376 protein-coding genes, 3 tRNA genes, 7 pseudogenes and 2 riboswitches (2 of these 388 cut by a window edge) are annotated in these 461,373 nt (G+C 73.0%); of the genes and pseudogenes, 220 read left to right on the top strand and 166 right to left on the bottom strand.

Features of this window, described 5'->3' with window-relative positions:
* From OG373_RS08990 to OG373_RS08965, 6 genes are all read left to right on the top strand, one after another.
* A protein-coding gene (locus OG373_RS08990) for an ROK family glucokinase (RefSeq protein WP_081522020.1) crosses the window boundary here: on the top strand, window positions 1–805 show its 3' portion. The gene continues 368 nt to the left of window position 1, outside the view; the window shows 805 of its 1,173 coding nt (coding positions 369–1,173); its start codon lies off the left edge, out of view; its stop codon occupies window positions 803–805.
* A complete protein-coding gene (locus tag OG373_RS08985; protein ID WP_397733730.1) occupies window positions 802–1,395 on the top strand; it encodes a hypothetical protein in 594 nt (197 codons plus the stop codon). Before OG373_RS08990 ends, OG373_RS08985 begins: the two co-directional genes overlap by 4 nt.
* 43 nt (window positions 1,396–1,438) lie before the next feature.
* On the top strand, window positions 1,439–2,071 hold the full coding sequence (locus tag OG373_RS08980) for an MBL fold metallo-hydrolase (protein ID WP_405437284.1): 633 nt from the start codon (window positions 1,439–1,441) through the stop codon (window positions 2,069–2,071).
* A gap of 30 nt (window positions 2,072–2,101) precedes the next feature.
* On the top strand, window positions 2,102–2,884 hold the full coding sequence (locus tag OG373_RS08975; protein WP_397733733.1) for an exodeoxyribonuclease III: 783 nt from the start codon (window positions 2,102–2,104) through the stop codon (window positions 2,882–2,884).
* A gap of 68 nt (window positions 2,885–2,952) precedes the next feature.
* A complete protein-coding gene (locus OG373_RS08970; RefSeq protein WP_189967907.1) occupies window positions 2,953–3,393 on the top strand; it encodes a DUF6278 family protein in 441 nt (146 codons plus the stop codon).
* A 122-nt stretch (window positions 3,394–3,515) separates the two neighbouring features.
* Window positions 3,516–4,259, top strand: coding sequence for an amino acid ABC transporter ATP-binding protein (locus OG373_RS08965; protein WP_405437281.1), 744 nt, complete (start codon window positions 3,516–3,518; stop codon window positions 4,257–4,259).
* A 45-nt stretch (window positions 4,260–4,304) separates the two neighbouring features.
* Here OG373_RS08965 and OG373_RS08960 read toward each other — a convergent pair whose 3' ends face one another.
* Both OG373_RS08960 and OG373_RS08955 read right to left on the bottom strand, forming a co-directional pair.
* Entirely contained in the window at window positions 4,305–5,888 is a 1,584-nt protein-coding gene (locus OG373_RS08960; protein WP_405437279.1) for a CocE/NonD family hydrolase, read from the bottom strand.
* A 136-nt stretch (window positions 5,889–6,024) separates the two neighbouring features.
* Complete coding sequence (locus OG373_RS08955) at window positions 6,025–7,194, bottom strand: Ig-like domain-containing protein (protein WP_405443995.1); 1,170 nt, start codon at window positions 7,192–7,194, stop codon at window positions 6,025–6,027.
* A gap of 248 nt (window positions 7,195–7,442) precedes the next feature.
* Between OG373_RS08955 and OG373_RS08950 the strand changes: the two genes are divergently transcribed.
* From OG373_RS08950 to OG373_RS08925, 6 genes are all read left to right on the top strand, one after another.
* Entirely contained in the window at window positions 7,443–8,612 is a 1,170-nt protein-coding gene (locus OG373_RS08950; protein ID WP_405437278.1) for a lipid II:glycine glycyltransferase FemX, read from the top strand.
* A complete protein-coding gene (murJ, locus tag OG373_RS08945; protein ID WP_405437276.1) occupies window positions 8,609–10,315 on the top strand; it encodes a murein biosynthesis integral membrane protein MurJ in 1,707 nt (568 codons plus the stop codon). Before OG373_RS08950 ends, murJ begins: the two co-directional genes overlap by 4 nt.
* Before the next feature lie 40 nt (window positions 10,316–10,355).
* Window positions 10,356–11,039 (top strand): response regulator transcription factor, encoded by a 684-nt coding sequence (locus tag OG373_RS08940; RefSeq protein ID WP_189967914.1) that lies wholly within the window; start codon window positions 10,356–10,358, stop codon window positions 11,037–11,039.
* A 6-nt stretch (window positions 11,040–11,045) separates the two neighbouring features.
* Entirely contained in the window at window positions 11,046–12,500 is a 1,455-nt protein-coding gene (locus tag OG373_RS08935; RefSeq protein WP_405437273.1) for an ATP-binding protein, read from the top strand.
* Window positions 12,497–13,033 (top strand): hypothetical protein, encoded by a 537-nt coding sequence (locus OG373_RS08930; protein ID WP_397733744.1) that lies wholly within the window; start codon window positions 12,497–12,499, stop codon window positions 13,031–13,033. Before OG373_RS08935 ends, OG373_RS08930 begins: the two co-directional genes overlap by 4 nt.
* Window positions 13,034–13,160: 127 nt before the next feature.
* Window positions 13,161–14,420, top strand: a complete 1,260-nt coding sequence (locus OG373_RS08925) for a cytochrome P450 (RefSeq protein ID WP_405437271.1) — start codon at window positions 13,161–13,163, stop codon at window positions 14,418–14,420.
* Here OG373_RS08925 and OG373_RS08920 read toward each other — a convergent pair.
* Complete coding sequence (locus tag OG373_RS08920) at window positions 14,380–15,105, bottom strand: hypothetical protein (RefSeq protein ID WP_397733748.1); 726 nt, start codon at window positions 15,103–15,105, stop codon at window positions 14,380–14,382. The genes OG373_RS08925 and OG373_RS08920 overlap by 41 nt on opposite strands.
* A gap of 101 nt (window positions 15,106–15,206) precedes the next feature.
* On the opposite strand from OG373_RS08920, the gene ggt reads away from it, so the two are divergent.
* Window positions 15,207–17,009, top strand: coding sequence for a gamma-glutamyltransferase (ggt, locus tag OG373_RS08915; RefSeq protein ID WP_405437269.1), 1,803 nt, complete (start codon window positions 15,207–15,209; stop codon window positions 17,007–17,009).
* A gap of 46 nt (window positions 17,010–17,055) precedes the next feature.
* Here the strand turns inward: ggt and map are convergent, their stop codons facing one another.
* A complete protein-coding gene (gene map, locus OG373_RS08910; protein ID WP_405437267.1) occupies window positions 17,056–17,823 on the bottom strand; it encodes a type I methionyl aminopeptidase in 768 nt (255 codons plus the stop codon).
* A gap of 64 nt (window positions 17,824–17,887) precedes the next feature.
* Here map and OG373_RS08905 point away from each other — a divergent pair, with 64 nt between their 5' ends.
* The 11 genes from OG373_RS08905 (at window position 17,888) to OG373_RS08855 (ending at window position 28,780) form a co-directional block, all read left to right on the top strand.
* Entirely contained in the window at window positions 17,888–18,139 is a 252-nt protein-coding gene (locus tag OG373_RS08905; protein WP_397733754.1) for a helix-turn-helix domain-containing protein, read from the top strand.
* 101 nt (window positions 18,140–18,240) lie between these two features.
* A complete protein-coding gene (locus OG373_RS08900) occupies window positions 18,241–18,864 on the top strand; it encodes a hypothetical protein (protein WP_405437265.1) in 624 nt (207 codons plus the stop codon).
* 32 nt (window positions 18,865–18,896) lie between these two features.
* The gene (locus tag OG373_RS08895) at window positions 18,897–19,277 is read left to right on the top strand and encodes a PPOX class F420-dependent oxidoreductase (protein WP_397733757.1); all 381 of its coding nucleotides are present in this window, start codon (window positions 18,897–18,899) and stop codon (window positions 19,275–19,277) included.
* A 99-nt stretch (window positions 19,278–19,376) separates the two neighbouring features.
* Entirely contained in the window at window positions 19,377–20,825 is a 1,449-nt protein-coding gene (locus tag OG373_RS08890) for a hypothetical protein (protein WP_405437263.1), read from the top strand.
* A gap of 279 nt (window positions 20,826–21,104) precedes the next feature.
* Window positions 21,105–21,947, top strand: a complete 843-nt coding sequence (locus OG373_RS08885) for a nitrilase-related carbon-nitrogen hydrolase (RefSeq protein WP_397733761.1) — start codon at window positions 21,105–21,107, stop codon at window positions 21,945–21,947.
* Window positions 21,944–23,239, top strand: coding sequence for an aspartate aminotransferase family protein (locus tag OG373_RS08880; protein WP_405437261.1), 1,296 nt, complete (start codon window positions 21,944–21,946; stop codon window positions 23,237–23,239). The genes OG373_RS08885 and OG373_RS08880 overlap by 4 nt, the downstream gene beginning before the upstream one ends.
* Before the next feature lie 9 nt (window positions 23,240–23,248).
* A complete protein-coding gene (gene hydA, locus OG373_RS08875) occupies window positions 23,249–24,649 on the top strand; it encodes a dihydropyrimidinase (protein WP_397733765.1) in 1,401 nt (466 codons plus the stop codon).
* Between the two features lie 22 nt (window positions 24,650–24,671).
* Window positions 24,672–25,673 (top strand): TIGR03842 family LLM class F420-dependent oxidoreductase, encoded by a 1,002-nt coding sequence (locus OG373_RS08870; protein ID WP_405437259.1) that lies wholly within the window; start codon window positions 24,672–24,674, stop codon window positions 25,671–25,673.
* 222 nt (window positions 25,674–25,895) lie between these two features.
* Window positions 25,896–26,720, top strand: coding sequence for an inositol monophosphatase family protein (locus tag OG373_RS08865; protein WP_405437257.1), 825 nt, complete (start codon window positions 25,896–25,898; stop codon window positions 26,718–26,720).
* 123 nt (window positions 26,721–26,843) lie between these two features.
* Entirely contained in the window at window positions 26,844–28,262 is a 1,419-nt protein-coding gene (locus OG373_RS08860; RefSeq protein WP_405437255.1) for a phytoene desaturase family protein, read from the top strand.
* Window positions 28,262–28,780, top strand: a complete 519-nt coding sequence (locus tag OG373_RS08855; RefSeq protein ID WP_405437253.1) for an O-acetyl-ADP-ribose deacetylase — start codon at window positions 28,262–28,264, stop codon at window positions 28,778–28,780. The genes OG373_RS08860 and OG373_RS08855 overlap by 1 nt, the downstream gene beginning before the upstream one ends.
* Before the next feature lie 16 nt (window positions 28,781–28,796).
* On the opposite strand, the gene OG373_RS08850 is transcribed toward OG373_RS08855, so the two are convergent.
* Window positions 28,797–29,282 (bottom strand): Lrp/AsnC family transcriptional regulator, encoded by a 486-nt coding sequence (locus tag OG373_RS08850; RefSeq protein WP_030390595.1) that lies wholly within the window; start codon window positions 29,280–29,282, stop codon window positions 28,797–28,799.
* A 134-nt stretch (window positions 29,283–29,416) separates the two neighbouring features.
* Between OG373_RS08850 and OG373_RS08845 the strand changes: the two genes are divergently transcribed.
* The 3 genes from OG373_RS08845 to OG373_RS08835 all read left to right on the top strand — a co-directional run bounded on the left by OG373_RS08845 (window position 29,417) and on the right by OG373_RS08835 (window position 33,868).
* Window positions 29,417–30,394 carry a DMT family transporter gene (locus tag OG373_RS08845; RefSeq protein WP_405437252.1) on the top strand — a complete coding sequence of 326 codons (978 nt, stop codon included), beginning with the start codon at window positions 29,417–29,419 and terminating at the stop codon, window positions 30,392–30,394.
* Window positions 30,387–31,640, top strand: coding sequence for an aromatic amino acid transaminase (locus OG373_RS08840; RefSeq protein WP_405437250.1), 1,254 nt, complete (start codon window positions 30,387–30,389; stop codon window positions 31,638–31,640). The genes OG373_RS08845 and OG373_RS08840 overlap by 8 nt, the downstream gene beginning before the upstream one ends.
* A gap of 161 nt (window positions 31,641–31,801) precedes the next feature.
* On the top strand, window positions 31,802–33,868 hold the full coding sequence (locus OG373_RS08835; protein ID WP_405437248.1) for a SpoIIE family protein phosphatase: 2,067 nt from the start codon (window positions 31,802–31,804) through the stop codon (window positions 33,866–33,868).
* A gap of 63 nt (window positions 33,869–33,931) precedes the next feature.
* Here the strand turns inward: OG373_RS08835 and OG373_RS08830 are convergent, their stop codons facing one another.
* Complete coding sequence (locus tag OG373_RS08830) at window positions 33,932–36,739, bottom strand: SpoIIE family protein phosphatase (RefSeq protein WP_405437246.1); 2,808 nt, start codon at window positions 36,737–36,739, stop codon at window positions 33,932–33,934.
* Window positions 36,736–37,755: a GlxA family transcriptional regulator gene (locus OG373_RS08825; RefSeq protein WP_405437244.1), complete on the bottom strand. Its 1,020-nt coding sequence runs from the start codon at window positions 37,753–37,755 to the stop codon at window positions 36,736–36,738. The genes OG373_RS08830 and OG373_RS08825 overlap by 4 nt, the downstream gene beginning before the upstream one ends.
* Before the next feature lie 105 nt (window positions 37,756–37,860).
* Here OG373_RS08825 and OG373_RS08820 point away from each other — a divergent pair, with 105 nt between their 5' ends.
* Window positions 37,861–38,472 carry a cysteine hydrolase family protein gene (locus OG373_RS08820; RefSeq protein ID WP_405437242.1) on the top strand — a complete coding sequence of 204 codons (612 nt, stop codon included), beginning with the start codon at window positions 37,861–37,863 and terminating at the stop codon, window positions 38,470–38,472.
* A gap of 114 nt (window positions 38,473–38,586) precedes the next feature.
* Here OG373_RS08820 and OG373_RS08815 read toward each other — a convergent pair whose 3' ends face one another.
* A complete protein-coding gene (locus OG373_RS08815) occupies window positions 38,587–39,735 on the bottom strand; it encodes a glycerate kinase (protein WP_405437240.1) in 1,149 nt (382 codons plus the stop codon).
* A gap of 143 nt (window positions 39,736–39,878) precedes the next feature.
* Between OG373_RS08815 and OG373_RS08810 the strand changes: the two genes are divergently transcribed.
* From OG373_RS08810 to OG373_RS08800, 3 genes are read left to right on the top strand one after another with little or no spacing between them, the layout of a single operon-like run.
* Window positions 39,879–41,609: a BCCT family transporter gene (locus tag OG373_RS08810; protein WP_405437239.1), complete on the top strand. Its 1,731-nt coding sequence runs from the start codon at window positions 39,879–39,881 to the stop codon at window positions 41,607–41,609.
* 9 nt (window positions 41,610–41,618) lie between these two features.
* The gene (locus tag OG373_RS08805) at window positions 41,619–42,119 is read left to right on the top strand and encodes an NUDIX domain-containing protein (RefSeq protein WP_405437231.1); all 501 of its coding nucleotides are present in this window, start codon (window positions 41,619–41,621) and stop codon (window positions 42,117–42,119) included.
* Window positions 42,120–42,158: 39 nt separating this feature from the next.
* On the top strand, window positions 42,159–42,587 hold the full coding sequence (locus tag OG373_RS08800; RefSeq protein WP_405437229.1) for a hypothetical protein: 429 nt from the start codon (window positions 42,159–42,161) through the stop codon (window positions 42,585–42,587).
* Window positions 42,588–42,597: 10 nt separating this feature from the next.
* Here OG373_RS08800 and OG373_RS08795 read toward each other — a convergent pair whose 3' ends face one another.
* The 12 genes from OG373_RS08795 to OG373_RS08740 form a co-directional block, all read right to left on the bottom strand.
* Window positions 42,598–42,984, bottom strand: coding sequence for an SHOCT domain-containing protein (locus OG373_RS08795; protein WP_405437227.1), 387 nt, complete (start codon window positions 42,982–42,984; stop codon window positions 42,598–42,600).
* 68 nt (window positions 42,985–43,052) lie between these two features.
* On the bottom strand, window positions 43,053–43,568 hold the full coding sequence (locus OG373_RS08790; protein WP_405437225.1) for a methylated-DNA--[protein]-cysteine S-methyltransferase: 516 nt from the start codon (window positions 43,566–43,568) through the stop codon (window positions 43,053–43,055).
* Window positions 43,569–43,580: 12 nt separating this feature from the next.
* Entirely contained in the window at window positions 43,581–45,065 is a 1,485-nt protein-coding gene (locus OG373_RS08785) for an AlkA N-terminal domain-containing protein (RefSeq protein WP_397733794.1), read from the bottom strand.
* A 697-nt stretch (window positions 45,066–45,762) separates the two neighbouring features.
* The gene (gene pssA / locus OG373_RS08780; RefSeq protein WP_397733796.1) at window positions 45,763–46,623 is read right to left on the bottom strand and encodes a CDP-diacylglycerol--serine O-phosphatidyltransferase; all 861 of its coding nucleotides are present in this window, start codon (window positions 46,621–46,623) and stop codon (window positions 45,763–45,765) included.
* Window positions 46,610–47,266, bottom strand: a complete 657-nt coding sequence (locus OG373_RS08775; protein WP_030010161.1) for a phosphatidylserine decarboxylase — start codon at window positions 47,264–47,266, stop codon at window positions 46,610–46,612. The genes pssA and OG373_RS08775 overlap by 14 nt, the downstream gene beginning before the upstream one ends.
* A 186-nt stretch (window positions 47,267–47,452) precedes the next feature.
* Window positions 47,453–48,658, bottom strand: coding sequence for an acyl-CoA dehydrogenase family protein (locus OG373_RS08770; RefSeq protein ID WP_189967951.1), 1,206 nt, complete (start codon window positions 48,656–48,658; stop codon window positions 47,453–47,455).
* A gap of 2 nt (window positions 48,659–48,660) precedes the next feature.
* Window positions 48,661–49,173, bottom strand: coding sequence for a MaoC family dehydratase (locus OG373_RS08765; protein ID WP_053681718.1), 513 nt, complete (start codon window positions 49,171–49,173; stop codon window positions 48,661–48,663).
* Window positions 49,174–49,178: 5 nt separating this feature from the next.
* Window positions 49,179–50,132 carry an HpcH/HpaI aldolase/citrate lyase family protein gene (locus OG373_RS08760; protein WP_405443994.1) on the bottom strand — a complete coding sequence of 318 codons (954 nt, stop codon included), beginning with the start codon at window positions 50,130–50,132 and terminating at the stop codon, window positions 49,179–49,181.
* 74 nt (window positions 50,133–50,206) lie between these two features.
* Entirely contained in the window at window positions 50,207–52,288 is a 2,082-nt protein-coding gene (locus OG373_RS08755; protein ID WP_398678956.1) for a protein meaA, read from the bottom strand.
* 31 nt (window positions 52,289–52,319) lie between these two features.
* A complete protein-coding gene (ccrA, locus tag OG373_RS08750; RefSeq protein WP_397733801.1) occupies window positions 52,320–53,657 on the bottom strand; it encodes a crotonyl-CoA carboxylase/reductase in 1,338 nt (445 codons plus the stop codon).
* Window positions 53,658–54,041: 384 nt separating this feature from the next.
* A complete protein-coding gene (locus OG373_RS08745) occupies window positions 54,042–54,854 on the bottom strand; it encodes a TetR family transcriptional regulator (protein ID WP_189967955.1) in 813 nt (270 codons plus the stop codon).
* A gap of 163 nt (window positions 54,855–55,017) precedes the next feature.
* Complete coding sequence (locus OG373_RS08740; RefSeq protein ID WP_397733803.1) at window positions 55,018–56,817, bottom strand: 3-hydroxyacyl-CoA dehydrogenase family protein; 1,800 nt, start codon at window positions 56,815–56,817, stop codon at window positions 55,018–55,020.
* A 394-nt stretch (window positions 56,818–57,211) separates the two neighbouring features.
* On the opposite strand from OG373_RS08740, the gene OG373_RS08735 reads away from it, so the two are divergent.
* Complete coding sequence (locus OG373_RS08735) at window positions 57,212–57,763, top strand: HEAT repeat domain-containing protein (RefSeq protein ID WP_397733805.1); 552 nt, start codon at window positions 57,212–57,214, stop codon at window positions 57,761–57,763.
* Window positions 57,764–57,867: 104 nt separating this feature from the next.
* Here the strand turns inward: OG373_RS08735 and OG373_RS08730 are convergent, their stop codons facing one another.
* Together OG373_RS08730 and OG373_RS08725 are read right to left on the bottom strand one after the other, a co-directional pair.
* The gene (locus tag OG373_RS08730; protein ID WP_405437222.1) at window positions 57,868–59,460 is read right to left on the bottom strand and encodes an alpha/beta hydrolase; all 1,593 of its coding nucleotides are present in this window, start codon (window positions 59,458–59,460) and stop codon (window positions 57,868–57,870) included.
* 112 nt (window positions 59,461–59,572) lie between these two features.
* The gene (locus OG373_RS08725; RefSeq protein WP_405437220.1) at window positions 59,573–60,604 is read right to left on the bottom strand and encodes an Rv2578c family radical SAM protein; all 1,032 of its coding nucleotides are present in this window, start codon (window positions 60,602–60,604) and stop codon (window positions 59,573–59,575) included.
* A 281-nt stretch (window positions 60,605–60,885) separates the two neighbouring features.
* On the opposite strand from OG373_RS08725, the gene OG373_RS08720 reads away from it, so the two are divergent.
* The 4 genes from OG373_RS08720 (at window position 60,886) to OG373_RS08705 (ending at window position 65,798) form a co-directional block, all read left to right on the top strand.
* Entirely contained in the window at window positions 60,886–61,329 is a 444-nt protein-coding gene (locus tag OG373_RS08720) for an SRPBCC family protein (protein ID WP_030385281.1), read from the top strand.
* A gap of 162 nt (window positions 61,330–61,491) precedes the next feature.
* Window positions 61,492–62,325 (top strand): M55 family metallopeptidase, encoded by an 834-nt coding sequence (locus OG373_RS08715; protein WP_397733810.1) that lies wholly within the window; start codon window positions 61,492–61,494, stop codon window positions 62,323–62,325.
* 91 nt (window positions 62,326–62,416) lie between these two features.
* Complete coding sequence (locus OG373_RS08710; protein WP_405443993.1) at window positions 62,417–63,760, top strand: M20/M25/M40 family metallo-hydrolase; 1,344 nt, start codon at window positions 62,417–62,419, stop codon at window positions 63,758–63,760.
* A gap of 13 nt (window positions 63,761–63,773) precedes the next feature.
* Window positions 63,774–65,798 carry a prolyl oligopeptidase family serine peptidase gene (locus tag OG373_RS08705; protein WP_405437218.1) on the top strand — a complete coding sequence of 675 codons (2,025 nt, stop codon included), beginning with the start codon at window positions 63,774–63,776 and terminating at the stop codon, window positions 65,796–65,798.
* 129 nt (window positions 65,799–65,927) lie between these two features.
* Here the strand turns inward: OG373_RS08705 and OG373_RS08700 are convergent, their stop codons facing one another.
* Window positions 65,928–66,647: a hypothetical protein gene (locus OG373_RS08700; RefSeq protein ID WP_405437216.1), complete on the bottom strand. Its 720-nt coding sequence runs from the start codon at window positions 66,645–66,647 to the stop codon at window positions 65,928–65,930.
* 182 nt (window positions 66,648–66,829) lie between these two features.
* On the opposite strand from OG373_RS08700, the gene OG373_RS08695 reads away from it, so the two are divergent.
* The 3 genes from OG373_RS08695 (at window position 66,830) to OG373_RS08685 (ending at window position 70,458) form a co-directional block, all read left to right on the top strand.
* Window positions 66,830–67,408: a GNAT family N-acetyltransferase gene (locus OG373_RS08695; RefSeq protein ID WP_405437215.1), complete on the top strand. Its 579-nt coding sequence runs from the start codon at window positions 66,830–66,832 to the stop codon at window positions 67,406–67,408.
* Between the two features lie 4 nt (window positions 67,409–67,412).
* Window positions 67,413–68,312 (top strand): arginase family protein, encoded by a 900-nt coding sequence (locus tag OG373_RS08690; protein ID WP_405437213.1) that lies wholly within the window; start codon window positions 67,413–67,415, stop codon window positions 68,310–68,312.
* Between the two features lie 106 nt (window positions 68,313–68,418).
* Window positions 68,419–70,458: a DUF5107 domain-containing protein gene (locus OG373_RS08685; protein WP_405437211.1), complete on the top strand. Its 2,040-nt coding sequence runs from the start codon at window positions 68,419–68,421 to the stop codon at window positions 70,456–70,458.
* Between the two features lie 4 nt (window positions 70,459–70,462).
* Here OG373_RS08685 and OG373_RS08680 read toward each other — a convergent pair whose 3' ends face one another.
* Window positions 70,463–71,284 carry a methyltransferase domain-containing protein gene (locus OG373_RS08680; RefSeq protein WP_405437209.1) on the bottom strand — a complete coding sequence of 274 codons (822 nt, stop codon included), beginning with the start codon at window positions 71,282–71,284 and terminating at the stop codon, window positions 70,463–70,465.
* Window positions 71,285–71,485: 201 nt separating this feature from the next.
* Here OG373_RS08680 and OG373_RS08675 point away from each other — a divergent pair, with 201 nt between their 5' ends.
* The 3 genes from OG373_RS08675 (at window position 71,486) to OG373_RS08665 (ending at window position 74,611) form a co-directional block, all read left to right on the top strand.
* Complete coding sequence (locus OG373_RS08675; RefSeq protein WP_405437207.1) at window positions 71,486–72,058, top strand: TIGR03086 family metal-binding protein; 573 nt, start codon at window positions 71,486–71,488, stop codon at window positions 72,056–72,058.
* 134 nt (window positions 72,059–72,192) lie between these two features.
* Entirely contained in the window at window positions 72,193–73,410 is a 1,218-nt protein-coding gene (locus OG373_RS08670) for an aminotransferase class I/II-fold pyridoxal phosphate-dependent enzyme (RefSeq protein WP_405437205.1), read from the top strand.
* 31 nt (window positions 73,411–73,441) lie between these two features.
* The gene (locus tag OG373_RS08665) at window positions 73,442–74,611 is read left to right on the top strand and encodes an MBL fold metallo-hydrolase (protein ID WP_405437203.1); all 1,170 of its coding nucleotides are present in this window, start codon (window positions 73,442–73,444) and stop codon (window positions 74,609–74,611) included.
* Window positions 74,612–74,626: 15 nt separating this feature from the next.
* On the opposite strand, the gene OG373_RS08660 is transcribed toward OG373_RS08665, so the two are convergent.
* A complete protein-coding gene (locus tag OG373_RS08660) occupies window positions 74,627–75,088 on the bottom strand; it encodes a MarR family transcriptional regulator (RefSeq protein ID WP_397729715.1) in 462 nt (153 codons plus the stop codon).
* A 359-nt stretch (window positions 75,089–75,447) separates the two neighbouring features.
* Here OG373_RS08660 and OG373_RS08655 point away from each other — a divergent pair, with 359 nt between their 5' ends.
* The 3 genes from OG373_RS08655 to OG373_RS08645 are packed head-to-tail and all read left to right on the top strand — an operon-like array spanning window position 75,448 to window position 77,595.
* The gene (locus OG373_RS08655; protein WP_405437201.1) at window positions 75,448–76,536 is read left to right on the top strand and encodes a serine hydrolase domain-containing protein; all 1,089 of its coding nucleotides are present in this window, start codon (window positions 75,448–75,450) and stop codon (window positions 76,534–76,536) included.
* Complete coding sequence (locus OG373_RS08650; RefSeq protein ID WP_405437200.1) at window positions 76,517–76,639, top strand: hypothetical protein; 123 nt, start codon at window positions 76,517–76,519, stop codon at window positions 76,637–76,639. The genes OG373_RS08655 and OG373_RS08650 overlap by 20 nt, the downstream gene beginning before the upstream one ends.
* A complete protein-coding gene (locus tag OG373_RS08645) occupies window positions 76,636–77,595 on the top strand; it encodes a hypothetical protein (RefSeq protein ID WP_405437198.1) in 960 nt (319 codons plus the stop codon). The genes OG373_RS08650 and OG373_RS08645 overlap by 4 nt, the downstream gene beginning before the upstream one ends.
* A 201-nt stretch (window positions 77,596–77,796) precedes the next feature.
* On the opposite strand, the gene OG373_RS08640 is transcribed toward OG373_RS08645, so the two are convergent.
* Window positions 77,797–78,423, bottom strand: coding sequence for a DedA family protein (locus tag OG373_RS08640; protein ID WP_405437196.1), 627 nt, complete (start codon window positions 78,421–78,423; stop codon window positions 77,797–77,799).
* Window positions 78,420–79,196, bottom strand: a complete 777-nt coding sequence (locus OG373_RS08635; protein WP_405437194.1) for an MBL fold metallo-hydrolase — start codon at window positions 79,194–79,196, stop codon at window positions 78,420–78,422. The genes OG373_RS08640 and OG373_RS08635 overlap by 4 nt, the downstream gene beginning before the upstream one ends.
* 132 nt (window positions 79,197–79,328) lie before the next feature.
* Between OG373_RS08635 and OG373_RS08630 the strand changes: the two genes are divergently transcribed.
* From OG373_RS08630 to OG373_RS08605, 6 genes are all read left to right on the top strand, one after another.
* Window positions 79,329–79,733 carry a hypothetical protein gene (locus OG373_RS08630; RefSeq protein ID WP_397729711.1) on the top strand — a complete coding sequence of 135 codons (405 nt, stop codon included), beginning with the start codon at window positions 79,329–79,331 and terminating at the stop codon, window positions 79,731–79,733.
* Between the two features lie 161 nt (window positions 79,734–79,894).
* Window positions 79,895–82,114 carry a phage holin family protein gene (locus tag OG373_RS08625; RefSeq protein WP_405437191.1) on the top strand — a complete coding sequence of 740 codons (2,220 nt, stop codon included), beginning with the start codon at window positions 79,895–79,897 and terminating at the stop codon, window positions 82,112–82,114.
* Window positions 82,115–82,189: 75 nt separating this feature from the next.
* Window positions 82,190–83,575: an amino acid permease gene (locus tag OG373_RS08620; RefSeq protein ID WP_405437189.1), complete on the top strand. Its 1,386-nt coding sequence runs from the start codon at window positions 82,190–82,192 to the stop codon at window positions 83,573–83,575.
* A 42-nt stretch (window positions 83,576–83,617) separates the two neighbouring features.
* Window positions 83,618–84,058, top strand: coding sequence for an SRPBCC family protein (locus OG373_RS08615; RefSeq protein WP_405437187.1), 441 nt, complete (start codon window positions 83,618–83,620; stop codon window positions 84,056–84,058).
* 134 nt (window positions 84,059–84,192) lie between these two features.
* Window positions 84,193–85,254, top strand: a complete 1,062-nt coding sequence (locus tag OG373_RS08610) for an ATP-binding protein (protein WP_405437186.1) — start codon at window positions 84,193–84,195, stop codon at window positions 85,252–85,254.
* A complete protein-coding gene (locus tag OG373_RS08605) occupies window positions 85,251–87,047 on the top strand; it encodes a DUF2201 family putative metallopeptidase (protein WP_405437184.1) in 1,797 nt (598 codons plus the stop codon). Before OG373_RS08610 ends, OG373_RS08605 begins: the two co-directional genes overlap by 4 nt.
* 4 nt (window positions 87,048–87,051) lie before the next feature.
* Here OG373_RS08605 and OG373_RS08600 read toward each other — a convergent pair whose 3' ends face one another.
* Both OG373_RS08600 and OG373_RS08595 read right to left on the bottom strand, forming a co-directional pair.
* The gene (locus OG373_RS08600; RefSeq protein ID WP_405437183.1) at window positions 87,052–88,641 is read right to left on the bottom strand and encodes an RNA polymerase sigma factor; all 1,590 of its coding nucleotides are present in this window, start codon (window positions 88,639–88,641) and stop codon (window positions 87,052–87,054) included.
* Window positions 88,642–88,855: 214 nt separating this feature from the next.
* The gene (locus OG373_RS08595) at window positions 88,856–89,617 is read right to left on the bottom strand and encodes a class I SAM-dependent methyltransferase (RefSeq protein WP_397729703.1); all 762 of its coding nucleotides are present in this window, start codon (window positions 89,615–89,617) and stop codon (window positions 88,856–88,858) included.
* Window positions 89,618–89,674: 57 nt separating this feature from the next.
* Window positions 89,675–89,775: riboswitch (ZMP/ZTP riboswitch) on the top strand.
* Between the two features lie 96 nt (window positions 89,776–89,871).
* Between OG373_RS08595 and OG373_RS08590 the strand changes: the two genes are divergently transcribed.
* Window positions 89,872–90,717, top strand: coding sequence for a bifunctional 5,10-methylenetetrahydrofolate dehydrogenase/5,10-methenyltetrahydrofolate cyclohydrolase (locus OG373_RS08590; RefSeq protein WP_405443992.1), 846 nt, complete (start codon window positions 89,872–89,874; stop codon window positions 90,715–90,717).
* Between the two features lie 101 nt (window positions 90,718–90,818).
* On the opposite strand, the gene OG373_RS08585 is transcribed toward OG373_RS08590, so the two are convergent.
* Genes OG373_RS08585 through OG373_RS08570 form a run of 4 tightly spaced genes read right to left on the bottom strand, consistent with a single transcriptional unit; the run spans window position 90,819 to window position 95,185 of the window.
* A complete protein-coding gene (locus tag OG373_RS08585; protein ID WP_405437181.1) occupies window positions 90,819–91,988 on the bottom strand; it encodes an MAB_1171c family putative transporter in 1,170 nt (389 codons plus the stop codon).
* Complete coding sequence (locus OG373_RS08580; protein ID WP_405437179.1) at window positions 91,985–93,511, bottom strand: NAD(P)/FAD-dependent oxidoreductase; 1,527 nt, start codon at window positions 93,509–93,511, stop codon at window positions 91,985–91,987. Before OG373_RS08580 ends, OG373_RS08585 begins: the two co-directional genes overlap by 4 nt.
* 16 nt (window positions 93,512–93,527) lie before the next feature.
* Complete coding sequence (locus OG373_RS08575) at window positions 93,528–94,163, bottom strand: toxin-antitoxin system, toxin component (protein ID WP_397729699.1); 636 nt, start codon at window positions 94,161–94,163, stop codon at window positions 93,528–93,530.
* Window positions 94,160–95,185 carry a hypothetical protein gene (locus OG373_RS08570; RefSeq protein WP_405437177.1) on the bottom strand — a complete coding sequence of 342 codons (1,026 nt, stop codon included), beginning with the start codon at window positions 95,183–95,185 and terminating at the stop codon, window positions 94,160–94,162. The genes OG373_RS08575 and OG373_RS08570 overlap by 4 nt, the downstream gene beginning before the upstream one ends.
* Before the next feature lie 256 nt (window positions 95,186–95,441).
* Here OG373_RS08570 and OG373_RS08565 point away from each other — a divergent pair, with 256 nt between their 5' ends.
* A complete protein-coding gene (locus OG373_RS08565) occupies window positions 95,442–95,864 on the top strand; it encodes a hypothetical protein (RefSeq protein ID WP_405437175.1) in 423 nt (140 codons plus the stop codon).
* Here the strand turns inward: OG373_RS08565 and OG373_RS08560 are convergent.
* Together OG373_RS08560 and OG373_RS08555 are read right to left on the bottom strand one after the other, a co-directional pair.
* Window positions 95,850–96,635, bottom strand: coding sequence for a helix-turn-helix domain-containing protein (locus OG373_RS08560; protein ID WP_405437173.1), 786 nt, complete (start codon window positions 96,633–96,635; stop codon window positions 95,850–95,852). The two genes, OG373_RS08565 and OG373_RS08560, sit on opposite strands and share 15 nt — an antisense overlap.
* A 24-nt stretch (window positions 96,636–96,659) precedes the next feature.
* Entirely contained in the window at window positions 96,660–98,450 is a 1,791-nt protein-coding gene (locus tag OG373_RS08555; protein ID WP_405437171.1) for an FAD-dependent oxidoreductase, read from the bottom strand.
* A gap of 174 nt (window positions 98,451–98,624) precedes the next feature.
* Here OG373_RS08555 and OG373_RS08550 point away from each other — a divergent pair, with 174 nt between their 5' ends.
* Both OG373_RS08550 and OG373_RS08545 read left to right on the top strand, forming a co-directional pair.
* Window positions 98,625–98,930 (top strand): 4a-hydroxytetrahydrobiopterin dehydratase, encoded by a 306-nt coding sequence (locus tag OG373_RS08550; protein WP_405437169.1) that lies wholly within the window; start codon window positions 98,625–98,627, stop codon window positions 98,928–98,930.
* Window positions 98,930–99,694 (top strand): class I SAM-dependent methyltransferase, encoded by a 765-nt coding sequence (locus OG373_RS08545; protein ID WP_397729692.1) that lies wholly within the window; start codon window positions 98,930–98,932, stop codon window positions 99,692–99,694. The genes OG373_RS08550 and OG373_RS08545 overlap by 1 nt, the downstream gene beginning before the upstream one ends.
* A 57-nt stretch (window positions 99,695–99,751) precedes the next feature.
* Here the strand turns inward: OG373_RS08545 and OG373_RS08540 are convergent, their stop codons facing one another.
* The 6 genes from OG373_RS08540 to OG373_RS08515 all read right to left on the bottom strand — a co-directional run bounded on the left by OG373_RS08540 (window position 99,752) and on the right by OG373_RS08515 (window position 108,383).
* The gene (locus tag OG373_RS08540) at window positions 99,752–100,600 is read right to left on the bottom strand and encodes an aldo/keto reductase (RefSeq protein ID WP_405437167.1); all 849 of its coding nucleotides are present in this window, start codon (window positions 100,598–100,600) and stop codon (window positions 99,752–99,754) included.
* A 135-nt stretch (window positions 100,601–100,735) separates the two neighbouring features.
* Complete coding sequence (locus tag OG373_RS08535) at window positions 100,736–101,512, bottom strand: ABC transporter ATP-binding protein (RefSeq protein WP_405437165.1); 777 nt, start codon at window positions 101,510–101,512, stop codon at window positions 100,736–100,738.
* Entirely contained in the window at window positions 101,509–104,178 is a 2,670-nt protein-coding gene (locus OG373_RS08530) for an ABC transporter permease subunit (RefSeq protein WP_405437163.1), read from the bottom strand. The genes OG373_RS08535 and OG373_RS08530 overlap by 4 nt, the downstream gene beginning before the upstream one ends.
* 9 nt (window positions 104,179–104,187) lie before the next feature.
* Complete coding sequence (locus OG373_RS08525; RefSeq protein WP_405437161.1) at window positions 104,188–105,456, bottom strand: ABC transporter substrate-binding protein; 1,269 nt, start codon at window positions 105,454–105,456, stop codon at window positions 104,188–104,190.
* Between the two features lie 157 nt (window positions 105,457–105,613).
* Window positions 105,614–107,440, bottom strand: coding sequence for an AMP-dependent synthetase/ligase (locus OG373_RS08520; protein ID WP_405437159.1), 1,827 nt, complete (start codon window positions 107,438–107,440; stop codon window positions 105,614–105,616).
* A 103-nt stretch (window positions 107,441–107,543) separates the two neighbouring features.
* Window positions 107,544–108,383, bottom strand: a complete 840-nt coding sequence (locus OG373_RS08515) for a LysR substrate-binding domain-containing protein (protein WP_405437157.1) — start codon at window positions 108,381–108,383, stop codon at window positions 107,544–107,546.
* Window positions 108,384–108,552: 169 nt separating this feature from the next.
* On the opposite strand from OG373_RS08515, the gene OG373_RS08510 reads away from it, so the two are divergent.
* The 3 genes from OG373_RS08510 to OG373_RS08500 are packed head-to-tail and all read left to right on the top strand — an operon-like array spanning window position 108,553 to window position 110,491.
* Window positions 108,553–109,593: a bile acid:sodium symporter family protein gene (locus tag OG373_RS08510; RefSeq protein WP_405437155.1), complete on the top strand. Its 1,041-nt coding sequence runs from the start codon at window positions 108,553–108,555 to the stop codon at window positions 109,591–109,593.
* 9 nt (window positions 109,594–109,602) lie between these two features.
* The gene (locus tag OG373_RS08505; RefSeq protein WP_397729684.1) at window positions 109,603–110,034 is read left to right on the top strand and encodes a (2Fe-2S) ferredoxin domain-containing protein; all 432 of its coding nucleotides are present in this window, start codon (window positions 109,603–109,605) and stop codon (window positions 110,032–110,034) included.
* 1 nt (window position 110,035) lies between these two features.
* Window positions 110,036–110,491: a hypothetical protein gene (locus OG373_RS08500; protein ID WP_405437153.1), complete on the top strand. Its 456-nt coding sequence runs from the start codon at window positions 110,036–110,038 to the stop codon at window positions 110,489–110,491.
* Here OG373_RS08500 and fdhD read toward each other — a convergent pair.
* On the bottom strand, window positions 110,481–111,308 hold the full coding sequence (gene fdhD, locus OG373_RS08495; protein WP_405437151.1) for a formate dehydrogenase accessory sulfurtransferase FdhD: 828 nt from the start codon (window positions 111,306–111,308) through the stop codon (window positions 110,481–110,483). The genes OG373_RS08500 and fdhD overlap by 11 nt on opposite strands.
* 217 nt (window positions 111,309–111,525) lie before the next feature.
* Here fdhD and OG373_RS08490 point away from each other — a divergent pair, with 217 nt between their 5' ends.
* Window positions 111,526–112,467, top strand: a complete 942-nt coding sequence (locus OG373_RS08490; RefSeq protein WP_382541216.1) for a beta-ketoacyl-ACP synthase III — start codon at window positions 111,526–111,528, stop codon at window positions 112,465–112,467.
* Here the strand turns inward: OG373_RS08490 and OG373_RS08485 are convergent.
* On the bottom strand, window positions 112,451–113,677 hold the full coding sequence (locus tag OG373_RS08485) for a low temperature requirement protein A (protein ID WP_405437149.1): 1,227 nt from the start codon (window positions 113,675–113,677) through the stop codon (window positions 112,451–112,453). The two genes, OG373_RS08490 and OG373_RS08485, sit on opposite strands and share 17 nt — an antisense overlap.
* A 233-nt stretch (window positions 113,678–113,910) precedes the next feature.
* Here OG373_RS08485 and OG373_RS08480 point away from each other — a divergent pair.
* Window positions 113,911–113,995: transfer RNA gene (locus tag OG373_RS08480), tRNA-Leu, on the top strand.
* 432 nt (window positions 113,996–114,427) lie between these two features.
* Here OG373_RS08480 and OG373_RS08475 read toward each other — a convergent pair.
* A pseudogene (locus OG373_RS08475) lies at window positions 114,428–115,147 on the bottom strand (IclR family transcriptional regulator C-terminal domain-containing protein); the annotation flags it as partial.
* Between the two features lie 812 nt (window positions 115,148–115,959).
* Window positions 115,960–116,517 (bottom strand): sigma factor-like helix-turn-helix DNA-binding protein, encoded by a 558-nt coding sequence (locus OG373_RS08470; protein ID WP_405437147.1) that lies wholly within the window; start codon window positions 116,515–116,517, stop codon window positions 115,960–115,962.
* Between the two features lie 580 nt (window positions 116,518–117,097).
* On the opposite strand from OG373_RS08470, the gene metG reads away from it, so the two are divergent.
* The 3 genes from metG to OG373_RS08455 all read left to right on the top strand — a co-directional run bounded on the left by metG (window position 117,098) and on the right by OG373_RS08455 (window position 122,858).
* Complete coding sequence (gene metG, locus OG373_RS08465) at window positions 117,098–118,813, top strand: methionine--tRNA ligase (protein WP_405437145.1); 1,716 nt, start codon at window positions 117,098–117,100, stop codon at window positions 118,811–118,813.
* A 179-nt stretch (window positions 118,814–118,992) separates the two neighbouring features.
* On the top strand, window positions 118,993–120,333 hold the full coding sequence (locus OG373_RS08460) for a hypothetical protein (RefSeq protein WP_405437144.1): 1,341 nt from the start codon (window positions 118,993–118,995) through the stop codon (window positions 120,331–120,333).
* Window positions 120,321–122,858, top strand: a complete 2,538-nt coding sequence (locus OG373_RS08455; protein ID WP_405437142.1) for an MFS transporter — start codon at window positions 120,321–120,323, stop codon at window positions 122,856–122,858. The genes OG373_RS08460 and OG373_RS08455 overlap by 13 nt, the downstream gene beginning before the upstream one ends.
* Window positions 122,859–122,878: 20 nt before the next feature.
* Here the strand turns inward: OG373_RS08455 and OG373_RS08450 are convergent, their stop codons facing one another.
* The 4 genes and pseudogenes from OG373_RS08450 to OG373_RS08435 form a co-directional block, all read right to left on the bottom strand.
* A complete protein-coding gene (locus OG373_RS08450; RefSeq protein WP_405437140.1) occupies window positions 122,879–123,535 on the bottom strand; it encodes a response regulator in 657 nt (218 codons plus the stop codon).
* Window positions 123,523–124,842, bottom strand: coding sequence for a sensor histidine kinase (locus tag OG373_RS08445; protein ID WP_405437138.1), 1,320 nt, complete (start codon window positions 124,840–124,842; stop codon window positions 123,523–123,525). The genes OG373_RS08450 and OG373_RS08445 overlap by 13 nt, the downstream gene beginning before the upstream one ends.
* Window positions 124,843–124,900: 58 nt before the next feature.
* Window positions 124,901–125,063 (bottom strand): annotated as a pseudogene (locus OG373_RS08440) (YfcC family protein); the annotation flags it as partial.
* Between the two features lie 97 nt (window positions 125,064–125,160).
* On the bottom strand, window positions 125,161–126,831 hold the full coding sequence (locus OG373_RS08435; protein ID WP_405437136.1) for a protein kinase domain-containing protein: 1,671 nt from the start codon (window positions 126,829–126,831) through the stop codon (window positions 125,161–125,163).
* Window positions 126,832–126,945: 114 nt separating this feature from the next.
* On the opposite strand from OG373_RS08435, the gene OG373_RS08430 reads away from it, so the two are divergent.
* Window positions 126,946–127,551, top strand: coding sequence for a hypothetical protein (locus OG373_RS08430; RefSeq protein WP_405437135.1), 606 nt, complete (start codon window positions 126,946–126,948; stop codon window positions 127,549–127,551).
* Window positions 127,552–127,654: 103 nt separating this feature from the next.
* A complete protein-coding gene (locus OG373_RS08425) occupies window positions 127,655–128,437 on the top strand; it encodes a hypothetical protein (RefSeq protein ID WP_405437133.1) in 783 nt (260 codons plus the stop codon).
* Between the two features lie 76 nt (window positions 128,438–128,513).
* Here OG373_RS08425 and OG373_RS08420 read toward each other — a convergent pair whose 3' ends face one another.
* From OG373_RS08420 to OG373_RS08410, 3 genes are all read right to left on the bottom strand, one after another.
* Complete coding sequence (locus OG373_RS08420) at window positions 128,514–129,683, bottom strand: MAB_1171c family putative transporter (protein WP_405437131.1); 1,170 nt, start codon at window positions 129,681–129,683, stop codon at window positions 128,514–128,516.
* Window positions 129,680–130,237, bottom strand: coding sequence for a hypothetical protein (locus tag OG373_RS08415; protein ID WP_030385222.1), 558 nt, complete (start codon window positions 130,235–130,237; stop codon window positions 129,680–129,682). The genes OG373_RS08420 and OG373_RS08415 overlap by 4 nt, the downstream gene beginning before the upstream one ends.
* A gap of 64 nt (window positions 130,238–130,301) precedes the next feature.
* Complete coding sequence (locus OG373_RS08410; RefSeq protein WP_405437129.1) at window positions 130,302–130,970, bottom strand: helix-turn-helix domain-containing protein; 669 nt, start codon at window positions 130,968–130,970, stop codon at window positions 130,302–130,304.
* Between the two features lie 217 nt (window positions 130,971–131,187).
* Between OG373_RS08410 and OG373_RS08405 the strand changes: the two genes are divergently transcribed.
* The 4 genes from OG373_RS08405 (at window position 131,188) to OG373_RS08390 (ending at window position 136,594) form a co-directional block, all read left to right on the top strand.
* The gene (locus OG373_RS08405) at window positions 131,188–132,174 is read left to right on the top strand and encodes a helix-turn-helix domain-containing protein (protein WP_405437127.1); all 987 of its coding nucleotides are present in this window, start codon (window positions 131,188–131,190) and stop codon (window positions 132,172–132,174) included.
* A 135-nt stretch (window positions 132,175–132,309) separates the two neighbouring features.
* Complete coding sequence (locus OG373_RS08400) at window positions 132,310–133,701, top strand: 6-phospho-beta-glucosidase (protein ID WP_405437125.1); 1,392 nt, start codon at window positions 132,310–132,312, stop codon at window positions 133,699–133,701.
* A gap of 150 nt (window positions 133,702–133,851) precedes the next feature.
* Window positions 133,852–135,834 carry an MDR family MFS transporter gene (locus OG373_RS08395; protein WP_405443990.1) on the top strand — a complete coding sequence of 661 codons (1,983 nt, stop codon included), beginning with the start codon at window positions 133,852–133,854 and terminating at the stop codon, window positions 135,832–135,834.
* 97 nt (window positions 135,835–135,931) lie between these two features.
* Window positions 135,932–136,594, top strand: coding sequence for a GPP34 family phosphoprotein (locus tag OG373_RS08390; RefSeq protein WP_405437123.1), 663 nt, complete (start codon window positions 135,932–135,934; stop codon window positions 136,592–136,594).
* Window positions 136,595–136,609: 15 nt separating this feature from the next.
* Here OG373_RS08390 and OG373_RS08385 read toward each other — a convergent pair.
* From OG373_RS08385 to OG373_RS08375, 3 genes are all read right to left on the bottom strand, one after another.
* Window positions 136,610–137,541, bottom strand: a protein-coding gene (locus OG373_RS08385) for an IS5 family transposase (RefSeq protein WP_405437122.1) whose coding sequence is annotated in 2 segments (ribosomal slippage) — window positions 136,610–137,203 and window positions 137,206–137,541 — 930 coding nt in all. Because the reading frame shifts where the segments join, the coding sequence is not laid out codon by codon here.
* Between the two features lie 71 nt (window positions 137,542–137,612).
* Window positions 137,613–138,104, bottom strand: coding sequence for an NUDIX hydrolase (locus tag OG373_RS08380; protein WP_405437120.1), 492 nt, complete (start codon window positions 138,102–138,104; stop codon window positions 137,613–137,615).
* A complete protein-coding gene (locus OG373_RS08375) occupies window positions 138,101–138,718 on the bottom strand; it encodes a helix-turn-helix domain-containing protein (RefSeq protein ID WP_405437119.1) in 618 nt (205 codons plus the stop codon). The genes OG373_RS08380 and OG373_RS08375 overlap by 4 nt, the downstream gene beginning before the upstream one ends.
* Before the next feature lie 66 nt (window positions 138,719–138,784).
* Here OG373_RS08375 and OG373_RS08370 point away from each other — a divergent pair, with 66 nt between their 5' ends.
* Both OG373_RS08370 and OG373_RS08365 read left to right on the top strand, forming a co-directional pair.
* Entirely contained in the window at window positions 138,785–139,762 is a 978-nt protein-coding gene (locus OG373_RS08370) for an NAD(P)/FAD-dependent oxidoreductase (RefSeq protein WP_405437117.1), read from the top strand.
* Window positions 139,763–139,877: 115 nt separating this feature from the next.
* Window positions 139,878–141,296 carry an NAD(P)/FAD-dependent oxidoreductase gene (locus tag OG373_RS08365; protein ID WP_405437116.1) on the top strand — a complete coding sequence of 473 codons (1,419 nt, stop codon included), beginning with the start codon at window positions 139,878–139,880 and terminating at the stop codon, window positions 141,294–141,296.
* A 111-nt stretch (window positions 141,297–141,407) separates the two neighbouring features.
* Here the strand turns inward: OG373_RS08365 and OG373_RS08360 are convergent, their stop codons facing one another.
* Complete coding sequence (locus OG373_RS08360) at window positions 141,408–142,478, bottom strand: ATP-dependent DNA ligase (protein ID WP_405437114.1); 1,071 nt, start codon at window positions 142,476–142,478, stop codon at window positions 141,408–141,410.
* 75 nt (window positions 142,479–142,553) lie between these two features.
* On the opposite strand from OG373_RS08360, the gene ligD reads away from it, so the two are divergent.
* Window positions 142,554–143,573 (top strand): non-homologous end-joining DNA ligase, encoded by a 1,020-nt coding sequence (ligD, locus tag OG373_RS08355; protein ID WP_397729659.1) that lies wholly within the window; start codon window positions 142,554–142,556, stop codon window positions 143,571–143,573.
* Between the two features lie 56 nt (window positions 143,574–143,629).
* On the opposite strand, the gene OG373_RS08350 is transcribed toward ligD, so the two are convergent.
* Window positions 143,630–143,980 (bottom strand): VOC family protein, encoded by a 351-nt coding sequence (locus OG373_RS08350; RefSeq protein WP_397729658.1) that lies wholly within the window; start codon window positions 143,978–143,980, stop codon window positions 143,630–143,632.
* A 251-nt stretch (window positions 143,981–144,231) separates the two neighbouring features.
* Here OG373_RS08350 and OG373_RS08345 point away from each other — a divergent pair, with 251 nt between their 5' ends.
* Window positions 144,232–145,122 (top strand): alpha/beta fold hydrolase, encoded by an 891-nt coding sequence (locus tag OG373_RS08345; protein ID WP_405437112.1) that lies wholly within the window; start codon window positions 144,232–144,234, stop codon window positions 145,120–145,122.
* A 9-nt stretch (window positions 145,123–145,131) separates the two neighbouring features.
* On the opposite strand, the gene OG373_RS08340 is transcribed toward OG373_RS08345, so the two are convergent.
* Window positions 145,132–145,794: a TetR/AcrR family transcriptional regulator gene (locus OG373_RS08340; RefSeq protein ID WP_405437110.1), complete on the bottom strand. Its 663-nt coding sequence runs from the start codon at window positions 145,792–145,794 to the stop codon at window positions 145,132–145,134.
* Window positions 145,795–145,954: 160 nt separating this feature from the next.
* Between OG373_RS08340 and OG373_RS08335 the strand changes: the two genes are divergently transcribed.
* Window positions 145,955–146,203 carry a WhiB family transcriptional regulator gene (locus OG373_RS08335; RefSeq protein ID WP_397729654.1) on the top strand — a complete coding sequence of 83 codons (249 nt, stop codon included), beginning with the start codon at window positions 145,955–145,957 and terminating at the stop codon, window positions 146,201–146,203.
* Here the strand turns inward: OG373_RS08335 and OG373_RS08330 are convergent, their stop codons facing one another.
* The 7 genes from OG373_RS08330 to OG373_RS08300 all read right to left on the bottom strand — a co-directional run bounded on the left by OG373_RS08330 (window position 146,204) and on the right by OG373_RS08300 (window position 152,409).
* The gene (locus tag OG373_RS08330) at window positions 146,204–146,785 is read right to left on the bottom strand and encodes a hypothetical protein (RefSeq protein WP_405437108.1); all 582 of its coding nucleotides are present in this window, start codon (window positions 146,783–146,785) and stop codon (window positions 146,204–146,206) included. It abuts the gene before it with no gap.
* Window positions 146,782–147,402 (bottom strand): hypothetical protein, encoded by a 621-nt coding sequence (locus tag OG373_RS08325; protein ID WP_405437106.1) that lies wholly within the window; start codon window positions 147,400–147,402, stop codon window positions 146,782–146,784. Before OG373_RS08325 ends, OG373_RS08330 begins: the two co-directional genes overlap by 4 nt.
* The gene (locus tag OG373_RS08320) at window positions 147,399–148,532 is read right to left on the bottom strand and encodes a hypothetical protein (RefSeq protein WP_405437105.1); all 1,134 of its coding nucleotides are present in this window, start codon (window positions 148,530–148,532) and stop codon (window positions 147,399–147,401) included. The genes OG373_RS08325 and OG373_RS08320 overlap by 4 nt, the downstream gene beginning before the upstream one ends.
* Complete coding sequence (locus tag OG373_RS08315; protein ID WP_405437103.1) at window positions 148,525–148,827, bottom strand: hypothetical protein; 303 nt, start codon at window positions 148,825–148,827, stop codon at window positions 148,525–148,527. Before OG373_RS08315 ends, OG373_RS08320 begins: the two co-directional genes overlap by 8 nt.
* Before the next feature lie 72 nt (window positions 148,828–148,899).
* Window positions 148,900–149,871 carry an acyl-ACP desaturase gene (locus OG373_RS08310; protein ID WP_030728836.1) on the bottom strand — a complete coding sequence of 324 codons (972 nt, stop codon included), beginning with the start codon at window positions 149,869–149,871 and terminating at the stop codon, window positions 148,900–148,902.
* Between the two features lie 302 nt (window positions 149,872–150,173).
* The gene (locus tag OG373_RS08305) at window positions 150,174–151,814 is read right to left on the bottom strand and encodes an ABC-F family ATP-binding cassette domain-containing protein (RefSeq protein WP_405437100.1); all 1,641 of its coding nucleotides are present in this window, start codon (window positions 151,812–151,814) and stop codon (window positions 150,174–150,176) included.
* Between the two features lie 178 nt (window positions 151,815–151,992).
* Window positions 151,993–152,409: an SsgA family sporulation/cell division regulator gene (locus tag OG373_RS08300; protein WP_405437099.1), complete on the bottom strand. Its 417-nt coding sequence runs from the start codon at window positions 152,407–152,409 to the stop codon at window positions 151,993–151,995.
* A gap of 451 nt (window positions 152,410–152,860) precedes the next feature.
* Between OG373_RS08300 and OG373_RS08295 the strand changes: the two genes are divergently transcribed.
* Window positions 152,861–153,946: a WD40/YVTN/BNR-like repeat-containing protein gene (locus tag OG373_RS08295; protein WP_405443989.1), complete on the top strand. Its 1,086-nt coding sequence runs from the start codon at window positions 152,861–152,863 to the stop codon at window positions 153,944–153,946.
* Here the strand turns inward: OG373_RS08295 and OG373_RS08290 are convergent, their stop codons facing one another.
* A complete protein-coding gene (locus tag OG373_RS08290; protein WP_405437098.1) occupies window positions 153,947–154,450 on the bottom strand; it encodes a GNAT family N-acetyltransferase in 504 nt (167 codons plus the stop codon).
* 50 nt (window positions 154,451–154,500) lie between these two features.
* On the bottom strand, window positions 154,501–154,800 hold the full coding sequence (locus tag OG373_RS08285; protein ID WP_397729645.1) for a YciI family protein: 300 nt from the start codon (window positions 154,798–154,800) through the stop codon (window positions 154,501–154,503).
* A gap of 26 nt (window positions 154,801–154,826) precedes the next feature.
* Here OG373_RS08285 and OG373_RS08280 point away from each other — a divergent pair, with 26 nt between their 5' ends.
* Entirely contained in the window at window positions 154,827–155,504 is a 678-nt protein-coding gene (locus OG373_RS08280) for an endonuclease V (RefSeq protein WP_079406697.1), read from the top strand.
* A gap of 41 nt (window positions 155,505–155,545) precedes the next feature.
* Here OG373_RS08280 and OG373_RS08275 read toward each other — a convergent pair whose 3' ends face one another.
* Together OG373_RS08275 and OG373_RS08270 are read right to left on the bottom strand one after the other, a co-directional pair.
* A complete protein-coding gene (locus OG373_RS08275; RefSeq protein WP_405437096.1) occupies window positions 155,546–156,745 on the bottom strand; it encodes a saccharopine dehydrogenase family protein in 1,200 nt (399 codons plus the stop codon).
* A gap of 184 nt (window positions 156,746–156,929) precedes the next feature.
* Window positions 156,930–158,543, bottom strand: coding sequence for a hypothetical protein (locus tag OG373_RS08270; RefSeq protein ID WP_405437094.1), 1,614 nt, complete (start codon window positions 158,541–158,543; stop codon window positions 156,930–156,932).
* Window positions 158,544–158,877: 334 nt separating this feature from the next.
* Between OG373_RS08270 and OG373_RS08265 the strand changes: the two genes are divergently transcribed.
* Genes OG373_RS08265 through OG373_RS08245 form a run of 5 tightly spaced genes read left to right on the top strand, consistent with a single transcriptional unit; the run spans window position 158,878 to window position 165,705 of the window.
* Window positions 158,878–160,035 carry a CaiB/BaiF CoA transferase family protein gene (locus OG373_RS08265; protein ID WP_405437092.1) on the top strand — a complete coding sequence of 386 codons (1,158 nt, stop codon included), beginning with the start codon at window positions 158,878–158,880 and terminating at the stop codon, window positions 160,033–160,035.
* A complete protein-coding gene (locus OG373_RS08260; RefSeq protein WP_405437090.1) occupies window positions 160,035–161,060 on the top strand; it encodes an LLM class F420-dependent oxidoreductase in 1,026 nt (341 codons plus the stop codon). Before OG373_RS08265 ends, OG373_RS08260 begins: the two co-directional genes overlap by 1 nt.
* A gap of 11 nt (window positions 161,061–161,071) precedes the next feature.
* Window positions 161,072–162,214, top strand: a complete 1,143-nt coding sequence (locus OG373_RS08255) for an acyl-CoA dehydrogenase family protein (RefSeq protein ID WP_397729640.1) — start codon at window positions 161,072–161,074, stop codon at window positions 162,212–162,214.
* A gap of 53 nt (window positions 162,215–162,267) precedes the next feature.
* A complete protein-coding gene (locus tag OG373_RS08250) occupies window positions 162,268–163,482 on the top strand; it encodes an acetyl-CoA C-acetyltransferase (protein ID WP_405437088.1) in 1,215 nt (404 codons plus the stop codon).
* 51 nt (window positions 163,483–163,533) lie between these two features.
* Complete coding sequence (locus OG373_RS08245; protein WP_405437086.1) at window positions 163,534–165,705, top strand: 3-hydroxyacyl-CoA dehydrogenase NAD-binding domain-containing protein; 2,172 nt, start codon at window positions 163,534–163,536, stop codon at window positions 165,703–165,705.
* A gap of 49 nt (window positions 165,706–165,754) precedes the next feature.
* On the opposite strand, the gene OG373_RS08240 is transcribed toward OG373_RS08245, so the two are convergent.
* The 5 genes from OG373_RS08240 to OG373_RS08220 all read right to left on the bottom strand — a co-directional run bounded on the left by OG373_RS08240 (window position 165,755) and on the right by OG373_RS08220 (window position 171,966).
* Window positions 165,755–166,426: a maltokinase N-terminal cap-like domain-containing protein gene (locus tag OG373_RS08240; protein WP_405437085.1), complete on the bottom strand. Its 672-nt coding sequence runs from the start codon at window positions 166,424–166,426 to the stop codon at window positions 165,755–165,757.
* A 113-nt stretch (window positions 166,427–166,539) separates the two neighbouring features.
* The gene (locus OG373_RS08235) at window positions 166,540–167,511 is read right to left on the bottom strand and encodes an antibiotic biosynthesis monooxygenase (RefSeq protein WP_405437083.1); all 972 of its coding nucleotides are present in this window, start codon (window positions 167,509–167,511) and stop codon (window positions 166,540–166,542) included.
* Complete coding sequence (locus tag OG373_RS08230; RefSeq protein ID WP_405437081.1) at window positions 167,508–170,234, bottom strand: molybdopterin-dependent oxidoreductase; 2,727 nt, start codon at window positions 170,232–170,234, stop codon at window positions 167,508–167,510. The genes OG373_RS08235 and OG373_RS08230 overlap by 4 nt, the downstream gene beginning before the upstream one ends.
* Entirely contained in the window at window positions 170,231–171,058 is an 828-nt protein-coding gene (locus OG373_RS08225; RefSeq protein WP_405437079.1) for an FAD binding domain-containing protein, read from the bottom strand. The genes OG373_RS08230 and OG373_RS08225 overlap by 4 nt, the downstream gene beginning before the upstream one ends.
* A gap of 167 nt (window positions 171,059–171,225) precedes the next feature.
* Entirely contained in the window at window positions 171,226–171,966 is a 741-nt protein-coding gene (locus OG373_RS08220) for a MerR family transcriptional regulator (RefSeq protein ID WP_397729631.1), read from the bottom strand.
* Window positions 171,967–172,051: 85 nt separating this feature from the next.
* On the opposite strand from OG373_RS08220, the gene OG373_RS08215 reads away from it, so the two are divergent.
* The gene (locus OG373_RS08215; RefSeq protein ID WP_405437077.1) at window positions 172,052–173,893 is read left to right on the top strand and encodes an AMP-dependent synthetase/ligase; all 1,842 of its coding nucleotides are present in this window, start codon (window positions 172,052–172,054) and stop codon (window positions 173,891–173,893) included.
* Window positions 173,894–174,103: 210 nt separating this feature from the next.
* Here OG373_RS08215 and tgmC read toward each other — a convergent pair whose 3' ends face one another.
* From tgmC to OG373_RS08185, 6 genes are all read right to left on the bottom strand, one after another.
* On the bottom strand, window positions 174,104–175,270 hold the full coding sequence (tgmC, locus tag OG373_RS08210) for an ATP-grasp peptide maturase system methyltransferase (protein WP_405437075.1): 1,167 nt from the start codon (window positions 175,268–175,270) through the stop codon (window positions 174,104–174,106).
* The gene (tgmB, locus tag OG373_RS08205; RefSeq protein WP_405437073.1) at window positions 175,267–176,232 is read right to left on the bottom strand and encodes an ATP-grasp ribosomal peptide maturase; all 966 of its coding nucleotides are present in this window, start codon (window positions 176,230–176,232) and stop codon (window positions 175,267–175,269) included. Before tgmB ends, tgmC begins: the two co-directional genes overlap by 4 nt.
* Entirely contained in the window at window positions 176,232–176,495 is a 264-nt protein-coding gene (gene tgmA / locus OG373_RS08200) for a putative ATP-grasp-modified RiPP (RefSeq protein ID WP_405437070.1), read from the bottom strand. The genes tgmB and tgmA overlap by 1 nt, the downstream gene beginning before the upstream one ends.
* Before the next feature lie 57 nt (window positions 176,496–176,552).
* A complete protein-coding gene (locus tag OG373_RS08195; protein WP_405437067.1) occupies window positions 176,553–176,774 on the bottom strand; it encodes a hypothetical protein in 222 nt (73 codons plus the stop codon).
* Between the two features lie 47 nt (window positions 176,775–176,821).
* A complete protein-coding gene (locus OG373_RS08190; RefSeq protein ID WP_405437064.1) occupies window positions 176,822–177,127 on the bottom strand; it encodes a DUF6415 family natural product biosynthesis protein in 306 nt (101 codons plus the stop codon).
* 84 nt (window positions 177,128–177,211) lie between these two features.
* Entirely contained in the window at window positions 177,212–178,387 is a 1,176-nt protein-coding gene (locus tag OG373_RS08185) for a helix-turn-helix domain-containing protein (protein WP_405437062.1), read from the bottom strand.
* 114 nt (window positions 178,388–178,501) lie between these two features.
* Between OG373_RS08185 and OG373_RS08180 the strand changes: the two genes are divergently transcribed.
* Window positions 178,502–179,035 (top strand): flavoprotein, encoded by a 534-nt coding sequence (locus tag OG373_RS08180; RefSeq protein ID WP_405437061.1) that lies wholly within the window; start codon window positions 178,502–178,504, stop codon window positions 179,033–179,035.
* Between the two features lie 107 nt (window positions 179,036–179,142).
* Here the strand turns inward: OG373_RS08180 and sph are convergent, their stop codons facing one another.
* Window positions 179,143–180,132 (bottom strand): sphingomyelin phosphodiesterase, encoded by a 990-nt coding sequence (gene sph, locus OG373_RS08175; protein ID WP_405437060.1) that lies wholly within the window; start codon window positions 180,130–180,132, stop codon window positions 179,143–179,145.
* A gap of 130 nt (window positions 180,133–180,262) precedes the next feature.
* Here sph and OG373_RS08170 point away from each other — a divergent pair, with 130 nt between their 5' ends.
* The gene (locus OG373_RS08170) at window positions 180,263–181,159 is read left to right on the top strand and encodes an oxygenase MpaB family protein (protein WP_405437059.1); all 897 of its coding nucleotides are present in this window, start codon (window positions 180,263–180,265) and stop codon (window positions 181,157–181,159) included.
* 61 nt (window positions 181,160–181,220) lie between these two features.
* On the opposite strand, the gene OG373_RS08165 is transcribed toward OG373_RS08170, so the two are convergent.
* Window positions 181,221–182,750: a M1 family metallopeptidase gene (locus tag OG373_RS08165; RefSeq protein WP_405437057.1), complete on the bottom strand. Its 1,530-nt coding sequence runs from the start codon at window positions 182,748–182,750 to the stop codon at window positions 181,221–181,223.
* A gap of 475 nt (window positions 182,751–183,225) precedes the next feature.
* Between OG373_RS08165 and OG373_RS08160 the strand changes: the two genes are divergently transcribed.
* The 5 genes from OG373_RS08160 to OG373_RS08140 all read left to right on the top strand — a co-directional run bounded on the left by OG373_RS08160 (window position 183,226) and on the right by OG373_RS08140 (window position 189,485).
* Window positions 183,226–184,089 (top strand): SCO6745 family protein, encoded by an 864-nt coding sequence (locus tag OG373_RS08160; RefSeq protein WP_405437055.1) that lies wholly within the window; start codon window positions 183,226–183,228, stop codon window positions 184,087–184,089.
* Between the two features lie 94 nt (window positions 184,090–184,183).
* Window positions 184,184–186,667 carry a Tex family protein gene (locus OG373_RS08155; protein ID WP_405437053.1) on the top strand — a complete coding sequence of 828 codons (2,484 nt, stop codon included), beginning with the start codon at window positions 184,184–184,186 and terminating at the stop codon, window positions 186,665–186,667.
* Window positions 186,668–186,969: 302 nt separating this feature from the next.
* On the top strand, window positions 186,970–187,470 hold the full coding sequence (locus OG373_RS08150; RefSeq protein WP_405437051.1) for a hypothetical protein: 501 nt from the start codon (window positions 186,970–186,972) through the stop codon (window positions 187,468–187,470).
* Window positions 187,460–188,635: an MAB_1171c family putative transporter gene (locus tag OG373_RS08145; RefSeq protein WP_405437049.1), complete on the top strand. Its 1,176-nt coding sequence runs from the start codon at window positions 187,460–187,462 to the stop codon at window positions 188,633–188,635. Before OG373_RS08150 ends, OG373_RS08145 begins: the two co-directional genes overlap by 11 nt.
* 7 nt (window positions 188,636–188,642) lie before the next feature.
* On the top strand, window positions 188,643–189,485 hold the full coding sequence (locus OG373_RS08140) for an SDR family NAD(P)-dependent oxidoreductase (protein WP_405437048.1): 843 nt from the start codon (window positions 188,643–188,645) through the stop codon (window positions 189,483–189,485).
* Window positions 189,486–189,555: 70 nt separating this feature from the next.
* On the opposite strand, the gene OG373_RS08135 is transcribed toward OG373_RS08140, so the two are convergent.
* Complete coding sequence (locus tag OG373_RS08135) at window positions 189,556–191,193, bottom strand: ABC-F family ATP-binding cassette domain-containing protein (RefSeq protein WP_405437046.1); 1,638 nt, start codon at window positions 191,191–191,193, stop codon at window positions 189,556–189,558.
* 100 nt (window positions 191,194–191,293) lie between these two features.
* Here OG373_RS08135 and OG373_RS08130 point away from each other — a divergent pair, with 100 nt between their 5' ends.
* Complete coding sequence (locus tag OG373_RS08130; RefSeq protein WP_397729619.1) at window positions 191,294–192,265, top strand: GlxA family transcriptional regulator; 972 nt, start codon at window positions 191,294–191,296, stop codon at window positions 192,263–192,265.
* A gap of 78 nt (window positions 192,266–192,343) precedes the next feature.
* Window positions 192,344–192,973 (top strand): DJ-1/PfpI family protein, encoded by a 630-nt coding sequence (locus OG373_RS08125; RefSeq protein ID WP_397729618.1) that lies wholly within the window; start codon window positions 192,344–192,346, stop codon window positions 192,971–192,973.
* A gap of 10 nt (window positions 192,974–192,983) precedes the next feature.
* Here the strand turns inward: OG373_RS08125 and OG373_RS08120 are convergent, their stop codons facing one another.
* Window positions 192,984–193,772 (bottom strand): enoyl-CoA hydratase/isomerase family protein, encoded by a 789-nt coding sequence (locus OG373_RS08120; protein WP_405437045.1) that lies wholly within the window; start codon window positions 193,770–193,772, stop codon window positions 192,984–192,986.
* A 75-nt stretch (window positions 193,773–193,847) separates the two neighbouring features.
* Here OG373_RS08120 and OG373_RS08115 point away from each other — a divergent pair, with 75 nt between their 5' ends.
* A complete protein-coding gene (locus OG373_RS08115; protein WP_405437043.1) occupies window positions 193,848–194,552 on the top strand; it encodes an HdeD family acid-resistance protein in 705 nt (234 codons plus the stop codon).
* Between the two features lie 130 nt (window positions 194,553–194,682).
* On the top strand, window positions 194,683–195,177 hold the full coding sequence (locus OG373_RS08110) for an ATP-binding protein (protein WP_229920344.1): 495 nt from the start codon (window positions 194,683–194,685) through the stop codon (window positions 195,175–195,177).
* Between the two features lie 57 nt (window positions 195,178–195,234).
* Here the strand turns inward: OG373_RS08110 and idi are convergent, their stop codons facing one another.
* The 3 genes from idi to OG373_RS08095 form a co-directional block, all read right to left on the bottom strand.
* Window positions 195,235–195,834: an isopentenyl-diphosphate Delta-isomerase gene (gene idi, locus OG373_RS08105; RefSeq protein ID WP_405437040.1), complete on the bottom strand. Its 600-nt coding sequence runs from the start codon at window positions 195,832–195,834 to the stop codon at window positions 195,235–195,237.
* Window positions 195,835–195,988: 154 nt separating this feature from the next.
* On the bottom strand, window positions 195,989–197,230 hold the full coding sequence (locus tag OG373_RS08100; protein WP_405443987.1) for a GNAT family N-acetyltransferase: 1,242 nt from the start codon (window positions 197,228–197,230) through the stop codon (window positions 195,989–195,991).
* 497 nt (window positions 197,231–197,727) lie between these two features.
* The gene (locus tag OG373_RS08095; protein ID WP_397729614.1) at window positions 197,728–197,871 is read right to left on the bottom strand and encodes a hypothetical protein; all 144 of its coding nucleotides are present in this window, start codon (window positions 197,869–197,871) and stop codon (window positions 197,728–197,730) included.
* On the opposite strand from OG373_RS08095, the gene OG373_RS08090 reads away from it, so the two are divergent.
* From OG373_RS08090 to OG373_RS08015, 16 genes are all read left to right on the top strand, one after another.
* Window positions 197,866–199,482 (top strand): DUF5941 domain-containing protein, encoded by a 1,617-nt coding sequence (locus tag OG373_RS08090; protein WP_405437039.1) that lies wholly within the window; start codon window positions 197,866–197,868, stop codon window positions 199,480–199,482. The two genes, OG373_RS08095 and OG373_RS08090, sit on opposite strands and share 6 nt — an antisense overlap.
* Complete coding sequence (locus tag OG373_RS08085) at window positions 199,479–200,231, top strand: sugar phosphate nucleotidyltransferase (RefSeq protein ID WP_030011995.1); 753 nt, start codon at window positions 199,479–199,481, stop codon at window positions 200,229–200,231. Before OG373_RS08090 ends, OG373_RS08085 begins: the two co-directional genes overlap by 4 nt.
* Window positions 200,219–201,280, top strand: coding sequence for an iron-containing alcohol dehydrogenase family protein (locus tag OG373_RS08080; RefSeq protein ID WP_030385165.1), 1,062 nt, complete (start codon window positions 200,219–200,221; stop codon window positions 201,278–201,280). Before OG373_RS08085 ends, OG373_RS08080 begins: the two co-directional genes overlap by 13 nt.
* Complete coding sequence (locus OG373_RS08075) at window positions 201,258–202,037, top strand: CDP-alcohol phosphatidyltransferase family protein (protein ID WP_405437037.1); 780 nt, start codon at window positions 201,258–201,260, stop codon at window positions 202,035–202,037. The genes OG373_RS08080 and OG373_RS08075 overlap by 23 nt, the downstream gene beginning before the upstream one ends.
* Window positions 202,038–202,072: 35 nt before the next feature.
* A complete protein-coding gene (locus OG373_RS08070) occupies window positions 202,073–202,918 on the top strand; it encodes a glycosyltransferase family 2 protein (protein ID WP_405443986.1) in 846 nt (281 codons plus the stop codon).
* A gap of 94 nt (window positions 202,919–203,012) precedes the next feature.
* Window positions 203,013–203,942: an ABC transporter permease gene (locus OG373_RS08065; protein WP_397729611.1), complete on the top strand. Its 930-nt coding sequence runs from the start codon at window positions 203,013–203,015 to the stop codon at window positions 203,940–203,942.
* Window positions 203,935–204,717 carry an ABC transporter ATP-binding protein gene (locus OG373_RS08060; RefSeq protein WP_189968169.1) on the top strand — a complete coding sequence of 261 codons (783 nt, stop codon included), beginning with the start codon at window positions 203,935–203,937 and terminating at the stop codon, window positions 204,715–204,717. The genes OG373_RS08065 and OG373_RS08060 overlap by 8 nt, the downstream gene beginning before the upstream one ends.
* 409 nt (window positions 204,718–205,126) lie before the next feature.
* Window positions 205,127–206,011, top strand: a complete 885-nt coding sequence (hpnC, locus tag OG373_RS08055) for a squalene synthase HpnC (RefSeq protein WP_397729610.1) — start codon at window positions 205,127–205,129, stop codon at window positions 206,009–206,011.
* On the top strand, window positions 206,008–206,970 hold the full coding sequence (gene hpnD / locus OG373_RS08050) for a presqualene diphosphate synthase HpnD (RefSeq protein ID WP_405437034.1): 963 nt from the start codon (window positions 206,008–206,010) through the stop codon (window positions 206,968–206,970). Before hpnC ends, hpnD begins: the two co-directional genes overlap by 4 nt.
* Window positions 206,970–207,209 carry a hypothetical protein gene (locus OG373_RS08045; protein ID WP_405437032.1) on the top strand — a complete coding sequence of 80 codons (240 nt, stop codon included), beginning with the start codon at window positions 206,970–206,972 and terminating at the stop codon, window positions 207,207–207,209. The genes hpnD and OG373_RS08045 overlap by 1 nt, the downstream gene beginning before the upstream one ends.
* Window positions 207,206–208,585, top strand: coding sequence for a hydroxysqualene dehydroxylase HpnE (hpnE, locus tag OG373_RS08040; RefSeq protein WP_405437031.1), 1,380 nt, complete (start codon window positions 207,206–207,208; stop codon window positions 208,583–208,585). The genes OG373_RS08045 and hpnE overlap by 4 nt, the downstream gene beginning before the upstream one ends.
* Entirely contained in the window at window positions 208,582–209,757 is a 1,176-nt protein-coding gene (locus OG373_RS08035; protein ID WP_397729606.1) for a polyprenyl synthetase family protein, read from the top strand. Before hpnE ends, OG373_RS08035 begins: the two co-directional genes overlap by 4 nt.
* Before the next feature lie 120 nt (window positions 209,758–209,877).
* Window positions 209,878–212,109: a squalene--hopene cyclase gene (gene shc, locus OG373_RS08030; protein ID WP_405437029.1), complete on the top strand. Its 2,232-nt coding sequence runs from the start codon at window positions 209,878–209,880 to the stop codon at window positions 212,107–212,109.
* Window positions 212,109–212,774, top strand: coding sequence for a 1-hydroxy-2-methyl-2-butenyl 4-diphosphate reductase (locus OG373_RS08025; RefSeq protein WP_405437027.1), 666 nt, complete (start codon window positions 212,109–212,111; stop codon window positions 212,772–212,774). The genes shc and OG373_RS08025 overlap by 1 nt, the downstream gene beginning before the upstream one ends.
* Before the next feature lie 5 nt (window positions 212,775–212,779).
* Entirely contained in the window at window positions 212,780–213,811 is a 1,032-nt protein-coding gene (hpnH, locus tag OG373_RS08020; RefSeq protein ID WP_189968184.1) for an adenosyl-hopene transferase HpnH, read from the top strand.
* A complete protein-coding gene (locus OG373_RS08015) occupies window positions 213,808–215,226 on the top strand; it encodes an aspartate aminotransferase family protein (protein ID WP_405437025.1) in 1,419 nt (472 codons plus the stop codon). The genes hpnH and OG373_RS08015 overlap by 4 nt, the downstream gene beginning before the upstream one ends.
* A 38-nt stretch (window positions 215,227–215,264) precedes the next feature.
* On the opposite strand, the gene OG373_RS08010 is transcribed toward OG373_RS08015, so the two are convergent.
* Window positions 215,265–216,056, bottom strand: coding sequence for a tyrosine-protein phosphatase (locus OG373_RS08010; RefSeq protein ID WP_405437023.1), 792 nt, complete (start codon window positions 216,054–216,056; stop codon window positions 215,265–215,267).
* A 292-nt stretch (window positions 216,057–216,348) separates the two neighbouring features.
* Window positions 216,349–216,545, top strand: a riboswitch (cyclic di-AMP (ydaO/yuaA leader).
* A gap of 4 nt (window positions 216,546–216,549) precedes the next feature.
* On the opposite strand from OG373_RS08010, the gene OG373_RS08005 reads away from it, so the two are divergent.
* The 11 genes from OG373_RS08005 (at window position 216,550) to OG373_RS07955 (ending at window position 226,004) form a co-directional block, all read left to right on the top strand.
* Window positions 216,550–217,500: a LysM peptidoglycan-binding domain-containing M23 family metallopeptidase gene (locus tag OG373_RS08005; protein WP_405437021.1), complete on the top strand. Its 951-nt coding sequence runs from the start codon at window positions 216,550–216,552 to the stop codon at window positions 217,498–217,500.
* 162 nt (window positions 217,501–217,662) lie between these two features.
* On the top strand, window positions 217,663–218,448 hold the full coding sequence (locus OG373_RS08000; protein ID WP_397729599.1) for an SGNH/GDSL hydrolase family protein: 786 nt from the start codon (window positions 217,663–217,665) through the stop codon (window positions 218,446–218,448).
* Window positions 218,449–218,546: 98 nt separating this feature from the next.
* A complete protein-coding gene (locus OG373_RS07995; RefSeq protein WP_405437019.1) occupies window positions 218,547–219,788 on the top strand; it encodes an MBL fold metallo-hydrolase in 1,242 nt (413 codons plus the stop codon).
* A 286-nt stretch (window positions 219,789–220,074) separates the two neighbouring features.
* Complete coding sequence (locus OG373_RS07990; RefSeq protein WP_405437017.1) at window positions 220,075–221,835, top strand: ATP-binding protein; 1,761 nt, start codon at window positions 220,075–220,077, stop codon at window positions 221,833–221,835.
* 38 nt (window positions 221,836–221,873) lie between these two features.
* Window positions 221,874–222,308, top strand: a complete 435-nt coding sequence (locus tag OG373_RS07985; RefSeq protein WP_405443984.1) for a roadblock/LC7 domain-containing protein — start codon at window positions 221,874–221,876, stop codon at window positions 222,306–222,308.
* Window positions 222,305–222,718 (top strand): DUF742 domain-containing protein, encoded by a 414-nt coding sequence (locus OG373_RS07980; protein ID WP_405437015.1) that lies wholly within the window; start codon window positions 222,305–222,307, stop codon window positions 222,716–222,718. The genes OG373_RS07985 and OG373_RS07980 overlap by 4 nt, the downstream gene beginning before the upstream one ends.
* Complete coding sequence (locus tag OG373_RS07975) at window positions 222,696–223,328, top strand: GTP-binding protein (RefSeq protein WP_405437014.1); 633 nt, start codon at window positions 222,696–222,698, stop codon at window positions 223,326–223,328. Before OG373_RS07980 ends, OG373_RS07975 begins: the two co-directional genes overlap by 23 nt.
* Window positions 223,325–223,906: a GAF domain-containing protein gene (locus OG373_RS07970; protein ID WP_405437012.1), complete on the top strand. Its 582-nt coding sequence runs from the start codon at window positions 223,325–223,327 to the stop codon at window positions 223,904–223,906. The genes OG373_RS07975 and OG373_RS07970 overlap by 4 nt, the downstream gene beginning before the upstream one ends.
* Window positions 223,907–223,977: 71 nt before the next feature.
* Window positions 223,978–224,340 (top strand): MmcQ/YjbR family DNA-binding protein, encoded by a 363-nt coding sequence (locus tag OG373_RS07965; RefSeq protein WP_405437010.1) that lies wholly within the window; start codon window positions 223,978–223,980, stop codon window positions 224,338–224,340.
* Window positions 224,341–224,463: 123 nt separating this feature from the next.
* Window positions 224,464–225,873, top strand: coding sequence for an acyltransferase family protein (locus OG373_RS07960; protein WP_405437008.1), 1,410 nt, complete (start codon window positions 224,464–224,466; stop codon window positions 225,871–225,873).
* Window positions 225,874–225,930: 57 nt separating this feature from the next.
* A tRNA-Pro gene (locus tag OG373_RS07955) sits at window positions 225,931–226,004 on the top strand.
* 93 nt (window positions 226,005–226,097) lie between these two features.
* Here OG373_RS07955 and OG373_RS07950 read toward each other — a convergent pair.
* Window positions 226,098–226,541: a hypothetical protein gene (locus OG373_RS07950; RefSeq protein ID WP_405437006.1), complete on the bottom strand. Its 444-nt coding sequence runs from the start codon at window positions 226,539–226,541 to the stop codon at window positions 226,098–226,100.
* A gap of 157 nt (window positions 226,542–226,698) precedes the next feature.
* A complete protein-coding gene (locus OG373_RS07945; RefSeq protein WP_405437004.1) occupies window positions 226,699–227,493 on the bottom strand; it encodes an IclR family transcriptional regulator in 795 nt (264 codons plus the stop codon).
* A 396-nt stretch (window positions 227,494–227,889) separates the two neighbouring features.
* Between OG373_RS07945 and OG373_RS07940 the strand changes: the two genes are divergently transcribed.
* The 4 genes from OG373_RS07940 to OG373_RS07925 all read left to right on the top strand — a co-directional run bounded on the left by OG373_RS07940 (window position 227,890) and on the right by OG373_RS07925 (window position 233,538).
* On the top strand, window positions 227,890–229,305 hold the full coding sequence (locus OG373_RS07940) for a phenylacetate--CoA ligase family protein (protein WP_405437003.1): 1,416 nt from the start codon (window positions 227,890–227,892) through the stop codon (window positions 229,303–229,305).
* Complete coding sequence (locus OG373_RS07935; RefSeq protein ID WP_405437001.1) at window positions 229,302–230,228, top strand: hypothetical protein; 927 nt, start codon at window positions 229,302–229,304, stop codon at window positions 230,226–230,228. Before OG373_RS07940 ends, OG373_RS07935 begins: the two co-directional genes overlap by 4 nt.
* Window positions 230,229–230,362: 134 nt before the next feature.
* The gene (locus tag OG373_RS07930) at window positions 230,363–231,961 is read left to right on the top strand and encodes a phospholipase D family protein (RefSeq protein ID WP_405436999.1); all 1,599 of its coding nucleotides are present in this window, start codon (window positions 230,363–230,365) and stop codon (window positions 231,959–231,961) included.
* A gap of 131 nt (window positions 231,962–232,092) precedes the next feature.
* The gene (locus OG373_RS07925) at window positions 232,093–233,538 is read left to right on the top strand and encodes a glyceraldehyde-3-phosphate dehydrogenase (RefSeq protein ID WP_397729586.1); all 1,446 of its coding nucleotides are present in this window, start codon (window positions 232,093–232,095) and stop codon (window positions 233,536–233,538) included.
* Here OG373_RS07925 and OG373_RS07920 read toward each other — a convergent pair.
* Entirely contained in the window at window positions 233,517–234,833 is a 1,317-nt protein-coding gene (locus tag OG373_RS07920; RefSeq protein WP_405443983.1) for an MFS transporter, read from the bottom strand. The two genes, OG373_RS07925 and OG373_RS07920, sit on opposite strands and share 22 nt — an antisense overlap.
* Window positions 234,834–234,934: 101 nt before the next feature.
* On the opposite strand from OG373_RS07920, the gene OG373_RS07915 reads away from it, so the two are divergent.
* The gene (locus OG373_RS07915; protein ID WP_405436998.1) at window positions 234,935–235,924 is read left to right on the top strand and encodes a helix-turn-helix domain-containing protein; all 990 of its coding nucleotides are present in this window, start codon (window positions 234,935–234,937) and stop codon (window positions 235,922–235,924) included.
* Between the two features lie 37 nt (window positions 235,925–235,961).
* Here OG373_RS07915 and OG373_RS07910 read toward each other — a convergent pair whose 3' ends face one another.
* The 3 genes from OG373_RS07910 to OG373_RS07900 form a co-directional block, all read right to left on the bottom strand.
* A complete protein-coding gene (locus OG373_RS07910) occupies window positions 235,962–237,152 on the bottom strand; it encodes an MFS transporter (protein WP_405436996.1) in 1,191 nt (396 codons plus the stop codon).
* Between the two features lie 57 nt (window positions 237,153–237,209).
* Window positions 237,210–238,223 carry an NUDIX hydrolase gene (locus OG373_RS07905; RefSeq protein ID WP_405436995.1) on the bottom strand — a complete coding sequence of 338 codons (1,014 nt, stop codon included), beginning with the start codon at window positions 238,221–238,223 and terminating at the stop codon, window positions 237,210–237,212.
* Window positions 238,224–238,303: 80 nt separating this feature from the next.
* Window positions 238,304–238,927 (bottom strand): LysE/ArgO family amino acid transporter, encoded by a 624-nt coding sequence (locus OG373_RS07900; RefSeq protein ID WP_405436993.1) that lies wholly within the window; start codon window positions 238,925–238,927, stop codon window positions 238,304–238,306.
* A gap of 68 nt (window positions 238,928–238,995) precedes the next feature.
* Between OG373_RS07900 and OG373_RS07895 the strand changes: the two genes are divergently transcribed.
* The 7 genes from OG373_RS07895 (at window position 238,996) to OG373_RS07865 (ending at window position 246,675) form a co-directional block, all read left to right on the top strand.
* Window positions 238,996–239,904, top strand: coding sequence for a LysR family transcriptional regulator ArgP (locus tag OG373_RS07895; protein ID WP_405443981.1), 909 nt, complete (start codon window positions 238,996–238,998; stop codon window positions 239,902–239,904).
* A gap of 29 nt (window positions 239,905–239,933) precedes the next feature.
* The gene (locus OG373_RS07890; protein ID WP_405436991.1) at window positions 239,934–240,326 is read left to right on the top strand and encodes a molybdopterin-binding protein; all 393 of its coding nucleotides are present in this window, start codon (window positions 239,934–239,936) and stop codon (window positions 240,324–240,326) included.
* Window positions 240,327–240,440: 114 nt separating this feature from the next.
* The gene (gene corA, locus OG373_RS07885) at window positions 240,441–241,523 is read left to right on the top strand and encodes a magnesium/cobalt transporter CorA (protein ID WP_405436989.1); all 1,083 of its coding nucleotides are present in this window, start codon (window positions 240,441–240,443) and stop codon (window positions 241,521–241,523) included.
* Window positions 241,524–241,653: 130 nt separating this feature from the next.
* A complete protein-coding gene (locus tag OG373_RS07880; RefSeq protein ID WP_405443980.1) occupies window positions 241,654–242,469 on the top strand; it encodes a chitosanase in 816 nt (271 codons plus the stop codon).
* 425 nt (window positions 242,470–242,894) lie between these two features.
* The gene (locus OG373_RS07875) at window positions 242,895–243,248 is read left to right on the top strand and encodes a DUF805 domain-containing protein (RefSeq protein WP_397729579.1); all 354 of its coding nucleotides are present in this window, start codon (window positions 242,895–242,897) and stop codon (window positions 243,246–243,248) included.
* A 223-nt stretch (window positions 243,249–243,471) separates the two neighbouring features.
* Window positions 243,472–245,691, top strand: coding sequence for an NADP-dependent isocitrate dehydrogenase (locus OG373_RS07870; protein WP_405436988.1), 2,220 nt, complete (start codon window positions 243,472–243,474; stop codon window positions 245,689–245,691).
* A gap of 207 nt (window positions 245,692–245,898) precedes the next feature.
* Window positions 245,899–246,675 carry a hypothetical protein gene (locus OG373_RS07865; RefSeq protein WP_405436987.1) on the top strand — a complete coding sequence of 259 codons (777 nt, stop codon included), beginning with the start codon at window positions 245,899–245,901 and terminating at the stop codon, window positions 246,673–246,675.
* Here OG373_RS07865 and OG373_RS07860 read toward each other — a convergent pair.
* Both OG373_RS07860 and OG373_RS07855 read right to left on the bottom strand, forming a co-directional pair.
* Window positions 246,656–247,186: pseudogene (locus OG373_RS07860) on the bottom strand (SUMF1/EgtB/PvdO family nonheme iron enzyme); the annotation flags it as partial. The gene OG373_RS07865 and the pseudogene OG373_RS07860 sit on opposite strands and share 20 nt — an antisense overlap.
* A gap of 25 nt (window positions 247,187–247,211) precedes the next feature.
* Entirely contained in the window at window positions 247,212–247,649 is a 438-nt protein-coding gene (locus OG373_RS07855) for a hypothetical protein (RefSeq protein WP_397729576.1), read from the bottom strand.
* A gap of 364 nt (window positions 247,650–248,013) precedes the next feature.
* On the opposite strand from OG373_RS07855, the gene OG373_RS07850 reads away from it, so the two are divergent.
* Complete coding sequence (locus OG373_RS07850) at window positions 248,014–249,747, top strand: glycoside hydrolase family 71 protein (protein WP_405436986.1); 1,734 nt, start codon at window positions 248,014–248,016, stop codon at window positions 249,745–249,747.
* Between the two features lie 61 nt (window positions 249,748–249,808).
* Here OG373_RS07850 and OG373_RS07845 read toward each other — a convergent pair whose 3' ends face one another.
* Window positions 249,809–250,192, bottom strand: coding sequence for a YybH family protein (locus OG373_RS07845; protein WP_405436985.1), 384 nt, complete (start codon window positions 250,190–250,192; stop codon window positions 249,809–249,811).
* Window positions 250,193–250,277: 85 nt separating this feature from the next.
* Here OG373_RS07845 and OG373_RS07840 point away from each other — a divergent pair, with 85 nt between their 5' ends.
* From OG373_RS07840 to OG373_RS07830, 3 genes are read left to right on the top strand one after another with little or no spacing between them, the layout of a single operon-like run.
* A complete protein-coding gene (locus tag OG373_RS07840) occupies window positions 250,278–251,225 on the top strand; it encodes a LysR family transcriptional regulator (RefSeq protein WP_405436984.1) in 948 nt (315 codons plus the stop codon).
* Window positions 251,222–252,382 (top strand): aminotransferase class V-fold PLP-dependent enzyme, encoded by a 1,161-nt coding sequence (locus OG373_RS07835; RefSeq protein WP_405436983.1) that lies wholly within the window; start codon window positions 251,222–251,224, stop codon window positions 252,380–252,382. The genes OG373_RS07840 and OG373_RS07835 overlap by 4 nt, the downstream gene beginning before the upstream one ends.
* Before the next feature lie 27 nt (window positions 252,383–252,409).
* Window positions 252,410–253,507, top strand: a complete 1,098-nt coding sequence (locus tag OG373_RS07830; RefSeq protein WP_405436064.1) for an IS630 family transposase — start codon at window positions 252,410–252,412, stop codon at window positions 253,505–253,507.
* A gap of 87 nt (window positions 253,508–253,594) precedes the next feature.
* Here OG373_RS07830 and cobF read toward each other — a convergent pair whose 3' ends face one another.
* The gene (gene cobF / locus OG373_RS07825) at window positions 253,595–254,347 is read right to left on the bottom strand and encodes a precorrin-6A synthase (deacetylating) (RefSeq protein ID WP_397729571.1); all 753 of its coding nucleotides are present in this window, start codon (window positions 254,345–254,347) and stop codon (window positions 253,595–253,597) included.
* 18 nt (window positions 254,348–254,365) lie between these two features.
* On the opposite strand from cobF, the gene OG373_RS07820 reads away from it, so the two are divergent.
* The 3 genes and pseudogenes from OG373_RS07820 to OG373_RS07810 form a co-directional block, all read left to right on the top strand.
* Window positions 254,366–255,121: a (Fe-S)-binding protein gene (locus OG373_RS07820; protein WP_405436981.1), complete on the top strand. Its 756-nt coding sequence runs from the start codon at window positions 254,366–254,368 to the stop codon at window positions 255,119–255,121.
* Window positions 255,118–256,587, top strand: a complete 1,470-nt coding sequence (locus OG373_RS07815; protein WP_405436979.1) for a lactate utilization protein B — start codon at window positions 255,118–255,120, stop codon at window positions 256,585–256,587. Before OG373_RS07820 ends, OG373_RS07815 begins: the two co-directional genes overlap by 4 nt.
* Window positions 256,588–256,767: 180 nt before the next feature.
* Window positions 256,768–257,004, top strand: a pseudogene (locus tag OG373_RS07810) (VOC family protein); the annotation flags it as partial.
* On the opposite strand, the gene OG373_RS07805 reads toward OG373_RS07810, so the two are convergent.
* Entirely contained in the window at window positions 256,984–257,490 is a 507-nt protein-coding gene (locus OG373_RS07805; RefSeq protein ID WP_405443978.1) for a DUF309 domain-containing protein, read from the bottom strand. The pseudogene OG373_RS07810 and the gene OG373_RS07805 overlap by 21 nt on opposite strands.
* Before the next feature lie 84 nt (window positions 257,491–257,574).
* On the opposite strand from OG373_RS07805, the gene OG373_RS07800 reads away from it, so the two are divergent.
* The 10 genes from OG373_RS07800 (at window position 257,575) to OG373_RS07755 (ending at window position 268,696) form a co-directional block, all read left to right on the top strand.
* Window positions 257,575–257,648, top strand: a tRNA-Pro gene (locus OG373_RS07800).
* A gap of 194 nt (window positions 257,649–257,842) precedes the next feature.
* Complete coding sequence (locus tag OG373_RS07795) at window positions 257,843–259,000, top strand: LamG domain-containing protein (protein WP_405436977.1); 1,158 nt, start codon at window positions 257,843–257,845, stop codon at window positions 258,998–259,000.
* Between the two features lie 254 nt (window positions 259,001–259,254).
* Complete coding sequence (locus OG373_RS07790) at window positions 259,255–259,968, top strand: glycosyltransferase family 2 protein (protein WP_405436976.1); 714 nt, start codon at window positions 259,255–259,257, stop codon at window positions 259,966–259,968.
* Complete coding sequence (locus OG373_RS07785; RefSeq protein WP_405436974.1) at window positions 259,965–260,390, top strand: hypothetical protein; 426 nt, start codon at window positions 259,965–259,967, stop codon at window positions 260,388–260,390. The genes OG373_RS07790 and OG373_RS07785 overlap by 4 nt, the downstream gene beginning before the upstream one ends.
* Window positions 260,390–261,514, top strand: coding sequence for a glycosyltransferase family 4 protein (locus OG373_RS07780; RefSeq protein ID WP_405436972.1), 1,125 nt, complete (start codon window positions 260,390–260,392; stop codon window positions 261,512–261,514). Before OG373_RS07785 ends, OG373_RS07780 begins: the two co-directional genes overlap by 1 nt.
* Window positions 261,511–263,802, top strand: a complete 2,292-nt coding sequence (locus tag OG373_RS07775; protein WP_405436970.1) for a DUF2206 domain-containing protein — start codon at window positions 261,511–261,513, stop codon at window positions 263,800–263,802. Before OG373_RS07780 ends, OG373_RS07775 begins: the two co-directional genes overlap by 4 nt.
* The gene (locus OG373_RS07770) at window positions 263,799–264,950 is read left to right on the top strand and encodes a glycosyltransferase family 4 protein (protein WP_405436967.1); all 1,152 of its coding nucleotides are present in this window, start codon (window positions 263,799–263,801) and stop codon (window positions 264,948–264,950) included. The genes OG373_RS07775 and OG373_RS07770 overlap by 4 nt, the downstream gene beginning before the upstream one ends.
* Window positions 264,943–266,340, top strand: coding sequence for a lipopolysaccharide biosynthesis protein (locus tag OG373_RS07765; protein ID WP_405436964.1), 1,398 nt, complete (start codon window positions 264,943–264,945; stop codon window positions 266,338–266,340). The genes OG373_RS07770 and OG373_RS07765 overlap by 8 nt, the downstream gene beginning before the upstream one ends.
* Window positions 266,337–267,581, top strand: coding sequence for a polysaccharide pyruvyl transferase family protein (locus tag OG373_RS07760; protein ID WP_405436962.1), 1,245 nt, complete (start codon window positions 266,337–266,339; stop codon window positions 267,579–267,581). Before OG373_RS07765 ends, OG373_RS07760 begins: the two co-directional genes overlap by 4 nt.
* An 11-nt stretch (window positions 267,582–267,592) precedes the next feature.
* Window positions 267,593–268,696 (top strand): glycosyltransferase family 4 protein, encoded by a 1,104-nt coding sequence (locus tag OG373_RS07755; RefSeq protein ID WP_405436960.1) that lies wholly within the window; start codon window positions 267,593–267,595, stop codon window positions 268,694–268,696.
* 31 nt (window positions 268,697–268,727) lie between these two features.
* Here the strand turns inward: OG373_RS07755 and OG373_RS07750 are convergent, their stop codons facing one another.
* Window positions 268,728–269,933: a cellulase family glycosylhydrolase gene (locus tag OG373_RS07750; protein ID WP_405436958.1), complete on the bottom strand. Its 1,206-nt coding sequence runs from the start codon at window positions 269,931–269,933 to the stop codon at window positions 268,728–268,730.
* Between the two features lie 117 nt (window positions 269,934–270,050).
* Window positions 270,051–271,208: an agmatine deiminase family protein gene (locus OG373_RS07745; RefSeq protein WP_405436956.1), complete on the bottom strand. Its 1,158-nt coding sequence runs from the start codon at window positions 271,206–271,208 to the stop codon at window positions 270,051–270,053.
* A gap of 192 nt (window positions 271,209–271,400) precedes the next feature.
* On the opposite strand from OG373_RS07745, the gene OG373_RS07740 reads away from it, so the two are divergent.
* The 8 genes from OG373_RS07740 to OG373_RS07705 all read left to right on the top strand — a co-directional run bounded on the left by OG373_RS07740 (window position 271,401) and on the right by OG373_RS07705 (window position 279,904).
* A complete protein-coding gene (locus tag OG373_RS07740) occupies window positions 271,401–271,703 on the top strand; it encodes a hypothetical protein (RefSeq protein ID WP_405436954.1) in 303 nt (100 codons plus the stop codon).
* 116 nt (window positions 271,704–271,819) lie between these two features.
* Window positions 271,820–272,989, top strand: a complete 1,170-nt coding sequence (locus OG373_RS07735) for an agmatine deiminase family protein (protein ID WP_405436952.1) — start codon at window positions 271,820–271,822, stop codon at window positions 272,987–272,989.
* A gap of 122 nt (window positions 272,990–273,111) precedes the next feature.
* Window positions 273,112–273,693, top strand: coding sequence for a TetR/AcrR family transcriptional regulator (locus tag OG373_RS07730; protein WP_397729550.1), 582 nt, complete (start codon window positions 273,112–273,114; stop codon window positions 273,691–273,693).
* 216 nt (window positions 273,694–273,909) lie between these two features.
* The gene (locus tag OG373_RS07725; protein ID WP_405436950.1) at window positions 273,910–274,269 is read left to right on the top strand and encodes an agmatine deiminase family protein; all 360 of its coding nucleotides are present in this window, start codon (window positions 273,910–273,912) and stop codon (window positions 274,267–274,269) included.
* A 232-nt stretch (window positions 274,270–274,501) separates the two neighbouring features.
* Window positions 274,502–276,316, top strand: coding sequence for an ABC transporter ATP-binding protein (locus tag OG373_RS07720; protein WP_405436948.1), 1,815 nt, complete (start codon window positions 274,502–274,504; stop codon window positions 276,314–276,316).
* A gap of 150 nt (window positions 276,317–276,466) precedes the next feature.
* Window positions 276,467–277,003, top strand: a complete 537-nt coding sequence (locus OG373_RS07715; protein WP_405436946.1) for an NADPH-dependent FMN reductase — start codon at window positions 276,467–276,469, stop codon at window positions 277,001–277,003.
* A gap of 67 nt (window positions 277,004–277,070) precedes the next feature.
* Window positions 277,071–277,802, top strand: coding sequence for a carbonic anhydrase (locus OG373_RS07710; RefSeq protein WP_405436944.1), 732 nt, complete (start codon window positions 277,071–277,073; stop codon window positions 277,800–277,802).
* Window positions 277,803–277,942: 140 nt separating this feature from the next.
* Window positions 277,943–279,904: a flavin monoamine oxidase family protein gene (locus OG373_RS07705; RefSeq protein WP_397729537.1), complete on the top strand. Its 1,962-nt coding sequence runs from the start codon at window positions 277,943–277,945 to the stop codon at window positions 279,902–279,904.
* Window positions 279,905–279,932: 28 nt separating this feature from the next.
* Here OG373_RS07705 and OG373_RS07700 read toward each other — a convergent pair whose 3' ends face one another.
* Together OG373_RS07700 and OG373_RS07695 are read right to left on the bottom strand one after the other, a co-directional pair.
* Window positions 279,933–281,885, bottom strand: coding sequence for a CASTOR/POLLUX-related putative ion channel (locus OG373_RS07700; protein ID WP_405436942.1), 1,953 nt, complete (start codon window positions 281,883–281,885; stop codon window positions 279,933–279,935).
* A 68-nt stretch (window positions 281,886–281,953) separates the two neighbouring features.
* Entirely contained in the window at window positions 281,954–282,535 is a 582-nt protein-coding gene (locus OG373_RS07695; protein WP_405436940.1) for an isochorismatase family protein, read from the bottom strand.
* Window positions 282,536–282,604: 69 nt separating this feature from the next.
* On the opposite strand from OG373_RS07695, the gene OG373_RS07690 reads away from it, so the two are divergent.
* Window positions 282,605–283,165, top strand: coding sequence for a DUF6434 domain-containing protein (locus tag OG373_RS07690; protein WP_405436939.1), 561 nt, complete (start codon window positions 282,605–282,607; stop codon window positions 283,163–283,165).
* Window positions 283,166–283,186: 21 nt separating this feature from the next.
* Here OG373_RS07690 and OG373_RS07685 read toward each other — a convergent pair whose 3' ends face one another.
* Complete coding sequence (locus tag OG373_RS07685; protein ID WP_405436937.1) at window positions 283,187–283,750, bottom strand: dihydrofolate reductase family protein; 564 nt, start codon at window positions 283,748–283,750, stop codon at window positions 283,187–283,189.
* Between OG373_RS07685 and OG373_RS07680 the strand changes: the two genes are divergently transcribed.
* A complete protein-coding gene (locus OG373_RS07680; RefSeq protein WP_405436935.1) occupies window positions 283,644–284,885 on the top strand; it encodes an enoyl-CoA hydratase/isomerase family protein in 1,242 nt (413 codons plus the stop codon). The genes OG373_RS07685 and OG373_RS07680 overlap by 107 nt on opposite strands.
* A 184-nt stretch (window positions 284,886–285,069) precedes the next feature.
* Window positions 285,070–285,861 (top strand): ATP-grasp domain-containing protein, encoded by a 792-nt coding sequence (locus OG373_RS07675; RefSeq protein ID WP_405436933.1) that lies wholly within the window; start codon window positions 285,070–285,072, stop codon window positions 285,859–285,861.
* Here the strand turns inward: OG373_RS07675 and OG373_RS07670 are convergent.
* The 10 genes from OG373_RS07670 to OG373_RS07625 all read right to left on the bottom strand — a co-directional run bounded on the left by OG373_RS07670 (window position 285,852) and on the right by OG373_RS07625 (window position 306,299).
* Complete coding sequence (locus OG373_RS07670; protein WP_405436931.1) at window positions 285,852–286,775, bottom strand: SDR family oxidoreductase; 924 nt, start codon at window positions 286,773–286,775, stop codon at window positions 285,852–285,854. The two genes, OG373_RS07675 and OG373_RS07670, sit on opposite strands and share 10 nt — an antisense overlap.
* A 9-nt stretch (window positions 286,776–286,784) precedes the next feature.
* Entirely contained in the window at window positions 286,785–288,086 is a 1,302-nt protein-coding gene (locus OG373_RS07665; protein WP_405436929.1) for an MFS transporter, read from the bottom strand.
* Window positions 288,087–288,106: 20 nt separating this feature from the next.
* Complete coding sequence (locus OG373_RS07660) at window positions 288,107–289,381, bottom strand: alkaline phosphatase family protein (RefSeq protein WP_405436928.1); 1,275 nt, start codon at window positions 289,379–289,381, stop codon at window positions 288,107–288,109.
* Between the two features lie 55 nt (window positions 289,382–289,436).
* Window positions 289,437–290,345 (bottom strand): galactokinase, encoded by a 909-nt coding sequence (locus OG373_RS07655; RefSeq protein WP_405436926.1) that lies wholly within the window; start codon window positions 290,343–290,345, stop codon window positions 289,437–289,439.
* A 131-nt stretch (window positions 290,346–290,476) separates the two neighbouring features.
* Window positions 290,477–292,357: a methyltransferase domain-containing protein gene (locus tag OG373_RS07650; RefSeq protein ID WP_405436924.1), complete on the bottom strand. Its 1,881-nt coding sequence runs from the start codon at window positions 292,355–292,357 to the stop codon at window positions 290,477–290,479.
* Complete coding sequence (locus OG373_RS07645; protein WP_405443977.1) at window positions 292,354–293,529, bottom strand: glycosyltransferase; 1,176 nt, start codon at window positions 293,527–293,529, stop codon at window positions 292,354–292,356. Before OG373_RS07645 ends, OG373_RS07650 begins: the two co-directional genes overlap by 4 nt.
* Before the next feature lie 2 nt (window positions 293,530–293,531).
* Window positions 293,532–294,353, bottom strand: a complete 822-nt coding sequence (locus tag OG373_RS07640) for an alpha/beta fold hydrolase (RefSeq protein WP_405436922.1) — start codon at window positions 294,351–294,353, stop codon at window positions 293,532–293,534.
* Between the two features lie 7 nt (window positions 294,354–294,360).
* Complete coding sequence (locus tag OG373_RS07635) at window positions 294,361–294,681, bottom strand: acyl carrier protein (RefSeq protein ID WP_397729524.1); 321 nt, start codon at window positions 294,679–294,681, stop codon at window positions 294,361–294,363.
* Window positions 294,671–299,380, bottom strand: a complete 4,710-nt coding sequence (locus OG373_RS07630; RefSeq protein WP_405436920.1) for a beta-ketoacyl synthase N-terminal-like domain-containing protein — start codon at window positions 299,378–299,380, stop codon at window positions 294,671–294,673. Before OG373_RS07630 ends, OG373_RS07635 begins: the two co-directional genes overlap by 11 nt.
* The gene (locus tag OG373_RS07625; protein ID WP_405436918.1) at window positions 299,373–306,299 is read right to left on the bottom strand and encodes an SDR family NAD(P)-dependent oxidoreductase; all 6,927 of its coding nucleotides are present in this window, start codon (window positions 306,297–306,299) and stop codon (window positions 299,373–299,375) included. Before OG373_RS07625 ends, OG373_RS07630 begins: the two co-directional genes overlap by 8 nt.
* Window positions 306,300–306,827: 528 nt before the next feature.
* On the opposite strand from OG373_RS07625, the gene OG373_RS07620 reads away from it, so the two are divergent.
* The 3 genes from OG373_RS07620 (at window position 306,828) to OG373_RS07610 (ending at window position 310,412) form a co-directional block, all read left to right on the top strand.
* Window positions 306,828–307,721, top strand: a complete 894-nt coding sequence (locus OG373_RS07620; protein WP_189968431.1) for a LysR family transcriptional regulator — start codon at window positions 306,828–306,830, stop codon at window positions 307,719–307,721.
* An 88-nt stretch (window positions 307,722–307,809) separates the two neighbouring features.
* Window positions 307,810–309,048 (top strand): putative Ig domain-containing protein, encoded by a 1,239-nt coding sequence (locus OG373_RS07615; RefSeq protein WP_405436916.1) that lies wholly within the window; start codon window positions 307,810–307,812, stop codon window positions 309,046–309,048.
* An 86-nt stretch (window positions 309,049–309,134) separates the two neighbouring features.
* On the top strand, window positions 309,135–310,412 hold the full coding sequence (locus OG373_RS07610) for a cytochrome P450 (RefSeq protein ID WP_405436914.1): 1,278 nt from the start codon (window positions 309,135–309,137) through the stop codon (window positions 310,410–310,412).
* Here OG373_RS07610 and OG373_RS07605 read toward each other — a convergent pair.
* Entirely contained in the window at window positions 310,374–311,951 is a 1,578-nt protein-coding gene (locus OG373_RS07605) for a molybdopterin-dependent oxidoreductase (protein WP_405443976.1), read from the bottom strand. The genes OG373_RS07610 and OG373_RS07605 overlap by 39 nt on opposite strands.
* A gap of 283 nt (window positions 311,952–312,234) precedes the next feature.
* Between OG373_RS07605 and OG373_RS07600 the strand changes: the two genes are divergently transcribed.
* Window positions 312,235–313,473, top strand: a complete 1,239-nt coding sequence (locus tag OG373_RS07600) for an MFS transporter (RefSeq protein WP_405436912.1) — start codon at window positions 312,235–312,237, stop codon at window positions 313,471–313,473.
* Between the two features lie 48 nt (window positions 313,474–313,521).
* On the opposite strand, the gene OG373_RS07595 is transcribed toward OG373_RS07600, so the two are convergent.
* Together OG373_RS07595 and OG373_RS07590 are read right to left on the bottom strand one after the other, a co-directional pair.
* On the bottom strand, window positions 313,522–315,846 hold the full coding sequence (locus OG373_RS07595; RefSeq protein WP_405436910.1) for an alpha-N-acetylglucosaminidase: 2,325 nt from the start codon (window positions 315,844–315,846) through the stop codon (window positions 313,522–313,524).
* A gap of 28 nt (window positions 315,847–315,874) precedes the next feature.
* Window positions 315,875–317,557, bottom strand: coding sequence for a ricin-type beta-trefoil lectin domain protein (locus OG373_RS07590; protein ID WP_405436908.1), 1,683 nt, complete (start codon window positions 317,555–317,557; stop codon window positions 315,875–315,877).
* A gap of 155 nt (window positions 317,558–317,712) precedes the next feature.
* Here OG373_RS07590 and OG373_RS07585 point away from each other — a divergent pair, with 155 nt between their 5' ends.
* Both OG373_RS07585 and OG373_RS07580 read left to right on the top strand, forming a co-directional pair.
* Window positions 317,713–318,408: a TetR/AcrR family transcriptional regulator gene (locus OG373_RS07585; RefSeq protein WP_405436907.1), complete on the top strand. Its 696-nt coding sequence runs from the start codon at window positions 317,713–317,715 to the stop codon at window positions 318,406–318,408.
* Between the two features lie 14 nt (window positions 318,409–318,422).
* Window positions 318,423–319,388 carry a serine/threonine dehydratase gene (locus tag OG373_RS07580; protein WP_405436906.1) on the top strand — a complete coding sequence of 322 codons (966 nt, stop codon included), beginning with the start codon at window positions 318,423–318,425 and terminating at the stop codon, window positions 319,386–319,388.
* A gap of 35 nt (window positions 319,389–319,423) precedes the next feature.
* Here OG373_RS07580 and OG373_RS07575 read toward each other — a convergent pair whose 3' ends face one another.
* The gene (locus OG373_RS07575; RefSeq protein WP_405436904.1) at window positions 319,424–319,894 is read right to left on the bottom strand and encodes a universal stress protein; all 471 of its coding nucleotides are present in this window, start codon (window positions 319,892–319,894) and stop codon (window positions 319,424–319,426) included.
* A gap of 190 nt (window positions 319,895–320,084) precedes the next feature.
* On the opposite strand from OG373_RS07575, the gene OG373_RS07570 reads away from it, so the two are divergent.
* Complete coding sequence (locus OG373_RS07570) at window positions 320,085–320,450, top strand: hypothetical protein (protein ID WP_405436902.1); 366 nt, start codon at window positions 320,085–320,087, stop codon at window positions 320,448–320,450.
* A 393-nt stretch (window positions 320,451–320,843) separates the two neighbouring features.
* Entirely contained in the window at window positions 320,844–322,226 is a 1,383-nt protein-coding gene (locus OG373_RS07565; RefSeq protein ID WP_405436900.1) for a serine hydrolase domain-containing protein, read from the top strand.
* A gap of 162 nt (window positions 322,227–322,388) precedes the next feature.
* Here the strand turns inward: OG373_RS07565 and OG373_RS07560 are convergent, their stop codons facing one another.
* Complete coding sequence (locus tag OG373_RS07560; protein WP_405436897.1) at window positions 322,389–322,679, bottom strand: hypothetical protein; 291 nt, start codon at window positions 322,677–322,679, stop codon at window positions 322,389–322,391.
* Window positions 322,680–322,903: 224 nt separating this feature from the next.
* Between OG373_RS07560 and OG373_RS07555 the strand changes: the two genes are divergently transcribed.
* The 7 genes from OG373_RS07555 to OG373_RS07525 all read left to right on the top strand — a co-directional run bounded on the left by OG373_RS07555 (window position 322,904) and on the right by OG373_RS07525 (window position 333,078).
* Window positions 322,904–323,671: a hypothetical protein gene (locus OG373_RS07555; protein ID WP_405436895.1), complete on the top strand. Its 768-nt coding sequence runs from the start codon at window positions 322,904–322,906 to the stop codon at window positions 323,669–323,671.
* A 330-nt stretch (window positions 323,672–324,001) separates the two neighbouring features.
* The gene (locus tag OG373_RS07550; protein WP_405436893.1) at window positions 324,002–325,336 is read left to right on the top strand and encodes an ABC transporter substrate-binding protein; all 1,335 of its coding nucleotides are present in this window, start codon (window positions 324,002–324,004) and stop codon (window positions 325,334–325,336) included.
* 107 nt (window positions 325,337–325,443) lie between these two features.
* Window positions 325,444–326,337, top strand: a complete 894-nt coding sequence (locus tag OG373_RS07545) for a carbohydrate ABC transporter permease (protein WP_405436891.1) — start codon at window positions 325,444–325,446, stop codon at window positions 326,335–326,337.
* Window positions 326,334–327,236: a carbohydrate ABC transporter permease gene (locus OG373_RS07540; RefSeq protein ID WP_405436889.1), complete on the top strand. Its 903-nt coding sequence runs from the start codon at window positions 326,334–326,336 to the stop codon at window positions 327,234–327,236. The genes OG373_RS07545 and OG373_RS07540 overlap by 4 nt, the downstream gene beginning before the upstream one ends.
* A gap of 105 nt (window positions 327,237–327,341) precedes the next feature.
* A complete protein-coding gene (locus OG373_RS07535) occupies window positions 327,342–330,365 on the top strand; it encodes an alpha-mannosidase (protein WP_405436887.1) in 3,024 nt (1,007 codons plus the stop codon).
* A gap of 219 nt (window positions 330,366–330,584) precedes the next feature.
* The gene (locus OG373_RS07530; protein ID WP_405436886.1) at window positions 330,585–332,618 is read left to right on the top strand and encodes an FAD-dependent oxidoreductase; all 2,034 of its coding nucleotides are present in this window, start codon (window positions 330,585–330,587) and stop codon (window positions 332,616–332,618) included.
* A 46-nt stretch (window positions 332,619–332,664) separates the two neighbouring features.
* Window positions 332,665–333,078, top strand: a complete 414-nt coding sequence (locus tag OG373_RS07525; RefSeq protein WP_405436884.1) for a PaaI family thioesterase — start codon at window positions 332,665–332,667, stop codon at window positions 333,076–333,078.
* Between the two features lie 174 nt (window positions 333,079–333,252).
* Here OG373_RS07525 and OG373_RS07520 read toward each other — a convergent pair whose 3' ends face one another.
* Entirely contained in the window at window positions 333,253–334,350 is a 1,098-nt protein-coding gene (locus tag OG373_RS07520) for a serine hydrolase domain-containing protein (protein ID WP_405436882.1), read from the bottom strand.
* Between the two features lie 314 nt (window positions 334,351–334,664).
* On the opposite strand from OG373_RS07520, the gene OG373_RS07515 reads away from it, so the two are divergent.
* The 3 genes from OG373_RS07515 (at window position 334,665) to OG373_RS07505 (ending at window position 337,630) form a co-directional block, all read left to right on the top strand.
* Complete coding sequence (locus OG373_RS07515) at window positions 334,665–335,975, top strand: MFS transporter (RefSeq protein ID WP_405443974.1); 1,311 nt, start codon at window positions 334,665–334,667, stop codon at window positions 335,973–335,975.
* 18 nt (window positions 335,976–335,993) lie between these two features.
* A complete protein-coding gene (locus OG373_RS07510) occupies window positions 335,994–336,446 on the top strand; it encodes an SRPBCC family protein (protein ID WP_405436880.1) in 453 nt (150 codons plus the stop codon).
* A 125-nt stretch (window positions 336,447–336,571) separates the two neighbouring features.
* Window positions 336,572–337,630 carry a VWA domain-containing protein gene (locus OG373_RS07505; protein ID WP_405436878.1) on the top strand — a complete coding sequence of 353 codons (1,059 nt, stop codon included), beginning with the start codon at window positions 336,572–336,574 and terminating at the stop codon, window positions 337,628–337,630.
* An 87-nt stretch (window positions 337,631–337,717) separates the two neighbouring features.
* Here the strand turns inward: OG373_RS07505 and OG373_RS07500 are convergent, their stop codons facing one another.
* From OG373_RS07500 to OG373_RS07480, 5 genes are all read right to left on the bottom strand, one after another.
* Complete coding sequence (locus OG373_RS07500; RefSeq protein ID WP_405436877.1) at window positions 337,718–339,295, bottom strand: alpha/beta hydrolase; 1,578 nt, start codon at window positions 339,293–339,295, stop codon at window positions 337,718–337,720.
* Window positions 339,296–339,454: 159 nt separating this feature from the next.
* Entirely contained in the window at window positions 339,455–339,982 is a 528-nt protein-coding gene (locus OG373_RS07495; RefSeq protein ID WP_405436875.1) for a hypothetical protein, read from the bottom strand.
* A 103-nt stretch (window positions 339,983–340,085) separates the two neighbouring features.
* Window positions 340,086–341,075 carry an SCO0930 family lipoprotein gene (locus OG373_RS07490; protein WP_405443972.1) on the bottom strand — a complete coding sequence of 330 codons (990 nt, stop codon included), beginning with the start codon at window positions 341,073–341,075 and terminating at the stop codon, window positions 340,086–340,088.
* A 136-nt stretch (window positions 341,076–341,211) separates the two neighbouring features.
* Window positions 341,212–342,663, bottom strand: coding sequence for an NADH-ubiquinone oxidoreductase-F iron-sulfur binding region domain-containing protein (locus tag OG373_RS07485; RefSeq protein ID WP_397729497.1), 1,452 nt, complete (start codon window positions 342,661–342,663; stop codon window positions 341,212–341,214).
* Entirely contained in the window at window positions 342,660–343,475 is an 816-nt protein-coding gene (locus OG373_RS07480) for a hypothetical protein (RefSeq protein WP_397729496.1), read from the bottom strand. Before OG373_RS07480 ends, OG373_RS07485 begins: the two co-directional genes overlap by 4 nt.
* Window positions 343,476–344,072: 597 nt before the next feature.
* Here OG373_RS07480 and OG373_RS07475 point away from each other — a divergent pair.
* On the top strand, window positions 344,073–345,404 hold the full coding sequence (locus OG373_RS07475) for a PucR family transcriptional regulator (RefSeq protein ID WP_405436873.1): 1,332 nt from the start codon (window positions 344,073–344,075) through the stop codon (window positions 345,402–345,404).
* 252 nt (window positions 345,405–345,656) lie between these two features.
* On the opposite strand, the gene OG373_RS07470 is transcribed toward OG373_RS07475, so the two are convergent.
* From OG373_RS07470 to OG373_RS07455, 4 genes are all read right to left on the bottom strand, one after another.
* Window positions 345,657–347,039 (bottom strand): DUF1996 domain-containing protein, encoded by a 1,383-nt coding sequence (locus tag OG373_RS07470; protein WP_405436871.1) that lies wholly within the window; start codon window positions 347,037–347,039, stop codon window positions 345,657–345,659.
* 9 nt (window positions 347,040–347,048) lie between these two features.
* Complete coding sequence (locus tag OG373_RS07465; RefSeq protein ID WP_405436870.1) at window positions 347,049–347,687, bottom strand: DUF4142 domain-containing protein; 639 nt, start codon at window positions 347,685–347,687, stop codon at window positions 347,049–347,051.
* Window positions 347,688–348,304: 617 nt separating this feature from the next.
* Window positions 348,305–349,024, bottom strand: coding sequence for a sigma-70 family RNA polymerase sigma factor (locus OG373_RS07460; RefSeq protein WP_405436869.1), 720 nt, complete (start codon window positions 349,022–349,024; stop codon window positions 348,305–348,307).
* A 163-nt stretch (window positions 349,025–349,187) separates the two neighbouring features.
* Entirely contained in the window at window positions 349,188–349,871 is a 684-nt protein-coding gene (locus OG373_RS07455) for a hypothetical protein (protein WP_405436867.1), read from the bottom strand.
* Between the two features lie 276 nt (window positions 349,872–350,147).
* On the opposite strand from OG373_RS07455, the gene OG373_RS07450 reads away from it, so the two are divergent.
* Window positions 350,148–351,320: an MFS transporter gene (locus OG373_RS07450; protein ID WP_405443970.1), complete on the top strand. Its 1,173-nt coding sequence runs from the start codon at window positions 350,148–350,150 to the stop codon at window positions 351,318–351,320.
* Window positions 351,317–352,447: a sugar ABC transporter permease gene (locus tag OG373_RS07445; protein WP_405436865.1), complete on the top strand. Its 1,131-nt coding sequence runs from the start codon at window positions 351,317–351,319 to the stop codon at window positions 352,445–352,447. The genes OG373_RS07450 and OG373_RS07445 overlap by 4 nt, the downstream gene beginning before the upstream one ends.
* On the opposite strand, the gene OG373_RS07440 is transcribed toward OG373_RS07445, so the two are convergent.
* Window positions 352,444–353,640: an acyl-CoA dehydrogenase family protein gene (locus OG373_RS07440; protein WP_405436863.1), complete on the bottom strand. Its 1,197-nt coding sequence runs from the start codon at window positions 353,638–353,640 to the stop codon at window positions 352,444–352,446. The two genes, OG373_RS07445 and OG373_RS07440, sit on opposite strands and share 4 nt — an antisense overlap.
* Before the next feature lie 204 nt (window positions 353,641–353,844).
* Between OG373_RS07440 and OG373_RS07435 the strand changes: the two genes are divergently transcribed.
* The 4 genes from OG373_RS07435 to OG373_RS07420 all read left to right on the top strand — a co-directional run bounded on the left by OG373_RS07435 (window position 353,845) and on the right by OG373_RS07420 (window position 358,787).
* Complete coding sequence (locus OG373_RS07435) at window positions 353,845–355,680, top strand: CoA transferase (RefSeq protein ID WP_405436862.1); 1,836 nt, start codon at window positions 353,845–353,847, stop codon at window positions 355,678–355,680.
* Window positions 355,677–357,344: a class I adenylate-forming enzyme family protein gene (locus tag OG373_RS07430; RefSeq protein ID WP_405436860.1), complete on the top strand. Its 1,668-nt coding sequence runs from the start codon at window positions 355,677–355,679 to the stop codon at window positions 357,342–357,344. The genes OG373_RS07435 and OG373_RS07430 overlap by 4 nt, the downstream gene beginning before the upstream one ends.
* A gap of 109 nt (window positions 357,345–357,453) precedes the next feature.
* A complete protein-coding gene (locus OG373_RS07425) occupies window positions 357,454–358,425 on the top strand; it encodes a MerR family transcriptional regulator (RefSeq protein ID WP_405436858.1) in 972 nt (323 codons plus the stop codon).
* Window positions 358,422–358,787: a hypothetical protein gene (locus OG373_RS07420; RefSeq protein ID WP_405436856.1), complete on the top strand. Its 366-nt coding sequence runs from the start codon at window positions 358,422–358,424 to the stop codon at window positions 358,785–358,787. Before OG373_RS07425 ends, OG373_RS07420 begins: the two co-directional genes overlap by 4 nt.
* 49 nt (window positions 358,788–358,836) lie before the next feature.
* Here the strand turns inward: OG373_RS07420 and OG373_RS07415 are convergent, their stop codons facing one another.
* The 3 genes from OG373_RS07415 to OG373_RS07405 are packed head-to-tail and all read right to left on the bottom strand — an operon-like array spanning window position 358,837 to window position 361,108.
* The gene (locus tag OG373_RS07415; protein WP_405436854.1) at window positions 358,837–359,640 is read right to left on the bottom strand and encodes a metal ABC transporter solute-binding protein, Zn/Mn family; all 804 of its coding nucleotides are present in this window, start codon (window positions 359,638–359,640) and stop codon (window positions 358,837–358,839) included.
* A complete protein-coding gene (locus OG373_RS07410; protein WP_405436852.1) occupies window positions 359,598–360,476 on the bottom strand; it encodes a metal ABC transporter permease in 879 nt (292 codons plus the stop codon). Before OG373_RS07410 ends, OG373_RS07415 begins: the two co-directional genes overlap by 43 nt.
* Complete coding sequence (locus OG373_RS07405) at window positions 360,473–361,108, bottom strand: ATP-binding cassette domain-containing protein (RefSeq protein ID WP_405436850.1); 636 nt, start codon at window positions 361,106–361,108, stop codon at window positions 360,473–360,475. Before OG373_RS07405 ends, OG373_RS07410 begins: the two co-directional genes overlap by 4 nt.
* Window positions 361,109–361,375: 267 nt before the next feature.
* Between OG373_RS07405 and OG373_RS07400 the strand changes: the two genes are divergently transcribed.
* Complete coding sequence (locus OG373_RS07400) at window positions 361,376–361,795, top strand: molybdopterin-binding protein (protein WP_397729480.1); 420 nt, start codon at window positions 361,376–361,378, stop codon at window positions 361,793–361,795.
* A 71-nt stretch (window positions 361,796–361,866) separates the two neighbouring features.
* Here the strand turns inward: OG373_RS07400 and OG373_RS07395 are convergent, their stop codons facing one another.
* The gene (locus OG373_RS07395; RefSeq protein ID WP_405436848.1) at window positions 361,867–363,405 is read right to left on the bottom strand and encodes an SDR family NAD(P)-dependent oxidoreductase; all 1,539 of its coding nucleotides are present in this window, start codon (window positions 363,403–363,405) and stop codon (window positions 361,867–361,869) included.
* A gap of 445 nt (window positions 363,406–363,850) precedes the next feature.
* On the opposite strand from OG373_RS07395, the gene OG373_RS07390 reads away from it, so the two are divergent.
* Window positions 363,851–364,342: an NADAR family protein gene (locus tag OG373_RS07390; protein ID WP_405436847.1), complete on the top strand. Its 492-nt coding sequence runs from the start codon at window positions 363,851–363,853 to the stop codon at window positions 364,340–364,342.
* Here OG373_RS07390 and OG373_RS07385 read toward each other — a convergent pair.
* The 4 genes and pseudogenes from OG373_RS07385 to OG373_RS07370 all read right to left on the bottom strand — a co-directional run bounded on the left by OG373_RS07385 (window position 364,329) and on the right by OG373_RS07370 (window position 368,234).
* The gene (locus OG373_RS07385) at window positions 364,329–364,790 is read right to left on the bottom strand and encodes a hypothetical protein (RefSeq protein WP_405436845.1); all 462 of its coding nucleotides are present in this window, start codon (window positions 364,788–364,790) and stop codon (window positions 364,329–364,331) included. The two genes, OG373_RS07390 and OG373_RS07385, sit on opposite strands and share 14 nt — an antisense overlap.
* Window positions 364,791–364,918: 128 nt before the next feature.
* Window positions 364,919–365,359: a molybdopterin-dependent oxidoreductase gene (locus OG373_RS07380; RefSeq protein ID WP_405443969.1), complete on the bottom strand. Its 441-nt coding sequence runs from the start codon at window positions 365,357–365,359 to the stop codon at window positions 364,919–364,921.
* Between the two features lie 36 nt (window positions 365,360–365,395).
* Window positions 365,396–367,413 (bottom strand): annotated as a pseudogene (locus OG373_RS07375) (molybdopterin-dependent oxidoreductase); the annotation flags it as partial.
* Window positions 367,410–368,234, bottom strand: coding sequence for an FAD binding domain-containing protein (locus OG373_RS07370; protein ID WP_405436843.1), 825 nt, complete (start codon window positions 368,232–368,234; stop codon window positions 367,410–367,412). The gene OG373_RS07370 and the pseudogene OG373_RS07375, both read right to left, overlap by 4 nt.
* Before the next feature lie 228 nt (window positions 368,235–368,462).
* On the opposite strand from OG373_RS07370, the gene OG373_RS07365 reads away from it, so the two are divergent.
* Window positions 368,463–369,932 carry a PucR family transcriptional regulator ligand-binding domain-containing protein gene (locus OG373_RS07365; RefSeq protein WP_405436841.1) on the top strand — a complete coding sequence of 490 codons (1,470 nt, stop codon included), beginning with the start codon at window positions 368,463–368,465 and terminating at the stop codon, window positions 369,930–369,932.
* Window positions 369,933–369,964: 32 nt separating this feature from the next.
* On the opposite strand, the gene OG373_RS07360 is transcribed toward OG373_RS07365, so the two are convergent.
* A complete protein-coding gene (locus OG373_RS07360) occupies window positions 369,965–370,363 on the bottom strand; it encodes a molybdopterin-binding protein (protein ID WP_405436839.1) in 399 nt (132 codons plus the stop codon).
* Between the two features lie 166 nt (window positions 370,364–370,529).
* On the opposite strand from OG373_RS07360, the gene OG373_RS07355 reads away from it, so the two are divergent.
* Both OG373_RS07355 and OG373_RS07350 read left to right on the top strand, forming a co-directional pair.
* Window positions 370,530–370,892: a hypothetical protein gene (locus OG373_RS07355; protein ID WP_405436837.1), complete on the top strand. Its 363-nt coding sequence runs from the start codon at window positions 370,530–370,532 to the stop codon at window positions 370,890–370,892.
* 78 nt (window positions 370,893–370,970) lie between these two features.
* Window positions 370,971–371,723, top strand: a complete 753-nt coding sequence (locus tag OG373_RS07350) for an anti-sigma factor (protein ID WP_405436835.1) — start codon at window positions 370,971–370,973, stop codon at window positions 371,721–371,723.
* Between the two features lie 25 nt (window positions 371,724–371,748).
* Here OG373_RS07350 and OG373_RS07345 read toward each other — a convergent pair whose 3' ends face one another.
* Both OG373_RS07345 and OG373_RS07340 read right to left on the bottom strand, forming a co-directional pair.
* Window positions 371,749–372,198 (bottom strand): GNAT family N-acetyltransferase, encoded by a 450-nt coding sequence (locus OG373_RS07345; RefSeq protein ID WP_405436834.1) that lies wholly within the window; start codon window positions 372,196–372,198, stop codon window positions 371,749–371,751.
* A 418-nt stretch (window positions 372,199–372,616) separates the two neighbouring features.
* Window positions 372,617–374,128 carry a hypothetical protein gene (locus OG373_RS07340; protein WP_405436832.1) on the bottom strand — a complete coding sequence of 504 codons (1,512 nt, stop codon included), beginning with the start codon at window positions 374,126–374,128 and terminating at the stop codon, window positions 372,617–372,619.
* A gap of 199 nt (window positions 374,129–374,327) precedes the next feature.
* Here OG373_RS07340 and OG373_RS07335 point away from each other — a divergent pair, with 199 nt between their 5' ends.
* Window positions 374,328–376,394 (top strand): SpoIIE family protein phosphatase, encoded by a 2,067-nt coding sequence (locus OG373_RS07335; RefSeq protein WP_405436830.1) that lies wholly within the window; start codon window positions 374,328–374,330, stop codon window positions 376,392–376,394.
* A gap of 31 nt (window positions 376,395–376,425) precedes the next feature.
* Here the strand turns inward: OG373_RS07335 and OG373_RS07330 are convergent, their stop codons facing one another.
* From OG373_RS07330 to OG373_RS07310, 5 genes are all read right to left on the bottom strand, one after another.
* Window positions 376,426–377,181, bottom strand: a complete 756-nt coding sequence (locus OG373_RS07330) for a DUF4118 domain-containing protein (protein WP_405436828.1) — start codon at window positions 377,179–377,181, stop codon at window positions 376,426–376,428.
* 221 nt (window positions 377,182–377,402) lie between these two features.
* Window positions 377,403–378,512, bottom strand: a complete 1,110-nt coding sequence (locus tag OG373_RS07325; protein ID WP_405436826.1) for a mechanosensitive ion channel family protein — start codon at window positions 378,510–378,512, stop codon at window positions 377,403–377,405.
* Window positions 378,513–378,742: 230 nt separating this feature from the next.
* Window positions 378,743–380,017, bottom strand: a complete 1,275-nt coding sequence (locus tag OG373_RS07320; protein WP_405436825.1) for a pyroglutamyl peptidase — start codon at window positions 380,015–380,017, stop codon at window positions 378,743–378,745.
* A 156-nt stretch (window positions 380,018–380,173) separates the two neighbouring features.
* Window positions 380,174–381,571, bottom strand: a complete 1,398-nt coding sequence (locus OG373_RS07315) for an amidase (RefSeq protein ID WP_405436824.1) — start codon at window positions 381,569–381,571, stop codon at window positions 380,174–380,176.
* The gene (locus tag OG373_RS07310) at window positions 381,558–381,767 is read right to left on the bottom strand and encodes a hypothetical protein (protein ID WP_405436822.1); all 210 of its coding nucleotides are present in this window, start codon (window positions 381,765–381,767) and stop codon (window positions 381,558–381,560) included. The genes OG373_RS07315 and OG373_RS07310 overlap by 14 nt, the downstream gene beginning before the upstream one ends.
* Window positions 381,768–381,937: 170 nt before the next feature.
* On the opposite strand from OG373_RS07310, the gene OG373_RS07305 reads away from it, so the two are divergent.
* The gene (locus OG373_RS07305) at window positions 381,938–382,864 is read left to right on the top strand and encodes an MBL fold metallo-hydrolase (RefSeq protein ID WP_405436820.1); all 927 of its coding nucleotides are present in this window, start codon (window positions 381,938–381,940) and stop codon (window positions 382,862–382,864) included.
* 58 nt (window positions 382,865–382,922) lie between these two features.
* Here OG373_RS07305 and OG373_RS07300 read toward each other — a convergent pair whose 3' ends face one another.
* A complete protein-coding gene (locus tag OG373_RS07300) occupies window positions 382,923–383,495 on the bottom strand; it encodes a TetR/AcrR family transcriptional regulator (RefSeq protein WP_405436818.1) in 573 nt (190 codons plus the stop codon).
* A 312-nt stretch (window positions 383,496–383,807) separates the two neighbouring features.
* Here OG373_RS07300 and OG373_RS07295 point away from each other — a divergent pair, with 312 nt between their 5' ends.
* From OG373_RS07295 to OG373_RS07250, 10 genes are all read left to right on the top strand, one after another.
* Window positions 383,808–391,295: an amino acid adenylation domain-containing protein gene (locus tag OG373_RS07295; RefSeq protein ID WP_405436817.1), complete on the top strand. Its 7,488-nt coding sequence runs from the start codon at window positions 383,808–383,810 to the stop codon at window positions 391,293–391,295.
* Window positions 391,296–391,431: 136 nt separating this feature from the next.
* Window positions 391,432–393,024 carry an argininosuccinate lyase gene (locus tag OG373_RS07290; RefSeq protein WP_405436816.1) on the top strand — a complete coding sequence of 531 codons (1,593 nt, stop codon included), beginning with the start codon at window positions 391,432–391,434 and terminating at the stop codon, window positions 393,022–393,024.
* Window positions 392,990–393,964: a kinase gene (locus tag OG373_RS07285; RefSeq protein ID WP_405436813.1), complete on the top strand. Its 975-nt coding sequence runs from the start codon at window positions 392,990–392,992 to the stop codon at window positions 393,962–393,964. Before OG373_RS07290 ends, OG373_RS07285 begins: the two co-directional genes overlap by 35 nt.
* 2 nt (window positions 393,965–393,966) lie before the next feature.
* Window positions 393,967–396,234 (top strand): pyridoxal-phosphate dependent enzyme, encoded by a 2,268-nt coding sequence (locus OG373_RS07280; RefSeq protein ID WP_405436811.1) that lies wholly within the window; start codon window positions 393,967–393,969, stop codon window positions 396,232–396,234.
* Between the two features lie 76 nt (window positions 396,235–396,310).
* A complete protein-coding gene (locus OG373_RS07275; protein WP_405436809.1) occupies window positions 396,311–396,535 on the top strand; it encodes an MbtH family protein in 225 nt (74 codons plus the stop codon).
* Window positions 396,528–398,357: a condensation domain-containing protein gene (locus OG373_RS07270; protein WP_405436808.1), complete on the top strand. Its 1,830-nt coding sequence runs from the start codon at window positions 396,528–396,530 to the stop codon at window positions 398,355–398,357. Before OG373_RS07275 ends, OG373_RS07270 begins: the two co-directional genes overlap by 8 nt.
* Entirely contained in the window at window positions 398,354–401,563 is a 3,210-nt protein-coding gene (locus OG373_RS07265; RefSeq protein ID WP_405436806.1) for a non-ribosomal peptide synthetase, read from the top strand. The genes OG373_RS07270 and OG373_RS07265 overlap by 4 nt, the downstream gene beginning before the upstream one ends.
* 19 nt (window positions 401,564–401,582) lie before the next feature.
* Complete coding sequence (locus OG373_RS07260) at window positions 401,583–404,828, top strand: amino acid adenylation domain-containing protein (RefSeq protein ID WP_405436804.1); 3,246 nt, start codon at window positions 401,583–401,585, stop codon at window positions 404,826–404,828.
* A gap of 97 nt (window positions 404,829–404,925) precedes the next feature.
* Window positions 404,926–406,464, top strand: coding sequence for an amino acid adenylation domain-containing protein (locus tag OG373_RS07255; protein ID WP_405436802.1), 1,539 nt, complete (start codon window positions 404,926–404,928; stop codon window positions 406,462–406,464).
* A gap of 47 nt (window positions 406,465–406,511) precedes the next feature.
* Window positions 406,512–407,813 carry an MFS transporter gene (locus OG373_RS07250; protein WP_397729447.1) on the top strand — a complete coding sequence of 434 codons (1,302 nt, stop codon included), beginning with the start codon at window positions 406,512–406,514 and terminating at the stop codon, window positions 407,811–407,813.
* Here OG373_RS07250 and OG373_RS07245 read toward each other — a convergent pair.
* A complete protein-coding gene (locus OG373_RS07245) occupies window positions 407,807–408,034 on the bottom strand; it encodes a response regulator transcription factor (RefSeq protein ID WP_030388977.1) in 228 nt (75 codons plus the stop codon). The two genes, OG373_RS07250 and OG373_RS07245, sit on opposite strands and share 7 nt — an antisense overlap.
* Before the next feature lie 245 nt (window positions 408,035–408,279).
* On the opposite strand from OG373_RS07245, the gene OG373_RS07240 reads away from it, so the two are divergent.
* On the top strand, window positions 408,280–409,338 hold the full coding sequence (locus OG373_RS07240; RefSeq protein WP_405436801.1) for a LuxR C-terminal-related transcriptional regulator: 1,059 nt from the start codon (window positions 408,280–408,282) through the stop codon (window positions 409,336–409,338).
* A 98-nt stretch (window positions 409,339–409,436) separates the two neighbouring features.
* Window positions 409,437–409,949 carry a hypothetical protein gene (locus tag OG373_RS07235; RefSeq protein WP_405436799.1) on the top strand — a complete coding sequence of 171 codons (513 nt, stop codon included), beginning with the start codon at window positions 409,437–409,439 and terminating at the stop codon, window positions 409,947–409,949.
* Window positions 409,950–410,049: 100 nt separating this feature from the next.
* Here OG373_RS07235 and OG373_RS07230 read toward each other — a convergent pair whose 3' ends face one another.
* The 9 genes from OG373_RS07230 to OG373_RS07190 form a co-directional block, all read right to left on the bottom strand.
* Window positions 410,050–410,307 (bottom strand): hypothetical protein, encoded by a 258-nt coding sequence (locus tag OG373_RS07230; protein WP_405436798.1) that lies wholly within the window; start codon window positions 410,305–410,307, stop codon window positions 410,050–410,052.
* 168 nt (window positions 410,308–410,475) lie between these two features.
* On the bottom strand, window positions 410,476–411,831 hold the full coding sequence (locus OG373_RS07225; RefSeq protein WP_405436795.1) for an MFS transporter: 1,356 nt from the start codon (window positions 411,829–411,831) through the stop codon (window positions 410,476–410,478).
* 84 nt (window positions 411,832–411,915) lie between these two features.
* On the bottom strand, window positions 411,916–412,116 hold the full coding sequence (locus OG373_RS07220; RefSeq protein ID WP_397729441.1) for an MbtH family protein: 201 nt from the start codon (window positions 412,114–412,116) through the stop codon (window positions 411,916–411,918).
* A 53-nt stretch (window positions 412,117–412,169) separates the two neighbouring features.
* Entirely contained in the window at window positions 412,170–422,723 is a 10,554-nt protein-coding gene (locus OG373_RS07215) for an amino acid adenylation domain-containing protein (RefSeq protein WP_405436793.1), read from the bottom strand.
* Window positions 422,720–430,600 (bottom strand): amino acid adenylation domain-containing protein, encoded by a 7,881-nt coding sequence (locus OG373_RS07210; protein WP_405436791.1) that lies wholly within the window; start codon window positions 430,598–430,600, stop codon window positions 422,720–422,722. The genes OG373_RS07215 and OG373_RS07210 overlap by 4 nt, the downstream gene beginning before the upstream one ends.
* 208 nt (window positions 430,601–430,808) lie before the next feature.
* Window positions 430,809–432,509 (bottom strand): NlpC/P60 family protein, encoded by a 1,701-nt coding sequence (locus tag OG373_RS07205; protein ID WP_405436789.1) that lies wholly within the window; start codon window positions 432,507–432,509, stop codon window positions 430,809–430,811.
* Window positions 432,510–432,728: 219 nt separating this feature from the next.
* Entirely contained in the window at window positions 432,729–433,433 is a 705-nt protein-coding gene (locus OG373_RS07200; RefSeq protein ID WP_405436787.1) for a hypothetical protein, read from the bottom strand.
* Entirely contained in the window at window positions 433,430–434,056 is a 627-nt protein-coding gene (locus OG373_RS07195) for a hypothetical protein (protein WP_405436785.1), read from the bottom strand. Before OG373_RS07195 ends, OG373_RS07200 begins: the two co-directional genes overlap by 4 nt.
* Before the next feature lie 194 nt (window positions 434,057–434,250).
* The gene (locus OG373_RS07190; protein ID WP_405443967.1) at window positions 434,251–434,364 is read right to left on the bottom strand and encodes a DUF4839 domain-containing protein; all 114 of its coding nucleotides are present in this window, start codon (window positions 434,362–434,364) and stop codon (window positions 434,251–434,253) included.
* Between the two features lie 223 nt (window positions 434,365–434,587).
* On the opposite strand from OG373_RS07190, the gene OG373_RS07185 reads away from it, so the two are divergent.
* The 3 genes and pseudogenes from OG373_RS07185 to OG373_RS07175 all read left to right on the top strand — a co-directional run bounded on the left by OG373_RS07185 (window position 434,588) and on the right by OG373_RS07175 (window position 436,092).
* Window positions 434,588–434,959: a VOC family protein gene (locus OG373_RS07185; RefSeq protein ID WP_397729431.1), complete on the top strand. Its 372-nt coding sequence runs from the start codon at window positions 434,588–434,590 to the stop codon at window positions 434,957–434,959.
* Between the two features lie 323 nt (window positions 434,960–435,282).
* Window positions 435,283–435,761: pseudogene (locus OG373_RS07180) on the top strand (transposase).
* A 7-nt stretch (window positions 435,762–435,768) separates the two neighbouring features.
* Entirely contained in the window at window positions 435,769–436,092 is a 324-nt protein-coding gene (locus OG373_RS07175) for a S26 family signal peptidase (RefSeq protein ID WP_405436783.1), read from the top strand.
* 596 nt (window positions 436,093–436,688) lie between these two features.
* Here the strand turns inward: OG373_RS07175 and OG373_RS07170 are convergent.
* Window positions 436,689–437,837 (bottom strand): ABC transporter substrate-binding protein, encoded by a 1,149-nt coding sequence (locus tag OG373_RS07170; RefSeq protein ID WP_405436782.1) that lies wholly within the window; start codon window positions 437,835–437,837, stop codon window positions 436,689–436,691.
* Between the two features lie 122 nt (window positions 437,838–437,959).
* Window positions 437,960–440,797: a SpoIIE family protein phosphatase gene (locus tag OG373_RS07165; protein WP_405436780.1), complete on the bottom strand. Its 2,838-nt coding sequence runs from the start codon at window positions 440,795–440,797 to the stop codon at window positions 437,960–437,962.
* A 183-nt stretch (window positions 440,798–440,980) separates the two neighbouring features.
* Here OG373_RS07165 and panD point away from each other — a divergent pair, with 183 nt between their 5' ends.
* The 3 genes from panD to OG373_RS07150 are packed head-to-tail and all read left to right on the top strand — an operon-like array spanning window position 440,981 to window position 442,442.
* Window positions 440,981–441,400 carry an aspartate 1-decarboxylase gene (panD, locus tag OG373_RS07160; protein ID WP_397729428.1) on the top strand — a complete coding sequence of 140 codons (420 nt, stop codon included), beginning with the start codon at window positions 440,981–440,983 and terminating at the stop codon, window positions 441,398–441,400.
* A 14-nt stretch (window positions 441,401–441,414) separates the two neighbouring features.
* Window positions 441,415–441,756 (top strand): GNAT family N-acetyltransferase, encoded by a 342-nt coding sequence (locus OG373_RS07155; RefSeq protein ID WP_405436778.1) that lies wholly within the window; start codon window positions 441,415–441,417, stop codon window positions 441,754–441,756.
* Entirely contained in the window at window positions 441,753–442,442 is a 690-nt protein-coding gene (locus OG373_RS07150) for an aspartate/glutamate racemase family protein (RefSeq protein WP_405436776.1), read from the top strand. The genes OG373_RS07155 and OG373_RS07150 overlap by 4 nt, the downstream gene beginning before the upstream one ends.
* Window positions 442,443–442,685: 243 nt before the next feature.
* Here the strand turns inward: OG373_RS07150 and gndA are convergent, their stop codons facing one another.
* The gene (gene gndA / locus OG373_RS07145; protein WP_405436775.1) at window positions 442,686–444,128 is read right to left on the bottom strand and encodes an NADP-dependent phosphogluconate dehydrogenase; all 1,443 of its coding nucleotides are present in this window, start codon (window positions 444,126–444,128) and stop codon (window positions 442,686–442,688) included.
* Between the two features lie 196 nt (window positions 444,129–444,324).
* Between gndA and OG373_RS07140 the strand changes: the two genes are divergently transcribed.
* On the top strand, window positions 444,325–445,602 hold the full coding sequence (locus tag OG373_RS07140; RefSeq protein ID WP_405436773.1) for a transglycosylase family protein: 1,278 nt from the start codon (window positions 444,325–444,327) through the stop codon (window positions 445,600–445,602).
* Between the two features lie 102 nt (window positions 445,603–445,704).
* Here the strand turns inward: OG373_RS07140 and OG373_RS07135 are convergent.
* A pseudogene (locus tag OG373_RS07135) lies at window positions 445,705–446,439 on the bottom strand (DMT family transporter); the annotation flags it as partial.
* 290 nt (window positions 446,440–446,729) lie between these two features.
* Between OG373_RS07135 and OG373_RS07130 the strand changes: the two are divergent.
* Complete coding sequence (locus OG373_RS07130) at window positions 446,730–448,217, top strand: SDR family NAD(P)-dependent oxidoreductase (RefSeq protein ID WP_405436772.1); 1,488 nt, start codon at window positions 446,730–446,732, stop codon at window positions 448,215–448,217.
* Between the two features lie 19 nt (window positions 448,218–448,236).
* Here OG373_RS07130 and OG373_RS07125 read toward each other — a convergent pair whose 3' ends face one another.
* Window positions 448,237–448,761, bottom strand: a complete 525-nt coding sequence (locus OG373_RS07125) for a metal-dependent phosphohydrolase (RefSeq protein ID WP_405436770.1) — start codon at window positions 448,759–448,761, stop codon at window positions 448,237–448,239.
* A 310-nt stretch (window positions 448,762–449,071) separates the two neighbouring features.
* On the opposite strand from OG373_RS07125, the gene OG373_RS07120 reads away from it, so the two are divergent.
* Both OG373_RS07120 and OG373_RS07115 read left to right on the top strand, forming a co-directional pair.
* Entirely contained in the window at window positions 449,072–449,245 is a 174-nt protein-coding gene (locus tag OG373_RS07120) for a hypothetical protein (protein ID WP_189969287.1), read from the top strand.
* A gap of 180 nt (window positions 449,246–449,425) precedes the next feature.
* Entirely contained in the window at window positions 449,426–450,409 is a 984-nt protein-coding gene (locus OG373_RS07115; RefSeq protein ID WP_405436768.1) for a reductase, read from the top strand.
* Here the strand turns inward: OG373_RS07115 and OG373_RS07110 are convergent.
* Genes OG373_RS07110 through OG373_RS07100 form a run of 3 tightly spaced genes read right to left on the bottom strand, consistent with a single transcriptional unit; the run spans window position 450,395 to window position 453,326 of the window.
* On the bottom strand, window positions 450,395–451,834 hold the full coding sequence (locus OG373_RS07110) for a lipase maturation factor family protein (protein ID WP_405436766.1): 1,440 nt from the start codon (window positions 451,832–451,834) through the stop codon (window positions 450,395–450,397). The two genes, OG373_RS07115 and OG373_RS07110, sit on opposite strands and share 15 nt — an antisense overlap.
* Before the next feature lie 20 nt (window positions 451,835–451,854).
* Entirely contained in the window at window positions 451,855–452,388 is a 534-nt protein-coding gene (locus OG373_RS07105) for a DUF1990 family protein (protein WP_405436764.1), read from the bottom strand.
* Window positions 452,385–453,326, bottom strand: a complete 942-nt coding sequence (locus OG373_RS07100; RefSeq protein ID WP_405443966.1) for a YndJ family protein — start codon at window positions 453,324–453,326, stop codon at window positions 452,385–452,387. Before OG373_RS07100 ends, OG373_RS07105 begins: the two co-directional genes overlap by 4 nt.
* A 164-nt stretch (window positions 453,327–453,490) precedes the next feature.
* Here OG373_RS07100 and OG373_RS07095 point away from each other — a divergent pair, with 164 nt between their 5' ends.
* The 6 genes from OG373_RS07095 to OG373_RS07070 all read left to right on the top strand — a co-directional run bounded on the left by OG373_RS07095 (window position 453,491) and on the right by OG373_RS07070 (window position 460,638).
* Entirely contained in the window at window positions 453,491–454,762 is a 1,272-nt protein-coding gene (locus OG373_RS07095; protein ID WP_405436763.1) for a DUF6777 domain-containing protein, read from the top strand.
* A 7-nt stretch (window positions 454,763–454,769) separates the two neighbouring features.
* On the top strand, window positions 454,770–456,833 hold the full coding sequence (locus OG373_RS07090; protein WP_405436761.1) for a SpoIIE family protein phosphatase: 2,064 nt from the start codon (window positions 454,770–454,772) through the stop codon (window positions 456,831–456,833).
* A 441-nt stretch (window positions 456,834–457,274) separates the two neighbouring features.
* Window positions 457,275–457,997, top strand: a complete 723-nt coding sequence (locus OG373_RS07085) for a hypothetical protein (protein WP_405436759.1) — start codon at window positions 457,275–457,277, stop codon at window positions 457,995–457,997.
* A gap of 90 nt (window positions 457,998–458,087) precedes the next feature.
* Complete coding sequence (locus OG373_RS07080) at window positions 458,088–459,341, top strand: hypothetical protein (RefSeq protein WP_405436757.1); 1,254 nt, start codon at window positions 458,088–458,090, stop codon at window positions 459,339–459,341.
* A 20-nt stretch (window positions 459,342–459,361) separates the two neighbouring features.
* The gene (locus OG373_RS07075) at window positions 459,362–460,222 is read left to right on the top strand and encodes an Fpg/Nei family DNA glycosylase (RefSeq protein ID WP_405436755.1); all 861 of its coding nucleotides are present in this window, start codon (window positions 459,362–459,364) and stop codon (window positions 460,220–460,222) included.
* 26 nt (window positions 460,223–460,248) lie between these two features.
* Window positions 460,249–460,638: a hypothetical protein gene (locus tag OG373_RS07070; RefSeq protein ID WP_397729410.1), complete on the top strand. Its 390-nt coding sequence runs from the start codon at window positions 460,249–460,251 to the stop codon at window positions 460,636–460,638.
* 177 nt (window positions 460,639–460,815) lie between these two features.
* On the opposite strand, the gene OG373_RS07065 is transcribed toward OG373_RS07070, so the two are convergent.
* Window positions 460,816–461,373: the 3' portion of a TetR/AcrR family transcriptional regulator gene (locus OG373_RS07065; protein ID WP_405436753.1), read on the bottom strand. 21 nt of this gene lie beyond the right edge of the window; the window shows 558 of its 579 coding nt (coding positions 22–579); its start codon lies beyond the right edge, outside the window — the gene reads right to left on this strand; its stop codon occupies window positions 460,816–460,818.

Below are 461,373 nucleotides of genomic sequence, written 5' to 3'. Positions count from 1 at the left end.
CGAGCCCCTGCGCGACGCGCTCCAGTCCCGGCTCGCGGTCCCGGTCATGGTCGACAACGACGCCAACACCGCCGCGTGGGCGGAATGGCGTTTCGGCGCCGGCCGCGGCGAGGACCACCTCGTCATGATCACGCTCGGTACCGGTATCGGCGGGGCCATCCTCGAAGGCGGCCAGGTCAAGCGCGGCCGGTTCGGGGTCGCGGGCGAGTTCGGCCATATGCAGGTCGTCCCCGGCGGTCACCGCTGCCCCTGCGGCAACCGGGGCTGCTGGGAGCAGTACAGCTCCGGAAACGCCCTCGTCCGCGAGGCCCGCGAGCTGGCCGCCGCCGACTCGCCGGTCGCGTACAACATCATCGCCCGGGTCGGCGGCAACGTCTCCGAGATCACCGGGCCGCTGATCACCGAGCTGGCCCGCGAGGGCGACGCCATGTGCGTCGAGCTCCTCCAGGACATCGGCCAGTGGCTGGGCGTCGGCATCGCGAACCTCGCCGCGGCCCTCGACCCGTCCTGCTTCGTCATCGGCGGCGGGGTCAGCGCCGCCGACGACCTGCTGATCGGCCCCGCCCGGGACGCCTTCCGCCGCCACCTCACCGGTCGCGGCTACCGCCCCGAGGCCCGTATCGCCAAGGCCCAGCTCGGGCCCGAGGCCGGCATGGTCGGCGCCGCCGACCTCGCCCGGCTCGTCGCCCGCCGCTTCCGCCGCGCCACCCGCCGACGGGTCGAGCGCTACGAGCGGTACGAGCGCTACGCGCAGCAACTGGGCCGGCGCGATCCCGCCGGCCCCGAGGACCAGGACAAACAGTGAATCCGCCCACCCTGCCCCACCAGGCCTCCGCCCCCGACGCGGAAGGCCCGCCGCCACCCACCGCGGAGGACCGCCGGCACGTCGTCAAGCGCCGCTGGATCACCGCGATCATCATCCTGCTGCTGGTCGGCGTGCCCGCGGGCTACCTGGCCATCTCCACCCAGCAGAGCCGCGAGAGCGGCCGCGACAAGGCCGCCCGGGTCGGCGCTTCCAAGGTGCGCCCCGGCTGGCCCTCCAAGGTGCAGCGCAGCATCTACGAGGTGCCGATCCCGCCGAAGGCCTGGCGGGTCGGCTTCCTGGAGACGAACAACTGGCGCACCAGCCGGTTGTTCACCCAGTTCGCGGTGACCCCGGAGGACCTGGACGCCTTCCTCGCCGCCGTCGGCACCAGCCGGGCCGCGCTGAACCCCGGCGAGGTGGCGATCTCCCCGCACGACTCGGAGGTCGCGGGCTGGACCTGGAGCCCGAAGTCCCTCTGGTACGGGACCAGCCTCGAACAGGCGGACCCGCGGCCCGGCCGGGACATCACGGTGGACCTCACGGACCCCGACAAGCCCCGGGTCTACGTGGTCTCCACCACCACGCCCTGACCGCCCCGGCCCGGTCCGGGCGGGAACGGCCTAGCCTGGGATCATGAAGCTCACCAAGCGGCTGCATTCCTGCGTCCAGTTGGAGAAGGACGGGCGCACGCTCGTCATCGACCCGGGCGCCTTCAGCGAACCGGACGCGGGCCTGGGGGCGGACGCCCTGCTGGTCACGCACGAACACCCCGACCACTTCGACGAGGGCCGGCTGCGGGCCGCCCTCGACGCCGATCCGGCGGTCCGGCTGTGGACCCTGCGCAGCGTCGCCGAGAAGCTCGCCCCCGCCTATCCGGGCCGGGTGCACACGGTCGGCCACGGCGACGCCTTCACCGCGGCCGGGTTCGACGTACAGGTGCACGGGGAACTGCACGCGGTGATCCACCCGGACATTCCGCGCGTCACGAACGTCGGCTACCTCGTGGACGGTTCCCTCTTCCACCCCGGCGACGCGCTGACCGTGCCCGGGGTCCCCGTCGAGACGCTGATGGTCCCGGTCCACGCCCCCTGGAACAAGGTCTCCGAGGTGATCGACTACCTCCGCGAGGTCAAGCCGCGCCGGGCCCTCGACATCCACGACGCCTACCTCTCCGACCTCGCCCGGCCGATCTACGACAACGTCCTGGGCGCCCTCGGGGGCACCGACCACGGGCGACTCACCGCGGGGGACTCCGCCGAACTGTGACTGTCGGTGCCGGGCGGTAGGTTGGCACGTATGCGTATCGCCACCTACAACGTCAACTCCATCACCGCCCGGCTGCCGCGGCTGCTGGCCTGGCTGGAGAGCTCCGGCACGGACGTCCTGTGCATCCAGGAGACCAAGTGCTCGGCGGAGCAGTTCCCGCACGACGAGCTGCGTGAGCTGGGCTACGAATCGGCGGTCAATGCCACCGGCCGCTGGAACGGCGTGGCCCTGCTCTCCAGGGTCGGCCTGGAGGACGTGGCCCTCGGACTGCCCGGCGGGCCCGACTACGAGGGCGTCCAGGAGCCCCGGGCGATCTCCGCGACCTGCGGCGGCGTGCGGGTCTGGTCGGTGTACGTGCCCAACGGGCGCGAGGTCGAGCACGACCACTACGGCTACAAGCTGGACTGGTTCCGCGCCCTGGCCACCGCGATCGCCGCGGACGCGGCCGGCGCGCGTCCCTTCGCGGTCCTCGGCGACTTCAATGTGGCCCCGACCGACGAGGACGTCTACGACCCGGCCGTCTTCGCGGGCCTCACCCACGTCACCCCCGCCGAGCGGGCCGCCCTGGAGGCGCTGAGGGCCGCCGGCCTCTCGGACGTGTTCCCGCGCGCGCTGAAGTACGACCGTCCGTACACCTTCTGGGACTACCGGATGCTCGCCTTCCCCAAGAACAAGGGCATGCGCATCGACCTGGTCTACGGGAACGAGGCCTTCGCCAAGGCCGTCACCGACTCCTACGTCGACCGCGAGGAGCGCAAGGGCAAGGGTGCCTCCGACCACGCGCCCGTCGTCGTGGACCTCGATCTCGGGTAGCCATCCGGGCCGGCGGATCCAGGCGCGCCCTGTGGCCAGCGGCGGATCCTGGTGCGACGCTGGGCGGTATGAACATCCCTTTCCTGGACAACTGGCTGAACCGACGTGAAAAGGAACAGGGTGCGGGACTCGCCGCCGCCCTCGCGGACGACCCCGAGGGCGTCGCCGAGTTGTTCTCGGAGTGCGAGATGCTGCGCGTCCAGGCGAGGGCGGCCGGGCTCGAACTCGACGAGTCCCAGGCCTCGTTGGAGGCACTGGATCAGCTGATGCCCCGCTGGCGCCGGGACCCCGAGGCGGTGCCCTGGCTGGGCAACGACGCCGGCTTCTACCTCGGGACCGTGATCATCCGGACCATCCCCGGGGCGGGCTGGCGGGTGTGGCCCAACGGCCAGCCGGTGATCCGGCTGGCCTCGGGCCGGGAACTGAACGTGATCGAGTCGGGGGTGTCCTGGGCGATGACCGGATCCCCCGAACTGAGCCAGGCCTACGCGGAGGCCTCCGAGGGCTGACGGCCGACAGCTCCGGCGTGTCGCAGGCCCCGTCCCGTGCGAAGTGCCCTTCCGGGGCTGGATAGTTTGCGTGGAAGTGGGCACTCCGCCACACCGACACCGACAAGTGGACAGGGCAGTACATGGCCGTCGAACCGTTGATCGAGCTGCGGGACGTCAACAAGCACTTCGGGGCGCTGCACGTCCTGCGGGACATCAACCTCACCGTCGGCCGCGGGGAGGTGGTGGTGGTCATCGGTCCCTCCGGCTCCGGGAAGTCCACCCTGTGCCGGGCGATCAACCGGCTGGAGACCGTCGAGTCGGGCACGATCCTGATCGACGGGGAGCCGCTGCCCGCCGAGGGCAAGGAGCTGGCCCGGCTGCGGGCCGAGGTGGGGATGGTCTTCCAGTCCTTCAACCTGTTCGCCCACAAGACGGTCCTCGCCAATGTCTCCCTCGCCCAGGTCAAGGTCCGCGGGCGCCGGAGGGGCGAGGCGGACCGGCGCTCCATGGAGCTCCTGGAGCGCGTCGGCCTCGCCGACCAGGCCCCGAAGTTCCCGGCCCAGCTCTCCGGAGGCCAGCAGCAGCGCGTGGCCATCGCCCGCGCCCTCGCCATGAGCCCCAAGGCGCTGCTCTTCGACGAGCCCACCTCCGCGCTCGACCCGGAGATGATCAACGAGGTGCTGGAGGTCATGCAGCAGCTCGCACGTGAGGGCATGACCATGGTCGTGGTCACCCACGAGATGGGCTTCGCCCGCTCCGCCGCGAACCGGGTGGTCTTCATGGCCGACGGGCGGATCATCGAGGACCGCACGCCGGAGCAGTTCTTCACCGCCCCGGAGAGCGACCGCGCCAAGGACTTCCTCTCCAAGATCCTCAAGCACTGACGGCGCGGCCGGCCGCTGCCGGGCGGACCCGGCAGCGGCCGTATGTCACTGCTCGCGCAGCGGCACCGACAGATAACTGGGATCGGAGCGCGGCGAGGAGAAGGTCAGCTGGGCGCCGGCGGGGTTGTGCTCGATGTAGAGCGGGTCGACGGTGTCGACGACCAGGGCGAGCCGGTGGCCGGCGGGAACGTCGTAGGCGGTGGAGAACAGCTCCAGGTCCACCCCGAAGGCCTTGCCCGGAGCCTTCCCGTGAAAGGTGTACGGGGCGTTGCTGATCAGCTTGCCGATGCCGAGCGGGCCGACGTCGTAGAGGTACGCGACGAAGGTGCCGTCGGCCTTGCTGGGCGTGAGCGTGGTGTGCAGCTTCACGGTGCCGCGTACCCGGCGGTCCTCGTCGTAGCGCTCCGACTGCCAGACGGCGGCGAAGGCCCGGGGGAGGAGCGGAATGGAGGCGATCGGCGGCGCCTTGGCGAACTGGTCGAGGGCGCTGGAGAGGAGGAGGATGCCGCCGTTGGCGCCGGAGTCGACATTGGCGAAGAGGTGCTCGCTGTCGGAGAGGGCGAGCTTCTCGGTGCCCCCGGAGCCGACCGACCTCCAGTCGGCGTAGCCCTCGTACCCGTCGTTGCTGCGGGACTTGATCTGCACCGGGGCCTCGGTGTCGATGCCGTTGCGCTCGCCCTTGAGGTAGCGGTCGAACCAGCGGTGCGCGTTGGTCCAGGTGTCGTTGGGCAGGCCCAGCAGGCCGGTGCCCTCGGCGGTGGCGTGGTCCCCGGGCCGGAACTCCAGCCGCTTGGGGCCGGTCAGCCGCTCGTAGAACTTCGCGTACTGGTTGGGCGGGAAGATGGTGTCGCCCCAGGCGTTGCCGAGCATGATCGCGGCGCCGTTGGCGTTGATCCGGTCCACCTGCTCGGACGGCGATCGCTTCCGGCCCCACTCGATCATCTGCTGTTCCTGGTCCAGCCGGGAGCCGAGGAAGTTGCCGAGGAGCGTCTGGAGTTCGGGTCCGGGGCGACCGGTGAGGTATCCGGCGGCGCCGAGCATCGCGGCGGCCTGGAGGTGCTGGGTGCGGCCGGAGTAGATGGACTCGATGAGATCCGCCCAGCCGCTCATCGCGACGACGGCCTTGACGCGCGGGTCGTGGGCGGAGGCCAGCAGGGTGATGCCGGCGGCGTACGAGACCCCGCCGAGGCCGATGCGGTCCGCGTCGGCGGGGGAGTTGGCGAGGGCCCAGTCGATGACGGCGCTGACGTCGGCGATGTCCGGCGGGCCGGCGACCTCGATGTTGCCGCCGGAGAGCCAGAAGCCGCGCGAGGTGTAACTGACCACGATGTAGCCGGAGTCGGCGAGCTTCTTGGCCTGGGCGATGTATTCGATCTGCGGCAGGCCCCAGCTGGTGGGCAGCACGATCAGCGGGTACTTCCGGCCGCTCTCGGCGCCGGCCGGGGTGAAGACGTTGCCCTTGAGGGTGATGCCGCCGGAGCCGGGGATGTCGTGGAAGCGCACCTGCGACGAGGCGTCGACGGCGGCCACGGGGGTGGGGGGAGCCGCCTGGGCCTGGTGGGGGGCCAGGCCCAGGGCGGCTGCCGCCAGGAGGGTCGCCACGGCCGCGGCGGTGGTGGTGCGTTGCATCGATCGCTCCTCGCGTACGCCGGGGTTGTCAAAGTGACCCGACGGTAACCGGAGCGTGTTACCGAAAGTAACCCATGGGTAAGTTACGTGCCGGTAACGATTGGGCGGTTGTGGTGGACCAACTGCGGTCCGGCGCTCAGCCGTTCTGCGGAGCGCCGGACAGGGCGCTCTTGGCCTTCCACTGGTCCCACGACAGGTTCCACTCGCCGTAGCCGTTGCCGATTTCCGCCTGGCCCTTCGAGCCTTCGCCGACCACCTCGAAGGGGTCGCCGACCTGGGACTGTCCGAAGAACTCCTTGGCGTCGGCGTCGCTCATCCCCACGCAGCCGGAACTGCTGTTGGCGCGGCCGAAGGCGCCCTCGTTCCACGGGGCGGCGTGCGCGTACATGCCGGACCAGGTCAGCCGCATCGAGTAATCGACCATCTTGTCGTAGGCGTTGTCCAGGCCCACCGTCTGGGAGTCCATCCGGATGGTGCCCTCCTTCGTCATGATCACCATTTTCCCGGACCAGGAGGCCTTCTTGCCGCCCGGAGTGCCGGCCGAGATCGGGATGGTCCTGAGCGCCTGGCCGTCCTGGGTCACCGACATCTTCTTGGTGTCGAGGCTGACCTGGACCCGGCGGTCCTTTCCGATCTTGAAATCGGTGTTGTAGTCCCGGGCGAACAGCCCGCCGCCCTTGCCGGAGTCCACGCCGTTCAGGTGCATCTCGACCTTCACGTCGGTGCCGGACTTCCAGTAGTCCTTGGGCCGCCAGTCGACACGGTCCTTGCCGTCGTGATCCTTGATCCAGCCCCAGGAGCCCTCGGTGTTGTCCGAGGTGGTGACCTTGAGCTGCTTCTCGACCTCGGCCTTGTTCGTCACCGGGTTGTCGAAGACGAGGGACACGGGCATCGCCACGCCCACCGAGCTGCCCTTGGAGATGTTGATCGAGACCTTGTTCACCTTGTCGGCGGGTCCGGTCCTGAACTGTGCGGTGGCGCTCTGGCTGTCGGTGTTCTGCGCCTCCACCTTGTACTCCGCGCCGGGCGGGGCGTTGCGCTCCGAGGTCCAGGTCTTTCCGTCGTCGGATATCTTCCCCGGCAGTTCCGCGCCCTTGGCGTCGGTCACCTTCACCTGCGCCAGCTTGCCCTCGGCGACGGTCACGGTCACCGGCTGGCCCGCCTTGACCTGATCGCCCGTGAGGTTGACCGAGACCGCCATGGCCGCCTTCGGCTTCGGCTCGGTCTTGCCCTTGTCGTCACCGCCACCGTCACTGCCGCCCGAACAGGCGGTCAGCGAGGCGGCCAGAAGTGCGGTGCCCGCCATGGCGGTGCGGCGTATACGGCTCAACGAAGGGCCCTTTCCAGGAGCGGTGGTGGTGAACGTCCGCAAAAGAGGATGCGAACTACTCGACTTCGGGTTCCGTAATCGGGGAAAAAAATTCGTCCTTTCTCTTGTGACGTCCACCGCAGCGAAACGGTCATCATCCCGTCACAAACGCCGCGCACTTCGGTCACGGTCGGCTGTGAGAGTCCTGTGAGAGCCCGTCAGGACGAACAGGAAGGCCGACAGCCGTGTGTGCACTGCTCGTGAACCCCGCCCAGCAGGACCATGACCAGGACCGGGAGCTCCGCGTACGCACCCTGTCGGTCGCCGAATACCAGGCGTTCCTTTCCCGGCACGGCGGGGCGAGTTTTCTCCAGTACCCGTCCTGGGCCCGGGTAAAGGACCTGTGGCGCTCGGAAAGGGTCGGATGGCACTGTCCGGACGGAGAGATTCAGGGTGCCGGACTCGTCCTCTACCGGCAATTCCCCGGAACCCGTAAATACTTCGCCTACCTTCCCGAGGGCCCCGTCGCCGACTGGTCCGATCCGCACATCGACCGCTGGCTCACCCCGCTCATGCGCCACCTGCGCACCTCCGGCGCCTTCGCCGCCCGCATCGGCCCCACCCCCGCCTACCGCCGCTGGGACGCGGCCACCGCCAAGTCCGGCGCCGGTCCCGGCCGGCAGATATCCGACGTCCTCGCCACCGAGGTCGACCCGGTGGGCGCCGCCCTCGCCGACCGGCTGCGCACCCGCGGCTGGAGGCGGTGCGGCGGCGAGGACGACGGCGACGCCCAGCCCCGCCACGTCTTCCGCGTGCCGCTGGCCGGCCGCTCCCTCGACGACGTGTGGGCGGGCCTCAACCAGGAATGGCGGCGCAACGTGCGCAAGGCCGAGAAGGCAGGTGTGGAGACGGTCATCGGCACCTTCGCGGACCTGCCCGAGTTCTACCGCCTGCTGCGCATCACCGAGGAGCGCGACGGTTTCCGGCTCGGCCGCTCGCTCGCGTACTACGAGCAGCAGTACCAGGTGCTGAACGAGGAGGAGCCGGGCCGCATGCGGCTCTACCTGGGCGTCCACCAGGGGGAGATCCTCGCGGCCCACACGATGATCACCGCCGGCAGGCGCGTCTGGTACCAGACCGGCGCCTCCGCCGACCACCGCCGCGAAGTACGCCCCAGCAACGCCCTGCAGTGGCGCATGATGTCCGACGCCCACGCCCTCGGTGCGCACGAGTACGACATGCGCGGGGTACCCTCCACCCTCGACCCCGCGGCGCGTTCCTACGGTCTGCTGCGCTGGAAGCTCGGCACCGGCGGACAGGTCGTCGAGACGCTCGGAGAGTGGGAGATACCGATGGACGGAGTCGCCAACACGGCGCTCTACAAGGCGTTCCAGGCCTACCTGGCCCGCCGGTGACGGCCACCGACACCGGAACGGGCACGGCCGTCGGCACCGACACCGGCACCGGAGCGGCCGCCCGGCAGGGCGCCGGCGGCGCGGCACCGGCCAGGACCTCGGTGCTGCGCAGCGGCGCGCTCATGGCGGCCGGTTCGATCGTCTCCCGCGCCACCGGCTTCATCCGCTCCGCCGTCGTCGTCGCGGCGCTGGGCACCGGACTCCTCGGCGACGGCTACGCCGTCGCCAACACGGTCCCGAACATCATCTACATGCTGCTCATCGGCGGCGCGCTCAACGCCGTCTTCGTACCCGAACTGGTCCGGGCCGCCAAGGAGCACGCGGACGGCGGATCCGCCTACACCGACCGGCTGCTCACCGCCTGCACCGCGGCCCTCGTGGCGCTCACCGCCGCCGCGGTCCTCGCCGCCCCGCTGATCGTCTCGGCGTACACCGACTACAGCGGAGCCCAGGCGAGCACCACCGTGGCGCTGGCCCGGTACTGCCTGCCGCAGATCCTCTTCTACGGGCTCTTCACCCTGCTCGGCCAGGTGCTCAATGCCCGGGGCCGGTTCGGCGCCATGATGTGGACCCCGGTCCTCAACAACCTCGTGATCATCGGCGTGTTCGGGCTCTTCCTCTACGTCTCCCACGACGCGGCAGGCGGCCTCACCGCCGCCGAGACCCGGCTCCTGGGCCTCGGCACCACCGCCGGCATCGTCCTCCAGGCCCTCGCCCTCGTCCCCTCGCTGCGCGCCGCCCGCTTCCGCTGGCGCCCCCGCTTCGACTGGCGCGGCAGCGGCCTCGGCCGCCCGCTGCGCAACGCGGGCTGGCTGGTGATGCTCGTCCTCACCAACCAGATCGCCTACTGGGTCGTCACCCGGCTCTCCACCACCACCGGACAGCACGCCGTGGAGGCCGGCCTGGCCGGCGGCGCCGGCTACACCGCCTACAGCAACGCCTACCAGCTGTGGGTCGTCCCGCAGGGCATCATCACCGTCTCCCTCGTGACCGCCCTGATGCCCCGGATGAGCTCGGCCGCCGCCGAGGGCGACCTCGCCACCGTGCGCCGCGACGTCTCCTACGCCCTGCGCTCCAGCGCCGCCCTCGTCGTGCCGGCCGCCGCGCTGTTCGCCGCCCTCGCCCCCTGGGTGATGGGCAGCGTCTTCGAGTACGGCCGCACCGGCGCCGCCGACATCGAGGTCATGGCGGGCATGCTCATCGCCTTCGCACCCGGCCTGATCGCCTTCTCCGCGCAGTACGTCCTCTCGCGCGGTTTCTACGCCCTCTCCGACACCCGGACCCCCTTCTTCCTGAACCTGGTCATCGCCGGGGTCAACGCCGGGCTGTCCGCCGCCGCGTACTTCCTGCTGTCCCCGCGCTGGGCGGTCACCGGCATGGCCGCGGCCTCCTCCGTCGCGTTCCTCGCGGGCGCCGCCGTCACCGCGTACACCCTCGCCCGCCGGCTCGGCCCGCGCGCGGGGACCCGTACCGAACGGCGCGCGAGTGCCGTACGGACCCACCTGCGGCTGCTGGTCGCCTGCGCGCCGGCGGCCGCCGCCGGGTACGCGGCCGCCCGCGCCGCCGACCCCTTCGGCAACTTCGCCGCGGCCGGGGCGGGAACCGCCGCCCTCGCGCTGGTCGTCGTACTCCTCGCCGGGCCGCTGCGCCTGACGGAGATCACCGACCTGCTGGACTCCCTGCGGCGCAAGACCGGCCGGTAGCGGGAGGGAAGGCCACGCACCACCCTGGGATACTGACCGGATGCCACGCGTACTGCTGATCGAGGACGACCCTTCCATCCGGGAGGGTGTGGGCCTCGGCCTGCGCCGCCGCGGCCACGAGGTGAGTTCCGCCGAGACGGGGGAGGAGGGGCTCGCCCTGATGGCAGGCTTCCGTCCCGAGCTCGTCCTCCTCGACCTGATGCTGCCGGGAATCAACGGCGTCCAGGTCTGCCGCCGCATACGCGAGAACAGCCAGGTGCCGATCATCATGCTCACCGCACGCGGCGACGACTTCGACATAGTCGTCGGCCTGGAGGCCGGCGCCGACGACTACATCGTCAAACCCGCCCGCACCGAGGTCATCGAGGCCCGCATCAAAGCCGTACTGCGCCGCCTCAGCGACCCGGTGGGCGCCCGGCCCGGGGTCGAGCACCACGGCGAACTGACCATCGACCGCGCCGGGCTGAGCGTCGCCAAGAACGGCGAACGCGTGCCCCTCGCCCCCAGCGAGATCAAGCTCCTGCTGCACCTGTCGGCCTCGCCCGAGCAGGTCTTCTCCCGCCAGCAGCTCCTCGAGTACGTCTGGGACCACAGCTACCACGCCGACGCCCGGCTCGTGGACGCCTGCGTCCGCCGGCTGCGCACCAAGGTCGAGGACCCCGACGCGAGCCCCCGCTACATACAGACCGTGCGCGGCTTCGGCTACCGCTTCGGGCCCCTGTAGGCCCCGGTGCGACGCATAGCGCCGCTGGGCCTGCGCACCCGGCTGATCGCCGCCTTCCTGCTGGTCGCCGCGATCAGCGCGGTGACCACCGCCGCCCTCACCTACCAGCAGGCGCGCAACGCGATCCTCAAGCAGACCCAGGACACCGCTATCAGCACGCTGCGGGACCAGGTCGAACAGCAGGAGATACGCCTGCCGCTGGACCAGGTGGAGCTCCAGCGGGTCGTCATCGAACTCGGCAAGCGCGGCAAACCGCACCCGTGGATCGTCTTCGGCGAGTACGGCAGCCTGCGCGTCTCCACCAACCCCGACACACCGACCTCCGGCGTGATCACCGACAACCTGCGCGAGAGGGTCCGCCGCCACGACTACACCGCCTTCCAGCGGGTCGAGGACGCGCGCGGCAACCCGTGGCTCACGGTCGGGGTACCCGCGGTCTTCGAGCACAACGGATTCAAGGAATCCACCGGGGCCGTCTTCTTCGCCAGCGTCCCGCTCTCCACCGAGCGGCAGACCGTCGAGGCCATGGTCGACGCCGCCAAGCAGGGCGCCGTCCCGGGCCTGGCCATCGCGATCGTGCCCGCCCTGCTGGCCGCCCGCAGCGTGCTGCGGCCGGTCCGCGACATGCGCCGGGCCGCCCAGCACCTCGGCCGCGGCCGCCTCGACACCCGCATCGAGGTCCGGGGCGCCGACGAACTCGCCGGACTCGCCCGCACCTTCAACGAGACCGCCCGCGCGCTGGAGCAGTCCGTGCGCGAGCTCCAGGAGGCGGAGGTCCGCGCCCGCCGCTTCGCCTCCGACGTCTCCCACGAACTGCGCACCCCGCTCGCCGGGATGCTCGCCGTCACCGAGGTCCTCGACGAGGACGCCGAGCGCCTCGACGCCGACACCGCCAAGGCCCTGCGCCTGGTCAGCGCCGAGACGGGCAAACTCGCCGTCCTCGTCGAGGACCTGATGGAGATCTCCCGCTTCGACGCCCGCGCCGCCGAGCTCAACCTCGACGACGTGGACATCGCCGAAGCTGTCCGCAAGACCCTGGAGCGCCGCCACTGGGTGGACGACCGGGTCGTCACCGAACTGCCGGACGGCGTGCGTGCCCGGCTCGACCCGCGCCGCTTCGACGTGATCCTCGCCAACCTCGTCGGCAACGCCCTGCGGCACGGCGGCGCGCCCGTGCGCGTCACCGTACGGACCGCACCGGGCCGAGGCGGCCAGGACGGCGAACGGCTGCTGATCGACGTCGCGGACAGCGGACCCGGCATCGCCCCCGAGGTGCTGCCGCACATCTTCGACCGGTTCTTCAAGGCCGACGCGGCGCGGACCCGTTCCGCCGGCAGTGGGCTCGGCCTCGCCATCACCCTGGAGAACGTCCGCCTGCACGGCGGCACCCTCCTCGCGGGCAACGGGCCTTCCGGAGGGGCCGTCTTCACCCTCGACATGCCACTGGAGGCCCGGGTATGACACGCCGGAGGACGAGCTCCCGGGCCGCCGCGGCCACGGCGGTGCTGACGGGCTGCGCCCTGCTGCTCACCGGATGCGGGATCAAACGGACCGGGGTGATCGAGAGCGGCCACGCCGCGTCCGTCAAGGTCCCCGGGTCCGGCAAGAACACCGTCCTCTACTTCGTGTCCAAAGAGGGCGACCGGCTCGTCCCGACCCCGTTCACCCTGTTCGACGGCTACACCCTCGGGCCCGCGGCGCTCGTCCGGCTGCTGCTGGACGGTCCCACCGGCCGGGCCGGGGAGGCCGGTCTCACCACGGCGCTGCCCCGGCTGCCCGCCGGGACGGCGGACGCCGTGGCGGTGAGCCCGTACGCGCAGGAGCGCGGGATGACGGTCCGTGTGCCCTTCCCCGTGGGCAACCTGTCGGCACTGGCCCGCAAGCAGCTGGTGTGCACCGTCGGCGTCTCCGCCGTCGCGGACACCCTCAGCCCCGTCATCCTCCAGGGCACCGACACCACCCTGCCCTCCGACGAGTGCGACCTGAACCGCTGACCGGCGCGCCCGGCCGGGGGCGCCGGGCGGGTCGGCACCCAGGTCGGCACCCGGGTCTGCACGCGCGGCGTCACGCACCTCGGCCGCGCTCTTGCGGGCGGGGCCGCGCACCCGTCACGGTGGCCCCATGGATCACGCCGCGGACGTCCCGGACGTCTTCGACCCCCGCATCTACGCCGCCGGAGTCCCGCACGAGCGCTACCGGCTGCTGCGCGAGCGGCACCCGGTGGCGTGGCAGGCCGAGCCCGAGATCCAGGGCTGGCCCGCCGGCCCCGGCTTCTGGGCGGTCACCCGGCACGCCGACGTCGTACGGGTCCTGCGCGACCACCGGACGTACTCCTCCTGGCTGGGCGCCACCCAGATCCGCGACCCCGACCCGGCCGACCTGCCCTTCCTGCGCCGCACCATGCTCAACCAGGACCCTCCGGAACACGGCAGGCTGCGAAGGCTCGTATCGCGGGCCTTCACCCCCGCCCGCGTCGACGCCTTCGCCGGGCGGGTGCGGGAACGCGCCCGCGCCCTGCTCGCCGCCGCCCGGGAGAGCGCCGAGGACGGCGCCGCCGACCTCGTGCGCACCGTCACCGACGAATACGCGCTGCTGAACCTCACCGACCTGCTGGGCGTCCCGGCCGCCGGCCGGGCCCTGCTGCTGGAGTGGACCGTACGGATCATCGGCTACCAGGACCCCGCGGACGCCCCGGCTCCGCTCCTCGGCCCGGACGGCACACCGCTCAACCCGCGCTCACCGGCCCTGCTCGGCGAGATGTTCGCGTACGCCCGCGAACTGGCCGCCCACAAGCGCGCACACCCCGGCGACGACGTGATGACCGCCCTCGCCGAGGCCGGACTGGACCCGGCCGAACTGGAGATGTTCTTCTTCCTGCTCACCGTCGCGGGCAACGACACCGTGCGCAGCGCGGCCCCCGGCGGCCTGCTCGCGCTGGCCCGGGACCCGGACGCCTACCGCCGGCTCGCGGGCGGGTCCGTCCCCATGGACCGGGCCGTCGACGAACTCCTGCGGGTCCACCCACCGGTGCTCAGCTTCCGCCGCACGGCCTGCGTCGACACCGAACTGGCCGGGCAGCCGATCCGCGCCGGGGACAAGGTGGTGGTCTTCCACGCCTCCGCCAACCACGACGAGCGCGTCTTCGCCGACCCCGGCCGCCTGGACCCGGCCCGCACACCCAACCCGCACGTCTCCTTCGGGGACGGCCCGCACGTCTGCCTCGGCGCCCATTTCGCCCGGCTCCAGCTGCGCATCCTCTACGAGGAGTGGTGTGCGGCGATGCCCGCGCCGGAACTGGCCGGCCCGCCGCGCCGGCTGGTGTCGAACTTCATCAACGGGATCACGCGGCTGCCGGTACGGGTGTCAGGGCCGCCCGGGTGACATCGGCCGCAAGCTCGGTCACATCGGGTCCGTAGGCGTGGGAGTTGACCACCTTCAGTACCAGGCAGAAGGAGTCCTTCCCGTACTTGCGGGCCAGCCGCTCGTGGTGACGGGCCAGGTAGCGGGCCGCGGCCTGGTTGCTGACCGCCGTCTGCCCGGACAGCAGGAAGACCGGCCGGCCGCCCTGCGCGGCCGTCAGCCTGGCCAGCAGCACGTACTCCACCTGCTCCTTGGCCCACCGGTAGACCTCGCCGCCCACCTGGATCGCGCCCCGGTCCTCGTGCTCCTGGGAGTCGACGTTCACCCGTACCCCCGGCAGCATCGAGGCCAGGTGCGCCACCGTACGGGTGTTGGACGTCGGGCCGCCGACGCAGAACTCGGCGCGCTCGCCGAAGCCCTGACGCGCCTCGTCGTGCGTGACGATCTGGACGTTCGCCCCGCAGTCCTTGATCAGCGCGGATATCTCCAGCAGGGCGAAGGCGTCGTTGCGGTGCACCGACGATTCCTTGCCGCCCATCTGCCGGTTGACCACGAACAGACAGTCGGAGCCGGGCGGCAGCCCGAAGAACACCTGCTTGCGGCGCAGCGTACGGCGCCACAGATAGGTCCGGGCGAACCAGCCGAACCCGCCGCTGACGGCAGTGGCTATCACCCCGAGCACGATGTTGCGCACGTCGTCGTTCATGCGGCGGATGGTAGCCGCCACCCGGCCTTCCTGACGCGGGGGGTGCGGTGAAGTTACGCTGCGCGAACCAGGCCTGACCGGCCGTCGACTGGAGGAACCGGATGCGTGGTCCCGCCGCACGTCAGTTAGCGCTCGTCGCCCTCGCCGGAGCGCTCGTCTCCACCGGGGCCGCGGCCCCGCCCACCACCACGACCACCCCACCGGCCAAGGTGCCGGTGGCCGTCGGGTACGGCGGGGCCGTGGCCAGTGTCGACGCCGACGCGTCGGCCGCCGGCATCGCCGTCCTGCGTTCCGGCGGCAACGCCGTGGACGCGGCGATCGCCACCGCCGCCGCGCTGGGGGTGACCGAGCCCTACTCGGCGGGCATCGGCGGAGGCGGCTACTTCGTCTACTACGACGCGCGCTCGCACCGCGTGCACACCATCGACGGCCGCGAGACCGCACCCGCCACGGCCACCGAGACCCTGTTCCAGGAGAACGGCCTCCCCATCCCCTTCGCGGAGGGCCAGACCAGCGGACTCGGCGTGGGCGTCCCCGGTACCCCCGCCACCTGGAAGAGCGCCCTCGACGCCTGGGGCACCCGCCCGCTCGGCAAGCTGCTGAAGCCCGCCGAGAAACTGGCCCGCGACGGCTTCACCGTGGACAGCACCTTCCGCGCCCAGACCGAGCTCAACCAGGACCGCTTCAAGGACTTCCCGGCCACCTCGAAGCTCTTCCTGCCGGGCGGCGCCCTGCCGGCGGTCGGCTCCACCTTCAAGAACCCCGACCTGGCCGCCACCTACGCCGAACTCGCGCGCAAGGGGACCGGAGCCCTCTACCGGGGGCCGATCGCCGAGGACATCGTCCGGGCCGTCCGCACGCCCCCGGTGGACCCGGCGGCCACCCGCAAGGTCCGCGCCGGCGACCTGACCACCGGCGACCTGCGCGCGTACGCCACCAAGCGGCAGGACCCGACCCGGGTGGGCTACCGCGGCCTGGACGTCTACAGCATGGCGCCCTCCTCCTCGGGCGGCACCACCGTCGGCGAGGCGCTGAACATCCTGGAGCGGACCGACCTCTCGAAGCTGTCCGAGGCGCAGTACCTGCACCGCTTCATCGAGGCCTCGCGGATCTCCTTCGCCGACCGGGGCCGCTGGGTCGGCGACCCGGCGGCGGTGCCGGTGCCGACGCGCGAGCTGCTCTCCCAGCGGTTCGCCGACTCGCGCGCCTGCCTGATCGCGCCGGACCGTGCGCTGACCAGTCCGCTCGCCCCCGGTGACCCGCGCAATCCGGCGCCCTGCGCCACCACCGGCAGGGCCGCGCCGACCACGTACGAGGGGGAGAACACCACGCACCTGACGGCCGCCGACCGCTGGGGCAACGTGGTCTCCTACACCCTGACCATCGAGTCCACCGGCGGCAGCGCGATCACCGTGCCCGGCCGCGGCTTCCTGCTCAACAACGAGCTCACCGACTTCTCCTTCGCCCCGGCCGCACCCGGCGTCCCGGACCCGAACCTGCCCGGCCCCGGCAAGCGGCCGCGCTCCTCCATGGCCCCGACCATCGTGCTCGACGACGGACACCCGGTGCTCGCGGTGGGCTCCCCGGGCGGTGCCACCATCATCACCACCGTGCTGCAGACCCTGATCGGCCACCTGGACCGGGGCCTGCCGCTGGTCGACGCGATCGCCGCGCCGCGGGCCAGCCAGCGCAACCAGAGCACCACCGAGCTGGAGCCGGGCCTGTGGAACAGCCCCGTGCGCGCGGAGCTGGAGGCGATCGGCCAGGGCTTCCGGCAGAACCCGGAGATCGGCGCGGCGACCGGTGTGCAGCGGCTGCCGGACGGCCGGTGGCTGGCGGCGGCCGAGACCAGCCGGCGGGGCGGGGGTTCGGCGATGGTGGTCCACCCGCAAGGGAGGCCGTAGCGCCGCACGACCTGCGCCAGGACCCGCGCCAGGACCTGCGCCGCCCCTAGAGGGCTGTGAGGATCCGCGGGCCGTCGGCGGTGATCGCGACCGTGTGCTCCGAGTGCGCGGCCCGGCTGCCGTCGACGGTGCGCAGGGTCCAGCCGTCCGGGTCGCAGGTGTAGTCGTCCGTACCGCCCGCGATCAGCATCGGCTCGATGGCGAGGACCATGCCGGGGCGCAGCTTCGTACCGCGTCCCGGCGGGCCCTCGTTGGGGACGCCCGGGTCCTCGTGCATGGCGCGGCCGATGCCGTGGCCGCCGAAGCCGTCCGGGACGCCGTACCCGGCGGCGCGGCAGGTGGTGCCGATGGCGTGGGCGATGTCGCCGATCCTGTTCCCCGGTACGGCGGCGGCGATCCCGGCCGCGAGGGCCGCCTCGGAGGTCTCGATCAGCCGGAGGTCGGCGGGGCGGGCCCGGCCGACCGTGAAGCTGACCGCCGCGTCCCCGGCCCAGCCGCCGAGCAGCGCCCCGAAGTCGGCGCTGACCAGGTCGCCGTCCCGCAGCCGGTCGTCTCCGGGGATGCCGTGCACGATCGCGTCGTTCACCGAGAGGCACAGCGCGGCGGGGAAGGGCACCGGTGCGAACCGCGGCCGGTAGCCCAGGAAGGGCGAGGTGGCGCCGGCCTCGCGGAGCACCTCGCGCGCCACCCGGTCCAGGTCCAGCGGGGACACTCCCACGTCGGCGGCCTCCCGTACGGCGGCCAGGGCGCGGGCGACCACCCGGCCCGCGGCGCGCATCTCGTCGATCTCTCGGTCCGTCTTCAGAATCACCATGCCAATAACTATACCGGTATAACAATGACGGGATAGTTATTGGTGTGCGGGGTAGGATGAGGGCATGGTCCGTACCCCTCTCACCCCCGAAGAGCGCGAGCGAGGCGAGCGGCTCGGCGCGCTGCTGCGCGAGGCCCGCGGCAGCCGCAGCATGGTCGAGGTCGCGGCCGGCGCCGGGCTCTCCGCCGAGACCCTGCGCAAGATCGAGACCGGCCGCGCGCCCACGCCCGCCTTCTTCACGGTCGCCGCCCTCGCCGACGCGCTCGGCCTCTCCCTGGACGACGTACTGCGGCGCTGCGTGGTCGTGCCCGTCTAGCCGGGGCGACCTGCCCCTGCCGTGCGGGCGGCCCGGCGGCCGAACGGCGCAATCGGCGGTGGGGCTCCGGAGCGCGGGGCAAGCGTGAAGGCGTGTCAGCCGTGAACGCATCCGCGAGAGTCGGATTCGCCGTCCTCGGCGCACTCCTCGCGGGCGGCCTGCTGCTCGCGGCGTGCGCCGCCCCCGAGGACCGCCCGCGCGCCGGCGAGGTGGTCTTCCGTCATCGGGGCGTCGTCGTCGGCCGTGAGGGCCGCGCCGCCCACGCCCGCAAGGCCGTGCAGATCATGGACGCCTGGCCGGCCGTGATGGAGCAGCGCCGCGAGGACGACGCCGGACTCCGGGCCGCCCACGTCGACGGCATCGCCCAGGAGACCTGCCGCAACCTCATGCGCGTCGGCCACGCGCTTGCCGCGTCCGCGTACATCGCCGAGACCGCCTGGCACCAGGGCGTCGACCCGTACGGGGAGCAGTCCGCCCGGCTGCGCACCTGGAGTTCCACTCGAAGTACCGGCCCGGGGCCGAGGCCCCGCCGTGGCTGTGCGGGGGCCGGGTGGAGCGGACCATGGGGCCCGGCCCGGAGGTGGACCTGCACCGCTACGAGGCGCGGACCGGCGCGAAGCTCCCGTACGCCCGGGCACCGGTCGAGAAGACCCGGCCGGCCGGGACGGGACGGGCTGTTCGTGGCCCGGGAGACGGTCGGCCCCGCAGAGGCCCCGCCGGCCTGACACGGCCCACGGGACGCGCCTAGGGTGCCGGTATGGATCTCGAGGAGCTCGGCAGAGCGCGCTACATCAGTCTCACCACCTTCCGCAAGGACGGCACGCCCGTGGCGACCCCGGTGTGGGCCGTGGCCGACGGTGGCGAGCTGTATGTGTGGACGCGCACCGATACGTGGAAGGTCAAGCGGATCCGCAACAACGGGCGGGTCACGGTCGCCGCGTGCGACGTACGCGGGCGCGTCCGGGACGGGGCGCCGGTGCACGAGGGCGAGGCCCGGCTGCTCGACGAGGCGGGGCTGCGGCGGGTGCGGAAGCTGATGTCGCGCAAGTACACGTGGCAGTACTGGTTGGTGGACGTGCCCGCCACCCTGGCGCGCCGGGGCAAGCGTCCCCACACCGCGATCGCCGTCAAGCTTTGAGACTCCCGTAGCCCGCCCGTAACACGGGTGGGATCCAATGCGCCCATGGAGACCGCGACTTCACTGGCGATCAGTCAACTCTCCGGATACTTGCGGGGATTGACGCAGAGACTGGATCCCGGGGCCGGCTGGTACGGGGAGTTCCTGCGCCGGGACCCGGACGGTGTGCGGGCCTGTCTCGACGGGGCGGCGATGCCCCCGTGGGACCTGGTGGAATCGCTGCTGCGGGACCTGGCCGGGGCGCGGGGCGCGGAGTTCGCGGCGCGGGAGACCGCGTACGCGGCCCAGCTGCGGGCCGTGGCCGTCGCCGCCTGGGACCGGCTGCCCGGCGGCGAGGGGGAGCTGCGGACCCTGCTCGCGGCGGCCGTCGAACAGCGGGCCGAGTCGCAGACGGCCCTGCGGAGCCTGACCGTACGGCTCGCCGGGACCGCCGACCGGGCGGAGACGGACGCCCTCACCCGGGAACTCGCCTGGGCCCAGGACGACGTGGCCCGCGCCGCGGCCCGCCACGAGGACCTGGCGGCCCGGCTGCGCGCCCTGCGGGCCGGCCCCGACGGGCAGTGGCCCCGGCCGGAGGGGGCGCAGTGGCTGCCCGGGGTGCCCCGGCAGCGGATGGCGCGGACCGAACCGCCCGCCGATCCCCCCGCCGCGGGGCAGGACATGGCGGCCGTCGCCGCCGAGCCGCCCCCCGCGCGGGTCGAGGTGCCGGTCGGCCGTGCCGAGGGGCGGTGGCTGCGCGGCGCGCGGCGCGCCGGAGGCGCCCGGTACGCGGGATCGGCGGCCCCCGAGGCCCCGGCCTTCACTCCGCCGCCGGGCCACCCCGGCGGGGACGGCATGCCCGACGCCGGTCCCGGCGCCGCGCTCCCCGCGCCGCGCGGGGCCCGCTTCGGCAGCCCGGACCCCGAACCCCGGGCCCACGGCGACGGCCCGGCCGCACAGGACCCCGCGCACCGGGCCGGGCAGCACCCCGACGCGCAGCACCCGGCCGCGCAGGACCCCGTGCACCGGGCCGGGCCGGCCTCCGCAGGCGATCCCGGAGCCGTCGCCGCGGCCCTCCTCGCGCTGCGCGCGCAGGGCCGCAGCGGCGAGGCGCACGCCCTGCTGTGCGAGGCCGCGGCCCGGCCCGCCGACCAGCTGCCGGGGCTCGCCGCCGAGCTGACCCGGGCCGGCCTCGCGGCCGACTGGGCCACCCTGCTGTGGGAGGCGGCCTCGCTCCCGCCCGAGCAACTCGCGGCCGCCGCCGCCGCCCTCGGCGCCGCGGGCCGGGAGGCCGACTGCGACGCCCTGCTGCGCCAGGGCGTCGCCCGCCCCGTGGCCGAGGTCGCGGACGCGGCCCTCGCCCTCGGCGGGGCCGGCCGGATCCGCGAGGCCGACGCCCTGCTCGGCGCCTTCGTCCGGGTGCGCACCGCCGAGGAGGCCGCGGGGCTGGCCCGGCGGGACCCGCAGTGGTTCGCCCCGCGGCTGCTCCAGGTGGCCCGGGCGCTGCCCGGAACGCGCCACCGCGATCTGGTGCACGCCCTGCGCGTGGCGGGCATCGCGAGCGCGTAGTGGCGGGCATCGCGCGTGCGCAGGGGCGCCGGGCCGGCTCGTTCGGATCGTGCCGGGCACGGCACCGGACGCCGCGGGCCCGGGCCGCCCCGATCCGAACGAGACGGCCTATCCCGCCCGCCCGATGACCGCATTCGATCGCGTGGCGACGTAACGTGATCGACTACTCCAACCGCGCACGGCGCTCTTGCCCCAGGCTGTGACGAGGCCTACGTTCGACTCCCTACGCACACCGTCTACGTGCGTAGAACCCGGCGTTCCCGTCGCGAGGAGCAGCTCATGGCCCAAGTCGTCCGCGCCGCGCTGGTCCAGGCCACCTGGACCGGAGACACCGAATCGATGATCACCAAGCACGAGGAGTACGCCCGCCGGGCGGCCGCCGAGGGTGCGAAGGTCATCGGCTTCCAAGAAGTCTTCAACGCCCCCTACTTCTGCCAGGTCCAGGAGCCCGAGCACTACCGCTGGGCCGAGGCGGTCCCCGACGGCCCGACCGTCCGCCGGATGCAGGACCTCGCCCGTGAGACCGGCATGGTGATCGTCGTACCGGTCTTCGAGCTGGAGAGCGAGGGCTTCTACTACAACACCGCCGCCGTCATCGACGCCGACGGCAGCTACCTGGGCAAGTACCGCAAGCACCACATCCCGCAGGTCAAAGGTTTCTGGGAGAAGTACTACTTCCGTCCGGGCAACCTCGGCTGGCCTGTCTTCGACACCGCCGTCGGCCGGATCGGCGTCTACATCTGCTACGACCGTCACTTCCCCGAGGGGTGGCGCCAACTGGGGCTGGCCGGAGCGCAGCTGGTCTACAACCCGTCCGCCACCTCCCGAGGCCTGTCCGCGTACCTGTGGCAGCTGGAGCAGCCCGCCTCCGCCGTCGCCAACGAGTACTTCATCGCCGCCATCAACCGGGTCGGCCAGGAGGAGTACGGCGACAACGACTTCTACGGCACCAGCTACTTCGTCGACCCGCGCGGTCAGTTCGTCGGGGAGGTCGCCAGCGACAAGGACGAGGAACTCGTCGTCCGCGACCTCGACTTCGACCTGATCAAGGAGGTCCGCGACCAGTGGGCCTTCTACCGCGACCGCCGACCCGACGCCTACGGAGGACTCGTACAGCCGTGACCAACCCGACCCCGCTCCACATCCGCCACCGCACCGTCCTGCCCGACTGGCTCGCGCTCTACTACAAGCACCCCATCGAGCTCACCCACGGCGAGGGCCGCCACGTCTGGGACGCGGACGGCAACCGCTACCTCGACTTCTTCGGCGGCATCCTCACCACGATGACCGCACACGCCCTGCCCGAGGTCACCAAGGCCGTGTCCGAGCAGGCCGGGCGGATCATCCACTCCTCCACCCTCTACCTGAACCGGCCGATGGTCGAGCTGGCCGAGCGGGTCGCAGCCCTCTCCGGCATCCCCGACGCCCGGGTCTTCTTCACCACCTCCGGCACCGAGGCCAACGACACCGCCCTGCTGCTCGCGACGACGTACCGCCGGTCCAACCAGATCCTGGCGATGCGCAACAGCTACCACGGCCGTTCCTTCTCCACCGTCTCGATCACCGGCAACCGCGGCTGGTCCCCGACCAGCCTCTCCCCGCTGCAGACGTACTACGTCCAGGGCGCCGTCCGCACCCGCGGCCCGCTCGCCCACCTGGACGACGACGCCTTCACCGCCGCCGCCGCCCGGGACCTGGAGGACGTACTCGGTCAGGCCCGCGGGGGAGTGGCCGCCCTCATCGCCGAACCCATCCAGGGGGTCGGCGGCTTCACCTCCCCGCCCGACGGCCTCTACGGAGCCTTCCGCGAGGTGCTCGACCGCCACGGCATCCTGTGGATCAGCGACGAGGTGCAGACCGGCTGGGGCCGCACGGGCGACAACTTCTGGGGCTGGCAGGCGCACGCCCAGAACGGCCCGCCGGACATCCTCACCTTCGCCAAGGGCATCGGCAACGGCATGTCCATCGGCGGGGTCGTGGCCCGCGCCGAGGTGATGAACTGCCTGGACTCCAACTCCATCTCCACCTTCGGCGGCTCCCCGGTCACCATGGCGGCCGGCGTCGCCAACCTCGCGTACCTGCTGGAGCACGACCTCCAGGGCAACGCCCGGCGCGTCGGCGGACTGCTCCTGGAGCGGCTGCGCGGGATCGCCGCCACCGTGCCCGCCGTACGGGAGGTCCGCGGCCGGGGCCTGATGGCCGGACTGGAACTGACCAGGCCGGGCACCGACGAGGCCGACCCGGACGCGGCCGCCGCCGTCCTGGAGGCGGCCCGCGAAGGCGGTCTGCTGCTCGGCAAGGGCGGTGGGTACAACACCAGCGTGCTGCGCATCGCGCCGCCGCTCTCCCTCACCGTCGCCGAGGCGGAAGAGGGCGCCGAGATCCTCGAACAGGCATTGCGCAGCATCCAGTAGGGGGATCACATGAGCATCCGCACCCTGATCCGCGGCGGCCTCGTCATCACCGCCGCCGACGAAGTGCACGCGGACGTCCTGATCGAGGACGGCCGCGTGGCGGCGCTGGCCGCGCACGCCTCCGCGGCCGCCGAGGCCTGGACGGCCGACCGCACGATCGACGCCACCGGGAAGTACGTCATCCCGGGCGGGGTCGACGCGCACACCCACATGGAACTTCCCTTCGGCGGCACCGCCGCCTCCGACACCTTCGAGACCGGCACCCGGGCCGCCGCCTGGGGCGGCACCACCACCATCGTCGACTTCGCCGTGCAGAGCGTGGGCCACTCCCTGCGCGAGGGGCTGGACACCTGGTACGCCAAGGCCGACGGCAACTGCGCCGTCGACTACGCCTTCCACATGATCCTCTCGGACGTCAACGAGAGAACCCTCAAGGAGATGGACCACCTCGTCGGCGAGGGAGTCACCTCCTTCAAGCTGTTCATGGCCTACCCCGGAGTCTTCTACAGCGACGACGGGCAGATCCTGCGCGCCATGCAGCGCGGCGCCGCCAACGGCGGGCTGATCATGATGCACGCCGAGAACGGCATCGCGATCGACGTCCTCGTCGAACAGGCCCTCGCCCGCGGGGAGACCGACCCCCGCCACCACGGCGAGGTCCGCAAGGTGCTCCTCGAGGCCGAGGCCACCCACCGGGCGATCCAGCTGGCGCGGGTCGCGGGCGCCCCGCTCTACGTGGTCCACGTCTCGGCGGAGGAAGCGGTCGCCGAGCTGGCCGCCGCCCGCGACAAGGGCCTGCCGGTCTTCGGGGAGACCTGTCCGCAGTACCTGTTCCTGTCCACCGACAACCTGGAGGAGCCCGACTTCCAGGGCGCCAAGTACGTCTGCTCCACACCGCTGCGCCCCCGCGAGCACCAGGCGGCGCTGTGGCGGGGCCTGCGGACCAATGACCTCCAGGTGGTCTCCACCGACCACTGCCCGTTCTGCTTCCGCGGCCAGAAGGAGCTGGGCCGCGGGGACTTCTCCAAGATCCCCAACGGGCTGCCGGGGGTGGAGAACCGCATGGACCTCCTCCACCAGGCCGTCCTGGACGGGCACATCAGCCGCCGACGCTGGATCGAGATCGCCTGTGCGAGCCCGGCCCGGATGTTCGGCCTCTACCCGCAGAAGGGCACCATCGCGCCGGGCTCCGACGCCGACATCGTCCTCTACGATCCGCACGCCGAGCAGGTCATCTCCGCCGAGACGCACCACATGAACGTGGACTACTCGGCGTACGAGGGCAAGCGGATCACCGGACGCGTCGACACCGTGCTCTCGCGCGGTGAACTCGTCGTCGACCAGCGCGAATTCACCGGCCGGGCCGGCCACGGCGCCTTCGTCCCCCGCTCCACCTGCCAGTACCTGTAAAGAGCGTCAAGGAGCCGCCCGTATGGACTTCGGCCTCGTCCTGCAGACCGACCCACCCGCCTCCCAGGTCATCAGCCTCATGAAGCGCGCCGAACGCAACGGCTTCCGCTACGGCTGGACCTTCGACTCCGCCGTGCTGTGGCAGGAGCCGTTCGTCATCTACAGCCAGATCCTGGAACACACCCGCAAGCTCCACATCGGCCCCATGGTCACCAACCCCGGCACCCGCACCTGGGAGGTGACCGCCTCCACCTTCGCGACCCTCAACGACATGTACGGCAACCGCACCGTCTGCGGGATCGGGCGCGGCGACTCGGCGATGCGGGTCGCCGGGCGCAAGCCCAACACCCTGGCCCGGCTCGGCGAGGCCATCGACGTCATCCGGGACCTGGCCGAGGGCCGCGAGGCCCTGGTGGACGGCAACCCGGTCCGCCTGCCGTGGGTCCGCGACGGGAAGCTCCCCGTGTGGATGGCGGCGTACGGCCCCAAGGCGCTGGCCCTGGCGGGTGAGAAGGCCGACGGGTTCATCCTCCAGCTCGCCGACCTCTACCTCACCGAGTGGATGGTCAAGTCGGTCCGCGAGGCCGCCGCGGCGGCCGGCCGCGACCCGGCGGAGATCACCATCTGCGTGGCGGCGCCCGCGTACGTGAGCGAGGACCTCGCGCACGCCCGCGACCAGTGCCGCTGGTTCGGCGGGATGGTCGGCAACCACGTCGCCGACCTGGTGACGCGCTACGGCGAGCACTCCTCGATGGTCCCCGACGACCTCACCGAGTACATCAAGGCCCGCCAGGGCTACGACTACAGCCACCACGGGCGGGCCGGGAACCCGTCCACCGACTTCGTCCCCGACGAGATCGTCGACCGCTTCTGCCTGCTGGGCCCGGCCGAGGCGCACATCGAGAAGCTGCGGGCCCTGCGCGACCTCGGCGTGGACCAGTTCGCCCTGTACGACATGCACGACGCCCGGGAGGCCACGATCGACGCGTACGGCCGGCACATCATCCCGGTGCTGCGCGACTGACGCCACGGACCGCCGGCGGGGGCCGCTTCGGTTCCCGCCGGCGGTCCCCGCCGGCCGGTGCCCACCCCGTCCCCGGGCCCCTTCGCGGCCGCGCGGGCCGGTGCCCACCGGGGCCGTGAGGCGCGGCCTCCCGGGGCGGTTCACCGGGCGGACACCCGGTGTCCAGCCTCCCGTCCGGGATTGGCGGTGGGGTTTGTCGGTCGGGCGTGCTTTGCTGGAGGCATGATCGATGAGTTCCTGGCCCATAACCTGCCCGATGTGGAAGAGGCCGTCCGCAAGGCGGCGGCGATCGAGATCATGCCGAGATTCAGGCAGCTCGCCGAGCACGAGGTCGACGAGAAGAGCGGCCCCCACGACCTGGTGACCGTGGCCGACCGCAAGGCCGAGGAACACCTGACGGCCGCCCTGACCCGGCTGCTGCCCGGCTCGGCCGTGGTCGGCGAGGAGGCCGTGCACGCCGACCCGGCCGTGTACGCGGCGCTGCGGGCCGACGCCCCGGTGTGGATCGTGGACCCCGTCGACGGCACCCGCCAGTTCGTGAACGGTGACCCCGCCTTCTGCACCCTGGTCGCCCTGGCCCAGCGCGGGGAGATCCTCGCCTCCTGGACCTTCGCCCCGGCGCTGGAGGAGCTGGCGACCGCCGTGCGCGGGCAGGGGGCGTACGTCAACGGCGAGCGGATCCACAGCGGTTCGCCGGAGCCGGGGGCCGCGCTGCGGGTCGCCATCGCCCACCCGCTGTACACCAGTGACGAGAACAAGCGCACGCTCGCCCGGCTGGACGTGCCCGGGGTCGCGGCCCGCCCGTGCGGTTCGGCGGGCCTGGAGTACCTGAAGGTGGCCCGCGGCGAGATGGACGGCCTGGCCTTCACCTGGCCCTCGGCCTGGGACCACGCGGCCGGGCTGCTGCTGGTCGCGGAGGCCGGCGGCGCGCAGAGCACGGTCGACGGAGTCCCCTTCCGGGTGGACCGGGACAACGCGCTGCCGTTCGCCGTCGGCCGCGACGAGGCCACCGCCGTCCGTATCCGCGAGCTGCTCAAGGGCGCCTGAGCGGGTCCGGGCGGGTCCGGGCGGGTTCGGGCGGGCCCCGGACGGATTCAGGGGTGTCCGGCCGGCCGCGTAGGGCGCAATATCCTGGGGGTGCAGGCGCCGCCGGAAACGAAGGAGTCGCAAGTGCCGTCGATTCTCGATGTGGTCGTGGTGGGGGCGGGGCCCAACGGGCTGACGGCCGCCGTCGAACTGGCCCGGCGCGGCTTCTCGGTGGCCGTGTTCGAAGCCGCCGACACGGTCGGCGGCGGCGCCAGGACCGAGGAGCTCACCCTCCCCGGCTTCCGGCACGACCCCTGCTCGGCGGTGCACCCGCTCGGCGCCGGCTCGCCGGTCTTCGCCACGATGCCGCTGAAGCGGTACGGGCTGGAGTGGCTGCACGCCCCGCTGCCCATGGCGCACCCCTTCGACGACGGCACGGCCGCCGTCCTGTCCCGCTCGGTCGCGGAGACGGCGGCGTCCCTCGGGCCGCGCGACGCGGGTGCCTACCGGCGCCTGGTCGGACCGTTCCTCGGCAAATGGGACACCCTGGCCCGGGACTTCATGTCGCTGCCGAGCACCGCTCTGCCCCGGGATCCGCTCACGCTCGCCCGGTTCGGGCTCGCCGGGCTGCCGCCCGCCACCTGGCTCCTGAGCCGCTTCCGCGACGAACGGGCCCGAGCCCTCTTCGCGGGCATGGTCGCGCACGTCATCGCACCGCTCGACGGGATCGCCACCAGCGCCGTCGGCCTCGTCTTCGCACTGGCCGCGCACGCGAACGGCTGGCCCATGCCGCGCGGCGGCTCGCAGTCCGTCTCCGACGCCCTCGCCGGGTACCTGCGCGACCTCGGCGGGACCATCCACACCGGCTTCGAGGTCAAGCGGCTCGACGACCTGCCGCCGGCCCGCACCTACGTCTTCGACACCTCGCCGACCGCACTGGCCCGGATCGCCCGCCTGGGCCGCGCGTACGACGGCTACCGGTACGGCGCCTCCGTGTTCAAGCTCGACTACGCACTGGACGGACCGGTCCCGTGGACGGCCGAGGAACCGCGCCGCGCCGGCACCGTGCAGATCGGCCCGCGCGCCCGGGACATCGACGCCGCCCTGCAGCTCGCCGCGGGAGGCCGGGCCCCGCGCGCCCCCTTCCTCATCACGGCGCAGCCCAGCCTGGTGGACCCCGGCCGGGCGCCCGAGGGCAAGCACGTCTTCTGGGCCTACGGGCACGTCCCCGCGGGCTGGGACGGCGACCTCACCGAGGCCGTCGAAACCCAACTGGAGCGCTTCGCCCCCGGCTTCCGCGACCTGGTCCTCGCCCGCGCCACCGCGGGTCCGCCCCAGCTCGCCGCCCGCAACCCGAACTACGTGGGCGGCGACATCGCCTGCGGGGCCGCCTCGGGACTGCAGCTCCTGCTGCGCCCCAAGCTGTCCCTCACCCCGTACACGACGGCCCACCCGGCGGTCTTCCTGTGCTCCTCCGCGACGCCGCCCGGCCCGGGCGTGCACGGCATGTCCGGGCACAACGCCGCCAAGGCGGTCTGGCGTCACCTGCGGAAGGACTCCTGATGGCCCGTATCGTCCTGGTCCGCGGCGACATCACCGCCGAGAAGGCCGACGCGATCGTCAATGCGGCCAACTCCTCGCTGCTCGGCGGCGGCGGGGTCGACGGGGCCATCCACCGGCGCGGCGGCCCGGAGATCCTCGCGGCCTGCGAGGACCTGCGCCGCTCGCACTACGGCAAGGGCCTGGCGACGGGCCGGGCCGTCGCCACCACGGCCGGCCGGCTCCCCGCCGACCACGTCATCCACACGGTGGGCCCGGTCTGGTCCCGCGAGGAGGACCGCTCCGAGCTGCTGGCCTCCTGCTACCGCGAATCGCTGCGGGTCGCCGACGAGCTGGGGGCCCGTACGGTCGCGTTCCCGGCCATCTCCACCGGCATCTACGGCTGGCCCATGGACGACGGGGCGCGCATCGCGGTGGAGACGGTGCGCAGCGCCCGTACCGAGGTGCAGGAGGTGCGGTTCGTGCTCTACGACGCGGCCGCCTTCGAGGCCTTCGAGGCGGCGGTGGCCGGCTCCCGCTGAGGCGGACGCGCCTGCGTCACCGCGGCGATCGCCGTGACGCCCCCGGGGCGGGCCGCGGGTAGGTCCGGGACTGCTTGACGCTGCCGAACGCGAAGCTCGATTCGATCGAGGCGATCCCGGGAATGGCGTGGATCCGGTGGCGCACCAGGGATTCGTAGGCTTCGAGGTCCTCGATGACGACCCGCAGCAGGTAGTCGCTGCTGCCCGCCATCAGGTAGCAGTCCTGGATGTGCTCGATGACCGCGACGTGCTCCTCGAACTGCCGCACCGCCTCCGCCGTGTGCCGCTCCAGCCGGATCCGCACGAAGACGGTGACCGGGAGCCCGAAGGCGACCTGGTCGACCATGGCCGTGTAGCCGCGGATCAGACCCGCCTCCTCCAGCCGCCGCACACGGCGCAGGCAGGGGGAGGGGGACAGCCGGACACGGTCCGCCAGGTCCTGGTTGGACAGGCGCCCGTCGGCCTGCAATTCCCTGATGATCTGCAGATCGACTGCGTCCATGGCCACTCCTTGGCAGATTCTGCCCCAAACGTATGTCCGAGAGGCAGAACTGGCAATCGGCTGCCCCGCCCCAAGCCCTAGCGTTGCCCTGCACGGACCGGATCGGTCCGGGTCCCAGAGGCTGGAGCAATTCCTTGGTCGCGACGAACACCACCCGGGCGACCCTGCCTCCCGATGCGGCGGGCCCGCAGGCCGGACACCCCGGCCGGCGCGGGCTCTCCCCACAGGCCGAGGGCATGCTGGCGCTGCTGGTGACCGTGTCGATCTGGGCGGCATTCGCGCTCAGCGCCCGCGCCCTGAGCGGCTCCTCCCTGCTCCCCGCCGACGCGGCCCTGCTGCGCTTCGGAGTCCCCCTCGTCGTCCTGTTCCCCGCCCTGTGGCGGCGCCGTCGCGCCATCGCCGCGGTACGGCCCGGACCCGCCGTGAAGATCATCTGTGGTGCGGGGGTGCCCTTCTTCCTGGCCGCGATGCACGGCGGCGCCCTGACCTCCGCCGCCTTCGTCGGCTCCATCGTCCCCGGCATGGTCCCGTTGTTCGTCTCCGTGATCATGATCCGCCGCGGCCACGGCGCGCCCCGGGGCACCCAGGCGGCCGGGCTCGCGCTGATCGCGGCCGGTGTGATCGCCCTCGTCTGGCGCTACGTGGTCCCGGTGGACACCGACGTACTCGCGGGCGCCGGAACGCTCCTCGTCGCCAGCGGGCTGTGGGCCCTCTACACCGTGGGACTGCGCGAGGTGGACCTCGACCCCGTCGGTTCGATCGGCCTGCTGTGCCTGCCCTCCTTCGCCGTGATCGGGGTCCTCGTCCTGACCGGGGTGCTCCCGACCGGCATCGCACACGCCGCGGGCAGCGACATCGCGCTGTTCCTCGTCGTGCAGGGGCTGGGCGTCGGACTGTGCGCGGGCCTGCTGTACGCCTTCGCCATCCGCCGGCTCGGCGCCGAGCGCAGCGCCGTCGTCGGCAGCCTCAGCCCCGTCGCCGTCGTCCTGCTCGCCGTCCCGCTGCTCGGCGAGACACCGACCCTCGCCGTGCTCGTCGGCGTACCCCTCATCACCGCCGGCGTCGTCCTCGCCAACCGCCGCCCACGACCCAAGGTTCCCGCAGATGCTTGAGCTCCTCCCCCCGCCGCCCACCGACCCGCTGTGGGACCTGACCTACGAGTTCGGCACCGACGAGCGGCCCGAACGCCTCAACCTCGTCCTCGGCGTCTACCGGGACCAGACGGGCACCACGCCCGTCATGACCGCCGTGCGCGAGGCCGAGATCCGGCTGGCGGAGCGCTCCGACTCCAAGGAGTACCGCGGGCTCTCCGGCAACGCCGCCTTCAACCGCTCCCTGCTGGAGCTGGTCCTGGGCCCGAGCGGGCCCGCCGACCGGGCCGCGGCCGTCCAGACCGTCGCGGGCTCAGGCGCACTGCGGCTGCTGGCCGACCTGATCTGCCGGACCCGCCCCGGCACCACGGTGTGGATCAGCGACCCCGCCTACGTCAACCACCGGCCCATCCTGGAGGCCGCCGGGCTGCGCGTGCGCACCTACGGCTGGCGCGACGCCGAGGGCGGCTTCGACACCTCCGGCGTGCTCGGCGAACTGCGGAACGCCCAGCGCGACGACGTCGTCCTGCTCCAGGGCTGCTGCCACAACCCCACCGGTGTGGACCCGCTGCTCGACGACTGGGAGGCGCTCGCCGAGTCGGCCGTCCGCGGCGGCTGGGTGCCCTTCGTCGACCTGGCCTACCACGGGCTCGGCGACGGCCTGGAGGCCGACCTGCTGGCCACCCGGATGCTCGCGGCCCGCGTCCCGGAGATGCTGATCGCGGTCAGCTGCTCCAAGAACTTCGGCCTCTACAGCGACCGCGTCGGCTGCGCCATCGTGATCGGCGCCTCCGGCCAGGCCGTCCGGCACGCCGAGACGACCCTGCAGAACGCCGCCCGGACCCTCTACTCGATGCCGCCCGAGCACGGCGCCGCCGTCGTGACCACGATCCTGCAGGACGAGGGACTGCGCGCCGCCTGGCGGGCGGAGCTGGAGGTCATGCGGGGCCGGATCATGGACAACCGGGCCGATCTGATCGCCCACCTGAGCACGCTCGGCTGCGCGGAACAGGCTCGCTCCCTCGCCCGGCAGAAGGGCATGTTCTCGATGCTGCCGCTGTCCTCGCACCAGATGCTCCGGCTGCGCAGGCAGTACGCCGTCTACGGGACGACCTCGGGGCGCATCAACATCGCGGGCATCCCGGCCCACCGGATCCCCGACCTCGCCCGGGGCATCGCGGGCGTCCTCGACGGCCCCGACACGGCCGACCGGCTCCGGACGCTCCCGCGGCAGCAGACCGGACCCGCCGCCGCCGTACTGCCGTAGGGGTGCCCTGCCGATCGGGCCGGCCTCGAGGCGCCACCCGCCGCCGCGGCGGCGGGCGTACGACGACGGCGGGCGTACGACGGCGGACACAGAGCCCCGCGCCCACGCCTCGGATAGGGTGATTCGGTAGGAATCAGGCCCCCCGGGTTGAGGTCGGTGCGTTGGACACTTACCAGTCGACGAGCGAGGTGCCGGATCAGCCGGCCGCGGCTGTCGGGTACGCCGGCGTGCTCCGCGAGCTGCTCCCGATCGCACTGTGGCGGGAGGACGCCGACGGACGCATCGTGGAGTGGTCGCTGGCCGCCCAGGACCTGCTCGGGCACCGCCCCGAGGACATCATCGGGCTGCCCGGCAGCGCCGTGCTGGTCCCCGAGGCCAACCACGATCTCGCCGACCAGCTGACGCGGCGCGTCCAGGCCGGCGAGACCGTCGTCGGCACCCTCCCCGTGCGCCACCGCGACGGCCACCGGGTGCCGATGGAGATGTGGATCGTCCCCGCCGTGGACCGGCAGGGCCGGATGGGGGCCATGCTCATCGCCGTGGAGACCTCCGAGGTCCTCCACATGCGGGACTCGCTGGCCGCCCTCCAGAGCCTCTTCACCCAGTCGCCCATAGGACTCGCCACCCTCGGCACCGACCTGCGGTTCCTCCGGGTCAACGACGCCCTGGCCCGGATGAACGGCGTCTCCGCCGCCGAGCACCTCGGCAAACGGCTCACCGAGGTCGTTCCCGGGGTGAACGCAGTCGCCCTGGAGGCGACGATGCAGCAGGTCCTCGAACGGGGCACCGCCGTCGTCGACGTCCGCCGCACCGGCCGGACCCCCGCCGACCCGGACAACGACCACACCTGGTCCTGCTCGTACGCCCCGCTGCTGGACGGCTCCGGCCGGGCCCTCGGCGTGATCGCCTCGCTCATCGACATCACCGACGGCCAGCGCGCCCAGGCCGACGCCGAACGGGCCCGGCACCGGTTCGCGCTGCTCGCGGAGGCGGGCACCCGCATCGGCACCACCCTGGACCTCCACCAGACCGCCCAGGAGATCGTGGACGTCCTGGTACCGCAGCTCGCGGACTCGGCCGACGTACAACTGCTCGAAGCCGTACTGGGCCCCGACGAGGGCCCGGTCCCCACGGCCTCCACCCGCGGTGTCCTGCGCCGCCTGGCGGCCCGCTTCCCCGACCCGACCGCCCCCACCGCGAAACTCGCTCCCGGACAGACCTTCCAGATCCCCACGGGCACCTCCTACGAGCAGGTCATCGCCGAGGGCCGGCCCATGAACCTCTACCTCGCCGACATCCCCGCACTGATCACCTCCCCCCGCGCCGAGGCCCTGCGCACCTACCTCGCCACCCTCGGCTCGGCCCGGCTGGTCCCCCTGGTCGCCCGCGGCACCGTGCTCGGCGCGGTCGCCGTGACCCGCACGCGGGAGCGGGAGCCCTTCGACGAGCAGGACTACGTCCTCGTCGACGAACTGGTCGCCCGCGCGGCCCTCAACATCGACAACGCCCGGATGTACACCCTCCAGCGCCAGGCCGCCCTGACCCTTCAGCGCAGCCTCACCAACAGCGCACTGCCCGAGGTCCCCGGCCTCGAACTCACCGGGCGCTACCTGCCCGCCAGCGACCACGACGTCGGCGGGGACTGGTTCGACGCCATCCCGCTGCCCGGCGGCCGGACCGGGCTGGTCATCGGGGACGTCATGGGCCACGGGATCCACGCGGCGGCCGTCATGGGTCAGCTGCGCACGGCCGTACGGACCCTCGCGCGCCACGACGTACCGCCCGCGCAGCTGCTCAGCTCCCTCGACGCCGTCGTGGCCGACCTGGGCGAGGACGAGATGGCCACCTGCGTGTACGCCGTCCACGACGCGGCGTCCGGCGTCTGCGTGATCGCCCGGGCCGGCCATCCGCCGCCCGCCGTGGTCACCCCCGACGGGAACATCACCTTCCTCGACGGCCCGCCCGGGACCCCGCTGGGCGCGGGCGGCCAGGACTTCCGCACCGAGGAGGTGCGGCTGCCCCCGGGGAGCCTGCTCGTGCTCTACACCGACGGCCTCATCGAGGCCCGGGACCGGGACCTCGACGAGGGCATGGAGCAGCTGGCGGGGGCCCTGCGCCACGTGGAGCAGCCCCTGGAGGAACTGTGCCGGGGGATCCTGCGGCAGCTGCTTCCGTCCGCCCAGCAGGACGACGTGGCGGTGCTGCTGGCCCGTACCCGCCGGACGTGACCCCGGGGCCCCGGCCCCCCGCTCCCGGTCCCCGTTCCGGGCCCGGCCCCCGGGGCCGGCGGTTCACCAGGCCAGGTCCTCCAGCGCGTCCAGGTCGAGCGGGTCCGCCGCGAGTGGCTCCGGGCCCCCGGTCAGCGGCAGCTCGGCCCAGATGACCTTGCCGCGCTCGGTGTAGCGGGTGCCCCACCGGTCGGCGTACTGGGCGACGAGGAACAGCCCGCGCCCGCCCTCGTCTGTGGTGGCCGCGTACCTCAGGTGCGGCGAGGTGCTGCTGCCGTCGGAGACCTCGCAGATGAGGCTGCGGTCGCGCAGCAGGCGCACCCGCACCGGCGCGCTCCCGTACCGGATGGCGTTGGTGATCAGCTCGCTGAGGATCAGCTCGGTGGTGAAGGAGATCTCCTCCAGCCCCCACGCGGCGAGCTGGGCCGCACCCGCGTTGCGTACGCGCGAGACGGCCGCGGGCTCGCCGGGCACCTCCCACTCGGCGATCCGGTCGGCCTCCAGCCGCCGGGTGTCGGCGACCAGCAGCGCGATGTCATCGCTCGGCACCGGCAGCAGCATGGCGGCGAGCACGTCCGCACAGGCCTGGTCCGGGCTGCGGCCGGGCCGTTCCAGGGTCTCGCCCAGCAGGTGCAGCCCGGCGTCGAAGTCGCGGTGGCGATCCTCCACCAGGCCGTCCGTGAACAGCGCCAGCCGGCTCCCCTCGGGGAGCAGGAACTCCGCCGCCTCGAAGGGCATGCCGCCGACGCCCAGCGGCAGCCCGGCCGGCAGCTCGAGGAACTCCACGTCCGCGCCGGGGCGGATCAGCGCGGGCCCCGGGTGACCGGCGCTGGCCATCAGACAGCGCCCGGAGACCGGGTCGTAGACCGCGTAGAGGCAGGTGGCACCGGTGACCCCGGCCGACTCGGCCACCCCTTCCGGGGCGTCCGCGTTCGCCGCCTCCCCGCCGGGGCCCACGATCCCGATCCCGGTCTCGTTCTGGTCGATCCGGTTGATCAGCTCATCGAGGTGTCCCAGCAGCTCGTCGGGCGGCAGGTCCAGGGTGGAGAAGTTGTGCACCGCGGTCCGCAGCCGGCCCATGGTGGCCGCGGCGTGCACCCCGTGCCCCACCACATCGCCGACCACCAGCGCCACCCGGCCGCCGGGCAGCGGAATCACGTCGAACCAGTCCCCGCCCACCCCGGCCTTCGCGGGCAGATAGCGGAAGGCCACGTCCACGGCGTTCTGGGCGGGCAGCACGCGGGGCAGGAGGCTGCGCTGGAGCGTCACGGCCATCGCGTGCTCGCGGGTGAAGCGGCGGGCGTTGTCGATGGAGACGGCCGCGCGCGCACCCAGTTCGGCCGCGAAGGAACGGTCCTCCTCGTCGAAGGCCTCGGGGGTGTCGGCCCGCCAGAAGTTGGCCATGCCCAGGACCACGCCCCGGGCCTGGAGCGGTACGGAGATCAGCGAGTGCAGCCCGTAGTCCAGGGCCACCCGGGTGCCCTGGGAGTCCTGGGCCCGCCAGCCCATGGCCGCGTTCAGATCGGCCGCGAGCACCGCGTGCCCGGCGTCCAGGGCCGCCGCCATCGGGGCCGTCGGCACGACGAAGCGGATGACGTCGCCGACCGGCTGGAGCGGGGAGTCGGCGCGCACGCCGGTGATGGCCGCCCGGCGCATCTCGGTGTAGACGCCACCCGCCGTCGAGGGCTCCTCACCGTTCAGCACCGGCTCCAGCAGCTCCACCGTGACGAAGTCCGCGAACCGCGGGACGGCGACCTCCGACAGCTCCTCGGCCGTCCGCACCACGTCGAGGGTCGTACCGATCCGCACACCGGCGTCGTAGAGCAGCTGGAGCCGGCCGCGGGCCACCTCGGCCCGTCCGGAGAGCGCGGCGAGCTCGGTGGAGTCGCGCAGGGTCACGACGCTGCCGGTGGACATGCCGTTGTACTGCGCGGTGGGCCGTACGTTGACGGCGAGCAGCCGGTCGCCCGCCAGGTGCACGTGGTCCGTCACGATCTCGCCCGAGGCGAGCAGTTCGGCGGTGCGCGGGTCGAGGCCGAGGTCGCCGACGTGCCGGCCGTCGGCCTCCTCCGGCAGGCCGAGCAGCCGGCGGGCCTCGTCGTTGGCCAGGACGAGGTGCTGGTCCGCGCTGATGATGACGACGCCCTCGCGCACCGCGTGCAGGACGGCCTCGTGGTGCTCGTTGATCCGGCTCATCTCGGCGGCGCCCAGCCCGCGGGTCTGGCGCCGCAGCCGGCGGCTGACCAGGGCGGCGCCGCCGGTTCCGAGCAGCAGGGCGCCCGCCGCCGCGCCGAGCAGCAGCGGGAGCTGGCCCTCGACCACCTCGGCGACGTTCTCGACCTCTATGCCGGTGCCGACCAGGCCGACGACGGCCCCGTCGGGGCCCCGTACGGGGACGATGGCCCGGACGGCATCGCTCGGCTCGCCCCTGAAGGTCTCGGTGAAGGCCTGCCCGGCGACGGCGCGGCTGAGGTCACCGGTGGCCCGGCGGCCGATCAGCTCGGGGCGCGAGTCGGTGTAGCGGACCCCGTCGGTGTTCATGACGGCGATGAAATCGACGCCCGAGCCCCGGCGGGCGGCCTCGGCCAGCGGCTGGAGCAGGGCGGTCGGGTCGGTGGAGATGAGCGCCGACGAGATGCCGGGGGCGTGCGCGAAGGCCTCGGCCGCCGCGAGCGACCGGTGACGGGCGTCGCGCTCGCTGTCGTACCGGGCCTGGAACAGCAGCGCCACCACGGCGGCGGCGATCAGCAGCAGCACGATCACCCCCTGGAGGGCGAAGACCTGACCGGCGACGCTGTGTGCCCCCCGGGACAGGCGCGCGAACACGCGCGAACCCCTCCCGGTCGGCTGGCGACCAAAACGTCCGGTCATGAGCCCTTTCTAACACTGTCCGGGGGGTTTGGTGCGGCTGTGGGTGCCGCCGCAGGTGGGGCTGCCGGTACGGAGGAGGCCGCACGGTACGCCCGTGGCCCCAGCCCGACGTGCGCCGTGAAGTGCTGGCGGAAGGTGACCTCGCTGGCGAAACCGGCCCGGCGGGCCACCTCCGGCACCGGATGGTCGGTGCGTTCCAGCAGCTTGCGGGCCGCGTCCAGGCGGTGGCGCAGCAGCCACCGGTGCGGCGTGGTGCCCGTGGCGGCGGCGAAGTGCCGGGCGAAGGAGCGCGGGGACATCCCGGCCCAGCCCGCCAGCGTGGCCACGGACAGCGGCTCGTGCAGCGAGCTCAGGGCGCGCGCCCGTACGGAGACCAGCGCCTCGGCGGTGCGGTCCGCGGCCGGGACGGGCCGGTCCAGGTACTGGGCGTGGTCCCCGATGCGGAAGGGGCCCGTCACCATGGAGCGGGCGACGGAGGCGGCGGCCTCGGCGCCGTGCGCCTCCCGGACCAGGTGCAGGCACAGGTCGATCCCGGAGGCCACCCCGGCGGAGGTCCACAGCCCACCGTCCTCGACGTAGAGCGGGGCCTCCTCGACCACGATCCCGGGGTAGCGGGCGGCGAGCTGCGGGGCCAGCCACCAGTGGGTGACGGCCCGGCGGCCCTCCAGCAGGCCGGCCTCGGCCAGGATGAACGCCCCGGCGCACAGGGCGGCGACCGGCACGCCCCGGGCGTGCGCCTCGCGCAGGGCCGCGAGGACCGGCTCGGGCGTCGGATCGCCCGGCTCGGCCAGCGCCGGTACGACGACCAGGTCCGCGGTGGCCAGCCAGTCGAGCCCCCGGTCGGGCTCCAGGCTCAGCCCGCCGGGCAGAGGTATCGGCCCGGGCTCCGCGGCGCACCGGCGCAGCTCGAAGCCCGGCACCCCGGAGCGGCTGCGGTCCGGGCCCCAGACCTCGGTGATGACGGCGAGGTCGAAGCTGCGGATACCGGGCTGGACGACGATGGCGACGCGGCGCATCCCGCCAGTGTGTCAGGAACCGGGACTGCCAGCCTGGCAGGATCCCATCGGTACGGGGCCCCGTGGCCGCTGTCGGGCGCGCCGCCCGGCGGACAGCATGGAGCCATGACAACGACCGCGATCGAGATCGCCCCCGACAGCGCCCTTCTGGTCATCGACGTGCAGCAGGGCTTCGACGAGGAGTCCTTCTGGGGGCCCCGCAACAACCCGGAGGCGGAGGACAACATCGCGGCCCTGATGGACGCGTGGCACGCGGCCGGCCGCCCGGTGGTCCTGGTCCGGCACGCCTCCGTGCAGCCCGGCTCGGTCCTGGCCGCGGACCACCCCGGCCACGCCTTCAAGGACCTGGTCGAGAAGCGGCGCGACGGGGCCCTGGTGATCACCAAGACCGTGAACTCGGCCTTCTACGGCACCCCGGACCTGGCCGACTGGCTGACGGAGCGGGGCATCGGGCAGCTGGTGCTGGTGGGCATCCAGACCAACATGTGCGTCGAGACCACCGCCCGGATGGCGGGGAACCTGGGCTACGACGTGCTGGTCCCGCTCGACGCCACCCACACCTTCGACCTCGCCGGACCGGCGGGGCTCTCCCTGACGGCGGACGAGCTCGCCGCCGCCACCGCGGTGAACCTCCAGGGCGGCGGGTTCGCCCGCGTGGTCACCACGGCCGAGCTCCTGGCGGCGGAGCCCCGCCGCTCCGGCCTCGTCGGCGTTTGAGGCGCGGGTCCGGGGCGGAGCCCGGTGCCCGGCGGAGCCGGGTTTCCTGGGGCTCCGCCGGGCACCGGACCCCGCGCCTCGAACGCCGACGAGGCTACGAAGAACGCGACCGGGTCAGAGGACGTCGGCGGCGATGTCGGCGGCGACCTGCTCCAGCAGGGGACCCGCGTTCGGGATGGACTTGGCCGGGTCGGGCTCCAGGTCCGTGAGCGGGTACGCCTTGCGGATGCCGGCCCCTTCCAGGGCCTCCTGGGTCAGCAGCAGCCGCCCGCACACCGCCACCACGGGCTTGCCCGCCGCGCGCGCCGCGGCCGCGACACCCGCCGGGGCCTTGCCGTGCAGGGTCTGCTCGTCCAGGGAGCCCTCACCGGTGATGACCAGTGTCGCGCGCTCCAGCGCGGGGGCGAAGCCCAGCACCTCCAGCATCAGCTCGATGCCGGGACGGAACGTGGCGCCGAGCAGCAGGGCCCCGTAGCCGATGCCGCCCGCGCCACCGGCGCCCGGCAGCACCGCGCACTCGGCGGCCTTCGCGCCGATCGACTTCTCCAGCACCACCGCGAAGTGCGCCAGCGCCGCGTCGAGCGTCGCCACGTCCTCGGGCGAGGCCCCCTTCTGCGGGCCGTAGACCGCGGCGCAGCCCTTCGGGCCGGTCAGCGGGTTGTCCACGTCGCTCGCGAGGACGAAGTCCACCTCCGCGAAGCGCGGGTCGATCCCCGACAGGTCGGCCGAGGCCAGCCGGGCCAGAGCGCCGCCGCCCGGACCGACCGGTTCGCCGTTCGCATCAAGGAACACCGCGCCGAGCGCGGCCAGCATGCCGGCGCCGCCGTCAGTGGTGGCACTGCCGCCCACGCCGAAGACGATCGAGCGGGCACCCGCGTCCAGCGCGGCCTTGAGGAGCTCGCCCGAGCCGTACGTGGTCGCCGTCAGCGCGGCGAAGGTGCCCGCCGGCAGCAGCTGTAGCCCGGAGGCCTCCGCCATCTCGACCACCGCGGTGCCCTCGCGCAGCGCGAAGGCGGCCGTGACCTGGTCGCCGAGCGGTCCGGTGACCTGTACTTCCCGGCGTTCGAAGCCTGCCGCCACGGCTGCCGCGACCGTTCCGTCGCCGCCGTCCGCGACGGGGAGGGTCTCGATCTCCACGTCCGGTACGGCCCTGCGCAGGCCGGCCGTGACCCGCTCCGCGACCTGCACGGCCGTGAGCGAACCCTTGAATTTGTCCGCGGCGATGAGCACGCGCGCGGCCTCAGTTACTGCTCCGTCCGTCACCTTGCTATTCCCTTGCTATCGAACAGTGCAGTCGCGCCGCCATGAGCTTATCCGGAGGATCCTCCTATGCCCATGAGTGGCCTGGGCCACACCCGGCGCGCCATGCCCCTAAATAGGGATATACGGCTGCATAGTGTGGCCGCATGAGCGCGGAATCACCGGAACAGTCACCCCCGGACACTCCCGGAGGGGCAACCGAGGGCCCCGCGGAGGGGGCACCCGACCGCACCGTCGTCACCGTGGGCGTGATCGCCGTGCTGGCCGTCGTCGCCTGGGCGGCCCTGGGCAAGGACTCCTTCGACATGGCGTCCGGCACCGCGCTCTCCTGGGTGCTGAGCAACTTCGCCTGGCTGTTCGTGATCGCCGCCGACGTCTTCCTCGTCATGTGCGTCGTGCTCGCCATCAGCCGGTTCGGCCGGATCCGCCTCGGCGCCGACGACTCCGAGCCCGAGTTCACCAACCTCGCGTGGATCGCGATGATGTTCAGCGCCGGCATGGGCATCGGCCTGATGTTCTACGGGGTGGGGGAGCCGCTCACCCACTACCTGGCGCCGCCCCCGGCCTCCGGGGCAGCCCCCGCCACCGGCGCCTCCGCCCTCGCGGCCATGGAGTACTCCTTCTTCCACTGGACCCTCACCCCCTGGGCGATCTACGGCATCGCCGGCCTCGCCCTGGCCTACGCGACCTTCCGCAAGGGCCGCGGCAACCGCCTCAGCTCCGCCTTCGTCCCCCTGATCGGCGAGGAACGGGCGGCCGGCCGGCCCGGCAAGGCCATCGACCTGCTGGCCGTGTTCGCCACCGTCTTCGGCACCGCCACCAGCCTCGGCCTCGGCGCGCTCCAGGTCTCCAAGGGGCTGAACCTCACCACCGGCATCGAGGACTCCATCACCGTCGAGCTGATCATCATCGGCTCGCTGTCGGCGGCCTTCGTCCTCTCCGCCTTCTCCGGCCTGCACAAGGGCGTGAAGTGGCTCAGCACGATCAACCTCGTGCTCGCCGCCACCCTGATGCTCTTCGTCTTCGTACTCGGCCCCACCGTCTACATCCTCGACGTGATCCCCTCCAGCATCGGCGGGTACCTGAGCGAGCTGGTGCCCATGGCCACCCGCACCGGCGCCTTCACCGACTCCAAGTGGCTCGGCGCGTGGACGATCTTCTACTGGGCGTGGTGGCTCTCCTGGGCCCCCTTCGTCGGCACCTTCATCGCCCGCATCTCGCGCGGCCGCACCATCCGCGAGTTCCTCATCGGCGTGCTGCTCGTCCCCAGCGGGGCCACCGTCGTCTGGTTCTGCGTGATGGGCGGTACCGCCATCCGCCTCGACTCCACCGGCGCCGTGGACTTCGCCGCCAAGATCAAGGACGGTACGGAGGCCTCGCTCTTCGCGATGCTGGACGCCCTGCCGCTCTCCGCGGTCACCTCGTGGGTCGCCATGGTCCTGGTCATGACCTACTTCGTCACCAGCGCCGACTCGGCCTCCCTGGTAATGGGTTCGCTCACCAGCCGCGGCTCCCTCAACCCGCCCACCTGGCTCGTCGTCACCTGGGGCGTGCTGATGGCCGCCGTCGCCGCCGTCCTGCTCGTCGCGGGCGGCCTGAAGTCCCTGCAGACCGCCACCATCCTGGTCGCGCTGCCGTTCGTCGTCGTCATGATGCTGCTGTGCTGGGCCCTGGTGAAGGAACTCCGCACCGACCCCGGCGCCGGACCCGCCCGCCACCACGCCCTGCACGGGATGCGGGACGCGGTCCGGGCCATGGTCGGCGACGCCATCACCGAACAGGGGACGGCCCGGCACATCCGGCTGCGCCGCGCCGCGGAGTCCAGGGGGCAGGACCACGAGGGCGGGCCCGGCGGTAACGCGGGCCCGCCTCGGTAGGGTGGCCGCGTGACCACCACGGATGACTACGCCACGTACATCGCGAGCCTGCCCCGGGTGCTGGCCGGCGCGGCCGCCCTCTACCGGGACGCCGAGGGCAGGGTCCTGCTCGTCGAGCCCAACTACCGCGAGGGATGGGCCCTGCCGGGCGGCACCATCGAGTCGGACCAGGGCGAGTCACCGCGCACCGCGGCCCGCCGCGAGAGTGCCGAGGAGATCGGACTCGACCTCCCCCTCGGCCGCCTGCTCGCCGTCGACTGGGTGCTGGGGAGCGACCGCCCGCCGCTGGTCGCGTACGTCTACGACGGCGGTGTGCTCGACGAGGCCCAGCTCGCCTCGATCAGGCTCCAGGAGGAGGAGCTGCTCTCCTGGCGGCTCGTCGAACCCGGCGAACTCACCGCCTACCTGATCGGTTCGCTCGGACTGCGCACCCAGGAGGCCTACCGGGTCGTGCAGTCGGGCGAGGGCACCGCGGAACTGGAGAACGGCCGCCGCCCGGTCGCCCCGTAAATAACACCGGGCTTACTTCGACCAGGACAGAATCAGCTGATGATCACGATGTACGCCTGGCCCAGCACTGCCGACGGGCCCGACGCCCTTCCCATGGTGCACTTCACCACCGACCAGCAGGCCGGTGGTGAAGTCACTCCGGAGGGGACCCCGGTCTGGATGTTCGACACCGCGATACGCGAGGGCGGCTGGGCCCAGTTCACCGACTTCGACGGCTGGTCCGCGCCGGCCGCCGGCTGGCAGGCCTTCTACCGCCGGGAGGACGACCTCCTCGCCGTCACCGGACCCGGCTCCTGCGAGGGCTGGTACCAGGGCAACCTCGGCGCGGACGAGGACTGGGTGGCGGCCGCCGCCACCCAGCAGAGCGTCGTCCTGCTCGCCGCCCCGGTCCAGCACCCCTCGCTGTACGGCTACGCCGTGGAGGCGGGCGCCGCCTTCGCCCTGCTGGTCCCGCTCCTCGTCGTCTGACCCCGCCGGCTCAGGCCAGCAGCTTGGCCTTGGCGCGGTCGAACTCCTCCTGCGTGATGTCGCCCTTGTCCTTGAGCGCCGAGAGCTTGTGCAGCTCGTCCGCGCTGCCGCCGGAGCCGGCCGTCTTCTGGACGTAGTCCTTGAAGGCGGCTTCGTTCTGCTGGGCCTGCTGGAGGTCCCGCTCGCCCATGCTCCGACCCCTGGCGATGAGGTAGACGAACACGCCCAGGAAGGGCACCAGGAGCACGAAGATCAGCCATCCCGCCTTCCCCCAGCCGCTGAGGGTGTGGTCACGGAAGATATCCGTGATGACCTTGAAGAGCAGGAAGAACCACATGATCCACAGGAACAGGTACAGCATCGTCCAGAAGATGTTGAGAAGCGGATAGTCGTCCATGCCTGACTCCGATCATGTAGCGGTATCTCATTGATACAACCGCTTCATGAGGTCCGCACGCGGAGCGATCAGCCCGGCCCCCCGGCCTCGAACGCGAGCAGCCGCACCTTGCGGTCGACCCCGCCGCCGTAGCCCGTCATCCCGCCCGACGCGCCGATCACCCGGTGGCAGGGGACGATGATGCCGACCGGGTTCTTCCCGTTGGCCAGGCCCACCGCGCGCGAGGCGTTGGGCTTGCCCAGCCTGGCCGCGAGCTCCCCGTAGGACCACGTCTCGCCGTACGGGATCCGCACCAGCTGGTCCCAGACGCTGCGCTGGAAGTCGGTGCCCTCCAGGCGCAGCGGAAGGTCGAAGTCGGTGCGCTCGCCGGCGAAGTACGCGGCCAACTGGCGTACCACCTCGGGGAAGGGCGCCTCCTCGACGGCCACCCGCTCCCCGAAGGACTCCTCGGCGGGCCGGTGCCGCTGCCCGGTCATGTACAGGCCGCTGAGGACCCCGTCCGTGGCGACCAGCGTCAGAGGGCCGTAGGGGCTGTCGACGACGGTGTGCCGCTTGGCGGTGTTCACGTTCGTGGTGGATCGCATCGCTGGTGCTCCTCAGACGGGCAGGTGGTTGATGGGGTGGGCGTCCGTGGCCCACAGGTACTGGACGGCGTACGCACGCCAGGGCCGCCAGCCCGCCGCCCGGGCGGTCAGCGCCGACGGGGTGGACGGCAGCCCGAGCCCCTGCGCCGCCCGCCGGACCCCCAGATCGGACGGCAGGAACGCGTCCGGGTCGCCGAGCGCCCGCATCGCGATCACCTCGGTGGTCCATGGGCCGAAGCCGGGCAGCGCCGCGAGCTGCGCCCGCGCCGCCTCCCAGTCGCTGTCGAAGCCCAGCGGCAGCGAACCGTCGGCGAGCGCGGAGACCAGCGTGGTGAGGGTGGCGCGCCGGCTGCGCGGCAGGGCCAGCGACTCCGGGTCCAGCCCGGCGAGCGCCTGCGGGGAGGGGAAGAGGTGGGTCAGCCCGCCCAGCGGGTCCTCGACGCGCTCGCCGTACGCGGTGACCAGCCGGGCCGCGTGCGTGCGCGCCGCCGCGGTGGAGACCTGCTGGCCCAGCACCGCCCGTACGGCGAACTCCGCCGCGTCGACGGTACGGGGCACCCGGCGCCCGGGGGCCTTGTCCACGAGCGGGGCCAGCAGCGGATCGGAGCGCAGCTGCTCGTCGACGGCCTCGGGGTCGGCGTCCAGGTCGAGCATCCAGCGGCAGCGGCTGATGGCGATGGTGAGGTCGCGCAGGTCGGTCAGGGCCAGTCGGCAGCCGATGTGGTCGGGCTGGGGGGTCAGAGCCACCACGCCGGTGCCGTACGGCAGGCGCAGCGTGCGGCGGTAGGCCCCGTCCCGCCACTCCTCGACGCCGGGTACGGCGGTCGCGGCCAGGTGCCCGAAGAGGTTGTCGGGGTTCAGCGGCGCCCGGAACGGCAGTCGCAGGCTGATCGTCCCGGGGATCCGGGGCGGGGCGTTCCTGCTGCGGCCGGCCTTGACGGCGCGCGCCCGCAGCTCGCTCGGGGCGAGGGCGAAGACCTCGCGGACGGTGTCGTTGAAGGTCCGGATGGAGGAGAACCCGGCGGCGAAGGCCACGTCGCCCATCGGGAGCTCGGAGGTCTCGATGAGGAGCCGGGCGGTCTGGGCGCGCTGGGCCCGGGCCAGGGCGAGGGGACCGGCCCCGAGCTCGGCGTTCAGCTGCCGCTCCACCTGGCGGGTGGAGTAGCCGAGCCGGCCGGCCAGGCCCGGCACGCCCTCCCGGTCCACGACCCCGTCCCGGATCAGCCGCATCGCCCGCGCGACGGCGTCGGCGCGGGCGTTCCACTCGGGCGAACCGGGACTCGTATCGGGCCGGCACCGCTTGCAGGCCCGGAATCCGGCCTGCTGGCAGGCGGCGGCGCTGGGCAGGAAGGTCATGTTCTCGACCTTGGGCGGCACCGCGGGGCAGCTCGGCCGGCAGTAGATCCGGGTGGTCAGGACGGCGGTGAAGAACCAGCCGTCGAAGCGGGCGTCCTTCGACTGCACGGCCCTTACGCAGCGCTCGGTGTCGGTGTGCATGGCTCCAGGATCCGGGGCGCGGCCCGCGACGGCTGGCGGTTTTCCGACATCAAGCCTAGCCCTCGGCCGGGGGCGGGTCGGGGGTCGGGCCTCGGGCCGGCCGGGGGTCGGGCGGGGCCGGGTCCGGCGGTGGGGCGGGGGCCGTCCGGGGTAGGCATGATTTATGGCCCCTCGGCGGAACACGAAAGTGCCCGGCGGTTCGGGCCACAAATCACGTTTTACACCCCGGACGACCCCCGCCCCACCACCGGCCCCGCCCCCGCCCTCGGGGCCCCGGGACCCTTACCGTCACCGTGCTGGGTCCGGTACGGAGGCCCGGAAGCCACAGGACCCCCGCCCCACTGCCGCGCTGGGGTCCGGTACGGGGCTGGGAAGCGCGGGCCCCCGCTCCGCCACCAGGCTCGGGAACCAGTACGGGGGCCGGGAGCCGCGGGACCCCCGCCCCTACCCCCACCACCAGGCTCGGGGACGGGGAGTGCGGGAGGGGGCGGCGGTGGGGCGGGGAGTGTTCGGGGTGTAAAACGTGATTTGTGGCCCTCACCACCGAGTCCTGCGGTACTCCGCCCGGGGGCCATAAATCATGCCTACCCCGGACACTCCCCGCCCCCGGCCCCCCGACCACCCCACCCCGGCCCCGCCCCAGGAAACGGCAGAGGGCCCCGGATGCCACTGGCATCCGGGGCCCTCTCGGGTACAGCTAGCGCAGCGTCGCGGCGCGGGCCTCACGGCGGTTGTGCCGGAAGGTGTTGGCCTTGCGGGTCGTCGCGAACAGCGGAATGGTCGCCGCCATCGCGATCTGCAGGGCACAGCCCGCCTGGAGCAGCAGCTGGCCGCCGGGGGCGTCGAACGCCCAGGCCGCCAGCAGCCCCATCGCGCCGATGATCCAGCACAGCATCGCCACCGCGAGAACGCCCCGCGGCTTGGGGTACTCGACCCGGCTCACCATCAGCCAGGCCACCCCGATGATCGCCAGCAGCGTCGGGACGAACGGCAGCTCCAGCAGCACGATCGAGACGACCGTCAGCGCACCGAAGGGGCTCGGCATGCCCTGGAACATGCCGTCCTTCATCGTCACGCAGCTGAATCTCGCGAGTCTGAGCACCACCGCGAGCAGCACGACGATCGCGGCCAGCGCCGACATCTTCTGGTGCGCGTCGACGGCGACCATGCCGTAGACGAGCACGAAGTAGGCCGGAGCGAGGCCGAAGCTGATCAGGTCCGACAGGTTGTCGAGCTCGGCGCCCATCGGAGAGCTGCGCAGCTTGCGGGCCACGATGCCGTCGAAGAGGTCGAAGACCGCGGCGAGCAGCATCAGTATCACCGCCGTCGCGGCGCTGTTACGGGCCATGCCCGATTCGCCACTGCCGGTGAGGTGCGGAATGAGGATTCCGGTGGTGGTGAAGTACACCGCCATGAATCCGCAGGTCGCGTTACCGAGGGTGAGGGTGTCCGCTATCGACAGCCGCAACGAGAGCGGCATGTCGTCCTCGGCGGACTCCTCCTCGGCAGGTTCGGGAACCCAGCCTGCGGCCGGAGTCTCAGGGTCAGTCACGGTCAATTCGTGTCACCCCCGCGGTGGTGGCCTGACCGACCTCGACCGCGACCTCGACGCCCTCGGGGAGGTAGATGTCGACGCGGGAGCCGAAGCGGATCAGACCGATGCGTTCGCCCTGCTCCACCTTGGTGCCGGCCGGCAGGTACGGGACGATGCGACGGGCGACGGCGCCGGCGATCTGCACCATCTCGATGTCACCGAGTTCGGTGTCGAAGTGCCAGACAACGCGCTCGTTGTTCTCGCTCTCCTTGTTGAACGCCGGGACGAATCCGCCGGGGATGTGCTCCACGGACGTCACCGTGCCCGCGAGGGGCGCGCGGTTGACGTGGACGTTCAGCGGGCTCATGAAGATCGCGACCCGGGTCCGTCCGTCCTTCCACGGCATGATGCTCTGCACCACACCGTCGGCGGGCGAGATGACACGGCCCTGAGCGATCTCACGCTCGGGGTCGCGGAAGAACCACAGCATGCCCGCGGCGAGCGCGGTGGCGGGCACGGCCGCCGCGGCCCAGCGTCCGGACTTGCGGGCCCGGGTGAGGCTGAGCGCCGCGGTGGCGACGGTCGGCAGAAGCCACGGCGATGCTCCGCGCGCGAGGCGTACGCCAAGGAGGCTGTCGCGAGGTGCAGAGGTTTGGCTGTGGGGCATGGATGACCTTCGTAGCGGGTGATTGCCGCGCCGCAAACAGGGGGACGGGACGGCGGCTTTACTGGAATGCTATCGGTTGCACGCAACAACTGGGCAAGCCAGAAGCCGAGTCGATGACCGTCAGCCAGTTACTGCCAGTGATCCTTTCGCAACGAACCTATGGACGATTCGCTGTAAAAGGGACTTTCAGCCCTGCAGCCGGTACTCCTCGAGCAGGCGTCGCCCGATGATCATTTTCTGGATCTCGGCGGTACCTTCGCCGATCAGCAGCATCGGGGCCTCCCGGTAGAGACGCTCGATCTCGTACTCCTTCGAGAACCCGTATCCACCGTGAATACGGAAGGCGTCCTCGACGACCTCCTTGCAGTACTCGGAGGCGAGGTACTTCGCCATCCCTGCTTCGAGGTCGTTTCGTTCCCCGGAGTCCTTTTTGCGTGCTGCATTGACCATCATCGCATGGGCGGCTTCGACCTTGGTAGCCATCTCGGCCAGCTTGAACTGAATCGCCTGGTGTTCGGCGATCGGCTTGCCGAAAGTGTGACGTTGCTGGGCATACGAGACACCCAGTTCGAAAGCACGCTGAGCGACACCGCAGCCACGCGCCGCCACGTTCACGCGGCCGACCTCGACCCCGTCCATCATTTGGTAAAACCCTCGGCCGGTCTGGCCGCCGAGGACCCGATTGGCCGGAATGCGCAGTCCGTCCATGATGAGCTCGGTCGTGTCGACGCCCTTGTAGCCCATCTTGTCGATCTTGCCGGGGATGGTCAGGCCGGGACGCACCTCACCGAAGCCCGGCTCCTTCTCCACGAGGAAGGTCGTCATCGACTTGTGGGGCGCGGTGCCCTCGGGGTGTCCTTCGTCACTTCGCACCAGAACGGCCACCAGGGTGGAGCTGCCGCCGTTCGTCAGCCACATCTTCTGGCCGTTCAGGACGTACTCGTCGCCGTCCTTCACCGCCTTGGACGAGATGGCCGACACGTCGGAGCCCAGCGCCGGCTCGGACATCGAGAACGCGCCGCGCACCTCGCCCAGGGCCATGCGCGGAAGGAAGTGGTCCTTCTGCTCCTGCGTGCCGTGCTGCTTGAGCATGTACGCCACGATGAAGTGGGTGTTGATGATGCCCGAAACGGACATCCAGCCGCGGGCGATCTCCTCCACGCACAGGGCGTAGGTGAGGAGCGACTCACCCAGGCCGCCGTACTCCTCCGGGATCATCAGGCCGAAGAGGCCGAGCTCCTTGAGGCCGTCGACGATCTGCTGCGGGTACTCGTCGCGGTGCTCCAGCTCGGTCGCGACCGGGATGATCTCCTTGTCGACGAACTCGCGGACGGTCTTGAGGATCTCCCGCTGGACGTCGGTCAGCCCGGCGGTCTGGGCGAGTCGGGCCATGGCTACTTCCCCTGTTCCTTCAGCGTGGGGCGGCCGGGCTGCTCGCCGCCGCGCTCCTTGATGTACGTCTCGGTCGGGACCATCACCTTGCGCCGGAAGACGCAGACGAGGGTGCCGTCCTGCTTGTAGCCCTTGGTCTCCACGTAGACGATCCCGCGGTCGTTCTTCGACTTCGACGGGGTCTTGTCGAGGACCGTGGTCTCGCCGTAGATGGTGTCGCCGTGGAAGGTCGGCGCCACGTGCCGCAGGGACTCGATCTCCAGGTTGGCGATGGCCTTCCCGGAGACGTCCGGCACGGACATGCCGAGCAGCAGCGAGTAGATGTAGTTGCCCACGACCACGTTCTTGCCGAAGTCGGTGGTGTTCTCGGCGTAATTGCTGTCCATGTGGAGCGGGTGGTGATTCATGGTCAGCAGACAGAAGAGGTGGTCGTCGTACTCGGTGACCGTTTTTCCGGGCCAGTGCTTGTAGACCGCCCCGATCTCGAACTCTTCGTACGTGCGTCCGAACTGCATCGGGATCAGGCCTCCGGGATCTCGAACTTGGTGGTGCGCTCCATGCCCGCGGCGCGGCCCTTGCCCGCGATGACCAGGGCCATCTTGCGGCTGGCCTCGTCGATCATCTCGTCGCCGAGCATCGCGGAGCCCTTCTTGCCGCCGGCCTCCGAGGTGCACCAGTCGTACGCGTCGAGGATCAGCTCGGCGTGGTCGTAGTCCTCCTGCGACGGGGAGAAGACCTCGTTGGCCGCGTCGACCTGGCCGGGGTGCAGGACCCACTTGCCGTCGAAGCCCAGCGCGGCGGCCCGGCCGGCCACCTCGCGGTAGGCGTCCACGTCGCGGATCTGGAGGAAGGGGCCGTCGATCGCCTGGAGGTTGTGCATGCGGGCCGCCATCAGGATCCGCATCAGGATGTAGTGGTACGCGTCCGCCGGGTAGCCGGGCGGCTGCATGCCCACGACCAGGGACTTCATGTTGATCGAGGCCATGAAGTCGGCCGGGCCGAAGATGATGGTCTCCAGCCGGGGCGAGGCGGCGGCGATCTCGTCGACGTTCACCAGACCCTTGGCGTTCTCGATCTGCGCCTCGATGCCGATCTTGCCGACCTCGAAGCCCATGGTCTTCTCGATCTGGGTCAGCAGCAGGTCCAGCGCCACGACCTGCTGGGCGTCCTGGACCTTCGGCAGCATGATGCAGTCGAGGTTCTGGCCGGCGCCCTCGACCACCGTGACGACGTCACGGTAGGTCCAGTGGGTGGTCCAGTCGTTGACGCGCACGACGCGGGTCTTGCCGGTCCAGTCGCCGTTGTTCAGCGCGTCCACGATGGTGTGGCGGGCGCCTTCCTTGGCGAGCGGCGCGCAGGCGTCCTCCAGGTCCAGGAAGACCTGGTCGGCCGGCAGGCCCTGGGCCTTCTCCAGGAACCGCGGGTTCGAGCCGGGCACCGCGAGGCAGGAGCGACGCGGGCGAAGGCGGTTCACCACAGGACCAGGGGTGTCCGACGCGGAGCGGAGGCCGGGCAGGGCGGCGGCGGGCGACGGGTGGGCGGGCGTGGTCATGCGGGGACCTCCGTGCTTGCAACGAGTGCGTTGTCGATGTCGAGGGGGGCGAGCTTGTTGGCCTTGCGGATCTCGTCGACGATACGGCCGATGATCTCCGTGATGCCGAAGTCCTTCGGCGTGAAGACGGCGGCGACACCCGCTTCCTTGAGCGCCACGGCGTCAGCATTCGGAATGATGCCTCCGACGATGACGGGGATGTCACCCGCCCCCGCCAGCCGCAGGCGTTCCAGGACGTCCGGGACCAGAGCGCTGTGCGAGCCGGACAGGATGGACAGTCCCACGCAGTGCACGTCCTCGGCCAGCGCCGCCGCGGAGATCTCCTCCGGGGTCAGCCTGATGCCCTGGTAGACCACCTCGAACCCGGCGTCGCGGGCCCGGACGGCGATCTGCTCGGCGCCGTTGGAGTGCCCGTCCAGGCCGGGCTTGCCGACGAGCAGGCGCAGTCGGCCCGAGCCGAGCTCGTCGGCGGTACGGGTCACCTTCTCGCGGACCTCGTGCATCGGCGTACCGGGCTCGGCGGTGACGGCCACCGGGGCCGAGGAGACCCCGGTCGGGGCGCGGAACTCGCCGAACACCTCGCGCAGGGCGCCGGCCCACTCGCCGGTGGTGACACCGGCCCGGGCGCACTCCAGCGTGGCCTCCATCAGGTTCTCGGTGCCCGCCGCGGCCTCCTTGAGGCGCTCCAGCGCCTGCTGAGTGGTGGGGAAGACGAACGGGTCGCCGTTCCCCTGGCGGTCCGAGGACTCCTGGCGCTCGGCGCGCCAGCGGCCGATGCGCTCCACGGTCAGTGCCTCGACGGCGCTGTCGACCGTCATGATGGCGCCGTCCAGGTCGGCCGTGAGCGGGTTCTCCTCGGTCTGCTGGTAGCAGTTGACTCCGACGATCTTGTCCTCGCCGGCTTCGATCCGCGCCCGCCGTTCGGCGTGCGAGGAGACCAGCTCGCCCTTGAGGTACCCGGACTCGACGGCCGCCATGGCGCCGCCCATCTCCTGGATCCGGTCGATCTCGGCCAGGCAGTCGGCGACCAGGGAGTCGACTTTGGCCTCGATGACGTGGGATCCGGCGAAGATGTCCTCGTACTCCAGCAGGTCGCTCTCGTGCGCCAGGACCTGCTGGATGCGCAGCGACCACTGCTGGTCCCAGGGCCGGGGCAGGCCCAGCGCCTCGTTCCAGGCGGGCAGCTGCACGGCGCGGGCGCGGGCGTCCTTGGAGAGGGTGACCGCGAGCATCTCCAGCACGATGCGCTGGACGTTGTTCTCGGGCTGCGCCTCGGTCAGACCCAGGGAGTTGACCTGGACGCCGTAACGGAAGCGACGCTGCTTCGCGTTCTCGATGCCGTAACGCTCCTGGGTGACCTTGTCCCAGATACGGCCGAAGGCGCGCATCTTGCACATCTCCTCGATGAAGCGGACGCCCGCGTTCACGAAGAAGGAGATCCGGGCGACGACCTCGCCGAAGCGCTCCTCGGGCACCTGGCCCGAGTCGCGCACCGAGTCGAGGACCGCGATCGCCGTGGACATCGCGTACGAGATCTCCTGGACCGGGGTGGCCCCGGCCTCCTGGAGGTGGTACGAGCAGATGTTGATCGGGTTCCACTTGGGGATGTGGTTGACCGTGTACGCGATCATGTCCGTCGTCAGCCGCAGGGACGGCCCCGGCGGGAAGACGTGCGTCCCGCGCGAGAGGTACTCCTTGACGATGTCGTTCTGGGTGGTGCCCTGGAGCTGGGTGATGTCCGCACCCTGCTCCTCGGCGGCCACCTGGTAGAGCGCCAGCAGCCACATGGCGGTGGCGTTGATCGTCATCGAGGTGTTCATCTGCTCCAGGGGTATGTCCTGGAACAGCCGCCGCATGTCGCCCAGATGGGAGACCGGGACCCCGACCCGGCCCACCTCGCCGCGGGCGAGGATGTGGTCGGGGTCGTATCCGGTCTGGGTCGGCAGGTCGAAGGCGACCGACAGACCCGTCTGGCCCTTGGCGAGGTTGCGGCGGTACAGCTCGTTGGACGCCTCGGCCGTGGAGTGGCCGGCGTACGTCCGCATGAGCCACGGACGGTCCTTCTGGCGCTCTGTCATCTCAGGCTGTCCCTTAGGCCTTTGAACGGACTCAGACGTTACGGAAGCGGTTGATCGCGTCGAGGTGCGTCGCGCGCAGTTCGTGGTCGCGCACGCCCAGGCCCTCCTCGGGGGCCAGCGCGAGCACGCCGACCTTGCCCTGGTGGAGGTTGCGGTGGACGTCGTAGGCGGCCTGTCCGGTGTCCTCCAGGGAGTAGACCTTCGACAGGGTGGGGTGGATCTTGCCCTTGGCGACCAGGCGGTTCGCCTCCCAGGCCTCGCGGTAGTTCGCGAAGTGCGAGCCGACGATCCTCTTGAGGGACATCCACAGGTAGCGGTTGTCGTACTCGTGGTTGTAGCCCGAGGTCGAGGCGCAGGTGACGATCGTGCCGCCCTTGCGGGTGACGTAGACGCTCGCGCCGAAGGTCTCGCGGCCCGGGTGCTCGAAGACGATGTCCACGTCCTCGCCGCCGGTCAGCTCGCGGATGCGCTTGCCGAAGCGCTTCCACTCCTTCGGGTCCTGGGTGTGCTCGTCCTTCCAGAACTTGTAGCCCTCGGCGTTGCGGTCGATGACTGCCTCGGCGCCCATGGCCCGGCAGATCTCGGCCTTCTCGGGGCTGGAGACCACGCAGATCGGGTTGGCGCCGCCGGCGAGCGCGAACTGGGTCGCGTACGAGCCGAGGCCGCCGCTGGCGCCCCAGATCAGGACGTTGTCGCCCTGCTTCATGCCGGCGCCGTTGCGGGAGACCAGCTGGCGGTAGGCGGTGGAGTTGACCAGGCCGGGGGAGGCGGCCTCCTCCCAGCTGAGGTGGTCGGGCTTGGGCATCAGCTGGTTGGACTTGACGAGGGCGATCTCCGCCAGGCCGCCGAAGTTGGTCTCGAAGCCCCAGATGCGCTGCTCGGGGTCGAGCATCGTGTCGTTGTGGCCGTCCGAGGACTCCAGCTCGACCGAGAGGCAGTGGGCGACGACCTCGTCGCCCGGCTTCCAGGCGTTGACGCCGGGGCCCGTGCGCAGCACGACGCCCGCGAGGTCGGAGCCGATGATGTGGTACGGCAGGTCGTGGCGCTTGGTGAGCTCCGACAGGCGCCCGTAGCGCTCCAGGAAGCTGAAGGTGGACACGGGCTCGAAGATCGAGGTCCACACGGAGTTGTAGTTGACCGAGGAGGCCATGACGGCGACCAGGGCCTCGCCCGGGCCCAGCTCCGGCACCGGGACGTTGTCCAGGTGGAGGGACTTGCGCGGGTCCTTCTCGCGTGTCGTCAGCCCCGCGAACATTTCCGCCTCGTCCTTGTGCACGGTGATCGCGCGGTACGAGTCGGGCAGCGGCAGGGCCGCGATGTCTGCGGCGGTGGCGGACTGCGACTGAATCGCGTCCAGGATGTCCTTCACGGTAGAGCCTCCGGCTAGCGCTGATGAGGGTGCGCTGAGGTAAACGGGGGTGCGTGGTGCAGGTGTGGTGTGCCGTCGGTCCGGCTGGTGCGGTGGTGCTGGGCGAACACCCGTGGTGAGGCGTGCGCGTGCCTGGTGACGCAGGCAATCCGGGGCGCGTTCCGTGCCGTGTGGGCGTGGGTCGCGGGGACATCCGGACGTCTTCAACGTATGGCACCCCGTGTCACCCGGCAAGGCACCGCGTGCCAAAACTTTCTCTCATTTGCCGATTGACCTGCACCGATGAGCGATGATCGATCAGAGTTACCCGCGAGTAGGGGCAAGCCGGACATACGAAAGCGGCCGCCCCCGGAAAGGGAGCGGCCGCTGTGACGAGAGTGACTCCTACTTGGCGCGCAGCGCCTCTTCGATGGTCCGCATGACCTCGTCCAGCGGGGCGTCGGTACGCGCCACCGCCACCAGCACCTCGCCCTGCGTGCGGACGGCCGCCGGCGCGGCCGGGGCGGTGCTCAGGGTGCGGCCCGCGCCGATGCCCGAACCGAAGGTCTTCCGGACGATCGAGAAGGCGTGGTCCAGCTGGGCCTCCACGTCCCCCTGACCGCCCGCGCGCAGCCAGCGCCGCAGTACGTGGTTGTGGGCCGTGACCACCGCGGAGGCGGCCACCTCGGCCAGCAGGGGGTCGTCGTTGCCGTCGTGGTGGTCCTGCTCGTCGAAGTGGGCCAGCAGGTAGCGCGTGAACAGCCGCTCGTACCGGGCCACCGAGGCGATCTCCCGCTCCCGCAGCGCCGGCACCTCGCGGGTCAGCCGGTAGCGCTCCACCGACACCGCCGGCGAGGCCGCGTACATCTTCATGACTTCCTTGATCCCGCGGCACACCGTGTCGAGCGGGTGCTCGTGCGCCGGGGCCACGTCCAGGACGGCCTCGGCGCGGGTCAGGGTGTCGTCGTGGTCCGGGAAGATCGCCTCTTCCTTGGACCGGAAGTGCCGGAAGAAGGTCCGGCGCGCCACTCCGGCGGTCGCAGCGATCTCGTCGACCGTCGTCGCCTCGTACCCCTTGGTCGCGAAGAGCTCCATGGCCGCGGCGGCGAGCTCGCGGCGCATCTTGAGCCGCTGCGCGGCCGCCTTGGTGCCGGCCGTGCTTTCCGGGGCGTCGGAGGCCGTGGCGGCGCGGGGCGAGGTCTTGGCGGGCTGGGACATAGAGCGAAAGTACTTCATTCGTGCAGGGGAGCGCGCCTGCGGGGGGTGGGAGAGGGGTGGATGCGGGGGAGGGCCCGCACTGGGCTCGTGAGGGTTGGCCCGCCGTGAGGGTCCGGCGGGCCCGAGCAGCCCTCCCCACGCATCCGGCTCGTGGCCCGACCGATTACCGGCGGGCGGCGTACTCACGGAAACCGCGGCCGGTCTTCCGGCCCAGGCAGCCCGCCGCCACCAGGTGCTCCAGCAGCGGGGACGGGGCCAGGCCCGGGTCGCGGAACTCCTTGTGCAGGACCTTCTCGATGGCCAGCGAGACATCGAGGCCGACCACGTCCAGGAGCTCGAACGGCCCCATCGGGTAGCCGCCGCCCAGCTTCATCGCCGCGTCGATCCGGTCGATGTCGGCGTAGTGCTCCTCGACCATCTTGATCGCGTTGTTGAGGTACGGGAACAGCAGCGCGTTCACGATGAAGCCCGCCCGGTCGCCGCAGTCCACCGGGTGCTTGCGCACCTTGACGCAGATCTCGCGGACCGTGGCGTGCACGTCGTCGGCCGTCAGGACCGTCCGGACCACCTCGACCAGCTTCATCGCCGGGGCCGGGTTGAAGAAGTGCATGCCGATCACGTCCTGCGGACGCGAGGTCGCACGGGCGACCGCGATCACCGGCAGCGAGGAGGTGGTGGTGGCCAGCACCGCACCCGGCTTGCAGACCTTGTCCAGGGTCGCGAACAGCTCCTGCTTGACCGCGAGGTCCTCGGCGACGGCCTCCACGGCCAGGTCCACCTCGGCGAAGGCGTCCAGCGAACCGGCCGGGGTGATCCGGTCCAGGGTCTGCGCGGCGCCCTCCTCGGTCAGGCGGCCCTTGGACACCGCACGGCCCAAGGACTTCCCGATCGCGGCCTTCGCGGCCTCGGCCTTCTCCTGGCTGCGGGCGGCGAGCACCACGCTGTAACCGGCCTGCGCGAAGACCTGGGCGATCCCGCTCGCCATGGTCCCCGAGCCGGCCACGCCGACCGAGCTGACGGGACGCCCGCCGCCCACCAGAGACCCGTCCAGCGGGGTCTGGAGGTCGCGGACGATCACCGAGCTGCCCGGTGCCTCGTACGTGTAGAAGCCGCGGCCGGACTTCTGCCCGGTCAGGCCCGCCTCGGCGAGCTGGCCCAGGATCGGGGCCGGGGCGTGCAGCCGGTCGCCGGAGGAGGTGTACATGGCCTCCAGGACGGTACGGGCGGTGTCCACGCCGATCAGGTCGAGCAGCGCGAGCGGGCCCATGGGCAGGCCGCAGCCGAGCCGCATCGCCGCGTCGATGTCCTCGCGGGAGGCGTACCGGGCCTCGTACATGGCGGCGGCCTGGTTGAGGTAGCCGAAGAGCAGGCCGTCGGCGACGAAGCCGGGCCGGTCGCCGACCGCGACGGGCTCCTTGCCGAGCGCGCGGGCCAGTTCGGTGACCGCCTCGACGGCCGGCGGGGCGGTGAGGACGCAGGAGACGATCTCGACCAGCTTCATGGCCGGGACCGGGGCGAAGAAGTGCAGGCCGACCACGCGCTCGGGACGCAGGGACTCGGCGGCCAGCCGCGTCACCGACAGGGCGTTGGTGCCGGTGGCCAGGATGGTGTCGGGCCGCACGACCGCGTCGAGCTCGCGGAACACCTGCTGCTTGATCTCGTACGACTCGGGCACGACCTCGATGACGAGATCGGCCTCGGCGGCCGCGCCCAGGTCCGTGAACGTACGGAAGCGGGCGAGCACGTCCGCCCGCTCCTGCTCGGTGAGCCGCTCCCGGGCCACGGAGCGCGCGGTGGCCGCGGCGAGGGAGGTAGCGGCCCGGTGGGCGGCGGCCTCGCTGATGTCGATGCCGATGACCTCGCGACCGGCCCGGGCGAGGACCTCGGCGATGCCGGTGCCCATCGTGCCGAGGCCGACGACGGCGATGGTCTGGAGGGTGGGCTGACTGGACTGACGGTCCATCGAGGGACTCCAGTGGAAGAGGGTGACGACTGAGGGGCGCGCGGCGCACGGCGCGCGCGGATGCCGTACGGAAGAGCCGTGCGGTGAAAGGGCCCGTGGTGAGGGAGCCCGGGAAGGGGAGCTCGCGGGGAGCAGCTCCCCGGAGCGAGAACGGCGGAACCCTGTCCCGGGGTCTCACCGTGAAGAACGAACCGACCGGCACGAGGCGGCTGCGTCACCAGGCCGCCCTCGTACGTGTTGCAACGACAGTAACTCGCCGGTAACTGGTCCGCCAGAGCTGGGAGATGTGACCTGTACCGCCGAAATGTACCGATCATCGATCATCGATCAACCAGCTGTCGCCGATGTCCCGAAACCCGGCGCGGCGACCGCTGTGTCCCCCTAGGGTGGCCGGGTGAACGACGTGCTGGAGCGCCTGCGGGCGGAGGCGGGACCGTCACCCGAGTACGAGGTGCTGCTCACGGCCGCCCCCGACGCCCTGGCCGCTTCCCTGACCTCGGCCGGACTGCCGTTGTGGGCCCGCGAGCTGGCCGCGTACCGGCTGGGCCTCGCCGGGGACCGCCGCGCCTTCGAGGCACTCGTACTGCTCCTCAACCACCGCGACCCGGCCCGCTGCTCGGCCGCCGCCGAGGCGCTCGCCGTCCTGGACGACCCGCGCACCGCCCGCGCGGCGGCAGCCCTCGCCACCAACGGCCTGCGCACGGCCTACGCCCTGCAGCCCGTGCGGCTGCTCACCGCGCTGCGCGCCCCCGAGTCCGTACCGGCCCTGATGGCCACGCTGGGCCGGCTGCTGTCCCCGCACGACCCGTACTGGCGGGTGGCCCTGGCCTGCGTCGAGGGGCTCGGCGCCCTCGCCGACCCGCGCGCACGCGAACTCCTCACCCGCGCCCAGTCCCACCCCCGGCTCGCGGTGGCGGCGACGGCTGCGCTGCGCGCACTGGGCTGAGGGCCCGTACGGGATCACCCGACGGGCCCGGGCGGCCGCGGCCGGGCCCGTCGCGGCAGGGCCCGGCCGGGCCGGCAGCCGTGCCGGGCCCGGTCGCGCCGGGGTCAGCCGCGGAAGCCGAGCATGCCGTGCAGGGCCGCGCCGCCCGCCGACGGAGGCACGGCACGGGTCGCCGTGGCCGGCTTCGGAGCCGGCTGGGCGGGGCAGGTGGCGTCCGAGGCCGCGCCCGTCGTCAGGTAGGCCGCCACCTTCTCGTCCAGGCACTTGTTGCCGCTCAGGGCGATGCCGTGGTTGCCGCCGCCCTCCTCGACCACCAGGGCCGAGCCCGACAGCTTCTCCCGCATGCTGAGCGCCCCCTCGAACGGGGTCGCCGCGTCCTCCGTCGCCTGGAGCAGCAGGGCCGGCGGGAGGTCCGCGTTGGTCACGTCCGGCGCCCGCAGCGCCTCCGTCGGCCAGAACGCGCATGGCGCGTTGTACCAGGCGTTGTTCCAGGTCATGAAGGGCGCCTTGGCGTGGGTGCGCCACATGTCCGCGCGCCACTGGTTCCAGTCCTTCGGCCAGGCCGAGTCCCGGCACTGCACCGCCGTGTAGACGCTGTAGCCGTTGCCCGCCGAGGGCTCCACCGCGCCGAACCGCTCGTAGGCGGCCACCAGCGGCTTCGGGTCCTTGCCCACGGCGTACGCCGCGAAGGCCTCCGCGAGGTTCGGCCAGTAGCCGTTGAAGTAGCCGCCCGGCATGAAGGTGTCCTCCAGCTCCGCCGCACCGACCTTGCCGCCCGCCGGGGTCTTGCGCAGCGCGTCCCGCATCGCGTACCAGCGCCGCTCGACCGCCGCCGGGTCGGCCCCGAGCCGGTACGTGGCGTCGTACTGGGCCACCCAGGCCAGGAAGGCCTTGTGGCGGGCGTCGAAGGCGAGGTCCTGGGCGAGGTTGTCCTCGTACCAGACCCCGCCCGGATCGACCACGGAGTCCAGAACGAGCCGGTGCACCCGGCCCGGGTGCAGCTTGGCGTACACCGCGCCCAGGTAGGTGCCGTAGGAGTAGCCGAAGTAGCTGATCCGCTCCGCGCCGAGGGCGCCGCGCAGCGCCTCGATGTCCCGGGCGGCCGAGACGGTGTCGATGTACGGCAGCACGTCCGCGTGCCTGGACCCGCAGGACTCGGCGAAGGACCGCACCCGGTCCAGGTTGGCCCGCTCGGTCGCCTCGTCCAGGGGCACCGAGTCCGGCCGTACGGGCTTGAAGTGGCCGGCCGCGCAGTCCAGGGTCGGCTCGCTCCTGCCCACGCCCCGGGGGTCGAAGCCGATCACGTCGTACTGGGCGGCCACCTCCTTGGGGAGGGCGGAGGCGATGTACCCGGCGAGGCTGCGGCCGCTGCCGCCCGGGCCGCCGGGGTTGACCAGCAGCGGGCCCTGGGAGGTGGGGCCGGTGTGGGGGACCCGGGTCAGGGCGAGGGTGATCTGCCGGCCGCCGGGGCGTGCGTGGTCGAGGGGCACCTTGAGGGACGCGCACTGCAGCGTGGGGTACCGCGGGGTCGTGCAGCCGGTCCAGCGCAGCGCCGCCTGTGCCGGTGCCGAGGCGGCCGGATCGGCCGCGGCGGCGGGCGCGGCCGTGACCGGGCTCGCGAGGGCGGCGGCGCAGGCGGCGGCGACGGTGGAGATCGACAGCAGGACAGCGGCGCGCTTCTTCAAGGGGTGGAGCATGGGGCCTCCCAGCCGAGGGTTCTGGGCGGAATCGTCCCGGAAACCGCGCCCGGAAGGCGGTATTGCGCTGCGGATTGGCCCGATGTGATGACCGTTCAGGCCTCGCCGGACGTCACAGGAGGCTGAGCTGGGTGGCCCCGGCGGGCGCGGGGTCGTCCGGGCGCTCCGGGGTGACGATCCTGCGGGCCGCGCCCCGGCGGGCCGGGCCGATGCCGAATTCGGCCGCCAGTTCGTGGACTTGGCGGGTGATCCGGCGCTGGTACCAGGTGGGCGCGTACGAACCGCCCTCGTACATCCGCTCGTACCGGGGGACCAGGTGGGGGTGGTGGGCGCCCAGCCAGGCCGTGAACCACTCGCGGGCCCCGGGCCGCAGATGGAGTACCAGGGGTGTCACGGAGGTCGCGCCGGACTCGGCCACGGCGCGCACGGTCGCCCGCAGCTGCTCGGGGGAGTCCCCGAGGAAGGGGATCACCGGCGCCATCAGCACCCCGCACTCGATCCCGGCGTCGGTGAGGGCGCGTACGGCGGCCAGCCGGGCGGCGGGGGAGGGGGTGCCCGGCTCGACGGTCCGCCAGAGCCCGGGGTCGGTGAAGCCGACGGAGACCGAGATGCCGACCTCGGTGACGCCCGCCGCCTCCCGCAGGAGGGGGAGGTCGCGCAGGATCAGCGTGCCCTTGGTGAGGATCGAGAAGGGGTTGGCGTGGTCGCGCAGCGCCTCGATGATCCCCGGCATCAGCCGGTAGCGGCCCTCGGCGCGCTGGTAGCAGTCGACGTTGGTGCCCATCGCGATGTGCGCGCCGGACCAGCGGGGCGAGCCGAGCTCGCGGCGCAGCAACTCGGGGGCGTTCGTCTTGACGACGATCTGCGAGTCGAAGCCGATGCCGGTGTCGAGGTCGAGATAGCTGTGGGTCTTGCGGGCGAAGCAGTACACGCAGGCGTGACTGCATCCGCGGTACGGGTTCACGGTCCATTCGAACGGCATGCGCGAGGCGCCGGGCACCCGGTTGACGATCGACCGCGCGCGTACTTCGTGGAAGGTGATCCCCCGGAACTCGGGGGTGTCGACGGTGCGGGTCACGACGGCGTCGGCCCCGAAGAGCGCGGCGGGGCCGCCGGAGCCCTCGGTCAGATTCTCCCAGCGCATGGTGCCTCCTCGATGGTTCACCCGGAGAATAGAACAAACGTTCCCATGATCGTGCGGGGAATCCCGTGCCGGGCGTGATGCGCGGCGCGCCGACGGGTTCCGGGAGCGTGCCCTGTCCAGGAGCGTGACGGCCGCCCGGAAGCGGTGCCCGCCCGCGACGGCCCGGACGTCACCGGGCGGTGCCCCCGCGCCCGGTGGCCGCCGGGGCCGGATTTGGGCGCCCGGCCCGGAGGTGGTTGGCTTCGGCCTGACGAGCGGACACAACTGCTGGAGGAACAGCTATGGCGCAGGTCGAGGCCACCACGGAGCGGATCATCGCGGCCGACGCGGAGACCGTGTTCGACGCGCTGGCGGACTACACCGGGACCCGCGGGAAGCTGCTGCCCGAGCACTTCAGCGAGTACGAGGTGCGCGAGGGCGGCGACGGCGAGGGCACCCTGGTGCACTGGAAGCTCCAGGCCACCAGCAAGCGCGTACGCGACTGCCTGCTGGAGGTCACCGAGCCCACCGACGGCCAGCTGGTGGAGAAGGACCGCAACTCCTCCATGGTCACCACCTGGGTGGTCACCCCCGCCGGTGAGGGCAAGTCCAAGGCCGTGGTCACCACCGTGTGGAACGGTGCCGGCGGCATCGGCGGCTTCTTCGAGCGCACCTTCGCACCCAAGGGCCTCGGCCGGATCTACGACACCCTGCTGGAGAACCTGGCCACCGAAGTGGAGCGCTGAGCAACGGCGTTGACGGTGAGGCCGGGGAAGCGGCCTCACCGGATCGGGTGAACCCGGCTGCCCGGCGGGCGGCGCGCCGCGCCGGGGCGCGAGCCCCACGGCCACCGGGGCCCTCGGCGGCTAGGGTGGGCTCCTGAGCGCAACCGACCGCCCGGGGGCCCGATGAAGATCCTCATCTCCGCCGACATGGAAGGCGCCACCGGCGTCACCTGGCCCGCGGACGTGCTGCCCGGAACCCCGCAGTGGGAACGCTGCCGCGCGCTGTTCACCTCCGACGTCAACGCCGCCGTACTCGGCTTCTACGACGGCGGGGCCGACCAGGTCGTCATCAACGAGGCGCACTGGACCATGCGCAACCTGCTGCTGGAGAAGCTCGACGCCCGCGCCGAGATGCTCACCGGCCGCCACAAGACCCTCTCCATGGTCGAGGGCGTCCAGCACGGCGACGTCGACGGTGTCGCCTTCGTCGGCTACCACACCGGAGCCGGCTCCGAGGGGGTCCTCGCCCACACCTACCTCGCCAACTCCATCACCGGGGTCTGGCTCAACGGGACGCGCGCCAGCGAGGGGCTGCTCAACGCCCACGTCGTGGCCGAGTACGGGGTTCCCGTCGTCCTGGTCACCGGCGACGACCTCACCTGCGTCGACGCCGCCGGATACGCCCCGGGCGCCGCGACCGTCGCCGTCAAGGACCACGTCTCGCGCTACGCCGCCGTGTGCCGGACCCCGGCCCGTACCGCCGCCGACATCCGGGCCGCCGCCAAGGAGGCCACCGCCCTCGCCGTACGCCACGATCCGGTCCGGGGCGGCCCCTTCACCGTGGAGCTGGAGTTCGACGCCGCGCACCTTGCGATGGCCGCGACGGTGGTCCCGGGCGTGGAGCGGAGCGGGGAGCGGAAGGTCGCGTACAGCACCGGCACGATGTACGAGGGGATCCGGGCCTTCAAAGCGGTCACGACGGTCGTCTCGGCGGCCGTGGAGGAGCAGTATGGCTGACATGTGCGCAATCAACGCCGAGGGCCTTGCCGGTGCCGTCGACGCGGCGGACCGGTTGGACGCGGTGACCGTGGCGGACCGGGCGGACGCGATGACCGTGGTGGACACGGTGGACGCGGTGGACGGCAGGGCTCTCGACGAGGCCGTCGAGTTCACCTCGGGTCTCATCAGGATCGACACCACCAACCGGGGCGGCGGCGACTGCCGCGAGCGCCCCGCCGCCGAGTACGTCGCCGAGCGGCTCGCCGCCGCCGGTCTGGAACCGCTCCTGCTGGAGCGCACCCCGGGCCGCACCAACGTGGTCGCCCGGATCGAGGGCACCGACCCCTCGGCCGAGGCCCTCCTCGTCCACGGCCACCTCGACGTGGTCCCGGCCGAGGCCGCCGACTGGAGCGTCGACCCCTTCTCCGGCGAGATCCGGGACGGCGTGGTCTGGGGGCGCGGCGCCGTCGACATGAAGAACATGGACGCGATGGTGCTGGCCGTCGTACGGGCCTGGGCGCGCGCGGGAGTGAAGCCGCGCCGGGACATCGTGATCGCCTACACCGCCGACGAGGAGGACAGCGCGGTCGACGGCTCCGGCTTCCTCGCCGACCGGCACCCGCACCTCTTCGAGGGCTGTACCGAGGGGATCAGCGAGTCCGGCGCCTTCACCGTGCACACCGGCCCCGGCGGCCGCGCCCTCTACCCGATCGCGGCGGGGGAGCGGGGTACCGCCTGGCTGAAGCTGACCGCGCACGGCACCGCCGGGCACGGCTCGAAGCCCAACCGGGCCAACGCCGTCAGCCGGCTCGCCGCCGCCGTCGCGCGGATCGGTGAGTACGAATGGCCGGTCCGGCTCACCGACACCGTCACCGCCTGCATCACCGAACTCGCCGCGCTGCAGGGCCTGTCGGTGGACCCGCGCCGCCCGGACCTCGACCTCGACGAGCTCCTCGACCGGCTCGGCCCGGCCGGCGCCCTGGTGCGGGCGACCGTCCGCAACAGTGCCAACCCGACCATGCTCAGCGCCGGTTACAAGCTCAACGTGATCCCCGAGCACGCCACCGCCTACGTCGACGGCCGGACGGTGCCCGGCGGCGAGGCCGAGTTCGCCGCCACCCTCGACGCCCTCACCGGCCGCGACGTGCGCTGGGAGTTCCACCACCGGGAGGTCGCCCTCCAGGCCCCGGTGGACGGGCGGACGTACGGGATCCTGCGCGAGTCGGTCGAGCGGTTCGACCCGGCCGGGCACGTGGTGCCCTTCTGCATGGCGGGCGGCACCGACGCCAAGCAGTTCTCCCGCCTCGGCATCACCGGCTACGGCTTCTCCCCGCTCAAGCTGCCGCCCGGCTTCGACTACTGGGCCCTGTTCCACGGCGTGGACGAGCGGGTCCCCGTCGAGGCCCTGCACTTCGGCGTGCGCGTCCTCGATCACGCGCTGCGGACCCTGTGAGCGGGGCCCGGTGATGGCGGCGACGACCCGGCCCTACGGCAGCTGGCCCTCGCCCATCGACGCGGGGCTCGCCGCCTCCCTCGACGGCAGGCCCGAGTACCTCGGCACGGTCGGCCCCGAGGTGTGGTGGACCGAACCCCGGCCGCAGGAGGCCGGCCGCCGCACCCTGGTCCGCCGCCGGATCACCGCCACCGGCCCCGAGATCACCGAACTGCCCGCCCCGTGGAACGTGCGCAGCCGCGTCACCGAGTACGGCGGCCTGCCCTGGGCCGGCGCCGAACGGCCCGCCGGCGGGCCCCTGCTGGTCTTCGTCCACTTCGCCGACCAGCGGCTGTACGCGTACGAACCCGACGCGCCCGGCGGCCCCGCCCCGCGGCCCCTCACCCCGGTCTCCCGGACCGGCGGCGGCCTGCGCTGGGCCGACCCGGTGCTGCGCGGCGACGAGGTCTGGTGCGTGCTGGAGGAGTTCACCGGGCCCGCGCCGACCGATGTGCGCCGGGTGCCGGCCGCCGTACCGCTGGACGGCTCGGCGGCGCGGGCGCGCGGCGCGGTGCGGGAGCTGACGGACGACCGGTACCGCTTCATCACCGGTCCCCGGCTCTCCCCGGACGGCCGGCACGCCGCCTGGCTGGCGTGGGACCACCCCCGGATGCCTTGGGACGGTACCGAGCTCCGGGTCGCCGAGGTCACCGAGGACGGGCGGCTGGCCGATGCCCGGACCGTGCTCGGCGGCCCCGACGAGGCCGTCGCCCAGGTCGAATGGACGGCCGAGGGGACCCTCCTCGCGGTCAGCGACCGCGGCGGCTGGTGGAACCCGTACGGCGTGGACCCGCGGACCGGTTGGGCGGTGAACCTCTGCCCGCGGGAGGAGGAGTTCGGCGGCCCGCTGTGGAAACCGGGGCTGCGCTGGCTCGCACCGCTGCCCGGCGACACCCCGCACGCCGCGGGCTCGGGGGTCGGCCTCGTCGCCGTCCTGCACGGGCAGGGCGCGCCGGTGCTCGGCATCCTCGACCCGGAGAGCGGCGACCTGGTGGACGCCGCCGGACCGTGGACCGCCTGGCAGCCCACCCTGGCCGTGCACGGCACCCGGGTCTACGGGGTCGCCGCCAGCCCGCGCAGCGCGTACGAGGTGGTCGAGCTGGACACCGCCACCGGGCACGCCCGGGCGGTCGGCGACCGGCGCCCGGACCCGGTTGACCCGGCCTACTACCCGGAGCCGCAGAGCCGCACCTTCCTCGGCCCCGACAACCGCCAGATCCACGCGCACGTCTACCCGCCGCACCACCCGGCCGTCCGGGCCGCCGCCGACGAACTGCCCCCGTACGTGGTCTGGGCGCACGGCGGCCCCACCGACCACGTGCCGCCCGTACTCGACCTGCACATCGCGTACTTCACCTCGCGCGGCATCGGCGTGGTCGAGGTGAACTACGGCGGTTCCACCGGGTACGGCCGCGCCTACCGCGAGCGGCTGCGCGAGCAGTGGGGCGTGGTGGACGTGGAGGACTGCGCGGCGGTGGCCCGAGCACTGGCCGCCGAGGGCACCGCCGACCCCGCCCGGCTCGCCATCCGAGGCGGCAGCGCGGGTGGTTGGACGGCCGCGGCCTCGCTGGCCGCCACCGACCTGTACGCCTGCGCCGCGATCATCTACCCGGTGCTGGACCTGCTGGGCTTCGCCGAGGAGACCCACGACCTGGAATCCCGCTACATCGAGAGCCTGGCCGGGCCGCCGCAGACCCTGGCGGTACTCAACCGCGAGCGTTCCCCGGTGGCCCGGGCCGACGCGATCACGGCCCCGTTCGTCCTGCTCCAGGGGCTGGAGGACCCGGTCTGCCCGCCTGCCCAGGCGGAGCGGCTGCTCGCGGCACTGCGGGGCCGGCCGGTGCCGGTGCCGCACGCGTACGTGACCTTCGAGGGCGAGGGCCACGGCTTCCGCCGGGCCGACACGATGATCCGCGCGCTGGAGGCCGAACTGTCGCTGTACGCCCAGGTCTTCGGCATCGACCGCACCGACGTCCCGCGGCTGGAACTGAACAACTAGGGGGCAGGCCACCGTGCCTGCGGGGTGTGCGTTGCGCGGGTGATGACGAGGAAACCGGCCGGCGCGGCTACCACTTCGGCGACCACCACGGGGGTGTCCGGTCTCGGCGCCGGCCTCACTCGAAGTTGATCAGTCCGCAGTCCGCAAAAGCCATACCCGCAGCGGACCGATGGGGGTGAAGCCGGCCCGGACCGCCGCCTCGAGGTCCTCCCCGTGCTCGTAGCCGACCACGTCCAGCTCCGGCCACCGGGCGCGGACCGCACCGAGGACACCCGCCCAGGCGGCCCCGAACAGGTTGGACACGCCGACCACGCCCCCGCCGGTGCTCGCGACGGCCCCGGCGACGATCCGGCCGCCGGCGCGACCGGCCAGGAAGACGATCCCCTCGCCGAGCAGGGCGGGCCGGAACGGCCCGTCGCCGTCGACGCTTTCCCCGCCGCCGAAGGCGGCCTCCCAGGCCGCCAGCTCCTCGGCGCCCGAGACCTCGGACCACTCCGGCCCGGTCGCCTCCGGCTCGGGGAGCGGCGCCCCGGCCGGCCGATGGATCCACTGCGCCTCGAACAGCACCTCGAAGCCCGCCCCGGCCAGGTCCAGGTCGGCGAAGCTGTCCTTCACCGAGCAGCCGGGGGAGACGGCGTCGACGCCCCGGACCACGCTCCCCGCCGGCACGGCCGGCTCCAGGGTCACGGCATCGGGATACATCGGCGGAGTCCGCCGCGCGCTGAACCAGAGCTGCTCGCCGTCGTACCGCGGCGACAGCCCGTGCGCCCGGCAGACCGCATCGCACCACGCGGCGTTGTTCAGCGCGGCCCTGCGGAGCAGTGTCGTTCTCGTCCCGTCCGTGATCACGCGGCTGATGCTGCCACACGTTCCCCGGCCGGTACTACGACCCCGAGACCGGCCGCTGCGCCTCCCCGGCCTCGTCACCACCTCGGGCCATGAGTGCGCTGATCGTGGATCTGGTGGAGGACTACGGGGACCGGTGACGCGGCGGACCGGGCCGGATGCCCGGGGGTTCGTAGGCTGGGGGAATGATCTTTTCGAGCTATCTCCGGGAGGGTGACCGCGTGGGTCTGCGGCCCTTTCGGCCCGCCGACGGTCCCGAGTTCACCGCACGTGTGCACGAGAGCCGGGACCTCCACCACCCCTGGCTGTCGCCGCCCGCCACCATCGAGGAGTACGAGCCCTACGCGGCCCGGCTGACCGAGGGCGAGGGGCGCGTCGGGTTCCTGGTCTGCGAGCGGGGGACCGGGGCCATCGCCGGGTTCGTCAACGTCAACAACATCGTCCACGGGGCCTTCCGGTGCGGGGCCCTGGGCTACGGGGCCTTCGCGCACGCCGCGGGGCGGGGGCTGTTCCGCGAGGCCCTCGGTCTCGTCCGCGCGCACGCCTTCGCCCCCGCGACGGACGGCGGCCTCGGGCTGCACCGGCTGGAGGCCAACATCCAGCCCGGCAACACCGCCTCCATCGCCCTCGTGCGCGGCGCCGGTTTCCGGCTGGAAGGGCTCTCCCCGGACTTCCTGTACGTCGACGGGGCCTGGCGCGACCACGAGCGGTGGGCCGTCACCGTGGAAATGCCGGCCCCCGAGGGCCCGCATCGCACAGGATGAGGGCATGCGAACCCTCGTGCTCCTCGACGCCCCCTCCAACCTCGGCCTGCGCCCGCCCGCGCCCGGCGCCGTCCCGGGTGTCTACAAGCTCGCCGGGGCCCTGCGCGAACAGGGACTGCCGGCCCGGCTCGGTGCCCGCGAGGGCGGGGTGGTGGTGCCGCCGCGCTACGACCGCGGCGACTGGCGCGAGGGCGACGGCGTGTTCCACGCCGAGGCCCTCGCCGCGTACACCGTCACCCTCGCCGACCGGATCGAACGGCATCTGCGGGCGGGGGAGTTTCCCGTCGTGCTCGGCGGCGACTGCTCCATCCAGCTCGGCGCGGCCCTCGCGATGCGGCGGCTCGGGCGCTACGGCCTGGCCGCCATCGACGGCTCCGCCGACTTCCGCCACCCCGGCAACGTGGCCGTGAACGGGCCCGTGGGCGCGGCCGGCGGCGAGGAGCTCGCCCTGTCCACCGGGCGCGGCCAGGCCGACCTGTCGGACCTGGAAGGGCTCTCGCCGTACCTGCGCGACGAGGACGTGCGCCTCTTCGGGCTCCGCGACGGCGACCCGGACCTCCCCGAGCTCCACGCGGCCGGGATCTCCGTCGCCACCGTCGGGGAGATCCGCCGACGCGGCGCGGGACCGGTGGCGCGGGCGGCGCTGGACGGGCTGCACCCGCCGGACACCGCCGGGTTCTGGGTGCACCTGGACGCCGACGTGCTGGACCCGTCCGTCATGCCGGCCGTGGACAGCCCCGACCCCGGCGGCCTCGTCCCCGACGAACTGGCCGAACTCCTCGCCGTGCTGGTGCGCTCACCGCGCTGCGCCGGGATCAACGTCACCATCTACGACCCGGACCTGGACCCGGACGGGCGTGCGGGCGTCCTCCTCGCCGATCTCGTGGCCGGTGCCTTCGCCTGACGAGCTCGTCAGGGCGCGTCCCCCTGGGCGGGCTTTGCGTAATCCTGACCGGTGGTCCTCCGCGGAACCCCTGTGCACCGGCCGCCGTGGCGTGTTCCATTTCCCCATGGCCACCACCGTCCGACGCGCCGTACTGACCCTTCCCGCAGCCCCGTTGGGCCCGGACAACCCACTGCCCGCCCTGCGCGCGCCCGACGAGGTGCACACCCTGGACGAGCGTGCGCGCGAGGCGATGCCGCGCGACATGGCGCGGCAGATCGGCTACGAGCCACTGCGCTCTCTGCTGCCCGTACGGATCCGGGACGGATACGGAAGGGAGCGCGCGGAGCGGGAGTTCGAGTCGATCGTCATCGAGAACGATCACCTGCGGGTCACCGTGCTGCCGGGGCTCGGCGGGCGCGTCCACTCACTCGTGCACCTGCCGACCGGGCGTGAACTCCTCTACCGCAACCCGGTGTTCCAGCCCGCCAACTTCGCGCTCAACGGCGCCTGGTTCTCCGGCGGCATCGAGTGGAACACCGGCGCGACCGGGCACACCACCCTCTCCTGCGCCCCGCTGCACGCCGCGCTCGTCCCGGCCCCGGACGGGGGCGTGATGGTCCGGCTGTGGGAGTGGGAGCGCCTGCGCGACCTGCCGTTCCAGGTGGACCTGTGGCTGCCCGGGGACTCGGAGTTCCTCTACGTCGGCGTCCGCGTGCGCAACCCGCACGAGCGGCCCGCCCCCGTGTACTGGTGGTCCAACATCGCCGTCCCGGAGGACCCCGGTACCCGGGTGCTGGCCCCCGCCGACGAGGCCTGGCACTTCGGGTACGAGCGGGCGCTGCGCCGCATCCCCGTACCGGAGTGGGAGGGCGCGGACCGCACGTACCCGCTGCGCGGCGAGTACCCGGCCGACTTCTTCTACGAGGTCCCGAGCGGTGCCCGGCCCTGGATCGCCTCGCTGGACGCAGCCGGGCACGGGCTCGTGCAGACCTCCACCGCCCGGCTGCGCGGGCGCAAGCTGTTCGTGTGGGGCGCGGGCGGGGGCGGCCGGCGCTGGCAGGAGTGGCTCACCGAGCCGGGTACGGGCGGCTACGCCGAGATCCAGGCCGGGCTGGCCCGTACCCAGCTGGAGCACGTACGGCTGGAGGGCGGCGCGGAGTTCAGCTGGCTGGAGGCGTACGGGCCGCTGTCGGCGGAGCCGACGCAGGTGCACGGCGCGGACTGGGCGGCGGCCCGCGGCGCTGCCGAGGGTGCGCTGGACGCCGTACTGCCGCGGGAGCGGGTGGACGCGGCGTACGAGGCGTGGCGCGGCTGCGCCGACACCGAACCGGGGGAGCGGCTGGCGCGGGGCTCGGGCTGGGGCGCACTGGAGGTGCTGCGCGGGCACATCGAACTGCCGGGCACCCCCTTCGAGGAGTCCACGCTCGGGGAGGAGCAGGAGCCGTGGCTCGAGCTGTGGCGCACGGGGGTGCTGCCCGCTCCGCGCCGGGTGGTCCCGCCGGGGCCGAGCCTGGTCGCCGCGCACTGGCGGGACATGCTGGAGACGGCCCCGGCGGATCCGCTGACCGAGTACCACCTGGGCGTGGCCCAGTGGCACGCCGGGGACGTGGCCCAGGCGGTACGCAGCTGGGAGCGCGGGCTGGCGCCGGCCCCCTCGCGGTGGCCGCTGCTGCGGTGCCTGGCGGTGGCGGACGCCCTGGCGGGTGACGCCGAGCGGGCGGCCGACGGATTCGCGGCGGCCTTCGAGGACCTGGTCGTGGAGAGCCGCGGCGGCGAACCGTGGACGGCCGCGGAGTCGGCGCTCGGCCGGGAGGCGATGGCCGCCCTCCTGGCGGCGGGCCGGCTGCCGCAGGCCCGTGCCGTCTGGGACCGCCTGCGGCCCGCGTCGCGCGAACAGGGCCGCTTCCGGCTGCTCGCGGCCCGGCTGCTCGCGGCGGAGGGCCATGTGCGGGCGGCCCGCCGGGTCTTCGAGGACGGCTTCGAACTCCCGGACCTCCGGGAGGGCGAGGAGACCCTGGCCGAGGTCTGGTCCACCCTCACGGACTGCCCCCTGCCGTCCCGCTACGACTTCCGCATGCGGCCGGCGGCTCCGGTCCCGGCTCCGGTCCCGGCCCCGGCCCCGGCCCCGGACAAGGCTCCGGACAGGGCCCCGGACCTGGCCTAGGGGGTCAGACCCGGCACAGGATCTCGGCGTTCAGGACCGAGAACCATGCGTCGGGGTCCGTGCCCCAGGTGTGCCAGGACTCGGCGATGGCCGTCAGGTCATCGGCCGTGGTGTGGCCGCCGCCGGTGGCGATGGCCGCGTACGCGGAGGCCCGGGTGCGGTCCGCCCACAGGGCCGACCACCAGGAGGTCTCCTCCGGGGTGGCGAAGCACCAGGCCGTCGCCGAGGAGGTGATGTCCGTGAAACCGGCCTCCCGGGCCCAGGCCCGCAGGTGGCGGCCCGCGTCGGGTTCGCCGCCGTTGGCGCGGGCCACCCGCCGGTACAGGTCCAGCCAGTGGTCCAGGCCCGGCGCGGCCGGGTACCAGGTCATCGCCGCGTAGTCGGCGTCGCGCGCGGCCACGATCCCGCCCGGCCGGCACACCCGCCGCATCTCGCGCAGCGCCTGCACCGGATCGCCGACGTGCTGCAGCACCTGGTGGGCGTGGACCACGTCGAAGGAGTCGTCCGGGAAGTCCAGCGCGTGGACGTCCGCGGGGGCGAAGGACACGGCGTCGCCCAGGCTGCGCTCCTCGGCGTACGCGCGGGCCTGCTCCAGGACGTCCCCGGCGGCGTCGACGGCGGTGACGCGGCCGCCCGGCGCGACCCGTTCGGCCAGGTCCGCGGTGATCGTGCCCGGGCCGCAGCCGACGTCCAGCACCCGCATTCCGGGGCGCAGCTCGCCGATCAGGTAGGCGGCGGAGTTCTCGGCGGTGCGCCAGCGGTGCGAGCGCAGGACCGACTCGTGGTGGCCGTGCGTGTAGACGGCGGTCTCCTTGGCGGCGTTCATGGCCGGGCCCCTCTTCGTTTCGTCGTCGAAGCGTGGGTCCCACCGTAGGCGATCCGTTCGTCATTCGAGACGGGTATTTTGACATGTGGACACCACCCTTGCGTGCCAAGGGCATTGGCCGGGGCGGTGGCAGGGAGATGCAGGTGCGAGGAGAGTGGCTGCGAGGGGGACACATCCCCAGGGCGGACGGCGGTGAGGGGTATGACGGACACGCTGCTCGAACGGCACGCCGAGGCGCTGAGGCTCTTCGGCGAGCGGGTGCGGGACGTGCGGGGCGATCAGTGGAGCGCGCCGACCCCGTGCGCGGAGTGGAACGTGCGGGAGCTGGTCAACCACGTCACCGCGGAGCAGCTCTGGATCCCGCCGCTGGTCTCCGAGGGCCGCACCGTCGAGGAACTGGCGGGAAGCTTCTCCGGTGACGTGCTGGGCGACGACCCGGTCGCGGCCTGGGACCGGGCCTCGGCCGCCGCGCATGCCGCCTTCGCCGCGTCCGGCGCGATGGGCAGGAGCGTGCGCCTCTCGTACGGGCCCGCGCTCGGGTCGGCGTACTGCTCGGAGCTGACCGCCGACTGCGTCGTGCACACCTGGGACCTCGCCCGGGGCCTCGACGTCGGTGACCGGCTGCCCGACAGCCTCGTCGAGTTCTCGATCAAGGAGATCATGCCGTACGCCGACGGACTCGCGTCCAGTGGTGCGTACGCCGAGCCGGTGGAGGTGCCGGCGGGCGCGGACGCGCAGACCCGGCTCCTCGCGATGGTGGGGCGGAAGGGCTGACGCGCGGAGCCGGGCATCCCGCACAACAGGCATACAGCCATAAATAATCGTATAAAGGTCAGGTCTGGTGGGGCGCCACGGGGCCCGGCAGGCCCGGCAGGGCGAGTGCGGAAGGGCGGACAGCGGTGGCGGGGATGCAGCGTACGGCGGCGGAGGGCCGCGGCCCGGTCCGGTACGGCCCGCCCGCCCCCCAGCCCGGCCTGCCCGTCCTCCCCGAGCTGGTCTCCGTCCTGGCCGCGGCCGCCGGGCGCGCCGCCCCCGAGCCCCCGGGCGGTGGCGAGTCCCTACGCGAAGCCGCATGCAGGCACTGGGGGCGGCGCGGGCTCGCCACCTCCCCGGAGAACGTGGCCGCGGGCCCCGGAGCCCCCGCACTGCTGCTGGCCCTGCTCGGGGCCTACGGGGGAGACGTGATGCTGCCCCGGCCCTGTCCGGCCTGGTGGACGCCGCAGGTCCGGCTGCTGGGACGGCGTGCCTACCACGTGCCGACCCCGGCCGAGTGCGGAGGGGTACCCGACCCCTATGCCCTGCTGGAGACCGTACGGCGGGTGCGCGCCGAGGGCGGCGACCCGCGGGTGCTGCTGCTGTCGGTCGCGGACGACCCCACCGCGACCGTGCCGCCGCCCGAGATGCTGCACGAGGCGTGCGAGGCCGCCGCGTCCGCCGGACTCTTCGTCGTCAGCGACGAGAGCTGGCGCGACACCGTCCACCGCCCCCACGAAACCCTGGTCCTGAGCCCCGCCGAGATGCTGCCCGACCAGGCGGCGGTCCTCGTCGACCTGTCCGGGGCGCTGCTGCCCGCCGGCTGGCCCGCCGCCGTCGTCCGCTTCCCCGACACCCCGCGCGGGACCTGGCTGCGTGCCCGCACCCTCGACGTCCTCACCGCTACCGGCGCGATGGTCGCCGGGCCCGTCGCGGGAGCCGCCGCGCACGCCCTCGACGAACCCGACGCCGTGGCCGGACGCGCCCACGCCGCCGCGGCCCTGCACGGCGTGGTGGCCGCCGAGGCGCACCGCCGCCTGCTCGCGGCCGGAGCGCTGGCCCGGCCCCCGCAGGCCGGCCGGCACCTGTACGCCGACCTCACGCCGCTGCGCTCCGGCCTGGCCCGGCAGGGGGTCGGTGACGCCATGGAACTGGAGGACTGGCTCGGCGGCCGGCTCGGCGCGCCCACGCCCGGCGGGCAGCGGTTCGCCGACGAACTGGGCGCGCTGCGGGTGCGGTTGTCCACCGGGCCGTTGCTGGGGGCCACCCCGCAGGAGCGGCTGGCCGCGCTCACCTCCGGCGATCCGCTGGCGCTCCCGCACGTACGCGACTCCCTGGAACGCCTCGGATCAGTCCTGGCCGGGCTGGCCTGACCTCCCGACCCCGGTGAACGGAGACTTCGCGATGAGGGACCGGACGGACGCCCCCGCCCCCGATTCCGCCGCCGTGACGGCGCCGGTACGTTCCACCGTCGCCCGGCGGCCGGAGCCGCACCCGGAGCCGCACCCGCACCCGCACCCGCAGCCGCGGCATCAGCCGGAGCCGCCGCACCGTCCGGAGCAGCCCGAGCGCGAGGGTCCGGGCGCCCCGCGCCCGCTCGGTGAACACCGCCGCTGGCCCCGCTCCTTCGCGGACCGGCTGACCACCCCCCTCCCCGGGGTCCGCGCCTTCGCCCGGCTCGCCCGCGAGGGGGCCTTCCGGCCCGGCCCCGAAGGGCTGCGCGGCATCCCCGACCTGCCGTACGAGCCGGGCCCGCTGCCCGCCGCACCTCCCGGGACCGTCTCCGTCACCTGGGCCGGACACGCCAGCTGGGTCCTGCGGACCGGCGGGCTGACCGTGCTGACCGACCCCGTCTGGTCCCGGCGGATCCTCGGCACCCCGGCCCGGATGACCCCCGTCGGGGTGGGCTGGGAGGACCTGCCCCCGGTGGACGCGGTCGTGATCAGCCACAACCACTACGACCACCTCGACGCCCCCACCCTCAGGCGGCTGCCCCGGCACACGGCTCTGTTCGTACCGGCGGGGCTGGCCGGCTGGTTCCGCCGCCGCGGCTTCACCCGGGTCACCGACCTCGACTGGTGGGAATCGGCCGAACTGGGCGGCGTACGCTTCGAGTTCGTCCCCGCCCACCACTGGTCGAAGCGGTCGCTGATCGACACCTGCCGGTCCCTGTGGGGCGGCTGGATCCTCACCGACACCCGGAGCGCGGCGCCGCAGAAGGTCTACTTCGCGGGCGACACCGGCTACGGGCACTGGTTCGGCGAGATCGGCCGCCGCCACCCCGGTATCGACCTCGCCCTGCTGCCCGTCGGCGCGTACGCCCCGCGCTGGTGGCTGCGCGACGTCCACGCCGACCCGGAGGAAGCCGTCCGGGCCTGCCTCGACCTCGGCGCCCGCCGGATGGCCCCCATGCACTGGGGCACCTTCGTCCTCTCCGCCGAGCCGGTCATGGAACCCCTGCACCGCACCCTGGCCGCCTGGTCCCGGGCCGGACTGCCCCGCGAGCACCTCTGGGACCTGCCGATCGGCGGCTCCCGCACGCTGGTCCCGGAGGCGGCCGGGACCGGCGGGTGAGCGGCGCCGCCGGGCTCAGTGGTGCCAGGCCTGACCGCCCACGTTGTGGATGAACCGCTGGAGCACCTTGAGGGTGATCAGGTACTCCTCGTCGGAGATCCCGGCGTGCCGCTCGTCCCACAGGTCCTTCTGCAGGGCCGCGGCCTTGTCGAAGAACTCCCGGCCCTCATCGGTCATCTCCAGGCGCCCCTCGGCGTCCTGGGTGATCCAGCCCTGGACGATGACGGAGTCCATCTCCTCGGACAGCGCCTCCTCGCCCACCGCCAGGTAGCCCCGCAGGGTCTCGGTCACCTCGGCCCGGGTCCTGACCTCGTCACCGGCCAGCGCGACCCGGGCGAGGATCCACCACTGGGGCTGGGTGGTGCCGAGCCCGGCGAGCGCGCCGCGGGTGCGGGCCACGATCGCGTCGTAGGCGGCCCAGCTCCAGTAGCCGATGGGCTGGCGGATCAGCTCGGCGTCGTCGTGCGAGTACTCCATGGTGGATCGTCTCCCCGTTCGCTGTGCAGGATCGTGCGCTGAGCAAGACCCTAGGGACTCAACCGCACTTGAGGTCCAGCCCACGGCCGGATCCGTCCCGGATGGCCGAATCCCCCTGTGGATTGCGGGACTTGACCCATTCGGCGGGGCAGGGCGGGGCGGGAACGGGATCGTGGTCCGGGGCCGTCCGCACCCGCCGGGTGATCCGGTACCCGGACCGGATCCGCGGGTGCGATGAGGCCTGCCCCGGTAAAATCGGGGGGTTCCAGCCGTGTCGGGGGCCGAGCGCAACGGTCGTGATGCGCGCATGAAGACCTCCCGGGCGAATCACCGCACCCCCCGCCCTGCCGGCGCCCTGGGTGGCGCTCCTGATCGCGGGTGGCACCCTTCCTGCCGTATCGCCCGCCCCGGCCCTCGCGGATCCGTCGGACACGCCCTCGGCGACGGCGAGCGCCCCCGCCGCCGATCCCGACTCCTCGGCGCTGAAGCCCATCGATCCGGCCGCCTTCCAGGCCTCGGTCGAGCGCGTCGCGAAGAAGCTCATGGTGCCCGGTGCGATGGTGCTGCTCCGTACGCCTCAGGGCACCTATCGGGCCGTCGTCGGCACCACCGAGCGGGGCGGCGCCCGGCCGCCGGACGCGCAGGACCACTTCCGGATCGCCTCCAACACCAAGACCATGACCTCGGCGCTGATCATGCTCCTCGCCCAGGGGGGCAGACTCCGCCTGAGCGATCCGGTGTCCAAGTACGTCGCGGACGTGCCCGACGGCGCGAACATCAACGTCGCCGAACTGCTCAGGGTGCGCAGCGGGCTCTACAACTACACCTCCGCACCCGAACTCTCCGCCGCCCTCGACGCCGACCCCGGCAGGGCCTGCACCCCGCAGGACGTCCTGGCCATCGCCTTTCGCCGGCCGCCGAACTTCGCACCCGACGCGGACTACGAGTACTCCAACACCAACTACGCCCTGCTCGGCCTCGTCGCCGAGAAGGCCGGCGGCCGCCCGCTCGCCCAGCAGTTCCGCGACCGGCTGTACTCCCCGCTGGGCCTCGCGGGCACATCGCTCCCCGGCATCCACGACCGGTCCCTCGCCGAGCCCTTCGCCCACGGATACATGTACGGCGGCACCTCCTACGCCCTGGTCGACAAGCCGTACCCGGCCGCCCTGCGCGAGGCGGCCGAGTCGGGGAAGTTCGCGCCCATCGACTACACCCACCAGAACCCCTCCTACGCCACCGCCGCCGGGGGAGCCGTCTCCACCGCGCAGGACCTGGCCACCTGGATCCGGGCGCTGGTCACGGGCAAGGTCCTGGACCCCGCCCCAGCGGCAGTGGCTCGACAGCCCGCAGGCCGAGGACCCGGCCGCGCCCGACGGCCAGAAGTACGGATACGGCATCGCCTACCAGAAGTTCGGCCCGAAAGCGGCCATGTACTACCACGGCGGTGAACTCCCGGGCTTCAACTCCTTCATCGGCCACGACCCGGTCGACGACGTGACGCTCGTCGTCTGGACGAACCTGACGCTGTCGCCCGACGGCCGGACCGCATGACGGCCGAGTCGCGAACGATCGATCCCCCGGCCGGCTCCGGCCGCCCGGCCGCCGCCCGGCGGTGGACCCGGCGGCTGGCCGCCGCGGCGGGACTGCTGCTGCTCTGCGCGCTCCCCGTGGGGGCGGCGGGAGCCGCGCAGCCCGGTGACGTACGGTCGCCCGCGGGCCCGCCGCTGTACGTGTCCGACTACGGCAACAACCGGGTGGTGGCCCTGCCCATGGACGGCGCCGAGCAGAGCACCGTCCCCCTCGACGGTCTGGTGCGGCCCACCGGCATGGCCTGGGACGCCGCGGGCCGGCTCTACGTCTCCGACACCGGCAACAACCGGGTGGTCGTCCTGCCCCCGGACGGCGGGGGGCAGTCCGTGGTCCCCACGGGCGACCTGTCCCGCCCGCTGGGGCTCGCCGTCGACCCGGCCGGGAACCTCTACATCGCCGACAGCTTCAACGACCGGATCGTGCGGGTGGCCGCCGGCGGCGGGGCCGGGACGACGGTCCCCACGACCGGGTTGCTGCATCCCTGGGGGCTCGCGTGGGCGCCCGGCGGGGACCTGTACGTCTCCGACTTCGTCAACGACCGCGTCGTGCGGGTGGCCGTGGACGGCAGCGGCCAGACGACCGTGCCCACCACCGGCCTCTCCCAGCCGACCGGGCTCGCCGTGAACGCCGCCGGTGACCTCTACGTCGCCGACAGCGGCAACAACCGCGTGGTGAAGGTGGCGGCGGCCGACGGAGCGCAGACCACCGTGCCCACCACCGGTCTGAACTCGCCGCTGGGTCTCGCGCTCGACGGATCCGGCAACCTCTACGTGGCCGACGGCTTCAACAACCGGGTGGTGCGCGTCCGGGAGACGGGCGGCGGGCAGGTCACGCTCTCCTTCACCGGCCTCAACACCCCGACGGGGCTCTCGTTCCCGCCGGTCGCGGCCCGGCCGGGGCACGGCGAGGACCGCTAGGCCGTCTCTTCCGGATCCTGCCGGGCCCGCGACGCCCGGCACCGCACCCGGCCGCGTTGTCGGGGCGCCCGAGTACGTCCAGTACACGGGCGCCCCTCCGCCTCGCCGGGCACGGCACCGGACGCCGCGGACTCGGCCGACAAGATCCGAAAGAGACGGCCTGGGGGAGGGACCGGAGGGTGCCGGACCTGACGGACAGGGTCACGGCCTCGGCCGCACGCGGCGCCACAGCGGGGGGCTCGCGCTGACCGCGAGGGCCAGCCCGACCGCCATGGCCACACCCTTCCAGGGCTCCGAGAAGAGGGTGCCGCCGAGGATCCCGATCAGGCCGTACGTCGCCGCCCAGGCCAGGCACGCCGGGGCGTCGCCGCGGGCGAAGCGGCGCAGCGGCATCCGCGCCAGCAGGCAGGCCAGCATCACCGGGATCCGGCCCGCCGGGACCAGCCGCGAGAGGACCAGGACCAGTACCCCGTGTTCGTCCAGCCTCGTCTGCGCCTGCTCCAGCCGCTCCGGCGTGGCCCGGCCGCGCAGCGCCTCCAGCCAGCGCGAGCCGCCCCGCGAACGCACCCCGCGGTGCCCCAGCCAGTACAGCGCCATGTCCCCGGTGAAGGCCGCCAGCGCCGACACCCCGAACACCAGCAACACCCCGTAGGGCAACTGGTGGTGGAAGGCCACCACCGCCGCCGAACTCACCAGCGCCCCCGTCGGGATGACGGGCACCAGCGCGCCCAGGGCCACCAGGAGGAACAGCGCCGGGTAGCCCACCGCCTGCTGGGTGCTCTCCGGTGGTACCTGGCCGGCCGCCGCCGCGAGCTCGCGCCACGTCACGGCAGTCGCACCGGCTCGCCGTGCCGCGGCACCCGCACGGTCACCTTCGGCGCCAGCTGCCGCGCGAGCCGCTCGAACTCCTCGCCCGGCGCGTGGAACTCGTGCGGCCGCACCGCGTCCATCCCCACCGGCCAGTACGTCCCGTAGTGGACCGGGACCGCCGCCGCGGGCGCCAGCCGCGCCAGCGCGTGCGCCGCCCGGCCCGCGTCCAGGTGTCCCGGGCCCAGGTACGGACCCCAGCCGCCCACCGGAAGCAGGGCCACGTCCACCGGTCCGACCTCCTCGGCCATCGTGTCGAACAGCCCGGTGTCCCCGGCGAAGTAGGTCCGCTCCGCGCCCCGCACCACGTACCCGAGCGCCGGGCACAGGCGCGGACCGAACGGCATCCGCCGTCCGTCGTGCCGCGCCGGGACCGCCCGGACCCGTACGCCGTCCCGTACGGTGACCTCCTCGCCCGCCACCAGCTCCGTCACCGCCAGCCCGCGCAGCCCGGCGACCCGCGCCAGCCCCGGCACCGCCCGGCGCGCCCCGCGCGGCACCAGCAGCCGGGTGCCGGGCGCGAGCCGCGCCAGCGACGGCAGATGCAGATGGTCGGCGTGCAGGTGCGAGACCAGCACCACGTCGGCCACCGCGGCCTCGGGCGGGGGCAGTGCGCCGCGCCGCCGCCGCAGGTGCGCGAGCCGACGCGCGAACAGCGGGTCCGTCAGCAGCCGGACTCCGGAGTCCTCGACGGTGCACGTGGCATGACCCCACCAGGTGAGCTCCACCGGCACCCGGCCCTCCCTCCCTCGCGCCTCGTTCCCGAGCCTAGGGTGTGTCCCCGGACTCTGCCCCCTGCGGCCGCTCGGAACCGGATCCCGCAGCCCCCTCCTCTCCGGCGGAAGATCGGAGTAGGGTCCGGCGGCATGGAAGAGTTGCGCGTGGCCGCGATCACCAGCCTGGCCCCGCTCGAGGACCTGGATGCCGATCCCTTCGCCGTGGACACCCGCAGCCAGCACGCCATGTGCGCGCGCTGGGCCGCCGACCGGGGCTACGTGGTGACGAAGCAGTTGCTGGTCTACGGGCTGCGCTCCGACCACTGCGGGCTCTGGTCCGACATCGACACCGGGCAGGTCGACCTCTTCGTCGCCGCCAACCACCGGGTACTGGCCCGCGCACTGAGCTCGGTCGAGGAGTTCACGGCCGAGTGCGAGCGGCGCGGCGTACGGCTGGAGACCGCCGGGGGCGAGGAGCCCCGGTACACCTCCGCGATGAAGGCCGAGGTGCACCGCCGGCTCTCCATGCCGACCGCCGGCTACGACGGCACCTGACGCACCCCGCCCCGCCCCACACTGCTCCGCTCCGACCGGTCCTGTCCTGCCCCGACGGTCCTTCGCCGTACTCCTGTGCGCCGTCCGCGCCGCCCGACCGGGCGCGCCCGGCTGTGCGAGCCTGGAAAGCGGGACGGGACGGGGCTCGCGGAGGTGGCGGCGTGGGGCGAGGACGGTGGCGGACCGCGGGCAGCGCCCTGGTCCGGGTGCTGCTGGTCTGGGCGGTGTCCACCCTCACCATGCTCGTGCTGGCCGGGATCCTCCCGGACTTCCGGCTCCAGTCCGACGACGGCGACAGCATCACGCAGATCGGGCTCACCGCCGCCTGGGCGGCCGGCGCCTTCGGCCTGCTGAGCGCGCTGGTCTGGCCGCTGCTCGTCCGCGCCCTGCTGCTGGTGCCCGCCCTCGTGCTCGGGCTGCTCGTCTTCTTCCTCAACGGCTCGCTCCTGCTGATAGCGATCGGCCTGATCCCGGACGGGCGCAGCGAGGTGGCTCCCGAGACCGCCGTGGTCGTCGCCGCCGTGATGTCAGCCGTGGCGTCGGCGACCTCCACCGCACTCGCCGTGCGCGACGACGAGGCGTACCGGCGCCGGCTCTACCGGCTCGCCGACCGGCGCCGCCGCAGGCAGGGCAGGGCGGGCCCGCCCCGGGGCGCCGGGTCCCCGCCGGGGCTGCTCCTGCTCCAACTGGACGGGGTGGGGTACGAGGTGCTGCGCCACGCGTGCACCGACGGGCTGATGCCGACGCTGGCCGGGTGGCTGGAGGACGGCCACCGCGCCCGGTCCTGGCGTACGGACTGGTCGAGCCAGACCGGTGCCAGCCAGCTCGGCATCCTGCACGGCTCCAACTTCGACGTGCCCGCCTTCCGCTGGTACGAGAAGCACACCGGCGAGGTGATGGTCTGCAACCGGCCGACCAGCGCCGCCGAGCTCCAGCGGCGGGCCGTCGAACGCACCGGTGACGGCGGACTGCTGTCGCTGGACGGGGCGAGCCGGGGCAACCTGTTCAGCGGCGGCGCCGACCAACTGGCACTGGTGCTCTCCGTCTCGGCCCGGCGAGGGCGGGCGAACCGCTCCCGCGCGGGCTACTTCGCGTACTTCTCCGATCCGGCCAACGCCGTCCGCACGGCCGTGTCCTTCGTGGCCGAGGTGGTCCGCGAGATCGGCCAGTCCCTGCGGGCGCGGATCCGCGGGGACCGGCCGAGGGTCTCGCGCGGCGGGCTGTACCCGCTGATCAGGGCCTTCGCGACGGTGGTGGAGCGGGATGTGGTCGTCGCGGCGGTGATCGGCGACGTGCTGGCCGGGCGCTCCGCGATCTACGCCGACCTGGTGGCCTACGACGAGGTCGCGCACCACTCGGGGCCGCGCGGCCGGGACACCGACCGGGTGCTGGCGCGGCTGGACCGGAGCATCGCGCTGATCTCCCGGGTCGTCGAGCACGCGCCGCGCCGGTACCGGATCGTGCTGCTCTCCGACCACGGCCAGAGCCCGGGGGAGACCTTCCTCAGCCGGTACGGGCTGACCCTGAAGGACCTGGTCCGGGCGGGCTGCGGGCTGCCGGTCTCCCGCCGGGCCGGCCGCACCCGCAGCGGGGCCGAGGCCCGGGCGGCCGTGCTCGCGGCGCTCCACCGGCCGGTCGAGGAGGGGGAGGAGGCCCACCCGGGGCGCGGCTCCGAACCGGTGGTGCTGGCCTCGGGCAACCTCGGCCTGATCTCCTTCCCGGGCATCCCGGGCCGGGCCTCGCGGGCCCGGATCGAGCGTGCGCACCCCGCCCTGCTGGCGACCCTGGCGAACCATCCGGGTGTGGGATTCCTGCTGGTGGACGGGGTGGTGCTGGGCCGGGACGGGGCCGTGGCCCGGCTGGACGTCCCGGGGGAGGCGGAGGCGCTGCTGGCCCCTTTCGGCCCGGGCGCGGCGGAGGCCGTGCGCCGGACCGATGCCTTCCCGCACGTGGCCGACGTCATGGTGAACTCGGCCTACGACCCGGCGACGGGCGCGGTGCACGCCTTCGAGGAGCAGATCGGCTCGCACGGCGGGCTGGGCGGGGACCAGGGGCGTCCGTTCCTGATGTGGCCCACGGAGCTGTCGGACCCGGACCCCGAACGCCCGGACCCCGAACGCCAGGCCCTGGAGCGCCCGGACCCCGAGCACCCGGACCCGTCCCCCGGACAGGGTCAGGAGCTCGTCGGGGCCGAGGCGGTGCACGCCGTGCTGCGGCGCTGGCTGCGGGAGGCGGACGGCCCGCAGGTGCCGGTGGATCCGCCGGTGGGCGGGTCGGCGGCGGAGCCCGCGGGACGGCCGGTGGAGGAACCCCCGCCCCGGGGCGGAAATAGCGGAAGCCTTCCTTCCGCAGGGGTGCCCGCACGGGACGAAATCCGCTGATTTTGCGCCGTCTTCGCAGTGGTCAACCATGTGTTGACCTGCCCAGCATGTGAGACTTCCAGAGGCGCACCACCGATGACCAGCACCGCAACCCTGCCCGCCGAGACCTCCGCACCCCCCGAGCAGGGCCGGGACCGGCACGCGCGCCGCTTCGGCCTGCCCGTCGCGACCTGCCTGGTCATGGGCAACATCATCGGCGGCGGAATCTTCCTGCTGCCCGCCTCGGTGGCCCCCTTCGGCACCATCAGCCTCGTCGCCTTCGCCGTCCTCACCGTCGGTGCGACAGCCCTCGCCCTGGTCTTCGGCCGGCTCGCCGAGCGCCACCCGCAGACCGGCGGCCCCTACGTCTACGCCCGCGCCGCCTTCGGCGACTTCGCCGGCTTCCTCGCGGCCTGGAGCTACTGGATCACCGCCTGGGTCTCGAACGCGGCCCTCGCCGTCGCGGCCGTCGGCTACCTCACGGTGCTGTTCCCCGCCGCGGGCGAGCACAAGTGGTCCATGTGCCTGGCCGCCCTCGCCGTCCAGTGGCTCCCGGCCCTCGCCAACCTGGCGGGCACCCGCTACGTCGGCGCGGTCCAGGTCGTCGCCACCGTACTCAAGTTCGCCCCGCTGCTCCTGGTGGCCGTGGGCGGGCTGTTCTTCTTCGACCCCGCCAACCTCGGCCCCTTCCGGGCCACCGACCAGAGCGCGGCCGGCGCCGTCTCCGCCTCCGCGGCGATCCTGCTGTTCAGCTACCTCGGCGTCGAGTCCGCCACGGTCAGCGCGGGCGAGGTCCGCGACCCGGCCCGCAACGTCGGCCGGGCCACCGTCATCGGCACCGTGGGCGCCGCCACCGTGTACCTGCTCGGCACCGTCGCCGTCTTCGGCCTGGTCGCCCACGACCGGCTGGTCTCCTCCACCGCCCCCTTCACCGACGCCGTCAACGCCATGTTCGGCGGCACCTGGGGCGGCACCGTGGTCGCCTGCGCCGCCGTGATCTCGATGCTCGGCGCCCTCAACGGGTGGACGCTGCTCAGCGCGCAGACCCCGTACGCGGCCGCCAAGGACGGGCTCTTCCCGAAGACCTTCGAGACGAAGAGGCGCGGCGTACCCGTCGTCGGCGTGCTCGTCACCGTCGCCCTGGCCTCCGCCCTGACCGTCTACAACTACACGGCCGGTACCGAGGGCGTCTTCGAGAGCCTGGTGCTGATCACCACCTTCACCGCGACGGTCCCCTACCTGCTCGCCACCGCCGCGCAGATCTACTTCCTCCTGTCCGGGCAGCGCGACCGGGTCCACCCCGGGCGCCTGGCGCGCGACGGCATCCTCGCCGCCCTCGCCTTCGGTTTCTCGATGTGGCTGGTCGCCGGCTCCGGTTACGCGGCCGTCTACCAGGGCGTGCTGTTCCTCTTCGCGGGCGTCCTCGTCCACGCCGTGATGTCCGCCGGGAAGCGCCGCGCCGCCGCGTCCCCCACGGAGTAGCGTGGAAGAAGGGGCCGGCCAGGGGGGCGCCGAGGGATCGCCATGCCCGCGATGAGGAAGAGCATCGACATCGACCGCAGGCCCGAGGACGTGTACGCGTACCTGACGGACCCCACGCACCTGCCGGAGTGGCAGGACAGCGCCGTATCCGCCGTGCCGATCGGGGACCTCCCCGTCCACATCGGTTCGAAGGTTCTCGTCACCCGGCAGATCGGCCGCCGCCGGGTCCCCACCACCATGGAGTTCGTGGAGCTCGACCCGCCGAGGAGCTGGCACGTGCACGGCGTCGACGGGCCCGTTCGGCCCGATGTGCGCGGCACCGTCGAACCCCTCGACGGCGGTACCCGCTCCCGCGTCACCCTGGACGTCGACTTCGAGGGCCACGGCCTGGGCCGGGCGCTGGTGCCGCTCATGGTCCGGCCCATGGTCCGCAAGGAGCTGCCGCGGGGCGAGGAGAAGCTCAAGCACCTCCTGGAAACCTGACCCAGCGGTGGGCGAGGGGCGCCGGGGCGGGCAGCGGGCCGCCGCCGGGGCGAAAACCGGATGCCCCGGGGTGGGTGGTGCGGCAACACTGACCGCACCACACCTTCCGCCCGACCCCGAGGACATCCACGCCCGTGCAGGCCGCCGTGACCGTCACCCCCGCCCGGATCCCCGAACTCCTGCTCGGCCTCGCCACCGTCCGGCCCGTGTTCCTCTGGGGGGCTCCCGGCATCGGAAAGTCCTCGCTCGTAAGGAAGTTCGCCGACTCGCTGGGGCTGGAGTGCGTCAGCCTGCTCGGCACGCAGCTCGCCCCCGAGGACCTGATCGGCGTACCGCAGATCCGTGACGGCCGGTCCGTCTTCTGCCCGCCGGAGGCCATCGCCCGCGACGAGCCGTACTGCCTCTTCCTCGACGAGCTCAACGCCGCGAGCCCGGACGTCCAGAAGGCCTTCTACTCCCTGATCCTCGACCGCCGGATCGGCTCCTACGAGCTGCCCGCGGGCTCCATCGTCATCGGCGCCGGCAACCGGGCCACCGACAACGCGCTGGCCCGGCCGATCGCCTCCGCGCTGGTCAACCGCCTCACCCACGTCCACCTCCAGGCGTCCGCACAGGACTGGCTGGTCTGGGCCGGCGAGCACGGCATCCACCCCTGGGTGACGGACTACCTCACCGACCGCCCCGACCACCTCTGGTCGCAGCCGCCCAAGAGCGAGGAGCCCTTCTCCACCCCGCGCTCCTGGCACATGCTCTCCGACGCCCTGCACTCCTTCGGAGCGGACCTGGACGAGCAGACCCTGAAGGTGATCGCGCACGGCACCCTCACGCCCGCGCACGCCGTCTCCTTCTGCGGCTACGCCAAGATCGTCCGCCACACCTTCGGTATCGAGGCGATCATCAAGGGTGACGCCTCCTGGCCCGCCCGCCTCGCCGACCGCGACCTGCTCTACTACCTCGCCGAGGCCTTCCGGGGGCGCCTCGTCAAGGAACTCCCGGCCCGCAAGGAACACGTCTCGCCCGCCGTCCGGCAGACCGCCTACCGGGCCAAGTCCCTGCTCGTCCAGCTCGCCGAGATCTCCGTCGAGGTGGCCCAGACCGTCATCGCCGACGACGCCGACGGGCTGCCCGTGCTGCCCGCCTGGTTCCTCATCGAAGCCGCCCGTGACATGCCGCGCCTGGTCGAGGCGCGCCGGTGAGGCGCCGGTCCGGGCGGCCGGGCCAGCAGGCCGAGCAGGACCCGGCCACCCTCGCCTACGAGGCCGGCCGGGCCGCGATCCGCGCGAATCCGGCCCTGCACGCCGTCTCCGCCACCCACTGCCGCGACACCCGCTGCCCGGCCTGCAACGCCGCGGGGCTCGCCGTCGTCACCTCCAACGGCGTGATCCACGCCCACCCCACCCGCCGCGCCGACCCGGCCGAATGGGCCTGGACGCTGGCCCACTGCCTGCTCCACCTGGGGTTCGGCCACGTACCGGCCGCCAAGCAGCCGCTCCGGCCGCAGCCGGAGCCGGCGGACCTCGCGGCCCGCTGCGTCGTCGTCAACCGCTTCCTCCAGACCTTCCCCGTCGGCCGCGCCCCCGACCGCCTGCCCGAGCAGTACCCGGGCGGTGACGAGGAGCAGCTCGCCGGCGCCTGGCGCCGGGGCGGCGTCCCGCCCGCCTACCAGGACTGCGGTACGGGCCCCGCCGGCGCGCCGGACCAGGTGCTGGAGGCGTGGACGTACTGGCAGCCGGTCCCGGACTGGCAGACCGGCTTCGCCCACGCCCTCACCCGGTCCGTGTCCGTCACCATGGACCGTGCCGCGGGCCGCGAGGGGCACGCACCGCAGCCGTGGGAACGCGCCCTGAACTGGTTCGTCTCCGCCTACCCGCTGCTCGGCGGCCTCGCCAGCGGTCTGCGGATCGTCGCCGACGCCGAGCTGGCCCGCGCCGGGGGCATCGACGTCGCCGCGGTCAGCGCGAGCGCCGGAGAGATCTACGTCAACCCGCTGCGCACCTTCACGGACGAGGAGTGGCGCTTCATCCTGGCCCACGAGATGCTGCACGCCGCCCTGCGCCACGGCGAGCGCTGCGGCGCCCGGGACCCGTACCTGCACAACGTGGCCGCCGACTACGTGGTCAACGGCTGGCTCGTCGAGATGGGCGTCGGCGAAAGGCCCGAAGGGCTGCTCCACGACCCACAGCTGAAGGACCTCTCCGTCGAGGAGGTCTACGACCGGATCACCTGCGACCTGCGCCGGATGCGCCGCCTCGCCACCCTGCGCGGCAGGGGCCGCGGGGACATCCTGGGCGAGCCGCTGCCCCACCCGGGGAGCGGACCGTACACCGACCTGGACGAGTTCTACCGGCGCGGCCTGGTCCAGGGCTTCGACCTGCACACCCACGGGGAACGCGGCCTGCTGCCCGCCGGGCTGATCGAGGAGATCCGGGCCCTGGCCCACCCGCCCGTTCCGTGGGACGCCCGGCTCGCCCGCTGGTTCGACGCGTACGTGCCGCGCCCGCAGGCCGTACGGAGCTTCGCGCGCCCGGCGCGCCGGCAGGCCTCCACCCCGGACATTCCGAGGGCGGGCCGCTACTTCCCGCCCGAGGAGGTCGCCCGCTGCACCTTCGGGGTGGTGCTCGACACCTCCGGGTCGATGAACCGCGAGCTGCTCGGCAAGGCGCTGGGCGCCATCGCCTCGTACGCGGAAGCCCGCGACGTACCGGCGGCACGCGTCGTCTTCTGCGACGCGGCGCCGTTCGACGCGGGCTATCTGCCGCCCACCGAGATCGCGGGCCGGGTACGGGTCCACGGGCGCGGCGGGACCGTGCTCCAGCCGGGCATCGACCTGCTCCTGCGGGCGGAGGACTTCCCGTCCGGAGCCCCGGTGCTGGTGATCACGGACGGGTGGACCGACACCCTGCGGATCCGGCGCGAGCACGCCTTCCTGATCCCGCAGGGTGCCTCCCTGCCGTTCACACCCAGGGGGCCGGTCTTCCGACTGGCCTGACCTCTTAGTCGAGGTAGTCGCGCAGCACCTGCGAACGCGACGGGTGGCGCAGCTTCGACATGGTCTTGGACTCGATCTGGCGGATGCGCTCACGGGTGACCCCGTACACGCGGCCGATCTCGTCCAGGGTCTTCGGCTGGCCGTCGTTGAGGCCGTAGCGCATGGAGACCACGCCCGCCTCGCGCTCCGAGAGCGTGCCCAGGATGGACTGGAGCTGCTCCTGGAGGAAGGTGAAGGACACCGCGTCCGCCGGGACGACCGCCTCGGAGTCCTCGATGAGGTCACCGAACTCGCTGTCGCCCTCCTCACCCAGGGGGGTGTGCAGGGAGATCGGCTCGCGGCCGTACTTCTGGACCTCGATGACCTTCTCGGGGGTCATGTCGAGTTCCTTGCCCAGCTCCTCCGGGGTGGGCTCGCGGCCCAGGTCCTGGAGCATCTGGCGCTGCACACGGGCGAGCTTGTTGATGATCTCGACCATGTGCACCGGGATGCGGATGGTGCGCGACTGGTCGGCCATGGCGCGCGTGATCGCCTGCCGGATCCACCAGGTCGCATACGTGGAGAACTTGAAGCCCTTGGTGTAGTCGAACTTCTCCACGGCGCGGATCAGGCCGACGTTGCCCTCCTGGATCAGGTCCAGGAAGAGCATGCCGCGGCCGGTGTAGCGCTTGGCGAGGGAGACCACGAGGCGGAGGTTGGCCTCCAGCAGGTGGTTCTTCGCGCGGCGGCCGTCCTCGACCAGGATCTCCAGCTCACGCTTGAAGGCGGGCTTGTGGTCCTCCTCCTCTTCGAGCTTGTACTCGGAGAACAGGCCCGCCTCGATGCGCTTGGCGAGCTCCACCTCCTGCTCGGCGTTGAGGAGCGGCACCTTGCCGATCAGCTTCAGGTAGTCCTTGACGGGGTCGGCGGTGGCACCGGCCACCATGACCGTCTGCGCCGGGGCGTCGTCCTCGTCGTCGTCGGACAGGACGAAGCCCTGGGTGCCGCCGGCCTTGGGCGCCTCGTCCTCCGCCTCGTCGGCGAGGTCCTCGGCAGCCCAGTCCTCGCCCTCGGCGACGGGGGTCTCGCCCTCGTCGGCGTCCTTGGCGCTGGTCTTCTTCGCCGCGGCGGTCTTCTTCACGGCGGTCTTCTTGGCGGCGGTCTTCTTGACCGTGCGCTTCTTCGGCTCGGCGGCGGCCTCGGCCGACGCGTCGTCGTCGATGGCGGCGGCCGACGGAGCGGATATCGCCGTGGCGGTGGGCGCGGCCGCGGTGGCGGCCGCCGTCTTGCGCGCGCCGATGGGGCGCGGCGCGGGGGTGGCCTTCTTGGCCACGGTACGGGCCGGGGCGGCGGCAGCCTTGCGGGGCTTCTTGGCGGCAGCCTTGGTGGCGGGGGCCGCGCTGACGTGAAGGGCGACACCCTCCTCGTCCAGGACCTGGTTCAGGCTGCGCAGGACCCGCTTCCACTGGTCCACCGGGATGCGGCCGGCCTCGAAGGCCTGGCGCACGTCGTCACCGTTGATGTGACCCTGCTCGCGGCCGCGCTCGACGAGCGCGACGAGGGCCTCCGATTCGGCGATCTCCGGAGGGAACGTACGGGACGGGCTGAGCGACACAAGGAGCCTCTCGTTGCGAACAGATAAAGGGTGGGCGGGACATCATCGCGCGAACTCGGGAAACAGACCCGAGGGGGGTCTGTATTCCGGGCCGCGCGAGGACACCTGTCGGTTCATCGCATGCCCGAGTCGATTCGTTACGCGCTGAATTGAGTGACCTGCGCCACGCTGTGTTCGCGCAACCGATCCGGCGCAGATCCGTCCGCCCTTCGCGTCAGCCTTTTTTGCGGGCCTCGACGAGGAAACGGGCGGTGTGTGCGACGAACGGACCTTCGCGTTCGATCTGTTCGTGCAGCTCGCGCAACCGGTCCCGGTACTGCCCGACCGTGAAGCCGGGCACCATCCAGATCACCTTCCGTAGAAAGTAGATCACGGCTCCGATGTCGTGGAACTCCGTGCGCAGTCGTTCGGAGCGCAGATCGACCACTTCGAGGCCGACCCGGGTGGCGTCGGCGACCGCGTCGTCGGGGTGCCGGGCACGCCGGACCTCCTGCGGCTGCGGGCCGAGGAAGTACTCGACGAGCTCGAAGACGCTCGCCGGACCGACCTGCTGCGAGAGGTAGGTGCCGCCCGGCGTCAGCACCCGCGCGATCTCCTCCCACCAGATGGTCACCGGGTGCCGGCTGGTCACCAGCTCGAAGGCGTCGTCGCCGAAGGGCAGCGGCGGCTCGTCGGAGTCCGCGACCACCACCGCGCCCAGCGGGTGCAGCAGCCGTGTCGCCCTCTCGATGTTGGGCGGCCAGGACTCGGTGGCCACCATCAGCGGGGGCAGCGGACCGGACCCGGCCAGGACCTCACCCCCGCCGGTCTGGATGTCCAGGGCCGACCGGGCGCGTGCCAGGCGCTCGGCCATCAGCCGCTGGTAGCCCCAGGAGGGGCGCTGCTCGGTGGCCCGGCCGTCGAGCCAGGAGAAGTCCCAGCCGTCCACGGAGACGGACTCGGCCTCGGCGACAAGATGGTCGAAAGTACGCGTCATGCCTTGATCGTCCCAGGTCGGACGCCCGTCAACCACCGGATATGTCGACTACAGTGGTCGGCGGGCCGTGACTGGCGTTCGGGTGGATCACCACCGGGGAGCGGCCCGGCGTACTGAGCACTCCGGTACGTCGACTGCCGCGCGCCTGGGCGAACCGCGATCCGCAGCGACGTTCAGGAGACCCCGTGACGACTGCCCAGACTGCCTCAGCCCCTGCCGGCGCCTCCGCCGACGCCACCGCCACGGCCCGGCTGATGGACGGCACCGCCCTCGCCCGCCGCATCTCGGAGCAGACCGCCGCCCGCGCGGCGAAGATCACCGAGCGCACCGGTACCGCGCCCTGTCTGGCGACCGTGCTGGTCGGCGAGGACCCCGCCTCCGTCACCTACGTCCGCATGAAGCAGAACCGCTGCGCCAAGGCCGGGATCACCTCACGCCACGTGGAGCTGCCGGCGTCGACCACCACGCAGGAGCTCGTCGCCGCGATCACCGCCCTCTCCGAGGACCCGGAGATCAGCGGCATCCTGCTCCAGCACCCCGTCCCGCACCACATCGACGAGCGCGCCGCCTTCGAGGCCATCGCCCCGGGCAAGGACGTCGACGGGGTCACCATGCACTCCTTCGCCGCCATGGGCTTCGGGCTGCCGGGCTTCGTCTCCTGCACCCCCGGCGGCATCATGCGCCTCCTCGCCGCCTACGACGTGGACCTGACCGGCAAGCACGCCGTCGTCGTCGGCCGCAGCGCGATCCTGGGCAAGCCGGCCGGGATGCTGCTGCTGGAGCAGAACGCCACCGTCACCTACTGTCACTCGCGCACCCGGGACCTCTCCTCGATCGTGCGCCAGGCGGACGTGCTGGTCGCCGCCGTGGGCAAGGCCGACTTCATCCGGGGCGAGGACATCAAGCCGGGCGCGGTGGTGCTGGACGCCGGCTACAACGAGGGCAACGTCGGCGACGTGCACTTCGAGTCGGCCGCCGCCCGGGCCTCGCTGATCACCCCGGTACCGGGCGGCGTCGGCCCGATGACCATCGCCGTCCTGCTGGAGCAGACCGTCATGGCGGCCGCCGCGCAGGCCGGGCTGGACCTCGCGGAGCTCTGACCGCGGATCGAACGCCCCGGGCCCACGGGTCCGGGGCGTTCCCGTTTCGGGCCCCGGCTTTCCGGCGCCGGCTTGCGGGCTCCCGCTTCCGGGCCCGGCTCTCAGACCCCGGCGGCGGTACGGGCGGCCGTGGCGACGATGGGGGAGGTACGGAACTCACGCGCCAGCGCGGTCAGCGGCTGGTCGGACAGCCGCGGCGGCTCGGGCTGCTGCGGAGGCCGGGCGGCCGCCTCCGAGGCGGCCCGGCGCTCGCACGCGGCGGCGAGCATGGCGGCGTCCGCCACGGCCGAGGCCCGGGCCTCGCTCACGCCCTGGCCGCGCGCGGCCTCGTACGCGGCGCTGCGCACGGCGGGGTCGAACCAGCCGGCCAGCGCCAGGATGCCGTCGTCGATGACCGACTCGCGGTGGAGCAGCCGGATCCCCACCGAGGACCACCAGGCCAGCGGGACGGTCCGGCCCTGGGCCGCGGCGAATCCGCGCAGTGCCTTCCACAGCGGGCGCAGCCGCCGGTACTGGCCGAAGGCCTGCCACGTCGCCGACCCGCCGACCAGCGGCACGACGAACCCGGCGCCGAGCAGCAACGCGGACGCCGAGGCCAGCGGCGGCGCCACGTCCGTGGACAGGAACACCCAGTCGCGGCCCGCCCACCGGGCGACGACCGAGGCCCACTTGGCGGCCAGGTAGGCCAGGTCCATCAGCCCGGCGACGACGATCAGGGCCAGCCCCGTGCGCAGCGGGCGCAGCGAGCGGTCCGTGCGCGCCAGCCACTTGCCGCACAGCCAGGTCAGCGCCGAGGTGCCCAGGGTGTGCGCCACGAGGAAGCAGACGATCATCTCGCGGATCCACGGCGTGGTGGCGTAGTACGTGTCCAGGTCCTGGAGCCGTTCCACCGGAGCGTCGCCGATCACGAACAGGGCGACGATCGCCGCGGTCGCCGTGCCGAAGACGGCGGCGGTCAGCCGGGTGGCCCGGCGCACGGCCGCGGGCGGCCCGCCGCGCCACTGCAGGACCAGGACGACGCACTGTCCGGACCACACGGTGAGCAGGCCGAACACCAGGGGCGCGGAGAAGTTGACCACGCCGGTGAGGCGGTTGACCGCGGCGATCGTCGGCGGCGAGGCCAGGAAGGTGATGGGGGCGCCGACCAGGAGCAGCCCGCACGCGGTGCGGTTCAGCGGACGGTCCCGGTCCCGGCGCAGCGTCGGAAGCTTGATCAGCAGCGCCAGGACCATCAGGGACCCGGGCAGGAGCAGCAGGATCCTGCCGCTCATCGGGCCTGTCCGACGGGGTCGGCGGGGCCGACCGGGTCCGCTGCCGGGCCGCCGGAGGCTGCGCCCGTGGCCGGCCCTGCGCCGGTTGCCGGCCCGGTGCCGGTGTCGGTGCCGGGCGTTTGGCCGGGTGCCGGGTCGAGCCCGGCGACGGCCCGCTCGGCGGCGGTGAGCGGCGGCGCCTTCAGGGCACCCCGGTCCGAGGCGCGCAGCACGTGCCAGACCACCGAAGGGTGGAGCCAGTGGGTGGGCGCGGTGCTCATGGTGAGGACCTTGAACAGGGCGGCGGTGAGCGCCTCGTCGGTGGTGGCCCCCGTCATGAGCCGGTTGACGTACCCGTTGAGCAGGCCGGTTCCGGTGCGCGGCTTCATTCCGGTGGCCCCCGGATACAGGATGTCCTGCGAAGTGGCGAGCTCCCAGGCGGTGCTGACCTGGGGCGCGATGACGCGCTGCGCCTCGCGGCCGATCCCGGGATGCGCCAGCCCCTTGCCCCGGAGCAGGGTGCGTACGGCCAGCAGCCCCTGGGCGGCGACGGTCATGCCCTGCCCGTACAGCGGGTTGAAGGTGGCGACGGAGTCGCCGACGGCGAAGAAGCCGTCGGGCAGCTCGGCCTTCTCGAAGTAGACCCGGCGGTTGGCGGTGCCCTGGGTGACGGCGACGTCCGTCAGGGGCTTGCGGCCCTCCAGCAGCTCACCGACGATCGGGTCGCGGACGGCCCTGGCGAACGGGATGAACGCGTCGGGGTCGCCGGTGGGCTGGCCGCCGCGGGTGCCGGACAGGGTGGCCTGCCACTGGCCGTTCTCGATCGGCACGATCGTGGCCGTCTGCCCGGGCACGGGCACCCGGGGGTCGGACTGCACGTTGACGATGGGGAAGCCCATCTCGTGCGCGCCGGCGGGGGCCTCGAAGATCCGGGTCGCGTAGACGAGACCGGAGTCGACCTCGGCCTGCCGGATGCCGCTCACGCCGAGTGCCTGGAGCCAGGTCCGGGCTCGCGAGCCGCGCCCGCTGGCGTCGATCACGAGGTCGGCGGTCAGCAGCCTGCCCTCTTCCTCCGGGGTGTCGACGAGCACGCCGGTGACCCGGGCCGCCGTGCCCTCCAGAGCACGGACCCGGCCCTGGAGGGTGGACACACCGGCGAGGGCGATCACCCGGGCGCGCACCACCGAATCGAGGAGGTCGCGGCTGCAGGAGATGTTGAACTGCTTCTCCCCGCAGCGCGGGATCCACCCCTGGGCGGTCTTGGTGACGAGGTCGGTGGGCAGGCTGCGGCGGATGGCGCCCGCCTTCGTCCAGTCGGCGGTGATGCCGGGCAGGATCCGCTCGATGGCCCGGGCACCGCCCGACCACAGGAGGTGGGTGTGCCGGGCCTGCGGGAGCCCGCGGCGCTGCGCCGGGCCCTCGGGCAGCGGGTCGGCGTCGACGACGGTGACCGCGGCGTGCTCGGCGAGGACAGCGGCCGCGAGGAGGCCGGCCAGACTGCCGCCTATGACGACGGCGTGGCGGGGCGGGGAGGACTGGTTCATCGTGGCGTGCTCTCTGTCAGGGCCGTGCTGAGGGCATCGGCGTCAGGGGTGCGGCGACTGGCTGGTGCAGGTCACGGCGTGGCACGGGGCTTCCCCAGCCGAGTGAGGACTTGATGCGCTCGATCGCCTCGGGCAACTGCTGCTCCCGGGGCGACGGCAGGTAGGAGCGCAGGAGGTTGCCGAGGTGCAGGCCGAAGGTCTCGGCCCGGATCTCCGCCGGATCCCCCTGGTCGGCGCGTGCGGCGGCCTGCCGGACCACGGCGTCCAATCCGGCTCCGGAGGACAGCAGTTCGGCGAGGCGGCCGGGGTGTCCCGCCAGCCGGGCAGCCGCCAGCATGCCCGGACCGACGCTGTCGCAGGACCCCTCGTCCAGGTGCCACAACTCGTGGCACGCGATGACGAGCTGGTGTTCGGGCCGGGTGTGCTGCTCGACGACGATCAGGTCGACGTCGTCCAGCTCCAGCCACAGCCCGCTCGCGGTGTCCGGCGGGAAGGAGGAGAACTGGAAGTCGACCTTCCGGCCTCCGCCGCGCCGCTCGGCGTACGCGGCGCACAACGCACCGATGATCTCGCCGACATCGGCCGGCGGCGTCAGGCGCGCGCCCTCCAGCAGTTCGGAGCCCAGCTTGCGCATGGCCCGTGTGGTCCTCATGGTGTTTCTCCCTCGGCGGCGCCGTCCTCGGTCGGCGTCCCGCCCTTCGTGCCCGGAGCTCCGAGCTGCCCCTCGCGTGCGAGGAGGTCGTCCAGGTGGTCGGCCAGTGACTTCCACCCCTGGGGCGACAGCCGGCCGGCCCGCGTCACGATGCTGCGTACGTCGTGTGCCCGCAGCACCGCCAGCATCGGGTTCTCCCGGTCCCGCACCGCGGACTCCAGTTCGCCCTCGATCAGTGCGAGGGCGGTGGAGAGGGCCTCGGTGTCGTCCGCCAGCAGGAAGCCGCCCTCGACGCCGTAGAAACGCTGGATCCCGGCGGCCGCGGCGAGGTTCGGCAGGCCCTCGCCCTGAGCGAGGCGGGTCAGCGACTGCCCCGACGCGTCGAAGGACCGGGCGACGGCCGCCAGCGAGTGCGGCTGGCCGTCCTCCCGTACGCGGGTGCGGCGCAGGTGCTCGAACCGCAGGTGCACCTGCTCCTTCAGCGGCAGCCGGGGCGGCCTGCCGTCGAGGGTGAGCCGGATGGCCTGCGGGGTCATGCCCGTCAGGTACGACAGGTGCTCCAGGTCGTCCCGGCCGTCCGAGACGGTGGTCGCGGACAGGGCGAGGGCCCGTTCCACCGCGCTCTTGCTGTCGGCCAGCAGGAAACCGGCGTACACGCCGAAGAACCGCTGCACACCGGCCGCATGGCCCATCCGGGGCAGTCCGGTGCCCGCGTTGAGCGGCCCGAGGGAGGCGCCGGGGGCGGCGAAGTCCTCGGCGATGGCGGCCAGCGGCCACTCCCGGCCGTGCTTGTCGCGCCGGGTGGCGCGCAGCCGCAGGAACCGCTGGTGCACGCGCCGCTCCAGCGGCGCCTCGTCCGCGGTGCCCGCCAGCACCTGCGGTACGCGCCCCGGTTCGACCCCGGAGAGGTGGCTCAGCCGCTCCACGGCCAGCACCTCGGCCGGATCCTGCCCGTGCTCCTGCGACAGTGCCCAGGTGCGACGCCAGATCGCGGCGAGGTCGGGACGGGCGGCGGCTCGCACCGGCGGATTCTCCATTTGTCGACAAGGTGTTCGAGTTGATCGGGCTTCGTGAAGCCTAGCCTCCAGCCTTTGGCCGAACCAGGGGAACCCCAACGTTTCCTGCCGTACAGCTCAAAAACGGTTGGCATGACCTGCGAGGTAATCGACCCGCTCCAGAGCCCCCGGCACAGTGGACGCATCGGGTCCCGGGGCCGCGCACTCGGTCCCGGAACCCGTGTCCCACCAGGCCGTTCGACCTCGATGGAGGCTGATCCCCATGTCCGCGACCCCGCTCGCCGGCTTCGCCCGCAACCAAGTCCCGCAGACCGCGCTGCGCCGCTTCCTCGCCCTCGACTCCGCCGTCACCACCGCCAACGGGCTCGCCTACGCCGCCTTCTCCGCCCCGCTCGGCCGGCTGCTCGGCGTCGGCCAGGGCCTCCTCCTGGAACTGGGCGTCCTGCTCCTCGCCTACGGGGCCGCGGTCGGATGGCTCGCGTCGCGGCGGCAGCCCCCCGTCCTCCCGGTGAAGCTGGTCATCGAGACGAACTACGCCTGGGCCGCCCTCAGTCTGGTCTCACTGGCGCTCTGGTTCGACCCCACCACCGCCGGCCTGCTGTGGATCCCGGTGCAGGCCGCCACCGTGGCCGGGTTCGCCGTGTTCCAGCAGCTGGCCCTGCGCTCCGGCTCAGCCACCCAGTGAGCGCAGGTACTTCACCGTCGCCGGGTCGGCCGGGAGCATCGTCTCGATGGCCAGCTCGGCGACGGTCACGTCCATCGGCGTGTTGAAGGTCGCGATGGACGACACGAAGGACAGCACGTGCCCGTCGTGCTCGATCACCAGCGGCAGTGCGAGGTACGCGGCGGGTCCCTCCGGTTCGCCGTCGTCCGCCCGTTCGGCGACCGGATAGGCCGACACCTCCTCGTAGAGGGCGCGCAACGGCTCGGACCGGGCCAGCGCGATCTGCCGCTCCATCTGCGCCAGCAGGTGCCCGCGCCACGCCGCGAGGTTGCGGATCCTCGGGGCCAGGCCCTCGGGATGCAGGGTGATCCGCATGGCGTTCAGCGGCGGGGTCAGCAGGTGCTCCGGCAGCCCGTCCAGCAGCATCGCGATGCCCCGGTTGGCGGCGACCACGTCGTACTTGGCGTCCACGACCAGTGCCGGATAGGGCTCGTACCCCGCCAGCAGCCGTTCGATGCCCTCGCGCAGCGTCCCCATCGCCGGGTCGTCCAGCCCGGTGTGCGCATAGCGCGGGGCGTAACCCGCGGCCAGCAGCAGGGCGTTGCGCTCCCGCACCGGCACGTCGAGGTGGTCGGCGAGCCGCAGCACCATCTCCTCGCTCGGCCGGGACCGGCCCGTCTCGATGAAGCTGATGTGCCGGGAGGAGGATGCGGCGCGGCCCGCCAGCTCCAGCTGGCTGATGCCGCGCCGCTGCCGCCAGGCGCGCAGCAGAGTGCCCACACTCGTCGTCATGCATACGACGGTAGCCGAGGAGCCTCAGCCCAGGTCGAAGACGTTCCGCAGGCCGATCCGGTGGCGCCACAGGTCGTGCCGCTTGACGGCCTCCAGCTCCGGCGCCCGGTACATGGGACGGACCGTGCAGCGCGGGGCCGGCGAACCGTCCCGGTCCAGCAGGCAGTTGACGGCCGCGCGGGCTGAGGCGTTGGCTCCCTCCATCGTCGCCAGGTCGATGTCGACCGCCACGTAGTCCCCGCTGAGGAAGAAGTTCGGGATGCGGGTGCCCGCGCCGGGCCGGTTGTGCAGGGTGCCGACCGGGTGGATGAGCAGCTCGTCCTGGTTGGTGGGGTGCGGGGTGCCGAGTCCGTCCACGCCCGGGTCCAGGAACCACGAGTGCAGCTTGGAGTCGGCCAGCAGGGTCTTCCCGGTGTCGTTGAGGGAGGCCTTCAGCTGCGCCCACACCTCGCGCGCCACCTCCTCGCGGGTGCACTGCTTGGCCGTCTTCCCGTACAGGATCCCGGGCTTGTCCCACTCCGAGATGTCCACCGACAGGCAGTCGACCGCCGCTCCGTCGCCGTAGTCGGCCGGGAAGTCACGGGACGGCCAGTGCTCGGCCTGCTGGATCGCCGTCAGCGACCAGGGGGAGTCGATGCAGTTGAGGTGGCCGTGCACCAGCGGGGCCCGCTCGGTGAGGTAGAACTGGATGCCGGTCATCCAGTCCGTCTGCAGCCGGTCGCAGCGCCCCAGCATCGGATCGGCGGCCCGCAGCGCCGCGCTCCAGGTGCGGCGGGCGTGCTCGACGGGCAGGGCGCTCACGTAGTGGTCGGCGGTGACGGTCTGCGGGGCGCCGTCCGGGCCCTCGACCGCGACCCCGCTCACGCGGCCGTCCGCGCAGCGCACCTCCCGTACTGTCCAGCCGATCCTGAACTCCACGCCGAGGGAGCGCAGATGGGCCTCCCAGGGATCGATCCAGGCCTCGTTGGTCGGCAGGTTGAGGATCCGGTCGGGCGGGCCGTCCGCCCCGCGCCCCAGCAGGTTGAAGACGAAGGCCTCGCCGAGGGTGCCGACCGTACGGGTGGAGGCCTCCTCGGCCTTGGTCGCCACGATGTTGCGGGTGATGCCGACGGCGAGGATGCGGCGGTACTCGTTCGACATCCGCTCCGCGCGCACGAAGTCCCACCAGGGGGTCCGCTCCCAGACCTCGGTGCGCCGCTCGTCGCAGCTGGTGAGGAAGACGAGCACCCGGTCGACGAAGTACGCCGTCTCGTGCGGCGGGAGCCGGACCAGTGTCTGCAGGATGCCGGTGAGGGCGCGCCGCAGCTCCTCGGGCGTCAGCTCGGCGGGGGAGTGCTCGGGCCAGGGGATCGGCGCGCGCAGGTCCTCGCGCCCGGCCGCCCGGGCGAACATCATCTCGCGCGGCGCGACGAGGTTGTCCCACACGCCGTGCGCGTTCCCGGGGAAGGGGATGCGCCGCATGGTGTCGGGCAGGTTGTGGTAGATGCCGGGGATGAAGCGGAAGCCGTGCTCGGCGGGCAGCGGCCGGCGCCCGCCGCGGGCGCTGCCGGGCACGTCCATGCTGCGCGCCTTGCCGCCGAGCGCGCGGCGCTCGTACACGGTCACGGCGTAGCCCCGCTCGGCGAGTTCGTGCGCCGCGGTCAGGCCGGCCACCCCGCCGCCGAGAACCGCGACGCTCGGTCCGGCAGCCGGCGACCCGGCGGCCGGGGCGGCCGCCGCGGGCGCCGCCCCCGCCCCGGTCATGACCGCCCCGGTGGTGGCCGCCGCGCCCGCGCCCGCGATGAACGTACGCCTGGAACTTCCTGTGCCCGCCATGACGGATGCCCCCTCGTTACCGCTGGTAACAGCCTCTCCGGCGCAGGAGCATAGGTGGGGCCGGATGGACGCGGAAGGCGTAGAAGCACCCGAGCGCACTATGGCGCGAAAGGATTGTCCCGGCCTCCACTGTGGGAACCTTGACTACACGTCACGGGGAAAAGGAGCCGGTGCATGCCGAGTGAGCCGCTGTCACAGAAGGAGATCGAGGACCGGTTGCGGGAACTCCCCGGCTGGGCCTTCGAGGACGACCGGATCTTCCGCACCTACCGGCTGGGCAGCCACTTCGCCGCCAGCGCCCTCGTCTCCCATATCGCCAGCGTCCAGGAGGAGTTGAACCACCACTCCGACCTGACGCTCGGCTACAACACGGTCCGGCTCTCCGTGAACAGCCACGACGCCGGCGACGTGGTGACGGAGTCCGACTTCGCCCTCGCCGAACGCGTCGAAGCCCTCGCCCCGGCCCACGGCGCGAGCTGATGACCACGCACATACCGTCCGTCGGAACCCTGCTCGACTACGACGCGGAGGCCGCGGCCTACGACGCCACCCGCGGCGGCACCCCGCGCGCCGAGGCGGCGGCCGCGGCCGTCCTCGGACTGCTCCCCGCAGACGCGCGCACCCTCCTCGACCTCGGCTGCGGCACCGGCATCGTCACCAGCCGGTTGCGGCGCCCGGCCCTGCGCGTCCTGGGCGCCGACGCCTCCCACGGCATGGCCGCGACGGCGCTGCGCCGCGGCGTGCCCGTCGCCCTGGCCGACGCGGCCCGGCTGCCGGTCCGGTCGCAGTCGCTGGACGCGGTGAGCGCGGTGTGGCTGCTGCACCTGCTGCGGGAGCCGGGACTCGTGCCGGCCGTGATCGCCGAGGCCGCCCGGGTGCTGCGCCCCGGCGGGGTCCTCCTCGCCACCGTGGACAAGGACTCGGCGCACGACGTCGGAAGCGACATCGACGCCGTCTTCGCCGCGCACCTGACCCCGACCCCCGCGGACGCATCCGGGGAGGTCGAGGCCTACGCGGCCCGGGCCGGTCTGCTCCCGGTCGGCGAGGCCCGCTTCACCGGCCACGGCCAGGGCCGCACCCCGCGCGGCTCCGCCGAGGCCCTGCTCGCGGGCCGGTACGCCTCCCGGATCGTGCCGCGCGGCATCACCGCGCAGGAGCTGGCGGCCCGGCTGGAGCTGCTGCCGGACCAGGACGTCCCGCGCGCGGAGCCGACGTACCGCATACGGAGCTTCGTACGCGTCTGACCCGTGGGAAGGACAGTCCGGGTCCGGACCCGTGGACAGGTCCGGACCCGGACCCCGTCACACGTCGAACTCGGCCGGGTCCGGCCCGATCCGGCGGCCCGCCGCGCCCGCGCCCAGCGCGTCCAGCGCCGCGATGTCGGCGGCGTCCAGCTCGAAGCCGAAGACGTCCAGGTTCTCCCGGATGCGCGCGGGGGTCACGGACTTCGGGATCACGATGTTCCCGTGCTGCAGGTGCCAGCGGAGCACCACCTGCGCGGCGCTGCGGCCGTACTTGTCCGCGATCGCGGTCACGGCCGGGAGGGTCAGCAGCTCCTTGCCCTGGCCCAGCGGGGACCAGGCCTCGGTGGCGATACCGCGCTCGGCGTGCACGGCGCGCAGCTCGGCCTGCGGGAAGAGCGGGTGCAGCTCGACCTGGTTGACGGCCGGAACCAGCTCGCTCTCGGCGGCGATCCGCTCCAGGTCGGCCGGGCGGAAGTTCGACACGCCGACCGCCCGGGCGCGGCCGCTCGCCGCGAGCTCCTCGAAGGTCTTCCAGATCGCGACGAAGTCGTCGCGCATCGGACGCGGCCAGTGGATCAGGTACAGGTCGACGTGGTCCAGGCGCAGCTTGGCGAGGGAGTCGTCGAAGGCGCGCAGCACCTGGTCACGGCCCCACTTCTGCTTCGGGCCGTTCCACAGCTTGGTGGTGACGAACAGTTCCTCGCGCGGCAGTCCGGAGGCGGCGACGGCCTTGCCGGTGCCGGTCTCATTGCCGTAGACGGCCGCCGTGTCGATGCTGCGGTAACCGGCCGCCAGGGCGGTCCCGACGGCGCGCTCCGCCTCGGCGTCCGGCACCTGCCAGACGCCGTAGCCGAGCCGGGGCATGAGCGTGCCGTTGTTGAGCTTGATGGCGGGGACCTGGTTCACGTCTTGGTCGTTCCCTCACGTGGGCGCATGGGCGCGGTGGCGGAAAAGCGTCGTACGAGGGGCGACAACCGGCCCCTCGTACGACGTATTCCCGCCATCCGGCGGCCGTCCGTACGGCCGTCCGTGAGCGCTCCCTCAGGTCGCCCCGAGATACGCCTCCCGCACCAGCGGATTCGCCCGTACCGCGGCCGCCGTGCCCTCGGCCAGCACCGTTCCGAGGTCCAGTACGACGACCCGGGTGCAGAGCTCCATCACGAAGGCCACGTTGTGCTCGACCAGCAGCACCGCGCAGCCCTCCCGCTCCGCCAGCCGCCGCACGACCTCCGCGAGCCGGTCGCGCTCCGGGGCGGACATGCCGGACGCGGGCTCGTCCAGCAGCAGCACCCGCGGCGGATCGGCCACCGCGCGGGCCACCTCCACCATCCGGGCCTGCCCGACGGGAAGCCCGCCGGCGTACGAGGCACCGAGCGCGCCGATCCCGCAGTCGGCCAGCACCCGCTCACCGCGGGCCCGGCGCTCGCGCTCCCGGGCCCGCCGGGACGGCAGGGCCAGGAGATCGGCGGCCGGTCCGCCCCCACCGCCCCGCCACTCCTGCGCCACCAGCACGTTGTCGGCCACGCTGAGCTGGCCGAACAACTGCTGCCGCTGGAAGGTCCGCCGGATCCCGTGCCGGGCCCGCCAGACGGGGGAGCGGCGGGTGATGTCCGTCCCGTCCAGCAGCAGCCGCCCCCGGTCGGGGCGGCGGATCCCGGACAGGACGTCGAACAGGGTGGTCTTCCCGGCGCCGTTCGGCCCGATCAGCCCGCACACCTCTCCCGCGCGGACCCCGAGGTCCACCCCGGCCAGCGCCCGGACGCCGCCGAACCGCACGCCGACCCCGAGCGCCTGAAGTACGTACCCGCCCTCGCTCATGTCGCCATCCCCAGGTAGGCCTCGGTGAGCCGGTCCGCCTCCACCTCGGCCCGCGGGCCGCACCAGGACACCCGACCCTGGGAGAGGTAGGCCACGGTGTCGGCGATCCCGAGGATCTCGGCGGCCTTCTCCTCCACCAGGAGCAGCGCGGTCCCGGCGTCGCGGAGCTCGGTGAGCAGCGCGTACACCTCCTCCACCACGCGCGGGGCGAGCCCGAGCGAGGGTTCGTCGGCGATCAGCACCGCGGGCGGCCGCTGGAGCAGCGGAGCCAGCGCCAGCATCTGCTGTTCCCCGCCGGAGAGCGCTCCGGCGGGGATCCTGCGCCGCTCCGCGAGCCGCGGGAAGCGTGCGTAGACGGCGGCCCGTGCGTCGGCCTCCGTGAGGTACAGGGCCAGGTTCTCCTCGATGGTGAGCGCGGGGAAGATCCCGCGCCCCTCGGGGGCGAGCAGCACCCCGGACCGAGACCGCCGTACTGCCCCGTCCCGCGTCGCGTCCCGCCCGCCCACGTACACCGCCCCGGCCGCGGCGGGCAGCAGCCCGGCGGCCACCCGGCAGGCGGTGCTCTTCCCGGCCCCGTTGGGCCCGAGCACGGCGAGGATCTCGCCCGGGCGGACGGCGAGATCCACCCCGTGCAGGACGAGCCCCCCGTCGTACCCGGCGGTGACGCCGCGCAGCTCCAGCGCGGGCCCGGCCTCGCCGGGCAGATCCGGCCCCGCCGGCGTTTGAGGCGCGGGGTCCGGGGCGGAGCCCCGGGAAGCGGCGGCCCGCCGCTTCGCCAGCCGCACCGGCACCGCCGCGCAGTACCCGTCCGGGTCATTGGCCAGCGCCAGCCCCGCCAAGCCGAACAGGATCACCGGCAGGTGCGCCGAGGCCGTCACATAGTCCGCCAGCACCCGCGGGGCCACCGCGAACACCAGCCCCGCCACCACCGCGTACTGCGGCCTGCGCACACCCGCCGCCACGACCACCGCCAGCCACACCAGCCCGGTCATCGCAGTGAAGTCGGTCGCCGTGATCCGGGTGTTGTACGAGGCGTACAGCACGCCCCCGAATCCGGCCAGCCCCGCCGACAGGGTGAACAGCAGCAGCTTCGTCCGCAGGACGGAGACCCCCGAGGCGACCGCCGCCGCCGGGGCCGACCGCACCGCCAGCATCGCCCGCCCCGACGGGGAGGCGCGCAGCGCGCTCAGCCCGGCCGCCACCAGCGCGACCAGTACGACCAGGGCCACCCCGAGCGCCCGGTCGTCCGAGAGGTCCACCGGTCCGAACACCGGCCGCGGGATGGACCAGCCTGCGTCGCCGTTGCGCAGCCACCGCAGCTGGAACAGCACTTGGTCGGCGAGGAAGGCCAGCGCCAGCGTGGCCAGGGCCAGGGACCTGCCCCCGAGCCGCAGCGCGGGCAGGGCGACGAGTGCCCCCAGCAGCGCCGCCACGCATGTGCCCACCGCCAGCGCCGCGACGAAGGGCCAGCCCCGGCTCATGAGCAGCCCGGCCACGAGCGCGGCACCGGTGACGAAGGTGCCCTGCGCCAGCGACACCATCGCCCCGAGCCCGGTCACCACCGTGAACGACATGAACACCAGCGCGATGGCCAGTCCCTGGGCCAGCAGCCCGCTCCAGAACGGCGTGGTCACGGTGTAGAACGCCACGCACAGGAGCGCCGCGCCCACTGCCCACACTCCCCACCGGCGCGACCACGGGGCCCCGGCCAGATGGTCGACCGGCGGCGCGTCCGCGGCCGCGACCCCCGCCGTGCGCGCCCTGCGGGTGAGCACCAGCAGCCCGCCGAACAGGATCAGGAAGGGCACCGCCGTACGGAAGCCGGTGACGGACTCGGCGAAGGACGCGTACCCGGCCACCAGGTTCTGCAGCACCCCCAGGCCCAGCCCGCCCGCGAAGGCGAGCGGCACGGACGCGAACCGTCCGATGACCGCCGCCGTGGCCGAGACGAACAGGAACAGCGTGAAGTCGTGCGCCGAGAGCCCCAGCAGCGGGGTCGCCAGCACCCCCGCCAGCCCGGCCAGCCCCGACGCGATCATCCACGCCACCGACGACAGCCGGTCGGCGCTGATGCCGCGCAGTTCGGTCAGCGAGCGGTTGTCGACGGCGGCCCGCAGGTGCAGCCCGAGCCGGGTGTGCCGCATCAGCACCCACAGCGCCACCGCCACCAGCGCCGTCACGACCCAGGTGATCAGCTGGTCGGAGTCGATGCCGACGCCCTCCGCGAGCTGCCAGGACTTCGCGGGGCTGGGCCCCACCCCCGGCAGCCCGAACTGGTTCTCCGCCGGCTTCACCGGCGCGCCCGCGTCCGCCAGCAGCTCCACCACCCACAGCCCGGCCGCGGGCAGCGCCACCAGCAGCCCGATGGTGGCCACGATCTGCGCCGTCTCACCCACCCGCGCGAGCCGGCGGAACATCAGTCGGTCCAGCCCCCAGCCGAGGCCGGGGGCCAAGGCGCACACCACCAGGAGCGCGGCCGGGACGGCGGGCCAGCCCAGGCCCGAGTGCAACTCGTAGAAGGTGAGCGCGCACAGGTAGGCGGTGGCCCCGTGCGCGAAGTTGAACAGCCCGGACGCCGAGTACGACAGCACCAGCCCGGTGGCGAGCAGTGCGTACAGGGCGCCGGAGACCAGACCGCTCAGCACGAAGACGAGCAGATCCCCCATGCCGCTGCCCTACTTGAAGGGGATGGGTTCGTAGCACTTGAACGGCACGGAGACCTCGTACGCGCCGTTCTTGAGCTGTACGAGCGCCCCGCAGCCGAAGCTGTCCTTCTGCCCCTTGGGCTCCGCGCGGTCGCCGACGAGGGTGCCGGTGTCGGCGAAGCCCTGCGCGGCGCTCTGGAAGGACTCGACGGTCAGGTCCTTGCCCGTCTTCTGCGCGATGGACACGAACAGGTCGGCCGACATGTATCCGGTGAGCATGTGCATGTTCAAAGGCACTTCCCGGCCTCCCGCCGCTGCCTTGATGTCGGCCTTGAACTGGGTCATCTTCGGGTCGGCGGACTCGAAGGGCTGGAACTGCAGCAGTACGTGCACCCCGTCGAGGGCCTGCTTGGTGGCGTCCTTTGCGAGCAGCCCCGGGTCGTAGTCGGTCGGGTCGGAGAGCAGACCCTGGTAGCCGCTGCGCTTGAGCGCGGTGAAGAGCCCGATGTTGTTGGGGGTCTGCATCACGGAGACGACGGCGTCCGGAGCCTTGCCGTCGTTGCTGGAGAGGATCTCCTTCACGTACGCGGACCAGTCGCTCGGGACGGCGGTACCGGGCACGGAGGCCTTGGCGTAGGACACCTCGAACCCGGCGCTGGCGAAGCCCTGCTGGAAGGTGCGGATGCCGAACTTGCCCGCGTCGCTGTCATTGGCGATGATCGCGACCGACTTGCCCCGGGCCCCGCCGAGGACCTGGCCGATGCCCTCGGGCCAGGTCTGGTTGAGGGTGCCGCCGGGAGTGGGGACCAGGCAGCCGTTGAAGCCGTAGATGTGCTTGGGCCCGCAGAAGGAGGGCAGGGTGCCCCAGCCGAAGGTGGGAACCTTCTCCTGCTCCAGGAAGTCGGCCCCGGAGAAGGTCACCGAGCTCATGGGGGAGACGGCGAAGACCTTGTCCTGCTGGACGAGTTTGCGGGCGGCCGCCAGGTTCTTGGCGGGATCCTGGCCGTCGTCCTCCGCCCCGAGGTAATCGATCTTGCGTCCGTTGATCCCGCCCTCCGCGTTGGCACGGAGATAGCGGGCCCTGGCCCCGAGGTCGGTGTCCTTCTTGCTGTAGCCGCTGGCGCTGGTCATCGACACGATCCCGCCGACCTTGATCGAATCCGCCGTCACCCCGCGGGTGTTGCCGGACACGTCACCGGGCTTGCCGGTGCCGGCGCCGTTGGTGGAGGCGGAGTTGCAGGCGGAGACGAGGGCGAGGGCCGCCGCCGCGGCGGCCAGGATGCGGATCGGTCGCAACATGTCGGGGATCCCCTCCGTTGGAATCCCCGCATTCTGTGCGCGACCTGACGGATCGTCAATATTGCTGACGGACAGAAATGACGATCCGTCAGTTCTGGGTGGTGTCCGCCCGGAACACCGACCGGACCTGCCGGGACGGCCCGCGGCCGGACCCGGTTCAGGAGGAGGAGTAGAGGGCCGCGACCTCCTTCTCGTACGCCTTCTCGATCGCCCGGCGCTTGAGCTTCAACGAGGGGGTCAGCAGCCCCCGCTCCTCGGTGAACTGCTCACCCAGCACCCGGAAGGTACGGATCGCCTCCGCCTGCGACACCAGGGTGTTCGCGGCCACCACCGCCCGGCGGACCTCCGCCGTCAGCTCCGGGTCGCCCACCAGCTCCGTCGCCGGTATCTGCGGCCGGCCGCGCATCGACAGCCAGTGCGCTATCCCGTCCATGTCCAGCGTGAGCAGCGCCGCGATGTACGGCCGATCATTGCCCACCAGCACGCACTGCGACACCAGCGGATGCGAACGGACCCGCTCCTCCAGGGCGGCGGGCGCGACGCTCTTGCCGTTGGAGGTCACCAGGATGTCCTTCTTGCGCCCGGTGATGGTGAGGTAGCCGTCCTCGTCGAGCCGGCCCAGGTCCCCGGTCGCCAGCCAGCCGTCGCGCAGCACCGCCTCCGTGGCCCGGGGGTCGTTCAGATACCCGGAGAAGATGTGGCTGCCGTGCAGCCACACCTCCCCGTCCTGCGCGATGTGCACCGTACTGCCCGGGATCGGCCGCCCCACGGTGCCGTACTTGGTCGCCCCCGGCGGATTCGCGGTGGCCGCCGCGCACGACTCGGTCAGCCCGTACCCCTCGAACACCGTGATCCCCGCCCCGTCGAGGAACAGCCCCAGCCGGCGCGACATCGCAGACCCGCCCGACATCGCGTACCGCACCCGGCCGCCCATCGCCTCGCGGACCTTCCCGTAGACCAGCCGGTCGAAGAGCTGGTGCTCCATCCGCAGCGCGGCCGACGGCCCCGGACCGGTGCCGAAAGCCTTGCGCTCGCGCGCCTCCGCATACCGCACGGCCGTCTCCACCGCCCGGTCGAAGGGACCCGTACGTCCCTCCGCCTCCGCCTTGCGGCGGGCGGCCGCGAAGACCTTCTCGAACACGTACGGGACACCCAGCACGAAGGTCGGCCGGAAGGCGGTGAGATCCGGCAGCAACTCGGCCGCCGCCAGGACCGGCTGGTGCCCGAGCTTGACCCGCGCCCGGACGGCGGCCACCTCCACCATCCGCCCGAACACGTGCGCCAGCGGCAGGAAGAGCAGGGTGGAGGGCTGCTCGCCCTGCCGGGCCTGGAACACCGACTCCCAGCGGTTGACCAGCGTGTCGGTCTCGTACATGAAGTTGGCGTGCGTGAGCACGCACCCCTTGGGCCGGCCGGTGGTCCCGGAGGTGTAGATGACGGTGGCGGTCGCGTCGGGCGTCACCGCCCCGCGATGGCGGTGCACGACGTCCTCGGCGACCCCGCGGCCGTCGGCGACGAGCGCGTCCAGGGCCCCCGCGTCGAGCTGCCACAGCCGGCGCAGGTGGGGGAGCCGGTCGATCACCGAACCCACCGTCATGGCCTGGTTCTCGTCCTCGACCACGCAGGCCGTGCAGTCGGTGTCGAAGAGGATCCAGTGCACCTGATCGGCCGACGACGTGGGATACACCGGGACGGGCTGGGCGCCGATCGCCCACAGGGCGAAGTCGAAGAGGGTCCACTCGTACCGGGTGCGGGACATGACGGCCACCCGGTCCCCGAAGCGCACCCCCTGGGCCAGCAGCCCCCGGGCCAGCGCGAGCACCTCGGCGGCCAGCTCCCGGGAGGTCACGTCCCGCCAGACACCCTCGGTCTTGCGGCCGAGCACCACCCGGTCCGGCTCCTCGCGGGCGTGCTGGAAGACGATGTCGGCCAGGCCGCCGACGGGCGCGCCCGTGACGACGGGTGGGACGGTGATCTCGCGCAAGGCCCCGCTCCTCTCCGCGCGCCGCGGTGAACGTACCTCATGGTCAACAGGGCTTCGTCGGCCATCGGATACCTCCACAAGACCTCCCCAGTGATCACGGTGTTCACGCCGTTGACGTGCGACTGAGCCGGTCCGCGCCGGACAGTACGGCCGCGGCCGACGGACGCGCCCCGCGGAGCAGCGCGAACTCCACCGGCCCCAGCTCCGGCAGCCCGCCGACCCGCACCAGGCCCGGCGGGATCAGCCCCCGGGTGTGCGCCATCACGCCCAGCCCGGCCCGGGCCGCCGCGATCAGGCCGCTCAGGCTCCCGCTCGTGCACGCGATCCGCCACGCCCGCCCCTCTGCCTCCAGCACCTCCAGCGCCCGGGCCCGGGTGATGCCCGGCGGCGGAAAGGCGATCAGCGGAACAGGGCGCTCCGGGTCCACGCGCAGCCCCTCCGCGCCGATCCACACCATCCGGTCCCGCCAGACGAGCCGGCCCCGCTCGTCCGCGGGACCCCGCCGCTTCGCGAGCACCAGGTCCAGGCGCCCCGCGTCCAGCCGTTCGTGCAGCGTCCCCGAGAGCTCCACCGACAGCTCCAGATCCACCTCGGGATGCTCGTGCCGGAAGCCTTCGAGGATCTCCGGAAGGCGCGTCAGCACGAAGTCCTCCGAGGCCCCGAACCGCAACCGCCCGCGGAGCCTGGTCCCCGCGAAGAAGGCCGCCGCCCGCTCGTTCGCCTCCAGGATCGTCCGCGCGAAACCGAGCAGTGCCTCGCCGTCCTCCGTGAGCCCGACGCTGTGCGTGTCCCGGACGAACAGCGGGCGCCCCGTCGCCTCCTCCAGCCGCCGCACATGCTGGCTGACCGTGGACTGCCCCACCCCGAGCCGGCCCGCGGCCTGCGTGAAGCTGAGCGTCTGGGCCACCGTGAGGAACGTCCGCAACTGGACAGGGTCGTACATACCCCCACGCTACCCCCGCTCATCACGCATCACGATGACAGTGAGTGCGGTATACGGGTTTCCCGATGACCGTGCGCCACCGACCATGGGAGGAGCACGCGGTACCCAGCACGCAGTACCCAGTAGCCAATAGCCGGCACCCCGACCCGACAGCAAGTGAGCACCCCCGATGCGCCGCCCGCACCTGCCCGCCCGGCTGCCCCTGGACCCGTACGTCCTGGCCCTGCTCGCCACCGTCGGCCTCGCCGCCCTCCTCCCCGCCCGCGGCCCGGCCGCCACCCTCGCCGACGTCGCGTCCACCGCGGCCGTGGCCCTGCTCTTCTTCCTCTACGGCGCCCGGCTCTCCACCCGCGAGGCCGTCGACGGCCTGCGCCACTGGCGGCTCCACCTGACCGTGCTCACCGCCACCTTCGTGGTCTTCCCGCTCCTCGGCCTCGCCGCCCGCGGCCTCGTCCCGGGCCTGCTCACCGCCCCCCTCTACAGCGGGCTGCTCTTCCTCTGCATGGTCCCCTCGACCGTGCAGTCCTCCATCGCCTTCACCTCGATCGCCCGCGGCAACGTCCCCGCAGCGATCTGCGCCGGCTCCTTCTCCAGCCTGGCCGGCATCGTCCTCACCCCCCTCCTCGCCGCCGCCCTCCTCGGCGGCGACGCGGGAAGCTTCTCCTTCGACTCCCTTCTGAAGATCACCCTCCAGCTCCTGCTGCCCTTCCTCCTCGGGCAGGCCCTGCGCCCCCGGGTCGGCGGCTTCCTCGCCCGCCACAAGCAGGTCCTCGGCCGCGTCGACCGCGGCTCGATCCTGCTCGTCGTCTACGCCGCCTTCAGCGCGGGCGTGGTCGCGGGGATCTGGCACCGGGTCAGCCTCCTGCGGCTCGCCGCCCTGACGCTGGTGGAGGCCGTACTCCTCGCCGTCATGCTCCTCGCCACCTGGTACGGCGCGGCCCGCCTCGGCTTCGGCCGCGCGGACCGCATCGCCATCCAGTTCGCCGGGTCGAAGAAGAGCCTGGCCGCCGGACTCCCCATGGCCAGCGTGCTGTTCGGGGCCCATGCCGCCCTCGCCGTGCTGCCGCTGATGCTCTTCCACCAGATGCAGCTGATGGTCTGCGCGGTCATCGCCCGGCGCCGCGCCCAGGATCCGGCGCCCGAACTCGCCGCCGACCGTGTGGCGGACGTCTCGCCCGCGGTCCAACGGCCCGTGCCCCGGGCCCGGTAACGTTCGGTGGTGACCTGGATACGCCCGCTCGCCGCCCACGCCGAACGCCCCTGCACCCTGGTCGTCTGCCGCGGCTGCTGCTGCGGCGACCCGCGCAAGAACCCCGGCTCCGACCACGCCGGTCAACTCGCCCGGCTGCGCGAGGCCGCCGCCGCGTCCGGGGGCCGCCTGGCCGTCCGTACGAGCGAATGCCTCGGCCCCTGCGCCCAGGCCAACGTCATCGTGGTCCAGCCCACCACCGAGGCCCGCCGCCGCGGCGCCCGCGCCACCTGGTTCGGCTGGGCGCTGGACGACACCGCGACCGACGAGATCATCGCCTGGGCCGAATCCGGCGGCCCGGGCACCACCCCGCTCCCGCCCACCCTGGACCTGCACCGCATGGACCCCCCGACCCCGAAGCCGGCCGCGCAGTCCGGCCGGCGCGGCCGCCGGGGGCGCTGACGTGCAGAACCTCGCCCGCGCGGTGCTCGTGCTGTTCGGCGTGCTCGTCGCTGTGGTCGGGTGCACGGCGTACGAGATCGGAGTGCAGCGCGACGACCCGCCCACCTTGAGGGAGGCCGACGTCATCGGCGTATGGGAGGGGAACCAGGGTGCTCGGATCGAGTTCATGCCCGAAGGCCGGGCCCGCCTCACCGACGCGCGAGCCTGGACGTGTACGCCTGATCGGAAGCCGGGTGTGCTGACCGCCGAGGGGAGCTGGACCCTGGACCGGCGCCCCGACGAGGCGCCGGGAGCCCTGGTGCTGTTCGCCGTCGACGGCCTGCCGGCCAAGGGCTGCGCCGACTGGTTCGAGATACCCATGTCCGGCAGGAGCGCGGAGGGCGAGTTCCGGTCCGGCGCGTTCGCCGGCCAGTGGGGCGGGGGCGGAGAGCGCTACCGGCGCGCGGCTACAGGGTGATCCGTTCCTCGCCCGCGTAGATGTTCATGTCCGGCCCCCGCAGGAAGCCGACCAGCGTCATCCCCGACTCCAGTGCCAGGTCCACCGCCAGCGAGGACGGCGCGGAGACGGCCGCCAGCACCGGGATGCCCGCCATCACGGCCTTCTGGACGAGCTCGAAGGAGGCCCGGCCCGACACCAGCAGGACCCCGCCGGTCAGCGGGAGCCGGCCCGCCCGGTGGGCCCGGCCCACGATCTTGTCCACCGCGTTGTGCCGACCCACGTCCTCCCGCAGGTCGAGCAGCTCGCCCTGCGCCGTGAACAGCCCGGCCGCGTGCAGTCCGCCCGTACGGTCGAATACCTTCTGGGCCTCGCGCAGCCGGTCCGGCATCGCGCTGAGGACCTCCACGGGTACCCGTACCGGATCGGCGGCGAGCCCCGGGAAACGGGTCGCCGTGCGGACCGCGTCCAGGCTCGCCTTCCCGCACAGGCCGCAGGAGGAGGTGGTGTAGACGTTCCGCTCGAGTGTGATGTCCGGCACCGGGACCCCGGCGGCCAGCTGCACGTTCACCACGTTGTAGGTGTTCGAACCGTCCGCCGTCGCCCCCTCGCAGTAGGTGACGGCCTGCACGTCCGAGGCGGCGCCGAGCACCCCCTCGCTGACCAGGAAGCCCACCGCCAGGGCGAAGTCGTCGCCCGGGGTGCGCATCGTGATGGCCAGCGGTTTGCCGTTCAGGCGTATCTCCAGCGGCTCCTCGGCCACCAGTGTGTCCGGCCGGACACCCGCCCCGCCGTTCCGGATCCGGACGACGCGACGGCGCTCGGTGACCCGTCCCATGGTGATCAGTCCACCCCTTCTGTTCTCGTCTCATCTCTCGCCGGTGTCCGACAAGCTCATTGTCCCGGTTCCGCTTCCCGCGACGCCCCCGGCAGGTGGATCCTCGGGAAGCTCCAAAATCCGGCACCGGAATCCTGTCGGGTCACACGCACACGTACCCACCAGTAGCAGGCGAAGCTGGGTGATCCTGACTTCCGTACAAGGGGGGACCCCGCCCATGACCGGTTCACGCGTGGTGGCGCTAGGGCACTACCAGCCCGCGAAAGTGCTCACCAACGAGGACCTCGCGGCCATGGTCGACACCACCGACGAGTGGATCCGGTCCCGCGTCGGCATCCGCACCCGCCACATGGCGGGCCCGGACGAACCGGTGGACGAGCTGGCCTACCAGGCGGCGGGCAAGGCCCTGGCCGGTGCCGGCCTGACCCCTGACGACATCGACCTCGTTCTGGTCGCCACGTCGACCGCGATCGACCGTTCGCCGAACATGGCCGCGCGCGTCGCGGCCAAGCTGGGCATGGGCGGCGGCCCCGCGGTCATGGACATCAACGTCGTCTGCTCGGGCTTCACGCACGCCCTGGCCACCGCCGACCACGCCATCCGGGCCGGGTCCGCCACCCGCGCCCTGGTCATCGGCGCCGACAAGATGACCGAGATCACCGACTGGAGCGACCGCACCACCTGCGTGCTCACCGGCGACGGCGCGGGCGCGGCCGTGGTCGAGGCCTGCGAGGAGCCGGGCATCGGCCCGGTCCTGTGGGGATCGGTCCCGGAGATGGGCAACGCGGTACGGATCGAGGGCTCGCCGCCGGTCTTCGCCCAAGAGGGCCAGTCCGTCTACCGCTGGACCACCAGCCAGCTCCCGCCGCTCGCCCGCAAGGTGTGCGAAAAGGCCGGAGTCACTCCGGAGGAGCTGGCCGCGGTCGTCCTCCACCAGGCGAACCTGCGGATCATCGAGCCGCTCGCCGCGAAGATCGGCGCCGTGAACGCCGTCGTCGCCCGCGATGTCATCGAGTCCGGCAACACCTCGGCCGCCAGCATTCCGATGGCCCTGTCGAAGCTGGTCCAGCGCGGTGAGATCCCCTCCGGCGCCCCGGTCCTCCTCTTCGGCTTCGGCGGCAACCTCTCCTACGCGGGCCAGGTCATCCACTGCCCGTGACGGGCTCCGCCGCCGTTCCCCGCGCCGCCCCGGCGGGGGAGCGGCGGCTCTCGGCGACCAGCGCGGCGACCAGGACACATGCCAGGGCCACCAGCTGGCCGGCACCCGACCGGCCCGTACCCACCGGGATCGTGGCGAGCGCGAGCAGGAGGGCCGCCGCACGGTAGCGGACCGGCCCGATGCGCAGCGCCGCGCGGAAAGCCAGGTCCCCCGCCAGATAGAGGGCGACCCCGCCCGCCAGCGCGACCGCCGGGCCGGTGTGCAGGTGCTCGCCGAGGTGCCCGATGGCCTTCTTCACGCCCGCCGCGAAGACGGCGATGCCCAGGAGCATGGGCAGGAAGGCGTAGTAGTACGCGACCATCGCCAGCTTGAAACGCCGCTCCGGCGGGGTCTGGGCGAAGACCTCCTCGGCCCGGCCCTCGTCGCGCACGAAGTACATCCACCACATCGCGGACGCGATCGCCAGGGCCAGGAAGGCACCGCCCGCGATACCGAGGGACAGCGGCAGCGCGCCCACCCCGATGCCGATCGCGATCACGGACTCACCGAAGACGATGATCAGCAGCAGTCCGTGCCGCTCCACCAGGTGAGCCGCGTTCATTCCGCCCAGCTGGTCGCCGACCGTCTGCCCGGGCGCCTCGGCCCCCTGGGCCCCCTGGGCCCCCTGGGCACCCTCGGCTTCCCCGGCCCCGGCCGTCCCGCTCGCCGCGACCCGCTGCACGACCACCGGCGTCACGAACTGCAGCAGCAGCGCCAGCATCCACAGCCCCCAGGCCGGGAGCCCGTCGAAGAACCCGGCGGCCGTCACCGACAGCGCGCACAGTGCGTTGGGCAGCGCGAACCACAGCACCCCGCGCCCGTGCGCCTGAGTGAACAGCGCGCTGTGGACCAGCACCACCAGCAGGTAACCGAGGCCGAAGGCGATGCCGCCGGCCCCGAAGGCGGTGGGCACGGCCAGGGCGCACACCATGAACGCCCCCATGGCCAGCATGAGCAGCACCCGCCGGACCGTCCGGTCCGGCGGCACCTGGTTGGTCAGGTGCGCGTAGCCCCCGTACATCCAGAACAGGACGGTGAAGATCAGCACCACCTGCCCCGCGCCCCGCAGGCTCAGGTCGTCCGCCAGAAGCACCGTCAACTGCGTGATGGTGAAGACGAAAACGAGATCGAAGAACAGCTCCAGCGTGCTGACGCGGTGCTCGGTTTCCATGCGCGGCTCCCCCCCGGATGTGTGCGCAGCCATCCGACCGCCCGGCGCCCCCGATGTCCAGAAGAACTCGGCACCCGACGGCGAGACGGTCCGTCCCGTCGGTGGCCGCCGGTGCATGCGTGCAGGTCAGCCCGGCGTGGCGGACGATCGCCGCCCGGATATGTGGTCGGAACCCCGCCGATCCTTTGCTATTGTTGTCCATGTCGCCGCGGGAAACCGGGGCCGACCACCTGGTCCGGGTGGCGGAATGGCAGACGCGCTAGCTTGAGGTGCTAGTGCCCTTTATCGGGCGTGGGGGTTCAAGTCCCCCCTCGGACACAAGGCAAGAAGCAGGAGCCCCACACATCGTGTGGGGCTCTTCTTTTTTCCCGCCCCCGGCAGGGCTCGGCGTCACGGGCCCAGGACCACCAGGCCCGTCGGGGTGGTCAGGCTGCCCGGGGTGACCGACGTGAAGGTGTGGGGGAGCGACAGCCGGGGCCGGTCGGTGTCCTCGGCGGCCTCGAAGAGGTAGGCCGCGGCCGCGGTCGTGTCGCTGACCAGGTGCGGGCCGCCCGCCGCGGCCGTTCCACCGGTGAGCGGGGTGCGGAAGAGGCGCCGCAGGTGGCGCAGGGTCTCCGGGGTGACCGGGGCCCGCATCGGCCGCGGCCGGTCGGTCGGAGCCCCGGCCGGAGCCGAGGCGCCGGTGTCCGGCACGTCCGGTGTATCCAGCACGTCCGGTGTGTCCGGGGCGTCCGGTGGGATCGCCCCCGTCAGGAGCAGCGCCAGCAGCACCGGGACGGCCTTGCGGCGCAGGGCCTCGGTGGCCGCGCCCAGCCGGTGGGCGTGCGACGCGGGCAGCGAGAGCGCGAGGCTTCCGGCGGCGTCCCCGGTGGCGATCGGGACCGCCGAGCAGACCACCCCGGGGGAGTACTCGCGCAGGTCGAACACGGGCGCCCCCGGAGCCACCGCGTCCAGGGCGCTGAACAGGACCCGGCTGTCGGTGATCGTCCGCGGGGTGAGCCGCGCGGGCCGGTGCCGGGCCACGTGGTCGGCGCGGCGGTCGTGGTCGAGCTGGGTCAGCAGGCACTTGCCGACCGCGCTGGCGTGCGCGGCGGCCCGGAAGTCGACCCACTCCCGCACCGGCGGGGTCGCGGGCCCGGCCGCCATCTGCGTGATCCGGACCTCGCCCTCGGCGTACCGGCTGAGGTACACCGCGGCGCCCGCGCTGTCCCGGGCCAGTGCCAGGGTGCGCTGGAGCTGCCCGGCCAGGCCGTGGCCGCCGGGGGCGGCGAGCCGTTCCAGGGCGGGGCCGCGCCCGTAGACCCCGAGGGCCGGGCGCACCGCGTACTCCTCCTCGCACAGCATCGCCAGCAGCGGCCGCAGTTCCCCCTCGGCCAGGCCGGACTCCCGGGCGAGCCGGTCGGCCCGCACCCCCAGGGGGTGCCGTTCCAGGACCCGTACGACGGCCAGCGCGCGGCGCGCCTCGGCCAGGGCGCGGCTCGTCCCTCCCGGGGCGGCGGTCCCGCGGGCCGCGGCCGTCAGCGCGGGGTGGCGCAGCGGTCCGGCGGCCGGCCGCAGCGCGGTCACCGCCGGGGGAACGGAGGCCGACACCGAGGCCGGCGGCGACGCAAAGCAGGCCAGCACACCGGACAGCCCGGGCCTGGGCAGCGGCACCGGGCCCAGGTCCGGATCCTCGACCTGCTCGACGTGGCGCAGCACGGCCGCCTGCGCGCACAGCCGGACCTCCCGCAGATCCCGCCGACCGCCCGGCCGGAAGCCGCGCCGGCCCAGCTCGCGCGCCCAGTGGCGGGCGTCGTGGTGCTCGCCGCGCCGGGAGTGGTCGAGGAAGAGGCAGTACGCGGCCGCCGAGGTGCGCGGGCTCCCGGACCCGGCGGCGAACTGCCACCAGAAGCGGGCCCCTTCGCGCAGCCCGGCCAGGTGCAGCAGGCAGCCGAAGACGACGGCCCCGGCCAGGTCGGTGTGTCCGTCGGTGAGGAAGGAGTCGAGGTGCGCCCCGGCCTTCGGCGCGCACGCGGAGGCGAGGCAGACGGCCTTGAGGTCGCGCCGGGCCCGTTCGGCGTCGAGGGGGCAGTCCCGCGCCGGATCGCTCCAGCCGTGCACCGACCGCCGCCGGGCACGGTGTCCCGAGCCGGGGGCGTGCGGGGTGGCGCGCAGCAGCCGGGCCTCCGCCGCGCCGAGGTCGTAGTGCCGGTAGCGGTCGCGGACCCCCGCCCGGGCGAGGAGGTCGGCCAGGGAGCGGGGGATCGGGTCGCGGTCCTGGCGCTCCTGCCGCTCGTAGTGCCTCATGATTCGGCTGATTCGGCTGATCCGGGGGCTGCGACGGACGTGTCGAGCAGGCGGGCGAGCCGCCGGTGGGCCTGTCCGAGGTAGGAGCGGACGGTCGCCTCGTCGACGCCCATCACGGCGGCGGCCTCACCGGGGGTGCACTGGAGCCCGTACCGCAGGAGCACGGCGTCGCGCTGGCGCTCGACGAGCCGGGAGACGGCGGAGTAGAAGCGGATGGTGTCGGTCAGCACCTCGTACCGATCGGCGTGGGCCTCCTTGAGGGCGGCCTCGAAGGCGCTGATGTCCATCGGCTCGGGCGGCGGCTGCCACGGGTGGCGCCGGCGCTGCCGGTCGACCAGGCACTGCTTGAGGACGGTCCAGGCATAGGCGTCGAGGCGGTCCATGTGGAGCATCCGCAGCCACTCACCCATGATCGAGTCGAAGGCGGCGTCCACCGCCTCCTCCGCCGCCCCGTCGGAGCCCAGCTGCAGATACGCGAAGCGCATGTACGCGGGCCGCCGATTGGCGTGGAAGGCCCAGTACGACAGGCGCGCCGTCGGATCCCACTGGCTCATGAGAGTCGGCCGCCGGCGCCGGCTCGGTAGTCCCACGGCCCCACCGGACTCCTCCGGTCCGCCATCGTTCACCGCTCCACCTCATCCCCTGTGCGCTGAACAGGAAAGCAGCGTGGGCGCACTCGGAGGGCGCAGAGAAGAAACCTGGAAGCAATACGTCGCGGATGATCGACCCGTGATCGATCTCGATCATGCACGGCTCCAGCCAGCACGTATGCATATGCCCGGCGCGGATGCCGTGGAGCGGGCGCTGATCGATCCCGTTCGGGCACCGCTCGCGGATCGCTCTCGCACCGCTCGGACCCCGTCGGCCGCCGCTCGGACCCGTGTCGGCCGCCGCTGGGACGCCGGTCGGCCGCCGGTCGGCCGCCGCTGGGACGCCGGTCCGGTGCGCTGCCGTCCGGCTGTAACATGGGCCCGATCGCGAGGGCCGTGACGGAGAGGTCACTGCCCTCGCTTTTGCGTTACGTCCACCATGAACAAATGCGGCGCGTGGCCTTTCGGCGGTTCGATACGATGAACCGCATTCACAGTCCGTCACGTCACGTTGTACCGCACATAGGAAATGGAGCATCCGAGGATGGCTCGACACCTGATCACCAGCGCGCTTCCGTACATCAACGGGATCAAGCACCTGGGCAACATGGTCGGGTCGATGCTTCCGGCGGATGTGTACTCCCGGTACCTCCGCCAGCGCGGCCACGACGTCCTCTACATCTGCGCCACCGACGAGCACGGCACCCCCGCCGAACTCGCCGCCAAGGAGGCCGGCATCTCGGTCGCCGAGTTCTGCGCGCAGGCCCACGACGCCCAGAAGGCGGTCTACGACGGCTTCGAGCTGTCCTTCGACTACTTCGGCCGCAGCTCGTCCGCGCAGAACCGCGAGATCACCCAGCACTTCGCGCGCAAACTCCAGGAGAACGGCTTCATCGAGGAGCGCGCGATCCGGCAGGTGTACTCGCCGGTCGACGGCCGCTTCCTGCCGGACCGCTACGTCGAGGGCACCTGCCCGCACTGCGGCTACGACAAGGCCCGCGGCGACCAGTGCGAGAACTGCACCCGCGTCCTGGACCCCACGGACCTGATCGAGCCCCGCTCGGCCATCTCCGGCTCCACCGAGCTGGAGGTCCGCGAGACCAAGCACCTCTTCCTCCTGCAGTCCAAGCTCCAGCACGAGGTCGAGGCCTGGGTCGCCGAGCACGAGGAGGAGTGGCCGCAGCTCGCCTCCTCCATCGCCCGCAAGTGGCTGACCGAGGGCCTGCACGACCGCGCCATCACCCGTGACCTCGACTGGGGCGTCCCGGTCCCGGCCGACACGTGGCCCGAGCTGGCCGCCGAGGGCAAGGTCTTCTACGTCTGGTTCGACGCCCCGATCGAGTACATCGGCTCGACCAAGGAGTGGTCGGACCTGGACCCGGCGAACCGCGACTACAAGTCGTGGTGGTACGAGGCCGAGGACGTCCGCTACACCCAGTTCATGGCCAAGGACAACGTCCCGTTCCACACGGTGATGTTCCCCGCCACCGAGCTGGCCACCCGCGAGCCCTGGAAGAAGGTCGACTACGTCAAGGCCTTCAACTGGCTGACGTACTACGGCGGCAAGTTCTCCACCTCGCAGAAGCGCGGCGTCTTCACCGACCAGGCGCTGGAGATCCTCCCGGCCGACTTCTGGCGCTACTTCCTCATCGCCAACGCGCCCGAGTCCGACGACTCGTCCTTCACGTGGGAGCACTTCCAGGCCACGGTCAACAAGGACCTCGGCGGCACCCTCGGCAACTTCGTCAACCGCGTACTGACCTTCTCCCGCAAGAAGTTCGGCGACGAGGTCCCCGCGGGCAGTGCCGCCGGTGAGGTCGAGGCCAAGCTGGGCGAGCAGATCGCCGAGCTGCTGGCCGAGTACGAGGGCCACATGGACTCCCTCCAGTACCGCAAGGCCGCGGCCGCGCTGCGCGCCCTGTGGTCGGCCGGAAACGCCTACCTCGACGAGAAGGCCCCCTGGACGGAGGTCAAGACCGACCTGGACGGCGCCGCGCTCACCCTGCGCACCGCGATGAACCTCATCCACCTCTACTCGGTGGTCTCCGAGCCGTTCATCCCGGCCTCGGCGCGCGTCATGCGCTCCTCGTTCGCGCTGGCCGACGACACCACCGCCTGGGTCACCCCGGAGCAGGCGCGGTCCCTGGACGCCGTTGCGGCCGGTACCCCGTTCACGGTGCCGCCGGTGCTGTTCGCCCGGGTCACCGAGGAGGACCTGGAGTCCTACCGCGAGCGCTTCGGCGGTTCCCCGGAAGCCTGAGGATCCTTCAGGCCCCTCGGGGCCGAGTGACAACCGCGTGAGGGGCACGACCCGGTGGGGTCGTGTCCCTTTCGCGTGCCCGACGGGCGGCGGGCCGGGCCGTGGTAGGGAAAACCCCACCGCGGACCGTCCACCTGGCTGTGCAGACCCGGCCGGGGCCGCGCGGCTGGAATGGGCCCATGACCCTTTCCCGTACCGCCCGGTGGACCACCGGCTGGCTGTCGGCCGCCGCGTGGGCGCTGTCCTTCCTGCTGTTCTCCTCGCTGGGGCCGCACCGGCTGTGGGGCTGGTGCGCCGCCGCCGGGTACCTCGGGGCGGCAGCGGCCACCGCCCTCGGCCGCCCTCGTGCGGCGCTCGGCGCGGCTTTGCTGGGCGCCGTCGCCGTACCGCTGCTCTGGCTGGTCCTGGCCGGCCAGGGGCAGTCGGAGGTGGCGGTGATCGAACGGTCCGGGCGGCTCCTGCTGGAGTCCGGACGGCCCTACGTCGACCGGCCCGCGCACGTCGGGGAGTACACCCCCTACCTGCCGGGCATGGCGCTGCTCGGCGTGCCGAGGGCACTGCTCGGCGGTGACGGCAGCGGCGGCGGCTGGGCGGAGCGGCTGCTGGGGGACGCCCGGATCTGGTGCGCGGCCGCCCTCTTCGGCTGCCTGTGGGCGGCCCGGCGGCTGCTCGCCGGCGGGCCGGGCGGCGGGCCGGGCCGTGAGCCGGGCCGTGAGCCGGGCGGCGGTCCGGGCCGTGGGCTGCTGCCCGTCCTGGTGGCTTCGCCGGTGGTGGCCCTGCCCCTGGTGGTGAGCGGGGTGGACCTGCCGCTGGCCGGACTCTGCTGCCTGGCTCTGGCGGCCGCCGCCTCCGGGCGTCCTGCCGCGACCGGGGCGGCCCTCGCCGGGGCGTGCGCGCTGAAGTGGACGGCGCTGCCGGCGGTGGCGGTGGCCGTCGCCCTGCTCGCGGCCTGCCGGGGCGGTCGGTCGGCGGTGCGCTGTGCGCTGGTGGCGGCCGGCGGCACGGCCCTGCTGGTGCTGCCCGGGAGCGCTGCTCCAGCCGGCGGAGCTGTGGCGTCAGGTGTTCGCCTTCCCCACCGGGCGGGCGGCGGTGCCGACCCCGGCGAGCAGCCCGCTGCCCGGCCGTCTGCTGGCCGAACTGGGCTCCTGGGGCTGGTACCTGACGACCGGTCTGCTCCTGGCGGCGGGTCTCGCGGTGGCGCTGTCCCTGGTCGCCCGGCCGCCGCGCACGGTGGTGGCCGCCGCCGACCGCCTCGCCCTCGGCCTCACGCTGGCCTTCCTGCTGGCTCCGGCGGGCCGCTTCGGCTACCTGGCGCTGCCGCTCCTGCTGGCGGTCTGGGCCCGCTCGGTGACGGTCCCGGGCGTCTCCCGCGTCATTGCGGGCTCTTCCCGGACCGGGCCCCGGCCCCGGTCGTCGGACGGGTGGCCGAAAACGCGGAACGAGGGGTCGGGTGGGCATTTCACCCGACGGCCCCCGCACATTGGATAGTTGCACTATCCTTCCGTCCGTGGATCAGTTGATCGCCGAAGACCCGAGCCGTATAGGACCGTACCGCCTGATCGCCCGGCTGGGCGCGGGTGGCATGGGCCTGGTCTACCTGGGCCGCTCCGAGGTCGGGCGTACCGTCGCCGTGAAGGTGGTCCAGGCGGAGTTCGCCGGGAACCCCGAATTCCGCAGCAGGTTCGCCCGCGAGGTGGCCGCCGCGCGCCGGGTGGGCGGCAGCTGGACGGCGGCTGTGCTCGACGCCGACACCGAGGCCGCCGTGCCCTGGGTGGCGACCCAGTACATCCCGGGGCCCGACCTGCAGACCGTGGTCGCCCGGCAGTTCGGGCCGCTGCCCGAGGACTCGGTGCGGACCCTCGCCAACCGGCTCGCCCTCGCGCTGCGGGCCGTGCACGAAGCGGGCCTGATCCACCGCGACCTGAAACCGTCCAACGTGCTCGTCACCGTCGACGGGCCCCGCGTCATCGACTTCGGCATCGCGCGGGCGATGGACAGCCTGACCGGGGACAGCCTGCACACCCGTACCGGCATGCTGATCGGCTCGCCGGGGTTCATGTCGCCGGAACAGGTCCGCGGACTCGAACTGACCCCCGCCAGCGATGTCTTCTGCCTCGGCGCGGTCCTCGTGTACGCGGCCACGGGGCGCATGCTCTTCGGCGCCACGGACACCGGTCTGAACGCCCACCTCTTCCGGATCGCCGAGGAGGAGGCGGACCTGACCGGCGTACCGGAGTCGCTGGCCGACCTCGTCGGAGCGTGCCTGCACAAGGATCCGGCCCGGCGGCCCACCCCCGAGGAGGTGGCGGCGCGTACGGCCGCGGACTCCGCCGGGGAATGGCTCCCGGGTGCGGTCCTGGCCCAACTGGGGCGACACGCGGCACAGTTGCTGGACTACGCCCCGGCGTCTCCCGCCGGGGCCGGAGCCGGAGCCGATGGCACGGCCCCGACCGGAGGCACGCCCGCCGAGGCGCCGGACCCCCGCCTCGTGCCCGCGCAGTCCCGGCGGGACGCCTCCCCGTACGGGGCGCCGCCCGCGTACGCCCCGACGGCCCCCGGCCACTTCGGCCCCGCGGACGGCTTCGGCCCGCCCCCGGGTCCTGTCCCCGGCGACGGCCCGTCCGTCCCCGCGCCCCCGCACCCCAGGCGCTGGTGGGGCCTCGCGGTCCTGGCCCTGACGCAGCTGCTGGTGCTGGTCGAAGCGGCGCAGTTCAACCTGCTGGGGCCGCAGATCCATGCCGAGCTGGGCCTCAGCGCCGACGGCCTGAGCCCGGCCTTCACCGCCTACCTGGTCGCCCTCGGCGGACTGCTGCTGCTCGGCGGCCACCTCGCCGACCTGCTCGGGGCCCGGCGGATGCTGGTGGCCGGGCTGATCGGATTCGCGGCGGCCGCCGCGCTCGGCGGCGCGGCCGCCGGCCCCGGGATGCTGATCGCCTCCCGCGCCCTGGAGGGCGCCTTCGCCGCCCTGCTCGTCCCGGCGGCACTGGCCCTGGTGGCCACCGGATTCGCCGACCCCCGGGAACGCGGCCGGGCCTTCGGGATCTACGCGGCTGTCGCCGCGGGCGGCAGTGCGCTCGGCGTGTTCACCGGCGGGTGGCTCGCCGAGACCCTGGCGTGGCGCTGGGCCCTGTGGTCGGTCGTTCCGCTCGCCGTGCTCGCCCTGATCGGCTCGCTCACCCTGCTGCCCGACCGTCCGGGCCGTACCGGCGCCCGGTTCGACGGACCCGGGGTGCTCCTCGGATCGGCGGGATTCGCCGCCCTGACCTACGGACTCGCCGGGGTGGAGACGGCCGGCTGGGCCGTCGCCCGGAGCCTGCTGCTGCTCGTGGGCGGCATCGCACTGCTCGCCGCCTTCCTGTGGTGGCAGACCAGAACGTCCGGCCCGCTGCTCCCGGCGTACGTCCTGGCCGATCGGAGCCGCCTCGCCTCCCTCCCGGTCATCCTCTTCACCGGCGTCGCCACGGTCGCGCTCCTCCCGGCCCTGGGTTTCTTCGCCCAGCAGATCCGCGGCGAGGGGCCGGCCGTGTCCGGGACGGCCCACCTGCCCCTGGTCGCCGCCGCCCTCCTGACCGCCACCCAGGTCTCCGCCCGACTGCTGCCCCGCCTCGCACCGCGCGTCCTGATCCTGCCGGGCCTGCTGGTCACCGCCCTCGGGCTGGCCCTGCTGGCCGGGGTGGGGGGTGCGGCCACCTACGCGACCGGGGTGCTGCCCGGCATGCTCCTCACCGGCGTCGGCCTGGGCCTGACCCTCGTCCCGCTCTACGCCCTCGCGACCGCCGGGGTGTCCCCGCAGCACGCCGGCGGGGCCTCGGCGGCCGTCGGTGCGGCCCACCATCTGGGGCAGTCGATCGGCGGAGCCGTGCTCGGCACCGTCCTGGTGAGTCACCTGGACCGGGTCGCGGACGATACCGACCTGTTCGCCCGGATGCTGGACTCCTACACCACCACCCTGTGGTGCGCGGTCGGCGGCCTCCTGCTCGCGGCCCTGCCGGCCGCCCTGCTGATCAGGACCGGCCCCCCGCGCCGGGACGCACTCCAGGGGTAACTTCCGGCCTGGGCCTGGGCCTAGGCCTCCTGGCCCGCCAGGTGGGCCAGGACCGCCAGGACCCGGCGGTTGCCCTCCGTGGCGTCGAGGTCGAGCTTCATGAAGATGCTGGAGGCGTGTTTGACGACGGCGGCCTCGGTGATGAACAGCCGGGCCGCCAGGGCCTGGTTGTTGAGGCCCGAGGCCATCAGCGTCAGCACCTCCCGCTCGCGCGGGGTCAGCCGGGCCAGCGGCCGCTCCTCGGACTGCCGGCTGAGCAGGACCCGTACCACCTCCGGGTCGATGACCGTCCGGCCGTCGGCGACCTGCTGGAGGGCGTCCAGGAACTCGGCCACCTCACCGACACGGTCCTTGAGGAGGTAGCCCAGCCCGGCCGCGGAAGCACCGGTGAGCAGTTGGGTGGCGTAGGCGGTGGCCACGTACTGCGAGAGTACGAGCACGGGCAACGAGGCGTCCCGGGAGCGCAGTTCGAGCGCGGCCCGCAGGCCCTCGTCGCGGAAGCCGGGCGGCATGCGCACATCGGTGACGACGGCGTCCGGCCGCTGTGCCTTCACCGCCCGTACGAGCTCCTCGGCGCTGCCGACGGCCGCCAGCACCCGGTGGCCGCCACGGGTGAGGAGTTCCGTCAGCCCCGCGCGCAGCAGCACGGAGTCCTCGGCGAGGATCAGCCGGAGCACGGGACCTCCACACGCAGTCGGGTCGGTCCGCCCACCGGACTGGACACCACCAGTCTGCCCTTCAGCATTGCCACCCTGTCCGCGAGTCCTGCCAAGCCCGCTCCCGCGCCGGGATCGGCGCCGCCGCGGCCGTCGTCGGTGACGGTGAGAGTGAGCCGGTCACCCTCGACCCTACCGACGACGGCGACGTGCGAGGCGCCGCTGTGCTTGGCTGCGTTCGTCAGCGCCTCGGTGACGGTGAAGTACGCGGTGATCTCCACCGGTTCGGCCAGCCGGGGCACGTCGAGGTCCACGGTCACCGGTACGGGATGGCGCAGGGCCACCTCGGCCACGGCCGCCGCGAGCCCGTGGTCGGTGAGGACCTGCGGGTGGATGCCCCGTACGAGGTCGCGCAGTTGTTCCAGGGCGACCTTGGCCTCGCCGCGGCCCCGAGCCACCAGGGCGGCGGCCGCGGCGGCTTCCGGGAGCGCGCGCAGTTCCATCTCGGCGAGGCCCAGGGTCATGCTGAGCGCGACCAGCTGCTGCTGTGCGCCGTCGTGCAGGTCCCGCTCGATGCGCCGCCGTTCGGCCTCGAAGGCGTCGACGAGGCGTACCCGGGAGCGGGTGAGCTCCAGGATCCGGTCGGCCTCCACGCGTGGCCCCAGCAGCAGCCGGGCGGTCTTCACCTGCGCACCGGCGAGCAGGGCGCCCGCGTACGCCGCCACCATCAGACCGGCCAGTCCGGCCGCCGTGCCGCCGAGGGCCTCCAGCGGCCCGGAGACCGGCCTGCCGGGGATCAGCATCACCCGGTCCGGGGCGATGGCCCACACGATGGCCGGGGTGGCGACGAGGATCAGCGCGAACGCCACCAGCGTGAGCACGGCGAACCCGGCCGCTCCGAACACCGGCCCCAGCAGGGCGGCGTACGCGAACTCCCGCCAGGTGGCCCGCTCCCGCAGCCGGGTCCGCAGCCACGCCGCGGGCCCGGCCCCGGCCAGCGAGGCGTGCGGATCCGGCACGCGCACCGGCTCCGCGCAGCGCAGCCGCCACCGCTCCAGCGCCCCCAGCGGCACCCCGGCGACGACGGCGCCGAGCAGGAGCAGCAGCCCGATGCCGACCGGCGCCAGCGTCACCCCGAGCCCGACGAGCAGTACGAGGACGAGCAGCACGGGGTAGCCGACGACGAACCCGCTGCCCAGGTACGCCCAGCACCGCCAGGGCCACCACGAGCCGAGGAACCGCAGGGGCCGACGTATCGCCGCGAGGACGGCGACCGGTGGCAGGTCGGCGGGTTCGGCGGGTTCACCGAGGGGCGGGAAGTCGGGCATGTCCGCCCAGCCTAGGTGAGATGCCCGGCCGTGATCCCGGCGGGGCGGTGACCGGTCGTCACACGGCCGCGCCCAGCGCCAGGAAGCCGCAGATCAGCACGAGGAGGACGGCGAGCAGGGGCCGGACGAAGCGCAGGTACCGGTCGTAGCCGACCTCGGCCGGGGCAACGCCGCCGATGGTCACGGCAGAGGGTGGGGCCCCAGAGGTTCATCCAGCCGCTGCGCCGGTACTCGCCGGCGCGGGGCGGATGCCGTGGTGGACTGCTCCCTGCGGGTGAAGCGGGCGCGGTGCCGGGCATGGTGCTGCCGGGCGGGGCGTCAGCCGCCGGTGCGTACGAAGGTGCGTACCGCGGTGTCGAAGTAGCCCCGGGCCTCCTCGCTCCGGCCCACCGGCGACGACACCCACACGTCGTAGAGCCGGCCGTTCTCCTCCCAGCACAGGTCGCGGGTGTGCCGGGGACCCTCGGCCGTCGAGAAACCGTCCCAGGTGAACAGCCAGAGGGCGGCCTGCCGACCGTGGTGCGAGGTGGTCACGACCTCGGCGTCCCGGTATCCGGGGTTGTTCCCCGGGCCCTTGGCATGGGCGCGCTGATGGACGGCGACCGGACCGCCCGACTCGGGCTCCGCCGCCTTGATGCCGATGCGGAAGGTCTCCCCGGGTGACATGTAGAAGATGCGCGGGCCCTCCACCCTGCGGGTGAACCCGATGGGGACGGCCAGCGAGAAGCCCTCCGGGTCGGTGACGACGCGGTAGCCGGCCGGGGCGGCGGCCTTGTCGTCGGACGAGGGGGACGAGGGGAGGGACGAGGGCGTGGGGGAGGGGGAAGGCCCGGAGCCGGCCGGGTCCGCGGGCGCGGTCCGGTGGCCTGCCGCTCCGCTCGCGGAGTTCTGCCCTCCGCGTTCGTCGTGGTCCATGAGCAGCGCGGCCGACACGCCCGCCCCGGCGATCGCGGCCACCAGCAGCGCGGCGACCAGCGCCGCCCCCGGCCGCCGCTTCCCCGGTACGCGTACGGTCCCGGGCGCGGCCCCGGTCCCGGGCGCGACCTCGGCCCCGGGCGCCGCCGCCGGTGTCGCCTCGGCCACGGGGGCCGGCGCGGGCTCGGACCGGGTCACGCTACGCTGCGTCGGGCTGTACTGCGCCGGGGTGTGCCGCGTCGGCGTCTCCGCGCAGGCCCGCAGCAGTCGCTCGGCCCCTTCCGCGCCGAGCCGCTCGGCCGGATCGCGCTCCAGCAGCCCCCGCACCACGGGCAGCAGCGGGCCGCACGCCTCGGGCGGCCGGATCTCGTCGAAGACCACAGCGTGCAGGATTCCGCCGAGGGAGTCCCGCCGGAAGGGCGAGGCGCCGCTGAGGGCCGCGCACAGCAGGGCGCCCAGCGACCACAGATCGGCCGCGGGCCCGGTCGGGCTCTGTCCCGACATCCGCTCGGGCGCGGTGTACTCGGGGGAGCCGACGAAGGACCCGGTGGTGGTCAGCGTCGTCGCGCCCGACACCTGCGCGATACCGAAGTCGGTGAGGACGGGTCGCCCGCCGGGCGCCTCCAGCAGGACGTTCGCAGGCTTGATGTCCCGGTGCAGCACACCGGCGGCGTGCGCCGTCCGCAGGGCGCCGACCAGCGCGATCCCGATCCGGGCGGCCTCGGCGACGTCCACCGGGCCGCTGCGGGAGAGCCGGTCGGCCAGCGAGCCGCCCTCGACCAGTTCCATGACGATGTACGGGAGTTCGCCGTCCTCGACGATGTCGTGCACCACGATGATGTGGGGGTGCTTGAGCTGCGCGGCGGCCCGTGCCTCGCGGAGCGTGCGATCGCGCTGGTGCCGGGCCTCCTCCGCGGACAGCGCGGGGTCGAGCGCGACCTCCTTGACGGCGACGCTGCGGCCGAGCAACTGGTCGGTGGCGCGCCACACGATGCCCATGCCACCGCGTCCGAGCCTGGCGTCCAGCCGGTAACGCCCTGCGATCAGGCGGGCATCCGCCCCCTCGGTCCCCATGGCGACATCATGCCGCATCGGCGATCCGCACCCGTTCGCGGCGTGTCGAAGCCGCGCCTTGATCGTTTCTTCTGCGGTGACCCTTACATCTGCTGCGATTTCGGGAGGCGCGCGGTGACCGCTTGGCAGTACTTCGCCGGGGCGGGCCTGGTGGCGGCGCTCTGCCCGCTGCACGGCCATGTGGCGGTCGCGGGCGACGGTCACGGCCGCGGGGCCCGTGTCGACCTGTGCGTGCCGGCCGGGCAGCCCGGCAGGCCGGTCTTCCGGCCGCCCTCCGGGCAGCCCTCGGTGCGCGTACCCGTGCCCGGCGCCAACCGGCCGACCGTGCGGCACCCGGGACGGCCCGCGGTACCGCTCGCCCCTGCGGAGCGGCCCGAGCGGCCCGGGCCGGCTGCGGAGCCCGGACAGCCGGAGCCGCCGGGGGTGGTGGACGCGGCGGTGCCCGGTGCGAAGGCGGGACCCGGGGCGCCGGAGCCGCCAGCGCCCGAGCCGGGTCCCGGGGGCGAGGCCGGACCGGCCTCGGCCGGAGCACCCGCCCCGCCCGTGGCCAGGGCCGCCGCCGCGCGGGTGAGCTCCTTCCACGTGCGTCCGTACCGCGCGGTGGCCGTGGAGCGGCGCGGCCCCGGCGGGATGTCCACCGTGATGCTCATGGTCGTCGTCACCACCCCGGCCGTACTGGCCGCCGCCGCCCTGCGGCCCCGTTCCAAGAGCCGCGGCTGACCGCCGGGGCCCGTCCGTACCCCCACCACCCGCTCCGTACCACCCCTCCGTACCCCCACCCACCGATCCGACCGATCCACCGATCCACACCGGGAGAATCCACGTGTCCGAATGGCTGGTCCTGGCCATCGCCATGGCGCTCGTCTGCGCCCTTGTCCTCGCCATCACCACGATCCGGCACCGCCGGGCCGCCGACGACGAGGACACCAGTGAAACCCCCGATGTCATCGAGTACATGACGATGATGGTGGGCGTGGTCTACGCGATCGTGCTGGGCCTGGCCATCGCGGGCGTCTGGGAGGCGCGCGGCGCCGCCGAGGACAGTGTGCGCCGCGAGGCCCAGGCCCTGTACGAGGTCACCCAGCGCGCCGACGTCTACCCGGCGGCGGTCCGCGACCGGATCCGGGGCGAGGTGGACGCGTACGTCTCGCACACCGTCGCCGTGGACTGGCCGCTGCTGACCTCCGGCGACGGCGCCTCGGCCGAGGGCGGCGCGCTGCTCGGCAAGCTGCGCAGCGACGTCACGCACCAGAGCCCGACCACCGAGCTCCAGGCGCAGGCCTACCAGCCGCTGCTGGACCACATCGCGGCCGCGGACGACGCGCGCCACTCGCGGACGCAGAGCTCCGAGTCCACCCTGCCGGGCGTGGTGTGGTTCGGGCTCCTGGTCGGCGGGGTGGTCACGGTCGGGCTGATCTTCACCCTGCAGATCCGCCGGTCCGGACGGGAGTTGCTGCTCGCCGGGCTCTTCAGCGCGCTGATCGTGTTCCTGCTGTTCATGGTGTGGAGCTTCGACGCGCCCTACGGGCGGGACGGGATCGACTCGGCCGGACCCTTCCAGGACCTGTTCCCGGCGACGGCCACGGTGGCGGCCGGCACCCGCTGAGAGGTGGCCGGCCCCCCCCGTGCGGCGGCCGGCGCCCTCTGTCAGGCGGGCCGGCGCGGCGCAGGCCACGTCGCCGCTACACGGCCACCTGCCGCCCGAGCGACTGCACCACCGGTGAGTGCCGCAGCGCGTGGGAGATCCGCAGCAGGTCGCGCGGACCGTCGGCGGTGTCGAGGAAGGTCTCCTCGTCCTCTCCGATGATCTTGCCGTCGGGGTCGGCGGAGCGGGCCCGTACGGCGGCCGCGACCATCGCGGCGTCGGCGACGGCGCGGGCGGTCTCCTCGTCGGCCCCCTCGGCGACGGCGCTCTCGTAGGCGCCGTCGCGCAGGCCCCTGTCGAAGTACGGTCCGAGGTGCAGGAAGCCGTCGTGGATGTCCGACTCGCGCTGGATCACCCGCAGTTCCGCCGCGGACCACCAGGCGATCCGCACGGAGGGCGTGCCGGCGGGCGCCGAGATCTGCACCTCGTGCCAGAGCGGGCCGAGCTGGCGGTACGTCGCCCAGGTCTGCCAGTGGTCCGACAGCCGCTGGCAGACCAGGGGCACCACGAAGCCCATCGCGCTGATCAGCGCCCCGAGGGAGGCGAGCGGCGGGGCGACGAGGGTGCTGAGGTCGTCCAGGTTGTGTCCCGACCAGCGGGCGACGACCGCGGTCATCTTGGTGGCGTCGTAGGCGAGGTTGAAGATGTAGCCGACGACGATGATCACCAGGCCGACCCGCAGCCAGCCGCGGACCTGGAGGGACCAGCGCCAGCACAGGACCACCATCACCACGGCGGCCACGTGGTGCGCCAGCAGGTAGAGGGCGATCATGTGGCCGATGTAGGGCGTGTTCGCGTAGTAGGTGTCGAAGTCGCGCAGCCGCTCCACCGGGGTCTCCCCGAGGGCGAAGAGCACGACCAGCGCCACGATCACCACGCTGTAGCCCAGGATCCAGCGGCGCGAGACGCGGCGGGTCTGTTCGGGCGGTCCGCCCCGCCAGTTGACCATCAGGACCAGGCAGGACGCGCTGAACGCGGTGATCAGGCAGTACACCAGCGGGGCCGAGACGTTGACGATCCCGGTCCAGCGGTTGACCGCCGCGATGGTGGGCGGGGCGGCGAAGGCGAACACCGCTCCCGCCAGGGTCAGCAGGGCGACGACCGACCGCAGGAGCGGGTCGTTCCAGTTGTGCCGCAGGGCCGGCAGCTTGAAGGCGAGCGAGATCGCCATCGCGGCCGCCGGTATGTAGTAGTCCTCGCCGTTCAACGGTCGTTCCTGTGCCCCCGGTAGCCCAGCGAGGCCTCGATCCGGCCCGCCAGTTGATCGCGCTGGACCGGAGCCCGGTGGCTCGCCGATCCGGCCAGCCAGTTCCGGCACCGACTGCCCAGCAGTAAGCCGAAGGTCTCGGCCTCCGTCTCCTCCTGCACGTCGGCGCGCGTACGCGCGGCGACGCGGCGGACCGTCTCACCGATGTCGGCCTCGTCCGTCAGCAGCCGCGCGGCGACGGCGGCGCCGTCGACGTGGTGACTGCAGTGGCCGGCCTTCATGTGCCACAGCTCGTGGCCCAGGATCACCAGCTGGTGGTCCGGCGCGGTGCGTTCCTCGATGACCACGAGGTCGCGGTCCGCCATGTCGAGCCACAGGCCGCTGGCCGTCCGCGGCGGGAACGAGGCCATCCGGAAGTCCACCCGGCGACCGCGGTGTCTGCTCATGCCCTCGCAGAGGGCAGCGTAGAGGTCCACGGGTTCCACGGGGGCGGTCAGCCGGATGCCGGCCACCAGCTCCCCGCACAACCGCCGCTGCTCTCTGCCTATGCTCACCGTTCTCCCCGTCGGCGCGGATCCGGATCAGGACTCAAGGATCAGACCCAGACTTTCGACTGGGTCAGGATTCGTTCGGTTTTACGCTTTCGAGGAGCATGTCCAGCCATTCGGTCACCTTGTCCCGGTGCTTGTCGCTGGGCAGTTGGGCGGCGCGCCAGGCGATGCCCCGTACGCCGTGGTTCTGGAGGAGTCTTGCCAGCGGATCCCCGGACGATGCGCCCGAAGCCGGTACGGTTTCCCGCGCCCGCCCCGCGAAGTCCTGGAGCAGTTGTTGCTCGGTCCTCTGGAGGGCGTCCGTGAGGGCGTCGGAGTCGTGCGCCGTGAGGAACCCGGCGTGCACTCCGAAGAACCGCTGGATCGCGTCGCAGTGTTCCATGGTGGGGCGCCGGTCGCCGTTGATCAATGCCCCGGCCTGCTGACGCGACATGCCGGCGCCGTCCGCGATCTCCTGCTGCGTGTAGCGGCGGCCGTTGGGTTTGACACGTGTCCGCCGGAGCAGGTCGAGACGCTGGAGGAACCGGGTCTGCAGATCGGGTTCGCCGGCCGGCCTGCCGTCGAGCAGGGTCCTGACCACGTCCGTGGGTACGCCGGAGGCCTCGGAGAGCCGCCGCAGGTCGAAGACCTGGTTCAGGTCGCGGCCCATCTTGCCCGCGAGTTCGGCGACACGCGTGATGGTGGCCGCCAGGGGTGCGTTGGCTACCGCGACGGGAGCCGGGAAGCCGTCTGTCACCAGTGGTTCTCCTAGATCGCGCGAAGTCGGTATGGGCACATGGTCGGCTTCTGGAATCTAGCCGCTCTCGCCCGGAAGGGCTAGAACGTGCCACAGCTGTGGCGGGAATGAGCTGTCAAGAGGCTGGAATTGCCACAATAGTTGACACTCGAATGAAGTCGGTAGCAGGATCGCCACACGGAAATGAAGATCCAGACCGGAGGAGGGGGAGCTCTCAGTGCCACATCTCGCAGCGGTGGGCCCGTCCGATGGACTCGCCCGAGCCCGTGAAGAGCGTCTGGCGGGCGAGGAATCCGCCCGCGGCGCCGTGCGGTCGGAGCGACGCAAGGAGATTTTGCGCCAGCGCCGCGAGGAGCTGGGACTGAGCCAGGAAGACCTCGCCGCCCGGCTGCGCATCAGCGTGCGCGCGTACGGGAACTGGGAAAGAGGCCTGGTCAAAGAGTGGACGGACCGCAAACTCCTCGCCCTGGCCGAGGCCTTGGAGATGAGCGAGCGACAGTGCTTCTGGCTGTTCCGGGTCATGGTCGACCGTGACCCGCCGCCCACGTGGCGCGCCGCCGAGGAGAACAGGCTGCCCGACGACCCGGCGCAGCGCGACTACCTGTGCGACTACGCGGCCCTGATGGAGTCCGTGCCGTACCCGAGCTTCCTGGTGGACCACCGCTGGGACGTGGCCCTGACCAACTCGGCGTTCGACCAGCTCTTCCAGTCGGTGAGACCGCACCCGACGGCCCTGCCGGACGACAACTTCCTGCGCTTCGTGCTGTTCCACCCGGACGCGGCGGCCGTGCTGGAGGACCACGAACCGGCCTGGTGCGTACCGCTGCTGGCCCAGTTCGCGACCGCGCTGGCCGGGGCTCCCGAGGACGAGGGGCTGCGCAGCATCCGCCAGGAGGTGGCCCGTGACCCGTTCATGGAGGCTGCCTACCGGTACGGGGTGCCGCACTGGCTGAGCACGCACGGGACCGACGCCGCCGAACTGGACGGGGCGGTGCGCACCGTGCGCCACCCCGACTCGCAGTGGGGTCTGGTGCGCTGCCGGATGGTGGCCGAAACCAGTCGGATGCTCGGCGAGATGGGGCTGACCCGGATCACCCTGATCCTCTCGACGCCGACCGGCGTACCGAGGGGTCCCGTCCGGGGCGGCGGCTTCACGCACCAGCAGGGCGCCAGGCTGCGCGCCGTGCCGTCGCCGGTGGACTGACCGACCGGGGCAGACTGGTACCGGCGGACGCGGGCCGCGGCATCCGTGTCACCGATCGTGTCACCGATCGTGGCACCGGCCACCACGGCGAACGCGCCGGCCACCGGATCTGCACTGGCGAAAGGCGGTAGGGGCGTGCGGCTGACGATCCTCGGCGGGGGCGGCTTCCGGGTCCCCCTCGTCTACGGAGCCCTGCTCGGCGACCGCGCCGAGGGCAGGGTGTCCCACGTGACGCTCTACGACGAGGACCCGGCGCGGCTCACCGCCATGACCCGGGTGTTGCGGGACCAGGCCGCGACCGCGCACGGCCCGGCGGGGGACGGCCCGGCGGGGGACGGCCCGGCCGTGGACGCCCCGGCCGTCACGGCCACCGGGGACCTCGACGAAGCCCTGCGCGGGGCCGATTTCGTCTTCTCCGCCATCCGCGTCGGTGGCCTGGAAGGGCGCGCCTCGGACGAGCGGATCGCCCTGGCCGAGGGAGTCCTGGGACAGGAGACGGTGGGCGCGGGCGGGATCGCGTACGGCCTGCGGACCGTGCCGGTGGCGCGCGGGATCGCCCGCAGAATCGCCCGTACTGCCCCCGGGGCATGGGTCATCAACTTCACCAACCCGGCCGGGCTGGTCACCGAGGCCATGGCCGAGGAGCTCGGCGAGCGGGTGATCGGCATCTGTGATTCCCCCGTGGGCCTCGGCCGGCGCATCGCGCGGCTGCTGGGCGCCCGCCCGCAGGACGCCTGGATCGACTACGTCGGCCTCAACCACCTCGGCTGGGTGCGCGGGCTGCGCATCGGCGGCCGCGACGAGCTGCCCCGGCTGCTGGCCGACACCGAGGCCCTGGAGTCCTTCGAGGAGGGCCGGCTCTTCGGGGCCGAATGGCTGCGCTCGCTCGGCGCGATCCCCAACGAATACCTGCACTACTACTACTTCAACCGGGACACCGTACGGGCCTACCAGGAGGCGAAGCAGACCCGCGGGGCCTTCCTGCGCGACCAGCAGCGCGGCTTCTACGCCGAGGCCGGCCGGGCCGGAGCGCCTGCCGGAGCGGCGCTGGCCGCCTGGGACCGTACCCGGGCCGAGCGCGAGGCCACGTACATGGCCGAGAACCGCGAGGTGGCGGGCGTCGGCGAGCGCGACGGGAGCGACCTCGAATCCGGCGGCTACGAGAAGGTCGCGCTCGCGCTGATGCGGGCCATCGCCCGGGACGAGCGGGCCACACTGATCCTGAACGTCCGCAACGGCTCGACGCTGTCCGTCCTCGACGCCGAGGCCGTCATCGAGGTGCCCTGCCTGGTCGACGCGAACGGCGCGCACCCGGTGGGCGTCGAGCAGCTGCCCCTGCACGCGGTGGGGCTGGTGACGGCCGTCAAGGCGGTCGAACGGGAGATCCTGGCGGCGGCCGCGAGCGGTTCGCGGGCGGACGCGGTCAAGGCCTTCGCACTCCACCCGCTGGTCGACTCGGTGGGGGTGGCCCGGCGGCTGCTCGACGGGTACGCGGCGGAGCACCCGGGGCTGGCCTACCTGCGCTGATCCCGGCAGGGGGTTCCACCGTACGGCTCAGCGCCGCATGCGCCGCGGCGGGCGCGCTGTGACAGTGCGAGGGTGACCACTGCCCCCGCCGCGGCCGCCGCACCCCTCGTGATCGACCGGCGGCGGCGCAACGTCATCTTCGGCACGATCATGCTCGGCGTGCTGCTGGCGGCGCTCGACCAGACGATCGTCGGGACCGCGCTGCCCACGATCGTGGGGGACCTGGGCGGCGGCGACCACATGTCGTGGGTGGTGACCTCCTACCTGCTCGCCGAGACCGTGGCGACGGTCCTGGTCGGCAAGTTCGGCGACCTCTTCGGCCGGAAACTGATCTTCCAGATCTCCGCCATCGTCTTCATCAGCGGCTCCTTCCTGTGCGGCCTGTCCAGCAACATGACCTTCCTCATCGTGTGGCGCGGCGTCCAGGGCATCGGTGCCGGCGGCCTGATGGTCACCGCCATGGCGCTGATCGCCGATGTGGTGCCGCTGCGCGAACGCGGCAAGTACCAGGGCATGATCGGCGCCGTCTTCGGGGTCGCCACCGTCATCGGCCCGCTGCTCGGCGGCTTCTTCACCGACCAGCTGACCTGGCGGTGGTGCTTCTACGTCAACGTGCCGATCGCGATCCTCGTCGTCATCGCGGCCGCCAGGACGATCCCGGCGGTCCGGGCCTCGGGCAAGCCGGTCATCGACTACCTGGGCATCGCACTGGTCGCCGTCGGCGCCAGCGCGCTGATCCTCGCCACCAGCTGGGGCGGGAACGAGTACGCCTGGACCTCGCCGGTCATCATCGGGCTGTTCGCGGGCGGCGCGGTCGCGCTGGCGCTGTTCTGCCTGGCCGAGACGCGTGCCGCGGAACCGATGCTGCCGATGCGGCTCTTCCGCAATCCGGTCTTCTCCGTGTGCTCCGTACTGAGCTTCGTCGTCGGATTCGCGATGCTCGGCGCGATGACCTTCCTGCCGACCTACCTCCAGTACGTGGACGGGGACTCGGCGACGATCTCGGGCGTCCGGACCCTGCCCATGGTCATCGGCCTGCTGATCGCCTCGGTCTTCAGCGGCAACGTCGTGAGCCGAACCGGCCAGTACCGCATCTTCCCGATCGTCGGCAACGCGGTCATGGGCGTCGGCCTGTACCTGCTGTCACTGATGGGGCCGGGGACCAGCACCCTGCTGGAATCGCTGTACATGTTCGTGCTCGGTACGGGCATCGGCCTGTCCATGCAGGTGCTGACCATCGCCGTGCAGAACACCGTCGACTACGCCGACCTGGGCACGGCCACCTCGGGCGTCACCTTCTTCCGTACGCTCGGCAGCGCCTTCGGGACGGCGGTCTTCGGGACGATCTACGCGAACCACCTCGGGCCCGAACTGGAGGCGGCGTACGTGGAGGCGGCGCGGCTCACCGGGCAGGATCCTCAGCAGCTGGCCGACTCCACGTCCACCCCGGAAGGCGTGCACCGGCTCGACCCGCAGGCCGCGGCCCCGGTGATCGACGCGTACGCGCAGGCCCTGCAGACCGTGTTCCTCTACACCGTTCCGGTCGCCGTGTTCGGGTTCGTCGTGGCGCTCTTCCTCAAGCAGGTGCGGCTGCGCGACAGCGCCCGGGCCGGGTCCACGGACATGGGCGACGGGTTCGGCTCACCGGCGACGGCCTCGGGCGACTCGGCCAAGCTGCTGGAGCTGGCCGTCGGCAAACTCGTACGGAACATGGGCGCGGACACGGCGCGGGGGATCGTCGAGGGCTCCGACACCCGGCTGGATATCGCCGGCGCCTGGGCGGTGATGCAGGTGGACCTGATGACCCGTACCGTCGGCCACGCCAGCCTCGGCCTGATCGCCGGCCGCCGGTCCCTGCCGCCGGAGGTGCTGATCCCGGTCTACGAGCGGATGGCGGACGAAGGCTTCCTCAGCCGTGAGGGCAGCTTCTTCACCCTCACCGCGGCCGGGCAGCGGGAGGCCGACGTCATCTCGAAGGCGTGGGCCCAGTGGCTCGGGGACCGGTTGGAGAAGGACCGGGGACGGCCGCGGAGCGCCGAGCTGCGGGTGGCGGCGGACGCGATCGCCAAGCGGCTGCTCGCGGAGGACCTGGGGGAGGGCAACTTCGCGCCAAAGGTGGTGGCGCGGCGGTAGAGCCGGGCCCGGAACGGAACCCGGCGGGGTCATCACTCGTCCTCCCTACGAAGCAGTCAGGACAGCCGGACCGGTAGACGGACGACGGGGGCCGCTCGTGAGGATCACACTGGCCGAGGAGATCATGCTGCTGTCCCTGGACGACGAGTCCGGGGCAGCGCGGCAGCGACAGTCGGCGGGCTGGGCCGTGGCGGGCGCGATCCTGCTCGAACTGGTCATGGCGGAGCGGGTGTCGGTGTCGGGCAAGTACCTGGAGCTCAGGAACACCGAGCCCACCGGCGAGCAACTGCTGGACGGCCGGATCCGGTTGATGGAGACCTGGCTCCGGGGCCGCAGCAAGCGCCGGGTGACGGACTGGCTGACGAAGGACCAGCCCAAGGCGGTCGGCGCCGCCCTGGAGAGCCTCAGCGAGCGCGGGCTCGTGGTGGCACAGGTGCACAAGGTGTTCGGAGTGTTCCCGCAGCGCCGCTACCCCGAGGCCGACGGCACCGTCGAGCGCGCCCTGCGCGAGCGGCTCCGCGCCGTCGTCCTGGACGGCGCCGAGCCGGACGAGCGCACGGCCGGCCTGATCGCCCTGATCCACTCGGCCAAACTGCACCGGCTGGCCTTCCCCGGCCGGCAGCCCGACGGGCTGACCGCTCGGACGGCGGAGATAGCCGACGGCCAGTGGGCGGCCGAGAGCGTCCGGCTGGCGATCCGCGACATGCAGGCCGCGATGGTGGCGGTGACCACGGTGACGGTCCTGACGGCCACCACCTAGGGCTTGTCCGGGCGATCACGTTCGCAGCCAGATGACGAGGGTTGCCGCTGTCGCGGTGCCGAGGAAGACATAGCCGCGCTTGTCGTAGCGAGTGGCGACCGCCCGGTGCTGCTTCAAGCGGTTGATCGCTCGTTCGACGGTGTTGCGCTTCTTGTACCGCTCTTGGTCGAAGCCCGGTGGCCGCCCGCCGCGTGAGCCCTTGCGCAGGCGGGCGGCCTGGCTGTCGGTCTTCTCCGGGATGGTGTGGCGGATGCCCCGGCGTCGCAGGTACTCGCGGCAGGGGCCGTTGCTGTAGGCCTTGTCGGCCGCGACGCTGTCGGGCTTCTTGCGCGGTCGGCCGGGCCCGGGTTTCGGGACGCGGATCTTCTCCAGGACGGGCTTGAACTGGGTGCAGTCCGCCCGCTGACCCGGGGTGACGATCAGAGACAGGGGGCGGCAGCGGCCGTCCGCGCTCAGGTGGAGCTTGGTGGTGAACCCGCCGCGCGAGCGGCCCAGGCCCTCACCTCCCGCACCACCTCCACCAGGCGGGCGTGCAGGCTCTGCCACGCGCTTTCGCCCTGATGTTCTGGGACTTCGTCCCCCTTTGAGGCGGGGGCAGGCGGTGGGTCGGTGCGGGCGCCGGCCGCGTGCTGATGAGCGCGCACGATGGTGGAGTCGACCGAGATGTCCCAGTCGATTGCACCCGCCGCGTCGGCCGCGGCCTGGACCTGCTGGAGCAGGCGTTCCCAGGTCCCGTCCGCTGACCACAGACGGTGGCGTTCATAGACCGTCTTCCACGGACCGAACCGTTCGGGCAGGTCACGCCACTGCACGCCAGTCCGCACCCGGTGCAGAATCCCGTCGATCACCTGCCGGTGGTCCCGCCACCTGCCACAACGCCTGTTACTGACCGGCAGGAACGGCCGCAGCCGTTCCCACTCGGCATCACTCAGATCACCCCGCCCCATGCCCACATCAACGACCGGGGCGCGGACTAGTCACATGATCGGCCGGACAAGTCCTAGGTGCGCGGGTGCTGTCAGGTGCCGGGTACCGGGCCCGAGAGCGGGTAGACGTGGGCGGGGACGGGCGGCAGTGAGGCGAGGTCCGGGCGCCACGCGCGCAGCACGGCCGCGGACGGGACGTACAGGGCCGTCGGGATCTCGGCGGGCACGAACCACTGCCAGCGGGCGATCTTGTGCGGCTCGGTGACGGCGGGGACGCCCTCGGCCGAGCCGGTGACGGCGGCGGCCGTCAGTCGGGTCAGGCCGGCCGTGGCCTCGATCTGCACGGACAGGATCCGGATCGACGCCGGGTCCGCCCGCAGGTCCGTCTCCTCGGTGAGTTCCCGGGCTGCGGCCTGCTCGAAGCCCTCCCCGGGGTCGACCTTGCCGCCGGGCAGCTCCCAGCGGCCGTCGTGCGCCTGGCCCAGGAGCACCCGGCCGTCGGGACCCACGACGACCAGCCCGACGCCGACGACGGCATGGGGCTGCGGTGCGGCCCGCTCGGGGCGCTCTCCGGTGGTGCTCATGGACGTCCTTCCGATGCGGTGGTGGGGCGGGCCCGGACATGGATCCGCTCGCCCTGGGGGCCGAAGAGGCTGAGGAACTCCGCCGGCTGCGGACCCGCGTTGAAGAAGGCGTGCGGGGTACGGGTGTCGAACTCGGCGGCCTCGCCGGGGCCCAGGACCAGGTCGTGCTCGCCGAGCAGCAGCCGTATGCGTCCGGACAGCACGTACAGCCACTCGTAGCCCTCGTGGACCTGCAGTTCGGGCTCGGGCGGCGGGCCTTCGAGGGGCGGGAGGATCTGCTTGAAGGCGTGCACCCCGCCGAAGTTCCGGGTCAGTGGTACGTAGGTGCTGCCGTGCCGGACGAAGGGGCGCGGGCGGATCCGGGGATCCCCGGTCTCCGGGGCGCCGACCAGCTCGTCGAGCGCCACCCGGTGCGCCCGGGCCAGCGGAAGGAGCAGCTCCAGCGTCGGCCTGCGCTGCCCCGACTCCAGCCGGGAGAGGGTCGAGAGGGAGATCCCGGTGGTGTCGCTGAGCTGGGCCAGCGTGGTGCCGCGCTGCCGCCGCAGGGCGCGCAGCCGCGGGCCCACGGCCGTCAGTACGCCGGCGAGTTCCTCGTCCTGCCCCTCGATGGCCATGACTCCATTTGCCGCTTCGGCAAGAACATTTGTCAAGGGGCCCGCCCCGGGCACACCCTCGGGGACATGGACAACGCAAGGGACAGTTCGTTCGACGTGGTGGTCGTGGGAGGTGGGGCCGCCGGGCTCGCCGGGGCACTGACCCTGGTCCGGGCCCGCCGTTCGGTACTGGTGATCGACTCCGGCAGCCCGCGCAACGCCCAGGCCGCCCACATGCACGGATACCTCGGCCAGGACGGGGAGAGCCCGGCCGCCCTGCTCGCCGGGGGACGCGCCGAGGTGACCGGCTACGGCGGGGAGATCCGGTCGGGCACGGCCCTCGCCGCCGACCGGCTGCCCGACGGAACCTTCCTGGTGCGCTGCGGGGACGGCACGACCGTGCGGGCGGGCCGCCTGCTGGTCGCCACCGGCCTGGTGGACGAGCTGCCCGCCGTGCCGGGCCTCGGGGCGCGCTGGGGGCGGGACGTGCTGCACTGCCCGTACTGCCACGGCTGGGAGGTCCGGGACCAGCCGATCGCGGTGCTGGCCGACGGTCCCGTCGCCGTGCACCAGGCCCGGCTCTGGCGGCAGTGGAGCGCGCGCACCACCCTGCTGGCGCACACCTGGCGGCTCACCGCCGAGGACCGGGAACTGCTGGCCGCCCTCGGTGTCGATGTCGTCGAGGGCGAGGTGACCGGCCTCGCCGTCCAGGGCGACCGGTTGACCGGGGTGACCCTGGTGGGCGGCGCCGAGGTGGGGTGCCGGGCCCTGGTGGTGGCCCCGCGGTTCACCGCCCGCTCGGGTGTGCTGAGCAGCCTCGGCCTGCCGACCGTGGTCATGGAGCGGGACGGTGAGGCGATCGGCACCTGCGTCGAGTCCGATCCGGCCACCGGGGCCACCGCGCTGCGGGGGGTCTGGGCCGCGGGCAATGTGACAGCGCCGATGGAGAAGGTCGCGGGCGCGGCCGCCCAGGGGGCGCAGGCGGCCGTGGCCATCAACACCGACCTGATCGAGGAGGAGACCCGGCGGGCCGTCGAGGCCCACCGTGCGGGTGCCGACGTGTGAGCACCGAGCACCAGAGCGAGTTTCGGTCATTTGTGCGGGTTTCGGACGGCTTCCGTTCGTGCAGGCTCTGTGCGGTGTGATCGTCGTACGGTCCAACGGCTCGGGGGGACGCTCCATGGCACATGTGCTGGTCATCGGCGGAGGTGTCGCGGGGCCCGCGACCGCCCTTCTCGCGGCGCGGCGCGGACACACGGCGGAGGTCTTCGAGCGCGACGTGCGGGCTCCGGGCACCGCGCTCGACCGTGACTTCTTCGGCTGGCGGCGGCCGACCGTACCGCAGGCGGCCCAGCCGCACGTGCTGCTGGGGGCTGCCCACAACGTCCTGCGCGGAGACCTGCCCGACGTCCACCGGGAGATGCTCCGGCTGGGCGCCCGGGAACGGCACGAGCTGGACTGGTTCGACGTGCGTCCGCCCGAGCTGCCCGGCGACGAGGACCTCGTGATGCTGCAGGCCCGGCGCATCGTGCTGGAGAGCGCGCTGGCCACGGCGCTGCGCGCGGAACCGGGGGTCGTCGTCCGGTACGGGGAACCGGTCACCGGACTGCTCACGGCCCCCGGACCGTCAGGGGTCACCGGGGCCACCGGGGTCACCGGGGTCCAGGTGACGGGAGTGACCACCGAGATCGGGAGCTACCCGGGGGACCTCGTGGTGGACGCCTGCGGGCGGCGCGGGGGAACCGAGCGCAGGCTGGCCGAGGCGGGCTGCCGGCCGCCCGTCGTGGAACGGCACCGCACCGGGCTCGCGTACTTCTGCCGCTGGTACCGGCTGCCCGAGGGCGTGGACGAGGGGCCGCGCCGGCCGTGGGCGGTGACCGGCGGGGCCTTCGCCGGGTGCGCCGTCTTCCCGGCCGACAACCGGGTGTTCGCCGTGACGCTGTTCGTGCACACCGCGGACACCACCCGGTCGGCGCTGCGCGACCCCGACGTCTTCGAGGCTGCGGCGCGTGCCTTTCCGCCCGGCGCGGCCTGGCTGGCACTGGGCGCCGAGCCGCTGTCGGGCGTGCTGGCCACGGCGAGTCCGGACAACAGGTGGAGCGCGCTGGTCGACGAACAGGGCCCCGTGGTGACCGGGCTGGTGCCGGTCGGAGACTCGATCACGCACACCAACCCGACGCTGGGGCAGGGCACGTCGCTGGCCCTGTGGGCCGCGCGCAGGGTGGCTCGTACGGCGCACCGGGACCCGGGATCGGCGCGGTACGCCGCCGAGCACCACGCCTGGGCGGAACGCACCCTGAAGCCCTGGTTCGACTTCCAGGTGGTGGCCGACGCGGCCATCGGGGAGCGCTTCGCGACACGGGCGGGGCGCGGGGCGACGGCGCGTGAGGTGTCCGCGCTGTTCGACTGCGCGCTGGAGGACCCCGAGGTGATGCGGGCGCGGGCGAGGGTCCGGCACCTGGTGGAGCCTCCGGAGCGGGCGTACGCCGATCCGGAGATCCGCGCGCGGGTGGCGCGCTGGCTGGCGGACCGGCCGGACTACGTACCGAACGCGGCGGGGCCGGACCGGGAGGAGTGGGAGAAGCTGACGGCGGGGTGAGACGGGGTGGTCCCCGCTCGGCCGGGGGCGCAACACCCGCAGCGCGGCCCCGGCGAGCCGGTGACCACACGGTCACCGGATCACGTTCGCGAGGGCGGGAAGCCGACCGGCCTAGGTGTCCTGCGTGCCCAGGACTTCGGCCAGGTCGTAGCCGACCACCTCCTCGAGCTGCGCGTAGGTGCAGCTCTCGGGCGTGCGGTCGGGGCGCCAGCGGTGGAACTGGGCGGTGTGCCGGAAGCGGTCGCCCTCCATGTGGTCGTACCTCACCTCGACGACACGTTCGGGGCGCAACGGCACCCAGGAGAGGTCCTTCTTGCCGGTCCAGCGGCTCTGCGCGCCGGGCAGCCGGGCGCTCTCGTGGGCGGACTCCTCGGCCCAGGCGGCCCACGGATGGCCGGTCGGGTCCGGCATCCGCAGGGGTTCGAGTTCCTCCACCAGCTCGGCGCGGCGCTTCATGGGGAAGGCGGCGCACACGCCCACGTGCTGCAGGGTGCCGTGGGCGTCGTACAGGCCGAGCAGCAGCGATCCGACAATCGGACCGCTCTTGTGGAAACGGAAACCCGCGACGACGACGTCGGCCGTACGTTCGTGTTTGACCTTGAACATGAGGCGGGCATCGGGCCGGTAGAGGAGATCGAGCGGTTTGGCGATCACCCCGTCGAGCCCGGCGCCCTCGAACCGCTCGAACCACTCCTGCGCGAGCGCGGGATCGGTGGTCGCGGGCGCGAGATGCACGGGGGGCCGAGCAGTGGAGAGGGACCGGACGAGGGCGGTACGGCGGTCGGCGAGCGGGGTGTCGAGGAGCGCCTCGTCGCCGAGGGCGAGCAGGTCGAAGGCGACGAAGCTGGCGGGGGTGGTCTCGGCCAGCAGGGCGACGCGGGACTGCGCGGGATGGATCCGCTCGGTCAGCCGGTCGAAATCGAGGCGCCCGCCATGGACGATCACGATCTCGCCGTCCACGACGCAACGGCTCGGCAGATTGCTCTTCAGGGCCTCCACCAGCTCGGGAAAGTACCGGGTCAGGGACTTGCCCGTGCGGCTGCCGATCTCGACCTCCGCGCCGTCGCGATGGACGATGGCCCGGAAGCCGTCCCACTTGGCCTCGTACTGCATCCCCGGCGGGATCTTCGCGACGGACTTGGCGAGCATCGGCTTCACGGGCGGCATCACTGGCAGATCCATGCCTTCGATTCTGCGGTGGTACGTCCGGACCTGCCCGGTATGCGCGCACGACCGGGCCCGCCTACCGTGGCGCACATGGGTGCTGCCGGAAATGCGATCGAGCTGGACGCGGGCGGGCGGACGGTACGGCTGTCCAGCCCGGACAAGGTGTACTTCCCGGAGCGCGGCCTCACGAAGCGGCACGTCGCCGAGTACTACCTGGCGGTCGCGCCCGGCATCACGCGCGCCCTGCGTAACCGGCCGACGACCCTGGAACGCTTTCCGGACGGGGTGGAGGGCGAGTCCTTCTTCCAGAAGCGGGCACCCAAGAACCTTCCCGACTGGATCCCCACCGCCCACATCGCCTTCCCGAGCGGCCGCACCGCTGACGAGATCTGTCCGACCGAACCGGCTGCCGTGCTGTGGGCGGCCAACCTGGGCTGCCTCACCTTCCACCCCTGGCCGGTGCGGCGCGACGACACCGATCGCCCCGACGAGCTCCGGATCGACCTGGACCCGCAGCCGGGCACCGACTACCACCACGCGGTGGCGGCCGCCCACGAACTGCGCGCCCTGCTGGAGGAGCTGGGCCTGCGCGGCTGGCCCAAGACCTCGGGCGGCCGCGGGCTGCACGTCTTCGTACCGATCGAGCCGCGCTGGACCTTCACCGAGGTCCGGCGGTGCGCCATCGCCCTGGGCCGGGAACTGGAACGCCGCATGCCGGGAAAGGTCACGACGGCCTGGTGGAAGGAGGAGCGCGGCGAGCGGATCTTCGTCGACTACAACCAGACGGCGCGCGACCGCACGATCGCCTCCGCCTACTCCGTCCGCCCGCGCCCGCACGCCCCGGTATCGGCGCCGCTGCGCTGGGACGAGGTGGACGACGCGGAGCCGCGCGACTTCGACATCGTGACGATGCCGGCGCGCTTCGCCGAACTGGGCGACCTGCACGCGGACATGGACGAGCACGCCTTCGCCCTGGACGCCGTACTGGAACTCGCGGCCCGCGACGAACACGAGCACGGCCTGGGCGACATGCCCTACCCGCCGGACTACCCGAAGATGCCGGGCGAACCCAAGCGCGTCCAGCCCAGCCGGGCGAAGCACGAGGACTGACGCGCGGCTGCGCGGCTGTCCCTGAGATCCGTCACTCGGAGCCGAGTGCTGTGGGGTCACAGGCTGTGGGCGATGGGGTGCAGCGGTTCGTAGAGCGGGAGTTCGGCCCCGCTGGGAAGACGGATCGCAGTCAGTTTGCCCCAGCGCTGCTCGCTGAGCGGACGGGTGATCTCGACGCCCTGCGCGCGGAACTCGCCGAGCTGGGCATCAAGGTCGTCGCACATCAGGAAGAACTCGTGCTGGGGCGGGCCGTCGGTCGGGTGCACGGCCACCTCGGCCGGGGGCAACTTGAAGATGAGCCAGCCGCCGCCCGCGTCGACGCCGGGAAAGCCGAGGACGTCGCGGAGAAAGGCACGGTCCGCCTCGGCGTCCTGGCTGTAGAGGACGACATGTGCGCCGCTGATCATGGCCGGCTCCTGTCCCGTCGACGTGCTGGCGGTCGTGCCCCCAGGGCATCCTGGCACGCGCAGGTCCAAGAAGACCTTCTCCTGCGATGACACGACGACCGAGTTGCATGACAACGGACAGTCGTTCGCTCCGCTGTCGGCGGAGAGGATCCAAAAAACAACACGAACGATCGTGCTAATATCTGCTCATCGGCTCGCTATCGGCATCTGGCTGCCCCGAGGAGATTCCGGAGAACCCGCACATGCATCCCATGGCTTCACTCCTGAGCATCACCCTCAATGTCACAACCCGGCTCGCCCCGGGACTGGCCGGGCCCCGGGCCTTCGCGCTGTTCGTCCGGCCTCTCGGGCGGGCACGGCTGCGGCCCGAGGAGGTGGATCTGATGGAGCGGGCCGAGCGCGGGCGGATGGTCGTGTACGGCACGGCCGTGGCCACATACCGATGGGGTGAGGGGTCCCGGCCCGTTCTCGTCGTGCACGGCTGGTCCTCGCGCGCCTCGCGGTTCGCCGGACTCATAGCGGCCCTGCGGGCCCAGGGGCGTACCGTGATCTCCTTCGACGCCCCCGGACACGGGGAGTCCGAGGGGCGCGCCTCCACGATCCGCGACTACCGCGCCATCATCGGGCAACTGCACGCCGAGCACGGCGACTTCTCGGCCGTCGTCGCCCACTCCTTCGGCGTGCTCGCCACCTTCTCCATGCTGTACGACGGTATGAGGGCCGACCGCGTCGTCGGTATCGGGGGCGTGGCCGACTTCGACTACCTCGTGCAACGCTTCCGCGCCGGACTGAACCTGGGCGAGGGAGTGGGTCGCGCCCTGCGCGCCCATGTGGAGCGCCGGCTTTTCCCCGGCGACCCCGACATCTGGCAGCGTCTCGACGCCCGCCGCCGCTTCGCCGAGATGCGGGCGCCCATCCTGCTCGTCCACGACACGGACGACGACGTGATCGATCCCGCCCAGTCCCGCGCGATCGCCGCCGCCTACGGCCCGCAAGCCCGCCTGATCGAGACCACCGGTCTCGGCCATAGCCGTATCCTCGCGGACCCCGATGTCATCGCGAGCGCGGTCGAGTTCGCCGTCTCGGAGGCCGTGCCTGTGCCTTCGCCCGCCCCTGCCCCTGCCGTCGCACGCCGCGCGTGAGGTGCGGGGTCAGGACGGCGAGCCGAACACGGGCGGTCGTTCCGGGAGTTCCTCCGGGGCGGCCGCCACCGCACGCAGCCGGCCGAGGATGCCACGGCCGGCCCGCTCGTACGCCAGCGGGTCACCGTGCAGGACGGAATGCGCGTTGGCCAGCTCCATCAGAGCCATCAGCTCGAAGGCGAGCTGCGGTACTGCGTCGGTGTCCACCGGGTTCCGGAACCCGCCGGCCAGCCGCGCCTCGTCCAGCAGGCGCTCCACGTAACGCGTCCAGTCGGAGCGCACCTTGGCGATCTCGTCCCGGACCGGCCCGGGGCGCGCGTCGAACTCCGCGGAGACGGAGTAGAAGAAGCAACCGCCGGGGAAGACCCGGCGCCCGGAGTAGCCGAGCCAGCGCTCGCACAGCCGCCACACCTTGGAAAGGCCGTCGGGCTCCCGGTGCACGGGCTGCACGACCTCGTTCCGGAAAACGTCCACGGCGGCACGGACGGTGGCGAGCTGGAGGTCCTCCTTCGAGCCGAAGAGGGCGAAGACCCCGCTCTTGCTCAGGCCGAGATCCGCGGCGATCTTCCCCAGGGACAGGCCTTCCAGGCCGTCCACGGAAGCGATGCTCATCGTGCGGTCGAGCACGGCCCGCCGCGTCTGGTTGCCGCGTTCCACGCGTCCGTCAGCCATGGCGCCATCTTACCGAACGCACGGTCGTTCACTCAGTGGGGGAGAGGCCCGCTGTCAGTGGGGGGTGCGATGCTCGGATGGGGCCCGTTGTGCCTGGTCATGACCGGGTGTTGATCAGTCGTTGATCGGACGTCCATCCCCGGCGGCCAGTATCACCGGCATGTCGATTAACACCACTACCGCAACCACTGACACCGCTTGGTACGAGCTCGCCCTGTGCGCCCAGACGGGCCCCGGCTTCTTCTTCCCGGAGCCCGGCTCCTCGCTCCGCGACGCGAAGCGGCTGTGCGGAGCGTGCGAGGGGCGGGCTGCGTGCCTGGAGTACGCCCTGTCCAATGACGAGCGTTTCGGAGTCTGGGGCGGCCTCTCGGAGTCCGAGCGCCTCGCCCTGCGCCCGCGCCGCCGCTGATCAGGTGCGCGTTGCCTTTCCACTGCCCCGCACCAACCCCACCCGCCGCGCAAGCTCGAACCCCTCGCCACCGCACTCCTCCCGGCGCGGCGTGTGGGGCACGACGCGCACGGGGTAGTGCCCGCCGACGGGCGATACGACCCCGCCGAAGCGGGGGTCGCCTGCGAACCAGATCCGGTCCGGGTGGTCGTCTTCCAGCGTTGCGAGCGGCACGGGGAACGGGACGATTCGGAACATGGCCGTGAAGTCCTCCCGGAACGGGATGGCGATGGTCCTGGGGCTTCCGTTGGGCCTGCGTGGATGCCGGCACGGCCACTCGCGCCAGGGGTAGGCCCGGAGCACAGCAACGACCCGGCGCCGGCGGAACCAGGCGACGATCACCCAGGGCAGGTAGGGCGTGACGAGAATGATCATGAGGGCGAGGGTCATCCCCGCGTAGGGGACGAGACCGATGCAGACCAGGGCGGTCAGCGGCGGCCCACCGAGGCAGAGCACCCAATTGAAGCGGCGGATGGCCAACCGCCTGTAGCCGATCACCGTCGGAGGGTGGTCCCAGGCCGCCTTGGCGAGCGTGACGCTCATAGGAGCACCTCCAGGATGCGCGAGGTCCCGGCGGCCTTGGGCGCGTCCGGGTCGGGGTCGGTGAACTGGAGGGTGTGCGCCACCGCTTCGATGATGTCCGTGTAGGCGTCGGCGTGCGGGGTGCAGGCGCTGGTCAGATCCAGGACGAGTAGGTGGAGTCCATCCGGATGGACGGTCGCGAGCCTGGCCTGAAACTGATGATGCTCGATTTCAGGCACGGAAATGATCCCGGCGACCAGACAGCACGGAAGAGCTGACGGCAGGTCGACGAACCTGCGGACGGAGCTGGTCCAGAGGGGGGAGCGGGCGATGGCCAGAGACGTCCGTGCCACCGCCAGCCGGGGGTTGGGCTGCTCGATCCGCCGGATGGTCAGAGTGAACAACGAGGTGGCGACCCCGACCGGTTCCTCGGGATGGAAGCCGAGCGCGGTGTGCACGACATCGTGCCCCGTCAGTTCCTGAAGGTCGTCCGTGAGCTGGGACAGTTCCCGTTGGGCAGCAGGGCTGCCCAGGGCTTCCGCGAACGCGTCCAGGGAGGCGGCGTCGCCGGGACCGATGTCATGGAAGCCCGGGGGCAGGCGGAACCAGACCGGCGGGAGGCTGCTGTCCTGTGTCATGGCCTCATCGCCGACCACACGTGGCCCGACTTCCTGATGGCCGAAGGAGCGTCGTCGAGGACACCTCGGGTGCCGTCCACTGCTGTGGAGCCTTGTTCGACTGCTTCGTTGTCCGGGCCGTAGTCTGCCGCGGCGGTCAGCGCACCTGTAGCTGCCACGGCCACGCCCGCCCGGTCTCTGGCGTCCTGACTCGACGACCGCATGGCCCATCCGGTGAGGGGACTGTCCAACTGTCGCAGGTCGTCGGAGGTGGACCAGGCCGACTGCCTGAACGCCGTGGCGCCGGGAGCCAGCCCCACCACCGCGCTGCCCTCCGGCGCAGCGGCCATCGCAGCGCGGGCAGCTGCCGTGCCCGCCTTGGCCCCGGACGCGACCGCCGCGACTCCCGGTACCGCGCCGACCGTGTCGCCGAGCAGTGTCACGCTGCTCTTCCAGAAGTCCGCGTCGAACTGGCCCTTGGTGAAGCCGTCCGTCAGGGACTTACGGAACTTCGGGTCCGAGGTGTGCATCGCCAGCGCCGCCAAGGACAGCCCGCTGCCGACGAGCATGATCGCGAGCCCCGCCGGCGGGCAGACAAGGGCCACGCCCGCCCCGATCGCGCCCAGGATCGCCGACGCGTTCGACATCGCGTCCGCCGGGTCGTCGACGATCTTGTTCCAGATGGAGGCCAGCAGGCCCGGTTCCTTCGGGGCCAGGCGGTCCGTCGCCGCGTTCAGGGTCCGCGCGAACCGGCGGGCCGCCGCTGCGTGCTCGGCGGCGAGTTCGCGGGCCAGGCGGCGGGCGTCCGCCAGGGCCTCGTCGGTCTTCGCCGCGGCGGCCTGGGTCTCGTACCGGGTGGCCAGTGCGCGGTGGGAGACCAGGGTGTCGTGCCACCCCGTGAGCCGGCGAGCCGCCTCCGCGAGCGAGGTGTGGGCCGAGCCGAGATAGCGGGGGAGGTCCTTCGAGAGGGAGGCCCGGAAGGCGGTGGCGGCCTCGCCCTGCCACGCCGCGCTGTGGGAGGCCAGGTCCTTCACCACCCGGGAGGCCTCCCCGAGGGAGGTGGCCGAGGCGCCGAGTTTCTTGGCCAGGGCCAGTACCGTGGCGGGATTTCCGGGGGCCGGGTCGAAGCCCAGCGCCGCGTGCTCAGTCATGCGCGGCCGCCGCCCTGAGGAAGGCCGCGCGGATGGCGCGGTCCAGCTCCGCGTACTCCGCGGCGCTGCGGTCCACGCCCTCCCGTACGGCCTTGACGCGTTTGGTCAGCTCCCGCGTGCCGTAGGCCCAGCGGTCCTGGAAGCCGTCACACGCCGCGTCGAGATCCGCCGTGCCCAGCTGGTCGGGCCGTACGTGGTCCAGTGCGCGGCGGGCGTCCCGAAGGGAGGCCAGCGAGGAGTCCAGGACGCGCGTCAGACGGGTCAGCTGGTCGATGTCCACCTGGAGCGAGGTCATGACGCGAAACCCTGGCAGAGCACTGCTCTGCCAGGGCAATCGGCGTCACTCGCCCGAGCGAGCGGAAATCGGTCAGCCCTTGCGGGCGGCGAGGCGCGCGGCGCGGGCGGCGAGCTTCTCGTCGAACTTGCGGGCCTCGGAGTCCAGGCCGTTCATGAACAGGCCGAGCTCCTCCTGGGCCTTCTGGCCCTCGGGGCCGAGGCCGTCGATGTCCATGATCTTCAGGAAGCGGATCACCGGGCTCAGCACGTCGTCGTGGTGGATCCGCAGGTTGTAGACCCCGCCGATCGCCATCTGCGCGGCCATCCGCTCGAAGCCGGGCATGCCGTGTCCGGGCATCCGGAAGTTGACGACGACGTCCCGCACGGCCTGCATGGTGAGGTCCGGGGCGAGCTCGAAGGCCGCGCCCAGCAGGTTGCGGTAGAAGACCATGTGCAGGTTCTCGTCCTGCGCGATGCGGGCCAGCATCCGGTCGCAGACCGGGTCACCGGACTGGTGGCCGGTGTTGCGGTGCGAGATGCGGGTCGCGAGCTCCTGGAAGGCCACGTACGCCACCGAGTGCAGCATGGAGTGGCGGTTGTCGGATTCAAAACCCTCCGACATGTGCTGCATGCGGAACGCTTCCAGCTTGTCCGGGTCCACGGCGCGCGAGGCCAGCAGGTAGTCGCGCATCACGATGCCGTGGCGACCCTCCTCGGCGGTCCAGCGGTGCACCCAGGTGCCCCAGGCGCCGTTGCGTCCGAAGAGGCTGGCGATCTCGTGGTGGTAGCTGGGGAGGTTGTCCTCGGTCAGCAGGTTCACGACCAGCGCGATCTTGCCGATGTCGGTGACCTTGGACTGCTGCGGGTCCCAGGCTTCGCCGTCCTCGAAGAAGCCGGGGAAGTTCCGGCCTTCGCTCCACGGGACGTACTCGTGGGGCATCCAGTCCTTGGTGACCTTCAGATGGCGGTTGAGTTCCTTTTCGACCACCTCTTCCAGCGCGAACAGCAGCTTGGCGTCCGTCCACGCCTCCGAGCTGCCGAGGTGGGGAGAGGTGATCGTCACGGGTACTCCTGGGTGCAAAGCGAATTACCTACGGTTCCGTAGCCTACGGAGTCGTAGGTTAAGCGTGACATCAAGGCCAGCCAAGCCCCGGGCAGGTGTATGTCTGGTTACATCCAGTTATCTGTGCAGTTTATGAGTGGTCTGAGAGGCGGATGAGGGGGCAAAATCACGCCGTCAGGTGGTTCGAAACTTTTACTTTTGACGGCCGGAACGGATTCCGCTTCGCCGCCGCCCGTGGCGTCGGGTGTCCGCGGACGGCGGCGGAGCGAGTGGCGGAGCGGGTGGCGGCCACACGGGCCCGCTCACTCGTGCCAGAGCGTCTCCCGGACCGCCTCGGCCGTCGTCGGCCGGAGCTCCCCGTCCAGCAGGAGCCAGCGCGTGATGCCGATCGACTCCAGGAACGGCACGTCGTGGCTCGCCACCACCAGTGCGCCCTCGTACGACTCCAGCGCCTCGGTCAGCTGCCGCACGCTCGACAGGTCGAGGTTGTTCGTCGGCTCGTCCAGCATGAGCAGCTGCGGAGCGGGCTCCGCCAGCAGCAGGGCCGCCAGCGCCGCCCGGAAGCGTTCGCCGCCCGACAGGGTGCCGGCCGGGCGGTCCGCCCGGCCGCCGCGGAAGAGGAAGTGCGCGAGCCGGGCCCGGATCAGGTTGTTCGTGGCCTGCGGGGCGAACCGTGCCACGTTCTCCACGACCGAACGGCTCTCGTCCAGTACGTCCAGGCGCTGCGGCAGGAACCGCGTGGTCACATGCGTCACCGCCGCCCCGGACACCGGCGCGAGCTGCCCCGCGATCGTGCGCAGCAGCGTGGTCTTGCCCGACCCGTTGCGGCCCACCAGGGCGATCCGCTCCGGACCCCGCAGTTCCCACTCGCCCGGCACGGAGGCCCCGTGGGCCAGGTGCAGATCGCTCAGGGTCAGCACGCGCCGCCCCGGCGGGACCTGGGTGGCGGGCAGCCGGATCCGGATCTCGTCGTCGTCGCGCACCGCCTCCACGGCCTGGTCGAGGCGTTCCTTCGCCTGCGCCAGCTTCTCGGTGTGCATGATCCGGTGCTTGCCCGCCGACTCCTGGGCCGCGCGCTTGCGTGCGCCCATCACGATCTTCGGCTCGCGCTTGTTCTCGTACATCTTCTGCCCGTACCGCTTGCGCCGCGCCAACTTGACCTGTGCGTCGGACAGTTCGCGCTTCTGCCGCTGTACGTCGGCCTCCGCGACCCGGACCATCCGCTCGGCCGACTCCTGCTCGGCCGCGAGCATCTCCTCGTAGTCCGTGAAGTTCCCTCCGTACCAGCGGACTTCGCCGTCGCGCAGATCGGCGATCTGATCGACCCGCTCCAGCAGCTCCCGGTCGTGGCTGACCAGGAGCATCACCCCGGACCAGGACTCGACCGCCGCGTAGAGGCGGCCGCGGGCCCGCAGGTCCAGGTTGTTGGTGGGCTCGTCCAGCAGCAGGACGTCGGGGCGCGCGAGCAGGAGGGCGGCCAGCCGCAGCAGTACGGACTCACCGCCCGAGAGCTCGCCGACGGTGCGGTCCAGGCCGATCCGGGCGAGACCGAGCTGGTCGAGCGTGGCCAGGGCCCGCTCCTCCACGTCCCAGTCGTCGCCGACGGCGGTGAAGTTCGCCTCGGTGGCATCGCCCGCCTCGATGGCGTGGAGGGCGGCGCGGGTGGTGTGGATGCCGAGTGCCTCGTCCACGCGCAGTGCGGTGTCGAGGGTGACGTTCTGCGGAAGGTAACCGACCGAGCCGGCTACGGAGGACTGGCCCTCGGTCGGGGTCAGTTCGCCGGCGATCAGCTTCAGCAGGGTGGACTTCCCGCAGCCGTTGAGCCCGATCAGGCCGGTTCGGCCGGGGCCGACGGCGAGTTGGAACCCGTCGAAGACGGGGGTGCCGTCGGGCCAGTCGAAGGACAGTGCGGAGCAGGTGATGAAAGCAGGGGCGTTACTCATGGAGGCCTCCAGGTTGCGTGAGTGGTGCGTGCAACGCGGGGAGACAGCCGACGGCTCAGCCGTAGGGGGCGGTGGTCGGTGTCTCGAACCTCAGACGAGCAATGTCCTGCTCCGTTTCGACGGGGATGGGCCGTCTTCGAAGCTACGGACGGCCGCAGCCGCCCGCAAACCAATTTATTCAGCAGGTGTCGCGCATCAGCCGGGCCAGGCTGTGGTCCATGTCGAGGTAGAGGTGTTCGAGGCCGGGTGGCACCACGGCCGCGGCCCGTTCCAGGAACCGGTGCAGCTCGGCGGTCAGCATCAGCACGATGGCGACGCCCTCCGTCGCGTGGAACTCGATGGTGGTCCGGTCGACGTCGTACGGGCGCACGCGTACGTCACCGCAGCCCGACGGGCGGTCCAGCCCGGACTCCAGCAGTTCGCGCGAGAAGGTCCACGAGACCTCGACGCCCTCCAGCGTGGCCGGGGCGGGGAAGGCCATGCGCACGGCGAACGGATCCGCACGGTCGTAGCAGAGGGTGACGGGCACGGTCTCGACTTTCGGCGCGGTGGCGACCAGACGGGCCTGTGCGGCCTGCTCGATGACAGTGATCAAGGCTCACTCCCTTGCGGCGGATCTGCTGCCGGACTGCGGGTGGGGCCCGGCAACCCGATAGACGCCGGAATCGGCAAATCCGTGCATGGGCCGTTGCGTGAGCTGTGTCACCGATTGGCTTGAACCACGCTGTGTGATCGCACAGCGTGACCGGGTGGAGGGATATACGGGAAGGCGGTCCTCGGGCCGCCGGGGGCCGGGGTGCCTCGGAGAAGGGCTGATTACCGATCACTCCACAGGCCCAATGATCCTCATCCGGAGCATCCGGAGCATCAGGCCCGCGGGGCGGCGGCGACGCCGACGGAGTCCGCGCCCGGTCCACCGGCGGGAGCGGGCCCGGAGCCGGGAGCCGGGGCCGAGTCCGGAGCCGGGCGCCGGAAGGCGCTCTGGACGGCGATTGCGGGGTGCGTTAGCTTCCGGCGCCATGAGACTTCTGGAACTCGGAATCGGCATGTGCGCGGCAGCCCTGGTCGTGGGGGTGCTGGCCGCCCCCGCCCAGGCCGCCCCCGACCGGGCCGATGCGGATCCGGCCCCGGTGGCACGGGACTTACGTGGGGCCGGCTGGGCGCTGAAGGACACCGGGAAGGACGTACGCTTCCGCGGGCTCGCGGCGGTCAACCGGTCCACGGCCTGGGTGGCCGGCTCCAAGGGGACGGTCCTGCGCACGCTGGACGGCGGCCGCAGCTGGCGTGACGTTTCGCCGCCCGGCGCGGTCGCGGAGGGTCTGGAGTTCCGAGACATCGAGGCCTTCGACGCGCGGCGCGCGGTGGCCCTGTCCATCGGGGAGGGCGAGGCCTCCCGGGTGCTGCGCACCGAGGACGGCGGAGCCACCTGGACCGAGACCTTCCGCAACCCCGACCCGCGCGCCTTCTACGACTGCCTCACCTTCTTCGACGCCCGGCACGGCCTGGCGATGAGCGATCCGGTGGACGGGAAGTTCCGCATCCTGGCCACGGACGACGGCGGGCGGAACTGGCGGGTGCTGCCGAACGCGGGCATGCCCGAGGCGCTGCCCGGCGAGGCGGGCTTCGCCGCGAGCGGTCAGTGCCTGGTCGGCTCCGGCCCGCGCGACGTCTGGCTGGCCACCGGAGGCGGGGCGCAGGCCCGGATCCTGCACTCCGCGGACCGCGGCCTGACCTGGCGGGTCGCCGAATCCACCGTGCCGGCGGGCGATCCGGCCCGCGGGGTCTTCGCCCTCGCCTTCCGGGACCGTACGAGGGGACTCGCGGTCGGCGGTGACTACCGCACGGGGCAGGCCTCCCCGCAGGCCGCAGCCGTCTCCGCCGACGGGGGACGCACCTGGCGCCAGGCCGCGACGCCGCCGCCGGCCTACCGCTCGGGCGCGGCCTGGTTCCCGTACGGCGCGGGGACGGCCCTCGCGGTGGGACCCACGGGCACGGACGTGACCACGGACGGGGGCCGCAGCTGGCGGTCCCTGGAGGCGGGCTCGTTCGACACCGTCGACTGCGCGGCGGATGCGGGCTGCTGGGCCGCGGGGGAGAAGGGACGGGTGGCGCGGCTGGAACGGCGCCGCTGATCAGTCGACGGGAGCGGGCGGAGCCGACGGCTTCGGGGTGGTGAAGAGGTCCATGCCCGGGTAGCGCCCGGCGGCGAAGCCCGCGGCCCGGTAGACGGGTTCGCCGTCGGGGCTGGCGTGCAGCTGCACGTAGTGGATGCCGATGCCGTCGAGCCAGGTGACGAGCGCGTCGACGATCCGCCGGCCGTGGCCCCGCCCGCGGGCGGGGGCGTCGGTGACGATGCCGTCGAGGTAGCCGCGCCGGCCGTCGGTCCATTGAGGGCCGGGCAGGTGGTGGGTGACCCAGGCCATGCCGGTGGCGAGCAGCGGTTCGCCGGGCGCTCCGCCGACGACCAGGCAGTGCACGTCGGGGCGTTCACCGACGCGTTCGAGGAACCAGGTACGGGCGACCTGACGCCAGGCGGCGTCGGCCGGCCCGGGGTCGACCCCGAGGGAGTCGAGGGCGACGGCACGCAGGCGTACGAGCTCGGGGACATCGGCGGCTTCGGCCGGGCGGGGCAGCATGGAAGCTCCGGCGGGGAGGGGGCGGACGGTGGGACGACGCGGCGCCGTCGCTACACCACCGGGTTCTCCCGCACCGTCGCGAGATCGGACGAGGTCTTCGTGGCGATGAACTCCGTGACGGTGTAGGCGCAGACGCCCGCCACCGTGAAGGGGTCCTCGGCCGCGATCCTCTCGATCTCCGCCCGGGACACCCCGCCGGCCAGGATCACGCCCCCGTCGCGCGGGACCTTGCGGCCCGAGGCGAGGAAGACGCCGGCGGCGTAGTAACCGTCCAGCCAGGCGATGTGAGCGTCCATCTGCTCTTCGACGGCTTCGACGGGGGCGGTGTAGGTGAGCTCCATGACGAACATGATCGCCAGGCTACTCTCGCTCCATCATGACGAGTGTGAAGACCCCCGCCGACGAGGCCGAGGCCCGGGCGATACAGGACGAACTACGCCATCAGGTCGTGCTCACCGAGCCCGGTCCGCCACCCGGCCACGGCCTCGTCACGGGTGTGGACGTCGCCTACGACGACGCGCGCGACCTGGTCGCCGCCGCGGCCGTGGTGCTCGACGCCGCCACCCTGGAGGTCGTCGAGGAGGCCACCGCCGTCGGGCACGTCAGCTTCCCCTACGTGCCGGGACTGCTCGCCTTCCGCGAGCTGCCGACCGTACTGGCCGCCCTCGACTCCCTGAAGTCCGCGCCCGGCCTCGTCGTCTGCGACGGCTACGGCCTCGCCCACCCGCGCGGCTTCGGTCTCGCCTGCCACCTCGGTGTGGTCACCGGGCTCCCGGCGATCGGCGTCGCGAAGAACCCGTTCACCTTCACCCACGAGGAACCGGGCGCCCGGCGGGGCGACGCCGCCGCCCTGCTCGCGGCCGACGGCGCAGAGGTCGGGCGGGCGCTGCGCACGCAGGACGGGATCAAGCCGGTGTACGTCTCCGTCGGGCACCGGGTCTCGCTGGACAACGCCTGCGCCCACGTCCTCGCCCTGAGCCCGCGCTTCCGGATCCCCGAGACCACCCGCCACGCCGATTCCCTGTGCCGGAGGGCGTTGCGGGAGGCCTCCTGACGCCGGCCCGCCTCCCTCGTCGCCCTCACCGGTCCCTGCCGTCAGCGGGCGTCGGCCACCCGGAAGGTGATTCCCGCCTTCTGGAGGCGGGCGGTGAGGGCGTCGCCCATCGCCACGGCCGTCGTCAGCTGACCGGACACCTCCGGCAGGGCGTCGTGGGCCAGGCAGAGCGCCGACTCGGCCAGCATCTTCGCGGTCTCGCCGTAGCCCGGGTCGCCGCCCGACACCTCGGTGAACACGCGCCGGCCGCCGCCCTCGCCCACGAACCGCGCCGTGAACCAGCTGCGCGCGCGGCGTTCCGCGTCCGGCCCCTGGCCCGGCTCCCAGCGGTCCATCAGCCATTTCCGGGCCGGCGGCAGCTGGGCCAGGGCCACCGTCGCGCCCAGCGCCGCCGTACCGCCCACCGCGACGGGCAGATGCTTGACGGAGGCGTAGTGGCGGTACCGGAAGTCCGGGCCGTACCGCTCCAGCGCGGCCGCCGACCGGGCCACGATCCGCGGGTCCAGCGTGGGCAGCGGCAGGGCCCAGGCGCCGGTCTCCCGGCTGAAGCGCGGTGCCCCGACCGGCCCGCGGGCCCGCCGGCCCAGCAGACGGGGCTCGTGCAGCCGGCGGTCGCGCGCCGCGGCCAGGGTCTGGGGGCCGCGGCTCAGCGCGGTCAGCGCGGAGGCCAGGGTGCCGCCGGAGAAGAGGGCGTTGGACCGGATGAACCCGTCGACCGTCAGCGGGACCCCCTGCGGGAGCTGCCGGACCGTGAAGTACGCCCCGAGGTCGGCCGGGATCGAGTCGAAGCCGCAGGCGTGCACGATGCGGGCCCCGGCCTCGCGGGCCCGCGCGTCGTGCTCGACGTACATGCGGTCCACGAACTCCGGCTCGCCGGTGAGGTCCACGTAGTCGGTGCCCGCCTCCGCGCAGGCGGCCACGAGCTCGGCGCCGTACCAGACGTACGGGCCCACCGTCGTGGCCAGTACCCGGGTGGACGCGGCCAGCTCGCGCACGGCCGCCGGGTCCTGGGCGTCGGCCCGCAGCAGCGGCAGCCCCGCCAGGGCCGGATCGATCGAGGCCAGCCGTTCGCGCAGCCGCTCCAGCTTCGCCGTGTCCCGGCCCGCGAGGGCCCAGCGGCAGCCGGCGGGCGCGTGCGCGGCCAGGTACTCGGCGGTGAGTGCGCCCACGAATCCGGTGGCGCCGAAGAGTACGACGTCGTAGGCGCGTTCCGGCCGGTCGTGCGGGACAGTTGCGTTCATGAGCGCTCCTCCCAGGGGGGTTTCGGTGGCCGAGGCTAGCGTGATCCTCGACCGTGAGTACGACCGGGTGCGGTGGGCCGGTATGCGAGAACAGCGCCCCGGGACCGGCCCGAAGGCCGGTCCCGGGGCGCTGCCGGGATCACCTGCAGCCCCGCCCGCTCACGGGCGGGGCTGCGAGCGGGTACTAGCCCTTCTGGTACAGGCCGAAGAGGTCGACGACGAGGTCGATGTCGTCCCAGCTGCGGTTCCAGAAGTCGATGATGCCGTGGTTGCCGGTGCTCGCCTGGACCAGGTTCGGGACGGTGTCGCCCTTCGTCCAGTTCAGGTTGGAGGAGTTCGGCGGGGTCGGCCAGAACGCCGCCTCGTTGATGTAGTCGTCCATCGAGTTCGGGTCCGGGGTGACCGTGAGGTACCCGTTGCCCTGCGTGTTGGTGACCGTGGCGTTCAGCACGAAGCCCGTGATGCTGGGGTCGTCGTGGGAGATCGGCAGGTAGATGTAGTCGTCGCCCCACAGCGGCCCGTAGACCGGGTCCTGGGGTTCACGGGTGTCGAAGACGCGCTCCGGCACCAGCGGCAGGAAGGAGCTCTGGCTGTCCTTGCTGTAGTAGCCGACGACGTCCACGACGACATCGGCGGCGGACCAGGCGCCGTTGAACACGCTGATCCTGCCGTCGGCGGAGACGGGCACGATCACCGAGTTGGCGATGGTCTGGCCGGCGTTGAAGTTCAGGTTGGACGTGGTCGGGACCGCGCCGCCGCTCGGGTACACGGTCAGGTGACCGGCGCTCTGCGGGTTGGTGACCGTCACGTTCAGTGCCACGGCGCTGATGCCCTGGGGCACGCCGCGCAGGCCGCTGATCTGGGTGCCGAAGGTCGACTGCCCGCCCAGCTTGCGCTTGGCGGTGCCGAGGCCCTCACGGGTGTCGACGAAGCGGGTCGGGTCGACGGGGGTGTAGCCGCTGGAGGCGGACCGGCTGAAGTAGCCGGTGACGTCGGCGATCAGGTCGACCGACTGCTGGCCGCGGTTGGACAGCTCCACGTAACCGCTCTTGCCGACCGGCACGATGACCAGGTTCGGGACCGTCTGACCGGCCTTGTGGTTGACGTTGGAGGTGTCGGGCCGCGTGGTGCCCTCGGGGAAGGCCGTGATGAAGCCGTTGTCGGTGGTGTTGGTGACCGTGACGTTGAGGACCACCGCGGTGACCCCGACGGGGATCTTGCCGTTGCCGCCGACCTTCACGCGGGTGGACTGGCCCGGGCCGACCTTGCCCTGCGTCACGCCGGTCCCGAAGCGGGTGTCCAGCAGACGGGTCGGGGTGTGCGGGGTGAAGTCGGAGCCGGGCGTGACGGCCTGGAGCTCGTTGACGGCCGTGACGCCGTTCGCGGTGTCCTTCACGGTGACCTTGACCGTGTAGGCGCCGACCTCGGCGTAGGTGTGCCCGTTCGTGAGTACCTGGGAGCCGTACGCGGTGACCACGTCGGTCTTCTGGTCGCCCCAGTCGATGGTGACCTCGAGCGGGGTGCTGACGCTCGTGAGGGTGGACTTCACCTCGATGCCGTGCGCGGACGTGCCGTAGCCGCTCAGCCCGACCGAGAGGTCCGGGTTGTCGGCGGCGGACAGCGCCGCCGGGGCGTCGGCCGTGCCGGTCTTGGCGGACGGCAGCGCCTTGCGGACCGTACGCTCGGCGGGGCTGGTGAAGGTGTGACCCTTGGCCTGGGAAACCGCGGCCTTGCCGAGGTCCAGGTCGGGAGTGGACGCGCCGCGGGCGTCCTGCTTGGCCGGATCGGCCTGCGCCACGCCCGGGATGAGGCCAACGCCTGCCGCGATGGCGGCGACGGAAACTACGAGTCGGCGGTTACGCACCGGCCCCCCATTTTCTGGTTGAACGCTTGATCAGCTTCGAAAGCCTGTTCAGAGTACAGAGCCGCGCCGCGGCTGATCAGGGGGGTCGTCCCAGGTCTCGGTCCGGTATCGGTGAGCCGAACGAGCCAAGGTCCGGAGATCCGCGGGGAGCGCCGCCCGGGGGCTTGTGTTCGGTGGAGCGCGTTCCTAGCATCACTGGTGTTACATCAGTTGTGTCACACAGCCGCACACCACGCACACCATGCACACCAGAGCCGCTGGGGGCCCGATGGCAGTGACAGGGAACGGGAACCGGGATGCGAGCGGGCCCGGCCCGCTCGCCGGAGTGCGCGTCGTCGAACTGGCGGGCATCGGCCCCGGACCGTTCGCCGCCATGCTCCTCGCCGACCTGGGCGCGGACGTCGTACGGGTGGACCGGCCCGGCGGTGGCGGGCTCGCGGTCGATCCGGCCTATGACATCACCAACCGGGGCAAGCGCTCCGTCCTGGTCGACCTGAAGTCCGCCGACGGGCCCGCCCGCGTCCTGGACCTGGTCGAGCGGGCCGATGTGCTCGTCGAGGGCTTCCGCCCCGGCGTCGCCGAGCGACTCGGGGTCGGACCGGCCGAGTGCCACGCCCGCAACCCGAGGCTGGTCTACGGGCGGATGACCGGCTGGGGCCAGGAGGGCCCGCTCGCCGAGACCGCCGGGCACGACATCGCGTACATCGCCGTCACCGGCGCCCTCGGCATGATCGGCAACCCGGGAGAGCCGCCTGCCGTCCCCGCCAATCTGGTCGGTGACTACGCGGGAGGCTCGCTCTACCTGGTGATCGGGGTCCTCGCCGCCCTCCACCACGCCCGCGCCACCGGCACCGGCCAGGTCGTCGACGCGGCCATCGTCGACGGCACCGCCCACCTCACCGCCATGATCCACGGAATGATGGCGGCGGGCGGCTGGCAGGACCGCCGCGGGGCCAACCTCCTCGACGGCGGCTGCCCGTTCTACGGCACCTACGAGACCTCCGACGGCCGGTACATGGCCGTCGGCGCGCTGGAGCAGCAGTTCTACGACACCTTCGTGGCGCTCCTCGGCATCGAGGACCGGGCTCCGGCCCGCAAGGACCTCGCCCGCTGGGGCGAGTTGCGGGAGGCGGTCGCCGCGCGCTTCAGGACCCGTACGCGGGCGGAGTGGACGGCCGTCTTCGAGGGCAGCGACGCCTGCGTGGCTCCCGTGCTCTCGCTGCGCGAGGCGCCGGAGCACCCGCACCTCGCCGCCCGCGGGACCTTCACCGACTTCGGCGGGATCGTCCAGCCCGCGCCCGCTCCGCGGTTCTCGGCGACGCCGGGCGCCGTGACCAGGGGACCGGCGCAGCCGGGAGCGCACGCCGCGTCGGTCGCGGCCGACTGGGACGTACCGGCCCTGCTCGGGAAGGAGGAGGAGAACTGATGGAACTGTCCATGATGCTCGACTACGCGGGGGACCCGCGCCGGGCCGCGGACCAGGCCGCGGCGCTGGAGTCCGCCGGGCTCGACGCCGTATGGGTGGCCGAGGCCTGGGGCTTCGACTCCCCGACGATCATGGGCTATCTCGCCGCCCGCACCGAGCGGCTGAAGATCGGCTCGGCCATCCTCAACGTCTACTCGCGCACCCCCGGCCTCATCGCCCAGACCGCCGCCGGCCTGGACGCGCTCTCCGGCGGCCGGGCGCTGCTCGGCCTCGGTGCCTCCGGCCCGCAGGTCGTCGAGGGCTGGCACGGGATGCCGTACGACAAGCCGCTTGGCCGGACCCGCGAGACGGTCGAGCTGTGCCGGCGTATCTGGCGCCGCGAGACGATCGACCACCACGGCATCACCGACATGCCGCTGCCGGCGGAGAAGGGCGGCCGGCACGGCAAGCCGCTGAAGATCCTCACCCGGCCGGTGCGCCCCGCGATCCCCGTCTACATCGCCTCGCTCGGCCCGTCCAATGTGCGGATGACCGCCGAGATCGCGGACGGCTGGCTGCCGACCCTCTTCATCCCGGAGAAGGCCGCCGCGGTGTGGGGCGGCCCGCTCGCCGAGGGGACGGCCGAGCGTGCGCCGGAGCTCGGCCCGCTGCAGACCGTCGCGGGCGGTCTGCTCGCCATCGGCGACGACGCGGCCGCGGCACGGGACCTCGCGCGCCCGCAGATCGCGCTGTACGTCGGCGGGATGGGCGCGGTCGGCAAGAACTTCTACAACGACCTCGCCGTCGCCTACGGCTACGAGGAAGAGGCCCGCAAGATCCAGGAGCTGTACCTCTCCGGCCGCAAGCGCGACGCGGCCGCCGCCGTACCGGACGAGTTCTGCGAACTGATGACCCTGTGCGGGCCCGAGAGCTACGTGCGCGAGCGCGTCGAGGCCTTCCGCGAGGCGGGCGTCACCATGCTCAACGTCACCCCCGTCGGCCCCGACCCGGCCCGGCTGATCGAAACCGTCAAGAACTGGCTTTAGGGAGCCGACCGATGAAACGCCAGATCTTCGACGCCGACCACGAGGCGTTCCGCGAGACCGTCCGCACCTTCCTCGCGAAGGAGGTGCTGCCGCACTACGAGCAGTGGGAGAAGGACGGCATCGTCAGCCGCGAGGCCTGGCGGGCCGCCGGCCGGCAGGGGCTGCTGGGCCTCGCCGTCCCGGAGGAGTACGGCGGCGGCGGGAACACCGACTTCCGCTACGCCGCCGTGATCGCCGAGGAGTTCACCCGCGCGGGCGCCCCGGGGCTGGCCATCGGCCTGCACAACGACATCATCGGGCCCTATCTGACCTCGCTCGCCACCGATGAGCAGAAGCGCCGCTGGCTGCCCGGTTTCTGCTCCGGGGAGACCATCACCGCCATCGCGATGACCGAGCCGGGCGCGGGCTCCGACCTCCAGGGGATCCGGACCACCGCCGAGGACCGCGGTGACCACTGGGTGCTCAACGGGTCCAAGACCTTCATCTCCAACGGGATCCTCGCCGACCTGGTGATCGTGGTCGCCAAGACCACCCCCGAGGGAGGGGCGCACGGCCTGTCGCTGCTGGTCGTCGAGCGCGGCGCGGAGGGCTTCGAGCGCGGCCGCAACCTCGACAAGATCGGCCAGAAGTCCCAGGACACCGCAGAGCTGTTCTTCAACGACGTACGCGTCCCCAAGGAGAACCTGCTCGGCGAACTGAACGGCGCCTTCGTCCACCTGATGACCAATCTCGCCCAGGAGCGGATGGGCATCGCGATGGCCGGCATCGCCGCCGCCGAGCACCTGCTGGAGATCACCACCCAGTACGTGAAGGAGCGCGAGGCCTTCGGCCGTCCGCTGGCCAAGCTCCAGCACATCCGGTTCGAGATCGCGGAGATGGCCACCGAGGTCGCCGTCACCCGGACCTTCCTCGACCGGTGCATCACCGACCACGCCGACGGCGCACTGGACCACGTGCACGCCTCGATGGCCAAGTGGTGGGCCACCGAGCTGCAGAAGCGCGTCGCGGACCGCTGCCTCCAGCTGCACGGCGGCTACGGCTACATGACCGAGTACCGGGTCGCACGGGCCTTCACCGACGGCCGCATCCAGACGATCTACGGCGGCACGACCGAGATCATGAAAGAGATCATCGGCCGTTCCCTGCTGGGCTGAACTCTCCCGTCCTCCCCCTTCCTCCCCCTGGAAACCTCCGAAAGGCTTGACCAGTGAGCACCGAAGCTTACGTATACGACGCGATCCGCACCCCGCGCGGCCGCGGCAAGGCCAACGGCGCCCTGCACGGCACCAAGCCGATCGACCTGGTCGTCGGACTCATCGACGCCCTGCGCGAGCGCAACCCCGGCCTGGACCCCGCCACCATCGACGACATCGTGCTCGGCGTCGTCGGCCCGGTCGGCGACCAGGGCTCCGACATCGCCCGTATCGCGGCCATCGCCGCCGGGCTCCCGGACACCGTGGCCGGCGTACAGGAGAACCGCTTCTGCGCCTCGGGCCTGGAGGCCGTCAACATGGCGGCCGCGAAGGTCCGTTCCGGCTGGGAGGACCTCGTCCTCGCCGGTGGCGTGGAGTCCATGTCCCGGGTCCCGATGGCCTCCGACGGGGGCGCCTGGTTCGCCGACCCGATGACCAACTGGGACACCGGCTTCGTCCCGCAGGGCATCGGCGCCGACCTGATCGCCACCATCGAGGGCTTCTCCCGGCGCGACGTGGACGAGTACGCGGCCCTCTCGCAGGAGCGCGCCGCCGCGGCCATCAAGGACGGCCGCTTCGCGAAGTCCGTGGTCCCGGTCACCGACCGCAACGGCCTGATCGTCCTGGACCACGACGAGTTCGTCCGCCCCGGCACCACCGCCGACACCCTCGCCCGGCTGAAGCCCTCCTTCGCCGACATCGGCGAGCTCGGCGGCTTCGACGCGGTCGCGCTGCAGAAGTACCACTGGGTCGAGAAGATCGACCACGTCCACCACGCGGGCAACTCCTCGGGCATCGTCGACGGCGCCTCGCTCGTCGCGATCGGTTCCCGCGAGGCGGGCGCCCGCAACGGACTGACCCCGCGCGCCCGGATCGTCTCGGCGGCCGTCTCCGGCTCCGAGCCCACCATCATGCTCACCGGCCCCGCCCCGGCCACCCGCAAGGCGCTCGCCAAGGCCGGTCTGACCATCGACGACATCGACCTCGTCGAGATCAACGAGGCCTTCGCGGGCGTCGTCCTGCGCTTCGTCAAGGACATGGGCCTGTCCCTCGACAAGGTCAACGTCAACGGCGGCGCCATCGCGCTCGGCCACCCGCTCGGCGCCACCGGCGCGATGATCCTCGGCACGGTCGTCGACGAACTCGAGCGCCAGGACAAGCGCTACGGGCTCGTCACCCTCTGCGTCGGCGGCGGCATGGGCGTCGCCACCGTCGTCGAACGCCTCTGATCAGCCCTGTTCCCCCTGCCCACCGGACCTTCCGAAACGAAAGCAGTGACCATGAGCGAGTCCACCACGATCCGCTGGGAACAGGACGAGACCGGCGTCGTCACCCTGATCCTCGACGACCCCGACCAGTCCGCCAACACGATGAACCAGGCCTTCAAGGACTCCATCGCGGCCGTGGCCGACCGCGCCGAGGCCGAGAAGGACTCCATCCGGGGCATCATCTTCACCTCCGCCAAGAAGACCTTCTTCGCGGGCGGCGACCTCAAGGACATGATCCGGCTCCGCCCGGCGGACGCACAGATCGCCTTCGACACCGGCACCGAGATCAAGCGCTCCCTGCGCCGGATCGAGACCCTCGGCAAGCCCGTCGTCGCCGCGATCAACGGTGCAGCCCTCGGCGGGGGTTACGAGATCTGCCTCGCCTCCCACCACCGCGTCGCCCTCGACGCGCCCGGCTCCAAGATCGGCTTGCCCGAGGTCACCCTCGGCCTGCTCCCCGCCGGTGGCGGTGTCACCCGTACCGTGCGCCTGATGGGCATCGCCGACGCGCTGCTCAAGGTGCTGCTCCAGGGGACCCAGTACACCCCCCGGCGCGCTTTCGACAACGGCCTCGTGCACGAACTGGCGGCCACGCCCGAGGAGATGCTGGCCAAGGCCCGCGCCTTCATCGACGCCAACCCGGAGTCGAAGCAGCCCTGGGACGTACCCGGCTACAAGATCCCGGGGGGTACGCCGTCCAACCCGCGGTTCGCCGCGAACCTCCCGGCCTTCCCGGCCAACCTGAAGAAGCAGCTGAACGGGGCCCCGTACCCGGCGCCGCGCAACATCCTGGCCTGCGCCGTCGAGGGCTCCCAGGTGGACTTCGAGACCGCGCTGACCATCGAGGCCCGCTACTTCACCGAGCTGGTCACCGGACAGACCGCCAAGAACATGATCCAGGCGTTCTTCTTCGACCTCCAGGCCGTCAACGCGGGCCGCAGCCGCCCGCAGGGCCTCGCGCCCCGCAAGGTGCGCAAGGTCGCCGTCCTCGGCGCCGGAATGATGGGCGCGGGCATCGCGTACTCCTGCGCCCGCGCGGGCATCGAGGTGGTGCTGAAGGACGTCACCGCCGAGGCCGCCGCGAAGGGCAAGGCGTACTCCGAGAAGCTGCTCGACAAGGCGCTCTCGCGGGGCCGGACCACCGAGGCCGAGCGCGCCGAGCTGCTCGCCCGGATCACCCCGACCGCCGACGCGGCCGACCTCGCGGGCTGCGACGCCGTCATCGAGGCCGTCTTCGAGGACACCACCCTCAAGCACAAGGTGTTCCAGGAGATCCAGGACGTCATCGAGCCGGACGCGCTGCTCTGTTCCAACACCTCCACGCTGCCCATCACGGGCCTCGCGGAAGGGGTCTCGCGGCCGGTCGACTTCATCGGGCTGCACTTCTTCTCGCCCGTGGACAAGATGCCGCTGGTGGAGATCATCAAGGGGGAGCGGACGGGGGACGAGGCCATCGCCCGCGCCTTCGACCTGGTCCGCCAGATCAACAAGACGCCGATCGTGGTCAACGACTCGCGCGGCTTCTTCACCTCGCGCGTGATCGGCCAGTTCATCAACGAGGGCGTGGCGATGGTCGGCGAGGGCATCGAGCCCGCCTCGATCGAGCAGGCGGCCGCCCAGGCCGGTTACCCGGCCAAGGTGCTCTCGCTGATGGACGAGCTCACCCTGACCCTGCCGCGCAAGATCCGCAACGAGAGCCGCAAGGCCTTCGAGGCGGAGGGCCGGGCGTGGACCGAGCACCCCGCCGACACCGTCATCGACCGGATGGTCGACGAGTTCGGCCGTCCCGGGCGCAGCGGCGGCGCCGGCTTCTACGAGTACGACGAGGCGGGCAAGCGCGCCCGCCTCTGGCCGGGGCTGCGCGAGCACTTCACCAAGCCGGAGGTCGACGTCCCGTTCGAGGACATGAAGGAGCGGATGCTCTTCTCCGAGGCCTTGGACACCGTCCGCTGCCTCGACGAGGGCGTGCTCACCTCGATCGCCGACGCCAACATCGGCTCCATCATGGGCATCGGCTTCCCGGCCTGGACCGGTGGCGTGATCCAGTACATCAACGGCTACGAGGGAGGCCTGCCCGGCTTCGTGGCCCGTGCCCGTGAGCTGGCGGCCCAGTACGGCGAGCGCTTCACCCCGCCGGCCTCGCTGATCGCGAAGGCCGAGCGCGGCGAGACGTACACGGACTGAGCACGGCCGTCCCGGGCCCGTACGCGAGCGGGCCCGGGACGCCTCCGGCTCAGCGGCCGGGGTCGCTCAGGAACGCGAACACCCCGCGCTCCTCGGAGCCGTCCGGGGCGGTCCACCGGGCCAGCACCTGCCCCCGGACGCCGTCTGCGGTGGTGGGACCCGGACGCAGCACCCGGGTCAGCGTGAGGTCGTAGAGGGGTCCCGGGTGACCGGCCGGGCCCACCCCGATGACGGTGGCGTCGGCGGTGTCGGACACCTTCCCGGGACCGGCCGGGGGCGCCGGTACGCCCATCCGTCCGGCGCGGACCTCCACCGTCGGGTCGGGGGTGTCGCTCTCGCTCTGGGCCTGCGCCGTGGTGCGGCCCGCCAACAGGGCCAGCAACTGCTCGACCAGGACGAGGTCGTGGGCGCCGTCGTAGACCCAGCGCCTGCCCAGCGTCCCGTGCATCAGGGTGCCGACCAGCCCGTCCTCGGCGCCCGCCAGCGGGGCCCCGCGGTAGGTGAGCGGGACCAGGTAGGCGACGGGCTCGTCCCCGGAACCGTCGGTGACGACCATGAACTCGATGCCGACCATGTCCTCGGGGTCGTCGAGCCGGAACCCGCCCGCCCTGGCGAGACCGGCGGTGCCCGTACCCCCGTGGTACCAGGGCCGCGACGGGAGCCAGTCGGCGAGGAGTTCCAGTTTGGTCGGGGTCAGCGTGGTGTGGTGGATGACGGCCATGGCACGAACCTACCCGGCCCCACCCGGCCCCTGAGGACCGGTCCGCAGCCACTTCACGGCCAGGGCGGCCTGCCCCGGCTTCGTCGCCGCGCTCGCGAACCGGCCGCCCCGCGTCAGGGCAGCGTCCAGAACACCTCCGTCACGAGGTAGAAGACGACGACCCAGAACACGAGCAGCGCGGCGACGACGGCGCCGCCGACGAGGTTGGTCCTGGCGGGCGGTTCGTCCGTCGAGGGCCACAGCCACCGCTTGAGCAGCCGGTTCACGTAGTGGGGCATCGTGAAGAAGCTCATGATGAAGCTCGACAGCAGGTTGCCCACGAGCAGTCCGAACCAGAGCGGCATGCCCAGCGGATGCAGGACGAGGCTCAGTATCACGACGGTCGGGTAGAGACCGACCCAGACCGCGATGGCGGTCTTGGTCTCCGAGGGCGGCGCCGCTTCCTTGCCGTTCTCCTCGAAGGCGAACCAACTGCCGAACGAGTTGTCGATGGTGCGCAGTTTGAAGTCGTTGAACCTCTCCCCCTCGGCGAGCACCTCCCGCCGCTTCGCCGACGTCAGCCACGCGTCCAGATGTTCGGCGTTGTCATAGCGGTACAGGGTGGTCCACTCGTCCTGAATGCCTTCGATGGGTCGGAAGATCTCGGTGCCGCGAAACCCTTCGAACTTGCTCTCCTCCTGGCTCATGTGGCGCTGCCATGCGAGGAAGTCGTCGACGTGGTCGGGGTGGACGCGGTGGGTCACCACCACGGTCACCAGCGGGTCCGTCGGCTGCGTGCCACCGCTGATCACCTGCTGGGTCGCGGGACCGTCGAAGTACGGCTCGCCGGCGTCGAGGAGCCGTTGCCGGGTCGCGCCGTTCATCCAGGCCTGCAGGTGGGCCACCGAGTCGAACCGGTAGACGATCACCCAGTCGGGTTGCACGGCGGTCGGCGGGGACACCTGGACGCCGAGGTGTCCGGCGTACCGCGCGGCAGCGGCGTTGACTTCGTCCTGCCACCTCTCGTACTCCCGGTCCATGCCGGGGCGGACCCTCCGGCCGAGGATGACCGTCGCCGCGTTGTCCGTCTGCCGTTCGGCCGTCATCGTCGCGTGCCCGTCCGCGCCGACCGGCTCTCGACGAGCCGGCCGTAGATCCGTTCCGGAGTGAGGGGCAACTCGCGGTAGCGCACTCCCGTGGCGTCGCGGAGCGCGTTCGCGAGCGCGGGGGCCACCGGGTTGATGCAGCACTCCGCCATCCCCTTCGACCGCATGGCCCCGACGGAGTCCGACGAGCCCACCACGAGCACATCGGTGCGCGGCACGTCGGCGTAGGTGGGGATGCGGTAGTTGCGGAGGTTCGGGTTGGCCATGACGCCGTCCGCGTCGATCTGGAAGTTCTCGGTCAGCGCGAAGCCGATGCCCTGGGCGACACCGCCCTCCACCTGTCCCCGGACCTGTTGCGGGTTGATGAGCACACCGGCGTCGGTCGCCTGGACGCTGTACAGGACACGGATCTCACCCGTCACTTGGTGAACGGCGATGCGGAAGCCCTGCGTGTTGGAGGTGATGCTGCGGGGCGAGCCGTACGCCTTGCGGGCGGCCGTGAACCGGATGCCGCGTGCCCGGGCCTCGGCGACGAGCGTGGCCAGCGAGACGCGCTCGTCCCCGCAGACGACGTCGGCGTCGTCCATCGAGCACATCACGACATGGACGCCCGTATGCGTGGCGGCGAAGTCCAGGATGCGGTCGCGCACCGCGTTGGCCGCCCGCAGGACCGCGTTGCCCGCCACGAAGAGTCCGGCGCTCGCGAAGGCGCCGGTGTCGAATCCCGTGCGGTCGGTGTCGGACTGCACCAGGCGGATCCGCGACGGTGTCGTACCCAGCTGGTTGGCCGCGATCTGGACGTGCGCGGTCGACGTGCCCTCCCCGAATTCGACGGTGCCGACGGCCAGTTCGTACACGAGGTCGTCGCCGAGCGTGAGCCAGGCCTCGGAGACGTGCTCGGTCGGGGGCGCGGTCTCGTGCATGGAACTGGCCGTGCCGACCCCGACGAGCCATCCGGTGCCGGGGGAGGGCTGGTCGGCCGTACGGGCCAGCTCGCCGGCCACGAGGTCGATGCACTTGCCGAGCCCGTCCTCGTGGAACACCACGTCGTCGGGCCCGTCGTGCAGGGCGACGAGCGGCTCGCCCGGGCGCACGATGTTGCGGCGTCGCAGTTCGAGCGGATCCATGTGCAGGGCGAGGGCCAGTTCGTCCATCGCCGATTCCACGGCGAAGGCCGGCTGGGTCATTCCGTAACCGCGCAGGGCGCCGCTCGGAACGGTGTTCGTGTAGACGGAGAAGGCGTCGTACTTCTTGTTGGGGCAGCGGTAGATCATGACGGCGGAGCCGCCCGCGTACAGGGTCTCGCCGCCGTGGTTGCCGTAGGCGCCCGTGTTCGACAGGTTGCGGACCTGGAAGGCGGTGAGCGTGCCGTCGGCCTTCGCTCCCAGCTTGACCGTCAGCTTCATCGGATGCCGGGGCGAAGCCGTGGTGAACTCCTCCTCGCGCGTGTACTCGAAGCAGACGGGCCGGCCGGTGTCGAGGGCGGCGAGTGCGGCCAGGTCCTCCGAGATGACCTCCTGCTTGCCGCCGAAGCCGCCGCCGACGCGCTTGCAGAACACGCGGAGCTGGTCCGGGCGCAGCGCGAACAGGTAGGCCAGCTTGACCTTCGCGATCGAAGGAGACTGAGAACTGGTGCGGACGTTCAGCCGCCCGTCCTCCATCCAGGCGATCGAACCGTGGGTCTCCAGGTGCGCGTGCTGCACGCGCGGTGAGAAGTACGTGCCTTCGTGGATCACGTCGGCCGCGGCGAAGCCCGCGTCGACGTCGCCGATGTGCGAGTGGATCTCCAGGAGGAGGTTGCGGACGTAGTCGCGGGCGAACGGGTCCTCCGAGCCGTGCAGTTGCGGAGCCCCGTCGGCCATGGCCTCCTCCGGGTCGAAGACCGCCGGCAGCACCTCGTACTCCACGGCCACCTTCCGGCAGCCCTCCTCGGCCGCCCCGACCGTGTCCGCGAGCACCGCGACGACGCGCTGGCCGACGAAGCGGACCGTGCGGTCGAGGACGTAGGTGTCGTCCGGATCGACGAGGTGGTCGGTGTGGATCGCCGTGGTGAAGCGCTTGCGCGGCACGTCCTCCCAGGTGTAGACGCGATGCACGCCGGGGACCGCCAGCGCGGCGGTCTTGTCGATCGAGACGATGCGGGCGTGCGCGTGGGGCGAACGCAGCACTTTGAGGTGCAGCATCCCTTCCATGCGGGTGTCCATCGTGAATTCGGCGAGACCGGTCACCACGTCGTCGGCCGCCGGCGCGCCGACGCTCGTTCCGACGGCCCGTCCCGGCGCGGCGCTCTGCACACCGGCGACGCCCTTCACCGCGTCCTCGATCGCCCGGTAGCCGGTGCAACGGCAGAGATTTCCCTTCAACGCCCGGGGCAGGTCCGCCTTCTGGGCCTCGGTGAACGTCGCCGAGGTCATGATCATCCCTGCGGTGCAGAACCCGCACTGGAATCCCGGGGCGTCCCGGAACCGGCGCTGCGCGGGATGCAGGTCGCCGGGCGACCCGAGACCCTCGATCGTGGTCACCTCATGGCCCTCCGCGCGGAAGGCGGGGGTGATGCAGCTGTGGACCGGAGTGCCGTCCAGCCACACGGTGCACGCGCCGCAGTCGCCGGCGTCACAGCCCTTCTTGACGCCGAAGTGGCCGAGCGCGCGCAGGAACGTACGCAGGCACTGGCCGGGGTCCGGTTGCTCGGAGAAGCTCCTGCCGTTCACGGAGTAGGTCATGCCGGGCCCCCAGCCATGAGTTCGTGGCGGATCTCTTCGGCGAAGTGCAGGGTGAGGTGGTGGCGGTGGTCCGGGGTTCCGTTCGGGTCGGCGAACCAGACGTCGGCGGGGATGGCGTTGATGCACTGCTGCAGGGTGCGGGCATCGGGCACGGTCTCGAAGGCGAAGCGCACCGGGCGAGTGGTGCCGGCGGTGACGGTGAGCAGCAGGTCGCTCGTTCCCGGCGTCTGCGTACCGACGAGGAAGACCGTCGAACGGCCCAGGTGGGTCAGCGTGAAGAGGCGGTGGGCGGTGCGCCTGCGCAGGGCGCGCGCCGGAACGCGGATGCGCCGCAGGATCTCCCCGGGAGCGAGGATGTTCCGGTTGTTCCCGGTCACGAAGTCGAGAGCATCGACGGTGCGCACGGATCCGTCGGTGGCCCACAGCTCGTACTCGGCCTCGAGCGCGACCGTGAGCGTGATCATGGGGCCGGCCGGCAGGGACATGCAGATGTTTCCGCCGACGGTCGCCGAGTTCCAGACCTTGAACGACGACAGGAACGCCTCGCAGCTCTGCGCGAAGAGAGGGCCCGCGGTCCAGTCGGCCGGAGGCGTGAAGGCGTACAGGTCCCGGATGGTGCACGTGGCGCCGATCTCCAGGCCCGCGCCGCTCGGCACGAGGGGATCCCAGCCCAGGGCCGTCAGGTCGACCAGGCGGCGCAGGCCCGGCTGCTCGGCGGAGAACAGCCACGTCCCGCCGGCGAGCCAGGCATCGCCCTCGCGCCAGTCGGCGCCCGGCCGCTCGGACGGTCGCCGGACGACTTCGCTGATGGTGTTGAGGTCCATGAAAACACCTGCCGGTTACGTGCAGGGGTGTGCGCCGCCTTGAGCGGCAGAATCCGCTGGGGCCGCTGGGGCCGACCCGCTCAGAGCAAGGGCCGGCGGGCGCAAAGACTCCCTTCCAGCGTACTGAGAACGGGCCTGCCCCGCCAAAGCAGGGTTCAGGTCTGCGGCTATGGCCCGCCGGGTGCCTCGCCGGACACGAACGCCGCCCGCAATTCCTCGCGCAGGGACCGCTGGAAGGCCGTCACCAGCGCCTGGACCACCATCGGCTGCATGTGCGCCGACAGCGCCTTCATGGACTCCACCCGCTCCGGATCGCTCTCGCCCTCCGTGAACGGCCCCCACACCTCGTCGCGGAACAGCGCCGTCAGTTCGTGGGCCGCCGAGCGGGTGTGCTCCATGAGCACCCGGCGCGCCGCCAGGATCGTCTCGTGGGCGATCGGTACGTCGAGCAGCGCGACCCCCAGCCGCAGCAGGCCCACGTCCACCCGGAACCCGTCCCCCGAGACGGCGAGCACGTTCATCGCCGTCAGCCGCCGGACATCGGTGTCCGACAGGCTCCGTCCCGCCCGCTTCTCCAGCTCCTCCCGCGATACCTCCTGGGCCGCGTCCGGAGCCCAACTGGCCACCATCGCCCGGTGGATCGCCAGGTCATGGGCGCTCAGGTCGTCGGGCAGCGCGTCCAGGTAGCGCTCGATGGCGGACAGGGTCATGCCCTGGTGCTGGAGCTCCTCGATCAGTGCCAGCCGGGACAGGTGTTCCGGCCCGTAGTGCCCCACCCGACGAGGGCCGATCACGGGAGGGGGCAAAAGCCCGCGGGTGCTGTAGAAACGAACGGTGCGCACGGTGACGCCCGCCCGGGCCGCCAGCTCGTCGACGGTGAGCATCGGCTCGGGTGCCTGGTCGGCCATCGTCTGCGCCTCGCTCTCTGCTCCACAGCTTGGGTTCAACAGTATTGCTGTCGCACCAACGATGTGAAACGGCCAGGAGCTGCCCATGACCACGAACCTGCGACTGCCCGGACGACCCGAAGAGATCACCCTGCCGGCCCTGCTGGCCCGCAACGCCGCAGAGTACGGGGAACTCCCCGCCCTCTCGTGGCGGGCCGGCCCCGAGGCCGCCGAATGGACGACGCTCACCTGGGGCGAGGTGCGCAGCAAGGTCGCCGTCCTCGCCGCCGGGTACGCCGCCCTCGGCGTCGAGCGCGGCGATCACGTGCTGATGATGATGGGCAACCGCCCCGAGCACTGGCTCAGCGACCTCGCCCTCGTCCACCTCGGCGCCGTACCCGTCACCGTGTACGGGACCTCCGCGCCCGAGCAGATCGCCCACATCGCCCGCCACAGCCGGGCCCGGTTCGCCGTGGTCGAGGGCGCCCGTGAACTCCTGCGGTGGGAGCCCCTGCTGGCCGATGCCGGCGTCCCCCTGGAGCGGCTCGTCGTCGCCGAGGCCGCCGAGGCCGGCGGGCACTCCACGTACGGCTCCCTGTTCTCCGGCGGGGCCCGGCTCCACCGCGGCGACGACTTCGAGAAGGCCTGGCGGGAGATCCTCCCCGAGGACCCGCTGACCGTCGTCTACACCTCCGGCACCACCGGCGACCCCAAGGGCGTGCGGCTGACCCACCGCAACATCGTGCTCCAGGCGATCCGCCTCGACCGGCACGTGGAACTGCCCGAGCACGCCGAGCACATCTGCTACCTGCCCTTCGCCCACATAGCCGAGCGCGTCCTCGGCATCTACCTGCCGCTGCTGCGGGCCTCGCACGTCCGGCTGTGCGCCGACCCCGCCGCCGTGTCGGGGGCGGTCCGCGAGCTGCACCCGGTGCAGTTCTTCGGCGTACCCCGGGTGTGGGAGAAGCTCGCCGCCTCGGTCCGCGCGGTCCTCGCGCGGCTCCCCGAGGAGCAGCGCACGGCCATCGAGGCCGCGAACGACCTGGCCCGCGCCCGGGCCGGGCACCGCGAGCGCGGCGAGGAGGTGCCGGCAGCGCTCGAAGCCTCGTACGCCGGGGCCAAGGAGCAGGTGCTGGACCCGCTGCTGGGGCTGGCGGGCATGGACCGTTTGATGTGGACGGCGAGCGCCACCGCGCCGATGCCGATCGACGTGGTCCGCTTCTGGGCCGGCTGGGGCATCACCATCATGGACGCCTGGGGGCTCACCGAGACCTCGGGCGTGTGCACGGTCAACAGCCCGGACGGCTTCCGGCTCGGCTCGGTGGGCCGCGCGATCGAGGGGGTGGAGCTGAAACTGGCCGAGGACGGGGAGATCCTCACCCGCGGGGCGACCGTGTTCGGCGGCTACCTGCGGCCGGACGGCTCGCTGGAGAGCGCCTGCGACGACGAGGGCTGGTTCCCGACGGGGGACATCGGCCGGCTCGACGAGGACGGGTACCTCTGGCTGACCGACCGCAAGAAGGAGCTGATCATCACCTCGAACGGCAAGAACGTCTCGCCGGCCCTGGTGGAGAACACGGTCAAGGAGCACCCGCTGATCGGCCAGGCCCTGGTGCACGGCGACGGCCGCTCCTACCTCGTCGCCCTGCTGGTCCTGGACCCGGAGCTGGCCCCGGTCTGGGCCGCGGCCCGGGGCATCGAGGCCGCTTCCCCGTCCGCCCTCGCCGCGCACCCCGGTGTCCGGGAGGAGATCGCCCGTGCGGTGGAGGCGGCCAACGCGCGGCTCAACCGGACCGAGCAGATCAAGCGGTACCGGCTGCTGACCGAGGAGTGGGGCCCGGAGACCGGTGAGCTCACCCCCTCGCTCAAGCTCCGCCGCCGGGTGGTCCGCGACAAGTACGGCGCACTGATCGACGGCCTGTACGAGGAGCCGTACGAGACCGCGTGAACCGGGACGCCGACGCCCCGGTGCGGTGAGCACCTTCCGCCCACCGGACCGGGGTGCCGGTACCTGGCGGCCGATCAGCGGGTAGTGGCCGGACAGAGAAGCCGGACAAGGCGACACCCCGGCCCGGGTCTCTGCGGAGACGTCGGGTCGGGGCGTCGTTGCGCCCGGCCACTGGTGGGAGAGCGGCGGGCGAGTCGCTGGCCTGCTTGGTCAGCAGAGCGGGTGCTCCCAATGCAGATCTGCCGAACCCTCGATCCAATACGCGTGCGACCGCTCGGTCACCTGTAGGCGCACCTCCCCGATGCCGGGCCGGCCCATGCGGTGCCACCCGATGAGTGCCCGCTCGATGTTGTCCCACAAGGAGACGGGACCACCCTGGCGAACCAGCCACTCGCCGCCCTCGTTCACCAACTCGGCGAACGACTCCCGGTCCGGGTCGAAGACGTAGAAGAGCGGCGCGCCATTGCTGGACCAGGCCCGCAGCACCTGCGCGGACGGTGCCGCCAGGTGGGCCAATACGGCCTGCATCGGCTTGTCGAGGTCGGTCGGGGCTACTGATGCTCGCCGCTCGGAACCGGGATACGCCACACGGGAGGACAGGTCGCCGGAGATCGGCGTGACGGCCTGAGAGCGTGCCTGCATGAAGCTGGTGTGAGAGACGAACCGCCCCTCGGCCGTCCCGTCGCCTTGCACCATGACCTTGGCGAGGCCGGTCCCGGTTGCCAGTGACCCGATGGTGGCGAGAACGATGCCGCCGGGGCGGGTCTGCCGGACCCACGTGTAGGGGATGCGCCGGACCCCGCACGTGGCGATCACCCTGTCGTAAGGGGCACGACGGGGCAGGCCGAGGAGGCCATCCCCCGTGACGGTCCAGGTGGAGAACCCAGTGCCTTCCAGGGCGACGTCGGCGCGGGCGGCGACCCCAGGATCCACCTCTATCGTGGTGACGCTGTCCTCGCCCAGACGATGGCACAGCAGGGCAGTGGAGTACCCGGTGCCCGTGCCGATCTCCAGTACGCGCTGCCCGTCCTCAACCTCCAGGTCCTCGATCATCTCCAGGACGAGCCACGGGATCGTGGATGACGAGCTTGGGATGCCCGGTACCGGGCCGGGGGCCTGGTCGGCGGTGAGGTGCCCATCGAGCTGCGTGACGAGGGAATCATCGGTGTAGGCGATCCGGGCCCACTCCGTGGGGCCCGCGTCGGCGGCGGTCACGGGCTGCCAGAGTCCCCCACCGACAGGGAGGAAGACGCCGGGGTTCAGGAACGCCTCACGGGGGACGTCTTCGACGGCCTTCCGCCATGCCGGGGAACGGATGGCACCCATCGTTTCGAGCCTGTCGGCGAGAGCCTGCCGATCGTGGCTGGTATCGATCAAGGGATTTCTCCTTGTGCGAGCAGGTCGGCGAAAGCGGCTGCCATGGGGAGCCCGGTGTGCTCCTCCAGCCAGCCCCACTGGCCATTCGGATTGAGCTCCAGCAGCCAGTGGGTTCCGGCACGGTCGACTGCGAGGTCGAAGCTTCCCGACACGAGGCTGAAGGCGTCGAGGAAGGCACGCAGGGCCGTCTCCAGAGGGGCGGACAGGGTGATGACCGAGTACGTCAGGGCAGAGTAGTCCCGCCGCCAGTCCAGGAGTTCGGAGTCGATGCGTACGGAGAAGACCTGGCGGCCCGCAACCAGGACGCGGACGTCGCACACTTTGTCGACGCGTGCCTGGAAGAGGTGCGGGACGGCCCGGATCCGGTCGTCGATCTCGTCTGCGGCGACCGGCTCCGCCCACGACACGAGGGGGACGCCGTCGCGCCGGTAGGAAGTCGCCCGTAACGTCTTGTGGATCACCTCGGCGTGATCCGCGACGAACTGGCGTGCTTCGTGCGGGTCGTTCGTGATGAGGGTGGGCGGCACGGCGAGGCCGAGGCGGTGTGCAAGGGCCAGTTGATGGGGCTTGTAGTCCGCCTCGGCGTTTCGGAGCGGGTGGTTCACCCACAGCGGGCGGTCGAGCGCGTGCAGGACACCACCGAGCCCGTACCGGGTCTGGGCGGCGGCGAACCGGGCATCGTCGGGGCTCAGGTCCGCGAAGGCGGGCCAGGTCGGCCGACGCCAGTACACAGACCGCACGTCTTCCGGATCGGCCTCTCGGGACGGCGTGAGCAGCCGCCCGGCCGCGTGGGGCGGGCGGCTGCCGTACCGAGCCGAGACCGTCAGGCCGTCGCCGATGTCAGCGGGGTTGAACCTGACCACTGGCGTGCACCGCCGGTTGAGTTCGGTGATGACCATGTCGGCGGTGACGTCGTCGGCCTCGGTGACTACCAGGACCGGCCTCTTCTCGGTGATATGCATCAGTCCTGCTGGCTGTCCTGGTCGCTGCCCTGGTCGCTCGTTCCCGGCCCCCCGTCGGGGCTGGTCGAGGTTGTGGTGCCCGTGGCGCAGCTGGTGCCGTGCTGACCCATCTCGACAAGCTGCCCGACCCGGTCGCGGAAGACGCCGAGCTGGGTGGCGGGATCGACACTGACGGAGGCGTGCGGGAGGCTCACAGTGGTGCCGTAGGGCGCGAGGCGGCTGCTGCCCCAAGGGATGGTCGGTGCAGAGGACGTGAAGGACATGGGACTCCCTGGGTTGAGTGCGGGAAGGTGCCGGCCCGTCTTTTCACGGGCCGGGGTTCAGCGGGTAGTGCCGACGACGATCACGGCGAGCGCGCCGACCACGATGGCGACGTACAGGGCCTGACGGCCGAGCTCGCTCACCGGCCGGCCGCCAGTGTCTTTGGCTGGGCGTGCGGTGCCGGGGCGGTACGCGCGGCCGTGTCCACAGCCGGGGTGCGCGTACATCGGAGGCCGGACCCCGGAGGCGGAGAAGTCGGGGCCCGCCCGATTCGCGGGCACAGCGGCAACGCGCTGGTCGCAGTACACGCAGTACTCGACGCCCCCGCTCACCGAGAGGCCGCCGCGGGCATCAGCTGGAGCATTCGACGCAGGGTCCTGGCCAGGCCGCGGGCGTAGTTCCACCGCGCCAGCGGCCCGTCGCCCGGGCCCGCGCTCGTGAGCTCGTGCCAGTCGGCCAGGGGGGCCGCTGCTCCGTCGAGGTCGACGACCTCGGTGAGGAGCAGGATGCCGCAGTCCAGGAGCCGTTCGACGAGTACCTCGATGTCGACCTCGTCCGGCTTGCGGTTGTACGGGACGAGCGCGCGTTTCACGAGCTCGGCGACCGTATCGAGGTCGCCGCGGGTGGCTGCCATGCTGGTGCTCCCTACCGTCGTCAGCGGGTGGTGACACCAGCCTGACGCCGCGGCAGAGGAGGATTACTCACAGATTTGTGAGTGCTACACCCCGATCCAGCGAGCCATCCCGCCCAGCCCTTCGGGGGCCCGTCGCGACATGTGCACCAGCCCCCGAATCGTGGTCCGGGTGCCCGGCAGATGCCGAGTCTGCTCCGGAGCCACCTTCCTGGCCTCTGCCAGATACGCCAGCGACGTCTTCGCCGAGCCGGCCTCCATCTCCACCAGCGCCCGGTCCACGAGATACCGGGCCCGCCGCGACGTCAGCGTCGACGCCGGCAGCTTCAGCCAGCGGGCCCGGCCGAGGGCCTCGTCGAAGTCGCGCAGCACGATCGACGTACCGAGCTCGTGCAGCCGGACGTTGGCCCGCCCGAAACTGAGCCAGTGCACGTCGCCCGCTTCTCCACCGACGCGATCCGCGAGCTCCCGGGCGGCGGCAAGATGCGCTTCCACGGCGGCCCGGTCCTGGTCCTTCGCGGCCACCGTAGCCAGCCCGAGGTGAAGTTGCCCGGTCACGGCAAGGGCCTCGCGGCTCGTCTCCCCGGCGAGCAGGGCCTGCCCCGACGTGATCAGCTGTGCGGACGTGGCACACCGCCACAGCGTCGCCCGCTTGTACCGCTGCACGGCCTCCAGGCACGGGTCTGACGCGCGGCCTGCCGCCCAGCCCATCCGGTCCAGCGCGACGCGCGCGAGATCCGGGTGATCGAGCTTCAACGCCACGTCGTGCGCCGTCCGGTACGCCGATGCGAGGGCCTGCCACGCCGGTGTTGCCGACGCCGTGCAGACGGTGTGCGTCAGCTCCAGGATCAGGCGCGGCAGTGCCTTCCCTGCTGCGCGGAGATGCGTGGCCCGCACCTGCTGACACAGGGCGTCTGCCTCGGCAATCAGCTCCGGCACCGGTCGGACGTCGGCCAGGCCGGGGTTCGGCCCGAGGTCGTACCGGTCGAGTGCTTCCCGGATCGGGGCGACCAACGCGAGCAGCCGATCGGCGGGAAGTGCGGTCACAGCGGGGGGTCCTGTCAGCTTGGACGAGTCCACCCGCAGCGCGTGCGCCACGGCCGCCACAAGACCCGGGGTGGCGGCGCGCGCCCCGCACTCGACCTGGCTCAGGAGGCTGAGGCTGTAGGGGATGCGGTCGGCCAACTCGCGCTGCGTCAGGCGGGCAAGGCGCCTCTGCTCCCGAATCCGGGATCCGGTGTGGTCGTCGTCAGGTGCGGGCATACGGCTCTCCGTCCAAGACTCGTCGTCATGGACCGTACCTGCGCACGGTGCGCCAGATCTGCCTTCGCCCCCGATTCCACACGCATCGGGGGCGATTGCATAGGCTCGGGCGCCATGACGACGAGGACTCTGTACCTGCTCTGCTCGGCCGCCCCGCCCGTCTTCGAGATCGCCGGGGTGGTGGAGGAGGCTCAGCGGCGCGGCTGGGACGTGTGCCTCGGCCTGACACCGACGGCTGCCGACTGGCTGAAGGACAGCCTGCCGGGGCTGGCCGCGCTGACCGGGCACCCGGTCCGGAGTAGCTACAAAAGGCCCGGAGACCCCGACGTGTGGCCGATGGCGGACGCGATCCTCGTCGCCCCAGCCACCTTCAACACGGTGAACGCGTGGGCGCTCGGCCTCACGGACCGATTCGTCGTCGGGGTCGTGGCCGAAGGCATCGGCAAGGAGATCCCCATGGCCGTAATGCCGTGCGTGAACTCGGCCTACGCCCGACACCGAGCCCTGGACCGGTCCTTGGAGGAGCTGCGGGAAATGGGCGTGGCGGTGCTGTACGGGCCGGCCGGGTTCGAGCCGAACGCCCCCGGGGAGAAGCGGCCGTACCCGTGGGGCGTGGCGTTGGACGCGATCGACGAGTTCGGCCGGTAGGCGGGCCCCGGGGCATACAAAAGCGCCCCGCGTCCCGGATGAGTCGTACACGCCCCGGTGCGGTGGGCGGGTTCTCCGCCCACCGCACCGGGGCTCTGCGGAAGGGCCTAGCGTCCGATCAGCGGGTAGTGGTCGGAGAGGTTGTTGTAGGTGTAGGAGGTGCCCCAGCTGGAGACCGTCCAGGGCGCCGACTGCTCCTTGACGACGTTGTTCTCCCAGCCCGCCGGGCGGGCGTTGCCCTTGCGGTAGAGGACGTAGTCCAGGTCCTCGCGCGGGTCGGTCGGGTAGCGGTAGTTCGCTATCGAGTTCAGCGCGGTGTCGAAGGAGTACGGGTGCCCGGTGCGGCTGTCGGAGTCGGCCAGGTCGGCGTTGGCCAGCAGGCTCGCGTACTCGGGGGTGCGCGAGTCGACGTTGAGGTCGCCCGCCACGATGACCTGCTCGTTCGCCGGGATGTTCTTGCCGTCCAGGAAGGCGTCGACGGCCCGGAACTGACGGGCACGCATCTCCGCGGCCTCGCCCGCGCCGCAGCCGGGGTCGGTGGACTGCGCGTGCGTGCCGACCACGTGCACCTTGGCGCCGTTCACGTTCAGCACGACGTAGGCGAAGCCCTTGTTGGACCACCAGTCGGCGCCGCAGGCGTCCTTGTAGACGACCTGCTCCTTGCGCACGATCGGCCACTTGCTGAGGACGGTGACGCCGCCGTCCTCCGGGGTGGTGGAGGAGTAGGCGCCGCCGGTGGCGTCCCAGCCGCTCTTGCTGCGGCCGACGACCGGGGTCTGGTACGGGTACTGCGCGGCGGAATTGGCCTTCAGGGCGTCCGAGGCGCTGTTGTCGAAGGCCTCCTGGAGCACGACCACGTCGTGGCCCTGGTAGAAGGACGCCTTGGGGATCTCGGCGGCCCGGTGGTCCTGGCCCCAGTTCGGGTACAGGTTCTTGCTCATCAGGAACACGTTGTACGACAGGACGCTGAGCCGCGGGGCGGCGGCGGTCTCCGCGGCCGTGGCGGCAGGCGCGGTGGTGGCGGCCAGTGCGCCTGCGGCGACCGCGGCGACGGCCGTGGCGGCGGCGCGGCGCGAGCGGGTCGTGGAAAGCAGCATGAAGGTCTCCGTCATTCCTGCGGGGGAAGATCGACGCCGTCATACAAGCAGCAGCAGTTACCTCTGGGTAACACCCGTGCAGAGACTTTCTGTCCGTGAGACGGCCGTCCGGTGCTCGCATACTTGTCATATGACGAAGACGGACCCCGTACACCCCGCCGGACCTGCGGCCGCGCGCCGCAACGACCCCGAGCCGCCCCCGCCGGGCGGGGTGCTGTGGACGATCGCCGGCGACGTCCGCGCCCTGCTGATGCTGCCCGCCGCCTTCACCATGCAGGTGGCGCATCCCGCCATCGCGGCCGGCGTCGACCAGTACTCCGTCTTCCGCACCGACCCCTGGGGTCGCGGCGAGCGGTCCCTGCGCTCGGTCCAGCTCTGGGTGTACGGCGGGGAGGAGGCCGCGGAGGAGGGCCGCCGGGTCCGCCGCCTGCACAAGGACATCCGGGGCACCGACACCCGCGGCCGCCGCTACCACTCCCTCGACCCCGCCTGCTACGCCTGGGTGCACGCCACCGGCTTCCCGGTCTACCTCTACGCCGGGCGCTACCTGCTGCGCCGCTTCACCCCCGCCCAGGAGCGGCAGCTCTACCGGGAGTGGCTCCAGGTGGGCCGGATCCTGGGCCTGCACGACCGGGACATGCCGCAGAGCATCGAGGAGTACTGGACCTACTGGGGCCGGATGCTGGCCGAGGAGATCGAGCCCACCGCGGTCGCCCGCGAGCTGGTCGCCACCGATGTGCGGCTGCCCCGGCCGCAGGCCCGCCGGCCCGCGGTGCGTCTGCTGCTGCGGCTGACCTGGCCGGTGCTGCGGGCGGCGTTCCTGCGCCTGCGGGCCTTCGTCACCGTCGGCTACATGCCGCCCGAGGCCCGCGCCGCGATCGGGCTGGAGTGGAGCCCGGCCCAGGAGCGCAGGCTCCGGCGGTTCAGCACGGCCGTACGGCTCCTCGTACCGCTGCTGCCGGAGCGCCTGCGCTACCTGCCCATCGCGCGGGCGGCGCGCGCCCGTTGGCGCACCGCCGCCCGCTGACGGGACTACCGGCTGCTCACCGGTGACCACTGACTACTGACGACCGACCCCCGACCACGGCTCAGTGCCCGTCGTGCCGGTGGATCGTGTTGGTCTCCGCGATCTTCTTCCAGGACTTGGGCTCCGCGGCGGCCTTCGTTGCCGGGGCGGACTGCTGCAGCGAGCGGGCCGTCGGCTTGGCCGCCGACGGGTTCAGCGCCGAAGCCGCCGGCTTGCCCGGGGTGTAGAGCCAGGTCTCGAAGAGCTGGGCCAGCGGCTTGCGGGAGACCTTCTCCGCGTACCGGACGAAGTCCCCGACCTTGGCGTTGCCGTAGGCCCGCTCGGCCGGCCAGCCCTTCAGGATCTGGAAGAACTTCTCGTCGCCGATCTCGTTGCGCAGCGCCTGCAGGGCGATGGCGCCACGGTCGTAGACGGCGCCGTGGAACTGGTTCTCCGGACCCGGGTCACCGGGCTTGACCTGCCAGAACGCGTCCTCGGCCGGGCGCAGGGCGTAGGCCCAGTCGGCGAGCTCCTGCGCCGTGCCCTCGCCCTCCTTCTCCGACCACAGCCACTGGCTGTAGCGGGCGAAGCCCTCGTTGATCCAGATGTCCTTCCAGCCGTCGACGGACACACTGTCGCCGTACCACTGGTGCGCCAGCTCGTGCACGACCACCGAGACGTTGGCGCCGTTGCGGAACTGGCCCGGGCCGTAGAACGGCCGCGTCTGGGTCTCCAGGGCGAAGCCGGCGGTCACGTTCGGCACGTAGCCGCCCAGCGCGTTGAAGGGGTACGGCCCGAAGACGCCCTCCAGCCACTCGGCGACCTCGCCGGTCCGCTCCACGCTCGCGCGCGCCGCGCCCGCGTTGTCACCGAGGTCCTTGCTGTACGCGTTCAGGATCGGCAGCCCGCTCGCCGTCGTGTCGGTGGTGATGTCGAACTTGCCGACGGCGAGAGTGGCGAGGTAGGTGGCCTGGGGCTTGTTGGAGCGCCAGTTGTAGCGGGTCCAGCCGAGACGCGAGGTCTGGGACTGCAGGACGCCGTTGCTGATCGCCTGGGTGCCGTCGGGCACGTTGATCGAGACGTCGAAGGTGGCCTTGTCCAGCGGGTGGTCGTTGCTGGGGAACCACCAGACCGCCGAGTCGGGCTCCTGCGCCGCCACCCCGCCGTCGGGCGTGCGCTGCCAGGCCGTCCAGCCGTCGACCTTCAGCTCGGAGGGCTTGCCCGCGTACTTGACGACGACGGACAGCGGAGTGTTGCGCGCCAGCGGCTTCGCCGGGGTGACCTCCAGCTCGTGGGAGCCGGAGGTGGCGAACTTCGCCCTGACCCCGTTGACGCGGATCTCGCTGACCTGGAGGCCGAAGTCGAGGTTGAAGCGGGACAGGTCCTGCTTGGCGGTGGCCAGCAGCGTGGCCGTGCCTTCGAGCAGGTCCGTCTTCGGCTGGTACTGCAGGCGCAGGTCGTAGTGCGACACGTCGTATCCGCCGTTGCCGCTGGCCGGGTAGTAGGGATCGCCGACACCCGGGGCGCCCGGACCGGCACTCGCCGCCGACGCCGGGATCACCAGCAGGAGGGAAGCGGCGAGGACGCTCGGGGCGATGACTTTGCGGTGCACGAATGGCTCCAAGTGGTAGGGGAGACAGATCGGTTCACAGGGTGGTTCAAGGCCTTGTCGCTCGACCGTATTCACCCGTGGCGGCTCAGGTCATGTCCATGGCCCCTGCTGTCACACGATCGCCATTCGGCCGTCACGGGCCGACGGACCGCGCGGCCCCGGAGCCGGTGACACCGGGCGCCCGGCGGCCCCCGCGGGCGGCCCGGGCGGCCCGGCCCGGGCCCGTGGCCTGCGGCGGGACCCCGGACCGGTGCCCCGCGGGTCCCGGCCGGCCCGCTGCCGCTGCGCGCGCCGAGGCCGGGGAACACCGGGCTCGGCGGCCCCGCCCGCCCGTGCGGATCGGCCGAATCGGGCCGGGTCCGGCTGCCTCCGGGGCGGCGCCGTCGTGCGAACCACCTGCCTGGACCCGGGCCGGGACCTGCACCGCCGGAGCCGGCCCTACCCGGCATACCGAACAGTCGGTAACCTGCTGTGCATGACGCTTCCCCTGCTCGCCGCCCGTCGCTGTTGGCATGCTGCGATCAACCCGCTGCACGCGACGATCTACTTCTCGCCGGATCTCGCCAAGGAGCTCGCAGCCCTCGGTGTCACGGACCCGGTCGCGGTCAATCTCGCCAGTCGCGCCGCCGCCATGGGCGCCGTCGGGCCCGGCACGGTGACCGCGACCTTCTACAACTACCGCCACGACCTGCTCGCCCGGCACCTCCCGGCCGTGTGGGACACCGTGACGCCCGAGCAGGTACTCGCCGCAAGGCTGCGGGCCGCCGACAGCACCCTGCGCCGGCTGCTCGGGCCCGGGACCGTCGAGTCGCCGGAGCTGGCCGAGGCCGCCGATCTGGCCATGCGCGCCACCGAGGGCTGCACCCGCCACGCCCGCACGCTGTACGCGGCCCACGCCGACCTTCCCGTACCCGAGGCCCCGCACCTGCGCCTGTGGCACGCCACCACCCTGCTGCGCGAGCACCGCGGCGACGGCCACCTGGCCGCCCTGCTCCTCGCGGCCCTGGACCCGGTGGAGGCCCTGGTCAGCCACACCGCCACCGGCCGCGGTATGACCGCGAAGTGGATCAAGGCCATCCGTGGCTGGGAGCAGTCCGACCTGGACGCCGCGACCGGCCGGCTGCGCGAGCGCGGGATCCTCGACGCGGACGGCGAGCTCACCGAGGAGGGCAAGGCCGTACGCGAGCGCCTGGAGGTCGAGACCGACCGCCTCGACGCGGCCCCGTACGAGCACCTCGGCGAGCAGGGCCTGGCCCGTCTCGCGGAACTCGGCAGCGGCTTCGTGAGCAAGGCGATCGGCGCCGGGGCCTTCCCGCGCGACCTCTTCGGCCGGGCCTGACCGAGGGCAACGGGCAGGGTTCCCGCCGTCCGTCACCGCCACCTGCCACAATTGGCAGCCTTCCAGTGCAAACGAAGGCAGGCGGGACCCGATCGTGACGACGTCCATCGAATGCAGGATCGCCGAGGAGCTCGGCGTACGGGAGCGGCAGGTCAAGGCCGCCGTCGAGCTGCTCGACGGCGGCTCCACCGTGCCGTTCATCGCGCGCTACCGCAAGGAAGCGACCGAGATGCTCGACGACGCCCAGCTGCGCACCCTCGAGGAGCGGCTGCGGTATCTGCGCGAGTTGGAGGACCGCCGCGCGGCGGTCCTGGACTCCGTACGGGAGCAGGGCAAGCTCACCGACGAGCTGGCGGCGCGGATCGCCGCGGCCGACACCAAGGCCCGGCTGGAGGACATCTACCTGCCGTTCAAGCCCAAGCGGCGCACCAAGGCGCAGATCGCCCGCGAGGCCGGTCTGGAGCCGCTCGCCGAGGGCCTGCTGGCCGACCCGTCGGTGGAACCGGCCGCCGCCGCGGCCGCGTTCGTCGACGCCGACAAGGGGGTCGCCGACCCGGCGGCCGCCCTGGAGGGTGCCCGGGCCATCCTCACCGAGCGGTTCGGCGAGGACGCCGACCTGATCGGTGAACTGCGCGAGCGCATGTGGGGCCGGGGCCGCCTCGCGGCGAAGGTCCGCGAGGGCAAGGAGGAGGCGGGCGCCAAGTTCGCCGACTACTTCGACTTCGCCGAGCCCTTCACCGCGCTGCCCTCGCACCGCGTCCTCGCCATGCTGCGCGGCGAGAAGGAGGACGTCCTCGACCTCACTCTGGAGCCGGAGGTGCCGAGCGAGGAGCCCGGCCCGTCCACGTACGAGGGCATGATCGCCCGCCGCTTCGGGGTGAACGATCGAGGCCGGCCGGGCGACAAGTGGCTGGGCGACACGGTCCGCTGGGCCTGGCGTACGAAGATCCAGGTGCACCTCGGCATCGACCTGCGGATGCGGCTGCGCCAGGCCGCCGAGGACGAGGCCGTACGGGTCTTCGCGTCCAACCTGCGCGACCTGCTGCTCGCGGCGCCCGCCGGCACGCGGGCGACGCTCGGCCTGGACCCGGGTTTCCGCACCGGTGTGAAGGTCGCCGTCGTCGACGCGACCGGCAAGGTCGTGGCCACGGACGTGATCTACCCGCACGTGCCCGCCAACAAGTGGGACGAGTCCCTCGCCAAGCTCGCCCGCCTGGCGAAGGAGCACGCCGTCGAGCTGGTCGCCATCGGGAACGGCACGGCCTCCCGCGAGACCGACAAGCTGGCCGGGGACCTCATCACGCGCCACCCGGAGCTGAAGCTCACCAAGGTGATGGTCTCCGAGGCGGGCGCCTCCGTGTACTCGGCCTCCGCCTTCGCCTCGCAGGAACTGCCGGACATGGACGTGTCGCTGCGCGGCGCGGTCTCCATCGCCCGCCGCCTGCAGGACCCGCTCGCCGAACTGGTCAAGATCGACCCGAAGTCGATCGGCGTCGGCCAGTACCAGCACGACCTGTCCGAGATGAAGCTCTCGCGCTCGCTCGACGCGGTCGTCGAGGACTGTGTGAACGGCGTCGGCGTGGACGTGAACACCGCCTCCGCGCCGCTGCTCTCGCGGGTGTCGGGCATCAGCGGCGGCCTCGCCGAGAACATCGTGGCCCACCGCGACGCCAACGGCCCCTTCCGCAGCCGCAAGGGGCTCAAGGACGTGGCCCGGCTCGGCCCGAAGGCGTACGAGCAGTGCGCGGGCTTCCTGCGGATCCGCGGCGGGGACGACCCGCTGGACTTCTCCAGCGTGCACCCCGAGGCCTACCCGGTGGTCCGCGGCATGGCCAAGACGGCGGGCAGCGAGGTGGCGGCGCTGATCGGTAACGGCGACGTGCTGCGCTCGCTGCGGCCGGAGCAGTTCGTCACGGAGGCCTTCGGTCTGCCGACCGTCACGGACATCCTGCGCGAGCTGGAGAAGCCGGGCCGCGACCCCCGTCCCGCCTTCAAGACGGCCACCTTCAAGGAGGGCGTGGAGAAGATCGGCGACCTGGCCCCCGGGATGATCCTGGAGGGAGTGGTCACCAATGTGGCCGCCTTCGGCGCCTTCATCGACATCGGCGTCCACCAGGACGGTCTGGCGCACGTCTCGGCGCTGTCGAAGAACTTCGTCAAGGACCCCCGGGACGTGGTCAAGCCGGGCGACATCGTCCGCGTGAAGGTCATGGACGTGGACATCCCGCGCAAGCGGATCTCGCTGACCCTGCGCCTGGAGGACGAGGCGGGGGCCGAGCGCGGCGCGGGCGCGCCCCGCCAGCGCGAGGACCGGCGGGGCGGCGGCAACGGCGGCGGCAGCGGCCGTCCTCCGCAGCAGCGCGGCGGCGCCGGCGCCCGCGAGGGCGGCCGGAACCAGGGCCGGGGCCAGGGTCAGGGCGAACGGGGCCAGGGCGAGCGGGGCCAGGGCGGTCAGGGCGGGCAGGGCCGGCGCCAGGGCGGCGGCAGCAGTGCCCCCGCTCCCGCCAACAGCGCGATGGCCGACGCCCTGCGGCGTGCGGGCCTCACCGCAGCCCCCGAGGAGCGCCGCAAGCGGTAGCGGCCGTCAAGGGTGTCTTGCAGCCACCCGGCGCGTGAAGGGCTTCGTACAGGATGGCCGAATAGGTTCCCCACCTGGGGACTTGCCTTGCCAACTCCCGTACAAGATCTGTAGGCATGGTGGAACGCCCGTTCGTCACTCGGCGGACGGGCTTCCGCGTTTTCCCCTCAGGAACCCCTCAGGTACCCCTGGGACCCCTCAGGACCGCATTCCCCGAGGCCGCCTCGAAGGCACAGGACGTCATGCCCATGCCCACACACGCCTACCACCGTTGCCCCGGAAAGGGTCCGAAGAGGGATCACATGCCCCACCGGCAACTCAGCATTCGCAAAAGGTGCGAGCAGATTCTCGGCCATCTGGATCTGACCCATCCCTTCTCCCTCGACGTCCTGTGCCGACGGATAGCCGAGCGGCGCGGACGCCCCATCCGGCTCCACCCGCTCCCCAAGGAGGCGGCGGAGTCCGGAGTCTGCGGATTGTGGGTGGGCACGGCCAGCGTCGACTACGTCTTCTACGAGGCGCAGACGACGCCGCTGCACCGGGAGCACATCGTCCTCCACGAGCTCGGCCACATCCTCTTCGGCCACCACTCCCTGGAGGGTGAGGAGAGCGACGGGAACGCCCCGGTCGTCCTCGGGCGCACCAACTACACCACCCGCCAGGAGCAGGAGGCGGAGATGCTGGCCAGCATGATCCGCATCCGCACGGCGAACACCGGACCCCGCTCCACCGGCGGCGAGCGCGGCACCCTGGCCCGGCTGGAGTCCGCCATGGGGTACGAGCGGGCCAACGATGGCAGCTGACCTCACCGCCTTCGGCGACTGGCTCGCCGTCCCCAGCGTGGTCTGCCTGTGGATCGCCGTCCTGCTCCGCGCCCCGGGCGCCCTGCGCTCCCCCCAGCAGCGCGGCCTGTGGCTGGCCGTCGCCACCGCTGCCGCCGCGATGACGCTCAACCTCCCGGACCTCGTCGCGTACGCCATGGAACGCGGCACGGGCTACGCCCACACCATCGGCCTCGTCCGCAACCTGATCGGGGTGCTGTCGGCGGGCGCCGTCCTCTACTTCGTCGCCGCCACCACCCGCGGCCGCCGCCTCCAACTCGCCGCCTGCACCGCCACCGTGGCCTGGCTCGGCACCCTCCTCGCGCTGGACGCGGCCGCGCCCGGCCACGGCACGCACACCATGCCGCCGGTCGGCGACCCGGTGCCCTCCCTCGCGTACTGGCTGGTGCTGATCTCCGCGCACGTGGTCGCCAACACCGTCTGCGTGGCCCTGTGCTGGCGCTACAGCCGCCGCACCGAGAGCCGGGGCCTGGCCGCCGGGCTCCGCCTGTTCGGCCTCGGCACCGCGCTCGCCGGCCTGTTCTGGCTGGCGTACCTGCTCAAGGCCCTGTTCGGCAGCACCTGGGCGATGCCCGCCCTCCCCCTGCTCATGAACCTGCACGGCCTGCTGCGCGCCGCCGCGATCCTCGTGCCCACCCTGTTCACCCTCCGCCGCACCTGCGCCGACCTCACCACCGCCTGGCGGCTGTGGCCGCTGTGGCGCGACCTGGTCGAGGCGGTCCCGCACGTGGCGCTCAACAAGCCGCGCGCCTGCCGGGTGATGGAGCTGCTGTGGCCGCCGGTCCCGCGCAACCTGCTCGTCTACCGCAAGGTCATCGAGACGCGCGACGCCATCCTGATCCTGGGCGAGTACGCGGCCCCGGGCGCCCTGGACCGCGCCCGCGGCCAGGTCGCCGGACACGGCATCCCCGAGCAGCGGGCCGCCGCCGCAGCGCTGGCCCGCGTACTGCGGGAGGCACGGCAGGCGAAGCTCGACGGGGCGCCCGGGCAGCCGGGCGAGGCCGCCGTGCCGGAACTGCCCGCCGCGATCCACAGCTCGCAGGAGGACGGGGACCTGGCGGACGAGGCCCGGTTCCTCGTCGACGTCGCCCAGGCGTACGCCTCGCCCGTCACACCAAGGAAGTGAACCCGCTTTGACGACCGACCGGACGACCGACCGGACCACGGACCCGACGACGGACCCGACGACCGCGGCGGCGACCACCGTACTGATCACCGGGGCCAGCGCCGGACTGGGCGCGGCCTTCGCCCGGGGCTTCGCGGCCAAGGGCTGTGACCTGGTCCTCGTCGCCCGCGACAAGGACCGGCTCGAAGCCGTCGCCGCCGAACTGGCCCGGGAGTACGGCGCCGCGTCCGAGGTACTGCCCGCCGACCTGCTCGACGCGGCGGACTGCGCCGCCGTCGCCGCCCGGCTCGCCGATGCGGCCCGGCCCGTGGACATCCTGGTCAACAACGCGGGCTTCGGACTGCCCGCGCCCTTCCCGTACAGCCCGGTCGAGGACGAGGAGCGGATGCTCGACCTGCTGGTCAAGGTCCCCCTCCGGCTCACCCACGCCGTGCTGCCCGGCCTGCGCGCCCGCCGCCGGGGCGCCGTCCTCAACGTCTCCTCGGTGGCCGGACTCCTGCCGACCGGGACCTACGGGGCCGCCAAGGCCTGGATCACCGCCTTCAGCGAGTCGCTGCGGGTGGACATGGCGCCGTACGGGGTCCGGGTGCTGGCCGTGGTCCCCGGCTTCACCCGCACCGAGTTCCAGGAGCGCGCCGGGATGGACGTCAGCGCGCTGCGCGACGCGGTGTGGCTGGAACCGGAAGCCGTCGTCGCGCAGGCGCTGAAGGACCTCGCCCTGCGCCGCCCGGTCAGCATCACCGGCCTCCGCTACCGCGCCTACGCCCTCGCCGCCCGGCACCTGCCGCGCACCTTCGTCGCCCGGAAGATGGCCCGCAGACGCCGGCCCCCGGCCGGGACGGACACCTGAGCCTGGACGAGAGCGGCGAGCACATCCGCGCGGACGCTGTGCCCGGCGGGCCCAGGCAGGGAGAGGCGGCCTAGAGCTCGGTGACCTTGCCCGCGGAGACCTCCAGGCGGCGGGTCACGTGCACCGCGTCCAGCATGCGGCGGTCGTGGGTGACCAGCAGGAGGGTGCCCTCGTAGGCGTCGAGGGCCGCCTCCAGCTGCTCGATCGCCGGGAGGTCGAGGTGGTTGGTCGGCTCGTCCAGGACCAGCAGGTTCACCCCGCGGCCCTGGAGCAGGGCCAGCGCGGCCCGGGTGCGCTCGCCGGGGGAGAGGGTGGCCGCCGGGCGCAGGACGTGGGCCGCCTTGAGGCCGAACTTGGCCAGCAGGGTGCGGACCTCGGCCGGCTCGGTCTCGGGGACCGCCGCGCAGAAGGCTTCGAGCAGGGGTTCGTCGCCGAGGAACAGGCCGCGCGCCTGGTCCACCTCGCCGACCAGGACGCCCGAGCCGAGGGTGGCGGAGCCGGAGTCCGGGGTCACCCGGCCCAGCAGGACGGCGAGGAGGGTGGACTTGCCGGCGCCGTTGGCCCCGGTGATCGCCACCCGGTCCGCCCAGTCGATCTGCAGGCTGGCCGGGCCGAAGGAGAAGTCCCCGCGCCGGACGGCCGCCTCGCGCAGGGTGGCCACCACCGCGCCGGAGCGCGGGGCCGCCGCGATCTCCATGCGCAGCTCCCACTCCTTGCGGGGCTCGTCCACGACCTCCAGCCGCTCGATCGCGCGCTGCGTCTGGCGGGCCTTGGCGGCCTGCTTCTCGCTCGACTCGCCCCGCAGGTTCTTGCCGATCTTGTCGTTGTCGGAGGCCTTGCGGCGGGCGTTGCGCACGCCCTTGTCCATCCAGTTGCGCTGCATCTGGGCCCGGCCCTCGAGCGCGGACCGCTTGCCCGCGTACTCGTCGAACTCCTCGCGGGCGTGGTTGCGGGCGCGCTCGCGCTCCTCCAGGTAGGAGTCGTAGCCGCCGCCGTACAGGTTGATCTGCTGCTGGGCGAGGTCGAGTTCGAGGACCTTGGTGACCGTCCGGGTGAGGAACTCGCGGTCGTGGCTGATCACGACCGTGCCGGCGCGCAGCCCCTTGACGAACCGCTCCAGCCGTTCCAGGCCGTCCAGGTCCAGGTCGTTGGTGGGCTCGTCGAGCAGGAAGACGTCGTAGCGGGACAGGAGCAGCGAGGCGAGGCCGGCGCGGGCCGCCTGGCCGCCGGAGAGCCCGGTCATCGGCAGGTCGAGCCCGACCGCGAGGCCGAGGTCGTCCGCGACCTCCTGGGCCCGCTCGTCGAGGTCGGCGCCGCCGAGGTTCAGCCACTGGTCCAGCGCGGTCGCGTACGCGTCGTCCGCGCCCGGCGTCCCGTCCACCAGGCCCTGCGTCGCCGCGTCGAGCTCCGCCTGGGCGGCCGCGACCCCCGTACGGCGGGCCAGGAACTCCCGGACGGACTCCTGCGGCCGGCGCTCCGGCTCCTGCGGGAGGTGCCCGACGGCGGCGGCGGGCGGGGACAGCCGCAGCTCCCCGGTCTCCGGGGTGTCCAGCCCGGCGAGCAGCCGCAGCAGGGTGGACTTCCCGGCGCCGTTCACGCCGACGAGGCCGATGACGTCGCCGGGCGCGACGACGAGGTCGAGATCGGCGAAGAGGGTGCGCTCACCGTGCGCGGCGGTGAGCTTCTTGGCGACGAGGGTTGCAGTCATGATGGGCCGATCCTATCCGCGTGCGGACGGGGCCCCGCGTGGCCGGATAGGTGGGAAGCCCGTCATTGCGGCCATCGCCGGGGCAGAACACCATGAAGCCATGGGGTCATCGCCGCGCAACGTCCTCGTCCTCCTCTACGACGGGGTGCAGAGCCTGGACGTGACCGGGCCGGTGGAGGTGTTCGCCGCGCTCGCCCACTTTCCGGGGCGGGCCGGGTACGCGATCCGGACGGTCGCTCCCGCAGGAGCGCCCGTCCGCACCGGCAGCGGGCTGACGCTGGTGCCGGACGGGGAGCTGGAGAGCGCCCGGCCGGGACCGGGGACCACGGTGCTGGTGCCCGGGGGCCGGTTCACGGGGGACTTCGAGCCCAGGCTCACCGACTGGCTCCGTACCCACGGGGGCGGCGCGGAGCGGCTGGTCTCCGTGTGCACGGGAGGACTGCTGCTGGCCGAGGCGGGGCTGCTGGACGGGCGGCGGGCGACGACGCACTGGGACGCCTGCGAGCGGATGGCGCGGGACTACCCGGCCGTCGCCGTCGAGCCGGACCCGATCTACGTACGGGACGGCCCGGTGGTCACCTCGGCCGGGGTCACGGCGGGGATCGACCTGGCCCTGGCGCTGGTGGAGGAGGACCACGGGCAGGACGTCGCCCTGACGATCGCCCGCCACCTGGTGGTCTTCCTGCGCCGTCCCGGCAACCAGGCGCAGTTCAGCGCGCAACTGGCCGCCCAGACCGCCCGGCGGGACCCGCTGCGGGACGTGCAGCAATGGATCACCGAGCACCCGGGGGAGAACCTGGGCGTCGAGCACCTCGCCGCCCGTGCCCGGCTGTCGCCGCGGCACTTCGCCCGGGCCTTCAGGGCGGAGACCGGGGTCACGCCCGGCCGGTACGTCGAACGGGTCCGGGTGGACCACGCACGGCGGCTGCTGGAGGAGAGCGGGGAAGGGATCGCACAGATCGCCCGGGCCTGCGGGTACGGGAACCCGGAGGCGTTGCGCCGGGCCTTCCTGCGGACCCTCGGCCAGCCGCCCGCCGAGTACCGCCGCCGTTTCGGCACGTCCCGCCCCTGAGGGCCCGCCCCGGCGCTCGGGGAAGAATGAGCCGCCCAGCGGGCGGAGCCGTGTTCCGACCATCGCTCCGGAGGAGCCATGCAGATCGCCGTACTTCTCTACGACCACTTCACCGCCCTCGACGCCGTCGGGCCCTTCGACACCCTCGGCCGGCTGCCCGACGCCGAGGTCGTCTTCGTCTCCGAGCGGCCGGGGCCCGTGCGGACCGACAGCGGGGCGCTCGCGCTCGTCGCCGACAAGGGGCTCGACGAGGTCACCCGGCCCGACATCGTCATCGTGCCCGGTGGGCCGCATCCCGAGCGGGAGATGGACAATCCCGTGGTCCTGGACTGGCTGCGCACGGTCGACGCCACGACCACCTGGACCACCTCGGTGTGCACCGGATCCCTGCTGCTGGCCGCCGCCGGGCTGCTCGACGGCCGGCGGGCCACCAGCCACTGGCTGTACCTGGACCGACTGCCGAAACTCGGGGTCGAGCCGACCGGCGAGCGCGTGGTGTTCGACGGGAAGTACGTCACTGCCGCAGGGGTGTCCTCCGGGATCGACATGGGGCTCACCCTGCTCGGCCGGATCGCCGGCGACGACTTCGCCCGGGCCGTGCAGCTGATGACCGAGTACGACCCCCAGCCGCCCTACGACGCAGGCTCGCCCGACAAGGCCCCGGCCGCTCTCGTCGAAATGCTGCGGGGCAACGGCACGCCCGGCTGACGGCCGACCGTCACGGGGTCCACGTGAAGCGCGGGGCCCGGCGCTCCAGGAACGCGGCGACCCCTTCCGCGGTGTCCTCGCTCCCGGCGGCCCGGTCCGCCCAGTACGCGTCCCGGTCGGTCCGGCCGTCGGCGAACTCCTTGGCCGCCGCCTGCGTCAGCTGCGAGCGCGAGGCCAGGATCCTGGTGAACTCGGCGACCCGCTTGTCCAGTTGCCCGGCCGGCAGCAGCTCGTTCAGGAACCCTGCGCGCAGCGCCGTCTCCGCGCCGATCAGCTCGGCGGAGAAGAGGAGGTACTTGGCCCACGCCGGGCCGACCAGGCCCGCCAGCCGGCGGGTGGAGGACGCGGGGTAGACGATGCCCAGCCTGGCGGGGGTCACTCCGAAGGAGGCGCCCTCCTCGGCGAAGCGGAGGTCGCAGGCCGCCGCCAGCTGGCTGCCGCCGCCCACGCAGAAGCCGCGGATAGCGGCCAGCGTCGGCTTCGGGAAGGCGGCCAGGGCCTCCTCGGCCGCCACGGCGAGGGCCCGCGGGTCATCGGCCGCGGCGTCCCCGGCGTCCCCGGAGTCCCCGGAGTCCCCGGTCAGGGAGGAGATGTCGGCGCCCGCGCAGAAGGTCGCTCCGGCTCCGGTCAGCACGAGCGTCCGTACCGCCGGGTCGTCCGCCAGGCCGGCCAGCAGCTCCGGGAGCGCACGCCACATGGCGGCGGTCATCGCGTTGCGCTTCGCGGGGTGCGAGATGACGACGGTGGCCACCCCGTCGGCGACCGAGTGCAGGAGGGTCGGGTCCTGGGCTGCGTCCATGCGCCGGATGCTATCCCGGGCGGTCATACCTATGATCAAGGGAGTCCGTCGGGGGTGCGAGGAGGTGGCACGTCCATGGGTGCAGACCGCGCAGACCGTACGGGGGCCAGGGTCGGGGGCCCGGAACCGCAGCGCGAGAAGAAGCAGCTCGGCCGCAGTTTCGCGCTGATGACGGCGCTCGGGGTGATGCTGGTGCTGGCGGGTCTGGTCGGCCTCGTCCATACGGGCCTGGCCACCCTCACCTCGATGTTCCTCTTCGGCTGGCTGCTGCTGATCGGCGGTGTCGTGGGCCTGCTGCTGGCCGTGCAGGCGCGCCGGAGCAACTACTTCTGGCTCGCCGTCGTCGTCGCCGCGATGAACCTCGCGGCGGGCTTCGTGATCCTGCGCCGTCCCGGGGCGAGCGCCGAGGCGCTGACCATGTTCGCCGCGCTGCTCTTCCTCACCGGTGGAGTGTTCCGGCTGGTGGGGGGACTGGTGGTGCGCGGGTCCCACTTCGGGCTCGCGGTCGTCCAGGGAGCCTTCGGGATCCTGCTGGGGTTCCTGATCCTCTCCGGCTGGCCCGGCAACAGTCTGTACGTGATCGGAACCTTCTTCTCCCTCGCCCTGCTGTTCGACGGGCTGAGCCTGGTCGCCATGGGCATGGGGTCCCGGCGCATCCTGGGGTTGGTCAGGGAGGACGGTGCCCCGCCGGAGGCGGCAGCGACGGACGGGACGGCGGACGGGCCGGGCGAGACGGCCGGGAAGCGTCCGGCAGAAGATCAGGAACAGTCGAACAACTGACTCTGTCATACGCCAGTGGTCAGAAAGTGTCCTATAGGCGCTGACTTCTGGTCAGCCGTCGGGTCCGCACCAGCCCGTTCCCCACTCTTGTCGCGTGGAGACGATCGAGCGTGAAGACGGGGGACGGAAGATGGATGTCAGCGGGAGCATCCCGCCAGCCAAGGAGGGTGAGGCGGAGGCTCCGGCCGACCCCCTCGCCTACGAGGGAGTGTGGAGGTTCACCGCGCCCGCGGTTGAAGAATCCGTTCCGCAGGCCCGCCGTGCGGTCCGGGACCTGCTCGGGCGCCAGGGGGTGCCGGCCCACCAGGACCTGGTCTACTCCCTGCTCCTGATCGTCTCCGAACTGGTGACGAACTCGGTCCGGCACGCCGCCCTGCTCTCGCCGGAGGTCGCGGTCGAGGTCGCGATCGGCCGAGAGTGGGTACGGGTGGCAGTCGAGGACAACCACCCCTACCGCCCCAAGGCGCTGGAGGCCGACTTCGGCCAGACCGGCGGCCGGGGACTGCTCCTGGTCCGGGAGGTCACTCTGGAGGCCGGCGGGGTCTGCGACGTCGAGCACACCTCGACCGGAGGCAAGGTGATCTGGGCGGCCCTTCCGCTGGCCGCCCCGCCGACCGCGGGCTGAGCGGCGGTCGGTGGGGCGGGTGGGCCGCGCAGCGGGACGGCGCTCGGGACGGACGGGCTACCAGCCCGCAGCGTCGCCGGTCAGTTCGCGGATCGCGGGCCGCGCCGCGTCCAGTACGGTCATGAACCAGGCCGAGAAGGGCGCTTCGGCGTGCCGCTTGGCCAGCTCCTCGGCGGAGACGAAGGCGGTGGCCCCGACCTCCTCCGGATCCGGGTGCACGGCAGCCTGCGCGAGTCCCACGAACAGGTGATTGAACTCCTGCTCCACGAGACCCGATGCGGGGTCCGGGTGGTTGTAGCGCACCGTTCCCGCCTGCGCGAGCAGCGAGGGCGACAGCCCCAGTTCCTCGTGGGTGCGCCGGGCCGCGGCAGCGAACGGAGACTCCCCGGGGTAGGGGTGACCGCAACAGGTGTTCGACCAGACGCCGGGGGAGTGGTACTTCCCGAGGGCCCGCTGCTGGAGCAGCAGACGGCCCTGCTCGTCGAAGAGGAACACGGAGAACGCCCGGTGCAGCCGGCCGGGCGCCTGATGGGCGGAGAGCTTCTCCGCCGTGCCGATGGTGTTGCCGGACTCGTCGACCAGTTCGAGCATGATCGGTTCTTGAGTACCGGTGCCGTTGGACGCGCTGCTCGCGGCGGTGGCTGGTGTGGTCGGCATACCCATCCTTCGCTTCGGACTTCGGCCTTCAGTCTGCCGTACAAAAGCGGCTTGTCCCCACTTCGGAGATCCACGCATGTCCGCCCCCCGTCGCGTGCTAGGCAACGAGGGGCGGATCACATCACGTGCCGCGTCACCTGACGCAGCGCAGGTGTCAGACGCCGAACGGGGCCGGGTACGCGATCGTTCCCGCCGGCACCGGAACGGAATCGTCCAGCACCAGCGCCATCATCGCCTCGTCCGGGACCTCGAAGGGCGCCCGGATCCCGAAGTGCGACGCCGCTACGAAACCGAAGCGCGGGTAGTACTCCGGGTGCCCGAGGACGAGGACCAGCGACTCACCGCGCTCCCGGGCCGCCGCCAGCAGGGCCCGGACGACCGAGCTGCCCGCGCCCGAGCGCTGCAGCGAGGGATCGGCCGCCACCGGGGCGAGGGCGAGCGCCGGGGCGCCGCCGACCTCGCACCGGGTCAGCAGGGCGTGCGCCGCCACCGACCCGTCCGGAGCCTCGGCCACGTACGACAGCCCGGGCAGCCAGGAGCCGTCCGTGCGCAGCGCGTCCACGAGGTCCGCCTCCAGCGGGGTCTCGAACGCCGCCAGGTTGACCTCCCGTACCGCGGCCGTGTCGGCCGCGGTCTCCGGGCGGGCGGGCCACGCGTCGCCGTCCCCGGCACTCACCGGGCGCAGCACGTATCCCGTGTACCCGTACTCGTGCCCGTGACGGGCCCGTACGTCGAGCTCCTCGCGGGTCGCGGCCAGGGCCGCGGCCATCGCGGGGCTCCCGGCCCCGGACCGGGTACGGACCCGCTCGGCGAGCGGGCCGTAGTACTCGGCCCAGTCGGAGTCGGGCAGGTGGTGCACGCCGAGCACCCGGTACCCCGCCGCCTGGGCGGCCGCGAGGTTGCCGGCGGTGGTGCGCAGCGCGCAGTGCGGGTCCCAGAAGGCGCGGGCGCCGGCGGACGGCTCGGGGACCGTCCACTGGCACTCGGTCAGGACGAGGGTGCCGCCGGGGGCGAGCAGCCGCTTCCACCGCGCGAGCGCGGCGTCGAAGCCGAGGAGGTATGCGGAGCCCTCCGCCCAGACGAGGTCGAAGGAACCGTCCTCGAAGTCCTCGCCGGTGAGTGCGCCCATGTCCGCCTCGACGGTATGGACGCGGTCGGCGAGCCCGCCGGCCCCGGCGGCCGTCCGGAGTTCGTCGAGGAAGGGGGCGTGCAGGTCGACGGCGGTCACCTCGGCCCCGCCCGCGCCCGCCTCGGCGGCGAGCAGCAGGGCGCTGCGGCCCGGACCGCAGCCCAGGTCGAGGACGCGCGGCCGCTCGGGCAGCGGTCCGCACAGGGACAGCAGGTGGCGGGTGCTCGCGTCGGAGCCCGGAGCCTGCCGGGGCAGGCCGTGGTGCAGGGCGAAGAAGGCGTGCGTGAAGTCGTCGACGCCGCCCGACTCGTCGCAGGAGTCGTCGGAGCGGTCGTCGGAGGTAGTGCTGTCGGTCAACGTGAACCCTTGGAACGGGGGCTCCCCGACGAGGCCCAGCTGTGGGATCAGGACCGGCCGGATACCCGGGAGGAATGGGAGATGCACCGGAGTTCGCTGCGCATGGCCGCGACCACTACGACGGTCATCAACCCACCTCTTTCCACTCGACACGTTCAGGGGCGTGTCCACCGTAACATCCGGGCCGTTTGTGGTACCGCGCCGTGATCGTCAATGATGATCAGGACCCGGCCCGGAGCCCGAATATTCGGCTTATCGGGGCGTAAACGGGTGGTGAACCCCTGCTTCCATTCATCCGATAGCCTCTGCCGACGTGCCGCCGCCCCCTCAGGCGCGCGTTCGGAATTCGTTACAAGGAGTGAGTTCGTCTGCCGACCGTCATCCTCACCGGCCTGCCGGTCCCCGGATCACCGCTCGCTGACGAGCTGCGCTCCCTCGGCTTCGACGTCCGCCCGGCCGCCGGTCCCCAGGACGCCGCCGCCGCACTGGCCGGCGTACCCGCCGACCAGCGCGTGGCCGTCGTGGACAGCGCCTTCGTCGGGCACGTGCACGCACTGCGCCTCGCGCTGACCGACCCGCGCTTCGACGCCTGCGCCGTCACCGGCGCCCTCGCCGTCCAGGCCGGTGCCCGCGAAGCCCTCGACAAGGCCGCCGCCGTCGCCGTCGCGGAACCCGGCGGCGCCGGCCCGTACCCGGACCGGCTCGCCGCCGCGGTCGAGGCCGTCGGGACCACCGTGCAGCGCCCCGAACTGGGCACGCTCGTCGCCGCCGTCCCCGCCGGCCCGGCGGAGCGGGACGCGGCGACCGCCGCCGTCGCCGCCGTCGACGACGAGGCCGTACGCCTGCGGACCGCCGTGAAGTCCCGCGACGGCTTCTTCACCACCTTCTGCATCAGCCCGTACTCGCGCTACATCGCCCGCTGGTGCGCGCGCCGCGGCCTGACCCCGAACCAGGTCACCACCGCCTCGCTGATCACCGCGCTGATCGCGGCCGGCTGCGCGGCCACCGGCGAACGCTGGGGCTACGTGGCGGCCGGCGTGCTGCTGCTCGTCTCCTTCGTACTGGACTGCACCGACGGGCAGCTCGCCCGCTACTCGCTCCAGTACTCGACGATGGGCGCCTGGCTCGACGCCACCTTCGACCGCGCGAAGGAGTACTCCTTCTACGCGGGCCTCGCGCTCGGCGCGGCCCGCAACGGCGACGACGTCTGGGCCCTGGCCGTCGGCTCCATGATCCTCATGACCTGCCGGCACGTCGTGGACTTCTCCTTCAACGAGGCCAACCACGACGCCACCGCCAACACGAGCCCCACGGCCGCCCTCTCCGACCGGCTCGACAGCGTCGGCTGGACCGTGTGGCTCCGCCGGATGATCATCCTTCCGATCGGTGAGCGCTGGGCGATGATCGCGGTCCTGACCGCCTTCACCACCCCCCGGATCGTCTTCTACGCCCTGCTCGTCGGCTGCGCCTTCGGCGCGCTCTACACCACCGCCGGGCGGGTCCTGCGTTCCCTGACGCGCAGGGCCACCCGCACCGACCGGGCGGCCCGGGCACTGGCCGACCTGGCCGACTCCGGCCCGCTCGCCGAGCTCCAGGCCCGCCTGCTGCGCGGCCGCGCCGGGTCCTTCGGCTCCGTGTACGTGGCGGCGCTCGGCACGCTGGTGATGATCGCGGGCGCCGTGTTCCTGCCGTTCGGCGACCCGCGGCTGATCGCCGTCGCGGTGATCTATGTCATGACGGCCGGCCTGGCCGTCGCCGCGCCCCTCAAGGGCGCCCTGGACTGGCTGATCCCGCCGCTGTTCCGGGCCGCCGAGTACGTCACGGTCCTCGCGCTCGCCGTGAAGGCGGACGTCCCCGGCGCCCTCCCGGCGTCATTCGGCCTGATCGCGGCGGTCGCCTACCATCACTACGACACGGTGTACCGCATTCGCGGTGGCACCGGCGCGCCCCCGCACTGGCTGGTGCGGACGATCGGCGGCCACGAAGGCCGGGTCCTGCTGATCACGGTCCTCGCGGCCGTCCTCGTAACGCGCGAAGCGGACTTCCCCGTCGCGCTCACGGTCATGGCCGTGTTCGTGGCACTCGTGGTGCTCGTGGAGAGCATCCGATTCTGGGTCTCCTCCGGAGCACCCGCCGTACATGACGAAGGAGAACCAGCATGATCGGCCTTGTACTCGCTGCCGGTGCCGGACGCCGTCTGCGTCCCTACACCGACACCCTGCCCAAGGCGCTCGTGCCGGTCGGCCCCGAGGGTGACGAGGAGAGCCTGACGGTTCTCGACCTGACGCTGGGCAACTTCGCCGAGGTCGGCCTGACCGAGGTCGCCGTCGTCGTCGGCTACCGCAAGGAAGCCGTGTACGCCCGCCGCGAGGCCCTGGAGGCCAAGTACGGCGTCAAGATCACGCTGATCGACAACGACAAGGCCGAGGAGTGGAACAACGCCTACTCCCTGTGGTGCGCGCGTGACGTCCTCAAGCAGGGTGTGATCCTCGCCAACGGCGACACCGTCCACCCGGTCTCGGTCGAGCGCACCCTGCTCGCCGCCCGCGGCAACGGCCAGAAGATCATCCTCGCCCTCGACACGGTCAAGAACCTGGCCGACGAGGAGATGAAGGTCGTCACCGCCGACGGGAAGGGAGTCCAGAAGATCACCAAGCTGATGGACCCCGCCGACGCCACCGGCGAGTACATCGGTGTCACCCTCATCGAGCCCGAGGCCGCCGAGCAGCTCGCCGAGGCCCTGAAGACCACCTTCGAGCGCGACCCCGACCTCTACTACGAGGACGGCTACCAGCAGCTCGTCAACGACGGCTTCACCATCGACGTGGCCCCCATCGGCGACGTCAAGTGGGTCGAGATCGACAACCACGACGACCTCGCCAAGGGCCGGACGATCGCATGCCAGTACTGACGAGGCTCATCCCCTCGCCCGTCGTCGTCGACATCAGTCGCGGGGCGATGGACGACCTGGCCGGCCTCCTGGCCGACCAGCGGATCTCCGCCTCCGGCAAGCTGGCCATCGCGATCAGCGGAGGCTCCGGCGTGGCGCTGCGCGCCAAGCTGGAGCCCGTCCTGCCGCACGCCGACTGGTACGCGGTCGTCGACGGCACCATCGACTCCGCGGTCAAGCTGGCCGACGACATAAAGGGCCGCCGCTACGACGCCGTCGTGGGCCTGGGCGGCGGCAAGATCATCGACGTGGCCAAGTACGCCGCGGCGCGGGTCGGGCTGCCCATGGTGGCCGTCGCCACCAACCTCTCGCACGACGGCATCTGCTCGCCGGTGTCCATCCTGGACAACGACAACGGCCGCGGTTCCTACGGCGTGCCCACGCCGATCGCCATGGTGATCGACCTCGACGTGATCAAGGAAGCGCCGGTCCGGTTCATCCGCGCCGGCATCGGTGACGCGATCTCCAACATCTCGGCGATCGCCGACTGGGAGCTCTCGCACAAGATCACCGGCGAGCCCGTCGACGGCCTGGCCGCCGCCATGGCCCGTACCGCCGGCGAGTCCGTACTGCGCCACCCCGGTGGGTGCGGCGACGACGAGTTCCTCACCGTGCTCTCCGAGGCGCTGGTGCTCTCCGGCATCGCCATGTCGATCAGCGGGGACTCCCGCCCGTCGTCCGGCGCCTGCCACGAGATCAGCCACGCCTTCGACCTGCTCCACCCGGGACGCTCCGCGCTCCACGGCGAGCAGGTCGGCATCGGCGCCGCCTTCGCGATGCACCTGCGCGGGGCCGCCGAGCAGTCGGGCCTCTTCGTCGAGGTACTGCGCCGGCACGGCCTGCCGGTCGGGCCCGAGGAGATCGGCTTCAGCGTCGACGAGTTCGTCGCGGCCGTCGAGTACGCCCCCCAGACCCGCCCGGGACGCTTCACGATCCTGGAGCACCTCAACCTGTCCGCCGCCGAGATCAGGGACGCTTACGCCGACTATGTCAAGACCATCCGTAGCTGAACTGAGGCCGGTCGTCCACCCCGCGGGCGTGAAGGACCGGGTCAGCGGCGAGCACTGGGGCGGGCGCCTCTACATGCGCGAGATCTCCCTGCGCATCACCCGCGTCCTGGTCACCACCAAGGTCACGCCGAACCAGCTGACCTACCTGATGACCCTCGCCGGCGTCCTCGCCCTTCCGGCCCTGCTGGTGCCGGGCATCCTGGGTGCCGTCCTCGGCGTGGTCGCGGTCCAGATGTACCTGCTGCTCGACTGCGTCGACGGTGAAGTGGCCCGCTGGAAGAAGCAGTACTCGCTCTCCGGCGTCTACCTGGACCGGGTCGGCGCCTACCTGTGCGACGCCGCGGTCCTGGTCGGCTTCGGCCTGCGGGCCGCCGACCTGTGGGGCCCCGGGGGCGCCGACTGGCTGTGGGCCTTCCTGGGCACCCTGGCCGCGCTCGGCGCCATCCTGATCAAGGCCGAGACCGACCTGGTCGGCGTCGCCCGTCACCAGGCCGGCAAGCCCGTGGTCCAGGACGCGGCCGCCGAGCCGCGCGCGAAGGGCATGGCGCTCGCCCGCCGGGCCGCCGCCGCGCTCAAGTTCCACCGCCTGGTCCTCGGCATCGAGGCCTCGCTGCTCATCCTGGTGCTGGCCGTCGTGGACCAGATGCGCGGCGACCTGTACTGGTCCCGGGTCGGCGTCGCCGTACTGGCCGGCATCGCGATCCTCCAGACCGTGCTGCACCTGGTGTCCATCCTCGCCTCCAGCAGGCTCAAGTGAGTGCCCCGCTGCGGCTGGGCGCCGTGATCATCACCATGGGCAACCGGCCCGACGAGCTCAAGGCGCTCCTCGACTCGGTGGCCCGCCAGGACGGCGCCCCCGTCGACGTGGTCGTCGTGGGCCAGGGCGTGCAGGTCACCGGCCTGCCCGAGGGCGTCCGCAGCATCGACCTGCCCGAGAACCTGGGCATCCCGGGCGGGCGCAACGTCGGCATCGAGGCCTTCGGCCCCGGTGGTCGCGACGCGGACGTGCTGCTCTTCCTGGACGACGACGGTCTGCTGGAGCGCACCGACACCGCCGAGCTGTGCCGGCAGGCCTTCACCGAGGACCCCGGCCTGGGGATCATCAGCTTCCGTATCGCCGATCCCGACACCGGTGTGACCCAGCGCCGGCACGTGCCGCGACTGCGCGCCTCCGACCCGATGCGTTCCTCCCGCGTGACCACCTTCCTGGGCGGCGCGAACGCCGTCCGCACCCGGGTGTTCGAGCAGGTCGGGGCCTTGCCGGGGGAGTTCTTCTACGCGCACGAGGAGACCGATCTGGCCTGGCGGGCGCTCGACGCAGGGTGGCTGATCGACTACCGGGCGGACATGGTGCTGCTGCACCCGACAACTGCCCCCTCCCGGCACGCGGTCTACCACCGTATGGTGGCTCGTAACCGGGTGTGGCTCGCCCGCCGCAACCTGCCCGCCCCGCTGGTCCCGGTCTACCTGGGCGTCTGGCTCCTGCTGACGCTCGTACGCAGGCCGTCGGCACCTGCCCTCAAGGCCTGGTTCGGCGGATTCCGCGAGGGATGGACCACTCCCTGCGGACCCCGCCGCCCGATGAGGTGGCGTACGGTCTGGCGGTTGACCCGGCTGGGCCGACCTCCTGTCATCTGACCAGCCCGCGTCTGGGAACATGACGCGATCACGGGCCTCGAGCCACCAGCCTGATGCCCACCTGGCCGCATCTTGAAGACGAAAGTTTCAACTTGTGAGTGACACAACCCACGACGGCGCCCTCGCCACGAGCAGGCCGCTGTCCGACGACGCGGGGCTGAGCCCCGCGGAGCTCGCCAGGAAGTACGGACTCTCGGTCAGCGGTGCCCGGCCCCGCCTGGGCGAGTACGTACGGCAGCTCTGGGGCCGGCGCCACTTCATCATGGCCTTCTCCAGGGCCAAGCTGGTCGCGCAGTACAGCCAGGCGAAGCTGGGCCAGGTCTGGCAGGTGGCGACCCCGCTGCTGAACGCGGCCGTCTACTGGCTGATCTTCGGCCTGATCCTCGGCGCGGGCCGGGAGATGCCCAAGGGCGTCTACGTCCCGTTCCTGATGATGGGCATCTTCGTCTTCACCTTCACCCAGAGCTCGGTGATGGCGGGCGTCCGGGCGATCTCCGGGAACCTCGGCCTGGTGCGTGCACTGCACTTCCCGCGCGCCTCGCTGCCGGTGTCCTTCTCGCTCCAGCAGCTCCAGCAGCTGATGTACTCGATGATCGTCGTCTTCGTGATCGCCATCGCCTTCGGCAACTACCCGCGGCTCGCCTGGCTGCTGGTGATCCCGACCCTGGCGCTCCAGTTCGTCTTCAACACCGGCCTCGCCATGATCTTCGCGCGGATGGGTTCCAAGACCCCCGACCTGGCGCAGCTGATGCCGTTCGTGATGCGTACGTGGATGTACGCATCCGGCGTCATGTTCCCGATCGGGATCTACCTGGAGGACCAGCCCCAGTGGATCAGCGACGTGCTGCTGTGGAACCCGGTCGCGATCTACATGGACCTCATCCGCTTCGCGCTGATCGACGACTACGGCAGCAGCAACCTGCCTCCGCACGTCTGGGCCTTCGCGGTGGGCTGGGCCGTGGTGATCGGCATCGGCGGCTTCGTGTACTTCTGGAAGTCTGAGGAGCGTTACGGCCGTGGCTGACAACAACCGGGGGCGCGTCCCCACCGTGATCGCGGACGGCGTCCACATCGTCTACCGGGTCAACACCGGCAGCGCGGGCAAGGGTGCGGCCACCGCCGCGCTCAGCAAGATAATGCGCCGGAAGAAGGGCGACGCCCCGGGCGTCCGTCGGGTCCACGCCGTGCGCGGGGTCTCCTTCACGGCCTACCGCGGCGAGGCCATCGGCCTCATCGGCTCCAACGGCTCCGGCAAGTCCACCCTGCTGCGCGCCATCGCAGGCCTGCTGCCCTGCGAGGAGGGCAAGGTCTACACCGACGGCCAGCCCTCGCTGCTGGGTGTCAACGCGGCGCTGATGAACGACCTCACCGGCGAGCGGAACATCGTTCTCGGCGGTCTCGCGATGGGTATGAGCCGCGAGCAGATCAAGCAGCGTTACCAGAGCATCGTCGACTTCTCGGGCATCAACGAGAAGGGCGACTTCATCTCCCTCCCGATGCGTACCTATTCCTCGGGTATGGCGGCGCGCCTGCGCTTCTCCATCGCGGCGGCCAAGGACCACGACGTTCTGATGATCGACGAGGCACTGGCCACCGGTGACCGCAGCTTCCAGGTGCGTTCGGAGGACCGGATCCGCGAACTGCGGCAGAAGGCCGGCACGGTCTTCCTGGTGAGCCACAACAACAAGTCCATCCGTGACACCTGTGACCGGGTGCTGTGGCTGGAGAAGGGTGAGCTCCTGATGGACGGGCCCACCGAGGAAGTCGTCTCGGCATACGAGAAGGCCACCAACGGCTGACCTCCGGGTCGCGCGGCGCCCCCTTACGGCGCTTTTCCGCTTCACCCGAAGGCCCCCGCTGCTCAGCGCGGCGGGGGCCTCAATCGTGCTCTCGTATTTCGCGGCGACATTCGGTGGCGGAGCGAATACCCGGGAGGGCTCCGCGACGTTCTACAGCGTAAGCTGAGGCGGTCCTCAATCGCGGCAAGAGGGGACGATTCCCCGCAGGTGAAGGGCTCTGGGGCAGCCCGGGGAATCCCCGGGCGGCGTGTCCGAAATAGGATGTAATGGGTCGGCAGTGTAGAACGGGAGATGTGACGGCAATGGCTACGGGAATTCTCCGGCCCCCAGGCACAACGGCCGTCCCCGCCCCGGGCGGCGGGCGGTGACCCCGGGGCACGGCATCCGGCCCCTGTCCGACACGGTCCACGTGAGCGCCACCCTCGACAAGGCGACGGCGGAGAACTTCCCCGTCGCCCCCGTCTTCCTGCCCCGGGCCTGGCGCGACGGGCTGACGGCCGTCTACGGGTACGCCCGCCTCGTCGACGACATCGGTGACGGCGACCTCGCCCCCGGCGGCCGTGACGCCGTCCTCCTCGGTCTCGACCCCGCCGCCGTCGACGACCGGCTCGCCATGCTCGACGCCCTCGAGGCCGACCTGATGCGCGTGTTCGGCGCCGTTTCCGGCCCGCCCCGCCACCCGCTCCTGCTCGCCCTCCAGCCCGTCGTGCGCGCCCACGGCCTGACCCCCGAGCCCTTCCTCGGGCTCATCGAGGCCAACCGCCAGGACCAGCACGTCGCGCGCTACGGGACGTACGCGGACCTGGTCGGCTACTGCGAGTTGTCCGCGAACCCGGTCGGCCGCCTCGTGCTCTCCCTCACCGGCACCAGCACCCCCGAACGGATCCGCCGCTCCGACGCCGTCTGCACGGCCCTGCAGATCGCCGAACACATCCAGGACGTCGCCGAGGACCTCGGCCGCGACCGCATCTACCTGCCCGCCGAGGACATGCGCCGCTTCCACGTGACCGAGGCGGAGCTCGCGGCCCCGACCGCCGGCGCGTCCGTACGCGCCCTGATCGCATTCGAAACCGTTCGCGCACGCGAGCTGTTGAATGAAGGCACCCCGCTCGTGGGTAGCGTGCACGGCAGACTCCGGCTGCTGCTCGCGGGCTTCGTGGGAGGGGGGCGTGCGGCCCTGCGAGCCGTCACCGCCGCCGGTTTCGACGTCCTCCCCGGCCCGCCCAAGCCCACCAAGAGCGGCCTGCTCCGCGAGGTGGCCGCCGTCCTGCGCACAGCGCCGAGAAAGGGGTGAGCCCGACCGTGGAGGGCCCCACACACGTGTCCGCACCGGTCCAGGCCGCCTACAGCTACTGCGAGGCCGTCACCGGTTCCCAGGCACGCAACTTCGCCTACGGCATCCGGCTGCTGCCGAACGACAAGCGGCAGGCGATGTCCGCGCTGTACGCCTTCTCGCGGCGGGTCGACGACATCGGCGACGGCACGCTGGCGCCCGAGGCCAAGTTCGCCCGGCTCGAGGAGACCCGCGCCCTGCTCGGGCGGATCCGGGCCGAGGAGATCGACGAGGACGACACCGACCCGGTCGCCGTCGCCCTCGCGCACGCATCGCGCCGCTTCCCCATCCCGCTCGGCGGCCTCGACGAACTGATCGACGGGGTCCTGATGGACGTCCGCGGCGAGACCTACGAGACCTGGGACGACCTCAGGAACTACTGCCGCTGCGTGGCCGGGGCCATCGGGCGGCTCTCGCTCGGCGTGTTCGGCACGGTGAACGGCTCCGCCCTGGGGGCATCCGACTCCGCGCGCGCGGCGGAGTACGCCGACACCCTCGGTCTCGCCCTGCAACTCACCAACATCCTGCGGGACGTTCGCGAGGACGCGGCCAACGGGCGCACCTACCTGCCCGCCGAGGACCTCGCCAAGTTCGGCTGCTCGGAAGGCTTCCACAGCGACCGGATGCCCGTCGGCGCCGACTTCGCCGGGCTCGTCCACCACGAAGTCCGCCGCGCCCGGGCCCTGTTCGCCGAGGGCTACCGGCTGCTGCCGATGCTCGACCGGCGCAGCGGCGCCTGCGTGGCCGCCATGGCCGGCATCTACCGGCGGCTGCTGGACCGCATCGAGCGCGAGCCCGAGGCGGTGCTGCGGGGCCGCGTGTCACTGCCGCCGCACGAGAAGGCGTACGTCGCGGTGCGCGGGCTGTCCGGACTCGACGCGCGGACCGTCTCCCGCCGGAACACGCGGAGGCGAGGCTGATGACCGCGATCACCCGGCTCCCGTCGGCGGCAGCCGGTCCGGCCGCGGCGCGCACGCGCCTGCGCCCGGTGGGCCGTTCCGGCAGGGCCGGCGCCCGGGCAACCACCTCGGCGGCGGGTGCGTCTCTTCCGGCGGACTGCGACCACGAAGGCCGGGCCGCCGCACGCCGGGCGTCCTCGCCCGCCGACGACCGACCGTCCGGCCCGGACGGCCACCGCAGCACGGGGGAGGGCGCATGAACGGCATCGAGCAGCACGCGGTCGTGGTGGGCGGCGGACTCGCCGGGGTCACCACCGCCCTCGAACTCGCCGACGCAGGGCTCCGCGTCACCCTGATGGAGGGCCGCCCCCGGCTCGGCGGGCTCGCCTTCTCCTTCAAGCGCGGCGACCTCGACGTCGACAACGGCCAGCACGTCTATCTGCGCTGCTGCACCGGCTACCGGTGGTTCCTCGACCGCGTCGACGGCGCCGCCCTCGCCCCCCTCCAGGACCGGCTCGACGTCCCCGTCCTGGACGTCGCCCACCCCGGCGGCCCGCGCCTGGGCCGGCTGCGCCGCAGCGCCCTGCCCGTGCCCCTGCACCTGGCCGGATCGCTCGCCCGCTACCCGCACCTGTCCCTCGCCGAGCGCGTGAGCGTCGGCCGCGCCGCCCTCGCGCTGCGCCGCCTGGACCCCACCGACCCGGCGCTGGACGGCCTGGACTTCGCGACCTGGCTCGGCCGCTACGGCCAGTCGGCCCGCACGATCGAGGCCCTGTGGGACCTGGTCGGCGTCGCCACGCTCAACGCCACCGCCGAGCAGTCCTCGCTGGGCCTGGCCGCCATGGTCTTCAAGACCGGCCTGCTCTCCGAGAACGGCGCCGCCGACATCGGCTGGGCCCGGGTCCCGCTGGGCGAACTGCACGACACCCTCGCCCGCAAGGCGCTCGACGCGGCCGGCGTACGGACCGAACTGCGCACCCGGGTCACCGGCATCTCCCGCATGACCGAAGGGGCGTGGCGGATCGACACCGAGGACGAGTGCCTGGAGGCGGGCACGGTGGTCCTCGCCGTCCCGCAGCGCGAAGCCCACGCACTGCTGCCCGCCGGCGCCCTCCCCGACCCCGACAAGCTCCTGGACATCGGCACCGCGCCCATCCTCAACGTCCACGTGGTCTACGACCGCAAGGTGCTCAAGCAGCCCTTCTTCGCCGCCCTCGGCTCCCCGGTGCAGTGGGTCTTCGACCGCACCGACTCCTCCGGACTCCCCGACGGCGGCCAGTACCTGGCGCTCTCCCAGTCCGTCGCCCAGGACGACATCGACGAGCCCGTCTCCGTCCTGCGCGCCAAGTACCTGCCCGAGCTGGAGCGGCTGCTGCCCGCCGCGCGCGGCGCCAAGGTACGGGACTTCTTCGTCACCCGGGAGCGGACGGCCACCTTCGCCCCCACACCCGGCGTCGGCCGGCTGCGCCCCGGGGCGCGGACCGACACGCCGGGGCTCTACCTCGCCGGTGCGTGGACTGCCACGGGCTGGCCCGCGACCATGGAGAGCGCCGTCCGGAGCGGACTGAGCGCGGCGCACGCCGCACTCGCCGCGCTCGGCCGCCACCGCGAACACCCTCTGCAGGAGGCGGCATGACGAGCACCATCAGCAGCACCGGCACCACCAGCACCACGAGCACAGCACGTACAGGAACAAGAGGAGAGCCAGTGAACCCGGGGAATCCGGCTGTCGAGAACACGGATGCCAGTGTGGGCACAGCCGGAGGGGGCGTGGAGAAGGCGGACACGATCGCTCTCCTGGAACGCGGCCGTACGCTGTCGACCCCCGCGCTCCGCGCCGCCGTCGACCGGCTCGCGGCGCCCATGGACACCGTCGCCGCCTACCACTTCGGCTGGATCGACGCCCAGGGCAACGTGGCCGACGGTGACGGCGGCAAGGCCGTGCGCCCCGCGCTCGCGCTGCTCTCCGCCGAGGCCGCGGGCGCCGCGGCCGAGGTCGGCATCCCCGGCGCCGTCGCGGTCGAGCTCGTGCACAACTTCTCGCTGCTGCACGACGACCTGATGGACGGCGACGAGCAGCGCCGCCACCGCGACACGGTGTGGAAGGTGCACGGTCCGGCCCTCGCGATCCTCGTCGGCGACGCCCTGTTCGCCCTCGCCAACGAGGTGCTGCTGGAGCTCGGCACCGTGGAGGCCGGCCGCGCGACCCGCAGGCTGACCACCGCCAGCCGCAAGCTCATCGACGGCCAGGCACAGGACATCTCCTACGAGCACCGCGAGCGCGTCAGCGTCGAGGAGTGCCTGGAGATGGAGGGCAACAAGACCGGCGCCCTGCTCGCCTGCGCGGTCTCCATCGGCGCCGTCCTCGGCGGCGCGGACGACCGTACCGCCGACAAGCTGGAGGAGTACGGCTACCACCTGGGGCTCGCCTTCCAGGCCGTCGACGACCTGCTGGGCATCTGGGGCGACCCCGAGGCGACCGGCAAGCAGACCTGGAGCGACCTGCGCCAGCGCAAGAAGTCCCTGCCGGTCGTCGCCGCCCTCGCGGCCGGCGGGGAGGCGTCCGAGCAGCTCGCCGAACTGCTCGCCGCCGACGCCAAGAGCAGCGACTTCGAGAACTTCTCGGAGGAGGAGTTCGCAGCCCGCGCGGCCCTCATCGAGGCGGCCGGCGGGCGCCGGTGGACCGCCGACGAGGCACGCCGCCAGCACGCCGTCGCGATCCGGGCCCTGGACGACGTCGACATGCCGCAGCGCGTGCGCGACCAGCTCGTGGCCCTCGCGGACTTCGTCGTCGTGCGCAAGAGGTGATCGCCACCCGACAGCGGATATGAATCGCGAGTCGCCGGCCGGCGCCGCCACCTGAGGGTGGCGCGCACCGGCCGACGGCAGACCCCAGCACAGCACAGGACACTGTTCTAAGGGGAAGCCATGACAGCGACGACCGACGGCAGCGCCGAGGGCGCTGGCGCTGGCAGCGAAACCACCCCGGGCGCTCCGCCGCCCGGCTTGCCGGGCCGCGGCGCCGGCCTGGCCGCAGGCCCCCCGGCACCGCCCGCGGTGGCGCCGGTCCGGTCCGGTATGGGCGGACCGCGCGGCGAGTACGGACCACCGGGCGGGCCGCCCGGCCTGCTGGGCCGCCCCCTGCGCCCCGGGGCGGGCCCGGCCACCGGGCGCGCGGCCGCCCTGGCGCCCACCGGAGCGGGCCGGGACACGGCCCGGACCACCGGGCGGGCGAGCGCCGACCTGCGCCGGCCGCCGGACGGCGTCCGGCCGGGGGTGTACGAGGCCGCCGCGCGCGCCACCCGGAACCTGCTGGAACGCCAGGACCCCGAGGGCTGGTGGAAGGGCGACCTGGAGACCAACGTCACCATGGACGCGGAGGACCTGCTGCTGCGGCAGTTCCTCGGCATCCGGGACGAGGCCACCACCCGCGCCGCCGCCCTCTTCATCCGGGGCGAGCAGCGCGAGGACGGCACCTGGGCCACCTTCCACGGCGGACCGTCCGAACTGTCCGCCACCATCGAGGCCTACGTCGCGCTGCGCCTCGCCGGGGACGCGCCGGACGCCCCCCACATGAGCCGCGCCTCGGCCTGGATCCGGGCCCACGGCGGTATCGCCGCCGCCCGCGTCTTCACCCGGATCTGGCTGGCCCTCTTCGGCTGGTGGAACTGGGACCACCTGCCCGAACTCCCGCCCGAGCTGGTCTTCCTGCCGTCCTGGGTGCCCCTGAACATCTACGACTTCGGCTGCTGGGCACGCCAGACCATCGTGCCGCTCACCGTGGTCTCCGCGCTGCGCCCGGTCCGCTCTGCCCCCTTCGCCCTGGACGAGCTGCACGCCGATGCCCGGGTGCCCAACCCCGTCAGCAGACTCGCCCCGCTGACCAGCTGGGACGGCGCCTTCCAGCGGATGGACAAGGCCCTGCACGTCTACCGGCGGTTCGCCCCGCGCCGACTGCGCAAGGCGGCGATGGCGAGCGCCGGCCGCTGGATCATCGAACGCCAGGAGAACGACGGCTGCTGGGGCGGGATCCAGCCGCCCGCCGTGTACTCGGTCATCGCCCTGCACCTGCTCGGCTACGACCTGCGGCATCCGGTGATGCGCGCCGGACTGGAGTCCCTGGACCGGTTCGCGGTGTGGCGCGAGGACGGCGCCCGGATGATCGAGGCATGCCAGTCCCCGGTGTGGGACACCTGCCTCGCCGCGATCGCCCTGGCCGACGCGGGGCTGCGCCCCGACCACCCCGCGCTGGTCAAGGCGGCCGACTGGATGCTCGGCGAGGAGATCGTCCGCACCGGGGACTGGGCGGTGCGCCGGCCCGGGCTCGCCCCCGGCGGCTGGGCGTTCGAGTTCCACAACGACACCTACCCCGACATCGACGACACCGCCGAGGTGGTCCTCGCCCTGCGCCGGATCAAGCACCCGGACCCGGCCCGGGTCGAGGCGGCCATCGCCCGCGGGGTGTCCTGGAACCTCGGCATGCAGTCCAGGAACGGGGCGTGGGGCGCCTTCGACGCCGACAACACCAGCCCCTTCCCGAACAAGCTGCCCTTCTGCGACTTCGGCGAGGTCATCGACCCGCCCTCGGCCGACGTCACCGCCCACGTGGTGGAGATGCTCGCCTTCGAGGGCCGGGCGGGCGATGCGCGGACCCGGCGCGGCATCGCCTGGCTGCTCGCCGAACAGGAGCCGAGTGGCGGCTGGTTCGGCCGCTGGGGCACCAACTACGTCTACGGGACCGGGTCGGTGGTCCCGGCCCTCGTCGCGGCGGGCATCGCCCCGGGGCACCCCGCGATCCGGCGGGCCGTGCGCTGGCTGGAGTCCGTACAGAACGAGGACGGCGGGTGGGGCGAGGACCAGCGCTCCTACAAGGACCCGTCCTGGGCCGGAAAGGGCGCCTCCACCGCCTCGCAGACCGCGTGGGCGCTGATGGCCCTGCTGTCGGCGGGCGAGCGCGAGGGCAAGGCCGTCGAGCGGGGCATCGCGCATCTGGTGGAGACCCAGCGGGAGGACGGCACCTGGGACGAGCCGTACTTCACCGGGACCGGCTTCCCGTGGGACTTCTCCATCAACTACCACCTGTACCGGCAGGTGTTCCCGCTCACCGCGCTCGGCCGCTACCTGTACGGCGAACCGTTCGCCCCGGCCGGGGAGGCGTGATGTCCGCCGCGGGCGGGGACCGGGCTCCGGGCCCCGACCCGCTGCTGGTGGCCTGCGCGCTGCGCATCGAGCAGGCCGCCCTGCGCAGCGCCGGCCGCGGCCCGGGGCGCGGATCGGCCGCCGGGCACACCCTGCTGCGCACCGGGATGGGCCCGAGCGCCGCCGAGCGGGCCGTCGGCCGGGCCCTGGAGCGGCCCGGGATGGATCGGGCCGCGGTCCTCGCGACCGGGTTCTGCGCCGGGCTGGTCCCCGGTATGCACCCCGGTGACCTGGTCGTCGCGGGGGAGACCCGGGACCTGCAGGGAACCGTCACCTGCACCGGCAGCGCCCTGCTCGCCGAGGCACTGGCCCGGGCCGCCCCGGGCCGGACCGTGCACACCGGCGCGCTGACCGGATCCGACCACGTCGTCCGCGGACAGGAGCGCGCGCAGCTGCGCGCCACCGGCGCGATCGCGGTCGACATGGAGTCCGCGGCCACCCTGTGGGCCGCCACCAGGGGCGGTGACCGCCCCGTTGCGGCCGTCCGGGTGATCGTGGACGCTCCGGAGCACGAGCTCGTCCGTATCGGCACGGTTCGCGGGGGAATATCGGCCTTCCGTGTCCTGCGTGCCGTACTGCCCGCGTTTCATGAATGGCACCGTTCGTTGCTGCTCCCCAGGAGGTGAGCCAGATGGCCATGCCGCTGCGCCAGTCCATCAGGGTCGGGACGTATCTTCTCGAACAAAAGCTCCGCAAGCGCGAGAAGTTCCCCCTGATCGTCGAACTGGAACCGCTCTACGCCTGCAACCTGGCCTGTGAGGGGTGCGGGAAGATCCAGCACCCGGCCGGGGTGCTCAAGCAGCGCATGCCGGTCGCCCAGGCGGTCGGCGCCGTGCTGGAGTCCGGTGCGCCCATGGTGTCCATCGCGGGCGGCGAGCCCTTGATGCACCCGCAGATCCACGAGATCGTCCGACAGTTGGTGGCGCGCCGCAAGTACGTGTTCCTCTGCACCAACGCGATGCTGCTGCGCAAGAAGATCGAGAAGTTCACGCCTTCCCCGTACTTCGCCTTCGCCGTGCACATCGACGGGCTGCGCGAGCGCCACGACGAGTCGGTGGCCAAGGAGGGCGTGTTCGACGAGGCGGTCGCGGCCATCAAGGAGGCGAAGAGGCGCGGTTTCCGGGTGACGACCAACTCCACCTTCTTCAACACCGACACCCCGCAGACGATCATCGAGGTGCTCAACTACCTCAATGACGACCTCCAGGTCGACGAGATGATGATCTCGCCCGCCTACGCCTACGAAAAGGCTCCCGACCAGGAGCACTTCCTGGGCGTCGAGCAGACCCGGGAACTCTTCAGGAAGGCCTTCGCGGGTGGCAACCGGCGGCGCTGGCGGCTCAACCACTCCCCGCTCTTCCTGGACTTCCTGGAAGGAAAGGCCGATTTCCCCTGCACGGCCTGGGCCATTCCGAATTACTCCCTCTTCGGGTGGCAGCGCCCCTGCTATCTGATGAGCGACGGCTACGTGCCGACGTACCGCGAGCTCATCAATGACACCGACTGGGACAAGTACGGCCGCGGAAAGGACCCGCGCTGCGCGAACTGCATGGCGCACTGCGGCTACGAACCCACCGCCGTCCTCGCCACCATGGGCTCCCTCAAGGAGTCCCTGCGTGCGGCCCGGGAGACGATCGCCAGCAACCGGGACAAGTCGGCATGACCGCGCGGTCACCGGAGGAACGGGGCGGCCGGGGCAAGGGCTTCGACCTCGGCGCCCTGCTGGCCGAGCGCGGGGCCGAACGCTACGAGCTGCACGCCAGGCACCTCAACCACCAGCTGCCCCGGATGCTGCACACCATCGGCTTCGACAAGGTCTACGAGCGGGCCGAGGGCGCCCACTTCTGGGACGCCGAGGGCAACGACTACCTGGACATGCTGGCCGGGTTCGGGGTGATGGGCCTGGGCCGGCACCACCCGGTCGTCCGCCGCGCCCTGCACGACGTCCTGGACGCCCAGCTCGCCGACCTCACCCGTTTCGACTGCCAGCCGCTGCCCGGACTGCTGGCCGAGAAGCTGCTCTCGTACAGCCCGCACCTGGACCGGGTCTTCTTCGGCAACAGCGGTACCGAGGCCGTGGAGACGGCCCTGAAGTTCGCCCGGTACGCCACCGGGCGCCCCAGGATCCTCTACTGCGACCACGCCTTCCACGGGCTGACCACCGGCTCCCTCTCGGTGAACGGGGAGGGCGGCTTCCGCGACGGCTTCGCCCCGCTGCTCCCCGACACCAGGATCGCGCTGGGGGACCTCGCCGCCCTGGAGCGCGAGCTGAAGCGCGGGGACGTGGCCGCCTTCGTCGTCGAGCCGATCCAGGGCAAGGGGGTGCTGGCCGCCCCACCCGGTTTCCTGCTCGCCGCGCAGGAGATGCTGCACCGTCGCGGGGCGCTGCTGATCGCGGACGAGGTGCAGACCGGCCTCGGGCGTACCGGGGACTTCTACGCCTACCAGCACGAGCCGGGCGTGGAGCCGGACCTGGTGTGCGTGGCGAAGGCGCTGTCGGGCGGCTACGTGCCGGTCGGCGCCACCCTGGGCAAGGACTGGATCTTCAAGAAGGTCTACTCGTCCATGGACCGGGTCCTCGTGCACTCCGCGAGCTTCGGCTCCAACGCCCAGGCGATGGCGGCGGGCCTGGCGGTGCTGTCCGTCATGGAGGACGAGGAGGTCGTCGCCAACGCCCGGGCCATGGGCGACCTGCTGCGGGGGCGGCTCGCCGCGCTGGTCGACGAGTACGAGCTGCTGCACGAGGTGCGGGGGCGCGGGCTGATGATCGGCATCGAGTTCGGCCGGCCGTCCTCGCTGGGCCTGCGCAGCCGGTGGACCATGCTGCAGGCGGCCCGCAAGGGGCTCTTCGCGCAGATGGTCGTGGTGCCGCTGCTCCAGAAGCACCGGATCCTCACCCAGGTCTCCGGGGACCACCTGGAGGTGATCAAGCTGATCCCGCCGCTGATCGTGGACGAGCGGGACGTGGACCGGTTCGTCGGCGCCTTCCGCGAGGTCATGGACGAGGCGCACGGTGGGTCCGGGCTGATCTGGGACTTCGGCAGGACGCTGGTGAAGCAGGCCGTCGCCGCGCGCTGACGGCCTGCCGACCCGGCGGGGAACCGGTCCCCGCCGCGTCAGACCAGGAGCCGGTCGCGCAGCCGGTCGAGGGTCTCGGGCCGCAGCCCGAGGCCCTCCGTCAGGTAGCGGTCCACCCCGCCCCAGATCTCGTCGATGGTATCGAAGGCGGCCACCAGGTACTCGGCGCGGGCGTCGAAGAGCGGTGCGAGCAGCTCCATCACCTCGGGGGAGCGGGCGCCCGCCGACTCGTCGGTGCGGCGCACGCGGTAGCGGCGGTGCGGGGCGTTCGACTCCAGGTAGTCCGTGACGATCGCCTCGCGCTCGACGCCCAGCGCGAGCAGGGTGACGGCGATCGACAGGCCGGCCCGGTCCTTCCCGGCCGCGCAGTGCATGAGCGCGGGGACGCTGTCCTCGGCGAGGGCGTGCACGACTCGGCTGTGCTCGGCGGTGCGCTGCCGGATGATCCCGCGGTACGAGTTCGACATCCGGGCCGCCGCCTTGCCGTCGCCCAGGATCCCGCGCAGCTGGACGAGGTCGCCGTCGCGGACCAGCCGCCAGAACTCCCGCCCGTCGGCCGGGTCCGAGAGCGGGATGTTGACGTTCCGGACGCCGGGCAGTTCGACGTCCGGCCCCTCCAGGGCGTGGTCGGCGCCGTTGCGGAAGTCGAAGATGGTGTGGAGGCCGAGCGAGGCGAGGAACTCTGCATCGCTTTCGGTGGCATGTGCGAGATGTCCGCTTCGGAACAGTCGTCCCGTCATGACCGTTCGTCCATCGGAAGTCGGCAATCCGCCCACATCGCGGAAATTGCGCACTCCGGTCAGCTCCGGCTCCTGTATCTGCTGGGTCAAAACAACTCCTCCGCCGCGTCCTGGGTCCAGTGTCCGAATTACACTACTTGGCGCCAACTTGCCATATCCGGAGGCGAGATCGGGCACGTCCCCGTGAGCCAGATCATACGGTGACCGTGAGTGCCTGATCGCTAAAGGCGAATGGCCGGGTCGGGGCGGCTGTTGACGGTCGGGAATGGACAGAGGGTGACCGGAATTCCTCCGGTCCCTCATGCCTGTTATTCCGTCAGGGAATTCGCGGCTTGTAGGGCGTGGCCGCAAGGGATTACCTTCGCGATCGATCCGGGCGGAACGCCAAATCCTGCCGCCTCCCGGAAACCGCATCCGACCTATTCGTGCGGCAGGAGCGGGGGAACCAGGTAAGCCGCCGGCCCGGAGATCTTTTCACCGGGACGGCTCGGGGTGAAGCCGTTCATGTCCCGTACATGTACGGCCGGACATCTCCAGTCCGAACCCGACAGCTCACCTCGCAGGCGCCGGAGAGGAATTCGTCATGCCTGCAAAGGGTAAGCACCGCCGTCCCAAGTCCCTTTCCCTTTCGCGCGGTTTCGCCGTCGCCGGAACCGGTGGCGCCGCCCTCGCGCTGCCGCTGATCGGTGCCGCCGGCGCCCACGCGGCCGGTGCTCCGGCCGCCGCTCCCGCGGTGGCCCCCGCGGTGGCCCCGCAGGTTCCGGTCGCGCTGCGGACGGCGCCCGTCGCCGCCGTGCAGGCCGCGCCGTCCGTCTACACGGTGGTGCCGGGCGACTACCTCTCCAAGATCGCCGCGGAGCGCCACCTGTCCGGCGGCTGGGAGCAGCTGTACGCCGACAACCGCGAGGCCGTCGGCAGCAACCCGTCGCTGATCCACCCGGGCCTGAAGCTGACCCTCGGCGGTGCGGGCAAGGCGGCTCCGGCCCCGGCCGCCGCCGAGGCCGACGCGAAGCCGGCCCGGCAGGCCGCGCCGAAGCAGGAGCGCAAGCAGGCCCCGAAGGCCGCCCCGGCGCAGCGGGAAGCCGCCGCCGAGGCCCCGGCCGAGGCCCCCGCCGCACCGCAGTCGGCCGCCGGCTTCGTGGCCCCGGTCAGTGGCGGGATCTCCACCCAGTACAAGGTCGCCGGCAGCATGTGGTCCTCCGGCTACCACACCGGCGTCGACTTCATCGCCAGCTCCGGCACCAGCGTCAAGGCCGTCGGCGCGGGCACCGTGGTCTCCGCCGGCTGGAGCGGCTCGTACGGCAACGAGGTCGTCATCCGCCACGCGGACGGCAAGTACTCCCAGTACGCCCACCTCTCCCAGCTCTCCGTCTCCTCCGGCCAGAGCGTCACCGCCGGGCAGAGCATCGGCCTCTCCGGCTCCACCGGCAATTCGACCGGCCCGCACCTGCACTTCGAGATCCGCACGAGCCCGTCCTACGGCTCGGACCTGGACCCGATCGCGTACCTCCGCTCGAAGGGCGCGAGCCTCTGACGGCACCCGCCGACGGACCACGACACGCGTGAGGCCGGGACCCGAGGGGGGTCCCGGCCTCACGCGTACTTATTCCTTGTCCCGCGCGTGGTACAGATCACGGTCCGTCAACCCCTCATTACGTTGGCGTAGGTTGCTTGCGAGAGTGAAGGATGTTGTCCCGTGGCAGCGACGACGACGAAACTCAAGACCATCGGCTCGTACGCGGCGATCGGGGACAGCTTCACCGAAGGCGTGGGGGACCCGGGACCCGGGGATTCCTATCTCGGCTGGGCGGACCGGCTCGCCGTGCTCCTGGCCGACCAGCGCGAGGAACACGACTTCCGTTACGCGAATCTGGCGGTGCGGGGGAAGCTCCTCGACCAGATCGTGGCCGACCAGCTCCCGCGAGCCAAGGCCCTCGCGCCGGACCTCGTGACCTTCTGCGCGGGCGGCAACGACATCATCCGGCCCGGGACCGACCCGGACGACGTGGCGGAGCGCTTCGAGGCGGCCGTGGCCGACCTCACCGGGGCCGTCGGCCAGGTCATGATCACCACGGGCTTCGACACCCGCGGCGTACCGGTGCTCAAGCACCTCCGCGGCAAGGTCGCGACGTACAGCGCGCACGTCCGCGCCATCGCCGACCGCTACGACTGCCCGGTGCTCGACCTCTGGTCGCTGAAGTCCGTTCAGGACCGGCGGGCCTGGGACACCGACCGGCTGCACCTGTCGCCCGAGGGCCACACGCGGGTCGCGCTGCGCGCCGCGCAGGTGCTCGGCCTGGAGGTGCCGGCCGACCCGGACCAGCCGTGGCCCCCGCAGCGGCCGCGCGGTTCGGTGGACGTGACCCGCGACAACATCCAGTGGGCCCGCGATCACCTCGTGCCGTGGATCGGCCGGCGGCTGCGCGGGGAGTCCTCCGGGGACCACGTGGAGGCCAAGCGGCCGGACCTGCTGCCGCTGTAGCCGGGTCGGGGGCCGCAAGCGGAATCCTTCGGGGCCGGTGTGCGTTGGGATGGTCGTAGACCGACGACCATCCTGACCCCATCCTCCCTGGAGGCGCTTTGACCGGCTCCCGTCCCTTGCGTCCGCGGCTGCGTGCCCTGCGGCCCGAAGCCTTCGGCGCGGACCCGTCCGGTGCCCGGCTGGAGCGGATCCGCCGCTCGCCGAACTTCGCCGACGGCGTCTTCCAGAACCCGGTCGGGGCCCGGAACAGGCCCTCGGGCTCGATGACGGAGTTCGCCAAGATCTACTTCCACCGGGAGCAGCGGGTCAGGCGCAGCCCCGCCGCGCCGATCCCGGTCCACCCGACGACCCTCGCGGACCTGGCGAAGCCGCCCGCGAGCGGCCTGCGGCTGACCTGGATGGGGCACTCCAGCGTGCTCGCGGAGATCGACGGGCGGCGGGTGCTGTTCGATCCGGTGTGGGGCGAGCGGTGCTCCCCCTTCCCCTTCGCCGGGCCCAAGCGGCTGCACCCGGTACCGGTCCCGCTGGCCTCCCTGGGCCCGGTCGACGTCGTGGTCATCTCGCACGACCACTACGACCACCTCGACCTGCCGACGATCAAGGAGCTGGCCGGCACGGACACGGTCTTCGCCGTTCCGCTGGGCGTCGGCGCGCACCTGGAGCGCTGGGGCGTACCGGCCGGCCGGCTGCGCGAGCTGGACTGGAACGAGAGCACCGAGATCGCCGGCCTCTCCCTCACGGCGACCCCCGCCCGGCACTTCTGCGGCCGCGGCCTGCGCAATCAGCAGCACACCCTGTGGGCCTCCTGGGTCGTCGCGGGCGACGAGCACCGGATCTACCACAGCGGGGACACCGGTTACTTCCCCGGATTCGAGGAGATCGGTGCCGAGCACGGGCCCTTCGACGCCACGATGATCCAGATCGGCGCCTACTCGGAATACTGGCCCGACATCCACATGACTCCCGAAGAGGGCATGCGCGCCCATCTCGACCTGCAGGGCGGCACCCCGCACGGCACGATGCTGCCGATCCACTGGGGCACCTTCAACCTGGCCCTGCACCCGTGGGACGAGCCGGGCGAGGGCACGCTGACCGCGGCCGAGGGGGCGGGAGCGGCCATCGCGCTGCCGATCCCGGGCCAGCCGTTCGAGCCCGGCGCCTCCGGCGCTCCGCACACGCCGTGGTGGCGGCCCTTCGTCGCCGGGGCCACGGCGGGCGGGCGGGTCGACGGTCCTTCGTCCGTGCCCCCGCTGGGCGCCGGGGCGGTGGCGGGGACGGCAGCGCGGGTGGGGTCCGCGGCAGCCGGCGGACAGGAGAAGCCGGAGTCCGTCGGGTCGTAGCGCACCACGTGGACGGAGGGACCGGCCGCCCCGGTGCATCGGGGCGGCCGGCGGCCGTCCGGACCGGTCCGTCCGGCCGCGGCGGGGCGGCGCCGGGGCGGTCCACAGGGCCCGACCGGCGCATTCGGGCTGCTGTGCGAGCGCTCCACCGGGAGCGGGAAGCACCCCCACGAAGTTCGCAAACTGGTACTCCCGGGCGTGGCGGTGGGGTCTAGCGTGGGTATTCGGTGATCAACACCGGGCCCCGGGAACGCTGGGGGCCGGGCCCCACGTACCGAGGACCCAGATGTCCGGATTCCGCGCCGCCCGCCACGCCCCGTCGAGACACGCCGTCACCGGTCCCGGCCGGCAGATACGCCCCCAGCTGGTGCGCGCCGCCGTACTGCCCACGCTCGCCGCCGGGCTCAGCGGCGCCGCCGCGGTGATCTTCACCCTCCAGCTCGGCGGGGGAGCGGGCGAGCGCGACGCCCGGCTGTGGCCGGTGCTCACCGGCTGCGCCCTCCTCGTGATCGGCGCCCTCGCGGCCGCCCTTCTCGGGGCCCAGCGCGCCGCCAAGGCCGTACGGGACCGGTGCGAGGCGCTGCGCCGCTCCAGCGTGCGCGGCCGCCACGAGCTGCGCACGGCCGCCGACCGGCTGGACCGGGGCGAGACCCCGTCCCGCCCGGTGCGCGGTGGCCCGAGCTCCCCGCCCCCCGGCGGGGACCCGGCCGGCCTGGACGAGTTCTGGCTGCTCTCCCAGGAGCTGCGCACTGCCCGCGAGCAGGCGCACACCACCCTGCTGCGGCTGGCCGGCCCGGCCGCCCCGTCCGACAGCGAGCGCAAGGTCGAGGTCTTCGTCAACCTCGCGCGGCGCCTCCAGTCCCTCGTGCACCGCGAGATCTCGCTGCTGGACGAGCTGGAGGACACGGTCGAGGACCCGGACCTGCTCAAGGAGCTCTTCCACGTCGACCACCTCGCCACCCGGATCCGCCGGCACGCCGAGAACCTCGCCGTACTGGGCGGCGCCGCCTCCCGGCGTCAGTGGACCCGTCCCATCGACCTGAGCGAGGTGCTCCGCTCCTCGGTGGCGGAGGTCGAGCAGTACACCCGGGTCAAGGTCGTGCCCCCGGCCGGCGGCAGCGTCCGCGGGCATGCCGTCGCGGACGTGGTGCACCTGCTGGCCGAGCTCGTCGAGAACGCCACGGTGTTCTCGGCCCCTGACACGGACGTGGTGCTGCGTGCGGAGCGGGTGACCGCCGGGATCGCCGTCGAGGTGGAGGACCGGGGGCTCGGCATGCCGGCCGAGGAACAGCACCGGATGAACGCCCTGCTCGGGGACCCCGACCAGGTCAGCGTCCGGAACCTGCTGGCGGACGGACGGATCGGCCTGTTCGTGGTGTCGGCACTGGCCCGCCGGCACGGGATCGCCGTCGAGCTCAAGTCCAACATCTACGGCGGTGTGCTCGCCGTGCTGGTGCTGCCGCAGGAAGTGCTGGGCGCCGAGGCACCGACCGCGGCCGAGGCGGCGGGGGGCTCCCGGGCCACCTCGTGGGGGACCGGGCAGGGGGCGGCGGCCGCGCCGCTGGAGCCGGTCCGGATGCACCTGCCGGGGGCCGGGCCGCGCCCCGCACCCGTACCGGTGACCGTCGCGGAACCGGCGCCCCTGCCCGCGCCGCGGTCCGGTACGCCGGTCGGGCCCGTGCCCTCCCCCCGGACCGGTGCCGATCCCGCGTTCGGTCCTCCGTCCGATCCGCCGCCCGGCGTCGGCGCGATGACCTGGGCGGCGCCCGCCACGGCCCCCCGGGGCGGTCCCGCGCCGGATCCGGGGACCGGGGCGGTGGCCTGGTCGGCCCCCGAGCCCCCGTCCCCTTGCGCACCCGGCGGGCCCGACCTGGGGGACCGGCCCCTGCTGCCCCGGCGCCGCGCCCAGGAGCACCTCGCGCCCCAGCTGCGCGAGGCCCCCGCTCCCCGCCGGGCCGCGGACCCCGAGCAACCCGTCCACGACCCGGGCCTGATGGCCGCCTTCCAACGCGGCTTCGGCCTCGCCCAGTCGGAGAACCAGGTATGACCCCGACCCCTGATCCCCTCAGCAAGGAGCGCACCCCCATGGGCGGCGAAGTGGCGACGAAGACCGGCAGCCGGCTCTCGGATCTCGACTGGCTGCTCAGCGGCCTGGTGCAGCGCGTGCCGTACACGCGCAGCGCCGTACTGCTCACCGCGGACGGGCTCGTGACCTGTGTGTACGGGCTGGACGCCGACAGCGCCGACCATATGGCGGCCCTCGCGTCCGGGCTGTACTCGCTGGGCCGCAGCGCGGGCTCCCGCTTCGCGGCCGGGGCCGACGTGCGGCAGGTGGTGGTCGAACTGGACACCGCGCTCGTCTTCGTCTGCGCCGCCGGATCCGGGACCTGCCTGGCGGTCCTCGCCGACCGGGAGGCCGACGCCGGGGTGCTCGGCTACGAGATGGCGATGCTGGTCAAGAGCGTCCGTCCGTGCCTCGCGGCCCCGCCGCGGCGGCCCGTCGCCGACGTGGAGCGATGAGGGTCCGCGGGACGGGGGCGTACGCGAAGGGGCGGGACACACCGTGGCTCGACGACTCGGCGGGCCGGGTGATGCGCCCGTACACCGCCAGCGGGGGGCGGACCAGACCGGGCGTCGCGCTCGACCTGCTCTCGCTGGTGACGGCGACCGGGGTGCGGCCGCGCGTCCCGCTCGGTGCGGAACACATCCTTGCGCTGCGGATCTGCGCGGGCGCCGCGAGCGTCACCGTGGCCGAGGTGGCCGGGCAGCTGCGGCTGCCGGCCGTGGTGGTGAAGGTGCTGCTGGCCGACCTGATGGAACACGGGGCCCTGATGGCGCAGGCGCCGCGGTTCCCGCCCAGCGGCTCCTTCGCCGCCGATGACCGGTCCCTGCTCCTGGCGGTGCTCGATGGCCTGCGCAAACGACTGTGACGCCCCCGCTCCCGTGCCCCCTTCCGCTCCCGCGTCCGCCGCCGGATCCCCGCCCGTGACGCTGAAGATCCTGGTCGCGGGCGGGTTCGGGGCGGGCAAGACCACCTTCGTGGGCGCGGTGAGCGAGATCGAACCGCTCTGCACGGAGGAACTGATCGGCGGCCTCGGAGCGGGCGCCGATCCGCTGCACGGGGTCGAGGAGAAGACCACGACGACCGTCGCGCTCGACTTCGGCCGGATCACCCTCGACGAGCGCCACGTGCTCTACCTCTTCGGCACGCCCGGGCAGCACCGCTTCTGGTTCCTCTGGGAGGAGCTGTGCACGGGCGCGCTCGGGGCGGTGGTGCTCGCCGACACCCGCCGCCTGGCCGACTGCTTTCCCGCCGTGGACTTCTTCGAGCGGCGCGGCATCGGCTTCATCCTCGCCGTCAACGAGTTCGACGGCGGTCACGTCTATGCGCCCGACGAGGTCCGCGAGGCGGTGGGGCTCGGGCCCGAGGTACCGGTCGTACGGTGCGACGCGCGCCTGACCAGTTCCGGGACGGGGGCGCTGGCCGCCCTCGTCCGTCATCTGTTGTGCATGTCTTCGGAGTCGGGGGAACCGTTATGACCTACTACGAATCGACCGGACATCTGCTGCTCACACCGGTGGACCGGGAGGCGCCGGTGCGCTCCGTCCGGTTGCGCGAGCTGGGCCTGGGGGAGCGTACGGACGCCGAACTGGACGCCTTCGCGCGGCGCGTCGCGGGCACGCTCGGCGCACCGCACGCGGGGGTCAACTTCATCGGCGAGGAGCGGCAGTTCTTCGCCGGACTGCATCACGCCGCCGAGGCCCCGGCCAGCGGCTACCCGGCGCGGGTGCTGGCCCGCGACCAGGGCTACTGCCCGCACGTGGTGGTGCGGCGGCGGGCGCTGGTGCTGGAGGACGTACGGGACTTCGCGCGCTTCGCGGGCAACGCGGTCGTGGACGAGAGCGGGGTGCGGTCGTACGTGGGCGCGCCGCTCCTGGACCGGCGCGGGATCGTGCTGGGCACGGTGTGCGCGGTGGACGTGGTCCCGAGGCGGTGGGGGACCGAGGGGCTCACCACGGTGAAGGAGCTGGCGGCGGAGCTGGTGGCGCTGGTGCACGAACGGGAGGACCGGGGGCAGGTCCCCGGGGCGGTGGCGGGGGAGGACCGGCGGGGGTGAGCGGGATTGTCGGTGGCGGGCGCTACGGTCGCGGGACAAGGGTTTCCGGTGGCTGGAGAGGAGTCTCGGGGATGGCCGCAACCGCGCAGGACGTCCGCCTGATCGCGCTGTCGCTCCCGGACAGCACGGAGAAGCCCGCGTGGGGCATGCCGACCTTCCGGGTCGGCGGGAAGATCTTCGTCTCGCTGGCCGACGACGACACCTCGATCGGGGTCAAGTGCCCGAAGGAGGACCGGGCGGAGCTGATCGCGGCGGAGCCGGAGAAGTTCTTCCTGCGCGCCGGCCACGACGACAACTACGCCTGGATCCGGGTCCGGCTGGCGGCGCTGCAGAGTACGGGCGAGCTGCGCTCCATCCTGATCGACTCCTGGCTCCAGGCGGCGCCCAAGCGTCTGATCGCCGCCCATCCGGAGCTGACCGGCGCCACGGGCTGAGCCGGCGGAATCGACGGATCCGCTGCCGAACCGGTCACATTTTGAGGAAGGACCGTGGCGATTGGTCTGTTCTGCGGCATTCGTCGAACGGAGGTGCCACTGCATGTCGGCTAGCCTCCGGAAGTGAACCTGACCAAACGCTCGTCTGCCCGGCGTGCCGCGCGAGGCGCGGCCGAGGGCGGCACTTCTTCCGCTGCTGCGCGGCTGGGTTGGCTGGACGCCCTTCGCGGTATCGCGGCGCTCTCCGTCGCCATGTATCACCTGGCGCTGCCGTTCTACTGGGTGCCGCACGGCACCCGGGTGCCCTATTACCTGGACCCGGGCATCTTCGGGGTCGTGCTGTTCTTCCTGGTGAGCGGATACATCATCCCGGCCTCACTGGAGCGGCGCGGCGACATACGCGCCTTCTGGGTCGGCCGCATCTTCCGGATCTACCCGGTCGTCATCCTCACGGTGGTCGCCTCGCTGCTGATCCTGCCCCGGGCGCACACGGTGATCGCGGACTGGGGCTTCCAGCACGGGCTGCTGTCACTGGTCGGCAACGGGCTGATGATCCAGGACCTCATGGGCATCCCCAACGTGATCGGCGTGATGTGGACCCTCACGTACGAGATGGTCTTCTACTACTTCGTCACGGCACTGTTCGCACTGGGCTGGCACCGCAAGAGCGCGCCCATAGCCGTCGGCTTCGCCGCGGTGGCCCTGCTCCTCGGCGGCTGGCTCGCCCTCGGCGCGATCTCGGTGAACCTGACGTCCACCCGCCACCTGGTCGTGGCCTGCGCCACCATCGTGCTGATGGCGATGGCGTGCATCATGACCGGCAAGCCGGCGCTGACCCGGACCGGAGCGGTGCTCCTGGGTGGCCTCGGCCTCCTGCTGATCACGCTCAACAGCCGGGCCGCGGCCTTCGAGACCATGATGATCTTCGCGACCATGTTCTCCGGCACCGTGCTGTACCGCCTGGAGCACCGCCAGATCGAACGTGCCCAGGCCCTCCTGTCCTGCGCCTTCGTCGTCGCCTGCGGCTTCCTCGTCGGCTACCTGTACAACCGGGGCCCGGCCCTCTCGCGGACCTGGAGCGAGTCGTGGATGGCCTGGTCCTTCGCCTACGCGGGCGCGTGGGCGGTCTTCGCCGTGGGCATGCTGCTGCGGAAGCGCCGCTTCCCGCGCTGGCTGAGCTGGCTCGGCGCGATCAGCTACTCGCTGTACCTCCTGCACAACCCGGTGATCCACGGCATGAAGTGGCTGCTGGAAGGACGTGCCCCGTTCGAGAGCTGGACCGGCCGCTTCGTCCAGTTCGGCGTGTTCACGGCCGTGCTGCTGCTCCTCAGCTACCTCACCTATCGCCTGGTGGAGCTGCCCTTCCAGAACCTGGGCCGCCGCGTCCTGAAGGCCGCGACCCGGCCGCGTTCCCGGGACGCGCTGACAGCGGCGCAGACGGACGCGCAGACGGACGCGCAGGCGCACGCCGCGGCGGACGCGCACGCCGACGCGCAACCGTCGGCGGAAAAGGTGGGCGCGACCACCCCATGAAGTGCGGTATCGTTCTCCTGCGCGTTCAACCAGGGGAAAGCCCAGGTCAGCGCGCATCGGGACGTGGCGCAGCTTGGTAGCGCACTTGACTGGGGGTCAAGGGGTCGCAGGTTCAAATCCTGTCGTCCCGACTCGTAAGAGTCGTAGACCGAAGGGCCGATCCGGAGCAATCCGGATCGGCCCTTCGGTCGTTCTCCACCCTCCCGGACGTGCTGCGGCCGAGGTCAGGCGGTCGCGCCCGTGTCGGCCTCCCGGTGCATGCCGGCGCACAGCGCCCAGACCACGAACAGGTTGACGGCGACCAGGGTCAGGGCCCACCAGGGGTAGTACGGCACCCACAGGAAGTTCGCGATCGCCGCCAGGCCGGCGACGGCCACACCGAAGAACCGCGCCCACAGGGCTCCGGTGAACACCGCGCAGCCGGCGATGACGAGGGCGATGCCCAGGATCAGGTGGACCCAGCCCCAGCCCGTCAGGCTGAACTCGAACACGTAGTGCCGCGTCACGACGAACAGATCGTCCCTGGCGAGGGCCGCGATCCCCTCGAAGATCGCCATCGCGCCGCCGAAGACCATCAGGGCGCCCGCCGTGATCGTGGTGCCCGATGTGGGCGCGTGCCAGGCGCTGGGCTGCTGGCTTGTCCGGGGTCTGCTGGCGTCACTGGCCATGTCGATCTCCTCGGTGACAGAGCCGACCTGGCGCGCCAGGATCGGCGATCCCCCGATTCAGCGTGTCACGGTCACCCTCCGTCGGCACTCCGGCCGGACGGTGGGGCCGATTCCGGACGAATCCTCAGACGGCCCCACCGTCCGGTCGGCAGACGGCCTAGCGCGGACCGGCCAGGACGGGGTGCGGGGCCGGGGTGCCCGCGGGCCGGTCGGGCCACTCGCGGTGGGGCCGGGCCCCGATGGGCGGCCGTCGCGACAGATTGGCGCTGATCATCGCCGCCGCGCGGGCCACGGACTCGCCCAGCGGGGCGATCTGCCCGGCCTCCAGGCTGGTCGCCGCCACGGCGGCCACCACCTGCCCGGACGCGGAGAGTATCGGCGCCGACACACACGAGAGGGAGCTCACGCACTGCCCGTACTCGAACGCGAGCCCCCGCTCCCTGGCCTGCGCGACCTCCCTGGCCCACGAGGAGGCCGTGCGCCCCGCGGGTGGCTCGCCCGACGGGGCCGAGGCCGCCAGGATCAGCTCGGCCGCGCTCCCGGGCGGCAGTACGACGCCCGAGCTGAGCGGAAACACGTCGTCCACCTCGCCGCGCAGCCCCCCGACGACGATCGTCTGCCCCGCCTCGGCCACCGACAGGCTGAGGCTGAGCCGGCCGCTCGCCGAGGCGAGCTCGCGCAGCGGCCGGGCCGATGCCGCGCGCAGCGCACGCGCGGGGTGCCATGCCTGTCCCAGCCGGAAGGTCCGGGCCCCGAGACGATAGCGGCCGGCGCGGCTCTGCACCGCGCCCAGTGCCACCAGCTGCCCCAACAGCCGGTGGGCGGTGGCCTTCGGCAGTTCCGCGTCCGTCGCCAGGCGGGTCAGGCCGACTTCGTCGCCCTGCGCGAGCACCTCCATCAACGCGAACGCACCCTCGAGTACGCCCCGCCCCTCTGCACCGGATCTGGCCATGGGCGGTCCCCCTTTCCCATCTGGTCCCATCGGTCGGATGGGTCCAGAACTCCCCGTTCGTCCCGGATCGTTGGAGGTAACGGTGGTGCCGTGCCCCGTTCACCGGTCCGTTGAATGGACCAGATCATTGCCCGTGTGTTGCGATCGCGCCAGTGTGTTCTCGTCCAAGTGACGGAACGTTACGGCGACCCCAGGGGAGCCCGAAGGACCGTCCGCCCGGAACGAAACAAGGAGGATCCGATGAGCGCGATCAAGACGAGCGCCAAGCAGTTCAAGTACGTCATGGGCGCCATGACGGCGGTCTTCTTCGCCACCTGTTCCGCCAGCTGACGATGAAGTGAGGGGTGGGAGCGGCGCGCCGCTCCCACCCCTTCGCCACGCCCCAGGGAGGTATGAGTGCTGGAGACCGGTGTCCGCCAGGTACGGGTGGCCATGGCGATGGTGTTCGGCCGGCGGCTGAACGTACGGGCCGTCGAGCGGCTGGTCGCCGACGCCCTCCTCACGCTGGAGGAGTTCGGCTCGCTCGGCGACGACGTGGACGAACTGGCCGACGGACCGTTCGCCGATCCCGACGAGCGCCGGGACCTGCAGAACCGCGCGCTCCAGCGGACCGTGCGCCGACTGGCCAAGCACTCCCCCTTCTACCGGGAGCGGCTCGCCGGCATCGACCTCGACGGCCTGACCGCCGAGACGCTCACCAGGATTCCGGTGACCCGCAAGGCCGACCTCATCGACCGGCCCGCCGATTTCCTGTGCAGCACCCCCTACCTGGCGACCCAGACGACCGGTACCACCGGCCGCCCGGTGCAGATCTGGCTCTCCCGCTACGAGATGGAACTCTGGCCCGCACTCATCGCCCTGTCCCTGGTGCTGCGCGGCGATCTCGGGCCCGGCGACCGCATGCAGATCAACCTCAGCTCGCGGGCGACGGCCGCCGTGCAGGAGGACGTCGAGGTGTGCCGGCTCGCCAACGCCTCGTGCCACGTCGTGGGACAGATCCCGCCGGAGGAGTCCGTCGAGCACCTGCTCACCCCGGTCGGCGGAACCCGGCCCACCATCCTCACGGGCAACCCCAGTTACCTCGGCCAGCTGGTGACCGCCGCGCGGCGACGCGGCTACGGGCCCGACGACTTCGGACTGCGGGCGATCTACGCCGGCGGGGAGATGCTGTCGCGCAGCCTCGCGGACGCCCTGCGCGAGACGTTCGGGGCCCGGACGGTCGGGGACGCCTTCGGCATGACCGAGCTGCTGCCGGTCGGCGGCCGCACCTGCAGCAAGCGGCACCTCCACATCGACCCGAACATGGGCTACACCGAGGTCCTCGACCTGACGACCGGCGAGCCCGCCGGACCCGGCCGGCTCGGCGAACTGACGGTCACGCCCTACTTCCCCTACCGGGAGTGCATGCCGGTCCTGCGCTACAACACCGGTGACGTGGTCCGCACCCTGGACGGCGAACCGGACTGCGAGCTGGCGGCCGTGCCCGCGGTCTCCCACATCCTCGGCAAGGCGGGCACGCTGCACCGCACCGTCGAGGGCCTGGTGACCCCGCGCGACATCCTGGAGGCGCTGGACGGCACCCCCGGTCTGCCGTGGCCGCTGCGCCACCGGGCCGAGGTCGGGGACGACGGCCGGCTCCACGTGGAGGTCGCCTCCAAGGAGGTCACCGAGGCGGAGGCGGCCGAGCGGCTGCGGGAACGGGGCATCGACGCCCGCGTCACGGTCCTGCCGGTGGACGACGAGGAGGCCGCGCGCCGCTTCCCCCTCCGCTGCGACCTGTTGGAGCACACCTTCACCCGGAGCCACGCATGACGGTCTTCTTCCAGCTCGCGGTCACCATCGCCCTGGCGCTCGGCGTGTGCGTCGGCGCGATCGCCTACTTCCGTGCCGTGCGCACCCCGAGGCCGCCCGTCGGCGTCTTCAACGGCAGCGACATCTTCATGATGATGGGCTTCGTCCTGGCGCTGCCGTACATCTACCTGACGCTGCCGGGGGCGGTCCTGCCGGTGGTGCTCGCCCTGGTCTTCGCCGGCGGGCTGTCGGTCGGCTACCAGCCCCTGATCGGCAACGGCCGACTGCGGTGGGCGCTGATCGCCGTACTCATCGCGAGCGTGCTCGCCTGCCACATGGCCTTCGGCGAGACCGCGCCGCCGTACTGGGTGGCGAACAGCGCCGTCGTCCTGCTGATCGTCGTCTCCGCCACGAACCTCAACGTGCAGGGGGGCATGCGGCTGAAGAACGTCGCGTGGTTCCTGCTCGCGCTCACCGCCTACGACGCCTTCTTCGCCTGGGTCGTCCCGCTGACCCAGGAACTGTCCGACGCCGTCCAGGGATACCCGTACGCACCCGCCGCGGGCCTGCGCATCGGCGAGGACCTGGGCGCCGTGGTCGGCATGGGCGACCTGCTGGCCTACGCCCTGTTCACCACCACCGCCTACAAGGCGTACGGGACCCGGGGGCTGCGGACCGGGATCGCGCTGGTCACCCTCTTCGGCGCCGTCGCACCCGTGGCCACGCTGCACATCGTCGCGGCGTTCACCGATCACGCGCCGACCCTCGTCCCGGCCCAGGTGTTCTTCGGCCCGGCGGCCTTCCTCGGCTACCGCTTCCTGCGCCGCGGCGGCCCCGAGCGGCGGATGGCGGACGTGGTGTTCCGCGGGACCCGCGGGGCGCCCGGGGGCGCCCGGCCGCAGGCCCCGGCCGGGCGCGGTGCCGCCGCCGAACCCGTGGGCTGAGCGGGCCGCGGCGTCCGGGTGCGGCTAGCCTGAAACTGCGCTCCACCGGCCCTGGAACTGCGCTGCACCGGCGCGATCGGAGGACCACATGACCGCCGTCACTCCTGGTAGCGCGCAGCCGGGGAGCCGGTGCCGTGACACACGCCGACTGGCTCCTGCTCCCCGCTGAACGCGGCAACCCCGCGACGCGCCTGGACCACCGCCGCGCCGACGGCACGGCCTGGTCCACGGGCAACCACGTACGGCCCCTGGTCCACGGCGCCGTGTACTTCGCGGAACTCCTCGCGGCCGTCCGCGCGATGGGCCCGGGCGACCTGCTGCTGTTCACCGACTGGCGCGGCGACCCGGACGAGCGGCTCGCCGGGCCCGGCACCGAGATCGGCGCAGTCCTGTGCCGGGCGGCCGAGCGCGGCGTCCTCGTCAAGGGGCTGCTGTGGCGGTCCCACCTGGACAGTCTTCACTTCAGCCAAGAGGAGAACCTCCGCTTCGGCAAGGAGCTCGCGCGGGCCGGCGGAGAGTGCCTGCTCGACATGCGGGTCCGGCCCGGCGGCTCCCACCACCAGAAACTGGTGGTGCTGCGGCACCGCGGCCGTCCGGAGCTGGACGTCGCCTACGTCGGCGGGATCGACCTCTGTCGCAACCGCAACGACGACGCCTCGCACCGGGGCGACCGCCAGTCGCTCCCCCTGGCCCGCGCCTACGGACCGCATCCGCCCTGGCACGACGTCCAGCTCGCCCTGCGCGGGCCGGTCGTGGGTGACGTCGAGGCCGTCTTCCGCGAGCGCTGGCAGGACCCGGCCCCGCTCAGCCGCAGCCCGCTCGTCCGGCTGCGGGAGCGGATCCACCGCGAGGACATCAGCGCGGACCCGCTGCCCCCGCAGTCCCCCGATCCGGCGCCCTGCGGCACGCACACCGTCCAACTGCTGCGGACCTATCCGAACCGCCTGCTGTCCGGCTACCCCTTCGCCCCGGACGGCGAGCGCAGCATCGCCCGCGGGTACACCAAGGCGCTGCGCCGGGCCCGGACGCTGATCTACCTGGAGGACCAGTACCTCTGGTCGCCCAGGGTGGTGGACCGCTTCGCCCGGGCGCTGCGCGATCACCCGCGGCTGCGGGTGATCGCGGTCGTCCCCAGCATCCCGGAGCAGGACGGGCCGCTCACCCTGCCGATGAACCTGATCGGGCGGATCACGGCCCTGGACGAGCTGCGCCGGGCCGGCGGCGACCGGGTCGCGGTGTACGGCCTGGAGAACCGGGCGGGAACACCGGTCTACGTCCACGCCAAGGTGTGCGTGATCGACGACGTCTGGGCCTCGGTCGGCTCCGACAACATCAACCTCCGTTCGTGGACGCACGATTCCGAGCTGGGCTGCGCCGTGTACGACGAGCGCCCGGACCCGCGCCGGCCGGCCGATCCGGGAGGGCTGGGGGACGGCGCGCGGGCCTTCGCCCGGGCGCTGCGCCTGGAGCTCATGTGCGAGCACACCGAGGCCGGGGCGGCGGACGAGCTCTGCGACCCGGTGGCCGCCTTCGATGCCTTCACCGCGCGCGCGGCGGCCCTGGACGCCTGGTACGCGGGCGGCCGCCCCGGTCCACGGCCGCCGGGACGGCTGCGCCGGTACGCGTCCCCGGACCTTGCCGCGACCCGGCGGCTGCTCGCGACCCCGCTGCACCACCTGCTCGTCGACCCGGACGGCCGTCCGCTCGGGCTGCGGCTCCGGGGCACCTTCTAGCGGCAAACCATTGAAAAAACGTACAAATTCATGTCACATAGTGCCCGTTCCCGACACGGTGGGTACCGCTTAAGTGACCAACATGGCGGCGGGTTAGCATATGAGCACCGCCTAGCTCGAAAGATAATCCTGTGACTGTCAATGAGGACTCGTTCACCAGCTGGAAGAACCGCGAGGAGATCGCGGAGTCGATGATCCCGATCATCGGGAAGCTGCACCGGGAGCGGGACGTCACGATCCTGCTCCACAGCCGATCCCTGGTGAACAAGTCGGTGGTCAGCATCCTCAAGACCCACCGATTCGCCCGGCAGATCGACGGTGAGGAGCTCTCGGTCACCGAGACGCTGCCGTTCCTGCAGGTGCTCACCACGCTCGATCTCGGCCCGTCCCAGATCGACATCGGCATGCTCGCCGCGGACTACAAGAGCGACGACCGCGGCCTGTCGGTGGCCGAGTTCACCGCCGAGGCCGTCGCCGGCGCCACCGGCGCGAACAAGATCGAGCGCAGCGAGGGCCGCGATGTCGTCCTGTACGGCTTCGGCCGCATCGGCCGCCTCGTCGCCCGCCTGCTGATCGAGAAGGCCGGCTCCGGCAACGGCCTGCGCCTGCGCGCCATCGTCGTCCGTCAGGGCGGCGACCAGGACATCGTCAAGCGCGCCTCGCTGCTGCGCCGCGACTCGATCCACGGCCAGTTCCAGGGCACGATCACCGTGGACGAGGCGAACAGCACGATCATCGCCAACGGCAATGCCATCAAGGTGATCTACGCGAACGACCCGTCCGAGGTGGACTACACCGAGCACGGCATCAAGGACGCCATCCTCATCGACAACACGGGCAAGTGGCGTGACCGTGAGGGCCTGTCCAAGCACCTGCGCCCCGGCATCGACAAGGTCGTGCTGACCGCTCCGGGCAAGGGCGACGTCCCGAACATCGTCCACGGCGTCAACCACGACACCATCAAGCCGGACGAGCAGATCCTGTCCTGCGCCTCCTGCACCACCAACGCGATCGTCCCGCCGCTCAAGGCCATGGACGACGAGTACGGTGTCCTGCGCGGTCACGTGGAGACCGTCCACTCGTTCACGAACGACCAGAACCTGCTGGACAACTACCACAAGGCCGACCGTCGTGGCCGCTCCGCGCCGCTCAACATGGTCATCACCGAGACCGGTGCGGCCTCCGCCGTCGCCAAGGCGCTGCCGGACCTGAAGGCGCCGATCACCGGCAGCTCGATCCGCGTCCCCGTCCCGGACGTCTCGATCGCCATCCTGAGCCTGCGCCTGGGCCGTGAGACCACCCGCGAAGAGGTCCTCGACTACCTCCGCGACGTCTCGCTGCACTCGCCGCTCAAGCGCCAGATCGACTTCACCACGGCGCCCGACGCGGTCTCCATGGACTTCGTCGGCTCGCGCCACGCCTCGATCGTCGACGCGGGCGCCACCAAGGTGGACGGCGACAACGCCATCCTCTACCTCTGGTACGACAACGAGTTCGGCTACTCCTGCCAGGTCATCCGTGTGGTCCAGCACGTGTCCGGCGTGGAGTACCCGACCTACCCGGTTCCGGCGGTCTGATCCGTCAGGGATCCGTCAGAACGCTCGCCGTTCGACCGGCTGCTTCGACAGGCGGGGGACACGGGGAGGGCAACCGATGCCGACGGGCATCGGTTCGCCCGCCCACCGTCCCCCGCCTGTCGTGCGTCCGGCCCGCGCCCGTGGAGCCCCACGAGATGGCGGGCCAGGGCGATCCCGGCCAGCACGGCCACCAGCGCGCACACGCCCTGCCAGCCGGTCCTGCCGTAGATCCGCACGCCGACCCAGGACCCGGCGCTGCCGCCCAGGTAGGCGCAGGTCATGTAGGCGGTGTTGAGCCGGCTCCGGGCGTCGGCGCGCAGGGCGTACACCCGGGCCTGGTTGGCGACCATGCCGGACTGCATCGCGATGTCGAGCAGCAGGGTGCCGCCCGCCAGCGCGACGAGACCGGCCGCCCCGCCCCGGGCGCCCGCCGCGAGGACCGCCGCCGAGACGAGGACCCCGATCAGGCAGACGAGGTTCACCCGGTCCGCTCCCGCACGGTCCACCAGGCGCCCGGCGTACGGGGTGCACAGCATGGTGGCCGCGCCCACCAGGGCGAGCATCCCCACCGCGTGGGCGCCCAGGCCGTAGGCCGGGCCGGTGAGCAGCAGCGCCAGGCAGGTCCAGACCGCCGAGAACCCGCCGAACACCGTCGCCTGGTAGAGGCAGGAGCGGCGCAGTTCCGGCTCGGTCCGCAGCAGGCGCAGCGGCTCGGCCAGCAGCGCCGGGTACCGCTGCCGCGAGCCCGGGACGGTGACCGGCAGGGTGCGGGCCAGTACGGCCGCGAGGACCAGGGCCACGGCCCCGGCCACCAGATAGGGGGCGCGCCACCCCAGCCATTCGCCGAGCGTGCCGCCGAAGGTGCGGGCCAAGAGCATGCCGCCGGTCGAACCGCTCAGCAGGGTGCCCAGTACGGCTCCCCTGCGCTCGGCGGTCACCAGCCCCGCCGCCAGCGGACCGATGACCTGCGCGGCCACCGTGGTCACGCCGACGACGGCCGCCGCGGCGATCAACGGGGCCAGCCCCGGGGCGCAGCCCGCGGCCAGCAGACCGACGCCGGTCAGGGCCAGCAGGGTGACCAGGAACGGGCGGTGCGGCAGCCGGTCGCCCAGCGGCACCAGCAGGAAGATCCCGGCCGTGTAGCCGATCTGGATCGCGGTCACCACGAGCGTGGCGGAACCGGGCGACTCGTGCAGGGCCGCGACGACCAGGGGGCTGATCGCCTGCGGGAAGTAGACGGTTCCCACGCCGACGGCGCAGGTCAGGGTGAGCAGCAGGAGCAACCGGCGGCTCATTCCGGGCCGTCGGTGGGCGGCGTCTGCCACGAGGGGACTTGTCATGGAGCGGAGTCCACGGCACGTCCGGCCCCGCGCCAATCGATGTAGCGTATGCCTCAATGATCAGCTTCGAACTCGGCGTGGAGGACCTCGCCGACACCCGCTTCGCGCTGTCGCCCCTGTACGAGACGGTGCTCAGCCTGCGCGTGCTGCGCGAGCCGGGGCTCTCCGCCCTCCACCTCCCCTGGCGCAGGTCGGTCCTCGGCGCACTCGACGGGCTCGACACCGAACTGCTGATGTCCGTGGTCGCGGTACGGCGCACCCTGCCCGACTTCCTGACCCCGAGGCCCGCGGGCTTCGCCCCCTCCTTCGAGGAGGAACTGGCCACGGTCCGCCGGACGCCCCCCGACCTGGTCCGACGCGATCTGCTGGCCGCGCACGCCCCCGACCCGCTCCCCGCCCCGCTGCGCGCCGCCCTCGCCCCCGGTGACGGGCCCGTCCTCGCCCTCCGCGACGCCCTGTGCGCGCTCCTGCGCCAGTACTGGGAGGCCGCAGTCCGGCCGGTGTGGCCGCGGATGCGCCTCCTGCTGGAGGCCGACATGACCTACCGCGCGCGGCAACTGGCCATGGGCGGAGCCCGGCTCCTCTTCGCCGACATGCACCCGAACCTGCGCTGGCAGGGCGGCGTGCTGCACATCGGACAGATGCTCAGCCGGCATCGCGTCGTGGCGTCCGGCCGCGGACTGCTCCTCGTACCCTCCGTGTTCGCGCACAAGCCCGCACCGCCGGTCAGCCCGGAGGAGGCACCGACGCTGGCGTACCCGAGCCGCGGTGTGGCGACCCTGTGGGAACGCGAGCCGGTCGCCGACACGGCCGCCCTGGCGTCCCTGCTGGGCGCGCCCAAGGCGAGGCTGCTCGGCCTGCTCGACGAGCCGCTGCCCACGGTCGAGCTCGCCCGGCGCCTCGGGGTCACCCCGAGCGCCGTCTCCCAGCACCTGGGCGTGCTGTACGCCACCGGCCTCGTCTCCCGGGCGCGCCACGGACGGCAGGTCCTCTACCGCCGCAGTCCCCTCGGGGATCGGCTGAGCGGCAGCGGGAAGCCGGTGTGAGCCGCGGCGGCCGCCCGGCGGGACCGGGGCGCCCGCGTCACGCCCGCGCCCGCGCCGGACGGCGCAGCAGGTACCCGGCCGCGGCCCCGACCAGTACGGCCATGCACGCGATGAACACCAGACCGGCGCCCTCCAGGCCGATCGGGTCCACCAGCAGCCCCACCCCGATCACCGGCACCGAGATGCCCGTGTACGCCACGACGAACAGCATCGAGATCACCGCCGCGCGCTGATCCGGCGGAGAGGCCGCCGCCACCGCGGACAGCGACCCGCGGAACGCCAGCCCCTGCCCGGCCCCGCCCACCAGCGCGCTCGCGACCACCAGCGCCAGCTGGTGCCACCACAGCGCACCCGCGAGCAGCGCCAGTCCGGCGAGCAGCCCCGCGCAGCCCAGCGGCAGCGATCGGCCCACCCCGACCCGGCCGACCGCCAGTTGCCCGGCAGTCGAGGCGAAGAAGGCCAGCGCGACGATCGCCCCGATCACGGCGTGGTTGTCCACGTCCAGGGACTGCGCGAGGAAGGCGGGGCTGACCGAGGTGAAGACCCCGAACAGCGCGAAGCCCACGAACGAGGCGATCGCCGCGGGAACGAAGACCGACCGCACCTGCGGGGGCAGGCCGGGCCGCTGCGGTCGTACGGTGCTGAGCGGCTTCCGGTCCCGTACGGTCTCGGGCAGCCGCAGCAGGACCAGGGCGGAGGCGGCCACCAGCGCGAGGTGCACGGCGAACGGCAGGTACAGCGGCCAGGGGGCGTACTGCGCGAGCACTCCGGCGAGCAGTGGGCCGCAGCCGAGGCCGCCCATGTTGGCGGCCGTCGCCACGAACGTGGCCCGGGAGGCGCCGCCGGCGGGCGCCAGTTCCATCACGTAGGCCGTGGCGGCCCCGGTGAACAGCCCGGCGGACAGCCCCGACAGCAGCCGGCCCGCGTACAGCCAGCCCAGTCCGGTGGCGCACAGGAAGCAGACGGCGCTGAGCGCCGAGAAGGCCAGGCCCGCCAGCAGTACCGGCCGGCGGCCGACGGAGTCCGAGGCGTTGCCCGCCAGCAGCAGTACGCCGATCACCCCGAAGGCGTATACCGCGTACACCACGGTCACCATCAGCTCGGAGAACCCGAACTTCTCCTGGTACAGGCCGTAGAGAGGGGTCGGCAGCGTGGTGCCGGCCATGCACACGGCGAACACCGCTCCGCTGAGGAAGCACTGGCGCCACCGCCGGCGATCACCGTCCATGCCGCCGACGGTAACCCCGCCGCCACGGCCCGGCGCGGCGGCGGCCGGGCCCGCCGGTCAGGGGCGGCCCGCGTGGAGTTCCAGCGGGCCGGTGCCCGTGGCCAGGGCGGTGAGGCAGGCGGTGATCTGGCGCCGCAGGGCGGGTTTGACCAGGCCGCGGAGGTCCGCGGGGGCCACGGCGCGCCACTGGAGCAGCTCGGTCTCGTCCAGCCGGATCCGGGCGAGCGCGGGCGCGTCCAGCACGCCACCGTCGTAGAGGAAGCGGATCCGGGCCGGACGGCCGGCCTTGTGGGACCAGTTCACGGCCAGCAGGCGGCCCGGGGCGAGGTCGAGACCGAGTTCCTCGTGGACCTCCCGCCGGGCTGCGGCGCGCGGGATCTCGCCGAGGTCGCTGTCGATGCCGCCGCCGGGCAGGTTCCACCGGTCGGACCTGCCGTACGCCGGCTGGACCAGCAGCACCCGGCCGTCCGGGTCGGTGAACAGCACGCTCGCCGCGGTCACCGCCTTGGGACGGCTGGCCCGGTGGCTGGCCGGGTCGAGGGCGCCCGCGTGCTCCAGGGCGACGCGCCGGGCGGGGTCCAGACCGGCCGGGGAACCCGGGTGGGGCACACCGTCGACGAGGTGGGCGAAGGAACCGGTGTGCAGGGCGGCCAGGGCCGCGCGCAGCCGGGGCGCGACCGGGGCGGGCAGGGCCGCACAGGCCTCCTCCGGCGGGAGCCAGCACGCCCCGGTGAGCGACCCGGCGGGGAGGGAGATCGCGTCGGCCTGCTGCGGCGGGACGGGGCCGACGAGGTGGACGTGCACGACGAAGGAACGGCCGGGTGCGCCGGATCCGCCGGTCGCGCCGGGCGACCGCGAATCCACCGCCAGCAGTCGGCCCGCCGGCAGAGCGAGGTCCAGCTCCTCCTTCAGGACCCGGGCCAGTCCCTCCTCAGGGGTCTCGGTCTCCCCGACCGTGCCGCCCGGCAGCTCCGGATCCGCCGCGCCCGAGGGGGTCAGTACGAGGACCCGCCCGCGCGTGTCCAGGACGACCCCGGTGGCAGCCACGAGCGGGGAGGGGCGGTCGGGCACGAGGGGCTCCTGGGGATCGGTTCGGCGGCACGAGCACTATGCCCCGGCCGCGGCGGGTGCCCGGCACCGACATGCGGGACTCAGGCGCGGGCCAGCAGCAGGCCGCCCATGGTGACCATGGTCGCAGCGACCAGCCCGTCCATGATCCGCCAGGCGGCGGGGCGGGCGAGCAGACCGCTGAGCAGCCGGGCCCCGTAGCCCAGCGCGGCGAACCAGGTCAGGCTGGCCAGCCCGGCCCCGACGCCGAAGGCCCAGCGCAGGTCGCCGCGGTCGGCGGCGAGGGAACCGACGAGGAGCACGGTGTCCAGGTACACGTGCGGGTTGAGCCAGGTCATGGCCAGGCAGGTCAGCACGGCCCGGCGGGCGGAGCCGCTCGCGGCCCCCTCCGTGGTGAGGGCGGCGCCCGGGGCGGGCCGCAGCACCCGGCGGGCGGCGAGGAATCCGTAGCAGATGAGGAAGGCGCCCCCGGTGAGCCCGACCACCGTCAGGGCGGCCGGCCAGGCGGTGACGAAGGCGCCGACGCCCGCGACGCCGAGGGCGATGAGGAGCGCGTCGGAGACGGCGCAGATGGCGACCACGGCGAGGACCGCGTGACGGCGCGCGCCCTGGCGCAGGACGAAGGCGTTCTGCGCGCCGATGGCGACGATGAGAGAGAGCCCGGTGCCGAAGCCGGCCAGGGCGGCGGTGACGATGCCGTAGTTCATGGCTCGACCGTAGGCAGCGCTGTCTGTTCAGTACAGCTAAAGATTTTTACGTACCATTAGCACTCGTGATGGACGAGCTCCCGCTGGACCAGGTACGCACACTGCTCGCCGTGGTGGACGAAGGCACCTTCGACGCGGCGGCGGCCGCCCTGCACGTGACGCCCTCCGCAGTCAGCCAACGGGTCAAGGCGCTGGAGCAGCGGACCGGGCGGGTGCTGCTGATACGGACGAAGCCGGTGCGGGCGACCGAATCGGGGGAGGTCGTGGTCCGCTTCGCCCGCCAGCTGGCCCGGCTGGAGCGCGACGCGCGCGCCGGGCTGGGGATGGCCGAGGGGCTGGGCCCGGTGCGGCTGCCGATCGCGGTGAACGCGGACTCCCTCGCCACCTGGTTCCTGCCCGCGCTGACGCGGGTACCGCAGGATCCGCCGGTGTGCATCGAACTCCACCGCGAGGACGAGTCGCACACGACGGCGCTGCTGCGCGAGGGACAGGTGATGGCGGCGGTGACCTCCTCGTCCGATCCGGTGGCGGGGTGCAGCGTGCGGATGCTGGGGCTGTCCCGGTACCTGCCGGTGGCGAGCCCCGCGTTCGCGGCGCGGTACCTGACAGGGGAGCCGGAGCGGGACCTGCGCCGGGCGCCGACGATCGTCTTCGACCGCAAGGACGACCTCCAGGACGCCTTCGTGCGTGCGCTGACGGGGGACGAGGCGGCCGGGGCGGGGCCGGTGCGGCACTACGTACCGACGTCGGAGGGCTTCCGTGACGCGGTGGTCGCGGGTCTGGGGTGGGGGCTGGTGCCGGAGCAGCAGTCGGGCCCGCTGGTACGGACGGGGAAGCTGGTGCTGCTGGAACCGCTGCGGCCGATGGACGTGCCGTTGTACTGGCAGCAGTGGAAGCTCGACTCACCGGCCCTGTCGAAGGTCGCGGGCGTGATCGCGGCGGCGGCCCGGGAGGCGCTGCGCAGCCCTTCGCCATGATCGACACCACACCGCCTAAGCTGCCGTCCATGGAGTCCTACACGATCGGTCAGGCGGCCCGGCTGCTCGGCGTCAGCGTCGACACGGCGCGGCGCTGGGCGGACGCCGAACGGTTCCCCACCCACCGCGAGGGCACCCGGCGGATCGTGGCCGGTCCCGACCTGGCCGCCTTCTGCGTCGAGGCCGCGCAGGAGGGCGCCGAGGGCGAGGAGGCCGCGTACACCTCGGCCCGCAACGCCTTCCCGGGCATCGTCACCGGGGTGAAGCTGGGCACGGTCGACGCCCAGGTGGAGATCCAGGCCGGACCGCACCGCATCGTGTCGCTGCTGACGCGCGAGGCGGTGGAGGAGCTCGGGCTGGAGGTCGGCGCGCGGGCCACGGCGCGGGTGAAGTCGACGAGCGTGTTCATCGACCGGGCCTGAAACGCGCTCGGGCCGCCGGCGACTCACGGCGCGTGGCGGTGAGCCCGGACGCAGGCGTTCCGGCGGCGATGGCAGACTGGCCGCTGATCCGCCGAAGGGGAGTACGCCTTGTCCATGTTCAGCAACCTGCGCCGGGTCGTGCGGCGCAGCTACCGGCGGGCCGTGGACCTCAGCCACCCGGCCCGCCACCCGCTCGGCAGTGCGGTGGTCAACTGCGTGATCTACCGCGAGGGCGTACGGCAGGACGACTGCGCCGAGGTCGAGGAGGCGCTGCGCCGGGTCCGCAAGACGGGCGACGGCTTTGTCTGGATCGGCCTGCACGAGCCGTCGACCACGGAGCTGGCGGGGCTCGCCGAGCTGTTCGGCCTGCACCCCCTCGCCGTCGAGGACGCGGTGAACGCGCACCAGCGCCCGAAGGTGGAGCGCTACGACGACACGCTCTTCTCCGTCTTCAAGACCGTGCGCTACGTGGAGCACGAGGAGCTGACGGCGACCAGCGAGGTGGTGGAGACCGGCGAGCTGATGGCGTTCACCGGCCAGGACTTCATCATCACCATCCGGCACGGCGGCCGCGGCACGCTGGGCCCGGTCCGCGAGGAGCTGGAAGCGGCGCCGGAGCAACTGGCGAACGGACCCGCGGCGGTTCTGCACGCCATGGCCGACCACGTGGTCGACGACTACGTCGCCGTCACGGACGCGGTGCAGAACGACATCGACGCCGTCGAGACCGCGGTGTTCAGCGAGGACGGCGGCCGCGGCGACGCGGGACGGATCTACCAGCTCAAGCGTGAACTCCTGGAGCTCCGCCGGGCGGTGGCCCCACTGAGCCGCCCGCTCCAGCAGCTGGCCACGCAGCCGATACCGGTCATCCCGCCGGAGACCCGCGCGTACTTCCGCAACGTGGCCGACCACTTGACCCGGGCCACGGAGCAGATCGGCGCCTACGACAACCTCCTCGACTCCATCCTGCAGGCCCACCTCGCGCAGGTGACCGTGGCCCAGAACGAGGACATGCGCAAGATCACGGCGTGGGCGGCGATCGTCGCCGTGCCGACCATGGTCTGCGGTGTGTACGGCATGAACTTCGACCACATGCCCGAACTGCACTGGACCTACGGCTACCCGCTGGTCCTCGGCGTCATGGCACTCGCCTGCTTCGTCATCCACCGGGGCTTCCGGCGCAACGGCTGGCTCTGACCGGACGGGACCATTCCCTGGGGTGCGCGCGGGTATTGAGCTGTCGTCAGGTCTGGTAGTAAAGTTTCCTAACGAAGCCAGGACGCCTCAACTACCGCATGGAGGCCTTGTGTTCGCCCCCCACCGCAAGATGCTGGCGATCGGAGCGCTGCTCGGCAGCGCGCTGATCGCCGTCCCCGTCACCGCCCACGCCACCGCGGCCCCCGCCCCCACGGCGCGGACCTCGGTCGCGGCGGCCGTCGGGCTCGACGATCCGGCGAAGAAGGAGATCGCCATGAAGATCGTCTCCAGCGCGGAGAACTCCTCGCTGGACTGGAAGGCGCAGTACAAGTACATCGAGGACATAGACGACGGCCGTGGCTACACGGCAGGCATCATCGGATTCTGTTCCGGCACCGGCGACATGCTCGACCTCGTCGAGTACTACACCCAGGTCAAGCCGGGCAACGTCCTCGCCAAATACCTCCCGGCCCTGCGCAGGGTCGACGGCAGCGACTCGCACGCCGGCCTCGATCCGAACTTCACCAGGGACTGGGCCAAGGCGGCCCAGGACGCGGAGTTCAGGAAGGCCCAGGACCGCGAGCGCGACCGGGTCTACTTCAACCCGTCGGTGCAGCAGGGCAAGGCCGACGGCGTCGGTGTGCTGGGCCAGTTCATCTACTACGACGCCATCGTCATGCACGGTGACGGCACCGACTCCACCAGCTTCCGCAACATCCGCAAGCGCGCCCTGTCCAAGGCCAAGCCTCCGTCCCAGGGCGGAAACGAGACGGCCTGGCTGAACGCCTTCCTCGACGCCCGGGTCTGGGCGATGAAGCAGGAGGAGGCGCACAGCGACACCAGCCGGGTCGACACCGCGCAGCGGGTCTTCCTCAAGAAGGGCAACCTGAACCTCAATACGCCCCTCGACTGGAAGGTCTACGGGGACTCCTTCCACATCGGCTGACGGCCGCTCGGCCGCTGCGGCCCGGGGCCGGAATTCCCCCTTCTGTCCCGGGTCGCGAGGGCCCAGGCTGCAGTGAGGTAACGATCCGTGAGTCGAGCGGGCGGGCTCCTGCCCGTCAGGTCCGTGAATACGCCGGACAATGGAGGCATTTCGCTCCCCTTGGAGGTCGCGCGCGGACCGCGCGGTCCCACGTAGAACCTCCATCCCTCCTGAACGCAGCCTATTTCGTCACGCCTTGTGGCCAATGGCGATCGGTGGGTTTCAAGTGACGCCTGGTACGGACGTGTTTGGTCATAGAACCGAAGGAAAGTGCCCATTCCGGCGGGTTGGGAACTCGCTTGACCGCGCCGTAAAGGGGGCATAAGTTCTGCCCCGGCTTGCTCCAGCAGGACGGGCCGAACCAACCGTCCTCTGGGGGGACCCTCATGAACCACTACACCGATGTCCTGAAGAAGTACGCCGTCTTCTCCGGCCGCGCGCGCCGCCAGGAGTACTGGATGTTCACCCTCTTCCAGGTGGCCGTCGTGATCGTCCTCGCGATCCTGGACGCCGTCATCGGCGCCAACTCGATCATCGTCGGCCTGTACCTCCTCGGCACCATCGTCCCGACGCTGGCGCTCACCGTCCGTCGTCTGCACGACCTCGGCAAGTCCGGCGCCTGGTACTTCATCGTCTTCGTCCCCTTCGTCGGTGGCATCTGGCTGCTCGTCCTGACCGCCACCGCCGGTCAGCCGCAGCCGAACCAGTACGGCCCGGACCCCAAGGTCCTCGCCGCCTGATGTGACGTACAGGCCTGATCCAGGTCTGATTGCCTGAGCGCCGCCCTTGGCCGGAAACAGCCGGGGGCGGCGCTCTCGCCTTTTCCGGGGCCCGCCGGAGCCCGCGTGACACGCGTCTCCCGGACTGGCGGCAGGGGGCTGTCCAGAGTGGCCCGATCACGAGATATCTTGATGTCGAGCAATGTTGCAGACGAGAGACGCAGACTGTGGAGCGGAGCATCCGGTGACTGACTCGACCATCATCTACACGCACACTGACGAGGCCCCGGCCCTCGCGACGTATTCCTTCCTGCCTGTGGTCCAGGCATACGCGTCGACGGCCGGTGTGAATGTCGAGACCCGTGACATCTCCCTGGCCGGTCGGATCATCGCCGTCTTCCCGGAGTACCTCCAGGAGAGCCAGCGGATCGCCGACGCCCTCGCCGAGCTCGGCGAGCTGGCGAAGACCCCGGAAGCCAACATCATCAAGCTTCCGAACATCTCGGCCTCGATCCCGCAGCTCAAGGCCGCGGTCGCCGAGCTCCAGGGCCAGGGCTACGCCCTCCCGGACTACCCGGACGACCCGAAGACCGACGAGGAGCGCGACATCCGCGCCCGCTACGACAAGGTCAAGGGCAGCGCCGTCAACCCGGTCCTGCGCGAGGGCAACTCCGACCGCCGCGCCCCCGCCTCGGTCAAGAACTACGTCAAGACGCACCCGCACCGCATGGGCGCCTGGGTCCCCGAGTCGAAGACGAACGTCGCCACCATGGGCGAGAACGACTTCCGCTCCACCGAGAAGTCCACGGTCATCGCCGAGGCCGGCACGCTGCGCATCGAGCACGTGGCCGCCGACGGCGCCACCACCGTGCTGCGCGAGTCCGTACCGGTCCTCGCCGGTGAGGTCGTGGACGCGTCCGTCCTGCACGTCGACGCGCTGCGCACCTTCCTCAACGACCAGATCGAGCGTGCCAAGGCCGAGGACATCCTGTTCTCCGTGCACCTCAAGGCCACGATGATGAAGGTCTCCGACCCGATCATCTTCGGCCACGTGGTCCGCGCCTTCCTCCCGAAGACCTTCGCCCGCTACGGCGAGACCCTCGCCGCCGCCGGCCTGTCGCCCAACGACGGTCTGGGCGGCATCCTGAACGGCCTGGGCGCGCTGCCCGACGGCGACGCGATCAAGGCCTCCATCGACGCCGAGATCGCCGAGGGCCCGGCCCTCGCGATGGTCGACTCCGACAAGGGCATCACCAACCTGCACGTGCCGTCCGACGTCATCGTCGACGCCTCGATGCCGGCCATGATCCGCACCTCCGGCCACATGTGGGGCCCGGACGGCGCCGAGGCCGACACCCTCGCCGTCCTCCCGGACAGCAGCTACGCCGGCGTCTACCAGGTCGTCGTCGACGACTGCCGCACCCACGGCGCCTTCGACCCGTCCACCATGGGCTCGGTCCCGAACGTCGGTCTCATGGCCCAGAAGGCCGAGGAGTACGGCAGCCACGACAAGACCTTCGAGATCGCCACCGCGGGCACCGTCCGCCTGGTCGACGCCGCGGGCACCACGGTCCTGGAGCAGGAGGTCGCCGCCGGCGACATCTTCCGCGCCTGCCAGACCAAGGACCTGCCGGTCCAGGACTGGGTCAAGCTCGCCGTCACCCGCGCCCGCGCCACCGGGGTCCCGGCCGTCTTCTGGCTGGACGAGACCCGCGCCCACGACGCGCAGCTGATCGCCAAGGTCAAGACCTACCTCGCCGAGCACGACACCGAGGGCCTGACCATCAAGATCCTCTCCCCGGTCGAGGCCACCGCCTTCTCCCTGGAGCGCATCCGCCGCGGCGAGGACACCATCTCGGTGACCGGCAACGTGCTGCGTGACTACCTGACCGACCTCTTCCCGATCCTGGAGCTGGGCACCAGCGCCAAGATGCTGTCGGTCGTCCCGCTGATGAACGGCGGCGGCCTCTTCGAGACGGGCGCCGGCGGCTCCGCCCCGAAGCACGTCCAGCAGCTGGTCAAGGAGAACTACCTGCGCTGGGACAGCCTGGGTGAGTTCTTCGCCCTGGCCGCCAGCTTCGAGCACCTCGCGACCACCACCGGCAACGCCCGCGCCCAGGTGCTGGCCGACGCCCTGGACCGCGCGACCGGCACCTTCCTCAACGAGGACAAGTCGCCGAGCCGCAAGCTGGGCGGCATCGACAACCGCGGCAGCCACTTCTACCTCGCCACCTACTGGGCGCAGGAGCTGGCCAAGCAGACCGACGACGCCGAGCTGGCCACGGCCTTCGAGCCGGTCGCCAAGACGCTGTCGGAGCAGGAGGAGACCATCGTCGCCGAGCTCATCGCGGTGCAGGGCTCCCCGGCCGACATCGGCGGCTACTACCAGCCCGACGCCACGAAGGCCGCGGCGATCATGCGCCCGTCCGCGACCCTCAACCAGGCGCTCGCCCTCCTGGGCTGACGTCCACAGCTCCACCCGCGTCGGTGACGACGTGCTCCGCCCCGGCCGGCCCCGTGCCCGGCCGGGGCGGACCCGTGTCCGGGGACGAGGCCGCCACGGGGCTGTTGGCCGAGGCGCGGGCGCTGCGCTAGCGTTCGGGATCCGTGACCTCCCAGGCGCCCGACACGGGCCGGCCGGGACGTCCACGGAGACGCTCTGGGGGGTTCTGTGGCACGCCGGTCCGACACGTCCTGCGGCGGCATCGGCTGCGCCGGGCTGCTGCTCGTGCTCTTCGTCCTGCCCACCGTCGGCTACCTGCTGGCCGTGCCGCTGGCGCTGCCCGATCTGCTCGCGGAGCAGACGCCGCCGCAGCAGCTGCACGGCTTCGGTCAGTACCTGATCGTCTATGCCGTACCGGTCCTCGTGGCCCTGCTGCTCGCTCTCTTCGCGGGACGCCGCCGGGCCGGCGGCTGGTGGCTGGTTCCGGCCCGGGCGGCGGTCCTGCTCGCGCTCGTGGCCGCGGCGCTGTGGTGGACGGAGGGCAAGGTCGGGGACCACCCGGCGTGGAACCTCCGGGCCACGGCCGAGAGCACGGCCGCCGGACTGGTGGCGCTCGCCTTCGTCGTGGCGGTCCGCCGGTGGGACGCCTCCCGCGGCGGCCCGGTCACCACCGTCGGTACGCCCCGGCCGGCGCCGGGGGAGATCTGGCTGGCCATGGTGCCGCTGCGCGAGGACCCGGCACGGCAGCTGCGGCACTACTGCGTGGTGCTGGCCGTCCACCCCGGTCACGCCGAGGTCGCCCAGATCACCACCAAGGACAAGGACGGGCGCACCGGCCACATCCGGATGCCGAACGACGGCTGGGACAAGGCCTCCGGCCGCGCCCACTGGGTGGAGTTCGGCCGTCCGCCGCGCCGCGTCGACTACGGGATGTTCCTCAGGTCCCGGCCGCAGGGACGCTGCCCCGCCCCGGTGTGGCGACAGCTCAGCCGGCAGCCGGGCTGAGGCCGGGGACCACGTCCGCGGCCACCCGGAAGCCGATGTTCCCGGCGGAGCTGTCCGGGGTGTTGCGGGTCCGCGCCGCGACCCGGTAGCGGTTGCAGTACGAGTCGTGGCACATGTGGGAGCCTCCGCGCATGGCCCGCTCCGGGCCGGCGGGCGAGAAGCGGTCGGCGGCCCATTCCCACACGTTGCCGACCGTCTGGTGCAGGCCGTACCCGTTGGGCCGGAAGGACCGGACCGGCGCGGTACCCGCGTAGCCGTCGGCCCGGGTGTTGTGGACGGGGAAGTCGCCGTTCCAGATGTTGCACATGTGGCGCCCGCCGGGGCGCAGCTCGTCACCCCACGGGTAGCGCTTCTGCTCCAGCCCGCCGCGCGCCGCGAACTCCCACTCGGGCTCCGTGGGCAGCCGGGTCCCGGACCAGGCGCAGTACGCAAGGGCGTCGTGCCAGGAGACGTGGACCACGGGGTGGTTCTGGCGGGCGGCGAAGGAGGAGCCGGGGCCCTCCGGGTGGCGCCGACGGACGACGGGCGAGGGGCGGTCAGAGCCGGTGGATCCGCTCCTGCTCGAAGGCGAGCGGGGACCGCCCGGCGGCCAGGATCCGCAGCCCCGGGGCCACGGCCAGCACTCTCCGCAGCCAGGCCAGGGCGTCCGGGCCCAGCTGCTCCGCGCCGTCCAGGACGAGCAGCATGTCCCGCTCGGCCAGCCAGGAGGCGGTGTCGGTCCGCCCGCACGCCGGTTCCGGCATGCCGGGTACGCAGCCCAGTTCGGCCGTCAGCTCGCGGACGCCGTAGCCGCCGTGCAGCGGGTCCATGGCGACGAGGGCCACCCCGTCGTAGAAGTTGGAGGCGATCCGCCGCGCGATCTCCCGTACCAGCAGGCTCCGCGGCTCGCGGAACGCTCCCGCCACGGTCAGGACGCGCCCCCGCCGCACGGCGGTGAGCAGCCGGGACATCTCGGCGGACGTCGCCGGCAGCATTCCGGGCGACCCTTTTTCCCTCATCGACCCGGCTTCCCCCATGGCTCCGGATTTCCTCATCGGCACGATGCCCCCATTGCATGCGTGACCAGGTGCGGCAAGAGGGTGTGTTTTTCTGGCCGCGTGACGACGATTATGCGCCACTAACGACGCAAGGCTAGGGGAATGTCGCATTCCGAAGAACGGGTTCGCTGCGGCCCAGGTGGGGGCTCCGCACGCGTCGCCGGACGGGCTGCGTAGTTCCCGTGGTCCGTGTGACGTACGTACCGGGGCCCTGGTTCCTGCGAACGGTTGTCCGGAAGCCGGTATTGGGCTCTACTGCTGTCCAGCCCCTCCTCGGGGCATATTCGCGGGAGGGACCAGAATGACAGCGGACCGGCGAACGGACCGGCGGGCACAGCGCCGTGCGGCACGACCGGCGCGGAGCGGGCCGGTCTCGCACCGGCGCCGGCCGGCCATCCGCGGCCGCCGGCCGCTGCTCGCCGTGCTGCTCTCCGCCTTCTTCCTGGTCGGCGTCTGCGCGGCCACCGGAACGGCCTGGGACCCCCTCAGCGGAGCCTCCGTGGAAGGGGCTTCGGCCCCGGGCGGCCTCCCGGCGGCCACCGGGACCGACGCCGCCCCCGGCGCTCCCGGTGCGGCCACCCCGTCACCCGTCCCGCCCCCGGCGCCCACCAAGGGCGCGGCCGCCAAGGGCAATCCCAAGGGCGCCACGGACTCCGGCGCCGAACGGCCCACCGGCGCCCTGCCCTTCGACATGCCCCAGCCGGCCGCCCTGCGCTCCGGCGCGGCGGGCAAGAAGCTGGTGTTCGCCCACTACTTCACCCCGTACCCGCTCTCCCTCGACAACGCGGCCGCGGACCGGGACTACTACACCCGCAACTACCTCAACCCCGACGGCGAGAGCGGAAAGCACGGGAGGTACGGCGGCCTGCTGCGCGACCGGCCCCTGCCCGTGACCCCGAAGAGCGGGGACTGGGAGTACGCCAACCTCCAGCAGGAGGTGCGCACGGCCCGTGCGGCGGGCATCGACGGCTTCACCCTCGACCTGCTCTCCCTTTCCGGCAGGAACTGGGACCGCTGCAACCTGCTGATGGCAGCGGCCCGTTCCGTGGACCCGGCGTTCAAGATCATGCTGATGCCGGACATGACCTCGCTGAAGACCGACGACCCCGCGGTCCTCGCCGAGGCGCTCGCCACGCTCGCCGACGCCTCGGCCGCGCACCGGCTCCCCGACGGCCGGCTCGTGGTCTCCCCCTTCAAGGCGGAGGAGAAGGGCGTGGCCTGGTGGACCGAGGTCATCGGCCTCCTGGAGTCCAGGCACGGCATCCGCACCGCCTTCGTCCCGCTCTTCCTCGACTTCGGCGCCCACAGCGGCGAGTTCGCCCCGATCAGCCACGGCTTCTCCGAATGGGGCAGCCGCAGCTACGTCGGCCAGGAGAGCTCCACGCGCGACGTCCAGCGGGCCCACGGCATGGGCAAGATCTGGATGCAGCCCGTGTCGGTCCAGGACGCGCGCCCCAACCAGGGCATCTACGACGAGGCGGGCAACACCGCGACCCTGCGCTCCACCTGGACGCACGCGATCGAGGACGGCGCGGACTGGGTGCAGCTCACCACCTGGAACGACTACTCGGAGGGCAGCCAGTTCGCACCGTCGCTGCACAACGGGTACGCGTACCTGGACCTGACCTCGTACTACCTGACCAGGTTCAAGACGGGCAGCTGGCCGGAGATCGTCCGGGACACGCTCTACCTCTCGGCGCGCACGCAGTTCGCCGACGCCGACCCGGCGGGCGACCAGTCGCTGGTGATGTCGCTCCGCAGGGGGAGCGCCGCGCCCCGGGACAAGGTGGAGGTGCTGAGCTTCCTCACCGGCCCCGGATCGGTCCGTACCACCGTCGGGACGGCCGAGGGCAGCCACGAGGCCCCCGCCGGGATCCACTCGCAGCTGCTGCCGCTGAAGCCGGGCACCAGCGCGGCGCAGGTCGTCCGGGGCGGGAAGGGCGGGGTGCGGGTCGACCTGCCGTACCGGGTGGACCACAAGGTCGAGGTGCAGGACCTCCAGTACTACGCGGCCACCAGCGGCCGGGACTCGTAGGCCGGGGCTCGTAGGCGGAGGCTCGTAGGCCGAGGCCGGGGCGGTCCCGGCCCCGGGGCGGTCAGCCGGCCGGAGGGGTGAATTCCGGCTGGTCGAGCAGGCGCAGCCAGCTGCCGTCGGGCTGGCGCCGGACGACCTGCGCGCGGGCCCCGGAACCGTCCTTCGGCGGGGTCGAGGTGAGCGCGATGTCACCGCAGACCAGCGTCGGCAGCGGCTCCTCCGGCTCGAACACCGGGCGGTGGGCCAGCACTTGCTCCCACAGGGCCTCGATCGCCCCGCGGCCCGCCGTCCGCTCCCCGGGCGGGTACGCCAGTACGGCGTCCTCCTCGTAGAGCGCGGCGACCCCGGCCGCGTCCCCGGCGTTGGAACGCTCGACGAACAGGCGGGTGATGTCCTCGGGCCGCATCGCCTTCTCGTACACGACGTCCTCCATGGTGGTGTGCATCCGCCGGGCTTCTTGCCTCCCAGCCTGATCTCCCGCCACCCAGAAGTCCAACAGATGGATCTTCTGGTTACTAGAATCTCCAGTCATGGAACTGAGGCAGCTCGAATACTTCGTCGCCGTCGCCGAGGAGCAGAACTTCACCCGGGCGGCCGAGCGGGTGCACATCAGCCAGTCCGGGGTCAGCGCGCAGATCCGCCGACTGGAGCGGGAGCTGGGCGCCGAGCTGTTCGACCGCTCGGCCCGCACCGCCTCCCTCACCGCCGCCGGAGCCGCCGCACTCGCACCCGCCCGGGCCGCGCTCGCCGCCGCCGAGGCGGTCGGCCAGGCGGTGGGGGACGTGGCGGGCGTCATCCGGGGCCGGATCACGGTCGGCATGGTCCTCGGCTGCACCGTCACCCCGCTGTTCGACGCCCTCGCCGCCTTCCACCGGGCCCACCCCGGTGTGGAGATCGCCCTGTTGGAGGAGAACTCCGACCGGCTCGTCCAGGGGGTCCGCGCCGGCGCGGTCGACGTGGCCCTCATCGGAACGGCGACCGCCGCCCCCGCCGGGCTGGAGGCCCTCACGATCGTCAGCGAGCGGCTCGTCGTCGCCGTCCCGCCCGGCCACCCGCTGGCGCACCGGCCCCGGGTCACCCTGCGCGACCTGGGCGACCATCCGGTCATCTGCATGCCCGTCGGCACCGGTCTGCGCGCGGTCCTCGACCAGGCCTGCGCCGCACAGCACCTCCGGCCCGCGATCGCCCTGCAGGCCGGGGCCGCGGACGCGATGGCCGACCTCGCCGCGCGCGGGCTGGGCGTCGCCGTCCTCAGCGAGTCCATGGCCGAGGCCCACCGCGACCGGCTCACCGCCCGCGTCATCGAAGACGTCGACATCCGAGCCCTGCTCTGCCTGGTCTGGCGCGCCGAGCACGGCCCCGCCGTGCGCGAGCTGCTCGCGTACGGGAGCCGCGCCTTCGACGGCGCTCTACCGGAGCCGGCGGTGGCGGGGGATGATCCGGAGGACAGTCGCGCCGCATCCCCGGAGGAGCAGTGACCGAGCCGATACGTCCCGCCGGGTCCGCCCACGAGTTCCCCGGCGGGCCCGCCCTGTTCCGCCTGGACCCCCGCGTCGCCCACCTGAACCACGGCTCCTTCGGTGCGGTGCCCGTCCCCGTCCAGGAGGCCCAGGCCGAGCTCCGCGCCGAGGTCCACGCCGACCCCGACGCCTTCTTCATCGCCGTCCCGGACCGCCTCGCCGGGGCCCGTACCCGGATCGCCGCGCACCTCGGCGCCGACCCCGACGGCATCGCCTTCATCGCCAACGCCACCGAGGGCGCCAACCTCGCCCTCGACGCCGTCCCGCTCGCCGACGGCGACGAGATCCTGGTCACCGACCACGGCTACGGCACCGTCGTCGCGGCCGCCGCCCGCCGCGCCCCGGTCACCACCGTCGCCCTCGATCCCCACCTGCCCGACGAGGACGCCGTACGGGAGACCGTGCTGGGCGCGCTGACCCCCCGTACGCGGGTGGCCGTACTCGACCACGTCAGCTCGCCCACCGCCCGGATCATCGCCTCCCCCCGGCTCCTCGCCGATCTGCGCGCACGCGGGGTCACCACCGTCGTCGACGGGGCCCACGCCCTCGGCATGCTGCCCGACCCCCTCGCGGGCGGCGCCGACTTCTGGTTCGGCAACCTCCACAAGTGGGGCTACGCGCCCTCCGGCAGCGCGGTCCTGGCCGTGGCCCCGCAGCACCGCCGCCGGATCCGGGCGCTCGTACCGTCCTGGGAGGACCAGCACGGGTTCCCGCGTTCCGTCGAGAACCGCGCCACCGCCGACTACACGGGCTGGCTCGCCGCCCCCGACGGGCTGGACCTGCTCGAACGCCTCGACGCGGCCAAGGTCCGGGCGCACAACAGCGCGCTGGCCGCCCACGGTGCGGCCCTGCTCGCCGAGCTCCCGGGGCTCACCGCGCTCCCGCACGGCGAGGGCCTCGCGATGCGCACCCTGCGCCTGCCGGCCGGCGTCGCCGAGACCCCGGAGCGGGCCCGCGAGCTGCGCGAGCGGATCGCGGCCGAGCAGGGCATCCGGGTGCTGATCTGGCCCTGGCAGGGCGGCGGCGGCATCCGCGTCTGCGGCCAGATCTACAACCGCCCCGAGGAGTACGAACGCCTCGCCGCCGTCCTCCCGTCGTACCTCGGGCCGTCCTAGTGACCTGAGTCAGAGATTCGTCGTTGGTTGGGTGTGAGTCGTCCTGGACCGAAGATCCCGCCGTTGTCCGTGACCGATGCCCAGCGGGCTGTGCTCGAGGGGTGGGTGCGCCGTCGTTCGACGGCTCAGGCCCTGGCGTTGCGGTCACGGATCGTGCTCGAGTCCGCGGAGGGACATTCGATCGCGGAGGTGTCGCGCCGTCTGGGGATCGCTCCCGAGACGGTGCGGACCTGGCGGCGCCGGTTCCTCGACCGCGGCCTGGAAGGCATGCATGACGAGCCACGGCCCGGTGTGCCACGGAAGATCACCGATGCGGATGTCGAGCGGGTCATCGTCAAGACCCTCGAGGAGACACCGAAGAATGCCACCCACTGGTCGACCCGGTCGATGGCCGCGGCGACCGGGATGTCGCAGTCGGCGGTCTCGAGGATCTGGCGGGCGTTCGCCCTGGCCCCGCACCGGTCCCAGACGTTCAAGCTGTCGACGGATCCGCTGTTCATCGACAAGGTCCGTGACGTCGTCGGCCTCTACCTCGACCCGCCGGAGAAGGCCCTGGTCCTCTGCGTGGACGAGAAGTCACAGATCCAGGCCCTGGACCGGTCACAACCCGTCCTGCCGATGATGCCCGGCGTTCCGGAGCGACGCAGCCACGACTACATCCGGGCCGGCACCACCACCCTCTTCGCGGCCCTGGAGGTCGCGACCGGCAGGGTGATCGGATCGCTCCACCGACGCCACCGGGCCGCCGAGTTCAAGAAGTTCCTGGCCAAGGTCGACAAAGAGGTCCCAGCCGGCCTCCAGGTCCACCTCATCCTCGACAACTATGCGACCCACAAGACACCCGACATCAAGAAGTGGCTGCTGGCCCACCCGCGGTTCCACCTGCACTTCACACCGACGAGTTCGTCGTGGCTGAACCTGGTGGAGCGGTGGTTCGCCGAGCTCACGCAGAAGAAGCTCAAGCGTGGCGTCCACCGCTCGGTCCAGGCACTCGAACGCGATATCCGGGGCTGGCTCGCCGACTGGAACGACCACCCACGGCCCTTCGTCTGGACCAAGACCGCCGACGAGATCCTCGACAGAGTCGCCGCCTACTGCCACCGAATCTCTGACTCAGGTCACTAGGTCGTCTCTTCCGGATCTTGCCGGGCGTCGCGGGCCCGGCAACATCCGGAAGGGACGGCCCGGACGTGCCCGTCGGCGTGCCGAACCTCAGCCGCGCCTGAGCAGGTACGTGTCCATGATCCAGCCCTTGCGGGCACGGGCCTCGGTGCGCAGCTCCTCGATGCGCCCGGCGACCTCCGCGAGCCTGCCCTGGACCAGGATCTCGTCCGGGGTGCCGACGTAGGCCCCCCAGTAGATGTAGAGGTCCTTGTCCAGGTGGGCCGTGAAGGCGTGCCGCGCGTCCAGCATGACCACCACGTCGTCCACGTCGTCCGGCCAGCCCTCGGCCAGTCGGCGGCCGGTGGTGATCTGGACGGGGCGTCCGACCCGGTTCAGGTTGGTCCGGTGCCGCGCCAGCAGCGCCGAGATGCTGCTGATGCCGGGCACGACCTCGTGCTCGAAGGGCACCCGGCCGCGCTCCAGCACCTCGTCGAGGATCGCGAGCGTGGAGTCGTAGAGGGAGGGATCGCCCCAGACCAGGAAAGCCCCGGTCTCGCCGTCCGCCAGGTCCTCGGCGATGAAGCGCTCGAAGAGCTCGGCCCGCGCGCTGCGCCAGCCGTCCACCGTCGGGGTGTAGTCGGCGGGCGTCCGGTCCCGGTCCGGGTCGCGGCCCTCCACCAGCCGGTGGCCGGGGCGGGCGTGCGCGTCGAGCATCGCGCGCCGCAGCCCGGTCAGATCCGCCTTCTCCTCGCCCTTCTCCAGGATGAGGAATGCGTCCGCCGCGCCGATCGCCCTGACCGCCTGGAGGGTCAGATGGTCCGGGTCGCCCGCGCCTATGCCGATCACTGAGAACTTCTTCACCGGGCTATTGTGCCCATCATGCGAGCCGCCCTGTTCGTCACCTGCGTCAATGACGCGCTCTACCCGCGAACCGGTATCGCCGTCGTACGCCTCCTGGAGCGGCTCGGCGTCGACGTGGACTTCCCTGCGGCCCAGAGCTGCTGCGGGCAGCCGCAGTACAACACCGGCTACCGGTACGAGACCGAACCGCTGCTGCGGCGTACCGCGCAGGCCTTCGACGGCCACCCGTACGTGGTCACCCCGTCCGGATCCTGCGCCGCGATGATCCGCGAGCACTACCCGCGCATCGGCCGGAAGGCGGCGGAGGAGGGGCGGGGCGGCGAGCTCGCCGCGGCGGCCGCCTCGCTCGCGCCGCGCGTGTACGAGCTGACCGAGTTCCTGGTGGACGTGCTGGGGGTGACCGACGTCGGCGCGTACTTTCCGCACACCGTCACCTACCACCCCTCCTGTCACGGTCTGCGCGGTCTGGGGCTCGGGGACCGGCCGCGGCGGCTGCTGGCCGCGGTCAAGGGCCTGGACCTGGTCGAACTGCCGGGCGCCGAGGAGTGCTGCGGCTTCGGCGGCACCTTCGCCGTCAAGAACCCGGACGTGTCCACCGCCATGGGCGCCGACAAGATCGCGGCCGCGGCCGGCACCGGAGCCCGGGTTCTGTGCGGAGCCGACAACTCCTGCCTCGCCCACCTCGACGGCCTGCTGCGCCGCGCGGACAGCCCGATGCGGACCCTGCACCTCGCCGAGATCCTGGCCGCGACCGAGGAGGAACCGCTGCCGTGACCGGTACCCACCTGGGCATGCCCGCCTTCCCCGCTGCCGCGCGGGAGGCCGTACGGGACGAGGTGCTGCGCGCCAACCTGCGGCACGCCACGCACACCATCCGCGACAAACGCCGGCGGGCCGTCGCCGAGCTCGCGGACTGGGACCGGCTGCGCGCCGCGGGCAAGGCGGTCAAGGACCATACGCTGCGCCATCTCGACCGCTACCTGCTGCAGTTGGAGGAGGCGGTCACGGCGGCCGGCGGCACCGTCCACTGGGCCGCCGACGCGGACGAGGCCAACCGGATCGTCACGGACCTGGTCCGCTCGACCGGCGAGCGCGAGGTCGTCAAGGTCAAGTCCATGGCCACGCAGGAGATCGGGCTCAACGAGGCCCTGGAGGCCGCCGGGATCGCCGCGTACGAGACCGACCTCGCCGAGCTCATCGTGCAGCTCGGCCACGACCGGCCCTCCCACATCCTGGTCCCGGCCATCCACCGCAACCGGGCGGAGATCCGCGACATCTTCCGTGCGGAGATGGGTAGTTGGGGCCGGGCGGCGCCCGAACCGCTGGGCGACGATCCGCGGGAACTGGCCGAGGCGGCCCGCCTGCACCTGCGCGAGAAGTTCCTGCGCGCCAAGGTCGCCGTGTCCGGAGCCAATTTTATGGTCGCCGAGTCCGGCACCATGGTCGTCTTCGAGTCCGAGGGGAACGGCCGGATGTGCCTGACCCTGCCCGAGACCCTGATCTCGGTCGTGGGCATCGAGAAGGTCGTTCCGACCTTCCGCGACCTGGAGATCTTCCTCCAGACGCTGCCGCGCTCCTCCACGGCCGAGCGGATGAACCCGTACACGACGATGTGGACCGGCACGACGGACGGCGACGGCCCCTCCGCCTTCCACCTCGTTCTCCTCGACAACGGCCGTACCGACACCCTCGCCGACCCGACCGGCCGGCAGGCCCTGCGCTGCATCCGCTGCTCCGCCTGCCTCAACGTCTGCCCCGTCTACGAACGCGCCGGCGGCCACGCCTACGGCTCCGTCTACCCCGGGCCGATCGGCGCGATCCTCAGCCCCCAACTCCGCGGCACCGGCAGCGCGATCGACGCCTCGCTGCCCTACGCGTCCACCCTGTGCGGGGCCTGCTACGAGGTCTGCCCGGTCGCCATCGACATCCCCGAGGTCCTCGTCCACCTCCGCGAACGGGTGGCCCAGGGCGGCCCGGTGACCCGCGGCGGCGTCCGCGTCACGCTGCGCCCCGCGCACGGCCACACCGCCGAACGGGCCGCCATGCGTGCCGCCCGGCTGCTCCTGGACCGCCCCGGGGCCCTGCGCTCGGCGGAGCGGCTGCTGGCCCGGGCCCGGCGCCTGGCGCCCCGTAGGCTCCCCGGAGCCGGGCGGGCCTGGACCGACAGCCGCGAACTCCCCACCGTGGCCGCGGAGCCCTTCCGTGACTGGTGGGCCCGGGAACGGAGCGACCCGCGATGAGCAGCAAGGACCGCATCCTGGGCCGGATCCGCCGGGCGCTGCGCGACGAGGCCCCTGCGGTGGAGATCCCCCGCGACTACCTCCACGCCCACGGCTCCCGCACCGCGGTGGAGCGGGTGGACCTGCTCGCCGCCCACCTCGCCGAGTACCGGGCCGTGGTCCATCGCACGGACGAAATCCGCCCTGCTGCTGGCCCGCGCCAAGGACGAGGCCCAGCGCTCCCGGGTCGGCGACCAGACGGGCGGCCGCGTCGGCCACTTCCTGTACACCGACGACTTCGCCCGCGACCACGCCCGGATGACCGCCGAGGGCGTCCGCTTCCTGGAGGAGCCGCGCCACGAGCCGTACGGCTCCGTCGCCGTCTTCGAAGACCTGTACGGCAACCGCTGGGACCTGCTACAGCCCGCCGCGGGATAGCCGGGGAGCCTCCCGCACGGGGTCGACCGGCGGGCCGCCGGCCTCCACCCGGCCGGCCAGCTCCCCGGCCCACCGCACCAGGCCCGGCACGTCGACCCCGTACGGCCCTCCGTCCAGCCCCTCGATGCCGACGGCCCCGCGCCGCAGCAGCCGCGCCCCGCCGACGGCATTGCCGCGCGCGGCGTGCGTCAACCCGACGGCGAGCTGCGCGAGCCCCCGCCAGAGCGGCGCCGCGGCCGCGGGCCCGGACTTCCAGGCGTCCTCGAACACCTCGTGCGCGTGGAACGGCATCCCGGCATCCAGCAACCGCTGCGCCTCCCGCACGGTCTCCCCGGCCGACCGCACCGCCCCCTCGGGCTGCCGCTCCACGCCGGCCACCCCGTACGTCAGCGGCCGCCCCAAACCGTCCCGCGGCCGCGCACTCCGCGCCCGCCCCTCAACGTCCCGATCCCGTGCGTTCACCACCCCATCCTCCCTCTCGGCGATTACCGGTGCATGCACACCCCTCTGCGTGGGGTAATGTTCTGCATGTGCCGCCGAGCACGGGGAAACCCCAGGTCGCAGGCACAACGGGACGTGGCGCAGCTTGGTAGCGCACTTGACTGGGGGTCAAGGGGTCGCAGGTTCAAATCCTGTCGTCCCGACTCGAAGGAGTCGGTCAGGGGTCGTTTCAGAGCAATCTGAAACGGCCCCTTGATCGTTATGGGGGCGGGGGCGGCCCGTGTCCGGCGATCTTGCGGCGCGGTCAGCGGCCGGGTGCGCCGCCCGGAACGCCCCGCCGATACTCGTGCCGTACCGTCTGGTGGCGGTCCGGCGGTCATGTTTTACGATCCGTGCCATGACTGACGGTACGGATCGTACGAGCACTCCCCAGCCGGACCCCGCCGCGGGGCAGGGGGGCTACGGATACCCCCAGGGGACGCCCGGCGGTTATGGCTTTCCGCAGGCCTGGCAGCCCAATCCGTACCAGCAGCCGCAGTCCCGGCCGGGGGCTGACGCAGAGCCGCCGCACCCTCCCCAGGACCCCCGGACGCAGCAGCCGCCTCTGGAGCCCCAGCCCCAGCCCCAGCCGCAGCCGCAGCCGCAGCCGCAGTTGACCGGGTTCACGCCTCCGCCTCAGCCCGACTGGCAGGCGATGGCGGACCGTTCGGAGTCGCAGCAGCGGACGCGCAAGCGGATATGGATGGCCGCCATCGGGGTGGCGGCATGCGGCCTCGGCGTCGGCGCCGGGCTCTTCATCCTGGACAGAACCGACAAGGACGGGAACGCTCCGGGCCCCGACGCCTCGCAGTCGGCGACCGCCGCCCCCGGCCAGGACCCCAACGCGCCCACCGTCCCGGGCGAGCCGAACCTGCTGCGCGACCGTTCCGGCCAGGTCAACATCGCGCTCAGCCCCGACGCCGTTCTCGGCAAGGTGGACAACGGCAACGTGCTGCGCCTGCGCAGCAACGGCAACTCGTACGCGCAGGCCGCCGAGCAGGTCGTCGACGCGTCCAAGGACTTCACCGTCTCCGCCTGGGTCTACAACGAGGCCGAGGGCGGCTCGCGGTTCGCCATCAGCCAGGGCGACGGCACCTCGTACTCCTTCGAGTTGGGCCGCGAGGACAGCAACGGCAAGAAGTCCTGGGTGTTCCGGATGCAGACCGACGAGAAGGGCGCGGCCTCCACCGCCGTGGCCGCCGCCTCGGACGGCTTGAACACGGTCCGCACCTGGGCCCTGCTGACCGGCGTGTACGACGCCCAGGCCAAGACGTTGACGCTGTACGTCGACGGCAAGGAGGCCGGCCGTGCCCCGGTGGCGGCCGCCTGGTCGGGCCAAGGGCCGCTGCAGCTGGGCCGCTCCCGCCATCACGGGATCTGGAGCGGGCCCTGGGCCGGTGTCATCGGTCACGTGCTGGTGTGGGACAAGCCACTGAGTGCGGATCAGGTTCTGGCACTGAAGGGCGGAAAGCTCGACAAAGAGATCAAGCCTGTCGGTTCGTGGCTCGTCGGTTGACCTCTTTCCGGCCGGTTCGGCTCCGATTCGATCGTTACGGGCAGGTCACCCTGGTGGATCGGTGTCTCACGCGTCGGATAGGGTCACCGCTGGCCCGGATACCGGGCTGACGTCCGTAACAGAAACACCCAGCAGACCGCCCGGCTCGACATGCGGCCGAGACTCCACGATGTGAAGGCCCTCAGTTGCCGGGGCGCTCGTACGGCCGTCGTTCTGGTCCGGCACCGGGGGATGAATTGAATACGCTTTCCGTCGTGATTCCGGCGCTCAACGAGGCGCCCAACCTGCCCACCGTGGTCAACTCGGTGCCCACGGGCGCGCTCCGCGCCCTGGGCTGGGAGACCGAGGTCATCGTCGTCGACAACGCTTCCACCGACGACACCGCCGCGGTGGCCGCCGCGCTCGGCGCCACCGTCGTCTCCCAGCCGGAGCGGGGGTACGGCAACGCCTACCACGCCGGGTTCCGCGCGGCCAAGGGCGACGTCATAGCGACCGGCGACGCCGACTGCACCTACCCGTTCGACTCCCTGCCCGAGTTGCTGGGCACCCTGACCGAGGCCGACGTCGAGTTCATGACGACCAACCGGCTCCGCCGCGAGAACCGCCCGGCGATGAAGCGGTCCCACACCGTCGCCAACTACGCACTGAGCGCCCTGAGCCGGGCCTTGTTCCGCAACGGGCTGCGCGACTCGCAGTCCGGCATGTGGGTCTTCCGGCGCTACGTCTGGGACGGCGTCGACGTGAAGTCGACCGGCATGGCCTTCTCCCAGGAGATCAAGAACGCCGCCACCCGGGCCGGCTACCGGTACCTCGAAGTGCCCATCGAGTACCGCAACCGCCAGGGCGAGGTGAAGCTCAACGCGCTGCCCGACGGGATGGCCAATCTGCGCCAGCTCTTCGAACACCGCTTCCGCCGACCCGGTCAGGACCGCTCCGCGCGCTACGAACGGCGGCACACCCCGGCATGAGGAAGCGTCTGATCCGAGCGGCCCTGGTGCTCGCCGTGGCGGTCGCCCTGTGCGCGGGCGCCTGGTCGCTGCCGCCCGTGCGGACGATCCTGCTGGACTCGTTCACCCGTCGGCAAGCTGCCTTCATCGAGCTCTACTTCACCGAGAACCCGCGCTTCGACGGAGCGAGCGTCCTCGTTCCCTTCGCCGTGAACGACCACGGTTCCGGAGCCCGGTCACTGGTCGCGACGCTCACCGTCGAGGCTGCGAACGGCAAGGTGCTGGCGACCGAGACCTACCCCGTCGAACCCCACCAGGGCGCCGCGGTCCCGGTCACGGCGCGGATCCGGGCCAAGGGGACCGATGTCGCCCTGGTCCGGGTCTCGCTCACCGGGCACCCCCAGACCCTTCACTTCCGCTTCGGCCGGCCCCCGGAACTCTGATGCGCACCATTGTCCAGATCACCCCGTACTACCCCCCGCACCTCGGCGGCCTCGAGCGCGTCGTGCTGCACCTGTCGCGCCGCCTCGCCGAACGCCACGACGTCCGCGTCGTCACCACCACGCTGGGCTCCGGCGGCGCGCCGCGGCGGGCCCGGGAGGACGGCGTCGCCGTACGCAGGCACCGCGCAGCCGAGTTCGCCCACACCGCGATCGCGCCCGGGCTCCTCGGCTCCCTCCTGGCCGCGCCGCGCGGCGCCGTGCTGCACGCGCACTGCGCGCACGCCCTCCTGCCGGAGACCGTGGCACTCGCCGCCCGGCTGCGCCGACAGCCGTTCGTGCTCCACTTCCACCTCGACGTGGACGCCAGCGGCCGGCTCGGCGGACTCCTGCCCGCCTACAAGAAGCACGTCTTCGCACGCGTCGCGCGCGCCGCCGCGGCGGTCATCGTCCTGACCGAGCAGCAGGCCCGCTTCGTCGAGGAGGCATACCGGGTGCCGACCGCCCGGGTGCACGTGGTGCCCAACGGAGTCGGTCCGGAGTTCTTCCGGACCGCCACCGCCACCGCCCCCGTCGGCGCAGCCGGTGCGACCACCACCCACCGGCCCCTGCGGCTGCTCTACGTCGGCCGCCTCAGCGCCCAGAAGAACCTCGCACGCCTGCTGGACGCGATCAGCCTGACCGAGGCTCCGGTCACGCTCCGCATCGTCGGCGGCGGCGAGCTCGACGCCGATCTGCGCGCCCGCGCCGCCCGCCTCGGCCTCGGCGAGCGCGTCGAGTTCACCGGGCCCCTGCACGGCGGGGACCTCCTCGCCGCCTACGCGGACGCCGACGCCTTCGTCCTGCCCTCCGACCGCGAGGGCATGCCCCTCGCCGCGCTGGAGGCCATGGCCGCCGCCCTTCCCGTCCTGGCCACCGACGTCCCCGGCAACACGGAACTGCTCCGCGGCGTCGGCCTGCTGGCCGCACCGGACCCGGCCGCGCTCGCCGCCGCCGTGGACCGCCTCGCGTCCGACCCCGCCCTGCGTGCCCGGCTGGCCGCCCGCAGTGCCGAGCGGGCCCGCCGCCACACCTGGGACGAAGTCACCCGGCAGGTGGAGCTCGTGTACCGGAAGGCAGGAATATGAACCCGCCCCCCTGGCTGCGCGGACGGCTCGGCGTCCTGCTGAGCCTCGGCCCCGCCTGCGCCGTCGAGACGCTGCCCGGCGTCCCCGCCCTCCTGCTCGCTCCGGTCGGCCTGTGGCTGCTCTTCGCCGCGCCCGTCCTGCTGCTGCGCGGCCTCACCGACAAGGTGGTCTCCACCCGCAGCGGCTCCCTCATGCTGGCGGCCGGCCTCGCCGTGCTCCTCGACATCCTCGTGGCGCTGGGCGTCAACACCGTGCTTCCGCTGCTCGGTGTGGAACGGCCCCTGACCCGGTTGGTGCTGGCCTCGGCGACCACCCTCGTGCTGCTCGTCCTCGGAATCCTCGCCCCCCAGTCACCACGGCCCCTCCTGCGCGGCGCACCCCGGCGCGGCGCCCGCCCGGTCGCCTGGACGGCCGGGGTCGCGCTGCTGCTGTCCGTGGCCGGTCCGATCAGGCTCAACAACGGCCTGGGCGGCGCCGTCAGCACAGCCGCCCTGGTCGTCGTGGCGGCGCTGATCGTCCTCCTGCTGGTACGCCACGGACGCTGCTCCCCGCTCGTCCTGGAGGCCGGGCTCTACGCGGCCTCCGCCACCCTGCTGCTGCTCACCTCCCTGCGCGGCTGGTACATCACCGGGCACGACATCCAGCGCGAGTACCTCTACTTCCGGCTCACTCTCGGCGGCGGCTTCTGGGACATCTCCGCCTACACCGACCCGTACAACGCGTGCTTGAGCATCACCCTGCTTCCGGTCAGCGTGTTCCGGCTCACGGGCATCGAGGACATCTACGTCTTCAAGGCCGTCCTGCCGCTGCTGTTCGCCCTGACCCCGGTGCTGGTCCATCGCGCGGTGCGCAATGTGGCGTCCCCGCTCGTGGCGCTGCTCTCCGCCGTGTTCTTCATGGCGTTCCCGACCTTCTTCACCGACATGCCGTTCCTGGGCCGGCAGGCCGTCGCCTTCCTGCTCCTGGCCTGCGCGATGCTCGTCCTGACGGATTCCCGGCGCCCGCTGCCCCTGCGGCGCGCGGTGTTCACCGGGCTGATGGCCGGAGTGGTCCTGTCGCACTACTCGACGATCTACGTGATCGTCGGCACCCTGGCGACCGCGTTCGCCGTGGACAAGGTCTGGCGGCTGACCTCCCGGGCGGGCCGCGCCCGTCCGCACCGCGAAGGCGGCCAAGGCCACATGCGGACCTTCCTGACCTGGTGGGCCGTGGCCGTACCGGCCGTTCTCGCCCTGCTCTGGGCCGGTCCCCTCACCCACACCGGTGGCCAGCTCGAAAGCACACTGCGGGTCGTCGCGAGCGACCTGTTCGGGTCCGGCGACGCCCGCGGCGGCTCCTCCGACACCCGCTACAGCCTCTTCGGCGGCGCCGGAGTCACCCCCGAGGAGCGGCTCGCCGAATACCGCGAGGACACCATCGGCTACACCCGGGCCGACCGCGCCGAGGGCACGTACCTGCCGCTGGAGAGCCTCGCGAAGTACCCCACGCCCGTGGCAGAGAAGGAGAACCTGCCGCTCACCCCCGTCGGCCGGGCGCTGGACACGGTCGGCCTGAGCGTGCCCGCCCTCAACGGCGTGCTCCGGCAGGCCGCCGCCCTGCTGCTCCAAGTCCTGGTCCTGGTCGGGTTCGTGATCGCCCTGCGCGGCCGCAGGAGCCCGTTCACGCCCGTCCGCGACCAGATCACCCTGACCGTGGGCGCCCTCGCGATGATGGGCCTGTTCACGCTGGTGCCGCAGCTGTCGGTCGACTACAGCGTGCTCCGCGCCTTCCAGCAGGGCCTGTTGTTCTTCGCGCCGTTCATCGCCGCCGGCGCCCTGTGGGCGGTGCGCTGGGCCGGCCGCCGCGCCGTCCCCCTGCTGTGCGTCCTCGTCGCCGGGCTGCTGCTCGACCTGACCGGGGCCGTCCCCAAGGCACTCGGCGGCTACCCCGCGCAGCTCGCGCTGAGCAATTCCGGTCCCTCGTACGACATCTACTACCCGCACGCAGAGGACCGCCGGGCCGCCATGTGGCTCAACCAGCGGGCGGCGGGCGACGACCTCGTCGTCCAGACGGACCGGTACTCGTTCAGCCGTCTCCAGACCCTCTTCACCGTTCGCACGCAGGACAGCGTCCACCCCGCGCTGCTGCGGTCCCAGTCCTACGTCCTGCTCGGGTCCACCCCCACCCGCAAGGACGAGGTCACCGTATTCTTCCGGGGCGACCTCGTGACGTACCGGTATCCGCGCGACCTCCTCGACACCACACGCAACCTGATCTACAGCAACGAAGGGGCGGTGGTCTACCGATGAACCACGTCCGGCGCCGGCCCCGGGTCCTGCTCGTCAGCCACTACTACCCGCCGCACCTGGGCGGCATCGAGAACGTCGTCCGCAACGAGGCCCTCCACCTGGCCCGGCACGGCGCCGACGTCACCGTCCTCACCAGCGGCGACCGCGCCGGGACCCACCACGAGGACGGCGTCCGCGTCGTACGCGTCGCCGCGTCCAACGTGGTGGAGCGCCGGTCGGGCGTCCCCTTCCCGCTGTTCTCGCCGGCCCTGCTGCCCGCAGCCCTTCGCTGGGCCCGCCACGCCGACGTCGTCCACGTCCACGACTGCCTCTACGCCTCTTCCTGGGCGGCCGGACTCGCCGCGGCCGCCACCCGCACCCCCACCGTGGTCACCCAGCACGTCGGCCTGGTGGCGCACCCCTCGGCCCTCGTGCGCGGCGTCCAGCGGGCCGTCTACGCCGTCGCGGGCCGGCCCCAGCTCCGCCGCGCCCGCCGGGTGCTCACCGTCAACGCCGACGTCGCCGCGTTCGTCCTGAAGCTCGGCGCCCGTGCCGAGGCCCGCCACCACCTCGCCAACGGCGTGGACACCGGCCTGTTCCGGCCGCCCGCCGACCCCGCGGAGCGCGCCGCGGCCCGTGCGCGGCTCGGTCTGCCGGCCGGGCGCACCCTGGTGCTCTTCGCGGGCCGGCTCGTCCCCAAGAAGGGGTACGGCCTCCTCCTCGACGCCCACGCCGGCGACGGCGCCTACGAGCTCGTCCTCGCCGGTGACGGGGACGCCGAGGCCCTCGCCGGACGCTCCGGAGTGCACCACCTCGGCTCCCTGTCCGCCGAGGACCTCGCCGACGCCTACCGCGCGTGCGACGTGTTCGCCCTGCCCTCCACCGCCGAGGGCTTCCCGCTGACCGTCCAGGAGGCCATGGCCTCGGGCCTGCCCGTCGTCACGACCGACGACCCCGGCTACGCCCCGTACGGCCTGGACCGCGGCGTCGCCCTGCTGGTGCCCCGTACCGTCCCCGCGCTGCGGGCCGCACTCGACGGCCTGGTCGCGGATCCGGGCAGGCGGGCGGCGATGGGAGCCGCCGCCCGCGCGTTTGCCGAGGCGTCCTTCGGGTGGGACCGGCATGTGACGGCGCTGCTCGGGCACTACGGGGACGCCGGCCGTGGGTAAGCACGCCCGGCCCGCGGACCAGATGTTCCGCAGCTCGTTCTTCCTGCTGGCGTCCACGGTCACGACGGCCGGGCTGAGCTTCCTCTTCTGGGTGGTCGTGGCGCGCTTCTACCCGCCCGAGCAGGTCGGGCTGGCCACCTCGCTGATCTCCGCCACCTCGCTGCTCTCCTACCTCAGCATGTTCGGACTCAACAGCACCCTGATCCGCTTCCCCGCCGAGGGCAGGGCCCGCAACGGCCAGATCACCCAGTCCACGGCCCTGGTGCTGCTGGCCTCCTGCGCCGCCGCCGGGATCTACCTGCTGGGGCTGCCCTGGTACGGGCACAAGCTGCTGTTCGTCCGCGACCACGCGCACCTCGCCGCCCTCTTCGTCCTGTCCTGCGCCTGCGCCTCGCTGATCCTCCTGGTCAAGTCGGTCTTCGTCAGCGCCCGCATGGCGCAGTACAACGTGCTGTTCGACGGGATCCTCCAAGGACTCGCCAAACTCGCCGCGCCCGTCGCCCTGGTCGGATTCGGCGCGGCCGGAATCCTCGGCTCGGCGGGCATCGGCTACGCGGTCGCCGGCGCCGCGGCCCTGCTGCTGCTCCGGCGCCGCCTCGGCTTCCGGTTCGACTTCCGCACCCGGGGCACCCGACTGCGCGAGCAGCTGCGCTTCTCGGTCGCCAGTTACGTCTCCAGCCTGATCAACCTGGCGCCCGTCCTGGTCACTCCGCTGATCGTGCTCCAGAAGCTGGGCGCCGCCGAAGCCGGCTACTACTTCGTCGCCTTCCAGATCGCCGCCCTCCTGAACTCCGTCTCCACGGCCGTGGGCGAGGCCGTCTTCGCCGAGGTCTCCTCCGACCCGTCCCGGTTCGGTGAACTCCTGCGCCGCTCCGCGAAGATCATCGCCGCGGTCCAGGTACCCGCCGTCGCCGTCGTCGCGGCCGGCAGCGGACTGCTCCTGATGGTGTTCGGCGGCGGCTACACCACGGCCGCGAGGGGGCTGCTCGGCGTGCTCGCCGTCGCCGCCCTCGCCGTCGCGCTCAACACCTGGGCGTGTTTCGGGCTGAAGCTGGCCCAGCGGATGAAGCAGCTCATCGCCGCCAACGCCGTCCTCGCGTCCACCACCATCGGCCTGGCCGCGTGGTGGGCGCCGCACGGGCTGGTCTGGGTCGGCTGCGCCTGGGGCATCGGCAACCTGGCCGCCGGACTGTTCGCCACCGTCGCCCTGCTGCGCGGTCGGCCCTCCGCGCCCCGCCCGCCGGAACCGGACCTCGACCCCGGACCGGGCTGGTCCCCCGTCGACACCCTCCCCCTGCGCGCCGTGCGCCTGCCCGGGCCGACGGCCGCGGCCCCGCCGTCCGCCGCCGCGTCGTCCGCCGCACCACCTGCCGAGAGGTACCGCCCGTGAAGATCGTGGTGATCAACGCCTATGTCCGGGAGAACGCGGGGGACGCCGCGCTGCTCTCCGTCTGCCTGCGCCAGATCCGCGAGGCGTTCCCCGGCGCCGACGTGCGGGTCGCCGGCATGGAGGACCCCGCCGTCCACCCCGTATTCGAGGACGCCCCGAACCTCGGCTCGATCCGCCGCCACGTCGCCGACGGCACCGCTTCGCGTGCCCGCCGGATCCTGCGGAAGGTGTACGTCGGCGCGGCCTCCGCCGGCCTCCTCCTGCTGCCCCGGACAGCGGCCGGTCTCCTGCGCAGGGCCCTGCCCGCCGAGGCCCGGCGCGAGGCGGACGCCCTGGCCGGCGCCGACCTGGTGGTGTCCACCGGAGGCGCGTACGTCCTGGCCCGCCCGGGCCTCGACGGCCACCAGAACGTCTTCTTCGTCCTGCTGCCCGTCCTGCTTGCCCAGCGCGCCGGCGTGCCCGTCGTCTTCGCCCCGCAGTCCTACGGCCCGTTCCCCTCGTCCCTCCAGCGGCGTCTGGTCGCCCGCGCCCTCGGCCGGTCCCCGCTCGTCCTGGCCCGCGAGGACGTCAGCGTGGCCCAGCTGCGCGGCTGCGGCCTGCCCGACGCGGTCGTCACCCGCGGCGTCGACTCCGGCTTCGCGTTCGACCCGCCACCGTCCTTCGACTGGCGGGCCCGACTCGGCATCGCGCCGGAGCAGCGGCTGGTCGGGGTCACGGCCAGGCGCTGGCTGGCCCCGGCCGCCCAGGACGCGTACGAACGGGCCCTGGCCGCGACGATCGACTCCGTCCAGGCCACCGGAGCGCGCGTCGTGCTGATCCCGCAGGTCAGCACCGACTACCTGGGCGACGACGACCGCATCGTGGAACGCCGGATCGCCGCCCACTGCACCGCGGCGCCCCTGCTGATCGAGGACCGGGTGGACTACCGCGACCTCAAGGGCGTCTACCGCGAGTGCGCCCTGCTGATCGGCACCCGCTTCCACTCGGTGATCTTCTCCCTGACCAGCGGCGTGCCCTGCGTGGCCATCGAGTACGAGCACAAGACCCGCGGCATCATGGCCGATCTCGGCCTCGGCGCCCACGTGCTGGCCATCGAGGACGTCACCCATCCCCGGCTGTGGGCGCTGGTCGCCCCGCTGCTCCGGGACGACTTCGGCTACCGCGAGCAGCTGCGGCGCCGCCTGCCCGGCTACGTCGCCGAGGCGGAGGGCTTCCCCGGCCTGCTGCGGGCCGCCCTGTGAACCCCCGCACGGTGGCTGTCGTCACCCCCTACTACCCGCCGCACCTCGGGGGAGTCGAGCAGTACGCGGCCCGGGTCGCCCGGGCCGTGCACGAAGCGCCCGGCCTCGACGCCGTCGTCCTCACCAGCCGGCCCGGCCTGCGCACCCGTACCTCCCTGGAGGACGGCGTGCGGGTCGTCCGGCTCGGCTCCTGGTTCCGGCTCTCCAACACCCCCGTGAGCCCCCTGTGGCCGCTCCAGCTGCGGTACTGGCTGCGCCGTACGGGCGCCGACATGGTCCACGCCCACGCCCCCGTACCGGGTCTCGGCGACCTCGCCGTGGCCGTGGCGGGCCACCGGCCGGCCGTGCTCACCTACCACGCCGGCTCGATGCTCAAGGGAGGGCCCGGAACCGGCGCCGCGGACCGCCTCATCGGCCTGTACGAACGCCGGGTGCTGCCCCGGGTGTTCGCCCGGGCCCGGGCCCTGGTCGCCGTGTCGCCCGTCTCCCTGGCCGCCGGACGGCCCGGAGCCCTGGAGATCAGTCCGGGCGTCGACACCGGCCGTTTCACGCCGGGCCCGCCGCCCTCCACCCGTCCGCCGACGCTCCTCTACGTCGGCCGCATCGACCGCTCCTCGGCGTGGAAGGGGGTCGATGTCCTCGTCCGCGCCCTGGCCGAAGTACCCGGGGCCCGGCTGCGCCTGGTCGGCGGCGGCGACGCGGTCGCCGACCAGCTGGCCCTGGCCGCGTCCCTCGGCCTCGCGGACCGGGTCACCGCGACCGGCGAGCTGACCGGACCCGACCTCGTCCGGGCGGTCCGCGAAGCGGCGGTGCTGGTCCTGCCCTCAGTGACCGAGGCCGAGTCGTTCGGCATGGTCCTCGTGGAGGCGATGGCCTGCGGCACGCCGGTGGTCGGCTCGCGGGTCGGCGGCATCCCGTACGTCGTCGAGGACGGGCGGACCGGCCTGCTGGTGCCGCCCGGCGACCCCGAAGCCCTGGCGGGTGCGTGCCGGCTGCTCCTGGAGGACGGTGCGCTGGCGGACCGGCTGGGCGGGGCGGGGCTGCGCACCGCCCGTGAACGGTTCTCCTGGGACGGCCTCCTGGCCCGGTACGTGGACCTGTTCCGCTCGCTGTGACCGGCCTGCCGCCCCCCGGCGCGGCAGGCCGCTAGCGGGGCTGCTTCTTCGCGTACTCCTCGATGGCCGCCCGGAGCGCGGCGAACGAGGGCTTCGCGGAACCGTCGTAGCGGCGCAGCCCGTAGTACTTCGAATGGCTCTTGTCGTTGCCGGTGGCCGTGTCCTGATGGGCGAACCAGAAGGCGGCGGCCACGTACTTCTCCTTCGCGGCGGTGGGCACGGTATCGGTGGCGATCCGCGCCTGGAACTCCTCGCTGACGTGCGTGATGTTCTCCGTCCGGGACTTCTCGTTGGCGGCGGGGTTGCCCGCACCGTTGGTCGGCGCGCCCGTCTCCGTCAGCCACACGGGCATGCCGGGTGTCCCGTGCCGCTCGGCGACGCCGACCAGGTTCTCGCCGGCGCTGCTGATCTCCGTGAACACCTTGCCGTCGTGCGGGAGCTGGGGCCAGGCGTAGGGGTGGTAACTGAGCGCGTCCACCACCTTGTTGCCGCCGAGCCGGCAGACCTGTTCCAGGAAGTCCAGGTGGGAGACGTACTTGATGGATTCCCAGGTGCCGACGGCCGCCAGACCGCCCATCAGCACGTACGCCGCCGGGTCGGCTTCGCGCAGGGAGGCGGCGGTGGACTTGAGCAGGGCGGTGTACGCCTTGGCGTCGGGCTTGGGGTACCAGAACTGGGGGAGGTTGGGCTCGTTCCAGACCTCCCACGTGTGCACGCCCTGGGGTGCGTAGCGCAGGGCGGCGAGCTTCGCGAACGCGGCGAACTTCTTGGGGTCGGCCGGCGGGCAGGTGGGACGGTGCCCGGTACAGGACTCGGCCCGCGCCCATGCGGGGGTGTAGGCGACCGTGGCGAGGACGTCGAGGTTGCGTTCGCGGGCCGCCTTCACGATCCGGTCGAAGCGCTGCCACTGGTAGGTGCGCGGGCTGTCGGGCTGGATGTTGTTCCAGGACAGGTCCACCCGGATCCAGGTGGTGCCCAGGCCGACCGCGTCGTTGAGGGCGGCGGCCAGGCCGTCGTCGGACTTCCACGTCAGGGTGTCACCGTAGGAGAGACCGAGTCGCAGATCGTGCTTCTTCGGCGGCTCGGGCGGCCGCTGGGACCCGCCGGCGGGACGCGCGCCCGCGTCGGACGCGGGGCCCGTCGACGAAGCCGCCGCCACGACCGTCGCGGTGGTTGCCAGGACGAAGGAGACGAAGGCGACGACGAGCCGCTGCCGCGTACTTGAATGCCCCACCATGGGGTCAGCCTAAGCCAAGCGTGCGACTGCTCCTTCCCCGTCCCGGCCCCGGCGGATCACGGCGGGCGGGGCGGTACGGAGCGACACGGGCTCTCCGGTGGTGCGGTGGCGCGGGGATCAGGCGGCGGGCCTGCCGGGCTGGTCGTGGGTGGAGCAGTGGATGCCGCCGCCGCCCGAGGCGATGGTGTCGATCTTCACCATGACGACGTCCCGCTTCGGGAAGTGCTCGCGCAGGATCCCGCGGGCGCGGTCGTCCGCCTTGCGGTCCCCGAACTGGGGCATGAACACCGAGTCGTTGGCCACGTAGAAGTTGGCGTACGTGGAGACGAAGTCGTCGCCCTCGCCCGTGATCCGGTCCAGGTCGGGCTGCGGCAGGTCGATGACCTCGAAGCGCCGGCCCCGGGCGTCCGTCGCCTTCGACAGGACGGACTTCGCCTGGTCGGCGGAGCGGGACCAGGAGTCCGGCGGGGTGCTGGGGTGGGCGCGGTCCAGCAGGACCACACCGGGGGCGGTGAAGCGTACGAGGCTGTCGACGTGCGCGTCGGTGATGTCCTCCCCGCGTACGCCGGCCAGCCAGATGACCTTCTGGACGCCGAGGGTCTGCTCGAGTTCGGCCTCGATGGTGTCCCGGGACTTCCCCCGGTTGCGGTTGTCGTTGACGATCGAGCTCTCGGTGACCATCAGGGTGCCCTCGCCGTCGGTCTCGAAGGAACCGCCCTCGGCGACGAGCGGGGCCTGGGTGCGGGGGATCCCGTACTTCTGCAGCAGCAGGCGCCCGACCTGGGCGTCGTTCGTGTGCTCCTGCTTGTTGCCCCAGCCGTTGAAGTTGAAGTCGACCCCGATGACCTTGCTGCCCTCCTCGACGAACACGGGGACGGTGTCGCGGGCCCACAGGTCGTCGACGGCCAGCGGGATCACCTCGACCTGGGAGCCGCAGGCCCGCTGGGCCGCGGCCACCTGGTCGGGCCGGGCCATCATGACCACTGCTTCGTAGCCGCCGATGGCCCGCGCGATCCGGGCGATGTCCTCGCGTACGTAGGGCAGGTCCTGCTCCCAGACCGAGGCGAGGGCCGGCCAGGACATGAAGGTGCGGGTGTGGCTCTCCCACTCGGCGCCGAACCGGCGCTTTCCGTCCGCGGTGGGCTGCGCGGAGCCGTCGGCGGCGGGCTGCGCGCCGGATTCGGCGGGACCGCAGGCCGCGGCGCCGAAAACGGCGGCTCCGATCCCGGCGAGGGTACGCAGGACGGTCCGGCGGGTGGGGGGTGTGAACGACACGGGGGACTCCGATCGTGTGCTGGCGGAGCGCGGGGCGTCCGGCCGGGGCGGGCACGGGAGGCGTGGCACAGGCAGGCGGGCCGGGCCCTCATCACAGGGTGCATGCTTTGCACCGAGAAAGACCGGTACGCACGGTGAAGTGGTGCGCTGGATGGCATCCACTGTTGCACTGACTGAAAATTCAGTCAATTTGTGAATCGAGGGAACCGAGGCGGTACGTATCCGGGGACGTACGCGGAAGCCGTCGACGGCCGGGGCGCACCGTCGGCGGGTTCCCCTACGGTTCCCGCCTCGTCGGGCGGGAAGCCCCCGGACGACTGCGCGCGGGGGATCGAGACGCGCCCCGTCACGGCCCTGCCCTTCAAGGCGCTCACGAAGGAGCGCCCCTTCTGCATACGGAGCCCCGACCAGCGGGAAATCGCGATCGTACGGCTCGTCGAGGCGACCTCCGCAGGCTCCGTCACCATCGCCGTCGACCACTTCCGCAAGAGCTGATCCGCGCAAGCGGAACCAGGTCGACGCACCCGGGCGACACCCGGTCAAGGGTTGACTGAATTTTCAGTTAAGGCGAGGATGCCGTGCATCCCGCCCCTCCTCATCAGGGAGTCACCATGGATACCAACCCCCGTACCTCGCGCCGTCGCGTGCTCCGGTTGGGCGCGGCGGCCCTGCCGCTCGCGGCCCTCGGCTCCACCGCCCTCCCGGAGTCCCTGGCGCGCACGGCCTCGGCCGCGGAGGCCGGCACGCTCCGCATGCCGGCCGAGACCGACCGGCACATTCGTACGTACATGGCCTGGCCGGCCCTCTCGTCGGTGTGGGACAGCGGCCTCGGCGCGGTACGCCGGGACATCGCCGAGGTGGCGCACGCGATCTCGCGCTACGAGCCGGTCGTGATGCTGGCCCGCCCCGGCCAGGTCGCCGAGGCCCGCTACCAGTGCGGACAGGGCGCCTACTACGGCATCCAGGTCATCGACATCCCCAACGACGACCTCTGGATCCGGGACTTCGGTCCCACCTTCGTCGTCGCCCCGGGTGCCGTCGCCGGTGTGGACACCAACTTCAACGGCTGGGGCAAGGCCGGTACGACATACGCCCAGCCCTTCGCCAACGACGCGGCGGCGGCCCGCACGCTGCTCGCCGAGTACGAGGTGAACCGGATCCGGGCCGGCTTCGTCGGCGAGGGCGGCTCCCTGGAGACCGACGGTGAGGGGACCCTGCTGGCCACGGTCAGCTCGATGGTGAACGCCAACCGGAACCCGGGCATGAGCCAGGCCCAGGTCGAGCAGGCCATGAAGACGGCGCTCGGCATCGACAAGGTGATCTGGGTACCGGGCCTCGCCGGCCAGGACATCACCGACTGCCACATCGACTGCCTGGCCCGGTTCGTCTCCCCGGGCCGGGTCATCCTCGACAGGCCCGGCCCCGGCGCGGACAAGAAGTGGGTGGCCGTCTACGAGGAGACCAAGCGGGTCCTGCAGAGCGCCATCGACGCTCACGGCCGCCGCCTGGCCGTCACCGAGCTGCCCGGACCGGACCGGCGCAAAATCCGCGGCCGGGGCGAGGAATTCCTGTCGAGCTACACCAACTACTACACGGCGAACGGCGCCGTGATCGCGCCGCAGTTCGGCGACGGCTACGCCGACGGGGTCGCCTACGCCGTCCTCCAGGCCGCCTACCCGGGCCACCGGGTCGAGCAGCTCTCCATCGACGGCATCGCCTCCGGCGGTGGCGGAATCCACTGCGCCACCCAGTCGCACCCGGCCGTGCCGCCGGCCGTCTGATGGCCGGGCCGCCCCGGCCGGCACGGACGGCCCCGCCCGCAGGGGCGGCCCGCGCGCCGTCCGGCACTCCTGGTGACGGGCCGCGTACATACGCACCCGATCACCCCGGTAGGGTGCGGAGCATGGCGTCTCGTAGTACTCAGATCCTCGAAGCCGCCGCCCGGGTGATCGCCCGGCGCGGTGTACGCGGGCTGCGCGTGGAGGAACTCGCGGCCGAGGCCGGCGTCTCCACCGCCCTGATCTACTACCACTTCAAGGACCGTACGGGCGTCCTGCGCCAGACGCTCGAGTTCATCAACGACCGCGCCGAGCGCTACACCACGGAGCGGGACCCGGACGACCCGCCGCTCACTCCGCGCGAGGAGCTGGAGGAGACCCTCCTGCTGGAACTCCAGGACACCGTGGAGGTACGGGAGAACAGTTCGGCCTGGGGCGAACTGCGGGCGAGCGCCGTCTTCGACGAGGTGCTGCGCGAGGACCTGGCGCGGGCGACCCTGGTGTGGGTCCAGGAGGTGGCCGCGCTGCTGGGCCAGGTCCAGCCGATGGTGCCGGCCTCGGCGCTCGCCGCGGCCGCCGAGCGGCTCACCGCCCTCCTGGAGGGCCTGAGCATGCGCTGGCTGAGCGGTGGCATCAAGATCGACCACGCCCGTGAACTGATGCGGGGCGCCATCGACGCCGAACTGGCAGGGCTCCGGCAGGTCTGACGCGCCCGCCGGGCCGGGGCCGCCCCTGCGGCCCGGCCTCGCGGCCCTGCCTCGCCCCGCAACGCCCCGAGGCAGGGACCCGTACTCACAGCGGATGTCGCGGACGGCTCTTCCCCGACTCCCGCGCGTCTCTCGCAGGTCTCACACTCGACTTCCGTGATTCCTTGCGCACCGGGTCTGCCCAGCCTATTAACTGAATTTTCAGTCAGTGCCAGAGTGAGGATTCCGAGCAGGGCGGCCGAACCTCCCGCCCCTTCGGACCGCCGGGCCGGCCTGTGCAACCGCACGGGGTCGTGCCCGGCCCGCACTCCTCGACGCACTCCTTGGGGCGTCCCCCGCGCGCCACCGGCCCTCGGCCGCCGCCTCGCGCACCACACCATCCGGACGGCGACGCCCCGGCCCCGGCCGCACCCTCGCCCGCCCGCCCACTTCGGCGACACCCGAGCAGACACCGCGGCGAAGGCCACCCTGGCCCGGCTCTACCCGGGCCGTACCGTCGAGCAGCTCAACATCGACCGGCTCGGCACCGGCGGCGGCGGAATCCACTGCGTCACCCAGCAGCAGCCCGTCCCGTAACCCACGCCTTCGGCCGCACTCGCACCCGCACCCGCACCCGCACCGCACAGGACCACGGGCCGTTCCGGAGTGATCCGGAGCGGCCCTCCACCATTTCCGGTACCGCGGCGATCGGGCGGGACGATCGGGGACGACATACCGCCATTCGGGAAAATCCTTGGACCGGGCGGATGCCGTCGCGGGACACTTCGGTTCCTGAAATCCTCCCGCCACACGACAGCACAGGGTTGTAATGGGAACGCCTGGATCGGCCGAAGGTTCACCGGGCAGGGGCTCGGTACTCCTCGCACTTCGCTACTACGGACGGGAGTTGGTCCGCCTTCGCCGGCTGACCGCACCCGCGATGCTGCTCCCGGCGCTGGGCAACATCGGCATCAACTACATCGCGCCGCTGATCGTCGCCAAGCTCGTCGGCCGCATCTCCGGCGGCGGCAGCACCACCGTCGACGCCATGCTGCCCTACGTCCTCGCCTTCGCCGGGGTGCTCCTGCTCGCGGAAGCGCTGTGGCGCGTCGGGCTGCACTGCCTCAACCGCCTCGACGCCCGCGGCATCGAGCACCTTTACGTGGTCGGCATGGACGAACTGTTCGCCAAGGACGCCGCGTTCTTCCACGACAACTTCGCCGGATCACTCACCAAGCGGGTGCTGAGCTTCGCCTCCCGCTTCGAGGAGTTCGTCGACACCCTGACCTTCTCGGTCATGGGCAGCTTCGTACCGCTGCTGTTCGCCTCCGTCGTGCTCTGGCAGTACGACCCGCTGCTCGTGGCCGGGCTGCTGGTCCTGATCGCGGTGACCGCCCTGGGTGTGGCGCCGCTGATCCGGCGCCGCCAGACCCTGGTCGCCCAGCGCGAGGAGGCGATCGCCCGGGTGTCGGGCCACGTCGCCGACAGCCTGATGAACATGGACACGGTCCGGGCGTTCGCCGCCGAGGAACGCGAAGCCGCCGAACATCGGTCGCGCGTCGCGGAGTCGCGCCGGCTCACCCTGCGCTCCTGGGACTACGGCAACCTGCGCATCGACACGGTCGTCGCGCCGATGTCCGTACTGACCAACGCACTGGGCCTGCTCCTCGCCGTCACGCTGGGCGGGGGAGAGCACGGGGTGGAGGCGGTCATCGTCGCCTTCACCTACTACGCCAGCGCCACGCGGATCATGTTCGAGTTCAACCAGATCTACCGCCGCCTGGAGAGCTCGATGACGGAGGCCGGGCAGTTCACCGAACTGCTGCTGAAACCGCCGACCGTGCTCGACCCGGCCTCGCCCGAACCGCTGCGGCCCGGGGCCTCGGACGTCCGCTTCGAGCGGGTCACCTTCGCCCACGGCGGCGGGAAGCCGCTCTTCGACGGACTCGACCTCGACGTGCCCGGCGGGACGAAGATCGGCCTCGTCGGCCGGTCCGGTGGCGGCAAGACCACGCTCACCCGGCTGCTGATGCGGATGACGGACATCGAAGCCGGCCGGATCCTGATCGGGGGCCAGGACATCAGCCAACTGCGCCAGGCGGACCTGCGCAGCCTGATCGCCTACGTCCCGCAGGACCCGGCGATGTTCCACCGCACCCTGCGGGAGAACATCGCCTTCGCCCGCCCGGACGCCACCGAGGCCGAGATCCGCCGGGCGGCCGAGGCGGCGCACGTCACGGAGTTCACCGACGCCCTGCCGGACGGCTTCGACACCATGGTCGGCGAACGCGGCGTCAAGCTGTCCGGCGGACAGCGCCAGCGCGTCGCGCTCGCCCGGGCGATCCTGCGCGACGCGCCGATCCTGCTGCTCGACGAGGCGACCAGCGCCCTGGACTCCGAGAGCGAGATCCTGGTCCAGGAGGCGCTGTGGCGGCTCATGGAGGGACGGACGGCCCTCGTGGTGGCGCACCGGCTGAGTACGGTCGCGAACATGGACCGGCTCGTCGTCCTCGACCGCGGACGCATCGTCGAGCACGGCACGCACCAGGAGCTGCTCGCCTCGGAGGGCGCCTACGCGAAGCTGTGGCAGCACCAGTCGGGCGGCTTCCTCGACGACACCGCCGCACGCTCCGACGTCGGCTGAACGCGGGCCCGGCCGACCGCGCCTCCCCTCAAGGGTGTGCCCTACCGGTCGGGCCGGGCTCGCGGTGTCCGGCCCGGACACGGCCGACCGTCTCGCCCCTGCTCCGGGGCTTCGGCACCGAACGGTTCCGCTCGGAAGTAGGTTGACCGGATGTCCACACCACCCTTGATCCTCCTGTTGTCCGGAAGCCTGCGGACCGGTTCCTCCAACGAGTCCGTGCTGCGCACCGCGCAGGCGGTGGCGCCCGCGCACGTGTGCACCGTGCGCTACCCGGACCTGGCCGCTCTGCCGCACTTCAACCCCGACGACGACACCGATCCCCTCCCGGCCCCGGTGGCCGAGCTGCGCGCGGCGATCGGCGCGGCGGACGCGGTCCTGATCTGCGCCCCGGAGTACGCGGGCACCCTGCCGGGCTCGTTCAAGAACCTGCTGGACTGGACGGTGGGCGGTACCGAGATCTGCGACAAGCCCGTGGCCTGGGTCAACGCGGCCGCCGCCGGCCGGGGCCGGGGCGCGGAGGCCACGTTGAGGACCGTCCTGGGCTACACCGGCGCGGACATCGTGGAGTCGGCCTGCGTGAACCTCCCGGTGGACCGGGGGACGGTCGGCCCGGACGGGGTGATCACCGACGAAGGGGTGCGCGAGCAGCTCCGCGCGGTGCTCGCACGGCTGCTGACACCCCGCTGAGGGGCTCCTCCCGAGAGCGGCGCCCACCCTGCAGGACTGGATATGCATAGTTTGTCCTGATATGAGCATGCATGCTGAAAGTCGCGGCGGTCCCGGGCGGCGCCGGCTGCTCCGGGTGGTGCTGACCGGCACGGTGGCCCTGGCGGCCGGCCTGGTGGCCGGTTCCCCCCGCACCCCGGAGGCCCCCGTCACCGGAGGGCCCGGAAGGGTCCGGCCCGCCACCCCCCGGTCCGCGCTGGTGGAACTGGAGGCGGGGAATTCGCGCTGGCGGACCCTGCACGAGCGGCACCCCGACGAGACGCGGATCGTGCGGCAGACGCTGGTCGGCGGCCAGCACCCCTTCGCCGTCGTGCTCGGCTGCGTCGACTCGCGCGTGCCCCCGGAGCTGGTCTTCGACCAGGGCCTCGGTGACCTGCTGACCGTACGGTCGGCGGGCGAGGTGCTGGACGAGGCCGTGCTCGGGAGCATCACGTACGGAGTCCTCGAACTGGGTATCCCGCTGGTCGTCGTCCTCGGGCACCAGTCGTGCGGGGCGGTCGCCGCGGCCGTCCGGGCCGCCGGGGGAGGGGCCCCGCTGCCGGGCCACATGCAGTACCTGGTCGACCAGATCCACCCGGCGATCGACCGGACGCTGCGCGGTGCCGCGCGGATCGACGCCGCGATCACCGCGAACGTACGGCTGGTGCGGGCGCGGCTGGCCGCGGAACGGGAGCTGGCGGCCAAGGTCGCGGCCGGGGACCTGGCCATCGTCGGAGCCCGGTACGAACTCACCAGCCAGCGGGTGCGCCGGATCCACTGAAGCGCCGAGTCCGTACCGTCCGGCGGGTGCGAATGCCCGTTCGTCAGCATCGTGCGGCGCACACCGCACGTCCGGGTGATTGTTCCCCTCCCGGGTGGCTTTGGGCGATCAAGGCGCCTGTGGGCCGGGAGAGTTGATCCATGATCATTGAACCCGCTTCCGCACCCGACCCCACGCCGGGCACCTCGGACGAGCCGGCCCCGGCAGCAGCCCGCCGCCCCTCCCGCCGCACCGTCATCGCCGGCGCGGCCGCCGTCGCGGGAGCCGGGGCCCTGTCGGTCGCCGCGGCGTCCGCCGGGACCCCGCAGGCGCCGTCCGGCTCCGCGCGCCCCGACTGGGAGACCTGCCTCACCATCGCCCGGGCCGTCCTCGTACGGGACGAGGACGACGAGCCCCTGGTGCCCCGTTACTCCGACGTCCTCCTGAAGCACGGCCTGCCCCGCTCCCGCACCCGCAAGAAGGTCCTGATCGTCGGCGCCGGACCCGCCGGGCTCACCGCCGCCCACCTGCTCCACCAGGCCGGACACCAGGTCACCGTCATCGAGGCCAACGGCAACCGGGTGGGCGGCCGGATCAAGACCTTCCGGTCCGGCGGCCACGAGAAGTCCGCGGCCCCCTTCGCCGACCCCAAGCAGTACGCCGAGGCCGGCGCGATGCGCATCCCCGACAGCCACCCCCTGGTCACCGGGCTGATCGACAGCCTCGGCCTGAAGCGCCGGCGCTTCCACCTGGTCGACGTCGACGGGTCGGGCCGCCCCGCCTACCGTACGTGGATCTTCGTCAACGGCATCCGCGTCCGCCGCGCCGACTACGCGCGCAGCCCGCAGGCCCTCAACAAGTCCTTCGGTGTCCCGGCGGCCTACGAGGGCGTGCCGGCCGCGCAGATCGTCCGCAACGCCTTCGCCCCCGTACGCAAGGAGATCGAGGGCAAGAAGGACAAGCAGCTCGTCGAGGGCTGGGCGCGCGTCATCCAGCGCTACGGCCACATGTCGATGTACCGCTATCTGACCGAGGAGGCGAAGCTCGACGAGCGGACGATCGACCTGATCGGAACCGTCGAGAACCTCACCTCGCGACTGCACCTCGCCTTCGTGCACAGCTTCATCGGGGCCTCGCTGATCAGCCCGGACACCGCCTTCTTCGAACTGCCCGGCGGCACCGCCACCCTGGCCGACGCCCTCTACGCCCGCGTCGAGGACCTCGTACGCCTCGACCGCCGGGCCACGCGGATCACCCACGGGGAGGGCCGGGTCAGCATCGAGACCGTCTCCGAGGGCCGCGGCGGCAGCGCCGTGCGGCGCGAGACGTTCACCGGCGACACCGCGATCATCACGGTGCCCTTCTCCGGGCTGCGCCACATCCCTGTCGCGCCCGCGCTCTCGTACGGCAAGCGGCGCGCGATCACCGAGCTGCACTACGACGCGGCCACCAAGGTCCTGCTGGAATTCAGCCGCCGCTGGTGGGAGTTCGACGAGGCCGACTGGAAGCGCGAACTGGAGGCGGTACAGCCGGGCCTGTACCGCAAGTACCAGCTCGGGCAGACCCCGGCGGACGGCACGCTGCTGGGCGCGCACTCGTCCGTGTCCGACCGCGGCATCTCCAGCGGACAGCGGGCGCACTACGCGGCCTGCCGCGCGGTCACCCGGGACCAGCCCGAGGCGGCCCACGTCATCGGCGGCGGCTCGGCCACCGACAACCCCAACCGCTTCATGTTCCAGCCCTCCTACCCCGTCGAGGGCAGCGCGGGCGGGGTCGTGCTCGCCTCCTACAGCTGGTCGGACGACGCCCTGAAGTGGGACTCCCTGGACGACGAGGAGCGCTACCCCCGCGCCCTCGCCGGGGTGCAGGAGGTGTTCGGGCAGCGGATCGAGGTGTTCTACACGGGTGTGGGGCGCACCCAGTCCTGGATGCGCGACCCGTACGCCTACGGCGAGGCCTCCGTGCTGCTGCCCGGCCAGCACACCGAGCTCTTCCCCCACGTCCGCAAGGCGGAGGGGAACCTGCACTTCGCCGGGTGCCACACCTCCATCAAGCCGGCGTGGATCGAGGGAGCCCTGGAGTCCGCGGTACGGACCGCCCTCGAGGTCCACTCGACGCTCTGAGCGACCGGCGGCCGCTACGGCGGACGCCTCAGCTCTCGGCGAGCACGATCAGCCAGTCGTGCTCGCCGAAGCGGACCCGCTGCCGCTTGTCCGGATTGAGCCGCACACCGTACGCGGGGCCCGTGGCGGCCTCGGCGCGCAGCCGGTAGCCCAGCGCGCACTCGCGGCGGCGGCGCGCCGACTCGACCAGGGTGGCGAAGGCCACCTCGCGGTCGGTGCGCACATAGTCCGCGACGGGCTTGAGATGGAGCTCGTTCCCCTCCGCCCGGAACAACTCCTCGAAGACGTCCGCGAGATGGCGGTTCTCCGAGATCTGGGTCATGAGCAGACTGATCAGCCGGCCGCTGACGATGAAGTCGGCGCCCTCCCGGGCCGGGGCGAGCAGCCGGTTGCCGTCGTCGGACATCTCCGTGGTGAGCGACAGCTCCCGCCCCGCGGCCTCCCCGATCGCCCTCAGGTGCAGCAGGGTGACCAGCGTCCGGTCGTCCGTATCCGTCCCGGTCTCCGGCGCGAGGGTGAGGTCGATCGCCCGGGCGGGCGGCAGGGGGGCCGGGGAAACGGCCTCGAGGCCCGTCTCCCCGATGACGATCACACTGTCGTACGAGGGCACGTCCAGCTTGGCCAGCAGCCGGGGGTCGGTGATGTCCCCGCTGCGGAAGTCCACTTCGAGGCGGCTGCGCGCCCCCGAGATGCCGGAGGTGCAGCGCATCGTCGTCTCGTCGCCGAGCGAGACCACGTCGAGCGTGGTCCCGGGTCCCACGAACTGGTCGAGCTGCTCCACGATGAGCGGAGCGCGGCGGTTCCAGCCGAGGAGGAGCAGCCGTTCGGCCACGGGCGCCGCGGGGCGGACCGTGACGATCGCGTCCTCCTCGACGTACGAGGACGCGTCCTCCTGCACGGCCGTGTCGTCGTCCCGGGAGACGAGGACGATCCGGTCGTCCGTGCCGATCGGCGTCCCGGGGTCCGGGTTGAGAGCGACCTCGCCGCCGGGGCGCAGCAGGCCCACCACCGAGGACGTGCTGAACGCCAGCAGGGCCTCGCCGAAGGTATGTCCGGCAAGGCCCCGGGCCGGGGCGGTGTAGAACTCGTCGCCGGCGAAGTCGAGCAGGTCCTGGTAGACGAGCGAGAGACCGGGCTCGCGGGCGGTCTGGACGAGGAGCCGGGCGATGATGTCGTCGACGCATACGACGTGCCCGCCGGGCCCGGCGGCCAGCCGGGCGGTGACGTGGTTGCGGGTGTCGCGGACGGCGGCGACGACCACCGCCCCGCCGGGCTCGGGTACCGCCGCGTCGAGGGCGAGCAGGGTCTTCACCACGTGGGCGTCGCCGGTGTCCCCCTCCGGGGGCAGCACGAGCACGGCCTTCGCGGTCCGCGGACTCACCCGGGCGAGGTCCGCAGGGTCGGTGGTGCGGCCGTTGCGGCAGATGATCCTCGTCGTGCCGGTATCGGCGACGGAGGTGGCGATCTCGTCCTCCATCTCCACCTTGTCCTTCGGGGCGAGGACGGTGACCGCCGACCGGTGCTGGTTGGAGTTGGCCGCCACCAGCTCCCCGACCACCGGGAAGATCTGGTCGGACCAGCCCAGTACGACGGTGTGCCCGGACTCCAGCACGGTGGAGTGGCCGCGGCGGAGCAGCATGATGCGCCGGTTGATGCCGGTGGTGATCAGGCTGACCAGTGTGGACACGAACAGCAGGGCGACCAGGGCGAGTGCCACGGAGGCCAGGACGTAGAGGGGCGGGCCGACCGCGCCGCCGATCTTGAGCGTCTGCCCGACGCTGACCCACACGGCGGTGAGCCGGCCGGACAGGGTCGGCGGGGCGCTCCGGTCGGCCCAGACGAGCACCGTGCTCGCCGGGACCACGACGGCGAGGCAGGCGAGGGCGAACCAGCCGATGAGCGCGGTGGTCCCGCCCGCCACCAGATTGTCGAACCGGTAGCGAAGGCGCAGCCGTAGGGACGTGGTGTGCCGCTGCGCCATGAGAACTCCCTCACCTTCCCGCTGCTAACCCACGGGCGCCCGCTCGGTTACGGGTGAACCGTCGCCCGTCAGGAGTCCAGGGCCGCGATGACCTCGTCCGTCGTGCTGACCTTGCCGATGCGCGGGAAGATCTTCCCGAAGGTGTGGGCGTGGGAGTCGGCGTCGATGTCGGCGGTGGCGTCCTCCGGGAAGACCAGGTCGTAGCTGAGTTCCCACGCCGTACGGGCCGTGGACTCGACGCCGACGCTGGTGGAGATCCCGCCCAGCACGATGCGGTGGATGCCGCGGCGGCGCAGCTGGAGGTCGAGCTCGGTACCGGTGAAGGCGCCCCAGTGGCGCTTGGTGACGACCACGTCCCCGAGGGCGGCGAGCTCGGCGGGGATCTCCGAGAAGGCGGCGGGCGGCGCGGCGGCCGGGCCCGGGCGGTCCACGTTCGCGGTGGGCAGGTCACCGCCGTCCGGGGACCACGCCACCTTGACCAGGACCACGGGCAGCCGGTGGGCGCGGAACGCCTCGGCGAGCGCGATCCCCTGCTTGAGCACCCCGGAGGAGGGCTTCGCGGTGGGCAGGCCGAGGATGCCCGTCTGGAGGTCGATGAGTACCAGGGCGGTGTCCTCGCCGAGGACGAGGCGGTTCGGTTCTTCGGTCATGGGTTCTCTCCTCGCAAGACGGTGGGGCGTGCGGGCCGGCGTACCGGCGGTTCTGCGTAGAATGGGAACGTGAGTACGAATACAGCAGGATCCCGGCCCGCTCCGACGACTGCTCTGACCGGGGCCGAGCTGCTGCGCTGGTACTGGACGCTGGTCGAACTGGCGGCGCTCGCACGGGAGATGGGTCTCGCCACCGGGGGCGGCAAGGCCGCCCTGACCGCGCGGCTCGCCGCCGCCCTCGACGGACTCCCGGCGCCCGCCGCTCCGCCCGGGCCGGCACGTCGCCGCGCCGGGCGACAGCTCGCCGCCCCCGTCACCGGAGCGACCGTGATCCCGCCGGGCCAGCGCTGCAGCCAGGTGCTGCGCGAGTACTTCGTACGGGAGATCGGACCCGGGTTCCATTTCGACGCCTTCATGCGCGACTACGTCGCGGGGCACGAGGGGCACACCCTCGCCGAGGCCGTCGCCCACTGGCACGCCACCCGCGCGGAGGCGGCCGAACCCCGTGAGGTGGGTGCGCAGTTCGAATTCAACCGGTTCCTGCGCGCCTGGCACGCCCAGCACCCGGACGGCGCCCGCGGCGAGGCCCTGGCCGCCTGGCAGGAGCACCGGGCCCGTCCCCGGGACTGAGCCCGGGCCCACTCCGCCACCTCACGCGCGCTCGTGGCGCAGCAGCACGACGCCGTTGCCGAAGGTGTGGGTATCCGTCAGCCGCAGGGGTACCGGACCGTAGTCGAGGGTCGGGAAGAGCGGCGTGCCGCGGCCGATCCGCACCGGGTGCACGTAGATCCGGTACGCGTCCACGAGGTCCTGGCGCAGGAACGAGGCGGCGAGATCGGCTCCGCTCAGGGTCAGGTCGCCGCCCGGCGCCGCCTTGAGCGCGGCGACCTCCTCCGGGACGACGTCCCTGACGACCGTGGTGTTCCAGTCGGCCGACTGCAGCGTGCGCGAGTACACGTACTTGGGCTTGGACCGCCAGATCTCGGCGAACTCGGCGACCGCACCGGTGTTCGCGGGATCGGCGTCGGCGGTCGGCCAGTAGTCCGCCATCAGCTCGTGCGTCACGCGTCCGCTGAGGAAACCGCCCATCGGGCGGAGCACGTCGTTCATGTGCTGGTGCAGCTCTTCGTCGACCCGGTGCCAGCCGATGTCCCGGTCCGGCCCCTCGATGAACCCGTCGAGCGACACTCCAGCCATCAGCACGATCTTCCGCATGGCAGCCCACGGTACGCCCCGGGAGCGCCCCACGGCGGGAGCGGCGCGGGGCGCGGAGATACTGGCCGGTGTGAAGACCGAAGACGCGAAGGCCGAAGACGCGAACACCGTGCTGTTCCACACCGACGGCCGGACCGGGGTGGTCACCCTCAACCGCCCCCGGGCCATCAACGCCCTCACCCATCCCATGGTGCTCCGCATCGACGAGACCCTCGCCGCCTGGGCGGCCGATCCGGCCGTCCACCAGGTCCTGATCCGCGGCGCCGGTGAGCGCGGCCTGTGCGCGGGCGGGGACATCCGGGCCATCCACGACGACGCCAGGGCCGGGAAGACGGCCTCCGCGGACTTCTGGCGCGACGAGTACCGGCTCAACGCCCGCATCGCCCGCTACCCCAAGCCGTACGTCGCCCTCATGGACGGCATCACCATGGGCGGCGGCGTCGGCGTCTCCGCCCACGGCTCGGTCCGGATCGTCACCGAACGCTCCCGCGTCGCCATGCCCGAGACCGGCATCGGCTTCGTCCCCGACGTCGGCGGCACCCACCTGCTCGGCCGCGCGCCCGGCGGACTCGGCACCCATCTCGCCCTCACCGGCACCGCCGTCGGCGCCGCCGACGCGCTGCTGTGCGGGCTCGCCGACCACTTCGTACCGGCCGACCGGCTCCCCGAGCTGACCGCCGCACTCGCCGGCGCCCCCGCCCACGAGGTGCTGCCGCGCTACGCCGCCACCCCCGCGCCCGGTGAACTCGCCGGCCGGCGCGGCTGGATCGACCACTGCTACGCGGCCGACACCGTCGAGGAGATCGTGGAACGGCTCCTCGGCCAGGGGGAACCCGCCGCGAAGGAGGCCGCCGAGGTGATCCTGGCCAAGTCGCCGACCGCCCTCAAGGTCACCCTCGCCGCGCTGCGCCGGGCGGCCGCCCTCGACACGCTGGAGCAGGTGCTGGCCCAGGAGTTCCGGGTCTCCTGCAACGCCCTGACCTCGCCCGACCTCGTGGAGGGCATCCGGGCGCAGGTCGTCGACAAGGACCGCGACCCGCGCTGGTCCCCGGCGACCCTGGCCGAGGTGGGCGGCGCGGACGTGGAGCGGTTCTTCGCACCGCTCGGGGAGAGCCGCGAACTGCGCCTCCCCTGACCGGTGCCCCGGAGGATCCCGGCCCCCGCCGAGCGGCCCCGGCCCCGTGCTGCGTGGTGAGGTACTCCCGCAGGTGGCGGGCGGTGAGCGTGTCCGCCCCGGCGGCCTGGCCCGCCTGATCGACTCCCGCCCGGCAGGGTAATCCGCTGTCCCGGCCCATGCGGGCCGGGACAGTATGGCCCGCATGACCCACGATCGCGTCCTGCTGCTCGCCCCCCGCCCCTCCGACACGGCGCGCCGCCTGACCGGGGCGGCCACCGGGCGCGGGCTGCGTGCGATGACGGCCGAGGGCTGGAGCGCCCCGGAGGGCGTCCGGGGCGCCGGACGGACCCATCTCTACGGAGGTCCGCTGCTCGCCGACAAGGCGGCGGGCGAGCTGGACGTCGTCGCGCTGGAGCCGCCCGCCGACTGGCTCGCGCGACTGCCCCTCGCCCTGACCGGGCGCCGGGTCGAGGCGGTCACCCTGGCCGAGGCACGGCGACTGCGCCGGCCGGCCTTCGTCAAACCGCCGACCGACAAGTTCTTCCCGGCCCGGATCTACCCGGACGGCTCGCGGCTGCCCGGCCCGGACGCCTTCGACGACGACCTGCCGGTGCTGGTCAGCGACATCGTCCGGTTCGCCCGCGAGTACCGGCTGTTCGTCCTGGACGGAGCCGTGCACGACGGCAGCCGCTACGCGGTCGGGCCCCGGCTCGACCCGGCGCCGCTCGACCTGGACCCGCACGCGGCGGAGGTCCGCGCCTTCGCCGCCGAGGTGCTGGCGGCGGCCGACGGCTCACTGCCCTCGGCCACGGTGGTCGACGTGGGCCTGACGGACGAGGGCGGCTGGGCGGTCGTCGAGGCCAACCCGGCCTGGTGCAGCGGAGGGTACGCGTGCGACCCCGAGCGGGTCCTGGACGTCGTGCTCCGGGCCGCCGGGCCCAGGAGCGAGAGCACCCCGGCGGACCTGCCGTTCGCCCGGACCGCTCAGCGGTAGCCGGTGGTGTCCGCGGGGCGGCCCGGGTCCTGGACCTCCACCATGTAGCGCCAGCAGTCCGGGCGGCTGCCGTCCAGGTCCGTGAAGCCGTAGACCTGCGCCAGCTGCCCGCTGGAGAGGGACGTGCCGTTCCAGCGCGCCACCTCCGGGTCCGCGGCGAGCGCCGCGACCGCCCGGCCCACGTACGAAGGGGTCTCCGAGATGCCGAAGTGGGGGACCTTCGCCAGGGCGTCCCGCCAGTTCGCCTCCGTCACGCCGAAGTTGTCCAGCATCATCTCCGAACGCAGCCAGCCCGGGGTCAGTGCCACCGCCGTCGCCCCGCGCGGTCCCAGCTCGTGGCCCAGAGCGAACGCCATGCGCAGGACCGAGGACTTGGCGATGTCGTAGAAGAAGGACACCCGGTAGTTGGCCGCGTTGTACTCGGCGGTGCCGTCCGTCATCTCCACCACCAGACCGCCCGGCTCGCGCAACAGCAACGGCACCGCGAAATGGCTGGTGACGGCGTGGGTCTCCACCGCCAGCCGCAGCAGCCGCAACCCCTTGTCGAGGTCGTGCTCCCAGACCGTGCTGTCCCACTCGAAGAGCAGCTCCCCGCCCCAGATGTCGTTGACCAGGACGTCCAGCCGGCCCTGCTCGCCGTCGATCCGCCCGATCAGCGCCTCGACCTCCGCCGGCACCAGATGGTCGGCGACCACCGGGACACCCCGGCCGCCCGCCGCCGTGACCAGCTCGGCGGTCTCCTCGATCGTCTCGGGCCGGTCGTACTCCGAGCGGCTGCCCCGGGTGCTGCGCCCCGACACGTACACGGTCGCGCCCTGCGCGCCCAGCTGGACCGCGATGCCCCGGCCCGCGCCGCGCGTCGCCCCGGCCACGAGGGCCACCCTGCCCTCGAGAGTTCGCTGTGTTTCCGGCATGCCCCGACCCTACGACGCCCGGTCCGCCCGGGTCCCGCCGAACACGGCGACCACCGTCACGGAGAGCAGCAGCCCGGCCGCCGCCAGGCCCAGCGCAGGGCCCGGCCCCCACAGCGTCCAGGCCGCCCCGAACATCAGGGAACCCGCGAACCGGGCCAGCGCCTGCGCGGTCTGGAGCACCGCGAGCCCGGTCGTGCGCAGCCCGGCGGGCAGCAGCGGCCCGGCGGCGGCCATCAGTACCCCGTCGGTGGCGGCGTAGAACAGGCCGAGCGGTGCGAGCACGCCGACGACCAGCAGCGCCCCGCCCGGAACGGTGACCGGGGCCAGGAGCAGCAGGCAGGCCACGAGCAGCAGGAGGTGCCCGCCGAGGAAGACCCGGCTCCGGCCCAGCCGGTCGGCGAGCCGCCCCACGGGCAGCGCGGCCAGCAGGAACACGGCGGCCGTACCGACGGGCAGCAGCGGGAAGTACGCGGCCGACAGGTCGAGCCGGCGTTGGAGCAGCAGGTAGAGGAAGGCGTCCCCGACGGTGAACAGGCCGAGCACCGCCGCGGTCAGACAGAGCCGCCGCAGGCCGGGCAGGCGCAACAGGGTGCGTACCGGCAGCGGCGGACGGGCGGGACGGGACGCGGGCGCCGGGCCGGGTGGCGCAGCGGAAGCCGGGGCGGGAGTCGGGGCGGGAGTCGGAGCCTCGCGGACGAAGAGCGCGAGCAGCACCACCCCCAGGACGGCGACGCAGCAGCTGACCGTGAACACGGCCTCGTACCCGTCCACCGCCACCCACAGGATCCCGAACGCCGCCAGCGGCCCGAGCAGGGCGCCCGCCGTGTCCAGCGCGCGGTGCACCCCGAAGGCGCGGCCCTGCTCCCCGGGTGGCACCGACAGCGAGATCAGCGCGTCGCGCGGGGCGGTCCGCAGGCCCTTGCCCGTCCGGTCGGCGGCGAGTACCGCCGCCACCGACCAGGGGGTGGCGGCGACGAGCAGGGCCGCCTTGCACACGGCGGACAGCGCGTAGCCGGTGCCCGCGACGAGCTTGCGGCGCCGGGTGCGGTCGGCGATCCGGCCGCCCGCGAGGCGGAGCACCGCGGTGGCGCCCTGGTGCAGACCGTCCAGGGCGCCGAACGCGAGCGGGGACATGCCGAGTCCGGCCATCAGGTACAACGGCAGGACGGCGGTGACCATCTCCGCGGAGACGTCCGTGACCAGGCTGACCAACCCGAGCGCGAACACCGTGCCGGGGACGGCCCGCAGGGGGCCCTTCGGGGCCGGGGCGTCCCCGGCGATGTCCGAGGCCCGGGTGGTCGACAGGTACACGGATGCCTCCGGGGCCGGGTCTAGAACCAGTTGACGGTGAGCGGGAACGCGGCGGTGACGGTGGTGCCCGCGGAGTCGGTGGCGGTCGCGGTGATCTGGACGGTTCCGCTGCCCCACGGCTTGCCGCTGATCCGCCCGGAACCGGCGTCCACGCTCAGGCCCCAGGGCAGGCCGGTGGCCGCGTACCGGACCGGCGGTCTGCCACCGGTGGCACTGAGCTGGATGGTGCAGGACTGGTTGAACCTGCACGTCTGCGGGCCCGGGCTGGTCAGTTGCAGATCGCCCGCGGTCGGGGTCGGGGTCGGGGTCGGTGTGGGAGTCGGTGTCGGGGTGGGCGTGGGGGTCGGAGTGGGTGTCGGGGTCGAGGAGGTGTCGAACACCTCGGTGATCGGCTGGACGTTGGCCGCGTTGCCCGCGTGCGTCGCCGTGCCGAAGAGGTCCTCGAAGGTCCTCAGCAGATGGTGGTGGTTGAAGGCCGTGGCGTACTTGCCCGTCTTGACCTTCGCGCCGTAAAAGACCGTGGCGATCTGATTCGAACCCAGGTAGTTGTCCTCGTCCCAGGTCAGCACCAGCAGACTGTTGTTGGCCTTCGCCCACTGCGCGTAGGCGTCGATGTTGTTGCGCGTCCAGGTGTCGCCCGTGCCGACGGAGCACGAGTGCATGTCGTTGCACTGGTTGGGGACCACGAAGGACAGGTTCGGCAGCGCCGCGAAGTTGTTCTGCGGGAACTGCGCCCAGGTCTTACCGGTGTTCAGCGGCACGTTCCTGAAGGCGAACCACGGGTTGTGCTTCTGCGCGTACTGGCCGTTGGTGCAGGCCGTGGACCCCTCGCTCGGCAGGTCCTCGTTGTACGTCGCGAAGCTCTTGCCGGCCGCGATCAGCTCCTGGCCGAGGTTGGGCGCCGTCATCGACTGCGGGGTGTAGCAGCCGTCGCCCGTGATCCCCTGCGTGGCACCGGAGAAGAGGTTGAAGTAGTTCGGCTGGCTGGGGTGGGTCAGCGCCTTCATCCCGGTCAGGCTCGCGCCGCCGTTCGCCAGCTGGTTGATGTACGGGGCGTTCGCGCTGCCGATGATCTCCCCGTACTGCTTGTTCTCGTACACGACGACCACCACGTGGTCGTATGTCGGCAGCGCGGCGGCCGCCGCCGCGGGCGCGGAACCAGGCTCCGCCGCCTCGGAGTTGGCCACGGTGAAGGCGCCCAGCAGGCCGAGCGCGCCGAGCCCGGCCACGAGCGCGGGCCACAGGGCCCCGCGTCTCGCGCGCGCCGTCGCCGAGGGTGGTGGTGGGGTGGGCATGGGTGTTCTCCTCCTGGTGAAGTGTTCTGCCGCCCGGGTCGGCCCCGGGACGGAGTCATTCCTCGCGCCGCGCCGCACCGGCCACGGCGATGTTCAGGAACCGCGGTACGGGCCGACCGCGGTCGCGGAAGTCCTCCGCCACCGCCGCCCGCACCGCCGCCAGCCGCCCCTCGGGCAGCAGCACCAGCACGCTCCGACCCGGCCGCTGCCCGGGCGGCCAGGCACTCAGCGCCCCCGCCCGGCGCGCGCAGGCCACCGCGCGCGCCAGCTCCCGGGGCCGGTCCGCGGCCTCCCCGCGCACGGCGACCAGCACCAGCCGCGCGCCCGAGCCCGCCGGGTCGAAGGCCACGTACCGCTGCCGCCGCCGGGGCTCCGCGCTCAGCAGCAGCGCCCGGCCCGACCGGGCGAAGAGCACCGCCCGCCGCAGACCGTCGTCCCCGTCCGGCAGCGCTCCGGCCAGCAGCCGGGCCAGTTGCTCACGGTCCGGCGGCTCACCCGCCCCCGTGTGCACGTCGGCCACCGCCAGCGCCACCGCGCACTCGGCGGGCTCCGCCGTGGCCAGCCCGGCGGCCCCCGTGAGGGAGCCCTGGACGTGCAGGTCCGTCCCGCCGAGGCCGTACCCCTCCCGGGCCAGCGCCCGCAGCACGGCATACGGCCGGACGGCCCAGGCGGGGGCGGCGGGCGGCGGCCCCGTCACGGTCAGCGGCAGATCGCAGCTGTCCGCGGGATGGCCGAGGGAACTGAGCCGTACCAGGCCGTCGGTGCGCGGGGCGGCCGCCGCGGCCGTCGGCCAGCCGGCCGCCGCGACCAGCCCGGGGGAGCCCAGGTGGAAGGCGTACGGGGCGCTCCACACGGCCGCCGCGGGGCGCCCGTGCGCCGCCTCCAGGGCGTAGGCGACGAGCCGGTACAGCGGATCGGCCGTCGCCCGCCGGGCCAGGTCGCCTCCGGCGCGGTCGGCGGTCACGGTGGCACCGGCCGAGGGAGCGGGCCCCCGGGGCGGTACGGCGGAGGCGGATGCTCCTGCCGTGTCCCGGCGGGCCGCCGCGCAAGGGGGTCGCTCTCCCGTGGGCGGTCCGACGGAGCCGGCCGCGCGCGTCACGGGACGTCCTTGCGGGCCAGCATCCGGTAGGCGTTGCCGCCGTCCGTGCGCCGGGCCACCGCCGTGCGCAGCGTGTCGAGCACCGCCGCGGCGGCGAAGCACGGCAGCGAGGCCACCCGTACGGCATGCCCGAGGAGCCGGGCGCGCGGCGTGGGCCCCGGGCCCCACGGCCGGTCCGGATCCGGGGCCAGCCGCGTGGCCGCGAGGGCCACCGCGCCGAAGAAGTCATTGCCCTGGTGGGCCGGTCCGTGCTCCTCGGCGACCACGGTGAACCCCCGGTCCGCCAGCGCCTCGCGCAGGTTGGCGGCGGGCGCCAGGTGCTGGTGCTGGGGCTGGAACCAGGGCAGCCAGACCGGGCCGAGGAGCCGGGCCATGCGTGATTGCGGATCGGGCAGCTCGATGGCCAGGAACCCGCCGGGGGCGAGCACGGTGGCCGCCGCGTCCAGTTCGGCGAGCGGCTCCCGGGTGTGCTCCAGGTAGTGGTACATGCTGACCACCTCGTACTGGCCGGCCAGCTTGGAGGCGAACTCCGGGAACTGGCCCAGGTATCCGGTCTCCACCCAGCCGCGGCGCTCGGCCTCGCGCACCCCCTCGCCCATGTCGAGCCCGTCGAACCGGGTCCGCGGCCAGACGTCGCGCGCCGCGTTGCAGAAGTGGCCGTGCCCGGTGCCGACGTCCAGCCAGGACGCCGGATCGGCGTGCGCAAGGAGCATCTCGGCGCGCCCCCGGTAGGCGGCTCCCAGCCTGCCGAAGACGGTTCCCGCACCCTCACCGCCGCGTCCGTCGTAGAAGTCGCGGTAGTAGAACTCCAGCCCCTGCGGGGTCAGCCGGGGGTTCTGGAAGACATGGCCGCAGTCCCCGCACTGCTCCAGCGTGAAACGGCCCGGCTTGCCCTGCAGCAGGTCGGGCACCCGGACCCGCACCGTGAGCCGGTCGGAGCCGCACCACGGGCAGTCCGCGCGGCGCGGTTCCAGGAAGCGCCCGGTCCCCGCCGCCAGGTCGTCGCGGTAGGCGGCCGTCCGCGCGGCGTCGGGTGCGCTGCCCGACGCGCCGTCCGCCGCCGTGTCCCGGCCGGCCGCCGCGACCGTACGCAGGCCCGCGCCGAGGGAGCGGACCGGCCGGGCCGCCGTGGCGCGGCCCAGACCGGCGGGGTGCAGCGGGGAGCCCGGCCCGCCGAGGGCCAGGTACGGCTGGAGCCAGTACAGTCCGGCCGCGGCGGCGCCCCACCGGCCCTGGCGTACGGCGACCCCCGCGAGCAGGGCCAGCCCGCCGACCTGCACGGCGGCCAGCGCCCCCGGCGGCAGCCCCTGGGCCCGCAGCTCGGCGGCCCGCGCCGGCCCACCGGGCTCCCCGGCCCCACCGCAGCTCAGGCCGGGGGCGATGGCCAGGCCGGTGGCGTCGGCGGCGTACTCCTTCAACCGGCGGGTCAGCGAGAGCAGTTCCGCCGTGTCCGGGCGCGGCCCGGCCGGGTCCACCCCGGCCCGGGACAGCACCTCCTCGGTGACGAGCACGGCGAACCCGGCCCCGCGCCCCGCTGCGAGCCGGTCCTGTCGGTACCGGGCCGGGTCGACCAGGCGCAGCAGCCCCAGGGCCCGCTCGGCGGGCAGGTCCGCGGGCAGCAGGTCCAGCACCCGCAGACCCTCCGCCTCGGCGTGCGCGCAGGCGGCGAGGAAGGTGGGCGCATCCGGTTCGACCCCCCGGGCGGTGAGCAGCCGCCACCCGGCGGCGCGCGGCACCCCGGCCGCCGCCGCGGGCGGGGTCACCGGCAGTACCGGGATCGCCCGGAGCCGGCGCCTGGCGCGTACGGTGCCCGCGCCGAGGGCGGCCAGTAATACGGCGGAGGTCCAGGGGACCCGCGAGAGCGGGGGTGGCGTCATAGCAGTTTCTCCAACCGGTCGGCCGCGGCGGCGGCTCCGCCCGCCGCGGCGAATGAGGCCTGGATCCGCCGGGCGGCCCGGCGCGGGCCGGGGTCGTCCAGCACGGCCGTGAGCGCGTCGCGCAGTTCCTCGGCCCGGGTCCTGCCGAACCGCACCCGGACTCCCGCTCCGGCCTCGACGACCTGCCGGGCCACGATCGGCTGGTCGTCCCGGATCGGGGCGACGACCAGCGGCAGCCCGTACGCGAGGGCCTCGCAGACGGTGTTGTGGCCCGCGTGGCACACCACCGCGTCCAGGTGGGGCAGCAGCTCCAACTGGGGGACGCGCTCCTGGAGCAGGACGTGGTCCGGCGCGTCCCCGATCAGGGCGGAGGGCGCCGCGAGGACGAACTGGACCTCCTCGGCGAGTCGTTCGGCGGCGCCCAGCACGGCGCCGTAGAAGCGGGCCCCGGCCGCCTGGTTGAGGGTGCCCAGGGACACCAGCACCCGCCGCCGCGCCGGATCCAGCCGCTGCCACGGGAACCCGGGCGTTGCCGGACGCGCCCCGAAGGCCGGGCCCACGAAGGTGTGGTGCGGCGGGAAGTCCGCTCCCGCTCCCACGAGTTCGGGTGTGGAGAAGACCAGCACCAGCCGCTCGGAGAACCGCGGGTCCCAGTCCGCCCGGCCGCCCGGTCCACCCCGCGCCGCGCCGAACTCCGCGAGCAGGCCCGAGATCTGCCCGGCCACCCACTCCCCGACCTTCGGGAAGTCCGCGAAGGGCCGGGTCAGTTCGGCCGAGGTACTGGCGGACGTCACCCACGGCACCCCGAGCCGCCGGGCGACCAGCGGTCCGGCCAGGGCCTGCTGGTCGGCGACCAGCACGTCCGGCCCGAACGTGCGCACCGCACGGGTCACCCCCGGCACCATCGCCCGGGCCAGCGGTACCAGCGCCTCCTCCCACAGGAACCGCAGCGCACCCACCCCGCGCAGATCGCGCCAGCGCTCGTGCAGCTCCGCGTACCCGCCACCGAGGTCCTCCCCGGCGGGCAGGATCCGGGCCTGCGGCGGCAGCAGCCGGGCCAGCGCCGAGGCCGGTCCCGTCCAGGCGATCTCGTGTCCCCGGGCGGCCAGTTCGGCCCCGACGGCCACGGTCGGATTGACGTGTCCTGTCAGCGGCGGCACGGCGAACAGCACCTTCACGGGACCAGAGCTCCCACCCGCGCCCGCGCGGCCGTGGCGTCCAGGTGGGCGAGCACGCCCTCCCGCAGGACCCCGCTGCTCTCCTTCAGGACGTCGTGCCCGAGGCCCGGCAGGATCCGCAGCGCACCGCGCGGCGCGTGCTGCGCCAACGCGCGCCCACCCGGCAGCAGTTCGGAGTGCTCCCCGCAGACGATCAGGACCGGGCAGCGCAGCCGGGCGTAGTCCGCGGCGGTGAAGGTGCGGCTCGCCGCGATGTCGTCGATGAGCGTGGTGCGGTTGAGCAGGGCGTCGGCGATGGCCGTGAGGTTGGCGGCCTTGCGCAGCCGCAGGGTGAGCAGCTCGGTGGGGACCGTGCTGTCCTCCAGACTGAGCGCGGCGGCCGACAGGGTGTCCACCATGTTCTCCACCCAGGCCCCACTGAGCGGCGGTTCCAGGAGGGTGAGCCCGGTGACGAGGTCGGGCCGGGCCAGTGCCGCGTGCAGGGCGAGGGTCCCGCCGTAGCTGTTGCCGACCAGGTGGACCGGGCGCTGCCCGAGGTCCAGCGCGCCGAGCAGGGCGAAGAGGTCCCGTACGGCGCTGCGGCTGTCGTAGCCGGACCCGGGGCGCTCGGTGCGGCCGTGGCCGCGCAGGTCGTAGAGGACGGCCTCGTGGCCGGACCGGGCCACCGGTACGGCCAGGGGGCAGTAGAAGGAGGAGAGGTTGTCGACGACCAGCCCGTGCAGGAACACCACGACGGGCCGGTCGGGGGCGTCGGCGCCGGCGGTGGCCGGGAGCCGCTGGACGTGGAAGCGCAGGGAGCCCGCGCGGACGAAGGCCACGGCGGGCTCAGCCGGCCGAGGCGGCGGAGGTCCCCGCAGCCGCCCGCGCCAGGGAGGTGTGGGTGATGCGGCCGATGTGGGTGACGAGTTCGCCCACCGACATGGCCAGGATGGCGTCCATGTCCTTCTCGGCCAGGAAACCCATCAGGTCGACCTCGGCGCCGTAGCGGTGGTGCAGCAGTTCGGCGAGGGCGACGAACTCGATGCTCTCCAGGGCGAGGTCCTCGTTGAATGTCGTCTTCATCGTGACCTCCTCCGCGAGCAGGTACTCGTCGCCGACGATCTCCACGAGCATGCCGGTGATCTCGGCGAGGATGTCAGTTGCCATGACGGGCCTCCGTGAGGGGGAAGGGGACGGGGCGGGGGGCGGGCGCCGCGAGGTGAGCGGTCCAGGCGACGACGTGGTCGGGCGCCGTATCGGCGGCGAGCGTGCTGTCGGTGAACGTGCTGTCGGTGAGCGGGGCGGTGCGGACCGGGTACGGGTCCCCCTCGGGGGAGGTCACCAGCAGGGCGCCGGAAATCGCGTCCCCGGTCACCCTCCAGTCCCGAGGCCGCCCGCCGAGCCCGCCCCCGGCCGCCTTGGCCGCGGCCTCCTTGGCGCACCACAGGGCGGTGAGCGCGGCGGGCAGGCCGGTGCCCCCGTGGGCGGCCAGCCGTTCGGCGAGGCGCAGTTCGGCCGGACCGAGGGCGATCCGGATCAGCGCGTCCGGATCGGCGGTCACCCGCTCCGCATCGATCCCGACCGGCAGGGTCGGGTGGGCGAGGGCCACCGCGATCCGCTCCTTGTGCGCGATCGACAGCCGGAAACCGCGCGTCGACGGGGACTCGGCCAGCGGCCGCCCGGCCGGATCGTTGCCGATCGGCACCTCCACGGGAAACACCGGCCCGGCCCCGCCGTCCCACAGCAGCTGCCGCAGGGCGTCCTTGGCCGCGATCCGGCCCAGCAGCCACGGCGCCCGGGCGCGCGGCGCGAGCCGCTCGTAGGCCGACCGTTCGGGGGCGCCGAGGTAGCGGCGCATCACCAGCTCCTGCGAGGCGGGATCGTTCCAGCGGCGCCGGGCCAGGCACCAGCCCTCGGGCCGCGGTTCGCCGATGCCGCACACCTCCGGGGTGAACTTCATCGGCCAGACCCGCTCGTCGGCGCCGAACCGGCGGTACGTCCACCCCTCGATCCGGGCCCACACCCCGCCGCCCGCCCCGCGCAACTCGATGTCCCCGCGCACGGTCACGTCCTGCACCGCGCGGATCCGGGCCGTCGCGGTCACCAGCTCCCGCGCGGCGGGCGGGGGCCCGTAGAAGCGGATGCGTTCCACGGTGGCCGGGAACACCAGCCGGTCGACCGGGAGACGCAGCTGCATCCAGTGCCCGAAGAGCTGCCCGGCGGCGTCGAGCAGCGCGCCCGGGTCGGGCAGGGCCCGCAGGACCCCGTGGATGCCGTCCGCGCCGACCGACCGCACCTCGTGCACCCCGGCGAAGCGCGGGCCGTGGAACATCCACCGGTCCCGGTAGAGGGCCGCCGCACTGACCGGGGCCGGACCGGGCTCGCGCAGGGGGGTGTCGTCGGGCGCGGGCGGCGTCCCGTACCGCTCGCCGAGCAGTACGACCACCGAGGCGTACTCCCCGAGCCCGACCCGCAGTCGGCCGGGGCCGTCACCTCGGACGGTGACGTCGACGTCGACGGCCGGCTCGACGGCGAGCCACCGCAGGGCCCGTACGTCCTCGTAGCCGATGACGGCGAGGCCGGGCGGGGCCTGCCGCCGGGCGGCATCGGCGGCCAGCTCCAGCATGGTGGTCATGGGCACGACGGGGAACCGGTCGGAGTCCTCAGGCCAGCCGTCGGGCTGGAGGTACACGCAGTGGTCCCGTACATAGGGGAGTGCGGCCAGGGACAGCCGCAGGGCGCGGTCCGCCGGGGCCGGTGCCGGGGCTGCGGGGGCGGTCGCCCCTGGCGCCTGCGGGGGTCGCGGGATCCCCGCCGACCAGGCCTCGGCGACGGCCCTGGCGGCGGAGTCGGTATCGGCCAGCACCGCGTCCAGGGCGGACAGCAGCACCGGCCGGGGGCCGCCCGGTGCCGTCGGCGTCGGCGTCGGCGTCGGCGTCGGGTCCGGGGTCGGGGCCGGCGCCAGCAGGCCGGCGAGGGCCGCCCGGGCCGGCCCGCCGAGCCGGACCAGCGGGGACCCGAGGTCCAGCCGCATGCCACGCCCGGGGGAGGGCGCCGGGCGCGGTGCGGGCGCCGGCGCCGGCTCCTGCGCCGGCACCGCTTCGGCCCCGGCCTGCTCCTCCGCCCCCGCCCCGGCCAGCAGGTCCCACCGCGGCGCGTACCCCTCGGCCCAGAGCGCGGCGCAGGTGCGGCCGAGGGCCGCCAGGCCCGGCAGGCGCGGGGAGGAGGTCGACACCGACAGGTGGGGACGCTCGCGCAGGCTGTCCTCGACGAAGCCCGGCAGGCTGCCGGGGCCCAGCGTGACGAAGCTGCGCACGCCCTCGTCCTCGTACAGCCGCAGCGTCAGCTCGCGGAAGCGGACCGGCTCCAGCAGGTGCCGGACGACCAGGTCCCGTACGTCCCCGGGCGCGGGCGGGAACGGCGCACACGTGGTGGCCGACCACACCGGGACGGAGCCGGGCCGCAGCGGCAGCCGGTCGAAAGCGGCGCGGACCTGCCCGAGGTACGGCTCCCACATCGGGGTGTGGAAGCCCGAGCGGAACGGCAGCTCCTGACCGAGCACCCCGTCGGCACGCAACCGTGCCACGACGACGGCCACCTGCTCCGGATCGCCGCAGATCACCGACTGGTGCGGGCAGTTGTCGTGACTGACCACCACCCGCTCCAGACCGTGCAGCGCGGCCCGGGCCCGCGGCGCGCCACAACCCAGCGCCGCGTACACGAGGTCCGGGACCCGGAGGTCGCCCGGCTGCAGAGAACGGAGGAAGGTGTCGGCCGCCTCCTGCGGGTACATTCCCGCGGCCACCATCGCCGCCCACTCGCCCAGGCTGTGGCCGGCCAGCACATCCGCCCCGATGCCCAGTTCGGGCAGCGCGCGGGCGAAGAAGCGGCCCGTCGCGATCGCGTCGAGGGCCCGCTCCACGAGCGATGTGCCGCGGGTGAGCCGGGGCGCCGTCAGCGCGAGCCGGTCGGCCACGTCGTCCACCACGGGCGCGAACTCCGGCTCCAGGCCCGGGAACAGGAACGCCACCCGGCCGCCCAGCGGCTCCGGGGTGAACCACACGTCCCCGCGGCCCCGCCACGGCCGGCCGCGCGCCACCGCCTTCGCGGCCAGCGCGAGCCGCTGGGGTGTCGGCCCGACCACCGCGACCCGGCAGGGCCCGTCGCCCCCGGACACCGGGGCGGCGGCCGCCAGCCGCGTCGCGAGCTGCGCCGGAGTGTCCGCACCGATCAGGAGTACGTCGCCACCCGCGGCGGGGCCCACCGGCGCGGCCGCGTCCCCCAGCGGCAGGAAACGACGCACCGGAGCCACCCGGCCGCCGCCGGGGACCGGAGCGGGAGCCGGGGTGGGGACCGGAGCGGGCGCCGCAGTGGCGACCGGGGTGGGGACCGGGACGGGGGTAGTGGTGCGGGCCGGGTGCGGAGCCGTCGGTGCCTCCTCCAGCACCACATGAGCGTTGATCCCGCCGAAGCCGAAGGCGTTGACCCCGGCCCGGCGCGGCTGCGGCCCGCGCTCCCACGGCTGTGCCGCGCTCACCGGCCGCATCCGGGTCCGGGCCAGATCCGGGTGCGGCTCCTCGAGATGCAACGTCGGCGGCAGCACGCCCTCGTACACCGCGAGCGCCGCCTTGATCAGCCCGGCCATGCCCGAGGCCTGCATGGTGTGCCCGAGCATCGACTTCACCGAGCCGAAGCCGATCCCGCCTCCGCCCCCCGGCCCGGGCGGACCGAACACCTGGGCCAGAGTGTCCAGTTCGGCCGCGTCCCCCACCGGGGTGCCCGTGCCGTGCGCCTCCAGCAGACCGAGCGCCCCCGGAGCCCGCGGATCCAGTCCGGCCTCCCGCCAGGCCCGCTCCAGAGCCTGCACCTGGCCCGCCACCAGCGGGCTCATCAGGCTTGCCGCGCGGCCGTCGCCGGCCACGCCCGTACCGCGGATCACCGCGTACACGCGGTCCCCGTCGCGCTGCGCGTCCGCCAGCCGCTTCAGCAGCACCACCCCGGTGCCCTCGGACAGCAGGGTCCCGTCCGCCCTGCGGTCGAAGGGCCGGATCCGCTCGCTCGGGCTGAGCGCCCGCAGCTGCGTGAACACGCTCCACAACGTCGCGATGTGGCAGTGGTGGACCGCGCCCGCGACGACCGCGTCGCAGCGCCCGGCGGCCAGCAGTCCCACCGCCTGGTCCACCGCGAGCAGGGAGGAGGCACAGGCAGCGTCCAGGGTGTAGGCCGGGCCGCGGAAGTCCAGCCGGTTCGCGGTCCGGGCCGCCGTGAAGCTGGGCACCAGCCCGATCGACGCGTCCGGCCGCTCCGGACCCAGCGCCTCCTGGAACGCGGAGCGCACCTCCGCGATCCGCCGCTCGCCCAGCTCCGGCGCCAGCTCCCGCAGTGTCTGCGCCAACTGGTGTGCGGTACGCACCCGTTGGTCGAGCCGCGCGGTCGCCACCCCCATGAACCCGCCGCGCCCCAGCACCACCCCGATCCGCGACCGGTCGGCGGGCAGCCGGGCCTCGCCGCCCGCGTCGGCGATGGCCTCGGCCGTCGCGTGCAGGGCCAGCATCTGGTCCGGCTCGGCCCCCTCCGCGGCGGCCGGCATGATCCCGAACCGTGTCGGGTCGAAGGTGGCGAGACCGTCGACGAAGCCACCGCGCCGGCAGTAGAACCGGTCGCCCGCCACCGGTCCGGTCGCGCCCCGCGGGTCGTAGTACACCTCCGGATCCCAACGCCCCGGCGGGACCTCGCCGATGGAGTCCGTACCGGCGAGGAGGTTGCGCCGGTACGCGGCCAGATCGGCGGCCCCCGGGAACACCGCGCCCATCCCGACGATCGCGGCATCGGTCGGTCGGGGGCCGCTCCGCCGTGCGTCAGACATCGCCCCGGCCCCCCTCCGCCATCAGGACCACCTGGACGTCACTCCCGTGCGTCAGTTCGTCGAGGAACGCGGCGGTCCCCGCGTCCGGCGCGATGAGCGGGATCCCGCGCCGGGCATACGCACGCTCCAGCTCGGGGGTGACCATCCCGCCCGCCTCGGCCGCCCAGGGGCCCCAGTCGACGGCCAGCACCCGGCCCGGGAAGGACTCGGCCCAGGCGTGCGCGAGGCCGTCGAGGGCGTCGTTGGCCGCGGCGTAGTCGCACTGCCCCCGGTTGCCGTACACCCCGGCGACGCTGCCGAACAGCGCCAGGAACCGGGGCGCGGGCCAGGACCCGTGCCCGGCCGCCGCGGCGGCCAGGTGCCGGGCTCCGGCGACCTTGGTGGTGAACACCGTGCTGAAGTCGACCGGTTGCTTGTCCCGCAGCAGCCCGTCCCGCAGCACCCCGGCGCCGTGCACGATGCCGTCGAGGCGGCCGTGGCGCTCGCGTACGTCGGCCACGACGGCCCGTACGGCCCGCTCGTCGGTGACGTCCGCGCAGTGGTAGCGGACGGAGGCGGCCGCCGCGGCGAGCGCGGCGAGGGTGGCCCGTACCTCGCGCTCGGCGAGGATCCGCGAGGCCGCGGCCTCGATCTCCGCGGGCGTACGCAGCCCGGCGGCGATCAGTGCGGCGCGCAGCGCGACCCGGTCCTGGGCCTGGCCGAACTCGTCCGCGCCGGCGACCGGTTCGGGCGTGCGCCCGATCAGTTCCACGTGGCATCCGGTGGCGCGGGCCAGGGCGAGCGCGGTGCGGGCGGTGATGCCGCGGGCGCCGCCCGTGAGCAGTACCACCGCGTTCCGGTCCAGGAGCGCGGGGCCGTCAGGGGTGCCGGTGCTCGGCAGGGGGGCGGGTACGGGGAGGCGGGAGACGCGGGTGCCCTCTGCCGTGTAGCCGACGGAGGCGGTGGGTCCGTTGTCGTGGCTGGCGGTTCGGATGCTGCCGCTGCCGCTGCTGCCGCCGCCGTCGCTCAGTTCCGCGACCAGTTGTGCCGCGATGCGCTCCGGGTCCTCCTTGGGGTGGATGCCCACGGCCCGGACCAGCGCATCGGGGAATTCGAGGGCCGCGCTGCGGGCGAAGCCGTGCAGTCCGGCGCCGGAGGTGCCGGGCCCGGTGACGAGCAGCAGCCGTGGGGTTCCGGTCATCAGGGCCTGCCGCAGCCCCGGGAAGGCTTCGGGCAGTACGGGGCCGGCGGTGGTCCGCAGTGCGGAGAGGTCGACGAGGCCGTCGAAGCCGGGCTCGGCGGCGGGGAGGAACGCCGGCTCGGCGCCGAGGGACTCCAGGGCTGCCGCGAGGGCGGGGGCGATGCCCTGGCCGTCCTCGACGAGGCCGATCCGCAGGCCGCGCAGGGTCTCGGGGGCGGCGTCGGCCGGCGGTACGGGCACGAGGTCCACCCGGAGTCGGCTCACCGGGGGTGCCACTGGTCGTGGATCGGGGACGGGGGTGGTGGGTGCGGTTCCGTTGCCGGGTGTGCCGGGTGTGCCGGGTGTGCCGGGTGTGCCGGGTGTGCCGGGTGTGGCAGGCGCGGCGAGCGCCGCGGGTGCGGCGGGTGCGCGGGAGGTGACCCAGTCGACGATGCCGCGCAGGGTCTTGACCCGGGAGAGTTCCTCGACGGCGGACTCGGTGGTGCCGCCCGGGTCCTGGGGGAGGCCGATCCGGTCGGCGAGGGCGCCGATGATCTCCACCCGCTTGATGGAGTCGATGGAGAGGTCCGCCTCCAGGTCCAGCTCGGGGTCGAGCATGTCGCGGGGGTAACCGGTGCGGGTGTGGACGATCTCCAGGACGAGGTCCATGACCTCCTCGGCGGTGCGGGGGCCCGGTGGCGCGGGGGCTGGGCCGGTGGGGGCGGTTCCGCCGGAGCCGGGCGCGCGCCGGGGCGTCTCCTCGGACGCCGAACGTGGCGCGGGGCCGGAGAGTGCGGCGGCAGTGCGTTCGGCGCCCTGCGGGGATCGCCCCGACACACTCCCGGCCCCGTCGGAACCGCGGCCCGATCCGGCGGCCCGGCCCAGGGGACCCGCCGGTACGGCGCCCAGGTAGCCGAGCAGCACGTCCCGCTGGGCCTCGACCAGTTCCCGCGTGCTGCGCAGGTATTCCAGCACCGCCTCCTCCCGTCCGTTCGTGGTCGGCGTGGAGTCGGCCGCCCGTACCCGCTGCGGCGGGCGCAGGCCCCCCGGGACGGGTGCGCCGTCCGCGGTGCGGACCAGGTGGCCGTCCACCAGCCAGCCCGGGCGCCGCGGGGCGTGGTCCGGGAGGCGGGAGGTCCGGCCGCGGAAGAGGGCCTGCGGCGCCACCGGCACGCCCGCAGCCATCAGTTCGGCCACCGCCGTGACCAGCCTGACCAGGCCGTGCTCGCCCGGCACGTCCAGCGGGACCACCGTGTGGGGTCGGCCGTGCAGGATCCGGCCGACCAGGCCGGACAGGACCCGGCCGGGACCCGTCTCCACGAACGTCCGGACACCGGCCGCGTGCATGGCCTCCACCTGCTCGACGAACCGGACCGGCTCCGCGACCTGGCGCGCCACAAGGCTTCGGACCTCGTCCGCCGCGGCCGGATACCGGTCGGCTGTCGTGTTCGACCACACCGGGGTGTGGGGCGTTGCCATCCGGGTCGTCGCCAGTTCGGCACCGAGGGATGCCGCCGCCCCTGCCACCACCTCGCTGTGGAAGGCGCAGGCCACGGGGAGGGGTTCGGCCGTGAGCCCTGCCTCGCGCAGGGCCGTCACCGCCGTGGACACGGCCTGTGTCGGGCCCGAGATCACGCACTGCCGGGGGGCGTTGTGGTTCGCCACCACGCAGCCGGAGCGGGCCGCGATCTCCCGCACCTCCTCCGGGGCGGCCGCCACCGCGGCCATCGACCCCGGATCGGCGCCTGCGGCCGTCACGATCGCCTCGGCCCGGCGGGCGCTCAGCCGCAGCAGGCTCTCGGTGTCGTAGGCCCCCGCCGCCCACAGCGCGGTGAGCTCCCCGTACGAGTGCCCGGCCACGGAGTCAGGCCGTACGCCGAGCTCGCCGAGCAGCAGGTGCGCCGCCGCCCCGGCGAGGCCGAGGGCCGACTGCGCCACCCGGGTGTCGGTGACCGCCGCCCGCTGCGCCGTCCGTCCCCCGGCGGTGAACGCCGCCGGCGGGAACATCGCGGACACCACCCGGTGCGGGGCCGAGTCCAGCAGGGTGCGCAGGGTGGGGAACGCCGTGAAGAGGTCGACGAGCATGCCCGGGCGTTGGCTGCCCTGCCCGGGGAAGAGGAACGCCACCCGGCCCGGCTCTGCCGCTTCCTCCCGTACGTGGACCCCCGCGCCCGGGGTGAAGGTGCGGGCCCGCTCCAGCCGGGCCGCCAGTTCGTCGTGATCGGCCGCCACCACCGCCACCGTCACCGCGCCGGTACCGGTGGCGGCGGTCTCCGCGGCGAGGTCCCGCAATGCCCAGGGGCGTCCGGCCGCGTCGTTCTCCTCCAGCCGTGCCGCCAGCCGGGCCATCGCCCGGCCCGCCGCCCGCCGGTCCTCACCGCGGAAGCAGAACAGCTCCGCCGGCCATTGCTCCAGCCCGTGCCGGGGCTCCGCCGAGCCGCCGTAACCGGCCAGCACCGCGTGGTAGTTGGTACCGCCGAAGCCGAAGGCGCTCACCCCGGCGATCCGCCGCTCCGCGGGGACCGCCCAGGGCCGGGCCTCGCGGTCGAAGGAGAACGGGCTGCTCTCCGACCGCCAGGCCGGGTTGGGCGTGTCGATGTGCAGGGTCGGCGGCCGCACACCCGTGTGGACCGCCCGGGCGGCCTTGATCAGCCCGGCCAGGCCGGCCGCGCACTTGGTGTGCCCGAGCTGAGACTTCACGGAGCCCAGCGCGCAGGCTCCGGGCTCTGCCCCGGACGCGGTGAACAGCTCGTTCAGGACGGAGAGTTCGGTGCTGTCCCCGACGACGGTGCCGGTGCCGTGCGCCTCGATCAGGCCCACCTCGTCGGCCGTGATGCCGGCCCGCGCATAGGCCCGCTCCAGTGCCCGCCGCTGGCCCTCCGGCCGGGGCGCGGTCAGGCCGAGGGACCGGCCGTCGCTGGCGGCGCCCACCGCCTTGATCACGGCGTACACCCGGTCCCCGTCGCGCTCCGCGTCGGCGAGCCGCTTCAGGACGAGCGCGCCCACGCCCTCACCGAGCGCGATCCCGTCGGCGGCGGCGTCGAAGGGCCGGCAGCGGCCGCCCGGTGACAGGGCCCGGACGGAGGCGAACATCAGGTAGTCGTTGATCCCGTTGTGTACATCGGCGCCACCGCACAGCACCATGTCGCTGTCGTGGTCGCGCAGTTGGCGGCAGGCGAGGTCCAGTGCGGCGAGCGAGGAGGCGCAGGCGGCGTCGACCGTGCAGTTCGCGCCACCGAGGTCGAGGCGGTTGGCGACCCGCCCGGCGATGACGTTGGCGAGGATCCCGGGGAAGGAGTCCTCGGTGAGCCGGGGCAGTTGCTCGTCCAGCTCGGCCGGGAGGTCGCCCAGGTAGGCGGGATGCAGGGCGCGCAGCCCGTACGCGCCCGCGAGTTCCGTACCGGCCTCGGCGCCGAAGACCACCGAGGTCCGGGAGCGGTCGAAGGCGCGGTCCTTGCCGTAGCCCGCGTCCCCGAGGGCGCGGGCGGAGATCTCCAGGGCGAGCAGTTGCACCGGTTCGATCCCGGCGAGCGAGGCGGGCGGGATGCCGTGCGCGAGGGCGTCGAAGGGCACCGGGCCGAGGAAGCCGCCCCAGCGGGACGGGGTGCGCTCGCCGGCCCGGGCCGGGTCGGCGTCGTAGTAGAGCGCCGGGTCCCAGCGCTCGGCCGGCACCTCCGTGACGGCGTCCGTCCCGGCGAGGACCATGGCCCAGTAGGCGGCGAGGTCCGGGGCGCCCGGGTAGGCGCAGGCCATCCCGACGATCGCGATGTCGAGCGGGTCGGCAGCCTGCGGCGCCCGCTCCGCGGACGGTCCGGTGCCGGCGAGTTCGCGGGCGCGGCGCTCCAGCAGTGCGGTGGCCCCGTCGGTGACCTGTGCGTGCAGCGCGGCGATCGTGGTGGTTGCGGTACGCAGGGCGGCGGCCTGGCCCAGCATGAACAGCCCGTCGGACTGCTGCTGTTCCTCGGCCACGGGCTCCAGCACGCTCCCGTCGGGGCTTCTGCGCAGGCCCTTGCTGGCGATCCGCAGCCGCCCCAGATTCAGCCGCTCCAGCTCCTCCCACATCGTGCGCGGCTCGATTCCGCTCTCCGCGAGCCGCCGCCGGGTCGCCTCGAACGTCTCGGCGTACGGGGTGGCCGCGCACCGGGTGGCATGGCCGGGCGCGGTGCGCAGCAGGACGGTGTCCGCGCACTCCACCGCCGCCCGCTGGAAGCCCGGCCGGATCGCGCCCGCCGCCACGGCCTCCTCGGTGAACAGGTAGGCGGTGCCCATCAGCACCCCGATCCGGGCGCCCCGGGCGGCCAGTGGGGCCGCGGCCGCCACCGCCATCGCCGCGGACCGTTCGTCGTGGATCCCGCCCGCGAACAGCACGTCCAGGGACTCCGGTTCGGAGCAGGTCAGCAGCCGCTCGATCTGCTCCTCCCACAGCGGGAAGGAGGCGCGCGGCCCGACGTGTCCGCCGCACTCCAGGCCCTCGAAGACGAACCGCCGCGCCCCCTCGGCGAGGTAGCGCTCCAGCAGTCCGGGGGAGGGCACGTGCAGGTGGGTCCGGATGCCGGATGCCTCCAGCGGGGCCGCCTGCGCCGGGGTGCCGCCGGCGATGATCGCGCAGGGCGGACGGGCCTCGGTCACGGCCGCCAGTTGCGCCTGGCGCAGCTCGGGCGGGGCGAAGCCGAGCAGGCCCACGCCCCAGGGGAGGTCCCCGAGCCGCTCCGCCGTCTCCGCCAGCAGCCGGCGTACGTCCGGGCCCTCCATCACCGCGAGCGCGAGGTACGGGACGCCGCCCGCGGCGGCCACCGCGGCGGCGAAGGCCGCCTGGTCGCTCACCCGCGTCATCGGGCCCTGCGCGACGGTGAGCGGCCGCCCGAGGGGCCGGGCCCGTACGGCAGCCTCCAGGTGCCCGGCGACGGCGGCCCGTACGGCCTGCAGGACGCCTCCGGCGGTCCGGTACCGCGCGGCCAGCCGGGCCGCCGAGGCCCCGTCCTGCCCGACGGGCAGCAGCTGCGTCCGCAGGTCCCGGGCGCCGAGCAGGGTGTGCACGGGCCCTTCGGGCGGGGTCAGATCGGGCCGGGCGAACACCCGGTGCCCGTCGGCCAGCCGGGTCTCGGAGCCGTCCATCGCCCGCAGCGCGGCCGCCACTTCCTCCGGCAGCCCGGCCTCGCCCTCCGCGGTCAGGGCCAGTTGTACGTCGAGCAGGACCCCGGCGGCGCCGCCCGCGACGGCCGCGGCCGCCGTGTGCGGCCCGATCCCGCCGCAGGCCCGTACGGGTACGCGGATCCCGGGGTCGCCGAGGAGCTGCTGGAGCAGGACGAAGGTGGTGGCCGAGCCCACCCGGCCGCCCGCCTCGTGGCCCTTGGCGACGAGCGCCTGGGCGTCGGCGGCCACGGCGGTCCCGGCCTCGGCCGCACTGGTGACCTCGGCCCACACCCGGGGCCGCCCCGCCGCCGAGGCCCAGGCGGCCACCCGTTCGGGGGTGTGCGCGTCGGGGTGGGCGAGCAGCACGGTGTCCACCGCGGCGGGGAGTTCCGCGGGGCCGAGCGGGCAGCCGGCGGGCACCCGCACGCCGTACCGGGCACTGCTGCCGAGCCTTCGGCCCAGCTCCGCGAAGGCGCGCCGGGCGGCGCCGGGGTCCCGGCCGAGGTCGAGCAGTCCGAGGGCCCCGGCGCGCTCGGCGGCGGTCACGACGGCCGGGTGGGGCTCCTCGAAGGGGCTGACCGCGACGACCAGGTCACGGGTGACGGCGGGCTGCGGGTGGGGGGTCACGGGCGCTCCTCTTCCAATGCTGTGTGACATGGCGGAGTGCAGGGCGGAAGGGCGGACGAGCAGGTGATCAGGCGAACCGACGAGCCGACGAGCCGTGCAACGGCGGTGCGGGGCAGGGCGGAGGATGGGGGAGTGCGGTGGTCACGCGCACCGGCCGGGGCACCCACCGCGGGTACGGCGGGCTTGAACCGTGGTCAAACACCCGCAATGCCGCGTTGCATCGTGCGGTGGCCGCCGTGCACTGTCAACAGCCATGCGGAATACGGTGCTTCGCACCAGCGGCGTACACGTGCCACCCGGAATCCCACCCGGGCGGGCCCACGACACCCCCCGGCCGGGGCGGTGGCCTGCGCGGTTTCCCCCCGGGCCGGGCCGACCCCGCCGCGGGGGCCGGCGTACCGCGCCCTCGTGGGCATGCCGCACGGGCATGCCCACTCGCCGACCGGGCATGCCCGCCACCCGGGACCCGGTCACTTGTTCACCCGTCGGGCCCTTACAGGTACAGCCCCACGCGGTTACCGTCCGGTCATGACCCCCACCCTCGCCCAGCTCCGCTACCTCGTCGCCGTCGCCGACTGCCGGTCCATCACCGGGGCCGCGGCCTCCGTCTTCGTCGCCCAGTCCGCGCTGTCCAGGGCGGTTCAGGCCATGGAGCGCGATCTCGGCGTCGAACTCCTGGCCCGCCGGGGAAGGGGGGTGGACCTCACGCCGGAGGGGGCCCGGGTCGTCCGACTGGCCCGTACCGTGCTCAACGCGGTGGAGGCCATCGACGACATCGGGACTCCGCACGGCGGGGACACCCGGGCCGTTCTGACCCTCGCCACCACACCCACCCTCGCCCTCGACCTGGCCACCGACCTGATCGCGGCCTTCACGGCGAGGCATCCGACCGTCGACGTCCGGCTCCAGCAGCACGGCAGCAGGGAGGCGCTGGCCGAGGAGGTGAACCAGGGACGTTCGGAGCTGGCCCTGGTCGACCTGCCCGTGGACAAGGAGCTCTCCACCCACTTCATCCAGGAACGCGAGGTGGTGCTCATCTCGCCCCCCGGCTCGCGACTGCCCCATCCGATGCCCCTGCGCATGCTCGACGGGCTGCCGATGGTGCTGCCCACCCCGGGGACCGGCCGGCGCACCGAGATGGAGGCCATGTTCAGCTGCCTCGGGGTGCGGCCCGTCCCCACCCTGGAGGTCGACGAACGCCTTGCCTGGGTGACGGGGGTGACGGACGGCCGCGGCTCCCTCATCTGGTACCGGGACGTGGTGTCGAGAGCCTTCGGGAGCCGGGCCGAGATCCGCTCCTTCACTCCGCCGCTGCTGCGCCCGGTGGGCATAGCCCACGCCCGGCGGCCGCTCAGCCGGGCGGCCCGTGCGTTCATCGCGCAGGCCGGGCACAAGGCGCCGGTCCGGGAGCCGGTGCGCTGACCGGACATGCCCGCGCGGCATTGAACGATGCTCGAACGGGCGGGGATTGCACCTGGCACGTCAACTGATGTGCCATCACATTGTGGGCATGTCCCGTCTCCTGACACCCCCACGCGCCGCCGCCCTCGCGACCGCGGCCCTCGCGACGATCCTGCCCGCAGTCGCCTGGACGGCCACCGCCACCGCTGCCTTCAGTGCCTCCGCCGGCCCGTCGGCCGCCGCCGGGGCCCTGGCGGCGCCGGAGAAGAAGTGCACCCTGCCCGGCGGCCTCGCCGAGCTCAGCGGCCTCGCCATGAGCCGCAAACACCCCGGGGTCCTCTACGCCGTCAACGACAGCGGCAACACCAACCAGGTCTTCGCCGTCGACTGCAACGGCGCCACGGGCCGGCTCCTGGCCACCCTCACCGTCTCCGGCGTGGGCAACACCGACTGGGAAGGCCTGGCGCTCGGCAAGGACGAGGCCGGCGGCCCGGTGGTCCTGGTCGGCGACATCGGGGACAACTTCGGCGGGCGCGCGGAGATCACCGTGCACCGGTTCGCCGAGCCCGACCGGCTCACCAGTGCCACCGTCACCCCCGTGACCTACCGCTTCTCCTACGCCGACGGCAGGCATGACGCCGAGTCCCTGCTCGCCGACCCCGTGTCCGGCCGGCTCTACGTCGCCAGCAAGATCGCCGGAGCCGCCGGCCGGCTGTACCAGGCCCCGCTGCCGCCGGTGACCGGGCAGGTCAACACCCTCACCGCGGTCCGGTCCGGCCCGGTGTTCGCCACCGACGGAGCGTTCTCGCCGTCGGGCGCCTCGTACACCCTGCGCAGCGGCGGGCCGCTGGGCGCCAACACCGCCTCCGTCTACGACACTTCCGGGGCCAAGCTCGCGGACGTCGCCCTCCCGGCCCAGTCGCAGGGGGAGACGGTGACGTACGCCGACTGCGCGAACCTGCTCGTCGGATCGGAGAACGACCCGCAGATCTGGCGGGTCCCGCTGCCGCGGGAGGCCACTCCGGGCTGCGACGCCACGCCGACGCCCACCCCCACGCCCACCCCGACCCCCACTCCCACCCCCGGTGGCCTGAAGTTCACCGACCCCGGTCCGCAGACGTGCAGGTTCAACCAGTCCTGCACCGTCCAGCTCACCACCACCGGCGGCAAGCCCCCCGTCCGGTACGCCGCCACCGGCCTGCCCCGGGGCCTCACCCTCGACCCTGCCTCCGGACGGATCGGCGGCAAGCCCTGGGGCAGCGGCGCGTTCCAGGTCACCGCCACCGCGGGCGATGCCACCGGAGCCACCGCCGGTACCACCTTCACCCTGACCCTCAACTGGTTCTGAGGAGGGACGGGGACGGACTTGTCCAACCCACCCCCGAGGCCGCACTGTTGACCGAGTTTCGTCGTCCTCAGGTCAGGAGAACCGGCTTGTCGTCCCCCATCTCACCCGTCCCGCAGGGCTCGGGTACGCCGCACGTGATCGACCCCGCCGGTGGCTGCCCGCACGCCCTCAACGCCAGGCTGCGCGCCGAGCACGGCCCGGTGGCCGAGGTCGTGCTCCCCGGCGGGGTGCCCGGGGCGGTCGTCCTGGGGCACGACGCGCTGCGGGAGTTCCTCGCCCACCCCGACGTGGCCAAGGGCGCCCGGCACTTCCCGGCCCTGCACGACGGCACCATCCCGGCCGACTGGCCGCTGCGCGTCTTCGCCAACGCCGTGGGCATGCACACCGCCGACGGCGCCGACCACCGCCGGCTGCGGGCGCTGGTCGGCAAGGCCTTCACGATCCGCCAGGTGGAGCGGTTGCGGCCGCGCATCGAGGAGCTCACCGCCGAGCTCCTCGACGACCTCGGCCGGGCTGCCGCCGCGTCCCCCGACTCGGTCGCCGACCTGTACGCGCACTTCGCCCTCCCGCTCCCGATGAACGTCATCTGCGAGCTGCTCGGCGTGGACCCCGAGCACCGGGGCCGGCTGCACGACCTGACCAACACGGTGGTCATCGCGACCGACATCACCCCGGCCGAGAAGATGGCCGCCCTCCAGGAACTCATGGCCCTGACCGGCACGATCGCGGCCGCCCGCGCCGAGAACCCCGGCGAGGACCTCACCAGCGCCCTGATAGCCGCCCGCGAGGACGACGGGGACCGGCTCACCCAGGCCGAACTCATCGGCACCATGCGGCTGATGCTCGTCGCGGGCCACGAGACCACCCTCAACCTCGTCGTCAACGCCGTCCGGGCCCTGTGCGCCCACCGCGACCAGCTCGCCCTGGTCCTGGACGCCAAGGCCACCTGGTCGGACGTGGTGGACGAGACCCTGCGCTGGGACACCCCCGTCAGCTGGTTCCCCTTCCGCTACCCCACCCGCGACCTGACCGTCGACGGGACGCTGATCCCGCAGGGCACCCCGGTACTCGCCGGCTACAGCGCGGCGGGCCGCGACGAGGCCTTCCACGGTCCGGACGCCGACCGCTTCGACATCACCCGCCCCTCCGCCGCCCGCAGCCTCTCCCTCGGCCACGGCGCCCACTACTGCACCGGGGCCCCGCTCGCCCGGCTGGAGGCCACGATCGCCCTGGAGCGGCTCTTCACCCGCTTCCCCGACCTCGACCTCGCGGTACCGGAGGCCGACCTCCCGTACCAGCGCAGCTTCATCAGCAACAACGTCCGGTCACTGCCGGTCCGCCCCGGCCGGCAGGCCACTTCCTAGCGTCCGGACCCGTACGTCCACCGCGTGCCACCCCGTCGCCCCGTCCGGGACGGTTCCGGTGCGGGCGCCCGTCTGCACGGCGCCCGTGCCGTCCGTCGCGCGGACCTCCAGGGTGTGCGGCCCGGGGGTGGCCTCCCACAGCCACACCCACTGGCGCCAGGTGTCGACGCCGTCGGAGGTGCCGAGCCGCGCCTCCTGCCAGGCGGCGCCGTCCACCCGTACCTCGACCCGTTCGATCCCCCGGTGCTGGGCCCACGCCACCCCGGCGACCGCCACCCGGCCCGGTGACAGGTCGGCGTACGCACGGGGAGTGTCGATGCGGGCCTGCGTCTTGACCTGGGCCTGCTGCGCCCAGGACCGGCGCACCCAGTAGGCGTCGTAGGCGGCGAAGGTGGTCAGCCGCAGCTCGGTGAGCCACTTGCAGGCGGAGACGTACCCGTAGAGGCCCGGTACCACCATCCGCACGGGGAAGCCGTGGGCGAAGGGCAGCGGCTGCCCGTTCATGCCGACGGCCAGCAGCGCCGCCCGGCCGTCCATCACGGCCTCCACCGGCGTACCGATGGTCATGCCGTCCACCGAACGCGCCACCAGCTGGTCGGCCGGACCGCCCCGGGAGGGCGGCCGCACCCCGGCCTCGCGGAGCAGGTCCCCGAGGCGGACGCCGAGCCAGCGGGCGTTGCCCGCGTACGGGCCGCCGACCTCGTTGGACACACAGGTGAGGGTGATGTCGTGCTCGACCACCGGACGGTCGAGCAGCTGCCGCAGATCGAGGGTCAGGGGCCGGGTCACGCCCTCCCCGTGGATGCGCAGCCGCCAGGTGTCCGCGTCCACGCGCGGGACGACCAGCGCGGTGTCCACCCGGTAGAAGTCCTGGTTCGGGGTGAGGAAGGGGCCGAGTCCGGGTACCCGCAGGTCCGCCCCGGCGGGCACCGGCGGCGCGGGGACGGTGGGCCGGGGGAGCACGAAACGGGCACGGGAGGCGGTGGCGTCGGCCGAGCCGTGCGCACCGAGGCGCCGCGCTCCGAGTCCGACCGCGGCCGACGCCGCGAGGACGGCGACCACCAGCCGCCCGAAGCCGCGCCGGTCCATCGCCGGGGCCCCGCCCTGCGAGGCCCCGGCCGGGCGGGACCGCTGCCCGGCCGTGATCAGCAGGTACAGCACCCCGGCCGAGACCGCCGCGCCCACCAGTGAGGGCAAGGCGTCGCGCCAGGAGGCCTCCGGCCGGCTGAGCGCGGCCAGCGCCCCCACCAGCCCGAAACCGCCCGTGACGGCGATCGCGGCCGGAAGGTGGCGGACGGCGAGCAGCCCGGTGCCGACGGCGACCGCGGCCAGGACGGCGAGGATGCCGAGGCCCAGCACCAGCTTGTCGGAGGTGCCGAACAGCCGGATGGCCCATTCCCGGACGGCCACCGGCGTCAGGTCGACGACGGCCCCGCCGACGGCCGTGACCGGCGAGGCCTCGGGCCGGCCGGCCGCCGCGGCCAGCTGCGCGCACGCCAGCCCGGCGACGGCCGCGACGATCCCGCTGACGGCGCCCATCACGCGCCGTGGCCGCGGGGAACGGCTCGGGTCTGCCTCCACACCGCCAGTGTGCCGCGCCCGGGCGCTCCCGCGGCGGCGCCGTGCCGCCGCGCAGGCCGGATCGCGCCCGATCCGCGCCCGCCCGTGCCGGCCCGCCCGCGCCCGACCGTGCCGGGCAGCGCCGGCGCCTTGCGCCCAGGGCGAAAGGACCATGCCCGCAGTGAACGGACCGAGGCGGCGGTGGGGGACGGGGCAACGATGACGACATGTTGCCCCGTCACTCCCCGAAAGCGCGGATACCGTGCCCCTGAAACCCGCCCGGACCTTCAGCACCTCGCCCTACCGGCCCGTGATCACCCACTCGACGCTGCGACGTCTGTTACCGGGGTTCACCGTCTCGTCCCTCGGCGACGGCATGGCCGTCGTCGCCGTGAGCTGGCTGGCGATCGAGATCGCACCGGCGGCGGAACGCGGCATGTGGGTCGCACTGGCGGCCGCTGCCTACACGCTCTCGGGCGCCGTGGGCGCGGTCCTCCTCGGACGGCTCCTGCGACACCGTTCCCCGGCCCGGCTGGTCGTCTGCGACGCCCTGCTGCGCGCCACCGCCCTCGGCGCGATCCCCGTGTGCCACGCCCTCGGCATGCTGAGCATCGAGCTCTACGTGGTGCTGCTCGCCACCTCCTCCCTCCTCCACTCGTGGGGCCAGGCCGGCGTCCACACCCTGCTGGCCCGACTGCTGCCGGAGCGCGACCACCTGGCCGGCAACGCCGTCCTGTCCGGCATCGGCTCGCTCTCCACCGTCTTCGGCCCACCGCTCGCCGGCGCCCTGATCCTGTGGGGCGGCGCCGCGACCGTGATCGCCGTGGACGCGGCGACCTTCCTCGTCCTGGCCGCCACCTTCCTCTTCGGCGTGCCGCACGACGCCGCGCCCGCACCCCGGGAGAGCGGTTCCCGCGCCGCGGGCTTCGCCGTCATCAGGCGCACCCCGGCCCTGCTGGGCCTGCTCGCCCTGAGCTTCGCCTTCTTCTGCCTCTTCGGTCCCGTGTACGTGGCGCTGCCGCTGTACGTGTCGGACGGGCTGGGCGCCCCCGCCGGTCTGCTGGCCGCCTTCTACACCGCGTTCGGTGTCGGCGCCGTCCTCGGCTCCGTCCTGACCGGATACCTGGGCCGGCTGCCGATGCGGCCGGCCGCGACCGGCATCGTCGTCGCCTTCGGCCTCTTCATGCTGCCGACGGGGCTGGGAGCGCCGACGGCCGTCGCCGTCGCGGGGTTCGCCGCCGCCGGGCTGCTCTGGCCGCCGTACGCCGCGCTCTCCACCGCTCTCTTCCAGCGTTCGGCCCCGCGGGACCTGCTGCCCCGGACCCTGGCCGCGAGCTCCGCGGTCCGCGTGCTCGCCGTGCCGCTCGGTACCGCGCTGGGCGGCCCCCTGGTGGCCGGGCTCGGAGCCCGGGAGACCCTGCTGGTCTCGGCCGCCTCGATCGCCGTCCTCGGTCTGGCGGCTGCCGGGGCCGCACGGGCGTGGACGCGGCGGAGGCCTTGACGCGCCGCCGCGGGACCGACCGGACACCGGTCGGTCCCGCGGAGCGGATCAGCGGGTGGCGGCTGCCGACGGCAGGGCCGCCGCGATCTCGGAAGCCAGCCGGTACGGGTCACCGCTCGGCCGGTGCGGATGGCGGGTGGTACGCCCCGCCCACTCCGCCTCGAAGGCGTGCCAGTCGATCTCCCGCGGCGCCGCCCCGCTCACCAGCGCCTCGTCCAGCGAAGCGAAGTACCGCGCCCACCGGGGGGCGTACAACTCCGAGATCAGGCCGCTCCATTCGCGATTCGCGTAGTCGTGCAGGAAACCGCCCTCGCTGGTGCTGCGGCGGCCCCACACGCTCAGGAGCGAGCGGGCGTCGTACTCGTACCGGTCCTGCTCGGCCCGGTCGGCGCCCCAGGAGCGGGCCCCGGAGAGCCAGCTGCCGAGGAGGAAGGCCGGGTCGGATCCGGTGACCGCGTCCAACTTCCGCATCCCGTGCTGCCATTCGGCCGTCAAAGCGCGGAAACGGGTCAGGTCCCCGGCTTCGTAGGCCGCCTTGATCTTCGGCAGCAGCACCCGCGAGTGGTTGGCGAGGGCCTGCCGGGCGGTGTCCACCAGGTCGAAGCGGTAGGCGCTGGAGCCGCGCAGTGCCGGATCCACCTTCAGCAGGTGGTCCAGGGCCCTGCGCACCGAACCGGACGGGTAGCGCATGGACTTCGGGCTCCAGTACGCCGCCCCGGCCGCGGTCAGGCTCGGCCGGGCGGCGAACAGGCTGTCCTGCGACTCCGACCACAGGCCCGAGGAGGTGCTGTACGGCCCCTTGCGGAGCTCCTCCCAGGCCGCGGCGGCCTCGGCGTCCGGCCGGCCGTAGCGGCGGGCCGCGAAGCCGGCGAACCACGTGCGCTGGTCGATCGGCCCGCGCTCCCAGGCCAGGTCGGTGAAGAGGTCGAAGGCGGCCGGGTTGGTGCCCGTGGCCTCCGGCAGGTAGGCGATCCCGGCGAGCGCGCTGTTCGCCTTGTCCCGCCAGGGGCCGAACCGCTCGATCCACACGGAGCTGTTCGCGCCGACCGTGGTGTGCCCGCCGAAGTTGTAGATGGTGCCCATCGCGTACGGGGCCCCGCCCCAACGGGTCTCGCGGTCCAGCCGGTTGTACCGGTCGGAGAGCCCGTCCAGGATCAGCAGCTTCGACGTGTCCACCCCCGCCAGCAGCTCGGCGGTGGGGTCGTCCTGCCAGCCCAGCACCGCCCACAGCGCTCCGGGACGCGCGGCGTGCAGCGCGCCCTGGATGGCGCCCGCGGCCGCGCCGACGTCGACGGAGCCGGTCCGACCGCCCTCGTGCAGCGGGCTCATCCGGTACATCGTGCTGTCCCCGAACACCGCGCGCTGCTCCGCGTAGTACGCGGCGGCCAGCTTCCCGAAGACGGGCGAGGCGGGGTCGAGCCAGTCCGGCCGGTCGAAACCCGCCCAGTCGCCCTGCGCCACCGTGGCCGCCCCCGGGTTGCGCGCGGCGAACCCGGGCGGCACGGTACCGAAGTAGCCGGGCAGCACCGGGGTCATGCCGAGCCCGCGCAGCTGTTCGGCGATCCGCCCGCCCAGCTCGGCGCGCTCGCGCATCAGGCGCTCGGTGACCGGGCCGCCGAAATCGCTCAGGTTCTGCAGCAGCCACCAGCTCTGGTGGCCGGGGCCGGGGATCCACTGCCGCAGCTCCGCGGCGGAGTAGCCGAACCCCTGGAGCGCCCGGTAGTACGGGTACTCGGCGCCCACCTGCACGAACACCTCGTTGATGCCGTGCAGGGCGAGCAGGTCGATCTGCCGCCGGTGCTCCTCGAAGGAGCGGTACGGGCCGGAGTACCCGTCGTCGGTGTCGTTCAGCGCGTACCGGTGGGGCACCTGCGCGCTGCGGGTGACCGGCGCGGGGACCGCGGGCAGCCGGGCGGGCAGCATGCCGAGGCTGTCACCGGGCCAGCCGATGTCGGCCCCGGCGACGTGCTGGAGGTACCAGCCGACCCCGGTGAGCAGGGTGGCGCCGGTGCTGCCGCGCACGGTGATCGCGCCGGGGGTCCCGGACACGGTGAAGGTGTCGGCGCCGGCGCCGGTTTCGGGCACCAGGGTGAACTGCCGCCAGTGGCGCGGGAGGAGACGCTCCAGGGCGGCCCGGGCGGGCGCGACGTCGAAGGTGCGGGCCCGCCCGGGGCTCCGGGGCGCACCCGCGGGTGCGAGGGCCCGTACGGCGGGGCGCGCGTCCGCCGTTACGTCGGCATGTGCGGGCGACCCCGCTCCCGGGGCGGTGGCCCCGGGAGCGGGCCCCGCGCAGATCAGCGCCAGCAGTGCCGCGGGAAGGGCGGCGAGGGCCAGCGGGCGCGGCGTGATCGGCCTGCGCCCGCTGCGTGGCATCGGGTTCCTCATCCGTCGGACCGGGCCGTCAGACCGGCAGGGCCCAGGCCTGGTCGACCCGGTGGTCGCCGCAGTCGGTCAGCCGCAGCCGCTCGGCCGGGGCGGCGGCCGCGGGAGCCGTCAGGCACATTCCGCTGATCTCCTCCACGAGGGCCCCGTCACGGCGGTGCGACCAGCTCTGGCCGGGCTGCTCCGCCGGACGGTTCGAGCAGTCGGCCAGCTCCACGATGCGGTCCTCGCCGACCGACAGGCACTCGCCGGCCAGCCGCAGGCGCGCGTCCTTGCCCACGGTCCAGCGCTGGTCGGGGGCACCGGTGCAGGCGGCCATCACCACGGCTCCGACGCCGGTGGTGTTGGCACCGTCGGCGCACCGGGCGCCGTCTCCGACGATCTGCCCGGTCGGCGTGGCCTCGGCGCAGCCGCGCGGGGTGAGCCGCCAGACGCCGGTGTCGTGCCCGGCCACCTTCCCGGTCAGTGCTCCGGAGACCTCGTGGCGCGTTCCGCTCCACAGGTCCTCGGCGTCGGCGCCGACGGTGCAGTCGGTCAGGCCGATCTCGTCGAGCGGCACGTTGATGTCCCGGGCGGTGGCGGAGCGGTTGAGCACGGCCACCGCACGGTCGCCGTTCGCCAGCGGCCGCACCAGGATCTCGAAGGTGGCGTTGGAGGAGACCACGGCGCCCTGACGGCCCATCGGGTCCTGGTCCAGCCGGATCATCCGGGTGTTGCCGAGCGCGGTGAGGCCCGCGGGGGTCAGCTTCGAGACGTCGGAGGAGAGGATGAACGGGGAGGCCATCATGGCCCACAGGGCGACCTGGCTGCGGCTCTCGGCGGCGGTGAGCCCGGGCGCGCCCGCGATCAGGAAGTCGGGGTCGTTCCAGTTGCCGGGGCCCGCGTACCGGCCGAGCCAGCGGTTGTAGCCGTAGTTGCCCATGACCGCGCTCCACCGGGAGGTCGCGGGGGCGGCCGGGTTGTAGACCTTGATGTCCTTGCCCTCGCGCCACAGCTGGCCGGTCTCGCCGACCCACCCGAGCACCTTGTGCCAGTCGGAGCCGCCCCACTCACCCTGCTGGAAGTAGGCGGGAGCGGAGGCCGACAGGACCATGTCCCGGCCGCTCTCCCGCAGGGCCTTCGCCACGGCGTTGTAGGCGTCGCGGTAGGCCTGCTCCTTGGTCGTGCCCGCCGGGATCCACAGGTTGCAGCCGTCCATCTTGACGTAGTCCACCTTCCAGGAGGCGAACTGCCGTGCGTCCTGGGCGTAGTGGTCCTCGCCGCCGCCCTGGGGAGCGCCGCTTCCCGGGTACTTCTCGCAGGTGAGCGAGCCGGCGTCCTGGTAGATGCCGAACTTCAGGCCCTTGGCGTGCAGGTACTCGCCGAGCCAGGCCATGCCGTGCGGGAACTTCGCCGTGTCGACGACCAGAGCGCCCTGCGCGTCGCGGTTCCTGGTCATCCAGCAGTCGTCGACGGTCACCGTGTCGTAGCCCTTGGCGGCGAGCCCGGTGGACACGAGCGCATCGGCGTTGGCGACCACCTTCGCCTCGTCGATGTCGCACATGTAGTGCGCCCAGTTGTTCCAGCCCATGGGAGGGGTGAGCGCGAGCGGGGTGTCCGAGGTCGCCCGGGGCTCGGCCGCCACGGGGGCGGGGGAGAGCACGAGGGCGAACAGGGCGGCCGCGGTCAGGCAGGGGAGCGTTGCGCGCAGGCGAGGCGGCACGGGGTCTCCTTGACGTGGGGACAGTCGTGCGCCCAGTGCAGCGAGGCGATTACCCAGTGTCAACAGAAGTCGCTGGTTGTCGGCTGATGACCAGCAATTTGGCTGCAATTACTGTCACACGAAAGTGCAGATACGTCGTATGTTACGGTGTATCTATGCCGCGAAGATCAGCTGCCCTGGACCGCGCGACCCCCGAGGCGATCGCCGTGGCCGCCCTGCGGATCCTCGACGAGCAGGGCCCCGGCCACCTCAGCTTCCGCAGCCTCGCCGAGCGGCTCGACGTCTCCCACGCGACCGTCCAGCGCCGCTGCACCGACCTCGCCGGACTGCTCGACCTGTGCACCGAGCACCTCGCCGCGCAGCTCCCGGAGATTCCCGCCGGCACCGACTGGGCGCAGGCCGCCGAGCAGCGGTTCCGCGCCCTGTACCGGCTGCTCACCGCCCACCCCGGACTGCTGGTGCTGCGCGGCGGCCGGCCCTGGCTCGGGCGGCAGTTGCTGGCCCGGCTCGTCGAGCCCGCCCTCGCCGACAGCGTGGCCGCTGGGATGACCGCCGCCGAGGCGATGACCGTCTACCGCCGCATGTACCTGCTCACCCTGGGCAGCGCGGCCTTCGTGGACCACCGGGATCCGGCCGGAGCCACCGCCGCCTCGCGGGCGGCCCTGGCCGCACTGGATCCCCAGGAGTTCCCCGTGCTCTCCGGCGGACTGCCCGACGTACTGCCCGCCCTGACGGACCACGAGGTGTACTACGGCGCCCTGCGCCAGCTGATCGAGGCCGCCCGGCCCGACCGGACCACCGGGCCCACCGGGTCCGCCCGTACCGCCCCGCCCGCCCGGCCCACCACCTGATGGGGAGACAGCCCATGCACGCAGCACCGGCCCACCGGCTCGACTACGCGGCCGTACGCGCCGCCGCCGCCCGGATCGAGGGAGGGGTGCGGCCCGTCACGGTGGCACCCGCGGGCGAAGGCGTCTGGTACGCGCTGGAACACCTCCAGTACACCGGCACCTTCAAGGCACGCGGCGCCCGCAACTTCCTCGCCGCCCACCACGAGGCCGGCGCCCTCCCCGCCGCCGGCGTCACCATCGCATCCGGCGGCAACGCCGGACTCGCCTGCGCCTGGGCGGCCCGTGCGCTCTCCGTGCCCGCGACCGTCTTCCTGCCCGCCAACGCCCCGCGCGTGAAGGTGGAGCGGCTGCGCGGGTACGGGGCCGAGGTGCGGCTCGTCGGTGACCGGTATGCCGAGGCGCTGACCGCCTGCGAGGAGTTCGCCGCCGAGAGCGGGGCCCTGAGCAGCCATGCCTACGACCACCCGCTCATCGCGGCGGGGGCGGGAACCCTGCTCGACGAGATCCGGGCCGCCCTGCCCGGGCTGGACACGGTGGTCGTCGCGGTCGGCGGCGGCGGACTGTTCGCCGGCGTCGCCACCGCCGCGCGCGAGCACGGCGTACGGGTGGTCGCGGTCGAGCCGGAGCACTGCCGGGCCCTGAACGCCGCGCTGGCGGCGGGCCGGGTCGTGGACGTGCCGGTGGACTCGGTCGCCGCCGACTCGCTGGGGGCCACCCGGGTCTCCGCGGACGCACTGGCCGCCGCGCAGGAGAAGAACGTGACGTCCGTCCTCGTTCCGGACACGGAGATCATCGCTGCCCGGCAGGCGCTCTGGGAGGATCACCGGATCGTGGTCGAGGCGGCCGCGGCCACCGCCCTGGCGGCGCTGAACGGTGCGCCGGAGCCGCTGGGCGACCGGGTCGCCGTCATCCTCTGCGGGGCCAACACGGACCCCCGGGACCTGGTGACTTCGGGGACCCCGGGGACCTTCGGGGCCTGATCCCGGCCGTTCGTCCGGTTCGGCCCGTCCGGACGTCAGTCGTCGTCGTCCTGGGCCTCGCGGACGATGACGACCGTACCGGCGGAGTACTGCACGACCTGCTGGCTCACCGACCCGAGCAGCGCGCCCTTGAAACCGCCGTACCCGCGGGTGCCGACCACCGTCAGGTCCGCCTCCTTGGAGGCGTCGACCAGGACCTGCGCCGGGGACCCCTGCTCGACGCGCCGGAACACCGGCACGCCCGGCGAGGTGCCGACGGCCGCGGCGACCGTGTCCGCCAGCTTCCGGCGGGCGGCCTCCTCGGCCGTCACGGCCACCGCGTCGGCGGTCTCGGCGGCCGTCGGGCCGATGGCGAACGGATTGCGGTTCCACTCCCAGGCCATCACGGCGTGCACCCGGCCGCCCATCATGGCGGCCTGTGCGACCGCCCAGCGCAGGGCCTCCTTCGAATGGTTCGACCCGTCCACGCCGACGACGATCAGCGGCTCGATGGTGCGCTCACTCACGGTGGTTTCCTCTCGCTTCGCCCGAATAGTCGATCTCCTCCTTGTATACACGGAGCAGGGGGTCCGACCTCGAACGACGATCGTTGCGACGTCCGACGACTTTCGAGGACAGCCCGTGGACCCCGCCCCTTGCGAGGGTGTGAGTGTCCGGGCGACCGACGCCGGACGCGAACGACTTGGAGGAACGGGCGTGGCTCAGCGCAAGGGTTGTCTGATCGGCTGCGGGGTGGCGCTGGTGCTGGGCGTGGGCCTGATCGTGGCCCTGGTCTTCGGCGTGGGCAAGTTCCTCGACATGGCCGACGAGACCCTGATCGACCCCGCGGTCTACGAGGCAGTGAAGACCGGCGACGCGGAGAGCGAGGTCCGCGACCGGCTCCCCTCGGGCGAGAGCTTCGTCAAGAGCGCCCTCAAGGAGGGCGGACCGGCCGAACCCGAGGGCAGCACCTGCGCCTGGTACATCTCCAGCGGCGAGGCCAAGAACGGCGCGGAGACCGTGCTCCGCTTCTGCTTCAAGGACGGCAGGCTCGCGGAGAAGGCCCAGTACCCCATGAAGTAGGCGGGTGTTCGCCGGCGCCCGCCGCGTTGCGGACGTCACGGGGCGGCCGCCCCTCCCAGCGGAGCACCGCCCGGCGCAGCGCGCGCACGTCGCTGAATCCGACCCGGGCCGCGACCGAGCGCAGGGGCAGATCGGTGGCGCGCAGCAGCTCCAAGGTGTGTTCCTGGCCGCATAGGACACTCGAGGCTACCAGCCGGCCGTGCGCAGGGGCGGGAGCGGGCGGAGGCCGGACCGGGCCGGACCGGGACCGGCGGTGGCGCCGGGAGTCCCCTCGTTGGCGTGTGCGGGTCCTTATCAACGCCGTCGGGACCGGCCTACGTTGACCTGATCGCGGCAAGTGGATCAAGGAACTCGCGGCGATCCGTAGGAGCCCACCGAGCCGAAGGACCCGACGTGACGTTCTCCCCCGACCACTGGCAGAGCCGCCTCGACGCACTGCGCGCCACCCACCGCGTGCCGGGAGCCACCCTCGCGGTGTTCACCGAGGGGAAGATCCACGAGCTGGCGAGCGGCCTCCTGCACCGCGGCACCGGAGTGGAGGCGACCACCGACTCGGTGTTCCAGCTCGGGTCGATAGCGAAGCTCTACACCGCCACCCTGGTCATGCAGCTCGCCGCCGCGGGAGAACTGGACCTCGACGCCCCCGTGATCGAGGTGCTGCCCGGGTTCTCCGTGGCCGACCCCGACGCCACCAAGGCGATCACCACCCGCCAACTCCTGAGCCACACGAGCGGTATGACCTGCGATTTCACCTATGACAGCGGCCGGGGTGACGACTGTCTGGCCACATATGTGACGGCCGCCCGGAACGTGGTGCTGGACTGTCCGCCCGGCGCCGCGGTCTCCTACAGCAGCGTCGGCTACAACGTCCTCGGCCGTATCGTCGAGGTCCTCACCGGTCGCACCTGGGACCAGGCCCTCAAGGAGCGGCTCCTCGCTCCCCTGAGCCTGACCCGCACCATGACCCTGCCCGAGGAGGCGCTGGCCTTCCGCACGGCGATGGGACACCTGCCGGGCGACGGAGGGGACCCGGAGCCGGCGCCGGCCTGGGACATGATGCCCCGCTCGGCGGGCCCGTACGGGCGGGTCCTGGCCACCGCGGCCGACGTGCTCCGCCTGGCCAAGCTGCACCTCGACGGCGGATCCGCCCCGGACGGCACGCAGATCCTGGGCCCCCGGGCCGTCGCGGAGATGCAGCGGTGGGCGGTCGACGTCCCCGACAAGTGGGCGGTGAGCGCGGACGGCTGGGGGCTGGGCTGGTCGCTCTACGACTGGAACGGCATTCCGGGATACGGCCACGACGGCGCCTCGATCGGCCAGTACGGCTTCCTGCGCGTGGTCCCCGGCGCCGATCTCGTGGTCGTCCTGCTCACGAACGGGGGCGCCGCCCGTCCGCTCTACGCCGACCTGTTCCGCGAACTCCTCCTCGACCTCGGCGGGGTCCACATGCCCCCCGCCTTCGCGCCGCCCGCGCGGCCCCCGCTCGTCGACATGGCCCCGCTGGTCGGTACCTACCGCCGCGAAGGGGTGGTCATCACCGTCAGCGTGCGGCCCGACGGAGCCCCGCACCTGCTGTACGAGTTCATCGGCGGGATGCAGGACTTCTCGCCGCCGCTCTCCATGGACCTCACCCCGCTCAGCGACACGGTCTTCGCCGCCTCCGGCGTGGGTTCCTCCTTCGGCGGGGACTGGATGCCCGTGGTCTTCGGCACCCTCGTGGACGGCACCCCCTGCTGCTACATCGACATGCGCTGCGCACCGCTGGCCGCGTGCTGAGGCCGGCTCACGTGCGCCTGCCCGTGCTCGTCGGCGTCGGCGTGGGCGTGCGCGCCGTGCCCGAGGCCGCGCGGTGTCAGCGCAGGCACAGGCAGAAGGGACGGGGATCGGCGCAGTCGAGTGTGATCGCGGTGAGTCTCATCCGCTGCGCCACCGCAACTCCTACTTTCCCTTGAGGAGTTGGTCGACCCTGGGTACGGACAGGCCGATCAGTTCCGACACCTCCTTGAGGGTGCGGCCCTGCCTCAACTCGCCCACGGCGGCGATGCGTACGTCCTTGACCGCCCTGGCCACCTCGGGCAGCAGCTGATCGGTGAACAGCCGTGCGGCCCGTTCCCGTGCGACGGGGTCCTCGATGCCGGCCAGGCGTGCCCGGACCGCGCTCATGTACGCGGTGGTCAAGGTGCGCAGGTCATCAGGTGCCGGGGGCTCGGCAGGGCTGCTGTCGGTCATGCGGTCAGCGTACGCAGTCATGGTAGGAATTTAAGATGACCTTTCCTGTCCATGCGTGTCACGCCGCGCGGGTGGAGGGCGAAGTGGGCATCCGGAACCGGGGGTTCGGCCGCGGCGAGCCATGGCAAGGGTCAAGCCCCCGGAACCGAGACGTTGTTGCGAGTAGCCGGGCCGGCAGCCGACCGTCCGGCCACAGCCAGCCAGCACACACCGGGAGCTCCAGCATGATCCTCGAACTCGCCGTGATCTACACGACCCGCCTCGACGCCTGCCGGGACTTCTACCGCGGGATCGGCCTCGACCTCGTCACCGAGCGGCACGGCAACAGCCCGGAGCACTACGCGGCGACGCTCGCCGACGGTGGCGTCCTGGAGCTCTACCCGGCCACCGGCCGCCCGGAGACCGGGTACCTGCGCCTCGGCCTCACGGCACCGCCGAACGGCGCCGGTTTCCTGCCCTCGGGCCGGCACACGCTGACCGATCCCGACGGCCGTACGGTCGTTCTCACGGTCGCCGATACCCCCGAGGGCCGGCCCCGGCCGGTCGGCGCCACCCCCGCCGCGTCGAAGGGCGGCGCCGGCGGGCCCGTCCCGCCCGAGGGCCGCACGGGCGTCACGTACACCGAGATAGCCGAGCACTACGGCATGAGCGCCCGCTACCTGTCGGAGAACCCGCGGTGGGGACGGCACCCCGGGTGGCCGCCCGCCATCGGCAGGCGCGGCAGGACCATTGAGTTCGACGCCGCGGCCATCGCCCGGTTCTTCGGCGAGCACCACACCCGCGAAGCCACCCCGCTCGATCCCTCCCGCCGGTACACCGTCGTGGAGATCGCCGAGGCGTCCGGTCTGCAGCCCGACAGCATCCGGTCGGACATCAGCCGCGGCCGCTGGCCCGCGCCGGACGAGATGAACGGCGACCGGAAGCTGTGGCTTGGGGAGACGATCACCGTGCACCTGGCCGGCCGCCGCATCTACCGCAACAAGCCCAAGTAGCCACCGGACCGCGGCCGTACGGCCCTGTTCCGGCTAAAGCGCATTAGTGTCAGCGCGTATGAACCGTCGATAAGAAGTCAAAGTTCGACGGGCGGACCGCTTCGTTATCGAATCGATACCATCTCCGACTGCCTTTGTACTAAAGCGCATTAGTGCAGGTCGGCATGGAATTGATCAAGGCCTTCACGGCGGGTCCGGCCCTGTTGTGCCATTCGGTACCGACGCGCCATCGGCCAGCCCTCCACCCGCCTCATTGACGAGGTGTTGCTTTCGGACGACCGTGGGCACCGCCTCCGGCAATGAGGCCGGACTTCTGCAAAGGCGGCGACGATGACGCGTTCGAACCCGACCCGTATTGCTGTGGCCCTGCTGGCGGCCGGCGCCCTCCTCTCGGCCGCCGGCTGCGGCCTGAGCGGCGGCGCCGGTGACGCGAAGGAGGCCGAGAGGACGGGCAGGGTGGCCGGTGAGATCACCTTCCGGACCCTCCAGTTGAAACCCACCTTCACGGCCTACGTCCAGGCGGTCATCGACGCCTTCGAGAAGCAGTACCCGGAGGTCGAGGTCATCTGGGAGGACGTCCCCGGCGACGGCTACAACGAGAAGCTCGTGGCGGACGCCCAGGCCGGCGCCCTCCCCGACGTGGTCAACCTCTCCACCGACTCCTTCCAGCTCCTCGGCGACCGGGGCATGCTCGCCGACGTGGCCGAGCTCGACGGGGCGCTGGCCAAGGAGTACGTGCCGGGTGCCTGGGAGCAGTTCAAGCTGCCCGGCCGCGGCGACAGCGTGTACGCCTACCCCTGGTACGTGACCCCGGAGATCCTCACGTACAACAGAGAGCTCTTCGAGAAGGCCGGCCTGGATCCGAACCGGCCGCCCACCAGCGTCGAGCAGTTCTTCGACTGCGCCGAGCGGATCGCCGCCGCGTCCGGCGGCCGGTACTCCGCCTTCATGGCCGATCCCAAGGGCCGGCTGCCCGGGGACTGGCAGAAGATGGGTATCCCGATCCTGAGCGAGAAGCGGGACCGGTTCACCTTCGACACGGACAAGGCCGTGGAATGGGTGGAGCGGATGAAGGACCTGTACGCCAAGGGCGCCATGCCCAAGGAGTCCCTGCTCAAGTCGGACGACATCAACCAGCTCTACGGCGGCGGCAGGATCGTCTTCGGTCCGGGCTCCCCGGGCTTCGTCAAGGACATCAAGCAGAACGCCCCGCAGATCTACGCCAAGACCCAGGTCGCCGGAGCCGTCACCGGAAAGCTCGGCCACATCGGCATCTACGCCCAGTCGCTCGGCATCCGGAAGGACACCAAACACCTCGACGCGGCGGCCGAGTTCGCCAAGTGGGTGACCAACGGCCCCAACCAGGTGGAATTCTCCCGGAAGGCCACCATCTACCCGTCCAACGCCCAGGGCCTCGCCGACCCGTTCTTCTCCGACAAGGGTGACGGCAAGGACGCGGAGACCCTCGCCCGTGCGGTCGGCGCCGACCAGCTGAAGACCGCCGCGCTCGATGCCAACACCCCCGTCCAGTGGACCAACCAGGTCGGCGACGCCGTCGTACGCGAGATGCAGAAGGCCATCAAGGGCGAGCAGGACCCCCGGACCGCCGTGCAGAAGGCCCAGGAAGCGGCGAACAAGCTCCTCGCCGCCGCGGCCGAGAAGTGACCGGCTTCGCCGCCGGCGAACCGCGGGGTGGCGCCACGGCACACGAGCGGCGCCGCGGAGCAGCCCGGCGCCGCGGGGCAGCGCAGCGGCGGCGTGCCCTGCGGGCCATGGAGACCGAGACCGGGCTGGTCCACCGCACGTGGTGGACCCCGTACCTGTTCCTCGCCCCCGGTCTCGCGATGGTGACGCTGTTCAGCCTCTGGCCGTTCGTCAACACCGTCATCCTGTCCTTCACCGACGCCCAGATCCTGCGCGGCGGCCACTTCGTGGGACTCGACAACTACCGGCGTGCCTTCGCCGACCCCGACTTCTGGGTCGCGACCGGCAACAGCGTGCTCTACCTCGTGGTCGTCGTCCCCTGCCTGGTGCTGCTGCCGCTGGCCCTCGCGGTGCTGGTCCGTACGAAGATCCCCGGCATCGGCTTCTTCCGCTCCGCCTTCTACACCCCGGTGATCGCCTCGGCCGTGGTCGTCGGGCTGATCTGGCAGTGGGTGCTGCGCAGCGACGGTCTGGTCAACACCGTCTTCCAGAGGCTGCACCTGGTCTCCGAGCCGGTCCCGTTCCTCACGGACTCCACGATGCTGCTGGTCTCGGCGATGATCGTGACCGTGTGGAAGGGTCTCGGCTACTACATGGTCTTTTATCTGGCGGCCCTCGGGAACGTCCCGGCCGCCCTGTACGAAGCAGCCGCCCTCGACGGCGCCGGCCCCGTCCGCCGCTTCTTCAGCATCACCGTCCCCCAGGTGAAGCCGATGATGCTGCTGGTCGGCACCCTCTCCGCCATCTCGGCGCTGCGCGTGTTCACCGAGATCTACATCCTCGGCGGCGAGAGCGGCGGCCCCGGCGGCGGCGCCCGCACCCTGCCCTTCCTGATCCGCCAGGTCGGCCTCGGCTTCTCCGGCGAGACCGGCTACGCCTCGGCCATATCCATCCTGCTGTTCCTGCTGACCCTGGTCTTCAGCCTGCTGGGCCGCCGTCTGTCGAAGGGAGACGAGAGGTGAGCACGTCCTCCTCCGCCGGGAGCGGGCACCGGAGCGGGCCCGGGATCGAGAAGCGGCCGCGGCGCACCGCCGCCGCCCGCAGACGCCACCGGATCGGCCTCGCCGGGCGGTACGCCACCCTGGTGCTGATGCTCGTGGTCATGCTGGGCCCGATCGTCTGGCAGTTCCTGGCCTCGATCCGCGGCCGCACCGAGAACGTGTACGACGGCGTGCTGCCCTCGCAGCCCACCCTCGACAACTACGTCCGGGTCGCCGAGTCCTTCCCGCTGCTGCAGTACGTCGGCAACACCCTCACCGTCGCCGTCCTGGCGATCACTTCGAACATGCTCTTCGCGGCGATGGGGGGCTACGCCCTCTCCCGGGCCGCCTGGAAGGGCCGACGGGTCGTCTTCACCGTGCTCGTGGCGACCCTGATGTTCCCCTTCGAGTCCGTGATGATCTCGATGTTCCTCACGGTCCGCGAGATGGGCCTGGTCGACACCCTCATCGGCGTCTGGCTCCCCGGCGCGGTCTCCGTGCTCAACATCATGGTCATGCGGGCGGCCTTCCTCGCGGTACCCAAGGAGATCGAGGAGGCCGCGGTCCTGGACGGGGCCGGCGAATGGACCCGCTTCACCCGGGTCTTCCTCCCCGCCGCCAAGGGCGCCCTCGCCGTCGTCTGCATCACGAGCTTCATGGGGGCCTGGGACGACTTCCTCTGGCCCCTGCTGGTCCTCACGAACAGCGACAACTACACCCTGCAGCTGGGCCTGAAGACCCTGGCCGGCGCCACCACCGTCAACGACCAGCGCCTCGTCGCCGCCGGTGCGATGGCCGCGCTCCTCCCGATGATGCTCCTCTTCTTCGCCCTCCAGCGTTTCTTCTTCAAGGGCGTGGGCGAGGGAGCCGTCAAGATCTGAGTCCACCCGGTCCAACCGGATCCGCCCGGGTCCGTCCCGGTCCATCCGAGTCCGCCCGGGGCCACTGCCCGTCCGTACCGACCACCCTCCCCTGGAGCAGCCGTCATGCACGACGACCGCAGCATCACCGAACACCGCCTCCGCCGGGTTCTCAAGGAGCGGGTCAAACCGGCCGTCCACTCCCGTGCGGTCCCGCTGACCGTCGAGCGCTGGGAGGCCCCCGGCGAGCCCGTGCCCGTCGCCGAGGGCCTCGCGGCGAGCTACGAGCCCTGCGCCGTCGGCGACCCGTGGGGCCCGGCCTGGGGCACCACCTGGTTCAGGGTCACCGGCACGGTCCCCGCGGACTGGGCCGGCCGTACCGTGGAAGCCGTCCTCGATCTCGGCTTCGACCGGATGATGCCAGGATTCCAGTGCGAGGGCCTGGTCCACCGGGCCGACGGCGGCGAGATCAAGGCGCTGAACCCGTACAACGACTGGGTGCGCGTGGCCGACCGCGCCGAGGGCGGCGAGCAGGTCGAGTGGTACGTCGAGGCCGCCTCCAACCCGGTCCTGGTCGACCACGCGGTCACCTACGAGGGGGACCTGCCGACCAGTGGCGACCAGCCCCTGTACCGGCTCGCCCGGATGGAGCTCACCGTCTTCGAGGCGCAGGTCTGGGAACTGGTCCAGGACCTGGAGGTGCTCTACGACCTGATGATCCAGCTCGACACCGCGGACGCCCGCAGGTACGAGATCCTGCGGGCCATCGGCGCGGCCCTGGACACGCTCGACCTCGACGACGTACCCGGCACGGCGCCCGCCGCCCGCGCCGCTCTCGCCGGGGTGCTCGCCGCCCCGGCCAACGCCTCCGCGCACCGTGTCAGCGCGGTCGGCCACGCCCACATCGACTCCGCGTGGCTGTGGCCGCTGCGCGAGACGGTGCGCAAGGTCTCGCGCACCGCCTCCAACATGGTCAACCTGATGGACGAACACCCGGAGTTCGTCTTCGCGATGTCCCAGGCCCAGCAGCTCGACTGGATCAAGACGTACCGGCCCGAGCTCTTCGAGCGGATCAAGAAGAAGATCGCGGACGGCCAGTTCGTGCCCGTCGGCGGCATGTGGGTGGAGTCCGACACCAACATGGTCGGCGGCGAGGCCATGGCCCGCCAGTTCCTCTACGGCAAGAAGTTCTTCCTCGACGAGTTCGGCATCGAGACGCAGAACGTCTGGCTCCCCGACTCCTTCGGCTACACCGCTGCGATGCCGCAGATCGTCAGGCTCTCCGGCTCCAAATGGTTCCTGACCCAGAAGATCTCCTGGTCCCAGATCAACAGGTTCCCGCACCACACCTTCTGGTGGGAGGGCATCGACGGCACCCGGGTCTTCACCCACTTCCCGCCCGTCGACACCTACAACTCCGACCTCGGCGGCGCTCAACTGGCCCACGCCGCCCGCAACTACCGCGAGAAGGGCCACGGCTCGCGCTCGCTCGCCCCCTTCGGCTGGGGCGACGGCGGCGGCGGCCCCACCCGCGAACACCTTGCCCGGGCCCGCCGCCAGCGGGACCTGGAGGGCTCCCCGAAGGTCCGGATCGAGCGCCCGGACGACTTCTTCGAGAAGGCCCACGCCGAGTACCGGGACGCGCCCGTCTGGGCCGGCGAGCTCTACCTGGAGCTGCACCGCGGCACCTACACGTCCCAGGCCAAGACCAAGCAGGGCAACCGGCGCAGCGAATCCCTGCTGCACGAGGCCGAGTTGTGGGCGGCGACGGCCGCGGTGCGGATCGCGGGGTACGCGTACCCGTACGAGAACCTGGAGCGGATCTGGAAGACGGTGCTGCTCCACCAGTTCCACGACATCCTGCCGGGCTCCTCCATCGCCTGGGTGCACCGCGAGGCGCGCGAGACGTACGCGGCGGTGCGCGAGGAGCTCCGTGCCATCACCCTTGCCGCGCAGCAGGCGCTCGCCGGGCAGGGCGGCGAGGAGCTCGTCTTCAACTGCGCCCCGCACGCCCGCCGCGGTGTCCCGGCCGGTGGAGCGGGCCGCCCGGTCGAGGCCCGCGAGCCGGTCACGGTGGAGGAGCGGCACGGCGGCGGGCACGTCCTGGCCAACGGCCGCCTGCTGGTGGAGATCGACGGCCGCGGGCTGATCGTCTCCGTCTACGACCTGGAGGCGCGGCGCGAGTCGGTCGCCCCCGGCGCCGCGGCCAATCTGCTCCAGATCCACCCCGACTTCCCGAACATGTGGGACGCCTGGGACATCGACGCGTTCTACCGCAACCGCGTGACCGACCTGGTGGAGCTGGACCGGCTGGAGGTCGCCGAGGGCGGTCCGCGGGCGGTGACCGTACGCGTGACCCGTTCCTTCGGGCGGTCGAAGGCCGTCCAGCAGATCACCCTGCGAGCCGGGGCCAAGACGGTCGACATCGTCACGGACGTGGACTGGCACGAGACGGAGAAGTTCCTCAAGGCGGCCTTCCCGCTGGACGTGAAGGCCGAACGGACCGCCTCCGAGACCCAGTTCGGGCACGTGCACCGGGCCACCCACACCAACACCTCCTGGGAGGCGGCCAAGTTCGAGATCTGTGCCCACCGCTGGATCCACGCCGAGGAGCCCGGCTGGGGGGTGGCGCTGCTCAACGACTCCACGTACGGGCACGACGTGACCCGGGACGTCCGGGCCGACGGCGGCCAGACCACCACGGTCCGCCTCTCCCTGCTGCGCGCTCCGCGCTATCCCGACCCGGAGACCGACCAGGGCTCCCACACGCTGCGGTTCTCGCTCGCGCCCGGCGCCGGCATCGGCGACGCGGTCCGCGAGGGCCACGCGCTGAACCTGCCCGAGCGGGTGGTCCGCGGCGCGGGCCCGGTCGCCCCGCTGGTCGCCGTCGACGAGGACGCGGTGGTGGTGGAGGCGGTCAAGCTGGCCGAGGACCGCAGCGGCGATGTGATCGTCCGTCTCTACGAGTCCCGCGGCGGCCGCGCCCGGGCGACCCTCACCGCGGACTTCCCCGTGGCGGCGGCCGTGGAGAGCGACCTCCTCGAGCGCCCCCTGTCGGGTACGGCGGTGGGCGTCGTCACCCCGGAGAACGCCGTCCCGCTCACCCTGCGCCCGTTCCAGATCGTCACGCTCCGCCTGCGCCGCCCCTGACCACGGCGGCGGACCCCGGCCCGGCCGCTCGGGGCCGGGGCCCCGCCGTCGGTGCGGCGTGAACTCCGCCACAGGGTTTCCGGCCCGCCCGCGCCCCGGCCCCGGGATTGAGGGGGTGGATGGTTCCCGGCTGTCCGCTTTGGTTATGCACTTAGTTGCAAAACCGACCTCCGCTCGCTAGAACAGGTCCATCACCCCCGCGCGAGGAGGCACACCCCGATGAGCACGCAGAGTTCCCAGAGCCGGTACCCGCACCTGCTGAGCCCCCTGGACCTCGGTTTCACCACGCTGCCGAACCGCGTGATCATGGGCTCGATGCACACCGGGCTCGAAGAGCACCAGGGGGGCTTCGAGCGGCTCGCCGCCTTCTACGCCGAGCGGGCCCGCGGCGGCGTCGGCCTGATCGTCACCGGCGGCATCTCCCCGAACGACGCCGGCCGCCCCTTCGAGGGAGGCTCCCGCCTCACCACCGAGGACGAGGCCGCCGAGCACCGGGTGATCACCGAGGCCGTGCACGCCGAGGGCGGGAAGATCGCGATGCAGATCCTCCACTTCGGCCGCTACGCCTACCACAAGGACCTGGTCGCGCCCAGCGCCATCCAGGCCCCCATCAGCCCCTTCGTCCCGAACGAGCTCACCGACAGCGAGGTCGAGCGCACCGTCGAGGACTTCGTCCGGGCAGCCCGCCTCGCCAAGCTCGCCGGCTACGACGGCGTCGAGATCATGGGCTCCGAGGGCTACCTCGTCAACGAGTTCATCGCCGCCGCGACGAACAGGCGCACCGACCGCTGGGGCGGCGCGTACGAGAACCGGGTCCGCTTCCCGCTGGAGATCGTCCGCCGCACCCGCGCGGCCGTCGGCGAGGACTTCATCCTCATCTACCGCCTCTCCATGCTCGACCTGATCCCCGGCGGCTCCACCCTCGACGAGGTCGTCCACCTCGCCAAGGAGATCGAGGCGGCCGGCGCCACCATCATCAACACCGGCATCGGCTGGCACGAGGCCCGCATCCCCACCATCGCCACCTCCGTCCCGCGCGGCGCGTACACCTGGGTCACGAAGCGGCTGATGGGCGCGGTGAGCGTCCCCCTCGTCACCAGCAACCGCATCAACACCCCGGAGATCGCCGAGGAGCTGCTCGCCGACGGCCGCGCCGACCTCGTCTCCCTGGCCCGCCCCTTCCTGGCCGACGCCGACTTCGTCGCCAAGGCCGCGGCCGGCCGCTCCGAGACGATCAACACCTGCATCGGCTGCAACCAGGCCTGCCTCGACCACACCTTCAGCGGCAAGATCACCAGCTGCCTGGTCAACCCGCGCGCCTGCCACGAGACCGAGCTCGTCCTGTCCCCGACGCGGACCAGGAAGCGCGTCGCCGTCGTCGGCGCCGGCCCGGCCGGCCTCGCCTGCTCCGTCTCCGCCGCCGGACGCGGCCACGCCGTCACCCTCTTCGAGGCCTCCGGCCACATCGGCGGCCAGCTCGACGTCGCCCGCCGCATCCCCGGCAAGGAGGAGTTCGAGGAGACCATCCGCTACTTCGGCACCCAGCTGGTGGAGTCCGGCGTGGAGGTCCGCCTGAACACCCGCGCCGACGTGGAGACCCTCCAGGGCTACGACGAGGTCGTCATCGCCACCGGCGTCACCCCCCGCACCCCCGACATCGAGGGCGTCGACCACGCCGGCGTCGTCAACTACCTCGACGTGCTGCGCGACGGAGCCCCCGTCGGCGAGCGCGTCGCCGTCGTCGGGGCCGGAGGCATCGGTTTCGACGTGGCCGAGTACCTCACCGACAGCGGCGAGGGCGCCTCCCAGGACCCCGACGTCTACTTCCGCCACTGGGGCGTGGACACCACGTACGCCGGGCCCGGCGGGCTCACCGCCCCCGAGCGCCCCGCGCCGCCGCGCCAGGTCCACCTCCTGCAGCGCAAGGCCACCAAGGTCGGCAAGGACCTCGGCACCACCACCGGCTGGATCCACCGCGCGGAGCTCAAGCACCGGGGCGTCGTCTCCGTCACGGGGGCCACGTACGACCGCATCGACGACCAGGGCCTGCACATCACCGTCGGCGGCGAACAGCACCTCGTCCCCGCCGACACGGTGGTCCTGTGCACGGGCCAGGAGCCGCGCCGCGACCTGTACGAGGCACTGCGCGCGGCAGGCACCCCGGCCCACCTGATCGGCGGCGCCGACGTGGCGGCCGAGCTCGACGCCAAGCGGGCCATCCGGCAGGGCACGGAACTGGCCGCCGCTCTCTGACCCGAAGGGGATTGTGGCGGTCCGGCCGGACCGCCACAATCGCCCGGTGACGATCTCACCGGCAGACGCAGACAAGATCCTTACCGACAACTTCGCCCCCTGGGTGCTCGCTCTCGGACTGACCGTCCAGGAGACGGGGGAGCGGCACGCCGTACTGCGGCTGCCCTGGTCCCACGAGCTGGCCCGCGACGGCGGCGGCCTCTCCGGCCAGGCCATGATGGCGGCCGCCGACACGGCCACCGTCATCGCGATCTCCGCCGCCCGCGGGGCCTACGGGCCGATGACCACGGTCCAGCAGTCCACCAGCTTCCAGCGGCCGGTGGTCGGGGCCGACGTGCTGATCCACGTACGGGTGACCAAGCTCGGCAGGCGGATGGCCTTCGCGGACATCACTCTGACCCCCGAGGGCTCCCAGGACCCGGCGGCCACCGCCTCCACGGTGTACGCCCTGCTCGGCTAGGCCGTCTCTTTCGGATCTTGTCGGCCGAGTCCGCGGCGTCCGGTGCCGTGGATCGCAAGGCGGAGGGTCGTCCTTGTACTGGACGTACCGGGGCGGGCCCGACAACGCGGCGAGGTGCGGTGCCGGACGTCGCGGGCCCGGCAAGATCCGGAAGAGACGGCCTAGGCCGTCCGGCTACTTCCGCTGCGCGGCGCACAGGGCCGTGTCCACGGCGCTCTCGACGTGCCTCGTGGCCGCCACCTCGGCCGGGACGGCGGTCACCGTGACGTTCGCCGCCGCGCGGCCGTCGTCGGTGACCCCGCCGCGGGTCTCGTACCCCATGATGTCGCCGCCGTGGCCCCAGTAGACGCCGCCGCACGACAGCGGCCTGCTCATGATGCCCAGTCCGTAGCCCGCGCCGGTGTCCCCGAGGGGGACGGTGGTGCGCATCTCGGCGAGCTGCGCGTCCGGCAGCAGGTCCCCGGCCAGGAGCGCGGTGAAGAACCGGTTGAGGTCGGAGTTGGTGGAGATCATCTGGCCCGCCGCCCAGGCCGCGGACGGGTCGATGTCCGTGACGTCGCGCCACGGCGCGCCCGCCGACTCCTGGCGGTAGCCACGGGGATGCCGTTCCCGGACGGTCGTGTCACCGGCGGCCGGGAAGTAGGTGTGGCGCAGTCCGGCGGCCCGGACCACGCGCCTGTCGATCTCCTCGGCGAGCGGCCGGCCGGTGACCTTCTGGACGATCAGGCCGGCCAGCACGTAGTTGGTGTTGCTGTAGGCCCACTTCTCCCCCGGGGCGAAGTCGGCCTTGTTCCGCAGGGCGATGTCCAGGATGTCGCGGGGTTCCAGGTACCGGCGCCGGAGCAAGGCGTCGTCAACGTCCTTCTCGTAGTCCGGAACGCCGCTGGTGTGCTGGAGCAGTTGACGGACGGTGATGTTGCGTCCGTCGATCCCCTCGCCGCGGACGAGGCCGGGCAGATGGGTGTCGACCTTTTGCTCGAGGCCGACCTTCCCCTCGACCACCAGTTGCAGGACGGCCACCGCGGTGAAGGTCTTGGTGGTGCTGCCCATCCGCACCTGCCCGTCGTTCGGCACCTTCGCCCCGGTGGCCAGGTCGCCCACTCCCGCGGTGTAGGTACGGGTGCGGCCCTTGCCGTCCTGGACGCTCGCCAGCGCGGCGGGCAGGCCGTCGGAGCGCACCAGTGCGTCCAGACCCTGCTGGACCGCGTCCGGCCGGGCGGCGGATGCCGCGGGCGGCGCCAGCGCGCCGACCGTCAGCGCGCAGACGGCCACCGCGGCCGCGGCCGTCGCGGCCCTGCGCCGGCCGCCCTGCGGCCGAAGGAAAGATCGAAGCGTGTGCCATGTCTGTGCGTGCACGGGCCAACTCCTGCGGAGACGTCGGGAATCCAGCGGTATGTTCCGGTCCCAGCCTCTCCGGGGCGCGTGTCCGCAGCGATCATGCCACCCGGCCCGTTCCGGGTGGGGATACCCCCCGGGACCAGGGGGAGCCGGGCCAAGAACGCGCTGGCGGGCGGCGGACCGGGTCGCCTACCCTCGCACCTGTCGACCGACCGCGACGGCGGCCGCACGGACGGGGGAGCGGGACCATCGGAGGGACCACCTCGGCGGAATCCGGAACCCGCGGTGCCAGGCCGCCGCTGCGGCGGAACAAGGACTTCAACATCTTCTGGCTCGGCCAGGCGCTGTCCGTCCTCGGCGGGTCCGTATCGCTGCTCGCACTGCCCCTGCTCGTCCTCGACGCCACCGGGTCCCTCGTGCAGATGGGTCTGGTCACGGTCATCTCCGGGGCCACCGCCATCGGCACGGGAGTGTTCGCCGGGTACGTCGTCGACCGGACGGACCGCCGCAGGCTCATGATCGCCTGCGATCTGGTGCGGGCCGTGCTGCTCGGCGCGGTCCCGCTGGTCTGGTGGGCCGCGGGGCCGCAGGTCTGGCTGCTGTACGTGCTGACCGCACTGGTCGCCGTACTGAAGACCCTGTTCGACGTCGCGTACGTGACGGCCATCCCCAACCTGGTGCGTACGCAGGACCTCACGGCCGCCAACGGACGGCTGATGGGCACCTTCGCCCTCGGGAGCCTGCTCGGTCCCGTGGTGGCGGGTCTCCTGACGGCCGCAGCGGGCGCGGACCGGGCGCTGGCCGTGGACGGGGCGACCTTCCTGGTCTCCGCCGCCAGCCTCGGATGGGTGCGGTTCACCGCGCGGCCCACCCGGCCCGTCGGGGAACACGCGGACACCGCCGGGGCCGGGGTGTTGCGGGAGATGTTCGTCGTCGGCTTCCGCTTCCTGTGGAGCCATCCGCTGCTGCGCCCGCTGACCCTTCAGCTCACCCTGCTGACCTTCGTCACCATGGGCGCCACGGACCTGCTGATCTACCGCGTCCAGCACGACCTCGGCCGGGACGCGGCCACCCTCGGCTGCGTGATCGCGGTCGGCGGGGCCGGCTCCGTCGCCGCGGCGCTCTGCGCGGGACGGCTGCGCCGGATCCTCGGCTTCGGCACGTGCTGGCTCGCCTCGATCGCGATGATCGCCGTCGGGGTGACCGTGACCGGCGTCAGCGGCAGCATTTTGGTGATCGCCGCGCTGTCCGCCGTCTTCATGTTCGGGATCACCCTGGGCGGGATCTGCACCATGACCCTGCGCCAGGAGGTGACCCCGGACCATCTGCTCGGCCGGGTCACATCCGCCTTCTGGACCGTGCACAACGCCTCGGGCCCGGTGGGCGTGGCCGTGCTCACGATGCTGGCCGCCCGCCACGGCGTACCGGCGGTCAGCGTGGCCGGCGGGGCGCTGTGCCTGCTGGTCCTCGGAGCGGGGCTGCTGACCCCGCTGCGCGGCGGCCACGTGGGCCCCGGCGTGCGCGAGGAGTCCGCGTCTGGGATCGTGGATCACAGGTAGCCGCACCGAGGAGCTGACATGTCCGGACAGTTCGAGTCGAGTGTCGAGATCGACCGGCCGGTGGACGCGGTCTTCGCCTATCTGGCGGACGGGCGGCACGACCCCGAGTTCAGCCCCCGGGTCCAGGAGATCACCAAGACCCCGGACGGCCCCACGGCCCTCGGCACGGTCTTCCGCAGCACGGTCAAGGACGCCGGGATGAAGACGGGCCGCGAGTTCCGCATCGTCGGCCTCGACCCGCCGCGGCTGATCCGCTGGACGGAGCAGACCCGCAACCTCGTCACCGCGGAGGGCGGCTACGACCTCGAAGCCCTCCCCGGCAGCCGCACCAGCGTCCGGATCTTCAACACGCTCGAAGGCCACGGCCTCGGCAAGCTGCTCGTCGGCCTCGCGCTGAGCGCCGCCCGCAAGGACGCCCCCGACTTCGGCCGCCGGATCAAGGCGGCCGCGGAGGCCTCGCTCCCCGCATAGCCGAGCCCCCGGCCGGTCCACCGCGACCCGGTGGCCAGGGGGTGATCGTCCGTCAGGCTCCGTTGTCAGTGGCTCCTCCTAGGGTGGATTCATCACCTGGGGAGCCACGGAGAAGGAGCTGAAGCGTGTCCGCCAACAAGATCCAGCACAAGGTCAACCACGTCGCGCTGGTAGTGGACTGTTCGGGTTCCATGCGGCAGCACCAGAGTCAACTCATCCGAGTTGTCGACGAGTTCGTGGCGGGACTGAAGGCCGAGTCGGACAGCCTCGGTCATGAGACCCGGATCAGCCTCTACTCCTTCGACCACAAGGTGGAGAACCTGGTCTGGGACATGGACGTGAAACACCTGCCGTCCATGCGGGGGCTCTACAAGGTCAACAACGGCGCCACCGCCCTCATCGAGGCCTCGCTGAAGTCACTGGAGGACCTGGGCCACATCTGGGAGGAGTACGGCGAGCACAGCTTCCTCCAGATCGTGGTGACGGACGGCGAGGAGAACGCCTCCGGCGGCGACCGGCGGCACGACGGCGACATGGCCGTCCTCGGCCCCTGGCTCGACCGGATCGCGGCGAAGATGGGCGCACTTCCGCCCCACTGGACGTCCGCCATCCTCGTCCCGAACTCCCTGGCGAAGCGGACCGCGCAGAACTACGGCTTCCCGGCCGGGAACATCGCCATCTGGGACGCGGATTCCCAGGAGGGCGTGGAGGAGGCGATCGGCACCGTGCGCGCCGCCGCCACCGGCTTTCTCCGCGGCCGCGAGAAGGGCGTACGCGGCACGAAGAACCTGTTCGCGGTCGGCCAGGACCTCTCGGTCGACGACGTGCGGGCCGAGCTCGAACCGGTCCCTGCCGACAAGTACCGGCTGCTGAAGGTCGACACGGAGACGGACATCCGGTCCTTCGTCGACTCGCATCCGGGCGTGACCTACGAACGCGGCGCCTGCTACTACCAATTGGGTACCCGGGTGCAGGTTCAGCCCGACAAGGAGGTCATCGTGGTCGAGAAGGACACCGACCGCGCGTACACGGGCGACGCGGCCCGCAGTCTTCTCTTCGGCACGGGCATCCGGGGGACCGTCTCCGTGAAGGCGGGGCGCAATCCCGAGCTGGAGGTGTACGTGCAGAGCCGTTCGGTGAACCGCAAGCTCAAGCCGAAGACACGGCTGCTCGTCATGGTCTGACCCCGCATCCGGACGGCCCGGCCCGATTCCGCGCGTCAGCAGCGGTTCGAGCCGGGCCCACCGATCGTTCGCCGGATCCCGGTCCGTTCAGAACCGGCCGGGGCCGGACGGGAAGGGCAGTCGCTTCGACGGCGCCGCCGCATCACGCCGCTCGGCAGCGGCCGGCGGGTTCTGGCAGGTCACGTCCCGGTCGGGCAGCCGGCCCGTGGTCAGGTACGCGTTGACCGGGGCGTTTGCGCACGAGGTGGGGTCGAAGAGGTACACGCCGTGGCCCTCACCGCCGGCCGCCAGCACCATGCGCGAGCCCTTGAGGGCGCGGTGCAGGCCCTGGCCGCTGACGAGCGGGGTCTGCGAGTCCCACTCGTTCTGCACGGTCAGCACGTTCGCCTTCTTGTTCATCGGCGTGGCCGCCTCGGCCGGCCGGTCCCAGAACGCGCACGGCATGATGTTGGAAGCGAAGTCCCCGTACAGCGGGTACCTGACCTTGTCCTTGGCCGCGTCCCGCTCGTACTGCTCCGTGTACCGGGGCCAGCTGCCGGTGTCCCCGCACGCCACGGCCCAGAACACGGCGGTGCCGTTGTCCGAGGCGGGCTCGGCCGCGGCGCCGCCCGTCAGCAGCCGCTTCAGCTGCGTCACGGTGACGTCGGCGGGCAACGGCCCGCCCTCGGCAGCCGCCTTCAGGGCCACGACCATCGGGGTGGCCTGCGCCGGGTAGAAGAACACCCCGCGCGCGGCGCGGATCATGTCCCCGTCGACCTTCATGCCGTCGAGCTCGATCGGCTCCTTGTCGGCGCGCGCGACCAGCCCCCAGAAGGTCTCGGACACGGCCTTCGGGGTGTCGCCCAGCCCGTACTCCGCCGACCGCTGCGCCGCCCACTGCGTCCACCGCGCGAAGGCGGGCTCGGCCTCGGTGGCCCAGACCTGGATCATGCCGCGCCAGATCCGCTGCGGGTCCACGCCGCTGTCGAGCACGAAGCGGTCCGTGCGGTCCGGGAACATCTGCGAGTAGACGGCGCCGAGGTAGGTCCCGTACGAGTAGCCCAGGTACGAGAGCTTGCGCTCGCCCAGGACCGCGCGGATGGTGTCCATGTCCCGCGCCGTGTTGCGGGTGGTGATGTGCGGCAGCACCGACCCGGCCTTCTCACGGCACTTGTCGGCGACGGTACGCGCCCAGGTCACGTCGGAGCCGAAGGTCTCCGGGCGGTAGGCGCGGTTGAAGTTCTGCTCGGCGTCGGTCAGTCCGCAGGTGAGCGGGCTGCTGGCGCCGACCCCGCGCGGGTCGAAGCCGATGAGATCGTACTGCTCCCGTACGTCCTTCGGCATCGCCTCGTTCATCAGCAGCGGCAGATCGAGCCCCGAACCGCCCGGGCCCCCCGGGTTCAGCAGCATGGCTCCGTGCCGCTTGGCCGGGTTCTCGCTCTTCATCCGGGATATGGCGAGGTCGATGGTGCGCCCGTCGGAACGCCGGTAGTCGAGCGGGACCTTGAGCGTCGCGCACTCGTACGAGGCCGGCAGCTCGGGACTGCAGCGGTGCCAGGCGGGTTTCTGCCGGAGATGGTCCGAGGCCGGGGCGGCCGAGGCCTGGGTCGCGGACAGCAGGGGCACGGTGGTGGCGACGAGTCCGGCCGCGGCGAGCAGTGGTGCGAGGCGTGGTTTCAGGCGCACTGAGCCGTTCCTTTCGGTGAAGTCACTGACGCGTCCACCTTGTTGCACGCCGAGCGCCGCCGAATCATCCCGAAGGGTCGTGCTCTGTGCTCCTCACGAACGAGCCGATAACAGGACAAGTGGCCGACTGCGGCGTGCGCAAGGTGCTGCGGACCGGATCTAGTGGCCGGAGCCGCCGTCGTGGGTCTCGCCACCGGTCTTGCCGTCGGTCCCGGCATGGGTGTCGCCGGTCTGCAGGTCGCCGCCGAGCCGTCCGCGCAGGGTGGTCAGGGCTTCCTCCGTCTGCGCGGTGACGACCCAACGGTCCCCGACCAGATAGATGCCGCCGTACATCCGGGCCTCGGTCAGCCAGGACTTCAGGCCCTGCTCGGCGGTGAAGGTGACCATGCGGTAGATGACCTGACCGGCCTCGCAGCCGCCCTGGCGCAGTTCCTCGGCCTCCACGTTCACTTCGGCGGTGCAGCCGATAGCCGTGGCGATCTGCTCGATCGAGGTCGCGGGACCTGCCGCCGCGGCGCCCTTGGCCGACTCCGCGGCCGTCTCCTTCGCCCCGGCCGGGGCGTGGTGCGCCGAGGCCTTCGCGGAGCAGCCACCGCACAGCAGCGCGGCGACGCACACCGCGGCAACAGCCGGAAGGGACGAAAGGATCCGCCGGGCGCGGCGGGTGCTGCGGTCGGTGGACGGCATGGCAACCTCTCAGGCTGATCGGGGAGGGGTCGTGGCGCCCGGGTGGGGAGGTACCCGGGCACCACGCGATTTCGGGGGGAGGACCGGTGCGCCGCGGAATTCCCTAGTTGACGACCTTCGCCTTCTTGCCCTTGTCGGTGATGGCGAACCAGAGACCCTTGTTGTTGTGCCCGGTGGTGTCCCCGGGCTCCTTGTCGCCGGTGAATGTGTAAACCGGCCAGCAGTCGATGGTCAATTGCTCGCTGCCGTCGGGGCGCTTCACCTTCCCGATCAATTCAGGAGCGATTCCGCTTACGTTTGCCTTGTCGACGGGCTTGGCGGGCTTCCAGGTGTCCGTGCAGGCGTCCACACAGCCGATCTTCATCGGCCAGGCGCTGTCCTTGTCGAACCGGTAGAGCGTCTTGCCCTCCGCGTCCTCGACGAGGGTTCCGAGCTCGGGGTTCTGCACGGCGGTGAGTCCGGAGGCCTTCGCCTCCGCAGCCGGCTTCTCCTCCTCCTTCTTCTCCTCCTTCTCGCCGCCCTCGGCGGCGCCGCCCTTGCCCGCGGGCTTCCCGCCGGGGCCGAGCGCGTGCCAGGTGCCGCCTACGCCCTCACCGAGGGCGTCGCCCGCCTTGGCATCCTTGGCGTAGCGGTACACGGGCCAGCCGGCGAGCGTGAGCTGCTTGGTACCGTCGGACCGCTCGACGGAGCCGAGGAGCGCCGCATCGATTCCCGCGCTGACCGAGGCGCCTTCCGCGGACACCGCGGGCCAGGTCGCCGCGCAGTCGCCCTCGCAGTTGGACTTGGGGGGCTTGGGCGTGTCCTTGTCGAACCGGTAGAGCGTGAAACCCTCGCTGTCGGTGACCGCGGCGCCCAGGCCCTGGATCTCGCTCACCTTCATCTGGCCGGCCGGCCCCGTCTTGCCGAGCTGGCCCGCGGGGACTGCGCCGCCCCCGGCGCCGCCGCCGTAGATGTCGTCGGCGGATCCGGCCTGTTTGCTGTCGCCCACCGGCTGAACTGCGGGTGCCTTTCCCCCGTAATTGTCCGAGCTTCCGCATGCGGCCGTCATCATCAGTACCGCGACTGCCGACACGGCGAATATCTCGCGACGCATTTTCTTCACGATCTCTCCTTCAGGTTCGGTTCCGCGTTTCCTTGCCCCCGGTAATTGATACGGGGCCCGGACCGGCGGGAGCGAATATCACCGGGAATTTGTCAGATCGCGCCAACATTGAACCCGGGGCATTGGTTCAGTCCTGGATGCGCAGGGCAAGGGCCGGGCAGCGGCGCACCGCGCGCAACGCCTTCTGCCGCAGCTGCCGGGGTACGGCCATGGAGGCCTCCGCCGGGAAGCCGTCCAGGTCGAGCCGGACCACGTCGGGCAGCACGTCCACGCACAGCCCGTGCCCCTTGCAGAGGGTCCAGTCGACCAGCAGCCGCTCCGGAGTCTCGTCGTCCTCGGGCAGGGGCAGGGCGCCCAGCACCCGCCTGCCGCATCCGCTGCCGAGCGCGTGGTCCCGGAACTCGTCCGGGAAGGTCCTGAGCGCCGAGGCGACGAAGGCCGAGGTGCCGTCGGGATGGCTGCACGCACCGCGGCGCAGCACCGCCTTCATCCGCAGCTCCAGCATTTCGAGGGCGGCCTTGCCCCCGCCCCGAATGGCGTCCTCCAGAACGTCGGCCATGGCGGGCAGCCCCCGTACGCAGGGGCCGCACTGGCCGGCGGATTCCTTCGCCATCCAGCGGGTCACCCGTGCCACTTCGCCGGCCGGGCAGGTGTCCATGGGCAGCGGCAGCACCGCCCCCGCCCCCAGCCGCGCGCCGAGCCGGTCGAGGGACTCCCGTGAGATCTCGGCGGCGCGTGCGGACGCCGGGTCGAGCCATTTGCCGTGATAGCCGCCGACCAGGACGCCCTGGCCCGGATCGGTACCGCACAGCTCCAGGATGTAGGAGAGCGCGGCCCCGCTCGGTGTCTCGACGACCGTGGAGCCCGAGATGGTCAGCAGGATGGTGCCCGGCTCGCTGGGCAGGCCGGTCGTGCGGAAGTCCAGCGCGCCGAGCCGGGCGGCGACGGCGAGCTGGGCGAAGGTCTCGGTGTTGGAGAACAGGGTGGGCATGCCGTTCAGGCCCCGGTCACTGGTGCGCACCTTCTGTCCGGACGGCAGCGTCGGGCCGCCGTTCAGACCGTTCACGTGCGCCGTTCCCTCTCCGGTGACGAAGCGCTCGGGGAGCCGCGTGATCTGCACCCGGCGCCCTGCCGGGCCGCGTTCCGCGACGGCCTCCCGCAGCGACTGCTCCACGTCCCCCCGGGTGACGCCCACCACGACGTCCTCTGAGTTCAGCGCGGCGGCGGCGAGCAGGGCCCCGTCGAGCACCAGATGGGGGGCGTGCAGCAGCATCGCGGTGTCCTTGAGGCAACTCGGCTCGCCCTCACTGCCGTTGACGACGACGGCGGTCTGTCCGTCCCCGGCGCGGGCCGACCGCATGACGGCGCGCAGCTTCCGGGAGAAGGGGAAGCCCGCGCCGCCGCGACCGCGGAGGTCGATGTTCTCGGCGAGGTCGACGAGTTCCTCCGGCCGGTAGCGGGGCATTTGGCCGTGAGTCGTCAAATGGGCCACGCGGTCGAGCCGCGCGGCCTGGTCGAGTCCGGCCAGCAGCCGGGGGGCGCCCACACAGCCGAGGGTGGGGCGCGGGTCGCCGCTCACATTCCCCGCCCTCGGGTGGCGAAGTCCTCGCCGTCGGAGGCACCGCCGGCCCGGCTGGGCGCGTACACGGCGGTACGCGGTGGCTGTTCGGGCAGGGGTGGTGAGGAGGCCGGGCTCGCGGTCACGGCCGCCGCTGCCGGCCGCGTCGCGCGCCTCGGCCGGGGGACCGTGGCCTTGACGGGCGTCTGCGGCACGGGTGAGGGGATGGGTGGCAGGGAGGCCGCGTACTGGATCCGGGTCCTGACGCGCAGTGCGAGCACGCCGACGATACCGAGCAGGGCCAGTCCGTAGGCAGCCGTGACCCAGGTGTCGGCGGCGCGGCCCGACTTCAGGCCGTGCACCAGTGACGCGCCCCATGCCGGATAGGCGCCGAAGTGCAGGGCGCGCCACAAGGCCGAGCGGCGGTTGGTCGCGAACACGCTGCGCGCCGCACCGGAGATGGCCACCGCGAGGAAGAGATATCCGGCCAGGCTGCCGAGTCCGACCAGAACCGGCCGGGCGCCGTCCGTGAAGGGGATCATCGCGGACGACGCGGTCGTCCGCTGTTCCGCGATCTTGACCCAGATGTGCAGGGCCAGGAAACCGAGGCCCGACACGGCGAGTCCGCGGTGCGCCGCCTGGGCGACCAGCCGGTGTCCCGAACCCAGGATCACCCGGTCGGTCGCGGCAAGTCCCCACAGGACGGTGGCGGTGAGCGAGACGAGCGAGAGCACGCCCGCCCCGAAGTCGAGGAAGTCCCAAAGCTGGGTCAGGGCGCCCGCTCGGGCAGCCACGGTGACGGCCACGATGGCCGCGCCCACGGCGATGAGCACGCCGGGACTCAGCCTTCCGGGCGTGGAAAGGAGGGAGGGCCGCCGAACGGCCCGCCTTCCGGCCGCCGGAGCCGCAGCCGCATGGCGGCTCCGGCGGCGGGCTCTGTGTGAGCTGGGCATGTGAGGCTGGGACAGGGGCATCCAGTTCTCCTGTGCGCCTGGGCTCCGAGCACTCCACCTGGCGCTCGGCACCCGGGGGTCGTTGTCGTCGTGCCCGGCAGCGCTGTGAAACTCCGCGCCGGCCGAGGGAACTTGGGGCAGCCGGAGTGCAGCAGCATCGTGGAGCTGCACAGCAGCTCCACAGGTTTTATCGAAACGTGATAATTTCTCGCACCGCGTCTACGGCGCATCGAACAACACCGGAAGATTCCCCTCCAGCGGAGGTTGCGACAGGCCACCGCGCCGCCCGTCACCTACGCGTCCCAGACGGCAAAATCACGGCAAAAGAATGGGACCGTAAGTGGTCGGACCTCTCCAGGAGGGAGTACGAGGGCCGCAACTCCCGTGTCAGACAAGGGTGTTGGCATGGAAGGCAACCTCGACGGGCTTGTCGCTCTTCCCCGGACAAGCCTCACCCCGGCACGAACGAGGAAAACGATGTGTGAACTTCTGAACCGCATCTGGTCCCGCCCACGTGGCGAGTGGACGCGCGTCCTGCGCAGGGAACTCCCCGCGCTGGCCGCCGAGATAGTGGAGGAGCTTCTGCATGGAATTCCGGAATTTTCCGCACTTATCGATGACAACGATGCCATTGATGACGAGTTGTTCCGGCAGCGGGTGGAAGAGGCGCTCCTCACCGTCCTCGGCTACCAGGAACAACCCCCGGAACAAGCACCGGACGAGCACGATGAACAGGCCGAGAGCGAGGACGAGATCGAGAACCAGGTCGAGGTCGAGAACAAGTTCGAGAGCAAGGCCCGGCGCGGGACCGCATCCGGGATCGACCCCGGGCTCGCGGCCCGGGAGGAGTGCGAGGTCACGCACGAGGGCCGGCACGAGGGCCTGCGTGAGGCCCGCGCCGACGGCGTTCGCGAGGTCCGCCCCGTCGGCCTCCGCGAAGCACGACTCGAAGCCCGGCACGATGGCCGGCACGAAGGCCGGCACGAAGGCCGCCTCGAAGGCGTCCGCGGGAGCGACCAGGCACGGCAGAACCTCTTCAAGACCCTTACCGATGACAGGGCCGCATCCGAGATGTCCCTCAGCGAGCTCGCGGAGGCGGCCGGCTGGCCCCTCCCGCCGGCCGTACGGGCCATCGTGCCGGCCACACCCGGTGAGACCCAGCAGCTCGCCGCCGTACTGGACCACGCCCTCGTCGGCATGTTCGCGGGCCGCCCGTGCCTGCTCGTCCCCAGCTCCGACCCGGACAACCGCGCGCCGCTGGAACACCTGCTGCGCGGCCGGTTCGCGGCCGTGGGCCACGCCGTACCGCTCCGCGACACGGCCTCCTCGCTGCGCTGGGCCCTGCGCCTGTCCGCACTGACACCCGCCCGCCCGGGTGTTGAGGTCCGGCCCGTCTTCGTGGACGACCACCTCTCGACCCTCCTGCTGCTCCAGGACGAGCCCCTGGCCCACGCGCTCGCCGCCCGCTGGCTGCGCCCGCTGGCCGACCTGACCCCCCGCCAGAGCGAGCGGCTGGAGGTGACCCTGCTCGCCTGGCTGGAGGGTGGCGGGGCTCCCGAGGCCGCCAAGGCGCTGAGCGTGCACCCGCAGACCGTCCGGTACCGGATGCGCCAGCTGGAGAAGCTCTTCGGCACCGGCCTGCGTGACCCCCGCACCCGCTTCGAGCTGGAGATGGCCCTGCGCAGCCGCCGGCTGATGGCCCAGGTACGACGCCAGCACTCGCGGGTGGGCCGCAGGGCCGCCCGTGTGATCCAGGCCGACTTCACCCCCCTGGTCGTCGGCCGGATGGCCCGCGTCAACGGCCTGTAGGACCGAACAGAACAGCAGCGAACCAACAGAATCGCACCGCACGCAGTCCGGCCCGGCCCCGTATCACGGGGCCGGGCCGGACTGTTCTGTGGGTACGGGGCCGGGACGCGGTCAGGACGCCGGGGCCCTGTACACACATGCGGTGTTGGCCCGAAGTCGGCTTCGGGCCAACACCTTCCCGGGCCGGACGCGGTGGTGGAGGAGGGGGGAGCGTCCGGCCCGGGAGTTGGAGGGGGGAGTTCTGCCGCGGGATCAGCGGCAGGTGCGTCCCTCGTTGATGCAGCCGACGGCCTTGTTCATCAGGCCGTTGGACATCACGTTGATGAAGTCGTCGTGGTCGGTCGCCGGCTTGTGCAACTGCTCGGGGAAGCTGTCGACGGCGAAGCGGGCACCGGGGGCCACCCCGTAGGTGAGGCGCATCACCAGTTGCGGAATGGCCTTGAAGCCCTTCTGGCAGCGGCCGTTCTTGTCCGGGAAGGCGACATGCGTCCGGTGGTTGGCGCTGTCGATGTTCTTGCCGTCCCAGCAGCTCTGGAAGGTGAAGGAACGCACCACGTCGCTGCCCTTCGGACAGACCGGGTACTTGTCCTTCAGCTGGCGGTTCTCGAAGCCGGTGCAGCTCCACGAGGCGTTGGCGTTCGCATTGCCGTTGGTGAAGGCCTTGGCGTCACCGGTGATGATGCGCATGAAGCGGGGCATCGCCGTGACCTTGCCGACGGGGCTGCCCTTGAAGGTGATCGACACCTGCTTCGGCTGGAGGATGGTGCCGACGTTGCCGTCCTGGCCGCCGCCGGGGGCCTTCGCGTCCCGCTCCACCTTGCCGTCACGCAACCGCAGCACGGGCCAGTAGTAGCTGGACTGGTCGCCGTTGCCGCAGGTGGTGCCGGACTTGGCGAGGCTGTCGTTGGTGGAGAAGGCGTCGGTGGAGTTGTTGCCCACGTAGTCGTGCATGTGGTGGGCGCCGTTGGAGACGCCGGGGGCGACGATGACGTTGTCGGGGTTGAAGTGGCCGTTCTCGTTGCGGCCGCACTGCGAGATGAAGGATCCCTTCGAGGCGCCCGCCTGGGCCGCCGGATTCTTCACGTTCGGTCGGATCTTCGTGATGTTGACGAAGTCGTTCTTGGACGGACCGCCCTTCTGCCCTGTGGCCTGGGCGGCTACGCCCTGCTCGCCCTTGCTCGCGGCCGCGGCGGCGGCGTCGTCCGCCGCGGGCGCCTGCTTCATCGTGCACGCGCTCAAGGCCTGTAGTTCCGCCGGAGGTTGGCCGGCCTTGCCTATCGCGTCGGTCACGCCCTTGATCGTCTGGTCGCGCTGTTGCTTCAGGTTGCCGAGGAGGGCGGCGTCGCCCTTCACCTTGCCGGCGGCGAGCTGCTTGTAGGCCTCGGCCACCTGGTCGTCCAGCTTGGCGAGGTTCTTGTCGACCTCGGGTTTGGCCTGGTCGGGGACCGCGGTGAGCTTCTCTCCCACGTCGGGGCAGTCGATGGTGGCTGTCATCTCTTGCGCACGGTTGCCCTCCTGGCCGGCGGACGCGTTTCCGGCGACGACGGCTACCCCGCCACCGCCCAGTACGAGCGCGGAGATCACGCCCAGAACCTTGTTCGACAGCCGTGGGCGTTTGTGGCCCTTTGCACTCATGCGATCACTTCACTTCGTCGGTTGGACATTGTCGGAAAGCGCGTCGAAGTCGACGAGTCCGGTGTCTTCGAGGACCGTGATGTGGTCCAGAACCGTGGTGTTGGCGGACGTGGCGAGAGCCCGGACCATCGAGTTCTTGGTCTGTGACCGAATTCCGGCCAGCAGGGCGAACACCTTTCCGTGAGCCTTGCGCAGCAGTTGGACGAACAGTCGTTCGTACTCCTCTCCGCGTGCGCGGTTCATCTGGCCCAGCCAGTCCTGCTGCTGCGCGGACGGCTGGTTGGGCAGATCGACACCGAGGGCCTGGCCGACCTGGATGACCTGCCGGTCCAGTTCGGTGTGGCCGTCGATCAGGTGCTGGCCGGCCGTCTTGATCGCGGGCCGGGACCCGCGTTGCTGGGCCTGGCGGCCTGCGGGCAGCTCCCACAGTCCGGCGAGGCGGACCTTGCGGATGAAGTCCCGGTCCGCCGCCGTCAGTGGTCCAAAGGCCGTGCTCACGGTGCCGCCGCCGTCGTCATCGGCCGCCTGACCCGTGACGGCGGCCGAGGCACGGCTGCCGAAACTGTCCACGGGTATCAGCAGCGCGATCAGCGTGAGGGCAAGGGCGCTGATGACGAGGCCGCTTCCGATCGTGTATCTCGTGGCCATCGACAAGCCGCTGATGGATCTCCGCCGCATTGACAGCACTGTGCCTCCTCGCTCCAAGGGCCGGGAGGGGGTGGCGGGGCAGGAGGGGCCGCACAAGCTGTGCGGTGCACACCCGCATTCCCGGGGTGTGACGGGACGCTAGTGCCGGGCGCGGCGCCACTGCCGGAGGACATCACCATCGGATAAACATCCCGGCGAGTCCGCGGAAGGCTGATATCTTGCCGCGCGTCCGGCCATTGCGGCCGGGCGGCGCCGCAGCATGTCTGCGCGCCCCGCCGCCATGCCACCGGGCACGCTTCGGGAACAGCTGCCGGACGTGTTCGCGAGGTGGTCGAAGGCCAGGTCGCGAGCATGTGCCCGGCCGGACGACCACCTGTCCGGCCCGGCCCGGCCGGGCCGGGTCCGGCGTGCGGCTGCGGGCCACTGCCGACCGGCTCGCGGCCCCGGCTCCCGGCCCCTGTTCCGGTTCCCCGCCCCAGGCCTGCGCCGCGGACGTCCGTCTCGTTCCACGCGTGTATCCACGCCGGGCGGTGAAGCCGTACTCAAAGACGCGGGAGGGGCCACGGGGCGCCGTTCGCGCTCCGCAGCCCCTCCCTCCGTCACGCCCGTCCGGAGGATCAGGCGAGGGCCGCCGCCGTGAGGGTGCGCTCGCCCGCCGTCCGGGCCGTTCCGGGGGCGGTGCGGTCGGCCCGCGGGGCCCGCGGGGCAGGCGGCTCCGGGGCCGGATCGGTCGTTCGGGTGTCCGTCAGGAGCGCGATGAGCGAGGTACGGGCACGGGCCACGCGGGAGCGGACCGTACCGATCGGGCAGCCGACGGCCGTGGCCGCCTCGGCGTAGGACAGCCCGAGCAACTGGGTCAGTATCAGGGCCTCCCGGCGCTCGGACGGGATCAGGGCGAGCAGCTCCGCCAGGGCGATGCCGTCCTCGAAGCCCGGCACGTCGTACGGCTGGGTCTGCTCGGCGGCCGTCTGCCAGTCGCAGCGGTCCGACAGTCTGGGCCGGGCCGCCGCGTGCCGGAGGCTGTCCACCACCGTGCGGCGGGCTATGGACAGCAGCCACGTCCGCGCGGAGGAACGGCCCTCGAAGCGGTGCAGGCTCGCCAGTGCGCGGAGGAAGACGTCCTGGGTGAGGTCGTCGGCCGCCTGGGTGTCCGCGCTCAGGTAGGCCACGTAGCGCCAGACGTCACGGTGGAGCGCGCGGACGAAGCGGTCCGTCTTGACGGGATCTCCGTCGCGGGCGTCCAGCGCCAGCCGGGTCACCTCCGCATCGGAGTCGGGGGTGCGCCGGGCCGGCCGGTCGCCGGTGGTACAGGAAGGGGTCGTCAGGGCAGCAGTCATCGCCACAAGGTCCTTACGGGCAAGGGGTGTCCGGCGCCGCGAGCGGGCGGGGCCGGTGGGGAGAGCGGCCTGCCGGAAGGCACGGCCGATGCCCGAGGCGCTGGGGTGCGGGTGCGGGTGCGGGTGCGAGAGCGGTCGCGGGCGCGGCTCGGGGAACCAGCTGTCAGAGGACAGCGGTTCCCGCCGGGGGACCCCGTGAGGTGATGGCGTGGGCGAGGAACAGCCGGCGCGGTGCGCGGTGGGCCCGCCGCCGGCGGATCCGTACGGCCGGCCGGCGCGCGGGTACGGCCGTACGGAGCAGCAGGCGCAGCGGAGTCCAGAGGCGGACGGCGACGGCCCGCACCAAGCGGAAGGCGGCCCGCTCGCCGTGGGCGAGCCACACCCCGCACAGCACGGCTGCCAGCAGGTGGGCGGCGAGCATGCCGGTCGGCGACATACCGGCCGCCGCGTGCATACCGCCCGGCAGCGGCGCGCCGGTCGCGCCGGGTGCGCCGATCGTGACGGTCAGGGCGGAAGCGGTGTCCACTACCCCGTGCATCGCATGGTGCACGTGAGTACCGGCTTCCGGCATCCCGACGCCGGGCGGCGGCTGTGACATCTGCCCGGATCCGGCCGTCGGGGCGGCCGCGACGAAGGACTGGGCCAGGGTGAAACCGGTGTGGAGCGCGGCCTGGACGGCGACGGCCGCCGCCGTGACGGCCAGGAGTCCACGCTCCCGCCCGGCGAGGGCCCACGCCGTCGCCGCCGCGGCCGGGAAGGCGACGGCCAGGGCCCACCAGGGCACCGCCGTACCCGACATGAGCAGGTGGCCGGTGGCCGCGAGCAGCACACAGAGGGCTGCGAACATCGCAGCCCTCACGGCGCGTAAACAGCGGACCGGGTTCATGGAGGGATCATCCTTGCACCGGCCGCTCGAGCCACACATCAGGGTGCGCACTTCCGGACAAGTTCCCGCGTCCTGCCTCGTCATGGCGGGGTTGCCCGCCTCGTGTGGTGCAGGGCACAAGGGGCCGGGGGAACCGTCCCGCCGGTCCATCCGACTGCCTACCCGCTCGCTCGAAGAGTTCAACGTCCTGGGAAGGGAGACTTCGTGGCCGCGGAGGGGACGGCGACCGCATCGCCGATGGAGAAGGGCGGCGGGGCGGGACGGCAGTTGACCGCGCTCCTCACCTGCGCCATGGCGTTCTCCATGCTGCAGCTGTTCCTCCTGGGTGCGCTGGGCCCGCGCCTGGTGACCGAACTCGGCGTGTCTCCCGCGGTCCTGGGGCTGACCACCACGATCGGATTCGGTACGGCTGCCGTGCTGTCCCCGGCGGGCGGCCGGATCGTGGACCGGATCGGCCCGCGGCGCTCGCTGGTGGTCCTGTTGCTGCTGTCCGCGGCGGCGCTCGCCCTGATCGGCGCCGCACCCGGCGCCGGTCTGCTGCTCGGGGCCGTCGCACTGGGCGGCGTACCCCAGGCGCTGGCCAACCCGGCCACCAACAAGGCCGTGCTGCGCGCCGTCCCGCCCGCCCGGCGGGGCGCGGTGACCGGGCTCAAGCAGTCCGGTGTGCAGCTGGGCGCCTTCGCCGCCGGACTGCCGCTCGCGCTCCTCGCGGGCGGCATCGGCTGGCGCGGCGCCGTCTGGACCGGCGCCGGCGCCGCCCTGCTCGCCGGGCTGTGGGCCCTGCGCGTCCTGCCGGCCGACCCCGCCCCGCCGCCCGCCGGGCCGCGCACGGCGCTCGTGCCGCGCGGGATGGTGGCCTGGCTGGCGGTGTTCTCCCTGTTCCTCGGAGCCGGCATCGCGTCGGTCAACACCTACCTCGCCCTCTTCGGCGCGCAGCGGCTGGGCATGGGTCCCACGGCGGCGGCCGCGCTGGTCGCCGTACTCGGCGTGGCGGGCATCGTCGGCCGGGTGGGGTGGTCGAAGGCGGCCCGGCCCGGGCGGGCCGAGTGGCTCCCCGGTGGGCTGGCCTGCGGGGCCCTGGCAGCGGCGGTACTGCTGGCGGCCGCCCTCGTGGCCGCCCCGCTGGTGTGGGTCGGGGCGATCGCCGTGGGCGTGTTCGCCGTCTCCGGCAACGCCGTCTCGATGGTGCTGGTCATGCAGCGGGCCGCACCCGGCCGGGCCGGGCAGGACTCGGCGCTGGTCGCGGCCGGGTTCTTCGGCGGATTCGCCGTGGGCCCGCCCCTGTTCGGCCTGCTCGCGCAGAGCGGCCGCTACGGGCCCGGCTGGCTGCTGGTGGCGGCGGAGTTCGCCGCGGCGGGAGCCGTCGCGTTCCTGTGGGCCGTACGGGACCGGCGGGAGGGCGCGGCATGAGCGCGGCCGGCGCCGGGCTCGGCCGGGCCCTCGAAGCCGTCATGGAGCGGGTTGCGGTGACCGCGGCTGCCGTGGGCCCCCGCTTCCCGCTGTACGCCCAACCGGAGGACGGCCGTTGGAAGACCACCGGGCGCGGTTCGTGGACCGGCGGGTTCTGGGCGGGCCTGCTCTGGCTGAGGGCGCGGTACACCGGGGACGAGGCCGACCGGCGCGCCGCCGCCGCGTGCACGGCCCGGCTCGAACCGTGGGTGGCGGCCGACACCGCCACCCGTGGCCTCATCTTCTGGTACGGCACCGCTCCGGCCGGCGACGATGCCGGGGCCGCCGCGCTCCGGGCCCGGGCCGCCCGGGCCGTCCTGTCGGCCCATGACCGTGAACTGGGGCTCGTGCCCTGGGGGGACGCCCTCGGCGGGCCCCGACTGCTCGCCCGCGTGGACGGCGTGCCGGGTACGGTACCGCTGCTGGCCGGGGCCGGACCGCAGGGCGCCGCCGCCGCGGCCGGTCACCTCCACCGCCACCTCGACCTCTGCCTCGGCGCGAACCCCGCGGTGTCGACTCCTGCGGCGCCGAACCCCGCGGTGCCGACTGCTGCGGCGCTGACTCCCGCCCTGCGCTTCGACGCGGGCACGGGCTGGCAGCCCTGCGCCGACCCGCCACCGGGCTGGAGCCGCGGGCGGGCCTGGCTGCTCCTGGCGGTCGCCGACGCCCTGCTGCGCCCGGACCTCGCGGCGGCCGGCCCCGCCCGCACCGCCGACCGACTCGATGCGGTGGCCGAACTCCTGCTCGCGCAGGAGGAGTTCCTGGTGCCGGCGGCCGACTCGGCCCGGCCGGACGGGCCGGTCGACACCTCGGCCGCCGCGATCACCGCGGTCGCCCTGCTGAAACTCGCCCGAGTGCCCGGCCCCCGCGCGGCGCAATGCGCGTACCGGGCCGAGGCGATCCTCGGCCGGCTCGCGGCGAACCACGTCAGCGGCCCGGGCTCGGGACGCCCGCCCGGGATGCTGCTGGACGGCTGCTACGACGCGGACAAGGGGCTGGCGGTCCGGCACGAACTCGTCTGGGGCGACTTCTTCCTGACCCTCGGCCTCGCCGCCCTGCACGACGTCGTCGACATCACCCGCGTCTAGACCGTCCCGTCCGGTTCCCGCCGAGCCCTGCCGGGTCCGGAAGAGCCGGCCAGGGGGCGGTCCTGCTGCCCGTACGCGCGCAGGGCGCGGCGGGCGACGGAGGTGATGTGCAGTTCGTCCGGGCCGTCGAGGATGCGGGCGGCGCGTCCGGTGCGCAGGAGTGCGGGCAGCGGGGTGTCCGGGCCGAGCCCGGCGGCGCCGTGGACCTGGATGGCGGAGTCCGCCACCTGCTGGAGCATGCGCGCGGCAGCTACCTTGGCGAGCCCCACCTCCGTACGCGCGTCCCGCCCGGCGTGGATCAGGGCCACGGCCTCGTGGACGAGGGGGCGGGTGGTGCGCAGGGCGAGCAGGGCGTCGAAGACATGACTCTGGATCAGCTGCTGGTCGGCGAGGGGCCCGCGGGACCCGCTGCGGGTGACCGCCCGCTCGCACATGAGGTCGAAGGCCCGCTGGGCCTGGCCGAGCCAGCGCAGGCAGCGCAGTGTACGGCCGAGCGCCAGGCGCTCCCCGGCGATGGTGAGCGCGTCCCCGGGCTCGCCGAGGAGGTGGTCGGCCGGGACCCGGACCCGGTCGAGTTCGATCTCGTACTGGCCCCCCGCACCGAGGACGGGGAGTTCGCGCACGATCCGGAAGCCGGGCGACGCGGTGGGCACGAGCAGCAGCGACAGCCCCTCGCGGTCACCGGCGCTCCCGCCGGTGCGGGCCATGACCGTCACCAGGTCGGCCCCCGCGGCGCCGGAGGTGAACCACTTGCGGCCGGTGACGAGCCAGCTGCCGTCCGGCCCGGGCTCGGCGCGCGTGCCGGTCCCGAACGGGTCGGTGCCGGGGACGTCCGGTTCGGTCATCGCGTAGCAGGTCCGCATGTCCCCGGCGACCAGTGGTTTCAGGTACGCCTCGCGGACCGCGGCCCCGCCGTGCCGCGCGAGCATCGTCACGTCGAGCAGTGGGGCGGACCCCAGCGCGGCCGGACCGTGGTCGCTGGCTCCCTCGACCTCGGCCAGGCCGGCGTACGTACGGAAGTCCAGCCCGCCGCCGCCCAGTTCCGCGGGCAGCGGCAGCGCCCACAGGCCCTCCTCCCGCGCCCGGCCCCGCAATTCGGCCAGCGCGTCGGCCGCGGCGGGGCCGCCCCCGTCCAGCACCGCCTCGCGGGGGATCAGCCGGGACCGGACGAACCGGTCGATGCGATCCCTCAACTCATCTGTATCTGCGGCCTGTTGTGCATTCGAGGTGTGGTCCGTGGCTGGATCCGTCACTTCTTTCCTCCTCATTCCCGGGAACTGGCGGGAACGGCCGCCCGACTCCCTGTCCGTGGAACTGGTCGGGCGCGGACGCTCCCGGGTTCCCCACATTCGGTAAGACCCGGGCGCCGGCCACCGCCGGGCCAGGAGAGGAGAGGCATGGCGTCACCAGCAACCACGCAGACGGTCCGGCCGCTCGACACACTGCGCTTCGACACCTCGGGGCCCCCGCAGATCACGAGCGTCGTCGCCGACCACCTGCGGCTGCTCGGCGCACGGACGGACCACCCCGCACCGGGGGACGAGTCCACCGCCGCCGCCACGATCACCGGCGGCACCACCACCGTCACCGGTGGCGGTTTCGACCCGGCGCACGCGACAGCCGCCTGGGCCGGTCCCGCCGGCGGGCTCGTCGACGAGGCCACCGTGCAGGCCGCCACCGGCATCATGGCCGTGCACGGCCGCCGCGACGGCAGCCCGCGCGGCCTCGCCGTCGACTACGCGGCCACCGCCACCGGAGTCCTCGCCGTGCAGGGGCTGCTCGCGGCCCTCGTGGGCCAGGCCCGCGGCGGTCCCGTCCGTGCGGTCACCACCGGCGCGGACCGGGCGGGCCTGCTGGCGGTCTCCCAGTACCTCGCCGCCGCCGGGGCCGAGGAGGGCGAGGCGGCCGAACTCGCGCCCGGAGGGCCACCCTTCACCTCCGCAGACGGCGTCCGCTTCGAACTGGAGACGCTCGATCCGGAAGCCTGGGCAGCCTTCTGGAAGGCGCTGGAGGCACCCGCGGAGGCTCTGCGGGCCGGCTGGCGCCCCTTCCAGTTCCGCTACGCCACCGCCTGCGCACCCTTCCCGGCAGCCCTCCACCTCACGGCGCGGAGCCACACGTGGGAGCGGATCCGCCGGGCCGCGGCCGCCTACGGCGCGCAGGTGTGCGCCCTGCGCCCCCTCGCGCAGCGGGCCGCCGAACACGACGGCGCAGCTCCCTGGTCCCTGCTGCCGACAGCCACCGGGCCGCTGGCCATCGGGCCGGACCGGCCGGCTCCCGGCGTTCTGCCGGGTACCTCGCCGGGCGTCCCGGTCGGCGGACCGCTGGCCGGGCTGACCGTGCTGGAGGCCGGCCGCCGTATCCAGGCACCGCTGGCGGCGCATCTGCTCGGGCGCCTCGGCGCCGACGTGATCCGGATCGAACCGCCGGGCGGCGACCCGCTGCGCGGCATGCCCCCGGCCTGTTCCGGGATCTCGGCACGCTGGCTCGCCCTCAACCGGGGGAAGCGGGCCGTCGAGATCGACATCAGGAGCGGGGCCGACCGGCGACGCCTGCGGGATCTGGCCGCTGGGGCCGACGTCTTCCTGCACAACTGGGCGCCGGGCAAGGCCGCCGGGCTCGGCCTCGACTCCGAGGACCTCGCACGGGTCAATCCCGCGCTCGTCTACGCGTACACCAGCGGCTGGGCGGACCGGATCCAGGACGCCCCGATGGGCACCGACTTCATGGTCCAGGCCCGTACCGGCGTCGGCGAGGCCGTCCGCCCCGAGGGCGAGGCCCCGGCACCCTCGCTGATGACCCTGCTCGACGTGCTGGGCGGACTGCTCGGCGCCGAGGCCGTCCTCGCGGGGCTACTGCTGCGCGAGCGCACCGGTCACGGCGTACGGGTGGACTCCTCCCTGCTCGGCGCGGCCGACACGCTGACCGCCCCGGCGCTGCGCCGGGCGGCCCGCGGCGAGAACCCCCGGCGGCCGGCCGGGTTCCGGGTCCCGCGGCCGACGGCGGACGGCTGGCTCGCTCCCGCCGACACCGATGCCCGCGCCGCGGCCGCCCACGACCTGAGCGGCCTGACCACGACCGAGGCCCTGGCCCGGCTGCGCGAGCACGGGCTGGCCGCGACCGCGGTCACCACCGAGCTGTCCGACCTGCACCACGATCCGCGCTTCACCGGCTCGATCAGCCGCGACGCGCACGGCGCCCCCGCAGTCCCCGACCCCTGGAGCTTCGCATGACCGCCGACAGGCTCGTACTGCACGATCTGCTGCCCGCCGAACTCCGCCGGTCCTGGGTGGTCGACGGAACCTGCCCCGACCTCGACCTCTACAGCCTCTTCCGGGCACGCCAGATCGCCGACCTGCACCGGACGGCCGTCATCGACGCCAAGGGCAAGCTCTGCTACACCGCGCTGGACCGCAAGGTCCGATGTCTGGCCACCGGCCTGCGGGAGCTCGGGATCGGCCCGGGTGACGTGGTCGGCGTGCAACTGCCCAACAACCGGAATGCCGTCATCGCCGATCTGGCGCTGGCCGCGCTCGGCGCGATCGCGCTCCCGTTCCCGGTCGGCCGGGGCATCCTGGAGGCCGAGTGCCTGCTGCGCCGCGCCGAGGCCGTCGCCGTCATCGCGGCGACCGAGCACCGGGAGGTCCGGCACGCGGCCGACCTGAGCACGCTCGCGAGGGCGCTCCCCGCGCTGCGCCACGTCATAGCCGCGGGCCCCGGGTCCGCACCTGCGTCCGAAGGAACGATTCTGCTCTCGGGTCTGCTGCGCTCCGACCCCAGCGGATTCGTCCCCGCCCGGCCCGACCCCGACAGCGCCGCCCGCATCCTCGTCTCCTCCGGCTCCGAGGCCGAGCCGAAGATGATCGCGTACTCCCACAACGCGCTGGCCGGCGGACGTGGCAACTTCCTCGCCTCGCTCATCCCGGACCGCACCCCGCCGAGCTGCCTCTTCCTCGTACCGCTGGCCTCCGCCTTCGGGTCCAACGGCACCGCCGTCACCCTCGCCCGGCACGGCGGCACGCTCGTGCTGCTCGACCACTTCACCCCGGAAACGGCGATCGAGGCGGTGCGCGAACACCGCCCGACGCACATCCTCGGCGTGCCCACCATGGTCCGCATGATGCTCGAACGCCTCGACGGGACGGGGGAGAAGCTGCCCGCGCCCACCGCCCTGGTCCTCGGCGGTGCGCCGCTCGACGAGACCACCGCGGCCGCCGCGGCCGAGGCCTTCGGCTGTCCGGTGGTCAACCTCTACGGATCCGCCGACGGCGTCAACTGCCACACCGGGCTGGGCAGTACGGTGCCGCCCACCGACGGGACCGGTGTCGTCGCCGGGCATCCCGACCCCCGGGTCGCCGAGATCCGGATCGCCGACCCGCAGACGCACGAACCGCTTCCCGACGGCGCCGTCGGCGAGATCATCTCGCGCGGTCCGATGACCCCGCTGTGCTACGTGGGCGCCCCCGAACTGGACGCCCGCTACCGGACGCCCGACGGCTGGGTCCGCACCGGAGACCTCGGCTACCTCGACTCCGACAGCGTCCTGCACGTCGTCGGCCGCCTCAAGGACATCGTCATCCGCGGCGGCGCCAACATCAGCCCGGCCGAGGTGGAACGCGAACTCACCGCGCACCCCCAGATCCGCGACGTGGCCTGCGTGGGCATCCCGGACCCGCTGATGGGGGAGCGGCTGGCCGCCTGCGTGGTACCCCGGGCCGGACAGCACCCCACCCTCGCCTCCCTCGGCGAACACCTCACCAGGCGCGGGCTGGAGCGGCGCAAACACCCCGAGCGGATCCTGCTGATCGCGGCTCTGCCACTGACGGCGGCCGGCAAACCCGACCGGGCGGCGCTGCGCGAACGCCTGGCCGAGGTCCCGCTCGCCCAGGCGGGCTGACGTCCGGGTCCCGGCGGCCGGACCGGCCGCCGGGACCCGGACGCGCGCCTCCGCACAAGACCCCGGGCCTGGTTGAGTCTCCCGTGGGGGGAGACACCAAGCTGGGGTCATGGACAGCGACAGCGACAGCGACACGCTCCGTTCCATCGGAGACCTCTCCCGCCGGACCGGCCTGACGGTGAAGACCATCCGGTTCTACTCCGACCAGGGCATCGTCCCGCCGGCCGGCCGCAGCCCGGCGGGGTACCGCCGCTACGGCCCCGACGCGCTCGCACGCCTGGAGTTCGTCCGCACCCTGCGCGATCTCGGACTCGATCTCGCGACCGTGCGCAAGGTCCTGGACCGGGAGGTGTCCCTGCCGGAAGTCGCAGCAGCACACGCCCAGGCCCTGGACGTGCAGATCCGGACGCTGCGCCTGCGCCGGGCCGTACTCCGCGCGGTCGCCAGACGCGGCCCCACCCCCTTGGAGATGGACCTCATGCACCGACTCGCCACGCTCTCCCAGGCCGAACGAAGCCGTCTCATCTCGGGATTCATCGACGACGCCTTCGAGATGCCGCACACCAACCCGGAATTCGAGGCCCTGATGCGGTCCGTCACTCCCGAGCTCCCCGACGATCCGACGCCCGAACAGGTCGAGGCCTGGGTGGAACTCGCCGGACTCTGCCAGAACGAGGAGTTCCGTGCCGCGCTGCGCCGCATGGCCGAGGACCAGGCGGGGGAGCCGGCCCGGCAGGACGTCGGCACGCTGCACGACGCCCTCAACCGGGCGATGCGCGAACGGATCGCCGAGGCCGTGTCCGCCGGCCTCGTGCCGGCCCCGGCCGGCGGCGTATTCCTCGCCAATTCGCTGGGCGGCCTCTACGCCCATGCCTTCGCATGCGCGGACGAGGGCGATCTGCGCCGGTGGCTCCTCGCCCGCCTGCGGACGACCGCCGACCCCCACGCCGAGCGCTACTGGCAGCTCCTGGCCACGGTCAACGGCTGGCCAGCGTCACCGACGCTCGCCCCCGTCTACTCCTGGTTCGCCGCCGTCTTCGCCAGGGGCGACGCCGACCACCAGACAGGTCTGACGCGATGAGGAGGCGCAAACTGACCTTCGGACTGTACGCGGACGAGGAGGGGCTGGCCTGGGCCCTGACCCTCGTCGAGGACGCCGTGCGCTCCCGGAACGCACGGAACACCCGGATCGTCGGCGTGACCGTCGCGCACACCGTTCCCGGGGGCGAGCCCTCGGCCGCGGACGGGTACGACTTCCTCGCGCAGCAGTGGGCGGTGGAACATCCCGGGCAGAGCAGCGGCGATCGGCAACCCGTCGAGCTGCGCGTCCGACTGCTGTGTTCCCGGCGGACGCGTCGGGAGATCCGCAGGACAGTGATCAGCACCTTGTGTCCCGAGGAAACGGCCTCCCACACCTGCCGTGTTCCCTGGACGGCAGCCTGAGCGCCCGGCCGGGCCCACGGCATGCCGTGGGCCCGGCCGGGCCGCGTGCTCAGGAGGCGCCCATGGCCTTCTTCAGCTCGGCCGCGGCGTTGCGGTAGACCGACAGCAGGTCCAGGTCCTCTCCCGGGTAGTTGACGATCTTCACCTGCTTGGCGCCGGAGTCGGGCAGCACCGTGCCGGTGGACATGTGCGCGTTGTCCAGCACCAGCTCCGGCTTCTTCGCCGCGAGTTCGGCCAGCTGCGCCGGGGTCACGGCCTCGGGCCCGTACGTGCCCACCGTCGTCGCGCCCGCGAGCTTCGCCGACCACGCCGTGAACACCTGCGTCACGACCGACGGGCTGCGGCCCCCGGGCCAGCCCGCCCGAAGCTCCTGGTTCAGCTTCGCGTACTCGGTGTCGAAGCCGGTCTTCCACTGCGTGGCGGCCTCCGCGGTGCCGAACAGGCCGGCCAGCCGGCCGACTTCGGCGGAAACCTTGGTGGGATCGTTGTCGAGCTCCACCTCGACCAGCTTGGCCTTGGACCCCGCAGCCTCCTTGATCTTCGCCGCGTACGGCTCGAAGGGCGCGTACAGCACGAAGTCGGCCTTGGCCACGGCCGCGAGGTCCGAGGGCTTGGGGTCGTAGTCCGGGGCGTGGTGGACGGACTGCGGCACGATGACCTTGATGTCCTCGGCGCCCGCGGCCTTCGCGAAGGCGCCCTCCCACGTGGTGGTGACGACCACGGACGGCTTGCCGTCCTGCGGGCGCGCGGCGTCCACGGTCGAGGGGTCGCTGTTCCCGCAGGCGGAGGTCAGGAGAAGGGCCGCCGCGCTCAGTGCGAGGAGGGAAGGGATACGGACGCGGGTGCGCGCCATGAGCTGATTCTCCGTTCGGGTATGAAATGCACCGCGAGGACCAGTGCCCCCGCGGTCAGGACGAGGACCGGGCCGGGCGGCCAGTCCAGCCACAGGGCCAGCAGGAACCCCGTCAGATTCACCACGACGCCGATGCCGATCGCCCACAGGGTGATCGACTTCAGCGAGCTGCCCAGGCGGCGCGCGGCGAGTGCGGGCAGCAGGGTCAGGGCGTCGACGAGCAGCGCGCCGGTGAGTTTGATCGCCCCGGCGACGGCGATGGCGACCAGCACCAGCAGCGCGGCCGTCAGCGCCCGCACCGGCACGCCGGAACACTGGGCGAGTTCACGGTCGTACAGCAGCAGGCCGATCTCGCGCCGCCGCCACCGGAACAGGCCCGGCACGACGACCGCCAGTACGCCGAGCACGACCAGGTCGGCGCTGCCCACCGACAGGATCGAGCCCCACAACAGGGCGAACGCACCGGAGGCGTTGACCCCCGACACGGCCAGCAGCAGCAGGGCCGCGGCGATGGCCAGGCTCATCAGCAGGCCCATCGCCCCCGACAGGCCGTCCGGGGTCCGGGCGAGCGGGGCCACCCCCGCGCCGGCCAGCGCGCACGCCACCAGCGCGCACAGCATCGGGTCGAGCCCGGTGAGCAGGCCGACGGCGATGCCCAGCAGCGCCACGTGCATCATCGCGAACCGCACCGGCATGATGTCGAGCCCGACGATGACCACACCGATGACCGGCAGGCCGATCGCGGCCAGCAGCAGGGCCGCACCGGCCCGTTGTACGGGCAGCAGCTGAAGGAGTTCACCGAGGTCGGCGGTGGCCAGGTGCACGGCCGGATTCACCGGACCTCCCGCAGACGGCCCGCGGCCATCTCCAGTACGCGGTCGCAGCGGTCCGCCAGGGCCCGGTCGTGCGTCACCACGATGAGGGTCACCGGCAGGGAGGTCAGGACCTCCGCGGCCTCCGACTGCCCGTCGAAGTCGAGGGCGGCGGTCGGTTCGTCCGCCAGGAGCAGCTCGGCCCCCGCGGCGATGCAGCCGATCGCCCGGGCCAGGTACATCCGCTGCAACTGGCCGCCGGAGAGGGTGTGCAGGGGCCGCCCGACGAGCGGAGCCACCCCGAGCCGCTCCGCGGCCGCGGTCGCCTCCGCCGGAGCACCGCTGCCGGCCAGCAGTTCGGAGCCGAGCAGCGGGAAGCGGCCGGCGGCCGGCTTCTGCGGGATCCAGGCACAGGCGCGCCGCCGCCAGGCCCACTCGGCGGGCGACCGGCCCTCTCTGCCGCCGACCAGGATCGAGCCCGTGGTCTGCCGGTGCAGACCGAGGACGGCGCGCAGCAGCGTCGTCTTGCCCGAGCCGTTGGTGCCGGTCAGGGCCACTCGTTCGCCCGCGGCGATCTCCAGATCGACGTCGGCGACGGCCTCCGTCCGGCCGTGCCGGCACACGACCTCCCGCATCCGCACATCCAGCCCGCCCATCACACACTCCTGGCGATCGTCCTCCGCTGCGAGGGAGGGCGAGGATCCGCCTCCCACGTGGCAGTAGTCGGATGCAGGGCGCCCGGAGTTCCCGGCATCCGGGAATCGCTTCCCGGATGCCGGGCCCGTACGGGGGCCAGCCGGTCGGGTGGTTCCGGCGCACTGCCGCGCGAGGGTCGGCGCGAGCGGGAGCGGGTGGGTCCTACGGTCGGTCCCGTGCGGCCCCTCCGGACCGCGCGAGGCATCTACGGACGAGGTCGAACCGTCATGAGTCTGAGCATCCGCAACCAGCTCGCGGGCACCGTCACCGCCGTCACCGTCGGCGAGGCCATGGCGACGGTCAAGGTCCGGCTGGCCGGCGGCCAGGAGATCACCGCGGCCGTCACCGCCGAGGCCGTCAAGGACCTCGGCATCACCTCGGGCTCGGCGGTGAAGGCGCTCGTCAAGGCCACCGAGGTGGCCCTGGCCACCGGCCCGGTCGAGAACATCTCCATCCGCAACCAGATCACGGGCACCGTGGCCGAGATCGCGGCCGGCCCGGCCATGGCCGCCGTGAAGGTCAACGTGAGCGGCGGCGGTCTGACCGCGGCCGTCACCGCCGACGCCGTCCAGGCGCTGGAACTGTCCGCCGGCTCCTCCGTCGTGGCGTTGATCAAGTCGACCGAGATCTCCCTCGCCACCGCCTGAGCCGCGGGCGGGGTCCCCGGGCGCTCGGCCTCGGCGACCCGGGCGGCGGTTGCCCGCTGCCCGCGGTCAGGTCACCAGGCGACGTGCCGGTAGTCCTTGAGCAGGACGCCGTGGATGGGATTGCCGGCCTGCCCCTGCACGATGGGGTGGTAGATGCGCGCGGCCCCGTCGATGACGTCCAGGGGCGGACGCCACCCGGTGGCCGCGTGCCGCTCCCGGGCGGCCAGTGGCTTCTCGTCGGTGACCCAGCCGGTGTCCACGCTGCAGGTGTGGATGCCCCGGCGGGCCAGGTCCGTCGCACTGGTGCGGGTGAGCATGTTGAGGGCGGCCTTGGCCATGTTGGTGTGCGGGTGGCCGGCGGTCTTGTTGCGGGCGGCGAACTGGCCCTCGACGGCGGAGACGTTGATCAGGTAGCGGCTCGGGTGCGGCGACGCATCCAGCAGGGGCAGCAGGCGGTCGGCGAGGAGGAACGGTGCGACGGCGTTGACCAGCTGGACTTCGAGGAGTTCGGCCGGTTCCACCTGGCCGAGCCGCAGGGTCCAGGAGTTGCTGGTGCCCGTCTCCGGCAGGAGTCCCGCCTCGTCGGTGCGCTCCTGCGGGTCCGGGTCCGGGTCCGGGTCCGGGTTCACGGCGAGGGCGGCTTCGTCCTCACCGCGGGAGTGTGCCGGCGCGGAGGACACCCGGGGCCGCGAGGCGAGTTCCGCCGTCAGGGGGAGGGCGGCGGCGTGTGCTCCGGGGACGGTGAAACCGGGGGCGGTCCAGATCTCCGCCGTGGCGGAGGGCGGGGCCGCCCCGACGGCGGCTTCCGCCGCGACCAGCGCACGGTAGGCCCGGGGGGACCGGTGCAGTGTCTGGGCCGCGTTGTTGACGAGGATGTCCAGGGGGGCGGCCCGGCCGAGCAGGTGGTCGGTGAGGGCGAGTACCTGCCGGGGGTCGCGCAGGTCCAGCGCGACGATCCGCAGCCGGTGCCACCAGTCGGCGGCACCCGGCGCCGCGGCGAAACGACCGGCCGCGTCCTGCGGGAAGCGGGTCGTGACGGTGACTTCGGCTCCGTCGCGCAGCAGCATCAGCGCCATGTGGAAGCCGATCTTGACCCGCCCGCCGGTCAGCAGCGCCCGTCGGCCGGTCAGATCGGTCCGGGCGGTGCGCCGGGTGAAGTTCTCGTCCGCGCAGCCGGGGCACAGCTGGCCGTAGAAGTGGTGAAGCTGCCGGTAGTGGGTCTTGCAGACGTAGCAGCGTTGCGGGCGGTTGAGCAGCCCGGGGGGCGCGTCGTTGTCCGGTACGCGCTCCGGCGGTCGGCGGGTCACCGCACCGGGACCGCTGTGTCCCTGGACGTAGTCGTGCACGGACAGGCCCGATCGGTGCGGGGTCTCGGCCGTCAGCGCGGCATCCATGATCCGGTCGGGTGCGCCGGTCGCGGTGGTTGCCAGCAACTCCGCGTCGGCCGACGCCCGGACGGCCCGTCTCGCGGCACGCCGACGGCGCCGCCCGTCCCGGACGAGGTCGCTGGCGGCTTGTTCCAGCAGGCGGCGCTGCTCGTCCTCCAGCGGCAGTCGGCGTGTCTGGTCCAGCAGGTCCAGGCAGGCCCGTATCGCTGCTTCGTTCTCCATGGAATACCCCTCCGTGGGACTGAGGGCGGGGAAGGACCAGAACATCCGGGGAGTCGCGGTTCCGGTCCCCTCGATGGTTGCGGAAGCCCGAACACGGCACGGTGATGCCCGTGACCGTGACGTGCGCCGTCAACGCCCGGCAGTCGTCAATTCGAATGCATGCAGGTCACAGTATTCCTCGTCACGTACAGGGAGCCGATTCGGGGCACGGGGCACGTGGGACGTGGGCGTGCGGTTCCGGATATCACGGCTCGGCCGTACCGGCGTGGTGTACGAGCTGCGGGAAACCGCGCAGGGCCTCATGCAGGGGCCGTCCGGCCCCGTTCGCCCGTGACCGGTGAATCCGGATGACGCCGAGGTGAGGCACCGACCGGGCGGTAAGTCGGTTGCGACCGCAGGCCGGTCCCTGCCACGGTGCGGGTCCCATCCCTGCCACGAGGTTCGTATGACCCTCTACTTCTACGGCGCCGAGGAGGTCCCCTACGGCTGCTTCTCCAACTTCTCCGCACACGGCGTGGACCTCGACGGCCACCGGTGGCCGACCACGGAACACTACTTCCAGGCGCAGAAGTTCACCGGTACCCGCCATGCCGAACTCATCCGCCGGGCCCGCACCCCGCTGCGCGCGGCGGAGCTCGGCCGTGACCGGTCGAAGCCGATGCGGCGGGACTGGGAGCGGGTGAAGGACGACGTGATGCGCCGGGCCGTGGCGGCCAAGTTCCGTACGCACGCCGATATCGGCGCGATCCTGCTGGCCACGGGAGACGAAGAGATCGTCGAGGACACGACGTCCGACCACTACTGGGGACGCGGCCGGACGGGGACCGGAAAGAACATGCTCGGCCGGATCCTGATGCGTACGCGCAGCCGGCTCCTTGCCGAAGCCGGCGCATCGGACGACGGGCGCGCTCGCCGGGGCCCCGTCATCCGGCCGTGAGCCGCGCGTACAGGTCCTGCCCGAAGCGGGTGCGGTACACGCCGTGGACGAGGGTGCCCGGGGTCCCGTAGCCGGTGTGCCCGGGGCTGCGGACCCGGTCGTCCCACTGCGTCACCTCCCGCACGAGTGCTGAGGGGCGCCCCAGGTAGGCCTGTGCGACCTCCGGCAGTTCCCAGGCCCCCTCGACCGTCGAACGCCAGAACACGCGCCCCTGACCGACCACCCACATGCACAGGTCCTCGGTGCTGTCCTCGGACCAGACCTCTCCGTCGACCGTCACACCTTCCGAGAAGTCGACCAGAGACTCGGCGGCCTCCAGGTACGCCAGCGCGTAACCCTCCAGAACGCCTCTCGGCTGTGACTCCAGCCATGACTCCAGAGCGGACAGGCTGGGCCTGGCCGTGTCCAGAACCTCCCAGAACCAGCCGGGAACGTCCTCGGCTTCCATCAAATCCGCCTCAGGGATTGTCCGTTGCTCGCCGTGCCGGTGGCGTCGTGGGGCTGCCGGCGAGCGTAGTGCCCTACGCGGCGCCGGCCCGGAACCAAGGCGTCAAGCTATGCTCCCGCGGGCGGGGCTCAGAGGGCCGGTGCCGCCAGGGAGCCGAACCACACGTGCGTGACGGCGCTGACGTAGCGCGCCCCGCACCGGTCCGAGGGGACCACCAGCTGGGCCCCGGATGCGTCCAGGTCCTGCCCGTCCAGGCGGGTGGCGAGCAGCACCGGGCTGTCGCCGAAGTCGGCGTCCAGTTCGGCCCGGGCGGGGACGGTGTGGTGGCCGTCCCCGCCGCTGACGGCGAGCAGGAAACGCGACCGGTCCTTGCGGCGCCGGGCGTCGAAGGCCGGCCCCGCGCTCGTGACCACGTCGCGCAGCAGTACGCCCTCGAAGACGTGGTGCTGCGGTCCGTAGGTCGCGCAGTCGAACACCGCCTCGGCGCGGTGCTGTTCCCCATCCCGCAGGTCCGCGACGCTCAGCAGGGCCGGCCGGTCCAGGTCGCCGTGCAGCATGAGTTTGGCCATACGAGCCCGATGCCCGGGATCGGCCCTTCCGAAAACGTCGACGGTGGTGTTCAGCGCGCCCGCGGTGATCTGCTTGTGGACGGTGGTGGTGCCGTTGCCGAACTCGGCCGTGCCGACGGCTATGTCGTACGTCCCGTCCCGCAGCAAACTGACCCTGGCGTCGGCGAAGTGGCCGCCCGGGGGACCGGTCGCGATCATCGCGACCGCCGAGCCCGTGCCGGTGAGCCAGCCCTCCGGCACGTCCTCGTGGCTCGTGTCCTCGGCGATGGCCTTGCGGACGACGTCCATGCACTGCTTCATGCCGTACGAGGCGATGAAGAGGTCCGGCTCGTGGCCGATCGGGGTGACCATGTGGTCGCCGGGACCGATGACGTTCTTCTCGCGCAGCTCGAGCGGGTCCGTGCCGAGCCTGATGGCGAGTTCGTCCATCACCGATTCGAGGGCGAAGAGGACCTGACCCAGGCCGTAGCCGCGGAAGGCGCCGGCCGGGACGCCGTTGGTGTAGACCGAGTACGCCTCGACCTCCTTGTTCGGCGCCTTGTAGACGGCGAAGGACTCGCCCACGCTGTGGAACATGACCGCCGGGCCGTGGTTGCCGTAGGCGCCCGTGTTGGAGACCACGCGGATGCGCAGCGCGGTGAGCGTGCCGTCGGCCTTGGCGCCGATCTTGACGGTGATCTTGAAGGGGTGGCGGGTGGTGGCCCCGTAGAACTGCTCGGCCCGGGTGCATTCGAGTTTCACCGGCCGGCGCAGCTTCAGGGCGGCGAGGACGACGATGTCCTCAGTCAGCATCTCCTGCTTGCCGCCGAACCCGCCGCCCACGCGGCCCGCGACGACGCGGACCTCGTCCTCACCGAGGTCGTAGAGGGCGCGCAGGGCCCGCCGGGTCAGGAAGGGAGCCTGCGTGGAGGAGCGGACGGTGATGCGCTCGCCGTCGCTCTCCTCCTTGGGCTCGAAGTACGCGACGCTGCCGTGGGTCTCCAGGCCGGCGTGCTGCACACGCTGGGTCCGGAAGGTCTCCTCGTGGACGACGTCCGCCTCCGCGTACCCCTTCTCCATGTCGCCGAGCGTGTGGTGGACCTCGCCGCACACGTTGTTCCCGGCGCGGAAGATCCCGATTCGGGACCCTTGGGGTGGAGGACGGGGGCGCCCGGCAGCATGGCCTCCTCCGGGTCGATCACGTACGGGAGTTCCTCGTACGTGACGACCACGCGCCGGCAGCCCTCCTCGGCGGCCTGCTCGCTGTCGGCGACGACGGCCGCCACGCGCTGGCCGACGAAGCGGACCACGTCGTCCAGGACCCGGGTGTCCATCGGGTCCTCGGTGGGGTGCTCGTGCCGGGCGGACGAGTACAGCCGGTCGGGGGCGTCGTGGTGGGTGAAGACGGCGTGCACGCCGGGGACCTGGAGGGCGTCCCTGATGTCGATGTCGACGATCCGGGCGTGCGGGTGCGGCGAGCGCAGCAGCTTCATGTGCAGCAGCCCGGGCACCTCGACGTCGAAGGTGTATCGGGCGGTGCCGGTGACGACGAGCGGCCCGGCGGGGGCACCCAGGGACCTGCCCACGGCCTGCCCGGCCTCGGGGCTCTCGGTGTGCTTGATCCCGCGGACCGCGTCCTCGATGGCCCGGTAGCCCGTACAGCGGCAGATGTTGCCCTTGAACGCGCGCGGGAGGTCCTGGAGCTTGCCGTCGTCGTGTGCGGTGCCCTCCTCCGCCTGGAGCGCGGCGGTGGTCATCAGGAAACCGGCGGTGCAGAAGCCGCACTGGAAGCCCTGGGCGTCCAGGAACTGCTGCTGCGCCGGATGGAGTTCGCCGCCCGCGCAGGCGAGGCCCTCGACGGTGGTGACGGAACGGCCCTCGGCGCGGACGGCCGGGTAGAGACAGCTGTGCACCGGCTGCCCGTCGACGTGGACCGTGCAGGCCCCGCAGTCGCCCTGGTCGCACCCCTTCTTCACACCGAACCAGCCGCGTTCGCGCAGGTAGGTGCGCAGGCACTGGCCGGCCCGCGGCTCGGTGTCGAAACGCCGCTTGTTGATCTCGATCTCGTACGTCATCGGTCGTCCTCGGTGGTGAGCTCGCGGCGGATCTCCTCGGCCAGGCGCAGGGCCATGTGGCGTCGCCATTCGGGCAGTCCGTGGATGTCGTCGTACCACTCGTCGGGCCGGACGGCGCTGTCGATCGCCGCGCGCAGTTCGGCGGCGGTGGGCGGCAGCGCGAACCAGAAGCGGAACGGGCGGGTGGTCGCGGCGCTGACCGTGACGGCGAGGGAGCCGTCGGCGGGGTCGCGGGCCCCGATGACGAGGGCGCCGGAGCGCCCGAGTCCGTAGAGGGACGCCTGCCGGAAGGCCGTACGGGAGTCCAGCGCGTTCGGGGGCAGGCGCACGGACCGCAGCAGCTCGCCCTCGCGCAGGTCCTTCACCCCGGCGCCGAGGACGAACTCGGTGACGGGCATCCGGCGGGTCACGCCGTCCTGCCCCTGGAGGAACACGGTGCCGTCGAGGCCGGCCGTGAGGGAGACCATCGGGCCGGCGGGGAGGCCGTTGCAGAGGTTCCCGCCGACCGTGGCCATGTTCCAGATCTTGAAGCTGGCCAGGAAGGCCCGGCAGCACTGCTCGAAGAGCGGGGTCGCCGCGGTCGGCAGGGTCCGGGCGAACCGCGAGAGCTCGGTGATGGTGCAGGTGGCGGCGATGTCCAGGGAGCCGTCGGGCTGCCAGGACAGGGGCGGCCAGCCCATGCGGGAGAGATCGACCAGGCGGCGGATGTGCGGCTGGGGCTCGGAGAAGAGGTAGGTGCCGCCGCCGAGCCAGGCGTCACCGGGACGCCAGGGCTCACGGCGGCGCGCGTCACGCACGTCGAGCACCGTGTTGAGGTCCAATTCGCGCCACCAGCCTTTCCGGCCTGAACAGGGGGGTTTCCGCCAGTGAAGCAACGGGAGCGGTGCCAGGGCGACTGGTCCCGGACACGGAATCGGACGAGTCGGGAACCCTTCCTCCTGGAGGATCAACCAAGAGGCATACCGGGTTCTTCACCTAGCATTTACGATGGCCCGGCCTCTATTCACCTCGCGAATGTGGGCACGCACCCACCGCAGGGAGTCCGCGCCATGCACGTCCTCGACCTGCTCCAGCTCGACAGCCTCGGTCTCAACCTGCTCTGGGGCGAGGAAACCCTTCTCGGCCAGGAGGTCGCCGGGGTCACCGCCACCGACCTGGAGGAGCCCGGCCGGTTCCTGGGTCCGGGAGAGCTCGTCCTGAGCGGGCTGGTGTGGTGGGCCGAGGGGGACGTGACCAAGGCGGACCGGTTCGTCGCAGCGCTGGCCGACGCCGGAGCCACCGCGCTGCTGGCCGGGGAGGAGACCCACGGCAGGGTCCCCGACGAGCTCGTCGCCGCCTGCCGGGCCCACCGGGTGCCGATCGTGGCGGTCCCCGCACGCACCAGCTTCCGTGCGGTGACCGAGGCCGTGTACCTGCGCCAGTGGGGCGACCTGAGCCGCCGCCCCACCCGGCTCTTCGCGCTCCCCGAGAACGTGCGCGGCGAGCTGAGCCGCCTCGTCGAGGAAGGGGCCGGGCCGGACGAACTGCTGGACCGCGCCTGCGCGCACCTGGGCCGGGTCTCCTGCTACCTGCTCACTGCCGGCGGCCGTACGGTGGCCCGTACGCCGTCCGCCCCCGAGCTGCCCGCCCGGCAGGCGTCGGCCGCCCCCGCGCGGGTCGGGGTCTGGCTGCGCATCGAGGCCGAGAGCTCCCCGTACGACGCCTGGCAGCTGCACGTCCCCGACCCGGACGCGGCGCCGCCGCGGGTGCTCCACGAGATCGCCGAGGTGCTCGCACAGTGCCGGAACGCGCAGACCCGCCGGCTCGCCGCCGCCCGGCTCGCCGGACAGGAGCTGATCGGCGTACTGGAGGGGACGGCGGTAGGTCCCGCCCCCGCCGACACCGGGGCCCTGGACGAGGTGCTCGCGGCGGCCGGGCTGCCGGTGGGCGGCTCGTACCGGGTGCTGGCGGCGACCTCGGGCGACGCCCTGGCCGAGGCGCTCAGCCACCTGGACGGCGCCGCGTACGCCGTGGGGCGGTCGGTGGCGGTGCTGCACGAGGACCCCGCCACCGCAACCGTCGTGGCGGACCGGCTCCGTGCACTGTGGCCGGTGCTCCAGCAGTGCGGGGGAGCGCAGAGCGACCTCCGGTTGGGCCTCGGGACGCGGGCCGAGGGCCTGGAGGGGCTGCGCGCCTCGCTCGGCCAGGCCAGGTTCGCGCTGACCGCCGCGGACGAGGCGGTCCCGGTGCGCGGGGTCGAGCAGCTCGACACCCTCGGGGAGCTGATGGCCGGGATCCCGCCGGAGGTGCGGGCGGTGTACGGGACGCGGATCCTGGGTGCGCTCGGCGACGGGATGCTGCGGGAGACCCTGGAGGTCTTCCTGGCCAACAACTGCTCCTGGGCGCGCACGGCGGAGGCCCTCCACCTGCACGTGAACACCGTGCACTACCGGATCGAGCGGGTGGAGGTCCTGACGGGCCGTGACCTGTCCCGCCTCGAGCACAAGTTGGACCTGTACGCGGCGTTGCGCTGCGCCTGACCGGATGCCGGGGGAGGGGGCAGGGGCCGGGGCTACGGGAGTTCGATGTGGACCTCGGTGGACTTCACGCGGGCCGTGACGGTCGACCCGACCGTGATGCCGGGCTCCTCGACCGACTCCCGGGTCACCAGGGACACCACGCGGTGCGGACCGGACTGGATCTCCATCCGGGCCGCCACGTCGTCGAGCCGTACGGAGGTGACGATCCCGGCGAAGGAGTTCCGTACGGAGGTCACGACGGCGCCCGGCGGCAAGGGGTGCAGCCCGACGGCCCGCTCCTTGGCGAAGGCGGCCAGGGCCGCGCCGTCGACGGCCCGGGACCCGTCCGGTGCGCGGTGGGCGGGCAGCCGTCCCGTCTCGGTCCATCGGCGGACGGTCTCGGGACTCACGCGCAGCAGTCGGGCGGCCTGCCCCATGGAGTACGACGGCACGCCCGCAGCATAGGCGGTGGCGCGCCGGCGGCGACGTCGAGGCGTTTTGTAGTGCTGTGAGGTTTTTCCAATCCCTCACCCCGTTGGTGGCGAATCCCTGATGAGGCTCCTGAGGCAGAAGGGGCCGCCGAACCGACCGTCCGAGGGAAGGAAGGAGGTGAGTGCGATGACCGGTTCACTGACCGCCCGGCGTCTGATCGTCGGGGCCGCGTCGGCCGGGCTCCTGGCCGGTGGGTCGCTGCTGGGCCTCTCCGGCACCGCGAACGCCGCACCGGCGGCGTCCGCCGCGGTGAGTTCGTCGCTCACCGGTGACCACGACCGGGACCGGGACCGTGACCGCGACCGTGACCACCGCCAGAACCGGTGGGACCGGTGGGACCGCCATGACCGTCACGACCGGTGCACCTGGGTGAAGGGGCACTGGGAGGCGAAGTGGCACCACGGCAACTGGCACGACGGCTGGTGGGGCCAGAGCTACGCGAAGTACCACTGGGTTTCGGGCCACTGGAACTGCCACAGCACGTGGTAGCGCCGAACCGGCACCGCGGGGTTCCGGGGCCGCAACCCCGGAACCCGTCCGCGATCACCGGACGCAGGGGGTGACGACATGAACCGGCGCCGGGCCGACCTCCACGCCCTCGCCGCGGCCTACGCACTGGACGCGCTGGAGGCCGGCGAACACGAGCTGTTCACCGCGCACCTCGACCGGTGCGAGGAGTGCAGCCGGGAAGTGGCCGAGTTCCGGGCCACCACCGCACTCCTCGCCGCCGCCGTGAGCCGCCCGCCGCCCGCCGGCATGAAGCGGCGGACCCTGGCAGCCGTCGACGGAGTCCGCCAACTCCCGCCCCGGAGGCCCGTCACCCGGTTCCCGGCCCTGACGCACGGAGCACTGCGGCGCAGGACAGGAGTCCTCGTCGCGGCCGCGAGCCTGGCCGCCGCCGCGCTCTTCGCCGGCCTGGCCGCCCGGCAGTACGAGGAGGGCCGCCGCTACGAACAGCAGGCCCGGCAGATCGAGCAGCGCCTCGACACCGTCGGCGCGGTCCTGGCCGCGCCCGACGCCCGCGCGACGTACGGCCGGACCAGCAACGGAGCCTCCACCGCCATCGTCACCTCGGCCCTGCGCAACCAGGCTCTCTTCTACGCCAGCGGCCTGCCGACGCCCGTCCCCGGCACGACCTACCAGCTCTGGCTGGACCAGGGCGGCACCATGCGCCCGGCCGGTCTCCTCCACCGGGACGGCACCGTCCTCCTCGACGGCGACACCGCCGACGCCGGCGCGGTCGGCCTCACCCTCGAACCCACCGGCGGATCCTCCCGCCCCACCACGGCTCCCCTGCTCCTGCTGCACCTCCCGGCCTGACCACGGCGGTGGCGGTGGCGGGGGCTCAGGGGGTCATGTCGTAGGTGACCCACATGGTCCGCGTGGCGACCTGGTCGTACTTGGCCCGCGCCCGGTGGTTGTCGTCGGCGGTGATCCAGCGGACCACGCTCCAACCCCGCTCGGCCGCGAGTGCGCGCAGGGCGCCGAGCAACTGGTCGGCGGCGCCCGAGCCGCGGTGTTCGGGAGCCACGAACAGGTCGTCGAGGAAACAGCCGACCGTCGCGGAGAGGGGACGCGCGAACGGACGGTAGTGGGCGAGGCCCAGCAGCCGGCCCTCGGCGTCCTCGGCCACCAGGGCCTCGACCTCGTGGCCGGGGTCGGTCACCCACGACCACACGGTGGCGGCCGCCTCGTCGGTCTGCTCGACCCGGTAGAAGTCGGCGTAGCCGCGGTAGAGGGCGCGCCACTGTGCGAAATCCCCGGCCCGCACGGAACGCACGCTGATGTCGGACATAGGACTGGACTCCCGTGATCGAAGGTTCGGTGCAGAGCATCGATCATGCGGGAGTCCGGCGGGCCCGGCAGGTGCCGGGGTGTCGAAAACACGGCCCCCGCCGCGCCACGATGGAGTGCGGCCCGATGGCGAAGCCCTGCGCGCCGAACACGGCGATCGGCGCGCAGGGGCTTCCTGCACCTGGTCCCTCCACGACTGCGAGAGCCGCCGAGCAGCCCGGAGGGTGGTGGCCACGGCCGGTCAACCAGGAACCGCACGGAGCGGCTCCTGGTTCCGGGCACGGAATCGAGCCGCTCCGGCCTGATTCGGCACGGTGGATCATCCAAGAGGCAAAACTGCTTCCTCGATATGCATCTGCCAGGTGGGTCGGCATCCTGCCCTTGCTGATGCCGTGAGGATCCGCGTCCTCGATCCCCGGTCAGCCGGCCTTCAGACGGCGGCCGATCTCCTCGGTCATACGGCGTTGGAGCTCGGCCAATTGCTCGTTCGTGTAGGCCGTCAGATCGCCGGGATCCCCCGGGTTCTTCGCGCCCGCCTGCTGCTGTTTCTCCTGCTCACGGCGTTTGAGCTCGGCTTCTTCCGGTGAGCCGGGCGCCGCGAGGGCACACCGGATGAGCGCCCCGTCGGCCGCCTTCAGACAGGTCGCCTCACGGCCGCCCACCTGGCCCCTCCCCTCCACCCGGTAGCGGACGTTCTGCTCGCTGCCGACGGTGGCCGTCCACGTGCCGCCCCCGGTGGGGACCACCTCGAACACCTCGTCGTCGTTGTAGCAGCAGACGTCCCGGTACTCGGCCTTGATCAGCGCGACGAGAGCCTTCGGGGACGACCAGGCCGGATCGAGGCGGTGGACGGTCATGGGCGCGAGCCCGCCGCCCTTGTGGCGGGTGGGCACCGTGGAGACGGCCACGACCGAACTGGCCTCCCCCTGCGGTGTGAGCGGGGTGACGTACGCGCTGCGTCCGGCCTCTTCGCGGTACCGGAGGGTGAACTCGGACTCGTTGCCCTCGTTGGCGCCGTCCTCGGAGGCGTCCCAGCCGTTGCGCTCGAACCACCAGTCGCTGAAGCCGCCCACCGCGGCCGTGCCCTCCCGCTGGCGGGCCGCGAGGCTGATCGGATAGGAGGGGCCGGGAACGGCGGAAGTGTCGGTGGTGAGGGTGAGTTTTCCGGTCCGCCCGTCGTAGAGCGCGACACCGGCGGGGCGCTCGGTCACGACGAGCATCCCGGTCTGTCGCTTGAGCGGGACGACGACGACGGGCGTGCCGCCCGAACAGGTCACGTACGCGTCGTCGGCCTCGAACCGTACCCAGCGCTTCCGGGCCGAGATCTTCCTGCCGAGATTGTGGGTGAACCAGCCACTGATCCGCGCGTCCGCCACGGACACGTCGAACGCGCAGCGCTCCTGGCTGCGGCTCTCGCCGCCGAGGGGCACGTCCTGCACGAGGCCCACCTCGTACCCGGCCAGCCAGCCCCGCCGCTCGACCAGGGTGGCGAACCGGTCCGAGTCGGGCAGGTAGGTGATGTCGGATATCTCGCCGGTGACATCGCCCAGGTGCGGGGCCGCCTGGGCCTTGCCCGCCACGTACGGCACCCGGGCCGTCAGGGCGGGCACCGGCTCGCTGACGACCCGCGCCGTGGCCATGTACGCACGGTCCTGGAGGTACGAGCCGTACACCAGCCAGCCGACGGTGAGGCCCAGCCCGACGACGGCACCCAGGCACCCGAGGACGACCCCCGCGTCCCCGGAGCCCGAGCCGCGCCCGGCGCGCCGCCGCAGCAGTCCCACCACCAGCCAGCCCGCCGCGGTGCCGGCCGCCGCCAGCAGGGGCAGGGCGAACCAGGCGAAGAGTTTCCGCAGCTCCCAGACCGCGATCGTCGTGTAGTACGAGGCGTACCAGAGCGCGAACCCCAGCAGCAGAACCACGATCCCCACGCGCAAAGCCCGACCCATCAGCGCCCCCGCCCCTCGGCCCCACGACAGTCCGTCCGATTCTCCACCCCGGACCGGAGCGTGTCACCGGTGTTCCGGCGGCGACCTGGACCCGGGCGGAGGCCGGGCGGCTCCTGCCGCGCGAGATCGGGGGTGTCCGCATAATGATGTGGAGGGAACGGCCTGCGGAAGGGGACGTCTCGTGCCAGCGGCTCCGCCGGGGGGCGAGGAGGTCCACGGCCCGATCTGGTCCGAGCCGGGACCGCTGCTGGAGCGCGTGCCCGTGGCCGTCCTCGGCATCGACGAACACGAACGCGTCTGCTACTGGGGGCCCGGCGCCCGTGACCTCTTCGGCTACGAGCCCGGCGCCGTCCTCACCCGGCCCGGCGCCGTCCTCTTCGCCGATGCCTCCCGCGGCACGTCCGCATCGTGCTCCCGGCTGACGGAACAAGGCCGTACGCAGGGCTACTGGCGGGGCCGGCTGACGGCCCGGCACCGTGACGGCACGGCCTTCGACTGCGGCTTCCGGTCCTTCTCCGTGACCGGATCCGGCGGCCCCTCGGTGGTGATGGTCCTGTCGAGCCGCAGCGACGAGCTCGACCGGGTCAAGACCAACCTCGCCTTCCTCGACGCCCTCTTCGAGACCTGCCCCATCGGCCTGGTCATGATCGACCAGGACCTGCGGTACATCCACCTCAACCAGGCGCTCGCCGACATGGACGGCCTGCCGATCGAGGCCCACCTGGGGCGGCGCATGGACGAAATCATGATCATGTCCGACGGCGGCGAGTACGAGCGCATGCTCCGCGCCGTCGCCCAGGGCGGAGCGCCCGTCGTGGGGACGCTGGTCGGCGTCCGCCCGCGCGGGCATCCGGACCGCGACCAGGTCCGGTCCGTCAGCTTCTTCCCGTTGAGCCGGGCCGTGGGCACCCGCTCCGGCGTGGGCGGGCTGATGATCGACGTGACGGACCGGGAACGGGCCATCCTGGAAGCCACCGCGAGCCGTCGCCGGCTGGCCCTCCTGGACGGGGCCTCCACCCGGATCGGAACCACCCTGGACGTCAACCTCACCGCCCAGGAACTCGTCGACGCGTCGATGCCGGACTTCTGCGACGGCTCCGTCGTCGAGATCGTGGAATGGATGGACGAGACCGAGGACTTCGACCCGGCGCGCCCCCTGTTCACCCGCCGGATCGCCTCCGGGACGACGCTGCCCGCTCCGGCCACCGAGCTCGTCAGCGGAGTGGAACGGGTGCGGTACCCGCCGGGCTCCGTCATCCACGACATGCTGCGCACCGGCCGCGCCATCTCGGCCGTGGTGGACGAGGAGTTCCTGGCCCGGACCGTCGTCACCGAGTCACGCACGAGGATCATGGGCGAGAGCGGGGTGGCCTGCATCCTCGTCGCCCCGCTCGTCGCCCGGGGCACCGTCCAGGGCATCGCCATGTTCGGCCGGTCCGCCGCCCGTCCGCCCTTCAGCGAGGAGGACGTCAGCCTGGCCGGCGAACTCGCCTCGCGCGCCGCGATCTGCCTGGACAACGCCCGCCTCTACAGCCGGGTCCAGGACATCGCCCTCACCCTGCAGCGCGCCCTGCTGCCCACGACGCTGGCGGTCACCCCGTACGTGGACGTCGCGCACCGGTACGTGCCCGGCAGCCGGATCACGGAGGTCGGCGGTGACTGGTACGACATGATCAACCTGCCCGACGGCCGGGTCGTCCTCGTCGTGGGCGACGTGATGGGGCACGGGGTGTCCGCGGCCGCCGCCATGGGCCACCTCCGCATCACCACCAAGGCCCTGGCCCGGCACGACAGCGAGCCCGCCGACCTGCTCGGCGAACTCGACGTGTGCGCCCAGGAGGCCGGCATCGAGCTCGCGACCTGCCTGTACCTCGTCTACGACCCGCGTACCGGGCGCGCCCGCCTCGCCAGCGCCGGCCATCCGCCGCCCCTGGTGCTCCGGCCGGACGGCACGGTGCAGACCGTCGACGAGGTCCTCGGGGTCCCGCTGGGCGTCGGCGGCTGCCCGTTCCGGACCACCGAGATCGAACTGCCCGAGAACGCGACGCTCGCCCTGTACACCGACGGCCTCATCGAGGTCCGGGGGCGGGACATCGAGGCGGGACTGGACGCCCTGCGCGCCGAACTGAGCGCGGGTGGCCGGTCGTTGGAGGAGATGGCGGACCGCATCCTCGCCGGCCTGCTGCCCGAACCGCCGACCGACGACACGGTCCTGATCCTCGCCCGCGTCCACCGCGAGGCTCAGTGAGCCGGACCGGGCCCCGGCGGGACGCCCCGGCTCAGCCCCGGTGGGACACCCCGGCCGTGTCCAGCGCCGCGCCCGCCAGGGCGGCCAGTGCGACCGCCACCGAGCGGGCCTCCTCGGGCGGCAGCGGGCGCCCGGGGAACGGGTCGAGGAGGAAACGGCCGTAGTAGTGCCCGCCCCCGACGGCCCGCAGCTCGGTCTCGCCGTCCGGCCAGTCGGCGTACCCGGTGACTTCGCCGCCCCGCCGCAGCCACAGACCGCCGCCGTGCTCCAGCCGCGGCCGGTGCCCGATCAGGGTTCCGTACTCGAAGCGGCAGCCGCGCAGCCCCAGTACACCGATCAGCTCCCGGCGGACGAACTCGACCACCGCATCCGGTGCACCGCCCTGCTCGGCCAGCCGGGCGGTGCCCTGGAGGCTGGACAGGTGCGCGGCGCCGGTGACCACGACCGCCTGCAGCCGTCGGGCGCGCACGGCCGACTGCGAGACGATCAGCCCGACGACGAGCAGCAGGACGGCCGTCTGGATCTCGTCCCGGTCGGCGAGGGTGAACGGCCGGTAGGGCCGGGCGAGGAGGAGTACACCGAACCAGCCTGCCGCGGAGAGCGCGGCCAGGGCCGCGGCGGCGCGCGTACCCGAGGCGGCGATCGCGACGACGGCGACGACCAGGACCAGGGCCTCGTTCGTCGTGGACAGATGCGTGCGGAAGGGGACGAGCGCCAGCGCCACGAGGAGGGGTACGACGAGGGCCCCGATCAGGGCGGCGCGGTCGTGCAGTCGGTACCCGGGCATGTGATGCCTCCCGTCCGGAGGTGACGATCTCGACCAGAGCCAGATGTCCGAGGGCAGACTGCCCACGGCGAAGGGCGGAGCCACCCGCCCTGGCGAGGTCTTGACGTACCGCACGCGGATTTTGCCCTCGGGCCCCGGAGCCTCCGGTCGGTTCCGGCCACCGCAACCGCCGCCCCCGCGTCCACGCCGGCCGGCGGCGGCGCGGGGGCGGCGACGCGGGTCTACCGGCCGGCGTCCGGGAGCAGCGACGATGCCTCGCGCTGGTGCGGGACCGGTGCGTGCGGTGCGGACGGCGTCCGCTGTTCGTCCCGGTGGAGTGCGACCGTACGGGTCGGGGCGGGGATCGAGATGCCCTCCGTGCGGAACCGCTCGTGCAGGCGCTTGATGAACTCGTGCTTGATCCGGTACTGATCGCTGAACTCGCCGACGCCCAGGATCACCGTGAAGTTGATCCGGGATTCCGCGAACGTGTGGAAGCGGACGGCCGCTTCGTGGTCGGGGACCGCTCCGTTGATGTCGGCCATCACGCTGTCGACGACGTCGAGGGTCACCCGCTCGACGTGCTCCAGATCGCTCTCGTAGCCCACCCCCACCTGGACCAGGATCGAGAACTTGGCCTCCGGCTGGGTGAAGTTGGTCATGTTCGTGCGCGCCAGACGCCCGTTGGGGATGATGACCAGGTTGTTCGACAGGTTGCGCACCACGGTGTTGCGCCAGTTGATGTCGACGACATATCCCTCCTCGCCGCTGGTGAGCCGGATGTAGTCACCGGGCTGCACGGTCTTGGACGCGAGGATGTGCACCCCGGCGAAGAGGTTGGCGAGGGTGTCCTGGAGGGCCAGGGCCACCGCCAGACCACCCACTCCGAGGGCGGTGACCAGCGGCGCGATGGAGACGCCGAGGGTTTCCAGGGCGACGAGCACGCCCATCACGAGGACCACGATCCGGGTGATGTTGACGAAGATGGACGCCGACGCGGCCACCCCCGTGCGTGTTCCCGCCACGGACTGGACCAGGCCCGCCACGACCCGGGCCGCGCTGAGCGTGGCGATCAGGATGAGCAGCGCGGTCAGGGTCTGGTTCACGAAGCCGGAGACCCGCGCGGTGAGCGGCAGGGTCGTCGCGGCCACCGCGGCGCCGGCGATGAGGGCGGCCCCGGGGGCGATGGTGCGCAGCGCGTCGACGATGATGTCGTCGCCCCGCCACCGGGTCCGCTCGGCATGCCGGCCCAGCCACCGCAGCAGGGCGCGCAGCAGAAGTCCGGCCGCGGCGCCCGCCGCCAGGGCGATCCCGGCGACCAGCCAGTCGTGCAGGACGAGATCCCGGTTCAACGGACGCCCACCCTTCCGCGGCGCCGGCCCGGGGGAGTGGCGGCGGACGCTGCCGACCGTCGTATGAGGTGTGTCGTCACCTTGTCACCTGTCAGTTCGTCGTGCGTGAAGCCCCGTTCGGGCACATGTGCGCATCCGGAACGGGCTGCCATCCTGCCCCATGGCAGGCGCACGTACCGCAGGCGGGGGCGGTCGCCGGGCCGGGCCCGGCAGGATCCGAAAGAGACGGCCTAGCGGCGGACGGCGGCGTGTTCCAGGACCGCGCGGACCTCCGCGGTGATCGCGCTCTCGTTGCGTTCGAACTCGGGGCCCGTCAGCAACTGCGGGTCGGCCGGCAGGCCGGTGAGCACCGGGGTGTGGAGGTGGCCGCCGGGCAGGTGCGGGGCGAGTTCGGCGCGCAGCCGGTTGGAGCGGTAGGCCACCTCGTTGGACAGGTAGCCGCCCCCGCCGCCCGCCACGGCCCGCGAGCCGGGCGTCGGGCCGTCGGTCCGGTCGACGGGAGCCGTGCCGCCCGCCGGGATCTCCGTCACATCGGAGTTGAGGAGGACCGGGTACGGGGTCTGCACGGCGCCGGTCACGGCGGCCGCGGGGAGCGTGGTCCGGATGAACTCCGGTCCCGGGCCCAGGCCCGGGGCGGTCACCGGCCGCTCGCGGGTGCCGCCGGAGAGGGCGCGTACGTTGTCGGGGTACGGGTCGGCGGACCGGGCCCGTCCCGCCCAGTCCTCCAGGGTGAAGATGCCGGGGTAGCCCTGGCTGACGCTGGTGATGATGTCCGCCGAGGCCGGGCCGCCGGCCATGCGCGGGGCGAACGCCCGCTCCACCATGCCGGCGTCGAAGTCGGCGTACCGGACGGGGAGCACGACGGCGCGGATCTCGGCGGGGCTGCCGTCGGCGAGGGTCACGCGCCGCCCGTTGAGCTGGAGGGCGGCCGATCCGGAGGGGTTCGCGCGGCGTATCTCGGCGTCGAGCCCGAAGGGGTCGAACCCGCTGATGAACACGCGCCGTACGCCGGGCGCGGTGCGGAAGGCGTTGTCGGTGAGGCCGCGGGAGGCGTCCTCGAAGCGGGCGCGGAGCGCGGCCCGGTCTACGGTGAACTCCGGTTGCCAGCGGGCGAGTGCGGCGGTCATGCCGAGCCGCGCCCAGTACAGCGGCCGGTCGTCCCCGGGGGCGAGGTCGCCGCCGGGCCGCAGGCCCTGGGCCCGTCGTACGGAGGCCTGCCAGAGCGCCTCGCCCCAGTCCTCCACCAGCCGGTCGGCCTCGGCGCGGCCGCGGGTCGCGCACAGTGCGGCGGGGAACCGCCGGACGAAGTCCCCGAACCCGGCACGCTCGACGAGGGCGGTGGTGCGCGGGTCGGCGAGCCGCGCCTGTTCGGCGTCGAGCGGTACGGAGGCGGAGGCGCGGCAGGCGGACGAGCCGTCGGCCGCGTGCGCGGGGGAGGAGACCGCCAGGGGGAGGACGAGGGCGACAAGGGCAGCGGCCGACGCCGCACGCCGTAAGAGCATCATGTGATGTGACATTACTTAGCGGCCCCGATGCCCACCAGACAGACCGGCCGCAGCCGCGCCGACTGGCTCAACTGCGCCGCCGACACGGCCGGTTCGGCGCGATTGCAGGGCGCCACGGCGCTACCGTCGCCCTCCCGTCACGGGACCGCCCGCGGGCTACGCGGCCGGCTCCGGGGGCCGGCCGAGCGCGGTGCCCGTCCGTTCGTAGGCGTGTCCCGCGCGCAGCAGCGCGGCCTCGCCGAACGGCCTGCCCATGAGCTGCATGCCGATCGGCAGGCCCGCCGCGTCCAGGCCGACGGGCACGCTCAGCGAGGGGACGCCGGTCAGATTGGCGGGGGCCGACAGCCGCACGTACGCCTCGGGGACGCTTTCCACGCTGCCGTCGCCCCAGGTCACGCTCGTCCGTCCGGCCTCCACGGCGGTGAGCGGTACGGTCGGCGCGGCGATCAGGTCGACCGTCTCCAGCATGTCCTGCCAGGCCTGCCGCATGAGGGTGCGGGCGCGCTGGGCGCGCAGGTAGTCCCCCGCGGTCAGCAGCTCGCCCGCCTCCAGGAGCACGCGGACGTCGGTGCCGTAGAGGTCGGGCACCGCCCGCAGCGTCCGCTCGTGGTAGGCGGTGGCCTCGGGCACCATCAGACCCCACTGGGTCGCCTGGATGTAGCGCGTCATCGGGATCTCGACGTCGACGAGGCGGGCGCCGAGTTCCTCCAGCCGCCCGATCGCCCGGCGGACGGCGGCCTCGACCTCGGGATCGACGTGGTCGAAGTAGTAGTTGCCCGGCACGCCGACCCGAAGCCCCGTCAGATCCGTACCGGGGCCCGGCCGGTAGTCCACCACCGGGGCCGGGGCGGAGGCCGGGTCGCGCGGGTCGTGCCCGACCAGGGCGGCCAGGACCAGCGCCGCGTCCTCCACGGTGCGGGTGAGCGGGCCCACGTGGTCGAGTGACCAGGCCAGCGAGGTCACGCCGTGGCGGGGCACCAGCCCGTACGTCGGTTTCAGCCCGACGACCCCGTTGAGGGCGGCGGGTACCCGGATCGATCCACCGGTGTCGGTTCCCAGGGCGAAGGCGGCCGCCCCGGAGGCGACGGCGACGGCCGACCCGCCGCTGGAACCGCCGGCCACCCGCTCCGGGTGCCAGGCGTTGACCGTCTGAGGGGTGGTCAGGCCGTAGGCGAACTCGTGCGTGTGGGTCTTGCCCACCAGGGCCGTTCCGGCCGCGGCGAGCCGCGCGGCGACCGTGCTGTCGGTCTGCGCCCGGTGCCCGGTACGGACCCGGGAGCTCGCCGTGGTGGCCAGCCCGGCCACGTCGATGAGGTCCTTCAGGCCGGCGGGTATTCCGTGCAGGGGCCCGCGGTGGGTGCCCTCGGCGACCTCGGTCTCCGCCTGCCGCGCCGCCGCGCGCGCCCGGTCCGCCGTCACGGTGGTGAAGGCCCGCAGGCGCGGTTCGACCCGCGCGATGCGCTCCAGCGCCGAGTCCACCAGTTCGACCGGTGAGACCGTGCGGGTGCGCACGGCCTCGGCCGCTTCGGCCACGGCCAGCTCATACGGCTGCATCGTGCTGCTCCCCTCCCGCGCGGTACGCGGCGGCGGGCGGTGTTTCGCCGAAGTCCAGTTCCCGCAGGAGCGATACGACGGCGTGGATGTGGTCGGCGGTGGCTGCCACTTCCGCGTGGCGGTCCGGTGCGAGCGGCAGCCCGGACCGTGCGGCCCAGCGGGCGGCTTCGGGAGGGGTGAGGTCTGAGGCGGACATGTACTGCCTTCCTTCAGGGTGAGCGGCGCGTGGATGATCGCCGCCTTAAAGCTAACGCCTTGCGTTAGGTCACGGTAGGGCCTACGGTCGCTTAAAGCGAATGAATCGCTTTTGCTGTTCGTCGCCCGCCGTGGACGCCCGCGGGCGCCCGTAGACGAAGGAACACGCACATGCGCACCGCCCAGTTCACCGAGCCGGCCCCGGCCGCCGCCGCCCACTGGTCCGTCGGGGAGATCACGGTCCACCGCGTCGACGAGATGCCCCTGCCGCCGGCGACCGGACCGTGGCTGCTGCCCGCCGCCACCCCGGACGTGGTCGCCGAACACGCCTGGCTGCGCCCCGACCACGCCGGCCCGGACGGCGTCCTGCACCTCGACAGCCACAGCTTCGCGCTGGTCGTGGACGGCCTGCGGGTCCTCGTCGACACCGGGATCGGCAACGGCAAGACGCGGGCCAACCCGGCCTGGCACAACCTCCGCACCGACTACCTCGAACGCCTCGCGGCCATCGGATTCACCCCCGGGAACGTCGACCTGGTGATCCTCACCCACCTGCACACCGACCACGTCGGCTGGAACACCCGGGAGGTCGACGGCGCGTGGGTGCCGACCTTCCCGCGCGCCCGCTACCTCACGTCGCGGGCGGAGCGCGAGTTCTGGGCCGCGTACGACATGGACGAGGCGCGCAGCGACATGTTCCGCGATTCCGTCGTGCCGGTCGAGCAGGCCGGTCTGCTCGACCTGGTCGACGTACCGGCCGACGGCGTCGACGTGGCCGACGGGCTGCGCCTGCTGCCCGCCCCGGGGCACACCCCCGGGCAGATCGCCGTACGGGTGAGCAGCGCGGGCGCGGCGGCCCTCATCACCGGGGACGCGGTCCACCACCCCGTACAGCTGGCGCGCCCGGAGATCGGCAGCTGCGTCGACATCGACCCCGTGCAGGCCGAGGCCACCCGCCGGGCGCTGCTCGCCGGGCTCGCCGACACCGGCGCCCTGGTCCTCGGCACGCACTTCCCCGCGCCGACGGCAGGTCACGTGATCGCCGAGGGGGACGGCTACCGGCTCGTACCCGTGGCAGACCTCCCCGAGGGCCGCTGAGCCCGAGGTGTCGACCGGTGCGGCCGGGGGCTGTCGTGCGGCGCGTCGGCGGGGTGCGTCAGCGGGGTGCGCCGAAGCCCTGGACGGCCTCCCGGGCGAGCTCGTGCGCGTACGCGTCGGTGAGGCCGGTGGGGCGGAAGAGGATGCGGTACATCATCGGTGCCACGACCCGGTCGAGCACCGTCTCGACGTCCGGGGCCTCCTCGCCGCGTTCCTCGGCGCGGGCGAGCACGACGGCGATCTGCTCCGCCGCATAGGTCGAACACCGGCCCGCGTTCTCGCCGTCGGCGTCCCCCAGCAGGGCGTCGCGGATGTACGCGCGCCCCGTGGGCGAGGCCATCTCCTCCAGGAACTGCTCGGCCCAGCCGCGCAGGTCCGCCAGCAGATCGCCGTGGTCCTGCGGCGGAGCCTCCGGGCGCAGGTGCTCGACGGCGACGTCGGAGAGCAGTTCCTGCAGGTCGCCCCAGCGGCGGTAGATCGTCGACGGGGTGACGCCGGCCCGCGCCGCGACCATCGGGACGGTCAGTTCCGGACGCCCCACCTCGGCCTGCAGCTCCCGTACGGCGGTGTGCACCGCCTGCTGGACCCGCGCGCTGCGGCCTCCGGGGCGGACCATCGCTCTTCGGCTCATGCGACCAGCTTAAAGCAATTCTGTTGCATCAGGGTCGCGTCGGTACGTGATGGACCGCCCCGGCACACGCGGCGGCGTGTCGCGCCCCGGGGCCCTCGAAGGGTGCTGGAACACGGGCTTCCGTCCGTATTCCCGTGGGTCGTCGGCTGATCGAGGCCGCGGCGGCCCCGTAGGCCGACGACCCCGGTCACGTGAATCGGGGACCGTAAAGAGGCGACTTCACCCGAATCCGCACCGTTCCTAGGCTGAGCGGGCAATCAAGCGGAGCATGCGCCGCGTACCAGGCACCGGTGCGGCGTCGAGGGAGTTGTCTTGGCCAGTCACGATCCGATCGAACGCCCTGCGGAGCCGTCGTTCAGCGCGTTCCGAGCATCGGCAGCCCAGCAGCGCATGTACTTCCTCCAGCAGATGGAGGAGGGCAGGCCGACCTACCACATGCCGGTCTTCTACGGCCTCGAAGGGCCGGTGGACGAGGCCGCGCTCAGCGCCTGCGCGCAGGGACTGATCGACCGGCACGAGGCGCTGCGCACCCGCTTCGTCCTGCGGGACGGCGAGCTGTGGCAGCACATCGACACCGAGGCCGCGCTCGTCTGGTCCTCCGCCACGGCGGGCGAGGACCGGGACGTCGAGGAGTGGATGGCCGCCGAGCACCACCGGCCCTTCGACCTGGAGGCCGGACCGCTCTTCCGGGCGGCCCTGCTGCACACCTCCGGCGGCGCCGTCCTCGCGCTCGCCCTGCACCACATCGTCGCCGACGGCTGGTCCGTCGGGATCCTCGCCCGTGAACTCCTCGCCGCGTACGCCCGGTACACCGACGGTCCGCGGCCGGGACCGGCCGAGGAGGCCCCGGAGTACCAGTACGCCGATTTCTCCGACTGGCAGGAGGAATGGCTCCGGGGCGAGGCCGCCCGGCGCCAGCTCGCCCACTGGGAGGAGCAGTTGGGCGGGGAACTGCCCGACGCGCCCCTGCCCCGGGACGGCCGGCCCGGGGCGGGCGCGGCCCGCGGCGCGGCGGCGCTGCACTCCTTCGACGTGCCCGCCCCGGTGCTCGCCCGGATGGAGCGGCTGTGCCGCGACACGCACAGCACGCCCTACATGCTGATGCTGGCGGCCTTCCAGGTCGTGCTGGGCCGGTACACGGGCACCGACGACGTGCTGGTCGGGACTCCCGTGGCGGGCCGCAACCGCAAGGAGTTCCAGGACACCGTCGGCCTGTTCGTCAACACGCTGGTGATCCGCGCGGACCTGTCCGACCACCCCGCGTTCCGGGTCCACCTGGAGCGCGTACGGGACACCGTGCTCGACGCCCAGGACCACCAGGACCTGCCCTTCGAGCGGATCGTCGACCGGGTCGGCCCGGGCCGCACGGGCGAGGAAGCGCCCCTGTTCCACGTCATGTTCGGCCTGCACGACGAGGACGGCATGACCGACGGCCTGCCCGGACCGCGGGCCAGGATGCTCGAAGGGCCTGCCGGAACCGCCAAGTTCGACCTCACCTTCGACGTCGTGCGCAGCGGCGGGTCGCTGAGCTGCCGGCTCGAGTACCGCGCCGACCTGTTCGAGGCCGCCACGATCGAGCAGTTCGGCCGGCACTTCGCCCGGCTCCTCGACGCCGCCACCGACCACCCCGAACTGCCGGTCGACGCCCTGCCGATGCTGTCGGGCGAGGAGCGCCACGGCATCGGCTCCCCGCTCCCGGCCGCTGCCCCGCTCTCGCCCGACGGCGCCCTCTCGCCCGACGGCGCCCTCCCGCCCGGCGGCCGCCTCCCGCACGCGCCGGGTGAGTCCCACTGCGTCCACGAGATCTTCGCGGCCCATGCCGCCCGCACGCCCGAGGCCGTCGCCCTCGTCCACGAGGGCACGTCCCTCACCTACCGCGAGCTCGACACCCGGGCCAACCGGCTCGCCCACCGGCTGCGCGCCCTCGGTGTGGGACCCGACACCCTCGTCGGCCTGTGCCTGCCCCGCTCCGCCGACCTCGTCGTCGGTCTGCTCGGCATCCTCAAGGCCGGCGGCGCCTATCTGCCGCTCGACCCCGACAACCCGCCCGAGCGGCTGCGCCACATCGTCGGCGACGCCCGCCTGGAGCACATCGTCGGCACCACCGCCACCCGGGACCTGTGGGACGCCCCCGCCACCGCCTCCGCCCCGCACGCCTCCGCCCCGCACGCCTCCGCCCTGCACACGGTCGACCTGCTCGCCGACGCCCCGCTCCTGGCCACCGAACCGGACACCGCCCCCGACGCCGGCGTGACCCCGGACCATCTGGCCTACGTCATCTACACCTCCGGCTCCACCGGCCTCCCCAAGGGCACCCTCGTGCCCCACGCCAACATCACCCGGCTGTTCTCCGCCACCGACCACTGGTTCGGCTTCGGCCCCCAGGACGTGTGGACCCTCTTCCACTCCATCGCCTTCGACTTCTCCGTCTGGGAGCTCTGGGGAGCCCTCGCCCACGGCGGCCGACTCGTCGTGGTCCCGTACGGGACGAGCCGCTCGCCCGAGGAGTTCCACCGGCTGCTGCGCGCGGAACGCGTCACCGTCCTCAACCAGACCCCTTCCGCCTTCTACCAGTTGGCCCGCGCCGACGAGGAACACCACCGCACGGCCGCTGCGGCCGGGTCCGGGTCCGGACCCGGGTCAGGGTCAGAGTCCGGAGTGAGCCTGCGCCACGTCGTCTTCGGCGGGGAGGCCCTCGATGTCGCCGCGCTCGCCGGCTGGTTCGCCCGGCACGGCGACACCGCACCCCGCCTGGTCAACATGTACGGCATCACCGAGACCACCGTGCACGTCACCTACCGGCCGCTGACCGCCCGCGACGCCGAGGAGGGCCGCGGCAGCGTCATCGGCGTGCCCATCCCCGACCTGCGCCTGCACCTGCTCGACGCGCGCGGCCGGACCGTCCCGCGCGGAGCCGTCGGCGAGCTGTACGTCGCCGGCGCCGGCCTCGCCCGTGGTTACCTGCGCCGGGCCGAACTCACCGCCGAGCGCTTCCCCACCGGCCTCGGGGACGGCCCCGCCGGCCGTGTCGCCGACGCACCCGCCGGGCTCTCGGCCGGCGAGCGGCTGTACCGTACCGGCGACCTGGCGCGCGTCCTGCCCGACGGGGACCTGGAGTACCTCGGCCGCATCGACCACCAGGTCAAACTGCGCGGCTTCCGGATCGAACTCGGCGAGGTCGAAGCGGCCCTGGCCGCGCACCCCCTCGTCGACGCCGCGGTCGCCCTCGTCGCACCGGATCCCGCGGGGACCGACGTCCTCGTCGGCTACCTGGCCGTGACCGGGGCCGAGGACGGCGCGGGTCCCACCGTGGAGGAGCTGCGCACCCACCTCGCGCGGCGGCTGCCCGGCTACATGATCCCCGGCGCTTTCGTCACCCTGCCCGCCTTCCCGCTGACCGCCAACGGCAAGACCGACCGCCGCCGCCTGCCCGCCCCCGGCTCGGTCGCCCGGACCCCCACGGCCGCCTACGAGGCACCCCGCGGGCCGGTCGAGACCGCACTCACCGAGGTCTTCGCGCAGGTCCTCGGGCACGAACGGGTCGGCGCCCTGGACAACTGGTTCGCCCTCGGCGGGGACTCCATCCGCTCCCTCCAGGTACTCGCCCGGATCCGCGAACGCGGCCTCGACCTCACCGTCGCCGACCTCATGCGCCGTCAGTCGGCCCGCGCCCTCGCCCCCGTGGTGACCCGGCGGGAGGCGGCGGCCGACGACGAGGCCCCGTACGAGCCGTTCGCGCTGCTCACCCCCGAGGACCGCGCCGCCCTCCCCGAGGGGCTGGAGGACGCCTACCCGATGACCCGGCTCCAGGCCGGCATGCTCTACCACAGCGACCTGCCGTCGGCCGGCGGACGCGTCTACCACAACGTGGCCTCCTACCTGGTCGAGGCGCCCTTCTCGGAAGCCGCCTGGCGGACCACCGTCGAGGTCCTCGCGGCCCGGCACGAGATGCTGCGCACCTCCTTCGACCCGCACGGATTCACCGAGCCCCTCCAGCTCGTCCACCGCGGCGCCCGCCCGGAGATCACCTTCGAGGACCTGTACGGACTCGACCCCGAGGCACAGGACACCGCCGTCGCCGCCCGCTACGCCGCCGAGCGCGACCGGCCGTTCGCCTGGGACCGTCCCCCGCTGATCCGCTTCCACGTCCAGCGGCTCTCCGACACCCGGCTCCGCCTGTTCGTCGCCGAGCACCACGCCGTCCTGGACGGCTGGAGCGAACGCTCGCTCCTCACCGAACTGGCCTCCTGCTACACCGAGGCGCTCGCCGCCCCGCGCGCTGCCGGACCGGAGAATGGTGGACCGGAGAAGGACGGACCCTCCCCGGACGCGGGCCCCCGCTCCCGGTTCGCCACCTTCGTCGCCCTCGAACGGGCCGCCCTGGCCGACGCCGGACAGCGCGCGTTCTGGACCGCCCGGACCGCCGACGCCCCCGCGACCCGGCTGCCGCGCCCGGCGGCGACCGGCGGACCGGCCCGCATGTCCTGGTACCTCGCGCCGCTCCCGGAGGGGCTGCACGCCCGGCTGACCACCCTGGCCGCGGAGTGCGGCGTACCGCTGCGCACCGTCCTGCTCGCCGCCCACCTGCGGGTCATGGCCCTGCTGGGCGGCGGCGACAGGGTCACCACCGGAGTGGTCCACAACGGGCGGGCCGAGGAGACCGACGGCGACAAGGTCGTCGGCGCCTTCCTGAACACCCTGCCGCTGAGCGCCGGCATCACCGGGCTCGGCTGGCGCGGCCTCGTCGCGCACGTCGCCGAGCTGGAGGCCGAGCTGCACGCGTACCGGCGCTTCCCGCTCGCTGAGATCCAGCGCCTGTCCGGGGGCGGCCCGCTCTTCGAGACCTTCTTCAACTACACCCACTTCCACGTGGAGCAGGACGGGCCCACCGGCGGCGCGTTCACCGTGCTGGAGGAGACCGGTGAGGCGGGCACCGACTTCGCCTTCGGCGCGGAGTTCTCCCGCAGCCCCGACGGCTCCCTGCTCGAACTCGGTCTGCGCTTCGACGCCGCCCAGTTCACCGAGGAGCAGATGGAGAGCGCGCACGCCTCCTACACGGCCGCGCTGCGCGACCTTTCCGGGGCCCCGGACCGCGACTGCACGGACGCCGACCTGCTTCCGGAGGCCGAGCACCGGCGCTACGCCGAGTGGAACCGGACCGCCGTCCACTACCCGCAGCCGCACGTCCTGACCCGGCTGATCGAGGCCCAGCGCGACCGGACCCCGCAGGCCCCCGCCGTCCGCTTCGAGGGTGCGGAGTTGACCTACCGGGCCCTCGACACCGAGGCCGAGCGGCTGTGCGCGGCCCTGCGCGAACGGGGCGCCGGCCCCGGTACCTTCGTCGGCCTGCTGCTGGAACGCTCCCTCGCCCTGCCCGTCGTCCTGCTCGCCGTCCTGAAGTCCGGCGCCGCCTACGTCCCGCTCGACCCGGAGCACCCGGCGCCGCGCGTGCGGTCCCTGCTCGCCGAGTCCGGTATCGGCCTGGTGGTCACCGAAGGAGCGTGGGCGGACCGGCTGGAGGGCTCCGGGGTCACCGTAGTGAGACCGGACGACGCCGCGACCGGCGCCGTGGACACCGGGTACGCCGTGGGCGCCGCGGGTCCCGTCACGGGCCCGGAGCCCGCCGACCCGGCGTACATGATCTTCACATCGGGATCCACCGGCAAGCCCAAGGGAGTCGTGGTATCCCACCGTGCCATCGCCAACCGGCTGCTGTGGATGCAGGACGAGTACGGCCTGATACCGGGCGAACGCGTGCTCCACAAGACGCCGTACACCTTCGACGTCTCCGTGTGGGAGCTCTTCTGGCCGCTGCTGACCGGCGCCACCCTGGTCCTCGCCCGCCCCGGCGGCCAGCGCGACCCCGGCTACCTCGCCGGCCTGATGGCGGACGAGGGCGTCAGCACGGTGCACTTCGTCCCCTCGATGCTCAGCGTCTTCCTCGACGACCCCTCGGCCGTGGCCGGCGCTGCCGGCCTCACCCGGGTGGTGTGCAGCGGTGAGGCCCTGCCGTACGAGGTGCAGCGCAGGTTCTTCGAGCGGCTGCCCGGCGTCGAACTGCACAACCTCTACGGGCCCACCGAGGCGGCCGTCGACGTCACGTACTGGCAGTGCCGGCCGGACGGTGGCGACACCGTGCCCATCGGCCGCCCCATCGCCAACATGCGCACCCACGTCCTCGACCGGCGCCTCGCCGAGGTCCCCCTCGGCGTCACCGGGGAGCTCTTCCTCGAAGGCGTCGGCCTCGCCGACGGCTACCACGGACGACCGGAGCTGACGGCCGAGCGGTTCATCGAGCACACCGGCCCCGACGGCACCACCCGCCGCCTCTACCGGACCGGCGACCTGGCCCGGCACCGCCCCGACGGGGCCCTGGAGTACGCGGGCCGCACCGACCACCAGCTCAAGATCCGCGGCTTCCGCGTCGAGCCGGGGGAGATCGAAGCGGTCCTCGCCGAACACCCCGGCGTCCGCGACTGTGCGGTCCTGCCCCGCGGCGAACGCCTCGTCGCCTACCTCGTGGCAGGTGCCACCGGCCCGGACGGCGCCCCGGCCCCCGCTCCCGAACCGGGCGAACTGGCCCGGCACGCCCGGGAGCGGCTGCCCGAGTACATGGTCCCCTCCGCCTGGGTGTGCCTGGAAGCCCTCCCGCTGACCGCCAACGGCAAACTGGACCGGGCCGCCCTGCCCGACCCGGACCCCGCCGACCTGCGAGGCGGTGTCGCACCGACCCCGCCCCGCGACGCACTCGAATCCCGCCTCGCCGGGATCTGGGAGCGGCTGCTGGCCGCCGGCCCGGTCGGCGTCCACGACGACTTCTTCGAGTCCGGCGGGCACTCCATCGACGCCCTGCGCCTGATCGGCCGGATCAACCAGGCCTTCGGGGAACGGCTCGCCGTCTCGGCCGTCATGGAACACCCGACCGTCGCCCGGCAGGCCGCGCTGCTGCGCGGCCGCCACGTCGAGGCGGCGCCGGACCCGGTGGTCCGTATCCGGCCCGAGGGCACGCTCGACCCGCTCTTCCTCGTGCACCCGATCGGCGGGAACGTCTTCTGCTACCGGCCCCTGGCGGCCGAAATGGGCGCCGACCGACCGGTGTTCGGCCTGTCGGCGCCCGGGCTGATCGCCCCCGGACCGGTGCCGGACGCCACCGTGGAGGAGCTGGCCGCCGCCCACGTGGAGGCCCTGCGCCGGGTCCGCCCCGAGGGCCCCTACCACTTGGCCGGCTGGTCCTTCGGCGGGCTGCTCGCCTACGAGATGGCCGTCCGGCTGCGGGCCGCCGGGCAGGAAGTGGCGATCCTCGCGCTGCTGGACACGGGCTACCCGGAGCCCGGTCACGTCCCCGCAGGCGAGAGCGACCTGCTGGAGTGGTTCCACGAGGACCTGGCCCGCTCCGCCGGCTTCGACCCGTCCGACGAGGGCGTGTCCGCCCTGCGCAGCGCGCTGCGGAGCGTCGCCGACACCACGGCCCGGCTCGCCGTCCTCGCCGAGCAGGTGGAACGCGACGGCTTCGCGCCCGGACTGGACCCGCGTGATCTCGCCCGGCACTACGCGGTGTTCCGTGCGGGGATCCGCGCCGCCGCCGCGTACGAGCCGCCGCCCGCCCCCTGCCAGGTGCTGTTCCTCCAGAGCGGAACCGGAGCCGGGGAGCACGCCGCCGAGCGGTGGGCCGGGCGGGCCGTGGCCGGCTTCACCCGCCACGACCTCGCCACCGACCACTACGGACTGATGCGGCCGCCGCACAGCACCAGGGCCGCCGCCCTCCTGCGCACCGCCCTCGCCGCGGCCGACCACCGCTGAACGGGGGCCCCGCAGGCCCCACCCGTCCGACTCCGCCCCGCCCCGCACCGGCCCCACGCGCGCCGCGCGCCGACGAGGCATGCGCCGACGCGCCCCGCGCCCTGCGCCCCGCACCAGAACAGGAACGGAACACCACGTGACGAGCGATACCCCGGGGCCCGCCCCCGAGCTGAGCGGCCGCATCCGCGGCGGCCCCGGCGAACTCCTCCACGACGAAGTGCTCGCCCCGCAGTTCGGCTTCGAGTCCCGCCACCTGCTGCGCCACTACGTCGCCATCGAGAAGACCCTGGCCGCCGAGTACGTCCGCATGGACCTGATCACCGCCGAGGAGGCCCACCGGATCGCCGCCCTGCTGGACTCCGTCGGGCCCGACACCCTCAGCGCACAGCCCGGCGCCAACATGTCGGACATCGCCTTCGCCCTCGAACGGCACGTCGAGGCGGGCCTGCCCCACCCGGTCGTGCGCTGGCACGCCGACCGCAGCCGCAACGACCTCCAGGCCTGCGCCCAGGTGATGTACGGCCGCGACCAGCTCACCCGGTTCGCCGCGGCGCTCCTCGAACTCGGCTCCGCCGTGCACCGGCTGGCCGAGGAGACCTGTGACCTGCCCATGCCGGGCTACACGCACTTCCAGGCCGCCCAGATCATCACCCCCGGCTTCCACCTCGCCGCGCTCTCCGAGCACCTGCTGCACACCCACGCCCGGCTGCTGAACGCCTACGACGGCATCGACGCCTCCCCGCTCGGCGCCGGCGCCATGGCCGGGCAGGAACTGCCCTGGGACCGCGACCGGATGGCGCGGCTGCTCGGCTTCTCCCGCCCGCAGCCGCACGCCCTGACCGCTGTGGCCTCGCGCCGCTGGAGCGCCGAACTGACCGCGGAGCTCAGCCTGCTGGGCACGGCCCTGAGCCGCTTCACCACCGATCTGCTCACCTGGGGCGGCAGCGAGTACGGATTCATCGAACTGCCCGACGAACTGTCCGGCATCTCCTCCGCCATGCCGCAGAAGAAGAACTACCCGGTCCTGGAGCGGATCCGCGGGCGCACCGCCCACCTGACCGCCTTCCACTTCGACGTGCTCCTGGGCCAGCGCAACACCCCCTTCTGCAACCTCGTCGAGGTGTCCAAGGAGGCCGGCACCCACCTGCTGAACGCCTTCGACTCGGCCCACGGCACCGTCCGCCTCCTCACCGAGGTGCTGCGCAGGCTCACCTTCCGCGCCGAGCGCATGCGCCAGGTGTGCGAGCGCGAGTTCCTCGGCGGGTTCAGCCTCGCCAACGCCCTCTGCCTCACCGAGGGGGTGCCCTGGCGCACCGCCCAGGTCGTCGCCGGCAAGTACGTCGTGCTCGCCGCGACGGCGGGCGCCGCCCCCGCCCCGGGCGAACCCGCCCTGCTGGCCGAGGCGGCCGCCGGACACGGCATCACCCTCACCGACCCCGCCCGGCTCCTCGCCGAGGCCTTCGACGTCGACCGGGGCCTGGAGCGCATGGTGTCCGCCGGTTCGGCCCGCCCGGAGGCCGTGCGCGCGGTACTGCGCACCCAGCGGGAGACGTACGAACGGCTCGCCACCGACTGGGAACTGCGCGCCGCCGCGATCCGCGCGGGCGCCGAGGAGGGCGACCGCGCCCTGTACGGCGCGACCGGCCCCGCGGCCGGTACCGCGACGGCCACCGAGACCGAGGGGGAGGACGGCGATGGCACCCGCACCCGCGTACGGCACGCGCACTGACCCCGCCGGAGGGATCTCCACCGCCCTTGCCGGATCCGGCAGCGCCTTCGGCACCTTCGGTGAACTGCTCCAGGGCGCCCTGCCCCACCCGCAGGGCGACTTCCTGGTCACCTTCCCCCTGGCGCGCTGGGCCACCGCCGTCTTCCACCCCAGACCCGGCCGGAGCGACGTCCAGGTGCGGCCGGCGCACAAGGCCAAGTCCCGCCGGGTCGCCGAAGCCGTCCTGGCCGCCCTCGGCGCCACGGACGGCGGCCTGCTGGAAGTGGCCGGGGACCTGCCCGAGGGGAAGGGCCTCGCCAGCTCCTCCGCCGACCTCGTCGCCACCGTACGGGCCGTCGGCGCGGCCCACGGCCGCGCCTTCACCCCGGCCGAGACCGAGGACTTCCTGCGCGGCATCGAGCCGGCCGACGGGGTCATGTACGACGAGATCGTCGCCTTCCACCACCGTGAGGTGCGCCTCGGCCGCCGCCTCGGCGTGCTTCCCCCGCTCACCGTCGTCGCCCACGACGAGGGCGGCCAGGTGGACACCGTCGCGCACAACCGGGTCGCCCGGGCCATCGACGCCGCGGACCGCGAGGAGTACGCGCTCCTGCTGGACCGGCTCACCGCCGCCGTGGCCTGCGGCGACCTCCAGGAGGTCGGCGCCGTCGCCACCCGCAGCGCCGAGATGAACGCCCACCGCCGCCGGCGCGCCGGGTTCGCGGAACTGCACGCCCTGTGCCGCGAGGTCGACGGCCTGGGCCTGGTGCTCGCCCACAGCGGCACCATGCTCGGCGTCCTCCTGGAGGCCGGCGACCCGGCCCTCGCCGGCAAGACCGAGCACATCCGGGCCGGCTGCGCCGCCCTCGGCGGAGAGGTGTCCGTACACCGCTCCCTGGGCGGCGACGACAGCTGGAGCCCGACCGCCGCGCCCGTCCACCCCACCGAGCTGGAGATCTGAGCATGCTGTTCGACACCGTGACGGACGCGATCGGCGCCACCCCGCTGGTCCGGCTGCGCCTGGGCGAGGCCCGCGGCGTGGAGGTCTACGCCAAGCTGGAACTGCAGAACCTCTTCGCGATGAAGGACCGCGTCGCCCGCAACATCCTGCTGGAGGCCCGGCGGCTGGGCACCCTGAAGCCGGGCGCCCCCGTCATCGAGAGCTCCTCGGGGACCATGGCCCTCGGCGTCGCCCTCGTCGGCCGCTCCCTGGGCCACGAGGTCCACATCGTCACCGACCCGCGCATCGACCCCGTCACCCTCGCCAAACTCCGCGCCCTGGGCTGCCGGGTACACATCGTCGAGGCCATGACCAGCCACGGATGGCAGAGCGCCCGCCTGGAGCGGCTCGCGGAGCTGCTCGGCGAACTGCCCGGCGCCTTCTGGCCGCAGCAGTACACCAACCCCGACAACCCCGGCGCCTACCGCACCCTCGCCGGTGAACTCCTCGAGGACCTGGGCCGGTTCGACACCCTCGTCGGAGCCGTCGGCAGCGGCGGCTCCCTCTGCGGCACCGCCCGGGCCCTGCGTGCCGCCCTGCCCGCCCTGCACGTCGTCGGCGTCGACTGCGTGGGCAGCGCCCTCTTCGGCCAGCCCGACGTACCGCAGCGCCTGCAGAGCGGACTGGGCAACAGCCTGCTGCCCAAGAACCTGGACCGCACCCTCGTCGACGAGGTGCACTGGCTCAACGACCACGAGGCCTTCGCCGCGACCTGGGACCTCGCCCGCGAGCAGCAGATCTTCGGCGGCAACACCTCGGGCTCCGTCTACCGGGTCCTCACCGGCCTCGCCGAGCGCGCCGAACCCGGCACCCGGATCGTCGGCATCCTGCCCGACCGCGGCGACCGCTACGCCGACACCGTCTACAGCGACGAGCACTGGGACGCGAACCGGCTGCGCGAGGTGCCCACCGCCACCGCACCGGCCGCCCTCCACCCCGAGGGGACCGCCCGCACCTGGTCCACCCGCGCCTACAGCCCGCCCGCCGGGATCCGCCGGCACCTGCTGTTCGTGGAGTCCAACACCACCGGCACCGGCATGCTGGCCCTGGAGCGGGCGCGCGAACTGGGCACCGTACCCGTCCTGCTGACCGGCGACCCCGACCGCTACCGGGGACTCGCGGAGACCGGCGCCGAGGTGGTGCGCTGCGACACCAACTCCGACGCCGCCCTGCGCGCCGCCGTACAGGAACGCTTCCGCCGGGAGGAGATCGCCGGCGTCACCACCACCAGCGACTTCTACGTACCGGCCGCCGCCCGGATCGCCCAGTGGCTCGGCCTGCCCGGCAACCCGCCCGAAGCGGTGGCCGTCTGCCGCGACAAGTCCGCCCTGCGCGAGAGGCTGCGGACCGCGGGCGTCCGCCAGCCCCGGTACGCCCTGGTCCGCGAGCCGGACGGGGCCGCGGCCGCCGTCGCCCGCACCGGACTGCCCTGCGTGGTCAAGCCGGCCGACGACTCGGGCTCCACCAACGTCCTGCTCTGCGCCGACGAGGCGGAGGTCCGCGCCCAGATCAAGCGGATCCTCGCGATCGACACCAACGTGCGGGGCATGCCCACCGCCCGCACCGTCCTCGTCGAGGAGTACCTGGAGGCCCCGGAGTACAGCGTCGAGATGTTCAGCCAGGACGGGCAGGCCGTCTGCGTCGGCATCACCGCCAAGTCCGTGACCGCGACCCCGTACTTCGTCGAGCACCGGCACCTCTTCCCCGCCCCGCTGCCCGCCACCACCGCGCAGCAGATCACCGAGACGGTGACGGCGGCCCTGGACGCGGCCGGGATCCGGCTGGGAGCCACCCACACCGAGGTCAAACTGACCACGGACGGGCCCGCCCTCATCGAGATCAACCCCCGCCCGGCCGGCGGCATGATCCCCGAACTGATCCGGCTCGCCACCGGCGTCGACCTCCTCGGGGAGCAGCTCCGCGCCGCCCTCGGCCTGCCCCCGCACCTGAAGGCCGAGGAGGCCGGCCACGCCGGCATCCAGTTCCTCCTCGCCGACACCGACGGCACCCTCACCTCAGCCCACGGCGCCCGGGCCGCCGCAGCCGTCGACGGGGTCGAGTCGGTGCTGGTCACCGCCGCCCCCGGTACGCCCGTACGCAGGCCCCGCAGTGCCTCCGACCGGCTCGGGCACGTGATCGCCCGCCACCCGGAGCCCGCAGGCGTGCACACCGCGCTCGACACGGCGCGCGCCCTGATCCGCCTCGACATCGAGACCACGCACGGTTCCTGATCCACCGTCATCCCCCCCGCTTCGAGACGCGCCGTACGCCCCGTACGACCGCACCCGACCCGAAAGGCGAACCGCCATGAGCAACCCCTTCGAGAACGACAACGCCGCTTACGTCGTGGTCCGCAACGACGAGCTCCAGCACTCCCTGTGGCCCGCCGCCAACCCCGTCCCGGCCGGCTGGAGCGCGGTGCACGGCCCCGACGGCCGCCAGGCCTGCCTGGACCACGTGGAGCGCGTCTGGACCGACATGCGACCCGCCTCCCTGGTGGCCGCCCTCGCCGGGAACACGCCCCGTGGCTGAGACCGCCCACCGCACCGGGCGGCCGGCCGGGCCCGATCCCGTACGGATCCTGCGCGGCCTCTTCGCCGAGGTCCTCGGCCGGGGGGAGGTCGACGCGGACCACAGCTTCACCGGGCTGGGCGGGGACAGCATCCAGGCGATCCAGGTCGTCAGCCGCGCCCGCGCGGCCGGCCTCGTCCTCACCACCCGCGACGTGCTCCGCGCCGAGAGCGTGAACGCGCTCGCCGCCTCCGCCCGCGCCCACGGCCGGGTACGGGAGAGCGCCGGCCCGGCCGTGCCCCCGCGCCGGCTGGGCCCGCTGACCCCCACCCCGATCATGGGCTGGCTCGCCGAACTCGGCGGCCCCGTCGACACGTACAACCAGTCGCTCGTGCTGCGCACCCCGCCGGGCTTCGGGGCGGCGGACGCCGAACGCACCGTGCAGGCCCTCCTCGACACCCACGAGATGCTGCGGCTGCGGCTGCCCGACGGGATCGCTGCGGCCGGCGCCGAGCCGGTCGTACCCCCCGCGGGCTCCGTCACCGCGGCGGAGCTGCTGGACCACGTGGACGTCCGGGGCAGGAGCGACGGGGAACTGCCCGCCCTGACCCGGGAGCGGATGCGGGCCGCACGGCGGCTGCTCTCGCCCCGCGACGGCCGCATGCTGCGCGCCGTGCTCCTGGACCGGGGGGCCGGACAGCAGGGACGCCTCGCGCTCGTCGTCCACCACCTGGTCGTCGACGGCGTTTCCTGGCGCATCCTCCAGGACGACCTGCGGACCTGCGCGGCAGCCCTCGCCGAGGGCCGCCAGCCCGCACTGGAACCGGCCCACACCCCCTTCGCGCACTGGGCCGACCTGCTGCGCGCGGAGGCCACCTCCGGCCGCCGGACCGCCGAGGCCGACCGCTGGGCCGCCGCCCTGCGCGAGGCCCCGCAGGCCCTCGCCGGGGTCCGCGCGCCCGGCGGCCTCGACCCCGAGAGCCCGGAACACACCCTCACCCTCACCCTCGGTCCGGATGTCACGGGCCCCCTGCTCACCACCGCGCCCGGCCTCGTCAACGGCACCGTCAACGACGTCCTGCTGACCGCCCTCGCCCTGGCCGTGCTCGGCCGGCGCAGTGCCGACGGCGAGGTCGGGGGCCACGAGGAGGGCGACGGGGAGGGCCATGAGGAGGGCGACGAGGAGGGCGCCGTCCTCGTCGACGTCGAGGGGCACGGCCGGGAGGACATCGCCGACGGCACGGACCTGTCCCGCACCGTCGGCTGGTTCACCACCGTCTTCCCCGTCCGCCTCGCCCTCGGCCGCCCCGACCTCGACGAGGCCCGGGCCGGCGGACCGGCGATCGGGGCCGCGCTGCGCCTGGTCAAGGAGGAACTGCGCGCCGTACCGGACAAGGGCATCGGCTTCGGCCTGCTGCGCCACCTCAACTCCCGTACCGGACCGGACCTCGCCGCGCGCGGCATACCCCAGATCGGCTTCAACTACCTCGGCCGGTTCCCGATGGGCGGCGACGCGCCCTGGGACGCCGCACCCGGCCACGCCTTCGCCCTCGACGACGCCGACGACGGACTTCCGATGGCGCACGCCGTGGAGGTGAACGCGGCCGCCCACGAGGGCCCGGACGGCCTCACCCTCAGCGCCACCTGGACCTGGGCTGGCAACGCCCTCCCGGGGCCATGGGTCCACGACCTCGCACAGGAGTGGTTCACCATGCTGCGCGCGATCGTCACCCACGCCGCACGCCCGGACGCCGGCGGCCTGACCCCCTCCGACGTGTCCCTCACCCAGGTCAGCCAGGCCGACCTCGACACCTTCGAATCCCAGCTCGGAGCCCTGCTGTGATCCCTCTGTCCCACGCCCAGCAGCGGCTGTGGTTCCACGCCCGCGACGGCGCCGACGGCGCGCTCTACCACATCCCCGTCGGGCTCCGGCTCAGCGGCGCCCTCGACCGCGCCGCCCTCCGCGCCGCCCTCGCGGACGTGAGTGCCCGCCACGAAGCGCTGCGCACCGTCTTCCCCGACGAGACGGGCCGCCCCCACCAGCGGGTCCTGGACCCCGCGGACGCCGCCCCGGTGCTCACCGTCACCGACTGCCCGCCCGCCGAGTGCGCCGGGCGGGCCGCGCAGGCGTCGTCCCGGCCGTTCGACCTGCGGACCGAACCGCCGCTGCGCGCCGACCTCTTCACCGACGGGGACGAGGACCACTACCTGCTCCTGGTCCTGCACCACATCGCGGGCGACGGCCATTCCGTCAACATCCTCGTCCGCGACCTCGCCGCCGCCTACACCGCGCGGACCGCCGGCCGGCCGCCCGAGTGGCCCGAACTGCCGGTCCAGTACCCGGACTACGCCCTGTGGCAGCGCGAACTCCTCGGCCCGGCGCAGGATCCCGCCTCCCTGCACGCCCGGCTGCTCACCCACTGGGCGGCGGTCCTCGACGGCCTGCCCGACGAACTGCCGCTGCCCGCCGACCGGCCGCGCCCGGCCGTGGCCGGCCACCGGGGCGCGGTGGTGGAGGTACGCACCGACGCCGCCGCCCACGCGGGTCTGGCCGCACTGGCCCGGGACGGCCGCGCCACGCCGTTCATGGCCGTCCAGGCAGCCTTCGCGGTCCTGCTCACCCGCCTCGGCGCCGGCACCGACCTGCCGCTCGGCTGCCCCGTCGACGGCCGTGACGACGAAGCCCTCACCGACCTCGTCGGCCTCTTCGTCAACACCCTGATCGTGCGTGCGGACACCTCCGGCGACCCGACCTTCACGGAGGTGCTCGACCGGGTGCGCGCCGCTGCCCTGGCGACGTACGCACACCAGGAACTGCCCTTCGAATCGCTGGTCGAACGCCTCAACCCGGCCCGCTCGCCCGCCCGGCACCCGCTCTTCCAGGTCGCCGTCTCCGCCCAGCGCGGCGAGCCGCAGATCCCCGCCTTCGCGGGCCTGGCCGCGCAGGTGGAGGCGGTGCGCACCGACACCGCCAAGTTCGACCTCACCCTGGAGGTCGAGGAACTCCACGACCCGGTCACCGGAGCACCCGCGGGCCTGGCCCTCGGCCTGGAATACGCGAGCGATCTGTTCGACGAGGGGACGGCCCGGCGCCTCCTGGACCGGCTGGTCCACCTGATCGGCGCCGTTGTTTGCGAACCGGGGATCCCGGTCTCCGCACTCGACGTGCTGCTGCCCGGGGAGAAGGCCGACCTCCTGGAGCACTGGCAGGGCGCATCCACCGCCCCCGACGACCGCACCGTCCACCGGGCCTTCGAGGAGCGGGCCGCCGCCCACCCGGACCGGCCCGCCGTGCTCTGCGCGGGCCGCGGGACCACCTACGCCGAACTCGACGCGCGGGCCGAGCTGTTCGCGGGGCGGCTGCGCACCCTCGGCGTCCGCCCCGGCGAGGCCGTCGCCGTCCTCATGGACCGCTCGGCCGATCTGGTGGCCGCCTGCCTGGGCATCCTCAAGGCCGGGGCCGCCTACCTGCCCCTGGACGCCCGGGCCCCCGGCGCCCGTACCGAGGCCGTGATCGCCGCGTCGGGGGCCGTCGTCCTCGTCACCGACGTCCCGGAGGGCGAGCCCCTGCCGGCGGGCCCGCGCCACGTCCTGCGCCCGGACGCCGTCCCCGCCGAGGGGGCTGCGGAAGCCGCGACGGCCGGGCCGGCCGGACATCCCGACGCCCTCGCCTACCTGATGTACACCTCCGGCTCCACCGGCGCTCCCAAGGGCGTGGCCGTCTCCCACCGCGAGGTCGTCGCCCTCGCCACCGACCGGCGCTGGCGCGGCGGCGCGCACGAGCGGGTCCTGTTCCGCTCCCCGCACGCCTTCGACGCCTCCACCTACGAGCTGTGGGTGCCGCTGCTGAACGGCGGACTCGTCGTCGTGGCGCCCCCCGGCGACCTCGACGTCGACGGGCTGGCCCGGCTGATGACCGAGGAGAAGGTCACCGGGACCTTCCTCACCGCCACCCTCTTCAACGTCCTCGCCGACCGCTGCCTGCCCGCACTCGGCGCCCTGCACGAGGTGATGACCGGCGGCGAGGCCGCCTCCCCGTCCATGGTCCGCCGGGTCCGCGAGGCCTGCCCCCGCACCACCGTCACCAACGCCTACGGCCCCACCGAGACCACCACCTTCGCCGCGACCTTCGCCGTGGGCCCGGGCCAGGACGCCCCCGACGGGCAGGTCCCGATCGGCCGCCCGCTCGACGGCACGCAGCTCCACGTCCTCGACGACCGGCTCGGCCTCGCCGCGCCCGGCGTCATCGGCGAGCTGTACATCGCGGGCGCCGGACTCGCACAGGGCTACCTCGGCCGGGCCGCGCTGACCGCCGAACGCTTCGTCGCCTGCCCCTACGGCCCCCCGGGCGCACGTATGTACCGCACCGGCGACCTCGCCCGCTGGAACACCGACGGCCAGGTCGAGTACCTCGGCCGCGCCGACCGGCAGGTCAAGATCCGCGGGCTGCGCATCGAACCCGGGGAGATCGAGCACGCCCTGGCCGGCCACCCGGCGGTGGGCCAGGCCGCCGTCATGGTCTTGGACACGGCCGCCGGTCCCGCGCTCGCGGGCTACGCGGTCCCCGCCGAGGGAGCCCCCGCCCCCACCCCGCAGGAACTGCGCGAACACCTGCGCGCCCGGCTGCCCGACTACATGGTGCCCACCACCCTGACCCTGCTGGGCGCCTTCCCTGTGACGGCCAACGGAAAGACCGACCTGGCGGCCCTGCCCGCGCCGGACCCGGCGACGACCGGCGCCGCAGCGGCCCACCAGGAGCCGCGCACCGACGACGAGCGCGCCCTGTGCGCGATCTGGGAGCGGGTCCTGGGCGTCGGACCCATCGGCGTCCACGACAGCTTCTTCGACCTGGGAGGGCACTCCCTGCTCGCCACCCAGCTGCTCGCCGAGGTCAGGGCGCGGTTCGCGGCCGCCGTCGGCATCCGCCAGTTCTTCACCGGCCCCACCGTCGCCGAACTCGCTGCGGCCCTGCCCGCCGCCGCGGCCACCGGCGCCGGCGCCGAGGACCCGCCGATCGTGCGCCGGGCCCGCCGCACCCAGACCGCCTGACCACAGAAGGAACACCACCATGAACCACCCGCCGTCCGCCTCCGCGCCCACCCCCGCCTCCGCGCCCACCCCCGCTCCCGCCGCCGCCCGCTCCCTGGTCGAGGACGTCCTGCCGCTCTCCCCGCTCCAGGACGGCATCCTCTTCCACGCCCTCTTCGACGAGGACGAACGCGACGTCTACGTGGCCCAGTTGCTCCTCGACCTCGAAGGCCCCCTCGACGCGGACCGGCTGCGCGCCGCCGCGGACACCGTCCTGGGGCGGCACGCCAACCTCCGCGCCGGCTTCCTGCGCCGCGCCACCGGCGAACCCGCCCAGGTCGTCCGGCGCGGCGTACGGGCCCCCTGGCAGGAGGTGGACCTGACCGGGCTCGGCGCGAGCGACCGCGCCGCCGCCGTCGACACCGTCCTCGCCGAGGACCGGGCCACGCGCTTCGACCTGGCCCGGCCGCCGCTGCTGCGCTTCACCCTCATCCGCACCGGCCCGCTCTCCCACCGGCTGCTGCTGACCTACCACCACATCCTGATGGACGGCTGGTCCTGGCCGGTCCTGGTGCGCGAACTCCTCGCCCTGCACCACGCCGACGACGCGCCGCTCGGCCCCGTCACCCCGTACTCCGCCTTCCTGAGCCGGCTCCACAGCCGCGACACGACCGCCGCCCAGGACGCCTGGGCCCGCGCGCTGGACGGGCTGGCGGGCGGGACCCGCACCGCGCCCGTGTCCCCGCCGCCCGGCTCGGTCCTGCCCGACCGCGTCGAGACGTACCTTCCCGCGTCCCTGACCGAACGGCTGGGCGCGCTCGCGCGCGGCCACCGGATCACCTCCGGAACCCTGCTCCAGGGCGCCTGGGCGCTGCTGCTCGGCCGCCAGATCCGCTCCGAGGACGTGGTCTTCGGCGCCATCGTCAGCGGTCGCGACCCCGAACTGCCCGGCGTCGCCGACATCGTGGGCCTGTGCATCAACACCGTGCCGGTCCGCGTCCGCATCGACCCCGCCGAGTCCCTCGTCGCGCTGTTCGAGCGGCTCCAGGACGAGCAGGCACGGCTGATCGACCACCACCACCTGGGGCTGGTCGAGATCCAGCGCCTCGCGGGAGCGGGGGAGCTCTTCGACTCCTGTGTCGCCTTTCAGAACTACCCGGTCGACGCGGCCGGCCTCGCCGCCCTCGGTGCGGGCGGGCTCCGCGTCACCGGAGTGGACCCGTACGACGCCGCCCACTACCCGCTCTCGCTGACCGCCATCCCCGGCGACCGGCTGCGCCTGCAGATCGACTACCGGCCGGACGTCTTCGAACGGAACACCGCCCGGGCCCTGCTGGAGCGCCTCGCCCGGCTCCTGGAGGCCGTCGCCGAGGACCCGTCGTGCCCCGTGGGCACCGTGGACCTGCTCTCCCCGGCCGAACGCCACCGCGTCCTGGTCGAATGGAACGACACCGCGCGCGACGAGCAGTACGCGGAGGTCACCGAGCGCGTACGGCAGCAGGCCGAGCGCCGCCCGGACGCCGTCGCCCTCACCGACGACACCGGCCGCGAAATCGGCTACGCGGCCCTCGTCGCCCGCGCCGACGCCCTCGCCCTGGCCCTGCTCGCCGACGGGGTGCGCCCCGGCGACCTGGTCGCCGTACTCAGCGAGCCCACCGCCCGCGTCCCCGTCGCGATGCTCGGCATCCTGGGAGCCGGAGCGGCGTACGTCCCCCTCGACCCCGAGGGCCCCGTCACCCGTACCGCCGACCTCCTCGCGAGCGGCGGGATCGGTCGGCTGCTGGCCGCCCCCGAACAGCGCGCCCGAGCCGAGGAGATCGCCGCCGCGGTCCCCGGCGGTCTGCCCGTCCTGGTGATCGACGACGCGGCGGCGTCCGGCGAGCGCCCGGCGCCGGCCGGCGGACCCGACGCCCTCGCCTACGTCTGCTTCACCTCCGGCTCCACCGGCAAGCCCAAGGGCGCCATGGTCCACCGCCGGGGCATGAACAACCACCTCCTGGCCAAGGTGGAGGACCTCGGCCTGGGCGAGGGCGACCGCGTGGTGATGAACGCCCCGCTCACCTTCGACATCTCCGTGTGGCAGATGCTCGCCCCGCTGATCACCGGCGGCCGGGTCCACCTCGTCTCCCGGGACACGGCCCGCGACCCCGCCGCCCTCTTCGGCGACGCCGCCCACCGGGGGATCACCGTCCTGGAGACCGTGCCCTCCTTCGTCCGCGCCGCCGTCGACCTGTGGGACACCGGGGTGCTGCCGCCGGCCCTGCCCGAACTGCGCTGGTTCATCGTCAACGGCGAGGTCCTGCCGCCCGAACTGTGCACCCGCTGGTACGCGCGCCACCCGCAGGCCGCGATCGTCAACGCCTACGGCCTCACGGAGTGCTCCGACGACAACACCCACGCCTTCATCGGCCCCGACGTGCACGCCCAGCTGGAGCACGGCCGGCTGCCCGTCGGCCGCCCGCTGCGCAACAACACCCTCTACCTGCTGGACGCCGCGCTCGCGCCCGTGCCGCCCGGCGTGCCCGGCGAGCTCTTCATCGGCGGCACCGGCGTGGGCCCCGGATACCTGCGCGACCCCCGGCGCACCAGCGAGCGCTACGTCCCCGACCCCTTCCGCGCCGAGCCGGGCAGCCGCATGTACCGCACCGGCGACCTCGCCCGGATGCGGGCCGACGGCCAGCTCGACTTCCTCGGCCGTCAGGACCACCAGGTCAAGGTCCGCGGCAACCGCATCGAACTCGGCGAGGTGGAGACCGCGCTGCGCGCCGTGCCCGGCGTGGGCGAGGCCGTCGTCGCCGTCGACCGGGACCACGCCGGCCAGCAGCGGCTCATCTGCTACTTCACCGGAACGCCCACCGCCGAGGAGGTCCGCGCCGAACTGGGCCGGAACCTGCCCAACTACATGGTCCCGTCCCTCTTCCTGCACCTGCCGCACTTCCCCCTCACCGTCAACGGCAAGCTCGACCGCAAGGCGCTTCCCGACCCGGCCACCGTGCACCGCCCGGCCGGCCGGCTGCCCTCGACCCCCGAGGAGAAGACGGTCTGCGAGATCTTCGCCTCCGTCCTCGGACTCCAGGAGGCGGGCATGGACGACGACTTCTTCGCCCACGGCGGCCACTCCCTCCTCGCCACCCGGCTGACCGGCCGCATCGGCACCGAGCTCGGGGTACGCCTGGGCATCCGCGACCTCTTCGAGACGCCCACCCCGGCCGGCATCTCCGCCCGCCTGGCCGAGGCCGCCGCCGCACCCGCCCGCCCCGCCCTGCGCCCCCGCCCCCGCCCGTGACGGGGCCTGACCGCACCTGACCCGGGGCCCGTCCGCGCCCCGACCGCGCCTCGCCCCCGCGAAGAGCCCGCCCGCACCCCCAGGAGACACCACCACCATGAGCCCCACCGAGACCACCCCCGTGCCCCTGCGCATCGCGCACCGGGCCGGGATCGCACCCGAGGCCACCGCGGTCCGCGCGGCCGAAGGGGAGCTGACGTACCGCCAGCTCGACCGGCGGGCCCGCGCGGTGGCCGAGGAACTGCGCGCCGCCGGCGCCGGACCGGAGGACACCGTGCTCCTGGGGGTGCGCCGCGGCATCCACTGGGCGGTGGGGCTGCTGGGCATCTGGTACGCGGGCGCGGCTCCCCTCCTCGTCGACCTCGACGCCCCCGACGAGCGCCTGCGCACCCTGCTGGAGGCCGCCGGCACCCGGCACGCGGTCGCCCCGGACACCTACGCGGCCGCGATGCTGCAACGCCGCACCGGGAGCGAGCTGTTCTGGGCCTCCACGACCACCGCGGCCCCCACGGCGGCGGCGCCGCCCGCCGACATCGCCCCGGGCTCCCTCGCCTACGTGCTCTTCACCTCCGGCTCCACCGGGATGCCCAAGCCCGTCGCGGTCGGCCACGCCGGACTCGCCGCGCAGGTCCGCACCCTGGCCGAGCGCTACGGACTGACCGCCGGGGACGCGGTGCTGCAGTTCGCGGCCCCCGCCTTCGACGTCAGTCTGGAGGAGGCACTGCCCACCTGGTGCACGGGCGGCACGGCGGTCTTCGTCGCCGACAACGTCCTCTCGCCCGCCGAACTGGAGCCGTTCCTCGCCGAGCAGCGGATCAGCGTCGTCAACCTGCCCACCCCGTACTGGACACAGTGGGCCAAGGACCTGGAGCGCGCCCCGCGGCCCCTGCCGGACGCACTGCGGCGCGTGGTGATCGGCAGCGACGCGGGCCGGACCGCCGACCTGGTGACCTGGGCGGCCGCCGGCCACCCCCCGGTGGTCAGCTGCTACGGCCTCACCGAGTCCACGATCACCGCCACCTCCTACGAGCCCGGACCGGCGGAACTGGCCGGCTTCGCGGGCGACGAGCTGATCCCGCTCGGCGAACCGCTGGCGGGCGTACGCGCCTACGTCCTCGACGAGGAGCTGCGCGAGGCGGCCCCCGGCGTCCCGGGCGAGCTGTACCTGGCGGGCTCCTGCCTGGCCCGCGGCTACCACGGCCGGCCGGCGCTGACCTCCGAGCGGTTCGTCGCCGACCCGTTCGCCGGCGTCCCGGGCGAGCGCATGTACCGCACGGGCGACCGGGTGACCCGCGCACCCGGCGGCCCGCTCGTCTTCCTCGGGCGCGCCGACGACCAGGTCAAGATCCGCGGCCATCGCGTCGAGCTCAAGGAGGTGGAGGCGGCCGTGGCCGCCCACCCGGAGGTGGTCGACGTGGTGGCCCGCGCGGTCGCCGCGCCCGGCGGACCGCAGCTGGCCGCCTGGGCCGCCGTCACCCCCGGCAGCCCCCTGACCCCGGACGCCCTGCGCCGTCACCTTCTGGCCAAAGTGCCCGGGTACCTCGTACCGGCCGCCGTGACACTGATGGAGCGGCTGCCGCGGACCCCGGGCGGCAAGCTCGACCCCAGGGCGCTGCCCGTGCCCGCACCCCGATGAACCAGCGACCCGCGGACCCCGTCCGCACCCAGACAAGGAACGCACCCGTGTCCGTCACCACCGACGAGTCCACCGATTCCGTCCAGGCCGTGGAGCGCCGGCAGCGCAGGGACTTCCGTCTCTTCATGTCCTCGCACATCTGCAACGAGCTGGGCAGCAGCATCACGTACGTCGCCCTGCCGCTGATGGCGGTGCTCACCCTGGACGCCTCGGCGATGCAGGCCGGCCTGCTGGCCGCCGCGGAACACGCGGCGTTCCTGGTGCTGGGCCTGCCCGCCGGGGCATGGGTCGACCGGATGCGCAGGCGCCGCGTGATGATGGCCGCCGACCTGGCGCGCGCCGTCCTGCTGACGGCGTTGCCGGTGGCCTACCTGCTCGACCTGCACTCGATGCCGCTGCTGTACGTGGTCGCCCTGCTGCTGGGCTGCGCCCGGCTGTTCGGCGACGTGGCCGACCAGAGCTACCTGCCGACGCTCATCGGCAAGGACACCCTGATCGCGGGCAACTCGAAGCTGGAGACGGTACGTTCGGGCGCGGAGTTCGCCGGACCCGGCATCGCCGGCTTCCTGGTGCAACTGCTCGGCGCCGCCGGGACGCTGGCCGGCCAGGCCGTCACCTCGCTGGTCTCCGTGGTGCTGCTGGGGCGGATCGGCGCCCGCGAGGAGAAGCCGGAGCCCGCCCCGCGCCGCCACCTGCTGCGTGACATCCGTGAGGGACTGGGCTACGTCCTGAGCCACCGGATCCTGCGACTGATCGCCCTCAACACCGCTGCCGTGAACCTGTTCCTCAGCGCGGTGATGGCCATCGAGGTGCTCTTCCTGACCCGGACCGTGGGGCTGCCGCCCGCAGCCGTCGGCTGGGTGCTGACGACGGCCACGATCGGCTCGGTGCTCGCCGCCACCGTCGCGGACCGGGTGACCCGGGCCGTCGGCGCGGCCCGGCTCACATGGCTGTCCCTACTGGTGACCATGCCCTTCGGGCTGCTGCTCCCGCTCGCCGACAAGGACTGGCGGATCGGCCTGTTCGTCCTGGGGTCGTTCGTCCAGTCGGCCGGCGTCACCCTGTACAACATCTGCCAGGTCACCTACCGGCAGACCGTCTGCCCGCCGCACCTGCTCGGCCGGATGACCGCCACCATGCGCTTCCTGGTGTGGGGCGTACTGCCGCTGAGCGGCCTGCTGGCGGGGCTCCTCGGCGAACTGCTGGGCGTGCGGGACGCGCTGTGGGTGTGCGCCGCCGCCCTGTCGGTGGCCCCGCTGGTCCTGCTGTGCTCCCCGCTGCGCCGGATGCGCGAGTTCGAGGACGGGGCCCCGGGGTCCGGGGCCCCGGCCGGGCGACCGGCTCAGTAGCCCAGCCGGAAGGCGATGTGGGTGAGCTGGGTCCGGTTCACCGCACCGGTCTTGCTGCGCAGCCGCCGCAGGTAGGTGTCCACCGTGTGCGGGCTGAGCCCCATCCGGCAGGCGATCATCCGGTACGTGTGCCCCTGCGCGAGGTAGGCGAGGACCTCCTGCTCGCGGGGGGTCAGGGCGGGCAGTTCCGGTGCGGGGGCGGTGAGTGTGCTGTCCAGCATGTGGGGCTCCGGATTCCGGATCGATGGTGAAGGAGGAGCGGCAGGTACGGCACCCCGGGCGACGGTGCGATCACGCTGTGCGTGATCGCACCGTTTCGGTCGTCCGGGTCCTGAAGTGACCGGATGCCCTCCGCTGTTCGTCCTGTACAGGCTGGCGTGCTGCATATCCTGGCGCCAGGGGGCGGGCACCTCACCAAGGTGCCTGGCAGCAAAGCGACCCGGGGTGAAAAGTGCAAAGTGGGGCAATGCAAATATCTGATGTGGAGCCGGATCCGAATAACGCCGATGTTGACATCGATGTCTACGGCTGGGTGCTCGAACACCGCACGGTGGACGTGGACGAGGTGGCGGTCGGTACGGGGCGCGACGCGGACGAGGTCCGCCGCAGCGTGTCCCGCCTGCGCGCCTCCCGCCTGCTCCACGTGAGCCCGGTGGACCCGTCGGTCGCCTTCGCGGTGGCACCCGACACCGCGGCCGAGCAGCTCGTCGCGCCCCTGGAGGCGCAGATCCGCGAGCAGCAGCGGGAGATCAGCGGGATCCGCGAGGACCTGGGGCGCTTCCTGCCGCACTATCTGGGCCGCCGCTCCACGGGGGAGTCGCTGGAGGTCCTGGAGAGCCTGGAGGACGTGCGGGGGGCACTCAACCGGGCCTCGCTCAACTGCACCACCGAGATGCTCAGCTCGCAGCCCGGGGGCGGCAGCAGGGTGCCGGAGGCGATGCAGGAGGCGCTGCGGCGGGACGAGACGATGCTCCAGCGGGGCATCTCGATCCGTACCCTCTACCACCACACGGCCCGCTTCAACGGACCGAGCCAGGCCTACGTCGCCGCCACCTCCGTCCTGGGGGCGCAGTACCGCACGGCGCACGAACTGTTCGGCCGGCTGATCGCCTTCGACCGGGAACTGGCCTTCATACCCGTCGCCGACGGCAGCTGGGGCGCCGTGGTGATCCGCGAGCCGTCGACCGTCGCCTACCTGTGCAATATCTTCGACCAGACCTGGGACCTGGCCTCGCCCTTCTCGGCCGCGGCGGGCCAGGGGCTCGAAGAGGTGGCCCGGGAGATCCACGAGACGATCATCCGGCTGCTCGCGGCCGGGCTGAAGGACGAGGCCATAGCCAGGCGCCTGGGCATGTCGCTGCGCACGGCCCGGCGCCACATCGCCGACATCATGCAGGAGCTCGGTGCGGGCAGTCGCTTCCAGGCGGGGGTGGCCGCCGCCGCGCGCGGGCTGCTGGACCGGGGGGCCGACGAGGGCGCGGCCGAGGTCGAGGCGGGGGCGGACGGCACGGTAGCGCCCTCCTGACCTCGGTGTCACGCGTTCTCGTGGCTGTCGCAGGTGGCGGGCGTGTCGCATGCTGCTGGGATGGGAGCTGTCGAGTCGCCGAACAAGAGGGGCACGTAATGGACATGCCGGACGCAGGCTGCGAGCGGGGGACCCCGCACCTGCGGGAGATCGTCCTGTTCCTCTCGGTCCACCTGGACAGGGCGCCGGGTGTTCTGTGGCCCGAGTACGACAATCCGGCGTTCGGCGACGCCGATGACGCGGGCGCCCTTCCGGCGGGTGGCGGCGTACGGCCGGCCCAGGCGGACCGGTTCACCGCCGAACTGGGCGACCTGACGGGCCTGTCCGTCCGGCTGGACCGGGTGGAGACGCCCGGGTCCGCCCCGGGCGGGGGTCCGGACGCGGCCTGGACCGCGCAGCCCGAGGGCCGCGAGCACCTGCTGGTCCATCAGATCGCCGGCGCCGTGACCTGGCAGCTGACGGGGACCGGCGAGAGCGGCCGGCGGGAGTCCTTCCAGTGCCGGCTGCTGCCCGGCGAGTTGCTGTACGTACCGGCGGGGTGGTCGCGCCGGTACATCGACGCACACGGAGCCCAGTACGCCGTCGTCTGCCTCGGTCCGCAGGGCGGCTGACGGCGGCCCGGCCGCAGCGGCGGGCGAACAAAGGGGGGAGGGAGGATCGCGGTGCGATCCTCCCTCCCCCCTTTCGGCAGGCCCTCACGGGCCGGCCGGGTCAGCCGCCCCAGGAGCTGTCGGCCGTGTCGCGGTTCCGGTGGCCGAGGGTGCCCGTGCCCGCCGTGACCACCGTGCCGTTGGCCGTCACGATCCGGCGCGTCGGCTGGGCCGTGCTGCCGCCCTGGTCACCGGTGGTGGTCGCCGTGGTCGCGGTGGTCGCGGCCGAGGTGTCGTCGGCGGCCTGCGCGACGCCGGCCGCGGGCAGCAGCAGGGCGGACGCGGTCACGGTCAGGGCGATGGCGAAACGCTTGAGCATGGGATCCCCAGGATTACGAGCGGTCTGGTGGGGCGCGAACTGCTTCGTGGGCCGTCCGCGCCGGTCGGTGCAGGACCAACCTTGCCGTGCCCCGGGTGCTCCGGCGGTCGATCCGACAGCTCATCAAGCTGCCTGGCCCGATGGTGAGGGGCCGCAAAACCGGCCGAACTATGCCTGTTCGGTCAGGATTCCGGCCCCTGAGGCGACCGGCGAGCCCTTCTCGCGCCCGGCCGGCTCCCTCGCGGACGCCTCCGCGATCACCGAAGTCCCCGCGGAGCCCCGGGCGTCGAGCTCCCGCCACACCGGGAAGACCAGCGGCGCCAGGGTGACCGCGAGGTACAGCGCCCCCGTACCCAGCAGCGCCGCCACCAGCCCCGAGGCGTCGAGGACCAGCCCCGCACCGAGCATCCCCAGCGGGGTCGCCGCCAGCGCCGTGGCCACCAGCAGGCCGAACACGCGCCCGCGCACCTCCGCGGGCACCCGCTCGTAGGCCACCGACATCATCAGCGGCCCCACCACCCCCGACCCGACGCCGGACAGGGCCAGTACCGCCAGCAGCACCGCCACCCGCGGCTCGGCGGCCAGTGCGGCGCACCGCACCGCCCCGACCAGGACGAAGGCCCCTACGAAGACCGCACGCCGCGGCACCCGGTGGCCCGCCCAGCCGTACAGGGCCGCCCCGAGCAGGGCGCCCGCGCCCATGGCGGTGATCATCGCCCCGAACAGGGCGCTGCTGCGCAGCACCTGGGCTCCGTAGGCCGGGTAGAGCACCCCGTTCAGCGCCCCGTCCAGGGCGTTGGTCAGCATCAGGACCCCCACCATCGCCCCCAGGAGCCGGTCACGGCGCAACCGGCCGAGTCCGAAGCGCAGTTCCTCGGCGTACGAGCCACGCGGCGCCCCGTCGGCCGGGCGGGCGCGCGGGACCACCGGGACGAGGGCCGCCACCAGCAGGGCGCACAGCGCCATCGATGCCATGTCCGCGTACAGGGTGCGCACCGGGCCGGCGGTCGCGATGAGCAGACCGGCCAGCGGCGCCCCCGCCATCATGCCGATCCGGCGGGCTCCCTCGACGCATCCGGTGGCCCGCTCCGCCGTCACCCCGGCGCGTTCCATCGCGCCGGGCAGCAGCAGTTGCTTGGCGGTGTCGGAGGGCCCCCGGGCGGCCCCCACCAGGAAGACCAGGACGATCAGGACGGGCAGGGGCAGGGCGCCCCAGGCGTGCAGGAGCGGGATCAGGCTGATCGCCACGGCCGTCAGCAGGTCCGCCGCGATGCTCGTCGCGCGTACGGGCAGCCGGTCGACCACCGGACCCGCGAGCACGGCGGAACACAGCAGGCCCAGCACCTCGGCGGTGGCGACGAGCCCCGTCCGGGTGCCGCTGCCGGTGCTGTGCAGGACGAACCAGGGCACGGCGACCAGCGTCGCCGCCATGCCGAGCGAGGAGATCCCGGAGGCCGCCACCAGGGCGGCCAGCGGGGTGAGGCGGCGCGAGGATACGGAGCCGCCCGGGTACGAGCCGGTCATAGGGGGTTCCTTCCGGCACCGCCGCGCCGCCCGGCAGCCCGCGGTGCGGACGGCCGGGCGGCGTGGTGCCCGGGGATCGTCGGGTCAGCCGGCCGTGTTCAGGCGGAGGCTGAGCGGGCGCATGTCGGTCCACACCCGCTCGATGTGCTCCAGGCACGCCTCCTTGGTGCCGCGCACGCCCTGGTCGTGCCAGCCCAGCGGGACGGGCCGGCCGGCCTCCCAGAGGGAGTACTGCTCCTCGTCGTTGGCCACGACCAGGTACTGCTGCGGGGACGCGTCGTTCACGGTGTTCTCCTCGGCGGATCGGTGCTGCGAAAGGGTCTTCGGGGTGCGGTGGGTCACCGCGGCAGGGCCGCGGCGAGCAGCTCCGCCAGTGCGGCGCAGTGCGGGGGGTCCACCAGGTCGTGGTGGTTGCCCGGGACCGCGGCCCGTACGACGGCGCCCGCGGTGCGCGGCCGCCAGGCCGCCGGGTCCACCAGCGGGGTCGCGAGCTCGGGGTGCCGCTCGTCGACCGTGAACAGGTGCAGGTCGGCACCGAGTACGGCGTCGGTGCGGTAGGCGGCGGAGGCCGCGCCGTTCGCCTCGGCGACCCGCAGCAGCCTGCGCAGGGCCTCCGTGGGCGACGTACGGGGGAGGGTGCCCTCCTCGCGGCCCCGGCGGACCAGGACGTCGAGCAGTTCCTCCTCGTCCAGTTCGCGCGCCGAGCCGGCGTCGAGACCCGCCGCGATGCCGTACCGCAGCAGGTCCGGATCGCCCGCCCCGGCCGTACCGGACCGGCTGCCGGCAGCGGTACCCGGCGCCGCCGCGTCGATCAGCCCGAGGAAGGCCACCTGCTCACCGGCGGCCTCCAGCCGGGCGGCCATCTCGTAGGCCACCGTCCCGCCGAACGACCAGCCGGCGAGGAGGTACGGGCCCTGCGGCTGCTCCTCGCGAAGCGCGGCCAGGTAGCGCTCGGCCATCTCGGGCACCCGCTCCAGCGGCGTCTCGCCGGTGTTGTAGCCCACCGACTCCAGGCCGAGGACGCGCCGGTCGCCCCCGGGACGGGCCGACAGGTCCCGCACCAGGTCCCGGTAGCAGACGACGTCGCCGCCCCGCGGGTGGACCAGGACCAGCGGCGGCCTGGACGGGTCCCCGTCGGCGAGCGGGACCAGCAGCCGGGCGGCGGCCGCCCCCGCGTCCGGCAGTGCCTCGCACAGCAGCTCGACGGTGCGCCGGCGGAACACCATGTTCAGCGGCAGTTCCACCCCGAACTCCCGGCGCACGGCCGCCATCAGGCCGAAGGCCTTGAGCGAGTGCCCGCCGAGCGCGAAGAAGTCGTCGCGCACCCCGATCGGGGCCGTGCCCAGGGTCTGCTCCCACAGCCGCGCCATCCGCAGCTCGGTGGTGTCGCGCGGGGCGATCCGCCCCGCGCCGTCGCCGCGTACCGCGTCCGCCGAAGGAGCGGGCAGCGCCTTGCGGTCGAGCTTGCCGTTCGGGGTGAGCGGGAGCCGCTCCAGCGCCGTGATGACGGCCGGCACCATGTACTCGGGGAGGTCCTGGCGCAGGAAGTCGCCGAGCTCCCGCGGATCGCCCGCCCCGTCCCGCCAGGTCACGTAGCCGGCCAGCACGGCGTCCACCCCCGTGCCGTGGACGGCCACGGCCGCCGCCAGCACCCGCGGGTGGCGGGCGAGCGCGGACTCGATCTCGCCGAGCTCCATCCGGTGGCCGCGCACCTTGACCTGGCCGTCGGCCCGGCCGCGGTACTCCAGGCCACCGTCCGCGAGGCGCCGTACGAGGTCACCGGTGCGGTACAGGCGCTCGCCCGCCGCGTACGGATCGGGCACGAACCGCTCCGCGGTCAGCGCCGGCCGCCCGTGGTAGCCGCGGGCCACCCCGTCGCCGCCGATGTAGAGCTCGCCGAACACGCCGACCGGCACCGGCCGCAGGCCCGCGTCCAGTACGTGCAGCCGGGTGTTGGCGAGCGCCGAGCCGATGGGCACCGGCCCGTCGCCGACCGGACCGGACAGCCGGTGGGCCGTGGACCAGACGGTGGTCTCCGTCGGCCCGTAGACGTTCCGGACCGTGCCCAGCGCCGTACGCATCCGCTCGGCCAGGGCCGACGGCAGCGCCTCGCCGCCGCACAGCGCCCGTACGTGGGGTGCCTGCCAGCCGGACTCCATCAGCTGGTGCCAGGTGGCCGGGGTTGCCTGGACGACCGTGACCGGCGCCGCGTCCAGCTCCTTCGCGAGCAGCGTGCCGTCCCGGGCGGTCTCCCGGTCGACGACCCGCACCGTCGCTCCGCACACGAGCGGCACCAGCAGCTCCAGCACGGCGATGTCGAAGGATGCCGTGGTGACGGCCGCCACCGTGTCACCGGCCGTCAGCTCCAGCCTGCGCACCATGTCCCGGGTGAAGTTGGCCAGCGCCCGGTGCGGGACGGTGACGCCCTTCGGGCGCCCCGTGGAGCCCGAGGTGTACAGGGCGTACGCCAACTGCTCCGGTTCCGGTGCCGGCAGCGCGGGCGCCGGGTCCGCGCCCGGTGCCGCGTCCTCGGTCAGCGCGTCGAGGTCCACCACCGCGACCCCGTCCGGCGCCCCGGCCGGGTCGGGCAGACCCGACACCACCAGCACCCGGGCGCCGCTGTCCGCGAGCATGTAGCCGATGCGGTCGGCCGGGTACCCGGGGTCCACGGGCACGTACATGCCGCCCGAGCGCAGCACGCCCAGCAGCGCCGCCGGCAGCAGCACGGAACGCTCCGCGCAGACGGCCACGGCCGTCTCCGGACCCACACCCAGGCGGGCCAGCTCCCGGGCCAGCCGGCCCGAGACCTCCCACAACCCGGCGTACGTCAGGCTCCGTTCACCGTCTTCCACGGCGACGGCCCCCGGCGTACGGGAGACCTGCTCGCCGACCAGCACGGGGAGCGCCCGGCCGGCGGCCTCCTCGGCGACCCCGCCGGCCGCGTGCAGGATCCGGCGCTCCTCGGCCGCGCCCATCAGCGGCAGGGCGGCCAAGGGAGTGGCGGGATCGGCCACCGCGGCCGCGAGCAGTTCGGTCAGCGCCGAGGTCATCCGCTCGACGCTCTCCCGGTCGAAGAGGTCGGTGGCGAACACGGCCTCGCCGCGCAGCGTGCCCTCCTCCTCGACGAAGTACAGGGAGAGGTCGAACTTCGAGGCGCCGCTGGCCAGCGAGAGCGGTTCGACGGCCAGCCCGGGCAGCGCGGGCGGCTTCGAGGCCTCCTCGTCGAGCACCAGCATCACCTGGAACAGCGGGTTGCGGCTCGGATCGCGCTCCGGCCGTACCTCCTCCACCAGGCGTTCGAAGGGCACCTCCTGGTGGGCGTACGCGCCGAGGGCCGTCTCGCGGGCCCGGCCCAGCAGCTCGCCGAAGCCGGGATCGCCGGACAGGTCGGTGCGCAGCACCAGACTGTTGACGAAGAAGCCCATGAGCGGCTCCAGTTCGGTGCGGTCGCGGCCCGCGATGGGGGAGCCCACCGCCACGTCCTCGCCGCCCGACCAGCGGGCCAGGAGGGCCTGGAAGCCTGCCAGCAGCACCATGAACAGGGTCGCGTCGTGCCGGCGCCCCAGGTCGCGCAGCCCCCGCAGCAGCGGCTCGGGCAGCTCGAAGGAGAACTGCTCGCCGCGCCCGGACGGGGTGGCCGGCCGGGGCCGGTCCGTGGGCAGGTCCAGCGGGGCGAGCCCGTCGAGCCGCCCGCGCCAGTAGTCCAGGGTGCCCGCGAGGGCGTCGCCGCTCAGCCGTTCGCGCTGCCAGGACGCGAAGTCACGGTAGGAGACGGCGAGTTCCGGCAGCGGCGCGGCTCCTTCGAGGGTGCGGGCACGGTAGGCGGCGAAGAACTCCCGCCAGAACACCCCCACCGACCAGCCGTCGAAGGCGATGTGGTGGGCGACGATCACCAGCAGGTGCTCCTGCGGGGCGATCCGCACCAGCCGGGCCCGCAGCGGGCCGGCGGCAGCCAGGTCGAAGGGCAGCGCGGCATCCTGGGCCGCCAGCTCCCGCGCCCGCTCCCCGGCCGCCGCCGCACCCAGCTCGGACAGGTCGGTGAACAGCGGGGTGAACATCGAGGCCGGACCGGGCACGGCACGGGCCGCGAAGGCCCCCGCGCCGCCGTCCTCCCCGGTCGCACCGGTCTCCTCGATCCGCGAGCGCAGCACCTCGTGCCGGGCGACGACGTCCACCAGGGCGCCGAGCGCGGCCGCGGAATCGAGCTCCCCGGTCAGCCGCACGGCGCCGGGCATGTTGTAGTCGGGCCGGCCCGGCTGGAGCCGGTCCAGCAGCCACAGCCGCTGCTGTCCGAAGGACAGCGGTCCCGGCCCCACGGGCAGGGCGGGGATCACCGGTTCCGAGGCGCCCGCCGCACCCAACGAGGCCAGCGCCCGGGCCAGGTCCTCGGCCACCGGGTGCCGGAAGAGCAGCTGCATCGGGATGTCCAGCTCCAGCAGGGCGCGCAGCCGGGAGATGACCCGGGTGGCGCGCAGGGAGTGCCCGCCGCGCTCGAAGAAGTGGTCGCGGACCCCGATCGGGCCCTCCCCGAGCACCTCCTCCCAGACCTCGACGACCGTCCGCTCCAGCGGGGTGCGCGGAGCGACGTGCGTGCGGTGCCCGCCCGCAGTGCCGGCCTCCGGCGCGGGCAGGGCCCTGCGGTCGGTCTTCCCGTTCGGGGTCAGCGGCAGCGCGTCCAGCACCACCAGCGCGGACGGCACCATCGCGGCCGGCAGGGCCGCGCGTACGAAGTCCAGTACGGCGGCCGGATCGCCGCCGCCGTCCCGCCAGACCACGTACGCGGCCAGCAGCCGGTCGGCGCCCTCGCCGTGCGCGGCGGCCACCGCCCGGGCGACATCCGGATGGCGCAGCAACGCGGCCTCGACCTCGCCGAGTTCGATCCGGTGGCCCCGGACCTTGACCTGGTTGTCCCGGCGGCCGTGGAACTCCAGCACCCCGTCGGAGCGCAGGCGCGCCAGGTCACCGGTGCGGTACATGCGCGCGCCGGGCGGCCCGTACGGGTCCGGCGGATACGCCTCGGCGGTACGGGCCGGATCGCCGAGGTAGCCGCGGGCCACTCCGCGTCCGGCGATGAAGAGTTCACCGACCGCGCCCCGGGGCAGCGGTTCGAGGTGTTCGCCGAGCACGAGCACACGAGCGCCGGGCAGCGGCCGCCCGATGGGGATGCGGCCCGCCTCGATGTCGGCGTCCGTCACCTCGTGGTACGTGGTGGTGTTGGTGCACTCCGTCGGACCGTACTGGTTGACCAGCCGCAGCCGGCCGGGCGTGCCCAGGGTGTGCGCGGCGCGGGCCAGCCCGGGCGTCAGCGCCTCACCGGTGGTCATCACCAGCCGCAGGGCCGGGGACGGCCCGTCGGCGGCGGCCACGGCGGCGACCAGCGGCTCCAGCATCGAGGGGACGATCGACAGCAGCGCCGTGACCTCCTCGGCGTGCAGCAGCCGGGCCAGCGCGTCCGGATCCCCGGCCTCGTCCTGGGAGGCCAGGACGACCCGGCCACCGGTGGTCAGCGGGGCGAACAGGTCGCGTACCGACGGGTCGAAGGTCAGCGCCGTACGGGCGAGCACCGCGTCGTCGGGGCCGAGTCCGAAGGTGGAGGTCAGCGCCGCCAGGTAGCCGGTGATCGCGGCGTGCGTGACCGCCACGCCCTTGGGGCGGCCGGTGGACCCGGAGGTGTACAGCAGGTAGGCGAGGTGCGCGGGGGAGGCGAGGGCGGGCGGTTCCGTGGCGGGCAGGGCGTCCACCCGGTGCTGCTCGGCCGCCAGGTCCAGGTCCAGGACCGGCACGGCGCCGGCCAGGTCCGCGGGCAGCCCGCCGGGCAGGCCCGCCGTCAGCACCAGCCGGGCGCCGCTGTCGGCGAGGACCGTGCGGACCCGCTCGGCCGGGTGCCCCGCGTCGAGGGGCACGTAGGCGCCGCCCGCCTTCAGGACCGCGAGGACGCAGACCAGCATGCGCAGGTCGCGGCCGGCCAGCACGGCCACCGTGGTCTCCGGGCCGGTCCCGAGCTGCCGCAGCCGGTGGGCCAGCCGGTTGGCGGCCGCGTCGAGCTCCGCGTAGCCGGTGGTGCGGCCCGCACAGGTCACGGCGGGGGCGTCCGGCCGCAGCCGGGCCTGTTCGGCCACCAGCGAGTGCAGGGTGCGGGCCGCCGGCCGGTCCGCCCGCGGCCCGGACTCCTCCCCGAGCAGGGCGGCGTGCTCCTGCGGGGACAGTACGTCCAGCCGGGACAGGGGGGCGTCGGGGTCCTCGGCCGCACCGGCCAGCAGCCGCAGGTAGTGGCCGCCGAACCGCTCGACCGTGGCCCGGTCGAAGAGATCCGTCGCGTACTGCACCGTGCCGGTCAGACCACCCGGGTGCTCCGTCATCGCGAGGCTGAGGTCGAACTTCGCCGTCCCGTTGGACGTGTCGAGGCTCTCGACCTCCACACCGTCCAGCGGCAGGGCGGCCAGCTGCTCGGGATGCAGTTGGAACAGCACGTCGAACAGCGGGTTGCGGCTGAGGTCGCGCTCCGGCCGCAGCTCCTCCACGAGCCGGTCGAAGGGGACGTCCTGGTGCTCGTACGCGGCGAGCGCGGTGCGGCGCACCCGGCCCAGCAGTTCGCCGAAGGCCGGGTCGCCGGACAGGTCGGTGCGCAGGACGAGGGTGTTGACGAAGAAGCCGATGAGCGGCTCCAGTTCGGTGCGGTCGCGGCCCGCGATGGGCGAGCCCACCGCGATGTCGCTCTGTCCCGTGTAGCGGGCCAGCAACGCCTGGAAGCCGGCCAGCAGCACCATGAACAGGGTGGCGCCGCGCGCACGGGCCAGCCCGCCGAGCCGCTCGGCGAGTTCGGCCGGGACCTCGAAGACGTAGGCGTCGCCCGCGCCGGAGCGCACCTGCGGCCGCGGCCGGTCGGTGGGCAGCTCCAGGGCCGGGAGCCCGCCCAGGGCCTCCCGCCAGTGGGCGATGCCCGCGTCGGCCTCGCCGTTCGCCAGCCGGTTCTGCTGCCAGTACGCGAAGTCCCCGTACTGGACGCTCAGTTCCGCCGGTGCGGGACGCTCGCCGCGGCGCAGCGCCGCATAGGCACCGGACAGCTCCCGCCACAGCACCGGCATCGACCAGCCGTCGCCGACGGTGTGGTGCAGGACCAGGACGAGCAGGTGCTCGTCGTCCGCGACCCGCACCACGCGGGCCCGCAGCAGGGGAGCGGCGCCCAGGTCGAAGGGGGCGGCGGCGTCCGCGTGGGCCAGGCCGAGCGCCCGCGAGCGGGCCTCCTCCCGGGGCAGGTCCCCCAGGTCGGTGCGGACCGGTGCGAAGACCTCCGGCGCCTCCACGGTCTGTACGGGGCCCCGCGGGCCCTCGGTGATCCGCGAGCGCAGCACCTCGTGCCGGGCCACCACCGCGCTCAGCGCGGTGGCCAGCACGTCGGCGTCGAGCGGGCCCCGCAGCCGGGCCGCGACCGGGATGTTGTAGTCGGGGCGGCCGGGCTGGAGCTGGTCCAGGAACCACAGCCGCTGCTGGGCGAAGGACAGCGGCGCGGGCTCCCCGGCCGGCCGGGCGCCGATCGCCGCGACGGCGGTGGCGGTCACGGCCGTGCCGGCCGCGTCAGCGCGCAGGGCGTCCAGCGCCGAGGCGAACCGCTCCAGCGTGGGGTGCTCGAAGAGCAGCCGCAGCGGCACACCGGTGCCCAGGCGGGCGCCGAGCCGCGACACGGCGCGAGTGGCCCGCAGGGAGTGGCCGCCGAGCGCGAAGAAGTCGTCGTGGCGGCCGATCCGCCCGGTGCCCAGCACTTCGCTCCACACGGACGCGGCGAGTTCCTCCGTCGGCGTCACCGGTGCGGCGAACTCGGCCCGGCGCACCCCCTCCTCGGCCGGCGCGGGCAGTGCGCGCCGGTCCAGCTTGCCGTTCGGGGTGACCGGCAGCGCGTCGAGCGGCACGATCGCCGAGGGCAGCATGTACGCGGGCAGCCGTGCGGCGAGGGTGCGCTGCAGCTCGGCCGGCTCGGCGACCTGCCCCTCCGAGGGCACCACGTAGGCGACGAGGCGCTGCTCGCCGGGGGTGTCCTCGCGGACCACCACCGCGGCGTGCCCGACCTGCGGGCAGCGGGCCAGCTCGGCCTCGATCTCGCCCGGCTCGATCCGGTGGCCGCGGATCTTGACCTGCTGGTCGCTCCGGCCGAGGTAGTCGACGGCGCCGTCGGGGCGTCGCCGGGCGAGGTCGCCCGTCCGGTACATCCGGGCGCCCGGGGCGCCGTACGGGTCGGGGGTGAACTGCCGCGCGGTCAGGCCCGGCCGGCCCAGATAACCGCGGGCCACGCCGGTTCCGCCGATGCACAGCTCGCCGACGGCACCCTGCGGCACCGGGCGGCCGCGCTCGTCCAGGACGTAGAGGCGGGTGTCGTCCAGGGCGGTGCCGATGGGGATCCGGCCGTCCACGACGGCGCCGGCGCGAGGGTCGAGCCGGTGCCGCGTGGCGAAGGTGGTCGTCTCGGTGGGCCCGTAGACGTTGACCAGGACGGTCTCGGGTGCCCGCTCCAGGGCCCGGGCGAAGGAGTGCGGGGAGGCGGCCTCGCCGCCCGTCCACACCTCCCGCACGCGCGTCAGGAGCTCCACGCACTCCTCGACCACCAGGTTGAAGAGGGCGGCCGTCAGGAACAGCGACGTGATCCGGTGCTCCGCCACCAGCCGGGTCAGGGCCGCGGTGTCCACCCTGCCGGGCGGCGCCATGACCACCTGCCCGCCGGACAGCAGCGGCACCCACAGCTCGTACGTCGAGGCGTCGAACGACAGCGGGGAGTGCGCCAGCACCCGGCGGTGCGCGGAGCCGAAGGAGGTGTCCCGGGCGAGCGCCGCGACGTTGGCGTGCGTGACACCGATGCCCTTCGGCTCGCCCGTGGAACCGGAGGTGTACATCACGTACGCCAACTGGTCCGGAGAGCAGGGCGGGTACGGACCCGGTGCGGCGGCCGGGGACCCGTCCACGGGGGTCGCCTCCACCGGGTCCGTCGCGTCGAGCACCGGCACGGGCGAGGTGCGGACCGCCTCGTGGCCGGCCGTCGCCGGGTCGGCGAGCAGCAGGCGGGCGCCGGTCCGCTCCAGCATCCAGTGCAGCCGGGTGACGGGGAACCCCTCGCCGAGCGGGACGTAGGCCCCGCCGGCCTTCAGGACCGCCAGGATCGCCACCGGCAGGTGGACCGAGCGCTCCATCAGCAGGGCCACCGGCGCTTCGCGCACCACCCCGGCGGCGGCAAGCCGGGCCGCCAGCAGGTCGGAGCGGTGGTCGAGTTCGGCGAAGGTCAGGCGGTCGGCGCCGCAGACCACGGCCTCGGCGCCGGGGCTGCGCCGGGCCTGCTCGGCGAACAGCTCCACCAGGGAGGCCGGGGCGAGGTCCGGGCGAGCCGCGCCGTGGCCCTCGGCCGCGAGGCGGGCCGCGGTCGGGGCCGAGGGCAGCAGCTCGGCCGGCGGGCGGTCGGGCTCCTCGGCGGCCGAGGCCAGCAGCTCCAGGTAGTGGCCGAGGACGAGTTCGGCGGTGGCCCGGTCGAACAGGTCGGTGTCGAAGACGAGGGAGCCGGAGCAGGTGTCGGCGCCCTCGGAGACGAAGACGCTCAGGTCGAAGAGGGAGCCGCCGAAGTCGGTCCGCACGGGCTGCGCGTCCAGGCCCGGCAGCCGCAGCCCGGCCGTCTCGTCCTGCGCCGACGCGAACATCACCTGCACGAGCGGGTTGCGGTCGCCGACGCGCTCGGGGCTCAGGTGCTCCACCAGTCGGTCGAAGGGCACCTCCTGGTGGTCGTACGCGTCCACCGTCGCCCGGCGGACCCGGCCGAGCAGCTCGCGGAACCCCACCTCGCCCGACAGATCGGCGCGCAGCACCACGGTGTTGACGAAGAACCCGACGAGGGGCTCCAGTTCCACCCGGTCGCGTCCGGCCACCGGAGTGCCGACGGCGATGTCGGTGCGGCCGGCGTAGCGGGCCAGGGCGGCCTGGAAGCCGGCCAGCAGGGTCATGAACAGGGTGGCGCCGCCGCTCTCGGCGATCCCGCGCAGCCGTGCGGTGAGGCGGGCGTCGAGGGTGAAGTCCAGGCTCGCGCCGTCGCCGCTGCGACGGGTGGGCCGGGGCCGGTCCGCCGGCAGTTCGAGGGGTTCCAGCCCCGAGAGGCACTTCTCCCACCAGCGCAGCTGCCCGTTCATCGCACCCGAGGCGAACCGGTCGCGCTGGGTCCGGGCGTACGCCTGGTAGTCCAGCGGGAGCGCTGCCCGTACGGGGGGACGGTCCGCGAGCAGGGCGGCGTAGCCCTCGGAGAGCTCCTGCCAGAGCAGGCCCATGGACCAACCGTCGGTCGCGATGTGGTGGACCACCAGCACCAGCAGGTGGTCCTCGGGGCCGAGCCGGATCAGCAGGGCGCGCAGCAGCGGGCCCGCCGCGAGGTCGAAGGGTCTGCGGACCTCCTCCAGGGCCAGGGCGTGGGCCCGCTCCTCCAGCTCCGCGAGGGGGGCGCTGCCCAGGTCCAGCACCGGCAGCGGGACGGCCGCCGGCGCGGGCAGGACCACCGGGTGCGGGGCGCCGTCGCGCTCCGCGAAGACGGTGCGCAGCGGTGCGTGGCGGGCCACGACGGCCGTCAGGCTCCGGCGCAGCAGGTCCGGCCGGAGGGGGCCGCGCAGCCGGACGACCTCGGGGATCGCGTAGCCGGGGGTGCCGTCCGTCATCCGGTCCACCAGCCACATCCGCTCCTGGGCGAACGAGGCGACGGGTGCGGGGTCGAGGCCGTCGCCGGCCGCGGTGGCAGTGACAGTGGCGGGGGCCGTCTCGGTGGCCGCACCGGCCGCCGAGTCGTCCAGCGCGGCGCGCACACGGCGGCGCAGCAGCTCGCGGGCGGCGGCCAGCCGGCTGTCCACGCCGGCGGGCAGGCTCTCCTGGGTGGTCACGAGGTCTCTCCCTGAAGTACGAGTGAAGGAACGCCGTCGGTGGCGCCGTCGGTGGCAGTGCCGGTGGCGGTGCCGGTCTCGGGGTGCGCGTCGAACGGGGCCGCTTCGGCCTCCAGTTCGGCCAGCAGCACCGTCTCGACGGCGGTGGCGAGGGCGGCGACGGTCCGCTGTTCGAAGAGGGTGTGCAGGGGCAGGTCCAGGCCGAGGGACTGGCGCAGCCGGGCCGCCACCCGGGTGGCGCTCAGCGAGTGCCCCCCGAGGGCGAAGAAGTCGTCGTGGCGGCCGATCCGCGGGGCGTCCAGTACGGAGGCCCACACCATGGCGACCAGTTCCTCGGTCTCCCCGGCGGGCGGCTCGTACCCGGTGGCGGCCGCCGTCGCGGCGGGCGCCGGGAGCGCCCTGCGGTCGAGCTTGCCGTTCGCCGTGACGGGCAGTCCGTCCACGACGACCAGCACCGGCACCATGTACTCCGGGAGGGAGCGCGCCAGTTCGGCGCGCATCGGCTCCGGGTCCGGGGGCGGGGCCGAGCCGTCCGTCCCGGCCTCCGGGACGACGTACCCGACGAGCCTGCGCTCGCCCGGGACGTCCTCGCGGACGACGACCGCGGCCCGTCCCACGCCGGGAAGGCGGCCCAGCGCCGTCTCGATCTCGCCGAGTTCGATCCGGAAGCCGTGGATCTTGACCTGGTCGTCGGTGCGGCCGAGGTACTCCACGGAGCCGTCGGCCCGGTGCCGGGCCAGGTCACCGGTGCGGTACATGCGCGAGCCCGGCGGGCCGAACGGGTCCAGCGGGAAGCGCTCCGCGGTCAGCGCCGGGCGGCGCAGGTACCCGCGGGCGAGGCCCGCGCCCGCGAGGAACAGCTCGCCCGCCACGCCCACCGGGACGGGCCGCCCCCGCGGGTCGAGCACGTACAGCGAGGTGTTCCAGATCGGCCGGCCGATCGGCACGGGCCCGCTCTCCTCGCGGAGGCAGTCCCAGTGCGTGACGTCCACGGCCGCCTCGGTGGGCCCGTACAGGTTGTGCAGGGGCACGTCGAGCACGTCGAGGAAGCGGTTCTTCAGCTCCTCCGGGAGGGCCTCGCCACTGCACACGACCCGCCGCAGCGACCGGCAGCCGCCCGCCTCCGGGTGCTCCACGAACGCCGCCAGCATGGACGGGACGAAGTGGACGGTGGTGATCGACTCCTCCTGGATCACCCGCGCGAGGTAGGCGGGGTCCTTGTGCCCGCCGGGCTCGGCGACGACCAGGGCCGCACCGGTCAGCAGCGGCCAGAAGAACTCCCACACCGACACGTCGAAGCCGAACGGGGTCTTCTGGAGCACCTTGTCGTCCGCCCCCAGCCGGTACCGGTCCTGCATCCACAGCAGCCGGTTGACGATGGCCGAGTGCTCGACGACGACGGCCTTGGGCCGCCCGGTCGACCCGGAGGTGTAGATCACGTACGCGGGCTGCGAGGGCAGCGGCGCCTGCACCGCAGCACCGCCGCTCCCGCCGTGGACGGCCCCGGGATCCAGCCGCGGCAGGTCCGCGGCGGCCGGCAGCGCGGCCGCCACGCCGTCGTCGGCGAGCAGCAGGACGGGCTCGGCGTCGGACAGCATGTATGCGATCCGGTCCGCCGGGAGCGAGGGGTCCACGGGAAGGTAGGCCGCCCCCGACTTCAGCACGGCCAGCAGCGAGACCACCATCTCGGTGGAGCGGTGCAGGGCGACCGCCACGATCCGCTCCGGACCGGCGCCCCGGGCGCGCAGTTCCCGGGCCAGCCGCTCGGCACGGGCGTCGAGTTCGGCGTACGACAGGCGCTCGCCCCGGAAGACGGTCGCCGGGGCTCCGGGCGTCCGGGCCACCTGCTGCGCGAACAGCTCCACCAGCGTGGTGCGGGGGACGGGCACGGCGGTGCCGTTCCACTCCCGGATCAGCCGGTGCTGCTCCTCGGAGAGCAGGTCCACCTCCCCGACCGGGGTGGAGGGGGCGTCGGCGACGGCCGTCAGCAGCCGCTCCAGCGCCTCGCCCAGGCTGCGGGCCGTCCGCGCGTCGAGGACGTCCGTACGGTGGTCGAGGTGCAGCCGCAGCCGCTCCCCGGGCAGCACGATGAGGTTGACGGTGTAGTGGGTGGCGTCCGAGCCCTCCACCCCGGTCAGCCGCGGCCCGCCGGCCAGGTCCCGCATCGACTCCAGGTCGAGCGGATAGTTCTCGACGACGACCGTGGTGTCGAAGAGGGTGCCGAGTCCGGTCGCCCGCTGGATGCCGGCGAGGCCGACGTGCTGGTGGTCCATCAGGTCCGCCTGCTCGTCCTGGAACCGGGCGAGCGCGGCCAGCAGCGGCTCGTCCTCCCGGATCCGGAACCGCACGGGCAGCGTGTTGATCAGCAGCCCGACCATGTTCTCGATGCCCGCGACGTCCGCGGTGCGCCCGGAGACGGTCCCGCCGAACACCACGTCGTCCCGCCCGGTCACCCGGCCCAGCAGCACCGCCCAGAGGCCCTGGACGACGCTGTTGAGGGTGACGCCCGCGGTACGGGCCCGCGCGGTGAGCCGCGTCGTCAGCTCGGCCGGCAGTTCCACCGAGGTCCGCTCGGGCAGGGCGTCGATCCGGTTGGGGTCGGCCGCGCCCAGCAGGGTCGGCTCCTCCAGCCCGGCCAGCGCACCGCTCCAGGCGGCCTCGGCGGCGCGGTGGTCCTGGCGGGTCAGCCAGTCCAGGTGCGAGCGGTACGGAACGCCTTCCGCGGCCGGACCGGTCGCCTCCGAGCCGTCGGACCCGGCGTATCCGGTGAGCAGTTCGCGCAGGAGCACCGCCGAGGACCAGCCGTCCCACAGGATGTGGTGGTTCGTCATGATCAGCCGGTGCTCGTCGGCGCCGAAGCGGACCAGCGTGAAGCGCACCAGCGGGGGCCGCTCCAGGTCGAAGCGGCGGGCCCGGTCGGCCGCCAGCAGCCGTTCCCACTCCCGCTGCCCGTCCGCGGTCCCGAGAGCGCCGAGGTCCACCGTCTCCCAGGGCGCCTCGACGGATTCGAGGACGACCTGCACCGGGCGGTCCAGCCCCCGGTCGGTGAAGGCGGAGCGCAGTGCGGTGTGGCGGCGCAGCAGCCGGTCGCACGCCGTCCGCAGCGTGCGCTCGTCCAGGGGGCCCTCCAGGGTGAGGACGAGCTGGCCGGTGTAGGCGTCCATCGCGCCCGTGTCGAAGGCGGCGTGGAAGAAGAGGCCCTCCTGGAGCGGTGAGAGCGGCAGCACGTCCACGAGCCCGGCGTGGCGTGCGGACAGGGCGTCCGTCTCCGCCTGTGTCAGCCGGACCAGCGGCAGGTCGCGGGGGGTGAGGCGGCGCGGCCGGGCGGCGCCCGTCCAGGTGGCCAGCAGGCGCAGGGCCTCGCCCCAGGCCGCCACCAGTTCGTCCGCCTCGGCGTCGGTCAGCAGGGCGGGCGGATGGGTGACGACCGCGGTGAAGGAGGGACCGTCGGCGCCGTCCACAGCCATGGCGTCGATCTGCAGGACGTGCTCGACGGGCATCGCCGGGTCCACGTCGGCCCGCAGCCCGCCCGCCTCGGGGGCCGGGCTCCAGGGCGCCTCGTCCCCACCGGAGAACCGGCCCAGGTAGTTGAACAGGATCCGGGGGCGCGGGAGTGCGGACAGTTCCGCGGCGGTCTGCGGATTGAGGCGGCTCAGCAGACCGAAGCCCGTGCCGTGGTCCGGTACGGAGGCGACCACCGTGTGGATCCGGGCGACCAGCTCGGCGAGCGCGTCGCCGCCCCGGGCCGCGGCGTCCAGGTCGAGGCCGTCCAGGTCGAAGCGGACCGGGTGCTGGGTGGTGAACCAGCCCACGGTGCGCGCCAGGTCGTGGCGGCCGGTGCGGTCGGCGCGGCCGTGGCCCTCCAGGTCGACCAGCAGCGGTCCGGCGGCGGCAGCGGGGGAGCGGAGGCGGTGGGCCGCGAGGACCAGCCCTGCGAGCAATACCTCGGTCGGCCCGGTGCGCAGCGCGCCGGGGACCCGGGCCAGCAGCGGTCCGGCGACCTCTGCGGGCAGGTCGAGCGTCAGCGTGCGGGTGGTGCCCGCGGTGTCCCGCACCGGGTCGGGGACCCGGTGCCACGGGGCCTGCGGGTCCGGTGCCGTCCCGGCGGTCTCCAGCATCGAGCGCCAGAAGGGGAGTTCGGCGAGCACCTCCGGGGCGTGCGCCTGAAGCTCGAGGTGGTGGGCCCAGGCGCGGAACGACACCTCCCCGTCGTCGGCCGGAAGCGGACGCCCGGCGACGGCGGCCTCCCAGGCCGCGGCGAGGTCCGCCGTCAGGATCCGCCAGGACACCCCGTCCACGGCCAGGTGGTGCACGCACAGCAGCAGCCGGTCCGGGGACGCCCCACCGGCGTCGAAGCGGACCGCCCGCAGCATCACCGCGGCCGCGGGGTCCAGTTGCCCGGCCGCGTCCAGCGCCGCCTCCGCCGCGGCCGCGGCGCGGGCGGACTCGTCCGGCCCCGTCACGGCGACGGTGCGGTAGAGCCGGGACACGTCGACCGAGCCGGGCTCGCCGACCGTGCACACCGGCCCCTCGGGGCCGGCGGCCACGCCGAGGCGCAGCGCCCCGTGCCGGTCCACGACCGACTGCAGGACCCGTACGAGCATCGCGTCGTCCGCGCCCTCGGGCAGGGCCAGCACCATGGACTGGCTGAAGCGCCCGACGGGGCCCGGTCCGTTCAGCAGCCACCGCATGACCGGCGTCGCGGGCAGCGGGCCGCACGCGTCGAGAGCCGGCGTGGCGGCCCGGGACGTACCGGTGCCCGGCTCGCCGACGGCCGCGGCAAGGGCGGCCGCCGTCTTGTGCGCGAACACGTCGCGCAGCGTGAAGGAGAAGCCGTGCGCCCGCGCCCGGCTGGTCAGGGTGAGGGCGGTGATGCTGTCACCCCCGAGCTCGAAGAAGTTGTCGTCGGGAGCGGCGGTGGTGCCGAGGGCCTCGGAGAACAGCGCCGCGAGGGCCAGCTCGACGGCGCCGTACGGGCGCTCGGGGTGCTCCGGACGCGCCGCGGCCTCCGGTACGCGAAGCCGCGCGCGGTCCACCTTGCCGCCCGGGGTGAGCGGCAGCCGGTCCACCGCCACGATGGTGCGGGGCACCATGTAGCCGGGCAGCATCCGGCCCAACTCCGCCGTCAGGAGCTCCGGGTCGGGCGCCGGGCCGTCCTGCGGCGGCGCCACGAAGGCGACGAGCCGCCGGGTGCCGCCGGCCGGTGCGTGCACGATCACCGCGGCCTGCCCCACCGAGGGCTGCCGGCCGAGCACGGCCTCGATCTCGCCCAGTTCGATCCGGTGACCGTTGATCTTCACCTGCCGGTCGACCCGGCCGAGGAACTCCAGTTCGCCGCGCGCCGACCAGCGCACGAGGTCGCCCGTCCGGTACATCCGCGCACCGGGAACACCGGAGAACGGGTCGGGCACGAAACGGTCGGCCGTCATGGCCGCGCGCCCCGCGTACCCCTGCGCGAGCCCCGCACCGGCCACGCACAGCTCGCCGGTCGCCCCCGGCGGCAGCAGCCGCAGGTCCCGGTCCACCACGTACGCGCGGTGGTTGGCCATCGGCCGCCCGATCGGCGGGATCCGGCCGTGCGAGGGCGCAACCACCCGGTGCATGGTGACGGACACGGCGGCCTCGGTGGGCCCGTAGGCGTTCCAGACCTCTCGGCCGTCCACCGCCCAGCGGTCCACGGCGTCCCCGGACGGGGCCTCGCCGCCCGTGGACAGGAACCGCAGCTCGGGCAGGGCGGCCGGGTCCAGCAGCGGCAGGAGCGCCGGCGGCAGGTCGGCGACGGTCACCGCGTGCTCGGCGAGCAGCGCCTGGAGCCGGTCGACATCGACCCGCTCGGCGTCGGTGGCGAGCACCAGGGTGGAGCCGCTCAGCAGGGAGCCGAAGACGTCCAGGACCGACACGTCGAAGGACAGCGAGGCGAAGCCGAGGAACCGCTCCGCGCGCCCGGACCGTGATCCGTCTCCTGCTCCGGCGGTGTCGCCCGCGCCGCACAGCGCGAGGTGGCCGCGTACGAAGTCGACGGCCGCCGCGTGCGGGACGACGACGCCCTTCGGCTCGCCCGTACTGCCCGAGGTGTACAGCAGGTACGCGGCGGACGCCGGCGGCACCGCCGCGCCCGCGCGGCCGCCGTGCACCGCGTCGGTCACCGCTCCCGCGAGGACCACGGACGGCAGGTCGTGCGGCAGCCGGTCGCGGGTGCCGGGCCCGGCGACGACCGTACGCAGCCCCGCGTCCCGCACGACGTACGCGATCCGCTCCGGCGGCAGGCCGGGGTCGAGCGGCACGTAGCAGCCGCCCGCCTTCAGGACCCCGAGCAGGGCCGCGACCATCGCGGGGGAGCGCTCCACGCACACGCCGACCGGGGTGCCCGGCTCCACGGCCGGCCGCAGCCGGTCCGCGATGTCCTGGGCCCAGGCGTCGAGTTCGCGGTAGGTGACCTCCTCGCCGGCGCAGACCACGGCGACCGACTCGGGGGCGCGCGCCGCCTCCTCCTCGAAGAGCGTGTGCAGCAGCCCGCCGCGGGGAGCGCAGTCGCTGCCGCCCTCGGCGAAGGCGGCGAGGCGCTCCGCGTCCTCGGCGGTCAGGAAGGGCAGCGAGCCGACCGGGGCCTTGTCGTCGGCCGCGGCGAGCGCGAGCAGGAAGCGGGTGAACCGCACGCGCAGCGCGTCGAGTTCGTCCGGGCCGATGTCGGCGGCGTCGCCCTCGGCCTGCACGGTCAGCGGGCTGTCGCCGCCGCGGTCGTAGACGTTGAGGGAGACGTGCTCCACGGGGCCGACCGCGAGGTTGTGCGCGGAGGCGGGAGCGCCGGCGAAGGACAGCTCGTAGTCGAAGGACATGAGGTTGACCGCGGCGTCCCACAGGCGCGGCCCGGTCCCGGTGTACTCCTCGATCCGGTACCGCTGGTGGCGCAGGGCCTCCTTGATGCCGGCGGAGGTGCTCCGTACCAGTTCGCCGACCGTGGTGTCCCCGGTGACCGTCAGCCGCAGCGGCAGGACCTTGGAGAACATGCCGGGCGTCCGGCGGGCGTCCTGGGTGGTGCGGCCGGTGACCGGGAGGCCGAGGACCACGTCCTCGGTGGTGCCCGCGCGGTGCAGGTGGGCGGCGGCCGCGGCCATCACCAGCGCCGACCAGCGCGTCCCGTGCCGGCGCGCGGCCTCGCGCAGCGCACGGGCGTCGGCGGGGTCGAGCTCGCCGCTCACCCGCACCGTCGTACCGGACGCGGGCGCCGGGGCGCTGCCGGTGAAGGAGACGGGCTCGGGGGCGCCGTCCAGCCGGGCCCGCCAGAACTCCCGGTCCCGCGCGCACCGTTCGGAGCCGGCGTACTCCTCCTCCTCGGCCACGATCGGTGCCCACGGCGTGCTCTCGGGGGCCGGTACGGGCTCTCCCGCGACCAGCGCCGAGTACACCTCGGCGGTCCGCCGCGCGAGGATCGGGCCGGTGACCCCGTCGGCGACGAGGTGGTGGTAGCCCTGCATCCAGCGGTACGTCTGCGGACCGGTCCGTACCAGGAGGAAGCGGCACACGTCCCCGGTCATCAGGTTCGTCGGCCGGGCCAGCTCCGCCCGCATCAGCCGCTCGGACTCGCCGTCCGGGTCGGGGTAGCCGCTGACGTCGACGGTCACCATCCGCAGCGGCGGAGGTCCGGCGGGTATCTGGCACACCACTCCGTCCACCTCGGCGAAGCGCACGCACAGCGTCTCGGTTCCGGCCACCATCGTGCGCACCGCCTCGGCGAGCAGCTCCGGATCCACCGCCCCGCGGATCTCCAGGTACTCGCCGATGGTGTAGTCGAGGCGGGTGGGGTCGAGCTGCTGCGCGAACCAGACGCCGTTCTGCGGCGGGGTCAGGGGCAGCGGCCCGCGGTCGTGAGTGGCCATGCGGTGGTCAGTCTCCTCAGTCGGATCGGTCGATCAACGACGACGTGAGGCCACTGTCCGCGACGGCCGGACGGTCTCGAAAGTCCCACTAATACGCCTCTTGACGAGGCGCGATCCGCCCGGGGAAGTCCCCGGTACCGCATTCCCGTGACCGGCCCGAGGAGTTCGCCGGCGCAGGCCTGTCCGGCGCCGGCGAACACGCGAGGGGTCAGATGCGGTGGACCGTGTGGAGCTTCTTCGCGTAGGTGCCGGTGCCGTCGAGAAGTGAAGCGCCACCCAGGTCGGACATGGTGGGGCCGTTGCCGGTCTTGCGGCTGGACAGGAAGCGGCGCTTGCCGGTGGTGTCCGCCCCGAGGTAGATGCCCACGTGGTCGACGGTGACCGTCACCGTGTCGTCGCCGGAGTCGGCGTTGAACAGGAGCAGGTCACCGGGCTGGAGCTGCTGCGCGGCGGGCGGGTTCGTGCCGTCCGTCCGGTCGATCCGGGTGCCGGGCGCGTAGTCCACCATGTGGCGGGACTTGCGGGGGATGCGGGTCCTGGAGGTGTCCTCGCCGGCGGCCATGGGCACGCCCATGTGATAGCCGTAGACCATGCGCGTGTAACCCGAGCAGTCAAGGTTGCCGACCTGCTTGCTCGAAGGCCCTGTGTAGGTGCCGTCGGGGAAGGTCCAGCCGAGGTTCATGTACTCGTGGAAGTCCGCGCCCTCGTAGCGGTAACCCTGCGGATCCAGGTAGCCGTAGCCGGCCTCGCCCATGACCTGCTTGCCCGTTGCGGGGGTGGCGGCGGTGGTGACCGCGGGTGCTCCCGCGAGGAACATGGCCGCGTGGGCCAGAACGTCGGGGGCCGGGGAACCGGCCCAGCCGCGGATGATCTGTTCCAGGGCAGGGGTCCAGGTCCCGTCGAAGGGCGCGGGGAGAACGCGTACCCAGATGTCGTGGGCGACGGTCGGCGGTTGCTGCCAGGTCGCGGCGTCGACCTGGAAGCGGCTCACCACCAGCTTGACGGGCAGGTTCGTGCAGCCCTGGTTGGCCAGTGCCCTCAGGCCCACCCGCCCCTTGGGGAAGGTGGTGTCCGTGACGTCCGCGGCCCAGCCGGTGGGCTCGGCGGTGTCCGTGCGCCAGGCCTTGACCTGGATGCGGGCGCCCTCGCGGCGCACGCGGATCGTCCAGTTCGTGCCCGCCGGCACTGCGGTGGCGAGGGTGGTGGCAGCGGTCAACTGGGTTACGGTGTCCGCGACTTCCTTCTCGACGCGCAGTTCGACCGTACCCGAGGTCAGGAAGGACAGCCTGGCCCGGTAGTTGTTGTGCGTGTCCTGGTAGCCGAAGGACAGTGCGTACGAGCAGGCCTGGCCGGTCGGTACCTTGTCGAACCGCGCGACCGCGCGGACGTCGACGTCGGTGATCTCGTCGTCCCGGAGGGTGGCGTGGCGGCTCGCGTAGTCGGTGGTGAGCGCGATGGTCGCGCTGCCCGGCACCACCGAGTAGTCGGTGTCGACGGGCCCCGAGGTGGACCAGCTCCCGCCGGCGGGAGACGTCCCCCAGTACTTGCGATCCAGGACCGGGAGCGCCTGGTCGGGGAGGGTGCGCTGGAAGTCGTCAACGAAGGACTGCTTGTTCTCGCTGAAGGTGCGCCGGGGGCCCGTCAGGACGACGGTGCGCGCGCCCTTGGTCAGGATGGCCACGCGCTGGGAGCCGGCGGTGACCTCCAGACGCTCCGGTGTTCCCGGCAGCACGCTCGTGGTGAAGGAGGCGAGGGAGACCTGCGTGAAGTAGGCGGGATCCAGTGCGCCGATCGTGACGGAGGACCGGGGCGAGGTGAGCGACACGGGAGCCGCGGCCACGGCGGAGACGGATGCCGCGCGGGCGGGAGCGGCCGGAATCGAGGTTCTGGGCGAGGCCGCGGCGCTCAAGGCGCCGAGTGGAACGGAAGCCGCTGCGGAGGCTAAGACGGCAAGGACATTGCGGCGGGCAGTAAGTGACATGTGGTAATGATCCACTTGGTGCGATCCTCAGCGCCATTGCCCCCAGGGGCGCCTTGTCCGGCGGGCCGCAAGAGCTCGCCACGCCATCACGATCAGTACGTCCTGAGGTGCCTCCGGCAGGCGGCAGCGCGATCTCGATTTTGCGATCTACGGCACCGGACGCCGCGGACTCGGCCGACAAGATCCGAAAGAGACGGCCTGGCCCCGGGCCAGTGTGGGTTTCGGCGTGCCGTCATCGCTCATGTGCGCCCGCTGCCAGATCTCGTTCCAGCCGTACGGAATCTCCGGCACGAGCCGGTGCCGCTGCCCGCACGGACACGGCGCCGGCGCCCACGCGCACCGGCCGCAATGCTCGACCCATCCGTGCCCGGTCGAGTGCGGCTCCAACGGTCCCTCGTACCCGCAGGCCGGGCAGCCGGGCAGTTCGGCGCCGTCCAGGAGCGCGTTCTGCCGCCGGACGTACACGGACAGTCGCAGCGACGGGTGGCGGAACGGGGCGTCGTACCAGGCGCGGTCCGATCCCTCCCACCTGCTCCGCAGCCACCACGGCCTGGGGTTCGGTACGGCCCGCTGCCCGGCCCGCTTCTCCGCCCGACGCTGCGCGGCGTACTCCTCCGCCCGTGCGAGCCACAGCAGCCGCGCCTCGTGCAGTTCCTCCACCGCCCGCACCAACGCGTCCGGTTCCGCCTCCAGCCGCCGGGGGATGCCGGCGCTGAGCGTGAGGTGGTGGTACGTCGCCCGCAGGCCGTAGGGCGCAAAAAGGGTGAGGCAGGTGCGCAGGGCGCTGTGCCGCTGGTGGAGGAGGAGCCGGGCGTCGTGCACACGAGCCCGGTGGGTCAGGAAGCTGGTCATTCTGTGAGCTCGAGGTCCAAAGCCCGGGCCAGGGCGGCGGTGACAGCGGCGGCGTGCGTCGGGAGGTGCTTCTCGGCCCAGTTTCCGGCGACGCCGAGGAAGTCCCGCAGGTCCTGATGGGCACCGGTGACGAGCGTGCGTACCTGGGCCGTCGGCAGCTCGATCACCGGGCTGCCGTCCTTGGCGTGGGCGTCGAGAGTCAGCCGGACGCTGTCGCCGATACGTTCGGCCACCGACGACGGATCGTGGCCGAAGTAGGCGCAGCCGGTGCCGTCGAGGACTTCCAGCCAGTCCCGCCAGGTCTCCAGTCCGTTGCAGCAGCCCGGCTCGACGAGGACCGTGCCGGTGTCGATGTCGGTCACCCGGAACCCGCCTGCGGCGAACAGGTCGGGCATGGTGAGCAGCCCGTGCAGGAACGCGCCGAGCGGGTCGGTCGGGCACGGCCCGTGCTCCTCCTCCGGCTCGAAGTCGTTGCACTCGGCGATCCGCATAACCGCCGTGCCGACCTCCGCCGGAGTCAGCTCCCCGTCCAGAACGAGGTAGCCGTACGACGCGTGCTCGCCAACCGGCCAGAGCACGAAGTCGTCGGCAGCGAAGATCTCCAGAACGGGTTGCATCACCATCACATGGGGATGATGCCGGACCCGCTGCCACACCGCCACGGGCTTCAGCTGCGGTATCGGGCTCGGGCTGGACGAGCTGCGAGCCGCGCTGGACCCTGCCGGCGCATGCGTTCTCAACCGGACGGTAAACGACCCATTCGCCCCAGAGCATCTGAACTGGTCCGAGGCAGCCGGGGCGCGGCTGCCCATCTTGCCTAGCGGGTTTCCGTCGCGACGGGGTCGAGGAAGAAGAGGCACTGGTCCGCGTTGAATTCGCCTACTGTGGCCACGAAGTGAAACTTATCGCCTGCGCCGACGGTGGCGGGGATCTTGTTAGGGGCACCTGGTCTGAGGTGATAGGTGGGTCACGGCCCCACAGCGAGGCCCGCCACCAGACCGGACCACTGCTCGCGGTGGGCGGACAGGCCGGCCGCACCGACTGGCGAAGAGACGTGTTCCAACCCTGCGCTGTTCGGGCTGAGCTTGCTCTTCAACCTTGGGCTGGGCACCTGCTGTTTGGCCCGCCAGCGGGCCAGTGGCAAAGTGAGCCGGATGATCGGACACCTGTACACCGTTGTCATCGACTGCCCCGACCCGGATGAGCTCGCCGGCTTCTACGAGAAGCTGCTGTCGCTCTCGCGGCAGGCGGACACCGGCGACTTCGTCGTGCTTCAGAACGCGGCGGGCGCACCGGTGGTCCTCTTCCAGCGGGTAGACGACTTTCGCGCGCCTCGGTGGACGGACTCCGCGCGTCCTCAGCAGATGCACATCGACGTGATGGTCACGGACCTCGATACGGCTGAGGCCCAGGTGCTCGCCCTCGGTGCGACGCTGCTGGATGGTTCGGACAAGCCGATCGGTTACCGCGTCTACGAGGACCCCGTCGGCCATCCCTTCTGCCTGATCACTCCCGAGGGAGCCTGACCTCGCCATTCGGGGTCCGGCGTCGAGAATGATTCGCACTTAGCCGCTGACCTGGGCATTCTCCGGACACTGAGGCAGCCTTCGTCTGATCATGTACTCCGACCAAGGTGCACGTGATCACGACGAAGGCCGTGAAGGTGAGCCTGGCTGCCTGAAGCTGTTCCAGGGGAAGCGTCACGCTTCCGGGACGGGTTGTACGCGTGTCTGACCGGGCGCGGCGACGAGTTGTTCGAGCTGGCGGACGCGGTGCTGTGTGCGCCGGGTGCGGTGCACTCGGTGGTGGAGCTGACGCTGTTGCCCGAGCACCGGCGTGGGCACGGGCGATGTATGACGGCCTCGACCAGGGGCGGATCGACGCCGACCGGCTGCGGTCCTTGCTGGCCGGCCTGCCGCTGCCGCGGTTCCCGCATGGACGGTTGGTGCTGGCGGTGGACGTTTCGCCGTGGCTGCGGTCGGATGTGCCGTGCTCGCCCGAGAGGCTGTTCTGCCACGTCCATGGTCGGGCGGAGACGACCTCGCAGTTCATCCCCGGCTGGCCGTACTCGTTCGTCGCGGTGCTGGAGATGGGCGCACGTCCTGGACTCAGACCCTGGACGCGGTCCGCCTCGGTCCGGCCGACGACACCACGGCGGTCACCGCCGCCCAACTCCGTGGCGTCGTTGAACGGCTCACCTCGGCGGGCCATTGGCAGCCGGGTGATCCGGACATCGTGATCGTGGCCGACGCGGGATACGACGTCACCCGTCCGGCTTGGGTCCCTGCGGGATCTGCCGGTCGAGCCGGTCGGTCGGATCCGCGGTGACCGCGTGATGCGCCTGCCGACGCCCGGCGCGTTCAGCGTCAAGGTGCCCGAGGGCCGCCTGTTCCTGCTGGGCGACACCCGCGGCAACTCCGCCGACTCCCGGTACCGGTTCGAGGAGGCGGAGGGCGGAACCGTGCCCCTGTCGGCGGTGAAGGGCGCGCTCATCGACGAGGACGACCCGCTGGTCGTCGGCCTGAGGTCGGCCGTGCCCGTCGGCGGTGGGTTGCTGTTCCTGGGCGCGGTGTCCGGCGTCGTCGCGCTGCGGTTGCGCCGCCGAGCGGTGACGGCCGCGACACCGATGGCGGACACGGTGCCGGTGCCGGGAGTCTGAAAACAGCGCACTCCCTCGTCGAGCGCACCTTCAGGAAGTCGCCATGCCTCGCCGAACACCGGGCGAGATCAGGTCTCAGCTGCCGCTTCGGGACGCAAGCCATGCCAGACGGGCCGTCATACCGGGGCTGTCTGCATCGTCAAACCGACACATATTCCAGTTCGAGTGCGAGCGCGGCCTGTCCAGAGGTGACGTCGCGCTCGCATTCCGACGCTGGACTCTGCGGGCCGGGCGACCCCGTGATGCTGAAGAGTGGCACTACGGATATTCAGACGTCCCCACCGGTCATATCCGCACACTGCTCGAAGTGGCGGCATGCAGCCTGCGGGCCCGGGCTCGACGAGAGCTGCGAGCCGCGCGACCAGACCCGCGCTTGCGAGGCAGCACGCGACGCCATCGCCGCCGGTGGCCGGGTGATGGTCCGGGACAACGAGGCGCCTCATTGGATGGTCGCCGGCATCGCTGCGACGAGGCTGAGGCGGTCGTTGAAGATCGGTCTGACGACCCTCGGCCTCGACGAGACCGTTGAGATCCTGGCCCAGCACCGAGGCGAGCAATTCCGCACCGGCATCATCGACGCAGCAGACCGGTCGTGGTCACTGGCCCGGGACGGCCTCGGCCCAGTTGCGGTTGACGGTCTCTCTCGCCTTCTCCGTCTGGGCCTCGGTCGGAAACGTCGGCGTGCCCTCGACCGTCGGCAGTTTGTCCGCGGCGGCCTTGTCGAGGGTGCCGTTCTCCTTCATGGCCTCCATGAGGACGGGGCGTGCGAAGGCTCCGAGCCGGAGGTTCTGGCCCTCGGGGCTGAAGACGTACTCCTGCCACAGGCGCGCCGCCGCGGGGTGCGGGGCGTCCTTGTTCACCCCGTTCGCGTAGTACTCGGCGAAGCTGCCGTCGAACGGGATGGCGGTCCTCCAGTCGACGTCCGCGCCCTTCTTGCGGAAATCCTCGGCGTATCCGAGGTTCAGGAAGTCCCAGTCGATGCTGATCGGGGTCCGGCCCTCTGCGATCGTGGCCGGGGTGGATTCGACCGGGATGAAATTGCCGTTCTTGCTGAGCTCGGCGAAGAAGTCGATGCCGGGCTGGATGTCGTCGAAGGAACCGCCGTTCGCCAGGGCCGCCGCGTACACGCCGGCGAAGGCGGAGCCGGACATGGTGGGGTCGCCGTTGAGCGAGACCTGGCCCTTGTACTCGGGCTTGCGCAGATCGGCGAAGGTGGAGGGGCAGGTCTTGACGCGCTTGGCGTCGCAGCCGATCGAGACGTAGCCGCCGTAGTTGTTGTACCAGCGGGCGCGCGGGTCCTTCTGTTCCTCGGGGATCTCGTCGAACGCGGCGACCTCGTACGGAGCGAGCAGGCCCTGCCGGGCCGCGGACTCTGCGAACGAGCCCCCCACGTCGATCACGTCGGGGGCGCGGCCTCCGCCCCTGTGCTCCTTCAGGGCGTTGATCTCGTCCTGGCTGGTACCTTCCGGGTTCTCCACCTCGACCTTGATCCCGTACTTCTTCTCGAAGCCGTCGATCAGTGCGCCGTAGTTCGCCCAGTCCCTGGGGAGCGCGATCGTGTTGAGCGAGCCCTCCTTCTTCGCCGCCTCGGTCAGCGCCGCCATGCCTCCGGCGTCCGCGGCGGAGGTGGCGACCGCGGGTGCTCTGGGCGCGGCGGGGGGCTTTTCCCCGCAGGCGCCGAGGGGCGCCGCGGCGAGGGCCAGGAAGGCGGCGACGGAGGCTGTCCGGAGGCGAGGTACGGGCACAAAGGCTCCATAACGGGCGGTCGCGTACTGATCGAGGCCAGCGTACGTTCGGCGGCCTCGGCAGCGCAGTCCCAGACGGTGGTGTCCGCCGTCTTCCCCGCAGCTGCCGTACCGGGGCGTCCTCAGAACCCCTCGTCGTCCCACCCGGCCAAGAGTGCCTCCCCGAGATCCATCGCGGGCGGTGCGGCCCCGGCGTGCAGGGCCTGCTCACTCCAGATGATCTTGCCGCGGGCGGTGTAGCGGGTGCCCCAGCGCTCGGCGAACTGCGCGACGAGGAACAGGCCGCGGCCGCCCTCGTCGGTGGTTTCGGCCCGGCGCAGGTGCGGGGAGGTGCTGGAACCGTCGGAGACCTCGCAGACCAGGCTGCGGTCGTACAGCAGCCTCACCCGGATGGGCTCGGTGCCGTAGCGGATGGCGTTGGTTATCAGCTCGCTCAGGATGAGTTCCGTGGTGAAGGCGATGTCCTCCAGGCCCCAGTCCGCCAGGCGGCGGGCGCAGGCGTTGCGCACCGGGGACACGGCCGCCGGGTCGGGGGACACGTCCCACTCGGCGATCCGGTCGGGGTCCAGCCGGCGGGTACGGGCCACCAGCAGCGCGACATCGTCGCTCGGCCTGGTGGGAAGCATCGCGTCGATCACCACGGTGCAGGTCTCCTCCGGGGTGCGGGCGGGCCCGGCCAGGGCGGCGCGCAGCGCTGCCAGGCCCGCGTCCGGATCGCGGTCGCGGCTCTCGATCAGCCCGTCGGTGAAAAGGGCCAGCCGGGAGCCCTCGGGCAGGGTGAGCGTCATGGTCTCCATGGGCAGACCCGCGCCCAGGCCGAGCGGCGGGGAGACCGGGACCTCGGGGAAGGACACGGTTCCGTCGGGGCGGATCAGAGCGGGGCCCGGGTGCCCGGCCGTGGCGGCGGTCACCTGCCCCGAGACGGGATCGTAGATGGCGCACAGGCAGGTGGCTCCGGTGATCCCCTGCCACTCATGCTCATCGGTGTCGATGTGGGTGACCAGCTCGTCCAGGTGGCTGAGCAGTTCGTCCGGAGGCAGGTCGAGGGTGGAGAAGTTGTACACGGCGGTGCGCAGGCGGCCCATGGTGGCGGCGGCGTGCAGACCGTGGCCGACGACGTCGCCGACCACCAGGGCCACCCGGGCGCCGGGCAGCGGGATGACATCGAACCAGTCGCCGCCCACCCCGGCCTGGGCGGCCAGGTAGCGGTGCGCGACCTCCACGGCGGACTGCTCCGGTACGCCGCGGGGCAGCAGGCTGCGCTGCAGGGTGACGGCCATGTTGTGCTCGCGCGTGTAACGGCGGGCATTGTCGACGGACAGCGCCGCCCGGGCGGTCAGCTCCTCCGCGAAGGACACGTCCTCCTCGTCGAACGGGGGCGAGTCCTGCCCCCGCCAGTAGCCGGTCATCCCCAGCACCACGCCCCGGGCCCGCAGGGGCACGACGATCAGGGAGTGGATGCCGTGGTCCAGGATCTGCACGGCGTTGGCCTGGTTCTGGGCCCGCCAGCGTTGGCTGGTGCGCAGGTCCGCCTCCAGGACCGCGCGCCCGCCCGCCAGCCCGGCGGCCATGGGACCGGTGGGAGCGAACCGGATCAGGTCGCCCACGGGGGACAGCGGGTGGTCGCCACGCAGGCCGACGACGGCGGTCCGGCGCATCTCGGTGATCGCCTCGGGCGGCTCCTCGCCGCGCAGCACCGGGTCCAGCAGGTCCACCGTGACCACGTCGGCGAACCGCGGGACCGCCACCTCCGCCAGTTCCTCGGCGGTGCGCTCCACGTTCAGCGTCGTGCCGACCTGCACACCCGCGTCGTAGAGCAACTTCAGCCGCTCGCGGGCCACCTCGGCCCTGCCGGAGAGTGCCCGCAGCTCGGTGGTGTCGCGCAGGGTGACGACGGTCCCGGCCTGCCCGTAGGGGGCGGTGGGGCGGATGTTCACCGCCAGCAGCCGGTCGGCCGCCATGTGCAGCTCGTCGGTCGCGGAACGGCCCGAGGAGATCTGGTCGGCGATGCGTTCCTCCAGACCCAGATCCGTGACGGGGAGTCCTTCGGCGTCCGCCGGCAGATTCAGCAGCCGCCGCGCCTCGTCATTGGCCAGCAGCAGCCGTCCCCCGCCGCCGATGATCAGTACGCCCTCTCGCACCGCGTGCAGCACGGCGTCGTGGTGCTCGTACATCCTCGTCATCTCGGCCGGCCCCAGGCCATGGGTGCGGCGCAGCAGCCGGCGGCTCACCAGAGCCGTCCCGCCCGCGGACAGCGCGAGCACCAGGGCCGCGGTGCCGAGGACGACCGGCAGCTGCCGGTTCACCATGCCCTGCACGTTCTGGACCGTGACCGGGGAGGAGACGATGGCGATGACGCGGCCGTCGGGGGCCTTGACGGGGACCACCGAGACCACGGACCGCCCCAGGGACCCTTCGAACGTCTCGGTGAAGGACTTGCCGGCCGCCGCCTTGGAGAAGGGGCCGACGACGTACTTCCCGATCTGACGCGGGTCGCTGTGGGTGAGGGTGAGCCCGTCGAGCGTGTACACGTTGATGCCGTCGACTCCGGCGATCTTGCGGGCCGCCTCGGCGCTCGGCTGGAGCACGGCACTCGGATGAGCGCTGCGCAGCGCCGGAACGATTCCCGGGGATTCCGCGAAGGTTCCGGCGGCGGCGAGCGTACGGTGCCGGGCGTCCAGCATGGCGGCGCTCTGGGACTGCACGACGAGCGCCACCACTGCGGCGGCGACGAGAAGTACCACGACGGCCAGCTGCAGGAGGAACACCTCGCCGGCCACGCTGCGCACGCTCAGCAGGGACGACAGACGCTGCGGCCGCCGCGCCCCCCTTCCCTCGGGGGCCCGGCCCGGCTCCTGGTGCTCCTGGTGGTGTCCCGGGCGGGGCTGCCGAGGGGGAGTGGAAGAGCTCGTGGTGGAGCTGAGCAGCCGATGCCGGAAATATCCAAGGAGGTTGCTCATACTCCATTTTCTAACCTCTCCGGCTTGTCGGCAGCGGGGAGCGACGGCCGCCGTCGACCGGGCATGCACCCGCCTCCGAAGACCTGGAGAACGCTGACCCGGCAAGCGAATCGTTGTACGCTCCGGAGAACGCCCTTGACCTGCGGGAAGCAGGCAGGGAGCAGACACATTGGGAGTATTCGCATGCTTCGTACCATGTTCAAGTCCAAGATCCACCGGGCCACCGTCACCCAGGCCGACCTGCACTACGTCGGCTCCGTGACCGTCGACGCCGATCTGCTGGACGCGGCCGACCTGCTGCCCGGGGAGCTCGTCCACATCGTGGACATCACCAACGGGGCGCGGCTGGAGACCTACGTCATCGAAGGGGAGCGCGGGTCCGGGGTCATCGGGATCAACGGCGCCGCCGCGCACCTGGTGCACCCCGGGGACCTGGTCATCCTCATCAGCTACGCGCAGGTCGAGGACGCCGAGGCCCGGGCGCTCAAGCCGCGCGTCGTGCACGTGGACGGTGACAACCGGATCGTCGAACTGGGCGCGGACGCCTCCGCCCCGGTGCCGGGTACGGATCAGCAGCGCAGCCCGCACGCCGTGGCTGTCTGAGGGGAGTCGGGGACATGCCGATCGAGTACAGGGACGACCGCGAGGCCGGACGGCTGCTCGCCGTCGAGGACGGGGCGGTGGTCGGCCACATCGCGTACTTCGTGCTCGCCGACGCGCCGCACGCCCTCGTCGCGGTGCACACCGTCGTCGAGCAGGGCCACGAGGGCCGCGGCATCGCGGGCGGGCTGGTGAAGACCTTCTACGGGATCGCCGCCGCCGAAGGGGTGCCCGTGGTGCCGCTCTGCCCGTACGCGGCGAGCTGGGCCGCGAAGCACCCCGACGAGGCGCCCGAGCCGACTGCCGAGGTCGTGCTGGCGGCCAAGGTCCAGCTGGCCTCGGACACCCGCCTCGGGTGACCGCTCTGCTCCTGCTGCACACCTCACCCGCGCACGTCCCGGTCTTCGACGCCCTGCGCGACCGGAACCATCCGGGGGCCGTACTGCGGCACCTGGTCGCGCCGGAGCTGCTGGACCGGGCCCGCGCGGCAGGGCCGGAGTCGGTGGCTCCGGCCCTGCGGGCGCTGCTCGCCGAAGCCGAAGCCGAAGCCGAAGCCGAAGCCGAGGCCGGAGCCGAGGCCGAAGCCGGGTTCGGGGCTGTGCTGGTGACGTGTTCCACCATCGGGGCGACCGCGGAGTCCCTCGCTCCGGCGCTCGGCGTCCCGGTGCTGCGGGTGGACCGGCCGATGGCGGCCGCCGCGGTGCGCGCGGGCACGCGCATCGCCGTACTGGCCACCGTGGAATCGACGCTCGCCCCGACCCGGGAGCTGCTGGCCGAGGAGGCCGGCGAGCGGCCCGTGTCCATCCGTACGCACCTGGTTGCCGGGGCCTGGGAGCGCTTCGAGGCGGGCGACACGGACGGGTACCTGGCCCGGGTGGCCGAGGCCGTCGGCGCCGTCACCGACGCGGAGGTCATCGTGCTGGCCCAGGCCTCCATGGCCGGGGCCGCGGACCTGGTCACGGGAACGGTCCCGGTTCTCTCCAGCCCGGCTCCGGGCCTGGCCGCGGGCCTGGCTGCAAGCCTGGCGATTCGTTCGGCCCCGTAGGCAGGCATACCCGCCGCAATCGCGGGAAAGTGGCCCCTATGGTGCGAAAGCAAGACGCAGACGCAGAAGAGACGCAGCCGCCCGTCCCGGGCCCCGACCCCGTTCCGGATCCCAGCCCGTTCCCCGACCCCGAGCCCATGCCGCGGCCCGTGCCGCCCGTGCCCGGCCCGGTGCCCGAGCCGGACCCGATCCCGCCGCCGCCGGGGCCCGCGCCGATCCCCCAGCCCGGGCCCCTGAGCTGACCTACGAGCGGACTTCGGAGCGGTCGCCGCTCCAGAGGGTGTGGAACGAGCCCTCGCGGTCGGTCCGCCGGTAGGTGTGCGCCCCGAAGAAGTCCCGCTGCCCCTGGGTGAGGGCCGCGGGGAGCCGCTCCGCGCGCAGCGCGTCGTAGTAGGCCAGTGAGGCCGAGAACGCCGGCACCGGAATGCCCTGGCGCACGGCCTCCACCAGCACGGACCGCCAGCCCTCCTGGTCCGCCGCGATCTCCTCGGCGAACCGCTCGTCCGCCAGCAGGCTCGGCAGCTCGGGCCGGGCGTCGTAGGCCGCCCGGATCCGGTCCAGGAACGCGGCCCGGATGATGCAGCCGCCGCGCCACAGCGAGGCCACCGCGCCCAGGTCCACGTTCCAGCCGTACTCCTCGCTGCCGGCCCGGATCTGGTGGAAGCCCTGGGTGTACGAGACGATCTTCGACGCGTACAGCGCCTGCTCCACCTGCGCGGCGAAGGCCTCCGCCGCCTCCGGCGCGAGCGCGGCGGCGGTCGGCCCCGCGAGCCCGCGAGCGGCCGTACGCAGGTCCGCGTGGCCGGAGACCGCACGGGCGAAGACGGCCTCGGCGATCCCCGACACCGGTACGCCGAGGTCGAGGGCGATCTGCACGGTCCAGCGGCCGGTGCCCTTCTGCTCGGCGGCGTCGGCCACGATGTCGACGAACGGGCGGCCGGTCTCGGCGTCCGTGTGCGCCAGCACCTCCGCCGTGATCTCGATCAGGTACGAGTCCAGGCGCCCGCGGTTCCACTCCCGGAAGGTCTCCGCGATCTTCGCGGGGGAGTAGCCCGCGACCTCGCGCAGCAGGTGGTAGGCCTCGGCGATGAGCTGCATGTCGGCGTACTCGATGCCGTTGTGCACCATCTTGACGAAGTGTCCGGCGCCGTCGGGCCCGATGTGCGAGGTGCACGGCGTCCCGTCGGCGGCCTTCGCCGCGATCTTCTCCAGCAGCGGGCCGAGGGAGGCGTACGACTCCCTCGAGCCGCCCGGCATGATGCTCGGGCCGAGCAGCGCGCCCTCCTCGCCCCCGGAGATGCCCACGCCCACGAAGTGAATGCCCTGCTCGCGCAGTTCCCGCTCCCGGCGCCGGGTGTCCTCGAAGTGCGCGTTGCCGCCGTCGATGATGACGTCGCCCTCCTCCAGGAGCGGGGCGAACTCGCGGATCACGGCATCGGTCGGCTCGCCGGCCTTCACCATGATGACGATGCGGCGGGGGCGCTCCAGCGCGTCGACGAACTCCTTCGCCGACTCGGCCGCCACGAAGGTGCCCTCGTGCCCGAATTCCTTTACTAGCGCCGTGGTCTTGGCGGCGGTGCGGTTGTGGACGGCCACGGTGAATCCGTTGCGGGCGAAGTTGCGTGCGAGGTTGCTGCCCATCACCGCGAGTCCGGTGACGCCGATCTGGGCTGTGCTGGTGCTCATCGTTGCGCTCCTGCGTGCTTCGGTGTGCCTTCGGTGGGCGGGGAACACCGACGCTACCCCCACGCGGACCGGAACGGATCTCCCGGCCGTCGAGACACGGTCAAGTTCCTCTGGCATGCGCCCCGTTGCGCCTCTTGTCATGCCCTGATCGCGACGTTAGGTTGTGCGGTTCCTGATGTCTTCGATGGGGGCTCCCATGGGTGTACGGGGCCGGCACCGCCGGTATCAGCCGAGCAGCATCAACCGGGCCTCGCTGGCCGTCACCGCCGGCGGCGCCGGGATCGCGCTCCCGCTCATGGGCGCCGGAGTGGCCCACGCGGCCTCCGTCGACACCTGGAACAAGGTCGCGGCCTGCGAGTCGACGAACAACTGGCGCATCAACACCGGCAACGGTTACTACGGTGGCCTCCAGTTCAGCCAGAGCACCTGGCGGGCCTTCGGCGGCACCGCCTACGCCCCGCGCGCCGACCTGGCCACCAAGGACCAGCAGATAGCGGTGGCGGAGAAGGTGCTGAGGGGTCAGGGGCCCGGCGCCTGGCCCAACTGCGGGAAGCAGGCCGGGCTCTCGCGCAGCGGACCGGCGCCGGCCGTCACCCCGCGGGCCGAGGCCCCGTCCCAGCCCAAGGCGCAGACCCAGACCCAGACCCAGCGTCAGGCGCAGGTACCGGCGCAGGGCAGCGGTCCCCGCCCGACGGGCACCTCCGTCCTGCCGAACCCGTACGTCGTCGCGCCGGGCGACTCGCTCTCCGCGATCGCCACCGACCGGCGCGTCGAGGGCGGCTGGCAGGCGCTGTACGAGACCAACCGGAGCACCGTCGGGGACAACCCGAACCTGATCTTCCCGGGCCAGCGGCTCACCCTGCGCGTCACCACGGCACCGGCCACGCCACCGCCGCCCCGCCAGGACCCCGAGAAGCCGCCGCGCACCGCCGACCCGGTGAAGCCCGTGGAGCCGGCCGCCGAGAAGCCGGCCGAGAAGCCCGCACCGAAACCGGTCGAGAAGCCCGCCGAAAAACCGGCCGAGAAGCCCGCGCCGCAGCCCGCCTCAGCGCAGCAGAAGCCGGATGCGGGCGGCTTCTCCGCCCCCGTCGACGCCGCCCTCGGCACGGCCTACCGCGTCTCGGGATCCTCCTGGTCCAGCGGCTACCACACGGGCGTCGACTTCCCGGTGGCGACCGGTACCACCGTCAAGTCGGTCGGACCCGGCCAGGTCGTCTCCGCCGGCTGGGCCGGGGCCTACGGCTACCAGGTCGTCATCCGGCACACCGACGGCCGGTACTCCCAGTACGCGCACCTCTCCGCCCTCGGGGTCAAGGCCGGTCAGCAGGTCTCCGGCGGCCAGCGCATCGGCCGTTCCGGCTCGACCGGCAACACCACCGGCCCGCACCTGCACTTCGAGATGCGCACGGGACCCGGCTACGGCTCCGACATCGACCCGCTGAAGTACCTCCGCGGCCACGGGGTCCGCATCTGACCCGCGCACCTGCGAGGGCACGACGGTGAGCAGGATCAGGCCGGCCGCCGCGAGTGCGGCGCTGGCCACGGCCGCCGTCGCGCCCGCGGCCCCGTACCGGAAGCCCTCGTCGAACAGCGTGATGCCGACCGTCGCCGCCACCACCGGGTTGACCACCGTCACGGTGGCCAGCGGCGCGGTCAGTCCCGCGCCGCGGTAGGCGGCCTGCGACAGCAGCAGCCCGAAGGCCGCCAGAACCGCGATCGCCGCGAGGTCGGGCCACAGGCCGGGCAGCGCGCCCGGCCCGAAGGCCTCGGCCACCGATTTGGTGAACACCGAGGCCATGCCGAAGGCCGTACCGGCGGCCGCGGCCAGCTGCACGCTGTGCAGCACCGCGCGGTGCATCCGGTGCGCCGCGAGGAACAGCACCAGCACCGCCCCCGCGGTCACCACGAGCAGCACGCTCCGCTCGCCCCCCGCCAGCGCCTGCTCCGCCCGCCCGCTCCCGCCGGTCAGCGCGAGCAGCCCGGCCAGGCCGACCGTGGTCAGCACCGCCCCGCGCCAGGCGGCCGCACCCGCCCGGCGCCGTACGAACACGGCGGCCATCGGCAGGGCGAAGACGATGGTGAGCGCGCCGAGCGGCTGGACCAGGCTCAGCGGCCCGTAGGCGAGGGCCACCACGTGCAGCAGCGCACCCAGGCCGTTCAGCCCCACCGCCACCCACCAGACTCCCCGGCGCAGCGGGGCGTACCGGCGGTCCGGCGTGCTCGCCGCGACCCGTTCCTGGACGATCGCGCCACCCGCGTACGCCAAGGCGGACACGAGGCACAGCAGGACCGACAGCGCCAGTGCACTCATAAGGTCCACAATGCCCGACCCATCTGCGCTATTCCTCCGCCCACAGGTGGTGATCAGTCATACTCCCGGCGTAGTACGGGAGTACGCAGCGTGGCTGTGAGCGGTGCGGAAAGCGACCCCTATGGTGCCCCGCAGTCACCGAAGCGCCCCGTACGGTGACGCTCCGCTCGCGGTGGGTGAGGGGCCCGTGATCGGGTTTGGCTCCGGGCGCGCGGGATCCGTACAGTTTCCCTTTTGAGGACTTCCGCAGCAGGCGGATGCGGACGAGTGATCAAGGAACGGCAGCGGCAATGACGGTGACCGAAGACAGCCAGGACTACGGGCACGCCTACGGGCCCGGTATCGAACCCGACCGGCTGGCCCTCTGCCTCAGCGTGCTCGACGAGCTGGACAAGCTCGACGTCGACCACCCCGACGCCATCACCGTACGCCGCGCCACCGCCGGCCTCTACCGCACGGTCAAGCAGCGCCGCCGCCAGGAGCGCCGCGCCGCCAAGACCGCCAACGACAAGGCCGTCACCGAGGCCACCGCCACCGGCTCCGCCGAGCGCATCGACGACGAGACCGAGGGCATCCTGCCCTCCTCGGTCACGGAGGCCGGCCGGATCGCCGGGATACTCCAGCGCCCGCGCTCCTGCTACGTCTGCAAGACGCGGTACATCGAGGTCGACTACTTCTACCACCAGCTCTGCCCGGAGTGCGCCGTCGAGAACCGGACCCGGCGGGAGGCCCGCGCCGACCTGACGGGCAAGCGCGCGCTGCTCACCGGCGGCCGGGCCAAGATCGGCATGTACATCGCACTGCGGCTGCTGCGCGACGGCGCCCACACCACGATCACCACGCGCTTCCCCAAGGACGCCATCCGCCGTTTCAAGGCGATGGAGGACTCCGCGGACTGGATGCACCGCCTGGAGGTCGTCGGCATCGACCTGCGCGACCCGGCCCAGGCCGTGGCCCTCGCCGACCAGGTGGCCGGGTCCGGTCCCCTCGACATCCTGATCAACAACGCGACGCAGACCGTGCGCCGCCTGCCCAGCGCCTACGCGGCGCTGGTCGAGGGCGAGGGCGCCCCGCTCCCCGCCGGTGAGCTCCCCGCCCACCACGTCATCGGCGCCTTCAACTCCGGTGCGGTCGACGGCCTGACGGCGCTGCCCGTCGGAGTGAGCGGGCTCGAGGCGCAGAAGGTCGCCGACCTCGCCCTGGTCGCGGGCAACGCCAGCCTGGAGCGGCACCTCGCCGGCACCGCCATCGACGCGGGCGGCCTGCTGCCCGACGTCGTCGAGAGCAACACCTGGGTGCAGACCATCGACCAGATCTCCCCCGTGGAGCTGCTCGAGACCCAGCTGTGCAACTACACGTCGCCGTTCATCCTGATCAGCGCACTGCGGCCGGCCATGGCGGAGGCCGCCCGGAAGGCGGCCAACGGGCGGGCGTACGTCGTGAACGTATCGGCGATGGAGGGTGTCTTCGGCCGCGGCTACAAGGGCGCGGGGCACCCGAACACCAATGCCGCCAAGGCCGCGATGAACATGGTGACGCGGACCAGCGGCCAGGAGATGTTCCAGACCGACCGCATCCTGATGACCTCGGTCGACACCGGCTGGATCACCGACGAGCGCCCGCACTTCGACAAGCTGCGCCTCGCCGAGGAGGGCTTCCACGCCCCGCTCGACCTGGTCGACGGCGCGGCCCGGGTCTACGACCCGATCGTCCGCGGCGAGGCCGGCGAGGACCTGTTCGGTGTCTTCCTCAAGGACTACGCCCCGGCGAACTGGTAGTCCCGGAGCCGCCTCCCCTTCAGGGGCGGCCCCCGACCGGCCTTCTCGACCCCCTCGGCGCACCGAGGGGGTCGAGTGCGTTCCGGGCGGGCCCGACCGGGCGGGCCCCGGCGGCGACCAAGGCCAGCAGGGGCCGCCAGTCCTCCAGCACGCCCGCGTCCAGGTCCGCCGCGGCGGCCGAGTCCCGGGCGTGCCGCAGGGTGGCCACGGCCTCCGCCTCGGCGTCGGGGTCGGCCCCGGAGCCCGGTTCGGCGTCGTGGCGCGCGCCGGTCGCGCCCTCCCCACCGGGGGTGCCCGACAGCCGTAGCAGCCGGGCCACCCGCTCGCCCAGCAACGGGCGGATCGCCTCTGCCGCCACCCCGACGGTAACCGTCCCGTCACTCAGACGGAGCAGCTGCCCGATGTCGTGGAGCAAGCCCGCGAGCTGCAGTTCCTTGTCGAAGGGGTGCGAGCGCCGCAGCAGGGCCGCGGTCCGCAGACCCCGGTCGTCGGGGCCGCCGTGCAGGAGCTCCATCAGCTCCAGCACGCTTGTGACGTACGGCACTTGAGCTTCGGGCACCCCGGACTTCGCCACCGCCGACCCCCTCCGTCACACCCTGCGCGTCCGGGGTCGAGCAGATCACCCGTCACGTGCCCGTAGCCCCACGACTTGCTGAACCAGGAGCGAAAGTAAGAGGGCGCAGCGGATTTTGCCTTCCTATCGAGCGGAGGTCCGCTCATATGTGTACTCTGGGGCATCAAGACGGCCCCCATCCGGGCCGCGCTCCACTAAGGCGCCACCGCGTCCGGAAACCCTTTATCCCTTGCCCGGCTTGCGGTCGCCCGCCGGGTTGCGCGACGCAAAGGAGTGCGCGGTGACTGAAAAGACCAAGCCCGAACCGACGGTCATGGAGCGGACGGCAACCCGGGCGAAGCCCCGGACCGACGAACTCGGAAGCCTTGAGGTCTGGGCCCGATCCGCCCCGATCCGGCTGGCCGGCTACGAGGACGACCTGGCGGAAGCGCACATCCTGCCCGGTATCGACTAGCTCGCAGAGCGGTGCCAAGCGCCCCCGCGTGCCGACGCGCACCGGGGGCGCTGCCCTGCCCGCCGGGGTGTTTCCGAAGCCCCGGTCCGGCCGGGTTCCCCGACCGGCTACGCCCTGAGCGTCATCGCCCAGGGCGATCACCGCTTCCCCCGCCCCACCCGCCCCGGCAGGCTGACGTGCATGAAACTGCTGATGCTGGGTGGTACCGAATTCGTCGGACGCGCGATCACCGAGGACGCCCTGACCCGGGGCTGGGAGGTGACCGTCTTCCACCGCGGGAACCACGCACCCCCGCCGGGCACCTCCGCCCTGCACGGGGACCGCACCGCCCCCGGCGGCCTGGCCGCCCTCGCCGCGGGGGAGTGGGACCTCGTCGTCGACACCTGGGGCGGTGCCCCCACTGCGGTACGCGACAGCGGCCGCCTGCTGCGCGACCGCGTCGGACACTACGCGTACATCTCCAGCCGCTCGGTGTACGCGTACCCCGCCCCCGCCGGCCTCGCCGAGGACGGCCTCCTCGTCGGGGGCTCGCCGGACGCCGGGTCGACCGCCTACGCCGAGGACAAGCGGGGCGCCGAACTCGCTGCCGTGGACGCCTTCGCCGACCGCGCCCTTCTGGTGCGCGCCGGGCTGATCCTGGGCCCGTACGAGAACATCGGCCGGCTGCCGTGGTGGCTGAACCGCACCGCCCGAGGCGGTCCCGTCCTCGCCCCCGGACCGCGCGAACTCCCGCTCCAGTACATCGACGTACGCGACCTCGCGGGCTGGACCCTGGACGCCGCCGCGGCCGGGCTCGGGGGCGCGTACAACCTGGTCTCCCCGGCCGGGCACGCCACGACGGGCACTCTCCTCGACGCCTGCGCCGCCACCACCGGGGGTGGCGCCGACCTGCGCTGGACCGACCCGGCCCGGATCCTGGAGGCGGGCGTGGAGCCCTGGACCGAGCTCCCGATCTGGGTGCCCGAGGGGGAGGCCTACGACCACATGCACGGCGGTGACGTCTCCAGGGCGCTGGCCGCCGGCCTGAAGTGCCGGCCGGTCGAGGAAACCGTGGCCGATACCTGGGCCTGGCTGCGCACGCTCGGCGGCATCGCCCCGCAGCGGCCCGACCGGCCGGCCCCGGGCCTGTCCCCGGAGCGGGAGGCGGCGCTACTCGGGCTCTGAGCGGCGCGCGTCCGCGAGGCGGGTCGGCGGGAGGTACTCGCGCACCAGCGTGCGGTGCCACCAGGCCCCCGTCTCGCGCAGCTCCCGCCAGGTCGTGAACCGGTAGCGGTACAGCAGGGCCCGGACATGGACGGGCGGTGCGTCCGGGAACGGGTTGTCGCGCAGCAGCCGCAACGTGTCCCGGTCGCCCGCCAGCAGCCGCTCCACGAACGGCCCGAACCAGTCCCGCGCGTAGTCGGGGGAGATCGCCGCGAACCACATCAGCCAGTCCAGCCGCAGGTGGTACGGGGCGAACTGGCGCGGGATCCGGTGCGGTTCGCCCGGCTTGCCCTTGAAGCCGTACGCGCGCCAGTCCCCGTCCGCACGCGGCACCCGGTCCGCGGTGCCCTCCACCACCACCTCCATCCGGACCCGGCCGACCGAGCCGAAGGCCCCGTAGGTGTTCACCAGGTGCAGCGCGTCGAAGGAGCGGTTCATCACCTGGCGGCGCGAGACCATGTTGAGCACCGGGTGGCGGCTGAGGAACAGCACGAGGACCGTCACCGCGCACACCAGGACCACGAACCACACCGGAGCCGTACGCGAGGCGGCCGCCGGGGGAGGGCCGGCGATCCCGGTGAAGTCCACGGCCGAGACGGCCAGGGTGATCGTCAGCCAGTTCAGCCAGGCGAAGTTGCCCGACAGCACCAGCCACAGCTGCGTCGCGATGATGATCCCGGCGGCGTACGAGGCCACCGGCTGCGGGGTGAACAGCAGCACCGGGACGACCAGTTGGGTCACGTGGTTGGCCGCGCACTCCACCCGGTGCAGCGGCTTCGGCAGGTGGTGGAAGAACCAGCTCAGCGGCCCCGCCATCGGCTGCGTCTCGTGGTGGAAGTACAGGCAGGTCAGCTTGCGCCAGCAGGAGTCCCCGCGCAGCTTGATCAGTCCGGCCCCGAATTCCACGCGGAAGAGCACCCAGCGCAGCAGCCACAGCACCAGGACGGGGGGTCCGGCCCGTGCGTTGCCGAGGAACACGGCGAGGAAGCCCACCTCCAGCAGCAGCGACTCCCAGCCGAAGGAGTACCAGGTCTGCCCCACGTTCACGATCGAGAGGTAGAGCAGCCACAGCGCGGCCCACATGGCCATGGCCGCAGCCAGCGGCACCTCGTCCCCGGCCCCGGCGGCCAGCGCCGCGGCCAGTGCGGCCCCGCCCCAGGCGCAGCCGGCGAAGAGCCGGTCGGAGTAGCGCAGTTGGAAGAGGCTCGGGGCGCGTCGGAAGGACACGTACCGTACGTAGCGCGGTACGGGCAGCATGCCGTGCGCCCCGATCAGGGCCCGGAACTGCAGGGCGGCCCCGACGAAGGCGACGAGGTAGATCCCGGCCAGGGCCCGCTGGAAGACCAGCCGGGCGAGCCAGTATCCCGGTGCCGTGAACCAGTCCATCGCCTCCAGTATCGGACCGGTCAGCCGGTGGCGGCCAGCCTGCGCAGATGGTGGCCCAGCAGGCGGGCGTAGCGGAGCTGGAGGAAGGGGACGACCGGGCCGGCGAGGCGGGTGTACCAGGTGTTCGGGCGGCTGAAGGCGGTGACCGTGAACCACACCGTGCCGTCCGGGTCCATGTCCACGATGAAGGACTCCTCCCCGCACTCGGGGTGCCCGGCCAGCGTTCCGTAGGCGAAACCGATGCGGGCGGGTTCGTACGCGGTCCAGATCACCTGGCACGGAGCGTCGATCCGCAGCGGACCGAGGCCGATCCCGACGACCACCCGGCTGCCGGGCCGGACCGCGCCGACGTCTGCCTGTACGCGCATCCCCGAGGTCCGGTGGGCGTGGAAGGTGGTGACGGCGGTCCCGGCCCGCTCGAAGACGGCCCGGCCGTGCCCGAGGCGGGTGCGGTGGTGCAGGTGGTTGTAGCCGGCGGGCAGCGGCCGGTGGGCCGTCGCGCCCCGGTCGGGGTAGTTGACGGTGTCCCGGCCGGCGCTGATGAGGCGGGTCATGGCGAGGTCTCCAGTCGATCGGCGTGGGTGCGCGCGGTGGTGGGTGCGGTGGTGGTGGTGGTGGGTGCGGTGGTGGTGCGGTCGGGGGCGGTGGGGGCACCTGGGGTACGGGCGTCGGCGGCCAGCCGGCGCCAGGCGAGCAGTGAGCACAGGGCGAACCCGAGGGCGTTCCCGAGGCCGTGGGTGGCGGCCATCCAGGTCAGGGTGGGGTGCGGGATGCCGGTGGCCTCACCGACCGCCCACCACAGGGCGAGCAGCATGGTGGCCACGAGGACGACGGCCGAGGAGGCGAGCAGGATCCGCGTGGGGCGGTCCCCGGTCGCGGGCCGGATCTCCCGCCAGGTCAGCAGGGCCACGGCCCACATCCCACCGGTCAGGACCACCGCACCCAGCAGTTCGGCCCAGTCGTCGACGAAGTAGCCGAGGAGGACGAGCAGGGTGCCCGCCGGGACGCTGTACGCGGCCCGGCGCGTGAGCCCGCCGGTCCCGGCACGGCCGCCGAGGGTGCGGCACACCAGCCCGGCGACCAGTGCGGCGGTGAACCCGGCGAAGTGGAAGTGGGGCACGGTCAGCGCCAGGATGTCGAGGTCGAAGCCGAAGAGCCGGTACCCGGCGCGCTCTGCCACCAGGGCGGTGGCGGCGACCGCCGGTGAGACCAGGGCGGTGGTGACGGCGATCGTGGGCGGGTCGAGGGGGCGGGCCCGCAGCAGCCGGACCGGCGCGCGGACCGCGAGCGCCAGGCAGGCCACCGCGTACAGCGCGGCGAGCGCCGTGGCGGGCGTTCCGCGCGGCAGCCACAGGGACAGGGCTCCGGGGGCGGCTGCGAGCGGCCAGAGCCGGGCCGTCCGCAGGAACCGGTCAGGGTCGATGAGCCGCAGGCCGGCCGGGAGGACGTGGAGCATGCCCAGGGTGACGATCACGTTCACCAGTGCCGTCACCCTGAACTCCCCCGATGCGCTGCGGTCGACCGCCTTGAACGTGTTCAACTCGCGGTGGTGAGCCTACGACGTTCCTTGAACATGTTCAAGATGTGTTCCGGTTGCGGCTCTCGCGTGGATGGGGCAGACAAGAGGGAGAAATCGGGGCGAAAAGGGAGAATTAAGTGAACGGACCGTCACTTCCGACACCTCGTCAGGCGTCGCGTCGTCATGCACCCGCAGGCGCCGCCCTCTTCGCCCTCCTCGGCCTTCTCGCCGCGGCGTGCGGCAGCCCGGAGGAGCCGAAGGGGGCCGCCGGAGCGGAGAGCCAGGAGGTCTATCTCCAGCCGGTCGCCTCCGCCGGCCCCGACCCCTTCACCCCCTCCTCGGCCACCGCCGAGTCGGCCCCCGTGCAACCCCCGCTCCCCAACGCGACCGGCCAGGGCATCCGCACCGTCAACGCGGCCACCCCCGGCCTGTACGGCGGCACCCAGCGGCTCGGCAGCTGCGACGTGGAACAGCAGGTGCGCTTCCTGACCGCCGACGACGCCAAGGCACGGGCCTTCGCCGAGGCCTCCAACATCGAAGCGGCCAAGATCCCCGAGTTCCTGCGCGGTCTCACCCCCGTCGTCCTGCGCGCCGACACCCGGGTCACCAACCACGCCTTCCGCGACGGCGGCGCCGACGGCTTCCAGTCCGTCCTCCAGGCCGGCACCGCCGTCCTCGTGGACGAGCACGGCATGCCCCGGGTGCGCTGCGGCTGCGGAAACCCGCTGGCCTCCCCGCGCGCCGCCAAGGGATCCCCGGTGCACAAGGGCGACCCCTGGAGCGGCTACCAGGCCAACCAGGTCGTCGTCATCGAACCCACCACGCACGTGATCAACAACCTGGTCATCGTCAACATCGCCGACAACACCTGGATCGAGCGCAAACGGGGGGACGACGGCGCCCAGGACCGGCCGCCGAAGGCCCTGCCCGCCTTCGACCCGGCCGCCGGCATCCCCGACGGGCCCCTCACTCCGCCCGGGACCACGACCGGCGACCCCTGCCGGAGCCAGGCCGCACCCGTTGCGCCGAACGCAGCGCCGGGGCCGGTCCCCGGAGAGACGGACTGCCCGGCAGATCCGCAGGCCCCGCCGAGCTCCCCCGGCCAGACCCGGCCGCAGAACCCGGAAGTGCCCTCGAACCCCACCGCCCGGCCGCAGCAGCAGCCGCCCTCCGGCACCCTCCCTGCGGACCCCGAGTCCGGCATGCCGCCGCTGGACCCGGGCGAGCCGGGGTACCCGATGGAGCCCGACGGATCGGCCCCGCTGCCGAACGATTCCGTAGATCCCTACAATCCGGACATGCCGTCCGACCCCTCCACCCCCTACAACCCGTCCGACCCGTACGCGGACCCGGACCTGCAGCCGCAGCCGCAGCCCGCGGACGAGGGGGCCGCGCTGGAGAGCGCCTGACCGGCCCGTGTGTCATGGTGGATCGGTGCCGACCACCGTATCGCTGCCGGACGACTGGCCCGCACACCCGGACCGGTCGCTGTCGCTGAACCGCATGGGCAGTTTCGACTGGGACCTGGTCACCGGTCTCATGCACATGGACGAAGCCGCCCTCGACGTCTTCGACACGACCCCCGACGAGTACGACGGCCGGCCGGCATCGCTCAGCCCGCGCGTCCCTTCCACGGAGGGGCACCGCCTCGACGCCCTCGTCGCCTCCGCCCTCAAGAGCGGCGAGGACAGCTACGGCGCCTACTTCCGCATCCGCTGCCACGACGGCCGGCTGCGCTGGACGCACACCCAGGGCCGCGTCATGCGCAGCCGGGACGGCCGCCCGTACCGGATCATCGGCATCGTCCGGGACGCCACCGACGAGCTCAGCCACTCGGCGGAGCGGCTCGGCCTGGACGAGGAGCGGCGCCGCCAGACATCGGTGGTGGAGTCCACCACCGCCGCCCTCGCGCACGCCCGCACCGTGCGGGACGTCATCGACGTCATCGGCGACGCCCACGGCCTGGAACGGCTCGGCTCGATGGGCATGGTGATGGGCCTCGTCGAGGCCGGGCGGATCCACCTCGTCGCCGAGGGCCCGGAGGACAGCTTCGTCCCCGGCACCCGCTACACCCGCATCGACGAGCAGTACCCGATGAGCGAGGTCGTCCGCTCGCTGGAGCCGCGCTTCCTGAACTCGGCGCAGGAGTTCGCCCGGGACTACCCCGGGCTCTGGGCGAAGATCTCGTACATGCGGATCTCGGCGGCCGCCTACCTGCCGCTCATCGCCCAGGCCCGCCCGATCGGCGCGATCGGACTGCTCTACCAGGACAAGGACGGCTTCACCCAGGAGGAACGCAACCTGCTCGTCGCCCTGGGCAGCAGCATCGCGCAGAGCCTCCAGCGGGCCATGCTGCTGGAACAGGAGCACGACCTCGCGGAGAGCCTGCAGCAGGCCATGCTGCCGCGCCGGATCCCGTCGGTGTCCGGCGGGGAGATCGCCGTACGCTACCGCTCCGCCCGGATGGGCCGGGACATCGGCGGCGACTGGTACGACGTCATCCCGCTGCCCGGCGGCCGGGTCGGCGCGGTCATCGGCGACGTCCAGGGCCACGACACGCACGCGGCGGCGGTCATGGGCCAGCTGCGGATCGTGCTGCGCGCGTACGCCGCCGAGGGGCACTCGCCCGGCACGGTCATGGCGCGGGCCTCCGTCTTCCTGCACGAGCTGGACACCGACCGGTTCGCGACGTGCACGTACGTGGAGGCGGACCTCTCGACGGGCGTGCTCCAGCTGGTACGGGCCGGCCACATCGACCCGCTGCTGCGCACCCGCGACGGGGACTGCCACCGGCTGCCGGTGAGCGGCGGGATGCCGCTCGGCCTCTCGGCGGAGTTCGGCCGCCTGGAGTATCCGGTGACCACGGTGGAACTGGATCCGGGCGAAACGCTCCTGCTGTGCACGGACGGCCTGGTGGAACAGCCCGGCGCCGACCTGGACGACGGGATCCAGCTCCTCGGCTCCCACGTCCGCGGCGGACCGGCGGACCCGCAACTCCTGGCGGACCTGCTGGTCGAGCTCGCCGACGAACGCGGCGGGGACGACGACATGGCGCTGCTCCTGCTGCGCCGCCAGGTGGTGGCCGCCCCGGAGGGCGGCGGCCGCCTCCAGCAGCACGTGGCACCGGGCGACCCGGAGGCCCTGGTGGCCGCCCGGCACATGATCGGGGCGGCGGTGCGCGCGTGGGGCGCGCGGGAACGGGCCGACGAGATCGAACTGGTCGCGGACGAACTGATCGTGAACGCCCTGATGCACACCGACGGCCCGGCGATCGTGACCCTACGGGTCCTGGCGGGCCCCCAGCGCAGACTCCGGGTGGAGGTCGAGGACCGCTCCAGCGCCCTGCCGCGCCGCCGTGAGGCGGGCGAGTCGGGCGTCTCGGGCCGCGGCCTGATGCTGGTGGACCGCCTGGCGGACGTCTGGGGCGTGGAGCCCCGGGGCGGTGGCAAGTGCGTCTGGTGCGAATTCATCATGGGCTGACCCGAGGCCCCGGCCCGCGGGGGATCCGCTTCGGGGCGGCCTACAGGGTCGGCGTCGGCTGCCGTGCCGGGTCGCCGGGACCGGACCGGGGCCCCGGATGGGGGAGCGGGGCCGGGCGAAACTTGCGGCCGCGTTGCGGTGCCGTGCTCCGTCGGCACCTGCCGGGCACCACGCTGTGCGAGGGGCACCCGGCGCGTCGAACCGCTCGGCGGGGGGCGCCGAGTCGGGCGGGGGCGGGCCCGTCATCGACGAGCGGTACGCGGTGATTGCCCGTACCTGACCCCCGTGGCGGCTTTTCGTCCCCGATCGGCCGAAGAACTCCTGGCTCCTACACGCAACCGCCGGGTGGAATGGCCGTGCGCCGCCCGACAGGGCGCTACGCACCGTCGCTCACCCCGCGGCCGCCCACCGGCGCCGCGGCCGACGACCAGGAGCCAGGACTTGCACCGCACCTCTCGCCTCCGCACCTCACTCCTCTCCCTCGCCGCCGTACTGGCCGCCGCCATGACGGCAGCCGCGCCGGCCACTGCCGCACCCGCCGCCGCACCGGTCACCGCACCCGCGTCCGCCGCCGACGTCGGCCCCGTCGTGGTCTACCTGACCGGTATGGGCGGCGGCCCCCGGAACATCGCCGAGGCCGCCGCCCGGGACCACCTCGCCCGGCAGGCCGCCGAGCTCGGCTTCGCCGGCTCCCAGTGCCGGGTGACGGAGGGGCCGATCTTCCAGTACGTGACCGGCAACTACTACAACGCCATGATCAAGGCCACCTGCAGCGGTGATCCCGCGGTGAGCACCCCGACCCGCACCCTCAACCGCCTGATCGGGCCGAACGGCGAGCACATCAGCACCGTCTGGAACGTCCCGCCGGGCTACCGCGTCGAGGGCGGCCTCGGCCGGCTCTACACGAGCCCCCGCGAGGGGACGGTGCCGCTCTACCACTGCGTCGTCCGCAAGGACAACTTCCTCTCCGGCGACGTGAACTGCGAGGGCCAGACCTATGTCTCCCGGCTCGGCTGGTTCTACCCGGGCCAGCCGGCCGACGTGGGCAGCGCGCCGCTGATGCGCTGCATGGTCGGCAAGCAGCGGGAGTTCTTCGAGTCCAACGCCACGAACTGCGAGGGCCAGACCTCCGGCGGCCAGCTCGGCTGGATCTTCACCGGCTGATCCGACCACGACGCCCCGAGGCCCCCCGCCGCCCCACCGCTTCGGAAAGTCCGTTGCGGGCGCGGCGGGGGTCCGTGAGGATCGGGGGCGATGACCAACGCCATAGATGAAGTACGCCGATTCCTGAAGAAGGACGACCTTCCCGGAGCGGTACGGTCCCTGCGGCCGCACGCCGAGACGGCGCCGGTCCCCGAACTCGCCAAGGCCGCCCGGGCCCTGGCCGACGCCGCCGGGTTCAAGGACCTGGCCGGCGCCGCCAAGGCCGCCGCCAAGCGGCCCGGCGAGCCCCAGGCCCTCTACGACTTCGGCTACGCCTGCGTCGAGCGCGGCGTCGCCTTCCTCGCCGTCGCACCGCTGCGCGAGGCGCTCCGGCTGCTCCCCGACTCGCGGCCGCTCCTCGCCGAGCTGGTGTCCGCCCTGGAGGACGAGAACCGGCACACCGAGGCCGCCGCGCTGCTCTCCGGCCGGGGCGGGGAACTGCCCGCCTGGCCCGAGACGTACCTCCTCGTGCACCACACCCTGCTGGCCGGCGATCTGGACACCGCCGAGCGCGTCGGCCGCGGTCTGCCCGCCCCCGAGGACCCGCAGTGGTCGGGCGCCCACGACCGCCAGGTCCGCCGACTGGCCCGCACCGGCCGGGCCCGCCGGGCCCGGAGCGCGGCCGGCCATGCCGATCCGCTCGGCCGCACCGACCTGCGCGGCTGGCACTACGGCCTCACCGGCGGCCTCCTGGGCACCCTCTCCCCGTACGGCTGGGACGCCGGGATGACCGGCCGGTACGCCTACCTCGGGGACACCCACGAACAGTGCCGCCACGGCCTGGCCCGCCTGGCGCTCGCCCTGGAGGCCGCCGGGCGCCGGCCCGCCACGGTCTCGCTGCTGCCCGGCCGGTCCGACCGGATCCTCGGGCTCGCCGCGGCCCGGGTGCTGGAGCTGCCCGCCGTACCGTACGAGCCCGCCCGTACGGACACCCTCGTCGTCGCGTACGACCTGAACGCGGCCGATCCGGACCTCGTACGCACCCTGCACGCGCGAGCCGACGGGCAGATCCTGTCCGAGCACGCCACCTGCTGGACCGATCCGCCCGCGGTGAGCGCGGACTTCAGCACACTGCTGTGCCAGTTCGCCTCCCCGCCCTGGAAGGACGACCAGCGGCCCGAGGAGGAGATCGCCCTGGACATCGCCGCGGCCGCCGCCGGCCCGGACGAGGGTGACGGCGCCACCCCGCCCGACCCGGACGGGGCCTTCCGGGACTTCGCGGCCGCCGTCGCCGCCGACTGGCTCACGGCACCGCGCGACCGCGTCGCCTCACCCGGGCCGGTGCCCAGCTCGCGCTTCGCCTGAGGCGGCGGCAGGCTGGGACCATGCCGGAGCTGCCCGAGGTCGAGGCCCTGCGGGAGTACCTCGACGAGCACCTCACCGGGCGGGTGGTCGAGAGCGTCCTCCCGCTCGCCGTGAGCGTGCTCAAGACCTACGACCCGCCGCTCACCGCCCTCGAAGGGCAGCCGGCCGGGACCACCGCCCGGTACGGCAAGTTCCTGGCCGTGCCGGTCGGTGAGCTCCACCTCGTCACGCACCTGGCCCGGGCCGGCTGGCTGCGCTGGCAGGACACCCTGCCCGCGCAGCCGCCGCGCCCCGGCAAGGGGCCGCTCGCGCTGCGCGTCTCCCTCGTGGGCGGCGGAGGCTTCGACCTCACCGAGGCCGGGACCCAGAAGCGCCTCGCCGTGTACGTGGTCCACGACCCGCAGGAGGTGCCCGGCATCACCCGCCTCGGCCCGGATCCGCTCGCCGAGGGCTTCGACCGGGACGCCTTCGCCGCGCTGCTCGCGGGGGAGCGGCGCCAGATCAAGGGCGTGCTGCGGGACCAGAGCGTGATCGCGGGCATCGGCAACGCGTACAGCGACGAGATCCTGCACGCGGCGAGGGTCTCGCCGTTCAAGCTCGCCGCGTCCTTCACCGAGGAGCAGCTCACCCAGCTCTACGACGCCGTACAGGGCACCTTGCGCGAGGCGGTCGGCCGGGCCCACGGGGTGGCCGCCGGAAAGCTCAAGGCGGAGAAGAGGAGCGGACTGCGGGTGCACGGCCGGGCCGGGGAGCCGTGTCCGGTGTGCGGGGACACCGTCCGCTCGGTGTCCTTCGCCGATTCCTCGCTCCAGTACTGCCCCACCTGCCAGACTGGCGGCAAGCCGCTCGCCGACCGGAGGCTCTCGCGCCTCCTCAAATAGGCGGGCGCTGCGTAGACTCCCGCACCATGGCCGAGGAGCAGCAGCAGTCGCCGCCCCGGCGCGAGATCGTCACCGGGGTCCCCCGGGGCACCCGCCGCCGGGCGCCCGCGCACACTCCCGCCCGCTCGGAGATCTCCGAGCAGACCACCCTCGGGGCCACCTACGTACGGGCCCTCATGCGCAGCCAACTGCGCGCGGCGCTGGGCGCACTGGCCGCGCTCGTGTCCCTGGTGGGGTCCCTGCCGCTGGTGTTCGCGCTGTCGCACGACGCGTCGGGGCCGCTGATCTGGGTGGCGCTCGGCCTGCTGGTCTACCCGGTGATGTGGATCGTGGCCCGGTGGTACGTCACCCGGGCGGAGCGCAACGAGGCCGCTTTCACCGGCTTGGTGATGGATCCGGCCGACCGGGCCCCCTAGGCGTATTGACCAGCAGGGTTGTTGACGCGGCTGATGGGTGGGTGTCCCGTCCGGGGTGCGGGGGCCGGCGATCTGCGGCTGCGTTCCGTGTGGGTGCCAGTGATCGGAAGCGTTGCTGCAGGCGGGCACGCGGGCGGGGCCCGAGCGCCCCGCCCGCGTGCCCGCCGGGACGGTGTGTCAGACCATGGCGAGCCGGTCCACCAACAGCTCCACCCTCGGCTCGGCGTCCTCGGGCAGCAGGCGGCCCGCTCGGGTCAGGGTCGCCAGGCCGTGCAGCGCCGCCCAGAACACCTCGGTGAACATCCCCGGGTTGACGCCGTCTCCGGCGACCTCGGCGAGGCACTCGAACAGGGCGGCGAAAGCGTCCTTCAGCGGCTCGGGGGTGTCCTCCTGCGCGTACGCCAGGCCGCCGTCGAGCTGGAACAGGGCGTCGTAGACCGCCGGGTTGTGCTCGGCGAAGTCGAGGTAGGCGCGGGCGAGGGCGGCGACCCGCTCGCGCGGGCCGTTCGCTCTGGAGGCCGCGGCACGCACCGCCGCTGCCATCTCGGCGGCGCCTTCCAGGGCTACGGCGCCGATGATCTCGCGCTTGCCGCGGAAGTGGCTGTAGAGGACGGGCTGGCTGTATTCGATGCGCTCGGCGAGCCGGCGGGTGGTGACTGCGTCCCAGCCCTGCTGCTCGGCGAGTTCGCGGGCCGTCGCCACGATGAGGCGCTCGCGCTCCGCCCGTTCGCGCTC

This window comes from Streptomyces avidinii (assembly GCF_045161815.1).
GTDB lineage: Bacteria > Actinomycetota > Actinomycetes > Streptomycetales > Streptomycetaceae > Streptomyces > Streptomyces avidinii.
This window is presented reverse-complemented; position numbering and strand designations above follow the sequence as displayed.

Coding starts and splice junctions, on each gene's coding strand:
- OG373_RS08980 (WP_405437284.1), top strand. CDS start 1,439: ATGAAGCTCACCAAGCGGCTGCATTCCTGCGTCCAGTTGGAGAAGGAC.
- OG373_RS08975 (WP_397733733.1), top strand. CDS start 2,102: ATGCGTATCGCCACCTACAACGTCAACTCCATCACCGCCCGGCTGCCG.
- OG373_RS08970 (WP_189967907.1), top strand. CDS start 2,953: ATGAACATCCCTTTCCTGGACAACTGGCTGAACCGACGTGAAAAGGAA.
- OG373_RS08965 (WP_405437281.1), top strand. CDS start 3,516: ATGGCCGTCGAACCGTTGATCGAGCTGCGGGACGTCAACAAGCACTTC.
- OG373_RS08960 (WP_405437279.1), bottom strand. CDS start 5,888: ATGCAACGCACCACCACCGCCGCGGCCGTGGCGACCCTCCTGGCGGCA.
- OG373_RS08955 (WP_405443995.1), bottom strand. CDS start 7,194: ATGGCGGGCACCGCACTTCTGGCCGCCTCGCTGACCGCCTGTTCGGGC.
- OG373_RS08940 (WP_189967914.1), top strand. CDS start 10,356: ATGCCACGCGTACTGCTGATCGAGGACGACCCTTCCATCCGGGAGGGT.
- OG373_RS08930 (WP_397733744.1), top strand. CDS start 12,497: ATGACACGCCGGAGGACGAGCTCCCGGGCCGCCGCGGCCACGGCGGTG.
- OG373_RS08925 (WP_405437271.1), top strand. CDS start 13,161: ATGGATCACGCCGCGGACGTCCCGGACGTCTTCGACCCCCGCATCTAC.
- OG373_RS08920 (WP_397733748.1), bottom strand. CDS start 15,105: ATGAACGACGACGTGCGCAACATCGTGCTCGGGGTGATAGCCACTGCC.
- ggt (WP_405437269.1), top strand. CDS start 15,207: ATGCGTGGTCCCGCCGCACGTCAGTTAGCGCTCGTCGCCCTCGCCGGA.
- map (WP_405437267.1), bottom strand. CDS start 17,823: ATGGTGATTCTGAAGACGGACCGAGAGATCGACGAGATGCGCGCCGCG.
- OG373_RS08905 (WP_397733754.1), top strand. CDS start 17,888: ATGGTCCGTACCCCTCTCACCCCCGAAGAGCGCGAGCGAGGCGAGCGG.
- OG373_RS08895 (WP_397733757.1), top strand. CDS start 18,897: ATGGATCTCGAGGAGCTCGGCAGAGCGCGCTACATCAGTCTCACCACC.
- OG373_RS08885 (WP_397733761.1), top strand. CDS start 21,105: ATGGCCCAAGTCGTCCGCGCCGCGCTGGTCCAGGCCACCTGGACCGGA.
- hydA (WP_397733765.1), top strand. CDS start 23,249: ATGAGCATCCGCACCCTGATCCGCGGCGGCCTCGTCATCACCGCCGCC.
- OG373_RS08870 (WP_405437259.1), top strand. CDS start 24,672: ATGGACTTCGGCCTCGTCCTGCAGACCGACCCACCCGCCTCCCAGGTC.
- OG373_RS08865 (WP_405437257.1), top strand. CDS start 25,896: ATGATCGATGAGTTCCTGGCCCATAACCTGCCCGATGTGGAAGAGGCC.
- OG373_RS08855 (WP_405437253.1), top strand. CDS start 28,262: ATGGCCCGTATCGTCCTGGTCCGCGGCGACATCACCGCCGAGAAGGCC.
- OG373_RS08850 (WP_030390595.1), bottom strand. CDS start 29,282: ATGGACGCAGTCGATCTGCAGATCATCAGGGAATTGCAGGCCGACGGG.
- OG373_RS08840 (WP_405437250.1), top strand. CDS start 30,387: ATGCTTGAGCTCCTCCCCCCGCCGCCCACCGACCCGCTGTGGGACCTG.
- OG373_RS08830 (WP_405437246.1), bottom strand. CDS start 36,739: ATGACCGGACGTTTTGGTCGCCAGCCGACCGGGAGGGGTTCGCGCGTG.
- OG373_RS08825 (WP_405437244.1), bottom strand. CDS start 37,755: ATGCGCCGCGTCGCCATCGTCGTCCAGCCCGGTATCCGCAGCTTCGAC.
- OG373_RS08820 (WP_405437242.1), top strand. CDS start 37,861: ATGACAACGACCGCGATCGAGATCGCCCCCGACAGCGCCCTTCTGGTC.
- OG373_RS08810 (WP_405437239.1), top strand. CDS start 39,879: ATGAGCGCGGAATCACCGGAACAGTCACCCCCGGACACTCCCGGAGGG.
- OG373_RS08800 (WP_405437229.1), top strand. CDS start 42,159: ATGATCACGATGTACGCCTGGCCCAGCACTGCCGACGGGCCCGACGCC.
- OG373_RS08795 (WP_405437227.1), bottom strand. CDS start 42,984: ATGGACGACTATCCGCTTCTCAACATCTTCTGGACGATGCTGTACCTG.
- OG373_RS08790 (WP_405437225.1), bottom strand. CDS start 43,568: ATGCGATCCACCACGAACGTGAACACCGCCAAGCGGCACACCGTCGTC.
- OG373_RS08785 (WP_397733794.1), bottom strand. CDS start 45,065: ATGCACACCGACACCGAGCGCTGCGTAAGGGCCGTGCAGTCGAAGGAC.
- OG373_RS08775 (WP_030010161.1), bottom strand. CDS start 47,266: ATGCCCCACAGCCAAACCTCTGCACCTCGCGACAGCCTCCTTGGCGTA.
- OG373_RS08770 (WP_189967951.1), bottom strand. CDS start 48,658: ATGGCCCGACTCGCCCAGACCGCCGGGCTGACCGACGTCCAGCGGGAG.
- OG373_RS08765 (WP_053681718.1), bottom strand. CDS start 49,173: ATGCAGTTCGGACGCACGTACGAAGAGTTCGAGATCGGGGCGGTCTAC.
- OG373_RS08755 (WP_398678956.1), bottom strand. CDS start 52,288: ATGACAGAGCGCCAGAAGGACCGTCCGTGGCTCATGCGGACGTACGCC.
- OG373_RS08745 (WP_189967955.1), bottom strand. CDS start 54,854: ATGTCCCAGCCCGCCAAGACCTCGCCCCGCGCCGCCACGGCCTCCGAC.
- OG373_RS08740 (WP_397733803.1), bottom strand. CDS start 56,817: ATGGACCGTCAGTCCAGTCAGCCCACCCTCCAGACCATCGCCGTCGTC.
- OG373_RS08730 (WP_405437222.1), bottom strand. CDS start 59,460: ATGCTCCACCCCTTGAAGAAGCGCGCCGCTGTCCTGCTGTCGATCTCC.
- OG373_RS08725 (WP_405437220.1), bottom strand. CDS start 60,604: ATGCGCTGGGAGAATCTGACCGAGGGCTCCGGCGGCCCCGCCGCGCTC.
- OG373_RS08720 (WP_030385281.1), top strand. CDS start 60,886: ATGGCGCAGGTCGAGGCCACCACGGAGCGGATCATCGCGGCCGACGCG.
- OG373_RS08715 (WP_397733810.1), top strand. CDS start 61,492: ATGAAGATCCTCATCTCCGCCGACATGGAAGGCGCCACCGGCGTCACC.
- OG373_RS08710 (WP_405443993.1), top strand. CDS start 62,417: ATGACCGTGGTGGACACGGTGGACGCGGTGGACGGCAGGGCTCTCGAC.
- OG373_RS08705 (WP_405437218.1), top strand. CDS start 63,774: ATGGCGGCGACGACCCGGCCCTACGGCAGCTGGCCCTCGCCCATCGAC.
- OG373_RS08695 (WP_405437215.1), top strand. CDS start 66,830: ATGATCTTTTCGAGCTATCTCCGGGAGGGTGACCGCGTGGGTCTGCGG.
- OG373_RS08690 (WP_405437213.1), top strand. CDS start 67,413: ATGCGAACCCTCGTGCTCCTCGACGCCCCCTCCAACCTCGGCCTGCGC.
- OG373_RS08685 (WP_405437211.1), top strand. CDS start 68,419: ATGGCCACCACCGTCCGACGCGCCGTACTGACCCTTCCCGCAGCCCCG.
- OG373_RS08680 (WP_405437209.1), bottom strand. CDS start 71,284: ATGAACGCCGCCAAGGAGACCGCCGTCTACACGCACGGCCACCACGAG.
- OG373_RS08675 (WP_405437207.1), top strand. CDS start 71,486: ATGACGGACACGCTGCTCGAACGGCACGCCGAGGCGCTGAGGCTCTTC.
- OG373_RS08670 (WP_405437205.1), top strand. CDS start 72,193: ATGCAGCGTACGGCGGCGGAGGGCCGCGGCCCGGTCCGGTACGGCCCG.
- OG373_RS08665 (WP_405437203.1), top strand. CDS start 73,442: ATGAGGGACCGGACGGACGCCCCCGCCCCCGATTCCGCCGCCGTGACG.
- OG373_RS08660 (WP_397729715.1), bottom strand. CDS start 75,088: ATGGAGTACTCGCACGACGACGCCGAGCTGATCCGCCAGCCCATCGGC.
- OG373_RS08650 (WP_405437200.1), top strand. CDS start 76,517: ATGTACTACCACGGCGGTGAACTCCCGGGCTTCAACTCCTTCATCGGC.
- OG373_RS08645 (WP_405437198.1), top strand. CDS start 76,636: ATGACGGCCGAGTCGCGAACGATCGATCCCCCGGCCGGCTCCGGCCGC.
- OG373_RS08630 (WP_397729711.1), top strand. CDS start 79,329: ATGGAAGAGTTGCGCGTGGCCGCGATCACCAGCCTGGCCCCGCTCGAG.
- OG373_RS08620 (WP_405437189.1), top strand. CDS start 82,190: ATGACCAGCACCGCAACCCTGCCCGCCGAGACCTCCGCACCCCCCGAG.
- OG373_RS08615 (WP_405437187.1), top strand. CDS start 83,618: ATGCCCGCGATGAGGAAGAGCATCGACATCGACCGCAGGCCCGAGGAC.
- OG373_RS08595 (WP_397729703.1), bottom strand. CDS start 89,617: ATGACGCGTACTTTCGACCATCTTGTCGCCGAGGCCGAGTCCGTCTCC.
- OG373_RS08590 (WP_405443992.1), top strand. CDS start 89,872: ATGGACGGCACCGCCCTCGCCCGCCGCATCTCGGAGCAGACCGCCGCC.
- OG373_RS08585 (WP_405437181.1), bottom strand. CDS start 91,988: ATGAGCGGCAGGATCCTGCTGCTCCTGCCCGGGTCCCTGATGGTCCTG.
- OG373_RS08580 (WP_405437179.1), bottom strand. CDS start 93,511: ATGAACCAGTCCTCCCCGCCCCGCCACGCCGTCGTCATAGGCGGCAGT.
- OG373_RS08575 (WP_397729699.1), bottom strand. CDS start 94,163: ATGAGGACCACACGGGCCATGCGCAAGCTGGGCTCCGAACTGCTGGAG.
- OG373_RS08565 (WP_405437175.1), top strand. CDS start 95,442: ATGTCCGCGACCCCGCTCGCCGGCTTCGCCCGCAACCAAGTCCCGCAG.
- OG373_RS08560 (WP_405437173.1), bottom strand. CDS start 96,635: ATGACGACGAGTGTGGGCACTCTGCTGCGCGCCTGGCGGCAGCGGCGC.
- OG373_RS08555 (WP_405437171.1), bottom strand. CDS start 98,450: ATGGCGGGCACAGGAAGTTCCAGGCGTACGTTCATCGCGGGCGCGGGC.
- OG373_RS08550 (WP_405437169.1), top strand. CDS start 98,625: ATGCCGAGTGAGCCGCTGTCACAGAAGGAGATCGAGGACCGGTTGCGG.
- OG373_RS08545 (WP_397729692.1), top strand. CDS start 98,930: ATGACCACGCACATACCGTCCGTCGGAACCCTGCTCGACTACGACGCG.
- OG373_RS08535 (WP_405437165.1), bottom strand. CDS start 101,512: ATGAGCGAGGGCGGGTACGTACTTCAGGCGCTCGGGGTCGGCGTGCGG.
- OG373_RS08530 (WP_405437163.1), bottom strand. CDS start 104,178: ATGGGGGATCTGCTCGTCTTCGTGCTGAGCGGTCTGGTCTCCGGCGCC.
- OG373_RS08525 (WP_405437161.1), bottom strand. CDS start 105,456: ATGTTGCGACCGATCCGCATCCTGGCCGCCGCGGCGGCGGCCCTCGCC.
- OG373_RS08515 (WP_405437157.1), bottom strand. CDS start 108,383: ATGTACGACCCTGTCCAGTTGCGGACGTTCCTCACGGTGGCCCAGACG.
- OG373_RS08510 (WP_405437155.1), top strand. CDS start 108,553: ATGCGCCGCCCGCACCTGCCCGCCCGGCTGCCCCTGGACCCGTACGTC.
- fdhD (WP_405437151.1), bottom strand. CDS start 111,308: ATGGGACGGGTCACCGAGCGCCGTCGCGTCGTCCGGATCCGGAACGGC.
- OG373_RS08490 (WP_382541216.1), top strand. CDS start 111,526: ATGACCGGTTCACGCGTGGTGGCGCTAGGGCACTACCAGCCCGCGAAA.
- OG373_RS08485 (WP_405437149.1), bottom strand. CDS start 113,677: ATGGAAACCGAGCACCGCGTCAGCACGCTGGAGCTGTTCTTCGATCTC.
- OG373_RS08470 (WP_405437147.1), bottom strand. CDS start 116,517: ATGAGCCAGTGGGATCCGACGGCGCGCCTGTCGTACTGGGCCTTCCAC.
- metG (WP_405437145.1), top strand. CDS start 117,098: ATGGCTCGACACCTGATCACCAGCGCGCTTCCGTACATCAACGGGATC.
- OG373_RS08460 (WP_405437144.1), top strand. CDS start 118,993: ATGACCCTTTCCCGTACCGCCCGGTGGACCACCGGCTGGCTGTCGGCC.
- OG373_RS08445 (WP_405437138.1), bottom strand. CDS start 124,842: ATGCCCGACTTCCCGCCCCTCGGTGAACCCGCCGAACCCGCCGACCTG.
- OG373_RS08435 (WP_405437136.1), bottom strand. CDS start 126,831: ATGGGGACCGAGGGGGCGGATGCCCGCCTGATCGCAGGGCGTTACCGG.
- OG373_RS08395 (WP_405443990.1), top strand. CDS start 133,852: ATGCTCGGCGTGCTGCTGGCGGCGCTCGACCAGACGATCGTCGGGACC.
- OG373_RS08380 (WP_405437120.1), bottom strand. CDS start 138,104: ATGAGCACCACCGGAGAGCGCCCCGAGCGGGCCGCACCGCAGCCCCAT.
- OG373_RS08375 (WP_405437119.1), bottom strand. CDS start 138,718: ATGGCCATCGAGGGGCAGGACGAGGAACTCGCCGGCGTACTGACGGCC.
- OG373_RS08370 (WP_405437117.1), top strand. CDS start 138,785: ATGGACAACGCAAGGGACAGTTCGTTCGACGTGGTGGTCGTGGGAGGT.
- OG373_RS08365 (WP_405437116.1), top strand. CDS start 139,878: ATGGCACATGTGCTGGTCATCGGCGGAGGTGTCGCGGGGCCCGCGACC.
- OG373_RS08360 (WP_405437114.1), bottom strand. CDS start 142,478: ATGGATCTGCCAGTGATGCCGCCCGTGAAGCCGATGCTCGCCAAGTCC.
- ligD (WP_397729659.1), top strand. CDS start 142,554: ATGGGTGCTGCCGGAAATGCGATCGAGCTGGACGCGGGCGGGCGGACG.
- OG373_RS08350 (WP_397729658.1), bottom strand. CDS start 143,980: ATGATCAGCGGCGCACATGTCGTCCTCTACAGCCAGGACGCCGAGGCG.
- OG373_RS08345 (WP_405437112.1), top strand. CDS start 144,232: ATGGCTTCACTCCTGAGCATCACCCTCAATGTCACAACCCGGCTCGCC.
- OG373_RS08340 (WP_405437110.1), bottom strand. CDS start 145,794: ATGGCTGACGGACGCGTGGAACGCGGCAACCAGACGCGGCGGGCCGTG.
- OG373_RS08335 (WP_397729654.1), top strand. CDS start 145,955: ATGTCGATTAACACCACTACCGCAACCACTGACACCGCTTGGTACGAG.
- OG373_RS08330 (WP_405437108.1), bottom strand. CDS start 146,785: ATGAGCGTCACGCTCGCCAAGGCGGCCTGGGACCACCCTCCGACGGTG.
- OG373_RS08325 (WP_405437106.1), bottom strand. CDS start 147,402: ATGACACAGGACAGCAGCCTCCCGCCGGTCTGGTTCCGCCTGCCCCCG.
- OG373_RS08320 (WP_405437105.1), bottom strand. CDS start 148,532: ATGACTGAGCACGCGGCGCTGGGCTTCGACCCGGCCCCCGGAAATCCC.
- OG373_RS08315 (WP_405437103.1), bottom strand. CDS start 148,827: ATGACCTCGCTCCAGGTGGACATCGACCAGCTGACCCGTCTGACGCGC.
- OG373_RS08305 (WP_405437100.1), bottom strand. CDS start 151,814: ATGAGTAACGCCCCTGCTTTCATCACCTGCTCCGCACTGTCCTTCGAC.
- OG373_RS08295 (WP_405443989.1), top strand. CDS start 152,861: ATGTGCGCGGCAGCCCTGGTCGTGGGGGTGCTGGCCGCCCCCGCCCAG.
- OG373_RS08290 (WP_405437098.1), bottom strand. CDS start 154,450: ATGCTGCCCCGCCCGGCCGAAGCCGCCGATGTCCCCGAGCTCGTACGC.
- OG373_RS08285 (WP_397729645.1), bottom strand. CDS start 154,800: ATGTTCGTCATGGAGCTCACCTACACCGCCCCCGTCGAAGCCGTCGAA.
- OG373_RS08280 (WP_079406697.1), top strand. CDS start 154,827: ATGACGAGTGTGAAGACCCCCGCCGACGAGGCCGAGGCCCGGGCGATA.
- OG373_RS08275 (WP_405437096.1), bottom strand. CDS start 156,745: ATGAACGCAACTGTCCCGCACGACCGGCCGGAACGCGCCTACGACGTC.
- OG373_RS08265 (WP_405437092.1), top strand. CDS start 158,878: ATGGCAGTGACAGGGAACGGGAACCGGGATGCGAGCGGGCCCGGCCCG.
- OG373_RS08260 (WP_405437090.1), top strand. CDS start 160,035: ATGGAACTGTCCATGATGCTCGACTACGCGGGGGACCCGCGCCGGGCC.
- OG373_RS08255 (WP_397729640.1), top strand. CDS start 161,072: ATGAAACGCCAGATCTTCGACGCCGACCACGAGGCGTTCCGCGAGACC.
- OG373_RS08245 (WP_405437086.1), top strand. CDS start 163,534: ATGAGCGAGTCCACCACGATCCGCTGGGAACAGGACGAGACCGGCGTC.
- OG373_RS08240 (WP_405437085.1), bottom strand. CDS start 166,426: ATGGCCGTCATCCACCACACCACGCTGACCCCGACCAAACTGGAACTC.
- OG373_RS08235 (WP_405437083.1), bottom strand. CDS start 167,511: ATGACGGCCGAACGGCAGACGGACAACGCGGCGACGGTCATCCTCGGC.
- OG373_RS08230 (WP_405437081.1), bottom strand. CDS start 170,234: ATGACCTACTCCGTGAACGGCAGGAGCTTCTCCGAGCAACCGGACCCC.
- OG373_RS08225 (WP_405437079.1), bottom strand. CDS start 171,058: ATGGACCTCAACACCATCAGCGAAGTCGTCCGGCGACCGTCCGAGCGG.
- OG373_RS08220 (WP_397729631.1), bottom strand. CDS start 171,966: ATGGCCGACCAGGCACCCGAGCCGATGCTCACCGTCGACGAGCTGGCG.
- OG373_RS08215 (WP_405437077.1), top strand. CDS start 172,052: ATGACCACGAACCTGCGACTGCCCGGACGACCCGAAGAGATCACCCTG.
- tgmB (WP_405437073.1), bottom strand. CDS start 176,232: ATGCATATCACCGAGAAGAGGCCGGTCCTGGTAGTCACCGAGGCCGAC.
- tgmA (WP_405437070.1), bottom strand. CDS start 176,495: ATGTCCTTCACGTCCTCTGCACCGACCATCCCTTGGGGCAGCAGCCGC.
- OG373_RS08190 (WP_405437064.1), bottom strand. CDS start 177,127: ATGGCAGCCACCCGCGGCGACCTCGATACGGTCGCCGAGCTCGTGAAA.
- OG373_RS08185 (WP_405437062.1), bottom strand. CDS start 178,387: ATGCCCGCACCTGACGACGACCACACCGGATCCCGGATTCGGGAGCAG.
- OG373_RS08180 (WP_405437061.1), top strand. CDS start 178,502: ATGACGACGAGGACTCTGTACCTGCTCTGCTCGGCCGCCCCGCCCGTC.
- sph (WP_405437060.1), bottom strand. CDS start 180,132: ATGCTGCTTTCCACGACCCGCTCGCGCCGCGCCGCCGCCACGGCCGTC.
- OG373_RS08170 (WP_405437059.1), top strand. CDS start 180,263: ATGACGAAGACGGACCCCGTACACCCCGCCGGACCTGCGGCCGCGCGC.
- OG373_RS08160 (WP_405437055.1), top strand. CDS start 183,226: ATGACGCTTCCCCTGCTCGCCGCCCGTCGCTGTTGGCATGCTGCGATC.
- OG373_RS08150 (WP_405437051.1), top strand. CDS start 186,970: ATGCCCCACCGGCAACTCAGCATTCGCAAAAGGTGCGAGCAGATTCTC.
- OG373_RS08145 (WP_405437049.1), top strand. CDS start 187,460: ATGGCAGCTGACCTCACCGCCTTCGGCGACTGGCTCGCCGTCCCCAGC.
- OG373_RS08135 (WP_405437046.1), bottom strand. CDS start 191,193: ATGACTGCAACCCTCGTCGCCAAGAAGCTCACCGCCGCGCACGGTGAG.
- OG373_RS08130 (WP_397729619.1), top strand. CDS start 191,294: ATGGGGTCATCGCCGCGCAACGTCCTCGTCCTCCTCTACGACGGGGTG.
- OG373_RS08125 (WP_397729618.1), top strand. CDS start 192,344: ATGCAGATCGCCGTACTTCTCTACGACCACTTCACCGCCCTCGACGCC.
- OG373_RS08120 (WP_405437045.1), bottom strand. CDS start 193,772: ATGGACGCAGCCCAGGACCCGACCCTCCTGCACTCGGTCGCCGACGGG.
- OG373_RS08115 (WP_405437043.1), top strand. CDS start 193,848: ATGGGTGCAGACCGCGCAGACCGTACGGGGGCCAGGGTCGGGGGCCCG.
- OG373_RS08110 (WP_229920344.1), top strand. CDS start 194,683: ATGGATGTCAGCGGGAGCATCCCGCCAGCCAAGGAGGGTGAGGCGGAG.
- idi (WP_405437040.1), bottom strand. CDS start 195,834: ATGCCGACCACACCAGCCACCGCCGCGAGCAGCGCGTCCAACGGCACC.
- OG373_RS08085 (WP_030011995.1), top strand. CDS start 199,479: ATGATCGGCCTTGTACTCGCTGCCGGTGCCGGACGCCGTCTGCGTCCC.
- OG373_RS08080 (WP_030385165.1), top strand. CDS start 200,219: ATGCCAGTACTGACGAGGCTCATCCCCTCGCCCGTCGTCGTCGACATC.
- OG373_RS08075 (WP_405437037.1), top strand. CDS start 201,258: ATGTCAAGACCATCCGTAGCTGAACTGAGGCCGGTCGTCCACCCCGCG.
- OG373_RS08070 (WP_405443986.1), top strand. CDS start 202,073: ATGGGCAACCGGCCCGACGAGCTCAAGGCGCTCCTCGACTCGGTGGCC.
- OG373_RS08045 (WP_405437032.1), top strand. CDS start 206,970: ATGACCGCGATCACCCGGCTCCCGTCGGCGGCAGCCGGTCCGGCCGCG.
- hpnE (WP_405437031.1), top strand. CDS start 207,206: ATGAACGGCATCGAGCAGCACGCGGTCGTGGTGGGCGGCGGACTCGCC.
- OG373_RS08035 (WP_397729606.1), top strand. CDS start 208,582: ATGACGAGCACCATCAGCAGCACCGGCACCACCAGCACCACGAGCACA.
- shc (WP_405437029.1), top strand. CDS start 209,878: ATGACAGCGACGACCGACGGCAGCGCCGAGGGCGCTGGCGCTGGCAGC.
- OG373_RS08025 (WP_405437027.1), top strand. CDS start 212,109: ATGTCCGCCGCGGGCGGGGACCGGGCTCCGGGCCCCGACCCGCTGCTG.
- hpnH (WP_189968184.1), top strand. CDS start 212,780: ATGGCCATGCCGCTGCGCCAGTCCATCAGGGTCGGGACGTATCTTCTC.
- OG373_RS08015 (WP_405437025.1), top strand. CDS start 213,808: ATGACCGCGCGGTCACCGGAGGAACGGGGCGGCCGGGGCAAGGGCTTC.
- OG373_RS08005 (WP_405437021.1), top strand. CDS start 216,550: ATGCCTGCAAAGGGTAAGCACCGCCGTCCCAAGTCCCTTTCCCTTTCG.
- OG373_RS07990 (WP_405437017.1), top strand. CDS start 220,075: ATGTCCGGATTCCGCGCCGCCCGCCACGCCCCGTCGAGACACGCCGTC.
- OG373_RS07985 (WP_405443984.1), top strand. CDS start 221,874: ATGGGCGGCGAAGTGGCGACGAAGACCGGCAGCCGGCTCTCGGATCTC.
- OG373_RS07980 (WP_405437015.1), top strand. CDS start 222,305: ATGAGGGTCCGCGGGACGGGGGCGTACGCGAAGGGGCGGGACACACCG.
- OG373_RS07975 (WP_405437014.1), top strand. CDS start 222,696: ATGGCCTGCGCAAACGACTGTGACGCCCCCGCTCCCGTGCCCCCTTCC.
- OG373_RS07970 (WP_405437012.1), top strand. CDS start 223,325: ATGACCTACTACGAATCGACCGGACATCTGCTGCTCACACCGGTGGAC.
- OG373_RS07965 (WP_405437010.1), top strand. CDS start 223,978: ATGGCCGCAACCGCGCAGGACGTCCGCCTGATCGCGCTGTCGCTCCCG.
- OG373_RS07950 (WP_405437006.1), bottom strand. CDS start 226,541: ATGGCCAGTGACGCCAGCAGACCCCGGACAAGCCAGCAGCCCAGCGCC.
- OG373_RS07945 (WP_405437004.1), bottom strand. CDS start 227,493: ATGGCCAGATCCGGTGCAGAGGGGCGGGGCGTACTCGAGGGTGCGTTC.
- OG373_RS07935 (WP_405437001.1), top strand. CDS start 229,302: ATGACGGTCTTCTTCCAGCTCGCGGTCACCATCGCCCTGGCGCTCGGC.
- OG373_RS07920 (WP_405443983.1), bottom strand. CDS start 234,833: ATGAGCCGCCGGTTGCTCCTGCTGCTCACCCTGACCTGCGCCGTCGGC.
- OG373_RS07915 (WP_405436998.1), top strand. CDS start 234,935: ATGATCAGCTTCGAACTCGGCGTGGAGGACCTCGCCGACACCCGCTTC.
- OG373_RS07910 (WP_405436996.1), bottom strand. CDS start 237,152: ATGGACGGTGATCGCCGGCGGTGGCGCCAGTGCTTCCTCAGCGGAGCG.
- OG373_RS07900 (WP_405436993.1), bottom strand. CDS start 238,927: ATGAACTACGGCATCGTCACCGCCGCCCTGGCCGGCTTCGGCACCGGG.
- OG373_RS07895 (WP_405443981.1), top strand. CDS start 238,996: ATGGACGAGCTCCCGCTGGACCAGGTACGCACACTGCTCGCCGTGGTG.
- OG373_RS07890 (WP_405436991.1), top strand. CDS start 239,934: ATGGAGTCCTACACGATCGGTCAGGCGGCCCGGCTGCTCGGCGTCAGC.
- corA (WP_405436989.1), top strand. CDS start 240,441: ATGTTCAGCAACCTGCGCCGGGTCGTGCGGCGCAGCTACCGGCGGGCC.
- OG373_RS07880 (WP_405443980.1), top strand. CDS start 241,654: ATGCTGGCGATCGGAGCGCTGCTCGGCAGCGCGCTGATCGCCGTCCCC.
- OG373_RS07875 (WP_397729579.1), top strand. CDS start 242,895: ATGAACCACTACACCGATGTCCTGAAGAAGTACGCCGTCTTCTCCGGC.
- OG373_RS07855 (WP_397729576.1), bottom strand. CDS start 247,649: ATGCTGCCGGCGACGTCCGCCGAGATGTCCCGGCTGCTCACCGCCGTG.
- OG373_RS07850 (WP_405436986.1), top strand. CDS start 248,014: ATGACAGCGGACCGGCGAACGGACCGGCGGGCACAGCGCCGTGCGGCA.
- OG373_RS07845 (WP_405436985.1), bottom strand. CDS start 250,192: ATGCACACCACCATGGAGGACGTCGTGTACGAGAAGGCGATGCGGCCC.
- OG373_RS07840 (WP_405436984.1), top strand. CDS start 250,278: ATGGAACTGAGGCAGCTCGAATACTTCGTCGCCGTCGCCGAGGAGCAG.
- OG373_RS07820 (WP_405436981.1), top strand. CDS start 254,366: ATGCGAGCCGCCCTGTTCGTCACCTGCGTCAATGACGCGCTCTACCCG.
- OG373_RS07795 (WP_405436977.1), top strand. CDS start 257,843: ATGACTGACGGTACGGATCGTACGAGCACTCCCCAGCCGGACCCCGCC.
- OG373_RS07785 (WP_405436974.1), top strand. CDS start 259,965: ATGAGGAAGCGTCTGATCCGAGCGGCCCTGGTGCTCGCCGTGGCGGTC.
- OG373_RS07780 (WP_405436972.1), top strand. CDS start 260,390: ATGCGCACCATTGTCCAGATCACCCCGTACTACCCCCCGCACCTCGGC.
- OG373_RS07775 (WP_405436970.1), top strand. CDS start 261,511: ATGAACCCGCCCCCCTGGCTGCGCGGACGGCTCGGCGTCCTGCTGAGC.
- OG373_RS07770 (WP_405436967.1), top strand. CDS start 263,799: ATGAACCACGTCCGGCGCCGGCCCCGGGTCCTGCTCGTCAGCCACTAC.
- OG373_RS07750 (WP_405436958.1), bottom strand. CDS start 269,933: ATGGTGGGGCATTCAAGTACGCGGCAGCGGCTCGTCGTCGCCTTCGTC.
- OG373_RS07735 (WP_405436952.1), top strand. CDS start 271,820: ATGGATACCAACCCCCGTACCTCGCGCCGTCGCGTGCTCCGGTTGGGC.
- OG373_RS07730 (WP_397729550.1), top strand. CDS start 273,112: ATGGCGTCTCGTAGTACTCAGATCCTCGAAGCCGCCGCCCGGGTGATC.
- OG373_RS07720 (WP_405436948.1), top strand. CDS start 274,502: ATGGGAACGCCTGGATCGGCCGAAGGTTCACCGGGCAGGGGCTCGGTA.
- OG373_RS07715 (WP_405436946.1), top strand. CDS start 276,467: ATGTCCACACCACCCTTGATCCTCCTGTTGTCCGGAAGCCTGCGGACC.
- OG373_RS07710 (WP_405436944.1), top strand. CDS start 277,071: ATGCATGCTGAAAGTCGCGGCGGTCCCGGGCGGCGCCGGCTGCTCCGG.
- OG373_RS07705 (WP_397729537.1), top strand. CDS start 277,943: ATGATCATTGAACCCGCTTCCGCACCCGACCCCACGCCGGGCACCTCG.
- OG373_RS07700 (WP_405436942.1), bottom strand. CDS start 281,885: ATGGCGCAGCGGCACACCACGTCCCTACGGCTGCGCCTTCGCTACCGG.
- OG373_RS07695 (WP_405436940.1), bottom strand. CDS start 282,535: ATGACCGAAGAACCGAACCGCCTCGTCCTCGGCGAGGACACCGCCCTG.
- OG373_RS07680 (WP_405436935.1), top strand. CDS start 283,644: ATGTGCTGGTGCAGCTCTTCGTCGACCCGGTGCCAGCCGATGTCCCGG.
- OG373_RS07685 (WP_405436937.1), bottom strand. CDS start 283,750: ATGCGGAAGATCGTGCTGATGGCTGGAGTGTCGCTCGACGGGTTCATC.
- OG373_RS07675 (WP_405436933.1), top strand. CDS start 285,070: ATGACCCACGATCGCGTCCTGCTGCTCGCCCCCCGCCCCTCCGACACG.
- OG373_RS07670 (WP_405436931.1), bottom strand. CDS start 286,775: ATGCCGGAAACACAGCGAACTCTCGAGGGCAGGGTGGCCCTCGTGGCC.
- OG373_RS07660 (WP_405436928.1), bottom strand. CDS start 289,381: ATGCCCACCCCACCACCACCCTCGGCGACGGCGCGCGCGAGACGCGGG.
- OG373_RS07650 (WP_405436924.1), bottom strand. CDS start 292,357: ATGACGCCACCCCCGCTCTCGCGGGTCCCCTGGACCTCCGCCGTATTA.
- OG373_RS07635 (WP_397729524.1), bottom strand. CDS start 294,681: ATGGCAACTGACATCCTCGCCGAGATCACCGGCATGCTCGTGGAGATC.
- OG373_RS07630 (WP_405436920.1), bottom strand. CDS start 299,380: ATGTCTGACGCACGGCGGAGCGGCCCCCGACCGACCGATGCCGCGATC.
- OG373_RS07620 (WP_189968431.1), top strand. CDS start 306,828: ATGACCCCCACCCTCGCCCAGCTCCGCTACCTCGTCGCCGTCGCCGAC.
- OG373_RS07615 (WP_405436916.1), top strand. CDS start 307,810: ATGTCCCGTCTCCTGACACCCCCACGCGCCGCCGCCCTCGCGACCGCG.
- OG373_RS07605 (WP_405443976.1), bottom strand. CDS start 311,951: ATGGGCGCCGTCAGCGGGATCGTCGCGGCCGTCGCCGGGCTGGCGTGC.
- OG373_RS07595 (WP_405436910.1), bottom strand. CDS start 315,846: ATGCCACGCAGCGGGCGCAGGCCGATCACGCCGCGCCCGCTGGCCCTC.
- OG373_RS07585 (WP_405436907.1), top strand. CDS start 317,713: ATGCCGCGAAGATCAGCTGCCCTGGACCGCGCGACCCCCGAGGCGATC.
- OG373_RS07580 (WP_405436906.1), top strand. CDS start 318,423: ATGCACGCAGCACCGGCCCACCGGCTCGACTACGCGGCCGTACGCGCC.
- OG373_RS07560 (WP_405436897.1), bottom strand. CDS start 322,679: ATGACCGACAGCAGCCCTGCCGAGCCCCCGGCACCTGATGACCTGCGC.
- OG373_RS07555 (WP_405436895.1), top strand. CDS start 322,904: ATGATCCTCGAACTCGCCGTGATCTACACGACCCGCCTCGACGCCTGC.
- OG373_RS07550 (WP_405436893.1), top strand. CDS start 324,002: ATGACGCGTTCGAACCCGACCCGTATTGCTGTGGCCCTGCTGGCGGCC.
- OG373_RS07545 (WP_405436891.1), top strand. CDS start 325,444: ATGGAGACCGAGACCGGGCTGGTCCACCGCACGTGGTGGACCCCGTAC.
- OG373_RS07535 (WP_405436887.1), top strand. CDS start 327,342: ATGCACGACGACCGCAGCATCACCGAACACCGCCTCCGCCGGGTTCTC.
- OG373_RS07530 (WP_405436886.1), top strand. CDS start 330,585: ATGAGCACGCAGAGTTCCCAGAGCCGGTACCCGCACCTGCTGAGCCCC.
- OG373_RS07510 (WP_405436880.1), top strand. CDS start 335,994: ATGTCCGGACAGTTCGAGTCGAGTGTCGAGATCGACCGGCCGGTGGAC.
- OG373_RS07495 (WP_405436875.1), bottom strand. CDS start 339,982: ATGCCGTCCACCGACCGCAGCACCCGCCGCGCCCGGCGGATCCTTTCG.
- OG373_RS07490 (WP_405443972.1), bottom strand. CDS start 341,075: ATGCGTCGCGAGATATTCGCCGTGTCGGCAGTCGCGGTACTGATGATG.
- OG373_RS07475 (WP_405436873.1), top strand. CDS start 344,073: ATGTGTGAACTTCTGAACCGCATCTGGTCCCGCCCACGTGGCGAGTGG.
- OG373_RS07470 (WP_405436871.1), bottom strand. CDS start 347,039: ATGAGTGCAAAGGGCCACAAACGCCCACGGCTGTCGAACAAGGTTCTG.
- OG373_RS07465 (WP_405436870.1), bottom strand. CDS start 347,687: ATGGCCACGAGATACACGATCGGAAGCGGCCTCGTCATCAGCGCCCTT.
- OG373_RS07460 (WP_405436869.1), bottom strand. CDS start 349,024: ATGACTGCTGCCCTGACGACCCCTTCCTGTACCACCGGCGACCGGCCG.
- OG373_RS07455 (WP_405436867.1), bottom strand. CDS start 349,871: ATGTTCGCAGCCCTCTGTGTGCTGCTCGCGGCCACCGGCCACCTGCTC.
- OG373_RS07450 (WP_405443970.1), top strand. CDS start 350,148: ATGGAGAAGGGCGGCGGGGCGGGACGGCAGTTGACCGCGCTCCTCACC.
- OG373_RS07445 (WP_405436865.1), top strand. CDS start 351,317: ATGAGCGCGGCCGGCGCCGGGCTCGGCCGGGCCCTCGAAGCCGTCATG.
- OG373_RS07435 (WP_405436862.1), top strand. CDS start 353,845: ATGGCGTCACCAGCAACCACGCAGACGGTCCGGCCGCTCGACACACTG.
- OG373_RS07430 (WP_405436860.1), top strand. CDS start 355,677: ATGACCGCCGACAGGCTCGTACTGCACGATCTGCTGCCCGCCGAACTC.
- OG373_RS07425 (WP_405436858.1), top strand. CDS start 357,454: ATGGACAGCGACAGCGACAGCGACACGCTCCGTTCCATCGGAGACCTC.
- OG373_RS07420 (WP_405436856.1), top strand. CDS start 358,422: ATGAGGAGGCGCAAACTGACCTTCGGACTGTACGCGGACGAGGAGGGG.
- OG373_RS07415 (WP_405436854.1), bottom strand. CDS start 359,640: ATGGCGCGCACCCGCGTCCGTATCCCTTCCCTCCTCGCACTGAGCGCG.
- OG373_RS07405 (WP_405436850.1), bottom strand. CDS start 361,108: ATGGGCGGGCTGGATGTGCGGATGCGGGAGGTCGTGTGCCGGCACGGC.
- OG373_RS07400 (WP_397729480.1), top strand. CDS start 361,376: ATGAGTCTGAGCATCCGCAACCAGCTCGCGGGCACCGTCACCGCCGTC.
- OG373_RS07395 (WP_405436848.1), bottom strand. CDS start 363,405: ATGGAGAACGAAGCAGCGATACGGGCCTGCCTGGACCTGCTGGACCAG.
- OG373_RS07390 (WP_405436847.1), top strand. CDS start 363,851: ATGACCCTCTACTTCTACGGCGCCGAGGAGGTCCCCTACGGCTGCTTC.
- OG373_RS07385 (WP_405436845.1), bottom strand. CDS start 364,790: ATGGAAGCCGAGGACGTTCCCGGCTGGTTCTGGGAGGTTCTGGACACG.
- OG373_RS07380 (WP_405443969.1), bottom strand. CDS start 365,359: ATGGCCAAACTCATGCTGCACGGCGACCTGGACCGGCCGGCCCTGCTG.
- OG373_RS07365 (WP_405436841.1), top strand. CDS start 368,463: ATGCACGTCCTCGACCTGCTCCAGCTCGACAGCCTCGGTCTCAACCTG.
- OG373_RS07355 (WP_405436837.1), top strand. CDS start 370,530: ATGACCGGTTCACTGACCGCCCGGCGTCTGATCGTCGGGGCCGCGTCG.
- OG373_RS07350 (WP_405436835.1), top strand. CDS start 370,971: ATGAACCGGCGCCGGGCCGACCTCCACGCCCTCGCCGCGGCCTACGCA.
- OG373_RS07345 (WP_405436834.1), bottom strand. CDS start 372,198: ATGTCCGACATCAGCGTGCGTTCCGTGCGGGCCGGGGATTTCGCACAG.
- OG373_RS07330 (WP_405436828.1), bottom strand. CDS start 377,181: ATGCCCGGGTACCGACTGCACGACCGCGCCGCCCTGATCGGGGCCCTC.
- OG373_RS07320 (WP_405436825.1), bottom strand. CDS start 380,017: ATGATGCTCTTACGGCGTGCGGCGTCGGCCGCTGCCCTTGTCGCCCTC.
- OG373_RS07315 (WP_405436824.1), bottom strand. CDS start 381,571: ATGCAGCCGTATGAGCTGGCCGTGGCCGAAGCGGCCGAGGCCGTGCGC.
- OG373_RS07310 (WP_405436822.1), bottom strand. CDS start 381,767: ATGTCCGCCTCAGACCTCACCCCTCCCGAAGCCGCCCGCTGGGCCGCA.
- OG373_RS07305 (WP_405436820.1), top strand. CDS start 381,938: ATGCGCACCGCCCAGTTCACCGAGCCGGCCCCGGCCGCCGCCGCCCAC.
- OG373_RS07300 (WP_405436818.1), bottom strand. CDS start 383,495: ATGAGCCGAAGAGCGATGGTCCGCCCCGGAGGCCGCAGCGCGCGGGTC.
- OG373_RS07285 (WP_405436813.1), top strand. CDS start 392,990: ATGGCACCCGCACCCGCGTACGGCACGCGCACTGACCCCGCCGGAGGG.
- OG373_RS07280 (WP_405436811.1), top strand. CDS start 393,967: ATGCTGTTCGACACCGTGACGGACGCGATCGGCGCCACCCCGCTGGTC.
- OG373_RS07275 (WP_405436809.1), top strand. CDS start 396,311: ATGAGCAACCCCTTCGAGAACGACAACGCCGCTTACGTCGTGGTCCGC.
- OG373_RS07260 (WP_405436804.1), top strand. CDS start 401,583: ATGAACCACCCGCCGTCCGCCTCCGCGCCCACCCCCGCCTCCGCGCCC.
- OG373_RS07255 (WP_405436802.1), top strand. CDS start 404,926: ATGAGCCCCACCGAGACCACCCCCGTGCCCCTGCGCATCGCGCACCGG.
- OG373_RS07245 (WP_030388977.1), bottom strand. CDS start 408,034: ATGCTGGACAGCACACTCACCGCCCCCGCACCGGAACTGCCCGCCCTG.
- OG373_RS07240 (WP_405436801.1), top strand. CDS start 408,280: ATGCAAATATCTGATGTGGAGCCGGATCCGAATAACGCCGATGTTGAC.
- OG373_RS07235 (WP_405436799.1), top strand. CDS start 409,437: ATGGACATGCCGGACGCAGGCTGCGAGCGGGGGACCCCGCACCTGCGG.
- OG373_RS07230 (WP_405436798.1), bottom strand. CDS start 410,307: ATGCTCAAGCGTTTCGCCATCGCCCTGACCGTGACCGCGTCCGCCCTG.
- OG373_RS07225 (WP_405436795.1), bottom strand. CDS start 411,831: ATGACCGGCTCGTACCCGGGCGGCTCCGTATCCTCGCGCCGCCTCACC.
- OG373_RS07210 (WP_405436791.1), bottom strand. CDS start 430,600: ATGGCCACTCACGACCGCGGGCCGCTGCCCCTGACCCCGCCGCAGAAC.
- OG373_RS07200 (WP_405436787.1), bottom strand. CDS start 433,433: ATGACCAGCTTCCTGACCCACCGGGCTCGTGTGCACGACGCCCGGCTC.
- OG373_RS07195 (WP_405436785.1), bottom strand. CDS start 434,056: ATGGTGATGCAACCCGTTCTGGAGATCTTCGCTGCCGACGACTTCGTG.
- OG373_RS07185 (WP_397729431.1), top strand. CDS start 434,588: ATGATCGGACACCTGTACACCGTTGTCATCGACTGCCCCGACCCGGAT.
- OG373_RS07175 (WP_405436783.1), top strand. CDS start 435,769: ATGCGCCTGCCGACGCCCGGCGCGTTCAGCGTCAAGGTGCCCGAGGGC.
- OG373_RS07165 (WP_405436780.1), bottom strand. CDS start 440,797: ATGAGCAACCTCCTTGGATATTTCCGGCATCGGCTGCTCAGCTCCACC.
- panD (WP_397729428.1), top strand. CDS start 440,981: ATGCTTCGTACCATGTTCAAGTCCAAGATCCACCGGGCCACCGTCACC.
- OG373_RS07155 (WP_405436778.1), top strand. CDS start 441,415: ATGCCGATCGAGTACAGGGACGACCGCGAGGCCGGACGGCTGCTCGCC.
- gndA (WP_405436775.1), bottom strand. CDS start 444,128: ATGAGCACCAGCACAGCCCAGATCGGCGTCACCGGACTCGCGGTGATG.
- OG373_RS07140 (WP_405436773.1), top strand. CDS start 444,325: ATGGGTGTACGGGGCCGGCACCGCCGGTATCAGCCGAGCAGCATCAAC.
- OG373_RS07130 (WP_405436772.1), top strand. CDS start 446,730: ATGACGGTGACCGAAGACAGCCAGGACTACGGGCACGCCTACGGGCCC.
- OG373_RS07115 (WP_405436768.1), top strand. CDS start 449,426: ATGAAACTGCTGATGCTGGGTGGTACCGAATTCGTCGGACGCGCGATC.
- OG373_RS07110 (WP_405436766.1), bottom strand. CDS start 451,834: ATGGACTGGTTCACGGCACCGGGATACTGGCTCGCCCGGCTGGTCTTC.
- OG373_RS07105 (WP_405436764.1), bottom strand. CDS start 452,388: ATGACCCGCCTCATCAGCGCCGGCCGGGACACCGTCAACTACCCCGAC.
- OG373_RS07080 (WP_405436757.1), top strand. CDS start 458,088: ATGACCAACGCCATAGATGAAGTACGCCGATTCCTGAAGAAGGACGAC.
- OG373_RS07075 (WP_405436755.1), top strand. CDS start 459,362: ATGCCGGAGCTGCCCGAGGTCGAGGCCCTGCGGGAGTACCTCGACGAG.
- OG373_RS07070 (WP_397729410.1), top strand. CDS start 460,249: ATGGCCGAGGAGCAGCAGCAGTCGCCGCCCCGGCGCGAGATCGTCACC.